290 protein-coding genes, 3 tRNA genes and 2 pseudogenes are annotated in these 329,261 nt (G+C 61.5%); 183 read left to right on the top strand and 112 right to left on the bottom strand.

Features of this window, described 5'->3' with window-relative positions; translation table 11 throughout:
• The first annotated feature begins 242 nt into the window (after window positions 1-242).
• Both ACIQTW_RS06650 and ACIQTW_RS06645 read left to right on the top strand, forming a co-directional pair.
• Window positions 243-497, top strand: coding sequence for a glutaredoxin family protein (locus ACIQTW_RS06650; RefSeq protein ID WP_017199157.1), 255 nt, complete (start codon window positions 243-245; stop codon window positions 495-497).
• Window positions 498-572: 75 nt separating this feature from the next.
• Complete coding sequence (locus ACIQTW_RS06645) at window positions 573-1,280, top strand: redox-sensing transcriptional repressor Rex (RefSeq protein WP_309074850.1); 708 nt, start codon at window positions 573-575, stop codon at window positions 1,278-1,280.
• 47 nt (window positions 1,281-1,327) lie between these two features.
• Here the strand turns inward: ACIQTW_RS06645 and ACIQTW_RS06640 are convergent, their stop codons facing one another.
• The 3 genes from ACIQTW_RS06640 to ACIQTW_RS06630 all read right to left on the bottom strand — a co-directional run bounded on the left by ACIQTW_RS06640 (window position 1,328) and on the right by ACIQTW_RS06630 (window position 3,822).
• Window positions 1,328-2,158, bottom strand: a complete 831-nt coding sequence (locus ACIQTW_RS06640) for a hypothetical protein (RefSeq protein WP_402935111.1) — start codon at window positions 2,156-2,158, stop codon at window positions 1,328-1,330.
• Window positions 2,159-2,420: 262 nt separating this feature from the next.
• The gene (locus tag ACIQTW_RS06635; RefSeq protein WP_402935108.1) at window positions 2,421-3,104 is read right to left on the bottom strand and encodes a hypothetical protein; all 684 of its coding nucleotides are present in this window, start codon (window positions 3,102-3,104) and stop codon (window positions 2,421-2,423) included.
• Between the two features lie 166 nt (window positions 3,105-3,270).
• Window positions 3,271-3,822 (bottom strand): YceI family protein, encoded by a 552-nt coding sequence (locus tag ACIQTW_RS06630; protein WP_026005548.1) that lies wholly within the window; start codon window positions 3,820-3,822, stop codon window positions 3,271-3,273.
• 207 nt (window positions 3,823-4,029) lie between these two features.
• Between ACIQTW_RS06630 and ACIQTW_RS06625 the strand changes: the two genes are divergently transcribed.
• From ACIQTW_RS06625 to ACIQTW_RS06580, 10 genes are all read left to right on the top strand, one after another.
• Complete coding sequence (locus ACIQTW_RS06625) at window positions 4,030-4,695, top strand: histidine phosphatase family protein (protein WP_402935106.1); 666 nt, start codon at window positions 4,030-4,032, stop codon at window positions 4,693-4,695.
• 4 nt (window positions 4,696-4,699) lie between these two features.
• Complete coding sequence (locus ACIQTW_RS06620) at window positions 4,700-5,305, top strand: TlpA family protein disulfide reductase (RefSeq protein ID WP_402935103.1); 606 nt, start codon at window positions 4,700-4,702, stop codon at window positions 5,303-5,305.
• Window positions 5,306-5,310: 5 nt separating this feature from the next.
• Complete coding sequence (locus tag ACIQTW_RS06615; protein WP_402935101.1) at window positions 5,311-6,066, top strand: cytochrome c biogenesis CcdA family protein; 756 nt, start codon at window positions 5,311-5,313, stop codon at window positions 6,064-6,066.
• Window positions 6,066-7,787 (top strand): cytochrome c biogenesis protein ResB, encoded by a 1,722-nt coding sequence (locus ACIQTW_RS06610; protein WP_402935099.1) that lies wholly within the window; start codon window positions 6,066-6,068, stop codon window positions 7,785-7,787. The genes ACIQTW_RS06615 and ACIQTW_RS06610 overlap by 1 nt, the downstream gene beginning before the upstream one ends.
• Window positions 7,787-8,854, top strand: a complete 1,068-nt coding sequence (gene ccsB, locus ACIQTW_RS06605; protein WP_402935096.1) for a c-type cytochrome biogenesis protein CcsB — start codon at window positions 7,787-7,789, stop codon at window positions 8,852-8,854. Before ACIQTW_RS06610 ends, ccsB begins: the two co-directional genes overlap by 1 nt.
• Window positions 8,855-9,064: 210 nt before the next feature.
• Entirely contained in the window at window positions 9,065-11,170 is a 2,106-nt protein-coding gene (locus ACIQTW_RS06600; RefSeq protein ID WP_402935093.1) for an Hsp70 family protein, read from the top strand.
• Window positions 11,171-11,173: 3 nt separating this feature from the next.
• Window positions 11,174-13,297, top strand: coding sequence for a LuxR C-terminal-related transcriptional regulator (locus ACIQTW_RS06595; protein WP_402935091.1), 2,124 nt, complete (start codon window positions 11,174-11,176; stop codon window positions 13,295-13,297).
• Window positions 13,298-13,472: 175 nt separating this feature from the next.
• Window positions 13,473-14,879 carry an IniB N-terminal domain-containing protein gene (locus ACIQTW_RS06590; RefSeq protein WP_402935088.1) on the top strand — a complete coding sequence of 469 codons (1,407 nt, stop codon included), beginning with the start codon at window positions 13,473-13,475 and terminating at the stop codon, window positions 14,877-14,879.
• A 144-nt stretch (window positions 14,880-15,023) separates the two neighbouring features.
• Complete coding sequence (locus tag ACIQTW_RS06585; RefSeq protein WP_402935085.1) at window positions 15,024-16,934, top strand: dynamin family protein; 1,911 nt, start codon at window positions 15,024-15,026, stop codon at window positions 16,932-16,934.
• Window positions 16,931-18,406 (top strand): dynamin family protein, encoded by a 1,476-nt coding sequence (locus ACIQTW_RS06580; protein ID WP_402935082.1) that lies wholly within the window; start codon window positions 16,931-16,933, stop codon window positions 18,404-18,406. The genes ACIQTW_RS06585 and ACIQTW_RS06580 overlap by 4 nt, the downstream gene beginning before the upstream one ends.
• Here the strand turns inward: ACIQTW_RS06580 and ACIQTW_RS06575 are convergent.
• Window positions 18,403-18,831 carry a hypothetical protein gene (locus ACIQTW_RS06575; protein ID WP_402935079.1) on the bottom strand — a complete coding sequence of 143 codons (429 nt, stop codon included), beginning with the start codon at window positions 18,829-18,831 and terminating at the stop codon, window positions 18,403-18,405. The genes ACIQTW_RS06580 and ACIQTW_RS06575 overlap by 4 nt on opposite strands.
• Window positions 18,832-19,011: 180 nt before the next feature.
• The gene (locus ACIQTW_RS06570; protein WP_402935077.1) at window positions 19,012-19,452 is read right to left on the bottom strand and encodes a PLD nuclease N-terminal domain-containing protein; all 441 of its coding nucleotides are present in this window, start codon (window positions 19,450-19,452) and stop codon (window positions 19,012-19,014) included.
• Between the two features lie 87 nt (window positions 19,453-19,539).
• Here ACIQTW_RS06570 and ACIQTW_RS06565 point away from each other — a divergent pair, with 87 nt between their 5' ends.
• Complete coding sequence (locus tag ACIQTW_RS06565) at window positions 19,540-19,851, top strand: DUF4229 domain-containing protein (RefSeq protein WP_402935074.1); 312 nt, start codon at window positions 19,540-19,542, stop codon at window positions 19,849-19,851.
• Between the two features lie 61 nt (window positions 19,852-19,912).
• Here the strand turns inward: ACIQTW_RS06565 and ACIQTW_RS06560 are convergent, their stop codons facing one another.
• The 5 genes from ACIQTW_RS06560 to ACIQTW_RS06540 all read right to left on the bottom strand — a co-directional run bounded on the left by ACIQTW_RS06560 (window position 19,913) and on the right by ACIQTW_RS06540 (window position 24,276).
• Window positions 19,913-20,794, bottom strand: a complete 882-nt coding sequence (locus ACIQTW_RS06560) for a 1,4-dihydroxy-2-naphthoate polyprenyltransferase (RefSeq protein WP_402935071.1) — start codon at window positions 20,792-20,794, stop codon at window positions 19,913-19,915.
• Window positions 20,795-20,854: 60 nt separating this feature from the next.
• Window positions 20,855-21,994: an AMP-binding protein gene (locus ACIQTW_RS06555; protein WP_402935068.1), complete on the bottom strand. Its 1,140-nt coding sequence runs from the start codon at window positions 21,992-21,994 to the stop codon at window positions 20,855-20,857.
• A 7-nt stretch (window positions 21,995-22,001) separates the two neighbouring features.
• Window positions 22,002-22,964 carry a 1,4-dihydroxy-2-naphthoyl-CoA synthase gene (locus ACIQTW_RS06550; protein ID WP_402935065.1) on the bottom strand — a complete coding sequence of 321 codons (963 nt, stop codon included), beginning with the start codon at window positions 22,962-22,964 and terminating at the stop codon, window positions 22,002-22,004.
• Window positions 22,965-22,985: 21 nt separating this feature from the next.
• Window positions 22,986-23,423, bottom strand: a complete 438-nt coding sequence (locus ACIQTW_RS06545; RefSeq protein WP_402935062.1) for a VOC family protein — start codon at window positions 23,421-23,423, stop codon at window positions 22,986-22,988.
• Window positions 23,424-23,547: 124 nt separating this feature from the next.
• Window positions 23,548-24,276 (bottom strand): lysostaphin resistance A-like protein, encoded by a 729-nt coding sequence (locus ACIQTW_RS06540; protein ID WP_402935059.1) that lies wholly within the window; start codon window positions 24,274-24,276, stop codon window positions 23,548-23,550.
• A 51-nt stretch (window positions 24,277-24,327) separates the two neighbouring features.
• Here ACIQTW_RS06540 and ACIQTW_RS06535 point away from each other — a divergent pair, with 51 nt between their 5' ends.
• From ACIQTW_RS06535 to ACIQTW_RS06525, 3 genes are read left to right on the top strand one after another with little or no spacing between them, the layout of a single operon-like run.
• A complete protein-coding gene (locus tag ACIQTW_RS06535; protein ID WP_402935056.1) occupies window positions 24,328-25,272 on the top strand; it encodes a metal ABC transporter substrate-binding protein in 945 nt (314 codons plus the stop codon).
• On the top strand, window positions 25,269-26,003 hold the full coding sequence (locus ACIQTW_RS06530; RefSeq protein WP_402935053.1) for a metal ABC transporter ATP-binding protein: 735 nt from the start codon (window positions 25,269-25,271) through the stop codon (window positions 26,001-26,003). Before ACIQTW_RS06535 ends, ACIQTW_RS06530 begins: the two co-directional genes overlap by 4 nt.
• 3 nt (window positions 26,004-26,006) lie before the next feature.
• A complete protein-coding gene (locus ACIQTW_RS06525; RefSeq protein ID WP_402935050.1) occupies window positions 26,007-26,870 on the top strand; it encodes a metal ABC transporter permease in 864 nt (287 codons plus the stop codon).
• Between the two features lie 6 nt (window positions 26,871-26,876).
• On the opposite strand, the gene ACIQTW_RS06520 is transcribed toward ACIQTW_RS06525, so the two are convergent.
• On the bottom strand, window positions 26,877-27,740 hold the full coding sequence (locus tag ACIQTW_RS06520; RefSeq protein WP_402935047.1) for a DUF4097 family beta strand repeat-containing protein: 864 nt from the start codon (window positions 27,738-27,740) through the stop codon (window positions 26,877-26,879).
• Window positions 27,740-28,252: a histidine kinase gene (locus tag ACIQTW_RS06515; RefSeq protein WP_402935044.1), complete on the bottom strand. Its 513-nt coding sequence runs from the start codon at window positions 28,250-28,252 to the stop codon at window positions 27,740-27,742. Before ACIQTW_RS06515 ends, ACIQTW_RS06520 begins: the two co-directional genes overlap by 1 nt.
• 202 nt (window positions 28,253-28,454) lie before the next feature.
• Here ACIQTW_RS06515 and ACIQTW_RS06510 point away from each other — a divergent pair, with 202 nt between their 5' ends.
• The 12 genes from ACIQTW_RS06510 to ACIQTW_RS06455 all read left to right on the top strand — a co-directional run bounded on the left by ACIQTW_RS06510 (window position 28,455) and on the right by ACIQTW_RS06455 (window position 41,487).
• Window positions 28,455-30,137 (top strand): ABC-F family ATP-binding cassette domain-containing protein, encoded by a 1,683-nt coding sequence (locus ACIQTW_RS06510; protein WP_402935041.1) that lies wholly within the window; start codon window positions 28,455-28,457, stop codon window positions 30,135-30,137.
• Between the two features lie 172 nt (window positions 30,138-30,309).
• Window positions 30,310-30,657: a molybdopterin oxidoreductase gene (locus tag ACIQTW_RS06505; protein ID WP_309076228.1), complete on the top strand. Its 348-nt coding sequence runs from the start codon at window positions 30,310-30,312 to the stop codon at window positions 30,655-30,657.
• Window positions 30,657-33,125: a nitrite reductase large subunit NirB gene (nirB, locus tag ACIQTW_RS06500; protein ID WP_402935037.1), complete on the top strand. Its 2,469-nt coding sequence runs from the start codon at window positions 30,657-30,659 to the stop codon at window positions 33,123-33,125. Before ACIQTW_RS06505 ends, nirB begins: the two co-directional genes overlap by 1 nt.
• Entirely contained in the window at window positions 33,122-33,463 is a 342-nt protein-coding gene (locus ACIQTW_RS06495) for a Rieske (2Fe-2S) protein (RefSeq protein WP_402935034.1), read from the top strand. The genes nirB and ACIQTW_RS06495 overlap by 4 nt, the downstream gene beginning before the upstream one ends.
• A gap of 215 nt (window positions 33,464-33,678) precedes the next feature.
• Window positions 33,679-35,142 (top strand): amino acid permease, encoded by a 1,464-nt coding sequence (locus tag ACIQTW_RS06490; RefSeq protein ID WP_402935031.1) that lies wholly within the window; start codon window positions 33,679-33,681, stop codon window positions 35,140-35,142.
• Between the two features lie 495 nt (window positions 35,143-35,637).
• Complete coding sequence (locus ACIQTW_RS06485; protein ID WP_402935028.1) at window positions 35,638-36,096, top strand: SRPBCC family protein; 459 nt, start codon at window positions 35,638-35,640, stop codon at window positions 36,094-36,096.
• Window positions 36,096-36,752, top strand: a complete 657-nt coding sequence (locus ACIQTW_RS06480; RefSeq protein ID WP_402935025.1) for a pentapeptide repeat-containing protein — start codon at window positions 36,096-36,098, stop codon at window positions 36,750-36,752. The genes ACIQTW_RS06485 and ACIQTW_RS06480 overlap by 1 nt, the downstream gene beginning before the upstream one ends.
• A gap of 141 nt (window positions 36,753-36,893) precedes the next feature.
• Window positions 36,894-38,120: a thiolase family protein gene (locus ACIQTW_RS06475; protein WP_402935022.1), complete on the top strand. Its 1,227-nt coding sequence runs from the start codon at window positions 36,894-36,896 to the stop codon at window positions 38,118-38,120.
• Window positions 38,120-38,938, top strand: a complete 819-nt coding sequence (locus ACIQTW_RS06470) for an enoyl-CoA hydratase/isomerase family protein (RefSeq protein ID WP_402935019.1) — start codon at window positions 38,120-38,122, stop codon at window positions 38,936-38,938. The genes ACIQTW_RS06475 and ACIQTW_RS06470 overlap by 1 nt, the downstream gene beginning before the upstream one ends.
• The gene (locus ACIQTW_RS06465; protein WP_402935016.1) at window positions 38,935-39,798 is read left to right on the top strand and encodes a 3-hydroxyacyl-CoA dehydrogenase family protein; all 864 of its coding nucleotides are present in this window, start codon (window positions 38,935-38,937) and stop codon (window positions 39,796-39,798) included. Before ACIQTW_RS06470 ends, ACIQTW_RS06465 begins: the two co-directional genes overlap by 4 nt.
• Before the next feature lie 28 nt (window positions 39,799-39,826).
• Window positions 39,827-40,423: a GNAT family N-acetyltransferase gene (locus ACIQTW_RS06460; protein WP_402935013.1), complete on the top strand. Its 597-nt coding sequence runs from the start codon at window positions 39,827-39,829 to the stop codon at window positions 40,421-40,423.
• A gap of 143 nt (window positions 40,424-40,566) precedes the next feature.
• Window positions 40,567-41,487 carry an SGNH/GDSL hydrolase family protein gene (locus ACIQTW_RS06455; protein ID WP_402935010.1) on the top strand — a complete coding sequence of 307 codons (921 nt, stop codon included), beginning with the start codon at window positions 40,567-40,569 and terminating at the stop codon, window positions 41,485-41,487.
• Window positions 41,488-41,576: 89 nt separating this feature from the next.
• On the opposite strand, the gene ACIQTW_RS06450 is transcribed toward ACIQTW_RS06455, so the two are convergent.
• The 6 genes from ACIQTW_RS06450 to ACIQTW_RS06425 form a co-directional block, all read right to left on the bottom strand.
• The gene (locus ACIQTW_RS06450; RefSeq protein ID WP_402935007.1) at window positions 41,577-42,710 is read right to left on the bottom strand and encodes a Gfo/Idh/MocA family protein; all 1,134 of its coding nucleotides are present in this window, start codon (window positions 42,708-42,710) and stop codon (window positions 41,577-41,579) included.
• The gene (locus ACIQTW_RS06445; protein ID WP_402935004.1) at window positions 42,707-43,480 is read right to left on the bottom strand and encodes a ThuA domain-containing protein; all 774 of its coding nucleotides are present in this window, start codon (window positions 43,478-43,480) and stop codon (window positions 42,707-42,709) included. The genes ACIQTW_RS06450 and ACIQTW_RS06445 overlap by 4 nt, the downstream gene beginning before the upstream one ends.
• A 32-nt stretch (window positions 43,481-43,512) precedes the next feature.
• Window positions 43,513-44,370: a carbohydrate ABC transporter permease gene (locus tag ACIQTW_RS06440; protein WP_402935002.1), complete on the bottom strand. Its 858-nt coding sequence runs from the start codon at window positions 44,368-44,370 to the stop codon at window positions 43,513-43,515.
• 7 nt (window positions 44,371-44,377) lie between these two features.
• On the bottom strand, window positions 44,378-45,367 hold the full coding sequence (locus ACIQTW_RS06435; protein ID WP_402935000.1) for a carbohydrate ABC transporter permease: 990 nt from the start codon (window positions 45,365-45,367) through the stop codon (window positions 44,378-44,380).
• Window positions 45,368-45,377: 10 nt separating this feature from the next.
• Complete coding sequence (locus tag ACIQTW_RS06430) at window positions 45,378-46,613, bottom strand: extracellular solute-binding protein (RefSeq protein ID WP_402934998.1); 1,236 nt, start codon at window positions 46,611-46,613, stop codon at window positions 45,378-45,380.
• 101 nt (window positions 46,614-46,714) lie between these two features.
• Entirely contained in the window at window positions 46,715-47,737 is a 1,023-nt protein-coding gene (locus tag ACIQTW_RS06425; protein WP_402934995.1) for a LacI family DNA-binding transcriptional regulator, read from the bottom strand.
• Between the two features lie 318 nt (window positions 47,738-48,055).
• Between ACIQTW_RS06425 and ACIQTW_RS06420 the strand changes: the two genes are divergently transcribed.
• Window positions 48,056-48,775 (top strand): tyrosine-protein phosphatase, encoded by a 720-nt coding sequence (locus ACIQTW_RS06420; protein WP_402934992.1) that lies wholly within the window; start codon window positions 48,056-48,058, stop codon window positions 48,773-48,775.
• 134 nt (window positions 48,776-48,909) lie between these two features.
• Window positions 48,910-51,009, top strand: coding sequence for a phenylacetic acid degradation bifunctional protein PaaZ (gene paaZ / locus ACIQTW_RS06415; RefSeq protein WP_402934989.1), 2,100 nt, complete (start codon window positions 48,910-48,912; stop codon window positions 51,007-51,009).
• 327 nt (window positions 51,010-51,336) lie between these two features.
• On the opposite strand, the gene ACIQTW_RS06410 is transcribed toward paaZ, so the two are convergent.
• From ACIQTW_RS06410 to ACIQTW_RS06400, 3 genes are read right to left on the bottom strand one after another with little or no spacing between them, the layout of a single operon-like run.
• Window positions 51,337-51,939: a TetR/AcrR family transcriptional regulator gene (locus tag ACIQTW_RS06410; RefSeq protein ID WP_014922600.1), complete on the bottom strand. Its 603-nt coding sequence runs from the start codon at window positions 51,937-51,939 to the stop codon at window positions 51,337-51,339.
• A 37-nt stretch (window positions 51,940-51,976) separates the two neighbouring features.
• Window positions 51,977-53,326 (bottom strand): phenylacetate--CoA ligase PaaK, encoded by a 1,350-nt coding sequence (gene paaK, locus ACIQTW_RS06405; protein ID WP_402934985.1) that lies wholly within the window; start codon window positions 53,324-53,326, stop codon window positions 51,977-51,979.
• Window positions 53,327-53,333: 7 nt separating this feature from the next.
• Window positions 53,334-53,810 (bottom strand): hotdog fold thioesterase, encoded by a 477-nt coding sequence (locus ACIQTW_RS06400; protein ID WP_402934982.1) that lies wholly within the window; start codon window positions 53,808-53,810, stop codon window positions 53,334-53,336.
• A gap of 108 nt (window positions 53,811-53,918) precedes the next feature.
• Between ACIQTW_RS06400 and ACIQTW_RS06395 the strand changes: the two genes are divergently transcribed.
• Window positions 53,919-54,497, top strand: coding sequence for a GNAT family N-acetyltransferase (locus tag ACIQTW_RS06395; RefSeq protein ID WP_402934979.1), 579 nt, complete (start codon window positions 53,919-53,921; stop codon window positions 54,495-54,497).
• Here the strand turns inward: ACIQTW_RS06395 and ACIQTW_RS06390 are convergent.
• On the bottom strand, window positions 54,490-56,043 hold the full coding sequence (locus tag ACIQTW_RS06390) for a putative bifunctional diguanylate cyclase/phosphodiesterase (protein WP_402934976.1): 1,554 nt from the start codon (window positions 56,041-56,043) through the stop codon (window positions 54,490-54,492). The two genes, ACIQTW_RS06395 and ACIQTW_RS06390, sit on opposite strands and share 8 nt — an antisense overlap.
• 2 nt (window positions 56,044-56,045) lie before the next feature.
• On the bottom strand, window positions 56,046-57,092 hold the full coding sequence (locus tag ACIQTW_RS06385) for a hypothetical protein (RefSeq protein WP_402934974.1): 1,047 nt from the start codon (window positions 57,090-57,092) through the stop codon (window positions 56,046-56,048).
• A 107-nt stretch (window positions 57,093-57,199) separates the two neighbouring features.
• Between ACIQTW_RS06385 and ACIQTW_RS06380 the strand changes: the two genes are divergently transcribed.
• Entirely contained in the window at window positions 57,200-57,370 is a 171-nt protein-coding gene (locus ACIQTW_RS06380) for a hypothetical protein (protein ID WP_017199100.1), read from the top strand.
• 190 nt (window positions 57,371-57,560) lie between these two features.
• On the opposite strand, the gene ACIQTW_RS06375 is transcribed toward ACIQTW_RS06380, so the two are convergent.
• A complete protein-coding gene (locus ACIQTW_RS06375) occupies window positions 57,561-59,204 on the bottom strand; it encodes an ATP-binding protein (RefSeq protein WP_402934971.1) in 1,644 nt (547 codons plus the stop codon).
• 220 nt (window positions 59,205-59,424) lie between these two features.
• Between ACIQTW_RS06375 and ACIQTW_RS06370 the strand changes: the two genes are divergently transcribed.
• Both ACIQTW_RS06370 and ACIQTW_RS06365 read left to right on the top strand, forming a co-directional pair.
• Window positions 59,425-59,808 (top strand): STAS/SEC14 domain-containing protein, encoded by a 384-nt coding sequence (locus ACIQTW_RS06370; protein WP_402934968.1) that lies wholly within the window; start codon window positions 59,425-59,427, stop codon window positions 59,806-59,808.
• Window positions 59,809-59,827: 19 nt separating this feature from the next.
• Window positions 59,828-60,637, top strand: coding sequence for a class I SAM-dependent methyltransferase (locus ACIQTW_RS06365; protein WP_402934966.1), 810 nt, complete (start codon window positions 59,828-59,830; stop codon window positions 60,635-60,637).
• Here the strand turns inward: ACIQTW_RS06365 and ACIQTW_RS06360 are convergent, their stop codons facing one another.
• Window positions 60,638-62,857 carry a S9 family peptidase gene (locus ACIQTW_RS06360; protein WP_402934963.1) on the bottom strand — a complete coding sequence of 740 codons (2,220 nt, stop codon included), beginning with the start codon at window positions 62,855-62,857 and terminating at the stop codon, window positions 60,638-60,640.
• A 268-nt stretch (window positions 62,858-63,125) separates the two neighbouring features.
• Between ACIQTW_RS06360 and ACIQTW_RS06355 the strand changes: the two genes are divergently transcribed.
• The 6 genes from ACIQTW_RS06355 to ACIQTW_RS06330 all read left to right on the top strand — a co-directional run bounded on the left by ACIQTW_RS06355 (window position 63,126) and on the right by ACIQTW_RS06330 (window position 71,724).
• Window positions 63,126-63,848: a glycosyltransferase gene (locus ACIQTW_RS06355; protein ID WP_402934961.1), complete on the top strand. Its 723-nt coding sequence runs from the start codon at window positions 63,126-63,128 to the stop codon at window positions 63,846-63,848.
• Complete coding sequence (locus ACIQTW_RS06350) at window positions 63,845-65,302, top strand: glycosyltransferase family 4 protein (RefSeq protein ID WP_402934959.1); 1,458 nt, start codon at window positions 63,845-63,847, stop codon at window positions 65,300-65,302. The genes ACIQTW_RS06355 and ACIQTW_RS06350 overlap by 4 nt, the downstream gene beginning before the upstream one ends.
• A 46-nt stretch (window positions 65,303-65,348) precedes the next feature.
• Entirely contained in the window at window positions 65,349-68,381 is a 3,033-nt protein-coding gene (locus ACIQTW_RS06345; protein WP_402934956.1) for an oligosaccharide flippase family protein, read from the top strand.
• A 2-nt stretch (window positions 68,382-68,383) separates the two neighbouring features.
• On the top strand, window positions 68,384-69,529 hold the full coding sequence (locus ACIQTW_RS06340; protein WP_402934953.1) for a glycosyltransferase family 4 protein: 1,146 nt from the start codon (window positions 68,384-68,386) through the stop codon (window positions 69,527-69,529).
• On the top strand, window positions 69,530-70,342 hold the full coding sequence (locus tag ACIQTW_RS06335; RefSeq protein ID WP_402934951.1) for a PIG-L deacetylase family protein: 813 nt from the start codon (window positions 69,530-69,532) through the stop codon (window positions 70,340-70,342).
• 113 nt (window positions 70,343-70,455) lie between these two features.
• Window positions 70,456-71,724, top strand: a complete 1,269-nt coding sequence (locus tag ACIQTW_RS06330) for a hypothetical protein (RefSeq protein WP_402934948.1) — start codon at window positions 70,456-70,458, stop codon at window positions 71,722-71,724.
• 132 nt (window positions 71,725-71,856) lie between these two features.
• Here ACIQTW_RS06330 and ACIQTW_RS06325 read toward each other — a convergent pair whose 3' ends face one another.
• The 3 genes from ACIQTW_RS06325 to ACIQTW_RS06315 form a co-directional block, all read right to left on the bottom strand.
• Entirely contained in the window at window positions 71,857-72,777 is a 921-nt protein-coding gene (locus tag ACIQTW_RS06325; RefSeq protein WP_402934945.1) for a diguanylate cyclase, read from the bottom strand.
• Window positions 72,774-76,142, bottom strand: a complete 3,369-nt coding sequence (locus ACIQTW_RS06320; protein ID WP_402934942.1) for a response regulator — start codon at window positions 76,140-76,142, stop codon at window positions 72,774-72,776. Before ACIQTW_RS06320 ends, ACIQTW_RS06325 begins: the two co-directional genes overlap by 4 nt.
• Before the next feature lie 231 nt (window positions 76,143-76,373).
• Window positions 76,374-78,041 (bottom strand): alkaline phosphatase D family protein, encoded by a 1,668-nt coding sequence (locus ACIQTW_RS06315; protein WP_402934939.1) that lies wholly within the window; start codon window positions 78,039-78,041, stop codon window positions 76,374-76,376.
• Between the two features lie 225 nt (window positions 78,042-78,266).
• Between ACIQTW_RS06315 and paaA the strand changes: the two genes are divergently transcribed.
• From paaA to ACIQTW_RS06285, 6 genes are read left to right on the top strand one after another with little or no spacing between them, the layout of a single operon-like run.
• A complete protein-coding gene (gene paaA / locus ACIQTW_RS06310; protein WP_024817856.1) occupies window positions 78,267-79,262 on the top strand; it encodes a 1,2-phenylacetyl-CoA epoxidase subunit PaaA in 996 nt (331 codons plus the stop codon).
• Entirely contained in the window at window positions 79,262-79,690 is a 429-nt protein-coding gene (gene paaB, locus ACIQTW_RS06305; protein ID WP_402934936.1) for a 1,2-phenylacetyl-CoA epoxidase subunit PaaB, read from the top strand. The genes paaA and paaB overlap by 1 nt, the downstream gene beginning before the upstream one ends.
• A complete protein-coding gene (paaC, locus tag ACIQTW_RS06300; RefSeq protein ID WP_402934933.1) occupies window positions 79,687-80,616 on the top strand; it encodes a 1,2-phenylacetyl-CoA epoxidase subunit PaaC in 930 nt (309 codons plus the stop codon). Before paaB ends, paaC begins: the two co-directional genes overlap by 4 nt.
• Before the next feature lie 5 nt (window positions 80,617-80,621).
• Complete coding sequence (gene paaD, locus ACIQTW_RS06295; RefSeq protein WP_402934931.1) at window positions 80,622-81,203, top strand: 1,2-phenylacetyl-CoA epoxidase subunit PaaD; 582 nt, start codon at window positions 80,622-80,624, stop codon at window positions 81,201-81,203.
• Window positions 81,204-81,211: 8 nt separating this feature from the next.
• Window positions 81,212-82,417, top strand: coding sequence for a 1,2-phenylacetyl-CoA epoxidase subunit PaaE (gene paaE, locus ACIQTW_RS06290; RefSeq protein WP_402934928.1), 1,206 nt, complete (start codon window positions 81,212-81,214; stop codon window positions 82,415-82,417).
• Between the two features lie 9 nt (window positions 82,418-82,426).
• On the top strand, window positions 82,427-83,206 hold the full coding sequence (locus tag ACIQTW_RS06285; RefSeq protein WP_402934926.1) for an enoyl-CoA hydratase/isomerase family protein: 780 nt from the start codon (window positions 82,427-82,429) through the stop codon (window positions 83,204-83,206).
• A 92-nt stretch (window positions 83,207-83,298) separates the two neighbouring features.
• On the opposite strand, the gene ACIQTW_RS06280 is transcribed toward ACIQTW_RS06285, so the two are convergent.
• From ACIQTW_RS06280 to ACIQTW_RS06250, 7 genes are all read right to left on the bottom strand, one after another.
• Window positions 83,299-84,870, bottom strand: a complete 1,572-nt coding sequence (locus tag ACIQTW_RS06280) for a hypothetical protein (RefSeq protein ID WP_402934923.1) — start codon at window positions 84,868-84,870, stop codon at window positions 83,299-83,301.
• A gap of 348 nt (window positions 84,871-85,218) precedes the next feature.
• Entirely contained in the window at window positions 85,219-87,573 is a 2,355-nt protein-coding gene (locus tag ACIQTW_RS06275) for a transketolase-like TK C-terminal-containing protein (protein ID WP_402934920.1), read from the bottom strand.
• 47 nt (window positions 87,574-87,620) lie between these two features.
• Entirely contained in the window at window positions 87,621-88,901 is a 1,281-nt protein-coding gene (locus tag ACIQTW_RS06270) for an amidohydrolase family protein (RefSeq protein ID WP_402934917.1), read from the bottom strand.
• Window position 88,902: 1 nt separating this feature from the next.
• Window positions 88,903-89,997, bottom strand: coding sequence for a threonine aldolase family protein (locus ACIQTW_RS06265; RefSeq protein ID WP_402934915.1), 1,095 nt, complete (start codon window positions 89,995-89,997; stop codon window positions 88,903-88,905).
• Window positions 89,994-91,097, bottom strand: coding sequence for an ABC transporter ATP-binding protein (locus ACIQTW_RS06260; RefSeq protein ID WP_402934912.1), 1,104 nt, complete (start codon window positions 91,095-91,097; stop codon window positions 89,994-89,996). Before ACIQTW_RS06260 ends, ACIQTW_RS06265 begins: the two co-directional genes overlap by 4 nt.
• Window positions 91,090-92,844 carry an ABC transporter permease gene (locus ACIQTW_RS06255; RefSeq protein WP_402934909.1) on the bottom strand — a complete coding sequence of 585 codons (1,755 nt, stop codon included), beginning with the start codon at window positions 92,842-92,844 and terminating at the stop codon, window positions 91,090-91,092. Before ACIQTW_RS06255 ends, ACIQTW_RS06260 begins: the two co-directional genes overlap by 8 nt.
• Window positions 92,841-93,947, bottom strand: a complete 1,107-nt coding sequence (locus ACIQTW_RS06250; protein WP_402934906.1) for an ABC transporter substrate-binding protein — start codon at window positions 93,945-93,947, stop codon at window positions 92,841-92,843. Before ACIQTW_RS06250 ends, ACIQTW_RS06255 begins: the two co-directional genes overlap by 4 nt.
• A gap of 376 nt (window positions 93,948-94,323) precedes the next feature.
• On the opposite strand from ACIQTW_RS06250, the gene ACIQTW_RS06245 reads away from it, so the two are divergent.
• The 19 genes from ACIQTW_RS06245 to ACIQTW_RS06155 all read left to right on the top strand — a co-directional run bounded on the left by ACIQTW_RS06245 (window position 94,324) and on the right by ACIQTW_RS06155 (window position 114,287).
• Complete coding sequence (locus ACIQTW_RS06245) at window positions 94,324-95,499, top strand: TetR/AcrR family transcriptional regulator (protein ID WP_402934904.1); 1,176 nt, start codon at window positions 94,324-94,326, stop codon at window positions 95,497-95,499.
• Between the two features lie 223 nt (window positions 95,500-95,722).
• Window positions 95,723-97,078, top strand: a complete 1,356-nt coding sequence (locus tag ACIQTW_RS06240) for an MFS transporter (RefSeq protein WP_402934901.1) — start codon at window positions 95,723-95,725, stop codon at window positions 97,076-97,078.
• 47 nt (window positions 97,079-97,125) lie between these two features.
• Window positions 97,126-97,980, top strand: coding sequence for a TauD/TfdA dioxygenase family protein (locus ACIQTW_RS06235; RefSeq protein ID WP_402934898.1), 855 nt, complete (start codon window positions 97,126-97,128; stop codon window positions 97,978-97,980).
• Window positions 97,981-98,112: 132 nt separating this feature from the next.
• Complete coding sequence (locus ACIQTW_RS06230) at window positions 98,113-99,000, top strand: FAD binding domain-containing protein (protein WP_402934895.1); 888 nt, start codon at window positions 98,113-98,115, stop codon at window positions 98,998-99,000.
• Between the two features lie 6 nt (window positions 99,001-99,006).
• A complete protein-coding gene (locus tag ACIQTW_RS06225) occupies window positions 99,007-99,540 on the top strand; it encodes a (2Fe-2S)-binding protein (protein WP_402934892.1) in 534 nt (177 codons plus the stop codon).
• Window positions 99,537-101,876 carry a xanthine dehydrogenase family protein molybdopterin-binding subunit gene (locus ACIQTW_RS06220; protein ID WP_402934889.1) on the top strand — a complete coding sequence of 780 codons (2,340 nt, stop codon included), beginning with the start codon at window positions 99,537-99,539 and terminating at the stop codon, window positions 101,874-101,876. Before ACIQTW_RS06225 ends, ACIQTW_RS06220 begins: the two co-directional genes overlap by 4 nt.
• Window positions 101,869-103,023: an XdhC family protein gene (locus ACIQTW_RS06215; protein ID WP_402934886.1), complete on the top strand. Its 1,155-nt coding sequence runs from the start codon at window positions 101,869-101,871 to the stop codon at window positions 103,021-103,023. The genes ACIQTW_RS06220 and ACIQTW_RS06215 overlap by 8 nt, the downstream gene beginning before the upstream one ends.
• Before the next feature lie 148 nt (window positions 103,024-103,171).
• On the top strand, window positions 103,172-104,659 hold the full coding sequence (locus tag ACIQTW_RS06210) for an aldehyde dehydrogenase (protein WP_402934883.1): 1,488 nt from the start codon (window positions 103,172-103,174) through the stop codon (window positions 104,657-104,659).
• Between the two features lie 41 nt (window positions 104,660-104,700).
• A complete protein-coding gene (locus ACIQTW_RS06205; RefSeq protein WP_402934880.1) occupies window positions 104,701-105,045 on the top strand; it encodes a RidA family protein in 345 nt (114 codons plus the stop codon).
• A gap of 6 nt (window positions 105,046-105,051) precedes the next feature.
• The gene (locus tag ACIQTW_RS06200) at window positions 105,052-106,053 is read left to right on the top strand and encodes a PDR/VanB family oxidoreductase (RefSeq protein ID WP_402934877.1); all 1,002 of its coding nucleotides are present in this window, start codon (window positions 105,052-105,054) and stop codon (window positions 106,051-106,053) included.
• 32 nt (window positions 106,054-106,085) lie between these two features.
• A complete protein-coding gene (locus tag ACIQTW_RS06195; protein ID WP_402934875.1) occupies window positions 106,086-107,078 on the top strand; it encodes a VOC family protein in 993 nt (330 codons plus the stop codon).
• Window positions 107,071-107,895 carry an alpha/beta fold hydrolase gene (locus ACIQTW_RS06190; protein ID WP_402934872.1) on the top strand — a complete coding sequence of 275 codons (825 nt, stop codon included), beginning with the start codon at window positions 107,071-107,073 and terminating at the stop codon, window positions 107,893-107,895. Before ACIQTW_RS06195 ends, ACIQTW_RS06190 begins: the two co-directional genes overlap by 8 nt.
• On the top strand, window positions 107,892-108,635 hold the full coding sequence (locus tag ACIQTW_RS06185) for a 3-oxoacyl-ACP reductase family protein (RefSeq protein ID WP_402934869.1): 744 nt from the start codon (window positions 107,892-107,894) through the stop codon (window positions 108,633-108,635). The genes ACIQTW_RS06190 and ACIQTW_RS06185 overlap by 4 nt, the downstream gene beginning before the upstream one ends.
• 97 nt (window positions 108,636-108,732) lie before the next feature.
• Window positions 108,733-109,521 carry an SDR family oxidoreductase gene (locus tag ACIQTW_RS06180; protein WP_402934866.1) on the top strand — a complete coding sequence of 263 codons (789 nt, stop codon included), beginning with the start codon at window positions 108,733-108,735 and terminating at the stop codon, window positions 109,519-109,521.
• Window positions 109,522-109,554: 33 nt separating this feature from the next.
• Window positions 109,555-111,225 (top strand): thiamine pyrophosphate-binding protein, encoded by a 1,671-nt coding sequence (locus tag ACIQTW_RS06175; protein ID WP_402934863.1) that lies wholly within the window; start codon window positions 109,555-109,557, stop codon window positions 111,223-111,225.
• Window positions 111,226-111,241: 16 nt separating this feature from the next.
• On the top strand, window positions 111,242-111,868 hold the full coding sequence (locus tag ACIQTW_RS06170; protein WP_402934860.1) for an alpha/beta fold hydrolase: 627 nt from the start codon (window positions 111,242-111,244) through the stop codon (window positions 111,866-111,868).
• On the top strand, window positions 111,861-112,079 hold the full coding sequence (locus ACIQTW_RS06165) for a recombinase-like helix-turn-helix domain-containing protein (protein ID WP_091470632.1): 219 nt from the start codon (window positions 111,861-111,863) through the stop codon (window positions 112,077-112,079). The genes ACIQTW_RS06170 and ACIQTW_RS06165 overlap by 8 nt, the downstream gene beginning before the upstream one ends.
• Before the next feature lie 3 nt (window positions 112,080-112,082).
• Window positions 112,083-113,177, top strand: coding sequence for a Rieske 2Fe-2S domain-containing protein (locus ACIQTW_RS06160; protein WP_402934856.1), 1,095 nt, complete (start codon window positions 112,083-112,085; stop codon window positions 113,175-113,177).
• 9 nt (window positions 113,178-113,186) lie between these two features.
• Complete coding sequence (locus tag ACIQTW_RS06155) at window positions 113,187-114,287, top strand: VanW family protein (RefSeq protein ID WP_402934853.1); 1,101 nt, start codon at window positions 113,187-113,189, stop codon at window positions 114,285-114,287.
• Window positions 114,288-114,399: 112 nt separating this feature from the next.
• Here the strand turns inward: ACIQTW_RS06155 and ACIQTW_RS06150 are convergent, their stop codons facing one another.
• Window positions 114,400-114,918, bottom strand: coding sequence for a cupin domain-containing protein (locus tag ACIQTW_RS06150; RefSeq protein ID WP_402934850.1), 519 nt, complete (start codon window positions 114,916-114,918; stop codon window positions 114,400-114,402).
• Window positions 114,919-115,117: 199 nt separating this feature from the next.
• Here ACIQTW_RS06150 and ACIQTW_RS06145 point away from each other — a divergent pair, with 199 nt between their 5' ends.
• Together ACIQTW_RS06145 and ACIQTW_RS06140 are read left to right on the top strand one after the other, a co-directional pair.
• Entirely contained in the window at window positions 115,118-115,675 is a 558-nt protein-coding gene (locus tag ACIQTW_RS06145; RefSeq protein WP_402934848.1) for a MarR family winged helix-turn-helix transcriptional regulator, read from the top strand.
• Between the two features lie 47 nt (window positions 115,676-115,722).
• On the top strand, window positions 115,723-116,520 hold the full coding sequence (locus ACIQTW_RS06140; RefSeq protein WP_402934845.1) for an aspartate dehydrogenase domain-containing protein: 798 nt from the start codon (window positions 115,723-115,725) through the stop codon (window positions 116,518-116,520).
• Here ACIQTW_RS06140 and ACIQTW_RS06135 read toward each other — a convergent pair.
• A complete protein-coding gene (locus ACIQTW_RS06135; RefSeq protein WP_402934842.1) occupies window positions 116,517-117,422 on the bottom strand; it encodes a glucose-6-phosphate dehydrogenase assembly protein OpcA in 906 nt (301 codons plus the stop codon). The two genes, ACIQTW_RS06140 and ACIQTW_RS06135, sit on opposite strands and share 4 nt — an antisense overlap.
• A complete protein-coding gene (gene zwf / locus ACIQTW_RS06130; RefSeq protein ID WP_402934839.1) occupies window positions 117,419-118,966 on the bottom strand; it encodes a glucose-6-phosphate dehydrogenase in 1,548 nt (515 codons plus the stop codon). The genes ACIQTW_RS06135 and zwf overlap by 4 nt, the downstream gene beginning before the upstream one ends.
• Window positions 118,967-119,321: 355 nt before the next feature.
• On the opposite strand from zwf, the gene ACIQTW_RS06125 reads away from it, so the two are divergent.
• Window positions 119,322-119,699: a hypothetical protein gene (locus tag ACIQTW_RS06125; protein ID WP_402934836.1), complete on the top strand. Its 378-nt coding sequence runs from the start codon at window positions 119,322-119,324 to the stop codon at window positions 119,697-119,699.
• Window positions 119,700-119,731: 32 nt separating this feature from the next.
• On the opposite strand, the gene ACIQTW_RS06120 is transcribed toward ACIQTW_RS06125, so the two are convergent.
• A complete protein-coding gene (locus tag ACIQTW_RS06120) occupies window positions 119,732-119,914 on the bottom strand; it encodes a hypothetical protein (RefSeq protein WP_402934833.1) in 183 nt (60 codons plus the stop codon).
• Window positions 119,915-120,101: 187 nt separating this feature from the next.
• Between ACIQTW_RS06120 and ACIQTW_RS06115 the strand changes: the two genes are divergently transcribed.
• The 3 genes from ACIQTW_RS06115 to ACIQTW_RS06105 all read left to right on the top strand — a co-directional run bounded on the left by ACIQTW_RS06115 (window position 120,102) and on the right by ACIQTW_RS06105 (window position 122,072).
• Window positions 120,102-120,833: a GAF and ANTAR domain-containing protein gene (locus ACIQTW_RS06115; RefSeq protein ID WP_402934831.1), complete on the top strand. Its 732-nt coding sequence runs from the start codon at window positions 120,102-120,104 to the stop codon at window positions 120,831-120,833.
• Window positions 120,820-121,152 (top strand): hypothetical protein, encoded by a 333-nt coding sequence (locus ACIQTW_RS06110; RefSeq protein WP_402934826.1) that lies wholly within the window; start codon window positions 120,820-120,822, stop codon window positions 121,150-121,152. Before ACIQTW_RS06115 ends, ACIQTW_RS06110 begins: the two co-directional genes overlap by 14 nt.
• A 71-nt stretch (window positions 121,153-121,223) precedes the next feature.
• The gene (locus tag ACIQTW_RS06105; RefSeq protein WP_402934823.1) at window positions 121,224-122,072 is read left to right on the top strand and encodes an alpha/beta hydrolase; all 849 of its coding nucleotides are present in this window, start codon (window positions 121,224-121,226) and stop codon (window positions 122,070-122,072) included.
• A gap of 80 nt (window positions 122,073-122,152) precedes the next feature.
• Here the strand turns inward: ACIQTW_RS06105 and ACIQTW_RS06100 are convergent, their stop codons facing one another.
• A complete protein-coding gene (locus ACIQTW_RS06100) occupies window positions 122,153-124,255 on the bottom strand; it encodes a carbohydrate binding domain-containing protein (RefSeq protein ID WP_402934820.1) in 2,103 nt (700 codons plus the stop codon).
• A 524-nt stretch (window positions 124,256-124,779) separates the two neighbouring features.
• On the opposite strand from ACIQTW_RS06100, the gene ACIQTW_RS06095 reads away from it, so the two are divergent.
• Window positions 124,780-126,015, top strand: coding sequence for an ROK family protein (locus ACIQTW_RS06095; RefSeq protein ID WP_402934817.1), 1,236 nt, complete (start codon window positions 124,780-124,782; stop codon window positions 126,013-126,015).
• Here ACIQTW_RS06095 and ACIQTW_RS06090 read toward each other — a convergent pair.
• Window positions 126,012-126,875 carry a carbohydrate kinase family protein gene (locus ACIQTW_RS06090; protein WP_402934814.1) on the bottom strand — a complete coding sequence of 288 codons (864 nt, stop codon included), beginning with the start codon at window positions 126,873-126,875 and terminating at the stop codon, window positions 126,012-126,014. The genes ACIQTW_RS06095 and ACIQTW_RS06090 overlap by 4 nt on opposite strands.
• A gap of 185 nt (window positions 126,876-127,060) precedes the next feature.
• Here ACIQTW_RS06090 and ACIQTW_RS06085 point away from each other — a divergent pair, with 185 nt between their 5' ends.
• From ACIQTW_RS06085 to ACIQTW_RS06065, 5 genes are all read left to right on the top strand, one after another.
• Window positions 127,061-128,404, top strand: coding sequence for a purine-cytosine permease family protein (locus tag ACIQTW_RS06085; protein WP_402934811.1), 1,344 nt, complete (start codon window positions 127,061-127,063; stop codon window positions 128,402-128,404).
• 5 nt (window positions 128,405-128,409) lie between these two features.
• A complete protein-coding gene (locus ACIQTW_RS06080) occupies window positions 128,410-129,957 on the top strand; it encodes a hydantoinase/oxoprolinase N-terminal domain-containing protein (RefSeq protein ID WP_402936251.1) in 1,548 nt (515 codons plus the stop codon).
• Between the two features lies 1 nt (window position 129,958).
• Window positions 129,959-131,101 carry a DUF917 domain-containing protein gene (locus tag ACIQTW_RS06075; RefSeq protein ID WP_402934808.1) on the top strand — a complete coding sequence of 381 codons (1,143 nt, stop codon included), beginning with the start codon at window positions 129,959-129,961 and terminating at the stop codon, window positions 131,099-131,101.
• Between the two features lie 133 nt (window positions 131,102-131,234).
• The gene (locus tag ACIQTW_RS06070) at window positions 131,235-132,758 is read left to right on the top strand and encodes a PucR family transcriptional regulator (protein ID WP_402936249.1); all 1,524 of its coding nucleotides are present in this window, start codon (window positions 131,235-131,237) and stop codon (window positions 132,756-132,758) included.
• Window positions 132,759-132,805: 47 nt separating this feature from the next.
• Entirely contained in the window at window positions 132,806-134,269 is a 1,464-nt protein-coding gene (locus ACIQTW_RS06065; protein WP_402934805.1) for a YdiU family protein, read from the top strand.
• 65 nt (window positions 134,270-134,334) lie between these two features.
• Here the strand turns inward: ACIQTW_RS06065 and ACIQTW_RS06060 are convergent, their stop codons facing one another.
• The 6 genes from ACIQTW_RS06060 to ACIQTW_RS06035 all read right to left on the bottom strand — a co-directional run bounded on the left by ACIQTW_RS06060 (window position 134,335) and on the right by ACIQTW_RS06035 (window position 138,213).
• A complete protein-coding gene (locus tag ACIQTW_RS06060; RefSeq protein WP_172325321.1) occupies window positions 134,335-134,514 on the bottom strand; it encodes a hypothetical protein in 180 nt (59 codons plus the stop codon).
• A gap of 154 nt (window positions 134,515-134,668) precedes the next feature.
• Window positions 134,669-135,085 (bottom strand): MarR family winged helix-turn-helix transcriptional regulator, encoded by a 417-nt coding sequence (locus tag ACIQTW_RS06055; RefSeq protein ID WP_402934801.1) that lies wholly within the window; start codon window positions 135,083-135,085, stop codon window positions 134,669-134,671.
• A gap of 151 nt (window positions 135,086-135,236) precedes the next feature.
• Entirely contained in the window at window positions 135,237-135,536 is a 300-nt protein-coding gene (locus tag ACIQTW_RS06050; RefSeq protein ID WP_402934798.1) for a DUF4193 domain-containing protein, read from the bottom strand.
• A gap of 144 nt (window positions 135,537-135,680) precedes the next feature.
• Window positions 135,681-136,193 carry a hypothetical protein gene (locus tag ACIQTW_RS06045; protein WP_402934795.1) on the bottom strand — a complete coding sequence of 171 codons (513 nt, stop codon included), beginning with the start codon at window positions 136,191-136,193 and terminating at the stop codon, window positions 135,681-135,683.
• A gap of 127 nt (window positions 136,194-136,320) precedes the next feature.
• Window positions 136,321-136,902: a DUF1349 domain-containing protein gene (locus ACIQTW_RS06040; RefSeq protein ID WP_402934792.1), complete on the bottom strand. Its 582-nt coding sequence runs from the start codon at window positions 136,900-136,902 to the stop codon at window positions 136,321-136,323.
• A gap of 810 nt (window positions 136,903-137,712) precedes the next feature.
• Window positions 137,713-138,213, bottom strand: a complete 501-nt coding sequence (locus tag ACIQTW_RS06035; RefSeq protein WP_402934789.1) for a hypothetical protein — start codon at window positions 138,211-138,213, stop codon at window positions 137,713-137,715.
• Between the two features lie 696 nt (window positions 138,214-138,909).
• On the opposite strand from ACIQTW_RS06035, the gene ACIQTW_RS06030 reads away from it, so the two are divergent.
• The 4 genes from ACIQTW_RS06030 (at window position 138,910) to ACIQTW_RS06015 (ending at window position 142,445) form a co-directional block, all read left to right on the top strand.
• Window positions 138,910-139,836 carry a hypothetical protein gene (locus ACIQTW_RS06030; protein ID WP_402934787.1) on the top strand — a complete coding sequence of 309 codons (927 nt, stop codon included), beginning with the start codon at window positions 138,910-138,912 and terminating at the stop codon, window positions 139,834-139,836.
• An 899-nt stretch (window positions 139,837-140,735) separates the two neighbouring features.
• On the top strand, window positions 140,736-141,161 hold the full coding sequence (locus ACIQTW_RS06025; RefSeq protein WP_402934785.1) for a hypothetical protein: 426 nt from the start codon (window positions 140,736-140,738) through the stop codon (window positions 141,159-141,161).
• Window positions 141,162-141,198: 37 nt separating this feature from the next.
• The gene (locus tag ACIQTW_RS06020; RefSeq protein WP_402934782.1) at window positions 141,199-142,023 is read left to right on the top strand and encodes a hypothetical protein; all 825 of its coding nucleotides are present in this window, start codon (window positions 141,199-141,201) and stop codon (window positions 142,021-142,023) included.
• Between the two features lie 62 nt (window positions 142,024-142,085).
• Window positions 142,086-142,445, top strand: a complete 360-nt coding sequence (locus tag ACIQTW_RS06015; RefSeq protein WP_402934779.1) for an iron chaperone — start codon at window positions 142,086-142,088, stop codon at window positions 142,443-142,445.
• Window positions 142,446-142,455: 10 nt separating this feature from the next.
• Here the strand turns inward: ACIQTW_RS06015 and ACIQTW_RS06010 are convergent, their stop codons facing one another.
• Complete coding sequence (locus ACIQTW_RS06010) at window positions 142,456-144,204, bottom strand: L-aspartate oxidase (RefSeq protein ID WP_402934776.1); 1,749 nt, start codon at window positions 144,202-144,204, stop codon at window positions 142,456-142,458.
• A gap of 71 nt (window positions 144,205-144,275) precedes the next feature.
• Between ACIQTW_RS06010 and ACIQTW_RS06005 the strand changes: the two genes are divergently transcribed.
• The 3 genes from ACIQTW_RS06005 (at window position 144,276) to ACIQTW_RS05995 (ending at window position 147,649) form a co-directional block, all read left to right on the top strand.
• A complete protein-coding gene (locus ACIQTW_RS06005; RefSeq protein WP_402934773.1) occupies window positions 144,276-145,217 on the top strand; it encodes a LysR family transcriptional regulator in 942 nt (313 codons plus the stop codon).
• A gap of 177 nt (window positions 145,218-145,394) precedes the next feature.
• Entirely contained in the window at window positions 145,395-146,012 is a 618-nt protein-coding gene (locus tag ACIQTW_RS06000) for a hypothetical protein (protein WP_402934771.1), read from the top strand.
• Window positions 146,013-146,062: 50 nt separating this feature from the next.
• Window positions 146,063-147,649: a molybdopterin-dependent oxidoreductase gene (locus ACIQTW_RS05995; RefSeq protein ID WP_402934768.1), complete on the top strand. Its 1,587-nt coding sequence runs from the start codon at window positions 146,063-146,065 to the stop codon at window positions 147,647-147,649.
• On the opposite strand, the gene ACIQTW_RS05990 is transcribed toward ACIQTW_RS05995, so the two are convergent.
• Window positions 147,636-148,382 (bottom strand): phosphatase PAP2 family protein, encoded by a 747-nt coding sequence (locus ACIQTW_RS05990; protein WP_402934765.1) that lies wholly within the window; start codon window positions 148,380-148,382, stop codon window positions 147,636-147,638. The two genes, ACIQTW_RS05995 and ACIQTW_RS05990, sit on opposite strands and share 14 nt — an antisense overlap.
• Before the next feature lie 307 nt (window positions 148,383-148,689).
• Between ACIQTW_RS05990 and ACIQTW_RS05985 the strand changes: the two genes are divergently transcribed.
• Window positions 148,690-149,370: a GAF and ANTAR domain-containing protein gene (locus tag ACIQTW_RS05985; RefSeq protein WP_402936247.1), complete on the top strand. Its 681-nt coding sequence runs from the start codon at window positions 148,690-148,692 to the stop codon at window positions 149,368-149,370.
• 54 nt (window positions 149,371-149,424) lie between these two features.
• A complete protein-coding gene (locus tag ACIQTW_RS05980) occupies window positions 149,425-150,321 on the top strand; it encodes an alpha/beta fold hydrolase (protein ID WP_402934762.1) in 897 nt (298 codons plus the stop codon).
• Window positions 150,322-150,368: 47 nt separating this feature from the next.
• Here the strand turns inward: ACIQTW_RS05980 and ACIQTW_RS05975 are convergent, their stop codons facing one another.
• Complete coding sequence (locus ACIQTW_RS05975) at window positions 150,369-151,142, bottom strand: cation transporter (protein ID WP_402934760.1); 774 nt, start codon at window positions 151,140-151,142, stop codon at window positions 150,369-150,371.
• The gene (locus tag ACIQTW_RS05970; RefSeq protein ID WP_402934758.1) at window positions 151,139-151,465 is read right to left on the bottom strand and encodes an ArsR/SmtB family transcription factor; all 327 of its coding nucleotides are present in this window, start codon (window positions 151,463-151,465) and stop codon (window positions 151,139-151,141) included. The genes ACIQTW_RS05975 and ACIQTW_RS05970 overlap by 4 nt, the downstream gene beginning before the upstream one ends.
• A 152-nt stretch (window positions 151,466-151,617) precedes the next feature.
• On the opposite strand from ACIQTW_RS05970, the gene ACIQTW_RS05965 reads away from it, so the two are divergent.
• Window positions 151,618-152,076, top strand: coding sequence for an SRPBCC domain-containing protein (locus tag ACIQTW_RS05965; RefSeq protein WP_402934755.1), 459 nt, complete (start codon window positions 151,618-151,620; stop codon window positions 152,074-152,076).
• A gap of 102 nt (window positions 152,077-152,178) precedes the next feature.
• On the top strand, window positions 152,179-153,051 hold the full coding sequence (locus tag ACIQTW_RS05960) for a hypothetical protein (RefSeq protein WP_402934752.1): 873 nt from the start codon (window positions 152,179-152,181) through the stop codon (window positions 153,049-153,051).
• 127 nt (window positions 153,052-153,178) lie between these two features.
• On the opposite strand, the gene ACIQTW_RS05955 is transcribed toward ACIQTW_RS05960, so the two are convergent.
• Window positions 153,179-153,460, bottom strand: coding sequence for a hypothetical protein (locus ACIQTW_RS05955; RefSeq protein ID WP_402936245.1), 282 nt, complete (start codon window positions 153,458-153,460; stop codon window positions 153,179-153,181).
• Between the two features lie 711 nt (window positions 153,461-154,171).
• On the opposite strand from ACIQTW_RS05955, the gene ACIQTW_RS05950 reads away from it, so the two are divergent.
• The 4 genes and pseudogenes from ACIQTW_RS05950 (at window position 154,172) to ACIQTW_RS05935 (ending at window position 156,306) form a co-directional block, all read left to right on the top strand.
• Window positions 154,172-154,450, top strand: a complete 279-nt coding sequence (locus ACIQTW_RS05950; protein ID WP_402934749.1) for a hypothetical protein — start codon at window positions 154,172-154,174, stop codon at window positions 154,448-154,450.
• A gap of 102 nt (window positions 154,451-154,552) precedes the next feature.
• Window positions 154,553-154,930, top strand: a complete 378-nt coding sequence (locus ACIQTW_RS05945) for an STAS/SEC14 domain-containing protein (RefSeq protein WP_402934747.1) — start codon at window positions 154,553-154,555, stop codon at window positions 154,928-154,930.
• Window positions 154,931-155,050: 120 nt separating this feature from the next.
• A pseudogene (locus tag ACIQTW_RS05940) lies at window positions 155,051-155,546 on the top strand (potassium transporter TrkG); the annotation flags it as partial.
• A 229-nt stretch (window positions 155,547-155,775) separates the two neighbouring features.
• Window positions 155,776-156,306 carry an ABC transporter substrate-binding protein gene (locus ACIQTW_RS05935; RefSeq protein ID WP_402934744.1) on the top strand — a complete coding sequence of 177 codons (531 nt, stop codon included), beginning with the start codon at window positions 155,776-155,778 and terminating at the stop codon, window positions 156,304-156,306.
• A gap of 28 nt (window positions 156,307-156,334) precedes the next feature.
• On the opposite strand, the gene ACIQTW_RS05930 is transcribed toward ACIQTW_RS05935, so the two are convergent.
• The gene (locus ACIQTW_RS05930) at window positions 156,335-156,514 is read right to left on the bottom strand and encodes a hypothetical protein (protein ID WP_402934741.1); all 180 of its coding nucleotides are present in this window, start codon (window positions 156,512-156,514) and stop codon (window positions 156,335-156,337) included.
• Between the two features lie 355 nt (window positions 156,515-156,869).
• On the opposite strand from ACIQTW_RS05930, the gene ACIQTW_RS05925 reads away from it, so the two are divergent.
• From ACIQTW_RS05925 to ACIQTW_RS05915, 3 genes are all read left to right on the top strand, one after another.
• Window positions 156,870-158,117 (top strand): FG-GAP repeat domain-containing protein, encoded by a 1,248-nt coding sequence (locus ACIQTW_RS05925; protein ID WP_402934739.1) that lies wholly within the window; start codon window positions 156,870-156,872, stop codon window positions 158,115-158,117.
• Window positions 158,118-158,297: 180 nt separating this feature from the next.
• Complete coding sequence (locus ACIQTW_RS05920) at window positions 158,298-159,209, top strand: alpha/beta fold hydrolase (RefSeq protein ID WP_402934736.1); 912 nt, start codon at window positions 158,298-158,300, stop codon at window positions 159,207-159,209.
• A 15-nt stretch (window positions 159,210-159,224) separates the two neighbouring features.
• Entirely contained in the window at window positions 159,225-160,031 is an 807-nt protein-coding gene (locus ACIQTW_RS05915; RefSeq protein WP_402934733.1) for an alpha/beta fold hydrolase, read from the top strand.
• Window position 160,032: 1 nt separating this feature from the next.
• Here the strand turns inward: ACIQTW_RS05915 and ACIQTW_RS05910 are convergent, their stop codons facing one another.
• The 3 genes from ACIQTW_RS05910 to ACIQTW_RS05900 form a co-directional block, all read right to left on the bottom strand.
• A complete protein-coding gene (locus ACIQTW_RS05910; protein ID WP_402934730.1) occupies window positions 160,033-161,910 on the bottom strand; it encodes an FG-GAP-like repeat-containing protein in 1,878 nt (625 codons plus the stop codon).
• Between the two features lie 151 nt (window positions 161,911-162,061).
• On the bottom strand, window positions 162,062-163,204 hold the full coding sequence (locus tag ACIQTW_RS05905) for an LCP family protein (RefSeq protein ID WP_402934727.1): 1,143 nt from the start codon (window positions 163,202-163,204) through the stop codon (window positions 162,062-162,064).
• 28 nt (window positions 163,205-163,232) lie between these two features.
• Window positions 163,233-164,894, bottom strand: coding sequence for a hypothetical protein (locus ACIQTW_RS05900; protein WP_402934724.1), 1,662 nt, complete (start codon window positions 164,892-164,894; stop codon window positions 163,233-163,235).
• 496 nt (window positions 164,895-165,390) lie between these two features.
• On the opposite strand from ACIQTW_RS05900, the gene ACIQTW_RS05895 reads away from it, so the two are divergent.
• From ACIQTW_RS05895 to ACIQTW_RS05845, 11 genes are all read left to right on the top strand, one after another.
• The gene (locus ACIQTW_RS05895; RefSeq protein WP_402934721.1) at window positions 165,391-165,909 is read left to right on the top strand and encodes a hypothetical protein; all 519 of its coding nucleotides are present in this window, start codon (window positions 165,391-165,393) and stop codon (window positions 165,907-165,909) included.
• A gap of 4 nt (window positions 165,910-165,913) precedes the next feature.
• Window positions 165,914-167,188: a glycosyltransferase family 4 protein gene (locus ACIQTW_RS05890; protein ID WP_402934718.1), complete on the top strand. Its 1,275-nt coding sequence runs from the start codon at window positions 165,914-165,916 to the stop codon at window positions 167,186-167,188.
• Window positions 167,189-167,319: 131 nt separating this feature from the next.
• Window positions 167,320-168,936, top strand: coding sequence for a glycosyltransferase family 4 protein (locus ACIQTW_RS05885; protein ID WP_402934715.1), 1,617 nt, complete (start codon window positions 167,320-167,322; stop codon window positions 168,934-168,936).
• Window positions 168,936-169,823, top strand: a complete 888-nt coding sequence (locus tag ACIQTW_RS05880) for an ABC transporter permease (RefSeq protein WP_402934712.1) — start codon at window positions 168,936-168,938, stop codon at window positions 169,821-169,823. Before ACIQTW_RS05885 ends, ACIQTW_RS05880 begins: the two co-directional genes overlap by 1 nt.
• On the top strand, window positions 169,810-170,700 hold the full coding sequence (locus ACIQTW_RS05875; protein WP_402934709.1) for an ABC transporter ATP-binding protein: 891 nt from the start codon (window positions 169,810-169,812) through the stop codon (window positions 170,698-170,700). Before ACIQTW_RS05880 ends, ACIQTW_RS05875 begins: the two co-directional genes overlap by 14 nt.
• Window positions 170,697-172,610 (top strand): glycosyltransferase, encoded by a 1,914-nt coding sequence (locus ACIQTW_RS05870; protein WP_402934706.1) that lies wholly within the window; start codon window positions 170,697-170,699, stop codon window positions 172,608-172,610. Before ACIQTW_RS05875 ends, ACIQTW_RS05870 begins: the two co-directional genes overlap by 4 nt.
• Window positions 172,611-172,637: 27 nt before the next feature.
• Window positions 172,638-173,891: a UDP-N-acetyl-D-mannosamine dehydrogenase gene (wecC, locus tag ACIQTW_RS05865; RefSeq protein WP_402934704.1), complete on the top strand. Its 1,254-nt coding sequence runs from the start codon at window positions 172,638-172,640 to the stop codon at window positions 173,889-173,891.
• The gene (locus tag ACIQTW_RS05860) at window positions 173,888-174,865 is read left to right on the top strand and encodes a hypothetical protein (RefSeq protein WP_402934701.1); all 978 of its coding nucleotides are present in this window, start codon (window positions 173,888-173,890) and stop codon (window positions 174,863-174,865) included. The genes wecC and ACIQTW_RS05860 overlap by 4 nt, the downstream gene beginning before the upstream one ends.
• Window positions 174,814-177,123, top strand: a complete 2,310-nt coding sequence (locus tag ACIQTW_RS05855) for a glycosyltransferase (RefSeq protein ID WP_402934698.1) — start codon at window positions 174,814-174,816, stop codon at window positions 177,121-177,123. The genes ACIQTW_RS05860 and ACIQTW_RS05855 overlap by 52 nt, the downstream gene beginning before the upstream one ends.
• 244 nt (window positions 177,124-177,367) lie before the next feature.
• Complete coding sequence (locus ACIQTW_RS05850) at window positions 177,368-178,105, top strand: hypothetical protein (protein ID WP_402934695.1); 738 nt, start codon at window positions 177,368-177,370, stop codon at window positions 178,103-178,105.
• A gap of 239 nt (window positions 178,106-178,344) precedes the next feature.
• Window positions 178,345-178,752 carry an acyltransferase gene (locus tag ACIQTW_RS05845; RefSeq protein ID WP_402936243.1) on the top strand — a complete coding sequence of 136 codons (408 nt, stop codon included), beginning with the start codon at window positions 178,345-178,347 and terminating at the stop codon, window positions 178,750-178,752.
• Here the strand turns inward: ACIQTW_RS05845 and ACIQTW_RS05840 are convergent.
• The 6 genes from ACIQTW_RS05840 to ACIQTW_RS05815 form a co-directional block, all read right to left on the bottom strand.
• The gene (locus ACIQTW_RS05840) at window positions 178,742-179,641 is read right to left on the bottom strand and encodes a hypothetical protein (protein WP_402934692.1); all 900 of its coding nucleotides are present in this window, start codon (window positions 179,639-179,641) and stop codon (window positions 178,742-178,744) included. The two genes, ACIQTW_RS05845 and ACIQTW_RS05840, sit on opposite strands and share 11 nt — an antisense overlap.
• Window positions 179,642-180,017: 376 nt before the next feature.
• The gene (gene wecB, locus ACIQTW_RS05835; RefSeq protein ID WP_402934689.1) at window positions 180,018-181,172 is read right to left on the bottom strand and encodes a non-hydrolyzing UDP-N-acetylglucosamine 2-epimerase; all 1,155 of its coding nucleotides are present in this window, start codon (window positions 181,170-181,172) and stop codon (window positions 180,018-180,020) included.
• Window positions 181,173-181,261: 89 nt separating this feature from the next.
• Window positions 181,262-181,588, bottom strand: a complete 327-nt coding sequence (locus tag ACIQTW_RS05830; RefSeq protein ID WP_402934686.1) for a hypothetical protein — start codon at window positions 181,586-181,588, stop codon at window positions 181,262-181,264.
• A 195-nt stretch (window positions 181,589-181,783) separates the two neighbouring features.
• Entirely contained in the window at window positions 181,784-183,358 is a 1,575-nt protein-coding gene (locus ACIQTW_RS05825; protein WP_402934683.1) for a hypothetical protein, read from the bottom strand.
• A gap of 280 nt (window positions 183,359-183,638) precedes the next feature.
• Complete coding sequence (locus ACIQTW_RS05820; protein ID WP_402934680.1) at window positions 183,639-184,211, bottom strand: YdcF family protein; 573 nt, start codon at window positions 184,209-184,211, stop codon at window positions 183,639-183,641.
• A 60-nt stretch (window positions 184,212-184,271) separates the two neighbouring features.
• The gene (locus ACIQTW_RS05815) at window positions 184,272-184,736 is read right to left on the bottom strand and encodes an Lrp/AsnC family transcriptional regulator (RefSeq protein WP_043806261.1); all 465 of its coding nucleotides are present in this window, start codon (window positions 184,734-184,736) and stop codon (window positions 184,272-184,274) included.
• Between the two features lie 171 nt (window positions 184,737-184,907).
• On the opposite strand from ACIQTW_RS05815, the gene pdhA reads away from it, so the two are divergent.
• From pdhA to ACIQTW_RS05800, 3 genes are read left to right on the top strand one after another with little or no spacing between them, the layout of a single operon-like run.
• A complete protein-coding gene (gene pdhA / locus ACIQTW_RS05810) occupies window positions 184,908-186,122 on the top strand; it encodes a pyruvate dehydrogenase (acetyl-transferring) E1 component subunit alpha (RefSeq protein ID WP_402934677.1) in 1,215 nt (404 codons plus the stop codon).
• Complete coding sequence (locus tag ACIQTW_RS05805; RefSeq protein ID WP_402934674.1) at window positions 186,119-187,219, top strand: alpha-ketoacid dehydrogenase subunit beta; 1,101 nt, start codon at window positions 186,119-186,121, stop codon at window positions 187,217-187,219. Before pdhA ends, ACIQTW_RS05805 begins: the two co-directional genes overlap by 4 nt.
• 2 nt (window positions 187,220-187,221) lie before the next feature.
• Window positions 187,222-188,736, top strand: a complete 1,515-nt coding sequence (locus ACIQTW_RS05800) for a dihydrolipoamide acetyltransferase family protein (protein ID WP_402934671.1) — start codon at window positions 187,222-187,224, stop codon at window positions 188,734-188,736.
• Window positions 188,737-189,321: 585 nt separating this feature from the next.
• Here the strand turns inward: ACIQTW_RS05800 and ACIQTW_RS05795 are convergent.
• Window positions 189,322-190,173, bottom strand: a complete 852-nt coding sequence (locus ACIQTW_RS05795) for a hypothetical protein (RefSeq protein WP_402934668.1) — start codon at window positions 190,171-190,173, stop codon at window positions 189,322-189,324.
• A 229-nt stretch (window positions 190,174-190,402) separates the two neighbouring features.
• Here ACIQTW_RS05795 and ACIQTW_RS05790 point away from each other — a divergent pair, with 229 nt between their 5' ends.
• The 3 genes from ACIQTW_RS05790 (at window position 190,403) to ACIQTW_RS05780 (ending at window position 195,001) form a co-directional block, all read left to right on the top strand.
• Complete coding sequence (locus ACIQTW_RS05790) at window positions 190,403-191,611, top strand: NosD domain-containing protein (RefSeq protein WP_402934665.1); 1,209 nt, start codon at window positions 190,403-190,405, stop codon at window positions 191,609-191,611.
• Window positions 191,612-191,826: 215 nt separating this feature from the next.
• Window positions 191,827-193,998, top strand: coding sequence for a S8 family serine peptidase (locus tag ACIQTW_RS05785; RefSeq protein WP_402934662.1), 2,172 nt, complete (start codon window positions 191,827-191,829; stop codon window positions 193,996-193,998).
• Window positions 193,999-194,128: 130 nt separating this feature from the next.
• A complete protein-coding gene (locus tag ACIQTW_RS05780; RefSeq protein ID WP_402934659.1) occupies window positions 194,129-195,001 on the top strand; it encodes an MBL fold metallo-hydrolase in 873 nt (290 codons plus the stop codon).
• Between the two features lie 118 nt (window positions 195,002-195,119).
• Here ACIQTW_RS05780 and ACIQTW_RS05775 read toward each other — a convergent pair whose 3' ends face one another.
• Complete coding sequence (locus ACIQTW_RS05775) at window positions 195,120-196,379, bottom strand: choice-of-anchor P family protein (protein ID WP_402934656.1); 1,260 nt, start codon at window positions 196,377-196,379, stop codon at window positions 195,120-195,122.
• A 391-nt stretch (window positions 196,380-196,770) separates the two neighbouring features.
• Here ACIQTW_RS05775 and ACIQTW_RS05770 point away from each other — a divergent pair, with 391 nt between their 5' ends.
• From ACIQTW_RS05770 to ACIQTW_RS05755, 4 genes are all read left to right on the top strand, one after another.
• On the top strand, window positions 196,771-197,865 hold the full coding sequence (locus tag ACIQTW_RS05770) for a hypothetical protein (protein WP_402934653.1): 1,095 nt from the start codon (window positions 196,771-196,773) through the stop codon (window positions 197,863-197,865).
• 98 nt (window positions 197,866-197,963) lie between these two features.
• Window positions 197,964-199,580 (top strand): beta strand repeat-containing protein, encoded by a 1,617-nt coding sequence (locus ACIQTW_RS05765; protein ID WP_402934650.1) that lies wholly within the window; start codon window positions 197,964-197,966, stop codon window positions 199,578-199,580.
• Between the two features lie 254 nt (window positions 199,581-199,834).
• Window positions 199,835-201,052 (top strand): MFS transporter, encoded by a 1,218-nt coding sequence (locus ACIQTW_RS05760; RefSeq protein ID WP_402934647.1) that lies wholly within the window; start codon window positions 199,835-199,837, stop codon window positions 201,050-201,052.
• Window positions 201,053-201,109: 57 nt separating this feature from the next.
• A complete protein-coding gene (locus ACIQTW_RS05755; protein WP_402934644.1) occupies window positions 201,110-202,033 on the top strand; it encodes a hypothetical protein in 924 nt (307 codons plus the stop codon).
• 4 nt (window positions 202,034-202,037) lie between these two features.
• On the opposite strand, the gene ACIQTW_RS05750 is transcribed toward ACIQTW_RS05755, so the two are convergent.
• On the bottom strand, window positions 202,038-203,390 hold the full coding sequence (locus tag ACIQTW_RS05750) for an acyltransferase (RefSeq protein WP_402934642.1): 1,353 nt from the start codon (window positions 203,388-203,390) through the stop codon (window positions 202,038-202,040).
• Between the two features lie 220 nt (window positions 203,391-203,610).
• Here ACIQTW_RS05750 and ACIQTW_RS05745 point away from each other — a divergent pair, with 220 nt between their 5' ends.
• A complete protein-coding gene (locus ACIQTW_RS05745) occupies window positions 203,611-203,886 on the top strand; it encodes a hypothetical protein (RefSeq protein ID WP_402934639.1) in 276 nt (91 codons plus the stop codon).
• A gap of 95 nt (window positions 203,887-203,981) precedes the next feature.
• Here the strand turns inward: ACIQTW_RS05745 and ACIQTW_RS05740 are convergent, their stop codons facing one another.
• On the bottom strand, window positions 203,982-204,893 hold the full coding sequence (locus ACIQTW_RS05740; RefSeq protein ID WP_402934636.1) for a phosphatase PAP2 family protein: 912 nt from the start codon (window positions 204,891-204,893) through the stop codon (window positions 203,982-203,984).
• 155 nt (window positions 204,894-205,048) lie between these two features.
• Here ACIQTW_RS05740 and ACIQTW_RS05735 point away from each other — a divergent pair, with 155 nt between their 5' ends.
• From ACIQTW_RS05735 to ACIQTW_RS05720, 4 genes are read left to right on the top strand one after another with little or no spacing between them, the layout of a single operon-like run.
• A complete protein-coding gene (locus ACIQTW_RS05735; RefSeq protein WP_402934633.1) occupies window positions 205,049-206,467 on the top strand; it encodes an ABC transporter substrate-binding protein in 1,419 nt (472 codons plus the stop codon).
• The gene (locus ACIQTW_RS05730) at window positions 206,464-207,429 is read left to right on the top strand and encodes a carbohydrate ABC transporter permease (RefSeq protein ID WP_402934630.1); all 966 of its coding nucleotides are present in this window, start codon (window positions 206,464-206,466) and stop codon (window positions 207,427-207,429) included. The genes ACIQTW_RS05735 and ACIQTW_RS05730 overlap by 4 nt, the downstream gene beginning before the upstream one ends.
• Window positions 207,430-207,437: 8 nt before the next feature.
• On the top strand, window positions 207,438-208,310 hold the full coding sequence (locus tag ACIQTW_RS05725; protein WP_402934628.1) for a carbohydrate ABC transporter permease: 873 nt from the start codon (window positions 207,438-207,440) through the stop codon (window positions 208,308-208,310).
• Window positions 208,311-208,330: 20 nt separating this feature from the next.
• A complete protein-coding gene (locus ACIQTW_RS05720) occupies window positions 208,331-209,761 on the top strand; it encodes a glycoside hydrolase family 32 protein (protein ID WP_402934625.1) in 1,431 nt (476 codons plus the stop codon).
• Between the two features lie 416 nt (window positions 209,762-210,177).
• Here the strand turns inward: ACIQTW_RS05720 and ACIQTW_RS05715 are convergent, their stop codons facing one another.
• The 4 genes and pseudogenes from ACIQTW_RS05715 to ACIQTW_RS05700 all read right to left on the bottom strand — a co-directional run bounded on the left by ACIQTW_RS05715 (window position 210,178) and on the right by ACIQTW_RS05700 (window position 212,531).
• Entirely contained in the window at window positions 210,178-211,245 is a 1,068-nt protein-coding gene (locus tag ACIQTW_RS05715; protein WP_402934622.1) for a LacI family DNA-binding transcriptional regulator, read from the bottom strand.
• Between the two features lie 60 nt (window positions 211,246-211,305).
• Window positions 211,306-211,770: a DUF2510 domain-containing protein gene (locus ACIQTW_RS05710; protein WP_402936241.1), complete on the bottom strand. Its 465-nt coding sequence runs from the start codon at window positions 211,768-211,770 to the stop codon at window positions 211,306-211,308.
• A 27-nt stretch (window positions 211,771-211,797) separates the two neighbouring features.
• Window positions 211,798-211,893, bottom strand: a pseudogene (locus ACIQTW_RS05705) (DUF2510 domain-containing protein); the annotation flags it as partial.
• Window positions 211,890-212,531: a DUF2510 domain-containing protein gene (locus ACIQTW_RS05700; RefSeq protein ID WP_402934619.1), complete on the bottom strand. Its 642-nt coding sequence runs from the start codon at window positions 212,529-212,531 to the stop codon at window positions 211,890-211,892. The pseudogene ACIQTW_RS05705 and the gene ACIQTW_RS05700, both read right to left, overlap by 4 nt.
• A gap of 103 nt (window positions 212,532-212,634) precedes the next feature.
• On the opposite strand from ACIQTW_RS05700, the gene ACIQTW_RS05695 reads away from it, so the two are divergent.
• The 4 genes from ACIQTW_RS05695 (at window position 212,635) to menD (ending at window position 218,347) form a co-directional block, all read left to right on the top strand.
• Entirely contained in the window at window positions 212,635-213,225 is a 591-nt protein-coding gene (locus ACIQTW_RS05695; RefSeq protein ID WP_402934616.1) for a hypothetical protein, read from the top strand.
• A gap of 77 nt (window positions 213,226-213,302) precedes the next feature.
• Window positions 213,303-214,319 (top strand): o-succinylbenzoate synthase, encoded by a 1,017-nt coding sequence (locus ACIQTW_RS05690; RefSeq protein WP_402934613.1) that lies wholly within the window; start codon window positions 213,303-213,305, stop codon window positions 214,317-214,319.
• 77 nt (window positions 214,320-214,396) lie between these two features.
• Window positions 214,397-216,484 (top strand): PhoX family protein, encoded by a 2,088-nt coding sequence (locus ACIQTW_RS05685; protein WP_402934610.1) that lies wholly within the window; start codon window positions 214,397-214,399, stop codon window positions 216,482-216,484.
• Window positions 216,485-216,637: 153 nt separating this feature from the next.
• The gene (gene menD, locus ACIQTW_RS05680) at window positions 216,638-218,347 is read left to right on the top strand and encodes a 2-succinyl-5-enolpyruvyl-6-hydroxy-3-cyclohexene-1-carboxylic-acid synthase (protein ID WP_402934607.1); all 1,710 of its coding nucleotides are present in this window, start codon (window positions 216,638-216,640) and stop codon (window positions 218,345-218,347) included.
• A gap of 189 nt (window positions 218,348-218,536) precedes the next feature.
• Here the strand turns inward: menD and ACIQTW_RS05675 are convergent, their stop codons facing one another.
• From ACIQTW_RS05675 to ACIQTW_RS05660, 4 genes are all read right to left on the bottom strand, one after another.
• A complete protein-coding gene (locus tag ACIQTW_RS05675; RefSeq protein ID WP_402934604.1) occupies window positions 218,537-219,331 on the bottom strand; it encodes an amino acid ABC transporter ATP-binding protein in 795 nt (264 codons plus the stop codon).
• A gap of 11 nt (window positions 219,332-219,342) precedes the next feature.
• Window positions 219,343-220,134: an amino acid ABC transporter permease gene (locus tag ACIQTW_RS05670; RefSeq protein WP_017197162.1), complete on the bottom strand. Its 792-nt coding sequence runs from the start codon at window positions 220,132-220,134 to the stop codon at window positions 219,343-219,345.
• Between the two features lie 100 nt (window positions 220,135-220,234).
• Window positions 220,235-221,032: an ABC transporter substrate-binding protein gene (locus tag ACIQTW_RS05665; protein ID WP_017197161.1), complete on the bottom strand. Its 798-nt coding sequence runs from the start codon at window positions 221,030-221,032 to the stop codon at window positions 220,235-220,237.
• Window positions 221,033-221,190: 158 nt separating this feature from the next.
• Window positions 221,191-222,546 (bottom strand): isochorismate synthase MenF, encoded by a 1,356-nt coding sequence (locus ACIQTW_RS05660; protein WP_402934599.1) that lies wholly within the window; start codon window positions 222,544-222,546, stop codon window positions 221,191-221,193.
• Between the two features lie 91 nt (window positions 222,547-222,637).
• On the opposite strand from ACIQTW_RS05660, the gene ACIQTW_RS05655 reads away from it, so the two are divergent.
• From ACIQTW_RS05655 to ACIQTW_RS05640, 4 genes are all read left to right on the top strand, one after another.
• Window positions 222,638-223,399, top strand: coding sequence for a demethylmenaquinone methyltransferase (locus tag ACIQTW_RS05655; RefSeq protein ID WP_402934596.1), 762 nt, complete (start codon window positions 222,638-222,640; stop codon window positions 223,397-223,399).
• A gap of 28 nt (window positions 223,400-223,427) precedes the next feature.
• Window positions 223,428-224,771, top strand: a complete 1,344-nt coding sequence (locus tag ACIQTW_RS05650; RefSeq protein ID WP_402934593.1) for a geranylgeranyl reductase family protein — start codon at window positions 223,428-223,430, stop codon at window positions 224,769-224,771.
• Between the two features lie 9 nt (window positions 224,772-224,780).
• Window positions 224,781-225,884, top strand: a complete 1,104-nt coding sequence (locus ACIQTW_RS05645) for a polyprenyl synthetase family protein (RefSeq protein WP_402934590.1) — start codon at window positions 224,781-224,783, stop codon at window positions 225,882-225,884.
• Between the two features lie 580 nt (window positions 225,885-226,464).
• Window positions 226,465-227,334, top strand: a complete 870-nt coding sequence (locus ACIQTW_RS05640; RefSeq protein ID WP_402934587.1) for a type IV toxin-antitoxin system AbiEi family antitoxin domain-containing protein — start codon at window positions 226,465-226,467, stop codon at window positions 227,332-227,334.
• A 182-nt stretch (window positions 227,335-227,516) separates the two neighbouring features.
• On the opposite strand, the gene ACIQTW_RS05635 is transcribed toward ACIQTW_RS05640, so the two are convergent.
• Window positions 227,517-227,942 (bottom strand): hypothetical protein, encoded by a 426-nt coding sequence (locus ACIQTW_RS05635; RefSeq protein WP_402934584.1) that lies wholly within the window; start codon window positions 227,940-227,942, stop codon window positions 227,517-227,519.
• Between the two features lie 13 nt (window positions 227,943-227,955).
• Window positions 227,956-228,627 carry a trimeric intracellular cation channel family protein gene (locus tag ACIQTW_RS05630; RefSeq protein ID WP_402934581.1) on the bottom strand — a complete coding sequence of 224 codons (672 nt, stop codon included), beginning with the start codon at window positions 228,625-228,627 and terminating at the stop codon, window positions 227,956-227,958.
• On the opposite strand from ACIQTW_RS05630, the gene ACIQTW_RS05625 reads away from it, so the two are divergent.
• From ACIQTW_RS05625 to ACIQTW_RS05585, 9 genes are all read left to right on the top strand, one after another.
• Window positions 228,628-229,395 carry a sirohydrochlorin chelatase gene (locus tag ACIQTW_RS05625; protein WP_402934578.1) on the top strand — a complete coding sequence of 256 codons (768 nt, stop codon included), beginning with the start codon at window positions 228,628-228,630 and terminating at the stop codon, window positions 229,393-229,395.
• A 153-nt stretch (window positions 229,396-229,548) separates the two neighbouring features.
• On the top strand, window positions 229,549-231,291 hold the full coding sequence (locus ACIQTW_RS05620; RefSeq protein WP_402934575.1) for a nitrite/sulfite reductase: 1,743 nt from the start codon (window positions 229,549-229,551) through the stop codon (window positions 231,289-231,291).
• Complete coding sequence (locus ACIQTW_RS05615; RefSeq protein WP_091469237.1) at window positions 231,288-232,040, top strand: phosphoadenylyl-sulfate reductase; 753 nt, start codon at window positions 231,288-231,290, stop codon at window positions 232,038-232,040. Before ACIQTW_RS05620 ends, ACIQTW_RS05615 begins: the two co-directional genes overlap by 4 nt.
• The gene (gene cysD, locus ACIQTW_RS05610; protein ID WP_402934572.1) at window positions 232,037-232,996 is read left to right on the top strand and encodes a sulfate adenylyltransferase subunit CysD; all 960 of its coding nucleotides are present in this window, start codon (window positions 232,037-232,039) and stop codon (window positions 232,994-232,996) included. Before ACIQTW_RS05615 ends, cysD begins: the two co-directional genes overlap by 4 nt.
• A complete protein-coding gene (locus tag ACIQTW_RS05605; protein WP_402934569.1) occupies window positions 232,997-234,400 on the top strand; it encodes a sulfate adenylyltransferase subunit 1 in 1,404 nt (467 codons plus the stop codon). It abuts the gene before it with no gap.
• 99 nt (window positions 234,401-234,499) lie between these two features.
• Window positions 234,500-235,453 carry a homocysteine S-methyltransferase gene (mmuM, locus tag ACIQTW_RS05600; RefSeq protein WP_402934566.1) on the top strand — a complete coding sequence of 318 codons (954 nt, stop codon included), beginning with the start codon at window positions 234,500-234,502 and terminating at the stop codon, window positions 235,451-235,453.
• A 154-nt stretch (window positions 235,454-235,607) separates the two neighbouring features.
• Window positions 235,608-236,753 (top strand): ABC transporter substrate-binding protein, encoded by a 1,146-nt coding sequence (locus tag ACIQTW_RS05595; RefSeq protein WP_402934563.1) that lies wholly within the window; start codon window positions 235,608-235,610, stop codon window positions 236,751-236,753.
• A 96-nt stretch (window positions 236,754-236,849) separates the two neighbouring features.
• Window positions 236,850-237,581, top strand: coding sequence for an ABC transporter ATP-binding protein (locus ACIQTW_RS05590; RefSeq protein ID WP_089595922.1), 732 nt, complete (start codon window positions 236,850-236,852; stop codon window positions 237,579-237,581).
• Window positions 237,571-238,515 carry an ABC transporter permease gene (locus ACIQTW_RS05585; protein ID WP_091469223.1) on the top strand — a complete coding sequence of 315 codons (945 nt, stop codon included), beginning with the start codon at window positions 237,571-237,573 and terminating at the stop codon, window positions 238,513-238,515. Before ACIQTW_RS05590 ends, ACIQTW_RS05585 begins: the two co-directional genes overlap by 11 nt.
• 167 nt (window positions 238,516-238,682) lie before the next feature.
• On the opposite strand, the gene ACIQTW_RS05580 is transcribed toward ACIQTW_RS05585, so the two are convergent.
• Window positions 238,683-239,303, bottom strand: coding sequence for a DUF305 domain-containing protein (locus tag ACIQTW_RS05580; RefSeq protein ID WP_402934559.1), 621 nt, complete (start codon window positions 239,301-239,303; stop codon window positions 238,683-238,685).
• A gap of 103 nt (window positions 239,304-239,406) precedes the next feature.
• Window positions 239,407-239,874 carry a hypothetical protein gene (locus ACIQTW_RS05575; protein ID WP_402934556.1) on the bottom strand — a complete coding sequence of 156 codons (468 nt, stop codon included), beginning with the start codon at window positions 239,872-239,874 and terminating at the stop codon, window positions 239,407-239,409.
• A gap of 131 nt (window positions 239,875-240,005) precedes the next feature.
• Here ACIQTW_RS05575 and ACIQTW_RS05570 point away from each other — a divergent pair, with 131 nt between their 5' ends.
• Both ACIQTW_RS05570 and ACIQTW_RS05565 read left to right on the top strand, forming a co-directional pair.
• Entirely contained in the window at window positions 240,006-240,563 is a 558-nt protein-coding gene (locus tag ACIQTW_RS05570; RefSeq protein WP_402934553.1) for a dihydrofolate reductase family protein, read from the top strand.
• 35 nt (window positions 240,564-240,598) lie between these two features.
• Window positions 240,599-241,636: an LLM class flavin-dependent oxidoreductase gene (locus ACIQTW_RS05565; protein ID WP_402934550.1), complete on the top strand. Its 1,038-nt coding sequence runs from the start codon at window positions 240,599-240,601 to the stop codon at window positions 241,634-241,636.
• On the opposite strand, the gene ACIQTW_RS05560 is transcribed toward ACIQTW_RS05565, so the two are convergent.
• Both ACIQTW_RS05560 and ACIQTW_RS05555 read right to left on the bottom strand, forming a co-directional pair.
• The gene (locus tag ACIQTW_RS05560) at window positions 241,633-244,359 is read right to left on the bottom strand and encodes an aminotransferase class I/II-fold pyridoxal phosphate-dependent enzyme (protein ID WP_402934548.1); all 2,727 of its coding nucleotides are present in this window, start codon (window positions 244,357-244,359) and stop codon (window positions 241,633-241,635) included. The genes ACIQTW_RS05565 and ACIQTW_RS05560 overlap by 4 nt on opposite strands.
• Before the next feature lie 28 nt (window positions 244,360-244,387).
• A complete protein-coding gene (locus tag ACIQTW_RS05555; RefSeq protein WP_402934545.1) occupies window positions 244,388-245,866 on the bottom strand; it encodes an amino acid permease in 1,479 nt (492 codons plus the stop codon).
• A gap of 342 nt (window positions 245,867-246,208) precedes the next feature.
• On the opposite strand from ACIQTW_RS05555, the gene ACIQTW_RS05550 reads away from it, so the two are divergent.
• The 6 genes from ACIQTW_RS05550 (at window position 246,209) to ACIQTW_RS05525 (ending at window position 253,936) form a co-directional block, all read left to right on the top strand.
• Window positions 246,209-247,855, top strand: a complete 1,647-nt coding sequence (locus ACIQTW_RS05550) for a PucR family transcriptional regulator (protein WP_402934542.1) — start codon at window positions 246,209-246,211, stop codon at window positions 247,853-247,855.
• Window positions 247,856-247,859: 4 nt separating this feature from the next.
• A complete protein-coding gene (locus tag ACIQTW_RS05545) occupies window positions 247,860-248,771 on the top strand; it encodes a glutaminase (RefSeq protein ID WP_402934540.1) in 912 nt (303 codons plus the stop codon).
• 15 nt (window positions 248,772-248,786) lie between these two features.
• Window positions 248,787-249,527 (top strand): DNA alkylation repair protein, encoded by a 741-nt coding sequence (locus tag ACIQTW_RS05540; protein WP_402934537.1) that lies wholly within the window; start codon window positions 248,787-248,789, stop codon window positions 249,525-249,527.
• 90 nt (window positions 249,528-249,617) lie between these two features.
• Complete coding sequence (gene cobA, locus ACIQTW_RS05535) at window positions 249,618-250,889, top strand: uroporphyrinogen-III C-methyltransferase (protein WP_402934532.1); 1,272 nt, start codon at window positions 249,618-249,620, stop codon at window positions 250,887-250,889.
• 101 nt (window positions 250,890-250,990) lie between these two features.
• Window positions 250,991-252,457, top strand: a complete 1,467-nt coding sequence (locus tag ACIQTW_RS05530; protein WP_402934529.1) for an FAD-dependent oxidoreductase — start codon at window positions 250,991-250,993, stop codon at window positions 252,455-252,457.
• 93 nt (window positions 252,458-252,550) lie between these two features.
• Entirely contained in the window at window positions 252,551-253,936 is a 1,386-nt protein-coding gene (locus ACIQTW_RS05525) for a rhodanese-like domain-containing protein (RefSeq protein WP_402934526.1), read from the top strand.
• A 76-nt stretch (window positions 253,937-254,012) separates the two neighbouring features.
• Here ACIQTW_RS05525 and ACIQTW_RS05520 read toward each other — a convergent pair whose 3' ends face one another.
• The 3 genes from ACIQTW_RS05520 to ACIQTW_RS05510 form a co-directional block, all read right to left on the bottom strand.
• Window positions 254,013-254,693 carry a FadR/GntR family transcriptional regulator gene (locus tag ACIQTW_RS05520; protein WP_402934523.1) on the bottom strand — a complete coding sequence of 227 codons (681 nt, stop codon included), beginning with the start codon at window positions 254,691-254,693 and terminating at the stop codon, window positions 254,013-254,015.
• A complete protein-coding gene (locus ACIQTW_RS05515) occupies window positions 254,690-255,976 on the bottom strand; it encodes an MFS transporter (protein WP_402934520.1) in 1,287 nt (428 codons plus the stop codon). Before ACIQTW_RS05515 ends, ACIQTW_RS05520 begins: the two co-directional genes overlap by 4 nt.
• A gap of 75 nt (window positions 255,977-256,051) precedes the next feature.
• Window positions 256,052-257,494 (bottom strand): PucR family transcriptional regulator, encoded by a 1,443-nt coding sequence (locus ACIQTW_RS05510; protein WP_026005258.1) that lies wholly within the window; start codon window positions 257,492-257,494, stop codon window positions 256,052-256,054.
• Window positions 257,495-257,638: 144 nt separating this feature from the next.
• On the opposite strand from ACIQTW_RS05510, the gene ACIQTW_RS05505 reads away from it, so the two are divergent.
• Window positions 257,639-259,069, top strand: coding sequence for a gamma-aminobutyraldehyde dehydrogenase (locus ACIQTW_RS05505; RefSeq protein WP_402934517.1), 1,431 nt, complete (start codon window positions 257,639-257,641; stop codon window positions 259,067-259,069).
• Between the two features lie 28 nt (window positions 259,070-259,097).
• Window positions 259,098-260,468, top strand: a complete 1,371-nt coding sequence (gene gabT, locus ACIQTW_RS05500; protein ID WP_402934514.1) for a 4-aminobutyrate--2-oxoglutarate transaminase — start codon at window positions 259,098-259,100, stop codon at window positions 260,466-260,468.
• 222 nt (window positions 260,469-260,690) lie between these two features.
• Here gabT and rarD read toward each other — a convergent pair whose 3' ends face one another.
• A complete protein-coding gene (gene rarD, locus ACIQTW_RS05495; protein ID WP_402934511.1) occupies window positions 260,691-261,776 on the bottom strand; it encodes an EamA family transporter RarD in 1,086 nt (361 codons plus the stop codon).
• Window positions 261,777-261,892: 116 nt separating this feature from the next.
• On the opposite strand from rarD, the gene ACIQTW_RS05490 reads away from it, so the two are divergent.
• The 6 genes from ACIQTW_RS05490 (at window position 261,893) to ACIQTW_RS05465 (ending at window position 269,573) form a co-directional block, all read left to right on the top strand.
• Complete coding sequence (locus tag ACIQTW_RS05490) at window positions 261,893-263,326, top strand: FAD-dependent oxidoreductase (RefSeq protein ID WP_402934508.1); 1,434 nt, start codon at window positions 261,893-261,895, stop codon at window positions 263,324-263,326.
• Between the two features lie 89 nt (window positions 263,327-263,415).
• Window positions 263,416-264,759, top strand: a complete 1,344-nt coding sequence (locus ACIQTW_RS05485) for a GAF domain-containing protein (RefSeq protein WP_402934505.1) — start codon at window positions 263,416-263,418, stop codon at window positions 264,757-264,759.
• A 96-nt stretch (window positions 264,760-264,855) separates the two neighbouring features.
• Complete coding sequence (locus ACIQTW_RS05480) at window positions 264,856-266,379, top strand: aldehyde dehydrogenase family protein (RefSeq protein WP_402934502.1); 1,524 nt, start codon at window positions 264,856-264,858, stop codon at window positions 266,377-266,379.
• Between the two features lie 34 nt (window positions 266,380-266,413).
• Window positions 266,414-267,436, top strand: coding sequence for an alcohol dehydrogenase AdhP (gene adhP / locus ACIQTW_RS05475; protein ID WP_402934500.1), 1,023 nt, complete (start codon window positions 266,414-266,416; stop codon window positions 267,434-267,436).
• Window positions 267,436-267,852 (top strand): DUF779 domain-containing protein, encoded by a 417-nt coding sequence (locus ACIQTW_RS05470; RefSeq protein ID WP_402934497.1) that lies wholly within the window; start codon window positions 267,436-267,438, stop codon window positions 267,850-267,852. Before adhP ends, ACIQTW_RS05470 begins: the two co-directional genes overlap by 1 nt.
• A gap of 167 nt (window positions 267,853-268,019) precedes the next feature.
• Window positions 268,020-269,573, top strand: a complete 1,554-nt coding sequence (locus ACIQTW_RS05465) for an APC family permease (protein ID WP_402934495.1) — start codon at window positions 268,020-268,022, stop codon at window positions 269,571-269,573.
• An 84-nt stretch (window positions 269,574-269,657) separates the two neighbouring features.
• On the opposite strand, the gene ACIQTW_RS05460 is transcribed toward ACIQTW_RS05465, so the two are convergent.
• The 4 genes from ACIQTW_RS05460 to ACIQTW_RS05445 form a co-directional block, all read right to left on the bottom strand.
• A complete protein-coding gene (locus ACIQTW_RS05460; RefSeq protein WP_402934492.1) occupies window positions 269,658-270,293 on the bottom strand; it encodes a DUF2461 domain-containing protein in 636 nt (211 codons plus the stop codon).
• A 132-nt stretch (window positions 270,294-270,425) separates the two neighbouring features.
• Window positions 270,426-271,907 (bottom strand): catalase, encoded by a 1,482-nt coding sequence (locus ACIQTW_RS05455; RefSeq protein WP_309074041.1) that lies wholly within the window; start codon window positions 271,905-271,907, stop codon window positions 270,426-270,428.
• A 14-nt stretch (window positions 271,908-271,921) separates the two neighbouring features.
• A complete protein-coding gene (locus ACIQTW_RS05450) occupies window positions 271,922-272,398 on the bottom strand; it encodes a Fur family transcriptional regulator (protein WP_017199873.1) in 477 nt (158 codons plus the stop codon).
• 30 nt (window positions 272,399-272,428) lie between these two features.
• Entirely contained in the window at window positions 272,429-273,223 is a 795-nt protein-coding gene (locus ACIQTW_RS05445) for a hypothetical protein (protein ID WP_402934488.1), read from the bottom strand.
• A gap of 92 nt (window positions 273,224-273,315) precedes the next feature.
• Between ACIQTW_RS05445 and ACIQTW_RS05440 the strand changes: the two genes are divergently transcribed.
• Together ACIQTW_RS05440 and htpX are read left to right on the top strand one after the other, a co-directional pair.
• A complete protein-coding gene (locus tag ACIQTW_RS05440) occupies window positions 273,316-274,587 on the top strand; it encodes an MFS transporter (RefSeq protein WP_402934485.1) in 1,272 nt (423 codons plus the stop codon).
• A gap of 135 nt (window positions 274,588-274,722) precedes the next feature.
• Window positions 274,723-275,592: a zinc metalloprotease HtpX gene (gene htpX, locus ACIQTW_RS05435; protein ID WP_402934483.1), complete on the top strand. Its 870-nt coding sequence runs from the start codon at window positions 274,723-274,725 to the stop codon at window positions 275,590-275,592.
• 78 nt (window positions 275,593-275,670) lie between these two features.
• Here the strand turns inward: htpX and ACIQTW_RS05430 are convergent, their stop codons facing one another.
• Complete coding sequence (locus ACIQTW_RS05430) at window positions 275,671-276,162, bottom strand: YajQ family cyclic di-GMP-binding protein (RefSeq protein WP_017200185.1); 492 nt, start codon at window positions 276,160-276,162, stop codon at window positions 275,671-275,673.
• Between the two features lie 182 nt (window positions 276,163-276,344).
• On the opposite strand from ACIQTW_RS05430, the gene ACIQTW_RS05425 reads away from it, so the two are divergent.
• Both ACIQTW_RS05425 and ACIQTW_RS05420 read left to right on the top strand, forming a co-directional pair.
• Window positions 276,345-276,611 (top strand): hypothetical protein, encoded by a 267-nt coding sequence (locus ACIQTW_RS05425; RefSeq protein ID WP_144648679.1) that lies wholly within the window; start codon window positions 276,345-276,347, stop codon window positions 276,609-276,611.
• Between the two features lie 128 nt (window positions 276,612-276,739).
• Window positions 276,740-276,821: transfer RNA gene (locus tag ACIQTW_RS05420), tRNA-Tyr, on the top strand.
• A 276-nt stretch (window positions 276,822-277,097) separates the two neighbouring features.
• Here the strand turns inward: ACIQTW_RS05420 and ACIQTW_RS05415 are convergent.
• From ACIQTW_RS05415 to ACIQTW_RS05405, 3 genes are all read right to left on the bottom strand, one after another.
• Complete coding sequence (locus ACIQTW_RS05415) at window positions 277,098-277,421, bottom strand: hypothetical protein (RefSeq protein WP_402934479.1); 324 nt, start codon at window positions 277,419-277,421, stop codon at window positions 277,098-277,100.
• 110 nt (window positions 277,422-277,531) lie between these two features.
• On the bottom strand, window positions 277,532-278,290 hold the full coding sequence (locus tag ACIQTW_RS05410; protein WP_402934476.1) for a potassium channel family protein: 759 nt from the start codon (window positions 278,288-278,290) through the stop codon (window positions 277,532-277,534).
• 37 nt (window positions 278,291-278,327) lie between these two features.
• Window positions 278,328-278,549 (bottom strand): hypothetical protein, encoded by a 222-nt coding sequence (locus tag ACIQTW_RS05405; RefSeq protein ID WP_309074045.1) that lies wholly within the window; start codon window positions 278,547-278,549, stop codon window positions 278,328-278,330.
• A gap of 176 nt (window positions 278,550-278,725) precedes the next feature.
• Here ACIQTW_RS05405 and ACIQTW_RS05400 point away from each other — a divergent pair, with 176 nt between their 5' ends.
• The gene (locus ACIQTW_RS05400) at window positions 278,726-279,271 is read left to right on the top strand and encodes an acyl-CoA thioesterase (protein ID WP_402934473.1); all 546 of its coding nucleotides are present in this window, start codon (window positions 278,726-278,728) and stop codon (window positions 279,269-279,271) included.
• Here ACIQTW_RS05400 and ACIQTW_RS05395 read toward each other — a convergent pair.
• Both ACIQTW_RS05395 and ACIQTW_RS05390 read right to left on the bottom strand, forming a co-directional pair.
• Window positions 279,268-280,068: an ABC transporter permease subunit gene (locus tag ACIQTW_RS05395; RefSeq protein WP_402934470.1), complete on the bottom strand. Its 801-nt coding sequence runs from the start codon at window positions 280,066-280,068 to the stop codon at window positions 279,268-279,270. The genes ACIQTW_RS05400 and ACIQTW_RS05395 overlap by 4 nt on opposite strands.
• Window positions 280,061-281,077 carry an ABC transporter ATP-binding protein gene (locus ACIQTW_RS05390; protein WP_402934468.1) on the bottom strand — a complete coding sequence of 339 codons (1,017 nt, stop codon included), beginning with the start codon at window positions 281,075-281,077 and terminating at the stop codon, window positions 280,061-280,063. The genes ACIQTW_RS05395 and ACIQTW_RS05390 overlap by 8 nt, the downstream gene beginning before the upstream one ends.
• Window positions 281,078-281,305: 228 nt before the next feature.
• Here ACIQTW_RS05390 and ACIQTW_RS05385 point away from each other — a divergent pair, with 228 nt between their 5' ends.
• Window positions 281,306-281,683, top strand: a complete 378-nt coding sequence (locus tag ACIQTW_RS05385) for a co-chaperone YbbN (RefSeq protein WP_091469153.1) — start codon at window positions 281,306-281,308, stop codon at window positions 281,681-281,683.
• 132 nt (window positions 281,684-281,815) lie between these two features.
• On the opposite strand, the gene ACIQTW_RS05380 is transcribed toward ACIQTW_RS05385, so the two are convergent.
• Window positions 281,816-282,094, bottom strand: coding sequence for a putative quinol monooxygenase (locus ACIQTW_RS05380; protein WP_024817673.1), 279 nt, complete (start codon window positions 282,092-282,094; stop codon window positions 281,816-281,818).
• A gap of 83 nt (window positions 282,095-282,177) precedes the next feature.
• Here ACIQTW_RS05380 and ACIQTW_RS05375 point away from each other — a divergent pair, with 83 nt between their 5' ends.
• On the top strand, window positions 282,178-283,854 hold the full coding sequence (locus tag ACIQTW_RS05375) for an AMP-binding protein (RefSeq protein ID WP_402934464.1): 1,677 nt from the start codon (window positions 282,178-282,180) through the stop codon (window positions 283,852-283,854).
• 14 nt (window positions 283,855-283,868) lie between these two features.
• On the opposite strand, the gene ACIQTW_RS05370 is transcribed toward ACIQTW_RS05375, so the two are convergent.
• From ACIQTW_RS05370 to ACIQTW_RS05360, 3 genes are all read right to left on the bottom strand, one after another.
• Window positions 283,869-284,681: an ABC transporter permease gene (locus ACIQTW_RS05370; RefSeq protein WP_402934461.1), complete on the bottom strand. Its 813-nt coding sequence runs from the start codon at window positions 284,679-284,681 to the stop codon at window positions 283,869-283,871.
• The gene (locus tag ACIQTW_RS05365) at window positions 284,681-285,649 is read right to left on the bottom strand and encodes an ATP-binding cassette domain-containing protein (protein ID WP_402934458.1); all 969 of its coding nucleotides are present in this window, start codon (window positions 285,647-285,649) and stop codon (window positions 284,681-284,683) included. The genes ACIQTW_RS05370 and ACIQTW_RS05365 overlap by 1 nt, the downstream gene beginning before the upstream one ends.
• Window positions 285,650-285,752: 103 nt before the next feature.
• Window positions 285,753-286,724, bottom strand: coding sequence for a DNA-3-methyladenine glycosylase family protein (locus tag ACIQTW_RS05360; RefSeq protein ID WP_402936239.1), 972 nt, complete (start codon window positions 286,722-286,724; stop codon window positions 285,753-285,755).
• Between the two features lie 144 nt (window positions 286,725-286,868).
• On the opposite strand from ACIQTW_RS05360, the gene ACIQTW_RS05355 reads away from it, so the two are divergent.
• The 3 genes from ACIQTW_RS05355 to ACIQTW_RS05345 are packed head-to-tail and all read left to right on the top strand — an operon-like array spanning window position 286,869 to window position 289,902.
• Window positions 286,869-287,261 carry a VOC family protein gene (locus tag ACIQTW_RS05355; RefSeq protein ID WP_402934455.1) on the top strand — a complete coding sequence of 131 codons (393 nt, stop codon included), beginning with the start codon at window positions 286,869-286,871 and terminating at the stop codon, window positions 287,259-287,261.
• Between the two features lie 49 nt (window positions 287,262-287,310).
• The gene (locus tag ACIQTW_RS05350) at window positions 287,311-288,696 is read left to right on the top strand and encodes a cystathionine beta-synthase (protein WP_402934452.1); all 1,386 of its coding nucleotides are present in this window, start codon (window positions 287,311-287,313) and stop codon (window positions 288,694-288,696) included.
• 42 nt (window positions 288,697-288,738) lie between these two features.
• The gene (locus ACIQTW_RS05345) at window positions 288,739-289,902 is read left to right on the top strand and encodes a cystathionine gamma-synthase (protein ID WP_402934449.1); all 1,164 of its coding nucleotides are present in this window, start codon (window positions 288,739-288,741) and stop codon (window positions 289,900-289,902) included.
• Between the two features lie 90 nt (window positions 289,903-289,992).
• Here ACIQTW_RS05345 and ACIQTW_RS05340 read toward each other — a convergent pair whose 3' ends face one another.
• Window positions 289,993-292,134 (bottom strand): phosphocholine-specific phospholipase C, encoded by a 2,142-nt coding sequence (locus ACIQTW_RS05340; protein ID WP_402934447.1) that lies wholly within the window; start codon window positions 292,132-292,134, stop codon window positions 289,993-289,995.
• Between the two features lie 165 nt (window positions 292,135-292,299).
• Here ACIQTW_RS05340 and ACIQTW_RS05335 point away from each other — a divergent pair, with 165 nt between their 5' ends.
• Window positions 292,300-292,821: a winged helix-turn-helix transcriptional regulator gene (locus ACIQTW_RS05335; RefSeq protein WP_402934444.1), complete on the top strand. Its 522-nt coding sequence runs from the start codon at window positions 292,300-292,302 to the stop codon at window positions 292,819-292,821.
• Window positions 292,818-294,260: an MFS transporter gene (locus ACIQTW_RS05330; protein WP_402934442.1), complete on the top strand. Its 1,443-nt coding sequence runs from the start codon at window positions 292,818-292,820 to the stop codon at window positions 294,258-294,260. Before ACIQTW_RS05335 ends, ACIQTW_RS05330 begins: the two co-directional genes overlap by 4 nt.
• 222 nt (window positions 294,261-294,482) lie before the next feature.
• Here ACIQTW_RS05330 and ACIQTW_RS05325 read toward each other — a convergent pair whose 3' ends face one another.
• From ACIQTW_RS05325 to ACIQTW_RS05310, 4 genes are read right to left on the bottom strand one after another with little or no spacing between them, the layout of a single operon-like run.
• The gene (locus tag ACIQTW_RS05325) at window positions 294,483-297,563 is read right to left on the bottom strand and encodes a glycoside hydrolase family 2 TIM barrel-domain containing protein (RefSeq protein WP_402934439.1); all 3,081 of its coding nucleotides are present in this window, start codon (window positions 297,561-297,563) and stop codon (window positions 294,483-294,485) included.
• The gene (locus ACIQTW_RS05320; protein WP_402934436.1) at window positions 297,563-298,483 is read right to left on the bottom strand and encodes a carbohydrate ABC transporter permease; all 921 of its coding nucleotides are present in this window, start codon (window positions 298,481-298,483) and stop codon (window positions 297,563-297,565) included. Before ACIQTW_RS05320 ends, ACIQTW_RS05325 begins: the two co-directional genes overlap by 1 nt.
• Window positions 298,480-299,451 (bottom strand): carbohydrate ABC transporter permease, encoded by a 972-nt coding sequence (locus tag ACIQTW_RS05315; RefSeq protein WP_402934434.1) that lies wholly within the window; start codon window positions 299,449-299,451, stop codon window positions 298,480-298,482. The genes ACIQTW_RS05320 and ACIQTW_RS05315 overlap by 4 nt, the downstream gene beginning before the upstream one ends.
• Window positions 299,448-300,782 (bottom strand): ABC transporter substrate-binding protein, encoded by a 1,335-nt coding sequence (locus tag ACIQTW_RS05310; RefSeq protein ID WP_402934431.1) that lies wholly within the window; start codon window positions 300,780-300,782, stop codon window positions 299,448-299,450. The genes ACIQTW_RS05315 and ACIQTW_RS05310 overlap by 4 nt, the downstream gene beginning before the upstream one ends.
• Before the next feature lie 149 nt (window positions 300,783-300,931).
• Here ACIQTW_RS05310 and ACIQTW_RS05305 point away from each other — a divergent pair, with 149 nt between their 5' ends.
• Complete coding sequence (locus tag ACIQTW_RS05305; protein WP_402934428.1) at window positions 300,932-301,552, top strand: TetR/AcrR family transcriptional regulator; 621 nt, start codon at window positions 300,932-300,934, stop codon at window positions 301,550-301,552.
• Between the two features lie 59 nt (window positions 301,553-301,611).
• Here the strand turns inward: ACIQTW_RS05305 and ACIQTW_RS05300 are convergent, their stop codons facing one another.
• From ACIQTW_RS05300 to ACIQTW_RS05285, 4 genes are read right to left on the bottom strand one after another with little or no spacing between them, the layout of a single operon-like run.
• A complete protein-coding gene (locus ACIQTW_RS05300; RefSeq protein ID WP_402934425.1) occupies window positions 301,612-302,787 on the bottom strand; it encodes an acyl-CoA dehydrogenase family protein in 1,176 nt (391 codons plus the stop codon).
• Window positions 302,788-302,829: 42 nt separating this feature from the next.
• The gene (locus ACIQTW_RS05295; protein ID WP_402934422.1) at window positions 302,830-304,356 is read right to left on the bottom strand and encodes an APC family permease; all 1,527 of its coding nucleotides are present in this window, start codon (window positions 304,354-304,356) and stop codon (window positions 302,830-302,832) included.
• Window positions 304,353-305,558, bottom strand: a complete 1,206-nt coding sequence (locus ACIQTW_RS05290; protein WP_017200211.1) for a glutathionylspermidine synthase family protein — start codon at window positions 305,556-305,558, stop codon at window positions 304,353-304,355. Before ACIQTW_RS05290 ends, ACIQTW_RS05295 begins: the two co-directional genes overlap by 4 nt.
• A 2-nt stretch (window positions 305,559-305,560) precedes the next feature.
• A complete protein-coding gene (locus ACIQTW_RS05285) occupies window positions 305,561-306,298 on the bottom strand; it encodes a Tat pathway signal protein (RefSeq protein WP_402934419.1) in 738 nt (245 codons plus the stop codon).
• A 152-nt stretch (window positions 306,299-306,450) separates the two neighbouring features.
• Here ACIQTW_RS05285 and ACIQTW_RS05280 point away from each other — a divergent pair, with 152 nt between their 5' ends.
• The 9 genes from ACIQTW_RS05280 to ACIQTW_RS05240 all read left to right on the top strand — a co-directional run bounded on the left by ACIQTW_RS05280 (window position 306,451) and on the right by ACIQTW_RS05240 (window position 315,484).
• Window positions 306,451-308,016: an ATP-binding protein gene (locus tag ACIQTW_RS05280; RefSeq protein ID WP_402934417.1), complete on the top strand. Its 1,566-nt coding sequence runs from the start codon at window positions 306,451-306,453 to the stop codon at window positions 308,014-308,016.
• Window positions 308,013-308,687: a response regulator gene (locus ACIQTW_RS05275; RefSeq protein ID WP_091469103.1), complete on the top strand. Its 675-nt coding sequence runs from the start codon at window positions 308,013-308,015 to the stop codon at window positions 308,685-308,687. Before ACIQTW_RS05280 ends, ACIQTW_RS05275 begins: the two co-directional genes overlap by 4 nt.
• Before the next feature lie 32 nt (window positions 308,688-308,719).
• Complete coding sequence (locus tag ACIQTW_RS05270) at window positions 308,720-309,376, top strand: MOSC domain-containing protein (RefSeq protein ID WP_402934413.1); 657 nt, start codon at window positions 308,720-308,722, stop codon at window positions 309,374-309,376.
• A gap of 395 nt (window positions 309,377-309,771) precedes the next feature.
• Window positions 309,772-311,937, top strand: coding sequence for a DEAD/DEAH box helicase (locus tag ACIQTW_RS05265; protein WP_402934410.1), 2,166 nt, complete (start codon window positions 309,772-309,774; stop codon window positions 311,935-311,937).
• A 214-nt stretch (window positions 311,938-312,151) separates the two neighbouring features.
• Window positions 312,152-312,691 (top strand): LysM peptidoglycan-binding domain-containing protein, encoded by a 540-nt coding sequence (locus ACIQTW_RS05260; protein ID WP_402934407.1) that lies wholly within the window; start codon window positions 312,152-312,154, stop codon window positions 312,689-312,691.
• A gap of 152 nt (window positions 312,692-312,843) precedes the next feature.
• Window positions 312,844-312,915 (top strand) — tRNA-Thr (locus ACIQTW_RS05255).
• A gap of 61 nt (window positions 312,916-312,976) precedes the next feature.
• Window positions 312,977-313,050: transfer RNA gene (locus tag ACIQTW_RS05250), tRNA-Met, on the top strand.
• 65 nt (window positions 313,051-313,115) lie between these two features.
• A complete protein-coding gene (locus ACIQTW_RS05245) occupies window positions 313,116-313,772 on the top strand; it encodes an NAD(P)-binding oxidoreductase (RefSeq protein ID WP_402934404.1) in 657 nt (218 codons plus the stop codon).
• Window positions 313,773-313,912: 140 nt separating this feature from the next.
• The gene (locus ACIQTW_RS05240; protein ID WP_402934401.1) at window positions 313,913-315,484 is read left to right on the top strand and encodes a Na+/H+ antiporter; all 1,572 of its coding nucleotides are present in this window, start codon (window positions 313,913-313,915) and stop codon (window positions 315,482-315,484) included.
• Window positions 315,485-315,526: 42 nt separating this feature from the next.
• On the opposite strand, the gene ACIQTW_RS05235 is transcribed toward ACIQTW_RS05240, so the two are convergent.
• Window positions 315,527-316,750 carry an ROK family protein gene (locus ACIQTW_RS05235; RefSeq protein WP_402934398.1) on the bottom strand — a complete coding sequence of 408 codons (1,224 nt, stop codon included), beginning with the start codon at window positions 316,748-316,750 and terminating at the stop codon, window positions 315,527-315,529.
• 239 nt (window positions 316,751-316,989) lie between these two features.
• Here ACIQTW_RS05235 and ACIQTW_RS05230 point away from each other — a divergent pair, with 239 nt between their 5' ends.
• From ACIQTW_RS05230 to ACIQTW_RS05210, 5 genes are all read left to right on the top strand, one after another.
• Window positions 316,990-318,279, top strand: a complete 1,290-nt coding sequence (locus tag ACIQTW_RS05230; protein WP_402934396.1) for an ABC transporter substrate-binding protein — start codon at window positions 316,990-316,992, stop codon at window positions 318,277-318,279.
• A 24-nt stretch (window positions 318,280-318,303) separates the two neighbouring features.
• Complete coding sequence (locus ACIQTW_RS05225) at window positions 318,304-319,233, top strand: carbohydrate ABC transporter permease (RefSeq protein ID WP_402934394.1); 930 nt, start codon at window positions 318,304-318,306, stop codon at window positions 319,231-319,233.
• Entirely contained in the window at window positions 319,233-320,093 is an 861-nt protein-coding gene (locus tag ACIQTW_RS05220) for a carbohydrate ABC transporter permease (protein ID WP_402934391.1), read from the top strand. The genes ACIQTW_RS05225 and ACIQTW_RS05220 overlap by 1 nt, the downstream gene beginning before the upstream one ends.
• A 76-nt stretch (window positions 320,094-320,169) precedes the next feature.
• Entirely contained in the window at window positions 320,170-321,924 is a 1,755-nt protein-coding gene (locus ACIQTW_RS05215; RefSeq protein ID WP_402934389.1) for a glycoside hydrolase family 13 protein, read from the top strand.
• Between the two features lie 23 nt (window positions 321,925-321,947).
• A complete protein-coding gene (locus ACIQTW_RS05210; RefSeq protein WP_402934386.1) occupies window positions 321,948-322,907 on the top strand; it encodes an aldo/keto reductase family oxidoreductase in 960 nt (319 codons plus the stop codon).
• A 96-nt stretch (window positions 322,908-323,003) separates the two neighbouring features.
• On the opposite strand, the gene ACIQTW_RS05205 is transcribed toward ACIQTW_RS05210, so the two are convergent.
• From ACIQTW_RS05205 to ACIQTW_RS05190, 4 genes are all read right to left on the bottom strand, one after another.
• Window positions 323,004-323,936 (bottom strand): TauD/TfdA dioxygenase family protein, encoded by a 933-nt coding sequence (locus tag ACIQTW_RS05205; protein ID WP_402934383.1) that lies wholly within the window; start codon window positions 323,934-323,936, stop codon window positions 323,004-323,006.
• 65 nt (window positions 323,937-324,001) lie between these two features.
• On the bottom strand, window positions 324,002-324,949 hold the full coding sequence (locus ACIQTW_RS05200) for an ABC transporter permease (protein WP_402934380.1): 948 nt from the start codon (window positions 324,947-324,949) through the stop codon (window positions 324,002-324,004).
• On the bottom strand, window positions 324,949-325,836 hold the full coding sequence (locus ACIQTW_RS05195) for an ABC transporter ATP-binding protein (RefSeq protein WP_402934377.1): 888 nt from the start codon (window positions 325,834-325,836) through the stop codon (window positions 324,949-324,951). The genes ACIQTW_RS05200 and ACIQTW_RS05195 overlap by 1 nt, the downstream gene beginning before the upstream one ends.
• A 2-nt stretch (window positions 325,837-325,838) precedes the next feature.
• Window positions 325,839-326,873: an ABC transporter substrate-binding protein gene (locus ACIQTW_RS05190; protein ID WP_402934374.1), complete on the bottom strand. Its 1,035-nt coding sequence runs from the start codon at window positions 326,871-326,873 to the stop codon at window positions 325,839-325,841.
• Between the two features lie 378 nt (window positions 326,874-327,251).
• On the opposite strand from ACIQTW_RS05190, the gene ACIQTW_RS05185 reads away from it, so the two are divergent.
• Both ACIQTW_RS05185 and ACIQTW_RS05180 read left to right on the top strand, forming a co-directional pair.
• Window positions 327,252-328,115, top strand: a complete 864-nt coding sequence (locus ACIQTW_RS05185) for an HpcH/HpaI aldolase/citrate lyase family protein (RefSeq protein WP_402934371.1) — start codon at window positions 327,252-327,254, stop codon at window positions 328,113-328,115.
• Between the two features lie 2 nt (window positions 328,116-328,117).
• Window positions 328,118-329,038: a DUF2797 domain-containing protein gene (locus tag ACIQTW_RS05180; RefSeq protein ID WP_402934368.1), complete on the top strand. Its 921-nt coding sequence runs from the start codon at window positions 328,118-328,120 to the stop codon at window positions 329,036-329,038.
• Window positions 329,039-329,261 lie beyond the last annotated feature (223 nt).

Raw genomic sequence — 329,261 nt, 5'->3', positions numbered from 1 at the left:
GGGGAAGGGTGTGGGATGTGAGTGAGGGTTGGTGGGAAGGGTGTGGGATGTGAGTGAGGGTTGGTGGGAAGGGTGTGGGATGTGAGTGAGGGTTGGTGGGAAGGGTGTGGGATGTGAGTGAGGGTTGGCGGGAAGGGTGTGGGATGTGAGTGAGGGTTGGTGGGAAGGGTGTGGGATGTGAGTGAGGGTTGGGGGGAAGGGCGTGGGATGTGAGCGAGCGTCGGGGCGGTTACCTTTGAGACATGGCTATTCCCGACGTCGTACTCCTTACCAAAGCTGACTGCCACCTCTGCACGGAGGCGCGTGCCGCCGTCGAGCGTGTGACGAAAAGCCTTGGCGTGCAGTGGACTGAGCAGAAGATCGACGGCGACCCCCAACTCCAGGAGCGCTTCGCAGAGGAAATTCCTGTGGTGCTGGTAGACGGCATCCAGCGGGATTTTTGGAAGATCGATGAGGAACGGCTCACCCGCACGCTGAAGAAAGTCCTGGAAGGCTGAGGTGGGGTTACCCGCAGGTAATGGCTTTTGTTGAGTCCCGCCGAGGGTCATAGAGTGGAACAACAAAGCGACGCAATGGAGAATACCGTGACTGCGCTGGAACCGTCCCCGGACGCAACTACCGGGGACAACGAACCTGCCACCAAGCAGATCCCGCCCGCGGCTGTGGCCCGGATGACTCTCTATTTGCGCGCGCTCAACTCTCTCTTGGCCGAAGGTGTGGAACGCGTTTCCTCGGAAGCCTTGGCGGAGGCATCGGGCGTCAGTTCATCCACGCTCCGCAAAGACCTCTCCTACGTCGGCTCTTACGGGACCCGGGGCGTCGGCTATGAAGTCCAGTACCTGAGTCGGCACATAGCCGCCGCACTCGGCCTGACCCACGACTGGAAGGTCGCGATTGTGGGTGCCGGTAACCTCGGCAAAGCCCTTGCACGGTATGGCGGCTTCGAGTCCCGGGGCTTCGACGTTGTGGCCATCTTTGACGCCGATCCCATGGTGATCGGCAACGAGGTGGGCTGGCTGCGGGTGAGTGATTCGGCCGAGCTGGAGCGCGTGCTGGAACGCACCCACACCAACATGGTGGTGCTGGCGTTGCCAGCGACCGTCGCCCAAGCTGTGTGTGATCGCGTCATTGCTGCCGGAATCCGGAGCATCCTGAGCTTCGCCCCGGTGCTCCTGCAGGTTCCCCCGCACGTCAATCTCCGCAAGGTGGATATGGCAACCGAACTCCAGATTTTGGCGTACCACGCACAACGGGCGCAGACACCGGGCCAGGCTGTTTAGCCTTTTCCGGGTCCGCGCCAGCGTTTAATACTTGGAAACGTGAGGGTTTAGCGACCGTAGGGGTTCTGGTACGGGTTTCCGAAAGGCTGGGCCTTGCGGAAGTACGGAGCCGACGCCGGCAGGTACAGCATAACGATCGCTGCGACGCCCAGCAGGATCACGATGAGCTGCATGATGCCGTAGGTTGCGCCGAACTGGAACAGGCCGGTGAGGCCCAGGACAGAGATGGCAGCGAACACGGTGCCCAGGATCCTGGCCCAGTTCTTGCCCTTCCGGACGGGGAAGGCAACCAGCGCGTAAAGACCCAATGAGAAGATGGCACCGACTATGGCGCCCACTGCAATAGCGCCCCGCATCCCCTCAATGGATTCCGCAGGGAACTCAGTGCCCTGCTGTGCGGCCTGCTCGTTCATCACGTTGATGAAGGCATCCGCTCCGGTGGTGGCCAGGAGCAGCGAGCTGATGGCAGACAGGATGCCTGCCGCAATGATCATCCAGAACGCGTAATTCACCATGGGAGGGATAGTGGTGGGGCCGGGCTGCTGGCTGGGCCAGTTGGTGTCCTGACCGTACTGCGGAGCTCCGGGAGCCTGACCATACGGGGAAGACTGCTGGCCGTACTGCGGTGCGGCGGGGGACTGCTGGCCGTACTGCGGCGCGGCCGGCTGACCATACGGGGAAGACTGCTGGCCGTACTGCGGTGCGGCGGGGGACTGCTGGCCGTACTGCGGTGCGGCGGGGGACTGCTGGCCGTACTGGGGTGCGGCCGGCTGACCGTACTGGGGTGCCGGAGGCTGCGGCGCGGAAGGCTGGGAGCCGTGCTGCTCGGGCTTGTTGTCATCGCCCGGATTTGAGGGCGGGTACGGAGGGTTGCTCATGGCATTCCTTTGCTTGTTCGACTGCTGGTGCGGCCGCCGGGATCAGCAAAATGACCCTGCCCCCAGCGTGGTTCTGGTACCACCGTACCTCCAGCGTCCGACACTGCAGATGTTCACACGCAGGTATTTCAAGCTCAGGGGAAAAATCATCATCCTGGCTTACGCCTTCATGATGAAGGCCGCGGGACCCTGGAGGATCTGACCGCGGCCTTCAGTCTCGATCTACCGCCGATGGCGCACGACGACGGCAGTTGAGTCAGTGCTAAGCGTGGCCCTTCACAGTCTTGAACCAGAGCTGCGCATTGGGCAGCCACATCAGTACAACGGCTACAGCGCTCACCAGGAAGCCGAACCAATTGCCGCCCAGTCCCATCCCGGAACCGCCACCACTTGCCGCTCCGAAGATGGCCAGTAGCAAGGAAACACCGGCAAGGATGGTCAAGGCGAGGCGTGCCCACTCTTTGCCTTCCTTCATCTTCATGGCCAGGATCACTTGCGCGGCGGCGACCGCCAAAGTGAGCAGGAGGAGGATCAGGGCGATGGCGGCGAATCCCGGAGCGAACGCGAAGGCAGCGATGACCGCAAAGAAAGCGATGAGGCCAAACAGCAGGCCCAGGAGTCCGGAGATCACCCAAATGAAGTAGGAGACTTTCAGCTCGGTCGGCAGGCCCTGGGTTTTGAACATTCCCGAGAAGCCGCCCTGAGGCATGACGTCGTTGAAACTGCGCGGTCCGTCAGTGGGCATCTCGAAGTGGAAACCGGACTGTCCGGGACCAGGCTGGCCTTGTCCGGGCTGTGGATACTGCCCCGGTTGCGACGGCGGCTGGTAACCCTGCGGGGGTTGATAGCCCTGAGGAGGCTGGTGACCCGCAGGAGGAACATTGCCGGGCTGCGGAGGCTGGGAGCCGGGCTGCTGTGGCTGTGGTGTTTCGTCTGGGGTACTCATGGCATCACTTTAGACCGCACGTTGAGGGATGCATAGGAAATTCGGAGCCAACCCGCAGCTAACTACAGGCTGTTTGCCGAACAATTGCGGGGTGACTTCCCTATACGCGAAACGGCGCCCCGTACAGCGTGAACTGTGCAGGGCGCCGTTTGATGTTACCTACGGGCTACGCGGCAGCCGGTGCGATGAAGGCGAGCTCGAGGTTGATGACTACCTTGTCGCTGACCAGGACGCCACCGGCTTCGAGGACGGCGTTCCAGGTGAGGCCGAAGTCCTTGCGGCTGATGGTGGTTTCGCCGGAAACGCCGGCACGGGTGTTGCCGAAGGGATCCACGGCAACACCGTTGAATTCTGTCTCGATGGAAACTTCCTTGGTCACGCCCTTGATTGTGAGATCGCCCACGAGGTCGAAGCTGTTGCCGTTGGCCTTGACGTGGCGGGACACGAAGGTGATTTCCGGGAACTTTTCCACATCGAAGAAGTCTTCGCCCTTGACGTGGCCGTCGCGGTTGACGTCTCCGGAGTCGAAGCTGGCGGTCTGGATGGTGGCGGTGACCTTGGAGTCGGTCAGCGTTTCGCCAACTTCCAAGGTGGCAGCAGCATCCTTGAACTGGCCGCGGACCTTGCTGATGCCTGCGTGGCGGACGGTGAAGCCGATCTCGCTGTGGGAAGCGTCGAGGGTCCAGGTGCCGGTGGTGACGGAAGCGGGAAGGGTCATCATGGTGTTGCTCCTATATCGAGTGGTAGGTACTGCTTGCTTGCTTGGTTGAGCTCATTGCTTGAAGCGTCAACCGAGCTTCGTACCCAGTATAAACATGCATATGCATCTTTTATTCCAACTCCACGGAACATTTCGGGAAAACTTTGAGTTCTACTAGCGGTAGAAGATTTCGGATCGCCCCGCTTCTTTGAGAAACTGGTAAACATGCCCCAAGCAACTGTCCATCTGCTTCGCCATGGCGAGGTCCACAATCCCGACGCCGTCCTCTATGGCCGGCTGCCGGAATTCCACCTCTCCGAACGTGGCCGGGAGATGGCCCGGATGCTGGCAGATCACTTCGCGGCCCGCGTCAACCAAGGTGCCAAGATCGTGCATCTGGTAGCCTCGCCGCTCACCCGCGCCCAGGAAACAGCTATGCCCACCGCCGAGGCGCTGAACCTGGAGATCACCACCGAGCCGCGCATCATCGAAGCAGAGAACCACTTCGAGGGACTCCACCCCACCAAGAGTGAGTTCTTGAAGCCCAAGCACTGGATCTACTACCGGAATCCGTTGCGGCCTTCATGGGGCGAGCCCTACAAGGAACAAGCAACCCGCGTCTTGGCCGCGGTCGAGGACGCGCGGGTGAAGGCAATCGAATTGGGCGGCGACGGCGCTGAAGCCATTTTGGTCAGCCACCAACTTCCCATTTGGTCCACCAGGTTGACTGCCGAGGGCCGCCGGCTGGCCCACGATCCGCGTAAGCGCGAGTGCACGCTGACGTCGCTGACGTCCCTGACATTCGATGACGACGGCAAGATCGTACGAGTTGAATACACCGAGCCCGCTGCCGTCCTGCTTCCCGGCGCGGCGAGCACCCCGGGAGCGTAGAAGCATGGACAACAATCTTTCGCGCCGCGGCGTGCTGACCGCCGGTGGTGTCCTCCTCGCAGGACTGACCATGGGCTTGTCCGCGTGTGCCCAGGAAGACTCCCTTGCCAAGCAAGCCAAGGCCGGCGACAACAAGAACTATGTGGCAGGCGATGGTTCGGTGACGGAGTTCGCCAAAGCGGACCGTGCCGCACCCATAGCGCTCAAAGGCACTCTCTTTAACGGGCAGACGGTGAAGCCGGAGGATCTCCTGGGCAAAGTCACCGTCCTGAACTTCTGGTTTGCCGCCTGCGCTCCATGCCGCATCGAAGCCCCACAGCTTGAAGCCCTGCACTTGGACTTCAAGGACCGGGGTGTCCAGTTCTTCGGCGTCAACCTGCGCGACGAACAAGCCACCGCCGAGGCCTTCGACAAGACCTTCAACATCACCTACCCGAGCTTTAATGACAAGGATGGTGCAGTGCTGCTGTCCGTGTCCGGCATTGTGCCTCCTGGCGCAGTTCCCACAACCCTGGTCCTGGACAAGGAGGGCAAGGTTGCCTCACGCGTCCTCGGCGAGATCGAGAAGAGCACCCTGAAAGCCCTCATCACCTCCGCAGTGGCCGAGTAGCACCCATGAACAGTCCTTTCGCCGAGACGATCCTCAACGGATCACTGTTGCTGGCTGTGCCAGTGGCGCTGCTGGCCGGGCTGGTCTCGTTCCTTTCACCATGCGTGCTGCCGCTGGTCCCCGGTTACCTTGGCTACGTCACGGGACTCACCGGCGTCGACCTCCAGAAGCAAAAGCGCGGCCGCATGCTGGCCGGTATCGGCCTGTTTGTGCTGGGCTTCTCGGTGATTTTCGTCCTCTTGGGCGGTGCCTTCGGGCAGTTGGGCACGTTGCTGACCGGCCCCCAAAACGCCTGGATCACGCAACTGTTGGGCATCTTGGTGATCATCATGGGCGTGGTGTTCATGGGTGGCTTCGGCTGGCTGCAGCGTGACGCGAAGATCCACGCAAAACCTCCGGCGGGCTTGTGGGGCGCGCCCCTGCTGGGACTCACGTTCGGGCTGGGCTGGGCGCCCTGCATTGGCCCGACGTACTCCGCGGTACAGTTGCTGAGCTTGTCCGGCGGTTCATCGGCGGCAAAGGGAGCCCTCCTGGCGTTTGTTTACAGCCTTGGCCTTGGCATTCCGTTTCTTCTGATTGCGCTGGCCGTCCGCCGGGGCATGGGAGTCATGTCCTTCTTCCGCAAGCATCGGCTGGCCATCCAGCGGATCGGCGGAGGCATCCTGATTTTGCTCGGCATCCTTATGGCCACCGGCGTGTGGGGAACCTGGGTGACCGAGTTGCAGTACTGGTTCCAAAACGACGTGAAGTTGCCAATCTGATGAGCGAGTCCGTGAAAGCCAAGAAGAAGTCACCCGCCGCTGAAAGCACCTCCGCAGAAGGCACAACAGGCGAAGGAAAACTACAGCAGGCCAAGTCCGAGGCAGCCCTGCCCGCGCTTGGTTTCAAGGGCATGCTCCGGTGGTCCTGGACCCAGCTGACCAGCATGCGCACGGCCCTGTTCCTGCTGCTCCTGCTTGCCGTTGGCGCCGTTCCGGGTTCCCTGTTCCCGCAGCGGCCCGCCAATCCTTCAGTGGTCACGCAGTACATCAAGGACAACCCTTCCTACGGTGAGCTTCTCGACGCCTTGCAGCTCTACGACGTCTACTCGTCGGCTTGGTTCTCGGCCATTTACATATTGCTGTTCATCTCCCTGATCGGCTGCGTCACTCCGCGCGCCATTGCCCACTACAAGGCCATGAAGTCGCAGCCGCCGCGCACCCCCAAGCGCCTTTCGCGCCTGCCGGAGTACGGCACTTTGGCCGTGCCTGCCGACGCCGGGATCCCGGCGTCGAAAGCCATCAACGACGCCGCCGGGCTGCTGAAGAAGCGCGGCTACCGCGTTGAGGTCAGGGATGCCGACGGCGCCCTGCCGTCGCTGGGTGCCGAGCGCGGCTTCCTGAAAGAAGTGGGCAACCTCGTGTTCCACACCTCCCTGATCGGGGTGCTTGTGTCCGTGGCCATTGGTGGCTTGTACGGGTACAGCGGCCAGCGGATCCTGGTGGAAGGCGATACCTTCGTTAACACTCTGGTGGGCTACGACCAATTCACGCCGGGCACCAACTTCCAGAGCAGCTCGCTCCAGCCTTACTCGATGCAACTGGATAAGTTCGAGGCCAGGTTCGACCGCGAATCGCCCGGCAAGGCCGGCCAGCCCATCGACTACACGGCCGAAGTGACCACCAAGGAAACTCCGGACGCACCCGGCAAGAAGGAAACCCTCAAGGTCAACGACCCCGTTTCCCTCGGGAATACCAGCCTCTACCTCACCGGAAACGGCTACGCGCCCATGGTGACGGTCCGGGACGGCGAAGGCAACGTTGCTTTCCAAGGTCCCGTGACTGCTAAGGTCCAGGGCGACAACTACTACTCCTCCGTGGTCATCAAAGTCCCGGACGCCAAGCCGGAACAGTTGGGCTTTGTTGGCTTCTTCCTGCCCACGGCGTTCGTCACCGAGGACGGAATTTCCTTCAGCGGCGCCTCGGAACTCATCAACCCGCAGCTGAGCCTGAACTCGTTCTACGGTGACCTCGGCCTGGACAAGGGTGTGCCCCAGAATGTGTTCGAGCTGGACGTCAAGGACCTCCAACAGCTCAACGGCCGCGATCTCCCCGCTGGCGGTATCACCCTGAGCCCCGGCGCTACAGTCAACCTGCCCGAAGGCAAGGGCAGCATCACGTTCGACGGCGTCAAGAAGTACATCGGGGTGGACATCCACCACAACCCCGGCCAGCTCTACGCTTTGATCTTCGGTTTCCTCGCAGTCGCCGGCCTGGTGATGTCGCTGTACATCAACCGCCGCCGCGTCTGGGTCCGCACCGGAACCCACGCGGACGGCCGCACCATGGTGGAGTACGGCCTGCTGGCACGCGGTGAAGACCACCGCTTGGCCGGCGAAGCCGCGGCCCTCCGCGAGATCTTTGTCCGGGAATGGAACGTCCCGGAGACGCCGGACACGGCTACAACAACTGCAGGATCCTCCTCAACCTCGAAGGACCAGTAATGCCCGTCATCAACGAAACCCTGGGCCAGTACAGCGAGCTGTTCATGCTGTTGGCCGCCGGCACGTACACCGTGGCGTTCATAGCCTTTGCCTGGGACTTGGCGAAGAGCAGCAAGATGCTCCGCGCCGTGGACCTGAAGGCCGCGGCCAGCACCGCCGGCGAGAAGGTCACGGTTTCTGCAGGCCGCGTTGCGGCAGGCTTGGGAGGTCCTGACGCCGGTGGGCCGGCAGGCCGCGCTGAGCGTCCGACGTCGGGCCTCACCGTTGAGGGCGGCACCGCCGCTGGCGACATGAAATACGCGGGCGAACGCCGCGCGCCCGCCCGCGTGGCCGTAGCGCTGACGGTGTTGGGCGTGCTCATCCATGGCGCCGGCGTGGTTACCCGTGCGTTTGGTGCAGGCCGGGTGCCGTGGGGAAACATGTACGAGTTCCTCACCACGGGTGCCTTTGTGGCCGTAGCTGTCTTCCTGGTGGTCCTCATCCGCAGGGATCTGCGCTTCCTGGGCACCTTTGTGATCGGGCTGGCCATCATCATGCTGGTGGCGGCTTCGGCTGCTTTCTGGACCCCCGTGGGGCACCTGGTTCCTGCGCTGCAGAGCTACTGGCTGATCATCCACGTTTCCATCGCAGTCCTGTCCTCGGCCTTGTTCACACTGACGTTCGCGATGTCTGTGCTGCAGCTACTGCAGTCGTACCGCCAGAAGAACCTTGCGGCGGGCCGCACGGATAACCTTGGCTTCATGCGCTTGGTTCCCAACGCGCTGAGCCTCGAGAATCTCTCCTACCGCATTAACGCCATCGCCTTCATCGGCTGGACGTTCACCCTCATGTTTGGTGCGATCTGGGCTGAAAAGGCCTGGGGCCGCTTCTGGGGCTGGGACCCCAAGGAAGTCTGGACCTTCGTGATCTGGGTGGTCTACGCGGGCTACCTGCACGCGCGGGCCACGCGTGGTTGGACCGGAACCCGTGCAGCGTGGTTGTCGATCGTTGGCTACGCCTGCGTCATCATCAACTTCACACTCGTGAATACCGTTTTCAACGGACTGCATTCCTACTCCGGGCTGTAAGCCGCGGCGCTACCGCCTTCCGCCGCCTGAGCAGGGGCTTTGTTCCTGTACGCGGAAGACGGTCTTGGAAAATGACAATTCGGTGTAGCAACCATGACAATTTGGTGTTGTAACTGAGCCTTTTGCCCGTCCGGGGCAGGTGCTAACTTGTTCAGAACCCGCTTGTGATGCAGCCCGCTAGCGACGCGCCGTGTTCTTTTCGAGGTAACCATGAGCTATGTTCTCGCCATTGACGTCGGGACCAGTTTCACCGCCGCAGCCCTTGTAAAGCCCAACCAAGGCCCAACTCCAGCAGCCGAGATCCTCCCCTTGGGACTGCATGGCAGCGCCGTGCCTTCGGTGTTGTTCTATGCAGACGACGGCCGGGTTTTGATAGGGGAAGCAGCCGAACGCCGCGGACTGGACGATCCCCAGCGCATGGTGAGGGAATTCAAACGCAGGATAGGTGACTCGGTTCCCCTCGCTGTCGGAGAGAGCTGGCGTTCCCCCGAGGACGTATATGCCGCCATGGCCCGGTGGGTGGTGGACAGGGCCCAAGAGCGCGAAGGCAGCTCGCCGTCGTCGATCATCATGACGCACCCTGCAGCATGGGGTCAGCACCGCATGTCGTTGGTGCTCGCGGCGCTCAATAAGGCTGGACTGGAGGACATCACCTTAATCAGCGAGCCGGTAGCGGCGGCCCTGCACTACGCCTCCCAAACCCGTGTGGAAGATGGCAGCATCATCGCGGTGTACGACCTCGGCGGCGGTACTTTCGACACCGCGGTGCTCCGCAAAGCCAGCGCCGGCAACTTTCAACTATTAGGCCGTCCTGATGGTATTGAGACCCTTGGCGGCGCCGATTTCGACGCCGCCGTCCTGCGTCACGTGATGGGTCACCTTGGCGAGGGCGCGGCTTTGGATACGACCTCTCCTGAGACTCTGGCGTCACTCTCACGGTTGAGGCGGGAATGCCGGGAAGCCAAGGAAGCACTTTCCCTGGACAGCGAAGCCAGCGTGGCGGTGTCCCTGCCCGGGACCCAGCTGTCCGTGCGGTTGGTCCGTTCCGAATTCGAGGCGATGATCGAGGCCCCTGTCAGGGACACGGTAGAAGCCCTTGAAAGAAGCCTGCGGAGCATCAACCTTGAAGCCCAGGACTTGAGTGCGGTGCTGCTCATCGGGGGATCGTCCCGGATTCCACTCGTGGCAGAGCTTATCTCCGTGGAACTGGACCGTCCGATCGCCGTGGACGCCGACCCCAAATCATCCATCTGCCTTGGCGCAGCTGTGGCTGGCCTGCGATCCAGTGGGGCACGTTCAGTGGATGCGGATGCAGCCGCCGTAGCCGCTTCAGCCGCGGCTGCCTTGTCCGTGGAATCAATTGCCGGGGAAAAAGGTGCCGACGCTTCGCTGGGGAGACCACACGCACCGGGTCGGCCTCCGGCGTTGAGCCACCACCAAGCGTTGTCGGTCAAACCTGGTCGCCATGCCCCGAGGCCTCGTGTCCGGATGGCGGCAGCAGCCGCCGCGGCCGCAACGGCGCTGACCATCGCAACCGCCACAGCGGCACAGAGCCCCGAAGGCACCGGACTGCTGGCCACCGTGTTTGGAAATCAGGCGGCCGATGTCATGCGCGACGGCGGTGCGCAGGCTTCCGGGGCCCAAGCTTCCGGGGCTGGCGGTGCTGCCGGTTCCACCCCCGTCATCGGGGGACCGGCGGCTGGACTCGAAGCGAGCGCCAAGGCCGGGGTCACGAGGGCTGGGTCCAACGGGCGGGCTCCGGCCCGGCAGAATACAACGAACCAGGGTGCAACTAACGCGGGTACAGGCAGCGCGGCCAATGGTTCGGGCAACACGGCAGGGACGGGTGCGGGGGGCACCTCCTCCGGTACAGCAGCGGGCGGGACGGGAGGTACCACCGCGCCTGCTGCCCCCGGAACGGGAACTTCCACTCCGGGTACTCAGGCTCCGCCTTCGGCTACTACGCCGCCGGCTACAGCTGATCCTGATCCCTCAGGGGGCGCCGCGAGCGGACCGACGCCTCCTCCGGCCACCACAACACCACCTCCGGTGACGACGGACCCGACAACTCCGCCGATTGGCGAACCAACAACTCCGCCCAGCACTCCTACGGATCCGGTGACTTCACCGCCGCCGCCACCGCCGCCGCCGGAACCGGAACCAACGGTGCCGCTGCCCGAGCCTACGGTTGTCCAAGACCCGACGGCATCCCCAGCACCTGTAGTGCCGCAGGAGACCACTCCGCCGGCCGTCCCTGACCCTTTACCAACGGAAACCAGTCCTACTCCGGATCCAGCGCTGCTCTCGGCGGTCTAACCCATGACGGGACATGACCATAAGCCCGGGCAATTTCGGCCCGGGGCAGACGCTCACCCCCTCAACCAAGCTACCGACGCCCAGGGCACAGATGACACCTTTGGAGCGGGTGACACCCTCGGCGCAGATACCGCCCTCAAGCTGACAGGCGGTACTGCCGCTGTCCGCGAGTTGCTTCTGGCCCTGTCCGTTGGATTCTCCCTCCCGTCGCCCCTTCCCGAGAGCCTGCGTGACCCTAACAGCCTGGGCCACCCTAACGGCTTGGACTCGATCATTGCCGCTGCCAAGGACTCGGGCTTGCTCTTGCCGGATGGGACTGTGGTGGGTACTGCACGGTATGCCCTGCTCAAGGGAACCCCTAAGGCCCGAATCCGCGCGCTGCAAAGGGAGTTGGTGGACAAGACTCTCCGGGAAGGCCTGGTGTTAGGGGAACTGGCCCGTGACCTTGCAAGGAACGGGTATCAGGACCCTCGTGTGGTGGCTGAGCTCGAACGATCCGCGGACGATGCCTTGGAAACTGACCCGGGATTGGCCGCCGAACTTTACGCCGAAGCCCTCTTGGCCGGGGGTGACGAGGTTGCCAAGGCCGCGAGACATGCGCAGGCTACAGCGGCCACCGGTGACCTGGACTCCGCGGGCAGGATGGTGGACCGGCTTCTGGCGGTGCCCGGCGCCCCTGATCTTCGTCTGGGAGTCGACGTGGCCGCGGCCGTCTGGGCGCAACGCGGAATGCTTGCCCGGAGCGCAGATACGTACAACTGGCTGGGGCCGGACAGGATCGATGGTTCGGCCCCGCTCGCTGCGGTGGCCATGATTGGTTCGGGTAACCCGGTGGACGCCGAGGAGCTTCTTGCAACTGCAGCTCCGAGCGGTTCGCCTACGCTCCTGGCTGTTGCGATGTCGCTGACTCAGCAGGGGCTCCGTGAAACCCTGGCGCCGGCACCGGAACTGGCTCTGCCCGAGCTCATCAGGGCCTCGGACATGATGAACGCGGCAGGCACTTCCATCCCCTTGCCGGAAACACCCGCTGCCCTGGCTGCCTTATGCGCCCTCCACGGCGGGGAACCAACGGTAGCGGACACCGTCCTCAGAGCAGCGTTGACTGCAGGTCAGGGCGGCGACGCAGCCCGTCCCCGGTTGTTCCTGTTGCGTGCGTGGTCCTCCATGCAGCAAGACAACGCCGACGACGCCCGTTTGGCCATCAATGAGGCCGTCAAAGCCAATCACTGGGCCTTGGCGCCGAGGGACGAGTTCTTGTTGGCGGCCTTGGAAGTAGGCCTGGCCCGGCGGGGCAGCGACGTTCATGAGCTCGTGCTGGCCTGGGACAGGGCCCGTGAAGCGATGATGCACGTTTCCGTGGACCTCTACAGCCTTCTGTCCTGGGGTGAGCTGATGATCGCCGCTGCACGGTTGAGGGAATCCAGGAGGGTTGCACATTACCTGGAGAGTGCTTGGGACTTGCTGGGGAGGCTGGGCAACCCGCCCTTGTGGTCGGTGCCTTTGCACTGGGCGGCGGTGCAGGCGGCCTTATTGAGCGAAGACCCAGCCGGGCTTGCACCGCATGCGGCAGCGCTTGTCCGTGCATCGGAGCGTAGCCATCTGGCTTCCGTGCTCGCGGCTGGCGGTAAGGCTTGGGTCTCCGTCCTGGCCGGCCGCTTTGAAGCGTCCGACGTCGAAACAGCGGCCCGCGGGTTGGCCGCCGTCGGCATGCCTTGGGAGGGCGCGCGCTTGGCGGGCCATGCCGCAGCGCACGCGGATGAGCGACGCGACATGGTGAAGCTGTTGGCATGCGCCAGGGACCTGCACCCCCAAGGTTCGGCCCCATCCGCCGGGGTTTCAGAACGGCAGGAGGATGCCCGCACTGCTGTTCCCGCTCAGCCCGTCATGGACAACGGGGGTGGTCCCGGTGCTCCTGACTCCTCCGGACTCAGCGCCAGGGAACGTGAAGTTGGCCGGCTCATCCTGGAAGGCAAGACCTACCGGGAAATCGGCGAAGCCATTTACATCTCACCCCGCACGGCGGAGCACCACGTGGCGCGCATGCGACGACGCCTGGGAGCCGAAAGCCGCTCGGAACTTCTGGTCCGCCTGCGGATGGCATTGGGGGAGGGGTACCCGCCTCCGTAAGCGGCAACCCCCTCCACCCCCTAACGGAATGCAGGGCAATCCCCTAGCGGTGAGGGAAGCAGTAGGGGGACCACCCCCGATGCCCGGTTACCAGCCCCGGCAATACGTTGAATGCAAGCCCGGCAAAGGCGCCGGGCGAATCATCATCCATCACAGAATTTGAGGGAGCACTCCAATGCCAACACTCGCACAACAGCTCGTGCAGTTCCTGATGAGCCTGTTCACCGATCCTGATGCCGCTGAAGAATTCGTACGGGATCCTGAAGCAGCGCTCGCCGCAGCAGGCCTGCGCGACGTCTCGTCGGCCGACGTCGACGCCGTCCGCCCGGTGGTCCTCGACTACGCACCCATTAATGCCCGTTCGTCGTTCGACCGTGAATACAACACCGGCGGCAACAACGCTTCCACTGGCGGGGGCGGCAGCTGGGGTGGACACGACAACGATGATCACGACGGAGGTCACGGTGGCGGCGGTGGCTGGGGTGGACACGACGATGATGATCACGACGGTGGTGGACATGGTGGCGGCGGTGGCTGGGGTGGACACGACAACGGTGATCACGACGGTGGTGGACACGGTGGCGGCGGTGGCTGGGGTGGACATGACGATGATGATCACGACGGTGGTGGACACGGTGGCGGCGGTGGCTGGGGTGGACACGACGACGATGATCACGACGGAGGTCACGGTGGTCACGGCGGTGGGGGCGGCGACTGGGACGACCATGCACATGCCGTCCAGCAGCTTGTCCACGTGGTGAACAACTACTCCTACACCACCACCATCGATGACCGCGACACGATCACCGACCAGTCGGTCAACCAGAACATCTGGGCCGACGGGGATGTCACGCAACTCTTCAACCAGGACTCTGTGGTTGCCTCGGGTGACGGCGCCATTGCTGCAGGTGACGATGTCAGCAACGCGGGCAACACGACCGCCACAACCACCACCACCAACACTGATGACCATTCCACGGATAACTCGGTCACTGTAGATGCCCGGGGCAATAACGACATCTCCATCGGCAACGACTACTCGGATAACTCCGTGACCAAGGACTCCTACAACACGGACGTCGACGTGGACATCGATGCGGAATTCAAGGACTCCTTTAACGACGACCACTCCCACGACACAACGAGCACCACCAACAACACCACCATCACCAACAACGATTCGTTCAACAAGGACTCGTACAACAACGAGACCGAGCTGGAAGTCGGCGACGTGGACGTGGAGTACACGAACATCGAGAACTCCACCATCATCAAGGACAACGAGGTGGAACTGGAGTACACCAACGATCACTCCACCAACGTGGAACTGGAAGATGTCCAGGTCAACTACGACTCCACTGTCATCCAGGACAACGAGCTGGAGATTGACAACTCCAAGGAAATCGAAGTGGAAGACGTGCAGGTCAACTACGATTCCACGGTTATCCAGGACAACGAGGTGGACGTCGAATACACCAACGTCCAGGACAACACCGTCATCGCCGACAACGAACTCGATGTCGAATACAACGACATTGACCATTCAACGGTCATTGCCAAGAACGACGTGGAAATCGACTAGCACCAGGAAATGCAAACCTCGTAACGATCGAAGACGCGACACCCCCAGCAGTGCCCGGCAGGCGCCACAACGTCTGCCGGGCACTTCATGGCCTCAAGGCCGAGGCAGTCAAGCAAAGGACAGATGGTGGCGGACACAGGACACATGACCGCGTTGGTTGAGCAGGGCATGGCGCTGGTGGGGGACCGGAACGACCTTCGGCGCCGACTGGAAAATACCCTCAACCGCTTGCGGGATCCCAGCGTTCGCGTGATGGTGGTGGGTGAGTTCAAACAGGGTAAGAGCCAGCTCATCAACGCTTTGGTTAACGCGCCTGTGTGCCCGGTTGATGACGACATTGCCACCTCCGTCCCAACGGTCGTCCGTCAGGGGGACCCGGCGTCGGCCGTTGTCCTTGTCCCCGGCGAGCATGGTACGGACCCGGAACGGGACGCAAGCGGGCCGGAAAGCGGACTGGAACGGCAACCGGTGCAGCTGGAGCACCTTGCGGAATACGTCTCCGAAAAGGGCAACCCGGGCAACTCGAAGAACATCGTGGCGGCCGAAGTTTCCCTGCCCCGGAAACTGCTGACCGGCGGACTGATGATTGTGGACACTCCGGGCGTTGGTGGCCTCGGCTCAACACACACCTTGACCACGTTGACTGCACTGCCTTCGGCGCACGCCATGGTGTTCGTCTCCGATGCTTCCCAGGAATTCACCGAGCCTGAGATGCGATTCCTGCGCCAAGCCATGCGCATCAGCCCAAACGTCCTGTGCGTGCTGTCCAAGACTGACCTGTATCCGAGTTGGCGCCGGATCGAGGAGTTGGACCGGAATCACCTTGACGACATCGGCCCTGATATTCCGTTGTTTCCAGTGTCGTCGGAGTTGCGACTCCATGCGGCGCGGCTGCAGGACCCTGAGCTGAACGCCGAATCAGGATTTCCGGCATTGATCGCCCACCTGCGGAACAACATTGTGGGCGGAGCGGCCCGGATTCAACGCAAATCCGTGAGCAATGACCTGTTGACCGTCAGCGAAAACCTCCGGCTTGCCCTGGAATCGGAGTTGGCAGCCTTGGAGAATCCCGCCGGAACTCCGCAGATGATCGCCGGCTTGAACGCGGCAAAGGAGGACGCCGATGCCCTCCGCAAACGCTCGGCCCGTTGGCAGATAACCCTCAACGATGGCATAGGTGACCTCATAGCCGATATGGAATATGACCTGAGGGACAGGCTGCGCAGGATCCAACGCGAGGCCGAAATTGCCATAGATCAAGGCGATCCGGGACCCGCTTGGGAGCAGTTCACGCAGTGGTTGGAGCAGAGCACGGCAGCAGCGGTATCGGATACCTTCGTGTGGACCAGCGAGCGTGCCCAATGGTTGGCAACGCAAGTGGCGGAGCACTTCTCAGAAGATGAGGTGGCCCTCCCCGCGTTGAAGGTGGCCGACACTGGCGGTGTACTGGACCCTGTAGCAGACATCCAGGACATGGAAGACGGCAAGCTTGGGCCGCTGCAGAAGGTGCTGATCGGGATGCGCGGGTCCTACGGGGGCGTGCTGATGTTTGGCCTGCTGACTGGCATCTTTGGGATGGCCCTTATCAACCCGCTGTCTGTAGGGGCCGGACTGATGCTGGGACGGAAAGCCTACCGGGAAGACAAAGAGGCCAGGCTCAAGCAACGGCAAGCAGAAGCCAAGATCCTGGTCAGGAAGCACGTGGACGATGTTGTGTTCCAAGTGGGAAAGCAGCTCAAGGACAGGCTGCGGTTGGTTCAGCGTGCCACACGGGACCACTTCACGGAGATCGCCGAAGAGCACCACCGGTCGCTGACGGAGTCCGTGGCGGCCGCGCAGAAAGCGGCAGCTACCTACGCCGTTGAGCGGGACACGAGAATCAAAGGCATACGGAATCAGCTCAAGGTAGTGGACGCCCTGGCCAAAGCTTCTCAGCAACTGCAGGAAGAACCGCCAGCGCCGCTGGCGGGCCCCACGCCCCAGGCCAAACCCGAAACCCATGCCACCCCCGAAGCGCGGCCCCAAACAGCGCCGTCCTCGGTGCCGGCAGGATGATCGAGCCGGGCATCGCCGGAGTCGCGGATCTGCTCCGGCAAGCACGGGAAGCCTTCCACGACGACGCAGCGGCGCTCGCAGTGGTGGAGGAGCTGGAAGACAGGCTGGAAGGTCCTCTGAGGATAGCCGTGGCGGGTATGGTCAAGGCCGGCAAGTCCACCCTCCTCAACGCGATCATCGGGGAAGAAATCGCGCCCACCGACGCCGGGGAATGCACCCGGATCGTCACGTGGTACCGCTATGGACACACGCCAAGGATCACGCTCCATCCGATCATCGGGGGGCCCTCAGCGCTCCCTGTCACCCGCGAAGACGGCCGGCTGGTCTTCAACATGGGGGATATCCGGGCCGAGGACGTGGAGCGGCTGGTGGTGGACTGGCCATCTGCCAGCCTCCGGGAGCTTACCCTGATTGATACCCCGGGCATCGCCTCCCTGTCCCAGGATGTGTCAGGCCGCTCCACGGAGTTCCTCCTCCCCGAAGATGCCCCCATGGCCGCCGATGCCGTCATCTATCTCATGCGGCATCTCCACGCCTCGGATGTCCGGTTCCTTGAATCCTTCAAGGACACGGCCGCGGGTCAATCCGGGACTGTCAACGCCTTGGCGGTCCTGTCCCGGGCTGACGAGATCGGCGCGGGAAGGATCGATTCCCTCATTTCCGCAGCAGTGATCGCTGACAGATATAGCCGGGACCAGAACCTCAGGCCCCTTGCCCTGGGTGTTGTCCCGGTTGCCGGCCTGCTGGCGCAAAGTTCGCGAACATTGCGCCAGGCCGATTTCGAGGCCATGAAACTGTTGGCGCAGATGGAGAGGAACCAGCGGGAAAGGCTGATGCTGTCGGCGGACCTTTTTGTCCGGTCCAGTGACCCCCAGGGTCTGGGCGCGGCAGCAAAAGCGTCCCTCGTTCAAAGGTTCGGCCTGTTCGGGATCCGTCTTGGTGTTGCCCTGATCCGGGGTGGTATCAGCAATCCGACGGAACTTGCCCATGAGCTGGCGCGCCGTAGCGGGCTTGGCCAGTTGCTGGACAACATCGCCTGTCTGTTCCAAACGAGAGCGGACGCACTCAAGGCGCGTGCCGCCGTCGTAGGTTTGGAAACGCTGCTGCGCAGTTCGCGCAGGGATGTCGCGCTGCTCCTGGAAGCCAACGTGGAAAAGCTTCGAACGGGCGCCCACGAGTTCCGGGAATTGAAACTCCTGGCAACGCTCCGGACCGAAGGCCTAAGCCTCACGCCGGGGCAATCGGCGGAGGCTGAGCGGCTGGTGGGTGGCCGTGGCAGCACGCCAGCGCTGAGGTTGGGTTTGGATGCGGAGGCAAACCCGGAGCAGATAAGTGTGGCAGCGCGAAACAGCTTGAGCCGTTGGCGGTTGCTCGCGGAGAACCCCCTCACGGAGCCGGCAGCATTGGACGCATGCCGCGTAGTCATTCGCAGTTGCGAGGGGATGTTGGCCGCTATGCCCGCCGTTCGCTAAGCAACTCGTTCGCTAAGCAACCAGGTGGTGGTGGAGGGGAGAAACAGGAGGATCAGGGCGGCTGCGGCCAGGATGAATTGGGCCGCCAACAGCACGATCGTCAGGACACCGTCCGTGCCGGGAGCCACCACGAAGTCGGCAGTAATGACTGTAACCACCGCATGGAGAAGGACCAACGGGGCCAGGGCCCAGCGAGCCCAGATGCGGCGTTTGAAGAGGACCGCCAACAGGACAGCTTCCATGGCTACTACCAGCGCGAGCATGGTGAGGCTTCCCAGGAACACGACGGCGGTGGCTCCCTCTACTGCGTCGGCGTCGCCGTCGGGGACCATGCCTGCGATAACGCCTTTCAGGCGTTCGAAGTGGGAGTCACGGCCGAGAAAGCCTGTTACCAAGACGGCGATTCCCGCCACGAAGCTGGCCACCCATAGAGTGCGGGACCAACGTGCAGGTCCTGGAGGACGAACAACCGCCGCTATGGGCGGCGGCGTGGACAGTGAAATACCTGGGCGTGGGGGCGGTGCGGAGGATGATGCGGGCCCACTGACTGATGGTGTGGAGGAAGGTGACTGCCGTGATCCATCAGCTTGCTGGGCCATGTTTGCCTACTTCAGCTCGTCCGTGTCATGGGGATCCGGCTCGCTGCGCTTGGCATCGCCGGGTTTGAAGCTGTTGTTTTTGGCGTCGCCGCTGCCGTCGTCTGGCTTGTTGCCCGTTTCGCTGTCCTTGGCGTCATGGTCTGCCTTGAGCTTTTTCAGGCGATCCTCTTCAGCCTGGTTACGCCGGCGGGTTTCCAGGTTTCGCAGGAATTCGGGGTCGTCGTCCGGGGCTGTGGGCTGTCGGCGTACGGGCTTGGCAGTGGGCTTGCCGTAGGGCCGGCCGAAAATGAACCAGAGTATTGCTCCCAGCAGCGGCAGGAGGATCATCACAATGATCCACGCGGGTTTGGAGATGCCGCGTGTTTGGTTGCCGTCCGTGCGGATAACATCCACCAGGGCATAGACGAAGATGACAAGAACGATAACGACGCCTACAACCCGGAGCATGCACCAAGTCTAGTCGCCTGAAGCCGATCACTGGACGCCCTGTTTCGGCTGTGATCAGAGTGCAACCATCCGGGCGGCTAAACTTGGATGGTGGCTTTCCTGAAGTATTCCCTCATCCGTCTGGCGCTGTTCGTGCCGTTGTTCGTGCTGTTCGCCTTTATGGGGGTGGGCTGGATCCTGGCTGTGGTCTTCGCCGGGCTGATTGCCTTCGCTATCAGCTACCTGTTCTTCCAGAAACAGCGCGACGCCGCCACGGCAGCCATGCGCGAGCGGTTCTCCGGGCGGGCCAAGCCCATCCGTACTGCCGGTGAGGTTGAAGACGCCGCCGTCGAGGACGGCTTGGTGGAGAAGAACCCGGACATCGCCGTGAACAACGACAAACGCCCGGGCACTGCCTAGAACTTTTGTATATAAGTAGCGCCCCTAAGAAAGCTTCTTAGGGGCGTTACTTGTACAAACATTAGAAGCCGCGGCTCAGGATCAGTCCCAGCGAGAACAAAAGGCTGTAGCCAAGGTTGATCATGCCTGTCTGCTTGAGAACCGGGATGAGGCTCTTGCGCTTCTTGCCGTTGACCATGAGCCAGGCCGGCATCAGGCAGGCCGGAATCAGCAGCAGCACGATCAGCATCCACGGCTTGGTGGGTGCCAGGACGATCACCAGCAGGATGGCCACAGCCAGCATCAGAACGTAGCTTTCGCGGGCATGCCGGTCACCGAGGCGGACTGCCAGGGTCCGCTTTCCAGCCGCCGCATCCGTGGGGATGTCCCGGACGTTGTTGGCCATCAGCAACGCGCAGGCGATGAGCCCGGTACCGATCGCACCGATCACCGCGGCGAGGCTGACCTGTCCGGCCTGTGTGTAGGTGGTTCCAAGGGTGGCCACAAGTCCGAAGAACACGAAAACAAAGACGTCGCCCAGGCCGAGGTAGCCGTAGGGGTTCTTGCCTCCGGTGTAGCCCCACGCGGCCAGGATGCAGCCGATACCCACCAGGATCAGCCACCACGCCTGGGTAATGATCACCAGGATGAGGCCGCAAATCATCGCCGCCCCGAACAGCGCAAAGGCAGCCCACTTCACCTGCTCCGGTTTTGCGGCGCCTGAACCGACCAAACGGAGCGGGCCCACACGGTCCTCATCCGTGCCGCGAATGCCATCGGAGTAGTCGTTGGCGTAGTTCACGCCAACTTGAAGCAGGAGAGCCACAAGTGCTGCCAGGATAGCGTTCGGCAGCCGGAAAGCGTGGAGCTCGTACGCCGCTGCCGAACCGATGAGGACCGGCGCGATGGCCGCGGGCAGTGTGCGGAGCCGGGCTCCTTGAATCCATTGTGCAGCTGTCGCCACGTGTAGTACCTCGTGTATTTCGCGGTTGATCTTAGTCAGGGGGCGGAGGGAAGAACTTGTCTATTGTCCCTGATGCAGCTCGGAAAGCCGTTCAATCATGGCCATGCGGTCCGGCTTTCCGTTGGGAAGCATCGGCAATTCCTTGTCAGCGAACACCGTTTTGGGTGCCAGGACTCCCAGAACTTCCTCCCGGCGGGCTGTGAAACCCTTTATGCCCGCGGGCGACGGGTCAGTCACGGCAACGTAAGCTGCCACAGCTTGGCCCCACTCCCGCGACGGGACACCGGTTACGAAAGCCGCGGTGACGTCGTCGAGCTCTTCCAACTTGCCTTGGATGTAAGCGGCGGAGGCTTTGACGCCTCCGGTGATGATCACGTCATCGGCGCGCCCCAGCACGGTGAGCTTGCCGTCGTCGGACAGTTCGCCCAGATCGCCGGTGATGTACCAGCGAACGCCGTCTTCTTCGAAGAATGCTGCCTTCGAGGCGCGGGCGGCGTCCAGGTAGCCCGCCGCCACGGTGTCGCCACCCAGCAGGATGCGGCCTTCCAGTTCGCCTTCACCGATGCGGACCTCGACGCCGTCCAATGGCTCGCCGTCGTAAACGCACCCACCGCACGTCTCGGCTGAGCCGTAGGTGGTCACCACGTTGAGCCCCTCCGCGAGGGCGGCGGCCAGGAGTTCAGCGGAAGCCGGAGCGCCACCCAGCAGGATCGCGTTGAAGCGGCGCAGCACGGCCCGGGTTTCCGGCGAGGGGGAGTCGAGGAGCCGTTGCAGTTGCGTGGGCACCAAGGAAGTGAAACGGATCTTGTCCGTCAGTTCCTCTGCGGCGGCCGTGAAGGCCTCGGGTGTGAAGCCATTCGACTGGTCCATGACCCAGGGGCGCGTGCCTGCGTAGAGCGAGCGGACCAGCACCTGTACCCCGGCCACATACTGCAGCGGAAGTGCCAGCAACCACTGTCCTTCGCCGCGCAGGGCCACAGCGGTGGAAACAGAGGATGCTGCGAGGGCGTCGATCGTCAGTACGGTTGCCTTGGGCGTGCCCGTGGAACCGGAGGTGCGGACCAGCACAGCTGCCTCTTCGACGCCGGTCTCCACCGGAACAACCTGCGGCTCGCCGTTTTCATCCATCACGATTTCGACAGCGGGTCCCTCGCCATGGAGGGCGGCCATCAGGGCTTTCAAAATAGGATCGATGTTCACGATGGTCCTAGAAGTAGTAGGGGAAGTTGGACCAATCGGGGTCGCGCTTTTGGAGGAACGCTTCTTTGCCCTCCACGGCTTCATCGGTCATGTATGCGAGACGGGTGGCTTCACCTGCGAAGACCTGCTGGCCGGCCAGGCCGTCGTCGGCCAGGTTGAAAGCGAACTTGAGCATGCGGATGGCCTGCGGTGACTGGCGGGCGATGTCCGCCGCGTACTCCAAGGCGACTTCCTCGAGGCGGGAGTGGTCAACGGCCTCGTTCACGGCGCCCATCCTGACCATGTCCTCCGCGGAATACTCGCGGGCCAGGAAGAAGATCTCCCGCGCGGCTTTCTGCCCGATCTGGCGGGCCAACAGCGCCGAGCCGTATCCGGCGTCGAAACTTCCTACGGTTGCGTCCGTCTGCTTGAACTTGCCGTGTTCGCGCGAGGCGATGGTGAGGTCGCTGACCACGTGCAGTGAGTGGCCCCCGCCGGCCGCCCAACCATTGACGACGGCGATGACCACCTTGGGCATGGTCCGCATGAGCCGCTGGACTTCCAGGATGTGGAGGCGCCCGGCGCGGGCGGGGTCGATAAATTCGGCGGAGTCACCTGCAGCGCCTTCTACTTGGTAGCGATAGCCGTCCCGGCCACGGATTCGCTGGTCGCCACCGGAGCAGAATGAGTGTCCGCCGTCCTTCTCCGAAGGTCCATTGCCTGTGAGCAGCACCGTGGCGACGTCGGGCGTCATGCGGGCGTGGTCCATTGCCCGGTAGAGCTCGTCCACGGTACCCGGGCGGAACGCGTTGCGGACCTCGGGCCGGTTGAAGGCAATCCGGACCGTGGGGAGGTCCTTGACTGTGCCGTCCGCTGAACGCTCAACCTGCCGGTGGTAGGTCATGTCCTTGAAGTCGTCGAAGCCGGAAACTGTGCGCCAGCGTGAGGGGTCAAAGACGTCGGAAACCTTGGCAGGGAGTTGGTTGTTCACAGTCCGAGTCTAGTAATGGCCTTAGCTGATGCAGAACTCGTTGCCCTCGGGGTCGGCCATGGTGTGCCATTCGTGGGGTCCCTGATTGGCGGTCCACAGGTGCTTGGCACCGCGCGCTTCAAGCTGTTTCCGCACGTCGTCCTTGTCCCGGCCGTCCAATCGGACGTCCCAGTGCACCCTGTTTTTGACGGACTTTTCGTTCGGATCTGTTTGGAACAGGATCCGCCGGCCGGTCTTGGGGTCCGTGTCCTCGGCGGGTACGATCGCGCAGCCCTCCGCCCACACCAGCTTGCCGTTGTGAGTGATGGTCTGGTCTTCGGTGGCGTAACCCTGTTCGATCATGGACCGGATGAACGCTTCGTCCTGCGGCTCGACGTTCCACTCGAGGGTCTCAGCCCACCAATCGGCGAGTTCGTGTGGCTTCTTGCAATCGACTACTACCTGGATGTTGAGTGTCATGCTTTTCAAGCTATTCCCGACGGCGGGCGGCTGGGTAGGGGGTTGCGGTCATCTTCCGTCCGGGTTCCCCAAGTAGGTCGCAGATCATGTCGTTTTCAGGGCTGAGAACGACCTCATCTGCGACCTAGTTGGGGAGGAGTTCGGGCGGCACCGCATAGATCAGGACCACGGCCATGAGGTTCTTGGCGGCATGGACAAAGTAGGAGAACATCAGGTTCTTGCCCGTCCAGACATAAACGGCCACCAGAACCACGGCCATCCCCAAGTACGGGGCCAGGGCAGGCAAAGCGAATCCTTCGCGGCCCACAACATGGATGCCCGAGAACACCACCACGGAGATCACGCAGCAAACCCAGATGTTCAGGTACTGCGACAACTTGCCGATCAGGAGGTGCCGGAACAGATATTCCTCCACGAACGGGCCCAGGATGACCAGCAAGGGCACCATCAGCCACGCTGGCACCTGTTGCAGCATGCCTTGAATGCCCAGTTGATTCTCGGAGCTTTGGGCTGTCCCGAACGCCGCTACCAGGATGGCGGTAAGAATCAGCATTACCACCAACGTCAGAGGGACCATGCCCACCGTGAACCACGGCCGGGTGCCCAGGATTCGAAGGTCTCGGCCCGCCACCCGCCAAGCGGATGCCACAGCGAATATTCCGACGGCGGCATAAAAGATCGCGTTGACGGCATAGGACGCTGTGGCCGGGTCAGCAAACAGCTCAAGCATCAGCCGATTGAGCGACTGCCCAGCCAGCAGGAAGTAGGCGGTAAGGCCCACATATGCTGCCACGGCAATGGCATCCAGGGCAGTGAATCTGTACAAAGGTGCCTTGGTGGAAAGAGTGCCCATGTGACCAGCCTAGCTTTGCTGCATGGCCCCTGCTTGGCTACACTTTTCGGTATGCCTAACTTTCCGTTTCGGCGCGCCAAAGATGTCCGCCGTTTCGCTGCTGTCCTGACCGCAATCGCCCTTGCCCTGGGAGTCTCCGCCTGCGGTGGGAACTCCGCTGCGGGAGACGATGACAAGCCCGTGGTCCTCACGACTTTCACGGTTTTGGCAGACATCGCCAAGAATGTTGCCGGAGACAAGCTACGCGTAGAGTCCATCACCAAAGCCGGGGCTGAAATCCATGGCTATGAGCCAACCCCGGGCGACATCCGTAAAGCCGCCCAAGCCGATCTCATCCTGGACAACGGACTTAATCTCGAGGCGTGGTTCGCCCAGTTCGTTGAAGACCTCGATGTGCCGCACGCGGTAGTGAGCGACGGGGTGGAGGTCATGCCCATCGCCGAGGATTCCTACCAGGGCAAGCCGAATCCCCACGCGTGGATGTCGCCCAAGAACGTCCAGATCTACGCCGACAACATGGCCAAGGCTTTCTCCAGGCTGGATCCTTCCCACGCTGGCGAGTTTGAAGCCAATGCAAAGGCTTACAACGCCCAGCTCCAGACTGTGCAGGACGAGATGGTGTCCAAGCTGGCCGTCCTGTCGGAGAAGCAGAGGGCGCTGGTAACCTGCGAAGGCGCTTTCTCCTATTTGGCTCGCGACGCCGGCCTCAAGGAGGTCTACATCTGGGCCGTGAATGCTGAGCAGCAGGCCACGCCGCAGCAGATTACGCGGGCCATCGAGTTCGTCAAGGACAATCAGGTTCCGGCGGTGTTCTGTGAATCCACAGTGTCAGACGCTCCGATGCAACAGGTAGTGGGTGCCACCGACGCCAAGTTCGGCGGCACGCTCTACGTCGATTCTCTTTCCGAAGCGGACGGACCCGTTCCCACTTACCTTGACCTCATGCGTCACGACGCCAAAGTCATCACCACCGCACTCACCGGAGGGACGCCATGAGCACTCCCGCGATCGCTGTTGAGAACGTCACCGTCCATTACGGCGAGGTTCTGGCCTTGGACTCTGCCTCCCTGAGCTTGGAACATTCGCGGATCTGCGGGCTGGTGGGTATGAACGGCTCCGGCAAGTCCACCCTGTTCAAGGTCATCATGGGCATGGTGAAGCCCGATTCCGGCAGAGTGCTCATCAACGGCGAACCACCGGTAAAGATGCGCAAGGACGCCGGCATCGGTTACGTCCCCCAAAGCGAAGACGTTGACTGGGCTTTCCCCCTTTCCGTCCGGGATGTGGTGATGATGGGCCGCTACGGGCATTTGGGATTCACGCGCCGGCCCCGCAAGGCGGACAGGGACGCCGTCGAGCATGCCTTGGAACGAGTAGAGCTGAGCGAGTACGCCGACCGGCAAATCGGGCAGTTGTCCGGTGGGCAAAAGAAGCGCGCATTCGTGGCCAGGGGTATCGCCCAAGGTGCCACGATGATGCTGCTGGACGAGCCGTTCGCGGGTGTGGACAAACGCTCAGAGGCCACCATCACCAGGCTCCTTCGCGAACTGGCCGACAACGGTGCCACCATCCTCATCTCCACCCACGACCTCCATGCCCTGCCCCAACTCTGCGATGAAGCAGTATTGCTGATGCGCAAGGTCCTCATGCATGGAAGCCCCGACACTGTGCTCCAACCGGAAAACCTGGCCATGGCTTTCGGCCTCGACGTCATGAACAGGGGCTAGGCCGTGGAATTCCTGCTGGAACCCCTCAGCTACGACTTCATGGTCCGTGCCCTGGCAACAACGGCCATCGCTGCCGTTGTCTGTGCTGTCCTGAGCTGCTGGCTGGTCCTCATCGGCTGGTCCCTCATGGGCGACGCTGTCTCGCATGCGGTGCTTCCCGGCGTCGTTCTCGCGTACATCGTTGGTGCGCCGTTCGCATTGGGCGCGTTGGTATTCGCGCTGATCGCGGTGACATTGATTGGGGTAGTTCGGAATACAAGCCGCGTCAAGGAAGACGCGGCGATCGGTATCGTGTTCACTTCGCTCTTTGCGCTGGGCTTGGTGCTGATCTCCGTGACCCCTAGCCAGACTGACCTCAACCACATCATCTTCGGAAACCTGCTGGGCGTCAGTGTCCCTGACCTTATCCAAGTAGTGGTCCTTGGCGTCGTGGCCTTTGCGATCCTGATCCTCAAGCGCCGCGACCTCACGCTCTATGCCTTCGACCCGACGCACGCCCACGCAATTGGCCTGTCGCCGCGCAGGCTCGGTGCCCTGCTCCTGGGGCTGCTGGCGCTGACATCGGTGGTGGCCCTGCAGACTGTGGGCGTGGTGCTGGTGGTGGCCATGCTGATCATTCCAGGCGCCACGGCGTACCTGCTGACCGACCGCTTTTCCCGGATGCTCGTCATTGCCCCAGTGATCTCCGTGGTGTGCTCCGTGGCTGGCATCTACCTCAGCTACTACCTGGATACGGCGTCGGGAGCCATGGTGGTCCTCACCCAGGGCGTGGTGTTCGGCGCCGTGTATCTTTTCAGTCCGCGGCAGGGGTTAATTGGTACGCGACTCGCCAAGGCCCGCCGGAAGCGGGCCGTCGCCACGGTGTAGCCACGGCTACCGGGCGCTGACTGGCGACCGGGTCACTGCGATGTCGCCATAAGCGTTGCGGGCGCGGATCTCCACCTTGTCCGCGGTGTCGCCCGGTCCGTTGGTGGCTTGAAGGGCATTACGCACGCGCCCGTACTTCGTGCTGAGATCCAGCCAGGCGGCCGTGCCTTCACGCACACCAACGGCCAGTGCGCCGGCAGCGGTCTGAACAGTAAGGCTACCGGCGGCCACTTCGCCCACCGTGATGTCACCGCTGGACGTTTTGACAGTAGTGGAAAGGCCGGCCCGCTCCAGCGAAATGTCGCCATTGGCTGCGCTGACGCTGAGTTCTCCGGAAGCATGTGCGATGTACGTGCTGCCGTTGCCGTTTTTTACGGTGGCAACTCCGTCGATATGCCGGATGCGGATTTTGCCTGAGCCGGTCTTTATCCGGGACCTGCCCGAGGCGTGCTCCACCGTGATGTCGCCCATGTCAGTGTGGGCTCGCAGTTGGCCACACTGGTCGATGTTGATGTGGCCTAGGTCGGTCCTTAGATCGGCAGCGCCGAATTCACCGTCACAGCGGATGTCTCCCATTGCGGACCTCAGCTCCAGGCTGCTGCCGATGGGAACCTCCACTGTGATCTCCACCGCGCCGCCGTCGCTGAACCAGCTGTGGCGGAATCCGGGGTGAAGCCTGACCTGCAAGCGGCCGTCCGAAAAGTCCACAGAGGTTTGCTCGGCCATCCTGACGTCCAGGCTGCGCTTTTCCTTGCGGGGCCGGACGTTGACCACGGTGTCTTTGCCGTCCCGCGCAACTGCCCGGATGTCGGCACGTACGGAAACGTCCACGACGACGGCGATCGGCTGCGGCGTCTGGAAGGTTGCCATTACCGTGCCCATCCTGTGAAGTTCTGCTCGCCGGGTTCGCCGCGCGTACCGCGTTTGCTTGAGGGGCGTCCGTTGATGGCATCGGCGACGGCCCGGACCAGCCAGGAATTCACGGACAGGCCGTCATGGCTTGCTGCTGCTTCGACCTGCTGCTTCAGCTGGTCCGGAAGGCGGAGCGTGGTCCGTGAAGTACTTGCGCCGTCGAAGTCTTCCGACGCTATGGTGCCCCGTATGGACTGTTCGATCATTGCTTCGAAGTCGCCGTCGCTGGGCGGGTTGCTGACCACGAACTCGGGGTCACGGCCCCGGAGCCTGACCTCCACGGAGCCGGGCGCCAACTCCAGGGTGATTTCATTGGCGGCGTCGGAAAGGGCCTCGAGGAGGACCATCCGTACGGTGGATTCCAGCGCCGCGGTTAGCCGCTCACTGAGGGCCCGTACTTCCGGGCCGCCAGCCTCGGCCACTATTTCCAGCTGGTGCTTGAGGGTGGCGGCGTACTGGTTTAGCTGCATGACACCATTTTGACACCATAGTGGTGTCATATCAATACTGTTGAATTTCTACTGGCGTCACTCATGGTGTCGTGGCTTGACGGGATGGCGTCCGCCGGGCAGTCTGGAGCGATGAAGTCTTGAGCGCAGCCCTTCTTGGAGGCTGCATCCCCAGTACCCACACGGCTTTCTGCCACCCACTGCGGACCTGCGAGGATTCCTCTTGACTGACCACCTTCACCTTTCCGGCGTTTCCCACGGCTACGGGGACCGCGAGCTTTTCCACGCCGTTGACCTTGCCATCCACCACGGCGAACACGTGGCAGTCGTCGGCGAAAACGGCGCTGGCAAATCCACCCTGCTCCGGCTTCTGGCCGGCGTTGAAACGCCCGACGACGGCACGGCAGGTTTATCCGGCAACCTCGGCTACCGCGTGGGATACCTCGCGCAAACGCATGGTTTCTCCGAGTCGCTGACCGTGGGAGATGCCATAGACACTTCCTTGGCTTCCCTACGTTCCTTGGAGGCTCGCATCCTGGAACTGGAATCCGGCCTTGCCGACGCTGATTCTGAAGAACTCGAGCTCTACGGAAGCCTGCAAACCGAATACCAACTCCGTGAGGGCTACGCCGCCGAGTCCCGGGTGGAAGCAGCGCTGGACAAGTTGGGGCTGGGAGGCTTGGACCGCCGTCGAACGCTTGGATCTTTGTCCGGAGGCGAGCAGGAGCGGGTAGCGCTCGCCTGCCTGCTGGCCGATCCAGCCGAAGCGTTGCTCCTGGATGAGCCCACCAACCATCTGGATGCGAGTGGTACTGCCTGGCTCGAGTCGCGGTTGGCTGCGCACCGCGGAACGGTGGTGGTGGTATCGCATGACCGTGTCCTGCTGAGGAAGGTCGCCACCACCATTATTGAGGTGGACGCTGACCGTCGGTCCGTGAACCGCTACGGGAATGGTTACGAAGGCTACCTCCGGGAGAAGGCCGCCGAACGCGCGCGGTGGATTCAGGAGTACGAGCAGTGGCTCGATGCCATGGCCGCTGAACGCCTTCAAGCCGAAACCGTTGCAGACGGTATGGGTTACGGGCGCAAACGCGACAACGACAAAATGGGTTTCGACTTCAAAGCGGGAACGTGGCAGCGGGCGGCGGCCAGCAAGGTCCGCAATGCCCAGGAGAGGCTCCGCAGGCTCGAGGACAATCCGGTGGACCGGCCGCCCGTGCCGCTGAAACTGGCAGCACCGCTGGGAGTTACAGCTTTGGCGGCGTCCGAAGCCGCGCTGGAAGCTCACGGCATCAGCGCACCCGGCCGGCTCCAGCCCACCCACCTCAGGGTGGAAGCCGGACAAAAAGTGCTCATCACCGGACCTAACGGTGCGGGCAAATCCACGCTGTTGTCGATCCTTGCCGGGACGCTGGAGCCAACCACCGGGTCCGTCACGGTGAACGGCAGCGTGGGTTACCTGCAGCAGGAACTGGAGGTGCCCTCCCGGCCGGGGCTGCGCATGCTTCCTGCGTTCGCCGCGGGGCTGGGCGGGAACATCGACGACCATGCTGAGGGCTTGCTGCGACTGGGGCTGTTCCGGCCGGCTGAGTTCCATGTCCCCGTCGGGAGTCTTTCAGCCGGGCAGCGGCGTAGGCTCGCCCTTGCCCGACTTCTTCTGGGCGGCTACGACACCATGATCGTGGACGAGCCCACCAACCACTTGGCGCCGGTGCTGGTGGAACAGTTGGAGGCAGCGCTCTCTTCATTCGAGGGGACCTTGGTGATCGTGAGCCACGACCGTGCCCTGGGGGAGTGGTTTGACCGCTGCGCACGCGCCGATGTCGCCGTCGAACACCGCCGCGGTCCGGTCGGTACGGGCGGACATTGGGTACGGTACGGGATGCAGGGCGGCGAATTGCTGTAGCACGGGCCGTTGCCCAGGCTGGTGCGGCGCCTAATAGCCGCTCTTGTAGAGCCGTCTGGTGAGGCGCCCGCAAAGCGATCGTTACTGCCTGTCGTGCAAGCCGAAACACGGCGGCGGGCGTCCCGTAACACGGGCGGAGCACCATGGAAGGAAGCCGGCGAAAGGAACTTCCGTGATCATCCAGAACCTCTTTCTCCAGGGCATCTACCCGTTCGAAGGCATCGGCATGGAAAAGCCAGTCCCGCTCCACAGCGAGCTGGCGCACTTTGTTCCGGATGGCGTCGTGAACCAGACTCTGTACTTCCGCGGCGGTAATTCCAGTCCTGAGCTCATCACCGTGGTCCTCATGCGCGACGGCGTCCCCATGCGTTACTTCCCCATCGGGGCCAAAAGCGACGTCCACATTCCGCTGCGGGTTGTTGAAGACACTGAAGGTGGATCGGTGATCGAGCTGTTTATCGTGGCACCTGCAGGCGTTAGGGGTTCGGTTGTGGTGGACCTCGGGATGGTGGAACACTGATGCGCCGGCGGCTGGTGGTTATCGGCAACGGCATGGCTGGCGCCCGGACGGTGGAGGAAATCCTGGCCAGAGGTGGCTCCGAGCTCTTCGACATCACCATGTTTGGCGACGAACCCTATGGGAACTACAACCGGATCATGCTTAGCCATGTCCTTTCCGGTGAGGAGAGCGATGCGGACATCTTCCTCAACGCTATTACGTGGTACCAGCAGAACAACATCACCCTCCATGCAGGTGTCCGGGTGGACCGCATCGACAAGTTCAGCAAGCACGTCTTTGCCGCGGACGGCCGCGTGGAGCCCTACGACGACCTGGTCATCGCGACCGGCAGCCGCTCGCACTTGCCGCCCATGGAGGGTGCCCATGCCCCCAGTGGCGCCGTCAGGCACGGCGTCTTCACGTTCAGGACCTTGGACGATACCCGGAAGATGATTCAGTTCGCCAACAACGAGCACCATAGCCGGGCAGTGGTGATCGGCGGCGGCTTGCTGGGGTTGGAAGCCGCCCACGGCTTGCAGGCCAACGGAATGGACGTTGCGGTGGTTCACTCCGGCGGGCATCTCATGAATGCGCAATTAGGGCCCGACGGCGGTGCAATACTGCGGCGGAGCGTCGAGGCGCTGGGCATCGAAGTGCATACCGGAAGCCGGACCACGGCGATCCTTGGTACGGAGCGAATCACCGGAGTGAGCCTCCGCGATCAACGCCAGCTCGACTGCGACATGGTGGTGGTTACAGCAGGCATCAGGCCAAACGTGGATGTCGCCGTCGTGAGTGGCCTGGCCGTGGAGCGAGGCATTGTGGTGGACGACCATCTGCGCGTCATGGATGAAGATGACATCTTCGCGGTAGGGGAGTGCGTTCAGCACCGCGGCGAGGTGTACGGACTGGTGGCGCCACTGTGGGAGCAGGCCGCCGTGCTGGCCGACCAAGTCACCGGGGTGGATCGTTCATCGGTGTATCTGGGCTCCCGTACCGCCACCAAACTGAAGGTGGCCGGCGTCGATGTTGCGTCCATGGGGCTTGCCGGGCCGGAGCGGGAGACGGATGAACACATCGTGTTCTCGGAACCCAGCCGGGGTGTGTTCAAGTCGATCGTCATCCGCGACAACAAAATGGTGGGCGCCACGCTGTTGGGGGATAACCGGAAGGTGGCCTACCTTACCCAGGCTTTTGATCAGGGCTTGCCCCTCCCGGAGGAGCGGCTATCGCTGATGTTCGATCTCGGCTCACCGGGTGAAGAGGAGAGCGTGGCCGAACTGTCTGACAACGCGCAGGTCTGCAACTGCAACGGGGTTTCCAAAGGGGCCCTTGTTGCCGCGGTGAAGGGTGGCTGCACCTCGGTAGCGGCGGCCATGGACGCCACACGGGCCGGAAAAGGCTGCGGCTCCTGCAAGGTCATGGTCAGGCAGGTGGTGGAATGGGCCGCGGGTGGGGCTGTGGAGGAAGATCCGGCAGCGAGCTTCTACGTACCAGGAATTCCGCTGGATAAGGCCGCTTTGATGGCTGAGATCCGGGCGCGGGGGCTGCGGTCCGTTTCCCAGGTGTTTGCGGAGCTCGCGCCGGGAGGGCTTGAGGACGCTAAATCGAAGATGGCCCTTGCGTCCCTCCTGAAAATGATGTTGGCGGATCAGTATGTTGACGAACGCGATGCCCGTTTCATCAACGACCGCGTGCACGCCAACATCCAGCGCGACGGCACGTTCTCGGTTGTCCCGCAGATGAAAGGCGGAGTGACGTCGGTCCAGCAGCTCCGGAGGATTGCCGACGTCGCGGAGAAACACAGAATTCCCATGATCAAGCTGACAGGCGGGCAAAGGATCGACCTGCTGGGGGTGCCCAAGGAGGACCTTCCCCAGGTCTGGGCTGATCTGGACATGCGGTCCGGATACGCCTACGGCAAGAGCTTTAGGACCGTCAAGACTTGTGTTGGCAAGGACTACTGCCGGTTTGGAACGGGTGACTCAACCGGCTTGGGTATTGGATTGGAGTCTCGTTTCCAGGGAATTGAGGCACCGGCCAAACTGAAACTCGCCGTCTCGGGCTGTCCGCGCAATTGTGCCGAGTCGCTGGTCAAGGATGTCGGCGTAGTGGCGGTGGAAGGTGGCAGGTGGGAGATCTATGTGGGTGGAGCGGCCGGTGCCCACATCCGCAAGGGAGATCTGTTGGTCACCGTGGATACACCCGAAGAGGTCACCCTCCTGGTGGGCCGGTTTATGCAGTACTACCGGGAGAACGCCAACTGGTTGGAACGAACCTACGCTTTTGTGCCACGCGTAGGCATTGAACACCTCCGGAGAGTCATTCTGGACGACTCAGAGGGTATCGCCAGCCGATTGGATGCAGCCATGCAAGCTTCGGTGGATGCCTATGCCGACCCTTGGAGCGAACGCGATGATCCACTCACTCCCGGGCAGTTCCGGACCTCCCTGCCGTTGACCGTGCTGCCGCAGGTGCCTGTCCGATGAGCACGCAGTCCGTGCCCGCCGTCGAATCGAACGTTCAGCGCGTCTTAGGACCAGTTGACCAAATTCCGTTCGGGGAGGGTCGGGCCTTCGGAGTGGACGGCGAGCAGGTGGCGGTGTTCAGGTTACGGGACGGATCGTTGCGGGCTGTCTCGGGTGTCTGCCCCCATAAAGGTGGCCCGATCGCCGACGGCACCATCGACCACAACGTGGTCATGTGTCCCCTCCACCAGCACGCCTTCGAGCTGGAAAGCGGATGTTCCACTACGGGCGCCAAGCCCTTGCGGTCTTACGAAGTCTTCGCAGATGAGGCCGGGAACATCGTCCTGAAGCGGGCCTGAGAGGCGCTTTTCCACAGGCCCTTGTTGCCTGCGTCACGGGCATTCCGGTTAATCCCGTAAGATAGACGGGTTGCGCGAAGCTTCGGCGTTCTGCGTTCTTTGTCACACTTCGGACCCTCTAACGGGGAAAAGCTCGAATTATGTGTGCCAAAGCCGCCCGTGTTCCGGCACTGGCGTAACACCTACAGCAACACCCCAACCCACAAGGAACAGCTGTGCCGCAAAGTACTCCCACAGATCTCCAGATTTCCGAGGCCTCATCCGCAGCCTCGGACTCCAACCTCAGCGCCGAGGGATATCAGAAGACCCTGAGCCGCCGCCACGTCACCATGATCGCCATGGGTGGCGCAATCGGCGTCGGCCTGTTCATGGGCGCCGGTGGCCGTCTGGCCTCCACCGGCCCGGCCCTCATCTTCTCCTACGCCATTGCCGGCGTCATCGCCTACCTGCTGATGCGCGCCCTCGGTGAACTCATCATGTACCGCCAGACCTCCGGCTCCTTCGTGAGCTACGCCGGCGAAATGTTCGGCAAGAAGGGCGCCTTCCTCTCCGGGTGGATGTACTTCATCAACTGGGCCATGACAGGCATCGCTGAGCTCATCGCGATCGGCCTGTACTTCCAGTTCTTCTTCCCCAACGTGCCCATTGAACTCTCCGCCATCGCTGCACTGGTGCTGCTGGTGGCCGTGAACCTGTTCAGCGTCAAGGCGTTCGGTGAGTTCGAATTCTGGGCTTCCTGCCTCAAGGTCGCGGCAATCGTGATCTTCCTGGCCGTTGGCACGTTCATGGTTGTCACCAATGCCAAGGTGGGCGAAGGCAACGCGTCCGTGGCAAACCTGTTCCACGAAGACGGCGGCATGTTCCCCAAGGGTGGCCTGGTGATGATCCTGGTCCTCAACGCCGTGATCTTCGCCTACAACGCCATTGAGCTTGTCGGTATCACTGCCGGCGAGATGGAAAACCCGGAGCGCGAAGTTCCCAAGGCGATCCGCGCCGTCGTGGTCCGTATTGTGGTCTTCTACGTCGGTTCGGTGACGCTCCTCGCGATGCTGCTGCCGTCTGACCAGTACGTGGCCGGCACCTCGCCGTTCGTTACCGTGTTCGGCCAGATGGGCCTTGGCTGGATGGGCGATGTCATGAACATGATCGTCATCACCGCCGCGCTGTCCTCCTGCAACTCGGGCCTGTACTCGATCGGCCGCATCTTCCGCACCATGGCCAACAACGGCCACGCCCCGCAGTGGCTCACCAAGATGTCCACACGCCACGTGCCGTACGCGGCCATCCTGGCCATCGGTGGCGTCTACCTCGTAGGCATCCTGCTCAACATCTGGCTGGGTGGCTCGCACGCATTCGACCTCGCGCTGAACACTGCGTCCATCGGCGTGATCTTCACTTGGGGGTCAATCTTCGCAAGCCAGATTGCCCTCCGGAAGAAGCGTGGCAACGTCTCCAGCCTGCCGATGCCCGGTTCGCCGTGGACCAGCTGGGTGGGTCTCATCGCCCTGCTGGCCATCACCGTGCTGATCGGCTTCGATTCCATAACCGACAAGGAAACCGGCGAGGTCTTCCTGCTTGGCCTGTGGACCCTCGCGACCATTCCGTTCTTCGCCCTGGTGCTGTGGCTCGGATGGCAGAAGGTCAAGAACAACGAACCCAAGAGCGAGCTGTTCAGCTAAGGCTTAGGTTTCAAACGCTTCAAACGCTTCAAACGCTTCAAAACGTCCGACGGCGCGTGCCTCCTTTGGGGGCACGCGCCGTTCGTTTTGTGGGCCCTCCCGTTGTGGGGCCTGGTTTGCTCTTTATGCGGGGGGTGAGTCGTGCAGAGTGGGCCTCGCAACGAGCACCCCGGTTGTGGGGCCTGGTTTGCTCTTTATGCGTGGGGTGGGTCGTGCAGAGTGGGCCTCGCAACGAGCACCCCGGTTGTGGGGCCTGGTTTGCTCTTTATGTGGGGGGTGAGTCGTGCAGAGTGGGCCTCGCAAGGAGGGCCCTTCCGTTGTGGGGCCTGGTTTGCTCTTTATGCGTGGGGTGGGTCGTGCAGAGCGGGCCTCGCAACGAGGGCCCTTCCGTTGTGGGGCCTGGTTTGCTCTTTATGCGGGGGTGAGTCGTGCAGAGTGGGCCTCGCAACGAGCACCCCGGTTGGGAGTGTCGGGGGTCGGGTCTAGGCTCGATGTATGGAACACACCACCACCCTGACGCAGCACGTCAACGCAAGCCCGGAGAAGGTTTGGGCCGTCATCTCGGACATTCCCGGCTCGGCCGGCACGCTCTCCGGCATCGACTCAATCCAGATGCTCAGCGACGGCCCATATGGTGAGGGCACCCGCTGGAAGGAAACCCGGACCATGATGGGCAAGCAGGAGACTGTTGAGATGTGGGTTTCCGAGACTGACCCTCCGCGCAGCACCACGGTCAAGGCGCTCCAAGGCGTCGCGGATTACACCACGCGTTTCACCTTGAATGAGCGCGACGGCGGTACAGATCTCACGCTGAACTTCGGCGCAGAGATGGTCAAGCCCTCGCTCATCAGCAAGGTTGGCATGGCCCTGTTCGGAAAGATCGGGATGAACATGACCCGCAAGGCCCTCAGCAAAGACTTGGCTGAGATCGCAGCCAAAGCGGAATCGCTCTGATGGCGGCAGCGAAGGTTGCAGCACCTAAGATTTCGCCTGTGCGGTTGGACGAATTGCGTGACGACGACGCCCCGGACTTCCAGCGTGGCGAACGGTACGACGGCGTCAGGCTCACCCGGGTTTCTGCCGACGGAGAGGAACTGAGCGGCGCGGATTTCATTGAATGTCAACTGAACGGGGTCTCCTTTAATGAAGCCCAGCTGCGGGGCGCAACGTTCCGCGAGTGCATCTTTTCCGAGCCCTACGCCCCGGTCTTCATGGCGGCCCGGACTTCCTGGCAGGACGTGGAGATCACCAATCCAAGGTGGGGGTCTGCCGAACTGTATGAGGGAAACTGGCGCTCCGTCCGAATTGACGGCGGCAAGCTGGACTACGTAAACCTGCGCGGTTCCAAGCTCATGGATATCCAGATCTCCGACTGCATCATCAATGAGCTCGACCTCGGGGGCTGCACGGGAACGCGGTTGGCACTGAAGAACTGCACTATCGGCACGCTGGATGTTACGGGCGCCAAGCTGAAGGATGTGGATCTGCGCACCTCGGAGTTCCGTGGAATCAATGGTTTGGCAGGGCTCGCAGGAGTGGTGATCGATGACTATCAGCTGAGCCTCATGGCGCCGCTACTGGCTGGCCATTTGGGGATCCGGGTGATCTGATCCGGGCTGGGGCCGGTCTCCGCTGGTCCGCAACTGAAGGCTCAGCTGTTGACCGGTCCGCTGGGCCGTGTAATCTTTATAGAACGAACGGTCGGTATATTATTCCGAGTCGGTCCCTTTCACTTCGCGAAGGATGTTCTCATGGTCGAGGCTTTTCTTGTTGGCGGCGCGCGTACGCCCGTAGGTCGCTACGGTGGGGCGCTGTCCTCCGTCCGCCCGGACGATCTCGCAGCATTGGTGGTGCGGGAAGCAGTGGCGCGTGCCGGCGTCGACCCTGACGCCATAGATGAGGTAATCCTCGGCAATGCCAACGGCGCCGGCGAGGAAAACCGGAACGTGGCCCGCATGGCCACCCTTCTGGCCGGTCTTCCCCTCCACATCCCCGGCATCACAGTGAACCGCCTGTGCGCCTCGGGCCTCAGCGCGATCATCATGGCCAGCCAGATGATCAAGTCCGGAGCCGCCGACATCGTGGTGGCTGGTGGGGTTGAGTCCATGAGCCGGGCACCATGGGTGCAGGAGAAGCCGACTGCGGCCTTCGCTAAGCCCGGCCAGATCTTCGATACGTCCATCGGCTGGCGCTTCGCCAACCCGCTCTTCACCAAGGGCGAGCTCTCCCGCGACGGCAAGATGACCTACTCCATGCCTGAAACAGCGGAGGAAGTGGGCCGCGTGGACAACATCTCCCGCGAGGATGCTGACGCCTTTGCTGTCCGCTCCCACGAGCTTGCGCTGGCCGCCATCGCCGGTGGCCGGTTCAAGGATGAGATTGTCCCCGTCACGGTTAAGACCCGAAAGTCGGAAACCGTGGTGGACACTGATGAAGGCCCCCGCGAAGGCACCACCATGGACGTTTTGGCCGGTTTGCGACCCGTCGTTCCTGGAGGTTCCGTGGTCACCGCCGGCAACTCATCAACGCTCAACGACGGCGCCTCAGCCATTATCGTCGCTTCGGAGGCCGCCATCAAGAAGTTTGGCCTGACGCCCCGCGCCCGTATCATCGACGGCGCATCAGCAGGATGCGAACCGGAAATCATGGGTATCGGCCCGGTCCCTGCCACCCAAAAGGTTCTGGCACGTTCCGGCCTCACCGTGGATCAGTTGGGCGCCGTGGAACTCAACGAAGCCTTCGCCACCCAATCGTTGGCAAGCATGCGGCGCCTCGGACTGAACCCGGACACAGTGAATAACGACGGCGGTGCCATCAGTTTGGGGCACCCGTTGGGTTCCAGCGGCTCGCGCATAGCTATTACGCTGTTGGGTCGCATGGAGCGCGAGCTCACTTCATCGCCCGGACCTAAGCTCGGATTGGCTACGATGTGCATCGGGGTCGGACAGGGCACCGCGATGCTGCTGGAAGGCGTGTAATGGGGCTGGATGCGAAAGACTTCACCACACTTCTCATCGAGGAACGCGATGACCGTCTCAGTGTTCTGCTGAACCGTCCAGAGGTCCGTAACGCGATCGACCAGACGATGGTGGACGAACTCCATCTTGTCTGCGCCGAACTCGAGCGGAATCCCAAGGTGCTGATTATTGCCGGGACCGAGGGAGTTTTTGCCTCCGGCGCTGACATTGGACAGCTGCGCGAACGCCGCCGGGACGACGCCCTGCAGGGAATCAACTCCACCATCTTTGTCCGCATCGCCAAATTGCCCATGCCCGTTATCGCGGCCTTGGACGGGTACTGCCTTGGCGGGGGAGCCGAGCTCGCGTACGCCGCCGACTTCCGCATTGGTACTCCGAGCGTCCGGATTGGCAACCCGGAGACCGGGCTGGGGATCCTGGCCGCAGCTGGAGCGAGCTGGCGGCTCAAGGAGTTGGTGGGGGAGCCGAAGGCCAAGGAGATCCTCTTGGCCGGTGCTGTGCTCCGCGCGGAAGAAGCCTTACGGATCAGCCTGATCACGGAGATCCACGAGGCTCCGGAACTCATGGATGCGGCCCACAAACTGGCCGACAGGATTGGACGCCAGGATCCCTTGGCCGTGCGCATCACCAAGTCAGTGTTCCACGCACCGGCTGAAGCCCACCCGCTGATCGACACGCTCGCCCAAGGGATTCTTTTCGAGTCCCAAGCAAAGTTTGATCGCATGCAGGCGTTCCTGGACAAGAAATCGGCTAAGGCTTCGCAGGACACAGCCGCCCCCGCCACTGACGCCTCGACGCAAGACAGGACCTGGAAATGACAGAAGTTCCCACCATCCCGCACGTCGTTGGAGTCCTCGGCGGTGGCCGCATGGGTGCTGGTATCGCACATGCGTTCCTTACTAAGGGTGCCACCGTGATCGTGGTGGAACGCGATCATGAGGCAGCGGCCGGAGCGCAGGGTCGCGTTGCTGATGCCGTAGCCAAGTCCGCCGCTCGCGGCACCTTGAGCGAAACCCCTGAAGAGGCAATGTCCCGCTTCAGCACCTCCACGGACTACGAATCCTTCATCCACTGCGGCCTTGTTGTGGAGGCCGTGCCTGAGGACTACGACCTGAAGGTCACAGCTCTGAAGGCTGTGGAGGACCACTTGTCCGCCGATGCTTACCTGGCGTCGAACACGTCCTCGCTCTCGGTCACGGGGCTCGCCAACGAACTTCGCCGTCCAGCCAACTTTGTTGGACTGCACTTCTTCAACCCTGTGCCCGCGTCAACCCTCATCGAGGTGGTGCTGGCCAAGGAAACGTCTCCCGGACTCGCTGTTGCCGCGAAAAGCTGGACTGAGGCACTTGGCAAGACCGCCGTCGTCGTCAATGACGCTCCTGGCTTTGCGTCCTCGAGGCTTGGCGTAGCCATTGCCCTTGAAGCGATGCGCATGGTGGAAGAAGGAGTGGCATCGGCGGAAGATATTGATGCTGCCATGGTTCTCGGCTACAAGCACCCCACAGGCCCGTTAAAGACCACCGACATTGTTGGCTTGGACGTCCGGTTGGGCATTGCAGAATACCTGCACTCCACGCTGGGCGACCGCTTCGCTCCTCCGCAGATCCTGCGCGATAAAGTGGCGCGTGGCGAGCTGGGACGTAAGACGGGAAAGGGCTTCTTCGACTGGAACGACTGAAGCCCCGGGCGCCGGTTAGGCTAACCGGGTGACTTCTATCCAACCCATCACCCTGACCGGAAAATTCGTGACGCTGGAACCATTGAGCCAGGAACACCATGACGGCCTGGTAGATGCAGCCCGCGACGGCGATCTCTGGAAGCTCTGGTACACCTCCGTCCCAACGCCTGAGGGCATGGCCGCTGAAGTTGATCGTCGCTTGGCCTTGCAGGCAAAAGGGTCCATGGTGCCTTTTGCCACGCGCTCAAATGCAACGGGCAAGCTGATCGGTATGACAACGTACATGAATATCGACGCCGCCACGCCACGCCTGGAGATCGGATCCACCTGGAACGCTGCGTCGGCGCACGGCACCGGGACCAACCCCGATTCGAAGCTGCTGCTCCTGCGGCATGCCTTCGAAACGCTGGGCTGCCCCGCCGTGGAGTTCCGGACACACTGGATGAACCAGCAGTCCCGTGAGGCCATTGCCCGGCTCGGCGCCAAGCAGGACGGCGTGCTGCGGAACCATTCGCGCAGCGCCGACGGAGCACTGCGCGACACCGTAGTGTTCTCCATCCTCGAGCACGAATGGCCCGCCGTGCGCAACGGCCTGGAGTTCCGGCTGGCGAAATACGGGGCCTAGCGCTGTCAAACTCTTCCCCGCGTGCGCATCTGGGCGTAATCTAGCCAACACATTGCCCCGGTACGCGGCCGAATGGTGGGGAGCCGCGGCGTCCTCTTTTGCGGAACGCCGGAGCCCCATCCAGCAGTAACTAGGGGAACATTATGGCAACTCATCAAGCACGACGTCGGAACTTGGCCCTTGCAGGCGGACTCGCTGCCCTGGCACTCACGTTAGGATTTACGGCCAGTCCCGCCACCGCAGCGCCGCCGCCACCGGTGACGTATGTGGCCCTCGGTGATTCGTATACAGCGGGTACCGGCGCGGGCGGGCTATATAGGGACTCGCTGTGTTGGCAAAGCCAGTCTGGATATGTGGACATCGTGGCGGCTTCCGGTCGCGTGGATTTGCTGACAAATCTCGCCTGCCACGGTGCTCTGCTGTCCTTTGACCCGCTGAATCCGAGCCCGTTTTATAACGGCGCACCAACAGTTGTTGAGCAGATTTTCGCTGGCCAGACTGCCCTCCAAAACGCCGAACTGGTGAGCATCACCGCCGGAGCCATTGATGCTGGAAGCCTGCTTGCATTGCAGGCTTGCGCTTCACCGGACACCACCACCTGTGCGGGCACTGTTGCTGGCATCCGAGCCAACCTCAGCTCCGTTACTACTGCACTTGCGGGTACGTACGGGCTCATCCGTGCGTCCGCTCCCAATGCGACGATTGCGGTTATGGGCTACCCGCGCCTCTTTGATCCGAGCCAAGGTGATCTCGTTATCCCTGGAGTAACTGTTGTCCCAGTCGCTAACCAAGTCCTGGCGAACACTGCCGTTGATGATTTGAACAGGGCCATCGCAGCGGCCGTGCAACTCAGCGGGAAAAACGTGGTCTTTGTCGACGTCACCAAGCGATTCCGCGGGCATGCGGTCAACTCCGCGGAACCTTGGATCGTGCTGATCCCGGCGCCCGTGCCCCCGTTCGATCGGCTTCCTGATGCCAACTTCCATCCGAACGTAGCCGGGCACCAGGCTTACGCGGCTGCCCTCATCTCGACAGTGAAACCCGCCCAGCTAGCCAAGAGGTAGCCCATTCGCCGGGGGGCGGGCTTTCGGGAGTAAGAGCCCGCGATAACCACGAAAGCCAACCCCTCGGCGGGCTCACAAAGACGTGCCCGTCACAACGCCACGCTTTCGCCGGCCAAAGCACTCCGCACTGAGGTCCAGGACTTCAGCACCTCCAGCACAGCAGGATCGCGTTCGGCGAGGATGGCTTGTTGGTACGAGTCCTCAAGCAGCGAGTCCACGGAAACGCGGGCGCCGGTGGAAGCGCTGAGGATCGCGGCCTCCACCATGGCCAGGCTCATGATGTTCCGGTGAACCCGTCCCATAGGTGTGCTTCCCGTGCGCACAGCGGCAACGAAGTCCCGCAAGGACCCGGCGATTTCCTGGCCAGGATCCTCGGCATCCGCTGCATCGCCGGAAACGGGAACGGAGGAGACCGGTTCATTGTCACCGTCCCACAGGACAGTGCCATGCTCCCCACTGATCCGCCACGACGCATTCCACGAGGTCTCCTGGCCAGGGCTGCACCAGCTGCCGGTGAAAACAAAGCGCTCGCCCCCGGTCATCTCGAAGATGGCCGTGGAACCTGCATCTCCGCGATACCAACTCCAGGAGGGGTTGTACTCCTCGCAGAATACGGACACGGGATCGGCGTCGAGCAGGAAACGGGCCATGTCGAACTGGTGGACGGCCATGTCCAGCAGGAGCGGATGATCCATGGCATCCCGAAAACCGCCGAAGTGCGGGGCCTTGAAGAACTCGGCAGAGACGATGCCAATGGAACCCAAGGATGAAGACAGGCGTTTGGCCGAAAACAGCTGCCGGTTGTATCGCCGGGACTGGCTGACCATGAACAGCTGACTGTGAAGCTCGGCCGCAGCCGCCAGGGAAAGCCCCTGGGCCACAGTCGAAGCCACTGGTTTCTCGCCGAGGACGGGCAATCCCGCGGCCAGGGCCTCAGTGGTTACCGGATGATGCGCGGCAGGGACGGTGACGTTGATGACTGCCTGGGCTCCGACGTCGGACGCCAACTGAGCGGTACCCGCACCAATGGGAAGGTCGGGGCGACCCAAGGACGCTGCCGCCTCAGAGGCAGCCGTAAGGTCAAGATCCACGATGCCCACCAGCTCAACCAACGGTGACGATTCCACTGTTCGAAGCCACGCGCGTCCCATCCCGCCTGCACCGACGACGACGACGCGGAGGGGAGTACCGTCGTCAGGAATGATAGCGAAGGGCGTGCTCACGCGTTGGCTCCCTGGTAGCTCTTGCCGTTGAAGAAGTCGTTGGTTTCATACCGGAGAAGCTCCGGTACGGCGCGTTCCGGGCGGTCGGTGACGGCCCATTCCACGGCGTTGGCGATCACGCGTCGGATGTCCTTGTGGTGATAGACGGGGTAATCCTGGTCGCCCGGGCTGAAGAAGAAGATTTTGCCGTGACCGCGCCGGAACGTGCAGCCTGAACGGAAGACTTCGCCGCCGCTGAACGAGCTGATGAACACCAGATCCTCGGGCGTGGGGATGTCGAAGAACTCGCCGTACATTTCCTGCTGCGGAATCTCGATGGGGTGCGGGATGCCCTTGGCGATGGGGTGGGTGGGATCCACGGTCCACACGAGTTCGCGGTCCTGCTCGGAGCGCCAACGCAGCGTGCACGATGTTCCCATGAGCTTGGTGAAGATCTTGGACCAGTGTCCGGAGTGCAGCACGATCAGGCCCATTCCGGCCAGGACGTGCCGGTGGACGCGTTCCACAATCTCGTCCTCAACATCTGCATGGGACATGTGCCCCCACCATGTAAGGACGTCGGTGTTGGCGAGGACTTCCTCGGTGAGTCCGTGCTCCGGTTCGTCCAGTGTTGCGGTGCGGACCTCGACGCCGGTACCCAGGTTCTCTTCGATGCCCGCCTTGACGGCGCCGTGCATACCGTCCGGGTAGAGACGGGCCACCAGTTCGTCGCGCTTCTCGTGGCGATTCTCGGACCATACGGTGACGCGGATGGGCTTACTCTCAGTCATTGTTTTCTCCTATTGAGGTTCGGGTACGCGGTCTACTTGACCGCACCGCCGGTGGTGCCGGCGGCGATGTATTTCTGGGCCGCGACCAGCAGGACGATGGCCGGGATGGAGGCGAGTACCGCCGTCGCCATGACTGAACTCCAGTCATTTACGTAGGCGCCGATGTACTGGAAGATGCCCAGGGTCACGGGCCGGACTGCTTCAGTGGTGGTCAGTGTCAGCGCGAAGAGGAAGTCGCTCCAGGCGAACAGGAACGTGAACAGCCCTGCGGTGATCAGCGAGTTACGGCTGAGTGGGAGCACAATCGACCAGAACGCCCGGAGGTGCCCGGCACCATCCACCCGCGCGGCCTCGATCACCGACGCCGGCATACCGTTCATGAAGGCCCGGATGATGAGGATCGCGAACGGGATGCCGTGGGCCGAATCAGCCAGGATCAGGCCCGGGATGGAGTTCAGTAGGCCGAGATCGTTGTACGCGGTGTACAGGGCGTTGGCCACCACGATCCCGGGAATCATCTGGCTGATGAGGATCGCGAACAGGACCACGCCGGCGCCGCGGACCTTGAAGTAGGCCAAGGCATAGGCGGCCGGGGCTGCAATGGCCAGGCTCAGCGCCACGCTACCCAGCGAAATGATGAGGCTGGTTCCCAGGTTCCCCGCTTGCTCGTTGATGGCTGTGGCGTAGCCGGTGAAGTCGGGCTTAATCGGGAACCACGAGGTTTCCAAGGTGGTGCCGTTGGGTTGCAGGGAGGCGTTGACCATCCAATAGACCGGGAACAGCATGATGGCCAGGAAGAAGATGGCCAGTGCCGTGTATCCCCAGTTCTTTCGTCCCGTTGGTTTTGGGAGGGGGCGCCGGAGTGTGGGGGCTTTCAGTACGGTTGTCATGCTGTCCTCACTCGTCCACTGCGCGTCGGCTGGCCCGCAAGTACAAGACTGCGAAGACCAGGGAGATGATCACCAGCACGTTGCCCAGGGCCGCACCTTCACCGAACTTGAATTCGTGGAAAGACAGGTTGTAGGACTGCGTCGCGATGGTTTGGGTGGAATTGGCGGGCCCGCCGTTGGTGAGGCCCAGGATGATGTCCAGCACCTTGAGCGTGTAAACGACGCCGAGCACCAGGACCACGCTCACCACCGGCCGCAGCATGGGCCAGGTGATGTGCCGGAACGCTTTCCAACCGGTGGCACCGTCCAGTGATCCGGCCTCGTAAAGTTCGTCCGGGATTTCCTGCAGGCCGCCGTAGAGAATGGTCAGGTTGAACGGGATGCCAATCCAAATGTTCACGCCCACCACGGCAATGAGGGCCAGCGACGTACTGGTGAGCCACGGAACGCCGGTATCGATGATGCCGAGGTCACCCAGGAAACGGTTCAGCGCGCCGCTGTCCTTATCCAGGATCCATCGCCACACGGCACTGGAGACGATCAAGGGAAGGAGCCAAGGGAGCAGGAGCAGGGACCGCAGTATTCCGTTGAGCGGGAACTTGCGCTGGAAGAAGATGGCCAGCGCCAGCCCGATCACGAACTGGCCGATAATGGAGCCGATGGTGAACAAAACGGTGTTCAGCAGTGAGGTTGAGAACAGCGACGACGACAATACAGTCACGTAGTTGGTGAACCCCACCCAAGGGGCTTCTCCTGTGAAGAACGTGGAGGTGGTGTACTCCTGGAAGCTCATGACCACGTTCTTGACTACCGGATACCCGAAGAACAACGTCATGTAGACCACAGCGGGGACCAGGAAGAGCCACTGGAAGATGCGCTCACGGCGCTGGCGGGATCTGCGCCGGGGTGCGGGCTTTTCGGTCCCTGAGCTGTGAGTTTTCACGGCCCTGCCGGCAGCCTGCCCCTCTGAATGAGGTAGATCAGTTGCTAATGACATGGCAGGCTGCCTACTGACCCTGTGCTTGCTTGAGGGCGTCTGCCGGTGAAGCGTTACCGGTCAGTGAAGTCTGGATTGCCGTGTAGATCTTGGTGGCTTGGGCCGGCCATTCCTCGCCGAGTTGGCCGGTGCGTGCACGGGCTGTCTTGATCAGCTCGGTGAACGTGGCGAGCTTGGGGTTGTCGCTGGCGAACTTGTCCGAGAGCGTGGTCTTGGAGGGAATGGTGTTGCGGGCGGTAGCCATGGCCAGTTGGTTCTCGTCGCTGTTCAAGCAGGCAACCATCTCTGCTGCCTTGGCTTGCCGGGCCTTGTTGCCGGTCTGCGGGACAGTCCATACCTCACCGCCGAGCGGAGCCACGGACGTCTGCCCGGCTTCACGCACAGGGATCTTCACTACGCCGTACTGCAGCGTCGGCTGCTTGTCCAAGGCCGGGATCTGCCACGGTCCGTTGACCATCATGGCTGCTTTGCCGGCCAGGAACTGGTCTTTGACATCGGCCTGGGTCCAGTTGAGGGCAGAGGAAGAAACTGAACCGCTCTTGACCAGGTCGGTCCACAGCTGCAGGGCCTGCTCGGTCTCCTTGGTGTCGATCTTCTTCTCATCGCCGCCGTTGGACCACATGACAGGAAGGAACTGCCACGTGCCCTCATAGGTGGGGTTGGCATTGAAGGCCAGTCCGTACTGGTCACCTGCCGTGAGTTTGGCGGAAGCATCCTTGAGTTCATCCCAGGTTGTGGGCGGGGTGACACCGGCCTTGGCCAGGATGTCCTTGTTGTAGAACAGGGCAATGGTGTTCACTGTTGGCGCCAGGCCATACACCTTGTCCTTGTACGTGCCCGCGCTCAGCACGCCTTCAGCAAAGTTCTCGGTGCTGACGTTGAAATCGGCAAGGGGTGCCAAAGCTCCCGTGGCAGCGATTTGCTGGAGATCCGGGTTGTCCAACATGAGGACGTCGGGGAGTGTCTTCGAGGAGGACTGCTGGAGAACCTTGGAAATAAGCGATTTTCCGGGAACAGTTTCCCGTTTGACGGTAACGCCCAGCTGCGTGCCGCACTTGGTCAGGGCATCGCCGATAAACGACTTGTCCGGCTCGTTGTTGTAGTAGTCCATCACGGAGAGTTCCGTGACCGCCTCGGAGGACGACGCGGCGGTGGAGGTGCCGCAGCCGGAGATGACCAGCGGTAAGCCGACCAGGGCCGCCACTGCCAGGGCGAGAGGACGGGATGTCCTTTGTGCTGACTTCATTGTCTGTTCCTTTTTCTGGGGATCGATTTATCGATGCGTATCGACGATGCGTATCGATGAGTTCGGAAAGGGATGTGGATCGGGTGGTTACGTAGAGGGATTCAGCTGCCGTGGGGTGGGCGGAGCGTGCTTGAACGGTGCGTAATGACCGTGGGTACCAGTTCCAGGGATTCGTGTGGTCCCTGGTTCTCGGATTCGAGGAGGTCGCAAATAATCTTCACCGCACGGCGGGAAACTTCTGCCGGACGGAGGTCAATGGTGGAAAGCGGAATGGGCTGAAGTTCGGCCAGCGTGGGAGAGGCGCTGCCAATGACGGAAACATCCACCCCCGGAGTCAGGCCGCGGCTGTTCAGTACACGACGGAGCACGTCTTGGACAGTCCCGTCCGGTGCAATGAAAGCTGGAACTCCTGTGGTTTCGGCCAGGGCCCTGTCAACTGAGGTGGTGATGACATCGCGGTCGGTGCCGCCCGGAAGGTGCAGTACGCGGACGCCGGCATCCTGGGCCGCCTTGTCGGTGCCGGACATGAAGCGCTCTACATAATTCACGTGACGCTCCACCACCTCCGGCTGCCAGCCAATCACCGAAATGACACTGTGCCCGGCGGCTGCCAGATCCTGAACACATTGTTCCCCGGCCATTTCAAAGTCTGCATCGATGCAGACCAAGCCGGAGGGGTCGTGTGGGATTCCTATCAACACCACGGGCACGTTGAGGCTGCGCACCACGGGGAGACGTTCGTCATCCCCTTCAACCTGCATGAGGATCAGGCCGTCGCAGATCTGCTGGCCCACCACGCGCCTCAGCCCCGGCGCGCCCTCGTCCTCTGTGACCAGGAGAATGTCGTGATCATAAAGTCTGGCGGTGTTGGCGATCACGGACACGAACTCCATGATCGAGGCCATGTGCAGTTCAGGTATGAAGGGGATCACCAGGCCGATGACCCGGGTCTTGCGGCTGGCAAGGGCCCTGGCCCCGGCATTGGGTTGGTAAGTCAATTGCTGAATAGCGTCTTCAACTTTTTTGCGGGTCTTCTCGGAGATCGGCCGCTTGCCACTCAACACGTAGGAGACTGTGCTTTGAGCTACTCCGGCGGCTTGGGCAACGTCCTTGCTGGTGGGCATGGCCTGACCTCCTTGTGCTCTCTGCTGAACAGTTCCTGTGGTTTGTCGATACGTATCGTCGATGCGCATCGAGAGAAAGTATGACATGGGTCACTCGGCCTCCGCAAGACCCTCTCTCACTTCCCGCGTGCTTCCGGCGGACCCTCTCTCGCTTCCCGCGTGCTTCTGGCAGACCCTCTCTCGCTTCCCGCGTGCTTCCGGCGGACCCTCTTTCACTTCCCGCGTGCTTCCGGCGGACCCTCTTTCACTTCCCGCGTGCTTCTGGCAGACCCTCTCTCACCTCCCGTTCCAAGGCACCAATGTGTTTAGCTGACTCCTATGGAAGGGACTTCAGCTCATCGGGGCGTCCACTGGGACGGCGCCGTCAACGCTTGGCGCATTGCCGGGGACGTGTACCGCATGGGTCGCCACGAATGGGTCACCGAATCCGGCTGGCAGCAGATGTACGACGACGGCGTCCGCACCGTGATAGATCTCCGCGCCTCGCGCGAGCGGCGGCTGCGTGACACCGACCCTCAGGTGCCGGATGAGGCGAAGGCGCGGATCGACGTCGTGCATTGCCCAACCGAAGATCCCGACCATAGCGATTTCGGCGAGCTTTTCGGCCCGTACCTCAAGGACCCCGCCCAGTACGGGGATTACCTCCACCTGTTCGGGGACAAGATCGCGGCCGTCTTCAAGGCCATTGCGGCGTCCCCGGGAAAAGTGGTGGTTCATTGTTCCGCAGGCAGGGACCGCAGCGGCGTGATCGCGGTGATGCTGCAGCGGTTGGCAGGTGCCGGCGATGAGGAGATCGTGCACGGGTACGAGCTTGCTGCGCGCGGGATTAATGAGCGGCACCGCACCCACGGGGCTCCGCACGCCCATGATCCATACCTATCCCAGGATGATCTCGAGGTGATGCGGACCAGTCGGAGGGAGGGTCTGCGGGCCTTCCTTGGGTCGCTGGACGTGGTGGGGTTTCTGACCGCTCACGGTGTCTCGGATCCGGAGTTTGCAGCGGTCCGGGTCAAACTTGGCGTGGTCCGCCAGGACTAAGGCCGAAAATTCCTGCTGTACTCCACGGGGCATTCATGTACCCTGTATATATTACCGAACGGCCGGTCAGTAATGTTGGCTCCAGTCAGCAGGGACCGTGCCGATTTTACGTGCCTTGGAAGGACCCGTCGACGATGACCACTACCGCAGTCGCCCCGGAAACCACAGCCGTTGCAACCGTCCCCAGCTACGTCCAGGATGCCTGGTGGACGCCGGCAGCGGACGCCAGGAAAGTCCCGGTTCGTGATGCCAGCACCGGAGAAGTCCTGGCCAACGTCAGCACCGACGGACTGGACCTTGCCGCCGTCGTGAATTATGGCCGCACCACCGGGCAAACGGAACTTGGGAAGCTGACGTTCCACCAGCGTGCGCTCAAGCTCAAAGAGCTGGCCATGTACCTCAACGGGCGCCGCGAAGAGCTCTACGAATCCTCTTCGCAGAGCGGTGCCACCAAGATCGACAACATGATCGACATCGATGGCGGCATCGGGGTGCTCTTCACGTTCGGTTCCAAGGGCCGCCGCGAGCTGCCTAACTCGCAGGTTGTGGTGGACGGGCCCATGGAGACTTTGTCCAAGGACGGATCGTTCGTCGCCGAGCACATCTACACCCGAATTCCCGGCGTCGCAGTGCAGATCAACGCGTTCAACTTCCCGGTCTGGGGCATGCTGGAAAAGTTCGCTCCTGCGTTCCTCGCGGGCGTCCCTACCATCGTGAAGCCGGCCACGCCCACGGGCTACGTTGCCGCCGCGGCGGTAAAGGCAATCGTCGAGTCGGGAATTCTCCCGGCAGGGTCACTTCAACTGATCTCCGGTTCTGCCCGGACCATCCTTGATGAGCTCGACTACCGCGACCTCGTTTCCTTCACCGGCTCGGCATCCACTGCCAACTCGCTCAAGGGCCACAAGAACGTGGTCCAGGGCGGCATCCGGTTCACCTCCGAGACCGACTCCCTCAACGCCGCCATCCTCGGGCCCGACGCCGTCCCCGGCACCCCGGAGTTCGACGCGTTCATCAAGGCCGTGGTCACTGAGATGACCGTCAAGGCCGGCCAAAAGTGCACCGCCATCCGCCGCGTTATCGTCCCGCAGGAGCTGACCTCCGACGTCGCTGCTGCTGTCGGCGCGCGAATCAATGAACGCGTCGTGGTTGGCGACCCTCGCGCCGACGGCGTCACCATGGGCGCCTTGGCATCGCTGGAGCAACTCGCCGACGTCCGTGCGGCAGTTCAGTCAATGCTCGACGCCGGCGGTGAGCTTGCGTACGGATCTCTCGATTCGCCGTCGGTCACCTCCGTTGGCGGCGGCGTGGGCGTAGTGGAAGACGGCGCCTTCATGTCGCCGGTCCTCCTAAGTTGGGCAGACGCTGAAGCCGAAGAAGTTCACTCGCTTGAAGCGTTCGGGCCGGTGTCGTCAGTGATCGGGTACTCGGATCTTGCCGACGCCATCCGCCTGGCAGCCCGCGGCTCCGGCTCCCTGGTGGCATCGGTCTGCACCAACGATCCATCTGTTGCGCAGGAGCTGGTGCTCGGCATCGCTGCCCACCACGGCCGCGTTCACATGCTCAACCGTGAAGATGCGCGCTCGTCCACGGGCCACGGTTCCCCGGTCCCGCACCTGGTTCACGGCGGTCCCGGCCGCGCTGGTGGCGGCGAGGAACTGGGCGGCATCCGCTCCGTCCTGCACCACATGCAGCGCACAGCCATTCAGGGTTCCCCCAACATGCTGACCGCCGTTACGGGCCTCTGGCACACGGGTGCCGACCAGAACTTCACTGTGGAAACCGAGGGGGAGCACCCCTTCCGGAAGCACCTCTCGACCCTCCGCATCGGCGACGCTGTTCGCTCGGACCTCCGCGAGGTCAAGCTTGAGGACATTACTGCCTTCGCGAACTCGACAGGCGACACATTCTACGCACACACAAACCAGGAAGCCGCCGAGGCCAACCCGTTCTTCCCCGGTATTGTGGCCCACGGTTACTTGCTTTTGAGCTGGGCTGCCGGGCTCTTTGTTGAGCCAGCTCCGGGTCCCGTGCTTGCCAACTATGGCTTGGAGAACCTGCGCTTCATCACCCCTGTTGCAGCCGGCGACTCCATCCGGGTCACGCTGACGGCCAAGAAGATCACCCCACGCGAGACAGACGAATACGGTGAGGTGGCCTGGGACGCCGTCCTGACCAATCAGAACGACGAAATCGTGGCCACCTACGACGTCCTCACCCTCGTGGAGAAATAGCCCTCTCTCACGTCCCGCGGGCTTGGGTGGGTCGCTCTCTCACGTCCCGCGGGTTTGAGGGGATCGCTCTCTCACGTCCGGCGGGCTTGAGCGGGTCGCTCTCTCACTTACGACGAAACGCCTTTCCACATTACGTGGGAAGGCGTTTCGCGTTCGGGGATGAAATAGTCGGCACTGCCCGACGGCGGTATCCGGCTCCTAACAGACGGGAAGCCTGTGAGATGTGAGAGACGGTCGGCCTCAAGCCAGAGTGGTGTGCGAGAGGGTCGGCGGGCCCACAGGATGTGAGAGACGATCGGCCCCAAGCCCGAGGGATGTGAGAGAGGGTTAGGCGGCCGTGTGGAGGCCGTCAAAGGCCATGGTGATGACGTCGTCGGCGAGCTTCTCCGGGGACAACGAGCCGCCGGGCTTGTACCACTCAACGATCGAGTTGATGGTGCCGAACAGGAGGCGTGTGACGGTGCGGGGATCGATGTCCTGGCGCAGCGAGCCGTCTTCCCGGGCAGCGGCAATGAGTTCGGCTACCTTGTGGTCGAAGGCGCGACGACGTTCCAGTGCGTCGCGTTCGATCTCCGTGTTGCCCCGCAAACGCAGCAGCAGAGTCACGAAGGGGAGCCGGTCCACCAGCACCGCAATGGTCTGCCGCAGCACGAATTCCAGCCGTGCATCTGCGGGACCGGACGTAGCGGACGGCTCCTCCAGGATGGCTTCCAGCCCACCCAAGGCGTGGTCCAAGGCGAGCTTCAGCAGATCGCCCTTGGAAGGCACGTGGTGGTAAATGGCTGACTTCGAGATCCCGAGGTTTTCGGCCAGAATGCCCATGGACGTTGCGTCGTACCCGTGGCGGTTGAAGACGTCGACGGCGATGCGGAGCACCGACTGCTGGTCATAACCGGGCCGTCCGCGCTTGGTGGTGGTCTCAGTAGGCATGCTGGCATTTTCTCACGATCTCGACGGGTGAACGCGCTCAGCCCTTGGGGCGCATGTCGTAAATCCGGCGGAGCTTTCCGTTGGACCGTTCAAGGGAGCCGGGCTCCACAACGTCAACCACACAAGATGACCCGACGTGAATCTTGATCTGTTCACGCAAGGTGTGTGCCGCCGTCGTACCAGCCTCGGACGGAACGTTCTCGCGGCGCTCGATCTTCACGGTCAGCGAATCCATGCGCTTGCCTTCGGGGCGGGTAATTTCGAGTTGGAAGTGCGGGCTGAGTTCGGGGATGCGCAGCGCGATTTCCTCGATCTGTGATGGGAACAGGTTCACTCCGCGCAGGATGATCATGTCGTCGCTGCGGCCGGTGATACGGCCCATGCGGCGGTGCGCGGGCCGTGCGGTGCCGGGCAATAGGCGGGTGAGGTCCTTGGTGCGGTATCGGATGATCGGCAACGCTTCCTTGGTGAGGGAAGTGAAGACGAGTTCGCCGGGTTCGCCGTCGGCCAGGACCGTCGAGTGGTCGAACGGATCGATGATCTCGGGGCGGAAGTGGTCCTCCCAGATGTGGCAGCCGTCTTGTGTTTCAACAGCTTCGCCGGCGACGCCCGGGCCCATGACTTCGGAGAGCCCGTAGATGTCCGAGGCCTTGATGTTCATGGTGGTTTCAAGCTCGTGGCGCATCTCTTCGGTCCACGGTTCGGCGCCCAGGACGGCGTACTTGAGTGAGGTGGATGTGGGGTCGATGCCTTGGTGTTGCATGGCGTCGGCGATGGTGAGCAGGTAGGTGGGTGTGGCCAGGATGGCATCCGGTTTGAAGTCCTGGATGAGCTGGATCTGGCGTTCGGTCTGCCCGCCGGAGATGGGGATGACCGTGCAGCCGAGCGCTTCAGCACCCGCGTGCGCGCCCAGGCCGCCGGTGAAGAGGCCGTAGCCGTAGGCATTGTGGACCTTCATTCCGGGCCGGACGCCGGAGGCGCGGAAGGAGCGTGCCACCAGGGTTGCCCAGTTGGCGAGGTCGTTCTTGGTGTAACCAACCACGGTGGGGCGGCCGGTGGTGCCGGAGCTCGCGTGAATTCGCGCCACCTGGTCCTGCGGGACGGCGAACATGCCAAAGGGGTATTCCAGGCGGAGGTCTTCCTTGGTGGTGTAGGGGAACTTGCCGAGATCGCTTAGCTCGCGAAGGTCCGTGGGGTGCACACCGGCTTCGTCGAACTTGCGCTTGTACAGCGGCACGCGATCGTAGGCGTACGCCACCGTGTGCTGGAGGCGGGACAGCTGCAATGCCTCGAGTTCGTCGCGGGAGATGGTTTCTTCACGGTCAAGCACGGGCGCGGTTTCCTTGGATGAGGAAGCTGCGGGTGCGGCCACGGTGTTCTGCGTCATGGGTTTCCTACTTCTTGGAGATGGTGCGGCTGCGGCCACGGAACTCAGCGATGAGCTCCCCGCTAGCGGGATCGGAAGCGGTGGGGTCGGATGCGTGTTCGTCCGGGGACGCCGCATAAATCTGAATGTCGTAAAGGCCGCTTCGGCCGGTGCTCGCGCGGCGGTTTGCGACGGCGGTGATCACCTGGCCTTGGAACGCCGGCTTGATGAAATTGATATCGACGCCGGACGCTACCGTGATGTGGGCGGCTTGCTTGGGCGTGGGGTTGGCCGGGTTGCAGGCCAGTGCGAAGGCGGTGTCCCCGAAGGCGAAGATCATTCCGCCATGTGCCATGCCGAACCCATTGAGCATTTCCTGGCGGAGATGCATGCGGATGGTGGCGTGGCCGTCGTCGAGCTTGAGGACCTCGATGCCCATCCATTCGGACGCGTAGTCGTTCGTCAGGATGTGGTGCTGTGCACCGGAGAGGGTTGTTTCAACCATGCGTCATTGCCTCCAGCTTTATTTACCGAATGTTCATTAGGTAATCCCAGATCGCGCCACGTGTCAAGACTGGACCATCATTCGCCCATACCTAGTAGCCTCGGAGTCATGCCCGAAATTGAGCTTCCCATCATCACCGATCGCCTCATCCTGCGGCGCTTCGAGGCTGAGGACCTTGAACGGTTCCACGGCTATCAGTCGCTTCCCGAAACCGCCCGTTACCTTTTGCGTAACGAACTGACCAAGACCAAGTCCATGGAGGTGCTCGGCAAATACGCGAACTTCGAGTTCAATCAGGAAGGCGACTGGGTTTGCCTGGCCATCGAGCGCAAGGATCACCCCGGCCTGATGGGCGAGGTAGTGCTGAAGTGGTTGGAGGGCACCGGGCAGGGTGAGTTGGGCTGGATACTGCATCCGGAGGCGCGTGGCCACGGCATTGCCACGGAAGCAGCGGAGGCCGTGATGAAGCTGGCATTCGAGAAACTGGCCTTCCATCGCATCGAAGCCAAGCTGGATGCACTCAACGCGGGTTCTGCTGGCATCTGTAAGCGCTTGGGCATGCGGCTTGAGGCCACCCTGGTGGACAACTGGCATTACAAGGGGCAGTGGGCCACCGAGAATATTTACGCGATTCTGGACTCGGAGTGGCGCACGCGGCACCATCCGTGGACCCGGAAAATCAGCTGACAGGCCACGTCTTGTGGTGCTTCAGCTGTTCAGTCAATTGCGCTTCAGGCAAAGGCCGGCTGAAGTAGTAGCCTTGGCCACTCGTGCACCCGATGCTCAGCAGGTACTCGGCCTGCTCGGCGGTTTCCACGCCTTCCCAAACAGCAGCCAGGCCGCAAGCACGGATGAGCTGGAGCACGGCCGCGAGAAGGGCGGGCTGCGACGGGTCGCTGCCCAGGGCGGATAGCAGCGTCCGGTCCACTTTGACGGTATCCACGGGCAGTTGGCGAAGGTAGCTGATGGAGGAGTAGCCCGTACCGAAATCGTCAATCTCCAATCCCACGCCCAGGCGGCGCAGGCTGTTGAGCGTGTAACGGTCCAGGTCGTTGCCTTGAATCACGGCGCTCTCGGTCAACTCCAGGACCAGCAGCGAAGGGTCCAGGTTGGCTGAAACCAGTGCCTCGCGAACGTCTTCAATGAATTCCAGACGCTGCAGGTCCGCGGCTGAAACGTTGATGCGCATGCTGAAGCTGTGGCCCGCCGTCAGGGGGTCGGTACGCCATTGCTTCAACTGCTCGACGGCGGTGCGGAGCACCCAGCCGCCCAGATCGGAGATCATCCCCGTTTCCTCGGCGATGGGAATGAACTCGTCCGGCATGATGATTCCACGGGTGGGGTGGTTCCAGCGGACCAGGGCTTCCACCCCTTCAATCTCGCGGGTATCCAGTCGGATGATGGGCTGGTAATAGAGCACCAGCTGAGAATCCGTGATCGCCTCTTTGAGCTCGCCTACCAGCTGGTTCCGCAATTGCCGTGCGAGCAGCATGTCGGGAGCAAACACCTTGAGCTTGCCGCGCCCGTCCGCCTTGGACTCGTACATGGCGATGTCCGCTTCCATCATTAGCTCTTCGGCCCGCTGGCCCGGATCGGCCATCCGGAGCCCCATGCTGACCCCGCAGCGGAGGTGTTGGCCCTCAATCTCCATCGCCCCCACCACGGCGGCGAGGATTCGGCCGCCGATGGCGCTGGCCTCTGCAGGGGTCACGTCCGGAAGCAAGACAGCGAACTCGTCGCCGCCCATGCGGGCAACCATGTCCTGTTCGCGGACCGCACCGCTGATACGATTCGCCACTGTTTCCAGGACTTTGTCACCGATGGTGTGGCCGAGGGAATCATTGATGGCTTTGAAGCCATCCATATCCAGCAGGAGGATCGCCGGCCGTTTGTTGCCTTGCACGCCGTTGGCTTGGGCCTGGCTCAGGGCGGTGGCGAAAGCGGACCGATTGTTCAGGCCCGTCAAGGGGTCGGTCATGGCCATGCGCTTCATCGCAAGGTGAGCTTCGTTGAGCTGTTGCGTTCGGGCTTGCACCCTCTGCTCCAGCTCTTCATAGACGATCTGCAGATCTTCGGCCAAGAGGTTGGTGCCCATGATCACTGCATCAATCTCGTCACGTGCCTCGGAAACCTGGATCCTGGTGTTCAGATCGCCGGCCGCCAACCTTACGATGCCTTCCAGGAGGAGCCCCAAACGGGGGTCATTCGCGGAGTACATTTCTGCGTCGGACATGCTCACTCCCCGTGCGGCCCGCCCCGGACGCTTTGCCGAAGATGCTCGCGAACCGCCGCGCTGCGCTCCGGCAAGGCCGCTTGCTCGAAGAGCTTTGCTGCTTCTTCGAAAGCTGCCAGGCCTTCTTCACGTCGCTCGGACGCCAGCAAGGTCCGCCCGAAAAGAAAATGAGCTTCGGCGGAGGTTTGGGTAGCAAGAATGGAGGAACGTGAGCAAAGGGGTTCAAGGATCGCCAAGGCTTCCTGCATATCGCCGGCGAGGTAATTCCAATGGGCGCGGACCAAGGACATTTCCAGATGGTCCCGCTCAGAACCGCCCACAATGTCGGTAGCGAGCTCAGCCCTTTCAATGCAGCGGAGGGTGGCGGCGTCAGCGAGTTTTGCCTGCAGCCGCATTTCCGCCGAGGCGCGGTTGAAGCGAGCCCACAAATCAACGTCCTTTGACGGTGAAAGCCTTTCGGCGGCCAGGTCGTGGTATCGGCCCCCATCTGTAACGCGGTCAGCCAGGAAAGCAACGTTTCCGATCACCCAGTAACCCTTGCCGGCGGTGTCCTCATCGATATCATCAGAAATCAAGGTCTCCAGAATAAGGCATTCCCGCCACGCATCATCCAGCAGTCGGCTCTCAGCCAAGGCAGCAATGAGGGCGCGCTGGGCAAGGACCTGAACGTAGAGGAGATCGGGATTCGTGGCGGCAAGCTTTGCGGCGTCGGCTGCCATGGTTGCAGCTTCGGCAAGCCTGCCGAGGCCTTGCAGCCCGATAGCCACCATTGTTCCGGCCTTGGCACCGAGCTCGGCCGAGGAAGCTGTAAGGCTGTGATCATTGAGGGAGGTCGCCAGGGCCAGGTATTCCTCGATGCTTCCTTGATCACGGAGGCACTCCGCCTGCAGGTAGCGCATGTTCCACCAGGCCAGTTCGTCGCCGGCATCCCGGGCGAGTTCCGCAGCCTCTGCAGCCATCTTGAAGGCCTCGTCAAAGTCCCGCGCCTTCCATTTGGCGCGTGCGTTGAGTCCGGCAACAAGGTGGGTGGCCAGGTGAGGACTTTGCATGTGCCCATTATCCATGTCATTACGTAAGAAAAGCTCGTATAGTTTGCCCCGTGACTTTATTCAAGTCACAGTCAATAAATTCGCATCAGTACGAAAGGGCATAGCGGATGAAAAAATTTGCGGCAACCCTGCTCATGGCGGCGGTTCTGGCAGTAACGGGATTCGCTGCTCCGGCTAATGCCGAGCCTACGCAGGACAGCACGGCAATCGGCTGGTGGCCGAACAGCACCACCACAGGTAAGACGAACACCACCAGCATCGGTTGGTGGCCGAACTAAACATTGGGGGAGCGCCTCTCAAGGCCTCATGAGCTAAATTGATGCCCCGGGCTGCTGCCCGGGGCATCAGTTTTGTTTCTTAGCATGTCGATCATTAGTGACCACTGATCACATCTTCCGGGCCTGGCAATGACACTGCTGTCACAGTCGCGGAGGGCGAAGCCAAAACCAGTCACTCGCAGGCGCCGGCCTATGGTCCTCCCACCGGCAACTCCACAGACACCGTGGTCCCTGTCCCCAAGATGGAGTCGAACACCATGCGGCCCATATGGCGGCTAATGATGTCGTTTGCGATCGCCAAGCCCAATCCGCTGCCCGGTACTGCCGCAGAGGTGGCATTCGATGCGCGATAGAAGCGAGTCAGGATGTGGGGGAGATCGTGTTCCGGGATGCCCAGGCCATTGTCTTCGACCTGCACAAGGGCTGCCCGTCCGCCATTTTCGGACGCTGCCATGGCGCTGGTGATGCCAACCCGGCCGCCCTCGGGAGTGAACTTGATGGCGTTAGCAACGATGTTGGTGAACACCTGCTCCAGCTTTGCTTCATCGGCAGTGACCTCAATGTCCTCGGTGGCCTCGGTGAAGGACACGGAAACATGGCGCGACTCTGCCAGGGGCCGAAGAGTTGCTACCACCACCTGCAGAAGCTTGTCGATATCAACCGGCTTGAGGTCCAGGTTGCTGCCGTCCTGCATGGAGACCGTGAGCATGTCCTCGATGAGCCTGCGCAGGCGGTCCGAGTTCCGGGCAATAACGTTCAGCATTTTCCTGATGCCCTCTGGAACCGGGCCGCCGGAGCCATCCTGGATCATATCCAGGTAGGCGGTGATGGAGGTGAGGGGTGTCCGTAGCTCATGGTTTACGGTGGCCAGGAAATCGGTCTTAGCCTTGTCCAGTTGCCTCAACTGGTGCAGGACGCGCTGCTGGGCGCTGATGAGGTGGCCTTGGATGAGTCCGTGGGCTACATTCCCGGCCACGTGCTGCATCAAGGCGATCTCGGCACGCGTCCAATCGTGCCGCTCCTGCACGGTGGACAGCAGGATGATGCCCATGGCGGAAGCGCCCTCGCCAACAGGAAGCAACACAGTGGATATGGGTTTGAGTTCGCCCGACCACGCCCGAAGTGCTGTGGCGATTTTCGAATCAGGGTCGTCCCGGTGGTCTGCTACCGCGAGGACGTCCGCCTCGGCCCACAGCCGGTTGGCCGTTTCGGTGATGATGTTTTCGCTATCGCCCAGCCTTGACGGCAGCAGGGGAAGTCCCGGGCGATTCCATTGCGCCCGGATGCTGGGCACCCGTTCATCGCGGAAAGTGGCGAACCAAACATGGTCCGCGCCCAAGGCCTCGCCAAAGCCCCGAACCACGTGCTCGGCGATCAGCTGAGGATCATTGGTTTGCCGGATTGCCGACGAGACGTTCCGGAGGCTTTCCCGGAGTGCTTCTATCTCGCCACGGGAGCGTGCACGCTCCTTTGCGCGACCGATCAGGGTTTCAACCCGGTGGACGAGTTCCCCGGGCCGCACCGGGTTGATGAGGTAGTCTGCGACGCGCCAGGACTCCACTTCCTCAAGGTTTACAGACTCCTGAGCATCAAGAAGCAGCAGTACGGGAACCCCCGGGTTGCCAAGTCCGTGGGCCAGGCGGTTCTCCGCCACCACAATTGAGGGGCGGTGCTGCTGGAGATGCAAGCCCATGGAGGCGGTGTCCGTGGCAGGGAAAACCTTGAAGCCCGCTCCATCAAGCACGGACGTGGTGGCCGCCAGACGGTCATGGTCTGAGTCCGCCACGACAGCCGAGCGGGAAGCATTCTGTTCACCGGCAACGGTCTCGCCCACTGAGCCCCTTCCGTTCCACCATCGGTCCACAATATTTCAGGATTTGGCAACACCCTATCAGCGGTATAGCGGCCAGTGGCCGCCCGACTGTAAACAGGCTTTTTGAGTCGTGGGACACATCTTTACTTTGACTCCCGGATTCGACAGCCTTGAGGGAGTGAGTGCGGGGGATCCATTCGGATTTTCTCCGCAGCTGTCTTGGAAAAGTGCGAGGAGAATTGTGGACCACCCAGCTACACCGCAAGACCACCAACAGGTGACATTCGAGCTGGAACTCGAAGAGCCTGGGATCCTGCGCCTGACGTGGCCGCGCGGAGCCCGGATCAAGGAACCGGATGCCCAAAGGGCCATGGATAGGGTCAACGAACTTTGCGGCTCGGACCGGCATCCAATGATTGTTGACATGGCAACAACGGACGACGTCACCAGGGGCGCCCGATCAGTGTTTGCCAAGCCTTGCCAGGCTTCCCGGATCGCACTTTGGGGTTCGTCCCCAGTAGACAGGGTCATCGCCAACTTCTTCCTCGGCATCATGAAGCCGCCGTGCCCCACCAAGTTCTTCACCTCCGAAACAGAAGCGTTGGAGTGGCTGGTGGAGGCATAGCGCCCCATATATTTGGAGGATGTTCTCCGCGCTCAGGAAATACCTGCTGATACCTCGCCTTATCAGGCTGTCCTCTGCAGCACCCAAGGACCCGCTCACGGCCTGGGACCAGTACTGGGGAAACGTTCGTTCAACCGGTGCCACGGGCGATGTCCTGTGGGATTCGGGAAGTACCCGTGAAATCAATGGCTATCTCCCCACGCTGAAGCAGTTGGACCCCACCCTCCCGATAGTTGACGTAGGGTGCGGCAACGGCAGCTTCACCCGGTTATTGGCGCAGCATTTCCCTCATGCGCTGGGGCTCGACTACTCCGCTAATGCTGTGGACCGTGCGCGCCAGGAGGCAGCAGGGATCACGACGGCGTCATTCGCCGTGTGCGACATGACGGCGCCTGACGCCGCTCATACCGTGGCGACGGCCCTTGAAGCTGCGGGTTGGGCCGGAGACGCGAACATCTTCATCCGAGGTGTCCTCCACGTACTCGACCGCAGCGGCCAGTCCGCTTTGGCCGCAAACCTGCTGCCCGTCGTCGGGAACCGTGGTGGCGTTTTCCTGGCCGAGACCAACTTCCCCGGCACGCCTGTGGACTATGTCAGCCACCTCGGGGCAACCCGAAACTCGATTCCTGCGCCTCTCGAGGGGGCAATCCGGGGACTTCCGATGCCCGGCCGCTTTGGTGCCGCGCAACGAGCCAAGGCCTTCCCGACGGCGGACTGGAACCTTATGGAAGAAGGCTCAGCGAGCATCGAGACGCGCCCACTGAGCAACCCGTCATCACCCGACCTCATCCCTGGCTACTACGCACTCCTCCGGGCACGCCGAGCGTAGCTACTTGAGGCCGGCGCCCGGAAGCAGTTCCGTCGCACCAAGGGAATCGGCTACGAAAGCGTAGTCCCAGGCTCGCTCGCGCCACTGCACATAGCGGCCCGATGCGCCGCCATGGCCGCCGTCCATTTCGATCTTCATGACGATCGGCTCGCTCCCCGTGGACACGGACCGCAGCGCCTGGACCCACTTGGCTGGCTCCACGTAAAGCACACGTGTGTCGTTGAACGAGGTCACGGCTGCGATCCTGGGGTAGGCCACGGCCCCCACATTCTCGTAAGGAGTGTACGACTTCATGTACGCGTAGGCTTCAGGGTCCGTGATGGGATTGCCCCATTCCTCCCATTCCAAGGCGGACAGCGGAAGTTCAGGATCCAGGATGGTGGTCAAGGCGTCCACGAAAGGCACCTGGGCCACTATGGCGGCGTACTTTTCCGGGGCCATGTTGGCGACCGCGCCCATGAGTAGACCGCCCGCGGATCCACCCATGGCAGCTATACGCGTGGGGTCGACCCAGCCGGACTCAGCCAGCCAGTCCGTAGCTGCAATGAAGTCCGTGAAGGTGTTCTTCTTGGTGAGTTTCTTGCCGTTTTCGTACCACTTGCGTCCCAGTTCACCGCCGCCCCGAATGTGCGCGATCACCATGACGATTCCGCGGTCCAGGAGGGATAAACGGGCTACGCCGAAGCCCGGATCCATGCTCATTTCGTAAGAGCCATAGCCGTAAACCAGCCCGGCGGCCGTGCCATCCGGCTGGACCGAGGCGTGACGCAGCACCGACAGCGGGATCTTTGTGCCGTCGTCGGCGGTGGCCCATTCACGGGTGGCGACGTATTCGGAAGCCGAGTAGCCGCCCAGAACCGGGCTTTCCTTGCGGAGCAGCAACTCGCCGCCGGGCTGTTCTGCGGTAGGCAGGACGAAGTCGTAGACGCGCGACGGCGTGAAGTAGGAGGTATAGCCCATGCGGATCACGGGCGCTTCGAAGTCGGACCCGGATACGCCTGCGGTGTAAAGCTCCTCATCAAAGGCAGGCTCCACGGGGGCCCCTTGAACAGCCGTGCCCAGGCCCGCCAGCGGGAGAACCTGCACGCGCTCGATGGTGTCCTTGCGGACGGACAACACCAGATGCGTCGAGGTCACGCCCGCGCCGTTGACGCGAACGTCGTCTGAATGCTCGACGACGGTCCGCCAATCCTGCTCGGCGAGCGGCTTGGTGAGTTCAGCCGGGTCCACCAGGCTAACCATGGAATTGATGGCGTCCTTGTTGTGGGTCAGGAGCAGGGTCTCCTTGCCGTCCAAGAGGAAGGGCTCAGCCTCGTAGAGGACATGGTGGTCGCGCGAGATGACGGTGCTGAGGCCGGCGTCATAGTCGTCGAAGCGGAGCAGCCGCGTTTCACTGAACTCGGAACAGCCGATACTGAGCACCAAGTGGCGACGGTCGGCGGAGAGGTCGAAGCCGAGCCACATGGCGACGTCGTCCTCCTGGTAGAGGACCTCATCCTCAGCCACAGGCGTGCCCAGGAGGTGCGCCTTTACTTGGTAGGGTCGCCACGAATCATCCACCACGGTATAGAAGAGACGGGTGCCGTCAGGGGAAAAAGCCACCCCGTAAAAGATGTCCTCTATGACGTCCGGGAGGAGCTCACCGGTCCGCAGATCCTTGATCCGCAAAGTGAAGCGTTCGTCACCGGAGTTGTCCACCGCGTAAGCGTAAAGGTGGCCGTCGATAGTCACGGCGGCACCGCCCACGCTGAAGAACGGTTGGCCCTCTGCTTCAACATTGCCGTCCAGGAGCACCTGCTCGCCGGGAAGCTCAACGCCCGCCTCAACCGACGGGGGAGTCCAGTCGGCCACAGGATCGCCGGTGTTCCGGGCCACGACGCGGCACTGGATGCTGTACTCCTTACCCTCCACAGAACGGCTGTAGTACCACCAGCCATCCTTGCGGCTGGGTACCGACAGATCCGTCTCCTGGGTGCGGCCCTTGATTTCCCGGAACATCGCTTCGCGGAGCGATTCCTGGTGCGCCGTCACTGCTTCCTGGTAGGCATTCTCTGCCTTGAGATGGTCAACAACCTCGGCGGACTCCTTGTCCCTGAGCCACTCGTAATTGTCCACAAAGACATCGCCATGGTGTTCGCGGCGGATGGGGACCTGCTTGGCGACAGGAGGCTGGAGTGTGGGTTCCTTGGCAGCGGCAGGCGCGGAAGACGTGTGGCTCATGTGGCCACTCTATAGACGGGCTCTGACACAGAACCAGCAATTTCGCTCAGAGCGCCCGGGGCCACCTTTGCAGTGAGAGTAATCCATGACATGGACCACAACGCCCGGATTCGCGTCATGACTTGCGTAGTAACCCCACTGCATATATTGCGAGCACGAATTTAGTCCCCGTTCCCGGATATTGGAGGTTCAGATGGTTCCGCTTCACGCGCACAGTGTCCATATCGGCAAGAGGGGTCGTCTACAAGCACGGCGACATCCAGACTCGTTGCGTCGTTCCCAGGTAGACCTCGAAGTCATCATTCCTGCGTACAACGAGGCAGGAAGAATCGCCAGCACACTGACGCAGACTGTCGACTTCCTGGCCGTTCAGCCGTGGTCTTCGCGGATTGTGGTGGTGGATAACGGCAGCGTGGATGAAACTGCTGCGATTGTCCGCCGGATCTCCCGGGATAAAGGCGATGCAGTGCCGATCTCAGTGCTGGGCTGTTCCCGTCGCGGAAAAGGGGCAGCCGTCCGCCGTGGCCTGCTCAGTGGGACGTCAAGGTACACGGGTTTCTTTGACGCCGACCTTGCCACGCCGCTGGCAACGCTTACGGAAGCCATGGAGCATCTCGCGAGTGGCGCTTCTGCGGTTATCGGCTCCCGTCACGCCCCAGGTTCCACGTTTGTTGTGCCCCAGCACATCGGGCGCCGAATGGGCGGCACGGCCTTCCGGGCGCTGACCAAATCGAAGGTCAAAGGCATTCAGGACACCCAATGCGGTTTCAAGTTTTTCGAACGGGATGCCCTCACCGCTGCCATGGTGCAGTGCCGCAGCATGGGTTTCGCCTTCGATGTGGAACTGCTTCTTCGGCTCCAGGACAACGACGCCAGCATTGTGGAACTCCCCGTGGCCTGGACTGATGGAGCCGAGTCCACGTTCCGCCCCTTCCAGGACGGAGTGGCCAGCTTTGCCTCAGTGATTCAACTTCAGAAAGCAACATCGTGACGGACGGCTCAACTGACATTAATTCCCCAACCAAACTCGCTGGGAAGCACGTACTGGTGCTCAACTGGCGCGACGTAAAGCACTCACAAGCTGGCGGCGCCGAGCAGTACATGCATGAGATCTCCCGCAGATGGGTGAGCAGCGGAGTTCGTGTCACGTGGTTTACCGGCCGCGACACCGGTCAGTCAGCCGAGGAGACCATTGACGGCATCCGCATACTGCGCGGTGGCGGAGCACTCTCCATCTATGGGCAGGCTGCGATGAGGCTCCTGCGCACCAACGGCCAGTTCGATGCCGTGGTGGATTGCCAAAACGGAATACCTTTCTTCTCTCCGCTGTTCCTGCGCGGGGACATCCCGATCGTCCAACTGGTCCACCACGTTCACCAAGAGCAGTTCCGCACCCGCTTCTCCCCGCCCATGGCCGCCGTAGGCCGCTTCCTCGAAAGCAGTGGCGCCAAGACGGTGTATGGGCAGCGCGCCATCGTAGCGGTATCGCCGTCAACGCGCATGGAATTGCGAAAGCTTGGATTCAGGGGCCCCATCCACGTGGTGCCGAACGGTACCATCGACATTCCGCAAACGGTCGCCGCGCGGGCCGCTGAGCCGACCATCGCCGTCGTGAGTCGTCTGGTGCCCCACAAGCGATTGGACCTGCTACTGGGCCAGTTCGCCGTGGCGGCGCGGAGACTTCCCAACCTGCGGATGGACATCGTCGGGGACGGTCCCGAACGGGGGCGGCTTCAGCAACTGGCCATGGACCTCGGCCTGGACCATGCCATCACTTTCCACGGATACCAGCCCAACGAGGTCCGTGACAACCTGTTGAGCCGTGCCTGGATGACTGCCGCCACGTCGGCATCAGAAGGCTGGGGTTGTTCAGTGATCGAAGCCGCAGCCTGGGGCGTGCCGTGCCTGGCGCTGCGGGTCCCGGGAATCCGGGATTCGGTAGTGGACGGCCGTACGGGATGGCTGGTGGACCATCCCACCGATTTCGGATCTGCCATGGTTGATGCGATCACTGAGTTGACCGAACCCGAGGCAGCCATCATCGTCTCCGGCGAGTGCCGCGAATGGGCCCGTTGCTTCACCTGGGACCGCAGCACCATGCTGCTCACGGGGGTGCTCCTCGGGGAAGGGAAGATGCGCCGTGACGGTGGAGATCCCCGGGCCTTCCACTCGGACCTGTCCACTTTGGTTCAGTTCGAAGTGCCTGCGCAGTTCGAACTTCCTTACGGCATTGATTTCATACCCGCCCTGAGGCCAACCGATGAGTATGCCCTGGCCGACGGTCACGTATCCATCATCATGAAAGGCCGGGACGAGTTCGAGGCTTTTGCCGCTATGAAGAAGGTCGGCGTGGCCACTGCGGAGATTCGATCGGCAGGCCGCAGCACCTTGCTTGCAGGACCGGGAAGTGTCTTCGCCCCGGCCGAAGCCAACGACGGCCAGTAACGGTAGCTGATCAGTGGATGTATCTGAACAGGCCATAACCACCGCAGTGAGCTTAAGGCCCCGGGCTGAAAGCAGGCAAAGGACGCCGGACCAAGACGTCAACATAGCTCAAAACAGTGGCTTCCTCGCAGTGTCCGCCGGACTGGTGGGCGTAGTGAGCTACGCGTGCACGCTGCTTATGGCCAACATGCTGGGGACAGCAGACTACACACAGTTCGCGGCCGCCGCGATGATCCTTGGCGTTGTGGGAATCGTGGCTAATGCGATGGTTCCGCTTCCACTTTCACACGTGGTTGCGGTCCATCCGGAAGGCTCCGAAGAGCGGCGGAACGGTGTTGCCTTCTCGGTCTTCGTCTCCTGCCTGGCGGGTATTGCCGCAGCCGCCATCACCGGCGGCGTGACTCTCGCGCTTGCCACCCCGGCCCTGGCAGCAGCGGTGGCTCTGGCAGCTTTCGTCATTTTCGTTGTGAATGCGCCCGCCGGGTGGCTTCAGGGCGAACTCCGCTTCACGTGGTACGCAGTGTCAACCATCGGCGAGGTTGTCTTGCGGTTGATCTTCAGCCTGCTGGTGATCGTGATGGCATGGGGTGCCGGGGGAGCCGTCCTCGGTTTTGTTGCTGGGTGTCTGGCGCCGCTGGTAGTGCCATGGTCGTTCTATCGGGATCTCCGCTGGCGTCCGCAGGTGTTGCTTGAAAAGTGGCGATGGGCCGAAACCAGCGATATCGCGTCGGTTCTGTGCGTCGTGTCCGTGCTGGTAGGGGTCGACGTCGTAGTGGTCGGCTTCCTGGACAATGGCTCGGCTGAGGCGGCAGGTTTCCAAGCTCTCGCCACCATTGCAAAGGGGCCCGTTTACGTAGCTGCGGGAACCGCGCTGGTGGCTTTTCCCTTGCTTCGAACCCCGGGAGTCAAGGTCAGCGAGGTGCTGGGCGCTTCCTTCGCCTCGTTCGGGCAGCTTGTGGTGGTGGCCTTCGCCATCATCGCCACGGCACCGCCCCTGATGTCCGGCGTCATTATTCCTCAGAAGTATCACGGCTCCCTTGGGCTCCTGCCATGGCTGGCGGCTTCCGGTCTCGGCTATGCCGTCTTGATGGTGCTCGCCACCATCCTCCTTGCCATGCGCGCCTACCGCCGCTGCCAAATCGGCCTCGCTTGTGCGTGTCTCCTGGTTATTGGCGGGCTGTGGATCGGTTGGCAACTGAACGCCGTCTCGGGAATGGCTGTGGGATCTGCCGTCGGTGCGGTCACCGCCGGCCTTATCCTGACATTATTGGCGCGTCCCGTGCTGGCGTCTGCCAACCCGGGAAAGGGGACGGGCAGGTTCGCTTTCCTGGCGGTCGCCTTAATCGTGGTCCTTGCCGTCGCCGCCCACCTGCAGCCCTTGCTCTGGTTGCTTCTCTCCGGCATCAGCGGTGTCACCGTTCTTGCCCACCAGCGCGGCATGCTGCCGCACAAGAACGACTTCAGAATCTCCCGACGTCGGCTGCTTGGCAGGCGCAGCAAAACTACCGGCCGCCGGTCCAAGCCCGGATCAGACGAAATCAGTCCGCTTCCGGCCTGGGTAATCCAGGCGCTTTCGAGCAACCTGACCGCATTCATCGCTGTGGTTGCTGCCGCGTTCGGAGTTCGTGCCCTCGGCCTCGAGCGCGGCTTCGAGGTGTGGGTGGACGAGATGCTCTATGTCCGGTTGGGTGAGTCCGTAGCCGCCGGCCAATTCCCGACTTTGCCTGATGGCCCGTTCTTCCTCCACCCACCCGGATATTTCCTACTGGAAGCCGGGGTCATCCACATTTTCGGAATTACCGGCGAGATCATCGAGGTGACCCTTCAACTGCGTTGGCTCAACGCCCTGATGGGTGCAGCGACAGTAGGGCTGGGCTTCCTGCTGGTACGCAAGCTGGCCACTCCGACCGCGGCGTGGCTCACGGCCGTGCTGCTGGCATTCGAACCCTTCATCCTGCGGAACAACAGCCATGCATTCCTTGAGACCTCGGCCATGGTGCCGGGGTTGGCCGGATTGTTGCTCCTGGTGTCAACCAAGGAGCCGAACAGCAAGTTGCATTCCTTTCTCAGGATTGCAACAGCAGGGCTCTTGCTGGGGTATTCCATTCTCTGCAAGGACTTTTTCTTTATCTGCACTGTGGCCCCGGTAGTTGCGGCCATGGTGTGGAAGAAGAAGTTCCCATGGCGGAAGGGGCTTGTGGTCATAGCCTTTGGCTTCGTGCCCTACGTGATCTACCTGACTGTGGTTGCTGCGCACGGTCACTTCCCCAGTTGGGTGTGGGCCAAGACCAATGGGCTGGTGCGCATGTCCGGCGTGGAGAAGAGCACCGGGTTCACAGCTGAGGGATCACCCAGCATTCTCTCCCGCCTCGTTGAACAGAGCGGGCACTTCGGTACGAGCTACATCTTGCTTGGGCTATGCCCTGTGGTGGGCTTGCTGTTGTGCTTCAGCTATCACGCGGGGCGGCGCCTGATTGGATTGGCCGGATTGGCCCTCGGAGCTGCTGGGGCGTATAGCGCTTTGTTTGGCACTTTCGAGGAACAGTACGGATACGGCGTCATGGTTGCCGGAGCTATTTGCTCGGTCCTGGTGGTGGTGGAAATCCGGGAGAGGTACCCAAAGACCCGTAAAACCCTGGCTGTCGTCAGCGTGTGCTACGTGGTGTTGACCGTGGTACTGGGTCTTCGGACAGCCCTAACTGTGGACAACGGCTTCGTCCGGGCAAATGACTGGGTACAGGCAAACCTTCCGGCCGACGCCAGGATCAGTGTTACCAACAGCACCGGGCATTTTGCATACATGCATGACCCTCGGTTTGGGATCTGGCCTTCGGCGCCCTTGATGAAGGAGAACGGAGTCAGCTACATCCTCACCCAGTCCAAGCCCACCAGCCAGGGCTACGGCTACGCCAACCCCACCATGCTGGCTTGGCTAAAGGACAACGCAACTCCCATGGTCACTACGCCTGGCCCCACCAACGGTGAAACCACTATCTGGTATGTGGATTCCGCTGCACTTGATGCGGCGGCCGCGGCCAGCGTAGGGGTGCCTTCCAAAGACTTCGGGACGGAAAGATAGAGATGAAAGTTTTGCATTTGGGCTTTGAAGATCCGCGCATGCCCGGGGCGGGCGGGGGATCTGTGAGGACCCACGAGATCAACCGCCGCCTAGCCACGAAAGGGTTCCACGTCACCGTGCTGACCACCCGCTATCCGGGCTGGCAGGAACGCGTCGAAGACGGTGTGCACTATGTGCCCATCGGCTTTGGAACGGGCGGTAACCGCTTGACCAGGCTGGTGGCCTATGTTGCGCGGTTGCCCTTTGAGGTACGGAAGCGCCGGTCAACCGCTGAAGTGGTGGTGGAGGATTTCTTCGCCCCGTTTTCCACCATGGCCGCACCGCTCTGGACGAAGCGCCCCACCATCGGAGTTGTGCAGTGGCTTCATGCCAGGGATAAGGCACGGCAGTACAAACTGCCATTGCATTGGATTGAGTGGCTGGGCGTGAAGAAGCACCGAAGACTAATCGCGGTTTCGCAGGGCATTGGCGACCGCTTGAAGGAGCTGAACCCGGACCTTCATGTGGAGGTGATCGGCAATGGCGTGGATCCCGCAGTCTGGAACAACGAACCCGGACTAGGGCAGGACGTCCTTTTCATCGGGCGCCTTGAGTACGGGCACAAGGGCTTGGACCTCCTCTTGGAAGCCTGGGCCCACGCCTGCGAGAGGGTTGAGGGCAACCTTCTGATAGCGGGCACAGGCCCGGACGAGGAGCGGTTGCGCACGGCCATCGGGGACGCCGGTCTTTCCGAGCGCGTGCAGATGCTCGGGTGGCTGTCCGGGGAAAGGAAGTTTCGGGCTCTCTCGGATGCCCGGTTGCTGGTAGTGCCCTCGCGGCACGAGACATTCGGGCTAGTAGCCATCGACGCACTGGCGGCAGGCACTCCGGTTATTGCCTTCGACATTCCTTGCCTGAAAGAGATCATTCCGACGGGAACGGGGTGGATCGTCGATGCCTTCGATGTCGAGGCCTTCGGAGACGAAATTGCCCTTCGCTACTCCCAGGCGGGGCTGGAGCAGGTGGCTGCGGAAGGACGGAGGTTCGCCGCCGGATACAACTGGGATGCGCTCGCCGATTTGCAGGCGGAGGCCTACCGCACTGCTCTCACCGAACTGAAGAACCCTCAAAACCGGTGGCCACAAGCCGCCGACTCTGAAAGGGCTTGAATGCCGCTCCAATCACGAGTCGAAATTTCCATGGCGGGCGACGCCCCCTGGCTGTTCCTGTCACCACATCTTGATGATGCAGTCTTGTCATGCGGCGCGCTTATTGAAGCCCAGGCCCGAGGGCGGCAGATCATCGTGGCCACTCTCTTCACTGAGTCCACACCGCCACCGCATACACGGGCAGCAGGCTCCTTCATGCGCCAATGCACCGTGCTCGATGCAGGGGAATTGTTCCGAGCCAGGCAGGCGGAGGACCGGGCCGTGCTGCAGGACATGGGAGTTCAATCGATCCATCTTGGTGAAGTGGACGCGCTGTTTCGACGCCGGCGCAAGCCGCCGATTCTGGGAAGCAGCGCATGGGAAAGGCTCCTCCCGGAGCTGACCCACCGATACCCCACCTACCGGTTCGACATCGCCTTGGGCAGGATCGCCAAGGGCGACCAACAACTCATCCGCCAACTTCGGGGAGACGTTGCCGGACTCATGGCACAAACCAAGGCCGAACTGCTGTTTTGCCCGGCAGGGGTGGGGAAGCACGTGGACCACCTCATTACCCGTGAGGTAGGGAAAGGACACCCGGAGAACGTGGTGATGTACTCAGACTTCCCCTACGACCTGACAGCCGGCCCGGATCAACCGCACATGTCCAAGATGGGGTTTGTGCCCTGGACGTGGGACACCGGACTCGACGTAAAACCGGGGCGCATCAGACAGTACGCCACACAGGCTGACGCACTGTTCCCCGACGGTGCAATTCCGTATAGAGCGGAGACCTACTTCGTGCCTGGTCCTATCAAGGACGCCATACGATGATTTCGCGGAGCTTATCCACAAGCCAGCGCGCGGGGTTTTCCTGGTATTTGTGTCTAAATGTAGACTCCAGCCAACGGCGCGGACGCAGCGTCTTGGCACTTTGGGGGATTGCAGTGGGAACTGTTTACGTTGATTCGGGACTGCGGGTACACGGCACTTGGACGCAACCACGACGGCGGTGGTCAGCTTTTGTGGTTGCTGCCGCAGCCGCGTCACTCGCACTGGCCGGGGTCCCTGCTGCTCCCGCTTCGGCGACGCCGACAACAACCGCCAGCCAGACACCGTCGGCATCGGTAACACCCACTGCCACCAGCGCGGTAGCAGTTTGCACGAAGAGCGGCGCGACGGGCAGTAATGCAACCACGGCCTACACTGTCACCACCACCGTCAACGACGCCGGGGACGACACCAGCGCCATTCAGAACCGCATCAACACGGCAGGGGCAGCCGGGGGCGGCGTGGTCAAACTCGTAGCCGGGACCTACATCATCAACGGCAAACTCCGGATGGCGAACAACGTCAAACTTCAGGGGGCCGGCCCGGGCACGATTCTCAAAGCGGGCCCCAACTTCCTGTCCACAACGGGACCGTCAGGTGGCTACCCAATCGTCACCACTAACAACGCGACGAACACCACGATCACGAACCTCACAGCGGACCATTCGGGTAACACCCTCCCAGCGAGCGTCAACTTGGGCGGGCGCCTGGACGAGTACGTCGTTGACATCCGGGGCGGCTCGAACAACCTCGTGGATGGGGTACACGTAAGGAACCCCTTCACCTACTCCATCGTCGCCGTTGCGACCACTAAGTTCTGCGTGAAGAACAGCACTACCATCGTCGCGACGAGCGGGAAATACGACCAACTCGACGGCATCCACGTCCTGGACTCATCTTTCGGGGATGTCATCAGTAACACCATCGACCAGCGCGTCGGAACCGACGGCGACGACGGCCTCGTAGCCCACACCATCAACGGAACCACTCACGACATCAACTACATCGGGAATAAAGTTCGAGGCGGACACCGGGGCAACAGCATGCAACTGGCTGTCGGTAACCATTCCATCTACAACCTGAAAATCGCCGATAACGAGTTCTATGGGGCTCCGTACGGTATCCGCACCGGCTACTACGACAACGGCACCGGGGCGGTCAACGGGGTGGCACTGACCGGTAACTACATCCACGACCTGAAAGCCGGTCACGCGTTCCCCGACGGCAGCTACGACGCCATCCACATCGGCGACTTCGGCGCCCAAGGGCCGATCACAAACGTGGTCGCCACCAACAATAGGGCGTGTGCAGCCGGGAACATTTACGTCGCACCCGGCACCGGCAACATCAGCCAGAACAACACCATACAGACAGGAACATGCTGACTATGGACCAGGACCACTCGCCTGAGTGATGAAGGCTGGGAATTCCTACCCGGCGAAGCCCCAGCCACGGCGGACGGAGCGACCTTGGAGGACTACAAAGAAGGCATCCGGCAGCTGAAGTCCGCGGCAAGGTCACTCTGAGCGGAGGGCGTCGGCCAGGGACACCCGGTTCCGGCCGGAGGCCTTAGCGGCGTAAAGGGCAAGGTCGGCTTCACGCAAAAGCTGCTCGGTTCCCGCACGGTGACCATTGGTGAAGGCCGAGATACCCGCGCTGATGGTCAAGACGCCGTCGGGATCGCCGGAGTGCTCGATTCGCAGGGACTGCACCGCCGACCGCACACGCTCCATGACCATTCGAGCGCCGGGAGCCTCCTGATCCCGCAGGACCAGCAGGAATTCCTCGCCGCCGAACCGGTAGACGGCGTCGGATTTTCGGACCTCGCCAGCCAGGGTCGAAGCGATGGCAACAAGTGCGGCGTCGCCAGCCTGATGGCCGTAGATGTCGTTGTAGCTCTTGAAGTTATCCACGTCCACCATGGCCAGGCAGTAGTTGTGCGCAGTCACGCCCCCACCATGCAGGGCACCAAGGTCTTCGGCCAGCTTCAGCCGGTTGTGGAGCTTTGTAAGGGGATCGGTGCGGGCCTGCTCTCTCAGCGCGGAACGATACCGGGCCAGGTCTGCATGCAAAGAAGTGATGCGCTGGGCAGCCAGGAGCCTGATGTGCAGGCTGAACGGATCCAGGGGCTTGGTGACATAGTCGTCAGCCCCGGCTTCCATCCCGGCCAGTACATCCTTCCGGGAACCGTGCGAGGTCACCAGGATCACGTAGGTATACCGGTCATCTTCGACCGCCCGGATGGCGCGGCAAAGATCCAGCCCGTTGAGGCCGGGCATCATCAGGTCGGTAACAACCGCTTCCGGGCTGTGCTCCTTATAGAGCTGCCACGCCGAGTCACCATCGACGGCCACGATGCACTCGTGGCCCGACTGCTCGACGGCGGCCTTGGTGATCATCCGGGAGATCTGGTCGTCGTCAGCGATGAGGATTTTCACAGTGCTCCCGGTGAGTGTGCTTCAGTAAGTGTGCGCTCGAGTGCCTCATCCACGCGGGCAAGTTCAGGGTGCAGTTGACCCAGCAGCAGAGCCCCGGAAGATCCCAATTCCGGTCCGGCAGCGCGTCCGAGCCGTTCCAGATCCTTACAAAGGCCGGCAGCACCCACCGCTCCAATATTGGCGGCCGCGCCCGCGAGTTTGTGCGCTGCCGCTGCCAAGTCCGCGGCTTGTCCCGTTTCCAGCGCAGCACGCAAGGTAACCAAGGCTCCTTGGGAATCCTGCCGAAAAGCCCTGACTGCTTCAGGCAACAGGCCCAAACCGTCGTCCGGTCCAAGTTCGCGCAGGATCTGCAGCCGCTCGAGATCAAGAACAACAGAATCCGACGCCGGTGCTTCCGCCTGCTGTTGCGCTACGTCCGCAACAGCTGTGGCACCCAACCCGCCATCCGCCGTCGACGTTTGCGGTACCCAGCGGGAGAGGACTTCAGCAAGTTTGGCCAGATCCACGGGCTTGCTGATGTAGTCGTCCATGCCAGCAGCGAAGCAGCGCTCGCGGTCCTCATCCAACGCGCCTGCCGTCATGGCGATGATGGGTATCCGGGCGGAGTGGCCGTTGCGGGCGCGGATGGCCCGGGTCGCATCGAAGCCGTCCATGACGGGCATGTGGCAGTCCATGAGCACTGCTGCGTACGTGCCGGTCAGTGCAGCAGCAACGGCTTGTTCGCCGTCGTCCACTATGTGTACCTCGTAGCCGAGGCGGTTCGCCATGCCACGTGCCACCAGCTGGTTGACTTCGTTGTCCTCGGCCACCAGCAATCTCCCGAGCAGCGGCGCAGGATCCGTCGCTTCAACTGGGTAGGCCAGTGGGGGCGGGGAAGGTATGCCAGCGGTCTTGGTGGCCAGCACACGTAAGAGACGGTTATACAGTTCGGAGCTGCGGACGGGTTTGGTGAGGTATTCGCGAATTCCGGCCGAGGTGAGGTCGCTCCTTTCCACCTGCATGGTGGAGGTGAGCAGGATGATCCCCGGTCCGCCGGAGCCGTTGCTCTCGTCCTTGATGTTGCGGGCAAGCTGGAGGCCGTCGATATCGGGCATGCACATGTCCACTACAGCAATGTCGTAAGGGTGGCTGGACAGGGCCGCGGACCGGTACTCGTCCAGTGCGGAGGCGGCGTCGGCAACCGAGAGGGGAAACATTCCCCAGCTGGCCAGTTGCGTTTCGAGCACCAGGCGGTTGGTTGCGTTGTCGTCCACCACCAATACCCGGCGTCCGGAGAGGCTGGCAGGCAAAGACTCCGTGTCCGAGGCTGCCGGACCGACGGGGAGATCAAGGTCAAACCAAAACCTGCTGCCGACTCCCACCTCGCTGTCCAGGCCGATCCTGCCACCCATGACTTCCGTGAGGCGCCGGGAGATGGCCAAGCCTAGTCCCGTCCCTCCGTAGCGACGTGTGGTGGAGGCGTCTGCCTGGGCGAACGATTCGAAGAGTCTCTGGTGATTTTCGGTGGTGATGCCAATACCGGTGTCCCTGACCTCGAAGCGCATCGAGGCCTTGGCGGCGTCCTGGTCAAGAACGGATACCTGGACTTCCACTTCACCGGAGGGAGTGAACTTGACCGCGTTGGAAGAGAGGTTCAGGAGGATTTGGCGTATGCGGCCGGCGTCGCCCATCAGGCGAGCCGGAACGTCCGGGTGGCAGTAGGAGATGAGCTCCAGGTTCTTCCCCTGCGCAGCTTCCACAACCAGTCCCGCTACTTCTTCCACCAGCGCCCGGGGGTCGAAGACGTTGATGTCCAGATCCACTTTCCCGGCTTCGAGTTTGGAGAAGTCGAGGATGTCGTTGATGAGGGTCAGCAGGACCTCGCCGGCGCCCTTCACTCCTTGGGCGTACTGCCTCTGGCCTTCGCTGAGGGGCGTGTCCATCATGAGTGAGGTCAGGCCGATCACCGCGTTGAGGGGAGTCCGGATTTCGTGGCTCATGGTGGCCAGGAACTCGGACTTTAGGCGGCTGGCCTCCAACGCTGCTTCGCGGGCAGCGAGGAGTTCCTTCTCGACGGCTTTGCGCTCGGTGATGTCCCGGGAGATGGTGGCGACGCCGCGAATGCTGGACTCACCCCGGACAGGAGAGAGTGTCACGGACACGGGAATGACTTCTCCGTCACCGCGTAGGCGCTGGCTTTCGTAGTTCTGCACGTCGCCGCTTTGGGCGGTAACTTCCAACGCCTGGCGTTCGCTGTCCATCAGGTCCCGTGGGACGAAGAAGTCGCCTTTGCGGCCAATGGCTTCCGACGCCGGGTAGCCGAAGATGCGTTCGGCACCCGGGTTCCAGCTCGTAATAACGCCATCCGGGGTTTCGCCGATGATGGCATCGCCGGAGGAGTTGACGATCGCCCCGAGTCCCTCAAGTTCGGCGGTTCGTTGGGCAACCTTTGACTCGAGTTCGCGGGTCAGTGTCACATTTTCGACGACGATCAACACCTGCCGCACGATCACGAAACCCAGGACAGCGAGGCCGGTGACCAGCAGGATAGGGTCGTTGATGTTGATGGTTTGGCTTCGGTTGAAGAACACGGCCATGAAGACCGGGACGTATGGCAAAAGTTCCAGGATGGCCGCGTAGCTGCGGCCGTCCTTCCGGGTGCTGCTTGTTTCCGGTGCCAGTGGACTCAGAGCAACCAACAGGAAGGCAACAACCCAGCCGATTGCCAGGGGAGATCCGGTGCTGCCGGTAACACCCTCGCTGGTGAGCTTGACGTACGTGAGATCGGTCAGCGCCAAAACCAGGAAGCCAAAGCCCAGGCACATCCATGGAAGTCTTCGGCCACGGGGAGCCCTCATGGTCAGGACGATCACCAGCGAGACCATCACCACGTCCACGAACGGGTAGGCCAAGGTGGTAAGAAAAGCCAGAGTGTCAGTATTGCCTGCTGCGATCAATGGTCCAAGAACCGTGCCCCAGGCGATGAAGAGCACGGCGCTTGCCACAGTCCCGACATCCAGGACCGCCCGCCACAGCGACGCCCGTGCCCCTTCGCCCTTGGGGAGCAGGACAAGCCCGACGGCGACAGGCAACGCATAGCCAACGAACCCGATATCCGAGGCCGAGGGAAAGGGGTAGGCGTGGTCCAGTGCTACTCCGTTGAACGTCCAGAATGCTTGGGCGCAGGACCATAGCGCCAGACCTGCGACGACGAACCAGCGTGCTGCCTTGTTGTCCCGGCTCCTCCGGGCAGCGAGGGTGTGGGTGGTCAGCGCGGTGAGCGCGGCGAGAAGGATCGCCAAGTCACCCGCGAGTTGCGCCGTCGTCGTTCCTGCGCCGCTTGCCAACCCGAAAGCCAGCAGCACCAAACAAACCGCAGCGGGCACCAGAAAGAGTGGCCAAACCTGTTGCAACGACGAGCGCACTGGAAGAACCCCGTGCTTCACTCCTGCCACTGAACCCCTGCCTTCGAACGTGGCCCCACCCAAAAGCGAACAACGCGTCTTGCCTGCGCTGAGGAGAGCATACGCCGAAAACCCCAACTAAGTAGCAGTTAATGCCGTTTTGAGCCCTCAAAACGGCATTAACTGCTACTTAGTTGGGTAGGCCTGCGTGGGTTAGGGCTGCGGGGTGAGGGCCTTCGAGTAGATCGTTGCTCCCAAAGCGTTGCGCAGGCTCACCGTGAACACACCGTCCGGAGCGAGGTCCACGTGCCCAAAGTACTGGTTCTCGCCGTCACGCGGTGACTCGCCCGGGAAGCGCCCGGCCTTGGCAAAAAGGACTTCGGGTCCGAAAGTCCTGTCCATCTCGCTCGGACCGAAGGAGCCGGCGTTGATGGGCCCGGCGACGAACTCCCAAAAGGGGTCGAAGTCAGTGAACGACGCCCGCTCGGGTGAGTAGTGGTGGGCGGCGCAATAGTGCACGTCAGCGGTCAGCCACACGGTGTTCTTGACGCCGTACTTCTTGAAGGCGCTGAGCACACCGGCAATTTCCAGCTCGCGTCCCAGAGGAGCACCCGGGTCACGGTTGGCCAGGCTTTCCTGGTTCACAGCGCCATCGGGCACGATGATGCCCAGGGGCAGGTCCGCGGCGATCACCTTCCATGTCGCTTTGGACTTGCGGACTTCCTTGATCAGCCAGTCCACCTGTTCCTGGCCCAGGATGTTGGTGGCGTAGGGTTCCTTGCCGTCGGTGTTGGGGGACTTGAAGGTCCTCATGTCCAGGCAGAAGATGTCCAGCTGCGGGCCGCGGGAGATTTTCCGGTAGATGCGTGCGGGCTGGTACTGGCCGGCGTCGTACGTTCCGGGGCGCCAGAGTGCGGCGGCGTCGGCGATCGGCATGTTCTCCTGCCACGCCTGCCGGCCACGTGCTGCCAGGACATTGACGTTCCGCTCGGTGTAGCGGGGGTCATCCAGGATTTCGCCGGGGTACCAGTTGTTGGTGGTTTCGTGGTCGTCCCACTGCGCGATCACCGGCACGTCGGCGAACATGGCCCGCATGTTGGCGTCCAGGGAGTTGTAGCGGTGGCGGCCCCGGTACTCTTTCAGGGTTTCGGCCACTTTGGTGACTTCCTCGGTGACGATGTTCCGCCACACCTGGCCGTCCTTCTCAGTCACGGTGGCGGCGATGGGGCCGTCGGCATAGATGGTGTCGCCCGAGTGGATGAAGAAATCGGGCTTCGTGGCGTGCATGGCTTTGTAGCCCCGCATGCCGCCGAGTTCCTCGTTGATGCCCCAGCCTTGGCCGGCGGTGTCACCGGTCCAGACGAAGGATTGCCCGTTCGACGACGAACTGCCGCCGCCGCGTGCGTCTTCAGTGCCGCCGTCGTGCTTTCCGTTAGCGGAACCCGGCGCCGTGCTGAAGGTGCCACGAACTGCTTCGCCGGGACCGTTCTCGTCCTCGAAGGTCAGTTCCAACGCGAAGCGTGTCCCTGCGGGAAGGCCCTTGGCATGGATTTTGGCGGTGAAGTCGCTGGCGTCCGTGGCCAAAGGTCCGCGGATGGTGCGGCTGAAACCGTAGCGTCCGCGAAGGATCTCACCTGCGCTGTCCACCGCCTGAAGCTGTGCCCTGAGTCGGCCGGGGCCGGAAGCGCGGGACCAGAGGACCGCTGAGTCCGTTGTCACGTCGCCGGTGGCAATCCCCGTGGGAAGTGTGAGCCGCTTGCGCACCAGTGGGATGGCGGAAGGGGTAGCGGACGCGGGTGCGGCGGCGCCGGTGGCAACGCCGGCGAGGGCGAGCGTGGCAAGGGAAGTCTTGACGAGTGAGCGGCGCGAGAGGTCAGTCATGGTTCCACAGTGCGTGGCCTGCGTGAACGGAGGGTGAGGGCGAGGTGAAACCCAGCTGTCCCGCATTGGTGGCTGTCGGGTAGTTCCTACTCGTGCGCCGCACATCGCCTTATTCCTCTCTTTCGCTCTGGGCAGGGAGCTGCCCCTACAAGACGCCAACGCTTGACTGAAATCACCCGCTCCGCATATTCTGAACGAACGGTCGGTAATTTATTAGGAGCAACCATGGCATCGCAGAATCTGCAGTCAGTGCCCGCTGAGCTGTCCCCGGAAGAGCAGGAGCGGGAGGCAGCCGGACAGGCGTATTTTGATCGCATCATTTCGGAGGACTCGCGCATCGAACCGCGCGACTGGATGCCGGCGGCTTACCGCAAGACTTTGCTGCGCCAGATCTCGCAGCACGCGCACTCGGAAATCATTGGCATGCAGCCGGAAGCAAACTGGATCACCAGGGCACCGAGCCTGAAGCGCAAGTCCATCCTCATGGCCAAGGTCCAGGACGAGGCGGGCCACGGCTTGTACCTTTACTCGGCCGCTGAGACCCTGGGCCAGTCCCGGGACCAGATGATGGAAGATCTGATTGCCGGCAAGGCCCGGTACTCGTCCATCTTCAATTACCCCACGATTTCCTGGGCTGACATGGGGGCCATCGGCTGGCTTGTTGATGGTGCCGCCATCTGCAACCAGGTTCCCCTGTGCCGTGCCTCGTACGGTCCTTACGGTCGCGCAATGGTGCGCATCTGCAAGGAAGAATCATTTCACCAGCGCCAGGGCTTCGAAATCCTGCTGGAGCTTTCCAACGGCACGCCTGCGCAGAAGCAGATGGCCCAGGACGCAGTGAACCGCTGGTACGCGCCGTCACTGATGATGTTCGGCCCGCCGGATGACGATTCACCCAACTCCAAGCAGTCCATGGCATGGAACATCAAGCGGTTCAGCAATGACGAGCTGCGTAGCCGGTTCGTCGGCATGATGGTGGAGCAGGTGCGGGTCCTCGGCCTGACCCTGCCCGACAAGGACATCCGTTTCAACGAAGAAACCAAGAAGTGGGAGCACGGACCCCTGGACTGGAACGAGTTCAAGGAAGTCCTGGCCGGCCGCGGTCCCTGCAACTCGCAGCGCGTCGAGCGCCGCCGTGAGGCACACGAAAACGGTGCCTGGGTTCGCGAAGCCGCAGTGGCTTACGCCCGCAAGCAAGCACAGAAAGAGAACGCAGCATAATGGCTCCTCACGGCAACCCGGAAGCACCGGCCAGCGCCGCCAGCGAAATCAACCGCGAGGCCCCCAAGGTTGCGGCAACAAACGCTGAAGGCACGACGACGGCACCCACCTCAGGCCCGGACGCCACCTCGCGTGGCGCGAAGGAAGAATCTCCTTGGTCCCTCTGGGAGGTCTTCGTCCGCTCGAGCCGCGGCCTGTCCCACGTCCATGCCGGTTCCCTGCACGCGCCGGATGCGGCCATGGCCCTCCGGAACGCCCGCGATCTGTACACGCGCCGCAACGAAGGCGTCTCCATCTGGGTTGTCCCGGCCGAGGCGATTTCCTCCAGCGATCCCGACTCCAAGGGTTCCTTCTTCGAGTCCCCGCAGGGCAAGGATTACCGCCACGCAACGTACTACACCAAGAGCGAAGGCGTGAAGCACCTGTGAGCACTCAAGAGACTGCTAAAGACACCGACTTCGCCATTGAAGGCCACGGCGACATCTCCGTTGGCGTCCACGGTGCCGGCGCATCCGGCGATGGCTCGGCCAGCGCCACCCGAATCACCCCGGGAAATGCGCTGCGTCCGGAGGACATCGCCCTCGAAATCCAGCGAGGGCAGGTCAAGCCCAGCGAGGATGTTGCAGAGTTTGCCCTGCGCATTGGCGACGATGGCCTGATCCTCGCCCAGCGTCTGGGCCACTGGATTTCCCGTGCTCCTGAGCTCGAGGAAGACATCGCCTTGGGCAACATCGCCTTGGACCAGTTGGGCCATGCGCGCTCCTTCTTGACCTACGCAGGGGCCGCTTGGGAGAAGTCCGAGGATGACCTCGCCTACTTCCGTCGCGAGCACGAGTTCCGTTCCGCCCACTTGTTTGAGCAGCCCAACGGCGACTTCGCGGTGACCATTGCCCGGCAGTTCATCGTGAGTTTTTACCAGTACGAGCTCTACACCAAGCTCATGGAGTCCACCGACGCCACCATCGCAGCCATCTCCGCGAAGGCAGTGAAGGAAGTCGATTACCACCGCGATCACAGCGTGCAGTGGGTGCTTCGCCTGGCCGGCGGCACGGATGAGTCCCGGGCACGCATCATCCAGGGCTTCAAGCTCGTGTGGCCGTATGTGGACGAACTCTTCGAAGACGACGAACTGACCACCCGCCTGGCCCAGGCTGGCGTCACTGTTCAGCCTTCAAGCCTGCGCGCAGAATTCGATCGCCTCACCGGAGAAATCATGGCCGAAGCGGAGCTGGAAATTCCCGGCGTCCCGCAGGCTCTGGGCGGCGGACGCGAAGGCAAGCACTCCGAATTCCTGGGCTACATCCTCGCTGAAATGCAGGTCCTGGCCCGCGAGCACCCCGGCGCGAGCTGGTGAGCAGCATGACGACTCTGTCGCGGACGCAGGAAAAGACCGCTGAGCAGCGGGCCTGGGAAATCGCGTCTACAGTGTGTGACCCGGAGATCCCGGTCCTCACCATCGAGGACCTGGGGATCCTCCGCGGCGTGCGGGTTGTCCCGGCGGCAGCCCCAGCAGCCGACTCGACCCAAGCAGCGGGGCAGCACGACGGCGGCGCCTCAAGTGCCGCCGTCGAGGTCACCATCACGCCTACCTACTCCGGCTGTCCGGCGATGGACGCCATCGGTGACGATCTGCGCAAGGCCTTTGAGAACGAGGGCTACGCCAGCGTGCACATCAACCTGGTGTTGTCTCCGGCGTGGACCACGGACTGGATGACCGAATCCGGCAAGGCCAAGCTGGAGGAATACGGGATCGCCCCGCCCACTGGCATGGCTGCCGCAGGTGGCCATTCCGGTCCCGTCCGCCTGAGCCTGGCCGTGAAATGCCCGCAGTGTTCGTCGTTGAACACCAAGGAACTCACCCGCTTTGGTTCCACATCCTGCAAGGCGTTGTTCGTCTGCCAGGACTGCAAGGAACCGTTCGACTACTTCAAAGTCCTCTAAGGAATTCCATGACAACCGAAACCCAGACGGCCAGCCGCCGTCGTGCGTCTTTCCACAACCTGACCGTCTCGGGGGTCCGGCGCCTGACGGACGATGCCATTGAGGTTACGTTCGGGGTTCCGGCCGAGTTGGCAGGGCAGTACGACTACCTGCCTGGCCAGTACGTGGCCCTGCGCACCACGCTTCCGGATGAGCAGGGCGAGCAGCACGAGGTCCGCCGCAGTTACTCGATTTGCGCAGAGCCGCGCAGCTTCGAGGACGGCAGCAGCGAGATCCGCGTGGCCATCAAAAAGGATCTTGGTGGCCTCTTCTCCACCTGGGCAAACGCCGAATTGAAGGCCGGAGACGTCCTGGATGTGATGAGCCCGCAGGGTGCGTTCATCTCGCGACACGGCAAGGACGGCGCGTCAGTCCAGCACAACGTCATGAACTCCATGAACCACCCGGAGGAGCTCGCGGGGGAGCCGGGTAACTTCGTGGCGATCGCTGCGGGTTCCGGCATCACACCGGTTATCGCGATTGCCCGCACGCTGCTGGCTGCGAATCCGGAGACCACCTTTGACCTCGTGTACGCCAACAAAGCTGCCATGGACGTCATGTTCCTTGAGGAGTTGGCGGACCTGAAGGACAAGTACCCGTCGCGCCTGGCGCTGCATCACGTGTTGTCCCGCGAGCAGCGGATCGCTCCGCTGATGACGGGCCGTATCGATTCGGAAAAGCTGCAGGCGCTGCTCAGCAGTGCCATCCGTGCCGAGGATGTGGACGAGTGGTTCTTGTGCGGGCCGTTCGAGCTGGTGCAGCTCTGCCGTGACACCCTTGCTGCCAGGGGCGTAGAGCCTGAGCATGTTCGCTTCGAGTTGTTCACCACAGGCCGTCCGGACCGTCCCGAGGGCAACGCCGGCCGACCCGTTGTGGAGGACGAGTCGCAGGACACGTACAAGATCACGTTTACGTTGGATGGTCTCACCGGCGACGTCGCCAGCCCCACCCACGCCCGCGAATCGATCCTCAACGCTGCCTTGCGTGTTCGCCCGGACGTTCCCTTCGCCTGCGCCGGTGGTGTCTGTGGCACCTGCCGTGCCAAGCTGATCACCGGTACGGTGACCATGGATGAGAACTACGCCCTTGAGCAGGACGAGCTGGACAAGGGCTACGTCCTCACCTGCCAGTCCCACCCCACCAGCGAAGAAGTTACCGTCGACTTCGACGTCTAAGGAGTCCCCATGATCGAGCTCTCCATTGCCAGCGGTATTGCCGAAATCGTCCTCAATTACCCGGACAAGCTGAACTCGCTCAACGAGGACGCGCTCGCCGAACTGGACAAAGCGTACGACGACGCTGCTGCCGCCGCCTCCCGCGGTGAGGTGCGGGCGCTGCTGCTTCGCGGAGAGGGACGCGCCTTCTGTGCCGGCCGTGACATCTCAGGAGTGACGCCGGAGACAGATGATGCCCAGGCGTACCTCGGCGGACTCGTTGAACCATTGCTGAAGAAGATGGCAGCGTTTCCGGCACCGACCTTTGCGGCAGCCCACGGGGCTTGCCTTGGGGTCGGGCTGGGGCTGCTGCTGGCCACGGACGTTGTGTACGTGGCGGACAACGCCAAGTTCGGCTCACCTTTCGCCAAGCTCGGTGCCACCTTGGATTCGGGCGGCCACTGGTACTTTACGGAGCGCCTGGGCATGCACCGCACGCTGGACCTGATCTACACTGCCGATCTCATTTCCGGTGCGGAAGCCGTGGAGCAGGGGATGTTCAGCCGGGCAATGCCGGCGGATTCCCTTTTGCCGGTGACCCGGGAGATCGTTGCCCGTGTGGCGACCGGGGCCACCGGCGCGTTTATTGCCTCCAAAGAACTGGTGGCCCACATCCGTGACCAGCGCTTGGGCTTGTGGGCATCCATGGCCGAGGAAAACACGGAGCAGGCACGGCTCTGCAAGACCGACGATTACGCCGAGGGTTTCCGTGCCTTCCAGGAGAAGCGGGCACCGGTCTTCAAGGGCTAGGTTCCTTGCGCGCAACGGGTCCCGCCCTTGTTCGCACCCCTCACCGTTGTACGGCGAGTAGGCCGGACAGAGGCAGGTTTCGTGAGGCTCGCTTAGACAGATTCCTTGAGGAGCTTGTAGCCGGCCACTTTCCCTTCCAAGGAGAGGACGGCCATGTCTTGGTCCGGAGTGCTCACGTCGGTGAGGGCACCATAGGTATATGCCGCGGACGGGGACCCGCTTTTGAGGCATGGAAATGCGACAAGTGAGCCGGTGCCGATGTCGCCGCCAGGTTGGTCTTTGAAGGGCCCGTTCGGTGGCAAGGTGTAGGTGGTTGCTTTCGTGCAAACAAAAGCATCGTCGAAGCTTGCCCCACTGGGTTTGCCGGTCCGGGCGTCCAACAGGGCCGACGAATAGTAGGTGCCGGCAATCACAAAGTCGCCGTGGCCCGCTGAAGGGATTAGGCCGGTGGTATCCCAACTGTGAACTTCCACCGGTTTGCTTTCCCAAGCGGCTTCGCCGGTGATGGGATCGTAGCCCACCACCTTCGAGTGTCCGCCCACGTATTTCCCTGCGGGAAATTCAACGGAGCCGTCTACATACTCGCACCGAACAGGAAAAGCGTCCCCGTCCTCCAGCTTGGAAGAAGCCGTGCCCACAGTCTTGGCGCATTCGAGCTGTGAACCATCAGCAGCCCAGAGAACCCGCCCGCTGGATGCCCGGAAGCCTACCGTTTTGGTGGTTTCCCGGAGGTCCAGTGAAAAGGTTTGTTCCGTAAATTCCTGGGGTGCGAAGTTTGTTGGGTTGATGCCAACGGAACCGATGTAGAGATCCAATTTTTCCGAGTGGATGAAGTGCCAGCCCATGTCTGTGGTGGCCCCCTTCCCGAAAATGCTCTCCGTCTCCACCTCCCACAGGACCTCGCCGTAAGAGACATGGGCCAGGGTTTCAACTCCACCCGCTTGCACCGAGTACAGTTCTTTCCCGACCGGCCGGAAGTCCCCCTTAAGCGGGTTCACTTCAGGTCCGGACAGATCATCGCCGGTTTCCAAGTCCACCCAATGTTCCACTGTCCCGGACATTTCGTCGAAGGCGATGAAGCACATGTCCTGCAACTCGTCGCAAGCAAAGGGACGTGTACTAACTAGTTCTGCCCGCCCGCGGTAGAGCTCATGCCCGGTGCGCAGGTCAAAGGCCACCGGGGCAGTCCACCACTCGTAGCCGCTGTTGTTGGGCGGAGGAGCCGTAGCCTGCAGGAAGATGGCGGCACTCTTTCCTGCAGCGGTCCTGGTGACAACAGGTTCAAGGGGAACAGAAGGCGCGTCGAGCCCGGGGTGAACCGGTTGTTTCCACAGTTCCTTGCCCGTGGCGACGGATAGCGCGTGGGCCTCCACACCACCGGCCGCACGGGCGTAAACCAAGGCAACGCCATCAGCCACCACAGGTTGGCCGATGGCATCGAGCGGTACTTCCCAGGCCGCCGTCGTGATTTCCGTGCTTCTCTCCACCGGAGAAGTGCTGGGAGGTGGAGTGGTTGCGGCGGGTACCCCCGGAAGGGGAATGATGGTGCACGCGGACAGCAGGATGGCAGCACCTACGGCCGCGGCGCCGAATCGAGCTGGCTTCAAGCGTTCAAAGAAACGTCCGGATCGGGACTGAATCATGGTTCCCCCAGGAACATCCATGGTTCAGCACCTGCAGGGCGTAGTTCCAAACCAGAAAAGGCCAACAAGACGTGGCTCAGATAGAGAATACAAGGCGCGCGGCTTAAACTTAGCTACACGTATGAAACGCGCTTAGCGGATCAGCGTGCTGAGAACGGAGAGTGCCATGCTCCAGATGATCATGTGCAAGCTAAACCTCCACCACCGTTGGCATGTGGAATCCGCGGAGGATGGTTCCGGCCGGTACAGGCGATGCACACGCTGCGGCAAATTCGACCGCGACTGGGACGGCAGCGGCTTTATGCACTGAAGTTCATCCGCCCCTGATCCCAAGGGGAAGCCTCAAGACAAGACCAGCATCACTTGCTGTCATCTAAGCAGGTCCAGGACAGCGCGGACCATGCTGTCGGTGTCCACCCCGTGGTAGCGATAGACGTCGTCGATACCACCCGCCTGGCCGAAGGTGTGGACGCCGAGGTTGCGGCTTTTGACTTGGTGCACGTTGGCGAGGAACGCAAGGGTGTGAGGGTGGCCGTCCAGCACGGTGACCATGGGGACGGCGCGTTCGGCTGGCAGGATTTGATCCAGGATCCAGGACGGTGCGTCCCGGTTCTGTCCGTTGCGGCCCTGCAGCGCTTCGTAGAGTAGGCCGGGACTCGTAACGCAGACGACGTCCACGGGAGTGCCTTGCGCGGCGAGGCGTTCGGAGGCCGCCAGCGCTTCGGGGACCAATGCGCCCATGGCGACGATCGTGGCGGTCGGTGTCGCGGCCGCGCGCAGCAGCATGTAGCCTCCAGCCACCACTTGGCGACGGCGACGCTCACGGGCGGCGGGATCCTTGGGGACCGCGGCCAGTTGTTGGTCGACGGGTTTTGTGGAGAGACGCAGGTAGGCGGATTTGCCGTCCGGTCGTCCGAGTTGGGACATGGAGGCGAGCAACGTCCACTCGACATCGATCGCGAAGGCCGGTTCGTAGCTGGTGCAGCCGGGCTGTTCGAGGCCGATGGAAGGTGTCTTGATGGACTGGTGGGCGCCGCCTTCGGGTGCCAGCGTCACGCCCGACGGCGTCCCTATCAGGATGGACTGCCCGCCGGCGTAAATGCCGTAGGACCATGGTTCCAAGGCTCGCTCAACGAACGGGTCGTAGAGCACGCCGATCGGAAACAACGGCTGACCCCAACGGCTCCAGGTTGCGCCAAGTTCGCCCAGAAGGCTGACAAGGTTAACTTCGGCTATGCCGAGTTCGATGTGCTGCCCGGTGGGCTTTTCACGCCAGTGCATCACCGTCTCGGTATCGTCGCTGAACCAGTTCCGGCGCTCTTCCACTGACCACACGCCCACCTTGTTCAGCCAGCCGGCGAGGTTGGTGCTGGAACTCACGTCCGGGCTAACGGTCACCAGTCGGCGCGCCACATCAGGCGCCGCACGGGTGACGTCCAGCAGGGTACGGCCCAGAGCCGCCTGCGTGGTTGCTGTGCCCGAGGGCGTCCTGCCGAAATCTGCCGGTACTGAGGGCGGATCGACCGATGTTTGCGCGGAACGTTGAAGGGTTTCGGCCGTTACTCCCACCAGTTGCCCTTCGGTGCTTGCGGGATCGAACCGCGTCCAAGGCGCGTCGGGGTTCTCGCCCATTCTGTGGGCGAGCTGGCGGTACTGATCGATAGTAAGCAGCGAGGAGTGGTTTTGCGGATGCCCTTCGGTGGGCAGCCCGTTGCCCTTGACCGTGTAGGCGATGATGACGGTGGGGCGGGTGTCATCGATCTGCGCGTAGGCCTCGCGCAACGCTGCGAGGTCGTGCCCGCCCAGGTTCCTGATGGCCCGGGTCAGGACCTGGTCCTCGACGCCGGCAATAAGTTCCGCGATGGCCGCACCCCCGGCGCCCTCACCCGGGAGCCTGCGGCGCAGCTCCTCGGCGGAGCAGCGCAGAAGCCGCTGGTATTCGGGATTGGACATCTCAACAATGCGTTTCCTGAGTGCTTCGCCTCCAGGCATGGCCATAAGACTCTCCAAAAGATGGCCGAAACGCACGGTAATGACCTGCCAACCAGCGGCCTCGAAGAGGCGCTCGATTTTGCCCGCGGCAATGTTTGGCACCACCCGGTCAAGGGACTGCCTGTTCAGGTCTACGATCCAGACGATCTCGCCAAGATCCGCAACGTTCGAGTCCAACACGGCTTCCCAGACGGCGCCCTCGTCCAATTCGGCGTCGCCGACGAGCGAGTACTGGCGCCCACGGTTCGGTGTGCCGCTCACAGTCTCGATGTAACGCCGCGAAATGGCACCCCAGATCGGCGCGGTGGCACCGATACCGACGGAGCCCGTGGAGTAGTCAACGGGATCCGGATCCTTGGCGCGGCTGGGATAGCTCTGCAGCCCGCCGAACTCACGCAGCGTTGTGAGGTACTTTTCATCCAAGCTGCCCAGCAGATAGTTGATGCTGTGGAGTACGGGTGAGGCATGAGGCTTCACCGAGACACGGTCCTCGGCGCGAAGCTGCCCGAACCACAGCGAGGTCATGATCGTGGCCATGGAGGCACTCGAGGCCTGGTGCCCGCCTACCTTGATGCCGGATGTGTTGGGGCGCACTCTGTTTGCATGGTGGATGATGGATGTCGCAAGCCACAGAACGCGGCGCTCGATCGCCGCAAGTGCTTCCAGCTGGGGGTTCTCGAGGGTTGAGGCGGTGTTCGCCGCCAGGTCATCGCTGACTGGGGTCACGTTCATTGGATGCCTTAAAGGGTGTGTTGGTGGTTAGGGGGAAACGCGAGTAGTTATTGGGCGATCAGTAGTCCGCGCTTGAGGACTCCAAGAGGTGTTGCGAGAGTGCTGACGTCCTGCATGGGGTCCGCCGCGGTGACGATGAGGTCGGCCCAAAGGCCGGGCCGAATGAGGCCCACCTGCGTCTCCATCCCGAGCATGTCGGCGGCTTCACACGTGGCAGACTTCAACGCCTGCTGTGCTGCCAGTCCGGCGTCGACATAGCGTTCCAGCTCGCGGACAAGGAGGTCGAAAGTGACGTGGGCAGGGCCTGCGTCCGTCCCTGCCACGATTGACACGCCGGAGTGGAGGAACTCGGTCACGTTGGTAAACCGCGATTCCAACCGGGCTACCACATTGCGGTCCTGGGGGTTGGATAGTACTGGGTGTCCCTCCCGCAATTGCCGGGAAACGATGTCCGCTGAAATGACGGTAGGGACAACGTGGATCCCGGCATCGGCGGCCCTGCGCAATAGCTCGCGATCCGGAGCGCACTGCTCGTCCGGCCCCAGCATCGAGGCGTGCTCCAACGAGTGCACGCGGGCCTCGATGCAGGCGGCCATTGAGGAACTGGCATGGGCATGGGCTGCAGTCCTCATGCCGTAGGAGGCGGCGATGACCACCGCCTCACGGAGCAGGATGGGATCGAATTCAAAGACGCTTGGACTGGTTCCGGGAGTAAATCCGCCGCCGCTGGCCATGAGCTTGATCCAGGTGGCACCGGCCGCGTGCTGTTCGGCGATGATCGCCTCGACGTCGTGACGTGTGCGTACCTCTCCGCCCATGTCGTGTCCATGCCCGCCTACCCGGCAGATCGGCGCACCGCAGTGAACCACGGTGGCGACATCGGACACCATGCCCAGGGCTGCCCTGATAGGAGCAAGCAGGTGCCTGGGTGTCCCGCAGTCCCGCACCGTGGTTATCCCGGCACGAAGCGCAATCCGCGCATTCGCAACAACCTGCGCAACGATCTCGTCATCGCTGCTGCGCTGATAGGTTCCCCTGGGGTCATCACCACCATCGAAGGCCAGGTGAACATGGGCATCCATCAGTCCGGGAGCCACGAACCTGCCCTTGAGGTCCAGGACGCTGCCCGTGCCCGGTTCACTGCCTGCAGGAACAATACGGGAGATCTGCCCTGCCTGTAGCCACACATCGCTCAGGGAACCGGAGGTGCCCGATTCGGGGTCAACAACACGTGCATTGAGCAGCACAGTGACGTCGTCGCCTGTCCGGGCTGCGCGGCTGACGCTGTACGGTACGGGACGGTCCGTCACATCAAAGGTGATGGTCATGTTAGTTGCTCCTTGTGCTTACGTGCATCGAGTAGGTTTCGTCCAGCAACTCCCTGAGCGCGTCAGCGGCGAGGCGTACGTCATCCGTGTCAACGTCCAGATGGGTGACGGCACGAATCGTGGATGGACCAAAAGCGCCCATCCGGATCCCGCTCGTCTGAAGCAGGCGATCTACCAGCACCGCAGCGGTAACGGGAAAGTCGACCAGGTCAAAGAGGACAATATTTGTCTGAACTGTTGACGGATCAATCGAAATATGGGGGTTGACAGCAAGAAGTTCAGCCAGCAGGCGGGCATTCCCGTGGTCATCTGCGAGCCTGTCCACGTTATTGCGGAGGGCAAACGTACCTGCTGCCGCCACAATGCCTGATTGGCGCATGGATCCACCCCACCGTTGCTTGAGCCGCCAGGCCTCACTGATGAAATCAGCGTCGCCGGCCAGCACTGCTCCTATGGGGGCGCCGAGTCCCTTGCTGAGGTCCTGCCAGACTGAGTCGAACGGGGCACAAAACTCCCGGGCGGGTACACCGGTGGCCACCACCGCATTGAGCAGGCGTGCGCCATCCATGTGGGTTTTTATTTTGTGAGCCCGTGCCACATTAGTCACGGACGTGATGCCCTCCAGCGACCAGCACGTGCCACCTCCAAGGTTGGATGGCTGCTCTATGGAGAGCACAGCGTTGCGGGCGAATGATCTGCCCTCAGGGCGCAGCGCCGCTTCAAGCTGGGCAACCGAAAACACGCCACGGTCAGCCTTGATCGGCCTGTACAGGGCACCGGCCAAGGCTGGAGCGCCGGTTTCCTCATGGCACATCGAATGCGCGGTCTCGTCAACAAGAATCGCGTCTCCAGGGCGGCAGTGCAGGGCATAGGCGATCTGATTGCACATCGTCCCTGATGGCAGGAAGACAGCCTCCTCCTTGCCCAGAAGCTCCCGCGTCAGGGCAACCAGTTCGTTGGTGGAGGGGTCTTCACCCTTCTGCTCGTCCCCGACTTCGGCGTTTGCCATGGCCTGGCGCATGGCCTTTGTTGGCCGGGTAATAGTGTCGCTGAACAGGTCGATCCTGATGGGGTAGCTTGATCCGACGGGAATCACTGTGCGGCCTTGGGCGCCGTAGCAGTGCGGGGCCGGAACAATTTGTACCCGTCCCGTGGAATACCCACGCGCACATGGGAGGAATCCGTCCGCTCCCGCGTTTCGACCACCAGGGCCTGTTCGCCGACGCCCACCCTGTACCGGAAATGATGGCCGTGATATGACCTATCAAGGACAGGACCATTGACAGTCATTTCGTAGCCGTCTGACGACGCATCGTCAGGCAACAACGCCAGCGCTTCCGGACGAACGGCAACCACGACGCCGTCGGAATCAATTGCGGATGGTACGTGGATCGCTTGGTCCAACCCATCGATCTTGATGGTCAGGATCCCCTTTGAGCGGCCAATCACTGTTCCCTCCAGCAGGTTGCTGGTGCCAACAAAATCAGCAACGAAGAGATCGGCGGGATCGTTGTAGATCTGCTCCGGAGTACCAATCTGGCGGACGGTTCCGGCAGACATGACCGCAATTTTGTCGCTCATTGCCAAGGCTTCGTCTTGATCGTGGGTCACAAATACCGTGGTGACGCCAATCTTGCGTTGCAACTGAAGCAACCAATCGCGGGTCCGTTCCCGCAGCTTGGCATCAAGATTGGAAAACGGCTCGTCCAGGAGCAGTAGGCGCGGAGGGAAGGCCAAGGCGCGCGCCAGCGCCACCCGTTGTTGCTGACCGCCGGAGAGCTGATGAGGATAGCGATCTGCCTGATCAGAGAGGTCAACCAGCTCGAGCACTTCATCGACGCGTTTGCGAAGTGCCTCGGCCTTGTAGCGTCGCAGCCGTAGCGGATAGCCCACATTGTCGCGGACTTTCATGTGCGGCCACACGGCATAGGACTGGAAAACCACGCCGCAGTCGCGGCGCTCCGGCGGCAGGAAGGCGGAAGAGTCGTGGTTGAACAAGGTCTGGTCGCCCACAACAATGCTGCCTCCGTCCGGCTTGAGCAGTCCTGCGATGGACCAGAGTGTTGTGGATTTGCCGCAGCCACTGGGCCCCAGCAACGTCAGGATCTGTCCGTCGGAGGCTGTCACTGACACGTTGTCCAAGACCGTCAGACGGCCAAATTTCTTGGTGAGATTGGTGATGACCAGATCAGACATTAGGGCGAACTCCAAACAGGATGCGTCCTGCGCCCAGGACAGCTGCGGTGATGACGAGTTGGATAACTCCGAGGGCGGCGACGGTGCCGCCGAGGCCATTTGCTGCGATTTGAAGCATTGCCAGTCCAAGAACCTGGGTTTCAGGGGTCACCAGGAAAACTGCGGCGTCGGCTTCATTGAGCATTGCTACAAACAGCAGGACGTATGAGATGCCCATGGCTGGCCTCAGCAGGCTGAGGATGATGGTGCGCATCGCTGTCCACCAGTCTGCCCCGGCCGAGCGCGCGGCGCGGTCCAGGTCCGCACCCAGCGCGGCAAGTGACGGATAGAACGCCGCGTAACCCATGGCGAGTGCACGGACCCCGAAAGCGATTCCCACCGCCCAAAGTGTGGCTCTGAAAGTTCCGGACTGGTCCAGGATTGCAAACGTCCAGAAGAAGGCCATACCGGTGATCAGGCCTGGGACTGCCCGGGGATAAAGCACGATGTGCTCCAAGGATCCCCGGAACCGGAAGCTGGAACGGTGGGCAACCAATGCGATGACGGCGATACAGGCTGTCGCGATGGCGGCGCCGACTGTGGCAATCAGCAAGCTGTTGCCAATAGCTCCGGTGTAGAGCGGATTGGTCAGAATCGCCGAGAAATGGTCAAGTGTCAGCAGGCTGAACGGGTTGATCGCCGGGGTCAGAACAGCGGTGACGGAGGCGAGAACCACCCCGCTGAGCGGCACCAGGGTTGCGCAACCAAGAAGAACTCCGACGCCGGCAGACAGCAACCAGCCAAAGGGGCCTAATCTGACGACGACTGCCGGCCTGGATGACTTGCCGCCGGTCGTGGTGAAGCGGGCAAGGTCGCCGGCCAGGCGGTTGCGCAGCAACAGCAGCAAAGTGACGGCGAGCAACAACATGACGGCACCTGCAGGCAGAACTCCTCCACCGCCGTCGGCGCTTCCTGTCCACTGCCGGTACAGGTAGGTGGACATCATGTCGATGTTCTTTGAAGTACCAAGGATGAGGGGAATGCCCAGTGTTTCCAGCGCCAAAGCGAAGACCAGCAGCCCGGAGTTGAGTAAGGCCGGGCGCAGCAACGGCAGAGTCACCGAAAGCAGTGCACGGAAGGGACCGGCGCCGGCGCAACGGGCGGCTTCCTCGAGTGTCGAATCGCCTGAGGACAGCGTCCCCCGGGCAAAGAGGTAGACCACGGGCGAGCCAAGGACCGTACCCATGACCACCATTCCTGCAACACTGTAGAGGTCAAAGGGGACTGTGAACGGTGTGTACTGTTCCAGTAAATGTGTGGCATATCCGTTCTTCGACCACATTGACTGCCACCCGACGATGAGCACTAGTCCAGGCAGGACCAAAGGCAGGACGATCAGGGCTGAGTAGAGCCTCCGCAGCGGGAGGTCGGTGCGGGCAACCAACAAGGCCACTGTGGTCCCAACCAGAACTGACCCGACGGTGGCGAAAACGGCGAACTGTAGGCTGTTGGCCACGGCTGACCACCAGAGAGGATCGGTCGCCAGTTTCCGGAAGTTGTCCAAGGTACCGCTGCCGCCGCCCTCATAGAGCGGCGTGGACCAGAGTGATGACCAGACGATCGGCACGATCGGACCGAGGATCAGCAGGACTGCGAGGATCCAGACACCGTAGTGGATGACTTTCTCCGGCAACCATGCTCGCTTGATGCTTCCAACACCCGACGGCGGTAGCGCCGCCTTGGGATCTGTAAGGGTGGAGCTGCTCATCGCCCGAATGCTTCCTTCCAGCGGTTCTTGAAGGCCGGTGCATCGTTCACCAGGGCCTCATCCCACCTGGCGATGTTGATGTTCTCCGCACCCAATTGCTCTGTTACCTTCGCGAGGTTCACCGGGCAGTCCACCCCCTCCAAGTACGGTGCGAACCCGCCGGCGCAACCGGCGGTTTGGCCGGCTTTGTCAATCAGGAAGTTGAGGAACACTTTGGCCGCATTGGGGGACTTACCCCCGGTTGTTGCTCCGGCACCGCGGGGCATGAAGGGTGTTCCGTCCTTGAAGAACTTGTAGTTCAGCACCTTCGCGGTAGCGCCGGTGAGGAGTGGCCGGGTAGCGCCGGACTGGAAGTAGGACATGGTGTACTCGCCCTGCAGGAGTTTGTTGTACATGGGCCCAGCACTGGCTTCCACCTTGGTGTTCTTTCCGAGCTGATCCAAGACGCTCCAGCCGGCCTCTCCCGCCTTGGCTATGTATGCGTGATTAACCGTGTAGCCAAACTCGGTAGTGCCGTCATAAGTGACGATCTTCCCTGCGAGTTTGGGGTCACTGGACATCCTGGCGAGGGCCTCCAGGGAATCGGGTTGTTCAGATTCGGGCAGGAGCGTGGTGTTGATCAGTGCCATGACCGGGTTCAGTTCCATTGCGAAGACGCCGGGGGCGAGTTTCGCGAAGTCGGGCAGTGGCGCGGCGGCAGGTGGTGTGAAGTCCTGTATGTCACCACGTTTGACCAGATCGAGGAAGTTCGCGCCTTGCAGGCTGACGATGACGTCCGCCGTCTTTCCGCCAGTGGCTTTCTCGTTGAGGTAGCGCTGGAAGCTTTCGGTGCCGCCAAGGCTGATGTAGCTGGTCTTGATATCGGGGTATTGGGTTTGGAAAGCAGCCAGTACCGGTTTCATGGTCGCCTCATTCGCCTCGCCGTAAACCAAAAGCGAGCCTTCCTTGCGGGCGGCATCCAGGATTGCCGGGTCCATTGCAGCTGCCGTCGGAATGTCCGTCTTGACGGCATAGGCATTGGGGGCGTCATTCCCGCTGCTGCAGCCAGTCAGGGCTGCGAAGCCGCAAAGTGCAGCAACAGCGACTATTGCACGTCGTTTCATGTGGGACTCCTTTGTCACGGCACTGAACTTTGGGTTGGGACGGTGCGTTGAGTTATCGCGTGGGATGGAAACTCGCGGAAGGGGCGCCGCAAGCGCCCTGAAAATCCTGTCCATCGGGGTGTCTCGTTCTTGCGTTGTTTCTCTGGGGTCTACGAGCCACCTTGGCGTCCCGTAAGTGAATCGGCATCGGCTGCGGGGGACTTCTGGCCGGTGCTTATGTTGCGGGGAACCTTCATGTGTCTGCCAGGGTGAGGCATCGCTGTCTCGCGTCAACTGGCTTATCCGTAAGTGAAGTTCAGTGATCCGCAGGTTGTTCTTAAACTTTGGCACGTAGCGGGCTATTGCGCAATAAGTGAATGCGACTAATCTTAAGAACATGAAAAAGTCCTCCACCGCCCCGGAGCGCGGCACTAGGCCGCGGAACCGGCGCGCGCTGATACTTGCTGCGGCAGGCGACCTCTTCGCGCAGAAGGGGTACCCCCAAGTCAGCATGACTGATGTGGCCAAGGCGATGGCAGTGCAGCCATCCGCCCTCTACCGGCATTTTCCAGGCAAGGGTGAGCTTCTTCGCGAGGCAGTGGTGGCCAGTCTCCAGCCCGTTTTGGATAGCATTACCCAGACGCCCGACGGCGACCTCGAACAGTTGGTCACGGCGCTGGGACGGGCCATTCTGGTGCACCGGGAAAATGGTGTCCTGTGGGAGCGTGAATCCCGGCATCTCCCGCCTGCCATCCGTTTCGATATCGCCAGCGGTATCAAGTTCGCCATCAGCGGCAAGCTGCAGTCCGGCAGCTCCGCCCTGCCCGCCGCCGAGGCGGACCTGCGCGCGTGGGCCATGTTTGCGGCGATGATCAGTGTTTCGCACGACCCAAATCGGCTCTCGCGTGCGGACGAAGAATCCCAGCTGACCACGCTCGCCCGCACACTACTGGTCATGCCAATGCCCCCGATTGAAGCAGCGACGAATCACCGTAGCGGGCCCATCGACTTGCCGCGCACCCGCCGTGAGGCATTGCTGGCAGCCTCAATCCGACAGTTCGCTGCGAACGGGTTTGACGCCGTCAGCCTTGACGACATCGGCGCCGAAGTTGGAGTGGCGGGTCCCAGCATTTACCGCCATTTCGACAGTAAGGCGGAAATGCTTGCCGCAGCACTGCATCGCGCCAAGGAAGTGCGGTGGATGGACATGTCGCGGGCTCTCACTGAAGCCGCTGATGCTGCAGAGGCGCTGGAGCGCATTCTTTCCTCATACATTGCGTTCTCACTGGGAAGCCCGGAATTCCTGCAATTGGCCGTGTCAGAACGTCCGCACCTTCCCGAACGGGAGTTGCGGAACTTGGTGGAGGCCCAAGGTGACTACATCACCGATGTCACCTCGCTCGTCCAGGACGTTTACCCCGGCGCCGATCAGGAAGTGGTCAGGATCCGGGTTAAGGCGGCGTTGCATGTGATCAGCAGCGTTGTTCGCACTCCGTTCCTTCGGGATATCAATGGCATCCAGGAAATTCTTGAACAGATTGCCAGAGGCCTCATAGCTCCCACCACCCAGTGAGGGTCAGCGCCTCCTCGAGTCCGCGGACTGTTTGAGTTTTCCGGCCACATTCCATGAGAAATGAGATCTTGCGCACAAAGCATCTCAGTCATAAGATAATGACTACTGAAGTAATCTGCATCACTTCAAAGCTCATTCTGAGACAGGTGCCTAAGGCAGCCCTGATCACCAGGGTCCACGCATAGCGGGGCCGACTGTTCGCAAAATTACCTGGAGGCACAATATGAGTGCAGTGGTCGCACAACCATCGGGCGCGAGTTCTCCGAGGAAGGTCGCCTTCGCGAGCCTCATCGGCACGACTATCGAGTGGTACGACTTCTTTATCTACAGCACCGCAGCGGTGCTCGTTTTTCACCAGCTCTTCTTCCCTGGCTTCGACCCGACAACCGGGACCTTGCTTGCGTTCTCCACTTTCGCGGCCGGTTTCGTCGCCCGTCCCATCGGGGCCATCGTCTTTGGGCACTTCGGTGACCGGGCAGGCCGGAAGCCTATGATGGTCCTCACCATCCTCATCATGGGCATCGCCACTGTAGCCATTGGTCTACTGCCCACCTACGACTCGATAGGCGTTTTCGCCCCGATTCTGCTGGTCATACTGCGGCTGACCCAAGGATTCGCACTCGGGGGAGAGTGGGGCGGTGCAGTGCTGATGGCTACCGAACATTCCCCCGAAGGGAAGCGAGGCTATTTCGGTAGCTGGCCGCAGGCAGGCGTTGCAGTCGGGCTGATCCTGGCCATGACCTTGTACATACCCCTTGAGTCGATGTCGGAGGATGCCTTCATGGCCTGGGGGTGGAGGGTCCCGTTCCTGCTCAGCGCGGTCCTGGTTATCACTGGCCTGGTTATTCGTGTGAAGGTCGCGGAAAGCCCCGAGTTCGATCGCGTCAAAGCTAACCACGGCGTGGTGCGTCTGCCTGTAGTCGAGGTGCTTCGGACACACCCCAAGCAAGTGTTCCTTGTAGCCGGCGCCAGCCTGGCGCCTGGGATCTTCTTCTACCTGATCACCGTGTACAACTTTGTTTACGCAGGGAAGTCCGGAGAGCTGGATTCGACGGCGATGTTGGTCCTGGTGATCGTCACGTCTGCGATTGGCTTTGTAGTTACCCCCATCGCCGGTGCGCTCTCAGACAAATTCGGCGGGCAGCGGGTGTACTTGTGGGGCCTTGCGCTCATCGTCATCGTTGCTTTCCCCCTGTACTTTGCCCTTGATGGGGGCACTTATGGCCTCATCGCCGTGTGCTACGTTGCGGCAACGGTGGCCGTCTATATCCCATGGGCACTGTCGCCGGCATACTTCTCCACCGCCTTTGACGCAAAGGTCCGCTATAGCGGGTTGTCCTTGGCTACTACTCTCGGCAATCTCTTCGGCAGCGCCATTGCACCCCTTATTGCCGGTGCCCTGTTTGCTGCGACAAATGCGTCTGTCTCAACTTCGCTCTACGTCTTCGTCGCCGGAACGGTGTCCATCACTTGCGCTGTTTTGCTCGGACGGGTGATCCGAAAGAAGGCATCGCGGGCTGGGAGACGCAGCGATGCGACCGGGGCTGATGAGGTCCCCGCATCCACGTATTCGGAGTGACACAAAGCATTCCGCTGTATCAAACGCCAAAAAAGGAAGGAACTACCATGAGCGGCAACGATCAACAGTTCAAAACATTCACGCTGGAACGAGCAACACCCACCATCGGGGCGTACATCCATGGACTGGATCTACGTGAAGAGATCACCCCGGAATGCCGGACGGAACTACGGGAAGCTTTCCTCGAGCACCAAGTGCTGTTTCTCCGCGATCAGCACATCACGCCGGATGATCAAATCGAATTCGCCAAGGTTTTCGGCGACCCCCAGGAAGTAAGTGCGTTCTTCCCCTCCCTCCCCGAATATCCGCACATCGAGGTGTTGGAATCGCGTGGCCGGGCCGCCGGAACAGACGTCTGGCATTCGGACTTGACCTGGCAAGCGACGCCGAATTCCGCTACTTGCCTTCACGCCCAGGAAATTCCACCCTGCGGCGGGGATACGCTCTGGGCGAGCATGACCGCCGCGTATGACGCGCTGCCGGAGAACGTGAAAAGCGTCATTGACGGTCTTGAGGGAGTGCACGACTGGGAAAAGGAACTCACCGGCGTTGTCCGCCAGGGTCCCGACGGCGAGGCGCGCTACGAGGATACCCGGCGAAAGTATCCACCCATGACGCACCCTGTTGTGCGTAAGCATCCGGAAACCGGCCGCAAGCTTGTCTACGTCAACGCGCTGTTCACCACCCGGCTTACGGGCATTTCAACCCAACTGGGGGACTCGCTGCGAAACATGCTCACCGACCTCGCCAGGACCCCGGAATACCAAGTTCGTTTCCGTTGGGAACCGAACTCCCTGGTGATCTGGGACAACCGATCAACCCAACACTATGCGGTGGGGGACTACCACCCGCACTACAGGCTGATGCACCGGGTCACCTTGAAGGGTGACCGCCCGGCGTAGTGCGCGCTGTAACCGTGCCGGGCGGCCTGTTGTTGGGTCGCCCGGCCGGTTGTTATGAAACTCAAGGTTTTGCCGGGCGAGGGTGCCGCGGCAGAAAGCCCCTACCGGGCGAAAGCGAAAGAAGGCTGACCAATGCGAGGCCAGAAATTAGGGGCGGGGCTGATAGCCCAGAGCCAGTCCGCCCTTCCACCCTTTATATTGCATCAGCCCACTTCGCTCGGAGCTGCTGTGGCTCTTGCCCGACAGTATCCAGAGGCTGTGATTGCGGCGGGTTGTTCGGACCTGGTGGCGCAATTCCGCGAGGGATTGGAGCCGGAGGTGCTGATTTCCGTGCAACGGATCAAGGAATTGAAGGCCATATCGAATAATGCCGGGGTTCTGCGGATTGGTTCCTTGGTGAGCCACGCTGAAGGCAGCAGAAGCCCGGAAATACTGTCCACCGTGCCTGCCCTGGCAGCAGCCTGGGGATCAATTGCCACAGTTCGAATCCGCTATCGCGGCACCCTCGGAGGCAATCTCCTTTCCCGTCGATATAGATACGAAATGCCTGTCATTCTGGCGGCGCTGGGTGGGCAGATGCAGTTTCAAGGCGGTGACGTTGAAGCCCTGCCCGTCTCTTCACTTTGGGACCGGGACTCACTCCGGGACCGGAACATTGGCAATACTGGCATTCTGACCGCCGTCGCCGTCGACACTGCGTCCCTGTTGTGGTTCGGCTACGAGCGGTCAATGCGCCCGGTGAGCACCGTGTCCGTCGCTGTACGAAAGGACCCGGTGGCCGGCCTCAACGTTTCTGCTGTCTGTGGCAGTGAATACCGGCAGCCTTTTGTCCTGTCGCACACTGCCGGGACAACTGACATCGCCGAGCTTGACCCGGTTTCCGTGGGCAGGGTTCTGGCGGCTCAGCTTCCGGACGAGGCGGGCGACTACGCGGGGTCCATCGACTACCGCCGACACTTGGTGGGCGTTCTCTGCCGCCGTCTTCTTGCCCAAGCAACCGGTAACCAAAGGAAAGGATAGCCTGCCATGAACCTTGAATCACCGGAATCAAGCGAGGAAGCATTCACCCACAAGGTTGAATTCGAGCTGAACGGAAGCCCGGAACGGCATTGTGTCCCTACGAGTACCACGGTCTTGGACCTGCTTCGCAACGGCTGCGGTAAACAGGGGATCCGTGCATCGTGTGAGCGCAGTGTCTGCGGCGCCTGCACAGTTTTAGTTGATGACCTTCCTGTAGCTGCGTGCTCCACGTTTGCCTTCGACGTTGACGGTACACGTGTTGAAACGGTTGAGGGCTTGGCAGCCCAGGACGGCACGTTGAGTGCCCAGCAGCAGGCATTCGGGGAATGTGGCGGCTTCCAATGCGGTTTCTGCACATCCGGCATGTTGATGTTGACCACGGCGTTGCTGCGGCAGAATCCGCAACCGGACCGGGACCAGATCCGGGAATGGATCAGTTCGAACACCTGCCGGTGTACGGGCTACGAGATGATTTTGGAATCCGTGGAGCGCGCCGCGGAACTGGCCGCGGCGAAGCAGCAGGATCAGGTTTCGGAATGACCGGCTCCGTGAATCCTTGCGCTCCGGACGATGCGCCGATCGTTGGACGCGACCGCCCGCGCTTGGACAGCACCGCCAAGGTCACCGGCCGTGCCGTCTACACAGTGGACATCGAGAAGCCCGGGATGCTTCACGCTAAGGTCTTGCGAAGCCCGCACGCGCACGCCCGCATTCTGAGGATCGATGCTTCGGCCGCCCGCTCCCTGCCAGGAGTCACTGCCGTGGTCACCCGCGAGGAAATCACGGGCCTGCGTTCCTACGGCACCTACGTCAAAGACCAGCCGATTGTGGCCACAGAGTCGGTCCGCTATGTTGGCGACGTCGTGGCTGCAGTAGCTGCCGTGGACGAACGTACAGCTTTTGCCGCACTGGATCTTATCCGTATCGAGTACCAGCAACTGCCGGCTGTCTTTGATGTAAGAGCAGCGATGGAGCCCTCCGCGCCCGCCATCTTTCCAGACCAGCCGTTCGCCGCCTATCCCGAGTACGGCGATGGAGCCTCGGGGGCGGCGCACACGGCCCACAACGTGAGCTACGAATTCCGCTACGAAACGGGAGAGGAAAGCGTCTGGGCGGATTGCGACTACATCTTCGAGGACACCTTTACCTTCTCCCGTATGAACCACATGCACTTGGAACCCTTTGCCACTGTTGCCGAGGCCACAGCGAACGAAATCGAAGTGTGGACCTCAACTCAAAGCCCTTTCCCAATGCGCAAGGAACTGGCGAGGGTTTTCGGGCTGCCTGAGAACGACATCCGGGTCAACGTCCCGCTTTTGGGCGGGGGCTTTGGCGCCAAGAACGGCCCAAAAACGGAGGCGGTCGCCATCCGGCTCTCACAGTTGTCGGGTGGGCGGCCGGTGCGTTATTGCATGAGCACAGAGGAAGTCTTCCTGACACTGAGCCAGCACGACGCCGTCCTCACGGTTAAATCCGGGCTCAAGGCAGACGGTGAGTTCATGGCGCGCCAGTCGCGGGTGCTGCTTAACGGTGGGGCTTACGCGGATGCCAGCCCGCTGGTGGCGGAGAAAGCGGGGTATCGGATGCCCGGCGCCTACCGCTGGAAACGAATAGATTCCGTCTGCCAAGCGGTGATCACCAACACTGTCCCCGCAGGTGCCTACCGTGGTTTCGGCGCAACGCAGGCCACCTGGGCCAGTGAGCGCCAGGTTGACCTGATCGCCGAGCGGCTGGGTTTAGATCCCCTTGAGCTTCGGCTAATGAACGCCAAGGATTTGGGGGAGGAGTTCGTTCCCGGAGAAACGCCCATAGATTCGGACCTTAAACATGGCCTGAACCTGGTGGCGGACGCCATCGGTTATCGCGATCGGCGGCGCTCAGGTAACCGTGGCATGGGGGTTGCCATCGGCCTCAAAGATGGTGGCGGCGTCAACAAGCCTGCCCAAGCTCGGGTCAAGGTGACCACCAACGGAGATGTGTTCCTGAATTGCGCGCTGGTGGAAATGGGCCAAGGCGGTCATTCGGCGTTGTGCCAGATCGTGGCGGAGACGCTTGGATGCGATCCGAAGCGGGTGAAGTATGCCGCTATTGATACCGACAACACCCCCTTCGATCAAGGCACCAACGCCTCTTCCGGCATCGCCGTCATGGGTCATGCCGTCCTGCAGGCTGCGGAGCGAGTGAAGTGTTCGGTGCTTGACACGGCGGCCGAACACCTGATGCTGGATCGCCAATCGATCCGTCTGGACAACTGGCACATCGTTGATGCTGAAGGCATCACCTATGAGCTCCCGCCGCTGATTCTGGACAGATTCGGCGGCACGGGATTCGAGTTCACAGCGGACGGTTACTACAAGGTCCGCAACTCCAGCAGCGCACCCCTGGAGGCACCCTGCATTTTTTGGGAGATTGGTTGGGCAGCTGCCGAAGTGGAGGTTGATCCGGAAACGGGCCGGGTGGAGCTATTGCAGCTGGTGGTTAGTGGCGACGCGGGCAAGGTGGTGAACAAGTTGGGTTGCCGCGGCCAGGACGAGGGCGCAGCGGTCTTCGGGTTGGCGCAGGCTCTCTTCGAGGAACTGCGGTACGAAGACGGTGAGCTGCTGAATGGCGAGGCGCTCCTCTACCGGGTGCCTTTGGCCGAGGACATTCCCCGACTTTTTTCCTCCATTACCCAGGAACAAGGCCATGGCGCGGGACCGTTTGGGACCAAGGGCATGGGCGAGGGTGGCATGCTTCCCATTGCTCCGGCTATTGCCCAAGCCATTGCTGACGCCACCGGGGCACAGCTCACATCGTTGCCCATGACGCCTGAACGCGTCTACAACGGCATCCGCGCCGCGCGGTTGCACCAAGGCGGGGCCGACGGAAATGCGTGAGGTGCTGGAGGCGCTGGAAAAATCGTTGCTGAACGATCAACATGTCGCCCTGGCCACGGTAGTGCGCACCGAGGGCTCCGCACCACGGGCAGTCGGGACATCCATGCTTGTCACCGACGACGGATCGCCGGTCGGTTCCGTTTCGGGTGGATGCATCGAGGCAAGCGTGATCGGAGCAGCAGCCGGGGTCCTCGCCAGCGGGGTGCCGGAGCTCCACCGATTTGGCATTTCAGACGATGACGGATTCGGCATCGGGTTGACGTGCGGCGGAACGGTCGAGATTTTCATCCAGAAGTACGCTCCGGCCTCCTGCCGGCATTTTGGGTCACTGAAAAGGGCTTTGGAAGAGAATCTGCCCTGCGCCATGGTCACCATTTTCGACGGCGTGCCTGACTTGGTGGGTCGATCCGAATTAGTGCTGCAGACTGCGGAAATCGAAGAGCTGTTTGAAGGTACAGCCCTTGCTCCCGATGCGGTCCGCGCCGCGGGGGTTGCAGTCCAGGAGGCAATAGCCTCCGGAAGTACGACGTCGGTCACTCTCCTGCCGGATACCAGAACCGAAAAGCCGCTGTCCTTACTGATCGACGTCTACCGTCCCGCCCGTAGGTTGATGATCTTCGGGGCCATCGACTTCTCCGCCTCCCTGGCCCAACTGGGGGCTTTCCTCGGCTTCCACGTCACTGTTTGCGATGCCCGTGCTGTCTTCGCGACGGCCGAGCGGATTCCCTCAGCCCATGAGATCGTGGTCGATCAACCGTCGCGCTACCTGCAGAAAGAAATCGCAATGGGAAGGCTCGCACCGGATGCAGCCATCTGTGTGTTGACCCATGATTCCAAATTCGATGTTCCGGTCCTTGATGTAGCACTGAGGCACGGTTTTGCGTACATCGGCGCGATGGGCTCACGCCGAACTGCCCGTGACCGCCGGGAGAGCCTGATTGGCTTGGGCCACACTGATCGGTCGGTGGCGACGCTCCGCTCGCCCATCGGCTTGGGCCTTTCCGCTTCAACTCCTGCTGAAACTGCGGTTTCCGTCATGGCGGAGATCATCGCTGCCAAAAACCAGAGCTCAGGCTTGCCCTTGGCGCATACCAGCGAGCCCATCCACAGAATTGCGCTGGAGCATGCAGCGTCAAAGCCAAATTAACTTTGGTACTAAATATCTTGACAGAAAGTATCTTACTACTGATATTCTTTTTGTATGACGTAGTTCACAGGTTGGTACACACCACCCTTGGGCGGCACGGCATGAATTGACGCTGCGGGAATGACACAGAGATGAACGGAAGCCGATGATGAGTACGGACAGCCTGGATACGCGGGATGAAATCTATGTGGGCGGCGTGTGGAGCCGAGGCAGCGGCGCACTGATCGAATCCGTCAATCCCGCCAACTCAGAGGTATTCGCCACCCTCCATGGAGCAACGACGGCGGATGTGGACGCCGCGGTAGCTGCTGGCCTGAAGGCCGTGGAAGAGACCGGATGGGCAAAGAAACTCCCTCACGAACGTGCCGCTGTCCTCCACCGCATCAGCTCAGCGATTGAGGCCAATGCTGACCGCATTGCCGAACTGCAGACGCTGGATACAGGTAAGACACTTGTGGAAACCAAGGCGCTCGCCATGAGCGCGGCAGCCACCTTCCGCTTCACTGCCTCCGCACTGGAAACCATGGAGGATGCACTGACGTCCCCCCGCGGGAACTACCTCAGCATGTCCACCTATGAGGCGATCGGCGTAGTAGGAGCCATTACGCCATGGAACTCGCCGATTGCCAGTGACGCACAGAAAGTTGCTCCGGCACTCGCGGCGGGAAACGCAGTCTTGGTGAAGCCACCCGTCTGGGCTCCCTGGGTTTCGCTCCTATTGGCACGGATTTGTGAGCAGGCGGGCCTTCCGGCAGGTCTGCTTTCGGTCCTTCCGGGCCCGGGCCGCATCATTGGCGATGCGATTGCCCGACACCCTGGCGTTGGCAAGATTTCCTTCACTGGTGGCACTTCCACGGGACGCCAACTGGGTCATATTGCCGCGGAGAAAATTATGCCGATTACCTTGGAACTGGGCGGGAAATCGCCCACCATTATTTTTGCTGATGCTGACCTGGACCAGGCTGTGGCTGGCGTGCTTTATGGCATCTTCTCTTCGAGCGGTCAGAGCTGCATTGCCGGCTCGCGTGTCTTCATTCAGCGTTCGGTCTACGACGCCGTCGTCGAAAGACTGGTAAAAGGTGCCGAAGCGCTGCGAATCGGACCGGGAACGGACGCAAGCACTCAAGTTGGGCCATTGGTTGCCCATGCCCACCGGGACGCCGTTGCCAGGATGGTTGAGGACGCGAAGCTGGCTGGTGCCCGGATCCTCTGCGGTGGCAACGTGCCCAAGGAGTCCAGGCTTCGGGCCGGTGCGTTTTACGAGCCCACCATCATTGCCGGTGTGAGCAACTCTGACGTCATTTGCCAGGAGGAAATCTTCGGGCCTGTGGCCGTGATCCTGCCGTTTGAGGATGAAGCCGATCTCATCCTTCAAGCCAACGACAGTGTCTTTGGTTTGGCCTGCGGAATCTGGACCGCCGACTACCGCCTGGCTTGGCGCACAGCGAGAGCCGTTTCGGCCGGCACCGTCTGGGTCAATACCTACAAGCAGTTCAGTATCTCCACCCCGTTCAGCGGGCTTAAGGAAAGCGGCCTGGGCACCGAAAAGGGCCGGGACGGCATTCGTTCCTACATGCACCAGAAGAGCATCTACATCGACCTCTCGGGTGCTTCCATCCCATGGGCCGGCAACTAGCTGGGCCGGCTACCACCATCCTGCGTTCGAAAGGTTCGTCAATGAATGCCCACCCCTACAGCCCCGCCTTTGTGGCCGGGGGATTCGGCTTTATCTCCGGCGCATTGTCGGTGGATGAAAGTGGTACGGCCGTACCCGGCCGCTCAGAAGCACTGGTTGCCGCAGCGGCGAGGCTTTCCGAACGACTGGAAACCGTCGGCATGTCCTTGGCTGACGTCATTAAGACCACCTATTTCGTCACGGATGTGACGCTGCGGAACGAAGCGAACAGTCACTACGAGCAGCTGTTCGAGGAGCCGCGTCCGGCACGTTCGTTTGTGGAGGTCGCTGCCCTGCCCTATGGCGCCACGGTGGAAATCGAAGCAATCGCGCACCGGAGGAAATGAGGACCAATGAGCGTGGAAATTCAGAACCGTGCGGCGGTGACCCTTGATGTCCCCGAACCGAAAATGCTGACGCTCAGGGTGTACCAGAAAACCTGGGAAGCCGACGGCGTCATCCGGATCATGTTTGTTGATCCTGCCGGGGCCGCGCTTCCGCAGTGGCGTCCTGGCGCCCACCTGAGCCTGCACCTGCCCAATGGGCTCACTCGCGAATACTCCTTGTGTTCGGATCCGGAAGACCCCACGAGCTGGACTGTGGCCGTGCTGCGAACGCCCGATTCCCGCGGTGGCAGCAAGCTGATCCATGATGAGCTCCCCGTGGGAACCCTCATTAAGGTTGAGGGTCCACGCAACAACTTCCAGCTTGATCATGCCGAGCGCTACGCATTGGTAGCTGGTGGTATTGGCATCACCCCGATCATTTCCATGGTGCGGCGGTTGGAATCAGTCGGAGCTGATTGGTCCCTTCTATATACGGGCCGGTCACGTTCAACAATGGCTTTCCTGCCGGAGGTTTCGGACCTGCCCCGGCATCGGATAACTATCCACGCTGTCGACGAAGCCGATGGCAAATTCGCGGATCTCTCAGAGGCAGTCGGCTCGCTCCCGCCTGAAGCATTGGTGTATGCCTGCGGGCCTGAATCTTTGATGCAAGCTGTAGCCGGCGCCATGGCAGACGAATCGCAATTGAGGATTGAGCGGTTCAAAGCACCGGACCTCGTGCCCGGAGCGGAACTCGATGAGACAAGTTTCGACGTCATCTGCCACAGCACTGGCCAGCGGATCGCCGTTGGGCCCGATGTTTCGATTCTGGAGGCCTTGAACGACGCCGGCGTCAACGTTCCCAGCTCATGCGCGGAAGGCATCTGCGGCACCTGTGAAACAGGAGTCATCGAGGGAGACGTTGAGCACCGTGATTTCCTGCTTTCCCCGGCCGAGCGGGCGGAGAACAAATCCATGTTTGTTTGCGTCTCGCGTTGCCGGTCCCGGGACCTGATTTTGGATCTCTAGTACGAAAATCACTCGACTGAAGGTTGATTCCCATGAACTATTTCTCAGCAGAGCCTGTCTGCAATCTGCGGTCCCTGCGTTCCGTGTCCCTGAAAGTGCCCGATACCCGGCCAGCCAGGGATTTCTACCATGAAGTCTGGGGCCTCTCCACCGTGGAGGAGGACACGGACAAGTTCTGGCTCCGCGGAACCGGTTCAGAGCACCACATCCTGAGGCTCGAAAGAGGCGAGCAGAATGCCTTGGGCGGGGTCTCTTTCGCACTGGCCACGCCTCAGGACGTTGACCGTGCAGCTACCAAGCTCACTGCCCTGGGGATTCCACTTTTCCGTGAACCCGGACCTCTGGATGATGCTGCCGGCGGCTATGGTCTCCAGTTGGTGGACCCCGAAGGCAGGCTGGTTGAACTTTCCGCCGACGTCCACGCGGTTGTCAGCCAGGAGCCCGCAGGCCGGCGGGCCCTTCCACGCAAGATCGCCCACGTGGTGCTCAATACCGTGGACATTGACCGCGCAACAGCCTTCTATACGCAGGTGCTCGGGATGCGGATTTCAGATTGGTCCGAGCACCAGATGGCCTTCCTGCGGTGCAACAGCGAGCACCATGCCATCGCGTTCAACCAAGCACCCTGGACTTCGGTCAATCACGTGGCCTACGAGATGCAGAGCATTGATCACTTCATGCGCGGGATCGGCAACCTGAAACGGCACAACATCGCGCCCCAGTGGGGGCCGGGCCGGCATGGCCCGGGTGACAACACGTTTTCGTATTTCACGGACCCCTCAGGCCTGGTTTGCGAATACACCTCCGAAGTAGCCCAAGTGGACGAGGACAGTTGGCTGTGCCGCACGTGGGAGCGGACGCCGGAACTGTCCGATCAGTGGGGAACGGCAGGTCCGCCCACCACCGCGGTGCGAAGCGCCATGGCTGGCATTCCGGATAGCGGGTACAGGTCGCTGGTGGTCCCTGGGCGTGAGGACTACTTCTCCGTACTGGAAGCTCCTGCGGCAGAAAAAGCCCATGCGTAGCACCTCGTTGCAGCCAGCCACCGAAACAGCGTTGACTGTTGCCGAACGCCGGAAAACTGTCCACGGGGTCTCCCTGGTTATTCGCGGCGAAGGAACCCCTGTCTTCCTCATGCACGGCATCGGCGGCGCCGCGTCTTCCTGTGGTGCCCTTGCTCAGTTGCTGAGCGCACACGGATACCAGACGTTTTGCTGGGATGCACCCGGTTACGGCGAATCATCAGCTCCACTGGATGGCTTGGATCATCCAGGTCTGGTGCTGGACATCCTGGCCACATTGGATGTTGGCCCAGCCCACCTGATCGGCACGTCATGGGGAGGAGTAATCGCCACCCGGATAGCCGCCCAAGCACCTGAGGCAGTGCGGTCCATTGTGTTGGCGGACAGCACCAGGGGTTCGGGAATTACCGCGACCGCCGCGCAACGCATGCTGGCGCGCGTTCCTGAACTGGCCGCCGTCGGCCCCGAAGTTCTTGCGGCCCGGCGAGCCGCAAGACTGGTATCCCCGTCCGCCCCCGCATGGGTTGCCGAAGCTGTACGGGCGGACATGGCCGCCGTCCGCCTATCCGGTTTTGCATCGGCCGCCACCATGATGGCGCAGTGCGACACCACGGATCTGCTGCCTCGGCTCCGGATCCCGGCGTTGGTCTTAGTGGGCCAGGACGATGTGATCACGGGCGTGGCGGAATCGAGGGTCCTTGCAGAGAACATTCCAGGTGCCACGCTGGGCATCATTCCCGGTGCAGGGCACGCCGCAGTGCAGGAAAAGCCGATGGAGATGTCCGCTGCCATCCTCGCTTTCTGGGAGGACCTTCGGTGACGCGTCTCGTAGTAGTTACTGGATCCGGGCGGGGACTCGGCTTCGACATCGCCCAGCGATTGGCAGGCAGCGGAGACCGGGTAGTCATAGCCGAGAAGAACACAGACCTCGCCGAGCAAGCTGCCGCAACACTCCGTGGACAGGGCTTCGACGCGACAGCGGTCATTACGGACATTGCTGACAAAGCCTCGGTGGCAGACCTGGCCGCTGTAGTCCAGCGCCTGGGCGGCGCCGATGCGCTGGTCAACAATGCGGCACTTGCCGACGGCGTAGGTGGTGACACTTTTTGGGAACTGGACGAGGACTTCTTCCAGCGGGTGATGACTGTCAATGCCTACGGGACCTGGCTGGTCAGCAAACACCTTTACCCCCAGCTTGCACAAAGCCAGACAGGGTCCATCGTCAACATCGCCTCAGACGCAGCGCTGTACGGCTCTCCCCGCCTGGTCCACTATGTCGGATCGAAAGGGGCAGTCCTGGCGATGACCCGGACAATGGCCCGCGACGCGGGACCAGCCGGTGTCCGCGTCAACGCAGTTGCTCCAGGCCTGACGCGGGTGGAAGCCACCGAGTCAGTGCCGGCCTCCCGCTACCGCCTCTATGAAGAGAACCGCGTGCTGCCAAGGGACCAACAACCCAAGGACGTTTCAGGTGCCGTCCAGTTCCTGCTATCCGATGCTGCAGGCTTCATCACCGGCCAGACCATCGTGGTGGATGGCGGCTTCGTCATGAGCCATTGAAGCCACTGAAGGCACTGGCCACCGAAGTCGCAAGCCACTGAATCGCTGAGCCGAACCGCCCAGCAGCGAAGAAAAACACTAACAAGGAGTCCCACACATGGACCTGCAACTAAAGGACCGCACGGTGGTTGTCACCGGGGCGAGCTCCGGCGTCGGCCTTGCCACTGCACGCTATTTGCTGAGCGAAGGCGCAAAGGTCGCTGCCTGTGCCCGCGACGCCGTCCGCTTGGGCGCAGCATTCGACGAGTTTTCCTGGGCGGACAAGGACTCGATTTACCTTGCTTCGTGCGACGTCACGGACCAAGATGCCACCAACAGCTTTATCGCGGGCACCCTAGATCGGTTTGGCGCCGTTGATGGCCTGGTCTGCAACGCCGGCCGTTCCTTGATGGCCACACTCCAGGACACCACGGACCAGCAGCTGCGTGATGAATTCAGCCTGAAGATCTTCGGCGTTTTGAACATGGTCCGTTCCGCCAGATCTGCCCTGAATGCATCACCACACGGCTCGGTGGTCAACGTCAATGCGATCCTCTCACGGCAGCCGGAGTTGCGCCTGGCTGCCACCTCAGCTGCCCGCGCCGCACTGCTGAACCTCACTCATTCCCTTTCCGAAGATCTGGCAACAGAGGGAACACGGGTGAATTCGGTCCTCCTTGGCCTGGTGGACACCGGTCAGTGGCGGCGGCGCTTCGAGGAAGCCGGCTCCGAGCTCGACTACGAGGCTTGGAGTGCCGAAATCGCTGCCAACCGCGGCATCAAGCTGGGCCGTTTCGGCACTGCCGAGGAGGTGGCCTTCCATATTGTTTCGCTGCTCTCGCCCCTCAGCGGCTACACCACAGGAGCAACCATCGACGTCGGCGGTGGCGTTGGGCGCTATGTCTAGCCAGCGGAACTTCATCACGAAAGAGGTCCAGATATGTCAGTGACACAAGCAGCAACGGTCCCGAGGGGGCCAACAGGCGGTGACGTCCTGGTCCGTGTAATGCGCAGGCACGGCATCGATACGGCCTTCGGCGTGATCAGCATTCACAATCTTCCCCTCGTCGAGGCGGTGGACAGGGAGCTGAACTTTGTGGCGGTCCGCCACGAGGCCGCTGCAGTCAACGCGGCTGACGCGTATGCCCGGGCCTCCGGCAAAATCGGAATTGCCCTGACCAGCACCGGTACAGGAGCCGGCAACGCCGCCGGTTCAATGGTGGAGGCGCTCACCGCTGGAAGCCGTGTGCTGCACATTACCGGCCAGATCGACAGCGAGTTCATGGGCAGCAACCGTGGAGTGATCCATGAGGTCCCACGCCAGTTGCAGATGCTTCACGCGGTCTCCGGCTATGCCCGCACCATCTTCAACGGCAAGGACGCGGAAGCTGACTTGGAGGAGGCAATCGCACACCTGCTCTCCTCACCTCACACACCGGCCAGCATCGAATGGCCCACAGATTTGCAGTACCTGGCCCATCCGGATGATCAGCGCCCCATCGACGCGCAGGTGAAGCCCTTACCGGATTTCGACGCCGATGCGGTCGCCGAGGCGGTCCGGCTCCTGGCAGGTGCCAAGCGCCCGCTCATCTGGGCCGGCGGAGGAGCGGCAGGCGCGGACAAGGAACTTGCGGCTCTGCTGCACTTTCTGGGCGCCGGACTCCTGACCAGCAACTCGGGACGGGGCGTGGTTCCAGAGGATGACCATCTTGTCATCGGGAACTTTGCTACCACTCCCGCAGCCGTCCGGCTGATCGAACAGTCTGATGTGTTGTTGAGTGTTGGCACGCATTTCCGTTCCAACGAGACGCAGCATTATTCGCTCAAACTGCCGGCCACTCACATTCAGCTGGATCTGAATCCTGAAGCCGTGGGCAGGGTGTATCCGGCCGCCGTGGGTCTGGTGGGCGACTCCCGGGCAATTCTGGAGGCGATCGTTAGCCAGTTGGGTAGCCATTCTGTGGATCCAGCGTTGGCGCAGCACGTGCAGGATGTACGCCTCGAGGTACGGGCAACATTGACCGAGTACATCGGTGGTTATGCCGAAATTTGCCACAGCCTCAGGGACCGCCTTGATCGGGAATCCGTTGTAGCACGTGATGTGACCATCCCCTCCAGCCAGTGGGGTAACCGCCTGCTGGAGATGTACTCCCGCGAAACAAACATCTTTCCGTTGGGAGGCGGCATCGGCCAGGGTTTGGCCATGGGCATTGGGGCGGCTTGTGCCCGTCCGGACGTTCCCACGGTAGTGATTGCCGGCGACGGTGGCCTGGCCGTTCATCTTGGTGAACTCGCCTCCCTCGCCGGATCAGCGGTCTGGTGCGTGGTGCTCGTGTTCAATGACGGCGGCTACGGGGTTCTGCGCAACATGCAGAAGGCCAACGGCTTCGCGGAGGCAGGAGTCAACCTGCACACGCCGGACTTTGCCTTGCTGGCTGAGTCGCTGAATCTGCCGTTCTGGCGGGTGCGCGGCCCCGGCACCTTTGACGGGGCCTTGGTGGAAGCGCTCGCGGTTCGGGGTCCGGCGGTGATCGAGATCGACGTCACCGCTTTGGATCCTGTACCGGGTGCGTTTGTTCCGCCGGTGCATATTCCAACCCCACAGCAGTAGAGGAGCAGGAGAGCACATGAATTCAAGTACGGAAGTAGATCCGCGCCTTGGCCATGAGCCAGGCGCGGTGGTGCCACAGCACGACGTCGTGTGCTTGCACGGCGGCGAGGGAGCAGCCGAATGGTTCGCCCAACAGCTTGACGCGTTGGGGGCCCGTGCCTGGGAACCCCGACTCGGTGTTGACGGCGACGTCACCGGTCCGCCCGGCCAAATGGACGCGTGGGTTGAAGCAGCCTCGTCGGCCCTCTCCGAGTCCACCACCGGTCCAGCGCACATTCTTGCCAGCGGAACAGCCGCGTACGGGGCCATCATGCTCGCTGCACGGCATCCGGAACAGATTAAGAGTGTCATCCTGGGCGACCCAGTGGTGGACACATCGGTGGAGGGATTCGTCGCCACGCTCCGGCGGGTGCGGGCGCCGTCGTTGGTCATTGCCGCCGCCCCGGACATGGACAACGATATCTCCATACCGCAAAGCATCGCCGGGGGAATCAGGAACGGAGTCTTTGTCATCATCGACAACACCGCCGTTCCAGCGCACCAGAGCCGATCCCACTCATTCAACGAGTGGAGCAGGTCATTCATGAACATCGCTGAAGGTCTGCACACCGTCACCGAAACACAGGAGGAACACAGTGCCTGAGCAGTATCTTGACGCCAACCAGTCCCGGGTGGGTCCTGCCAATCCTTATGAGCTGAAGCTCGCCGGAGCCTTGTCCGAGATTTTCGCCAGTGGTAGCCACGAGCTGCCGGCCATCATCTCGGGGTTGAACAATCTGGGCCTGAACGCCCCGGACGGTGAACCGTGGGATGAAACCCGATTCCGTTCCGAAATGCGACGACTGGGAGAGTAGGACATGACAACTGCAACTGTAAGCGCTGCCACCGGAGCCAGGGCCGGCAGGGCCAAGACCAAAACTGTCGTCGGCACCCGGCGTCAACTCGATGCCGCAGAACTGGCAGCCACGGGACTGAGGGACCGCTGGTATCCCATCTACCCGTCACGATTCGTGGGTCCCGGCGACATGGTTAAAGTCCGGCGCCTGGGCGTCGATTGGCTGCTGTTCCGCGATGCCAGGGGCCAAATTCGAATGTTGGAGGATCGCTGTCCCCACCGCAGCGCCCCTTTGTCTGTGGGCCAACATCTGGGGGACCGGGTGGCATGCAAGTACCACGGCGTTCAGGTGGACGGCCTCGGCACCGTCGTTTCGGTTCCGGGCATGCCGGGTTGCGCGCTCGAGGGTAAGACAGTCACAGCTTCGCTTGCTGTGGAGGAAGGCGCTGACATGATCTTTGCCTTCATGCCATTGACCGAGGACTCCGAGGTAACTCCGTTCAAGCTGCCCGATCGCCTGGATAACCCTGAGGTTTCATGGTTCTCCAACTACGCTGAATGGAATAGTCCGTGGCGTTTCTACATGGACAACGTCCTGGACCCGATGCACGGTGCGTTCCTCCACCGTGACTCGCATTCCATGTTTGGCGGTGACACCAGTGCCCGTTTCCGCATCCGCGAGACCGATCGTGGATTCTTCTTCGAGAAAACGGACCAGCGCGGGAAGAACTTCGACTGGGTGGAGTACTGCCGTGAAGCCATGGACTACGTGGACCTGGAGATCCCGTATGCCGATTCGGCAGGTCCCGGGGGTTCGTTCGGCATCGTAGGAATGTCCACTCCCATCGATGCCCATACATCCGCCGTTTTCCACTGGCGTACCCGGACCGTTTCAGACTGGGAACGGGACGTTTGGCGATTCATGTACAAGACAACCCTTGAAGAAAAGCACTGGGTGGTCTTGGAACAGGACCGGGAATTATTGGAGGCGCTGGCTGCAGATGCGGATAAGGATGAGCACTTGTATCAGCACGATCTTGGCGTAGCCAGGATCCGTCGGGTCCACGATGCCGATGCCCAGAAACAGGCCGCGATTCTCTCAGAGGGACTCGCCTAGCCCTTCTCCATGCTGGTGTTTCCACTGGCCAATGGGGTGGATACGGAAAGGAGCCTGCAGCCCGTAACTCTTCGAGCTGCAGGTTCTTTCTTCACTGGACTGGGCAGCAACTGCGTCTGCCAGGCGCAACAACGTCGACTCTCGTTTTCCGCCTTTCATCCAGCGTCTGGAATGATTGGAGTGATGCCGGCATTCCGGTTGGGCGGCCCCCGCAAGGGGCTTTTTTATTGGGGAACGATGGCACGAAAACTGTTCTGTGAGCTCTCGCCACTGACGTACCGACTTGCTGTTCAACGAATGATTCTGACGAGGAAGTTGCAGGACTTATTTTCTCCTGTGACGTTCGCAAAGCGTCGGGCAGGCGAACATCTGCCGGCGGTGGTCTATCGTCACAACTCCCTGATCCGCCGCAAGCTTGGGAACGTGGACTTGCATCTGCAAGAGAACAAAGCGGTCAGTCTGGGAATCGCAGCTCCGCTGGTGGACTCTGTGGTTATTCGTCCGGGCGAGACTTTTTCATTTTGGAAGCTTGTGGGAAGTTGCACCGAAGCGAAGGGTTACCGCGAGGGCTTGGTTATCAACCATGGCCGGGCCGATTCAGGCATCGGCGGTGGGCTGTGTCAGTTCACAAACCTTCTGCATTGGATGGTTTTGCATAGCGAGCTCACAGTGGTCGAGCATCACCACCATGGAGATTTGGATCTATTTCCGGACTTCAACCGTCAAATCCCGTTCGGCTCGGGCACCTCAATCATCTACAACTACTTGGACTATAGGGTTCGCAACGACACAGACCAGTCCTTTCAGTTCCTGGTCAGTACCAATGATGAATACCTGTGTGGTGAACTTCGGGCTGAGCGTGTTCCGGACGTCAAGTTCCACATCCGCGAAGAGGATGCCTACTTCCACGAATCCAGGGGAGAGGTCTACCGCCATAACAGGGTGGTGAGGCTAACCAGGGACAAGCGCACAGGCTTGGTGACCTCCAAGGAACAGATCATCGAAAACAATGCCCTGGTCGTCTATGACCGTGCGCTGGTTACTGCCCCGATCCTGGCAAGTCCTCCATCGGTGACGGAGGATGCCGCGGCAGCTCCGGTCCCTGCGTAGACAGGCAGTCAAGCTCCAAAACTGTACGGAATGCCGTTGCGCACCCAAACCATTCAGCAAAAACAAAACCCGGGTACCGGCCACATCGGCCGGTACCCGGGTTCTCGAAGATCTAGCGGGTCACGCCGTACATCTCCGAGGTGGGCGGATAGAACGGGATCTCCGGCTTCATGGCACCGATGATCACGCAGATAATTGCGTCAACATCGCTGACCGTGCGCAAACTCCGGGGAACCCCGGCCGGGACGCGGATCAGATCGCGGTAGCCCAGCACGCGGCTTGCTTTCTTGTTGCCGTCTTCCACGTCGTGCACGCTGAACTCCACCTCTCCTTCGAGGACAAAGAACACCTCTTCGACGTCCGGGTGCGTGTGTTCAGGACCTACGCATCCGGCGGGCAACACCATGTTGGAAAAGGTGAAGTGCTCCGCCTGGAGGATGTTGTTGTCGTCCGAGTGGTCTCCGGTAGCTCCGGAACCGATGTAGCGGACTTGTCCCCGCCGGAATTTTTCACCCATCTTCGTCTGGAATTTCAGGGTATTGAAGTCAACAACCCGGCTCTCACGGGAGGCGATGGCCGAATCAATCAGTTCCTCAAGTTCCGGTAACTTGCTTTCGATAACGTCGCTCATGATGGACCTCTCTCGGATTGGTTATTTGCTTGAGTTCGCAAAAGCCGAGATGGTTCCAATCTCTCTCGACTCTAACTATCTCAAGACTAAGATATAGTAGGACGCGCTGCAAGACCCCGGTGGGAAGTGCTCAGAATTGCTGCCTTCGTTGGGAAGCTCAGTGTTAAGATGCTTAGACCAAATGAAGGAGAGAGTGCGCATGACCACCGAATCGCGGAACACAGACACGGACGCCGTGGACGCCATTATTGAGGACTGGCACCGCGAACGTCCGGACCTTGATCCCAGGACCATCGGCGTCTTTGGCCGCTTGCAGAGCCTGGTGGCACGGCAGCGAGCTGTGCAGGATGTGAACTACGAGGAGTACGGGCTCACGTTGGCATCCTTTGATGTTTTGGCGAACTTGCGTCGATCCGGCCCTCCGCACCGGAAGACCGCTGGTGAACTGGCCAGTTCTTCCATGCTGACTACGGGCGGCATCACCTTCCGACTGGACCGTATGGAGGAACAAAACCTCATTGAGCGGGTTCGGTCGAAGGAGGATCGTCGGGTGGTCTACGCCCAGATGACGGACCATGGCAAGGAGCTCATTGACGAGGTCATTTCAAAGCATCTGGAAACGCAGCGCAATATGCTCGCCGGCCTGACCTCCAAGGAGATCGAGCAACTGGCGCTGCTACTGAAGAAAACTGAAGCCTCCATCGTGGCCTACGACCCGAAGGCTTCCTCCGCGGACGAACTTACGCTCAACGTCTAGATCACGGCGCTGGTTTCGTCCATCCACTCCATCAAGCAAGGAATCGAATGAAGCCAGGAGCCCGCAGGATCGGAGTCATCGGACATGGAGCCATTGGGGCTCGTGTTGCTGCTGACATTGCCGCTGGAAAGGTCAAGGGGGCCACCCTTGAAGGAATCATCTGCCGCAGCGCCCTAGACAACGCGCCGGCACCGCAGCTTGAGATGGAACAAGCGCTGGAGCGCTGTGACCTCCTGGTTGAATGTGCTGGGCAGGAGGTCTTGGTTGAACATGGTGAGGCTGTGCTTTCTGCTGGCGTAGACCTGCTAGCGACATCACTTGGGGCGCTTGCAGACCCACAGCTCTCAGGGCGATTGTCAGCCGCGGGTCCTGGCAGGCTTTTCCTGACCCCGGGCTCCATCGGTGGCCTGGACCTGTTGGCTTCGGGCGCCCGCGCAACGGGTTATGACGCCGTAAGGATAACCACAACCAAGCTGCCGGGTTCCCTGATTCAGCCGTGGATGGACGACGTTGAGGCTGATCGCATTCGGAATACGGCCGGCCCCATCGAGATCTTCTCCGGGTCCGCCGCCCGAGCCACGCAATTGTTCCCCAAGTCGCTCAACGTGGCAGCCGCCGTCGCCCTGGCGGTAGACGACTGGGACGCTGTGGCTGTGTCTGTAAGAGCTGACCCGGCGGCCGAGCTTACGACGCACTTGATCGAGGCTTCCGGAAACAGCGGGAATTACCGCTTTGAAATCTGCAATAAAGTATCGCCACAAAACCCGCGCACCAGCGGTGTTGTGCCGTTCGCTGTGCTCCGGTCCTTGGAACTGATCATCGGCGCACGCGGCGGGATGATCTAAACACGACCCACGCCGATCACTTCTCCGAAGACTTCGTCGGGGTCGAGCCGTCGGAGTTCTTCTGCGAGGCAGTCTTTGAGGCTTCTGCGGGGGAGTGTGATGCGCTGCGTGGGCTGTCCCGGCTGGGTCAGAATCACCCCTGAGTGACCCGGCCGGGACAGCTGGACATCTCCGTCATCGTGGCGGAGCCTGATTCTCCGGATGCCCATCCCCGGCTCTCCTTCCACAATGGTGGTAGGAGCGTTCAGGGACTTCTTGAGCCACGCTGCCAAGAGGTGGGTGCTGCCTGAATCGGAGGCGCCTTGAACCTCGACGGCGGTCACGGACTGGACGTCGATGTGGTCGAAGACGGCGGCGAGTTGCATGCGCCAGTTGGTCAGGCGGGTCCAGGCGAGGTCGGTGTCGCCGGCTTTGTAGGTGGCGCGGATGTTCTCCAGGGCCAGGCGGGGGTCCGGTTCGTTGGCTGAGTCGGTGATGCGGCGGTGCGCGATCCGGCCGATGGAGGTCTCGCACGCGCTTTCCGGGGCGCCGTGCGGCCACCAGGCCACGATCGGTGCGTCCGGGAGCAGCAGGGCAGCGACGAGGGATTCGCTTTCGTGGGCCATGTGCCCGTGCCCGCGCAGGACGATGACTTCCGAGGCGCCGGCGTCGCCGCCGACACGGATTTGCGCGTCGAGCCGGTCGGGGCCTTCCGCGCCGGCGTCGGCCAGGACGATGATCCGGCAGGGGTGTTCCCGGCTGGCTTCGTTGGCGGCCTCGATGGCGTCTTCTTCCTGCCCGGACTTCGTCACCACCACCAACGTCAGCACCCGACCCAACGCGATCACGCCGCCTTGTTCGCGCAGCGACATGATCTTCTTGGAGATCTTGGAGGTGGTGGTATCGGGAAGATCTACGATCATGGCCTTCTCCAGGTTCGTCCGTCACGGGCCAGCAGGGCATCGGCCGAGGCCGGCCCCCAACTGCCCGGTGCGTAGGGTTGGGGTTGTTCGTCCAGACCGGCCCAGTATTCCTCGAACGGGTCAAGGATCTTCCAGGACAGTTCCACTTCCTGGTGCCGCGGGAACAAAGGGGGCTCGCCCAGGAGCACGTCCAGGATCAGCCGCTCATACGCTTCGGGACTGGACTCGGTAAAGGAGTGCCCGTAGCCGAAGTCCATGGTCACATCACGGACTTCCATCTGCGTGCCCGGGACCTTGGAGCCGAAGCGGATCGTGGCGCCTTCATCGGGCTGGACCCGGATCACCACCGCGTTCTGACCAAAGTCATCATCGTTGTGGTCACGGAACAGCAGGTTGGGTGCGCGTTTGAAGACCACGGCGATCTCCGTCACGCGCCGGCCGAGGCGCTTCCCGGCCCGCAGGTAGAACGGCACACCATTCCAGCGGCGGGTATTGATATCCACCCGGATCGCAGCATACGTTTCGGTCTTCGAATCAGCCGGGATGCCGTCCTCGTCCAAATACCCCAGGACTTCCTCCCCGCCCTGCCACCCACCGGTGAACTGACCCCGCGCCGAATGGGTCGACAGGTCCTCGGGCAGTTTGGCCGCGGCGAGGACCTTTTCCTTCTCCGCCCGCAAATCATCGGCATTAAAGGAGATGGGCTCTTCCATGGCTGTCAAAGCGAGCAACTGCAGCAGGTGGTTCTGGATCACATCCCGGGCCGCGCCCACACCGTCGTAATAGCCTGCACGCCCACCGGTGCCGATGTCCTCGGCCATGGTGATCTGGACATGATCCACATAATTGGCGTTCCAGAGCGGCTCGAACAACTGGTTCGCGAAACGCAACGCCAGGATGTTCTGCACCGTCTCCTTCCCCAAATAATGGTCAATCCGGAACACCGCATCAGCCGGGAACACCGACTCGACAATGTCGTTCAACTGCCGCGCCGACTCCAAGTCATGACCGAACGGCTTCTCGATCACCACACGACGCCACTGACCCGGCCGCGCCTGCGCCAGACCATGCTTGGACAACTGCCGGCAGACCTGCTCAAACGCCTTGGGCGGGATCGACAAATAGAACCCATGATTACCCCGGGTACCCCGGGTCTCATCCAACTCATCAAGCACATCACCCAAACGCTCGAAAGCGTCGTCGTCGTCGAACTCACCCCGAACAAAACGGATCCCCGAAGCGAGCTGTTCCCACACCGCTTCATCGAACTTCGTCCGCGCATGGGCCTTGACGTTCTCCTTGACCTCAGCCGCGAAATCCGCGTTGTCCCACTCACGCCGGCCAAAACCCACCAACGCGAAACTCGGCGGCAACAACCCCCGATTAGCCAAGTCATAAACCGCGGGCATCAGCTTCTTACGGGCAAGATCACCAGTGACTCCGAAGAACACCAACGACGACGGACCGGCAATACGATTCAGGCGCCGATCCCGCGGATCCCGCAAAGGATTCCGCCGGTCTGATCCAAGCTCAAGAGGGGGCATTCATCCAGCATGCCCCCTTCAAAGGACCGCTGGAACGCTATCAATGGATGGTAAACACTGCCCGTTTGTGTAGTGGTGCGCTTGACGCGGCGAAAAGGTTGCGCGCAATCAGCCCAACCTGTGGGTGCGTCCGTCAGACTGATGATCGGCACATGGATGTGGCACCTGCCGCAGCCGCAGTACGGGGGCCCATCCACCGCTTCTACCTGGGCTACACCACTATTGGAAACCCCAGCCGGATGAACGGGGTGGGGCTTCTTTGTGGATGAGTCGTTTGAGGTCGACGATCTCATTTCACCGTTGCTACAGACGGAAACGGTTGAAGACGGAAACGCCGAGTGGCACAGTGAGCGGCATGACCCGAATCCTGATGATAGGTATCCGCGCCAACGCCCTCGACTACAGCAAGCTGCCTCCCGGTCTCGATGAACCCACCATGACCGAGCGGATCGAGGCTGGCTTCGGAGCGACCATCGCCGCGGGTTTTGATGCTGTGTCCTGCTTGATTGGAACCTCACCGGACGAGGCCGAAGCGGAGATCCGGGAAGCTTTTGACCGTGACGCTTTCGGGCTGGTGATGGTCGGCGGTGGCATCAGGATGGTCCCGGATTACACGGAACTCTTCGAACGGGTGATTAACACCTGTAGCGCAGAGTCGCCCGGCATCCAGTTCTGCTTTAACACCTCGCCGGAAACCACCTTGGATGCCCTAAGGCGCCACGTCCAGCCCTAAGTCGCCGTGGTGTGATTTGTAGCGTGTGCGCGCTATATACGCGGCAGTGTGGAGTAGGGGCGACTCGGAAGGTTGCCAGCAACCCATGGTCGGACGGACGGTTCCAAGGGAATCTCACCGCGGCCATCACGGATCACCAGGACCACTGCGCCTATCGCAGCTGCCAGGGAAATCAAGCCCATCACGACCAGGGCAACAACCAAAGCCAAGGACATCGCCATACCCTCTGACGTCAATTTTAGTGCTGTTCTTTCGTGAGGGCACAGCCATTTTCCGCTTATGGGCGCGCGTCCGTTGACGAAGCGAATCCTGCTATGCCTATTCTGAGAATGAACCAGGTCCAGCAAGCGGCCTGAAGTTATCGGCGGGATCCATATCCCGCGGAAGGCCGTTGTTTTCATCATGTCCCAGCAACTTCCCCTCGATGAACTCACTCTTACTCTGGCCCGGATCAAGGGCTTACTCCTGACAGAGGAAAAGGTAGACCGGGCAGTCCAGCTTCTTGCGGAAGGGATCCGGGATGCCTTTCCAGGCAGCGCCGGAGCCGGAGTCTCCCTCATTGATGAGCAGGGCAACCGAACCAGTGCGGGGGCAACGGATCCCCTGGTTATCCAGGGTGACCAGTCGCAGTACCGGCTAGGGGAGGGCCCGTGCCTGACCGCGTGGGCAACCGAGCGCACCGTCATCGTCCGCAACGCCCAAACTGATGATCGTTGGCCGCTGTGGACCGAGTCCGCGCGGGAACTCCAGATTGCCTCAGTCATCAGCGTCCCCTTGATACGCGGAACCAAATGTCTTGGAGCCATGAAGCTCTACGCGGGCGCCCCTGACGCCTACGACCAGACGACGGCGCGTCCTTTGGAGAAGCTTGCGGCCTCTGCCGCCATCCTCTTGGACAACATTCAGAGCTCTGAGACACCGAAGCGCTTCAGTGAAGGTCTGGTCGAGGCTTTGACCAGCCGGGACGCCATCAGCCGTGCGCAGGGTTACCTCATGGGCCAACAGGGAATGACCGAGGAGGATGCGGTCCGGGAACTGCTGAATATGTCCCAAGCGTCCAAGCAGTCCCTGGCCTCCGTCAGCGCCGAGATCCTCAGCGGCGGGAGGAAGGGGGAATCTTATGGCGGAACCTGAGCGGAAACGTTGCGAGGGATTACCTCTTCAAGAACAACTCCAGCTCAAGGGTCTACGCAAAGCCCTGGCGAGCGCCGGTATTCCCGAGGAGGATCTGTGGTTGCGCTACTTTTCCATTGGCGGGATGGTTGGCGAATATGAGGTGGATGCCTACCTTCAGTCACTCCACTCCCTGCCTGCACTGCAGAGGGATCTGCTGGCGCACGCGGCAAATGAACTTATCGATGAACTACCTGCCCCACCCCGCGCACCGTACAACGAACAAGTGCCTCTGAGCGGGCCAGTGCAACCGCGCGAAGGGCGGCAACAGGGGCTGTAGAGATGCGCCTGAACGTAAGCGCCCGTAAGTGAGTGCGGCCCCTCAGCGCGGTTGACGCTAGGGTCGAGTCCATGGCGGTTTCCTTTAGCGATGTCAATGAACCAACGATTCGCCATGCTATGGCTGGGCACCATCCAGTCCCGATGCGCTGGTACCACCCGGCAGCCGCTTGTTCGGAGACAACAGAAGTTCCGACGTTAGTCTGGGCGCATGGCGGCGGCTTCTTTTCCGGTGGTCTTGATCAGCCTGAAGCAAACGACGTGGCCTGGGCGCTTGCTCAACGAGGTCTGCCGGTGGTCACGGTTGATTATCGCCTTGCTCCGGTTCCTGGACTCTCGTGGATCCGCAGAGGAGACGTGCGGCCCCGGGGACGGTTTCCACTCCCGGTGGAAGACCTGCTGACAGCTTTTCAGAGTGTCAGCAGCCAGTCTGCAGGAGGGGTAATTCTCGGTGGTGCAAGCGCCGGGGCGTGCCTTGCGGCCGCAGCAGCACTCCAAGCGCTCGACACGGGCTCACCGCCTAAGGGTGTAATCCTTGCCTACGGCTTTTTTCACTCCTCGCACATTGCGTCCCTCGAGATCCGGCGACGGGTTCGCGATCACCGCCGGCTGACGCACTCCCGATTGGTCCTGAACGCTGTGAACCGCAACTACGTTGGCTCACGAGCCGCGCTGAATGACCCCTATGCGTTCCCGGGAGGCCACGAACTGGACGGCTTCCCTCCGACGCTGATGATCAATGCAGATCGCGACGTAATGCGTACATCGGGTGACCGATTCGCTGCCGAACTACTAGGCGCGGGAGTCGACGTCGAGCAGCACACCATACAAGAAACCCGACACGCCTTCCTGAACCGACCACGCTTGGACTCCTTCACCCCAGCCATTGACCTTATGGCCAAGTGGTCTCTGACTGGTTAGCGGAGGCGACGCCGGAACCCGGCGCCGCCTCCTTCCCGGCTCACGGGATAGGAAGGCCCCATCCCGTGAGGTCTAGTACGTCAAGCGCAAGGGTTTCCTTGGCTGACGATTCCGTCTTTCACTTGCTGGTAACCGGGACCAGCGGTGTAGTTGTTTGTTCCGTTGTTGTCCCATGTTCCGGCCGCATTATTGAAGGCTGCGGTGATGCCGGAAGCTCCGTTGAGGGGGATGGAGGTAGTTACCCAACCAGGGCATGAGGCGGCCATGGCCACGCCCGGGGCAGCGGTCCATGCACCGGCGCCCACACGATAGTGGGCGTTATAGCCGGACCAATTCTTGTTGGTTGAGTAGAACAGCACTGTGGTGTCTGTTGGCCCATTGGTAGATGCACTGCTGCAAGGATCGGCATGACTAACCACATTGCCGTTCACCGTCGCGATCCCACCGTCCAAGGCGTAGTTGCTGGTGTTGTTGTTGTCCCATACGCCGCTTCCATTGTTGAACGCAGCCGTTGCACCGGCTGAGCCGGCGGGGATGGTGTACGAGACCCACCCAGGGCAGGCGGCGGTCATGGTGACGCCGGGTGCAGTTGTCCAGGCGCCGGTGCCCACGCGGTAATGCATTTTGTAGTAGTTCCAGCCCTTGGTAGTGGAGTAGTACACCTTGAGGTTGGTTGCTCCCGGCTCTGTTTGCCCGCCTGCTTTTGCGTTGATGTGCAAAGCGAGGGCTGCGTTTTGGCCGACGGTGGCCTGGAAAGTCCCGGATGCGTCCACGGTTACCGCGTCACCTGCCGAGCAGCCTGTAGCTGTTGGCAGTCCCAGAATCACGTTGCAGTAGCGGCCAGCGGGAAGGGAGCTCTGGAAAGTCCTGGTGATGGCATTGCCGCGGTTGATGGCCACATAGCTTTTGTCACCACGACCAAAAGCGATGGCATTAGAGCCGTTGTCCCACTTATTGACGATCGGCGCACCATGGCTTGTATTGCGGAAGCCCACCATGTTTTCGATGTTGGTTTGCGCATGCTTGCAGGTCCAGCCATTCTGGCCGCACACGGGATCCATGACTTCTCCGTTCGAGGCAACCGCCGGTCCTGTCTCATTGTTCGAGAAGGAATAACCCGAATGGATCGAGGGGGATCCGTAGTTCCACGCCATGGTGAAGATCTGGGCAAGATCGTAGTTTGCCCCGTCCTTGTAGGTGAGTGTCTCACCATTGCGCTCAGTGTCATGGTTGTCGACGAAGACTGCGGCGTTCTGTTGAGGAAGGAATCCTGCCCAGCTGGAGCCGATGCCATTACCCGTGATCAGCCAGTTGATATTCCCGCCGTTGAAGGCCTCTTTGAGTTTGCGGGCGAAGGCAAACTCGTGGATATCACCGTTGCTGGTGTATTCCTCCGGCTGGATCGGTTCGTTGGCTCGGATAACTTCCTGAACCACGTAGAGCCTTGCGCGGTCGTTGACCTTGGCAAGAATTCCTTGCATGTCGCTGGCCGCAATATGCTTGACTGCGTCAATCCGGAACCCGTCAACTCCCAGGCTCACAAGGTCATTGAGGTATCCGGCAATTCGTCCCTGAACGTAAGGGGAGGACGTGTTGAGGTCCGAGAGGTTGACCAAATTGCACTCCTGAACTTCCCAGCGGTTCTGGTAGTTCGCGATGTCCCTGCGGCACGAGTGAAAGTCCTGCCCTTGGTAGTTTCCTGGGTAGTCATAGTGCTGGAATATGGTTCCTGCCCAACCTGTTCCGCCCGCGCTCTTCCCGGACATGTGGTTGATCACGGCATCCGCAATCACTTTCACACCCGCGGTGTGGCAGGTGTCCACCATCTGCTTGAACTCGGCCCGCGTGCCGAGCCGTGACTCAACCTTGTAGCTGACGGGCTGGTAGTGGGTCCACCATTCCGGTCCTTGTACGTGTTCTTGCGGGGGAGATGTCTGCACGTATCCGTATCCGGCCGGGCCCAGGTTCTCCTTACATTCGCGGGCGATTGCGTTCCATGTCCAGGAGAACATCACCGCAGTTGCGTCTTTGGGCCCGGGAGCTGCGGCGAGGGCCGGTGGAGCAGAAGCTGTGGAGGAAAAGAGGGTGCCGAAGAAGGCCATGAGAACCAACGTGGCCAATAACTGAAAGCGTTTCCCATTGCTGGAAAAGCGGACTGTGACGTCCTCGTCGTGTGCTGGCATAGAGGTGAGTCTCCTCAATGAGAGGCCGCAACAGGCCGGGAGTCCTGGCAGCGGCTGACGCCGCCCGTGCGGAACGGGCGGCCGCGTCACGATGACGGCTACCCATCAAGGTAGGCGGAGTTCGACGGATAAACAAGCGAAATTCAGTAAAAACTGGAAGCGCTTACAGATTGGAGAAAGCACGCCTTTGGCACGAAAAAGCTCGCCCGCGGAAGGACTGGGTTTTGGCAGGACAAAGCGTAGAAGGACGAGGATGAGGGGCCTGGCTAGAGCTGTACTGTCGGCTCTGATGATGATGAGGGGGCTGCGGAAGGTGCGGGAGGCGTCGGATGGTCGACGACGGGCTGGTACCGGCGGGCGGCAGGCTCCCATAGGGCGTTCCAGCGGTCCACGGTTGATTCGCTTGCGGCAGGGGTTCCTGAATGGTCCGGGGCTGCATTCATTGTGTCTCCGAAGTTAATTTGGACTCAAAATTTAGTGCCTGAAGTATTATGTGACCTGAGCTACAGAGAGGTCAAGACCCAATGAGCGTCCCTTCCTCCTCGCCCACGCCGCAGATGCTTAGGCGGGCAAGCCTCAGATCGGTCCTGGACTTCATGAGGGCCTCCACCATCGTCACGATCTCGGACGTCATGGAGGGCACCGGGCTCGCCCGGGCTACTGCGATATCTGTTTGTGAAGAGATTATGGACCGGGGTTGGATCACGGAGCTTGAAAACCAGCGCGAGTTTGGTGAGTACCTCAAAGGGCGGCCGGCCCGACGATTCGTTCTGAACCAGGAAGCGGGATACGTCGTTGGCCTGGATGTGGGTGTCTCCAAGGTGACGGCCGTCGTGTCCAACCTTCGTGGTGAAATCGTGGGCAGGGTGAGCCAGCAGTTCCGTGGAGTTCAGATCACGGCCGACGACAGCATTCCGGGCTCTGATATCAGTCCCCGCGAGCGTGTATCGGCCATTGACAGTACGGCGTGTGAAGCCCTTCGCAAGGCCGGCGTCACCCCCGATGCGGTTCTCGCAGTCAGTGCCGGAATCGCGGCACCGGTGGGCCGTAACGGCGATGTGTTGGTGACTCAACCCTTCTGGGATCTTCTGGACGTTGGCTTGAAATCGGCACTGAAGGAGCTTCACGGGTGGACGGTGTTGCTCGCCAATGACGGAAACCTGGCGGCCCTTGGCGAGCGTTGGCGCGGTTCAGCAGTGGGGGTGGACGACGTCGTGGTTATCCTCGCCAGTGAGCGCTTTGGTTCCGGAGTGATCGACGACGGCCGGCTTCTGCATGGTTGTGGTGGAGGCGCCGGCGAGCTGGCATTCCTCAAACAAGTTGAGGGTGTGGGGGATACTTTTGGGATTGCCTTGATGGCACGCACTTGGGCTGCGGAGGCCCTCGCGGGAAGTGATGACACGCTGCTCCGCGAATATCCTGCTGAAGCAATTGAAGCTGAACACGTCTTCGCTGCCGCTCGCCAAGGTGACGCTGTGGCACGGCGGATTCTGGATCGGCTTGCCGATCGTATGGCACGGGTCATCGGGGCCGTCGCTACCATCCACAACCCGGAGCTTGTGGTGATAGGTGGTGCAGTTGCCAAGTCTGCAGGCGCACTGCTGGACCCAATTGCTGAGCAACTGCCCCAATTCACCGCTACACCTCCGCGGCTGGCTGTTTCACCCCTGGGTGATGCGGTGGTGACCATGGGTGCAGTTAGAAGCGCGCTGGACTTCGTCGAGAAGGAAACCCTGGACATCGAGCTACACCACAGTTAGGTCAGCAGCTCCGAAAGTTTCGGGTGCAGATGCTCACTTTCAACCGCGGTGCGGGCCTGTGCCGCGGCTGCCGCCAGGGCATCGTCAATAGTGGCACCGCGGAGTGTCGCGGCGAGGAAACCGGTCATGAAGGCATCACCGGCACCATTGGTATCAACAACATCGGCGGGAAGAGCGCTGACCTCGTGGCGTGCCCCGGAAGCCTCCAGTGCAATTGCACCCTCTGCTCCGCGGGTGCAAACGGCCAAGCGGGGGCCGCGCTCCAGGCTTGAGCGCATAAGGTCCCACGGGTCTTCTGCACTGTCGTCACTCATGAACACCGTTGTGGCAGCGCGAAGGAACGGTTCATGGAACTCTGACGATCCGTCGTAGTCGTGAAGGTCCGCCCAAATGGGCGTCTCCTGAGCGTCCAAGCGCTGCAACAGGAGCGCACCAAGTTCGCTGAGGTCAACGACGGCGACGTCGGCGCCAGCCACCGCCTCAGCCGCGATGCTGAGTTCGTGCTCGGTGGGCGTGGACGGAACCGCAAGGTACAGCGACACCCGCTTCCCGTCGTCGGACATCAAATTGACGTGGCGTTCGGTCTGCTCGGACGCCAAGGGCTCGACGTCGACCCCGGCTGCCGTGAGGGCGCTGCGGATCCGCTGGCCCTCGGCATCAGTTCCAAGAGGCGAACACAACCGCACATTAGTACCCAACCCGGCCAGATGCAGGGCCTTGCCAGCGGAGGTCCCTCCGATGGTGTGCCACGAGCGGCGGGCAAACTGCATGTGGGGGACAGGTTCCGGAAGGTGGTCGAGAAGGATGAGCTGATTCCACGATGCGGGGCCGCAGACAGCTACAGAGGGAGGAGCAGACATGGCCATATCCAATCACTCATTTGGCGCACTGGTACAGAGCCGCCGTAGCAATGGCCGTCTGCGAAAGCCCCAAAGAGGGCTGTGCAACATGCATGATCCAGAGCCTCCAAGGCTGCACATTGTCCAATGACCCTCGAGTGCTCCACGGATACTGTGAAGTGAATCACTCGAAAGGAATGCATGTCATGTCCACCTCCGACACAGGGCACGATGACTACTCCATCACCAGGGTCCCCGCAACGAAGCGGAAGCACTGGTTCGGCATCGCGGTCCAACGCTTTGGTCAGACTTCTGACCTGAGCCAGTTTCTTCTTGGGGCAACTTTTGGCTTCGGAATGACCTTCTGGGACGCCTTCTGGGCCTTCACAGTTGGCGCTCTGATTGTGGAAGCACTCATGATTTTCGTCGGCATCGCCGGCATGCGCCAAGGCCTCACAACTTCCATGCTTGCCCGCTGGACCGGCTTCGGCCGCGGCGGCGCGTCAGTTCTTGGTTTGGCAATCTGCATCAGCCTCATCGGCTGGTTCGGTATCCAATCCGCCATCTCCGGCGCTGGCTTGAACCAAATTGTCCCTGAAGTTCCCGCATGGGCCTGGTCGCTGGGCTTTGGCCTGGTGGTCACGCTGATCGTCGTCCGGGGCTTCGAATCAATGCAGTGGTTGGCCAACATCACCGTACCTTTGTTTATGATCCTGATCGGCTGGGCGGCGTGGGCAGAACTGAACAACCATTCCATCAGCCAGCTCATCAACGATGCCCCTCCGGGCCCGCCCCTGGATTTCGTCACCGCTACCACCATCGTTGCCGGAAGCGCAGTACTTGGGGCAGTCATTACACCCGACATGACCCGCTACAACCGGACAGCTGGCGACGTAGTCAAGCAGACCGTCGTCGGCACGACGCTCGGCAATTACACCATCGGCATGATCGGAGTCCTGCTGGCCCACGCCGTGAAGACGGCGGATGTCACGCAGATCATCTTCTCCTCGGTGGGCTGGGTGGGCATCCTGATCATCGTGCTTGGCACGTCCAAGATCAACGACTGGAACCTCTACAGTGCCGGGCTCGGTGTCGTGTCGTTCTTCAACAGCGCCATGAACAAACGCTTGAACCGGGGACACGTCACCCTGCTGCTGGGTGTGGTGGGAAGCGTCCTGGCGGCAATCGGCATCCTGGACAAGTTCATAGACATCCTCATGGTGCTGGGCGTCGTCTTTCCACCGGTCGCCGGGATCATCATGGCGGAGTACTTCGTCGTCAAGAAATGGCGGCCCCTCCTGGAAGCAAACCGAGACGCAGGACTTCCGCCAGCCAAATCGCCCAACTGGATCCCTGCCACTTTCGTCATCTGGACGGTCTCGGCGGCTCTGGGCTACTTCGTCACCTTCGGGCTCCCGGCCCTGAACTCCCTGGCCGCAGCGTTCGTCCTTTACATCATCGCCGGGAAACTGAACCTCCTACGGTCCTACGGCGACGCCCAACCAACCAATGAATCCACTACGAAGGAAGAATCGGTAACTGCACCATGAGTAGCCTGAGAATCGGCATTGACGTCGGCGGCACCAATACGGACGCCGTGCTGCTGGACGGCGGGCAGGTGCTCGCCACCACCAAAGTACCCACCACCAAAGATGTCACCAGCGGCATCACACAGGTGCTCACTGCACTCAAGGAACTGAACGGTTTCAGCCCGGCCCACATCCGTGGTGTGATGATCGGAACCACGCATTTCATCAACGCGCTCATTGAGGCCCGGGACCTTAGCCCAACCGCTGCAATCCGTCTGGGTCTGCCCGCCACCGCTTCGCTGCCGCCGTTCACGGATTGGCCCGAAACCCTCACCAAAGCCGTCAAGGGCCGGGCCTACATGGCGCACGGCGGTCACGAGTTCGACGGCCGCGCCATCAGCCCCTTCGACCCCGACGAAATTAGGCGGCACGCTGCGGACATGGCGACACACGGCATCCGTTCCGTGGCGGTTTCCAGCGTCTTCTCACCGGTCAACGACGAATTCGAGCAGCGCACCCTGGCCATCCTCCGCGAAGAACTTGGCCCGGAATTCCCGGTCTCCCTCTCGCACGAAATCGGCAGGGTAGGGCTCCTGGAGCGCGAGAACGCGACCGTCGTCAACGCCTCCCTCGCCGAGATGGCAAACAGGATTGTTGATGGCCTCGCCAAAGCCGTCCTGGAGCAGGGCATCACGGCACCGCTGTACGTCAGCCAGAATGACGGCACACTCATGGACATCGAATACACGCGCCGCTACCCGGTGGCCACGTTCGCCTCAGGGCCCACCAACTCAATGCGCGGAGCGGCGGCACTCTCCGGCTTCACCGATTGCCTGATCGTGGACATCGGTGGCACCACTACCGACGTCGGCGTTTTGGTGAACGGTTTCCCCCGCGAATCAAGCACCCATGTCCGGCTTGCGGGTCTGCGCACCAACTTCCGGATGCCGGACGTCCTTTCCGCAGGCCTCGGCGGCGGGTCCCGAGTGCGGATCGATCGGGAAACCGTGGGACCTGATTCGGTGGGGTACCGTCTCACCGAGGAGTCGCTCGTCTTTGGCGGGTCTGTCCTGACGGCAACGGACATCGCCGTCAGGAGCGGAAGGGCCGACGTCGGTGACGCGTCTTTGGTGAGCCACATCAGCGACGCCGTGGTCCGGTCAGCCCTGGCACAGATCGACAGAACCATCGCTGACATTGCGGACCGGATCCGGACCTCGTCCGCACCCTTGCCAGTTGTGGCCGTCGGCGGTGGATCCATCTTGTTGGCAGACAGACTGGAAGGCCTTGGAACAATCCATCGACCCGCCAACTTCGATGTGGCCAACGCCTATGGTGCCGCTATCGCGCAGATCAGCGGCGAGGTGGACCGTGTGTCCTCCATCGCCGACGGAGACCAAAAGCGGGCTATGGAAGCGGCACGGCAGGAAGCCGTGGACCGGGCTGTTGCCGCAGGAGCCAACCCGGACACAGTGACGATTGTTGAGCAGGAAGCCATTCCCATCCCCTACCTGCCCGGGAACGCCATGCGGGTTCGGGTCAAGGCCGCCGGCAACCTCACGTTAGGAAAGTGAAATGACTCTGGAAGTGACACACCGCCGCAAGCTGAAGAGGATCACGGTAGAGGATATTGACTCGCTAGCTCGCGGGGCGGCCATCCTGGGAACCGGGGGAGGTGGCGATCCTTACATCGGCGCCCTTCTGGCAAAGCAAGCCATCGAAGAGTTCGGTCCTGTGGAACTGGTGTCCCTCGAGGACTTGGCCGATGACGCCTTCATTGTTCCCGTGGCGGCGATCGGTGCCCCAACGGTTGCCGTTGAGAAGCTCGACACCGTGGAGAACCTCTACCTGACTATTCAGAAGCTCGCCGCATCCTTGAACCGGACCGCCACCCACACGGCATGTCTGGAGATCGGCGGATCGAACTCGATGCTGCCAATCGTTGCGGCGGCACAGCTGGGGATTCCTTTGATCGACGGCGATCTGATCGGCCGGGCATTCCCGGAAATACAAATGGGAATGGCACCCCTGTACGGAATTCACGCCACTCCCATGGCCCTTGCCGATGAGAAGGGAAACACGCTTGTCATCGAGGCCGTTGACTCTTTTTGGGCGGAGCGCTTTGCCCGGCAGGCTTCCATCGAAATGGGGTGCAACGCCTTCAACAGCACGTACGCAATGACCGGTGTCCAGGCCCGTGAGAGTTTCGTGGACGGATCAATGTCATTCGCCATCACCATTGGCGATGCCGTTGCAAACGCGCAACACAACAACCTCAACCCCTGTGATGTGTTGGCGGAAACGCTCAATGGTCGCATTGTTCATCTGGGAAAGGTGGCCGACTTGCAGCGCCAAACCACCGGGGGCTTCGCCAAAGGCCAAGCCATGATCGAAGGCATGGGTCCCGATGCCGGCTCCGTTCTTTCGCTCCACTTCCAAAACGAGCATCTGCTCGCCACTAAAGACGGCACGGTGGTCACTACGACGCCGGACCTCATCATTGTGGTGGACGCCGAATCCGCAGAACCGGTCACCACCGAGAACCTGCGCTATGGGCAACGGGTCTGCATCCTGACCGCGCCCAGTGATCCCCGCTGGCACACCACAGAGGGACTCCACCTGGCCGGGCCTGAGTACTTTGGCTACGGCGTCCCTTCGCACAGATGGGACGGGACACCGGAAGAGCGCACGGAGTCAATCGAGCGCTACCGGGCCTGACCGCCGTCGGACACCAGCCCTGCCGCCGCGCCTCCGACCAAAAGTTGGTGGCGCGGCGGTGGCATCATGGGAGGTAACCATCGAGGAGAACGGGAGCGGCAGAATGATTCCCCCGATCCCGCTTTGGTCTGTGATGAATCATCTCCCTGCGGGCGTGATGGAGAGCGTCGGGGAGCCGGGAGATAAAACAGTTTCGTCGCTGGTTGCCCTCACCGGTTCCCTCGCCGACGTCAACCGGCAGGTCCGCGAACGTCGCAACCTCGACGGCGATCCGCTGGGTCTGAAGGGCAGCATTTTGCTGCCTCTGGAACCACTGCCGTCCGGCGTGTCCTGGGACGTTGAAGCGCTGTTGGCACTTGCGGCCGCGGCCGGCGTCGTAGCCCTTGCGGTAAAAATGCCAGCCGACGACGGCGCGTTGCCGCCTAATGTGAAAAGGCTCGCCGAGCGTTTGGGCATGGTGGTGATGACAGTCCGCAACACCTGGCAATTCGGCATGGCGGCTCAGGAGCTGCTCTCAGGGGCTGCCCACCTTCAAGGCATGTTGATTTCACGTGTGGCATCCGAATGCCGAACACCCTACGGCTCGCTCAGTCATCTGCTGCAGCGGATTGGGGTGGCGATCGGACATGAGGTGACGCTGGTGGATCCTTCGGGAAAACTGATTTCCGCTGACTCCCTGGGCCGCGAGATCGATCCGGAGACGACAGGTTCACCGGCTGCGTCGGCGGAAATCCTGACGCCGGTCCACAGGGAGCAAGAGAACAGTCCGCGGCTCAGGGTGGTTACCGGCCCCTCGTTGGATCAAGAGTGGTCCGCCATTCGCGCAGCCTTGGAAGTAGCGGCGATCGCGGTTTCGGAGCTGCTCTCCCGGCAACGGCTGGAGAGGGAACGCGATGCGCGACACCGCATCGCTTTGCTGGGTCAGCTGATCGACGATGTTGGCGACGTTACCCCGTCCTTCCGGGCGAGAGCACTCGAATTGGGCTGGACTTTGGACGGCTATCACATCGCCTTCCGCGTGATCACGCGCGAGTCCGTGGATCTTGTGGCACGAAAGCAAGACCTGGACCGTGTGTTGATGCGTGAAAAGATCCAGGCTACAACCGTTGAGCAGTCTGACGGTTGGTCCGGATGGATCAGCTTCCCGTCCAAGCCGGGGCCGGCGGACGTCAGCCGTGTCAGCAGTGCGCTGCGCCGTGCGCAGCGGGATCTCGCGGCTAGCATTGCAACCCAGTTCGGAGTGGGGCGCCTACAAGCGCAGCCTGAAGGGATCGTGAGTTCGCTCGAGGAAGCAAACGATGCCGCACGGATCGCTGGCGCCAGGGAAAACTCGGGATACTTTGTTCACGTGGACAGGCTGGATATGGCCCAGCTACTGCTGATCTGGACCCGCACGGATACGTTCAGGCCTGCTGCACGCGAGCTCCTTGCTCCGCTGCTCAAGTCCGGCCCGGAACTCTTGAAGACTCTCACCACCTTCTTGGACTGCGAATCCTCATTGACGGAAACAGCAGCCATCCTCAACGTTCACCGCAACACAGTCAGCGACCGCATCAGGCGAATCCAGTCGCTCATTGCCATTAACCTGGAGGACCCCGAAGCGCGGCTTGCACTTCAGTTGGCTTGCCGGAGTGTGCTGACGGATATGCCGGAGTAAGGCCGCCCCTCTTTTCGCGTCGGGAACAGCATCTATATCCTTAAGTGATGAGTGACGTAGCGCGTTCCACCATCGCCTTCGAAGGGCGCTTCGCCCGGGAGCTCCCGGAGCTGGCTATCGCCTGGCGTGCGGAGGAGGCTCCTGATCCGCAGCTTTTGGTGCTCAACCAGCCACTCGCCGTCGAGCTTGGTTTTGATCCCGACTTTCTCCGGAGCGCGGAGGGCGTACGGCTGTTGATCGGCAATGCCATGCCGGAAGAAGCCACTCCGGTGGCTCAGGGCTACGCCGGTCACCAGTTCGGCTGGTACTCGCCGCGTTTGGGGGATGGACGGGCCCTCTTGCTGGGCGAGATTGCCGGTGCTGACGGGAAGCTTCGCGACATCCACCTCAAGGGTTCGGGACGCACGCCCTTTGCCAGGAATGGTGATGGTCAGGCGGCGATTGGTCCCATGATGCGCGAGTACATCGTGAGCGAGTCGATGCATGCCCTGAACATTCCCACCACCCGGTCCCTCGCGGTTGTGGCCACAGGGCGTCAGGTTCAGCGGGAGAGTCTGCTGCCGGGGGCCGTTCTTACCCGTGTGGCCAGCAGTCACCTACGGGTGGGTAGTTTTCAGTACGCCAGAGCCTCCGACGACATGGATCTGCTGCGCCGGCTTGCTGATCATGCGATCGAACGGCACCACCCGTCGGCGGGCGATGAAGCAAACCGCTACCTGGCACTCCTCAAGCGCGTCATTTCAGTACAGGCGAAACTTGTGGCGCAGTGGATGCTGGTCGGATTCGTGCATGGTGTCATGAACACGGACAACATGACGGTGTCCGGGGAAACAATCGACTACGGGCCGTGCGCCTTCATGGAGGGTTTCGATCCCGGCGCGGTGTACAGCTCGATTGATGAGATGGGACGCTACGCCTACCGCAGCCAGCCGGTGGTGGCGGAGTGGAACCTTGCACGTTTCGCCGAATCGATTGCGGCCCTGATCCACGAGGATGAGGAGCAGGCGGTGCACCTTGCTGTTGAGGCGCTCAATGGATTCCGCAAGGAGTACAGCGCCACGTGGTTTAGCGGTATGAAGGCCAAGCTTGGGATGCCTGAGGAGATTGACGACGACGTGGCCTCACCTTTGGTGGATGACCTCCTTCAGCTGGTCCAGGAGACTCGCGCGGACTACACGTTGTTTTTCCGTAGCCTCGGAAAGGCAGCCCGCGGGGAGCCCGAGCCCGCGCGCCGACAGATCCTGGACCTGGCCGCCTTCGATGCATGGTTGGAACGCTGGCGGGCGCTCAGCCCGGACGCCGAAGCCATGGACAGGATCAACCCGATTTACATTCCGCGGAACCACTTGGTGGAAGAAGCTCTCGCTGCCGCAACTGAGGGAGACACAGGCCCCACAAAGCGGTTGCTTGCGGCCGTGTGCGACCCGTTCAGGGAACGCCCGGGCTTGGAAACGTACGCCGAGCCTGCCCCGGAAAGCTTCGGCTCCTACCGGACGTTCTGCGGAACCTAGGGAGGAAAGCAAAGGGCAAGCGAGCCGAACGGCGTCGCTTGCCCTTAACTTGTTGTTCTCGTGGCCTAGCTCCAGACGGCCCGAACCACCATGTCTGCACCTGCAGCCAGATGATTGCCTGTGTGGCCTGCATCCAGAACGCACACGTCCTCGGATTCAGGTGCGCCTGTGGATACGAGGCACTCTGCTGCCCTGAAACTCAGAAGGTCTACGGGGAGGCTGTCGCCTATTTGAAGTTCACTCATGATGCCCTTTTTGCTCGTCCGGGCGTCACTCTACGTGTCTATAGCCCGGTGTTGTCGTTGGAGCGATTTTCTCCTTGGGACGCCGGACTTCATCAGCGGATAACTCCATACTGCTAGATAGACGAGCTTTCGTCTACGCGGGATTACCTAACACTTAGTTGAAGTTTGCATGGCGGACGATTGCGAGGAGCTCCTCGCGGAGGTCCTCGGAGTCCAAGTTGATGGCTGCGAGCACATTGTTCTCTTGGCGGTGGGACTGCTCCAGCAACGTCAAGCCCAGGTCGGTAATCGATATCAGCTGGCTGCGTCGGTCAAATCTGTTGGGTTCACGACGGATGAATCCCCGCGATTCAAGCCTGGTAAGCAGCGGGCCCATGGTTTGGGCTTGCACCCGGACGCTTTTTGCCAGGTCTGCTGGCGTGATAGGCCCTGCCGAGGCAACGGCGTCAAGGGTAAGTACCGCAGGATAGGTCAGACCCAGCGGGCGTAGTTTGTCGTTCCATGCAAGCTCCACGAGCCGCGCTGCCGTGGACAGCAGCCGGCTGGTTGGCCATAGTTCCATATCAGGCATTCAGGCACCCCCACGCTTTCCAAATTAGTCAGCTTACTTACTAGGCTACATGAGGCCTGCAGCGTTCAAAGCTGACTGCCGGTAAGAGACCCGGCTCACGATAGGGGCACGACGGCGGAACACGCCTTAGGGGGCAAAGGTTCCGCTCTACCTATCCTTCACATTCGGTGCAGTACTTCTGCCCGTTGGCCTCCCGCGCGAGTTGGCTACGGTGGTGGACCAGGAAGCAGGACATGCACGTGAACTCGTCGTTCTGGATAGGGACGATCTCAACCTGGAGTTCTTCGCTGGAAAGGTCAGCGCCCGGAAGTTCGAAGGCGTCGGCCAGCTCGCCTTCGTCCAAGTCGATCGTGTCCGTGCGTGCAGCACCCTTAGCCGGTGCCAGCTCGGCCAGAGGCAAAGCCTGTTCCTCTTCGGGCAGGGCCCGCGGTGCGTCGTAATCGGTGGCCATAGTGGTGAACCCCCTCGTAAAAGTGCCTGTTTGGTTCTGTGCGCACTTTGTAACTCCGGAGGTTTGTGCTGTATTCCCACTCAGTGGAAGGGGCTGCGAAAACGACGGTGGACACCAGCCAAGCTGGTGTCCACCGCTCCCTGTTCAGGAAAGGTCGAACGCCGAACGTCCTGCGCCTCGCTCCGCGCCGTGCACCTGCAGGGCGTGGCGCATGGCTTGGCGGTTGTCTTCTGCGAGTTCAGGTTGCTCGGCGACTCGGTAGAGGTCCGCTGCCCACTGAAATTCATCGGCAGCGGCACGGAAACGGGCTTCGTCGAAAAGCCTCCTGCCGATGTGGTAACGAACGTAGGCTTCCTCTTCCGGCGACCGGACTGTCCGGAGCGCTTTTTCGTGGAGCACGGCGGCCTCGTGCCAGCGGTACTGACGCTGATTAATCTGGGCGAGAATCAGTAACAGCTCCCGGCGGTCAGGTGTATGGGGAAGTAGCTTGAACCCTTGGTCCAGGGCTTCAGTGTCCCGGCCAAGTAGTGCAAGGTACCTAATGCGTTCCACAGGAGGACACTCGCCTGCTAACGCAGCTTCCAGGGCTTGGCGGTCGATCACCACGTCACGAAACGTGGCAGGATCAGTACGCCAAAGACTTGCAGTATCTTCCACCGTGATGTGCCCCCCATAGGCTTGTTACGGAGCCAACTGAGTCGCAGCACTGTCAATGCCAGGCTGCCGGAACCTCCATGATCTCATGAACGGTTGGGCCCGCAAGTTCGCCTCAGCATCGTTGGCATCAGTGGAGTTGGCTGTCCGGAGGAGTAGCCCGCCAGGAGTGAAAAGGGACAGTCAGCCCTGCGCGTGTTGGTGCGCAGGTGAACGGTCCGGCAAGCGCGACCAGGTCAGGCGCCAACGGCACAACACGTACCAATTGGAGGTCGTTGCTGCCCGAACCAGCCCGGATGGTGAGGGCGTCGCCCGAGCGGCTGACCCGAATGCGGACCTGCCCTCCGTTCCATTCCGGCACCGGCGCCAACGACCAGTCCGAGAAGCGGTCCGTCACCACCGCGCCCACTTGAGCGGCGCCGTCGGCGTATTCCACGCCGGCCTTGATCCAATGCTCGGCGCTGATGCGCACGAAGATGCCCGCTTGGTCGAACTGTTGGGAGAACGCGGCGGTGAATTCGACCTCCATGGCACTGTCCTGCGGAAAGGGCGCGAGCAGCGCGTGCTCGGTGTCGTGGATGAATCCGTAGGACGTGACGCGCCAGGCGTCGCTGCTTTCGGCTGCAGTCACCAGAAGGTCACCTGCCTGCTCGACGACGGCGATCGGCTGGTTGGTCCACTCGCCGCGGCTCCACGGGATGTCGGTTGGCATAGGGCTCCTCGATGTTAGTGAAGGGGTAGTTTTCCGCGGATTCTTACGTCCGATAGCTCGTCCGCCCAAATGCATGAGCGAAAACCATTCACCCCAAGAGGCCGATGATCGTTACCAGTTGCGACCAGTCATCAGCCCACGCTCGGGGCTTGGCTACCCAGAAGCACAACGGCCTCGGCTGGGACCAACATAGCTGACTCAGTCGGCTGGGGACCATTGTCGGCGGGGCGTGGTCAGGCCTTTGAGTCGATGGCCCATACATCCCCTGTGTTCAGACCTCACGGAATAAGGACTTCAGCGTAGGGCCGGGCTGGACGGTTTTGTAGAGCCTATGAGAGTCAGCGTCTCGCCGATTCGGCGAGCTTAGGATGTGGAGGAACCGTGGAGCCCGAGGCGGCATGTCTCAGAAAGACTAGACGATGAAAAAGTCCCTGTTTGTATCCCTGTTTGTAGCTGCAATTATCTTTGTTGCTGTTCCCGTGACTTGGATAGCGTTCTTGGCTCTTGGTATGGGAAGTCCGAGCCCTGTGGTGTTGGCGGTAATCGCCCTTATTGGAGTCGGGGGAGGCGCTCTTATGGGCGCTCGGATCTGGGAGGATCGGCGGGTATTGCGACAACGTGCGGCCCAAGAAATCCAAGAGAGGGACTAGGAAGGCACTAACGAGTCGCGGGTGATCCTTCGGTCCAGTGGGCGCTCACGGCCGAGGAGAGCCCCCCGTAATCCCTTGGCTCGAAAAGAAAGCCTTCAGTAGTGCCCGGTGAAGGATCTCTAACCGGACATCTGGAATGCCTTACGGGTCCACATGACCGTCACCTTTTGGCCTGCCATGGGGGCGGTTCTTCACGTGCGAAGAGTGCGTCACGGTCCTTCCCGCGCCCTGGGGTGAATGCCAGCTCTACGGCAGTGAACGAAATGTCGAATTCTCCATGTGGCCAAGTGATGACACTGTGAACGAAGGAGCCGTCTTGGAGCGCCAGTTCGTCTCGGAGCATTTCGAAGGCAATGCCGGCCTGGCCGAAGCCCGGTTCGAGAACGTTCAGCGTGGCACCTTGGTAGCGGGCGTGAAGCCATTCATAGCCCACCTGCAGATCACCAATCAGTGCCCGCAGTTCAACCAAGTCCGGTTCAACCTGACGCAGCGAGTCGATGATGCCATCGTGCACGTTAACATCGATTAGGCGCTCAGCGCCAGAGTGAAGCAACGGCCGGACCCACTGGCGGGATTCCCACCACTGCCTCCCCCTCTCATCATTGTCTTCTTCTGAGAGGTCTCCTGTGAACGTCTCCCGGGTTAACCATCGCATCGGCATTCCACAAGCCTATTGCCCCTACTGCCGTCCGCCACGTGGGTAGGAGCGCAAGCAAACCGATCTGGGCCCCTGGCGGGATTGCGCTCGTTTCAGGCTCTCCTATTGGCTGATCGGTCATCGGACGTGAGGCGTCCGTTCTTGGATCCCCTATCGGGCGCAAATCGCAGTGCAGACGACCTCTGGCATTCAGTGCGATCAGCTTCTGAAAATGACATTTCCGCAGCAGTCCCCCTCACGAGGCCATCCCCGAATGTAGTCCCAAGAGTCCTCCAACAACGCCCTGTGGCGAGGGCAACTTTCAGGACGGTTCACACACGGATTTTTGGTAAGGCAGCGCTTGGGTATCACCGACTAAACCGTGAATGGTCCGGGTTGACAGGACAGTCCGATGGCTTCCTGTGTAGGGTACGCCTTGTCTGAAACCAGACATTTACATAGGGGGAATAATTGAAACGAACTCCAAGGGTAAGACGGTCGCTGGTCGCCGGAGCAGTTGCGCTCGGGTTGTGTTTAGCACAGCCGGCCGGAGCCAACGCTTCTACTCCTTCATTGGATGACGCCCACAAAATCCTTGCGCAAACGTCTACTAGCATCCAAGTGAGCTCGAAATTAGTAGACCCAACAGGGGAAAACGTACTGGAGTCGAAGGCGCTTCAGTCTACGGGTCCAGAAGGGTTGACCCACTCTCCGAGCCGCGTGGAACTCTCAACGACGGGCCAAACCGAACTGCTGGTTTCATCAGGGAATGAGCAGAAGCGGCCAGACCGAAAGATCACTGCTTCATTTGCCCATGGAAAACCAACGATCTCCAGGGAAACGGCCGTGTATCAGACGAATGAGAAAGACAAGAAACTATACGTTCGTTCGACTCCAAGTGGTGCCGACGTTTTCGTTGCTTTGGGAAGTACCAAAGCTGACCGGACCGTCTCATTCGAATACGACCTTCCACCAGGAACAACAGTGGCGGACGGGCTTCCAGGTTTCAAGAACTTCTACACAGCCCAAGGAGATTACTTAGGATCTATAAAGCAGGGATCCGCCAATGACTCTGCCGGGAACGAATTTCCTACAACTTTGGAGATCAAGGGCGGCAAGGTGGCCCAAAAGGTGACCCCAACTGACGCAACTATATATCCACTAGTGATGGCGGCACCCTCGTGGGTGTATAACTTCGAGTTCCCGCTAGGCACGGGCAGTACTGTTGCACCGTTTAACCTGCTGCGGACGTGTTTCAACTGCTACTTCCCGATCAATGGCGCAACCAAGACGTACCCCTACGTTGGTCAAGTACTGAACCTGAAAATCCTCATCGCCGGTGGCATAGCGGTACCCGCTCCCGTCAAGATCGGCTTCTCAGGAAGCACTTACTTCCAGTTCACCGCCCTTGCAGGTCACTTCGACGGAGAAGGATCTATCATCAACTTTGGTTCAATACCTACCCCAGGCAATGGCAGGGCGTTGAATGTTAACGCAGCCATCGTCATAGACCGAGGGGCCCTCAACGCAGGAAACCAGCTGGCCGCTCATGGACAGTGGTCCACGTTCGCCAGCAACATGTGTCTCGGCCTCTGGAAGCAGAGTGCAGCATCCTGTAACTGGCCAGCACTTTACCCGCCTGTCTAATTAGTACGGTGGCTGGGAAAGCTCCTGTTGGGACTTCCCGGCCACCGTTTTCGTTGGGTGCCAAACCAACCCTGCCACTACCGCAGCCACACCAGCGGCGAGCAGATGCGTCGACCATTGCCACGTTGACATCGAGATAGAACTCAAGGCAACCAAAAGCATCAAAGTGGCAGCGCCGGCGACGCATGCGGCCAACATTCTCTCCCAACGATCCCGGATCCTCGCCAAGCGAGCCACGCAAAAGGTAACAACAGCGATGAGGTATCCAGCCACGGCCCCAACCACCGCCCCACCAAGGCCACCAAGAACAGCCAGGCCTAAGCTTCCGGAATCACTAAAAACAAGAACCACGACCGCGTAGAGACACCCGAATGCGGATCCGAAGAGCAATCCCCGTGTGGCTGATTTGTTCAACGCGAACCCCATAACTTGGTAAGACGACAATGCAATCATTTAATGCTCCACGTCTTACACGCACACAACCTGTCAAGAGCAAAGGTCACCAGTGACAGATCGGTACGGCTGACGCCGCAAGTGCCAGTCTATGATCTTGGTAGCGATATGCCCGGCATATTCGCCTTCTAGTATGGCGATATCGCTGCACCACGGCAGCGTTGGTCGTGCTTGCAATAATTCTCGTCTGCAACGTGGCAGGTGTACCGCAGTCTTGGTTTACGACATCTCTGATGGTGGTCGCAATCGGTACAACACTGCTTCCGGTAATCGTTCTCGTCTGTAGGCTGGAAAGGCGGGAGAGAGCTGAACGCCAGGCTGGTTGCTCAGCCTGCGCCGGCGCCCCGCAGCTAGGCAGGCGTCCGGTGAGGGATCAGCGGATTCCAGGGGTCATTGCAACAGGACCCCGTCTAATCCTGGCACCAGCCCTCCGTAGGAAGAGCACCGTGGAACCTCACAACCCGTACTCCCCGAATTATTTCCCGAGTCACCCCGGACAGGTCCAACCTCCGCCGTTGCCCGCGTGGGCCAGGACATTTCGGACGATCCTGCTGATCCTGGCAGGTCTTCTGGTGCTCCTGCTGCTGCTTCTTGTCGGCGCAGGTACAACCGGATCGGCCGATATGTACAGCGAAGACGGGCTGGGCGTTTTACAGGCCACCATTTGGCTGGGTTTGGGGACAGTCTTGCTGACGATCCCGTACGTGACTGCCAGCATCATTTACGCTGCTCTATGGGCCGGCACGCTGCGGGGTAGGGGATACCGTCGGTACCCGGGGACCACCTGGATCCTGATTGTCGGCCCAATTGTTGCTGCGTTACCTGTGTTGGCCCTGATCGGCGTGATCACGGCCAACTCCAGTACGTTATGAACCTCTGACCAGCAGACCGTAAAAGAAAGAACGGACCATGATTTCCGACCGCCATCGGCGCAATGATGCCGTATACGCAGAGCACAAGGCTGCAGTGGCCGCAGGGGAAAAGCGCATACTCCGCAACACCAGTACAGGCGAACTGCACAGCTACCCGGCAGACGAAATTGGTTTTACGCCGGGAAGTGGGCAGGCTCAGGTCAGCACATGGTGGGGGATGGGGATCCTCGCGGTCGTTGCCGCGGTACTCACGGTCTTTTCGGTGGTGCTGTTGCTGGCTCCGCTGGGACAGGGGCAAAGTCCTATGTGGGGCGCGCTGTTTCTAACCGCCGGGGGCGGTGCCTTCACCTTCTACGCAGTCACGCTGTCCCGCCAGGAATACCGGGCGATGCAGCTCCGTAAGTTGCGGGGTTCACCGAAACCAAACTCGACGGGCAGGGCAGACTACTGGGAGCCAGCTCAGCAGCCGCCTAAGCCGCCAACTGTTGCCAAGAGCAATGTGAAATCACCGGACTACTACCTCTACGACATTAACAACCGACCCTCTAACGGAGCACTTCGCTTTCGGGCTGGCCTAAAAGTCGTCATCCTGGGCGCACTTGGCTATGTGATTCCGCTATTTAGCCTGCGCTGGCTTGGCCTTCGGCAATGGGCCTTGGTCTTCATTCCACTGCTATGCGCGGCGGCGTTGGTTTGGTGGTTCCTGCGATTCATGAGGCGGCGGGGTGTGCAGACCAAAGCCAAGTACCGGGCTCATGGCGGCAACCCTGCCGGCACCAGCGACCTCCTGTTTGGCCAAGTGACATACAAGATCACGCCGGATGGCCGTTGGAAGTGGCCAACGCCAAGCTCGGGGGACTAGCGTTGGAGGGCCCCGGAAAGTACTTGTAATACGATCGCCTTGCGGCGAACAGGGGAGTCCACATGGCAGCGGAATCGATTAGCGAGTACATAGAACAGTACGACGGCGATGTGCGGCATCGGCTGCTGGCGGTGTACCAACTGATCCGGTCAGCCGTGCCCGAGGAAGCTGAAGAGTCCATTAGTTGGCGCATGCCCACCTTTAAACTCGGTACCGAGCCGTTGTTCTTCTTCACCGCAACAAAGCAGCACATCGGGTTCTATCCGACTCCGGACGCAATCGCGCATTTCTCGGCGCAGCTGAGCGAATACGGAACCACCGATCACCTTGTCCAGCTGCGCCACAACGCCCCGCTGCCCACCGAGCTCATACGCGAGATCATTGCGTGGCGGCTGCAGCAGCTCCCTTCAGACACGGCCTAAGCCGCGTTATCTACTCCACGAGCTTTCCGGCGACCGAGTCCTCGGCGTGTGCCTCGGCCAGGGCTCGGAAGGACTCTGGAGCCGGGGCCAACGTTTCGAAGCTGACACCTTGACCTGGTGACCAGACAAAGTTTCCCTGCAGTGCCGGATCCAACGTTGGGAAGTCTGCACGGTTGTGTGCTCCGCGTGTTTCGCGGCGTTCAAGTGCACACTCCAGCGTGGCTCGTGCGGCGAGGAGGGAACCCAGAAGGTCGTAGGCGTGGGCCAGGTCGTCGAACCCGGCAATGTCCGGGTGCGCTGTAACAAAACGGGCTCGTCCCTCCAGATCATCCAGCTTCCCCAGCCCCGTCTTCAGACCCTGCTCGGTGCGCACCACGCCGGCGTGCTCAGTCATCAGATTCCGCAATTCACGCTGCAGCCGACGCGCCGACTCGGTACCCTTCCCGTTCAGCAGGCCCGTCATTTCGTTGCGGGCAAGACCGACTGCTGCAGGATCCCGATGCACATCGGTGAGCGAATGTACGTAGTCGGCTACGTGCTCGCCGGTAATACGCCCGTAGACGAGCAGTTCAATCAGGGAGTTGCCTCCGAGGCGATTGGCTCCGTGCAACCCAGAGGATGCCTCACCGATGGCATACAGTCCGTCCACTCCCGTTCCGTGGTCCTCCGGTGCAACCCAGACTCCGCCCATCGAGTAGTGAGCGGTAGGTGCGATCTCCATCTTGGTAGTGGTGATGTCCAGCATCTGAAGGTCAATCAGGGTGCGATAGACCCTGGGCAGCTTTTCCATGATGGTCTCTCGAGGCAGGTGCGAGACGTCCAGGTAGACCCCGCCCTTCGCAGTCCCACGGCCCTCGGCGACCTCCGTGAATCCGGCCAGAGCCACGCGGTCCCGTGTGGAGAGCTCCATCCGCTCGGGGTCGTAACGTTCCATGAACCGCTCACCAAGTGCGTTGGTGAGGATCCCGCCTTCTCCGCGTGCCGCTTCGGAGACCAATGTTCCTGCTGCATCGTCCGGCTCAAGCAGGCCTGATGGGTGGAATTGGACCAGTTCGGCGTCGCGGATCCGGGCACCGGCCAGGGCCGCCAGCCGGAAGGAATCGCCGGTGTTCTCATCGCGTCGTGAGGAGGTGTGACGCCAGATGCGTGTGTGGCCGCCTGCGGCGAGGATGACTGCATCGGCGTGGATCTGTACGGGGGTGCCATCCACCACGTCGAAACCATAGGCCCCGAAAATCGTGCCATCGGACACAAGTAGCCGGGTGATATAGACGGTGTCGATGATGGGTACGTTCAACTCTGCGGCCCGGCGCATGAGCGTCCGCTGGATCTCCAGCCCGGTGTAGTCCCCGGCATAGGCGGTGCGGCGATATTTGTGAGCGCCGAAGAAGCGCTGGGAGATGCGCCCGTCTTCCTCGCGTGCAAACGGCATTCCCCACTGCTCAAGGTCCTCGATGCCGCGGGCGGCGTTCCGAGCCACGGTTTCCACAATGGTCGGGTCGGCCAGGAAGTACGACTCACGCAAGGTGTCGGCGGCATGCTGTTCCCAGCTGTCTTCCGGGTCCATGGTGCCCAAGGCAGCGTTGATGCCGCCGGCGGCCAGACTTGTGTGCGCATCATTCTTTCGGCGCTTACCCACGGCCAGCACCTGGACTCCCCGCTGGGCGAGTTCAATCGAGGCGCGCAACCCGGCGCCGCCGGTGCCGATGACCAGCACCGAAGTGGACAAGAGACGTTCTGGAGCTGAAGAGAAGTTCATATCCACAACGGTAGGAGGCATCGTGCAATGTCTCCAATGAATTATTTGCCTCAGGCTGATGCGTTTATGCTATGGACATGAAGCTGGAACAGTTGCGCTCGTTTGAGATGGTGGCACGAGTAGGTCATTTCACACGCGCTGCCGAGGAGCTGTATCTCGCGCAGCCGTCGTTGAGCCGGCAGATCGCAGCACTTGAAGCACATCTGGGAACCGAGCTCTTTCACCGTCGACCTTCAGGGGTGACGCTGACAAGCGCCGGAGAGCTACTCCTGCCCATTGCCCGGCGCATGCTCGGCGATGCGCAGGCTGCCCAGGACCAGATCCAGGAACTCGCAGGATTGCGCCGGGGGCGCGTTCGCCTCGGTGCCCCTCCCACGTTGTGCGTCTCGCTGGTGGCCGATGTGCTGGCCGCTTTCCGTACCGCCTATCCCGGCGTGGAGTTGCACATCACTGAGGGCGGTTCGCGTTTCCTGGTGGAGGCCCTCAACGAAAGCACACTGGATCTGGCCTTGGTGGTCACGCGCGGAACCGACCCCTCCGCGCCAGGCACGGAATTGATCCCGCTGCTATCCGAGGAGCTGGTGGTCATATCCGCTGCGAAATCAGGGTCACCGAATGAATTCACGCTCGAGGAACTTTCGCACGTGCCGCAGGTGGCGTTCAACCGAAGTTATGAGCTGCGGGTTGCGACAGATGCTGCGTTCTCTGCAGCCGGCCTCGAACCCGTGATCGCCGTCGAGGGTGGGGAGATGGACGCCGTGCTTCGCTTCGTGGAACGCGGGCTGGGTGTAGCTGTGGTGCCGGCGATGGTGGTCATTGACCGGCCGGCGCTGCAGAGCGCACGTCTAGTCCGCCCCTCCCTGACGCGAACCGTCAACCTGGCGCGCCGCAACGACGTCGGACCTTCAGCGGCCGCCGCCGCTATGCAGCAGTTCATCTTCGACACCGTGGACCGGCTCGCGGCACCCGGCACCGAGCTGGCGCGCCTGGTGACGGCCGCGCCACGTAATTGACCGACAGGCCTAAACAGCTTCCAAACGTCGACGACGGCGGCCGGCCAGCTTTAGCGCTCGCGTTCTCCCAGGCGGAACGAAGCTAGACTGTGCGGATCAGGACGGATTGGGGGATCCCGTGCGAGCTGTTGTCGCCGTTCCGCTGGCCGGTCGCAGCCAGCGAACTGAGGACACGGCATGAACTTCTTCGAGGACTTCCCTAAGCCTGAACACACAGAACAGGTCAAGAACGTGAAGTTCGTTCCGCCTCCATGGGTCGGCCCGCCGCAGGACGAGCTCCCCACCGTGATGCACATCGGGCAGTTTCTTCACCGCAGTCCCAACCTGGTTTTAGTGGTCAAGAGCGCCGAGGTTTACACCACGGGCTGTTCTTTTGACCTTGCCTGGATCATTCGTCGAGGTGACGAGAGCAACGAGGAATGGACCATGCTCCATGCATCGGTTTTCCAGCACGGTCCCGGGATGGGACCCACCAGCGAGGACCGGCAGCTGCTGTTAGGTGTCCAGCTCCCAGACGGCGGCAGTGCGAGGACGGGCATCTTTGCCCCGGGTAGTTTCTTGAATCTCAGCGATCAACCCGAATCGCCAACTCTGACGTTCCGCGGGGGCGGTGGCAGCGGCAACCACGATGAGGTATCAGCATCAGGAAACCTCTGGCTGTGGCCGCTGCCCGTTGATGGCGACATCCGGCTGCTGGCGCAGTGGAAAGGGCTCGGCATCGAGGAGTGCTCCATCGTGATCGATGGGAGCCAGTTATCGGCTGCCGCGGCCAGCGTGCAAGGCCTCTGGTCGTAGCATTCCTCTGAATCACCAATCCCTGCTGCCCGTCGCTCCGAACCATTTACATGACAAACCTCGGAACCCGGGCTAAAGGCCCCACCATGATGGCCGCGCTGGCAGGCGTGGTGTCGGCCGCCGTCGTTCTCGCCGTTGCAGAGCTGATCGGAGCATTTTTCACCGCCAGGGCAACCCCGGTCTTCGCGCTGGGGTCCACGTTCATCGACTTCACGCCATCGTGGATGAAGGACTTTGCGATCGCCACGTTTGGTACCAACGACAAGGCTGCGCTGTTCGTAGGCATGGGCTTGACCATCGCACTGCTCGCTTGCGTATTGGGCGTAGTGGCTTACCGGAAGTGGGCTTTGGGTGTCCTGGGCGTGCTGTTCATGGGCGTAGTGATTGTGACCAGCGTTCTGACGCGCGCCGGGGTAGGACCCGCCGACGCCATCCCTTCCGTGGTGGGAACAATCGCCGGCCTCGTCGTCCTGCGCCGCCTCATGGTGCCGTTGTGGGGACTGAAGGCTTGGCCGGAAGCTCCCGCTGACATAGCGGCCGACGTCGAAGATCAGGTTGGTGGCATCGGCACCAGCCGCCGTCGCTTCTTTGCTGCTGCCGGGATTACTGCAGTGGCCGCTGGAATCGCGGCGACCGGTGGGCGCTTGCTGGGTGCCGCGCGCAACAATATAGCCCAGGCCCGCGCTGCCCTTCGTCTTCCCGCGCCGGCTAAGGCTGCGGCCGCGGTTCCGGCGGGCGTCCAGTCCCCGGTTCCGGGAGTTACGTCTTGGCTGACACCGAACAAAGACTTCTACCGCATTGATACGGCCCTGAGCGTTCCGGAAATCAACATCGAGGACTGGGAACTGCGGGTGCACGGAATGGTTGAGCAGGAGGTCACCCTTACCTTCCAGGACCTGCTCGACGCCGAGCTTATCGAATCGCACGTCACCCTCACCTGCGTATCGAACCCGGTGAGCGGAAAGTTGGTGGGAAACGCCAAATGGCTGGGCCTCCCCATCCGCGATGTCCTGGCCCGGGCCAAACCCAAAGAGGGCGCGGACATGGTGCTCTCGAGGTCGATTGACGGCTTCAGCGCCTCCACTCCGCTGGAGGTCCTGCAGGACGACCGCGATGCCATGCTGGCCATTGGCATGAACGATGAGCCGCTTCCTGTGGAGCACGGATACCCCGTGCGGATGGTGGTCCCGGGGCTGTACGGCTTCGTCTCCGCCACCAAGTGGGTGGTGGACTTGGAGGTCACCCGTTTCGCGGACAGTAAGGCTTACTGGACCGAGCGCGGCTGGTCAGAGCGTGGCCCCATCAAGACCATGGCACGCGTGGACGTACCCGCTTCGTTCGCGAAAATGCCGGCAGGGAAGGTCGCCGTGGGCGGCACCGCATGGGCGCAGACGCGGGGAATCACCAAGGTGGAAGTCCAGATTGACGACGGCGACTGGGTGGAAGCAACGCTCTCGGACGAAGCCTCCACCATTACCTGGCGCCAGTGGTCCTACGAATGGGACGCCACGCCCGGCATCCACTACGTCAAAGCCCGAGCCACGGACGGCACCGGTGAAACCCAGACGGACAAGCGCGCCGATCCGGTGCCGGACGGGGCCTCGGGCTGGCCGTCGGTGATGGTCACTGTGGAGTAACTGTTTGTTCGCCAGGGATACGGACGGTTCGCCAAGTGTCCACTGCAATGACTGCACTGAGCACGATAAGTGACAGCGACACCGATGCCACTGCATCACTGGCCCAGTGATAGCCCAGATAGAGCCGGCTGACAGCTGCCAGAAAAACGCCGATGATAGCGACGGCAAAACTGAGGATGGTGGCCTTGGGGTTCCGGTGCCGTGAGAAGACCAGGAAGGTAGTGACCAGCAGGAAGTCAGAGGCTCCGAGGACATGCCCCGAGGGAAACGAGTGTGTGTGGTCCACGCCGAACAACATGAGGTCAACAGGTGGCCGCTGTCGTCCCACGGACCTGCCCACGAGCTGGGCCAGCCCCACGCCCGTCAGCATCGCGGCGGCAAGGAGCGTAGGACGCCAGGCGTGCTTAGCAAGGACGCCCCACGTCACGGTGACGACGAGGACGATGAGGGGCAGCGCTACTGGACCGAAGATGACGGCGAGAATGATCATCAACACGGTCAGCGTTTCCGTACGAATACTCAAGAGCCACTCTCGTGCCATGCCGTCGGCGCTGGCCAGGCCGTCGTTGTTCAGGACACTAATGAGAGCTGCAAGGAACATCGCCGAGCCTGTGATGGCCAAGAGTGCTGCAACCCGGTAGAGGGCTCTTCTCGCATGGGGCTCAACGTAGCGCTCTTCCACGACAAATTTCTCGTGAAAGACACCCCACCAACCCTTTTGTTTGCTAGCCATGGCTCAGTTTCAGGGCGGCAAGGTTGCCACGTCAACGGCGAGCTTTCGACTGTTATCCGTGAGTGCGCAAATGGGCCTCTCCCGTGGGGGCCGCCGCCTCTATGGAAAACCATGTTTCTTTGCTAGATTGCTGCCGAACGTTTACTGCATGCCGAATACCCCGAGTGCGCGGGGACTGACCTGTTGGCCGTGATGGTGATGGTGAGGTGTGGAGTTGGAGAATACGACTGCCGCTTGGTCCGCGGACTTTGAGCAGCTCAGTGATCTGATTGTTGAGACAGAGGACATCAAAGCTTTTCTTGATGGGATGGCTTGTCTCGCAGCCACGGTAGTCTCCCGTTCGGCCGGTACGCGTGTTGAATGCGCGGTGACCCTGGGCCGGCACAAGCGGCCCGGGACAATCGGCGGCAGCACGGACAGAGCCATGGTGTTGGAGCGCATCGAGCAAACGCTGGGGGAGGGGCCCTGCATTGATGCGCTGGTCAACGGCCGTCCGGCCCTCCTCGACGATGCCCTCTCATCTCCCCAGTGGCATGATTACTGCGGCGCGCTGAGTGCGGCCTGCATGCGTAGCACCTTGGGGGTGCCCATGGTGCTGGAGGAGGACGGCGTGGCCGTGCTGGCTTTCTTTTCCCCTGCCCGACGCAGCTTCACCCGGGATATAGTCGCCGAGGCACTGACCTTTTCCGAGCTGGCGAGCAAAGCACTGCGGGTGGCGCTCCGGATAACGAGTCTGAATGAGCTCGCCGAACATCTTGATGCTGCCCTCAAAAGCCGATCCGTCATTGACACCGCCTGTGGCGTAATCATTTCTCAGAACGGATGCACGCAAGATGAGGCCTTCGCCATTTTGCGCAAAGCATCAAGTGACAGAAACCAGAAATTGCATGACTTGGCAGCCGCTTTGGTTGACGGCATAGGCCATCAACACACAATTCCCGCCGGAGGCGGGGCTTCTCGTCCAAAGCGTCCAGCGACCAGGACATGAGGTTCGAGGGTGCCGCGGTTCTGGGGGCTATGAATGGTTCACTGAACTATGACCATGGGCGAACTGCGCACCGCGATGACCGACGACCTCGAGATTGCATACTACGACAACGGCCCGGCGGACGGACCAGTCGCGGTACTCCTCCACGGCTTCCCCTATGACGTGCTCAGTTTCGAGGCAGTTGTCCCCTCGTTGGCAGAGCGCGGGATCCGCTCCATAACTCCATACCTACGCGGCTACGGTCCCACCCGGTTCCGTAAGGCCACGACGCTTCGCTCAGGCCAACAAGCGGCTGTCGGACAAGATTTGCTCGACCTCATTGATGCCCTCGAACTGCAGCGACCAGTGGTCGCCGGGTATGACTGGGGCGGCCGGGCGGCTTGTATTGCTGCAGCCGTGCGTCCCCAGGGCATAGCCGGCCTCGTGACTGTCGGGGGCTACGCAATCCAGGACATCGCCGCATCGGTCGAGCCGGCGGCCCCTTTAGACGAGTATCGGGACTGGTACCAGTGGTACTTCAACACCGGTCGCGGACGCGCCGGGCTTGAGGCAAACCGCGACGAATTGTGCCGGCTGCTCTGGCAGTTGTGGTCACCGGAATGGGCCGAAGCCGGCGATGCATTCACCTCCAGCAGTCCCAGCTTGCACAACCCCGACTTCGTTGATGTCGCCGTGCATTCCTATCGCCATCGCCATCGCGCGGCGGTTGGTGACGATCGTTTTAGCGAGCTCGAAGCATTTCTCGCGAAGACGCCGCCCATCCCGGTACCAACCATTTCGCTCGACGCTCTGGCCGACGGGTTCGGGCCAGATGACTCTGAGCAGGATCGGCAGCACTTCGCCGGTCCCTTCGAAATCCGCAGGCTACCGGGAATAGGCCACAACGTCCCTCAAGAGGCGCCGCGGGCGTTCGCCAACGCCGTCGCCGACCTTCTGGCCGCGCGTCCTTGAGCGAACAGGAAACGCGTACGACGGCGTTGCTGCCGCCAACGAACTGACTACACGCACCCGCCGTCAGGCTTCCTTCCAAGAACTGCAGTGGAGGCCTCCGGCCGACATCCCGCGCAGCAGGCTTCTGCAGGTGTCGCGTTTGTATCCTTAGTGGTCACAGTGACCACGATGGTTGATGACGACGAGGGCGTCTTGATGGGTGCGCAGCAAGTGTCACCGCGCCAAGCGTTGATACCCTCCCGGACTGCGATGCCTGCGATGACCAGTGCCGCCCCGGCGTCGGCCCACCACCAGCCCAGTGTGCTGTTCAGAACCAAGCCAATCAGCAGAACGGCCGAGAGATAAGTGCAGAGTAGGGTCTGTTTGGAATCGGCGACGGCGGTCTTGGAGCCGAGCTCGCGTCCCGCACGACGCTGAGCCCATGACAGGACAGGCATGATCGCCAGACTCAGGGCAGCAATGACGATGCCGGGGGTGGAGTGCTGAGCTTCCCCTGCTCCTGTGAGCGCGCGGACGGCGTCGAATGTCACGAACGCGGCGAGGGCGAAGAAGGAAAACGCGATGATCCGCAGAGTCAGTTGCTCGCGCCGTTCCGGATCTTTAGCCGCGAACTGCCAGGAAAGTGCCAACGCGGAAGTGACTTCGATGATCGAGTCCAGTCCAAAGCCAATGAGCGCCGACGAGTCAGCGATGCCGCCCGCCCACAATGCGACGACAGCCTCGATGACGTTGTAGCTGATGGTCGCGACGGCGAACAGACGGATGTGGCGCATAAGAATCAGCCGACGCTCCGGGGCTATAAGCGTAAGTGTTGTGCTCATGTCAGGCATGTCCCGTCAGGTGCACAGCAAGCCGGGTCGACGGCGAGCACCACGCCCACCAGGTCCTTGATCGCGTGACCCAGCCGTGCATCGGCAAGCTCATAGCGCGTCCGTCGGCCATCTGGAACAGCAACTACCAAGCCACATCCACGCAAACAGGTGAGGTGGTTGGACATGCTTTGCCTGGACACTCCCATAGTGTCCGCCAGGTCGGACGGATACGACGGCGACTCCGCCAGGGCCAAGAGAACCTGTGCGCGGGTGGGATCTGAAATCGCGTAACCGAAGCGGGCTAGCACGGGTGCATGCGTTAATGCTTCCATGACTTGGATAGTACATTCAGCGCTGGATTCATCCAAGTCTGTACTCAGAGGGACGCTCTGGGGAAAGCTGACCTTCAAGTCGTGGTTTCATTTCGGGGGCGCCGGTAGCATCAGCACCATCACTGCATTTCCGCGTAGAGGAGCAATAAGCCATGCCTGAATCATCTGACGGAACTGCCACCACAACCAGTAAGACGTTCAGCCGGGAAACGCGGATCGCCACCACCATCGACGCGCCGCCGTCCGCTATCTGGCGTCTCCTGACCAACGCCAAGGACTACCCGGCCTGGAATTCCACCATCGTGTCAGTGGACGGCGAAATCGCCCCGGGATCGAAAATAAAGCTGGTCTCCAAACTTGATCCGAGCCGTACTTTCACGCTCAAAGTCAAAGAGTTCCAAGCACCTACCAAGCTCGCTTGGGGTGACGCTCTTGGGACCCGCGTTTACAACATCACGGAGACCAATGATGGGCGGTCCCGGTTTGAGATGGCCGAGAAGATTGGCGGTCCTGTCTTTCCGCTCTTTGCATCTAAGATCCCTTCCTTCGAGGCCAGCTTCACCCAGTTCGCGGCAGACCTGAAGGCGGCGGCAGAAAAGGCCGGAGAATAACGACGGCGGTACTCACAAAATCCCTCCGCGAGTAGTTCCGCCCGGGCGATGATCCGTTTACGCTGATAGTTACTAAGTACCCTTCCTATTTAGGAGGTTCTGATGCGAAAAGCTTCAGCGTTTGGAGTGTTGGCGGTCGGGGCGTTGGCCTTAGCCGGGTGCACAGGCGGCGGTGGTGGCGCAGCAAGCCCTTCGGGCACCGGGTCGGCGTCGGAGTCGGTCCAAGCCAAGGTCTTTAGCGAGGACGAGTTACGGGACCTCATCTCCGGAATGAAAGACGGTGACGGTAACGAACTCAAGCTCTACTCGAAGGATCAGGTAGACCAAGGGAGCAACATCGCCAACCTGCTCTTGAGTACCGCCACAGTCGATCCTGGAGACTGCAAGGGAATCGCGACGGCGGGGCTGATGGACACGGTTGAAAACGGAGACATTGCCGTCGCGCTGTCTGAGGGCGAGCAGCCCAGGTCCCTGTCTGCACAGTCCGGCAGCGAGGGGCCGGACGCCGATAAAGTTCTCCAGGACATCAGTGCAAAGATGGACGGCTGCGAGAAGTTCACGGTGAAAACCCTTGCCGGTACGTACGACGTCACCAGCGAGAAAATTCAGGCTGATACGAAAGCCAAGGAAACGTTCGGAACTATCAGCACGCGTTCGGGTGAAAACCAGCAGAAGCTGATGCAAGTGTCCGCTGCTGAGGGCAGGTTGCTGATTGTGGCTACCAAGAGCGGGGCAACGCTGGGTGATCCTGACCAGAAGGAGCTTGAGGATTTGATCAACCAGGTCCTCGAGAAAGCCGAAGGCGGCAGCGGAACCAGCAGCGCGATGCCAAGCAGCTCTTCGAGCAGCCCGTCCACTCCGGCTCCTTCGTCGCCATCGGAATCGCCATCCTCGTCGTCACCTGAGGCGACGCCGACAACGACTGCAACAGAGGATAGCGATACTTCCTCGGCTTCGTCGAGCCCGTCCCCTTAGGTTAGATGAGGTCCTTGAAGATGTCCGTCCGGTTCCTATTTGGCCTTGATTGAAGAGCGAGTAGTCTCCCTGAACGCCAATGTTGGAGTAGCGGAAGAGGTCGCCGTTGTGGGTATAGGCAATGAGCTCATTTCTGGAAGTGCTGTATGACCTGACGTAAGGGCCGGCGCTGCTGATCTCGGTCATTTCGTCCCAGCCGTGGCCTACCCTCAACGGCGAGTTCCAGCCGCCATGTCCGTTGGGTGGGGTACAGGTAGAGGAAGCCGCTGCGGTCACGGGCGAATATGTCCGCTGTCCCATCACCGGTGGAATCTCCGGCTGCAATGATCTTGTCGAAGATTTGCCACCCGGAGCCTACTCGTGACGGCGCAAGCCATCCTCCGGAGCCGTTGCCGGGGTAGAGATGCAGGTTGCCGGATCGGTCACGGGCGAGGACGTCGTTTGAACCGTCATCGTTAAAATCGCCAGGCCCGACGATCGAATCGAAAATGTTCCACCCCGTTCTGTCTACCCTGGGTTCATCCCAGGAGCTGGGGAACTGGAGGAGTTCCGTGCCGGGCCCTCAGTAGATCCATTCCGGTTCGTATGTCCGGGGGTTCGGACCCCACGTAAGGCAGCCCCGCTATGGGCGGCACAAACCCGGATGCCTGAGGCGTGGCCTCGTTGCCTTCCTGAGCCATGGCCGGCGCCAACCCAACCGCCGTTGATCCCACCAATACCGGCAAGAATTGCCGGGTTCACTGCAAACGCACGAAAAGTGCGCGTAATCCCCCAACCCGGATATTCACCAATTTGAGCAGAGCCTAACACCGGTCATAACCGAGTCGGACGTTCAACGGGCAGGTGGCTCAGTAGCGAAGGGTGCGGGAGAGTACTCGGGCAGGTAGTGGGTTCGTGTGGATGGACGAAAAATGAGTACCTATCACTCGTGTGCTGATCAACTTGCGGGTCTTTACTTAGTTCAGCGGATCCAACAAACGGCCAGTGTTCCCCCCATTGGCCGGGGCTGCCCTCGGTCCGCGGCATGGGCCGGACGGCGGGTGCCCAAAATTGTCGTCCGGCCCTTCGCCAAGGCTTCCCGGGAGCAATACCGGGGCGGTGCAGGATGGAAGGTCCGGTCGTGGCACGCTTACGCATCACGGTTACACATGTAATTGAGATGGAAGAGGAAGTTTTACAGGAAGCGGTGCTGGAGCTCCCGAGCGTTATGGCTGGCATCCGGCTGGATGGAGAAGTGTCCGTAGCCCTTGCATCGATGCCTGAATATGCCGGTCAAGCCTTGGGCGTGGAGATGCATAACCAGATGCTCATGCTGCTTCGGAACCGACAATTTGTTGTGCCGGGAGGCATGCCGGAGATCAAGGTGGAACAGGTGTGCGAGCTGGATGGTGCGGCCTAACATGCATCTTGACGGTGGTGGCGGCTAAGACCTCTCTTAGAGGTGGTCGCTGAGAACTTCTGCAGCTAGTCTTGGCCCCATACGATGCTGGGGGAGCGTGGGATGAAGCCAATCACTGTTGACGGCGGCAAGGGCACGGTAGAGCTCGATGCTGAGGGAGTTTTCCGACTCGTCTGGAATCCCGGGACTGTTTTAGTGGCCGATGATGTACGCGCTGCGATGACGATGATCAACGAAGTTGCCGACGGTGCCGAGTATCCGATGTTGATCGATATCACGAACACCCGGACGGTGACTCGTCAGGCTAAATCCGTGTTCAGCACCAAGTGCGCTGCTTCGCGAATTGCCCTGGTTGGCTCAAATCCGGTCAATCGTGTCATTGCCAATTTCGCCATGGCACGGCGGACTCTTCCGTGTCCAACCCAATTTTTCGCCTCGCATGACGAGGCAATGGCGTGGCTTCTCGGCGACCCGAGATGATCCGCCCTTCACCCTAATACGGGTTGGTATCGGCTTGAAGGACTAGTGCGGCGCCGAAAAGTCGGGGTGTAACGACGGCGGTGCTCCCGCCACTATCGGCCTCGGGAGCCCCCGCGTTAAGGATTCGTCAAGAAATCGCCATTTGAGTGGAATCGTGCAGAGAACCTTGGGCCGCTGGGGTTCGGGGGAAGATATTGGGCTCGTTGGCGGGCGGCGTATTTCCGCGAACGGCAGGTTTCAACAGCATCGATTACGGGGTGGCCACCCCGGAAACGTTGATGATCACAAATGTGCTGATGTTCATCGGCGGGGGAAGCGCAGGAACGGCTGGCGGCATCAAGATCACAACGTTCCTAGTTCTGGGATTCGCGATGTGGAACGAAGTTCGTGGCCGCGAGCAAGTCACAATTGCCCACCGTTCCATCAGTTCCTCCACTCAACGCCAAGCTCTCACCGTTGCCTTGAAGCACGTACAACTTGCCCCCGCTGCCGAGTGGGTACTCATGGCAGTGATGTTTGCCGCCGACTTGGAACGGTCACGGTTGCTTCAGCCATCGCCCTAGCCTCCCGGCCAAGGCTGTTCATGCTGCCCGAAGAAAGGCCCATTGGTGGATAGCACCCCCACACAAATCCCCAGCAAAGCTTGACTACTAAGGGTACTTAGCAATATGTTGGAAGGGTGTTAGTGGCGTGAATCACACGCCAACCACGCCCGAGGTTCCTTCCGGAATCCGGGTCTTCCTGCAAATCAACAAGTTCCGCCGGCTATCCAAGGGGCTTCGTTGGGGGTGGACGACCGGGGGTTCAAGCACCACATCTTGTGGTGTTGAAAGGAACGAAGAGAGATGCGAACACGCTTAGTAGCACCCTTAACAGCAGTGGCACTTTCCGGAGCAATGCTTTTCGGAGCCACAGGCCCCGCTTCCGCTGCACCACCGCCCGCGGCCAGCGCCGTTCAGCTGGCCAATGTCACGGCCGTCATCAATGAAACCATTCCCGGAGTAGGCACCTTCGTTGGTTCCTTCACGCCTACGCAGTTTGGCACCGACAACGGAGCGTTGACCGTGACCGGCTTGCTGACGGGTACCTTCACCAGCGTCACAGGGGTGGTAACTCAAATCAGCCAGACGGTGACCACAACGGTCACCGGCGCTGCGACCCAAGCGGCCTGCCAGATCCTTAGCCTCGACCTTGGGCCACTGGATCTGGACGTTTTGGGCCTCGTAGTTGAACTAAACCAGGTGCAGTTGGACATCACGGCAGTTCCGGGTGCAGGTAACCTCTTGGGCAACCTGCTCTGTGCAGTAGCCGGCCTTTTGGATGGCAATGGCCTGACTGGTCTCGCCAACCTTCTGAACCGTCTGCTCGGCCTGTAACACGACCCAAACCGAACAACACCGCAATTCAGGGGCGCCCCCATGGGGGCGCCTCGCTTTTGACCCGGTCCTTCTCCTGTGCGGAGTCATAGGCTTCCAGGTCACCACGGTGTTCTGCCCGGTGCAGCATAGTAAGCATCGTCACGATGACTCCTACCCACACCACGGCCGCCGCCAGGACAAAGCCCATCAGAACCAGAGCCTGCATGAGCGAAGTCTATCTATCCCTGCGTCGACAGAGTGTTCCGACATTCAGCCCGCGAAAAATCAAAGAAAAGAGCCCCTCGCAGCAAGTAGAGGGCTCTCGGATACGGCTGAAAGACGAGTACCGACTACTCGTGCTCAGGCAGCATCAAAGGGTCTTTACTGAACACAGCGGCTCAGGAACGACCATCAATAAACCCCCAATATTTGGTGGTTGCACGAACCGCGGGCCGGGGCCGGACAAGGTACCCAAATACAGTTGTCCGGCCCCTCGCCCTAACAAGCCCCCGCCGTCGGGCATTGGTCTTGCCGGGGTGTTAGGCTCAGCTCAAATTGGGGTATCTGGGCTGGGGGAAATCATGGGAACTTTTCGTGTGTTTGCGCTGAAATCAGCGGCTCTTGTCGCATTGGTGGTGGGCTCCACAGTGGCTGGCATGGCCCCGGCTACGGCTGAAGAGGGCGGCGAATCAATAGCATCTACAAGTGAGTTTGTGCCGTTGATGCATGGAATGCCAGACGTGGGATCAGAGCTGACAATAGGCAGATTCTTCACGCGTTCCTGCCCCGTGACGGATGAGGCCCCGCATGGGTTCACCATGGAGTGGCTCAGCAACGGAGTGCCCTTGCCTGCCGAGCGACAAGGCGAATTCCTGAAACTCATCCCGGGGGATCGCGGTAACCGCATCTCCTTCACTGCACAATCCTCTTGCAGGGAAGGAACGGTCTATCGCAGCGCCGAAACATCGCCTATCGCCGCGTCCAACCGAGCCATGGGCTGGACAGGCCGTGGAAACCTTGAGCTCTTAGGCCGCACGGACGACGGTGACCTTGTTCTGTACCCCCGGACGTATGAGTCCACTTGGAGGTTCTGGGATATGTCCTTCGAGGGCCGCTATTACAGCAGCTCCTGGGATGAACCGAGGGTGATCGGAACAGGATGGGACATCTTCGATGTTGTGTTCTCCACGGGGGACTTCGACGGTGACGGGTTCAACGACGCTATCGGCCGTGACCGCTATGGAAATCTGCACCTGTACCCCGGCGACGGAGACGGCGGTTGGCTGGCGCCCTCGCAAGTCGGCTCAGGCTGGAACATGTTCGATTCCATTGTGGGTCCCGGGGACTTCAACGGGGACGGGAACAACGACGTCCTCGCCCGTGACCGCAATGGAAACCTGCACCTGTACCCCGGCGACGGCGACGGCGGCTGGCTGGAACCCTCGCAGGTAGGCGCAGGATGGCAGATCTTCAACAAAATCATCGCTCCCGGGGACACCAACGGCGACGGAGCAGTTGATATTTTCGCTCGAGACCGCAGCGGCGTCCTTCACCAGTACCCAGCAGACGGGCAGGGCGACTGGAACTACCCTGCCGTGGTGGGCGCTGGATGGGGTTCCATGACCGAGATCAGCGGCGCCGGCGTGTGGGGCAGGGACTATGTCACCTACAATGCAGCCAATCCCGGGCGTGGAGCTAGAAATGACGTCATCGCAATAGATCAAGAAGGCGACCTACGGCTGTACAGCGGCGCCTACCCTTACGACACCGGCCTCTACGAACATGGGGAAATCGGCAACGGCTGGGACATTTTTAAGGACCTGATCTGATTCCCGGAAGTTACATCGTGAGGACGATCTCTGCGCACCCCAAAACTACTTAGAAAGTAGTACTCAAGTAAACACCTGGGGGTGACGCGCAAGGCGCCCTGACAGACGAGGCTGGATACCAGGGTGCACGGTGTGCCCTGGGAGAGGCACGTTTTGAAGAGGTCTGTGAGGAAGTTGCTTGTGGGGGTCACCGCGGTTGGTGCCGTCCTGGCGGTCGGCTTGGCGACCACCACCGTGGTGAACGTGGTGGCGAGCGAGGGGGAGAGCCACCGGCTCGAGTCTTACGGGCAGAAAGTGTCGGTGGACGATGGCGAGATGAACGTTCTGGTCACAGGTGGCGGGCAGGAGAACGTGGTGCTCTTGCCGGGATTCGGAACGTCGTCGCCCGTCCTGGACTTCGGGCCGCTGGTTAAGAACCTTGCTGCGGACCATCGGGTGATTGTGGTGGAGCCCTTCGGGTACGGCCTGAGCGATGGCACGGACAAGGAGCGGACCACAGAGAACATCGTCCAAGAGGTTCATGGCGCACTCGAGGCGCTGGACGTTGACCGCTACACCCTGATGGGTCACTCCATCGCCGGCCTCTACGGCATCGAATATGCCACCCGGTACCCGGAGGAGGTGACGGCGTTCGTCGGCATCGACACGAGCGTCCCCGGACAGCCGGGCATGGACACGCAGTTCCCCATCGGTCTGATGTCCACTGCGAAGAACCTTGGGCTGCTCCGGATAATGAACGCTGCCTCCGCCGCCAGCGACCTCGCAGACTACACCGACCATGCCCGTGAGCAGATGCAGATGCTCACCAACAAGAACTCCCTCTCACCCACCTACCTCAACGAGATGGGCCACATCAAGACCAACTTCGAGCGTGCGCTAGGCACGGGCTTTCCCAAGGACCTGCCGCTGCTGCTTTTCGTTGTCGCGGAAAACAAGAACACCCCGGAGTGGCTCGAGTTGCACCACCGCCAGGCCGCGAGCGTCACGAACGGCACTGTTGTACCCCTCCCCGGCGAGCACTACCTCCATCACACGCACGCGGGGGAGATCGCGGATTGGTTCAGGGAGTGGGAGACCGCAGCTGGTACCTGAGCGTACGCTTGCCCCATGGAGTCCGAGGTCAGGAAACTTACCTTGCGCACGGGGATCAGCGTGCCCTGTTATGTGCAAGGTCACCTTCCTGCAGGGGACGACGACGGCGGCGCGCCGCTGCTTCTGCTGCACGCCTGGAGTGAATCTTGGGGGAGTTTCGGACGGCTGATTGCCTCTCTTCCCAATGTCCCTATCGTGGCTCCGGATCTTCGCGGCCACGGCGGCGCCGATAAACCCAGCGGCGGGTACACGCTGCCTGAGGTAGCGGAGGATGTTGTGGCAGTGCTTGAGGCTCTAGGCATAGCATGCACTCACGTGCTGGGTTCCTCCAGCGGGGGATACGTGGCTCAGCAACTTGCAGTCATGCGTCCGGATCTGCTGGCTTCGCTGGTCCTGGTGGGATCTCCACTGAGCCTCCATACGCGACCGCCGTTTGCGGACGAGGTGGATGCATTGACCGATCCAATCTCAGAAGAATGGGTTCGGGATTCTTTATCCTGGTACCGCTTGCTTCACACGGTGCCGGCAGCCTACATCGAGGACCGGGTACGGGACGGCCTGGCCATGCCTGCGGTCATCTGGAAAGAATCCCTGCGAGGCTATTACCAAGCCGTCCCGCCGACAAACGCGGGGGACATTTCCGCCCCCACCCTCATCCTCTGGGGAGCCCATGATCATCTAGTGCCGCGGCACCATCAGGAAACCCTCGCCAGCCGTATCCCCGGCGCACGCGTGATGGTCTACGAAGAGACGGGGCACCTGGTGCTGTGGGAGTGCCCGGAATGGGTGGCGGGGGACGTGGTGGCCTTTCTCAAACGCTGAGTCAGAGAATGGCCGTCATTACGTTCCAGCCTGAGCCAACCTTGGTTGCCGACGGCCATGCCGTCCCGCCGTTGCCCGAGTACATCCACAGTTCGCCGGCAGCGTTCCGTGCCAGGATGTCTGCTCTACCGTCACCATTGAAATCACCTGGTCCAACCAGCGAGTTCATGACGTTCCAACCCTGCCCAATAATCTGTTTAGAGAGCCAGCTGCCACTGCCGTTGGGTGGGTACAGCCACAGGGTGCCGGCGCCGTCTCGGGCCACGATGTCGGTTAGGCCGTCACCGTTAAAGTCGCTTACACCTGAGATCTCGGACATACCGGTCCAGCCGGAACCGGCCCACATGCGGGACAACCAGCCGCCCTTGCCGTCACCGCGATATACCCACAGCGCGCCGTCGCGGGCGCGAGCCACGACGTCCGCGAATCCCTCGCCATGGAAGTCAATTGCTTCGATGGCGCTCATGCCTTCCCACCCGCTACCGACCTGCACACGAGAAAGCCAGCCGCCGGAACCATTACCGGGGTAAAGCCACAACAGGCCGGCCCCATCACGAGCCAGGACGTCGGCGTTTCCGTCTCCGTTAAAGTCACCGGGAGCCACCAGAGCGTTCATGACGTTCCAACCTGATCCCACCTGCATTCGCGGCAGCCAGCCACCGGAGCCGTTGCCCGGATAGAGCCAAAGCACGCCAGTGTTGTCCCGTGCAAGAACGTCGGCCTTGCGGTCCCCATTAAAATCGTTCTTGAGGGGCTGATCCGCATTCCCATCAACGACACCCACCGAGTCGCTCTCGGCGTTGACGACGTAAACCTTGTTGGTGGATGGGTTTACGACTGCAGCGTTTGGTTCCTGACCGGTATAAACCGCAGTACTGGTGTTGTTTCTGCCATCAATGATTGTGGTTCCGCGCCCGGTCATCGTCGCGTAGATCTTATTGTTGGACGGGTTGACCACGATGTTCCGAACGCGGCTAGCCGTGACGATGCGGTCGGTCTCTGTCATGGTGGCACCGTCGACAACCTTGATGGATCCGTCCATGTTCCACGTACCAGAGTCAATGTAAATCTTGTCCGTGGCAGGGTTCACGGCCAAAGTTCCCAAGGGGCCTTCGGATGCCATGGAACCCGTGATGGTGTTGTTGGCGCCGTTGATGACCTTGACGCTGGACCCGTATTTTGGAGTTGTCGTGACATAGATCTTGTTTTTTAAGGGGTTGATCGAGATAGCGCCGATTCCATCAACACCCACGGACACCGTAGACGTAATCTTGCCGCTGCCGTCGATGACTTTCACGGTTCCGCCTGAAAGGGCGTAGACCTTGTTTGTAACTGTATTGATGGCTATGTCGACAGCGCCGGCGGAGTTCGGAACAGGGGTGGCCACGTTTGTCGCACCATCAATAATTTTGAGGCCAGATGCGGTGCTGACGTAGATCCTGTTGGTTTTCTCGTTCACTGCGATGACGCCTGCTGCGGAACCAACCGGGATGGATTTGGCTGCGAGCGTCACTCCGTCGATCACCGTGACCGAGCTTGATTCGCCGATGTAAATCTTGTTGGTCGCTGAGTTCACGGCTATATCCGCAGGATAATCCGCCGGCTGGTAAACCGTTTGTGTGCCGCTTGCGCCAATGCTGGAAATGCCCTCCCACGTGGCCACATACGCTGTGTCGGTTGCTGTGTTTACGGCGATCGCCGTGGGCCGGTCACCAACCGGGAGGACGTCACTTACCGCGTCGGCAGAAGCGGAAACTGCAAATGTTGTCACCGACAGTGCAAAGGCCAAGGCAACGGAAACGGTCCCCAGCGCTGCCCGGCGCCGTCGGCTATTCAACACCGTCCCAAACGCGCGCGAACCACCCAAATAAGTACTCATGGAATCCCCCAAAGTCGTGACGCGGAAGTGCGTCTTCAGGGCATTCTATATGGTTACGACTTGTAGAAAGCCACGGTGCGAAGGCAAAGGGAAGCCCCTGTACCCGGCCGGGTACAGGGGCAAAACTGCTCCGATCATTTCACCGCGGTTGCTAGTTGCCCTTTTCAAGCGCGTGCGACGTGACGTAAGTGCCGAGCTGGTCCTTCGAGAGTGCTGCTGAAATTTCGGAAATTGCTGTGGTGTCCGGCACAACGATTGATTGGCCATCGGATGAACTACCGGTCCCTAGCGTAGGCAAGGTAAACATGACGGTGTCATTTGCTCGGAGATCCTTCATCCCCAAAGCCAAACTTCCGATGGCGGCAGCGTCGAAACTCTTGTCAACGCTGATAAATGGCGACACCGCACTGACCATACTGTTCACAGTCACAGGATTGGTCAGGGTTTCCCGGGCGATCGTTTTGCTGATGACAGCCTTCATATAGGCCTGCTGGTTCCGGACGCGCTGGTAGTCGCCGTCGCTGAAGGACATACGCTCGCGGACGAACGCCAAGGCCTCATCACCGTTCAGTGTCTGCTTGCCGGCTTCGTAATAGTGGCCCTTCATGGGCCCCTTTGCGGGTGCAAATGGAATCTTTACGTCCACTTCCACACCGCCCAAGGCATCGGTGAGGCCCTTGAAGCCTTCGAAGTCGACCATAGCGACGTGATCAATACGTTGCTGGAACAGGGACTCCACAGTTTGGACCATCAAGGGCACACCACCAAGGGCCAGCGCGGAGTTGATCTTCGACTCACCCTTACCAGGAATTTCTACCCAGAGATCACGCATGAGCGATACGGCGTAGACGTTCTTGCGGTCTGCCGGAATATGAACGAGCATCAGCGTGTCAGCTCGCTGGTCCGTTGAAGCCTGGGTATCGACGTCAAGTTCGGCAGATCCACGTGTGTCGCTGCCCATCACGAGGATGTTCATCGGGGCAGTGCCGTTTACTGGCTCGGTCTTCTGCGGTCGCGTTGACTCTTCCGGGAATGCCGTTTCGATCTTGGTAGTGCCCGAATTGAAGGTTTGCGCCAGATTGAAGATGTAGGCACCTCCGATAAGGCCGGCAACGAGTACTGCCGCTGCGAAGCCGAGGAGCACGTTCCGAGCGGTTTTCTTACCGCTTTTCTGACGTCTGGGACGTGACTCTGCAGAGGGAGTTTCGGTATCTGTCGGGAGCGTCATGAGTTCCTTGGTGTTGGCGTCAGCAGTGATGATTCTATCAAGGCGGGAAAGTGTAGGCCGCTGCATGCGGCCGAAGCGTTGTCCTGCGGGATGGCTAAGGGAGTTGGGAAAGAAATTCCGTTGACTCACTGCCCCATTCATTCGTAACTGCTAAGGAATAGCTTTGCGCCGTGGCCAGGGTAGAGGCACCGAGGTCGACGGAGACCATTTCCAATTTCGGGTTAATGCCCTTCTTTGCCCCGTATGCTGCGTCGAAGCGGTTGGCTTTGGCTGATTTCTCGAGCGGCTTTCCATCCGATCTGGTCCACTTGATGCTGGCACTGCTTCCCTTCAAATTGAAGCCCACAATGTCGACTCGACCAGTTTTGGGATTGAAAGTACTGTCCGTCACGATGGGGGTCGCGACCCCGGACTCGATCTGGTCTTTGAGAGGAGTACCGGTTCCTCTACATGTAAAGTACGAGTCCCACATGAAGGAGATGATCTTCTGGGCGGAGGCGACCTGCTGCAATTGGCGGTCAAGTCGCGCTTTGGAGGTCTGCCCACGGCGGCTATCCAAGCAGGAATTGTCCTTCGCCGCGGGTGCCATACCTTCCACGTTGGCCCAGAGGACGGCGCCGGTTCCTGAAATGCCATCAGCTGCTGCGGTGAAGTAGTCCTTGTTCGGAGCGAGGTACTTACTGCCCCACGCTCCTTCCCCAACGATGGTCGCCGCAAAAGCGTCTACAGCTGAGCTGGCCTCGTTGTGGCCGAAGGCGCCGCCCTTTCCCGTGCCCATGCCATCCTGAATGGCGATGTTTAGCTGGAGACCACTGGAAGTTTGGGCGATCTTCCGAATTCCGTTACGTGCTTTTTCCGGGCTGATTCCTGAGCCCACACGAGAGTCGATGTATGGGCTGACAATTGCCTGACGTGTCGGCAGGATGCGATGGATAGCTTGGTTCTGGGAGCGATAGAGACTCAGGACCGAGTCGAAGGCTGCGCTGTCCGTCAATGGCATCTCAGTATGGTGATAGAAGCCAGCTAGTCCTGGAAAATCATTGGTGGCGGCATGGTACGCAAGGAACCGCTCGGTGAAAGCAGCCAGCGTTTCTTGATACGAGCCATCTGGGAGGTATGTGAGTTCGAGACCCCTTATCGGGGTGGGCAAACCGGCGTAAAACTTCATATCCAGCTTCGTGGCAGCAATTGCCAAAGAAGTCGACGGGTCTGTCGCGGTTGAACTGCTTCCTCCGACCACCACTACGTCATAGTGTCCATCCGAAGACGTGCAGCCTTGGCCCCCTTTAGGCAGTACTAACACCGAATATGATTGGCCATTGTTTGTAACCTTGCGGTCATTAGGGCACTTCAAAGCGGAGGTACCCCAGTTGCTTCCGTCCAAGAAGGTAAAGTAGCGATCCACGCTCAGGGAGTTAGCAGCGACCCGGGCGCAGTTCTTCCCGTCCACTTGGCAGTTTTCGGGGATTGACTCCAGCGTCACTGGTTGGAGTGGTGTTCCGAAGGTGACTACGGTGTCGCCACCCAAGGCCCTAATGTCTTCCAGCTTCTTTTTATTTGTGGCGTCGCGGGAGCTGGCGGTAATGAAGTAGCCGCCGATCGGGTAGCTCGGCAAGGCAGGCGACAAGGTCGGACTGCTGTCGGCAGCTTTCGTGCCGTCGGCTTCTTGGAGCTGATCCTCCGTAATCGTGTCTAAGCTCACGCCTGCACAGGCTGCTCCGAAGACGAGGGCCGCAAGGGCCAACAGTGCTGACATGGCCACTAAGAAACCGCGTGAGTGCCAACGGGTTGACGCTAAATTGTGGGGAGTTTCGCGCAAAATAAACTTCCGGAATGACATGGAATCCTTGGTCTTGGCATTGGCAGATTTGACTCTAACAAGATGTCTTGGATGCCCCGCACGCAGACGTCGCGGCCCTCAGCACGCGAGTGCTTGCATGTGGGTGCCAAGAATGGAAGCTAATCCATACGATAAACTAATCCGGGTCGCCCCAAACGGTGGACGCCCGACTGCCGTCATGTCTCAGACGGCGAGCATGGTTTCGGACGCGCAAGTGTCCTGGCGAACACTCTACGGGGGGAAGATGGGAAAGGTAATCAGACGCGTCCAGGCCGCAAGTACCATTCTGGTGCTGGCCATTCTTGGTTTTTTCGGTGCCCAACCTGCTCTTGCCACGGAAACGGAGCCGGGCCCTTCTACAGAACAACCGGGGGAGCCTAGTCCGGGAACCGATCCAAAAGATCCCCTGCCGGTGGATCCTATCCCCGGTACCCCTGTCACTCCCGTGGACCCGCCTCTTGTTCCCGTCGACCCGGTCCCCTCTCCTGATCCCGCCCCAGTACCGGCTCCAGACCCGGTTCAACCTCCTGTCGAGCCGGTTGTTACGCCCGTGCTGCCTCCTGCGGTAGCCCCGGCCGTCCCAGTGATTCCTCCGGCAGTCCCGACAACGCCGCTTGAACAGGTCCCCACATACCCTGACGCGGATCCCAACCTGCTTTTGGAGCCAGCTGTTCCTGCGGAACCTGAGCCGTCCCCTACGGCAGAGCCCACGCCTTCGCCCACTCCTACTCCGGTAGCCACAAAGACTGCAGCTCCGCCCGTTGTAAGTGCAGATATCGCGGGTCCCCTGAAGGTGGCACTAGCCCCGGTTGCGGAGAGCAACCCCATCGTTCAAGGCCTCACGGTATTGGTGTTGATTCTGCTGGGTGCTGCTTACTTCCGGGCTTTGCGATTCAAGGGAGTCTCCGGACCCCGCGCTAACGGCAAGTAGGCCAATGATTAATTCCCTCCCAGGGGATATGGCTGCAGAAAATCCTGCATCACCAATGCGCCTCATGCTTTTGACTCACTCTTACTGGCCGGAACACAGCCCTCCTCAGCGCAGGTGGATGTCCCTTACCCGTGAGTTTCGCCGGGCTGGGTGGGAAGTCGACGTTGTTGCTCCGGTAGCTCACTATCCGAATGGTCGACGGAACCTACCGAGACGTGAAGCAGGAATCGCTTTCTCCCGCCAGAGCGGCCCTCACGGCGAAATTATCCACCGTGTCCCCTACCTTCGACACCTGGGCACATCATCTTTGGCGCGCTTTGTCGATCAGACTTTCTCGGCCGCAATGTCCATTCCGCTGGGTCTCGGAGGAAAAAGGCCAGACGCAATTCTCGCTACTGCCCCAAGCCTTCCGACACTTGCTACGGGATTCGTCCTTTCTCGCCTTAGAAGAGTGCCTTTTATTGTAGAGATGCGTGATGCCTGGCCAGACCTCGCTCGGGACGCCCGGATAGTCCAGGGAAGCGTCAAAAGTTTGGTTGAACGCATCGTGGAGTTCGTGCAAAAACGTGCCGACCTTGTTGTGACGGTCACAGAAGGCTTTGCCGACACCTTGCGGGAGCGCGGCCTGCACAACGTGGCAACCGTCAGTAACGGTTTGGATCTCAAATCGGTACCCTTCCTGGAACCTCCGGCGAAAGAAAGAGCCGTTTTTCAGGCCTTGTATCTGGGAAACCACGGGAGAAGCCAACGCCTCGATATTTTGATCAGAGCCAGTGCGCTCTTGGGCGATGCCTTTCAGCTGACGCTCGTTGGACATGGCACCACCCGGCCCCAGCTAGTGAAGTTGGCTCGGGAATTGAATGCTCCGGTGACTTTCTATCCCTCGCTTCAGGGGCCGGCGGTGGTTGAAAAGTACCGGGAAGCAGACACCTGCATTGTCTCCCTTCGCGACGACTGGAAGTCGTTCGACACTACGGTGCCATCCAAGACCTACGAGGTTCTGGCAATCGGCAGGCACGTCACGGCAATCGTGAGAGGCGAAGCGGAACGCATCATTCTTGAAGCCGGAGGGGGAGACGTGGTTGCTGCTACCCCTGAAGCTGTAGCCCAGCTATGGCGGGAACTGGCGGCCGATCGCGGCCGGTTGGCCGCTGGCGCCAGCGGACGCGAGTGGGTGCGTGACAACGCTGATTACGCGCACTTGGCCGTGAAGTATATGGACACAATTTCCACGCTGGTCGGTCAGGATCATGCCAAACGCCAGGAGCGGGAAAGATGATCCAGCTATTGCTCAATCTACGGCTTACTACCCAAACGGTGCTGGAGCATCTCACCGAGTCGCCATTTGTCCTATTGATGCAAATTTCGAGGAAGTTGCCGCCCGGACTCGTCCGGCCGTTGGCTCGTTTTGTGGCATCGATAGCACCTTCATCGGGACACCCTCTTTTCCTCTTGGCCAGCCACGCTGCGGGTCAGGATCGTGAACTAGCCCGACGTTTTGAACGCTTGCTTAGGTCCGGCGGTAAGGCCGAGTCGGCCAGGAAAGCTGCCGAGGTGGCCATTGCCGCCGGACAACCTCGATGGGCTGATGAGCTGCTCTTGCTTGCTGGCGACTCGGCGCGTGTTTCGGCGACGATGGCCAGACGGAAATGGTACGACGGCGATATGACCGGCGCTGTAGATCTTCTACAAGGAAGGGTCGGACAGCCAGCGAAACAGCGGCTGCGCCTCGAATCGGAGCTCCGCGTGTTCTCGGGGTGGAAGCCCACTCTGCAGTTCGCGCCGTCGACGTCAGTAGACCGTCGAGTGCTCCACCTTTTGACCAACTCTGTGCCCCACACTGGAAGCGGGTACGCGCGTCGATCCCACTCCATTCTGAACGCACAGCAAGACGCAGGCTGGGACACATTGGCCGTGACCCGTTGGGGATACCCCGTGCAGATCGGTGCCTTGACGGCCAAGAAGCGCGACATCGTTGAAGGCGTTCGGTACGAGCGGATCTTGCCGGATCGCATGGAGTCGACCATGGACGGACGTCTTCAGCAGCAGGCCTTCCAGCTTTTGACGCTAGCGAAGGACTTCAGGCCGTCAGTCCTTCATACCACCACCCATTTCGTCAACGGATTGGTCGCGCGAGAAGTAGCCAATGCACTGGACAAACCGTGGGTCTATGAAGTCCGTGGGCAGCTGGCCGATACCTGGGCTTCCAGCAGGGATCAGGCGGCGCGAAGCAGCGAGCGATACAGGCTCTTCACTGCGCGGGAGGCTGAAGTGATGCTTGCAGCCGACCTGGTTGTGACTCTCGGGGAGACCATGAAACGTAACATCGTGGCCATGGGGGTGCCTGATTGCAAAATCCTCATAAGCCCCAATGCAGTGGGGGACGCTTATCTGGAAGCTCCACTCACCCACCAAGAGGCTCGTTGTGCTCTGCGTCTTGACCCGGACGACCTTTACATCGGCACGGTCAGCAGCCTAGTTGGCTATGAAGGCCTAGACGACCTCGTCACATCATTTGCGCTGCTTGCGCCAAGGCTGCCAAAGTTGAAGCTGATCCTGGTAGGTGACGGCGCAGCCGCGCCCGCACTGCGTGATCAGGTCCAACGCTTAGGGCTTGCGGGCAGGACCATTTTCACGGGGCGGGTGTCACCGCAGCAGGCCAGACTTTATCATTTGGCGCTGGACGTTTTCGTAGTGCCCCGTAAGGATTCAGCAGTGACTCAGGCAGTTACCCCGTTGAAACCAGTGGAGGCGCTGGCTTCAGCACGCCCAGTAGTGGCCAGCGACCTTGATGCCCTGCGTGAAATAGTTCGCGATGGGGTCAACGGCCGACTGACCAAGGCTGAGGAACCTGCACTATTAGCTGAGGTTTTGCATGAATTGCTGGAAGACAAAGGGTTGCGGGAACGCCTGGGTTCCGAAGGCAGGGAGTTTGTTTTAGCCACGAGGACGTGGAAGGCCAACGCAGCCGCGTACGGTCGAGCCTACGAATCTTTGGTTTCCAGTTATAGAAGGAGGGTCAGCTGATGTCGGCCAAGAAGCAACTAATGCCAGAGCCAGCAGTGGTGCAGCCACTGGCTGTAGATATGCGGCGCCTGACGCGTGTCGGGGCCCGCCCGGGTTTCCTGGATTATCTGGTTCAACTGTGGGACTTCAGGGAGTTCATTTTCTATGATGCCCACGCCAGGGTTCAGAGCGGGACGCGCCGTGACCGTTTGGGCAGTGCATGGTTGTTGCTCAACCCCATCTTCAACGGGCTGACATACTTTGTGATCTTTGGGCTGCTGCTCCAAACCGGCCATGGCATCGAAAATTACGTTGGTTACTTGGTCATCGGCATCTTCATCTTCCAAGGTACGTCTGGAGCCATTACAAGCGGCGCGAGGTCGATTCATAGCAACAAAGCAGTAGTCCAAGCGTTCAACTTCCCGCGGGCAACTCTTCCCATCGGGGTCAACATCCGGGAGATGATGTCCAACGTCCCGTTGATTCTCGCCATGCTCTTGATCATCACTCTGATTCCACCAGTCGAGAAGATCACCTGGCTGTGGTTCATGATTATCCCAGCCGTAATACTGCAGGCCATCTTCAACTTAGGTGTAGGGCTGATCTTGGCGCGTGTCATCTCTAGAGTGCATGATGCGACGCATTTGCTGCCATTCTTCATGCGGGCTTGGATGTATGGCTCCGCTATCTTCTACTCCTACGAGAAATTTGTCACTCACCCAGACATATTGGCGATCATGAAGCTAAATCCGCTCTTCAACGTGATTGACATCATTCGCAACTGTGTTCTCTACGCTCAACCTCCGACGTGGCAGTCTTGGGCGACTCTCAGTATTTGGGCTCTCGGCGCGCTTCTCGTTGGCATGGTGTTCTTCTGGCAGGGGGAGGAATCCTATGGTCGTGGCTGAACAGGTTTTGGATGTTGAGGGCCACCCCTGCGTAGTGGTGGATCGTGCCGCCATGGAGTATCGCGTGGTTACGACGGATGCTGACGCGGTGGCGAAGGAACGCCGGGAAACGAGCTTTTTGGGTCGCCTGGTACGGCGACCCAACACGGTAACCGTGCGGGCCCTGCACGAACTGTCCCTCGTGGTGGAGCGCGGTGAGTCGGTGGGCATTATCGGCCGAAACGGATCCGGAAAGAGCACCCTGATGAAGCTCATTTGCGGACAGGTTAGGCCCACCTCAGGTGCTGTCTTCGCTTCTAGCACCCCCATAATGTTGGGAGTCAACGCAGCGCTAGTCGGCGATCTTTCGGGTCATCAGAATGTAGTTCTTGGGTGTCTCGCCATGGGTATGAGCCGCCGGGAAGTAGCCGCTAAATTTACGAGCATCGTAGAGCTTTCCGGGCTAAGGGAGTCCATCTACCTGCCTATGAAGTCATACTCCTCAGGCATGGCATCGAGGCTCCGATTCGCGATTGCTGCAAGTATTGATCCGGAGATTCTTCTTGTAGACGAAGCCTTGAACACAGGTGATGCCCAATTCGGTGAGAGAAGTAAGCGCCGCATGGATCAGCTGCGTGAACAGGCGGGTTGTGTTTTCATCGTAAGCCACTCATTGGACACCATCACCAGCATGTGCAGCCGCGTTGTGTGGCTGGATATGGGCCACATGATTATGGACGGAGACCCGGCTGAAACCGTCAAGGCCTACCAGGATTTCACTGGAAACCTTGCGAAAGGAAACGGTATATCTGCGGCCAGGATCCGTGATGAAGCACGGGCCAATCTCCAAATGACAGAAGTATTGGCCAGAAGTAAGATGCGTAGGAGCCGGGCATGATTTATACCGTAGAAAACTTCCGGAAGGCCGCTTGGCACTTTCGAGCTGGAGGAGTCCGGCAACTCCAGACGTTCCATAAGCGCCAACGGGCACTGGCGGTAAATAAGACATCCAACAAGAACGTACAAGCGCGCCCAGCAGGGTCTAAGACCAGTGGGGAGAAACGGCAGCTCACCTTCCCGGCCTTCGACTACCCGCAAGTGCCGTCCCGCCGGGACGATCTAACCGTGGCTGTAATCCTGGATGATTTCTCGGCCAAGGCCTTTGCCTTCGAATGGAATCTTGTCTTTCTGACGAAGGATCGCTGGATGCAGCAGCTCCAGGAGCAGCACATCGACTTCTTGTTTGTCGAGTCCGCGTGGGAAGGCAATGGTGGTTCCTGGAGATACCAGCTGACTGGGACCAGCGGCCCTAAGCAGGATTTCCTGAACCTGATGGGATGGTGCCGAGAAAACGGCGTTCCGACGGTCTTTTGGAACAAAGAAGACCCTCCCCACTTCCACGACTTCTTGCCGGCTGCCCGCGAGTTTGACGTTGTCTTCACTTCCGACGAAAACAAGCTCCCGGAATACAGGCAGGCGCTGGGACACAACCGCGTCGATGTACTGCCTTTCGCAGCCCAACCGGCCATCCACAATCCTGTCCGACCAAGAGAAGGTCGCCACTCGCGTGACGTGGCATTCGCAGGTATGTACTTCGCTCACAAATATCCTGAGCGCCGTGAACAAATGCGTCTTTTGCTCGATGGCGCCATTGCCGGATCCGATAGGGTCAAACACGGCTTGGAGATTTTTTCGCGTCAGCTCGGCGGGAATCCGGACTACCAGTTCCCGGAACCGTACGCCTCCCACGTTGTTGGGTCGCTGACATACGATCAAATGCTAACGGCCTACAAGGCCTACAAGGTCTTTTTGAACGTCAACTCCGTAGTTGATTCTCCAAGCATGTGTGCTCGCCGAATCTTCGAAATCACTGCTTCCGGAACACCCGTGGTTACCACGCCCAGCCCTGCATTGCCTAGGTTCTTCCCCAACGGTGAGATTCACAGTGTGGAAAACAAAGAAGATGCAGCGTTCATCATGAGGGCGTTGATGAGGAGCCCCGAACTCAACGATCGTTCTGTTCATCTCGCCCAACGTCGAATTTGGGCAGAGCACACTTACGCGCACAGAGCCGAAACAGTCGTAGGGCTGGCGCTTCCTCACAGGGTTCGCCCAGTGGAGCCCGAATCCGTGAGCGCTTTGGTATCGACTATTCGCCCCCATCAACTCGAACATGTTTTCAGGACCGTTGGTTCCCAACAGGGGGTCGATGTCGAGTTGGTTCTGCTGACCCATGGCTTCAAGCCCAGCTGGTGGAAAATTTGGCGTTTGCGAAGGAAATATGGCGTACGTAAAGTGACGCTTCTTCACGAGCCCAGGACCGTCAGTCTTGGTACTTGCCTGAATCTGTGTGTTGCAGCAGCGAGTGGTGCCATTCTTACGAAGATGGACGACGACGACTACTACGGTCCGAACTACCTTCGAGATCAGGTCAACGCCTTGATGTTCTCCGGGGCTGACGTCGTTGGCAAGCTAGCGCATTTCATGTATATCGAGAGCCGTAATGCCACACTGCTGAGGTTCAATCATATGGAACATCGCTTCAGCCATATGGTTATTGGTGCGACGATCATGGCCAAGAAGTCAATCTTCGAACGCTATCCATTTGAGGAGCTTGGACGAGGAGAAGACACCGCGTTCATGCGCGCGGTCAGCGATGCCGGCGGCAAGATCTATGCCTCTGACCGATACAACTACTACGTTCAACGGTCGGCTTCCGGGCATACGTGGACCGCTACCGACGACCAATTACTCGCGTCCGGGGTCATTCAGTTCTGGGGCAATCCTGCCGAACACATCACTGTCTAGATAAACCAAACAAAAACGGGGAATACTTTGAATACTATTAATCGCGTAGCTGTAATCGGTCTTGGTTACATTGGCCTTCCAACTGCTGCCATTCTGGCGACAAACGGCATAGAGGTCATTGGTGTGGACGTCAGCCAACGTACTGTGGATGCGGTGAACGCAGGGCAGGTGCCTTTCGTGGAGCCGGACCTCGGCGTTCACGTGTCAGGAGCGGTCAGCCAAGGACACCTTAAGGCAACGACTTCCACCCCTCAGGCTGAGGCGTATATCGTCGCTGTTCCCACACCGTTCCAAGAAGACCGCTCTGCTGACCTTAGTTACATAGAGGCAGCCGCCCGGGGTATCGCCCCGCAGCTGCAGGGTGGCGAACTGCTGATTCTCGAATCGACTTCTCCTCCAGGGGCCACTGAACACATGGCCAACTACATTCTCAACCTGCGCCCGGACCTGAGCCTTGATGGATCAGATTCACGCCCTGCGATTCTGGTTGCTCACTGCCCGGAACGGGTTCTTCCTGGCCGCGTCATGATTGAGCTAGTCACCAACGATAGAATCGTTGGCGGCATGACCCCCGAAGCCGCGGAATCGGCGAAGAACCTTTACTCGGTGTTCTGCCAGGGTGAGATTCTCACAACGGATGCTGTAACAGCCGAGATGGCTAAGCTCGTGGAAAACTCTTATCGGGACGTCAACATCGCTTTTGCCAATGAACTGTCGGTGATTAGTGAGAAGCTTGGCATAGATGTGTGGGAGCTCATTCGTCTGGCAAACCACCACCCGCGAGTCAACATCCTGCAGCCCGGTCCCGGCGTGGGTGGGCACTGCATCGCAGTCGACCCGTGGTTCATTGTTGCCGCCGCACCCGATGAAGCGCGACTGATTCGGACTGCCCGTGAGGTCAACGATGCGAAGCCGGAATGGGTCTTCCAGCAAGTTGTATCGTCCCTCCAGGACCTTCCCGCTACAGCCGAGATTTCTGTCTTGGGTCTGGCCTTCAAAGCGAATATCGATGATCTCCGTGAATCGCCGGCTATTGAGATTGCTGCACACTTGGCAGACGCATTGGGTGATCGACGCATTAACATTGCTGAGCCTCACGTTGAGGAACTGCCGAAGCAGCTCAGCGGCCACAGCAACGTTGAACTTATGAGTGTGGCGGAGTCCATCGAACGTTCGGGTGTTGTTGTCGTGCTTGTGGACCATGATGCTGTCAAGGAAGTAGCCCCGGAGCTTCTGGTTGGCAAGACAGTGATTGATACTCGAGGAGCGCTGCTGGTATGACGACGGCTGTCGGGAACCCAGAAGTAGGCGCAGACACCTTGATTGGTTTCAGCGCGGGGGTGGATCTTACGGGTGAGAGTGTGCCCGCCGGCCGTGTCACCGTTATTACTGGCGGGGTAACAACGGAATCCGAATACTCTCTGATTCCGTTGGATGCGGTCCTAGTCCGCAGCCTTGATGACTTTCGATCAGTCGGGTCCTTTGACGCTCAGTCCTTTCTGGTCACAAAATCCGGACTCTCTTTGGCAGCCGAGCTCCTCGGGCTTGGCCTGCTGAGCCCGGATTCACCTATCACTTGGAGCTTGCAAGCTCCTTTGAATGAGACCCTTGAGCAACTTGGCTTGCTGGGGCTTCCAGAGCGGATAGCCGTCCACAGCGTTCAAGGAACTACCGATAGGGTAGTTGTCGGCACGGCTAAGGACGGCGCAGGCCGGCTGGATCTCGAGAGCTTTCGGGCGGGCTTAGCCGTCAATGCCAGTCTCTCGGGCCAGAGCTACGTGAATCCAGCAGCAGAACCGGACGAAATTCTTCAGGAACTGAATGTGCTGCGCGGCAAGCACCTGAGCCTCCTGGAGGTACTAATACCGGCGGTTGATCATGCTCCAGTCGAAGTTGAGACACCCGTGGTGGACCAAACCGAGGATGTGCGCAAGCTCGAGAACGACCTGATTCTGCTGGAGCGTCGCTATGACGCTCTGGACAGCAAGTACCAAGCCTTGGACACAGAGCACCAGGCCTTGGACACCCAGTACCAAGCCTTGGACACAGAGCACCAGGCCTTGGACAGCAAATATCATGCCTTGGACTCCGAGTACCAGGCGTTGGATAGCAAATATCATGCCCTGGACACCAAGTACCACACCTTGGACAGCAGATACCACGCGCTGGCCAACTCCCGTCTCGGCAAGTTAACGCTGCGTTTGTGGGGGCGAAAGACATCAGGGGCGAACAAGCAATCGAAAGAGGAGACCTAAAGGTGGCAGAGCAAAGAGAGGGTCATGTTGACGTCGACTATGGCTCCAGGATGGTGGTCGATGAGACTGCACGTGATGCAGAGATCTTGGCTCTTCGCCGCTTGCTCGGCGAGGCTGAAGTGCCTCAGGCCCCTTCTAGAACTGAAGAATTCACTCCCGGCGTCAGTGTAATTATTCCGAGCTACTTGGGCAGCGACAGAATCGCGGTTTGCCTGCAGTCTTTGGTAGATCAAACACTTGACCCTTCATCCTTCGAAATCATCTTGGTCATCAATGGAGCAGATGACGGCACATACGACATAGCCAATACGTTCCGTGGGAACAATCCAGAGCATCAAATGCGCATCCTGTACCAGGCTCGTCCCAGTGCAGGCTCAGCCCGCAATGTGGGCATCGAAGCAGCCCGGTTTGAGTACCTGACATTTGTTGACGATGACGACTATGTTGGCCCCAAGTTTCTTGAGAGACTACTGGCAGCGGCTTCACCTAATTGTGTGTCGATTTCACCAATAGTCAACGTTGATGTTCATGGCAACCAAAATGCTTCAAACTCCGTGAATGTACAGATCTCTGCACGTGGTACTAAGAAGTTTAAATTCAAGTCGGTTAGTACCTTTCTAGGGCTCAATGCTTGTAAGTTAATCCCTACGAAAGCAGTCAAGAAGCTTAAGTATTCAGAGAGCCTCAGGAGTGGTGAGGACGTCTGTTTCATGGCACGCTTGGCTGTGGAGAACAACTTTGACGCCCTAGTAGCGACAACTGAAGCCTCGGGTTCATATTTTCGAATCCTTCGGGATGAGTCAATTTCTCGTCAACCCCTGAACTTCGACTTCGCGGTAACTCAGCGTCTTGAGGTTATTCAGCAACTCGAATCCCAGCGAAGCTGGGACTCGTCAACGAACGACGTGTTGCTGACAGGTCTGATAAAGTCACAAGCTAATTTTGTGAAACGTTACCTTGCTGAAAACCCCTCGGAAAGGCAACTTATTTCAGAGGCTGTAGATGCCTTGAGAATCAAGGACTTTCCTTGGTCGCTCATCAATGCGGGAAATGCTCGCGGCTTGGTCATAAGCTATTGTTTCGCCCCATACTCAGACACTAGCGCTGTGGTCGCATCCAAAGCCATTGTTGAACGCGGTAGCATAGTTGACGTCATATATAACAACATGGGGTCTGTCCGCAGAAAAGATAGCAACCTTGAGACGATTGCAGGTCGATTTATAGACACTGCTACAGAAATCAACACCCCACCATCTTTCGCTGGCTGGAAGCAGATTTCTGAGTTTGTGCACAAAGGCTTAGGCATAGCTGATAGTCGGAATGCGTTAATTGGTGGATACGAAACTCTCTACAGTCGTGTACTTTGGCCCGGGTCACATTTCCTGGCCGCAAAGTTCAAGATGAGCCATCCAGAAGTCGAATGGACGGCCGAGTTTTCGGACCCAATGAGTACTGATGCCCAAGGTAAGAACAGGCCTGGTGAGCTAATCCGTGACGACTTATTCCAAGAGTTTGAGCGTGCAGTGGTCTCAAAGGGCTTTGACACTTTGGCAACCGATAGTCTATTCACTTGGTGCGAGTATCTGACGTATATCCTCGCAGACGAGTTGATTTTTACCAATGAAAACCAACTTGAATACATGTTGAGCTACGTCTCTGATACTCGTCTGAGGGAAGAGATCCAGGCGAAATCGGTCGTGAGGGTGCATCCAACGCCGCCAAGCAGAAGCTATGAGATGCTTCCCGCTAAGTATGAGTTGTCCGACTCCGTGGTGAACGTTGGTTACTTCGGTGCTTTCTATGAAAACCGCGGTCTGGTTGAGGTTCTCACTGCCCTGTCGAATTCGTCAGCGTCAGTCCGTAAGAAGCTTCGGTTGCACGTCTTTACCAACAAGCCCGATGAAGTTGTTCATCAGGTACAGCAGTTTGGTCTGATGGGAATCGTCAAGGCGCAGGGATATCGTCCCTATCTTGAGTTTCTAAACTTGACGACTAAGTTTGATGTGCTGCTGGTTAATGATGTTGAGCGCACGGGAGAAATGATGATCAATCCCTTCCTGCCTTCTAAGTATTCCGACTATATGGGTAGTGGCCAGCCAGTTTGGGGTCTGGTGGATGAGGGGAGCCCCTTGAGTGCGAAACCGTTGGCCTACAAGTCGGCCGTAGGCAATGCAGTCCAAGCGGTGCGTGTCTTGGAAGAAATTCTGCATAATTGGCAAGAAGGCAAGGCAGTAGACCAGAGGCAACAGGTTCGTTAATAGGATTCGTCGACTTGCTTCGGTGTCATTTGCTGTGACACCGAAGCAAGTCGACTGAAATCCCGCTGCCCTAAATACATCGTCGATCTCGTTAGCCCGTTCAGCTGCGCTAGTCCATCCATACGAGTTGCGGCGAAGAGAAAGTGAAGTGGTAATGGATAACTGGGACGCCCGGCACAAGGCGCCAATTGTCAATTGGTCCACCCTGGAGCATCTTCGTGTCGAGGGTCGACAGAGGCACATCGTGGAACCTTCAGGCCCCGAGGAGAGCTATCCGCTGGATTGCTTGGTGGAGCCTCGCGACTCGGACGTGCTCATTGTCGCCCTGCATGGTGCTCTAAACAGAGAGGTCTACACGCTCCCGCGGTTTGAATGGATGGCCACGCTTCAAGAGCGTCCAGAAAGCCTTCTCTTTCTTTCCGACACCCCCCTTGAGTCTCACGATGATCTAAAACTAGCGTGGTACACAGGCGATTCCGACGATAACCTCACAGAACGATATGGCGCCCTTGTTCGAAGCGTTGCCGTGCAATGCGGTGCCTCACGTATAGTACTTCTTGGTTTTTCCGGCGGAGGATTCGCTGCCTTGGCAATGGCACCATTAATCGCGGGATCGGTAGCTCTTGCTTTCTCACCGCAGGTATCCATCGGAAGATACTATGGAGTATTTGCTGAGGCGTACTCAACTGCGCTCTATCCGGAGTATCGATCGTTTGAAGGCGTAGAAGCAGCGTATCCACGCCGGGTAAGTTTGACGACGTTGTACTCAGACCCACAGGTTTCGGCTAACTTTGTTTATGTGCAGAATAGTGGCGATACTCATCATATGCAGCATCATTTCTCACCGTTTCGTGAAGTCACTGCTGATCGCCCTGGAGCTCACTTCATCCTTGACCACGAATCAGATTCGCATTCCGCTCCTTCGAAGGAACGTGTGAATCAGATGCTGGATGAATGTCTTACACTTCGGATCCCCCGTTAGCCCACTTGGACTATCCCTGAAGGGCAGTTTCAAGAACGCCGGACGCAGAAACTTCTATTGACGCACCTTACGAACGGAATGCTACTTTGCAGAAACTAGAACTCGAGATATCTCGCCTCAAGAGGCAGCTCGCTGAGCTCGATAAACAGATTAGGGCCATATCTCCGAGAAAAGATGCCTGGTTGCCTCCGGACACTTCCGTGGGAGATAACTGTACGATTGCCCCGACGGTACAGTTTATGTCTGCCGAGGATCGACCGATTCGCGTAGGCGCTCGGACAAATATTTATCGTGGAACCGAAATAACTGGGCCAGTTACCATCGGTAATGGATGTCTGGTTAACCGCGACGGCTACCTCAGGAGCAACACAACATTGGGAGACAATGTCATGGTAGGACCGTTTACTCGGTTTGTTACTGACTCCCATGAAATAGGCCCATCAACGAAACGTGGAGGGGCAAATAAATGGCCGCCCATCATAGTTGGAGATGGAACATGGATTGGTGCCAGTGTTACCGTCCTGGGCGGCGTCACTATTGGCCGGGGTTGTATCATTGCTGCCGGCGCAGTAGTTACGTCTGATATTCCCGATAATTGTCTAGCAGGCGGAGTGCCAGCAAAAGTCATCAAGAAGCTCAGTGACTAGCTTCTGTAGATGATTTAGACGTCTTTAGGCTGGTATTTAAAAGGATGTCGGAAAGGAAGCCTGCGAAAGTGGCTGCTTTGCGGTACAGAGACGTTACAGGCGTCCGTCCATTGTTCTGCAACGGCTTTGGTCGCAGCGACTCCACGCCGGCTAGTTCAACGCCACGTTCAACCGCGAGCAGGCGATTGCGGACGTAGTCCTGCGCATAGGGTGAATAGGGAAATTGTGCGAATGCTAGCGGGATTTCCCAAACGTTTGCCCAGTCGCGTGACCATGAAGGTGCTTCGGACTCATCAGAGGGACCCTGCGGCAGTATTCGTGCCACTGTTTTGAGAGCTGTCGACAGGGTTGCCGACCATTCTGACCGGTCGCCAGGTTCGAGCGTGCGACCAATGGGCATCCCGAACGCAATGATAGTCGCTTGGTAGGCAAGGCTCGCCCCCACGGCCACCTTGCCGTCCCAAGTCTCGGCGTAGGGCCACCAACCTTCACTCCAGGCGCCAAATCTCGATTGGACGTGGTTGACCACAAGTCTCGTCTGGCGGAGAAATCGCTCGTCACCGGTTAGCTCGAATGCTCGGGACAAGGTCAGCGCAGCGTAGACATCGCCGTTTAGAATGTCGACATGTTTTGCCATTGAGCTTTTATAGATTGCCCCGGGATTCTCCGTGGCGACCTGCGTGAGTACGTATTCAGCGGCCGCTAGGAGAGTATCTCTAGCGGCTTCACTGTTGGTTATCTGGTAGAGATAGAAGAGCGCGTTGGCTGACGCTCCAATTTCGGCTATGTCCTGAAGATCCGGTGATTCAACCGGCTGGTTATAGCTGCTGGAGAAGGACCCGTTTGGGTTCTGTCGTTGACGAACATTATCTGTGAGAAGCTCGGCCACGCGGTTACTCTGGTTGTCATTCAGGAGGTGATCGAGAGCGAATAATATGGCGACCTGAATTTGTGTGCAGCAGGTTGCGGGCAGCCCAGTATCAGGGTCAATGATCATATAAGAGTTTGACTCATCTATGGGAGCTCGAAGCGAATCGAAGTAGGTCACCAGAGGCCCGACGATAGCTCTAAGGCTTTCAGGCCCAATCAGTGTGCTTCGAAAGTCGATCAAGTTATACACGCCCCTTGCAAATGCTCCGCCATCAGACTTAGCTCATGCTAGCAGCCGGAGCGACTAGCAGCGCTGCCAGTCGCTCCGAGGTGGCGCTGCTGTAATTTCAGGGCTTGTGATCTGCGCCCAAGCCACGAGCTGCGGCCGCGTGAGCTTAGCCTAGGCCAGAAACATCGAACTCGTCAGCGCGGGTACCTATTCCGAGGAGCTGTGCTACCGCCGCGACGGTTCGTTCAGCGGCCTTGCCATCGCCATAAGGATTGACGGCGTTTGCCATGGCATCGAAGGCGTCCTGTTGGTTCAGAAGACGGTCTACTTCCTTGACGATCGTTTCTTCGTCAGTTCCGATGAGGGAGACTGTGCCAGCGTCAACAGCCTCGGGACGTTCAGTGTTGTCACGCATCACCAACACAGGCTTCCCTAGGCTGGGAGCTTCTTCCTGAACTCCTCCGGAGTCGGTGAGGACGATATGTGCGAGTGACAGCATGCGGGTGAACTCGCCGTACGCCAAGGGCTCCGTGACTACTACGTTCTCTTTGCCTTCGAGCGCAGGGAGTACGGCTTCGCGCACCACCGGGTTCTTGTGGGCCGGCAATACGATAACAAGGTCCGGTTCCGCTTCGGCAATGCGGGCAAGCGCCCTGCCCACACCGCGCATGGCGTCGCCTTGGTTCTCACGCCGGTGCGTAGTGACCAAAAGGATGCGACGGCCGCTGGCTGCGAGTTCCTCGAGCTGGGGATCTGAGAAGGGAATGTCCTTGTTGACGGTTGTAAGAAGTGCATCGATCACAGAGTTACCTGTGACTACGATGTCGTCTTCCGAAATTCCTTCGGCCAGGAGGTTTGCACGGCTGACGCTCGTTGGCGCCAAGTGGAGACTTGCGATTTGGCTAGTGATCTTGCGGTTAGCTTCTTCCGGGAACGGCGAAAACAGGTCACCGCTTCGCAAGCCAGCCTCAACGTGTACCACTGGAATGCCGTGGTAGAAGGCTGCGATTGCACCAGCAGTAGACGTGGTGGTGTCACCTTGCACGATCACGGCGTCTGGCTTGCTTTCGGTGAACAGCCTATCCAGACCATCGATGGTCCTGGTCATAATTGCTGACAGGGATTGGCGCTGCTGAAGGATGTTGAGATCGTGATCCGGCCTGATGCCGAAGAGCTCGTTGACCTGGTCCAGCATCTCGCGGTGCTGACCGGTGACGGTCACGATGCAGTCGAAGTCCGGGGACTCTTTGAAAGCACTGACAATCGGAGCCATCTTGATGGCTTCCGGACGGGTGCCGAAGATTGGCATGACGCTGGGCATGGATTTCCCCCGGGAGTGGCGTTGAGTGACCTCCCGATGCTACCGCACCTCATCTCAAGGCCTTCAATTGTGTAGGGGTGGTGGTCTGGCTATTGACCGAACATCAAGGCCAGGACCAGCACAGGAATCGTCACGGAGACGAGGATCACAATCAGGAGCGCGATGCGACGCTTGCGTAGTAGCGCAGTGTCGCGAGGCTCCTGAGGATCCTCAAGCGATGTTTTGTCTCGCGTGGAGGACTCGAACTCCCCGCTGCTGTTGGCGGATCGCGGTGCAGGTGGGCCTGAGCGTTTTCCCGGTGCCGGCGTTTGATACCCGCCCATGAGGCTCGTTGAAATCTCGGACCTGAAACGCCGTCTGCGTAGGTGCCGAGGCGCAGGCATAAGAACCGCCTGCCGGCGGACTGGGTCCGTCACTTTCACTCCTCAGCTGCGTCCAGAGAAACCATGGGCACAACCAATTGTTGCATTGGAACTCTTCTCCGCAATATTTTGCGCCCGGAGATGCACAGACTCGGCAGTCCGGAAGTACCCGTTCACCCCCCCGGAAGCTGGGCGCTGATACGCGGAAGAGCGGCCCCAGCCCCGGGGCCGCCTTCCCGCATGCATGGACTAGCCTCGGTCGGAGTACAAGGCGTCGTTCTTGAGTCCGGACCCGTTCACAACATTGATGAAGTAGTCCTTGCCGGAGCGGAGTGAAGTATTGCCGAGATTTGCCGTGACAGACTCCATTCGGGGGTTGATCTCCTGCTCCTGGCCGTAGCTAGGGTTGTAGTTCGTGGCGGTTACGGTTTTGTCATAAACCCGTCCGTTTCCGTCCGTCCACTTAACTTGGACACTGCCCCCGCTGAGATTGAATCCCGTGACCAGGACGGTACCGTTGTTGAAGATTGAATCGGTAATGATGGGCGTCATGCTAGCTGCCTTCATGCGATCCAACATTGGGGCGAAAGTCCCGGCGCAGGTGTAGTACGGGTCCCACATGAACGAGATGACCTTCACGGGTGTGTTGCCGAATTGCTGTAGCTGCTTATTTATTCTGGTTTTTGTCGTTTGACCGCGAAGGCTGTTGTCGCAGGGGTTCTGGCTCGTCGAGGGCGCCATTCCTTCCAGGTTGGCCCACAACTCCGCGTCGGTTCCTTCGACGCCGTCCGCGAGAGCCCAGAAGTAGTCGCGGGTGGGGGCCAGGTACTTACTGCCCCATGATCCGCTGCCCACTATCGACGCAGCATACTGGTCCACATTATTGCCGCTTTCGCTGGCGAAGAACGAGCCTCCCTTGCCCGTTCCCATCCCGTCTTGGACTGCTATCGCCAGATTCACTCCGTTGGCGGTGTCGGCTATGTTCCGGGCAGCTTCCCGTGCTTGGTCTACTGTGATCTTCCCTCCGAATGCGCTACGAGAGTCAATGTACGGGCTGACCACGGCTGAGCGAGTTGGCTGGTACTGGGCGATTCTCGCGTTTTGACTTCGGTATAAAGCGAGGACAGAATCCCATACTGCTCCGTCGCTGAGCGGCATCTCAGTGTGGTGGTAGAAGCCCGCCAAACCTGAAACGTTGTTCACTTTCCCTTGATAAATCAGGAAGCGGGCGGTGAAGAGTGACAGCGTTGCCTGATATGAGACGTCGGGAAGATAAGTCACATCGGTGCGCATAATTGGGGCTGGAAGGCCAGCGTAGTACTTCATTCCAAGACTCGTGGCCGCTTTGCCCAGTGACACTGATAGGGACGAGGTTCCTCCATTAATCACTACAACGTCGTACGTCCCGCTCGGGGAGTTACAACCGCTACCCTCGGCAGGCAAAACCATGATGGTGTACACCGTTGTTCCGCTGGTGACAGTTCTGTCCCTGGCGCAAAGAAAGGCCGGTGTTCCCCATGAATTGTTGTCAGAGTAGGTGAAGTATCGCTTTACTTTGACTCCAGCAGCGGCGGCCGTTGCGCAGTTCACGCCCGAAATGACGCAACCCGCGGGAATGGTAGAAAGAGTGGCGGGTTTTAGCCGGGAACCGAACGTGATGACAGTGTCGCCACCAACGGACTTTATGTCAGTTAGCTTGTTTGTGTTGACCGCATCGCTGGTGCTTCCATAAATGAAGTAGCCGCTGATGGGATACACAGGAGAAGGCACAGCTTGGGCTGGTGACCCGTGAAGTATCCCGAGCACCAGAACTAAAGCTGCCATGAGGCCAGCTACAAGGTGGCGGGACCTGCGGGGAGGAAAAGGTGTTGGCTCTGCTCTGAAAGTGGCCACGAAGGATCCTTGGGCTCGTAGGGTGAGACCTTGGACCTATGGAAAAAGGATGGCGCGCAGCATCCCGAAAACTCAATACCTTGACGGGGATCTTCAAGCGCTTAAATGGAGTGGTAAATCCGTGCAGATTCCTTGACACTTGTGCTGGCGGCAACGTCACAGCTTTACTCCAGTTGTCATAGAGCGCGGCATAGGCGCCCTTAGCTCTCAATTACGAGGAAGAGCACTCCGGCTGTACCCACGTGTCGAGCAGACCGCCGGTTTCGATCACGAACCTGTCCAGCCATGCTTCCCTCGATAGGTCCGGCTGAGAGCCCACCATTTGCACGTCAGCAGAAGTGCACTGCGCAATTAAAGTGCCTGCCCGCATCACGTGGTAATCGGACGTCACAACGGTCACCGACTTCCACCCATGCTCGGCAATCAGGGCCCGGATTGCTTCCGCCTCACCGCGGGTGTTGAGGGGTGAGGGACGGAAACACACCAAGTCCGGATCGTTCGTGTCCTCATCACAAAGACTGTCGCTTTCCACGTTGCCGGCTAGTCCAGTCGTGGAGACCACAAGTGCGGGGATGTCCAAGTCATGCTGGAGCTTCTGGGCCACCGGCAGGCGTTCCTTGCTCATGCCACCCAGGACGATGACCGCATCAGTTCGGTGAGGTGTGGTTTGCGGAGGATCGTAGAAGAACTGAAACGCCACCACGAGCCAGAGCAAGGCCACTATAAAGATGCCCAAAAGGAGTTCGCCAAGCACGCGGGCGGCGGAGGCGGTTTTGAGGGGCACGGGGACAGTCTAAGGTCAGCAAATGTACGCTTCTCCCAGCTTGAGGTGGCCCCGAACGACCTACCTCGTATCAACATCCTCAAACACAAGGAATGTCTGGGTATCCAGTATCCCGTCCATGGACTGCAATTGGTCAAAGATCACACGGCGGAGGTGAATATTGTCGGTCGCGCGGACCAGGAGGATGACGTCAAAGTCGCCGCCCACCAAAGCGATGTGGTGGATCTCCGGGATAGCCCGCAGCTGTTCCTTCAGTTCGCGCCACGAATGCTGCTGAACTTTCAACGTCACGTAAGCGGAAGACCGAAGGCCCGCTTTGATGGGATCCACCAATGCCGTGAACTTGGTCAGCACGCCCTCGCCTGTGAGCCGGGCAATCCGCGAGTACGCGTGGGCGCGGCTGATGTGGACGTTCTCAGCCACCTGCGTGATGGACATGCGCCCGTCGGTGGTCAGCTCGCGGATGATGTCCCGGTCCACGCTGTCCAGCGGTACGGCTGTCTGCTCCGCCTCGGCCTCACTCACTGGCTCTCCAATTCGTCTACAGCACGGGCACGTTACCCAGCTCACAATTGCAATTCGTCTTTCAGAATACCCAGTTTAGGCAAGGGCTTCCATGATTCGGCGGAAAGCTGGATACGAAACAGAGCCGGGGAACATACTGGAAGCACATAGTGGCTAGAGAAGGACGGACCAATGACGATCCATGCAGACCACTCTGCGCCTGAAACGGCTGTAGAGGACCAAGCTGCTGACGTTCGGACAAAATTCGGCATCAGCGTTGAGGACTACATGCTCCCCGCCCGGCACCAGATCCAAATGGTGAACCCGGACGGCACCCTCCGATCCCATGACGAGCAAGGCACCGAACCCGGCCACGAGTACCCCACGCCCAGCGACCCTGAACTGATGGCCGCTTACGAGCAGCTCGTCGTCGGACGTCGCGTCAACGACCAGAACTCTGCGCTCGTCCGGCAGGGCCGCATGGCCGTCTACCCCTCAAGCCACGGCCAGGAAGCCTGCCAGGTCGCAGCTGCCATGTGCCTTAGCGAAGGTGACTGGCTGTTCCCCACCTACCGTGACGCCGTCGCCGTCATGACCCGTGGGGTGGACCCCGTTGAGGTGATGACCATCTTCCGCGGCGACTGGCACGGCGGGTACGACCCCAAAGAGCACAACGTAGGCATCCAGTGCACCCCGCTGACCACCCAGCTGCTGCACGCGGTGGGCGTCGCCCATGCGGCCAAGCTGCGCGGTGAAAACACAGTAGTGATGGCAATGTGCGGCGACGGTGCCACAAGCGAAGGCGACTTCCACGAGGCGCTGAACTTCGCCGCCGTCTTCCACCTGCCCGTCATCTTCTTCGTGCAGAACAACAAGTACGCCATCTCCGTACCGCTCAGCCACCAGTCAGTGGCGCCGTCGCTGGCCCACAAGGCTGTCGGCTACGGCATGGCCGGTGAACGTGTTGACGGCAACGACCTCGTCGCGCTGCTCGCCGTGATGGACCGAGCCGTGAAGCTGGCCCGTGAAGGCTCCGGCCCGTTGCTCATCGAAGCTCATACCTACCGCATGCAGGCCCACACCAACGCCGACGACGCCACCCGCTATCGTCCGGACAGTGAAGTTGCCGAATGGCAGGCCAAGGATCCACTGGCACGCATGAAGTCGTACCTCACGGACAAGGGTTTGCTGGACGATTCCGCCAATGAGCGGATCGCCTCGCATGCCGAAGCCGTGGCCACTCAGCTCCGCGAAGGCCTGGGGGAGGACGTTCCGGTGCAGCCGTTGGACCTCTTCAAGTACGTCTTCGCAAAGCAAACGCCGCAGCTGAAAGAGCAGTCTGAACTGCTCGCCAGCGAACTCGCCCGCGCCGAAAGCGCCAACACCGGAACGGAGAGCGCAAAATGACCGTCACCACTACTGTCAACGGCACCACCACAGCCAACGTCAGCGCAGCCACCGCCAGCGCCGCCGCTTCAGCCGCGGCCACTGCCGAAGCCACCGGTCCGCAGAGCCTCACCATGGCCAAGGCACTCAACACCGCCATGGCCGACGCAATGCGCGCCGACTCCTCCGTCCTGGTATTCGGCGAGGACGTGGGCATGCTGGGCGGCGTCTTCCGCATCACCGATGGCCTCATGGCCGAATTTGGTGAACAACGCTGCTTCGACACCCCGCTTGCTGAATCCGGCATCGTGGGCATGGCCGTGGGTATGGCCATCAACGGCATGCGCCCCGTCATCGAGATGCAGTTCGACGCCTTCGCCTACCCGGCCTTCGAACAGATCGTCAGCCACGTAGCCAAAATGCACAACCGCACCAAGGGCAAACTCAAAATGCCCATGGTCATCCGTGTTCCCTACGCAGGCGGCATCGGGGGAGTGGAGCACCACTGCGACTCCTCCGAGTCCTACTACGCCCACACCGCTGGCCTGAAGGTCTACACCCCTGCCACCGTGGCCGACGGTTACCGCATGCTCCGCGAAGCCATCGACTCCGATGACCCCGTCATGTTCATGGAACCCAAGAAGCTCTATTGGTCCAAGGACCAGGTGGACCTGGGTGCCCTTCGAGCAGAGCACGACGCCGGCACCTCCACCGAGGGCCGCGCAGCAGTTGCCCGTCCCGGCACGGATGCGACGCTGATCGCCTATGGTCCGTCCGTCCCCACCGCGCTCGCCGCCGCCGCTGCCGCCGCCGAAGAGGGCCGCTCCCTGGAAGTCATCGACGTCCGCACCCTCGTCCCCTTCGACGACGAAACGGTCTGCGCGTCCGTACGCAAGACCGGACGCGCCGTCGTGATCGCCGAAGCCCACGGATTCGCGTCCGTGTCCTCCGAGATCGTGGCCCGCGTCCAAGAGCGCGCGTTCCACTACCTCGCCGCACCAATCCTCCGTGTGACCGGCTTCGACGTCCCATTCCCGTCTCCCAAGCTGGAGCACTACTACCTGCCAAGCGTCGACCGAATCCTCGACGCCGTCGACGACCTTCAATGGGAGGACTGACCATGAGCTCAGATATGCAGGTATTCAAACTGCCCGACCTGGGGGAGGGCCTCACTGAGGCCGAACTCGTCAACTGGCTCGTTGCCGTGGGTGACGAGATTGTGGTCGACCAACCCATCGCCGAGGTTGAGACCGCCAAGTCCATGGTTGAGGTGCCGTCGCCTTACGCCGGCACCGTTGCCCAGCTGCACGGTGAGGCCGGTCAAACGCTCGACGTCGGTAAGCCGCTGATCTCGATCGCTCGTTCAGGTTCTTCTACGGGTTCGCCCGCTGCCGCTCCGGCTCCCGCTGCGGTTCCGGCTGGTTCCGTGGATCCTTCCCCGGTGTCCTCGGGTCTTGAAGCTTCGCCGGCTGTTGAAGCTGCCGCCGAGACGTACCGGACTGAGGAAAAGGCTGGCTCGGGCAATGTGCTGATTGGTTACGGTACGCCTGGGGGAGCCACCGGCGGCCGGACTCGCCCACGGAAGGCGAGTGTCGGCGGCGTCGATTCTCCTGTTTTTGCTTCTGCTCCTGTTGCTGAGCCGGTGATGGAACCGGCCGTTGCGGGGACGCGTATTCCCGGCAAGCTCAGTGCTGTCATCTCGCCGTTGGTCCGCAAAATGGCACGGGACCACGGTGTTTCGCTCGACGCGATTGAGGGCTCAGGTGCCAGCGGGCTGATCATGCGTAGGGATGTGGAGGCGGCAATTTCTGCACCGGAGGCTCCTGCTGCGCCTTCTGTTCCTGCTGCTGCTCCTTCGGCTCCTGCAGCTGCCGTCTCGGGGTTTGCTGCGTCTGCTGATTCAGGTGCCGTTGACAGTCGGACTGGTCTGGCCGTCTCCGCGCGGACACCTGTCCGTGGAGTGCGCAAGGCTGTGGCCGCGAACATGACCCGCAGCCGCACGGAGATTCCGGAAGCTACTGTTTGGGTAGACGTCGATGCAACGGCGCTGCTGGAAATGCGGGCCGAGCTCAAGAAGCGCGTACCGCACGAAACCCCCGGACTGCTGGCCTTCATCGCTCGTTTTGTCACGGCTGGGTTAAAAAAGTACCCAGCACTTAACACACGGTTTGAAACTGCTTCGGACGGCACGCAGGAGATCGTCGGCTTTGACGGCATCAACCTCGGCTTCGCTGCCCAAACCGACCGCGGACTCGTAGTCCCGTCCGTTCGGAACGCTCACCGTCTGAGTGCCCGTGAACTGGACGCAGAGATCCGCCGTCTCACCGCCGTCGCCCGTGATGGAAAGGCGACCCCCACCGAACTTGGCTCTGGCACCTTCACGCTGAACAACTACGGTGTGTTCGGCGTGGACGGCTCGGCCGCGATCATCAACTACCCAGAGGTTGCGATGCTCGGCGTGGGCCGCATCATCGACAAGCCCTGGGTGGTCAACGGCGAACTAGCCGTCCGCAAGATCACCGAGCTGACCCTCGCCTTCGACCACCGAGTGTGCGACGGCGAAACGGCTGCCGGTTTCCTCCGATATGTGGCTGATGCAATTGAGAACCCTGGCGGAGCCCTCGCGGATATGTAGTTGTGCTATGAGAAAGACCCCGGTCGTCAGGACCGGGGTCTTCTTTGTTTAAGCCTGATCAATCTGCGGCCGTTTTCGCGTCATGAAAGTGCCCTGGCCGACACTTCTCAATCATGGCGATGTATTCAATTGAAGCGTCGCTCCATAATTGCCCAAGTGGTAGGGAGCCGAAGATGGATAGTCAGTTGATGGACACAGTGCCAGGCGAAGGTTCGCGGTTCGAATGAGCGGCGGGAAAAGCTCAGAGCGCTCCAGTCATAGCATAGGGCTGGCCGCGCTTGCAGCAGTTGCCGTCGCCTTGGGTCTCTCTGCTGACGAGGCATGGTCTGTCGCATTGAGGGCCGCTAACGAGGTTTCTGAGGAAGCCGCATTCAGGGAGGCGTTCCGGCTTGCGGGAGATATCGCCTACAGCGGAGTACACCAATGAAGCCATTCCTCCCTGGAGCCCTCGGACCAACCCACCGTCTTGCGAAAGAAGCCGAGGGATAAAGAGAGGTCACACAGTAGAAGATGGAGCTCGCCTATCCCAGAGCGCATCGGGCGGGTGGAATGGTGTCGACAGGAGTTACAGACGCCGCGGCAGCGCTAGTTCCCGGAAAAGTACCGGTCCCAGTCGGTATCTGGATTTGACATCGATCCGATGATTTCGCGGAGGCGCTCTGATGAGGGTGCAACGTGGCCGACGCCCCAATCGTCCATGATAGTCCTGACCCTTTCCAAGGAATTGAGCGAGTCGAGGAAGGGATTCATATGCAGCTCAACATGCGGGTCAGTAATGTTCTGGACGTAAAGAATGTAGTTGGGGGTCTCGCCGTCGTAGTGGTCACGAAGATCTGAGCAGAGCTGTGTTGCAAACACCTCCTCATGTTGCTCTACGGTTTCAGCTCCGAACGCTGCTTCCGTGTAGTTTCTCTGATGGGCGATGTTGAAGTTCGACAGAATGGTCTGCGGATTTACGGGGATGGCCAAGGAGCCCGGAAAGAATCGCGAGTAAAGGAGAGCCGCAAATCCTCCAGCCGAGGGCCCCCAGAACAAGGTTCGAGAACCGCCCGCGGCGTCTATCAATTTGCTGAGTACTTTTGGAAGAACGTCTTGGAGGGGAAGGTCTTTAGTGCCAGAGAACCAGCCGATGGTCAGATCGTCGCTTGCCAGCAGCCCTGGATCGGAGATAAAGATCTGATTAGGCATCCAGTCCTGAGTCACTTTGAATCCCGAGAACATTGGGAGATTCGCGCCTTGACCAGCTATGGCGGCATGAAACGAGACGATGGTAGTGGTGCTTCCAGTCGGGAGGTAAAAGATATCGAGGGGCTGTGCCCCGTCAATGGACAGGATTTCCGAAGGTACGTGCTCGACACTGAGGAACTCATTCAGGCTTGAGAAAACTGTGTGGTTTCGCGAATAGCGTGACACATCGCGGCGGCTCGAGTTAGTCATGATTCGGACTCTAGTGGAAACGGCCGGCAACTGCCTGTCTATGAATGCTGCATCCGGTGGTCGGTAGTTGAGTGTGGTGGCCTCTATACAGTTAGCATGAGGGCAAGAATCAAGCTGGATCGCTGGACCGCATCGAGGCTTATACTGATGCTTCTCCGCGTCCGGCCGGCGGCGCGTTCGGTCGCGAGACCGGCCCGGGGGATACATTCTGTTGGGGGATTGGAGTTGCATGACCACTATTTGGTCAGATCGAACCCGGGAATGGATGATCGGGCCGTTGGCTGTTTCCTGTTGCATACTTCTGGCAGCGTGCCAAACGAACGCCAGAGCCGTCCCCGCCACGACATCGTCCGCGACGTCACAAGCCGTGCCTTACAGCATCGACAACGAGTCAATGCAGGTTCCGAATGCCGCCAAAGGCGACGGCATCACGGACGACACGGCAGCCCTGCAGGCATGGCTTGACGCTGGCGGTGTTCGACTCGCTGACGGCACCTACCGCATCACCAAGGGCTTGATTCTGACTGGTAACAACAGGAGTCTCCAAAGTCTAAATGCCACTATCATGGCGGATGGCATCGATATTACGGCGCTAACTATCACGGGAGACGACGCCAAAATAAGCCTCCATATCGATGGCCTCAACCGCGCAGCATATGGATTGAAAATCACTGGCTCTGGGGCGCTGATTGAGAACGGCCGTTATGAGAACTTTCGTTCGGAGACTCAATCGGCGCGTGGGATCGATGCTTCGACCAGTGGCGGCATCGTTGTCCGAAACAACTGGGTGCGCAATGTTGTCAGTGTGGGCGACAACATCGGAGGAAACGGGTCTGGGGCCGCGCGCGGGATCGGGCTCAACTCTAAAGAGGCGGCTCGGACGACTTCATTCATCGTGGGAAACCGAGTCGAGAATGTTACGGGCGAGGAAGGAGACGCAATCCACATACTGTTCTTCGACGGCGCGTCACGGCCGTTCGCAGGAGGACAGGTCACGATCAGCGACAACGACGTTAGGAATGTCTCCCGGCGCTTCATCAAAGTGCAGGCATCATATGTGGACGTGCAGCGAAACAAACTTCACGCCGACTTGGGTCGGGACCCCACCAACCCCAGTGCCGCCATAGATGTAATTCAATCTGAGCATGTAAAAGTCTTGGACAACTCCATCAATCCACGCGTGATCGGGAATGGCATAGCGGTAAATGGATCCGCGATGGCTCCGCTGCGCGGAATTGAGGTGCGCGGCAACGTGCTACAAGAATCCGTGACTTTGGCGGGAGTCGGCATTTACTTGAAGTGGACGGTCGCTCCAGTCGTCCGCGACAACACCGTGACAGGGGCCAGCGCAGCTGTGCAGCTGAGATCATCTCCGAATGCCGACGTGGAGGGTAACGAGCACAAGCAAAACACTGAGTCAGCACCTGAATCGAAGTGAGCCTTTTCGGCTCTAGAGCTGCCGCGGTTGAAGATGTCATAAAACGCGTCTTGTCACCGCTGGAGACGAGAGTCGGCTTACAATTTCCTGGGGGTCAGCTGGTGGTCTCCAGTTGCCCGCGATCGGCCGCACGGAGGCCGCCCGCGCTTTCCCTAGGATGCCCGCACATGGTGAATAAGTCCCGACTGCGCCCAATGAGGTTTATCGGCCTAGCAGTGGCCACACTTTTAGTCAGCGGGGGATTGGCTGTACAGCCAGCGGCCGCTGCCGATCTCAAGGACATTGTCCCGAGCACGCCACAGGTGCTTCAGCCGACACCCGAAACCGCTACTGACCAATTCATAGTTGGAATACGGGATAACGCTGCCCAAGCGGCTGCAGTGAAGGCCAAGGACGCGGCGGGCCAGGCAGCCACAAAACTCGGTGTCTTGGCCGAAAGTTCGCACCAGAACGCTACGGGTGGGCATGTCATCAAGCTCAATGAGGCGCTCACGCCGACGGAAGCCGAGCTCTTCGTGGAGACTCTCCGCGCTGATCCTGCTGTCGCGTACGCTGAGCCCGATGCCATTATGCATCCCACAGCCCATTCAAAAGATTATGGCTATGTGGAGCAGTGGAACCTGTGGGACAACTTTTCCGGTGCCCGCACCCCCGGCGCCTGGAACTATAACAAGGGTGCTGGGGTGGTGGTTGCCGTGGTGGACACGGGCATCACCAGCCACCCGGAGCTCAACGGAAACGTGCTGCCTGGCTACGACATGATCTCCAGTGCAGCTGACGCACGGGATGGAAACGGCCGCGATCCGGATCCCACCGACCAGGGGGACTGGGTTCCGGCAGAAGAGTGTGAAGCCGGCAGCCCCGCGGAGAGTTCGTCGTGGCATGGAACCCATGTTGCGGGAATTGTGGCCGCAATCGGTAACAACAGCATTGGGATCAGTGGCGTAGCGCCACAGGCGAAAATTCTTCCGGTGCGTGCAATGAGCGTCTGCGGAGGATACAGCTCTGATATTGCGGATTCGATCGTTTGGGCCGCGGGCGGCGTGGTCAGTGGGACTCCCGTTAACCCCAACCCGGCCAAGGTGATTAACCTCAGCCTCGGCGGCGTCAAAGCGTGTTCAGCTACATACCAAAATGCCATCAACTTCGCGCACAACGCCGGGGCGGCAGTGGTAGTTTCTGCAGGCAACTCCAATCGTCCTGCAGCTGACATTAGCCCTGGTAACTGCCAGAACGTCATCAACGTAGCGGCTAGTGACAAGGCCGGCGCGCGGGCACAGTATTCCAACTATGGAAGCGCCATTGACGTGACTGCTCCCGGTGGCGACATGAGCTCAGATGTCACCCGTGGCATCCTGTCCACGTTGAATTACGGAACCACAACACCCGGTGAGCCGGCCTTTGCGTGGATGCAGGGAACCTCCATGGCTTCTCCTCATGTGGCAGGTATTGCGGCTCTCCTCTTCTCCGCTGAAGGAAACGCCCTCACTCCCCAATTGTTGGAACAGCAACTCAAAGAATCAGCGCGGCCGCTTCCGGCAGGTTGCCCCGCAGGCTGTGGCGCAGGTTTGGTAGATGCCAGCATGGCGCTGAAAAAGTTTGGCGGTACCGCTCCTCTTCCGGCGCCTCACCAAAAGATCACCGACTTCAACGGAGACGGCACCAGCGATGTGATTGCCCGTGATGCCAACGGTGCGTTGTGGCTCTACAAGGGCAACGGCTATGGCAACTGGAGGGGCCGCACTCAGATCGGCATCGGCTGGAACGTCATGACCTCGGTTGAAGCGTCCGGGGACTTCAACGGAGATAGCCATGCCGACGTTATTGCCCGGGATGGCAACGGCGTGCTGTGGCTGTACCCAGGCAACGGTTGGGGAGGCTTGTTGGGTGCACGGCAGATCGGTGCCGGCTGGAACATCATGACATCCATCAAGGCTCCGGGTGACTTCAACGGAGATGCTACGGCTGACGTAATTGCCCGCGACGGGAACGGTGTTTTGTGGTTGTACCCGGGCAATGGCTCCGGTGGGTGGCTCCAGCCCCGGCAGATCGGTGCAGGTTGGAACGTCATGACAGCCATAGATGGTGTGGGCGACTTCAATAGCGATGGCAAAGCTGACGTTATTGCCCGCAACGGGTCTGGCGCCCTGTTGTTGTACCCGGGCAACGGTGCAGGTGGATGGCTGGCAACGACCCAGATCGGCGCTGGTTGGAACATCTTCAACGCCATAGAAGCTCCAGGCGACTTCGACGGAGATGGGAAAGTCGACGTTCTTGGGCGCACCAGTACAGGAGAGTTGGTCCTGTACGCCGGCAACGGCTACAGCTGGTGGTTGTATTCGGCCCAGGTAGGCACCGGGTGGAACGCGATGAACGCCCTCCTTTAGGATCGGACAAGTCGGCCCGGAAGCATCATTTGCTTCCGGGCCGCTCCGTTTCCTTCCAGCATCCACACGGGTTCCGTGGGTAGAGTAGAGGCCTGAACATCGCCGGATTGCAGTGGATACGGAGCACGAATTGTCAGCTTGGCTAGAACTCGGACCGGACAACTACGTCTTGAAAACCGAGGGATCTTTACTCAACACCGGGCTTGTGGTGGGCTCTGAGCTCGCCATGGTTATCGACACCGGTTGTGGCCCGCGCCAAGGCCGGGAGATCCTCGCTGCAGTCCGCGAAAAGACGCAGCTCCCGTTGGTCGTGGTGAATACCCACGCGCACTATGACCACTTCTTCGGCAACGCAGTCTTCGCCGACGACGGCGTCACGGAGTTTTGGGCGCACGCCAACTGTGCGGCGACCATAGAACGCGACGCCGACAACCAGCGACGCTTCGTGGCCACCAACGAGCCTGAGATGGCAGCGGGGGAGGGCGACGCCGTCGACATCGTTGTCCCCAACGCCCTGGTCCACGATCAGCCGGTCCTCGTCGACCTTGGCGGCATCACCGCCACCCTCTTTTACCTTGGCCGCGCTCACACCGACGGCGACCTCCTTGTCGGCACCAGCTCCACGCTTTATGTGGGGGATTTGGTTGAACAAGGGGCGCATCCGTCGTTCGAGGACTCCTATCCGGAAGAGTGGGCGGACGCGCTGCGGCATATCTCGGCACTGCGCCACCGCTACGAGTTCCTGGTTCCAGGTCACGGCGAGCCCGTCAGCGATCAGTTCGTAAAAACGATGGCCGACACCATGAGCACCGCGGTCCGACAGGCAACGCAGTCCATTCGCGACATGCCTTCCGACGCCACCAAGGCCATTCCTGTGCTGCCTTACGGTCCGGAACAATCCCGTTGGTTTATCAAGCGGCTTCAGGAAACAAATGCCCAAGGAAGGGCCTCGCTGGGAACACCAGACGTTGGGCCAGGAAAAACAGGGTCATACCCTTCCTGAAATTGAGCTGCTGAATCCAGTCAACGAGCAAACGAATGGTCCGTCACCAATTAATTGGTGACGGACCATTCGAGTGCTGTTATGCAGTGGTGAGCACCCCGTGGTCAGAAACTGGCACCTATAGGGTTATTCCTGTGCTGGAGTAGCCAACCTGGATACGCGATCCTGTGGGCAGCGCGCCGATGGGCTGGCTTATCACTACGTCAATCATCGTAACGATGATTGCAGTAGATGATTTGCTGACCTTGTGCAGGGTCACCTGGCCAAGACCGGGCACCTGCACCACGGTGTTCGGGGCTACGGAGGCATTGATAGCCGGAAGCCCTGCGATTTTCAGGTTGGTGAAGGTTGAGGTATCGGTCAGGGTCACGGTTGAAGTGGTCGCCTGTGTAGCGCTTGTCTCTGCTTTGATCGCGTCAGCCGTTATTGCACCGTTGAGCAGGTTCAGACCTGCCAGGGTGTCAGTCACTGTGACCTTTGGCTGAGGTGTGAGCACGCCCGTGGTCGCCGTTGAGGACGCCCCCGCGGTCAAGATACCCGGGATCGTGACGCCAGCGGCGTTTGCATTGTTCGTGCCACCACCACATTTAGCGTAGGCAAGCGCCGTCGGGCCGGTGTTCACGAGACCCGATGCCAGAAGGGCCCTAGTGCTGAACCCGGTACCGGACAGGAAGCCTGACTGGGCGGGGGTTAGCTGCGCGGTACTGACTCCAAGGCGGATGTCCGTTCCAATCTTGAGCCCAGGCAGGCCTGCCTTGAGGACTTCGACTCGAAGTGCCGTGGTCGATACCTGGTACACCCCGTTGAGCAGACGCTTCTCCTGCCCGTTAAGGGTGATCTTGCCAACCGAACCCACCAGCGGCACATTGAGATCGAGCACCGTGTTTGCTCCGGGGTTGGAGCCCACAGCGACACCTAATACCTTCAAATTTTCAATGGTCGTCTTATTCGCCCCAGCAAATGCCCCGGCGGTGTTCTTGTCCGCAGAGCTTTCGGACGTAATGGTCCCGGCAGTAATCAGCCCGCCCAAGAGGTTGGTTCCATTGATCGTGGATTTGCTTTCAATCCGCTTGCCCGTGGTGGTCAGTAGCGTTTTGACACTGGTTGTTGCCGCGCCAACGTTGCCGACGGCAGGTACAGTCAGGGCCGCAGCGGTGTTCGTGGACGTCTTTCCGGTGGCACCTGTGCAACTAATGCCTGAACTTGCTGTGGGACCAGAAGTCAGTGTCTTATCGGTATTGAAAATATAGGAACCATACGCGGAACCAGAGAACCCGGTGGTCACCTGCGCTGGCGTGGTGGCAGCAAAGGCCGGCATAGCCGACCCCGTAAGCGCAAGGGTTAGTGCCCCCACTAACGCAACATGCGAACGTTTCATGTATTTCTCCCCATAATTTGATGCGAGCCCGTAAGAATGCTTACGACGGTGCTAACGGTACAGTCCGGAAAGAAGCCGAACAATAGACCCGCCGATCTCGACAGAGAGTTCGTTTTAGTTTCGCGGGCCTTAGCCCTAAGAGAGGGATTCAGAGAATTAGCGTGCCGAGAAGAGGTGCAGGGATTGATGATGGTATTGAGAGTGCTCCCGCGTCGCCGTCCCTATGCGCATGATTTCCTCGATCCATGGGATGGCGTAATAACGGGAATGCTTTCAGCAGGGCGAAAGTCATCATTTTGTCATCTTGTTTACTCCCAGCCATGGACTAACTGCGTAGTCCCGTCCTAGGATGAAGGCGACCGTTGGTTCGCGACTACCTGGGGGTGTCGAGATGAAGGGTTCACGCGTATTCCCGCGTGCTACCAGCATTCTCCGCTCTGTCATGGTCGCGGGCGCCGGTACCGCAATATGGATGGCACTATCCGCTTCAGCCGCAAGTGCAGACACGGGAACTTCCGACAAATCCCTTTTGGGCAATGTCGCGTCCTCCAGTTCCGTCAACGTTGCAGTGCCGGACGTGCCCCTGCCCGCCGTCGCCCAAGGACTAGTACCGGCGGAAAACATCAAAGTTCACGTGCCGGCCGTGACACCCCTCGTGGAGAATGTCAGTGGCACTGTGGATCACGTGGTTTCAGCCGTGCCGGTGGGCAACCAACTGGTTCCTCCGAACACCGCCGGAACTGTGGTGAACACCGTGGTGGTTCCGGCCACGGACATCGTGGACCACACAGTCGATTTCGTTGTTCCGCCCGTAAATCAGGTGCTGGAACCCGCTCGTTTGGAACCCGTTACAGACGCGGTAAACCCGGTTTTGGAACCGGTCGTCGGCGTCGTGGACACAGTTCTGGCACCGGTCGAAGCAGTCGTTCCGCCGGTTACGGTCCCGCCCGTTACCGTACCTCCCGTGGTCGTGCCGCCTGTTACGACGCCACCGGTTGGTGATCCTGGGACGTCGCCTGTGAGTGAGATCCCGAGTGCGCCAGGCACTGACATTTCAGAGGTCCCCGCTACGGCGGACGCTGGCGCCTTGGCGAATACCGACGTCGTAAATTCGGGCGCAACGCTTCCTGAGCCCAGCAATCTGGACGACCACGCGAACCTTCCAGGGGTGGCCATTGACGTCTCAGCATCGTTGACGTCCAACCGCAATTTTGGTCCTACAGGGATCACCGCGGTGCTCGGCGGCACCTCCTCGGCCGCCGATCCCGCGTCGCCGTCAAGGTTGCCCACTGACCCTGCAATTGCACCCGCGGGCCTCACGGGAGCCGGTTCCGGCAACTCCCAAAACGGTCCGCCCAGCCCGGCGGCCGCCTTCCTACACGACGCCCTGATCATTCCCGTAGGCTCTCTTCCCGGCCTGGAATCGGCCGATGCTGCACAACATCCAAAGCCGGTGTGCTTCGACCCCGGCTCCTCTCCTGACTAGTTCCCCAGCCGGCCGCGCAGCTCTTCGCGGCAGACGGTCATTTGGGCGATCCGTCTCTCGGACGTCCTTGGGAACAACGTTTTCAGGAGAGAATCACAATGAACACGACCATACGCAAGTGCCTCATCGGCACATGCTTTGCTGGGGGCATGATTGTCCTCAGCGCGACTGCGGCAAACGCCGCGGATACCACTAGCGGCAAAGACGGACTCGCTTCCGGCACCCAGGTGGTAGCGCCAGTAAATGCGCCGATCAGCGCCGGTGGCACATCACTTGGACTATTGGGGGATTCAGCAGCTACGACGTCCGCGCCGGGAACTGCTGCAGGTTCAGGGTCCGGTGCAACGCCGGCTGCCAGCACCAACGGCTCCAACAGCATCGGATCCGGAACGCAAGTAGTTGCTCCGGTAACGGTGCCCATAAACCTGGGCTCGTCGTCAGTGGGTCTGCTGGGGGGCTCCACTGCGACGAGCTCAGCTAAACCAGCCGCTCCCGCAGCGGCAACGAGTTCGACGCCGGCGGCCAGCACCAGCGGCTCCGACAGTATCGCTTCGGGAACTCAGGTTGTCGCACCCGTGACGATTCCCGTCGCTGTGGGGTCGACGTCGGCCGGTGTACTTGGCGACTCAGCTGCTACATCTGCAGCAACAGCTCCTGCGCCGGCCCAAACGCCGTCACAGGCAACGACGTCGGGGGGAGAGAGTATCGCGTCCGGCGCTCAGGTGGTGGCTCCGATTTCGGTCCCTGTTAACATCGGAGCCACTGCTGTGGGTGTTGGCGGGGACTCGCTCGCAACGTCCGCTACCTCAGGTTCTTCCGGAACCTCGGCTCCGGCTACGTCAGGTGTTTCCACCTCCGGTTCGGATGGCATTGGTTCGGGGACGCAGGTGGTTGCTCCGATTACTGCTCCGGTGAACCTTGGTTCGACGTCGGCTGGTCTGCTGGGTGACTCTTCGGCCGCGAACGCTGGTACGGGTTCTTCCGGAACTTCGGCTCCGGCTACGTCGGGTGCGTCGACTTCCGGTTCGAATGGGATTGGTTCGGGGACGCAGGTGGTTGCTCCGATTACTGCTCCGGTGAACCTTGGTTCGACCTCGGCTGGCCTGCTGGGTGACTCCTCCTCAACCAACACCGGCACGACCGGCGGAACTGCACCGTCGGGTACCACCTCTGGTAGCTCCACTTCCGGCGATGGAGGACTTCTCTCCGGCACTCAGTTGATCACCCCGATCACGGCTCCTGTCACTATTGGTTCCACCTCGGTGGGAATCGGCGGGGGTTCGACCGGTACCGTGAACCCTCCGGTTGTGAGCCCGCCGGTCGTCACTCCTCCGGTTGTGAACCCTCCGGTTGTGAACCCGCCCGTTGTGAACCCTCCGGTTGTGAACCCTCCGGTCGTCACCCCTCCGGTTGTGAACCCGCCTGCTGGTGGTGGCCTTAGCGCCGGTGGCGAAACCGGCATCAACACTCCGGTGGCGAGCTCAACCAGCACGACCGTCGGCGTGGAAGCCAGCTCAGCTGTCGGCACCGTAACAACCGCTGGTAACACCCAGGGTGCATTGACCGCGGCAGCCTCCACCACTGTCGGAAGTGCCAACACCTTGGCCCAGACGGGACTCAACGGTAACTGGGTTCTCTGGGCAGGCGCCATGCTCCTGATGGGGTTGGTGCTCGCAGCAGGAGGCCGTCGAAAGGCAGTAGCTAACCGCCGCTAGGCAAGGCAAGTAGCCACTTCGCACTTAGTTGTTGCGGCTCCGGTCTCCCGGAGCCGCAACAACTGCGACCAAGTAGCGGACTAGTACGCACCCGTACCCGCCCATCGCACCTCCTACCTCTGGTGCGTTTGGCGCGAAGTGGTGCGGGCCTGACCACGAAGGGGAGCGACGGGCGACAAGGGGTGCGCAGCGCGAAAACGCTGCGAGCCAGCCCCCTCCACCCGCCCGCCGACGACGGTCATAGGATGAAAGGGATGACCACCACCCAAGCAGATAAAAACTTCAGCCTTCGCAGCGTCGCACTGCCGGCTTTCGGGCCCGCTGTGCTTTTCTGTCTCGGCGAGGGGGCTGTCCTCCCGGTCATCGCACTCTCAGCCCGCGACCTCGGCGCATCGGTGGCGGTGTCGGCGTTGATTGTGACGCTGATCGGTCTGGGCTCCTGGTTCTTCAATATTCCGGCGTCGATCATCACCGAGAAGTTCGGCGAACGGTGGTCAATCGTAGGAGCCGGCGCGGTGGGCGCAATTGCCCTCGGCACGGCAGCGTTCGCCCCACAAATGGAACATGGACTGTGGTTGCTGGCCGCTTCCATGACCCTGGTAGGCATGTCGGCCAGTGTCTTCAACCTCGCGAGGCAAAAGTTCCTCACCGAGGCAGTCCCCGTCATGTTCCGGGCGCGGGCACTTTCAACCTTGGGCGGGGTTACCAGGATCGGCCTTTTCATCGGGCCATTCGTAGGCGCTGGCGTGATGCAGTTCGCCGGGATCAGCGGCGCGTACTGGGTGGGCTTCGGTGGCATGATGGCTGCTGCTGCCTTGTCCCTCACCATCCCTGATCTGGTCGCCCCGAAAGCGTCCGACGGCGGTCCGCGCCCTCCGGCGTCGACCTTGCGGAGCGTCGCGGTTTCCCATGCCGGAGTGTTCCTGACGGTCGGCTTCGGCATCCTCCTGCTGAGCGCTTTGCGTGCATCTCGGCAGGTGGTGATCCCGTTGTGGGCGGACCATCTGGGACTCGATGCCACTCATGCTTCGTTGATCTTCGGCTTGTCCGGGGCAATCGACATGCTGGTGTTCTACCCTGCCGGGAAGCTGATGGATAAGAAGGGGCGGCAATGGGTGGCCATCCCCTCCACTGTGATCATGGGAGCGGCGTTAATCCTGGTTCCGTTCACCGTCGGATTCGTCCCCCTGCTTCTGGTCGCCCTGCTGATCGGTTTCGGCAATGGGATCAGCTCAGGGCTCATCATGACGCTCGGGGCTGATTTTTCACCGGACAACGGGCGGAGTCACTTCTTGGGGATATGGCGATTCATGGCCGACTCCGGTGCCACGGGTGGACCTGTGCTGTTGTCCGCGCTGACAGCTGCAATTTCATTGTCGGCGGGTATCTGGGCCACAGGCGTACTGGGGTTCGCAGCGGCAGTGGTGTTCGCCGTCGCCATTGCACGCCTGAAGCACCGGCGTAACTATTAGCTGTCTGCGCGTTGGCAAGGATTCGGGCCAACTTTCAGCCCGGGCTAGACTACCGTGGTGCCTGAAAAACAAGACGCTGCTACCTCGACGCCATCCACCTACACGGATTTGGGAGCGTTCCTAGCTGCTGATGAGGTACCGGCAGGATTGCTGGAAATCCACCACCAAGGTTTGCCTATCGAGGTTCTAAACGTTCCTGCTGACTCTGACACCACCTTGGTGTGTTTTCATGGAGCCGCGGAGAAAGACGTCCGTCTTCCATGGTTCCTCGGTCAAGGCGTGACCGCGGGCCTGCCAGTAAACCGGATCTTCATCTCTGATCCAAGCCTCCGGAAATCGCCTGAGTTCACTATTGGCTGGTACGCAGGGTCGAAAGAACAGCCTGATCTGCAGGAGACGTTGGCCGATGTGATTCGTCGGATTGTCAGGCAGACCGGTGGCTACAACGTGGTGTTCTTCGGAAGCTCAGCCGGGGGATACGCAAGCCTGGCCGTGTCGAGGTTTTTCCCTACATCTTTGGCAGTCGCCGTGAATCCACAGACCTCGATATCGAGGTTCTACCCGGGGGCGGTGGAACGCTACATGACTTACGGCTGGGAGATGGAAGGAAAGGCAATGACGGAGCTGCCGGCGACGGTGGCTCATGACCTGATTCCTGCCTACTCAGCTGGTTTTGGTCATACCGTCGCACTGATTCAGAATGCGAAGGACTGGTTCCACATTCAGAAGCACCAGCTGCCCTTTGTGGACGCCGTGGGAGACTCCGAGAATCTTTACATGCTGATGGATCGTTGGGGGCCCGATACGGGCGACGGGCACACCCCGCCTCCGAAGGAACTGATCCGTGCGTGTTTTGAACAGCTTGCGACGTGTAAGGGTAACTGGGCTGCAGGGCTAGCCGCATCCGGGTTCCAAGCTGAAACCACAAGCAGGGATGTTAAGCGCCGAGTGGTAGATACAGCCCCGGCCCCTGCCAACTAAGTGGTCAGGAAGCGGACCCCGATGAAACAGTCCGCGGAGTCTTCCACGCCCGGTTAGGAACCTTGCCGGACACCAAAGCCACGGCAATCACCAGCAGCACGAGCCCCCACGTCGCATTCGCAACGTCAAGCGCCGACCTCATCACAACGAACGGCGGGACGATGGCCAGGACAGTTCCGGCCACGATGCGCCACATGGCAGGCCTGACTGCACCGGGGGCCAGCGCGGTGCTGGCGAGTTCCAGCCGGACCAGCGGGGTGGAAACCAGCAGCACCAGTGCCCACGCGGCTACATAAAACAAGGGCCGACTGAGCCACCACTCGGTCCCGGCGGGCACGGGGAACGGCAGGCGAAGGACCAGCGCCATCCCAAACATGGCGATGATCAGCGGCAAGTGCCACAGGTAAATGGTCATTGCCCGGCTACCCACCACAAACATCACCTTCTGTACCGAGCCGATCTGGACGCATCGCTGGAGCACCGGATAGACGGCTTTCACCAAGAGAATGTGGGCCAGCCCCACCAGGATCAGCGGGAACATGGGCGGGTTCTGGCTTGTCAGCATGTCCACCGGATAGGGGCCGGCGTACGTCAGCGGAACCATCGCGGCATAGCAACCGATAGCGGCAAGAACGAGTTTCCACTTGGCGAATCGGTCGAAGAAGCCGTCGGCATAGAAGAACCCCAGCTGCTGCAGAAGTCCCCACACGAACACCATGTTCAGCAGACCGATCGGGTTCGAATCGAAGCCCCACGGATTGCGCTCCAAACCCAATCGAAGAACATCGACGACGACGGCGCCCGCAGCCAGCGCTGCGATGGTCCGGTAGGGTGCGGCCTCGTGAAACTTGGCCATCGTAGGAACAATGGCCTGGCAGATCAGGTACGCGGCCAGGAACCACAGCTGCACTCCGGCGCCCGCAGCGATAACGGCGAGCAGATCAGCGGGGACGCCGGCCGCCGTCGCGCTCCACAGCGCAATGGCGAGGAAGATGTACAACGCGACCGTGGGCCGTACTAGCCGCAGCACCCGGTTCCTGAGGTAGTGTCCGGCGTCGCCGCCCTTACGTTTCAGACTGCGCCAAGACGTGAGTGACGCGAAGCCTCCCACTATGAAGAAGAGCGGCATGACTTGGCCGAACCAGGTCCCTTGGGCAAACCAGCTGAGGGATGTGAGGGGATTGCCCACGCCGATGCCGGACTCGTCCACACTGATCCCCATCATGAGCAAATGAACGGCAACAACGGCAAACATGCAGGCGACGCGGATGAAGTCGACCACCAAATCACGGGAAGCCGGGACGGAGGGACTTTGGGCACTACGTCGGCGCGAGGCAGATCTGAGAGTAGATGACATGGGGAGCTCCTGGGATTAGCCGCTATTTGTCCATCGATTGGAGTAACTGTAACCCATGAAGAGCGGCCAGTCGACGTAATCCTCAGAAACCTTGAGGCATCCGGGTCAGGATCGGCATGGCGGGCGTAGCCTTGAAGAGGACCCACGCCCCCGATCACCCGAGTGTTTCACCGGCGCATATGGCGCATTCCATGAATCCACCCCCCACCAATGAAGGGCAGTGCTGATTGTTGTGCACATCAAAGAATTTTGGGACCAGCTCTCACCGGACACGCAGCAATGGCTCATCGAAAATCCAGGAACCATGATTGTTCCCCGGACGGTCACCGCGATCATCAATGGCGAGACAGGGGAGAGCGATGCCGTCGACGGGCATGGTGGTACCCACCTCACGGACGAGGATCGGCACTTCATCCATGAGCAGGCGCGGGCGCGTGCTGGATCTGCTCCTGCCAAAGAGCCCAAGTTCTTCGACTCGGTAGGGCCGGCGGACTAAGCCCTTGGGACTGCGCGCGTCCTTAGCGACAATTGCACCCGTAACCACTGGTGCGCCGGGAGCGAAGGGGTGCGCCGCCGTCGTAAAGAAACGCGCTAGCCCTTACGTGCCGCCAGGCCGAACAGCCACGTGCCGCCGAGCGCGGACAGGTAACCGGCGATCGCAATGAAGGCGGTGCCGGCCCAGAAGTAGTCGATGGTGCTGTCCGTGCTGAGGCCCGGCATGACTTGCAGTAGTGAGTACGCCGCCACGAAGCCGGCGATCACGAGGGCCGCCATGGTGAGCCAGACCCACAGGCGCGACGCTGCCCAGTGCTCGCCGTAACCTTTCCATGCATTCCAGCTGTTGCCGGTGCGGAGGATGAGCCAACCTGCCGGGAGCATCACGGCGCCCACCACCAGGAAGGCGGCAACGACGTCCGCGGGACGGTGCCACTGGTTGATGAGAGTGGAAACTCCCGTGGCCACGGCGAACGTGCTGCCAAGGAATCCTGCCAGCGGACGCCATCGGGGCGAAACCATGAGGAACACCGCAGCTGCAGCGGAAGCCGCCAACGTGGTGTGCCCGGAGGGGAGTGAGTTCAGTTCAAGGGTCTGTACGCCGCGGTCGGGCCTGTCCGGGATGAGGAGCTTGAGGATCTGCGTGGCCGCGTTGGCAGCGATGCATGCTGCGACTGCTATTCCGGCGGCAGTCCAGCGTCGGCGGGCGACAGTCACGAAGAGGACCATGATCGCAGCGATGGCCAGCGAGAGCATGGGAAGCATGTCCAGGAATTCGGTGGAGGCCCTGCCGGCTGTTCCGCCCAGCACGGTGGCTTCAACCAATGCGGACTCATCGATGAACTGGCCTGCAGTGGTCCGCACAAAGAAGTAGTACGTCGCAGCCAGTCCTACGGCGCTGGCGATTGTTGCGAGGCAGAAGAGGAATCCTGTGCCGGCGCCTGCCGGGCGTCCTTGAAGCGGCCGTTTGCTCGACCTCCCGCTGATGCGGAATTGCTGGGAACTCATTCTGACTAGACTGCCACAGTTCTCTGGATGGCTCGTGTGAGTCTCTGTTGAGCGTGGCGGGTCCTAGTGAGGCTTAGGCAACATTCCCGTGACGCTTGACACGTGTTAGATGGCAGGTTTACGCTTCCTAACACGTGTTAGGGAAGGAAAACTACATGTCGGGAACCAACGGGGCTTTGCGCGAATTCACACGTAGAAGTGCCCTCACAGCCCTCGGCGTCGGAATTGTTGGAGTCACCGCGGCGTCGTGGCCGCGCCTGACAGGGTCCGACATTCCAGGCCGGGGAGACAACAGTCTCAGCATCGCCATCATGGGCACAGCCGCAGACGCCGCAGCGCGCCAGAAGGTCATCGACGCTTTCGCCAAGGTCCACCCCGAAATCAAGGTTAAGGTCCAGGCGATCCAGGCTGTGGACTGGAAGGACTTCTTCACCAAGATCCTCACCATGGTTGCAGCAGGGACCCCGCCGGACGTGGTGTACGTGGCAACGGAAGGCGCCCAGCTCTTCGCCGAGAAGCTGGCCCACCCGCTGGATGAGTACCTGCGCCGTGACGCCGACCATATGAAGGAATACTTCGAGGACGTCCACCCCAGCCTGGTGGAAGCGTTCATGTACAAAGGCAGCCTGTTCCAGCTCCCCATCGACTGGAACGCGGCCAACATGTACTACAACACCGCATCACTCCGCTCGGCAGGCCTGGAACGGCCCTCCGATAACTGGACTCACACGGACTTCCGCAGCACACTCGCTGCGATGAAGAAGGCCAAACCAGCCGACTTCACCCCTTACTACTGGACCAACCGTCTCTTCGGTGGTGTGGTGCCGTGGCTGTACGCGAACGACACCAGCTTCCTCAAGGAAACCAAGTCCCCGGGCGGCGACTGGCTGTGGGACGGCTTCTATGCCAACGACCCCACACGTAACCTCCGCTCCGGCGGCTATCAGTGGCTCGAACCCAACGCCGATGATCCCCGCGTCTTCGAATCCTTCGACTACCTCCGCGGACTCGTCAAGGACGGATTGGGTGTCCGGCCGGAGGAAGGCGGCGGCAGCGCCCTGATCGGCCTCTTCGCGTCCAACAGAATAGGTACGACGCCGGCAGGCGGCTATTGGGTGCAAGGCCTCCACGAGGCGGGCATGACAGAGAACGACTTCGACGTCCAGTTCTTCCCGAAGTGGCGGACCCAGCGCCACCAGTTCGGCACGGCAGGCTACGCGATCATGAAGACCGCCAAGGACAAGGACGCCGCTTGGGAGTGGGTGAAGTTCAGCTCCAGCCGCGAAGCCATGCAGATCGTTTTCCCCACTCCGAACACCACCCCCGCCCGGCGCTCCATGGTCAACGAGCAGCTCTACGCAGGAACCGGTCCGCGAAACTGGAAGGTCTTCTACGACACCCTGGACAAGTTCCCCACCACAGGTCCCATTCCGGCTCCACCCCAGCAGGCCGCCGTCGAAACCGCCCTGATGAAAAACGTAAGCCTGGCTGTCAGTGGAGACGAGCGTCAACTCAAGGACGCCCTCAGTTCCATGCAGCGCGACCTTGAACTGGCCCTGAGGAGGCAGCCATGAGCACCGCAACCAGTACACCTACGGGGACGGGCAGCGAGCCGGGCCGCCGGCAGGCCGCCCATAAGAACGGAGACGGCTCCAAGCGCGGACGCATGCAGCAACGCTGGCTGCCGTGGGCCTTCCTTGCACCCACCATCGTGGGCATGGGCATCTTCACCCTGCTGCCGATCGTTGCCTCGATCGCGCTCGCATTCTTCCGTTGGGACATCATCTCGGCGCCGACGTTCGTGGGCTTCGACAACTTCGCCGAGGTAGTCCAGGACCCTACAGTTCGGGTTTCGTTCCTCAACACCATCGTGTTCGTGGTGGTGGCTGTGGCCCTCCAGCTCGGACTGGCGCTTGGCCTGGCCATTATGGTCCAGGAGAAACTCCCGGCCTGGCTCAGGGTGTTCTTCCGCTCGGCATTCTTCTTCCCGTTGATCCTGTCTGCGGCATCGGTATCAATCTTCATGCGGTACCTCTTCAACGAGCAATTCGGCGTCGTGAACTGGTTGCTGTCCATTGTTGGCATCCCAGCGGTTCCGTGGCTGACGACGCCAACCGGGTCTGCCGCCGTCGTGATTCTTGTGTACGTGTGGCAGAACTTCGGATTCTCGTTCCTGCTGTTCATTGGTGGGCTTGCCTCAATTCCGGTGGAAACGTATGAGGCCGCGTCTATCGACGGCGCGACAGGCTGGCGAAAGCACTGGTTCGTCACCCTGCCGCTGCTGAGCCCCACAACCCTGGTGGCCTCGGTCATGGCCATCATCAACGCGCTGCAAGTGTTCGACCAGCCCTACGTACTCACCCGCGGTGGACCGGGCGACTCGACACGCACGGCCGTGATGGTGATCTTCGAGTCCGCGTTCCAGCGCCTCGAGTTCGGCCAGGCCTCGGCGATCGGTGTGATCCTGACGCTCATCATCATGGCCATCACAGCCGCGCAGTTCCGGCTCAGCAAACGATTCGTCTTCTACCAGTAAGGCCCGCCATGACTACCATCCAAGAACGTGTCACCACCACGACGCCTGTAGTAAAGCGGAAGAAGCGCGACTGGTCAGTGGCCGTCCGCGTCATCGTCTTGCTGATCGCGTCCGTCTTCGTCCTGGGGCCCGTGCTGTGGACGCTGTCCACCTCGCTGCGTCCGCCGTCGGAATCCTTCCAGCTGCCGCCCGCCTTCCTGCCGCTGAACCCGGATCTGACCTCCTACGAGCAAGTGTTCAAGCAGCTCAACATCGTGGCACTGGTGGTGAACAGCGCGCTCGTTACGGGCCTCATTGCTGTAGGGCAGATGATCACCGCAGCGCTGGCCGGTTACGCGTTCGCGCACCTTCGCTTTCGCGGGCGCGGTGCGCTGTTCTCGATCGTGCTGGCCACCATGATGGTGCCCGCGCAGGTCACGATCGTTCCCGTGTTCATGCTGATCCGCGGTGTCGGGCTTTCGGACACGCTGCTCGCGCTGATCATTCCGGCCATCCCGACGGCGTTCGGCACCTTCCTGATGCGCCAATACTTCATGGGGTTGCCGGGTGAGCTCGCTGAAGCGGCCGCGATCGACGGCGCCTCGCCGTGGCGGACGTTCCGTTCCGTGTACGCGCCGCTTGCCATGCCGGGCCTGGCGATCGTGGGAATCCTGGCGTTCAACTTCCACTGGAACGAGTTCTTCCGGCCACTCATCATGACCATCTCCGAGCAGAACTTCACCCTGCCGCTGGGGCTGGTCTCCCTCCAAGGCAACCTCGGCACGGGCAGCATCTCCGTGGTCCTGGCCGGCGTTGTCCTCTCCATGATTCCCGCGCTGGTGGTGTTTATGTTCGGCCAGCGTGCGCTGCAGGACGGGCTCACCGCAGGCACCGGCAAGTAACTTTTTTGAAAGGGGTTCCGTTGACGGACCTTGCACTCTCTTCCTCCCTGGCCATGGCAGCGACGCATCCGGACCCGGCGTTCCCGCGCTTTCACCCGCGTCCGGCACAGGGCTGGATCAACGATCCCAATGGCATTAGCTACATCAACGGCCGGTACCACGTGTTTTTTCAGTACAACCCTTTGTCCGCGCGACATTCGCAAATCCAGTGGGGGCATGTGAGCTCTGGTGATTTAGTGCACTGGGAAGAACACCCAGTGGCCCTTTCGCCGCAGCCGGGCGGGCCCGATTCCGCCGGGTGCTGGACCGGCGTGGTGACGTTGGACGGTTTAGTTCCGACCGCTTGTTATTCGGGTGTGCAGGACCACGGCGGCCATTCGCAAGTGGTGATTGCCCGTGGTTCGGCCGATTTGGTCACGTGGAAGCAGGACGGGCACGTATCTGTGTCCATGCCTGCTGATCCGCTGGTAACCGCTGTGCGCGATCCCTTCATCTTCCACTTCAACGGCGCCCGCTACGCCATGCAAGGTGCGGGTCTGGCCGATGGGCGCGCGGCTTTGCTGTTATACACGGTGGACTCCCTTGACGACTGGAAGTACCAGGGGATTTGGCTGACCACCGCCGATCCCGTTGCTGCTGCCCATACGCCGGCCGAGATCTGGGAATGCCCGCAGCTGGTTCAGGTACCGGTCTCTTCGGGTGGCTCGGCCTGGGTCATGATGTTCTCCCTCTGGCTTGCAGGCGACGACCACGAGCACGCCAACGGGGTGGGGCACCTGATCGGGACCCTTACCGCGGACCCTTTGTCCGGGCTGCCCGTGTTCACTCCGTCCTCCGGTGGGAAGGCCGATCTCGGCCGCGACTTCTACGCCCCGCAGATCGTGCAGCTCTCTTATGGCTCGGCTGATTCTTCTCCTGCGGCGCTGCTGTGGGGGTGGGCCAATGAAGGTCCGGGGCGCGATGGTCGCCGTGGCCGCACCCAGGAAGAAATCGACGACGCCGGGTGGTCGGGTGTGTTGACGCATCCTCGCGTTTTGTCGGTGGTTGACGGGGCGCTGGTGGTATCTCCTGCGCCTGAGGTTCTCGCGTATCGGGGTGCTTCTGTGGTTGCGGGCGCTGTAGGTTCCGTTGTGGTTCCGGGGTTCGCAGAGGTGTTGGTTCGGGGTGCTGCTGGTGCTTCTGATGCTGGCGCGGGCGCTGGTTCCGGTTCCGTGTCCGGGTCCGTGGAGCTGGTGCTTGGTTCGGGAGTCGATGCCCAGGTGGTCTACTCCGGTTCCCTGGCAGCGGGCGAAGAGTTGCGAATCTTCATCGATGCATCCCTTGTTGAGGTGTACCGCTCGGGTTCCGTCGCCACCACCCTTCGGGCCTACCCGGCTCCGGGTGAGGAATGGCAGCTCACCTTGCCCGCCGGCGCGACTGCCGACGTGTGGGAGTTGGCGCTGCCGGCGTAGGCGGCAGGCCGGCGTCGTCCCTGCGTTGTGGGGCCTGTTGTGCAGGGTTGGGGTGTGTTTTGGGGTGCAGAGTGGGCCTCGCAACGATGGGCGGGTTCGTTGTGGGGCCTGTTGTGCAGGGTTGGGGTGTGTTTTGGGGTGCAGAGTGGGCCTCGCAACGAGGGGTGCGTGTGTTGTGGGGCCCGTTGTGCAGGCTTGGGGGTGTTTTGGGGTGCAGAGTGGGCCTCGCAACGTGGGGTGGGTTCGTTGTGGGGCCCGTTGTGCAGGCTTGGGGGGTGTTTTAGGGCGCAGAGTGGGCCTCGCAACGTGTGGTGCTGATTGTTGTGAGGCCTGTTCTGCGTCCTAATGGCCTTAGACGTTCTGAACCCGCTATTCCTTCGCTGGGCAGCAACGGAATAGCGGGTACACGACGTGTGTCAGCGGGTGGGTGCGGGGCCGGTCGACTCGCGCACCACAAGGCGGCAGGGGACCATCGTTTCGACGGTGGTTCCCTTTCCTGCGTCCGCACCTTCGATTTCGTCCGAACCCTCGATCGTGTCCAACAACTTGGTCATGGCGGCCCGGCCAATTTCGCGCAGGGGCAGAGCCATGGTGGTGAGGGAAGGAACCATGGTGTCGGCGATCCGGGTTTCGTCGTCGTAGCCCATGATGGACACGTCCTCGGGAACGCTGAGTCCCAGGCGCGCCGCGGCAAGGGCCACGCCGACTGCGAGGCGGTCGTTCGCGCACATGATGGCCGTGGGCCGATCAGCCGGGGACACGCCGTCGAGCAGTTTCATGGTGCCCCGATATCCGGCGTCGATATCCCAACCGGCCATGAAGATCCGGTCTTCACGGACGGGGACGTCGGCCGCGGCGTGTGCGTCCCGGTAACCCTGAACGCGCAGGGGAGCTGCCGGCGAATCCTCCGACCCGGCCAGCAGTGCGATGTCCCGGTGGCCAAGCTCCAAAAGGTGCTCTGCGGCCTCCCTGCCACCAGTGGTTTCATCCGGAATGACGTGATGCAACTGAGGCTGGGCGTGGTTGTCATAGCAGTTGGCAAGGATCGACGGGACGCGAAGCATCCCGTGTGGGACCTCGATGGGTTTCAGACCAACGGTCACGTACATGAGTCCATCAACCTGCCGGTCCAGGAGGGTTTCGATGGCGCTCGCGTCCCTTGCGGCATCGAGCTCTGTGTCCATAACAACGGTGACGAATCCGCGGCTCCGGGCCACGTCGTCTGCGCCGCCGATGATGTTGCCATCGAAGGGGCTGACCACCACTTCATCCGACACAATGCCGATCACGCGCGACCGCTGGTTCCGCAGGCTCAGGGCAATTGCGTTGGGGGAGTAGTTGAGCTCCTCGGCCGCCTGGCGGATCCGGTCCTGGCTCTCCTTGGCCACGTTCCCATCGCCGCGCCCGTTAAGAACCAGCGAGACCGCGCTCCTGGAGACGCCCGCCCTTTTGGCGACGTCCAGTGCGGTGGCCTTGCGGTTCATGGGAAAGTCCTTCCGTCCTTTATTGTCAGCAGTCTACCTAACGCGTGTGAGGTTTGAGGGTCAGGCCGGGTAACCCAATTGATCAAACGCAGCCCTCATGAAGGCCAGGCTTTTGATGGTCCCAGCCACGTAGTAGAGTCCCCACGCTGAGAAGATGACTACCAGTGGCCAAAGGCCTCGCCGTGGGGCCACCTTGTGGGTCACCACTATCCGCCCAATGACGTAGGGAATGCCTCCCAGGAAGGACCAAGCCCAATGGAACGGCCGGACGACGCCCGATTGCACCAACCGTCGGGTATCAAACCGCGCCAGCACCACAGTGGAGCAGTAGGTGAAGACCAACCCGCCCCAGATCAAGAAGTAGCCAGTGCTGAAAATCGTCGCGGGGTCCAGAGTGAGGATGCCGTTCCTGGTGTAGGTGCGAACCTCCAGATGCCACGTGAGCATCAGTACCCCCGGCAGGAACGGCAGGCAGGCAATAATCCAGATGTACGGATTCACCACGCTCGCGTCTTTGGGAAGCATGGGACGCCGGTTGGCTGGACCCGTGGCCACTGGCGGCCCGACATGGTCTACCCACTCGGTACCATTCCACCATCGGAGGCTGCGTGGGTCCCGAGCATCCGGATACCACCCGGGCGCGGTCATGTCGAGACCGAGTAGCCAAACTGGGAGTACATCGACTGCATGAAGTTGGACATCCAGATGCCGGTGACCACCATGCTGATAACAAATACGGCGATGGTGGCCCACACCGGCCACAGTCCCCGCTTGGGCGCCACTTTGTTGACGATCACAGAGCGGCCGATCACGTAGACAAGCGCGCTAAGGAAAGCCCAAGCCCAGTGGAAAGGACGCACGACGCCGGACTTGAGAAGGCGTTGACGGTCCAGGAAAGCGAAGAACACCGACAGCCCGTAGAACAGGAAGCTTGAACCCATCAGCAGGAAATAGGCGGGGGTGTACATGGAGAAGGGGTCCATGGTGGTAACCCCCTGCCGGGTGGTGATCATCTTGAACTCCGGCTGCCAGGTCAAAAGGAGCAGGATGGAGACCAGCGGCATCAAGGTAATTGTCCAGATGAACGGGTTGTACGCCGGCGTCTCCGGGCGGAGCTCAGGACGTGGCACCGGGACCGGTGCTCGGAATTGAGCGGGTGCCTGGAATTGAGCGGGCGCTTGGTGCGCTGTCCAGGCGCGTCCGTCCCACCACCGGACGAAACGCGGGTCCGAAGGATCCGGGTACCAGCCGGAAGGCGTAGTCGAACCGGGCACTGGTTGAGTCATTATTCCCCCACTTTAAGTCGTGGTTCTGAGAATATCGCGATTGGTGCCTCTCGCTTACCAGGAGCTTCTCCCCAGTCACCATGTGGCGGTGTAAGGATGGAGCATGAGCTTCTTCGACGACCTCCCCGAGCAGCCCGCGCGGCCCCGCCAACCGCAGCCTGTCCAGCCCGGATGGTACGGCCCGCCGTCGGACGAGCTGCCTGGCGTAGCGCGCGTTGGTGGGTTTTTTCACAAGAGCCAGCGGATGGTGGTCGCGCTGAAACTGGTGGAGGTGTACTCCACTGGCTGCCTGTTGGAACTGGTGTGGTCCGTGCGGCGGGGCAACGAATCGGACCAGGAATGGCGGGAGATCGTGGAGGAGAGCTACAACCACCCGCGATCCAGCCTGGACACCAGGACGGGGCTCGAATTAGGTGTCGCTTTTGCGGATGGACGCAAGGCTGTCGCAGCCATCCACGGACCGTTGTCCTTCCAAGAGGCTGAAGACGTCGCTGGCCCTGTGCTCACAACCTTGGGCGGCGGTGGGGGAGCAACAACGACGAGTATGTCCAGTTCACCGGTCGTTATTGGTTGTGGCCGTTGCCGGTGGAGGAGGACACGACGCTGGTGGTGCGGTGGCAAGCATTGGGGATACCTGAGAGCTCGCTTGGCCTGCCGGGGGAGCAGTTGGCTGAAGCGTGGGGACGCCTGGTGAACTACTGGAACGGGTAGCTTTCCACATAGCCGAATTGGCCTGCTGAGGGGCCGGGAGGCCGCCGGTACAGTGGCAATATGCCTGCACTTCCCTCCCTCGAAGAACTCCTCGATTCCGCCCACGTAGTCTCGCTGCCCATGCGCGTGAAGTTCCGCGGCATCATGGAGCGGGAGACACTCCTCTTGCGAGGACCGCTCGGCTGGGGCGAGTTCTGTCCTTTTCCCGAATACGACGACGACGAATCCTCCCGCTGGCTGGCCGCAGCCTTGGAAGCTGGCTGGCTAGGTTTCCCCCCGCCCCTCAGGGACAGGATCCCGGTCAATGCGACGGTTCCAGCCGTTCCGGCAGAGCGAGTCCCGGAGGTGCTGGCACGCTTTGGGAGAGTGGATGCGGTGAAGATCAAAGTTGCCGAGCGCGGGCAGACGTTGGGGGAAGACGTTGCCCGAGTGCACGCGGTACGCGAGGCCCTCCCCGACGCCGCCATCCGCGTGGACGCCAACGGGGGATGGGACATCGACCAGGCCGTGGAAGCCCTGGGCAGGCTGTCCGCCGTCGAACTCGAATATGCCGAACAACCTGTTCCCACCGTTGAGGGCCTGGCCGAGGTCCGTCGTCGGCTCGCTGCCGCCGGAACACCAGTCCTTATCGCTGCGGACGAGAGCGTTCGCAAAGAGGACGATCCCCTGCGTGTGGCCCGGGCCGGCGCAGCTGACCTCATCGTGGTCAAGGTCGCGCCACTTGGGGGAGTTCGGCGGGCACTGGACATCGTGCAGCAGGCCGGGCTGCCCGCCGTCGTAAGTTCCGCCTTGGACACCTCGGTGGGAATCCGTGCCGGACTGGCGCTCGCAGCAGCATTTCCATCGCTTCCTTATGCCTGCGGCCTTGGCACCGTTTCGCTGTTCGCTTCGGACATCACGTTGGACCCTTTGGTGGCCGACGACGGCGCCATTCAGTTACGCGAAGCGGTGGCCGATCCAGGGCTGCTTCAGCAGTACGCGGCTCCGGGGGAGCGCCAGGACTGGTGGCGGGACCGACTCCGACGGGTCCACTCGGTACTGGCGCGAAACCAGCACGGTTTGTTCACCGGGTCTTAACCAGAGCGACCTCTCAATTTCGGATTCCGCTGAAAGGCTCAGCGGGAACCTCGTACATCTCTGGAAGGTCTTCCCCCATGTCTGAAACCACCGGACGCACGTTTCCGCTGCTCCCCATGCTCGGTCACACCAAAGGCAAGCGCAGTGCTGTCACGTGTGCTTTGAAGTGCGACAACGCCTGCTCGGGCGATGTCTGCAACACCAGCGCCAACGGATACTTCCGGGACATCGCCTCAACCGCTATGTCCCGCCGCGCAGCCCTGGGGCTTGGCGCCGCAGGAGCGCTCGCCATCGTCCTTGGTGGTGCCGTGACCGGTGGTGACACTGCCGTGGCCGACTCGGGCAACGGACTGTCTGATGCTGCCAAGAAGGGCTTCGACAAGTCCAAGCTCAAGTTCACCGCCATCAAGCCGGTAGACGCGGCAGTAGACGCCTTCACAGTGCCCGAGGGCTTCGACTGGAAGCCGATCATCCGCTGGGGCGACCCCCTCTTCGCCGACTCGCCGGCTTTTGACCTCAACGCACAGACTGCGGCAGCCCAGGCACGCCAGTTCGGTTACAACAACGACTACACGGATATCCTGCCGATCCCCGGATCCAAGGATCGCCGTGCCGTGCTCTTCAGCAACCACGAATACACCAACGAGAACATCATGCTCCCGGAAGGCTTCGACCCCACCGAGGCACGGGCAATCGGGCGCGCCGGGCATGGGCTGGCCGTGGTGGAACTCGAGCGGAAGAACAAGAACAAGCCGTGGAGCTACGTCCAGGGCGCGCCCCTGAACCGACGCTTCCTCACCGACACTGTCTACGAGCTGACCGGACCTGCTGCCGGCACCAACCTGGTCAAGACCATTGACGATCCCGCTGGCCGCTGGATCAAGGGAACGCTGGGTAACTGCGCCGGCGGAACAACACCCTGGGGAACCATCCTCTCCGGTGAAGAGAACTTCAACGGCTACTTCGCTGCCCCTGGCACCAGCGACGGTGACAAGCGCTACGGAATTTCCTCGAAGGCAACCACTCGTCAGTGGGAACTTGATGAGCCGCGCTTCGACACCCGCAACCCGGGCTACGCCAACGAAACCAACCGCTTCGGCTGGATCGTGGAAGTGGACCCCTTCGACCCCACCTCCACTCCCAAGAAGCACTCCGCCATGGGCCGCTTCAAGCACGAGGGCGCCAACGTCATCGTCGCGCCTTCAGGTCACGTTGTTGCTTACATGGGCGACGACGAGCGTTTTGACTACCTCTACAAGTTCGTTTCCAAGGGCAAGTACCAGGCCGGTGACTCCAAGGAAGCACGCAAGAACAACATGGGCCTGCTTTCCGAGGGCGACCTTTACGTGGCCCGCTTCACGGGTGACTCGCCTGCGGACATTGACGGTACTGGCAAGCTTCCCGCAGACGGTGCTTTCGACGGCACAGGCGAATGGCTGCCGTTGGTGGTAAACGGCACCTCGGCCGTGCCGGGCATGACTGTACCGGAGGTCCTTGTCTACACCCGCATCGCCGCTGACAAGGTGGGGCCCACCAAGATGGACCGTTGCGAAGATGTTGAGCCCAACCCGCGCACGGGCAAGGTCTACGTCGCCTGCACGAACAACAGTGATCGCGGCAAGGCAGGCAAGGAAGGCGCCACCGAGGTCAACCCGCGGAACCTGAACCGTGACGGCCACGTCGTGGAAATTACAGAAGGGCCCGAGCAGACGGGCACCAAGTTCAACTGGAACCTCCTGTTGGTGGCCGGTGATCCCGCCAAGAACTCCTCTACGTACTTCTCCGGGTTCCCGGTCGACAAGGTTTCGCCCATCTCCTGCCCTGACAACGTGGCCTTCGACTCCGTTGGCAACCTCTGGATCTCCACCGACGGCGCCCCCGGCACCATCGGCTACGCGGACGGCCTGTTCAAGGTCACTCTCGAAGGTCCGGAGCGCGGCAAGGTGGAGCAGTTCCTCGCCGTTCCCCGCGACGCCGAAACATGTGGTCCGATCATCCACGACGAAGAGCGCACCGTGTTCGTCGCCGTGCAGCACCCCGGTGAGGACGGCTCGTTCGCAGCACAGAACTCCTTCTTCCCGGACTACGTGCCTGCCGGAGCTACACCCGCAGCGGGCGCGGCAAGGGCTCCGCGTCCCTCCGTGGTGCAGGTCTTCCGCAAGTAACGCCTGTCTTTACCGAATCTGACGAATGCTCTCCCTTCCGGGCTCTCCGGGAGGGGGAGCATTTCGTCTCCCCGAACCTTCTCTCACTTCCCGCCTGTTTGGGCCGGGATGTGAGCGAGCGTTTGGGGCCGGGAGCGCCAATAGACTGGAACGGTGACTTCCCAGGACTCTCTGACATCCATCGGCGCCGCCCGGATCGCCGTTACAGCGCTGCTCGACGGCGGTGTACGGCACGTGGTGGTGGCGCCGGGTTCGCGGTCAGCGCCCATGGCATACGCCCTTGCGGAAGCGGAGGCTGCAGGCCGCGTGCGGCTCCACGTGCGCATCGACGAACGAGACGCCGGGTTCACGGCCCTGGGCTTGGCGCTTTCCACCGAGGCACCCGTGGCCGTGGTCACCACCTCCGGTACAGCGGTGGGCAATCTCCTGCCCGCTGTCATGGAAGCCAACCATTCAGCTGTCCCCGTGGTCGTCATCTCGGCAGACCGGCCTGAAGAGCTTCACGGAACCGGGGCGAACCAGACCACCATCCAACTGGACCTCTTCGGCGAACACGTGCGTTTCGCCGTCGACGTCCGTGCCGGTGACCACCCACAGAAGGCTGTTGCCACGGCACTATACGCAGCCACCGGTGCCCTCGCAGACACCCCTCCGGGCCCTGTCCAAGTGAACCTTGCCTTCCGCGACCCCCTGGTGCCGGCGGACGGCGACGCCCTTCCGGCCACCGCGGGACACGGCGTCTTCCATTACGACGCCGGTCCTCAGGCGCTGGACCTTCCGGCAGCATCCGACCAGCTCGCCGAGCGACGCACCGTGGTCCTCGCGGGCCACGACGCCGGCCCTGTTGCCGAGGCTTTTGCCCGCGCCCATGGCCTGCCGCTACTGGCGGAACCGTCGTCGAACGCACGTTTCGGGCCGAACGCGGTGGGGCCGTACCGGGTACTTCTCGCGCACTTCGGACCTGATTCGCCGACGCCGATCGAACGCGTGGTCCTGTTTGGCAGGGCCACTCTTTCCCGTCCGGTGGCGGCCCTGCTGGCACGTGAGTCCGTTGAATCCGCCATTTACCAGCCCGTCCCCGTGGCCTGGTACGAGGCTGGCCGGCGGCGCGAAACCCCCATTGAAACCCTGCCCGAGCTTGCCGAATTTGCCGGGCGTGGCTCCGCTGAGTGGCTCGATTCCTGGCTTCTCGCGGGCGCTGCCGCCCAGCACGGACTCGATGGTGTGCTGTCAGGGGAGAGCCTGGCAAACGGACCATCAGTCGGGGCCGCCGTTTGGGAGCGTTCCCGTGGACAATTGGTGCTCGGTTCATCCAACGGCATCCGCGACGTGGACCTCGCCGGGCATCCTCACAGCGAACCCATTGCCACGGTTTACGCGAACCGCGGCCTCGCCGGCATCGACGGCACCATCGCCACGGCCACAGGAATCGCCCTGGGCAGCGGACGCGAAACCACAGTCCTCTTGGGCGACGTCACCTTCCTCCATGACGCCGGCGGACTGCTCCTCGGCAACGGCGAACCCGTGCCGGACCTCCGCATCGTGGTGCTCAACGACTCCGGCGGCGCCATCTTCAGCCTCCTTGAGCACGGGGCCGTCGAGGACTCAGGCGCCTACGGCACCGCCGTCGAGCGCCTCTTTGGCACCCCTCACTCAGTGGACATCGCGGCGCTCGCGGCGGCGTACGGCGTCGGACACCAAGCCGTGACCACGACGGCGGAACTCGCCGCGGTCCTCAAGTCGCCGCTGAAGGGTCGCAGCATTGTGGAGGTGCGCGTGGACCGGGCGGGCCTCCGGAAGCTCCATGCGCGGATTAAGGACGCCATCTCCGCCGCAGTGGGCCAAGTCCTGGCGGCGGGCTAGTCCTCGCACCTGTTGCCGCCGATCGCTCCCGTAACCGCTGGTGCGAATGGCGCGAAAGGGTGCGGGCCTGGCGAACGTGTGGTGCGCGGGGCGGAAAAGGGTGCGCCCGTCGGAAAAGCAGTGAGACGGAAACGGGAGGGTGACGCCCAAATATGGGTGTCACCCTCCCGTTTCAGCGGCGCAAACGAACTAGGCTTCCTCGACACCAATGTGCGTGGGGTCGAGGACGCGGCGCAGGAATTCCTTGGTGCGGGGCTGGGTGGGGGCGCTGATGACGTGCTCCGCAGGCCCTTCTTCCACCACAACGCCGGCGTCCATGAAGACTACGCGGTCCGCAACTTCGCGGGCGAAGCCCATCTCGTGCGTGACCACCAACATGGTCATGCCTTCCTGGGCCAGCTTGCGCATGACGGCCAGGACGTCGCCCACGGTCTCGGGGTCGAGAGCAGAGGTGGGCTCATCGAAGAGCATGAGCTGCGGGTCCATGGACAATGCACGAGCAATGGCGACGCGCTGCTGCTGGCCACCGGAGAGCTGGTCCGGGAAACGATCTGCGAGGTGGCCCAGGCCAACACGTTCCAGGTTGTGGCGCGCCACCTCCGAAGCCTCGGACTTGGACCGCTTGAGGACCTTGGTCTGGGAGATGGTGCAGTTTTCCAGGACGCTGAGGTGGGGGAAGAGGTTGAAGTGCTGGAACACCATTCCCACACTCTGGCGCATTTTGTTGAGGTCGACGTCGGGGTCGGTGGCTTCAAATGAGCCAACGTTGATGGTGCCCGCATTCGGTTGCTCAAGCAGGTTGACGCAGCGAAGGAGAGTGGACTTGCCGGAGCCGGAAGGTCCGATCAGGCAAACTACCTGGCCCGGCTCAACCGTCAGCGAGATGCCTTTGAGGACCTCGTTGCTCCCGTAGGACTTGCGCAGATCCTTGATATTTACGCCAGCGGCACGAACGGTGGCCGTGCTCCCGGTGGAGTTATTCATGACTGTCCTGCCTATCGCTTGGTCCGCGCGGAGCGGCTTTCGAACTTCCGTGCCAGGAGGCTCAAGGGGATGGTGATGACCAGGTAGAAGGCACCTGCCACGAGTAGCGGCGTCAGGCCGGCGCCGAGGCTGGAGATGCCGTCGCGGCCAAACTTGGTGAGCTCGTACTGGGAGGCGGTGAGGCCCAGGACGTAGATCAGGGAGGAGTCCTTGGTGAGCAGGATGATCTCGTTGGTCAGCGGCGGGAGGACGATCTTGAACGCCTGGGGAATCACGATTGAAACCATCGCCCGCCAGTGCGGCATACCCAGCGAACGGGCGGCCTCCATCTGGCCCTTGGGCACAGCCTGAAGGCCGGCGCGGAGGGTTTCAGCGATGTACGCGGCAGCGACCATACCCAGCGACACCATCACGATGATGTTGACGTCCCACTGGATTCCGAAGGCCAAGGGAACGCCGTAGCCGAACGCGATGAAGACCAGCAGGGCCGGAACGCCGCGGAAGAACTCGATGTAACCTGTGGCGAGCCAGCGGTACAGCGGGAAGGAAGAGAGCTTCATCAGGGCGAGCAGCAGGCCGCCGGACAAGCCCACAATGAAACCGAGGGCCGTGTAGATGAGGGTGTTCTTGAGGCCCACCAGGAAGATATCCGGGAACATCGGGCCGATCTTGGCGAAGTTGAAGACGCTGGTGCCTACCGTCTTCCAGTCCACGGCAATAATTACGGCGGCAACAGCCACAACAAAGATTCCGGCCTGGACGTACAAACTGACTTTGGCTCGTTGACGTGCAGTCATTGCCATGGGGTTCTCACATTCATGTTGCGCAGGTGGGGCCCCGAAAGGACCTGAACAGATCGTTTCGGGGCCCGCCTGCGTGGATCTCGGGGAGCCGGGGCTCGGACTACTTGGTGGCTTCGCCGAACCAGGTGGTCTCGAACTTCTTCAGGGTGCCGTCGTCGGTGATGCGCTTCAGCGTGGCGTTCACGGCATCCGTCATGGCGGTGTTGCCCTTCTTGATGGAGATGCCCAGCTTCTCGCCCGTTGCGTAGTCTTCAACGCGCTTGAGGTTGGAATCGTCCTTGATGGCGTAGCCGAGGACTGACTGGTTGCCGACGGCGGCATCGATGGTGCCGGCCTTGAGGGCCTGGACCAGGAGGCCGGAGTCTTCGAACTGCTGGGCGTCGATCCCCTTGTCCTTGGCGTACTGGGCTCCGGTGGTGGCCTGCTGGACGCCCACCTTCTTGCCCTTTGCGCCATCGAGGTTCTCGATGCCGGAAGCGGACGTGGCTACGAGAGTCAGGTCGTCGTCCAGGTAGGGAGTGGAGAAGTCCATGACGTTCTTGCGGACGTCGGTGATGGAGATCGAGGAGATGGAGACGTCGCAACCGGTCAGTGCGGTGCCGGTCTCGATTGCTTCGAAGGAGCTGTCCACCACGTTGAGCTCGGCCTTGACGTCCTTGGCGAGTTCCGCGGCGATGTCCATGTCGAAGCCGACGATCTTGCCGTCCTTCTGGAATTCAAAGGGCTCGTAAGGAACGTCCGAGCAGACCGTGAGCTTGCCGGCGTTGATGAGCTTGAGGCCCGACTCTGAGGAGGCGGCGGGGGTGGAGGAACCACCACAGGCGGTCAGGGCCAGGGCGCCGGCTGCCAGGACGGCGGCAATCTTGGTGCCGGACAGAACCGAACGGGAGATCTGCATGTTGTTTACCTTTTGTTGCGGTGGATGCTGAACTGAGTCGGTTTTAGTGTAGCGCCGAACGTGAGATGTGCATCACAGGAAACGAAGTTTCACTATTGGATAACAAGTTTACTCACTTATCAACCACCCCGGCGTTAGCCGTGTCTGGAATCCCAGATTCAGCGCTTGATACCCAGCGCTTCAAGCATTGGCCGGAACTTGGCCCACGTTTCGGCCAGTTCTGCCTCCGGCTGGGAGCCTTCAACGATTCCGCAACCCGCGTACAGCCGCACCGTGTTGGCGTCCTCGATGACCGCGCCCCGGAGCGCGATACCCCATTCGCCATTCCCTGCAGCATCGAGCCAACCCACCGGTCCGGCATACGGGCCGCGGTCCAGATGTTCCAGTTTGCGGATCAGCGCACCAGCTACAAGCGTGGGTGTCCCGCAGACGGCCGCCGTGGGATGCAGAGCGTTGATCAGGGCCAGGCAGGTGGGGACGTGCCCCTCGATATCCGCCAGCTCAGCCTTCACGTCCGAGGCCAAATGCCACACATTGGGCAGTTCCAGGATGAACGGTTCGCTGTGGGAATTCATCGCCTCCGAGAAAGGAGCCAGCTGACGTGTCAGCGAATCGATGGCGATCTCGTGTTCGTGCCGCTGCTTTTCCGAACCGGCCAAAACCCGTTCCGCGTATTCCATGGGGGAGCCGTCCATGCCGTCGGCATCCCGGCGATCCAGGGTCCCCGCCAGCACGCGGGCCTGTGCAGTGCGGCCTTCCACCTGAATCAGCATCTCCGGCGTAGCACCCACAAGTCCGTCCACGCCGTACGTCCAACATTCGCGATACCTTGCCGCAAGCTGACGAAGCACCTCCGCAGCGTTCACGCCATCGGGGAGGTTGGCCACGACGTCGCGCGCCAGTACAAGCTTCTCGAGCTTCCCGGCGCGAATCTCCTCCACGCCGTTGGAAACGGCCTGCATCCAAGCGGCCTCACTCAGGGACCCGCGGCCGAGGTGACCGGCGGAACCGTCCGCAGCAACAGCCTCCGGTGAGAGTCCGACGTCGGATCCTCCGGCCGCTGAACTGTCGCCGTTTGGCTCCGGCTCAGTGAGCCAGCGCTCCACGGAAGCGAGGACACCCGCCTCGGTGAGGGGGCCGTCGTCGAAAGTTAACTGGGTGGCCCAGGCGCGGCCGTCGCGGATGCCAACCACCAGTTCGGGGAGGATCAGGCGGGATACGTGCGGAGAGGTTTTGGAGAAGGCGAATGAGCCGAAAGCCACAGGACCAGTACCCGGTACCTCTACGTGGTCAGTGATTTCCGCCTCAAGAATGAGGTGCCGCCACCAGATATCGGCCTCGAGGAATCTCTCGGGGCCAGTGGCATTAAAGCGCGTCAGCTCGCCATAGCCCACCAGTCCGGCCTCGCGGCGCGACCAGCAAAGTACGTCGTCCCGCACCAGAAACGACGGCAGCCCCCCGGAGGATGTTTCAACATCGAGGGGGACTGTCAAGGTACGGAGCGTGCTCGTCATGATGGAACAACAGTACTCCCGCGCGCAGCCAGAATCTGAGCCGACTTCTACAGCGCAGCAAAGTCGGTTGAATGTCTGAGACAATTACAGGGTGAACCGAGCATCCTTGGAAAAGCGTCCGGACGAAGTTGCGACGATGTTTGATGATGTCGCCCCAAAATACGACGTCGTCAATGATGTCCTGTCCATGGGACAGACGCGGCGTTGGCGGCGGATCGTGGTTGACGCAATGGATGTGAAGGTAGGCCAGAAGGTCCTTGACCTCGCTGCCGGCACTGGAACTTCCAGCGAACCCTACGCTGATGCAGGCGTGGATGTAGTGGCCTGCGACTTCTCCCTGGGCATGCTCAAAGTGGGCAAGCGCCGCCGCCCGGACATCGACTTCATCGCCGGTGACGCCACCAACCTGCCGTTCGCTGACAACAGCTTCGACGCTTCCACCATTTCCTTCGGCCTCCGCAACGTGGTGGAACCCCGCAAGGCCCTCGAGGAAATGCTGCGTGTCACCAAGCCCGGCGGCCGCCTGGTCATCGCCGAGTTCTCCCACCCTGTGGTTCCGCTGTGGCGCAACCTCTACACCGAGTACCTGATGCGCGCCCTTCCGGCGATCGCCACCAAGGTCTCCTCCAATCCGGACGCCTACGTGTACCTCGCCGAGTCCATTCGTGCCTGGCCGGACCAGGACCACTTGGCCCAGTGGCTCAGCGATGCCGGCTGGACGGACATCACGTACCGCAACCTCAGCGGCGGTATCGTTGCTGTCCACCGTGCACAGAAGCCAGGCGAGCACCGTGAAAGTGTTCCCGTGGCAAAGCTCCGCCGCCAGATCAAGCCGCGCCACCAAGTCGGCTAACCAGCACTGCCTGTTGAATTAGGACGTCGTGAAAGTACTGATTGTTGGCGCGGGCCCGGCAGGGTCCACCGCCGCGTATTACCTCGCCCAGTCGGGCATCGATGTCACGGTGCTGGAAAAGACTTCCTTTCCCCGTGAAAAGGTGTGCGGCGACGGCCTTACTCCGCGCGCCGTCCGCGAGATTCAGAAGCTCGGACTTCCCCATGCGGTCTCCGAAGGGTGGAGGCGCAACAAGGGCCTCCGTCTTATTGCCGGTGGTCGCACGATTGAACTTCCTTGGCCCGAGGTAGCTGACTTTCCCACGTACGGCCTGATCCGCACCAGGCTCGGTTTCGACGAGGACCTGGCCCGTCACGCTCAGTCCGCGGGCGCCGTCGTGCTGGAACGCCACAGCGTCACCTCCGCCCTGACTGAGGAGGACGGTCGTGTGATAGGTGCCCGGGCTTCCATCCTGGACGAGTCCGGGCGCAAGACGGGCGAAACGCGCGACTTCCACGCCGACGTCGTCCTCGCCGCTGACGGAAACTCGACGCGAACCGCGGTGTCGCTGGGTATGCACAAGCGTGACGACCGTCCGCTGGGCGTCGCGGTGCGCACCTACTTCACCTCGCCCAGGCACGACGACGACTGGATGGAAGGCTGGCTGGAACTTCCCGGCAAGTCCGGTAAGCCGCTGCCCGGCTACGGCTGGGTGTTTGGTGTTGGCGACGGCACATCCAACGTGGGCCTCGGCATCCTGAACTCGTCCAAGGAATTCGGCAAGCTCGACTACAAGCAGGTTCTCCGCGAATGGACCGCCGCTATGCCCTCCGAGTGGGGCTTTACGCCGGAAAACCAAGTGGGGGAGATCCGCGGGGCAGCGCTGCCCATGGGCTTCAACCGCACGCCGCACTACTCACCCGGGCTGCTCCTGCTGGGCGACGCCGGCGGCATGGTGTCCCCGTTCAACGGCGAAGGCATTTCCTACGCGATGGAATCAGCCCGGTTTGCGGCCGAGTTCTTGATTGACGCTTATTCGCGGTCGTCTTCCGCCGGTTGGTCCACGCACGACGCCGATGCCCACCTTTCGCGGTACGCGGACTATGTGCGGGACCAGTGGGGATCGCACTTCACGCTGGGCCGGATGTTTGCGTCCTTGATTGGAAAGCCTGCCGTGATGAAGCTTGCACTGCGCACGGGAATGCCAATTCCCGTGCTCATGCGATTCGTGGTTCGAATGCTTGCGAACCTCACGGATCCGTCCGCGAAGGGCTTCGAAGACCGCGTGATCCGGGTCCTCGAGATGCTGGTTCCGGCTACGTCCAACACTTCCTCTGCCAGCGCCCTTACGCCGGCAGGCACCGACTCCGCGGTTTCCGCAACAACTAGTTAGGGTTAACCCGTGACGAACTCTGCCGAACACAGCTGGACGCATGCCGGGCACGGCTTGCCGCAGACTGTTGAGCCTGCACCCAACACCACCGCGATCGCAACGGGGCTCCAGCTGCCCGCCGGATTTGCCGCCATTGCGGGCGATGCCGAGCTCGGACCTGCCATCACCACCAACCTCGCCCGGGTGGAGAAGAAGCTCCGCGAAGCTATTTCCAACTCGGACCCTCTGGCTGACGCGACGTCGCGCCACCTGGTGGAAGCCGGCGGAAAGCGTATCCGTCCGCTGCTCACTCTGCTGTGTGCCCACCTCGGCGATGCTTCACGTCCCGAGGTTGTCCAGGCCGCTGTTGTGGTGGAACTGACGCACCTTGCCACGCTGTACCACGACGATGTGATGGACTCAGCTCCCTTCCGCCGCGGTGCTCCCACTGCCCACGAAGTATGGGGCAACTCGGTGGCCATCCTTACCGGGGACCTCATCTTCGCCCGCGCTTCCATCCTGGTGTCCGAGCTCGGTTCGCGTGCACTGGGCATCCAAGCGCGCACGTTTGAGCGCTTGTGCCTCGGCCAGCTCCACGAAACGGTGGGACCGCGTGAAGACGAAGACCCCGTAGAGCACTACCTGTCCGTCATTGCTGACAAGACCGGCTCACTGGTTGCAGCGTCCGGCCAGCTCGGTGCGATCTTCGCCGGTGCCGACGAGTCCTTCGAGGACCTCTTGGTGGAGTACGGCGAGAAGGTTGGTGTCGCCTTCCAGCTCGCCGACGACGTCATCGATGTCACCGGGGTGAAGGTCAAGTCCGGAAAGTCCCCGGGCACCGACCTCCGCGAAGGTGTTCCCACCTTGCCTGTCCTGCTGCTTCGCCGTGATGCTGCTGCCGGCGATGCCTCGGCCAGTGCCTTGTTGGAACTTGTGGATGGCGACTTGTCCTCCGACTCGGCTTTGGCTGAGGTGGTTGCCGGTCTGCGCGAGCACCCGGTCACCGAGGAGTCCTGGAAGATTGCCCGCCAGTGGTCCACCGAGGCAGTTGCTGCCCTGGCCCCGCTGCCCGAGGGCGTTGTGAAGGCCTCCCTGACCAACTTTGCCCACGCCGTGGTGGACCGCAGCAGTTAGGCTTCTTTTGGGTTGGCGGGCGTCCGGACTTTCATAGGCCGGGCGCCTGCTTTTTGTTTCCCCACATTTTTGGGCCCGTAGCCTTGTGGACCCCGTACCGTCACCACCCACTTTGAGCCTGCGAGGGTGGTGACACGCCGGCGGTTGCGGTGTGTTCTGTCCTTGGTGGAACCAAAGTGGGTGGTGGCCGTACGCGCCCAAACTTTTAGTCCCCCGGAAAAACGGAATGGCCCCGGCTCGCTGCAACGTTACGAGTCATACGCTGCACCGAACCGGGACCACAATCTCCGTTCGCATCAGACCCACCGGAGGCATTTAGTGGATCCGTGAAAAGCTTATGACAATCCTGTCACATATGCAACTTCCTGGGTCAATGGTTTTCCCGTTCCCGCAGCGCGATTTACAGCTAAGCGCCGATCCTCCACCACCAACTTTGAATTTTGAAAGTGAGGGACTCGCCGGAGTTAGGGTGTGTCAAAACCTCAGGGCCGCCAAACCAAGTGGTGGAGATACACAGCAGTTATCCACATAGGGGACTTTGCGGCCATATCAGGGTCCCTGCCGAACTCAGCATTGCTACATGGACATCGTCAATTTCCTCCGGAGCCGGCGGGGAGCAGCAACTACGTCCACCCTGATGACCGCGGGCTTCACTCGCCGCATGCTCACAAAAGCGGTGAGGGACGGAGTAGTCAATCGCCTTCATCGCGGCGTCTACACGTCCCGGGCATCAGACCCCGACGTCATTGCCGCCTTTCGAGCCGACGGCTTACTTACCTGCGTCTCGGCAGCGCGCTTCTATGGTCTCTGGACCCTGGGAGGCGTAGACGCTCTCCATCTCAGCTGCAGCACGGGACAAGCGAGACGGGGTGTAGTCCACCACGGAGCCTGCCTGCATCCAGTCCACTCGTATCTACCCATAGCGGGGGTGGCCGATGTCCTGATCCACGCCCTCCGATGTTTGCCTGAGCTGGAAGCACTCGTCATGGTGCAGAGTGCGGTCAGCTTGGCGCTCCTTTCCAAGGATTTCCTGAAATCAAAGCTTCCGGGCAACAGGAATGGCAAGGTTCGGGAAATCCTGGACTTGGTTTTGCCTCGGGCCGACTCGCTCCTGGAAGTGCTCGCGCACACCCACTTCACCAGGGCAGGTCTTAAAGTCCAGATGCACGTGGACGTCCCGGGCGTAGGGGAGGTGGACTGCTTGGTTAACGAATGCCTGATCGTTGAACTCGACGGCGGCACGCACCTTGAGGGAAAACAGGTCAAGAAGGATCAGTATAGGAGCAACGCAGCCATGCGCAGAGGCCTATTGACCCTCCATTACTACTACGTCGATGTCGTTCATCACCCAGAGAGGATGGTCGCCGAAGTCCTGGCAGTTCTGCGCAACAGGGAAGTTGGCCGCTACGCGCCGGCGAGGTACGCGCCTGGGTGGGTGCCGCCGTCGTGAGTTCCCTCGGGGCGTGTACCGCCATCACCAACTTTGACCCCAACATTCTGGCAACACACCCCCGAAGCGGCGTGTCAGGGCAGTTCCAAAATCAAAGTAGGTGGTGGCCGCACGGGGTCCCAATAAAACAGCCCCTTCACAACCCGGAATGGGTGGGAAGGGGCTGCTCGGGACCGAGGAAGTTAGTCTTCGTCGTCGTTGAATGCCCACTCGAACATGTCGAACACGAACTCCGAGAACGTGCCCTCTTCGCTCTTCCACTGGCCGCGGGCGTTGTTGCGGCGCCAGACGATGGGGTCGGGGATGCTGAGGTCGGCTGTGCGGAAGCCCCAGGTGAACTGCTCTTCCTCGTCCTCAAGGAACATGAGGAAACCTTCGTCATCGACTTCGAGTTCCTCGGGGTCCCAGAAGTAGTGGTAGGCCTCCATGAGGTCCTCGCAGCCGCCGATTGCGAGGTAGAACTCGCGCAGCACCAGCGGGATGGTGAAGGAGTGATCGGCGAGGGCGTCATCCAGCTCGGCTGGCGTGAGGCCGTCTTCTTCCTGCCATTCATCCTCGAGATACTTTGGGACCAGCGCGCGGAACTTCTCGAGGAACATGTCAGTCATGCTCTTATCCTAGCTAATCCCGGGCACCTGAAATTGCGCCCCCACCGGTGCCTGCGCGATGCCAACCACGCACAGCCAAGGGCACATACCAGCCGCGGCGCCAGGCGGTTACCCGGAAAGTGAAAACGACACCGGCAATGACACAGGCGGTAAGCCCGCTGAACAGGCCAAGGTGCCACAGCAACGTGGTCAAACCGGCGCCCACGAAGGCAGGCAGTGCGTAGATATCGCGGTTGTTGAACAGGGTAGGGACTTCGTTGGCGGTGATATCACGGAGCAGGCCGCCGCCCACTCCCGTGGTGACTCCCAGGAGGATCGCAGCCACCGGGTTCATGCCGGCACTGATGGCCTTCAGGGTGCCGGTAATGCAAAACAATGCCAACCCGCCGGCGTCGAACAGCGTCAAAAGGGACGTGAAACGCTGCACTGACGAGAAAAGGTAGTAGACCAGCAGGGCAGCCAGCGCGGGCGGGGCCAGGTAGGCAGGATTCGTGAAGGCGATCGGGGGCCCTGCGTTGATCACGATGTCGCGGATCACGCCACCGCCCAGCGCCGCAATGGAAGCGAGCAGCACCGAACCAACAAAGTCGAACTGCTTCCGGGCGGCCAACAACGAGCCCGACACAGCAAAAAAGAACACGCCGATGAGGTCAAGCCAAAGAAGAACAATGTCAAAGGAAATCAAGTGGACTGGTTCTTTCTTAACGTGCTTCACAACAGGTGCGGGCTCAACGTTACGCTAGCTCCCATGAACAGCCCCGTTTTGATCGCTTGCGCCCACGGAACCCGCAACGCCGAAGGCCAGGCTGCCATCCGACGCGTTATGGCAGAAATTGAAACCCTCCGCCCCGGTTTGCGTGTAGTCGAGGCGTACGTTGACGTGCAGGAACCCGAGTTGGGTGGAGTGGTGGAGGGACTGCCCGAGGGGACTGCCGCCGTCGTCGTACCGCTTTTGCTTTCCACGGGCTTCCACATCAAGGTGGACGTGCCCAAGGCGATCAAGAGCCGGCCCGAGGTGGTGGCCGCCAGGCCGTTGGGCCCGGATCCGCGTTTGGCCGAGCTGTTGGCCGCCCACCTCCGTGCGGCTGGCCTGACAGAGAACGACGGCGTGCTGCTGGCTGCCGCGGGATCATCCCTTCCGGACGGCTCGGTTGACTCGGAAGAGCAGGCGCGACTCCTCGGCGAGTTGCTGCCCAACAAGGTGCGCGTCGCCTATGGCGCCAGTGCCCAGCCAACAGTGCCCGACGGCGTTGCCTCCTTGCGTGCGGAACTCGCCGCCGACGGTGGGACCGGCAGGGTGTTCATTGCCTCATACCTGCTGGCAACCGGCTATTTCCACGACCAGCTGGCGAAGGCCGGCGCGGACATTGTTGCGGCTCCGTTGCTGCCGTCGAAGGTGCTCGCCGAGATCGCGCTGGAAAGATACGACGCAGTATTGGAAAGGCTCTCCTAACCTTTATTTACGCGGAAAAGGGACGAAATGGACCTGCACAAAACAGGTCCTCCGAACAAGGCCGCTGGCGTGTTCGTGACGAAATGTTTCCCTAGGTGACTTCGCGTTTCCGGACCTTTGCTGGCGAAAACTTGCCAGACCTACAGTCGATGTATGACAGATACAGCTGTAGCCGGTGCGTCCTCGGACACCGCAGTCCCCTCGCGTCCGGCACGCACCCGCCCTGCCGCCAAGCCCCACGGCCAGTGGAAGGTTGACGGCACCGCTCCACTCAACGCCAACGAAACCTGGAAGCAGGAAGATAACGGGCTGAACGTCCGTGAGCGGATTGAGTCTGTCTACTCCAAAGAGGGCTTCGATTCGATTGACGGAACGGACCTTCACGGTCGCTTCCGCTGGTGGGGCCTCTACACCCAGCGCAAGCCCGGGATCGACGGCGGCAAGACCGCAACGCTGGAACCGCACGAGCTCGAAGACAAGTACTTCATGCTGCGCGTGCGCATCGACGGCGGTGCGCTGACCACCGAGCAGCTTCGCGTGATCGGCCAGATTTCCGTGGACTTCGCCCGCGGCTCGGCCGACCTCACGGACCGCCAGAACATCCAGCTGCACTGGATCCGCGTTGAGGATGTGCCGGAGATCTGGCGCCGCCTTGAAGGCATTGGCCTGTCCACCACAGAGGCCTGCGGCGACGTTCCCCGCGTCATTCTCGGCTCCCCGGTTGCGGGTATCGCCAAGGACGAGATCATCGATCCCACCCCGCTGATCCACGAGCTCGCCGAACGTTTCATCGGCGATCCCGAACTGGCGAACTTGCCGCGCAAATACAAGACGGCCATCACGGGCCACCCGTCCCAGGACGTGGTGCACGAAATCAATGACTTCGCCCTGGTGGGCGTAGTCCACCCTGAGCTCGGCGCCGGCTACGATCTCTGGGTTGGCGGCGGCTTGTCCACCAACCCGCGGCTCGCCGAACGCCTTGGCGTGTTCGTGTCGGCTGACGTTGCCGCTGAGGTATGGCTCGGCGTCACCAGCATCTTCCGTGACTACGGCTACCGCCGCATGCGCACCAAGGCCCGCCTGAAGTTCCTCATGAACGACTGGGGTCCCGCAAAGTTCCGCCAGATCCTGGAGGACGAGTACCTCGGTTTCAAGCTTCCCGACGGCCCGGCCGCTCCCAAGCCCACGGCCCCGGGAGATCACATTGGTGTCCACGAGCAGAAGGACGGCAAGTTCTTCATCGGCGTGACTCCCACCGTTGGCCGTACGTCCGGCGAGGCACTTGTCACCTTGGCGGACACCCTGGAGAAGCACGGCAGCTACCGTCTGCGCACTACTCCCCACCAGAAGCTGGTCATCCTGGACGTGGCCAAGGAGCAGGTCGAGCCGCTCATTGCCGAACTGAACACCTTGGGCCTCTCGGCTCGTCCCTCCGTGTTCCGCCGCGGCACCATCGCTTGCACGGGCATCGAGTTCTGCAAGCTGGCCATCGTCGAAACCAAGGTCACCGCAGCTACGGCCATCGCTGAGCTGGAGCGCCGCTTGGCCGACCTCGTGGAATCAAAGCAGCTGCCCTCCGCACTCTCCCTCCACATCAACGGCTGCCCGAACTCCTGCGCACGTATCCAGACGGCCGATATCGGCCTGAAGGGCATGATGCTGCCAACGCCCGACGGCGACCCCACCCCGGGTTTCCAGGTCCACCTCGGTGGCGGGCTGGCTAACAACGAGCGCGAGGAAGCCGGTTTGGGACGTACCGTCCGCGGCCTCAAGGTCACTGTGGAAGACCTGCCCGATTACGTGGAGCGTGTGGTCCGTAAATTCGTCGCCGTGGGCGCCGAGGGCCAGACCTTCGCGGAGTGGGCACACTCGGCAGATGAAGGAGATCTCCAATGACAGATCCCGTCACCATAACCAACCTCGCCAGCGCAGCAGCCCGGCCGGCACTGCGCTCCCATGAAGAGCTCAAGGCCCTGGCTGAACAAGGCGCTGCTGAGCTCGGCTGGAACGCCCCCGCCCGCGATGTCATCGCTTGGGTAGCCCGGAACTTCGAGCTGCCCACGGTGACGGTGGCCTGCTCTATGGCCGACGCCGTCCTGCCGGCTTTGGTCGCGGACCAGCTTCCCGGCGTCGACGTTTTGTTCCTGGAGACCGGCTACCACTTCAAGGAAACGTACGAGACCCGCGACGAAGTTGCAGCGAACCTGCGCGTCAACGTAGTGGACGTTCTTCCGGAGAACACCGTGGAACAGCAGGACCGCCTCCTGGGCAAGGACCTGTTCGCCCGCGACCCTGCCCAGTGCTGCGCGCTGCGCAAAGTCCAGCCGCTACGCCGTTCGCTGGCCGGCTACGAGGTGTGGTTCACCGGTGTCCGACGTGACGAGGGACCCACCCGCACCAACACCCCGGTGATCACCTGGGATGAGGGTTTCGGCCTGGTCAAGGTGAACCCGATGGTCGATTGGACCTTCGATCAGCTGATCGAGTACTCCGAGGACAACATCCTTCCCGTCAACCCCCTCCTGAGCCAGGGCTACCCGTCCATCGGCTGCCAGCCCTGCACCCGCAAGGTGGCCCCGGGCGAAGACCCCCGCGCCGGCCGCTGGGCAGGATCCGACAAGACAGAATGCGGACTACACACATGAGCACTTACACAACAGAGGAGTCCACGGTGGAAGTTGCAGCGGCAGTCGACGCCCCTTCAGTCGAGCGTCTCTCCAGCCTGGACACCCTCGAGTCCGAAGCGATTCATATCATCCGTGAGGTTGTTGCCGAGTTCGAGAAGCCTGCGCTGCTGTTCTCCGGCGGCAAGGATTCCGTGGTCATGCTGCACCTGGCCACCAAGGCGTTCTGGCCGGGCAAGGTTCCCTTTCCCGTCCTGCACGTGGACACAGGCCACAACTTCCCCGAGGTCATCGACTTCCGCGACCGCACGGTTGAACGTCTCGGCCTGAAGCTCGTTGTCGGTTCCGTACAGGAGTTCATCGACCGCGGCGAACTGGCCGAGCGTGCCGATGGCACCCGCAACCCGCTGCAGACTGTTCCGCTCCTGGACGCTATCCAGCGCAACAAGTTCGACGCCGTATTCGGCGGCGGCCGTCGTGACGAGGACAAGGCCCGGGCCAAGGAGCGCATCCTGAGCCTCCGTGACGAGTTCGGCCAGTGGGATCCGCGCAACCAGCGCCCCGAGTTGTGGAACCTGTACAACGGCCGCCACACCGTGGGCCAGCACGTCCGCGCGTTCCCCATCAGCAACTGGACTGAGCTGGACATCTGGCGCTACATCGAGCGCGAGAACATCGAGCTCCCCGGCCTGTACTACGCCCACGAGCGTGAGGTTTTCGCCCGCGACGGAATGTGGCGCGCGGTAGGCGAGGTTTCCGAACCGTTGCCGCACGAGGAAGTCATCACCAAGCTCGTGCGCTACCGCACCGTGGGCGACATGTCCTGCACCGGTGCCGTCGAGTCCGATGCCCGCACCGTGGCCGACGTCGTAGTTGAAGTCGCTGCCTCCACCCTGACCGAACGTGGCGCCACCCGAGCAGATGACCGCATCTCCGAGGCAGCCATGGAAGACCGCAAGAAGGACGGCTACTTCTAAATGAGCACCGAAACACTGGCTGCCGGGCTGGAAACAGCTCTGCCCACAACCCTGTTCCGCTTCGCTACCGCCGGGTCGGTGGACGACGGTAAATCCACTTTGGTGGGCCGCCTCCTTCACGATTCCAAGGCGATTCTTGCTGACACGCTCGACGCCGTTGCCCGCACCTCCGCGGACCGCGGCTTTGGCGGAGAAAAGGGCGGGATTGACCTCGCCCTCCTTACGGACGGACTGCGCGCCGAGCGCGAGCAGGGCATCACCATCGATGTCGCTTACCGCTACTTCGCCACGGACCGCCGCAGCTTCATCCTGGCGGACTGCCCCGGCCACGTTCAGTACACCAAGAACACGGTGACCGGTGCGTCCACTGCGGATGCCGTCGTCGTACTTATCGACGCCCGTAAGGGTGTGCTGGAGCAGACCCGCCGTCACCTGTCCGTGTTGCAGCTGCTGCGCGTTGCCCACGTGATTGTTGCCGTGAACAAGATCGACCTTGTTGATTTCAGCGAGCAGGTGTTCCGCGACATCGAAGCGGACGTGCAGAAGGTTGCGCGTGAGCTTGGTCTGGGTTCCGATGGCGTTGCTGATCTTCTGGTGGTTCCCGTTTCGGCCCTTGACGGCGACAACGTGGTGGACCGCTCGGAGCGCACCCCTTGGTACACCGGTCCTGCGTTGCTTGAGGTTCTCGAAACCCTCCCGGCTGCTGACGAGCTCGAGGCCGAACTGGAGAGCTTCCGCTTCCCGGTCCAGCTGGTGATCCGTCCGCAGGGTGCCCTGGCTCCGGACGCTGTTACCGCCGGGCTCGATGTGGAGGCGTACCGCGATTACCGCGCCTACGCCGGCCAGATCACTGAGGGCTCCGTCAAGGTTGGCGACGAAGTATCCGTCATCAGCCCGGGCCACGAGCCGCGCACCACCACGGTGATCGGCATCGACTTTGCCGGTCAGTCGCTCGAGGAGGCCGCGGCGCCGCAGTCGGTGGCTGTCCGCCTGGCTGACGAGATCGACATCGCCCGCGGTGACACCATCGCTGCTGCCGGGACTGTCCGTGAGAGCACAGCTGACCTGTACGCGTCGTTGGCATGGCTCTCACCCAAACCGCTCCGCGAAGGCCAGAAGGTCCTGGTGAAGCACGGTACGCGCACGGTCCAAGCCCTGGTCCGCAACGTCACCGGAAAGTTGGACCTGGCTACGTTTAACGTTGAGCCGGCCTCGAACCTTGAGCTCAACGACATCGGGCACGCACAGCTCCGCTTGTCCGCTCCGTTGCCGCTGGAAAACTATCTGCACCACCGCCGCACCGGCGCGTTCCTGGTGATCGACCCCATCGATGGCAACACCCTTGCCGCCGGTTTGGTCAAGGACCACCCGGGCGACCACGAAGACGAACGTTACGTCATCTAGGGTCATACGTAGTCACAAAAACCGCAGCTTGTTCGCGACTCCTCACGTTGTACGGCGGGAATTTCGAACAGGCTGCGGTTTTCTTTTTGGGAAGGACCCATGCCACAGAACACCACACTCAGCACGCTCCTCAACGCCGGCAAGGACCTGGTCCTGGACGGCGCCTTGGCCACGGAACTGGAGGCACACGGCTGCGACTTGGAGGACGCGTTGTGGTCTGCCAAGGTCCTGCTGGAGCAGCCGCACCTGATAAAGCAGGTGCACCGCGACTACTTCGACGCCGGCGCCTCCGTAGCCATTACGGCCAGCTACCAAGCGACGCCACAAGGTTTCGCACGGCGTGGGTTGTCGGTTGATGAGTCCTTGGAGTTGGTGGCCTTGAGTGTCCGGTTGGCCGACGAAGCCCGCCAGGAAGCCTTGGCGGAGGACTCTGCGCGTGGGCCGCTTTTGGTGGCCGGATCCGTGGGTCCTTATGGCGCCTACCTCGCTGATGGCTCTGAGTATCGGGGCGATTACACGCTTTCCGCCGAGGAATTCCGGAACTTCCATCGGCCCCGGATTGCCGCCCTCGTGAAAGCCGGCGCGGATTTCCTTGCGTGCGAGACGCTGCCGTCGTACGCCGAAGCGGAGGCGCTCGTGGCGCTCGTGGCGGAGTTCGACGTCGAATCCTGGTTCACGTTCACGCTGCGGGACAGCGACCACATCAGCGACGGAACATCGATTGAGGACGTGGCTGCCCTGCTCAGCGCGGAACCGCGGGTGGCAGCCGTCGGCGTTAATTGTGTGCCGCTGGAGCTGGTGACGGATGCGCTCGGCACCTTGCAGGAGTCCTCCAGCAAGCCGCTGGTCGCCTACCCGAATTCGGGGGAGAGCTACGATGCCGTAACCAAAACGTGGGGTCCGTCGGAGGGCGTTCAGGGCAACGGAACCTTGGCCGGCAACGCTGCTGGATGGCAGGACCGGGGTGCCCGTGTCATAGGTGGCTGCTGCCGCACAACTCCGCGCGACATTGAAGGACTGGCAGCGAATATGACGCCACGTGAACCTGCGTGAACCTTGATTTCTACGGGATTGAAGCCGAAATATGACAGTCCCTACTGTGAAGGCATGACCTCTCCGGAATGGTCCTTGCTTGCCCTCGACGGGCGATGTCACGGGGCCTGATCTTCGCCCCGCTCGCATCCACATCTCCTAAGGACCCAACCCCATGGCTAACACCCCCGAGTCACCCAACACCGGCACCACCCGCATCGTCGCCGGTGAGACGGCCTCCAAGCCCAAGCGCCGCCGTACCGTAGAGATCGCCCTGGCCGTCGGCCTGGTGCTCCTCATCGGCGCAGGCGCCGCAGTCGCTTCCGCTGTCTCGCAGAACAACCAGGCCGCCCCGGCCCCGACTACCTCGCCGGCTGCCGAGCTGAAGCTCGGGTACTTCAGTAACGTGACCCACGGCCCGGCGCTGGTAGGCACTAGCAAGGGCCTGATCGCCAAGGAACTCGGCGATACCAAGCTCAGCACACAGGTCTTCAACGCCGGCCCCGCCGCGATCGAAGCCCTGAACGCCGGCGCCATCGATGCCACGTACATCGGTCCGAACCCTGCCATCAACTCCTACGTCAAGAGCAACGGCGAGTCCATCAGCATCATCGCCGGTGCCGCTGCCGGCGGTGCGCAGCTGGTGGTCAAGCCGGAGATCAACTCCGCTGCCGACCTCAAAGGCAAGATCCTCAGCTCCCCGCAGCTCGGCGGAACCCAGGACGTGGCCCTCCGCGCCTGGCTCGGTGACCAGGGCTTCAAGACCAACACTGATGGCAGCGGCGACGTGAACATCAACCCCACCGAAAACGCCCAGTCGCTGAAGCTCTTCACCGACGGAAAGCTCGACGGCGCGTGGTTGCCTGAGCCGTGGGCTTCCCGCCTGGTGCTCGAAGCCGGAGCGAAGGTCCTGGTGGATGAGAAGGACCTGTGGGAGAACGGTGATTTCACCACCACCATCCTGATCGTGAACAAGAAGTTCGCCGCAGAACACCCCGAAACGGTGAAGGCACTCCTGAAGGGCCACGTGGAATCCGTGAACTGGCTCAACTCCGCTTCCGCTTCGGAGAAGGCCACCACGATCAACGCGGTCCTGAAGGACACGGCGGGTAAGCCGCTTCCGGCGGATGTTATTGAACGGGCGTTGCAGAACATCAAGTTCACCACCGACCCGCTCGCTGGAACGTACAACAAGCTCCTCGACGACGGCGTCAAGGCAGGCACCACCAAGCAGGCCGACATCAACGGCATCTTCGACCTCCGCACCCTGAACGAGGTCGAAGGCAAGAAAACCTCAGCCGCAGGACTCGGCCAGGACTAAGCAGTAACAGGCTGGTCCGCTTCCCTCCCATCTACCGGGGAAGCGGGCCGGCCTTTGGCCACATCAGCTCTACCAATCAACATGAAGGACGGGACCATGCCAGTCGTACTCGAGAACCTGGGCAAGCGCTTCGGCGACGGCGCCCCGGTGCTGGACGACGTCAACGCCACCATCGCTCAAGGCGAGTTCGTCGCCCTCCTCGGTGCGTCCGGCTGCGGAAAGTCCACCCTCCTGAACATCATGGCGGGACTGGAACCGCCGACGTCGGGCGCTCTTGAAGTCCCCAGCGACGGCGCTGCCTTCATGTTCCAGGACGCAGCCCTGTTCCCGTGGCTGACGGCGAGGGGCAACATCGAGTTGGCTTTGCAGTTGGCAGACAAGTCCAGCACGAAGGCGAGCCGGCGTGCCCGTGCCACTGAACTGTTGGAACTGGTGCACTTGGGCGGCGCGGGGGATAAGCGTCCCCACGAGCTGTCCGGTGGCATGAGGCAGCGCGTTGCGTTGGCCCGTTCCTTGGCTCAAGACCGGCAGTTGCTGCTGATGGATGAGCCGTTTGCTGCCCTCGATGCGATCACCCGCGACCTTCTGCACGACGAACTCGAGCGGATCTGGAAGGAAACGGGCCGGACCATCGTGTTCGTCACCCACAACGTGCGCGAGGCCGTCCGTCTGGGTCAGCGCGTACTGCTCTTGTCCTCGCGTCCCGGCCGTGTGGTGGCTGAATGGGATGTCACCGAGGAGCACCGTACCGATGCCGGCCGCGCTGGGGAGCTGACCGGAGTTATTACCCGCCGTCTTCGCGAGGAGATCCGCCGCCATGCCAAGTAACCCCATTACCACCGAAGAGCGGACCCTTCCCGTGACTGAATCCAAAGAGCACATCACTTCGCCGTCGCTGAAGGGCAACGCCTCCGAGCTCCGGGACCTTGAAGCGGGGCTGGACAACCTCCAGTCGGACAGCCGACGCAAGACCGGTATCGACTGGAAGCGGGTGCTGCTGCCGGTTGCCGCGCTGGTGGTCCTGATCCTCGCGTGGCAGTTCTACGTTTCGCTTGAGTTCAAGCGGCGCGACCTCGTTCCCGGGCCGCTTGATGTCCTCACCCAGTTCGTGACGATGTGGGGTGAAGGCAAAGTCCAGGAAGCAGTGTGGACATCTCTGCAGCGTGGTGTGATCGGCTTCCTGATTTCAGTGGTCATCGCTACTCCCGTGGGTTTGATCCTGGCTCAGGTAGCTCCCTTGCGGCGTGCGTTCGGGCCGCTGATTTCCGGGTTGCAGGTGCTCCCTTCCGTGGCCTGGGTTCCCGCAGCGATCATCTGGTTCGGCCTGACCGACGCCACCGTGTACTTTGTGGTGTTCATGGGCGCCATCCCGTCCATCATTAACGGGCTCATTTCCGGTGTGGACCAGATCCCGCCGCAGTACCGCAGTGTGGGCACAGTCCTTGGCGCGAACCGGCTCCAGATGGCTCTGCAAATTGTCCTGCCTGCAGCGCTTCCCGGCTACATCGGTGGGCTGAAACAGGGCTGGGCCTTCTCCTGGCGCTCACTCATGGCCGCGGAAATCATCGCGGTGGGTGGCACGATCGGGTTCGGACTTGGCTCCTTGCTGGACCAAGGCCGACTCCTTTCCGACATGACGATCGTGATGTCCGCGATCCTGCTGATCCTGTTCGTGGGCATTCTGATCGAGATCCTGGTGTTCGGGCCCATCGAGAAGCGTCTGCTGCAACGCCGGGGTTTGCTGGCGGGCAGCAGCCGCTAAGTCCTGGCGGGCCGCGCGCACCACTTTGCGCCTCGCGCACCCTTTCGCGCCGTTTGCACTAGGGGTTACGGGGGCGATTGGCGGTAAGTGGTGCGGCAACACACGTAGTGCTGGCGGCCCGACGGCGACCTTCCGCCGTCGGGCCTCTGCATCACCACACCTTGGGGCTAGAGTCCGGCCAGGAGGTCCTGCATTTCCCGAATCTCAGCTTCCTGGGCAGCGATGATGTCCTTGCCAAGCTGAACGGCCTCGGGATTCTTGCCTTGGCTGGTCTCGGTTTTGGCCATGCTGACGGCGCCTTCATGATGCGCGATCATCTGGGTCAGGAAGAGTTTGGCCGCTTCCATGCCTTGGGAATCCTTGAGTGTCTGGAGGTCGGCGTCGCTCAGCATGCCGTCCATGCCGTGACCGCCATGGCCGTCCGCAGGCATGGTGGCATTCTCGTTCCAGCTCTTGAGCCAAGCCGTCATCTTGTCGATCTCGGGTGCCTGGGCTTCTTTGATCTTGACGGCCAAGGTGGTTACTGCGGGCGGGATGTCAGTCTTCGCGAGCATAGCGTCGGACATTTCCACCGCTTGGGCGTGATGCGGAATCATCATCCGGGCAAACATCGTGTCAGCTGCGTTGTGCCCGGCGTTGCTGCTGTTCGCTGAAGGGCTGGCGGAAGTGCCCGAACTTTCGTGGTCCATGCCCGGCATGGAATCGGATCCGGAGTTGCTGGCACAACCGGCCAGAGCGATCAGGCTTGCGACAGCGGCTCCGGTAAAAGTGAAGTGTGTCCTGTTCATCAGAAAGTGTCCTTTGCCAATTAAGGCGGCCGTCTGTCAGCCGCCAGGGGTAAGCAGATGGTGAAGGGTTAACCGGCCCACCAGTCGCGGGCCGCGCCAGTGCTTACGTACGGCTGATGCAGAGCTGCAAGGGTGTAGGACCGAGGGGTTGGTAGGACCAGGAGCGGGGGAGAACGTGAAGTTCCTGTGAGGCAGGGATTACCCCGACGGCAGCGGTTGGAGGCGGAGCGGCCAAGGAACCTGTTTGTAGTGCGGGGATGCAGTTGGTGGCGGCCGCCTCGGTGCAGGAGCAGCTTCCAGACGTGCACTTGTCCGCATCAGCAGGCGAACTGCCGTGGAGCCGCGAACTGCCGTAGAACTGCACGGTGTCGTGAACGTGGAGCGCAGATTCGGCAGCTACGACAGGTGACTCAGAGTTCGCAGGGTGGGTGCCATGAGATCCAGTGACCACGTGCATTCCGAAAATGCCCGCTATGACTGCTGCTACCAGAACTAGGAGGGAAGCCCGCTCGAGGAAGGTAGGAGGCCCGAGGCCGGTGGCAGGGGATTGTGGGAACCGCGGTCCTTTCATGTTGCTCCACTACCTCCTTCGCGGTCCTGCTTCCACCATTATCCAGCCAGCACAGGCATACCCCCCATGGGTATGTATCTCGACAGTTTTCTACTCTATGCTCATTTGCCGTCGAAGCCTAGAATCGTCGAATGGGCCTTCTAACGTTCAGCATCAACGTCACACTAGATGGTTGCGTCGACCATCGGGAGGGCATCGCCGACGACGAGACACACGCCCACTTCACCCAGCTCCTGGACCAGAGCGGCGCCATGCTCTGGGGTCGTACTACCTACGAAATGATGGAGGTCTACTGGCCGTTGGTTGCCCGCGGTGAGGTGGACGCACCACCAGCCCTACGCGAGTGGGCGCTTAGTCTGGAGAACAAGCCCAAGTACGTCGTATCGGCAACGCGGAGCGACTTCCCATGGACCAACAGCCATCATCTGGTCGGTGAGTTGCGAACGGCGGTGCAGGAACTCAAGGACAAGACTCCAGACGGGGTGCTCGTGGGCAGCGGCAAACTGGCCACGGAACTGGACAGAATGAGTCTGATCGACGAGTACAAATTCCTCGTCCATCCCATGATCGCCGGTCACGGCCCCACCCTGTATCAAGGGGGACTGCCCGGCACCCGACACCTCGAGCTGATTTCGACGGAGCCGCTGAGCAACGGCGCGGTGGCCATGCACTATCGACGGGCGGATTGAGGAATTCCCGCACCCCGCGAAGTGTTGTCCCGGACATGCACAACAAACGGATCGGCTTCCTTTCCTTCGGACATTGGGCACGTGTCCCGGGTTCTCTCGTACCAACGGCTGGCGAAGCCCTGAAACAGGCAATCGAACTGGCGGTGGCTGCCGAAGAGCTGGGTATAGACGGCGCGTTCTTCCGTGTCCACCACTTCGCCCGACAGCAGGCATCACCCTTCCCGTTGCTTGCAGCCATCGCTGCCCGAACCATGCGCATTGAAATGGGCACCGGCGTGATCGACATGCGCTACGAGAACCCGCTGTACATGGCCGAGGAAGCCGCGGCCACGGACCTCATCAGTGACGGCCGTCTGCAACTCGGGGTGAGCCGTGGTTCACCCGAACCAGCAGGGAACGGGGCCGCGAACTTCGGGTACGTCCCTGAAGACGGCGAAGACGGCGGCGACATGGCCCGGCGCCACACAGCATTGTTCCGCAAAGCGATCGCCGGGCACGGCGTTGCCGAAGCGGATCCCCATTACGCCGGCGGAGCCACAGGTCTGCTGCCCATACAGCCCCAGTCGCCCGGCCTCCCGCAAAGAATCTGGTGGGGTGCCGGAACACGGAAGACAGCCGTCTGGGCAGCCGAGCAAGGCATGAACCTCATGAGCTCCACTCTCCTCACCGAGGACACGGGGGTGCCCTTCGACGAACTGCAGGCAGAGCAGATCCAGATGTTCCGCGAGGCGTGGGCCGCAGCCGGACACGACTTTGAACCAAGGATTTCCGTGAGCCGCAGCGTGATACCGATTGTGGACGACGTCGACAACCACTACTTCGGCCTCCGCGCCCAAGCGGACAGCCAGGACCAGGTAGGAATTCTCGACGGCGCGTTGTCCCGTTTTGGGAAGAGCTACATCGGCGAGCCGGACGCCTTGGCTGAAGAGCTGGCCAGGGACGCCGCAGTCCAAGCGGCAGACACTGTCCTGCTCACGGTACCCAACCAGTTGGGCGTGGATTACAACGCCAAGCTTTTGGGCAACGTCGCGAAGCACATCGCTCCGACGATCGGGTGGAACGCGAATGCCTAGGAAGCCACCGCTGCCACCGCCGCCACCCCTGCAGCCGAAAACGATACCGGCTCAACGAAGACCCGATACCCGCGGTCGTGATCGAATCCGTGAATTTCGCGGGTGTCCAGGGCATCCATGAATTCGAGGGTCTGCCGTGTGATCACTTGGCCGGGGACAAGGATGGGAAAGCCCGGGGGATAGGGCGTGACGAAACCTGCCGAGACCACTTCCTGTCCCGTGGAAACCGCCGCAGCTACCTCAGCCGCGGAAAGGTACACGGTGGAATCGGGCTTGTAGCTCTCAAAGTAAGCTGCCCGGATGTCCCCGTCCTCGCAGGAATCGTCAACGCGGAAGCGCGCGGCGAACGTGCTGAAGTCGGGGAGCGGGGGAGTCGGGCGGGGCGCATCGGATGACGCGGGAAGAGTCCGCTGCCGCGCCGCAGGATGCGGATTCTCAAAACTTTCGGCAAGCTTCACCAGGACCTCGATCAGGTAGGCCACGGAGCTGCGGGAGGTGCCGATGTTGGTCATGAACAGCACAGTGTTCCGGGACGTTTTGTTCACTTGGATACCGTGATCATCCATGAGGTAGCTGTGGCGGAAAGTATCGCCGTCGATCCCTGTCTTGCTGATGTCCAGGGTTAGACGGCTGGGGTCGATGACGAACTCGTCCCGCTGCCAGGCATCTTCCAACTCAGCCAGCCCATCCCGCAGCGGCATGCTGGAGCTGGTTTCGCGATACATCGAGCCGATCAGGTCCCGCGAGGTCAGCACACGGAAGTACTTCTTCAGCAGCGGATGCCTGGCAACGGCTTGGGCCACGGATACCGCAAGGTCGGATTGCCGTTGAACCAGTCCGAATCCTTCCAATTCGACCTGTCGCCTTCCAATGTCCAAGGACGCCAGAATCTGGTAGTTGGGTGAGGTGGACGTGTGCGTCATGTAAGCCTCGCGGAACGACTCCTGGTTGGAGCCGGCAAAGTCCTGATCGAACACGTGGATCATGGAACCCTGCCGCAAGGACGTCAGGGTCTTGTGAGTGGACTGCGTGGCGTAGACCCGGATCCGTGCCGTTGCCGGATTCGGAATAAGCCGGGTGCTGAGCCAGGCGTCGTCATCCACGGGTTCACCGGTGACCGGGTGGTGCAAGGCAGCAGCCTGTTCGGCATACCGGGCAGCGTAGGCAGGGCTGCTGAAGGAGGCTTCCAAAGCGGCAGCAGCTGCCATGCCAGTCCGACGGCGGTACACCGGATGGGAGCGCGCGAAGGCAAACCATGCCTCGTCCCAGAGGAAGACCAAGTCCGGTTTGATGGCCAGGCATTCCTCCATGACCCTTTCGACGTCGTAGACAACGCCGTCGAAAGTGCAGTTGGTGAGGGTCACCATCTTCACTTCATGGAGCCTGCCTGCCCGTCGGTACTCCAGGAGCCTGCGTTTCAGGCTCGCCAGTGGCACAGCACCGTAGAAGGCGTACTTGTCCAAGGGGTAGGCGTCCAGGTATGAAACGCGGGCACCGGCGAGTACGAAGGCATAGTGGTGCGACTTGTGGCAGTTGCGGTCCACCAGGACAACGTCGCCGGGAGCAAGCAGCGATTGATGCACGATCTTGTTGGCTGTGGACGTGCCGTTGGTGACGAAGTAGGTTCGCTGCGCCCCGAACGCGCGGGCAGCCAGCTCCTGGGCCCTTTTGATGGATCCGTGAGGATCGAGTAGTGAGTCCAGCCCGCCGGAGGTGGCGGAGGTTTCGGCCAACAAAAGGTTCGTCCCATAAAAATCGGCCATGTCCCGGATCCATGGCGAACTCCCAACGGAAGCCCCCCTGGAAATCGGCAGGGCGTGGAAAACGCTGGCCGGGCGGCGGCTGTAGTCCTGCAGAGCGGTAAAGAACGGTGTCTCGTAGCGTTCCGCCACCCCGGACAGAAGAGATAGATGCAGGTCCAAATGATCCTGCCTTCGGAAGATCCTCCTAAACTTCCGGGTGAGCGATCCCGCCAGTGACTCGATGGAGACCCCAGCCACCAGATAGACGTCCAGCTCGGGCCGAAGCGCCGAGATAGCGTCGGCCAAGCCAAGGATCCGCCTGATGGGCCGCGAGTCCTGCAGGTCCGCTGAGGTATGCCTGGCCAGGAAGCGCCGGAGGTCGTTGCCTAGCAGATGTGAACTGCGGAGTGCGAAGCCCGGGCGAAGGACAACAGCTTGGATAGCAGGGTTCAGCATGACGGCAACCAAGGCATCTTCGTAGCTGGGAACCACGTTGACGGTGTAGGTGAAAGCGTCGGAGAGACGCCGCTGCGCAGCCATGGTGTTCTTCAGTGCTTCGGCTTCGTCGGGGTCAACGGTGTCAACCACCAGGACCTCAAAGCGTGGCCGCTCAGCCGGCTCTGGCTGGTCAACAACTTCCTCGTCCACGGTCTCCCCACGCGGCGCCGCAGCCGTTTCCCCCAAGGAGGCGAGGGGAAGGTGCGACAAACCGCCCAGAAGCTGGAGCGCGGCCTGGGGTTCGCCGTCGTCGATCAACTGGCGTAACTGGACCACGGAGCCGACTCCCGGTTCAGCCCAATACGGTTCCACGGACATCAGGAGGGCGAAAGTCCTGTCTATCTGGGACAGCAGACCTGACTCCTGGTGCCGGGCGGAGGCGAGCTGCCTGAGGGCGTATCCCAGGAACTCCCACGCATCGGCACGGGACCGCCAGGCCCGGCTGGGCGTGCCGATTTTGAGGGACGGGGAAGGGTTGCTCATGTGTTTCACTTTCAAACTCAAAATTTGTCTAGGACGTCTGGGCAGCGCTTATGCGGCCGCGATATGCGTACCAACCTGCGATCAGCAGTGGTGCCAGGACCAGCAATGAAGCAAGCACCCAGCGGCCGGTCTCCGAGAACCCCATGGTGACCAACACGAAGGCAAGGAATCCGAGCGTGAGGTAAGAGGTGAACGGCGCACCGAACAGCCGGAACGCCGGCCGGACAACTTTGCCGCTGCGTACCCAGGATTGGAGCTTGATGTGGCAGAGCATGATGGTGGCCCAACCACCGATGATGCCCACCGCCGAGATTTCCAGCACGATCTCAAAGACTTGCGACGGGACGACGGCGTTCAATCCAACGCCCACCAAGGTGATGACGGCCGTGAGCAGGATGCCGCCGTAGGGTACGCCGGAAGCGCTGATCCGTCCCGTGAACTGCGGAGCCGAGCCGTTCACCGCCATGGAGCGAAGGATGCGACCGGTGGAGTAGAGGCCGGCGTTGAGGCTGGAGAGCGCCGCGGTGAGGACCACGAAGTTCATTACGGATGCGGAGATAGCTCCGGCCTGCGGATCCCCGAGGTGCGAGAAGAACGTGACAAACGGTGATTCGCCGGCTTTGTAGGACGTGAAGGGAAGCAGGAGCGAAAGCAACAGGACCGAGCCCACGTAGAAGATTCCAATACGGATCACCACGGTGTTTACGGCTTTGGGCATCACCTTGTGCGGGTTGGCCGTTTCTCCGGCCGCAGTTCCCACGAGTTCCACGGCAGCGTAGGCAAACACCACGCCGCTGATGGCCAGCAGCGGTGCCACGGCACCCATGGGGAACATGCCGCCGTTCTCTGCAATGACGTTGAAGCCAGGGACGCCAACATCGGTCCGGCCGCCAAAGACGATGAAGCAGATGCCAACCACAAGGAATGCCACCAGCGCGCCAACCTTGATCAAGGCGAACCAGAACTCCATCTCGCCAAAGATCTTCACGGACACCAGGTTCAAGGAGAGCACCACCACCAAAGCGATGAGGGCGATCAGCCACTGCGGGATGTCATTGATGGGTGCCCAGTATTGGCCCCAGAACTTCACATAAAGGGCAACGGCGGTGACGTCCACTATGGAGGTCATGGCCCAGTTCAGGAAGTAAAGCCAACCGGCGGTGTATGCCATTTTCTCGCCGTAGAACTCCCGGGCGTAGGAAACAAACGAGCCCGACGTAGGGCGGTACAGCACCAACTCGCCCAGTGCCCGGAGGATCAGGAAGGCAAAGAATCCGCAGACGGCATACACCAGTACGAGGGCAGGCCCGGAACCGTTAAGGCGGCCGCCGGCGCCCATGAAGAGCCCGGTACCGATCGCACCGCCGATGGCGATCATCTGGATCTGACGGGGCTTAAGGGTCTTCCGGTACCCGGCTTCCTCTTGGGCGAAAGCGTTCGACGTCGTTTCGGCGGCTAGGTCTGTTGGGGACGGAAGGGTTTTTGTAGACGCAGGGGTGGGTATCACTTCTGGGGTCTCCTTTGACTCCGGTGCCACCTCGGGTGGCTTAATACTCCAAAACGTGGGGCAGGACTGCCGGCCGGTACTCCTGAAATTGGACGCGCTGCAGGCAGTTCTTTGTGGTGTTTGGGACAGTCACCAACTCTAGGTGGACACCGTCGCCAACAAATTGGCTGGCGAACCAAATTCAGGGCCCGGCTCTTGTGCCGGGGGGACAACACTGGTGTTCTGAAGGGCCGGTAATGTTTCTCGCTGTGCGTGCCTGCGTACATGTACCGGCGGAGCCACTCAATGGCGAGGGAGCGTCCTGCTTAAGTGAACTGATGAGGAGAGGAAGCGATAGCTTCGTTGAAAGCCCTGGAAATTGACGACGACGGCGTCGTCACCTTATTGAGCGATGTCCTTGAAGACCTGGGCGTCCACAACGCACGGTTGCTGCTGGCTCCGGCAGAGGACAACAGAAACGTTCGCGAAACAGTCATTGTTGACGCTGAAGACGACGATGCGATCCGCCCGGGGGCATTGGTCATGCTCATTGGCGCCCGGGGACGCGCGGCGCTCCCGGCCCTTCGCAGAATTGTTGCCGACCGTCCCACGGCAGTCGCGGTGAAGGGCAACGAACGCGAATTGGAAGCCGCAGCTGAGTTACTGCGACCCACGGGCATCGGACTGGTAGCGGTTGCCCCGGGCTTGCGATGGGACAAATTCGAAAGCGTCGCGCTGGACAGGGTCCGCGAGAACGATGTCCTCGAAAACGACGGCCGCTTCAGCGATGTGCCCGGTGAAAGCGCCACGTCAGTGCATCGGGACCTGTTCGCGATCGCCCAAACAACCGCCACGCTGACCAACGGCCATGTGGTCATCGAAGATCCAGGCAATAAGGTGCTTGCCTACTCGCCGGCGTCCAATGATGTTGATGAGCTGCGCAGGCTGTCCATCCTGGCACGGCGGGGACCCGAGAAGTACCAAAAACTGCTCAAGGAATCAGGGGTCTACAAGCACCTGCAGGCTACTGAAGCGCCTGTTCATGTGGAAGCCAACCTGGATGCGGGTCTTCGGGAACGCGTAGCGATCGGTATTCATGCCGGCAGCCGTGTGATGGGGTACATCTGGTTGCAGGAGGGTGCTGAACCTTTGGCGGCCAACACGGACCGCATCATGGTGGGAGCAGCCCGCCACGCAGCGATCGAACTGGTCCGGCACCGTAACGAACAGTCCCAATCCATGCGCGAGGACCGGGTCTCGAGCCTCCTGAGCGGTACGGCGCAGGTGCATTCGCAGGCCCAGTCCGCAGGGATTGATCCGTCAAAACCAGCTGCCCTGGTCCTGATCTCCGCCGGCGGGTTGAGCCAGAGCGCCGCCGGCCTTCAGCTCCGCAGGGGAGAACTCTCCAAGGTGGCATCAATTCACGCTGCAGCGTATAGGCCGGGTGCAGTGGTGGGGGCCCTCGGGATGGAAACTGCCATCATCCTGCCCGACCTCGACCCGCTGAAATCCCTTCCTGCCATCAACAGGCTGGTCAACACAATCGTTCGTGACGCCACCACCCACCTTCACTTTCAAGTGCAGGCAGCTGTGGGGCCCATCGTTCCGCGTCTGGACGCCTTGCACGCCACCCTTGATCACGTGCGCAGCGTCCTCAAGGTCATGGAAGCAACGCCGACAGTACGTGTGGCCTCGTACAGCGACGTAGAGACGACGGTCCTCACCAGGGAGCTGCTGGAGCTGCTGGAATCACGCACCACCTTGCGTCATGCAGGAGTCACCCGGCTGTGCAGCCGCTATCCCGAATTCGCGTTGACACTCCTGACCTACCTGGAGTTCTTTGGCGACGTGAACCGGTGCGCCGAGGAACTGGCCGTCCACCGCAACACGGTCCACTACAGGCTCCGCCGCGCCTGTGAAGTGGCGGGACTGGACCTGCAATCCGCCGATCAACGCCTGCTGGCACACCTTCAGATCAGGCTATGGACCTACGCAGGGACCAAGGGCTAGAAGCGTGGACATCCAGAATCTCCTCGACGACATCGTCGGGGCCGTGCAGCCGCATGTCGGCCAGGGCAACGTAGCTGACTACATCCCGCAGCTCGGAGCCGTGGATCCCCAACAATTCGGGATTTCCGTGGCAACCCGGGACGGCGAGGTCTATTCAGCCGGCGACGCCCACGTGGATTTTTCCATCCAAAGCATCTCCAAGGTTTTTGCGCTCGCCTTGGTGTTGGCGTTCGACGGCGACGGGATCTGGAAGCGCGTCTTCCGGGAGCCCTCGGGCAACCCGTTCAACTCGCTGATCCAGCTGGAAAGCGAGGAAGGGATTCCCAGGAACCCCTTCATCAACGCCGGCGCGATTGTGGTGACGGACAGGCTCCTCAGCATCACAGGTAATGCAGCGCACGCCGTGAGGGACTTGATGCGGCAAGAGACCACCAAGGAAAGCATCGATACCGATCAGCATGTTGCCGGTTCTGAACTGGCCAACAGTCACCGCAATGCCTCGTTGGCCCATTTCCTGGCGAGCTGCGGCAACCTGGAGAACCCGGTGGACGAAGTTCTGGACTCCTACGCAAAGCAGTGCGCCCTCGCCATGACGTGTGAAGACCTGGCGCTCGCAACCCGCTTCCTGGCGGCCAACGGCCTGGGGACCGACGGGAGCCTTCTGCTGTCGCCGGCACAGACCAAGAGGATCAACGCGGTCATGCTTACCTGCGGAACATACGATGCCGCGGGCGAGTTCGCGTATCGCGTGGGCCTTCCTGGCAAGAGTGGCGTGGGCGGAGGAATCGTGGCCGTGGTTCCGAACAAGTGCTCCATCAGTGTGTGGAGCCCTGGCCTTGGACGGTCCGGAAATTCCGTGGCTGGCGTGGCCGCGCTGGATGAATTCACCACTCGTACTGGCTGGTCGGTCTTTTAGGCGCATCATTGAGGGATGACAGGTACCCAGCCCACCGCCGTCGAGTTCCTGGCACGGCTCCAAGCCAGGCAATCCGACGTGGAGCAGGTCAAGTACCAGCGGTACTTCAAGACCGGCAAGGGTGACTATGCCGAGGGTGATTTCTTCATGGGCGTCCGCATGGGGGAGGTTTTCACGCTTGGCAAGGAATTCGCCGCCATGCCTCCGATTGAGATCGAGAAGCTCCTGGAAGAGGACATCCACGAGGCCCGCGCCGGAGCTGTAAAGATCATGGCCCTGCAAACGCAGAAAAAGAAGACCACGGAAGAGCGGCGCAAGGAACTGTACGAGCTGTATCTGCGCAGGCACGACCGCATCAACAACTGGGACCTGGTGGATCTGGGTGCCGGGCGGGTGGTAGGTGGTTGGCTCATGGATAAGCCGCGGGATCCGCTGTATGAACTGGCCCGTTCGGAGAACATGTGGGAGCGCCGGACGGCCATCGTCGCCACCTCGGCGTTCATCCGTGAAGGCCAGTTGGATGACACTTTCGCCATCGCCGAAATCCTCCTTCACGACAAGGAAGACCTCATCCACAAAGCGGTGGGCGGTTGGGTCCGCGATGCCGGCCGCAGTAGCCGGGAGCGCCTGTTGGCATTCCTGGATGAACACGCAGCCACCATGCCGCGGACGGCGCTTCGTTACGCGATTGAGCACCTGGGCAAGGAACAGCGCGCCTATTACCTGACGCTGAAAGACCGTGTTTCCCCGAATTAAGCAGGGAATTATGTGACGTTGGATTACCCAGCGTTACCGGGTGTTTCCGAGCCTTTGAAGCATGTTACGGCGCCGCCCTACAGTTTTTTCATGGCAATACAGGACATTTACCCCACCGCGCTGCGGCTGCTCGGCCGCCCGGTGCTGGTGGTTGGCGGCGGCCCCGTTGCGGAGCGCCGCGCCAAGGGACTGCTCGACGCCGGTGCGAAAGTCACCGTGGTCGCTCCCGTTGCCACCGACACACTTCGCGGTCTCGCCACTTCCGGTCTCCTCACCTGGGAGCAGCGCGAGTACCGTACGTCCGACCTCGACGGCGTCTGGTTCGCTCAGACCGCCACTGGCACAGCAGCTGTGGACACCCAGGTAGCCGCCGACGCCGAGGCGCAGCGCATCTGGTGCGTTAATGCCTCGGACCATGAAGCATCAGCCGCGTGGACACCCGCCGTTGCCGTGGTGGACGACGTCAAGATTGCCATCAACGCCGGGGGAGACCCGCGCCGTGCCATGGCCCTTCGCAACGCTGTAGCCACTGCCCTCGAAACGGGGGACCTGCCGCTCCGCCGTCATCGCAAGACGGGAACCGACGGCTCCGTTGGCTCTGTCGCTTTGGTCGGCGGTGGTCCCGGCGACTCGGGACTCATCACAGTCCGTGGTCGTCGCCTGCTGGGACAGGCCGACGTCGTAGTTGCTGACCGTCTTGGCCCGCGCGAGCTGCTCAAGGAGCTTGCCCCGGATGTCCGGGTGATCGAGGTAGGCAAGACGCCCGGCCACCATCCCGTGCCGCAGCTCCAGATCAACAGGATCCTTGTGGAGGAAGCCCTCAAGGGCAACCGGGTGGTCCGCCTCAAAGGCGGCGATCCCTACGTCCTTGGCCGCGGCGGCGAAGAAGCAGAGTTCTGCCGCCAGAACGGCGTCGAGGTCGAAGTAGTGTCCGGCGTGACGTCGGCAATTTCGGTTCCGGCCGCCGCGGGTATCCCCGTGACCCACCGCGGCCTGGCCAAGGGCTTCAGCGTAGTTACCGGCCACGAAGAGCTCTCCGAAGTCCCGGCACGCCCCGATCACACTGTGGTGTTGCTCATGGGAGTGGCGCAACTGCGCGATTCCGCGGCCGAGCTGGCGGGCTCGGGTCTGCCTTTGGACACACCAGTAGGTATCGTAGAGAACGGGTATTTGCCGGACCAGCGCGTCACCATCGGCACTCTGGGAACCATCGCGGACCAGGCGGAAGCCGTCGGCGTGGCCAACCCGGCGGTCATTGTGATCGGCGATGTGGTCCGTGTCAGCCCCTTTGCACCGCAGCATTTCAAGACCGCTGACTACAGCACTATTACCCCAAATCGTCCCCGCGTCCGCAGTAACTAGCCCCCGGCCCAACCAGGTAGCAGATAAGGTCGTTTTGAGCCCTCAAAACGACGCGAACTGCGACCTGGTTGGGATGACTGAAGAGAAGAAGGAACACAGCCGTGTCAATTAGCACCCCCGTAGGTTCTGCGGACCGTCCGCTTCGCGTCGCCGTCATCGGCTCAGGCCCGGCCGGCGTTTACGCAGCAGACATCCTGACCAAGAGCGAGGCCGTCAAGAGCGGCGAACTCAACGTCAGCATCGACCTCTTCGACCGCTACCCGGCACCGTACGGCCTGATCCGCTACGGCGTCGCGCCGGACCACCCCCGCATCAAGGGCATTGTCAACGCCCTGCACAAGGTCCTGGACCGCGGCGACATCCGCTTCTTCGGCAACGTGGATTACGGAACGGACATCTCCATCGAGGACCTCCGGAAGCACTACGACGCCGTCATCTTCGCTACCGGCGCCATCAAGGACGCGGACCTGAACATCCCGGGCATCGAGCTCGAAGGTTCCTTCGGCGGCGCCGACTTCGTGTCCTGGTACGACGGACACCCGGACGTTCCCCGCGAATGGCCGCTTGAGGCCAAGGAAATCGCCGTCCTCGGCAACGGCAACGTGGCCCTTGACGTGGCCCGTGTTCTCTCCAAGCACGCCGATGACCTTCTGGTCACCGAAATCCCGGACAACGTTTACGCCGGCCTGAAGAACTCCCCGGTCACCGACGTTCACGTCTTCGGCCGTCGTGGCCCGGCACAGGTGAAGTTCACCCCGCTGGAACTCCGCGAACTCTCGCACTCCAAGGACGTAGACATCATCCTCTACGCCGAGGACTTCGAGTTCGACGAAGAGTCCGATCGCCAGGTCCAGACGAACAACCAGACCAAGACCATGGTGGGCACGCTCACCAACTGGATCGCCGAGCAGCCCGAGGATCTTTCCGAGCTCACGGCTTCCCGCCGCCTGCACCTGCACTTCCTGCACAGCCCGGTGGAAATCGTCGACTCCCCGGAAACTCCGGGCAAGGTTGCCGGCATCAGGTTCGAGCGCACCGAGCTTGACGGTACGGGCAACGCCCGCGGCACCGGCGAATTCATCGACTACCCGGTCCAGGCTGTGTACCGCTCCATCGGCTACTTCGGTTCGGCCCTGCCGGACGTCGAGTTCGATCACAAGAAGGGCGTCGTCACCAACGACGGCGGCCGTGTCCTGGACGCCGACGGCCAGCACGTACCCGGCCTCTACGCAACGGGCTGGATCAAGCGCGGTCCGGTTGGGCTCATCGGCCACACCAAGGGCGATGCCCTCGAAACTGTCACCTACCTGTTGGAGGACCGCGAAAACCTGCCGGTCGCCGAAGTTCCCGCGGCAGACGCCGTGGTGGATCTGCTCGATGCCCGCGGCGTGAAGTTCACCAGCTGGGAAGGCTGGCTGGCCCTTGACGCACACGAGCTCGCCCTCGGCGCAGCAGCTACCGAGGTCGGGACCTCCCACGGTGTTGAGGTCAAGCGTGAGCGCATCAAGGTTGTGCCGCGCGAGGACATGGTCAACATCTCCCGTGATGGCGTAGCCGCACAGGTCTAGTACTTCCGGTTCTTCGCGGGCGGGGTCACTCAATTCGAGTGGCCCCGCCCTGCTTTTAAGTTCGCTCTGTGGCGCCCGGCGGTACCCTGAGTCATGGACGTCGTCGTCATTGAAACACCGCAGCTGGGCGACCGCAGCTATTTGGTGCATGACGGTTCAGTTGCGTTGGTCATCGACCCCCAACGGGACATCGACCGGGTGGAAGCTGCGGCTCGTGATGCCGGCGTCCGGATCACCCATGTAGCCGAAACGCACCTGCACAACGACTACGTCACGGGCGGGCTCGTCCTGGCGGAGAAGCATGGCGCTGAATACTTGGTGAACGCCGCTGACGAGGTTTCTTTCACGCGTGTCCCTGTCACGGACGGCCAGGTTCTTCTTGTTGGCCGGCTTTCCGTTTCGGTAGTTGCGACGCCTGGCCACACGCACACGCACCTTTCCTATGTGGTGCAGGATGACACGCACGACGGCGGCACGGAGGCCGTGTTTTCCGGCGGCAGCTTGCTCTACGGCTCAGTGGGGCGGACGGACCTGGTCTCGCCACATGACACCGCGAAGCTGGCACATGACCAGTACTCCTCGGTCCGGCGTCTGGTGGATTCTGCCACGCCCGAAGCGGCGCTCTACCCAACGCACGGATTCGGCTCATTCTGTTCCATCGGCCCGGCGAGCCATCAAGAGACCTCGACGATCAGTGAGCAAACCGAGTCAAACCACGCCCTGACAGATCCTGACGAGGACCACTTTGTCTCGCAGTTGCTGGAGAACATTACGGCCTACCCCGCCTATTACGCCCACATGAGTCCGCTGAATGCTGCCGGTCCGGGTGTAGTGGACCTCCACGTGCCTGATTCCGTGGACGCCGAAGAACTGAGCCGGCGCTTGAGGGCAGGGGAGTGGGTGGTGGACCTCAGGCATCGCGTGGCCTTCGCGGATAGCCACCTCCAGGGCAGCGTGAGTTTTGAGTACGGCCACGGCGACAATTTCACCAGCTACCTTGGGTGGGTGATCCCTTGGGATCAGCCGCTGACGCTAGTGGGCCCGCTCAGCGAGGTTGAAAAGGCGATCCGTGACCTGGCGAGGATCGGAATCGACAGCCCGGATGCCGCCGTCGGGCCTGAAGCTGCGGTTCTGAACGTCGCCGCGTTGGCCCCCGACCATCCGCAAGCGAGTTACGAGCACGGGGACTGGGCTGTCCTGCTCAGAGGCCGGGAGCCGGAGGACGTGATCCTGGATGTCCGCCGCCCGGAGGAATACAAGGCCTCCCACGTGAAGGGAGCGCTCAACATTCCGGTTTACGAGCTGCTCGGCAGGATCACTGAGCTGCCGGAGGCCAGGATCTGGGTGCACTGCGCCACGGGGTATCGGGCAAGTGTGGCAGCGAGTCTCCTGAACCGGGCAGGGCGCGAGGTGGTGCTGATCAATGCGAGGTTTAGGGATGCAGCGGGAGCTGGAGTGCCCTTACGGGACCGTGCCTAAGCCGTTGCAGCCCCGCTAAGTCGTGGTTGGGCAGCAACGGATAAGCGGGTTGGCGACGGTGGAGCGTGAGGCAGAGCTAACGCGGGGCCTGGTCTGCGCAGAAATCCAGGTTCCGGTACACGCTCTGGACGGCGGCATCGGGGTCATGTGCTTCCAGCGCGTCCACCAGTTCGTCATGGCCTTCGCGGGGGATGCCGTTGAAGCCTTCCTTGCGTTGCTGCCGGAGGAGGTCGTTGTGGAACACTCCGCCGAACGAAACGTACAGCTGATGGAGCAAGGGATTCCCTGAAGCCAAGGCAACGCGTTCGTGGAATTCCCAGTCGGCACTGGCCCACGTGGGGTAGTCCTCGGCCTGCCAGGCATCCTGGCGGAGCGCGAGGAGGCGGCGCATCTCGGCCAAGTCCTCAGCGCTGGCGTGCTTGGTGGCCAATCGGGCAGCCTGTGTGTCCAGGCCGAGCCGGACCTCCACGATGTGTTCCTGAGTGTGCTCCAGGTACATGCGCTGCGCCGCGCCGGACATCTCACTGTTGGCCCGCACATAGGTGCCATCCCCTCGCCGGACTTCCAGCATGCCGGAGTGGGCCAGCGCCTTGATGGCCTCCCGGAGCGTTCCCCGCGAAACACCAAGGGTGGACATGAGCTCAGGTTCAGCGGGGATTCGCTCCTGCAGAGGCCATTCACCGGACTTGATCATGTCCCGCAGCTTGGCGGTGATCTCCTCGGCAAGGGCCGGGCGATGCGAAGGGGTCAGGGTCATGCTGTCCTCGGTCCGGTCTTGGTAGCAGTGCGCTTGCTCGTCAGCAGGTGGCAGGTAACCATGAGCGCCACGGCCACGATGGACAGCAGGCTCAGCGGCAGCACCCAGCCGCCGGTGGCGCTGTGGAGCAGGCCCATGCCAAACGGGCCGATTGCCGCAATCAAGTATCCCAGCGACTGGGCGATGGTGGAGAGCGCAGTGGTCTCCGCCGTCGAACGTCCGCTTCGGCTGATGATCACCAGGACCAGCGGGAAGATGCCCAAGCCGAAGCCGAACAGCACGGCCGGCACGACTGCCAACGACGTCGGCAACCAGACCATCGCGGCGATGGCCAGCAAGGTGGAGCTGCTGGCGAGATACAGTGCGGGGCGGAGCATGCGGGGGCGGGAGCCGAACGCGAGCAGGATCATGCCGGCAGCGACGGAGACCAACTGCATCACGCCGAACTGCAGGCCGCTTTCGGAGGCGCTGAGGCCTTGTGAGGTCAGGATATAGGCGAACCAGCTCATCACGGCGTAGGCCAGGAAGGCTTGGAAGGTGAAGATCGCGGTGATCAGGATGCCGAGGCGGGTACGCAGCAACGGCCACATGGACACCCGCGGCCGGTCGGTCTTGGTGGAGTTCCGGTGGGTGTGGAGGACAACCGGCAGGAAGCCCAGCAGGGCCGCGACCCCAAGGATTCCCCAAGCGGCCAGTCCCATGGACGGCGAGCCGAGTTCCTGAGCCAAAGGCACGCTTACAGCTGCAGCGAAGGTAGCGCCGCCGGACATGGTGAAGGTGTAGAGACCCGTCATCATGGAGGTGCGCTCTGAGTAGTGCTCACGGATGAACGACGGCATGGCCACGTTGCATACGGCCAGGCCGGACATCGCCAGGACGGTGCCGCCAAGGAGCGCGCCCGTCACCGGAACGCCACGGACCAGCAAACCGCCGGCCAACAGGGCCAGGGCGATGGCGATGGCCTTCTCAACACCCACACGCCGGGTCAGCCACGACGTTCCCATGCCCGCAACCGCAAAGCACAGCAGCGGGATGGAAGGCAGAATGGACGCCACCAGGGGGCCGTAACCCAGCACCTGCTGCAGGTCGTGGAAAAGGGCGGCGGCGCTTGTGATGCCCGCGCGCAGGTTCAGGCCGATGAGCACCACGGCAATAATGCCGACGACGGCGACGACGCGCGTCTTGGGGACTGCAGAGTTCGCCGAAAGCGCAGAGGCAGCCTGGGCAGGGCTCACAGTAGGGATGTTTCCGGTGCTGGGGGTAAGAGGAGTCGTCGCGGCCATATCTAAAGGTTAGACGTTTGACGTCTAATGTCTAGGGTTTTGTGGCGAAGCTCTCCGTGCGGGCTTTCAGGAGGCCTAGCGAGGGTTGCGCGACCCCAAGCGCTGGACCGCCAAGGCCAACCACAACTGCACGCGGTCCTGCGTTTGCGAGGGGTCGTAGCCCGTCAGCTCTGTGATCTGAGCCAGGCGGTAACGCACCGTATTGCGATGCAGGGTAAGGGCTTCGGCCACGGCCGCCACTGACCCGTTGTGATTCAGGTAGCTCTCCAGGGTGGCCACCAGTTCGGCCCCGTGGGCGGCGTCGAACTTCCGCAGCGGCGTGAGGGACTCGCTGGCCATATCCGCCAACGGAACATCCTCGCTGGCAAGCAGCAGGGAAGTCAGGCTCAGGCGCTCGGGCTCATTGACCGGCAAGCCGTGTGCCACGGCGTCGCGCGCTTCGAAGTAGCTCCAACGCAAGCCGTTCGGCTTCGTGTAGGCGCCGCCGATACCAATGACGGCGTGGATTCCTGCTTCCTGCAGGTGATCACTGAGGCTCTTGGCCAAAGCGGTGGCCGAGCTGCCGTCGTCGCTGATGACGGTGACCAGGTCCTTCCCGACGACGGCGCTCACGCCGGCTTCCAGCGCTTGGGGCAGCGAAATGCTGATCAGTTGTTTGTGGTGTGCCGTGGACTCTGCCACGAGCACAACGTTCTTTCGGGTGCTGTTGATGCCCACGCCCGCCAGGCGCCGTGCGGCCTCGATGCTCTCAAGGGTGCCGTGGATGACGTCGTCCAGCACCTGGCCCGCCATGGCGCGCTGGGCCTGGCGCTGCTTGACCATGTTGTTGAGCTCCACGCTGATGAGGTTCTGCGCGTAACTGACGATTCCGGAGTCGACGAACGGTTGCCGCAGCCAGAGCGTGCAGGCGTCCCTACGGCCGGTGGGAATCGGATACGAAGCCCAGCCATCCGCCGTCGGGGCCGGTTTCCCCGCCACACTGTTGTAGAGCTGCGCGCTGAACTGGGTGAGCACCACATCGGTGCGGAGCATGCTGCCCAATTGCTTGAGAAGTTCGTTCAGGCCGCCACCGGTGAGGAGTGAGCGAGCAAGGATCTGGTGTCCGGCGAGGAGCCGTTCCAGGTTGGAGTAATGGTCGGCAGAGTGTGATTCCGCCACGAGCTTGCCGATAGCGATGAAGGGGATCTCGTAGGGGACTTCCACCAGGGGCAAACCCCACCGGTTGGCTTCCGCGATGAGTGCTTCCGGAACGGACTCGTGGGTGAGGCCGATGCCAAAACCGATCCCCACGGCGCCGGCGCGTTGAGCCTGGCGGACGAAGCGCCGCTGGTCAGCGGCGCTCTTGAGGCGCAAGCCGGTGGTGAGGACCAATTCGCCGCCGCTAAGGAAGCGCTGGGGATCTTCCAGTTCCGTCACGGCAACCCAGCTGATGTCCTGGTTCCACGTGGTTTCGGCGAGGCCGGCTTGGCGGAGTTTCAGGGAGGGGACAGCGACGAGCGAAGCGAGGGACATTGCCATGCTTTAAAGCGTAACCCGGCACTGGTCAAGCGCACTAAGTGGGGGGTTGTTATGTGTGCAGCTGGCTATTCCTTGGGCACCCTCCCTGGCATAGGCTCTGATCAGCTAAACCCATGCCCAGACTCCGAAAGAGGGTTGCACACCGTGGTTCAAACCTTGCAGAACTTCATCAACGGCGAATTCGTTACGCCGGCAGGTACGGGTCTCCTGGACATCGTGAACCCCGCCACCGGGGAAATCGTTGCCAAGTCGCCCATTTCGGTCCAGGCCGATGTGGATGCCGCCATGACCGCGGCCAACCAGGCCTTCAAGTCGTGGAAGAAGGCCACCCCCGGCCAGCGCCAGTTGATGCTCCTCAAGCTCGCCGACGCCATCGAGGCCAACAGCGATGAGCTTGTGGAAGCCCAGCACCGCAACACCGGACAGGTCCGTTCCCTGATCGCCTCCGAGGAAGTTGCTGCAGGTGCCGACCAGCTCCGCTTCTTCGCCGGTGCAGCGCGCATCATGGAAGGCAAGTCCGCGGGCGAATACTTCGAGGGCCACACCTCCTACGTGCGCCGCGAACCGATCGGCGTCGTAGCCCAGGTTGCTCCGTGGAACTACCCGTTCCTCATGGCCATCTGGAAGATCGGCCCCGCCCTGGCCGCAGGCAACACAATTGTCCTGAAGCCTTCCGACACCACTCCTGAGTCAACCTTGGTGCTGGCACGCCTGGCCGGCGAGATCTTCCCGGCCGGTGTCCTCAACGTTGTCCTGGGCACCGGCGAAACCGGCGCCATGATGGTTGACCACAAGGTCCCCGGCCTGGTGTCCATCACGGGCTCCGTCCGTGCCGGCATTGCTGTGGCAAGCGGCGCAGCCAAGGGCCTCAAGCGGGCCCACCTGGAACTTGGCGGCAAGGCTCCGGCCATCGTCTTCAAGGATGCCGACATCAAGAAGAGCGCCGCGGCCATCGCCGAGTTCGCGTTCTTCAACGCAGGCCAGGACTGCACGGCCATCACCCGCGTGTTGGTGGAGGACTCAGTCCACGACGACGTCGTGGCAGCAATGGTGGAGCACACCAAGACCCTGCACACGGGTTCGCAGAACGACGAAGACAACTACTTCGGCCCGCTCAACAACGTGAACCACTTTAACGCCGTGACCTCCGTGGTGGAGAACCTCCCGGCCAACTGCAAGATCGAAACCGGTGGCCACCGCGCAGGCGAGAAGGGCTTCTTCTTCGAGCCCACCATCATCTCCGGCGCCAAGCAGACTGACGACATCGTGCAGAAGGAAACCTTCGGCCCGGTCATCACCGTCCAGAAGTTCAGCACCGAAGAAGAAGCGCTCGAACTGGCCAACGACGTCGAATACGCCCTGGCTTCCAGCGTCTGGACTACCGACCACGGCACGGCCATGCGCATGAGCCGCGACCTGGACTTCGGCGCGGTTTGGATCAACACCCACATCCTCCTGACGGCTGAAATGCCGCACGGCGGCTTCAAGCAGTCCGGCTACGGCAAGGACCTCTCCATGTACGGCGTTGAGGACTACACGCGCATCAAGCACGTGATGTCTGCACTCGACGCGTAACCCAGCTTCCCAGAAAGGCAACCACCTCATGACCACCACCGCGAACGAACTCTCGTACCGCATCGAGCAGAAGCGCAACATCAACGGCGCCTTCCCCGGCCCCAAGTCGCAGGCACTGGCTGAGCGCCGCTCCGCCGTCGTTGCTGCCGGCGTAGCCTCCGGCGTGCCCGTTTACGTTGAAGACGCCGACGGCGGCATCATCCGCGACGTGGACGGCAACTCCTTCATCGACCTCGGCTCCGGCATCGCCGTGACCAGCGTCGGCGCGTCCGATCCCGCCGTCGTCGCCGCTGTCCAGGAAGCTGCTGCTCACTTCACGCACACCTGCTTCATGGTGACCCCGTACGAGGGCTATGTTGCAGTTGCCGAGCAGCTCAACCGCCTCACCCCGGGCGACCACGCCAAGCGCACGGTCCTGTTCAACTCCGGCGCTGAAGCCGTGGAAAACGCCGTCAAGGTTGCACGCCTGGCTACCGGCCGCGATGCCGTAGTAGCTTTCGACCACGCCTACCACGGCCGCACCAACCTGACCATGGCACTGACTGCCAAGGCCATGCCGTACAAGACCAACTTCGGCCCGTTCGCGCCCGAGGTCTACCGCATGCCCATGAGCTACCCGTTCCGTGAAGAGAACCCGGAGATCACCGGTGCCGAGGCCGCCAAGCGCGCCATCACCATGATCGAGAAGCAGATCGGCGGCGACCAGGTTGCCGCGATCATCATCGAGCCCATCCAGGGCGAGGGCGGCTTCATCGTTCCCGCCGAAGGTTTCCTGCCGGCGCTGTCCGCCTGGGCCAAGGAAAAGGGCATCGTCTTCATCGCTGACGAGGTCCAGTCCGGTTTCTGCCGCACGGGCGAATGGTTCGCCGTTGACCACGAAGGTGTTGTCCCGGACATCATCACCATGGCCAAGGGCATCGCCGGCGGCCTCCCGCTGTCCGCCATCACCGGGCGCGCAGACCTGCTCGACGCCGTCCACCCGGGCGGCCTCGGTGGCACCTACGGTGGCAACCCGGTTGCTTGCGCAGCAGCACTCGCAGCCATCGACACCATGGAACAGCACGACCTCAACGGCCGAGCACGCCACATCGAAGAGCTCGCCCTGGGCAAGCTCCGCGAACTGGCATCTGAGCTTTCCGCAGGCGGGGGTTCCGTGGTTGGCGACATCCGCGGCCGCGGCGCCATGCTGGCTATCGAGCTCGTCCAGCCCGGTTCCAAGGAGCCGAACGCTGAGCTCACCAAGGCTGTTGCTGCCGCTTGCCTCAAGGAAGGCGTCATCATCCTGACCTGTGGCACCTACGGCAATGTGATCCGTCTGCTCCCGCCGCTGGTCATCAGCGACGAACTGCTCATCGACGGCCTCGAGGTCCTCGCAGCAGCCATCAAGGCTCACGCGTAAGACTTTCTCGCTTGTTCTGGGGGAGGGCCGGTTTGTACCCGGCCCTCCTCCTGCGTTTAAGCGGTGCGCCGCCGAGCTCGAGTTCGCGGGAAAGCGCCGGGTTCGCTGGAGCTAACCGGCGTTGCAACGCACGGCTGCTCGAGCTACGCGCCGAGGCTCGCTGTTGTTCGGCAGCCCCGGCTTACAACGCGGGGAGTACCGGACAGGGCAGGAATGAGGGGCCTACGAGCCAGCAGCTGCCAGCCGAGCCTGCTTTTTCAGCACCGAATTCTTCCGGGCGGTCCGAAGCATGTCGATTGTCAGCAACACCAGCGCCAACCACACCACGCAGAAACCGATCCAGCGGGCAGTGGTCATGGTCTCGTTGAACACGGTCAGGGCCACGATGAACTGAAGGACCGGCGCGAAGTACTGCAGTAGGCCGATGGTGGTCATGGGAAGTCGGCGAGCTGAGGCGCCGAAGAACAGCAAAGGAACCGCAGTGATAACGCCGGAAGCCACCAGCAGCCAGAAGTGGCCCGCCCCCAGCGTAGTGAGAGTTTCAACGCCGGTTACCGCGAGGACAACCATGGTGATGGCTGCAAAGGGAGCCAGCACCACCGTTTCCACGCTGAGGCTCGTGAGGGCGTCAACCTTGGGGCCGACGCGCTTCTTCACGAAGCCGTAAAGCCCGAAGCTGAAGGCCAGGATCAGGGCAATCCACGGGAGCTGTCCGTAGGAGAATGTCAGGACGCCCACAGCCACGAAGCCGATGCCCACAGCTGCCCACTGCAGGGGACGCAGCTTTTCTTTGAGGACGAAAACGCCGAGCAAAACCGAGACCAGCGGGTTGATGAAGTAGCCCAAAGATGTCTCAACGGCATGGCCCGTGGTGACGCCGAATGTGTAGGTGAGCCAGTTGATGGCAATCAGAACTGCCGCCAGGGCCAAAGGACCGAAAACGCTGCTGTCCTTCACCGCCGCCCAGAATGTCTTCCAGGCCCGCGTGATGGTGATGAGCAGTGCACAGAAGAGCAAGGACCAAACAATCCGGTTGGCCACGATCTCGATTGCACTGGCCGGCATGAGGACGAAGAAGTACAGCGGAAGCAGGCCCCACAGTCCGTAAGCGCCGATACCGAACAGGATTCCCGCCGTCGACTCGCTCCGCACAGGCTTGCTGCCAGATTTAGCGGAACCGCCGGTACCTCTGCCGCCGCTCCCGACGGTCGTCGTCGTTGGCTGGTTTGAGGAGGGGGAGCTGGCAGCTATCTGTTCCGGAGTCGACACATTGTCGGCAACACCACCGGCATGCGCAATATTCCGCAATCTTTAGTAAATTCTGTGACTCCTGCCATATAAGCGGTTCGGCGTAGGGTCGACATCTAGAATTGGAATCTGCGCGCCCCAACAACGGCGTGGCTCACTGCTTCGGAAGGGTAACGGTGTCCAACTCAGCCGCAACAACCCCCAATCGTCCGCTTCGCGTTGCGATCGTTGGTGCAGGACCCGCAGGCGTGTACGCCGCGGACATCCTGACGAAATCGAACGAGGTCAAAGACGGGCATGTGGAGGTCAGTATCGATCTCTTCGAGGCATATCCGGCACCGTACGGCCTTATCCGCTACGGCGTGGCGCCTGATCACCCGCGAATCAAGGGCATCGTGAACGCGCTGCACAAGGTATTGGACCGCGGCGATATCCGCTTCCTCGGCAACGTGACCTACGGCAAGGACCTCACTCTCCACGATTTCCGAGCGTTCTACGACGCCGTGATCTTCTCCACGGGTGCCATTAAAGACGCCGACTTGAGGATCCCCGGCGTCGAGCTGGAGGGCTCCTTCGGTGGGGCAGACTTCGTTTCCTGGTATGACGGACACCCCGACGTCCCCCGGGACTGGCCCTTGGATGCCAAGGAAATCGCCGTGATCGGCAACGGCAACGTGGCACTGGATGTGGCCCGCATGCTGGTCAAGCATCCCGAGGAACTCCTGGTCACGGAGATCCCGGACAACGTCTACGCGGGGCTCAAGAAGTCGCCGGTCACCGACGTTCACGTCTTCGGCCGCCGTGGCCCCGCCCAGGTGAAGTTCACGCCGTTGGAGTTGCGGGAGTTGTCCCACTGCAAGGACGTGGACATCGTCCTGTACCCGGAGGACTTCGAGTTCGACGAGGCTTCGGATGAAGCCATCAGGACGAACAACCAGATCAAGACCATGGTGAACACCATGACTAACTGGCTGGTGGAGGAGCACGCAGAATCGGAGCAGCCGTCGTCGCGGCGCCTGCACCTGCACTTCCTGCACAGCCCGGTGGAAATTCTGGATTCGCCCGAAACGCCCGGAAAAGTCTCCGCCATCAAGTTTGAGCGCATGCAGTTGGACGGAACCGGCAACGTCAAGGGCACCGGCGAGTTCATCGAATACCCCGTTCAGTCCGTCTACCGCGCCATCGGTTACCACGGTTCCCCCTTGGAGGAACTTGAGTACGATGCCCGCCGCGGCGTCATACCGAACGACGGCGGTCGCGTCCTGGATGCCGACGGCAAGCCCGTGCCGGGAATCTACGCCACGGGCTGGATCAAGCGCGGACCGGTGGGGTTGATCGGGCATACCAAGGGTGATGCCCTGGAGACCATCGGCTTCCTCCTCGAAGACAGGCTCAACCTGCCCCCGGCGGAGAACCCGGATCCCCAAGCCATCATCGACCTCCTTGAGGAGCGCGGCGTCGAATACACCACGTGGGAGGGCTGGAACAGGCTTGATGCCCACGAAGCCGCGTTGGGTGCTGAGTGGACTGCCGGTGAAGGTAACGGTGTGGTCCGCGAGCGCATCAAGGTTGTTCCGCGCGAGGAAATGATCCGGATCTCCCGCGGCTGACATTCGTCTCCACCCGAACTAGACTTCACGGTACTGTCCCGCCCACCACATGTGCAGCGCACTGTCATTGCGGACTACCAGGGAGTTCGATGAGGAATCCAGTTCATCCGCCGGTTCCAGGCAGCGATGCCGCGGAGCTGTTGCAGAAGCGTGCCCTGACGGGCCACGAGCGTCTGGACTCTTTGCGTCTCGGGATGCCTGAGGACATCGTGGGATTGCGCCGTCTGGTGCGTGAATCCTGGCAACGTTCGGCAACACTGCAGGCCAACCCGGACGTCGCGGAGGCTCCCCTCGCAATGGACCGCGATGAGCTTGAGGAGTATCGCAGGCAGCACCCCTTGGCGACGATCATGCCGGTGATCAAGAAGCTCCTGGTTCAGCCTAGTCATGACAGCGGCCTGTTGGTGGCAGTGGGTGACGACGTCGGGCGGCTCCTGTGGGTGGATGGCGATCCCGTGATGCAGCGCCGCGCCGAGGGCATGATGTTCGTGGCCGGTGCGGACTGGTCCGAGGCCTCTGTTGGCACCAGCGCACCCGGGACTGCGCTGGCCTTGGACCGCAGCATCCAAATTTCCGGGGCGGAACACTTTAAGCGATCGGTCCATCCATGGAGCTGTACGGCGGTTCCCTTCCACGACCCCGATTCCGGCGCAGTACTGGGCGTTGTGGATATCACTGGCACTGAAACCGCTGTCGCCGCGCATACCCTTTCGTTGGTGGAGGCTACCGTTGCCGCCGCTCAGGCTCAGCTCCGCATTGAACGACTGACGCTCGCCGCCGCAGTCAAGGACAAACCTCGACGCCGAAGCGCGTCTGCTGCGTCCGGCCACGCGCTCTACCGGAACAGCCTCCAACTGTTGGGGCGTGACCAAGCCTTGCTCAGCATTAACGGGCGGACGGTTTCCTTGTCTGCCAGGCACAGCGAGATCCTGGCCATCCTGAGCAACCACCCCGCAGGGCTCAGTGCCGAAGACCTGTGCACCCAGCTGTATCCCGGGGATGGTTCTGCCGTGACACTTCGCGCGGAAATGGTGCGGCTCCGCAAAGTCATGCAGGAACTCAGCCCGGAGGCGGTCCCCGAATCCCGTCCTTACCGCCTGCCGGTTGAGCTGTTGCCCGACTCTGGCCAGGTCCTCAGTTGCCTCCAGCGCGGCGCCCACCGCATCGCCCTGGAAATCTACAAAGGTGGGCTCTTGCCACGCTCGGAGGCGCCCGGCGTCGTGCAGTTGCGCGAACGGGTCTCGCACCTGCTGCGCGAGGCGCTGCTGAGCGACGGCAGCGTCGATTCGCTCCTCAAGTACGCTGAACTGCCCGAGGCGAAGTACGACGTCGACCTCCGCCTTGCCGTCCTGAAGCTGCTGCCGCCGCGCTCACCCAAGCGGGCCGCCGTCGTCGCTGACCTTGAGCGGATCGAAACGGAACTCAAAGCGTGAGCTGACTCACACGGTTGCAACGTAGCTGCAACCTCCCCGCTCCTAAGCTCGGATCAATGGCGACAGCCACCGTGATTCGCAGCAAAGGAGCTAGCAATGACCGTTTATGCACAGCCAGGTGCCGAGGGTTCCAAGGTCACCTTCAAGGACCGCTACGAGAATTGGATCGGCGGCGAATGGGTTGCCCCGGTCAAGGGCGCCTACTTCGAGAACATTACCCCCGTCACGGGCAAGGCCTTCTGCGAAGTTGCCCGCGGCACTTCCGAGGACATCGAGCTGGCGCTGGACGCCGCCCACAAGGTTGCACCCTCCTGGGGCAAGACGTCCGCCACGGAACGCGCAGCCATCCTGAACAAGATTGCCGACCGCATCGACGAGAACGTGGAGCTCCTCGCGGTCGCGGAAACCTGGGACAACGGCAAGCCTGTCCGCGAAACCCTCAATGCCGACATCCCGTTGGCAGCCGACCACTTCCGCTACTTCGCCTCCGCTGTCCGGGCCCAGGAAGGCCACCTCTCCCAGCTGGATGAGGACACCACCGCCTACCACTTCAAAGAGCCACTGGGCGTTGTCGGTCAAATCATCCCCTGGAACTTCCCCATCCTCATGGCCGTGTGGAAGCTGGCACCGGCACTCGCAGCGGGCAATGCCGTGGTGCTCAAGCCCGCCGAGCAGACGCCCACGTCCATCCTGGTCCTCATGGAACTCATTGGAGACCTCCTGCCGGCAGGTGTGGTGAACGTCGTCAACGGTTTCGGTGTTGAGGCCGGAAAGCCCCTCGCTTCAAGCTCCCGGATCCGCAAGATCGCCTTCACGGGTGAAACCACCACCGGCCGCCTCATCAGCCAGTACGCATCCAACAACCTCATTCCGGTCACCCTCGAACTGGGTGGCAAGAGCCCGAACATCTTCTTCGACGACGTCGCCGCGCAGAACGATGCTTTCTACGACAAGGCCCAGGAAGGCTTCACGCTCTTTGCCTTCAACCAAGGCGAGGTGTGCACCTGCCCGTCCCGCGCCCTGGTCCAGGAAGGTATCTACGACTCCTTCATGACGGACGTCGTTGCCCGGACCAACAAGATTATTCAGGGAAACCCGCTGGATACCGACACCCAGGTTGGCGCCCAGGCCTCGAACGATCAGCTGGAGAAGATCCTGTCCTACCTCGACATCGGAAAGCAGGAAGGCGCCAAGGTCCTCACGGGCGGCGCCAGGGCTGAGCTTTCCGGTGACCTCGCGGGCGGCTACTACGTCCAGCCCACCATTTTCGAAGGCCACAACCGGATGCGGATCTTCCAGGAAGAGATCTTCGGCCCTGTCGTGTCCGTGACCAAGTTCAGCGACTACAACGACGCCATCGGCATCGCCAACGACACCCTTTACGGTTTGGGTGCCGGAGTATGGTCGCGCAACGGAAACGTTGCCTACCGCGCAGGCCGGGAAATCCAGGCCGGCCGCGTGTGGGTCAACAACTACCACGCCTACCCGGCAGGTGCCGCCTTCGGTGGCTACAAGTCCTCAGGTATTGGCCGTGAGAACCACGCCATGATGCTGGACCACTACCAGCAGACCAAGAACCTCCTGGTCAGCTACAACGAGAACAAGCTCGGCTTCTTCTAAACCCGTCCTGTTCATCGATCAAAGGAGATCGTCAATGTCCACAACCATGCAAGCTGCAGTAGTTACCGAATTCGGAACCGACCTTACGGTCAAGGAAGTGGAAAGGCCGACGCCGGGTCCCGGCCAGGCGCTGGTCCGCCTCATCACGTCGGGGGTATGTCATACCGACCTCCACGCCGCCGAAGGCGACTGGCCGGTCAAGCCGACACCACCGTTCATTCCAGGGCATGAAGGCGTGGGTGAAGTCGTGGCTCTGGGCGAGGGTGTCACGGACGTTGCCGTGGGCGACCTCGTAGGAAACGCGTGGCTGTGGTCCGCCTGCGGAGACTGCCAGTACTGCCGCACCGGCTGGGAAACCCTGTGCGAGTCCCAGCAGAACGGTGGTTACAGCGTGGACGGCTCGTTCGGCGAGTACATGCTGGTGGACACGCGCTTTGCTGCCCGCATCCCGGAAGGCTCGGACCCGGTGGAAGTGGCTCCGGTTCTGTGTGCCGGGGTCACCGTCTACAAGGGACTGAAGATGACCGAGGCCAAGCCCGGTCAGTGGGTCACCATCTCCGGCATCGGGGGACTGGGGCACATCGCGGTCCAGTACGCGGTGGCCATGGGGCTTCGCGTCGCGGCAGTGGATATTGCCGATGACAAGTTGGCGTTGGCCCGGGAGCACGGCGCCGAGCTAACGGTCAACGCAATGCATGAAGATCCGGCGGAGGTTATACAGCGTGAAACAGGGGGTTGCCATGGTGTCCTGGTGACCGCGGTCCATCCCTCGGCTTTCGGGCAAGCCATCGGAATGGCACGTCGCGGCGGAACCATCGTGTTCAATGGTTTGCCGCCGGGAGACTTCCCGGCGCCGATCTTCGAGATCGTCCTCAAGGGCCTCACGGTCCGCGGCTCGATTGTGGGAACGCGGCAGGACCTCGAGGAAGCTCTGGACTTCTACGCCCAAGGGAAGATCAAGCCAACGGTCTCCACCCGGGAACTCTCCGAGGTCAACGCGGTCTTTGACGAGATGAAGCACGCCAAGATCGATGGCCGAGTGGTCCTGAAGTTCTGATGAACGACGCCAGCGTGGAAGCTGCGGTGACGCTGCCCGGGGAGGATTTCTCCCGGGTGGCGCTCACCGCGGTGTCCGTGGAACTCCTTCGCAAACTCTGGGACCAGCACGGGCCACTCATGTTCCACCAATCCGGTGGTTGCTGCGACGGCTCTGCACCCATGTGCTATCCCGCGGGGGAGTTCCTGACCGGCGACTCCGATGTCCTACTGGGCCGCTTCGATATCGGAAGCGGAGGAGAACCGCAGCCCTTGGAGTTTTGGATGTCCAAGGAGCAGTTCAACTACTGGTCCCACACGCACCTCACAGTCGATGTGGTCCCGGGTCGCGGTAGTGGATTCTCAGTGGAATCACCTGAGGGCAAACGATTCCTGATCCGTTCCACCCTCATGGACTGGGATGTTCCAAGCGTTTAGGGGCCCATGGCTGGTGTGACGGGGGCTACGCGCCCTCGTCACACCAGCCACAGCCGTCACGGCGTTTCGTGGTTCGTCTCACTATCTGGGATAAATATGGTCGTCCAAGGGCCGGACACTATTCTTGATGAGTCCTATACCACTCCCATCCAGAATGTGGCATTTTCATGAACATTTTCAGGACCAAGTCGATCGAGCAGTCGATCGCCGATGCCGACGAGCCCGGGCGGAAGCTGAAGCGCAGCCTCAGCACCTGGGACTTGATGATCATGGGCGTCGCCGTTGCTGTCGGCGCCGGGATCTTCTCCGTTGGAGCCAAGGCTGCCGCAAACTTTGCCGGCCCTGCCGTCACAATTTCCTTCGCCATCGCCGCTGTCACGTGTGCCTTGGCCATCATGTGCTACGCGGAATTCGCTACAGCAATCCCCGTGGCAGGCTCCGCCTACGTCTTCACGTACGCCACTATGGGCGAAGTCCTCGCGTGGATCATTGGCTGGAACCTCATCCTTGAACTCTTCACCGCCGCAGCCGTGATCGCAAAGTACTGGGGCATTTACCTCAGCACGGTCTTCGGCCTGATGGGCGTGGAAATGCCCCCGTCAATCCAGGTGGCTGGTGTTGATCTTTACTGGGGCGCCTTCCTCATTGTCGCGATCTTCACCGTCTTGCTGGTGCTGGGGACAAAGCTGTCCGCCCGCGTTGGCAACGTCTTCACGCTGATCAAGATCGCCGTGGTGCTGTTCGTGATCGTTGTTGGCTTCAGCTACGTGAAGTTCTCCAACTACACCCCCTTCATTCCTGCCTCTGAGCCCACCGATTCCGGTGTTGCCGACGTCATGAAGCAGTCCTTCTTCGGATTCCTCACTGGCGCTGCTCCGGCCCAGTACGGAACACTCGGCGTCTTCGCCGGCGCAGCCCTGGTGTTCTTCGCCTTCATCGGCTTTGACGTGGTGGCAACCTCCGCCGAAGAGGTCAAGAACCCGCAGAAGACCCTTCCCCGCGGTATCTTCGGCGGCCTTGCAGTGGTGACGCTGCTCTACATCCTGGTCTCCCTCGCACTGACCGGCATGGTGTCCTACACGCAGTTGGCCGAGGTAAAGAACCCCACGCTCACCACAGCTTTCGAGGCGGTGGGCAACACTGACGCCGCCAAGATCATCGCGTTCGGTTCCCTGGTTGGCCTGACCACCGTGATTATGGTGCTGCTCATGGGCCTGTCCCGCGTGGTCCTGGCCATGAGTCGCGACGGCCTCCTGCCCCGCTCGCTGTCCAAGACGAGCGAAAAGCGCTCGACGCCGGCCCGGTTGCAGATCATCTGTGGTGCGGCCGTAGCCCTGGTTGCAGGCGTAACCAAGGTGGACCTGCTCGAGGAAATGATCAACATCGGAACGCTGTCCGCGTTCGTGATGGTGAGCCTTGGCATCCTGGTATTGCGCAAGAAGCGGCCTGACCTCAAGCCAGCCTTCCGGGTCCCGTTCGGGAAGGTTCTGCCGTGGGTCTCCGCAGTCCTCTGCTTCTACCTCATGACCAACCTGGCCGTGGAAACCTGGATCTTCTTCGCGATCTGGCTGGTCATCGGCATGGCCATCTACTTCGCCTACGGCCAACGCCACTCGCGGCTGAATGAGAAATTCGCCGCAGCCAAGGCCTCCGTCAATGGTGCCGCCGAAAGCCGCCAGACCAAGGGCGACGAGGACGAGGACAGCTACACCAAGGTTTAGACCAATGTGAGCAGCTTGTCGGACAGCTGAGCGATATTGAAGTACGGGACGCCCGGAGACCATCGGTTTCCGGGCGTTCCCGCGTTACGGCGCCGCATGCTCACCGACCCACTCCACCAGCGGCCTCAGCACTTCCCAACGGTCGGCGATCTCGTCCCGGGCTGTGGGAGTGGACAACCACTCCGGCTGACCCACCTCAACGCTGGCGGACAAGGACTTGTGCTTGAGCAATTCGGCACGTGGATGGTCTTTGTCGAAACCCCGTGGAACGGTCTTGAGTTTTTCGCCCTCAATCGCGAAGCCTGCCGCTGCCACCGCATCGACGATTTCCGCTAGCGCCAATCCACTGTCGGGAGCATCCACTGCTGCCCGGAAACGTGCCAGTTGGGCAGGCGTGTGGGAGTGGTAGCCGCCGCCGATCAGCAGACCATCGGCACTGATCTGGAGATAGTAGCCGACGCCTTCCTGGCTGGCAGCGAAGGCGCCTTGGGCTGTCTTGTACGGTGACTTGTCCTGGGAGAACCTGATGTCCCGGTTGGGCCGGAAGATCTTTGCCGGCCCGAACTTCGGCTCCAGCTCCGAAAGGAGGGCTGTCAGCGGTTCCTTCACCTCGGCGTCGTACGTTGTTTTATGCTCCAGCCACCACTCGCGGTTGTTGTTCTCTTCAAGCTCGGCGTAGAAACGGAATGCGGCAGTAGGGATGCCTTCGAATGTGCTCATAGAAGGATCCTAGGGACGGCATTACCCGCCCAGCCATAGCCAACGCGAGCTATGTGGAAAACAAAAGGAACACCCCGCCGCGGAGAAGATCCGCAACGGGGTGTTCCTGGAAATGCAGTAGAGCAGAGACGCTTAGAGCTTGTTGGCTGCTTCGGCGTCGGACTCGGTCTGGCCTGCACCGAGGTTGGCGCGGAGCTTGGCGCCGAGCTCGGAGTCAACGTTGGTCCAGTACTGGATGGCGCGTTCCTTGATGTCGGCGTGCTTCACGCCGCCGACGGCACCGGTGATGGTGTCCAGGAGGCGGGCCTTTGCGGCGTCATCGTAGACCTCGCGGTACAAGGTACCGGCCTGGCCGAAGTCGTCGTCCTCAGCGTGCAGGGTGTGGGCGGAGAGGGTGAGCTCGCCGTCGTTCTCCCAGCCACCGGCAGGTGAAGTCGGCTCAACAGCAGCCGGGCCACCCACCGAGTTCGGTGCGTATACCGGGGTGGAGGGGGAGTTGAACAGGAAACGACCCTGTCCGTCCTGGCTGTAGTTGTTGACCTGGTTCTTGGGCTGGTTCACCGGGATCTGTGCGTGGTTGGTGCCCACGCGGTAGCGGTGTGCGTCTGCGTAGGAGAAGATGCGGGCCTGCAGCATCTTGTCCGGGGAAGCGGCAATGCCCGGTACGAAGTTCGACGGCGCGAAGGTGGCCTGCTCGATCTGCGCGAAGTAGTTCTCCGGGTTCTTGTTCAGCTCCATGGTGCCCACGTGGATCAGCGGGTAGTCAGAGTGCGGCCAAACCTTGGTGAGGTCGAACGGGTTGAAACGGTAGGTCTTGGCGTCCTCGTAAGGCATGACCTGGACGTGCAGTTCCCAGGAGGGGAAGTTGCCGTCGGCAATGTTCTCCTGGAGGTCGCGAATGTAGAAGTCCGCGTCCGAGCCGGCAAGCTGTTCAGCCTGGTCGCCGGTGATGGTCTTGACGCCCTGGTTGGACTTGAAGTGGTACTTGACCCAGAAACGCTCGCCGGCGGCGTTGATCCACTGGTAGGTGTGCGAGCCGTAGCCCTGCATTTCACGCCAGGAAGCCGGGAGGCCGCGGTCGCCCATGAGCCAGGTGACCTGGTGTGCGGACTCGGGGGAGAGGGTCCAGAAGTCCCACTGCATGTCAGCGTCACGCAGGTGGCTGCCCGGGAGGCGCTTCTGGGAGTGGATGAAGTCCGGGAACTTGATGCCGTCGCGGATGAAGAAGACGGGGGTGTTGTTGCCAACGAGGTCGTAGTTGCCCTCGGAGGTGTAGAACTTCACGGCGAAACCGCGGGGGTCGCGCCAGGTGTCGGGAGAACCGTTCTCGCCTGCAACGGAGGAGAAGCGGATCAGCATGTCCGTCTCAACGCCCGGCTGCAGGAATGCTGCCTTGGTGTAAGCCGAAACGTCCGAGGTGGTCTTGAACGTACCGAATGCGCCGCCACCCTTGGCGTGCACTACACGCTCCGGGACCCGCTCGCGGTTGAACTGAGCGAGCTTTTCCACCAGGTAGTGGTCGGTGAGGATGATGGCACCGTCAGCGCCGACGGACTTCGAGTGCGCGTCGGAGGTAACGGGGGCACCTGACTGGGTTGTTGAAATGGCAGTCATTGTTCTCCTTTTTCTTATTTCTGAGTTACGGAAGTTACGGGAAGCTGTTGTTTGGACTGGCAGTCCTGGCAAATGCCCTGGTAAAGGACGTCTGCGATCTGGATGGTCATGGGCTTGGAATTCTCATCCCAGTGCGGGGTGAGGCACGGTGCGTGTCCCACAGCGCAATCCACGTCCTCCACCTTGCCGCAGCTGATACAGACGGCGTGGTGGTGGTTGTCGCCCACCCGGGTTTCGTAAAGCGCCGGGGAGTGCGGGGGTTCAAAGCGGCGCAGCATCTGCAGGTCCGTGAGGTCGCTGAGCACTACGTAAACGGACTGCGCCGTCAGTTCAGGAAGCTCTTTGCGGGCAGCGGCAAGAATGCCTTCTGCCGGAGAATGCGGATGGTGCTGGACTGCGGCAAGCACGGCCAGTCGCTGTTTGGTCACACGCCGGCCATGGGCATGCAGGGCGGCGGCCCATTCTGCCTGCTCGGCTGTGTGATCTGTCATGCATTCATTGAAACACTTATTTTGAGCAGTTCACAATAAGGCAAGGCTAACTTCTGGTAAACGGAACAGATCCTCCATGGGATTCACGTCTTCAGCGGCGGATCGACCCAGCGCATGGACCCGCAGAGGTGTGTCTCCTGTCTCGGATTCCAATGCCAGGCAACTGAAACCACTGAGACCTCCGCTCAAGGGAAGTGAGGCCAGAGCCGCAGCCATCGCCAGCAGTTCCGCGGGCTGGATGTCGCGAACGTTCGGCACAGTCCTGACAGGTTCGATCAACGTATGGACGGGTCCCGTTTTCACGGTCCGCACCAGCGGACCAGTGTCAGAAAAGGGCTCGACTTCAAAAGAGCGCTCGACGGCGGCGCCCGCCCAGGGTTCGGAACTCACGGAGGCCTCAGGTCGGCTCAGCCGCAGCGCCTCACGGACTGCCGCGTCGGTAGTTGCCAGGTTGTGCTCAGGCTCCCCGACCCGATGGTGGGCGGGCAACGAAAGCTGAGCACCCGGCGTCGTGGTTTCTCCGTCCCAACGCCCGAAGAGGTGGAAGGAGGGGGTTGAGGACTCGGCCACGGGCTCGCCTATGGCGGAGCCGAGCGGGTGCCAGCGGTGGGCGAACATCACCGCGAAGCGGGTTGCCCCCAGTACGTCATGGAGTGCGGCGCGTACCAGGTTGTGGCAGAAGAGCCAGTCGGACGCTGAAGCCTGCGCGAATTCGGTGGACGGATCGGAAAGCCTGATCAAGATGTGGCCGGCCGTGAAGGGATGGCGAGGCCGGGCGATTTCCCAAAACCCCGAACGGTACAGCAAACGTCGCTCCAAGCCCATGTCAACTCCTTCCCCCGGGTGAGCCTACCAAGCAGTTCCCGCAGCCAGGGAGGGTTGCCAGAGGTTGCTGCAATGCTCGTTAAGGTAGGACGGTGGCGAAACTACTGGCAGACATCACTCCCCTGAAGGAGAGTCCCGCTTTTCGGCGGCTCTGGCTGGGGGCCTCAGTAGCTGCCATCGGCACGCAGTTGACCTTGGTGGCTGTCAGCCTGGAGGTCTATCGGCTCACGCAGGAGAGCTTCTATGTGGGCCTCCTGGGAATCTTTGCGCTGGTTCCGTTGGTGATCGCCGGGCTCTACGGGGGTTCCGTTTCGGACGCCTACGATCGCCGCAAAGTTGCCCTCATTGCCTCACTTGTCCTCTGGATAACCACGGCCGGATTGGCCTTGCAGGCGTGGCTGGAGATCGGTAACATCTGGCTCCTTTATGCACTGGTGGCCATCCAAAGCGGCGCCCAAGGCATCAATGGCCCCGCCCGCAGCGCGATCATCCCGCTCCTGGTCCGCAAGGATCTGCTTCCGGCTGCCAACGCCCTGAGCATGCTGACGTTCGGCCTGTCCATGACCGCCGGGCCACTCCTGGCAGGCGTGCTCGTGGCAACCATCGGCTTCGGTTGGACTTACACCATCGATGTCATCAGCTTCACTTTCGCACTGTGGGGGCTCTTTAAACTGCCGCCCCTCCCGCCGTCCAAGGATGCCGTACGGCCCGGGCTGCGCTCCGTCGTGGAGGGCTTCCGGTTCCTCGGGACGCGGCCCAACGTCCGCATGACCTTCATCATCGACCTCATTGCCATGATCTGCGCCCAGCCCCGCGCACTGATGCCGGCCATTGGTGCGGTGATGATCGGCGGAGGCGAAACCACGGTTGGCGTGCTGCTTGCCTCGACGGCCGTGGGCGCTTTCCTGGCCGGGTTGTTCTCCGGGCCCTTGGGGCGGGTGCGCAAGCAGGGCAGCGCCGTGGTGTGGTCGGTGATTGGTTGGGGTGCGTCCATTGCCGGCTTCGGTCTGGTGGTGCTGCTGGCCGGGGATGCCGGCCGCGACGGTGTCACGCTCTGGCTGATCCCGGCAGCCTTCTGTTGCGCCCTTGCCGGAATCTCGGACTCGATCAGCGCCGTTTTCCGCACTACCATCCTGCAATCAGCCACCCCGGACCATATGCGGGGGCGACTCCAGGGTGTGTTCATCGTGGTGGTGGCCGGAGGTCCCCGGGTAGGGGACATGCTTGCCGGCGGTGTCACCCAGTTCCTGAGCGAAGGCGGAGTGCTTCTCCTGGGCGGGCTCCTCTGCATCCTTGTTGCCTGGTTCGCTTCGCGCATGCAGCCGGGATTCGTCGCGTACGACGCCAAGCATCCGGTCCCCTGACGCTGCCGGCCCCGCATTGCCAGCGGACGCTGCCGGCCCGGCGCCCACGTAGGCTGACAACGGAACACGACGAGCGGCGTCGGCGTTAATCCGTACAGAACCCGTGCAAAGCCGAGGAAAGCGACAAGAACAACCGTGCATAAACACAACAATGGACTCAAGACCGCAGCGCTCTTCGGTGTGCTGTGGGCGGTGTTGTTGGGTTTGGGCGCCATCATCGCGGCCGGTACGCGCAGCACCACGCCCATCTGGATCATGGCAGTGATTGGTGTGGCCACCACGGCCTACGGGTATTGGAACAGCGACAAGATCGCCATCCGTTCCATGGCCGCCTACCCCGTCACCGAGGCTCAAGCGCCGCAGCTCTACCAGATTGTTCGAGAGCTGTCCGCTCGTGCCAACAAGCCCATGCCGCGGATCTACCTCTCGCCCACCATGACGCCCAATGCCTTCGCCACCGGACGCAATCCCAAGAACGCTGCCGTGTGCTGCACCGAAGGGATCCTCCACCTGCTCGACGCCCGCGAACTCAGGGGAGTACTGGGGCATGAGCTGATGCACGTGTACAACCGCGACATCCTCACCTCGTCGGTAGCTGCTGCGGTGGCCGGCGTCATCACCTCCGTGGGCCAAATGTTGCTGATCTTTGGCAGCGGGGACCGACGCAACGCCAACCCGCTGGCTACCATCGCGATGGCACTGCTCGCGCCTTTCGCGGCGTCACTGATTCAGATGGCTATCTCCCGTACCCGTGAGTTCGACGCCGATGAGGACGGTGCGGAACTGACCGGCGATCCCTTGGCGCTTGCCTCAGCCCTGCGAAAGATCGAGTCCGGCGTCAGCCAACTGCCGCTCCCGCAGGATCAGAGGTTGGTCAATGCCTCACACCTGATGATCGCCAACCCGTTCCGTGGCGGCAGCATGCGGCGCATGTTCTCCACGCACCCACCCATGAAGGAACGGATCACCCGACTGGAGCGGATGGCCGGGCGCCCGCTGCTGTAATCGCCTTAAACGTCGCTGGTCCGCTGTTCCGTGGTTGCTCAACAACGGAACAGCGGGCCAGCGACGTGTCAGCGGATGCTAGCTGCGGAAGTTCACGAACTGCAGGTCAGCCTCTTCGAACTTCTTGAGGATGTTCATGGTCTCCTGCAGGTCATCACGGGACTTGGAGGTGACGCGGAGTTCGTCGCCCTGGATCTGGGACTTCACCGACTTCGGGGCTTCGTCGCGGATGATCTTATTGATCTTCTTGGCGATGTCCTGGGCAATGCCTTCCTTGATGGTGCACTCCAGGCGGAATTCCTTGCCGGAGGGGAAAGGCTCACCCTGATCCAGGGACTTCAGTGAGATACCGCGCTTGATGAGCTTGGACTGGAAGACGTCCAGGACAGCCAGGACGCGGTCCTCGGAGTTGGCCTTCATGAGGATCTTTTCGCCGCTGAAATCAATCTCAGCGCCGACGCCCTTGAAGTCGTATCGCTGCGCGATTTCCTTCTGGGACTGGTTGAGCGCGTTGGCGACCTCTTGCTTGTCTACCTTGCTTACGACGTCGAATGTGGATTCGCCTGCCATGACTCTCCTTAGGTTGGGGGCCCTGTGAGGGCGGGTTGGTCTGGCATCCAGCCTAGTACGGAAGGCGTGGGTTGGGGCCGTGGACTTCTTTCACAGTTCGCTCACAGCACATGCAGGGCTGGAACAGAGGCTGCTGGTCGAGAGTTGTACCAGTTGGAAGAACGCATCCACGGAGGATCAGCATGAGCAGCAAGGCCGTCCAGTCCATCAGCAAATCCGCGTCTGCAGCAGCAGGCTCTATTGGCACGGCTGCAGTTGCCGCAGCGAGTGCCGTGGCTGCCGCGGCCGTGGCAGCGTCGATCGTCCTGAGCCCCGTTCCCGACGCTACGTCCCGGATGGACGGAGTCCATGCTGATTTGCTGCGTGCCGTGCAGCTCAACCAGATCACCGCCGAGCAAGCCGAAAAGTTCGAAGCGAAACTGGCCGGCCGGATCCTCGGGGAAGCCTGAAATACCGCGAAATCCCGGGTGTCTGCGCCCGATTAGATTCTTCGCAGAAAGTTCTGTAAGGTTGTCTCTGCCTTCGGTTACCGGATCTAAAAGAAACGGTCTCCGGAAGTGATCTTCTTTTGAAGTTCGGCAGATTACCCGAGCGGCCAAAGGGGGCTGACTGTAAATCAGCTGGCAACGCCTACGGGGGTTCGAATCCCTCATCTGCCACCCAAGGAAAATCCCCGGAACCAAGGTTCCGGGGATTTTTTCGTGTGCCCGCCGGCGTGTCGCGGCGACACCCGGTACCGGGCGTAGCCAATGGGGGGAGGAAGACGGCAAACGGTGCGGCTGCCACCCCTTTTGAATCAGAAAGCCGGGTGACACGCTGCAACCACGGCGTGTCACATGACCGGAGCGTTCAAAGCTGGTGGTAGCGGTACGGCCCGCCCAACTCTGGGGGCTTCAGCGGGCAGCCCGTCATGCCAAGGGTGTAGTCCGATGCATCTACTTTTGTCGCGAGAGGTTCTTGGCTTCGCGGCTCAGGTTGTCAAAGTTCTTCCATGTAGCTGGCACGCCCAAACTGGTCCGGTGGGCAAGTTTGTCGTGGATTGCAAGGTACGTGTCCTGCTTGGCCTTCAACCAATTGAAGGTCAGTGCAGCCAAGGAAACGATGAGAGCCAAGCCGGCCAAGATTACTGTGAGCCAATCCTTGAGGCCAACACCTGGATCCGGCCTAGCGGCTGACCCGAGGACAGCCTGGCTGAGATAACACACGACGACGCCCAATAGGACACCAGTTCCGAGCACGACAGCCCACAATTTTCCCATGAGGAGAGTCTGTGGTCAGCCGGTCAGCCGGCTAATCAGAAGTCGTTCGTCGCGCTTGTTCGCCCGGCAGTCCGTAGTGCGGCGGGGTATCCGAACAACCCCGGGAAATGTCAGCGGCGCTCACTCGCTTGCCGGAGCTCCGCGATCTCCATCCGCAGGGCCGCGATCTCCGTCACCAGATCGGCCATCTCGGCGCGGACGGGTTCCTCGGCCGCGGTGGCCTTGGCTTCCGCTGCCGCTGCTACACCCTCGGCGTTCTCCTCGATTCGTTGCAGGAGCCAGGAAGCGATGGAAGCTGTCACGATACCCAGAACGGCGATTCCGCTCATCATGAGGGCTGCAGCGACGATCCTGCCGATGGGGGTTACCGGGTAAAGGTCGCCGTAGCCCACGGTGGTGATGGTGGTGATGGCCCACCACGCGGCATCCCCGAAGGTGACGATCTTGGCGTCGGGTGCATTCTGTTCGACATCCAGCACGGCCAGTGCTCCGATGAGGATAAGCATCGCGGCTGCTCCTGCTACGTACGTGGCGACGCGTCCGCGCAAGGTTTCACCGACGGTGCGCTGCAGGACGGAGAGCAACGTGACCAGCCGCAGCAACCGGAGTGGCCGGAAGAAGGGGAGTACAACGATGAGGAGTTCGTGCAGGTTCCACAGGAACCAGCGCATCCGGTCTTCGGCAAGCCAAAGATTGACGAAGTAGTCCAAAGCGAAAATTCCCCACGTGATCCATAGGACAACCTCGAAAGGGATTGCCTCGGGGCCACTCACGCGACCGATGACTTGCCACGCGTAAGCCGTGAGGAAAATCAGTGCCGTGGCCATGAGGGGCCATTCAACGAGGTCCCTGTATCGCGCTTGAGTCATACGGGAATACTAGCCACAGCGGAAGTACACAACAGCTTCAGGCGGCCGGTGTCTCCAGCCAGTAGCCGTCCAAGTGGTGAATCAGTTGACGGCCCAGGCCGCCCTTGAGCTGGATCCACAGCGTGCTGCGGTCATTGGTCATGCCATCGATGGTTCCCTCGATGCGGTTGCCGCGGGCATCCTGGAGGACTACATCCTGATGGCGGGAGAGTTCCGGCCAAACGTCGCCTTGCGGCTTGGCGGTCTGCAGCGTGCTCAAAAGGTCCCCCTTAGGTGTTCGGTCAATATGAGTTTCAGATATTGTGCACGTCTTTCATGAACCGGCGGTAAACGTTAGTGCAATCGTTGTACATAAACGGTCTTTGGGGCTATGAGCCGGGTCCGCGATGTGGTCTGCATATTCCCCCTGAAGTTACTGGCGGGTAACCTTGAGCCATGCATCTGCTTCTTCGTACCCTCATGCTGCTCTTCACGTCATCCAAGCGCTCGCCCCTCGGTGTCTGGGAAGAATCAACGCTGCCTTTGCGGGTTCTGCCTACTGACATCGACATCGCGATGCACGTCAATAACGGCATGTATTTCTCGCTGATGGACCTCGGCCGTTTCGACCTCATGGTCCGCAGCGGCATCTGGGCAAGAATGCGCAAGCAGGGTTGGAGTCCGGTGGCAGCCGGCGAGACCATCGCTTTCCGCAAGTCCCTGCAACTCTGGCAGCAATACACCATCGAGACCCGCATCATCGGGCTGGACACCAAAGCGATCTACTTCGAACAACGCATGGTGGTGGACGGTGAAATCTATGCGCGGGCACACATCGCCACCCGCCTGGTCCACAAGGGTAAGCCTGTCACGCAGGAAGAAATCATTGCCGAGTTCGGGGCACCGCCGGCTGACCTGGAACTGCCTGAGTGGATCCACGAGTGGCGCGAAAACAATGCGCTTCCCGGAGCGCGTCGTCCCGCCCCACACGTCTGGAACTAAACCCCCACGTCGCGTTGCTGCAGTGCCACCGCTCCGAGCACGATCAGGGCTGCGGAGATGCCATACAGTCCCGCGGCAGCTCCCCAATCGGCCCCGTTTGCCACAGGGGAGTTGCCGTAAGCCCAGTGATAGGGCGAAAGGTTAAGCAGCCACTCGACGTCGGGACTTTGCCGCCCCACTGCGTTGAACACATACCCCAGGACGGCTACGGCGGCGCCCGCCGCGATCCCATACACTTTCCGGCCGCTCAGCGCTCCGGCGCAGAGCGCAGCTGTTCCGCTGAGAAGGGCCAGGGCGGCGAACAGCAGCACCGCTCCGGCGAGATGTCCGACGTCGATGTTCAGTTGCGAGGGTCCGTTCAGCCCCAGCACCAGCAGGAAAACCAGCGCTGAGAGAAGCGCGATACGAACCACGATGGCCAGTGCACGCTCGAGGACCACCTGCACGCGGGTGACGCTGTGAGCGAGTGTCAGTTCCAGCAACCCGGATTCTTCGTCGCCACCCACGGCCGCGGCGCCCCAGCCGATGGAGGCCATGGACATCAGCAGGAACCCGATCAGCCCGAACATTGTGGCCTGGGCGTAGCCGGGGCCCGAAGCGATTTGATCGTAGTTCAGGGCTTTGGTCATTTCAGGGGGAAGCGCGTTGATCAGGTCCTGCATCTGCGCACTACCTCCGATCGAGGGATACAGCGGCAGGTAGAGCATGCACGCTGCCGACAAGCCCAGAGCCCATGCCAACGTTGAACGCCACGAGTCAGTCAGGGCCTTGGTAAACAACGGGAGGACCCTAGGCACGGTGTGCTCCTTCCGCGCGGCGGCCGGGTCTGTGACCATTCGCTGGAGATTGTGCGCGCCCGGAAGCCTCGCCATGCCCCACAGACTGTCCCGTGTAGAGCGTCAATACGGCTTCCTCCAGATCGGGCTCCTCGAGGACCAGATCCGTCAGGTTCAGCTTGGCCAACTCCTGGACCAAGGGCTGGACCTCGCCGGAGAGAGTTGCCGTAGCCTCAACTGTTCCGGCGGCGTGACCGTCGGACTTAAGCTCCCGTACCGCCACGCTGGCGATGCCGGGCACCCTGGCCAGCAGCGCGCCGACGTCGTGCGGTTCCGTTCCGGTGCTACTGAACCGAAGCTGCCTGACAGCTGCCGTCCTGAGCGCCTCCACGGTGGAAACGGTGACGATTTCCCCGTCACGGAGGATAGCGACGGCGTCGGCGGCCTGCTGTACTTCGCTGAGGACATGCGAGCTAAGGAAGACCGTGGCGCCGTCATCCACGGCTTCACGAACCATCGAATGGAACACCTGTTGGATCAAGGGATCCAGGCCGCTGGTGGGTTCGTCGAGCACCAGGAGTTCCGGCTTGTGCATGAAGGCCTGCAGCAGTCCGAGCTTCTGTTTGTTGCCTTTGGAGAGCTTCCGGGTTTGGCGATCGAGGTCAAGGTTCAGCCGCTCAGCGAGTTCGTTGACGTGCCGTTGCTCTACGGGTCCGCTGATGGCTGCAAAGTGCTCCAGCACGCGACGGCCCGTAGTCCTGTTTTCCAGGTGTAGCTCGCCGGGAAGGTAACCGATCCTGCGGCGGAGCGCCGTACCGGCTGAGCGTGGGTCCTGTCCCAGCACCGAGATGGACCCCGCGCTGGGCCTGATGATGTCCAGAAGGCAGCGCATGGTGGTGGTCTTGCCCGCTCCGTTCGGCCCGATGACGCCGAACACTGTCCCGGGTTCCACCGCGAAGTCGAGCCCATGGAGGACTTCCCGGGCTCCGAATTTCTTGCGCAAACCCTCGACGACGATTGCCTGGGTCACAGTGCATGCTCCCTTCCGGCGCTGGTGTTGCCTTGCTGCAAGGCGTCGCGGGCCTCGAACTCATCAAATCCTCTGCGTTGAACCCATGTTGCACACACTAAGTAGCTGTTCAACCGGGATCAAGGGGTGGCCGAAAAGGCGTGGTCAGCGTTTATTCCCAGTGACGCGGGAAGCGAACAGTGCCCGCCTCCACGGGACTTCGCGGGCAGGGTCGCGTACCGTGGAAGCATGGCTACAGTTGACATCACTGGAGAACAGTTCGCATCGACCATCGAGGACAATGACATTGTCCTGGTGGATTTCTGGGCGGCTTGGTGCGCCCCGTGCCGTCAGTTCGCCCCCACGTACGGGGCAGCTTCCGAGAAGCACACTGACGTCGTGTTCGCGAAGGTAGACACTGAGGCTGAGCAGCAGCTCGCCGCCGAAGCCGGGATCACATCCATTCCGACGCTCATGGCATTTCGCGAAAAGGTCCTTGTCTTCTCGCAGCCGGGAGCCCTCAACGGTCCGCAGTTGGAGCAGGTCATCGAGGCCGTAAAGGGCCTGGACATGGAAGAGGTCCACGCCCACGTTGCCAAGGCGCGTGCCGAGGCTCAGGAAAACTAAGACTCTGCGGCGGCTCGAATCATCGAGCTCGCCGGAACGCATCGAGGTCGCCGGAAAATTCCGGCGACCTCGATGCGTTTACGGCGTTCTTCCAGTCTTGTAGCGATTTCGCCGGACTGAATCAGGGAGAGCCTAGAGCCGTTCCAGCTTGACCGGCTCGGCGAGCAGTGCGCTGAGGGACTCGTTCAGGTCCTGGACGGCGATGCCCTTGGAGTGCTTCTCCAGAAGTTCCTCGGATTCCCAGCGCTCAGTCAGGACAAGCTTCTCTTCGGTGGCCTCGGTCAGTTCATAGCGGATGCAGCCGGGCTCGTTGACGACCTCGTCGATCGCGATTTCCAAAGCGAGCTTCACGCGGAAGAATTCGCCTTCGTTGGGGATGAACGTGGCCTGCAGGTCAATGGGTTCACTCATGGCTCCAACCCTACCGGCAGGACACGGCGCTGCTGGAGGCGGTTACGGTTCTGTTGCGCGCCGTCCCTTGGTAGCGTTCCGTCATGTTGTCCTACACTGCCGGAGACACTGACGTCCCGCTGCTCGAAGAGACCATTGGCGCCAATTTTGAGCGCATCGCGGCCCGGTTTCCCCTGCGGGATGCGCTTATCGAAGCGGCTGTGGTGCCGGGCGGTGACGCCCGCCGCTGGAGCTACCAAAAGCTTAACGACGACGTCGATCGCCTCGCCCGCGCCATGCTCGCCATGGGCGTGGCCAAGGGCGAGCGGATCGGCATTTGGAGTCCCAACTGCGCCGAGTGGACCATTCTTCAGTACGCCACAGCCAAGATCGGTGCGGTGCTGGTCAACGTGAACCCTGCCTACCGGAGCCATGAGCTGGAGTTCGTGGTGAAGCAGAATGGCATGCGAATGCTGGTGGCAGCGCCATCGGATAAGCACAGTGACTACGTGGGCATGGCCAGGGATGCGGCCCGTAACTGTCCCGACCTCCGGGAGATCGTCTTCCTCCCGGGAGAGCCGGAATTGGGACTCACTGCGGGCGTCCCGGAAGCCAACCACGAACTCACCTATGGTGAACTCCTGACCCGGGCAGACGGCGTCGGGCTTTCAGCGCTTCGGGATCGTATGGACGACCTTGGCCCGCACGATCCCATCAACCTGCAATACACCTCCGGCACCACGGGATTCCCCAAAGGTGCCACCTTGACGCACCACAACATCCTTAACAACGGGCACTCGATCGGCCGGCTCCTGAACTACACCGAGCACGATCGCGTGGTGATCCCCGTGCCGTTCTACCACTGCTTCGGCATGGTGATCGGGAACTTGAATGCGCTGAGCTTTGGGGCTGCCACCATCATTCCGGGCCGCGGTTTCAACCCATCGGCGGCGTTGGAAGCAGTTCAAGACTTCGGCGGGACGTCCCTCTACGGTGTGCCCACCATGTTTATTGCCGAGCTCGCACTGGAGGATTTCAACTCCTATGATCTCTCCACGCTGCGTACCGGAGTCATGGCCGGCTCCTTATGTCCCATGGAGGTGATGCGCCGGGTCATCGATGAGATGCACATGGTTGACGTCGCCATTTGCTACGGCATGACCGAGACCTCGCCCGTGTCCACTATGACCAGGGCGGGGGACACCTTGGAGCAGCGGACCAGCACAGTGGGCCGGACCATGCCGCACCTTGAGAGCCGCATTGTCGATCCGGGATCGGGTGAAGTGGTGGAGTGCGGCGTCATCGGCGAGCTCTGCACGCGTGGTTACTCGGTGATGCAGGGCTACTGGGGCCAACCGGACAAAACGATGGAGGCAATCGACGCTGAGGGTTGGATGCACACCGGCGACCTCGCCCGCATGGATGAGGACGGCTACTTGGTAATCGAGGGCCGGATCAAGGACATGGTGATCCGCGGTGGAGAGAACATCTACCCGCGCGAGATCGAGGAATTCCTCTACCTCCACCCGTCCATCCAGGACGTGCAGGTGATTGGTGTTCCCGACGAGAAGTATGGAGAGGAGCTGATGGCGTGCATCATCCTCAAACCCGGTACTGAGACGCTGACTGCCGAGGATCTGGCCGAGTACTGTCGCGGGAAACTGGCCCACTACAAAATCCCGCGTTACATCGACGTCCGTGAATCCTTCCCCATGACGGTGTCCGGCAAGGTACGGAAGGTGGACATGCGCCAGGAAGCGGTGTCACGGCTGCACCTGTAGCTGAATGCAGTCCGTCAGTTGGTATTCCGGCTGATCGTCCGGATTCCCACTACAAGTCCGACGGCGGCGGTCACCACAGCGGCCACGAGGCCCCACATCGTGTCCATGCCGATACGCCCGGCAAACAACTCCCGTTCGGCATTGACCAGATAGGTCAGGGGATTGAACAGGCTGGCCACCTTCATCCAGCCGGGTCCGGCCTCGATGGGCAACATGATGCCGGAGAGGATCATCAGCGGGAACAGCAGGGTTTGCTGCACGCCCCAGAAGATCCATTCTTTGTTCTGTGACACCAGGGCAAGTGCATAGGACAACGCGCCGAGCCCGATCCCGAAGATGCCTAGGATGACCAGTCCCAACAGCACGTGCAATGGATAAAAAATGAAGCCAAACGGGATGCAGACCACGGATATCAGCAAACCCTGCAACACCAAGGGAGCCCACTCCTTCAATGCCCGGCCAATCATGAGCGAAGACCGGGAGAGCGGCGTGGCCAAAATCCGCTCATAGGAACCGGTCATGAGTTCGTACTGCAGGTTGGAGCCGGTCATGGAGGTGCCGAATAACGCGATCATCACCACCACTCCGGGAAGGAACCACTGCAGCGTGGATTGGCCTCCGAAGGCCGGAGCTCCCACTGCCGAGCCCAGCAGTGGCCCGAATAACCCCAGGAAAACCAGCGGTTGGATGAGGGAAAAAATCAGTGAGAACGGATCCCGCAGAGGCAGCAGCATCTCCCGCCAGAACACAAACCACGTGTCAGTGACTACGCTGCGGGGACCACGCTTTTGAAGAGCCACACCCGGGGCAACGGCATGTTCAATCATCAGACTTCAGCTCCTTCCCGCAGGCTGCGGCCGGTCAGTTCAAGGAAAACGTCGTCCAGTGTTGGCGGTTTCAGTTCGAGCGACTGGGCCGGAGCGCCGGCGTCGTGCATCTCCTTCAGCAACCCCGGCGCCAGTTGGGCACCTTGGGCCAAGCGAAGGCGGAAACGGACCACGCCGTCGTAGGCGTTTTCCTCCATGTCGCCTTCCGCGGCCGCGCGGCCCAGCAGCCCCCGCACCTCGGACGCGGAACCGGCAGCAACCTCCACGGCCAGGAGGTCCCCGGCGAGGTTGGCTTTGAGCCGTGACGCGGTGTCGTCCGCGATGATGGTCCCGTGGTCGATCACGATGACGCGCTCGGACATGGAATCGGCCTCATCCATGTAATGGGTGGTCAACACGATGGTGGTCCCGTGCTCCTCGCGCATCCGCATGATGTGCTCCCAGAGGTTGGCGCGGTTCTGGGGGTCCATCCCGGTGGACGGCTCATCGAGGAACAGCAAGCCAGGGGAGTGCATCAACCCGAGAGCTACGTCCATGCGGCGTCGTTGCCCACCGGAGAGTTTGATTACGGTGCGCTTTGCGAGGTCGCTGAGGTCCAGGGATGCCATGAGGGTTTCGGCACGGGCTTTCGCGTCTGTGGTGTTCATTCCGTAAAAGCGGCCTTGCATGATCAGTTCGTCGATCACGCGGTAGCTGTGCCCGCCGCCATTGCCTTGGCCGATGTAGCCGATCCGGGACCGCACTCCCGCCGGGTCCTTGGCCACATCCACGCCCGCCACCGTTGCCGACCCTGACGTGGGTTTCAACAATGTGGTGAGCATCCGCAGGGTTGTGGACTTGCCGGCGCCGTTCGGTCCAAGGAAAGCGACAAGTTCGCCAGGGGCGACGTCGATGTCCACGCCCTTCACGGCCTCGACGGTTTCCTTCTTCACGGTGAAGGTCTTGGTGAGCTTGGTGGTGTGGATCACGGTCACTCCAGGGATGGCAGGTGATGGCTCCTAGGCGCCACGCTATACCCGTGAATGAAGGCCGTCCATGCTCCTGCGGACAGCTCCCGTCCGCAATCAAAACTCAGTGGCCGCGGTGATCCTGGACCGTCATCCTTGGCCCGAAAGTGGGTTTGCGGAAGCCGCTCAAATACAGCATCCGCACCAGCCGCTGCCTTTGTCCGCGCCATGGTTCCAGCAGTTCGATCATCCCGGCGTCGTCGGTCTTTTGACCCGTCAGGGCGTATCCCACGTAGGCGGCCAGATGGTAGTCGCCCACGGAAATCGAGTCCGGGCAGCCGTGGGTGCGTTGGACCACTTCGGCGGCCGTCCAGATGCCGATGCCCGGAATGGTCTGCAGCTTGGCGCCGGCCTGCGTTGAGCCTAGGTTTGCCAGGCGTTCAAGCGCGACGGCGGACTGCAGCGCCCGCATCACGGTGGCCGAGCGCTGTGGTCCAACGCCGGCCTTGTGCCACTCCCACGATGGGACGGCCAGCCACTGCTTGGCAGTAGGCGGGACCAGAAGCCCAGCAGGGGCCTTGCCAGGCGCGGGTGTTCCGTAGCGATACATCAGGTACCGATAGCCGCGCCTTGCCTCCAAAGTGGTGACCTTTTGCTCCAGGATGGTGGGCACCAGGGAGTCAACCATCCGCCCGGTGGAGGGCAGCCGCAGAGCCAGGTTCCGGCGTCGTGATTCTGTGACCAACCGCGGAAGAGTGGCATGGAAGGCGGGTTCGTCGAATGCCGACCAATCGTCGTTGGCGCCCAGCAGACGCGGTACTCCCGCGATGGCGTCGTCCGCACCGGGCCCCCAGGCTTGGGCATCAACGAAGGAGTCAACCCCCAAGCCGCCTCCCGAAAGCCTCAACGTGACCGGCCCCGAGGCAGTGGTGAAGGCCATCCAAAAACCGCTGGCGTGCGCTGCGAAAGACGGATCCGCGTTGCCCCGCATGAGCGGAAACATGGTCTGGTCCAGGCGGAAGGAACCGCCCGGATGCCACCGGACGGCCGCATCTGCCGCGGCCGAAACAACGGGCGGGGCTTCTGCGATGGTCATGTTTTCATGGTCCCACGCCAGGCTGACAATCTGCATCCGGGGACCCCTTACGGGGGCAACCGCCCGCCGCTAGACTCCCTGATGTGGCGTGGGTGGGCCGCGCCATATCCGAGGAACAAATCCCAGGAACAAGGAGCACGAACCATGGGTGGAGTGGTGCATTTTGAGATCCCCGCGGACAACAATGAGCGGGCCAACAGTTTTTACCAGAGTGCCTTCGGCTGGAACCTGAGCCCTATGGAGGGGATGGACTACACCATCGCCATCACAGCGCCTTCCGACGAGCAGACCGGCACGCCAACAGAGCCGGGAGCCATCAACGGAGCCCTGTTCCCGCGCACGGACAATCTGAAGACCCCCATCCTCACCATCGATGTGGATGATATTGATGCCGCATTGGGTCAGATCGAGTCGGCAGGTGGCAGCGTGGTCCAGGCCAAGGACGCCGTACCCACCATGGGCTGGTACGCCTACTTTAAGGACACGGAGGGCAACGTTCTGGGCGTCTGGCAGAACGACACCTCTGCCGGCACCTAGCGAAGAGGCCGGTCAAGTCCAATAGCGACCACGCGGTAACTTTGTACCTATGAAGTACGCCCAGTCCGTGTTGGACCTCATCGGCAATACACCCCTCATCAAGCTCAATCACGTCACGGAGGGCATCAAAGCCACCGTCCTGGTGAAGCTCGAATACATCAATCCCGGCGGCTCCATCAAGGACCGGATCGCCGTGAAGATGATCGAAGAGGCGGAAAAGGACGGCCGACTCAAGCCGGGCGGAACCATCGTAGAGCCGACGTCGGGCAACACCGGAGTGGGGCTGGCGCTCGTAGCCCAGCAAAAGGGCTACAAGTGCGTTTTCGTGGTGCCGGACAAAGTGGGCGAGGACAAGCGCGCCGTGCTTCAGGCGTACGGCGCCGAGGTTGTGGTGACGCCTACCGCCGTCGCACCCGACAGCCCGCAGAGCTACTACGGCGTCTCGGACCGCCTGGTCAAGGAGATCCCGGGCGCCTTCAAGCCGGACCAGTTCTCCAATCCCGCGGCCCCCGGCAGTCACTTCGAGTCCACGGGGCCCGAAATCTGGCAGGACACGGACGGCCAGGTCACCCACGTGGTCATCGGCGCCGGAACCGGTGGCACCATCACCGGCACAGGTCGCTACCTTAAGCAGGTCTCTGCGGACCGTGCGGAGTCCGACGGCGGCCCGGTCAAGGTCATCGGCGCGGATCCGGAAGGTTCGGTCTACTCAGGCGGAACCGGCCGGCCCTACTTCGTGGAAGGGGTGGGCGAGGACATGTGGCCCGGCAACTATGATCCTGCCGTTCCGGACCACGTCATCGCTGTATCCGACGCCGACTCCTTCTCCATGACCCGCCGCCTTGCCCGGGAAGAGGGACTCTTGGTGGGCGGTTCCTCCGGCATGGCCGTGGTCGCGGCGCTCCAGGCTGCCAAGGACCTGGACGAGTCCGCCGTTGTAGTGGTGATCCTCCCTGATTCCGGCCGTGGCTATCTTGCCAAGATCTTCAACGACAAATGGATGCGTTCCTATGGCTTCCTTTCCGGAGGCGAAGAAGCTTCCGTGGGCGAGGTGCTCAAATCGAAGACGGGCGAGATGCCGGACCTGGTCCATATCCACCCGAATGAAACCGTCCGCGATGTCATCAACATCATGAACGAGTTCGGCGTCTCCCACATCCCGGTGCTCTCGCAGGAGCCGCCCGTCGTGATGGGCGAGGTCATGGGTGCCGTGGACGAGCGCAGCCTCACCAGCAAGCTGTTCCGTGGAGAAGCGAAGCTGTCCGACAAGATCTCCGAACACATGGGGGACCGGCTTCCCGTGATCGGCTCGCTGGAAACCATTTCCGCCGCGCGCGAGTTGCTGTCCGACGTCGATACCGTCATGGTGACTTTCGTTGGCGCCCCGGTGGGCATCCTGACGCGGCACGACCTTTTGGCGTACCTGAGCAATTGAGCGCCACCCCCGATCCAACCCTTCAAACCCAGAGGAGCTTCCATGTCTGCCAGCAACAACGCCGGGTTCAACACGCGCGCCGTCCACGCCGGACAGGCCTTCGAACCGGTGACCGGTGCTGTGGTGCCCCCGCTCCACTTCAGCTCCACGTACGCCCAAGACGGCATCGGTAACCTGCGCTCAGGCTATGAATACGGGCGCGGCGGCAACCCGACCCGCGACGCCCTCCAGGAGCAGCTTGCTGCGCTTGAAGGCGGAACCGCTGCGTTTTCCTTCGGCTCCGGCCTTGCAGCCGAGGACTCCCTGATCCGGGCGCTCGCCCGGCCAGGGGATCACATTGTCCTGGGCAACGACGCCTACGGTGGAACCTACCGCTTGATCAACCGTGTGCTGGGTGATTGGGGCATCGGCAACACGCCTGTGGACATGTCCGACCTCGACGCAGTAGCCGCTGCGGTTGCGGCCAACAAGACGCGAATGGTGTGGGTGGAGACGCCGTCCAACCCGATGATGAAGATCACGGACATCGAGGCCCTCGCCGCCGTAGCGCACGACGCCGGGGCCCTCCTGGTGGTGGACAACACCTTCGCGTCTCCCTACTTGCAGACCCCGCTGGCGTTGGGAGCCGATGTCGTGGTCCACTCCACCACCAAGTACATCGGCGGCCACTCCGACGTAGTGGGCGGTGCCATTGTGGTCAAGGACGCTGAGCTTGCCGGGAAGATCGGGTTCATCCAGTTCGCCGTCGGCGCGGTGTCCGGCCCGATGGATGCCTTCCTGACCACCCGTGGCTTGAAGACCCTTGGCGTTCGCATGGACCGCCACAGCGAGAACGGCCAGGCCGTGGCTGAATGGCTGCTGCAGCGTCCCGAGGTGGAGGCCGTGCTCTACCCGGGCCTCCCGGACCACCCCGGACACGAGCTCGCTGCCAAGCAGATGAAGAAGTTCGGCGGAATGGTCTCCGTACAGTTCAAGGGTGGCGAGGCGGCTGCACGCACGGTAGCCGAATCCACTTCGGTGTTCACGCTCGCGGAATCGTTGGGCGGCATTGAGTCCCTCATGAACTACCCGTCGGAGATGACGCATGCCTCCGTGAAGGGCACGGAGCTGGCTGTCCCGGTGAACCTCCTCCGCCTTTCCTGCGGCATCGAAGAAGCCGAGGACCTGATTGCAGACCTTGAGCAGGCCTTCGCCAAAATCAGCTAGCCCACGAATCCGGCTCTTGTTCGCACTCCTCACCGTTCAACGGCGGGGGTGACGAACAAGAGCCGGCTTCTTGTTGCTGGTGCTCTTCGGTTAGCCGGAGATTCCCTCCCGGCCGTCTTCTTCACGGCCCGTGAGGCGGCGGCGGAACGTGGTGTCTTCGGCAGATGTGACTTCCAGGTCGTACCAGCCGTTCAGGGTCTCCCAACCGATCTTCTTAGTGTGTCCCGGCTTGAGCTTCAAGGTTTCGACGCCGTCCGCATACTGCAGCGACTTCAGCCCCAGGCTCACAGTTGAGGTGCCGTTGTTGCGCAGCTCCAATTCAACGTCCTTCCTGCCGCGGCGGCCGTTGACGGTGACGTCGACGCCGGACGCCGCGCCCGCCGTCGTGCCCTTCAGTTCGTACTGGTACCGGTTGGGCCCGGTGACGACGACGTCGACGGTACCGGAAGCGACAGGGAGGTCCACGATCTGCTGGCCGAGGACGTCCACATGCCGCGGTTCGGTGACTTCGCCTGCGTAGCCGTAGACCGTGAAGTGGGTGGAACTGGTGCCGCTGTTCGCTAGTGTCAGGGTGAGTTTTCCGGGCTGCACTGCTGCCGAAACCCGCGGCCTGTAGGGGAGCGGGCGGGCCGGGCGGCCTCCAGATTCCTGGATGGGGGCCACCTGGACAGCCGGGGGATTCGGGCGCCAGCGGCTGATTTTGGCGGGGACAGCCTCGGGGTGCTCAAGAGTTGGAGGCGTGCCGGGGGATGCGAAGTTGAAGACACCCGTCAGGTCGCCGCAGACTTCACGGCGCCATGGGGAGATGTTCGGTTCCTCTACTCCGGTCCAGCGCTCCAGGAAACGGAGCACGGAGGTGTGGTCGAAGACTTCCGAGCTGACGTAGCCGCCCACGGTCCACGGTGAAACAACGGTCATGGGAACCCGAGGGCCAAGACCGATAGGCCGTGCCGTGGTCCAGTCAGTGGACTCGCCTGCAGCTGGTCGCGGTTGGACGGGAGGCGGGACATGGTCAAAGTACCCATCGTTCTCGTCAAAGTTCAGGAAAATGGCGGTGCTGTCCCAGGTGTCAGGGTCGCTGGCCACGGTGTCCAGGAGGCGGTAGACGAAGTTGGCACTTCCCACCGGTGTCGAAGCGCCAGGGTGCTCGGAGTCGGCTGCGGACGGTACCAACCAGCTGACCTTCGGCAGCGTGCCGTCGGTGATGTCTGCGCCGAGGCGGTCCAAGAGAGTGTTGGGACGTCCGCGCCACATGGCTTTGTCGAACAGGGACCGCTCGGCGTCGGTAAGGGCAGCGCGGCCCTGCTCAAGTTGGGCGAGGAGGCGGTCCTGCTCGGCTGCGGGCTTTCCTGCGAGGTGGTCGTAGAACTCTTCAGTGGTCCTGAGGTTTCCCTCCACGGATGCCAGCATTTTGCGGCCGATCGCCTTGAACGTTTGGAAGTACTCCACAGCGTTGTCCGTGAAGTTATCCCAGTCCTGGTAGATCTGCCACGACACACCGGAGTTCTCCAGGCGCTCGGGGTAGGAGGTCCAGTCATAGCCGCCGTGATCGTAGCCGTAGGCCGCATTGGTTACGGCACGCTTGGTGCTGCCGGGCTCATTGCCTGTGGTGCCGCTCCAGAGGTAGTTGCGGTTGGGATTGGTGGAACCGTTGACGGAGCAGTGGTAGGCATCGCAGATGGTGAAAGTGTCCGCAAGTTCGTATTGCAGCGGGATGTCCTGGCGCTCATAGAAGGTCATGGTGGAGGCGCTCTTGGCGGGAATCCACTTGTCACACCAGCCGTTGTTCCACGCCGTCGTGGTCCCGTTGAACGAGTGGTCCAGATCGCCCAGGTACTGGATGTCGGAACCCGGCCTGCCAGCTAATTCAGCGGCCTTGCGTAGGGAGAACGGCATGACAGTTTCGCCGGTGGCACGGGGCTGCTCGAACATGGACTTGCCATTGTGCAAGCGGGTTACGGACTTGTCGCCGTATCCCCGGACGCCCCGCAGCGAGCCGAAGTAGTGGTCGAAAGATCGGTTCTCCTGCATCAGGACGATCACGTGCTTGATGGACTGCAAGTTTCCGGGCGGGACCGGTCTGGCCATGGCAGCCTGCACTGAAGGAGGCAGCAGGGAGCCCGCAGCAGCAAGCGCCGTCGCTGCAGCTGCCGTGCCGAGGAAGCCGCGACGGGAGAGACTGCCGGTTCCTTGGGTTGAACGATTCACCTTATCAGGGGTTTTCGAGGACATTCAGGGGTGCCTTTCGTGGTCGGAGTCGACTGGGCCAGCGTAGGCATGGAGGGTGAACCGCTGATGAAACTGCGGCAAACCGGCGGGGTGTGTCTTCCCTCGGCGGTTCGCATCCGCCTTAGCAGCACCTAGCTTTCTTTAGGGAAGTCAGCTAGTTTTGGGCGCATGCCTCTTCGTTCCGACTGGTCCGCCCGCACGTGCAGCCTTGCCCGTGGCCTGGATGTCCTCGGCGATCCCTGGGGGAGCCTGGTCCTCCGCGAAATCTTCTTCGGCAACGGACGCTTCGACGCCATCAAGCAACGCCTCGAGGTAGCAGACAATGTCCTCAGCAAACGCCTGGGATGGCTCCTCGACGCAGGGCTACTCGCGCAGCGCCCATACCAGGACGGCGCGCGCACACGGCAGGAATACGTCCTCACCCCCAAGGGCGAGGACGCGCTTCCAGTGCTCAACGCCATCATCATCTGGGCCGAGAAGCACCTGGACGCTCCCAACGAGGTGTCCCATATGAAGGTCATCCACACAGACTGCGGACAAGCCACGTTGTCAGCGGACACGTGCACCAACTGCGGGGCCCGGCTGACCGCAGGCAACACCAGCTGGCACAGCCTCAAACGCAGCGACCACCCATTACCACTCGCCATTGCACCCACCACAGCTTCCCCTGAAACGGAGATTCCCGCATGACCGCTCCCGACGTCACTGGGGCCCCGCCCGAAAACCCCGGGACGCGTGCCCGCAAAACAAGCAACGGCAAAACTCCTGCCGGCAAGAACCGCCGCCTCCACCCCGCGTGGATCGTGGCCGCCGTTGCCTTCCTGGCGCTGGTTGGAGCTGCAGGCTTCCGTGCGGCGCCCGGGGTGCTCATGGTCCCGTTGCAGGACGAGTTCGGCTGGTCCACCACGGTCCTCTCGTTGGCCGTCAGCATCAACCTGGTCCTGTTCGGCTTGACGGCCCCGTTCGCTGCGGCCCTCATGGAACGCTTCGGCATCCGGAAGGTCACCTCGCTGGCGCTGTGCCTCATCGGGCTCGGCTCAGCATTGACCGTCTTCGTGAACCAGTCCTGGCAGATCCTGCTCACCTGGGGACTGCTCATTGGCCTGGGCACCGGTTCCATGGCCTTGGTTTTCGCTGCGACCATCGCCAACACCTGGTTCGCCAAGAGCCGTGGCCTGGTCATTGGCATCCTGACCGCAGGAAGTGCCGCCGGACAGTTGGTGTTCCTGCCCTTCATCGCCGCGCTTGCCCAGAACCCGGGCTGGCGTGGCGCTTCCTTGCTCATCGCCGCCGGTGCGCTCGCAGTCGTCCCGCTGGTCCTGCGCTGGTTGCGGAACTCGCCCGCCGACGTCGGGGTCTTACCGTACGGTGCGGAGAAGCCTGACGGCGGGAAGTCGGGTGCCGAAGAACCTGACGCTAAAGAGGCCGACGCCGGGACAAACGCGACGACGCAAAGCCGGCCCGCCGCTGTGGTTGCATCGCCCGGATCAGGGGATTCCCCCAACGCCGCGATCCGTGCCCTTCAAGTCCTCAAACGGGCAGCTAAAGTCCGTACGTTCTGGGCCCTGGCTGCGGGTTTTGCGATTTGTGGCGCCACCACCAACGGTCTTATCGGCACACACTTCATTCCGTCGGCCCACGATCACGGCATGCCCGAAACCACGGCGGCAGGTTTGTTGGCCGTCGTCGGAATCTTCGACATCGTTGGGACCATCGCGTCCGGTTGGCTGACCGACCGCTTCAACCCCAAGATCCTGCTTGCCGTGTACTACCAGTTCAGGGGGATCGGCCTGCTGGTGCTGCCGCTGCTGCTGGGCTCATCCGTGGAGCCGAGCATGATCATCTTCGTTGTGGTCTACGGGCTCGACTGGGTTGCCACTGTGCCTCCCACCGCAGCTATCTGCCGCTCGGTGTTCGGTGCCGACGGTTCTGTGGTCTTCGGTTGGGTCTTCGCGGCCCACCAGCTCGGCGCTGCAGTGGCTGCACTCCTGGCCGGCTTCATCCGCGATGCTACCGGGCACTACAACTACGCCTGGCTCGGCGCAGCTGCCATGTGCACGGTGGCCGCGGTCATCAGTGCCACCATCCGCAAGGACGCAGTGAAGAAGGAGCCCGTGGCGGTCGCCTGAGGCTGGTTGCGAGGCCCGCTCTGCGCGTTTAGTGTGCCCGGAAGCGTGTAGAGCAGGCCTTGCAACGGTGGTCCGAAATGTTGTGAGGCCCGCTTTGCGCGTTTTGTGTGCCCGGAAGCGTGTAGAGCAGGCCTCGCAACGGGGGGCCAGTCGGGTTGTGAGGCCTGCTTTGCGCGCTATTCGTCCCCGGAAGCGTGTAGAGCAGGCCTCGCAACGGGTGTACTAGCCCGCTTCGGTGATCCGGAACGTCAGCGTCCGCGCTTCCGGGCGCAACGCGTAGTCCGGCCAGACGTCGGGTCCGCAAGCCCTGGATCCGAGCCCGTGCTGGGCGGCGTCAAGGTACAAGAAGCTGCCCTTGCTTGCGGGCAACTCGTGCGGATGCGCTGCCGCCGAGATCTCTTGGGCTGTGTGCCCTGAAAGCGTGAAACCGGGGAGGCGCCCGCGGGAGTCTTGGATGGCGTTGAGCTGCAGCCAGGAAGCGCCATTGTTCGTCAGATCCAGTGTGCGGACAGCACTGCGGTGTCCCGTTTCCTGCGGCTTGGCGTAGTTCACCGAAAGTTCGTCGATGCCCGCCGAGTAGCGGCCCACAAGGGTCGCGTGCATGCTGTCCGGGTATGACTCGCGTGGGCCGGCGCCGAACCACGATGCACCGTCCACCGACCCGGGCAGATCAAAGCGCACCCCCACCCGCGGCCAGATAATGTCCCATCCTGCGCTCGGAACGATGTCCACGCGGAGCCACAGTTCGCCGTCGGATAGCTGCCAGTTCTCCTCCACAGACACCCAAAGCGCGGCGTCGGCAGCAGCGTAACGGGTGCGGGTCAGCACGCTACTTTCGTTGGCTGAGACCTTCTCCACCCGGGCCGTGAGCCTGTCCAAACCAGCATCGCGCCACACCTTTTCCATCGACGGTGCAGCAACTCCGTCACCGTTGTTGAGCCAAGGATCGGCGAGGTCGTAGCTGCCACGGCCGGCTCCGGCGTCGTTATCTGTGGGAGCACGCCACAGCTCCAGCCGAGGCCCGGACACCGGCAATCCCGCGAGCGAGACCAACTGACCATCCTCAAAGACGCCGGGTCCCAGCGAAAGGGTCCCGGAAGCCGGTGAACCTGCCCGGCCAGTCGATGCCAAGGGGCGGGGAGTCGTTAGGCGCGGACGTGGAGTGGCGAGTTCCAGCTGCGCGGCAGAGATGACATGCCCTGCTTCGGCCCAAGCCGTGTCCTTGCGAAGCGCCACCTCCACGGTCAGCCACTGCTCGCCGACTTCCACAACATCAAAATCAGGTAACCCGATAAGCGCCGAATCCCCAGCGGCGAGTGGCGCACCCGATGCAGTGACGACGTCGAGCTCGCCGGAACTGGTCACCACGCCGTCCACCTCTGTACGCCAGCGCAGCACGACGTCGGACGCGTCCGCCGTGTGCCTCAGGTTGGCGACCGAAACGAAGCGGCGTGTGCCGCCGTCGTGGGTTTCCGTGCTGAAGCCCAGGCGCAGGGGAGCAACAATCTGCTTGTACTCGAAAAGGCCCGGGCTGGGCGTGGAGTCGGAGAGGACCATCCCGTCCATGACGAAATTGCCGTCGTGGACAATTTCACCGAAGTCGCCGCCATAGGCGAAGAACTCGGTGCCGTCGGCCGTGGTGGTGCGGATGCCGTGGTCCCGCCACTCCCAGACGAATCCGCCATGGAGCCGCGGGTATCGGTCCACCAGGTTTTCGTACTGGTCGATCGCGCCGGGCCCGTTGCCCATGGCGTGGACGTACTCGCACAGGATGAACGGTTTGGTGCGCTGACGGGCCGATTCAGCCGCGGAGCAGCCCAGCAGCAGCGAGCCGGAATCGTCGCGGCCAATCGCCTCAGTTTCAGGAACCGAGGAGTACATCCGTGAGTAGACATCCGTGTACGCACCGCTGTAGTCGCCCTCGTAGTGGACGGGCCGCCCGGTATCCCGGGCGTGCGTCCACGCGGACATCGCAGCGAGGTTGGCGCCCGTTCCGGACTCGTTACCCAGGGACCACATGACGATTGAAGGGTGGTTCTTGTCCCGCTCCACCGTGCGCTCCATGCGGTCCACGTATGCCTCCCGCCAGGCGGGATCGTCACTGGGGTTGCCTACCCAGCCGTGCCGTTCAAATCCGTGCGTTTCCAGGTCACACTCCAGGATCACCCAGAAGCCCATCTCGTCAGCGATGTCCAGCAAACGTGGATGCGGAGGGTAATGGCTGGTTCGGATCGCGTTGACGTTGAACTGCTTCATCAGGGCGAGGTCGGCGCGGGCAAAGTCTTCGTCGAACACGCGGCCGCGGTCAGGATGTGTCTCGTGGCGGTTCACGCCGTGAAACACCACGCGGCGGCCGTTCACCAGGAACTGATCGCCCTTGATCTCCACGGTCCGGAAACCCAGGCGCAGCGAAATGGTCTCGCCTGCGCTTGCCACCGTTGCGTTGTAGAGGCGCGGAACCTCTGCGGACCAAGGTTCGACGCCGGTGATCGCCACCGGGGCGACGTCGGCAGGGGAGTTCCAGACGACGTCGACGTCCAGTTCCGGAACTGACAGCCGAACCGGGTAAGCGGCCTGGTCCGCGGTGATCTCAGGATCAATGGTGCCTGAACCGGCGGTGTAGGACGTACGCAGCCAGACGTCGTCGATGCCCTTCTTGGGGCGGGCTTGGAGAGTGACGTCGCGGAAGATGCCCGGCATCCACCACTGATCCTGGTCCTCCACGTAGCTCGAAGCTGACCATTGATGGACCCGGACAGCGAGTACGTTGTGTCCCGGGCGGGCGGCATGAGTGACATCGAATTCCTGGGCCAGCCGACTGCCTGTTCCAACGCCGATCTCGCTGCCGTTGAGCCATACCTTGTAACGGGATTCGACGCCGTCGAACCTCAGTACGATGCGCTCGGCTTCGCTCCAGTCCGTGGGTAAATCGAAGGTTCGGCGGTAGTCGCCCGTCGGGTTCTCGTCAGGGACGTGGGGTGCATCGGTGGGGAAGGGGAACTGGACATTGGTGTAAATGGGGCGACCGTAGCGGCCGTCACCCTCCAAAACCCAGTGCGCAGGGACCGGGATCTGGTCCCAGGCGGAGTCGTCCAAGCCTTCCTCGGCGAAGCCATCGATTGCTTCGCCGGCGGGAAGGACACTCCGTCCGCCCGGGGTTCCGGGCGCGCCGGGGAGAAGCCGGAAGCGCCACTGGCCGTTCAGGGAAAGTGTTGGCGCGTCAGTGTGCAGCCAAGAGCGGGCCGGGAGTCTCTTGCCGCTGCCGGGACCGGTATCAGTGATGTAGCTGGAGGTGTTGGTCATTACTTAACGGCTCCTTCTGTCAGCCCGCCGCGCCAGAAGCGCTGCAGGACAACCATGGCGATGCTGAGCGGAATGATGGAAAGCAGCACCCCGCCCGTGGTCAGTTCATAGAATTCGGGCAAACGGTCAACCTGGCTGAGCCAGTTATTCAGGCCGAGCGTGATGGGGTACAGCTCGGAGTCGGACAGCATGACCAGCGGCAGGAAATAGTTGTTCCAGATGCCAACCAGCTGGAACAGGAATACGGTGACCAGGGCCGGCGTCAGGACCTTGAGCCCAATTGTGTGGAAGATGCGGAGTTCGCCGGCGCCGTCTATCCTGGCGGCCTCGATCAGCGAGGTATCAACAGTGGCCTGGGCGTAGATGCGGCAGAGGAACAGCCCGAACGGGGAGACCAGCGATGGCAGCAGCACACTCCAGTAGGTGTTCGCCAGGCCCATCTGGCTAAACAGCAGGAACAGCGGCAGGGCAGTGGCGGTGCCGGGAACAAGCACGCCGCCCAGGATGGTGCCGAACACCAGGTTTCGTCCGCGGAATTCGTACTTTGCCAGGGCGTAGCCTCCGGCTGCAGCGAAGTAAGTGGCCAGGAGTGCGCCGACACCGGCATAGATCGCCGAATTCAGGAACCAGCGGCCAAAAATGCCGTTGTCGTAGCTGACTACACGTCCGATGTTTTCCCACAGGGAGAACGTGGGGGCGAACCAGAAACCGTTGGTGGAGAAGAGATCGGCCGTGGACTTCGTGGAGGCGACGAACACCCAGTACACGGGAATCAGGAAGTACAAGGCGACCACCACCAAAAGTGCGGTGACGATGATGGTGGATGACCGTCGTCGTCCGGCTGAACGGTCCGGGCCTGCCGAAGCCTTGCTGCGGACGGCGGTAGCGGCGGTGGTGGGCTTGGTGGCGGTGGCGGTCATGAAGACTTCCTGTTCGTCAGTGCGAGGAAGGCGAAGGAAAGGGCAAACGCGGCCACGGCGATGATGACCGACTGTGCTGCTGCGACGTTGTAGTCGTTGTAGGCAAAGGCAGTTGTGTAGGCGCTGAGGTTGGGCGTGTATTGGCTGTCGATTGCCGGAGCCACGGTCTTGAGGACTTGCGCCTCAGCGAAGAGCTGCAGGGTACCGATGATGGAGAACACCGTGGTGAGCATGAGGGCCGGACGAATCAGTGGGAGCTGGATGCTCCGGGCGACCCGCCATGTGGAGGCGCCATCCACTTTGGCGGCTTCGTAGAGTTCCACCGGGATGGCTTTCAGCTGCGCCACGATGATCAGCATGTTGTAGCCCGTGTAGCTCCACGTGACGATGTTCGCGATGGACCACAGCACGCTGTTCGCTCCCAGGAAATCCGGGGTCAGGCCCACAACCTTGGCGACGTCAAACAACGGGCTGAGCCCCGGCACGTACAGGAAGGACCACAGGATGGTGGCGATCACGCCCGGCACGCCGTAAGGGAGGAAGTAGGCGGCGCGGAAGAAACCCGGCCATTTTGCCGAGGCCGATTCGAGCATGAGGGCCAACGCTGTGCAGAGAACGATCATGACGGGCACCTGCACTACGCCGAACAGCAGCATTCGGCCGATGGACGCGACGAAGCTGCCGTCGGCAAGGGCCTGAGCGTAGTTGCTGAAACCGGCGAATTCGCTGGTGACGCCTGCCTCTCCAAAGAGTCCGCTGCGGGTCACTTTGGTGAAGCTGGACATGATGGCCACAACAATGGGCAGCAGGAAGGTGAGGACGAAGAGTCCCAGGAACGGGGCGAGCAGGAACCAGGGCGCGCGTGCGGCAGCGCCGGCACGCCTTCCAGCCCCATTGCCCGCCCGTCTAACGGAGCGTCTTGGTGCAGCGGAGCGCTGGGTGGTGGGTGCGGAGCTGGTGGTGGTCATGCCGTTTCCTTTCGGATGCTGAGGCCCTTGTTCTTGAAAACGGTCATGATCTGCTGCTCCGAAGCGGCAACGGAGTCCACCAACGAGGTCCCGAAAGCTTTCTTGCGGAAGCCATCGCTGAGGATGTTGAAGGACTGCTGGGTTACCGGCCACCAGGACCAGTCAGGGTTCTGCTGTTGGGTAGCGGGGACGAAAACTTCCTCGTTGTACCGTTGTCCACCGAAGAATGCCGACGGTTGTTGCCGCTCCGTGCCGATGAACCCGGGGTTGGGTGACCAGCCGATGCCGCTGTTCTTGATCTGGGCGTCGATTCCCTCTGTGGACGTGGTCAGCCACACTGCAAACTCGACTGCTTCCTTGGGGTGTTTACTGTTGGCCAGGACTGCTGCCGTGGATCCGCCGAGGTAGCTTGAGCCGAAACCTGTATCGCCCCAGGTGGGCATAGGAGCTGCCCGCCACTTTCCTTCGGAACCGCTGACACCCTGAACCAAGGCATCACCCCAGCTTCCGGTGATGGTCGAGGCAATCCCGCCCTTGGCGGCTGCCGCAAACCAGCCCGGGGAGAAGGCGCCATACGCGGTGGTGACGAGGTCGTCGTCGATCGCTTTGTCGAAGAAACGCGCGGTGTTGAGCGTGGCGTCGTCGGTCATGTTGATGACCCAGCCATCCTCCTCCGGGCGCAGCCACTGCGCGCCGGCCTGCCCCGCGAAAGAGGCAAACGGAGAGGCATCGCTGATGGGGAAACAGTCCAGGTAGCTGTCCACGGAGCGAAGTTCGGCGGCCAAAGCAGCCCATTCGTCCCAGGTTTTTGGAGCGGCTCCGCCCACCTTATCCAGGACGGCTGGTTGGTAGAACATGCCCATGGGGCCGGCGTCCTGGGGGATGCCGTAGACGCCTCCGGTGTAACTGACCTGCTTCCACAAGGTGGGGTCGTACAAGTGGGCATGGTCATTGGCGCCGTAGCGGGATACATCCACCAGGCCGTTTACCAGCATGAACTCCGGGATGGAACGGAACTCCACCTGGGCCAGGTCCGGTCCGCCGCCTGCTGCCAAGGCCGAGTAGAGCTTCTGATATCCGCCGTTGTTGCCGCCCGGGATCCATACCACGTCCACTTGGATGTTCGGATTGGCTGCATTCCAGACGTCGGCGACGTTCTGGAAATCCTTGAGCCAAGCCCAGTAGGTCAGTCGCACGGGCTCGTCTGCGGCGGGGATGGTTGGTGCAGCATTAACGGACTGTGTTCCTGGAGTAGCGCACCCGGTCAGCAGGCCCATGGCTGCTGTCCCCAGGCCTGCGCCCAGGAGTTGTCTTCGCGTGAATCGGGTCATGAGCCTTCACCTCTTCGTGTCAGGTTGACGATGACGCGGGCTTGGATTCGTGGGTCCCGCCGCGGCAAGTGTGACCACGGTAACAGAAAATTCGAGTACCTACTCGAATTTCATATTGAACCCGTAACACGCATGTACACTGGCTAGCCATGACCACAAAGGACGTGGGTCGCGCAGCGCGGCGGGGCCCCTATGCGAAATCCGAAGAACGGCGGCGGACCATCCTGGACGCTGCCCATGAGGTGTTTGCTGCCCACGGCTATCGGGGTGGATCCCTCCAGGACGTTGCCGACAAGGTGGGGCTGAGCCAAACCAGCCTGCTGCACTATTTCCCGTCCAAGCGCGATCTCCTGATGGCAGTCCTGGAGCGGCGCGATGAAATCACCGGAGATGCCTTCCCGGACGACATGGAAGGAGGCTTGGTTGATTCGGTGATCCGGACGGCGCTCTTCAATGAGAACATTCCCGGCGTGGTTGAGTTGTACACCGTTCTGTGCGCGGAGTCAGTCACCGATTCGCATCCCGGGCGGGTCTACTTCACTGAACGATTCGAACGTCTTCGCAAGAGCTATGCTCGGCGGTTTGCCGAGCTGGCCGCAGAGGGCCGGCTTCGCCCCGGCGTCGATCCTGATGAAGCTGCCGTGTCCCTTGTTGCGCTATGGGACGGGCTTCAAACGCAATGGCTGCTGGCCCCCGACGAGGTGGACGTGGTCAAGGGACTGCGTGGCTACTTCAAGCTGGTGGTCCTCCCCGAACCCTCACCCAACTGAGTCGCAGTTCAGGTCGTTCCCAGACCTGAAAACGACCTGATCTGCGACCTACTTGGGGGCTAGCCGCGGAAGGCCCCAAGGCCTGTAATGTGCTGCCCCAGAATCAGGGTATGAACCTCATCCGTGCCCTCGTAAGTCCGCACGGATTCCAGATTGTTGGCGTGACGCAGCGGTGAGTAGTCCAGTGTGACGCCGTTACCGCCCAGGATGGTGCGGGCCTCGCGGGCGATTTTGATGGCTTCGCGGACGTTGTTCAGTTTGCCCATGGAAATCTGTTGGGGCTGAAGGTGGCCGGCGTCCTTCAAACGGCCCAAGTGAAGGGCAAGCATGGTGCCCTTCTGGATCTCCACCAGCATGTTCACCAGTTTCTCCTGCGTGAGTTGGTAGCCAGCAAGCGGGCGACCGAATTGGAGTCGGTTTCCGGCATACTCCAGTGCGGCTTCGTACGAGTCGCGGGCAGCGCCCATGGCACCCCACGCGATACCGTAGCGCGCCTCATTCAAGCAGGAGAACGGTCCTCGAAGTCCCAGTGCACCCGGGAGGATGGCCTTAGGACCCAGCCTCACGCCGTCGAACTTTACATCGCACTGAACCGAAGCGCGCATGGAGAGCTTCGGCTCGATGGGGGTCGCGGTCACGCCGGGCGTTCCGGCGGGAACAAGGAACCCGCGGATTCCGTCCCCGGTGATTGCCCACACCACCATGACGTCTGCAATCGACGCGAGGCCGATCCAGCGCTTGGCCCCGTCGAGGACCCAGCCATCGGCGGTTTCACGGGCAAGGGTCGTCATGGAGGAGGGGTCCGACCCCGCCGCCGGCTCCGTCAGGGCGAAGCAACCGATCAGCTCGCCGGCAGCCATCCGTGGCAGCCACTGCTCTTTCTGTGCCTCCGAACCCCACTTGTGGATCGCCGTCATGGCCAGGGAGCCCTGCACCGAGACGAAGGTGCGGATCCCCGAATCCCCGGCCTCCAGTTCCATTGCCGCAAGGCCATATTCGACGGCGGTCCGCCCGGGACAGCCGTAACCCTCCAAGTGCATGCCCAGGACACCGAGCTCGCCCAACTCCGGGGCGAGCTCGCGTGGAAAATGAGCGTCCTCGTACCAGCGTGCGATGTTTGGACGGATCCGTTGCGCGGTGTAGTCGCGAACCCGGTCGCGGAGGGCCAGCTCGTCGGCAGCCAGCAGGGAATCGAGGGCAAGGACGTCGGAGGTGTTCGTCGTTGAATCGCTCATTCCAGCATCCTAGGTGGCTAACCCGCCGGCCGGCAGCACAGCCTACTCGCCCCGGACCGCCCCAGCCTCTGCGCGTTCACCCGTGAAGTAGCCACGGGTGGAGGGTGCGAAGCGGCACACCACGGCCAAAACCACGCCCAGAGCCAGCAGCAGCACGCCACTGACGAACGCCCCGCCAATGCCGAAGATCTGCGTGTCGCCATACGCCGGATCCCACATCTGGACTGCGGAGATGAAGAACGCCACGGTGAGGGACAGTGCGCCGAGGAACGGCAGGATGCCGCGGAACCACAGGTTCCGCGCCGAGTCCCGGAGCGTAGAGCGGAAGAACCACACGCAGGAGAAGCCGGTTAGCGCGTAGTAGAACGCGATGAACAGGCTGATGGCGCTGATGGAGTCCGAGAGCAGGTTTTCGCTCAGGAAGCTCATGGCCACGTAGTACACCACGGCCACCGCACCCATCACCTGGGTGGAGAAGCCGGGAGTCATGAAGCGCTCGTGGACCTTACCGAATCGGGGCGGCAGCGCACCGTGGACGCCCATGGACAGGGTTCCGCGGGCGGTCGGGAGGATGGTTGTCTGTGTGGAGGACAGGACGGATGCGAGCACGGCCACGATGATCAGCCAGCCCCAAGGGCCCAACACGACGTCCTTCATGGCCAGGAAGACGTCGTCCTGGTTGGCTTCGTTGCCCAGCCCGATGCCGTCGGTACCGATCGTGGCGTACATCATCACCAGGAGGGCTACGGAAACGTAGATCGCCACCAGGACAGAGGCCGAAATCACGGCGCCACGACCGGGGGTCTTGGCCGGGTTTTCCGTCTCCTCGTTCAGCGCCAGGCACGTGTCCCAGCCCCAATAAATGAACAAGGCAAGCAGGACACCGTGGACCACGGCACCGGGATCGGCAAAGGCGCCGGCCGGGTTGAACCACTCGAAATCGAAGGCCTGCCCTTCAGGCGCTCCACCAGCGATCCGGAAGACGATGGCCACAGCGAAGATGCCCAACGAGATGTACTGGATATAGGTCAGGGTGCGCTGGACGTGCTCGCCCAGCCGGATGCCGCGATGGTTCACATACGTCATGAACACGATGAACAACACGCCCGTAGCCGTCACCAGCCACGTATTGTCGGCCAAGGAACCGTCCCCGATCAGCAACCACAGATACTTGCCCGCGATTTGAGCCAGGTTGGCCAGCACCACCACGCCCGCGAGCGCCACGCCCCAGCCGCCCAGCCAACCGGCCCACGGCCCGAAGGCTTTCCGGGCCCAGAAGAACGTAGTACCGCAATCGGGCATGGCGCTGTTGAGCTCACGGAAGGCGTAGGCAATGAACAACACCGGGATGAAGCCGAGGATCAGAATCAGGGGAGTGTAGTTGCCGTTGACCGCGACAATGAGGCCCAGCGTGGCGGCCAGCGAGTAGACGGGGGCGGTGGACGCAAGGCCCAGCATGACGGAGTCGCCCAGGTCAAGGATCCCGGCGTGGAGGCCTTTGGAAGGTACGACGGCGGTACGGTCGCCGCCCGCTGAGCCGCCACCCGGCGTCGAAATTTCAGTGCTCATAGTGCAGCTCCGTAGGAAGTAGCAGGGGGCGCGACAGGCGCCGGGGCGTCGATGGTGTTGGGGACAAAGCGGCAGAAGTAGTCCGTGATGGGTCCGTCGGATTCGCGGATGCCACAACCCACGGATTCGCCATCCACTACCCAGAGACCCAGTACTGGGTGGTTCCCGTCAAAGTCGGGGAGGGAGTGGTACTGCTGGAAGCACCAGCCTTCGCGTCCGTATCCACCCGGCTGCTGGATTTCGATGCCTGGGGCATGGATGCGGATGTTGTCGCCCTCACGTCCGTGCAGCGGCTTGGCCACCCATTCCTTGAGGGGACCTGGATCGCCGAGGTAGGCGGGAAGCAGGTTTTCGTGGTTGGGGTAGAGATGCCATAGCGCCGCCAGCAAGGCCTTATTGGACAGCAGCATCTTCCATGCCGGCTCAACCCAGCGCGGGTTGTGGGCGCGCTGGAGGAGGCGGTGTCCGAAAGGCTCCTTCATCATCAGTTCCCACGGGTACAGCTTGAACATGGTGCTGATCATGAAGTTGTCCAGGTCCACGAACCGGTTCAGGTTGGGGTCCCAGCCAATATCGGACATGTTGATGCCAATGGTGGTCCACCCGCCCTGGCTTGCGACATCCCGCATGTAGGCCGCTGTCATCCAGTCCTCGCCGGATTCCTCCGCCTCCGAGTGGGCAACGTGCAGGGTGCTCATGCCGGTACGGAACTGCAGCTTCTTCCACTGCCGGATCAGGGCCTCATGGATGCCGTTCCACTGGTCCTTCTCCGGGAAAACGTCCTGCAGCCAGAACCATTGGGCAACGGAGGCTTCGATCAGTCCGGTGGGGGTATCGGCGTTGTACTCCAGCATCTTGGCCGGACCGCCCTTGCCGTCATAGATGAAGTCGAACCGACCGTAGATGTCCATGTCGGCGGCCAGCAGTGATTCGCCGGCGAGTTCCAACGCCTGCTGCCCAATGCCGATATCGCCCATGGCCCCGGTGGCCAGGTACTTCGCGGCCTCCAAGCACATGATGTGCATGTCCTCGGCCGTCTTCTCGAGGGTTTCCACCTCGTCCATGGTGAATTCGTAGTACGCCGATTCGTTCCAGTATTCGATTTTCCGGCCATCGGGCATGGTGGTAGTGGAAAATACCAGGCCCTGTTCTTCGATCTTTTGCTTCCAGTCCGGCCTGGGCTCGGAGGGCAGTCGACGCACGCCTAGCCTCCCGAGCTTCCGCCGCTTTTGGAGCTGCTGCCGAAGCCGCCGCGGCTTACTGTGCCGCCCTTGGTGCTGTAACCCTTGGAAGTCTTGGCGTCCGTAGGCACGTTCTTGGTATAGCTCGGGTAGGAGCTGCGGTTCTGGCCCACGGCAGGCACGCTGGCTCCGCGTGAGTAGAAGTACCAGGCGTAGACACCTGAGCTTCGGCCCGCCGAGCTGCTGTTGTCGCACTGGTTGTCGTCAACGCGCTCGCCGGTTTCCTCATTGAAACAGACCTGCGCGTAATCAGCTTCCTTCTCGTTGCTGGCCACGATCGCGGTGATGGTTCCGGCCAGGAGGGCAGTGACACCGAGACCCACCACCACGGTGCGGCGCTGCGAGCGCTTTTTCTTCTTTGCTGCCTCGGCCTCACCGCGTTCGCGTTCTTTGGCGAAGGGATCGATCACGGGGAGGGGTTGGCCGGGCTGGGGTGCCCCGGTTGGGAATGCCCCGGGCTGCGGTGCCCCAGCAGGAGCTTTCTTCCTCTTCCCTGTGCTCCCGTTGCCGGGGCCGCTTTGCGCGGGGCCGCCTTGCGCCGGGTCGCTTTCCACAGGTGTGAACAGCTCAGGATGGAGTTCAGGTTTGGGTACCTGCCATGGAGGAGGCTTGGGCTGGTTGTTGCCCGCTCCGAAGTCGCCGTTGTTATCCCTGCCGCGGCCGTTGTTGCCGGCCGCGTCAGGGCTGTCTTTCGGGTCCATGTGTATCCCCCTGGATAGACCGTTGAAGTGTCCGGCGCCACGCCGGACCAGAATGCTCAGAGCAAGCCTAGTCCCTGTGCGCGGTGCAGGCACGGGTGACAGCCGTAAATGGGAAGAAGTCCCCATCTGCGGAACCGTGTAAGGATGTAGCCATGCCGGGACCAGAAGCACAAAGCAACGTCGACGACGGCGTGCTGCTGCGGCTTCCGCCGGTCCGCGGCATTGGCTCCGCCCGCGTCATCACTGGCCTGGTGTTGGCTGTCCTGCTGCCGCCCGGCATTGAACTCATGGTCACTGTCTTCGGATTCCGCAACTTCGCCATGATCATGCTGTTGCAACTGGCAGTAGCTGTTGCGGTGGCGGCCATCGGTGGTTTGTGGCCGGCAGTGGTGGCCGCGGTCCTGGGCAGCTTCCTCCTTAACTACTTCTCCGCCGACCCCGTTGGGTCCCTATCCATCGCTGATCCCACCACGTTGTTCACGTTGGTGGTTTTCCTTGCCGTGGCCTGTGGAGTGGCGCTCGCCGTGGGCCTGGCAAGCCGCCGCGCTCAGGAAGCGGCTCGCTCCGGGGCCGAGGCCACGGCCCTCAGTGGGCTCGCCCTGCAAATCCTTAGCTCGGATGGGAGCTTGGAATCGTTTCTTGAAAAAGTGCGGAGCAACCTGGGCATGGAGGCAGTAACGCTCCTGGGTTCGTGGGGCCAAGGTTCATCAGGTCAGACGCCCGGAGCCTCGGGTACGGCGTCAGCCGGTACCCAACCCGAGTTGCGTGTCCTGGCGAGTGCCGGCCCGAATCCGCCGTTGACCCATGCCGCCGCCGACCACACCGCCGTCGTCGATCCCCATTACACCCTGCTGTTGCGCGGCGGACCGTTATCAGCGCAACGCCAACGGATGTTGGCTGCGTTCGGGGCTTTCGTGGTGGCTGTCCGGGAGAGGCAGCAGCTGGTGAAGAGCCGGCGGGATAACGTGCGGTTGGCCGAGGGCAACAAGATGCGGACGTCCATCCTGCGCGCTGTGTCGCATGACCTTCGGACTCCCTTGGCCGGAATCAAGCTCGCTGTCAGCAGCTTGCGCCAGGAGGATGTGCATTTTCCGCCGGATGTTGAGCGCGAGTTGCTGGAGACCATCGAGGATTATGCGGACCGACTGGACCATTTGGTGGACAACCTCCTGGACATGTCCCGTATCACGGCGGACGCGGTCAACCCGCTGTTGACCGGAATTGTGTGGGCTGAGGTGCTGCCGCAGGCGCTAAGGGGAATTCCCCAAGAGCGTTTGCGCAATGAACTTGCGCCCAACCTTCCCCCGGTCCAGGCCGACGCCGGAATGCTCGAGCGGGTGGTGGCCAACATCGTGGAGAACGCCGTGAAGTACGCGCCTGACTCGGATGTGGTCCTCACTGCCCGTGCCGGCGCCGGCATTACCTTGGGGGACCGGCCCGCCAGCGAACTGAGGATCATCGATCACGGCAGCGGAGTCGGGCAGAAGGAAGTGGTGGATATTTTCCAACCGTTCCAGCGCTTTGGTGATTCACCGTCGCCATCGCTGTCGCCTGCGGTGGAAGGCAGGGCCAGTGCTGGTGGCGGGATTGGTTTGGGACTGGCTGTCGCGAAGGGTTTCAGCGAGGCCATGGGCGGCAGGCTCGCAGCGGAGCCGACGCCGGGTGGCGGGCTGACCATGGTGGTCACGTTGCCGCTGTGGACCGGGGGCCCGCAATGACGTTGGTGCTGATCGTCGAGGACGAAGCCCGTATCGCCAGGGCCATGCAGATCACCCTTCAGGCACATGGCTACCAAGCACTGACGGTGGGCAATGGCGCCGACGCCCTGCAAGCCGCTGCCAAGCAACCGGTGGAGATCGTGGTGCTGGACCTTGGCCTGCCGGACATGGACGGGGTGGAGATCATCAGACGCATCCGCGGCTGGAGCAGTATGCCCATCATTGTGCTGTCCGCCCGGCACGCCTCGGAGGACAAGGTTGAAGCGCTCGACGCCGGTGCGGACGACTACGTGACCAAGCCTTTCGGTTTGGATGAGCTGCTGGCGCGGTTGAGGGTCGCTTCGCGCCGGGTGGTGACCGAACATGAGGAACCAACGCTGGCCACCACGGACTTCATGGTTGACCTGGCGGGCAAGAAGATTCTCAAGGATGGCTCGGAAGTGCGCCTGACGCCCACCGAATGGAACATCCTGGAGTTGCTGGTCCGTAATAAGGGGAAGCTCGTGAGCCAGCAGCAGATCCTCACTCAGGTCTGGGGGCAGGCATACGCGAAGGAAACGCAGTACCTGCGCGTCTACATAGCCCAGCTGCGGCGAAAGCTGGAGCGGGATCCTGCCGAGCCCCGGCACCTGCACACGGAAGCCGGTATGGGCTACCGATTCGATCCTTAATCTTGGAGCTGCCCGTCCGTACACTGGTGACCATGAACACCGCATCCCTCCTCGCCGTCTGCCGTGTCCACCAGTTGCTGCCCGACCCCGATGGGAGTGTGGGAGTCACCGGCATGGACAAGCGTCCGGTGGAGGGGCCAGTCAAGGTTCACAAACTTGGGCTCCACGGGGATGTGCAGGCAAACAGGGTGGACCACGGTGGCGAAGACCAAGCCTTGTACGCATATTCGCAGGCGGATGCGGACTACTGGTCAGGTGAGTTGCAGCGGGAGTTGCCGGCTGGTGTCTTCGGGGAGAACCTTCGTGTGGCCGGAATCGAAACCACGGGCGCGGTCATCGGGGAACGCTGGAAGATCGGCCTGGATGTGGAGCTGGAAGTCACGTCCCCGCGCGTACCGTGCGCTACGTTCCAACGGGTGATCGGCGAATCTCAATGGGTGAAGCGTTTCACGCAGGCTGGCCGGGTTGGAACCTACCTCCGGGTGATCAAGACAGGCACCATTTCCGCCGGCGACCACATCCACCGCACCTTCGTCCCCAAACACGGCATTACTGTGGGGCAGTGGTTCAGCGAGCCCAGCCCTGAACTGGTGCAGATCCTGTTGGATGCGGACGCCGATGGGGAAATCCGTTTGCAGGAGGACTACCACCCGGTCTTCGAAAAGGTACTGCGGAGAAACGGGCTCTAGAAGCCCCGGTGGGGGAGCCTTGCGACCCGGTGTGAACAAGCTCACCCGGACTTCCCGGACTCTCAACTCGCGGTGATGGGCCTCCGTGCCCTACACTTGAAATATCCCCCACTCCGGAAATCCCTTTATCCTGCCCAATTCTTGAGGCAGGACTGGTAAGTGTTGGGGCCCGCAAATGTGTGCGGGCATTTTCATAGGGAGAGCCGGCTAAAGAAAACGCTGTACAGACTGCTGGGATAGCAGCCAAGAGATGCAGCGGGAAGTCCTGCCATGGGATTGCGATAGCGCCGGACTTCTTGCGAAAGCAGGGCACCTTTTCCTGTTTCTCGCGACGAGTAATGCGGCCAGCCCAACCGGGTCGCGCCGACTGCCCTATGGATGAGGAATTTCCCCCTATGACCGAAAATCTCAACGAAAACTTCGACGCCAACACTGCTGAGTCCGCTGATGTAGCAGAGACCTCCGCACCCGCCGAAGCTGAAGCACCGGCTGCTGCCGCTGCCCCCGTCGAGACCGCTGCAGCCGAGACTGCAGCACCCACCTTCACTGAAGCTCCTGCCCCCAAGGCAGAAGAAGAGGAAGAAGAAGGCGTCCGCTTCGTCGATCTTGGCATCGACGGACGCGTTCTGGCCGCCCTGCAGGACGTCGGCTACGAGAAGCCGTCCCCCATCCAGGCAGCCACCATCCCGCTGCTCCTCGAAGGCCGCGACGTAGTTGGCCTCGCCCAGACCGGTACCGGCAAGACCGCAGCTTTCGCTGTTCCCGCCCTGTCCCGCCTGGCCGAACTTCATGACCTTAACGGCCCGTCCCGCAAGACCCAGGCCCTGGTCCTGGCTCCGACGCGTGAACTGGCTCTCCAGGTTGCGGAGGCTTTCACCTCCTACGCCAAGCACATTGATGATTTCACCGTGCTCCCGGTTTACGGTGGCTCGGCTTACGGTCCCCAGCTCGCGGGCTTGCGCCGTGGCGCACAGGTTGTTGTCGGTACCCCCGGCCGCGTAATCGACCACATCGCCAAGGGTTCCCTGGACCTGTCCGAACTCCAGTACCTGGTGCTGGACGAAGCTGACGAGATGCTGCGCATGGGCTTTGCCGATGACGTAGAGCAGATCTTCCAGCAGACCCCGGAAACCCGCCAGGTTGCGCTGTTCTCTGCCACCATGCCGGGCCAGATCCGCCGCATGTCCAAGCAGTACCTGAACAACCCGGCCGAGATCTCGGTGAAGTCCAAGACCACCACCGGCGCCAACACCAAGCAGCGCTACCTTCAGGTCATGGGCCCGCACAAGCTGGACGCCCTGACCCGCATCCTCGAGGTTGAAGAATTCGACGGCGTTATCGCCTTCGTGCGCACCAAGATGGCTACCGAGGACCTGGCCGACAAGCTCAAGGCCCGCGGTTTCCAGGCTGCCGCCATCAACGGCGACATCCCGCAGCAGCAGCGCGAACGCACTGTGGACGCGCTGAAGGAAGGCCGCATCGACATCCTGGTTGCTACCGACGTCGCGGCCCGTGGCCTTGACGTTGAGCGCATCAGCCACGTGATCAACTACGACATCCCTCACGACACTGAGTCCTACGTGCACCGCATTGGCCGTACGGGCCGTGCAGGCCGTTCCGGCGATGCCATCCTGTTCATGACGCCGCGTGAAAAGTACTTGCTGCGCTCCATCGAAAAGGCCACGCGTCAGCCGGTGGAGCAGATGCACCTGCCTACCGCCGAGACCGTCAACACTCTTCGCCTGGGCAAGTTCGCCGAGCGCATCACCGAGACCCTCGAGTCCGAGGATGTTGCAGCGTTCCGCGACCTCATCTCCTCCTACGAAGAAGAGCACAACGTTCCGGCGTCGGAAATCGCTGCAGCCCTGGCCGTCATGGCCCAGGGTGGACAGCCGCTGCTGGTCAAGGAACTGCCTGCCGCTCCTGAGTACCAGAAGCGCGAGCGCTCCAAGGACGGCTTCGGTTCCCGTGGCCCGACCCGTGCACTGACCGAGGGCAACGCCACCTACCGGATCTCCGTGGGACGCCGCCAGCGCGTCATGCCGGGCTCCATCGTTGGTGCAATTGCCAACGAAGGCGGTATCTCGTCCGCACAGATCGGCGGCATCGACATCCGCTCGGACCACTCCCTGGTGGAGCTCCCGGCAGACCTGAGCCCCGAGCAGCTGCGCGCACTGTCCCGCACCCGCATCGGTGGCGAACTGATCAACCTCGAGCTGGATAACGGCCGCAGGCCCAGCGGCGACCGTGGCAGCTACCAGGGTGGCGGCGCTGGTGGACGTGGTGGCTACGGCGACCGCGAAAACCGTGGCGGCGGAAACTTCAAGGGTGCCGGTGGCTTCAAGAAGGACTTCCGCAAGTCCGACGGCGAGCGTACCTCCGCTGACCGCGGCGGCCGCTCCTACAGCGACCGCTCTGAGCGCACCGCAGGCAGCTTCGGCGACCGCGATCGCGGACAGGCCAGCGGTTCACGCTTCGGCGGTCACGGTGACGGCGCACGCAAGCCCCGCAGCGGCGGCGAAGGCGGACACCGCGATTTCAACCGCAAGGGCAAGTGGTAAACACTGCCTTGGTGATCATCACTAAGTAGTTCCCGTCAGGGGGTCGGCTTTCGAGCCGGCCCCCTGACGCGTTTAACGCTTCACGCCTGGCCTTGTTCGCTTTTCCGGCCCTTCTGCGGCGGGAGTCCCGAACGACACCGGGTTCCATGGGGACGGGCTCGGCCGTACGATCGAGGCACGGCTGAACGCAAGCAGAAAATCGGGAGGGTGCTCCATGGGATTGCTGGATAACGTGAAGAAGAACCTGGGCTTCGGTGGCAAGGGCGCTGGTGAAAGGGGCGGGGCAGCTCCTGTAGACCATGCCGAAGCGAACCAGGCTGAAGTGAACCAGGCTGAAGTGAAGCATGGTGCGGTAGACCGGAGTGCGGCGAGCCAGGCAGCGGAGGATGCTGCCGCTGTCGAGGTTTCCGCTGCGGATACGGCCGCTGCGGAGGCTGCTGCCGCACAGGCAGCCCAGCAGCAGGCAGCTGCGGACGCCGCAGCAGCTCAGGAGGCCGAGCAAGAGGGCTTGGAACCTGAGGCCCCGGAGGTTCAGCCGCAGGCGCAGGAGGCCGCCTCAGAGGCCGCTGCAGGGACCGGCCAGCCGGGGCCGGTGGCACCGCGGGTCACAGAGGTGGTGGTGGAGCAGGGAGACACCATGAGTGGAATCGCTGCGCAGTACGGCGTGGACCTCGGAGCGTTCATCGCCACCAACGCAGATACGGTACCCAATCCGGACCGGATCTACCCTGGGCAGGTGCTCCGGCTGCCCTGATTCGATCCGCCAAAAGCGCTGACGGCGGTTGCCGGCGGTGCGAAATATAGATCAGGAAGTTCGCGTCTTCGCAAATTGTGTCGGCGCTGTTTTTCCGCGTTTTTTCACCGATTTGTAGCTTCCGAAAACGTCCGGTAGAGTATTTACTCGTTGCCCCCCTAGCTCAGTGGTAGAGCGCGTTCTTGGTAAGAACGAGGTCACCGGATCGATTCCGGTGGGGGGCTCTGGATGAGGGCCTGTGTCAAGGCGGTTTTGACCGGCTTGACACAGGTTTTTCTCATTCGTGGCGGTGTAGCTCAGTTGGTTAGAGCGCACGACTCATAATCGTGAGGTCGGGAGATCGAGCCTCCCCACCGCTACAGAGCAAGACCCCGCAGCATTCGCCTGCGGGGTCTTTTTTCGTTCAGTGGGACAGAATGGGTCCATGAGCCGAATCGCAATCATAGGCGGCCACGGGAAAGTGGCCCTGCATCTGTCCCGCATTCTTAGTGGCGAAGGTCACGACGTCACATCCTTCATCCGAAATCCCGATCATGTGGCAGATGTCACGGAGACCGGCGCAAATGCTGAGGTGCTGGACGTGGAAAATTCGACGACGGCGGAACTCGCCCAGGCGTTCAAGGGCCACGACGCCGTGGTCTGGTCGGCCGGCGCCGGCGGAGGCAATCCTGCCAGGACCTACGCCGTGGATCGTGACGCAGCCATCCGCTCGATGGATGCGGCGGCCGAGGCCGGCGTCAAGCGATACGTGATGGTGTCCTACATCGGAGCCGCCAAAGATCACGGCGTCCCGGAAGACCACCCGTTCTTCGCTTATGCCGAGGCCAAAGCGGCGGCCGACGAATACCTGCGGGGCACTGACCTGGACTGGACCGTCCTGGGCCCGGGAACTTTGACGAACGAGCCTGCGACCGGGCTGATCGAAACGGATCCAGCCAACCCCGGCAATGGCACGGAGACCTCTAGGGCCAACGTTGCCTTGGTGACAGCGGCCGTCTTGGAACTGCCGGGGACCATTCACCGGACCATCACGTTCAAGGATGGTACCGACGATGTTGTGGACGCCCTGACGGAGGACTGATACAGCGCTGTTGATTCAATCGCTGCTAATACAAGCGTTGCCTGTTCGCCGGGATAGGCCTGTGCACCGGGATATGTTGGTAGGGAACTTTTTCGGCTTCGCCTGGGGAAGTGCCGTGCAACTTCAGGGGAAGCAGGAAAATGGATCAGTTGGCGCTCATTGTCGGGTTGCTGCTTGCAACGGTTGTGGCAGTGGGCTTGGGGGACAGGCTTCGGCTTCCCTACCCGGTCCTGATGCTGCTCCTGGCTGTTGCGCTCACTTTCATTCCCGGCTTCCCCGAGTTTGAGATCTCGCCTGAACTGATCCTCCCCATCTTCCTTCCGCCCCTGCTTTTCGCAACGGCGCAGAAGAGTTCCTGGGCGGTTTTCCGTGTGCGTTGGCGGACACTGCTGCTGATGGCCGTAGCCCTGGTGGTGGTGTCCACGGCAGTGGTGGCTGGCGCTGCGTGGCTCATGATTCCGGGCATCGGTATCCCGGCTGCCATTGCCTTGGGTGCCATGGTGGCCCCGCCGGACCCCGTTGCCGTGGAGTCCGTGGCGGGCCGCGTGCACATGCCGCGCCGGCTCATCACGGTCCTCCAGAGCGAGGGCCTCTTCAACGACGCCGCGGCAATTGTGATCTTCCAGGCAGCAGTGGCAGCAACAATGTCCGGCAAGGAGGTGGGGCCGGAAGTTATTCCGCAGTTCGTCATTGGCGCTGCGCTGGCTGTTCTGATTGGCATCGCGATGGGCTGGTTGACCAAGTTCATCACCAAGCTGGTTACCTCCATGGTTGCCCGTAGCGCAGTGACCTTGGTGGTTCCTTTTGCCGCCTATATTCTCGCGGAAGAGCTGCACGCCTCAGGTGTGGTGGCCGTCGTCGTCACCGCCCTGGAACTGCAGCGTCATACGCGGCCGCAGGACGCTGCAGAGCGGATTACGCGCACCGCCTTCTGGGACGTGGTGGAGCTGCTGGCCACCGGGCTGGCCTTTGGGCTGGTGGGGCTGGAGATCCGTCACGTCATCCGCGATGAAGGTACTGCCATTTTCGGGATGATCGGCATGGCCGTAGTGATCTGCGTCCTGGTATTCGTGGTGCGCTTCCTCTGGCTGGGCCTCCTCGCCCTCACTGCGCGTAGGCGCAGAAACCTGTTGCAACCGACGTCGCCCAAGGAAGTGCTGATCCTGACATGGTGCGGCATGCGCGGCCTGGCCACCCTGGCCCTTGCTTTGGCCCTCCCCATGACCTTGCCGGATGGCAGCGACTTCCCGGCCCGTCACGAGATCCTGGTGATTGCCTGCGCGGTGCTCCTGGCCACCTTGGTCCTCCCCGGGCTCACGCTGCCGTGGCTCATGCGCGTCCTGGATGCGACGGAGGACGGATCACATGAGCAGGACGCGGCCAAGGTCCTTGCCAAGCGGGCCCAGTCGGCTGCCGTGGCTGCTTTGAAAGACCATGACCTCATGAAGGAGCTCCCTGCCGAGAAGGTGGCCTTGGTCAAGGAAAAGATGCGCCGCCTCCATGCCGAGCTATTGGATGGCACGCTGCAGAACGAATCCGTTGCTGAGAAGCGCAAGCGTGGTCGGGAACTGTCCATCGCAGTGCAGACCATCGCCCTCGATGCCGCCCGCCAGGAAGTGGTGGCAGCCCGCAACGAGCCAGGGACCGATCCGGAAGTGGCTGACAGGGTCCTGCGGCAACTGGACCTGCGGACAATGTCCATGCCGGAATAGGGCCGGCGCCGGGATCAGCCCCGGAAGAGGTGCAACCCCTGATCAGCCGGCGGCAACTTGCTTTGACAGTGAGGCCGGATAGAGATCCAGTGCATTCTCTTCCACGTAGTCCAACGCGTGGCGGATCGCGCCGAGGGACACAATGCCATCTCCCAGGGCTGATGTTGCCAGGCGTGGGGGAGTGAAGGTGAAGTCGGGCACCTGCTTTTCCATGGCCGGGATCAGGGTCTGTGCAGAATCCGCGACGGCTCCGGCAATAACCACCAGCTCGGGATTGACCAACGTACTGATGGAGCCGACCACTCGGGCCATGCGGTGCGCCATACGGTCCATGATCTTGTGGGCTGCGCGGTCGCCTTCTTTTGCCGCCCTGAAAACCATCTCTGCCGTCAGGGCTTCGGGATCACCACCGCACAGTTCCCGCAGTTTAGTTTCCGCGCCGGAATCGAGGGCTTCCCGGCCCCATAAGGTTGCGTAGTGGGCAATGCCGTATGTGTCGCCCACACCGTCCACGTTGTCCAGGTATCCCAGTTCCCCGAAACCACCAACCTGCCCGTGGAGCAAACGGCCGGATTCGAGGATGCCGGACCCCAAACGGTCGCCGGCGAGCATGACTACCAGATTGTCGACTCCCTGTGCGCTGCCCTGCCAGCGTTCTGCGAGGGCTGCGAGGTTGGCGTCGTTTTCCAAGAGTACGTGCCAACCGTGGCGCTCGGACACGATCTTGCGGACATCGAACGATTTCCAGAATTCCTGTGCCCTGAGGACCTCGCCTGCGCGGCTGACCGGGGCAGCGACGCCAACAGACACGGCTAGGACTGAGTCGGCATATACGCCCGCCTTTTCCAAGGCCTCTGCCGCGATGCTGTCCAGCACGTCTACGCGTTCCTTGGCCGGGACGTTGTAGGCGCGGAAAGGCATCGTGACCTGGGACAAGGGCGTACCGGCCATGTCGGCCACAATCGCTGTGATCTTGTTGGCACCTATGTCAATGCCGATCACGCTGGCCGCGCTGTCGTCAAAAGCGAAGCGCCGCGCAGGCCTGCCCTTGACGTAATCACCGGCTCCTCGCTGGTTCTCCAATTCCTGAAGCCAGCCGAGCCGGACCAGTTCGTCGCAGATCGAAATGACGGTGGCTCGTGAGAGCCCGGTGGCGGCCATCAGCTCGGTGCCGGTGACGATGCCGGCGCCGCGCATGGCTTTGAGCATGGCGCTGGCGTTGACCCTGCGAACCAGTTGCGTTGACGGTGCGGTCCCGGTCTGCATTCGGAGCTCCCACTTTTCAGCCGCCCTATCGGAGTGATAGAGCGGTCTCTCTAAATTTAGTACATAAATTTAGATGACGACGCATTTCGCGAAACTCTTGACCCTGTGGCGGGCATCACTCAACATGGTTAGCGATAGGACATAAATTTAGCTCCTATCTAAACTTCGGGTGGCGATGCGCATGGTGCGCCGCACGATGGGAATGCGGCCACTGAGGTCCGCAAGACGAAAGGGCTACGGTGTCTGTGAAATCGACACGCAGGAAACGCTTTGCAGCAATAGGGCTGGGCATGGCACTGCTCGCAGGCCTGCTCTCCGGCTGCACCGGGGACTCGGGTAGTAGCGGGGATTCGGACAAAGAGACGATCCGCTTCACGTTCAGCAAACGGGAAGCCATCGGGTTCATGACCAAACTTGTTGCCGACTACAACGCGTCCCAGGACGAAACCGAGGTGGTACTCGACACTTCCGGCGTCGACGTCGTGTCCGCAAGTTTCGTTCGCGGCAATCCGCCGGACATCGCCCTTGCTAACTACAACATGGAAACGTCCCGGTTCGTCCAGCGAGGAGCGTTGAGCGACTTGTCAGGGACGGAGGCAGCATCCCGCATTCGCGAGGACCTCCGTCCGCTCATGGAACAGTACGGTTCGTATCCCGGCCGGACCAGTGCGCTGCCGTATTCGGTCATGGCGTCCTCCGTGATCTACAACAAGGAAATCTTCGCTGCCAACAACATCGCCGTGCCTACCACCTGGAGCGAATTGATCGCAGCGTGTGAAGCCCTCAAGGCCGCTGGAGTAACACCGTTTTACGCCACTTGGAAGGATGACTGGACCATCGCCCAAGGGTGGTTTGACTACTCGGTAGGCGGCCAAGTGGACACCCTTGACTTCTTCAAGAAGCTCGAAGCTGAAGGTGTGGATGTTGGGCCGGAGTCTTCAGTTTCATTCCAGAAGGATTTTGAACAGCCCGTCCAGAAGATGTTGACGCTGGCAAAGAGCTACGTTAACAAGGACGCTGCGAGCCGGGCGTACGGCGACGGCAACCTGGCGTTCTCACAGGGCAAAGCTGCGATGTATCTGCAAGGTCCGTGGGCCTTCAGCGAAATCGCCAAGACAGCCCCCGACCTGAAGCTCGGAACCTTTCCGCTGCCGATGACAGAGGACCCCAAGGACTTGCGCGTTCGCGTCAACGTGGACCTCGCGGCCTGGATCCCGGAGGCCTCCAAGCATAAGGACGCTGCGCGTGGCTTCCTCGAGTATTTGTATCGGCCCGAGGTGATTGATGCCTACAACAAATCGCAACTGGGTTTCACGCCCACCAAGGAAACCGAAAACGTCCCGGACCCCCGGATTGAGGGAATGGTGGAGTACTACGACGACGGCAAGGTTTATCAGGGTCCCTCGGTGCTCGTTCCCCGCACCATCCCCATCATGAACTACACGCAGGCAATCGTGTTCGGCGCGCCCCCTGCATCCACCCTCCGCACCCTCGACGCAGATTGGGCGCGCCTGGCGTTCCGCCAGTAGTGCAGACCATAGGGAGTCAGCTACATGTCCACCATCACCACCCCCACAACATCCAAGCAGGGCCTTCAAAAGCAGGATCGCCAAGCCCCGCGCAGCAGGCGGCGCGTTGAACCGATCTTCTACCTTTTCCTGGTGCCCAGCCTCATTCTGTTTACGCTGGCCATCACGATTCCGGGCATCATGGGCATCTTCTTCAGTTTCACGAACTCCATTGGAATCGGTGACTGGGAGTTCATCGGCCTAACCAACTACATTGCGATCTTCAGTGATCCGGCGATCCTGCAGAGTTACCTCTTCACTTTCGGATTCTCCATCGTCACAGTGATCGCGGTGAACGTGATCGCCTTCCTTCTAGCTGTCGGGCTCACCGCGCGAATCCGGATGAAGTCGGCACTCCGGACCATTTTTGTCATCCCCATGGTGGTTTCCGGCATCATCATCGCCTACGTCTTCAACTTCCTGTTTTCGAACTCGCTGCCGTCCCTCGGCGCTGCGGCAGGAATTCCATGGCTGGAAAGCAGCCTGCTGGCCAATCCCGACCTCGCATGGATCGCGATCGTACTGGTCACAGCGTGGCAGGCAGTCCCCGGGGCTCTGCTCATTTACATTGCGGGCCTGGTTGCGGTGCCCGGGGATGTGTACGAGGCCGCGGAAATCGACGGGGCGAGCAAATCCCAGCAGCTTCTGAAGATCACGCTTCCGCTGGTGGCCGGTTACGTGGTCATCAATATCATTCTCGGGTTCAAGGGCTTCCTCAATGCTTACGACATCATCGTCGGGCTAACGAACGGAGGCCCGGGGACATCTACCCGGAGCATCGCGATGACTGTCATATCCGGTTTCAACGGCGGCGACTACGCCTATCAGATGGCCAACGCGACGATCTTCTTCGTGGTCGCCATCCTCATCTCTCTCGTACAGCTCTCGCTGACTCGCGGACGGAATGCACTGTAATGACCAACCAACTGATGACCAAAAAATCCAGCTCCAAAGTTGAACGCGTCAACTGGCCGGCAACCACAGTCCTCGTTCTTTGTGCAGTGACTGTGCTTCTTCCCCTGTACGTCACCGTCTCCATGGCTTTCAAGACCCAGGGGCAGGCGGTGGATGGCAATGCATTCTCCTTCCCTGCACCCTTTAGCCTCGAGGGTTTCGTCCAGGCCTGGACCCTCACCAACTTCCCGGTGGGGGCCGCGATGTCGTTGTTGGTGACGGCGGGGACCGTCCTTGCCACGATCATCCTGGCCGCCTTCGCCTCCTACGCGATCGTGCGGAATTGGGAACGGAGGCTGTTCAGGTACTCGTTCTTCTACCTTCTGGGGGCCATGTTCATCCCCTTCCCTGTGGTTGCGCTGCCCCAGATCCAGCTCACCGGCCGCCTTGGCCTGGAAAACCCGTTCGGCGTGATCCTTCTGGCCACCATGTTCCAGCTAAGTTTCAGCGTCCTGCTCTTCACCGCATTCCTCCGTTCGATCCCGATGGAACTGGAAGAGAGCGCCAGGATAGACGGCGCAACAACCTGGCAGACCTTCTGGAAACTGATTTTTCCGCTGCTGGCACCGATGAGCGCAACCGTGGGGATCTTCGCGTTCCTCTACGCATGGAATGACTTCATGATGCCGTCGCTGATTATTTCCGATCCGGCAATGCAGACGCTTCCTGTGCGGCAGAACCTTTTCCAAACGCAGTTCAGCAACAACTACCACGTGTCCTTCGCCTCTTACCTGATGGCGATGGCGCCGGCGATCGTTGCTTACCTGTTTACGCAGCGCTGGGTCATGGCCGGCGTGACACAAGGTGCCGTTAAGGGCTAGCCGTTGTTGACCTTCCCGGACCGGCGTTTCATACTGGTCCGGAAGATAAATTTAGATTCTAAATCAAAGGAGTTTCGTGAGCACTTCCGCCACTCAGGCACACCGCACCGACGCCCACCGCATGTCCGATCCGAATTGGTGGCGCCAAGCGGCCGTCTACCAGATCTACCCGCGCAGCTTCCACGACGCGAACGGTGACGGGCTCGGAGACATCAAGGGCATCACTGCCAAAGTCCCGTACCTGAAGGAGCTGGGGATCGACGCCGTCTGGCTGAGCCCCTTCTACCCGTCGGCGCTCGCGGACGGCGGCTACGACGTGGACGACTACCGCAATGTGGACCCTAAACTGGGGACCCTTGAGGACTTCGACGAGATGGCCGCCGCCCTGCATGCTGCGGGCATCAAGATCGTGGTGGACATCGTTCCCAACCACTCCTCCGACCGCCACGAGTGGTTCAAGGAAGCGCTGGCCTCACCCAAGGGCTCCGCGGCACGCGAGCGCTACATCTTCCGCGACGGCCGGGGCGAAAACGGCGAGCTGCCGCCGTCGGACTGGGACTCTGTCTTCGGCGGACCCATCTGGGAGCGGATCACCGAACCTGACGGCACGCCCGGACAGTGGTACCTGCACATCTTCGCCAAGGAGCAGCCGGACTTCAACTGGGAGAACCCGGAGGTCCGCGAAGACTTCCTGAAGACCCTGCGCTTCTGGTCGGATCGCGGCGTGGACGGTTTCCGCATTGACGTTGCCCACGGCATGGCCAAGGATCTTTCCGAACCGCTGCCCATGAAGGCTGACCTGGAAGCCAAGGCCCACGGTACGGACGGCTTCACCGACGGTTCGCACCCCTTCTGGGACCGCGACGAAGTCCACGAGGTCTACGCCGAGTGGCGCAAACTCTTCAACGAGTACAACCCTCCGCGCACTGCCGTCGCCGAGGCCTGGGTCCACGAGTCCCGCCGCTCGCGCTACGCCAGCCCTGAAGGACTGGGCCAGGCCTTCAACTTCGACCTCCTGCAATCCGACTACGACGCTGCCTCTTTCCGGAAGATCATCACGGACAACCTTGTAGCGGCCAAGGAATCGGGAGCATCCTCCACGTGGGTCTTCTCCAACCACGACGTCGTCCGCCACGCCACCCGTTACGGCCTGCCCAAGGGCGGTTCCGTAGCGCAGGGAACCAATGCGGCGCAGGACATCACCGGCGGCAAGCCCAAGGGCCAGGACGGCAAGGGGTGGCTGCTGGCCGGCGCGCCGGCGGAAGAGCTCGACGTCGAACTTGGCTTGCGTCGTGCACGCGCCGCGACGCTCTTGCTGCTTGCGCTCCCTGGTTCTGCCTACCTCTACCAGGGTGAAGAGCTTGGGCTGCGTGAAGTCTCGGAAATTCCTGATTCTGAACGCCAGGACCCGTCCTTCTTCCGGAACCCCGGCGTCGAGATTGGCCGTGACGGTTGCCGTGTGCCGCTGCCGTGGACCGCAGAAGGTGCTTCCTTCGGATTCGGCGCGGGCAAAGCACACCTCCCGCAGCCGGAGTGGTTCAAGGACTACGCAGTCTCCAGGCAGGAGGGCGTGGAAGGTTCCACCCTTGAGCTCTACCGCAAGGCTCTGGGCTTGCGCAGCGAACTCCAAACCGACGAGGAACTTGAGTGGGTGGAAACCGGCAACCAGGATGTGCTGCACTTCAGCCGTCCTGATGGCTGGCACACGGTGACCAACTTCGGCAGCGAGCCTGTGGAGCTTCCGGAAGGAACCGTTGTGGTTACCAGCGCACCGCTGGAGGATGGCATGCTGCCTTCCGACACCACCGCCTGGATTGTCACCAACGCGTAAGCGCTGGGGACAATACTGAAGTTATGACGAATGTGAACGGGCGGGGACGCCTCATTTACGGCTGCATGGGACTCGGCGGCCCTTGGGACGGCACGTCCTACGGGCCTTCGGAGATCGATCAGGCAGCCGCGGTGATTGAAGCTGCGCAGGGGATTGGCATTGAGCTTTTCGACCATGCGGATATCTATCGCAGCGGAAAGTCCGAGGCCGTCTTTGGGGAAGTCCTCGCCCGTTCGCAGGGTCTGCGAGACAAGATCCAGCTTCAGACCAAATGCGGGATCAGGCTGGGGGAGCGCGGACTGGAGACGCACTACGACCTAAGCCGTGTCGCCATCCTTGAACGGGTCAATGAAAGCCTGAAGCGGCTCCAAACGGACTACGTGGACGTGCTGCTCCTGCACCGGCCCGATCCGTTAATGGACCCGCGGGAGGTGGCGGACGCCGTCGGACAGCTCATGGCGGAAGGCAAGGTGCGGCAGTTGGGTGTGTCCAACATGTCCGGCGCCCAGATCGCGTTCCTGCAGGACGAGTTGGAGGCGCCCATCGTGGCGAACCAGCTGGAAATGAGCCTGCTTCGCCGGGGCTGGCTGGAGAGTACCGTGCTGGTCAACCATGCGGAGAATCTGGAATACAGCTTTCCGCACGGGACTCTTGAGCACTGCATGGCCAAGGGAATCGAACTGCAGGCATACGGGTCGTTGGCCCAAGGGCGCTATACAGGTGCGCCGTCCGCGGAGCATTCGCCGGCTGAGTCGGCCACCGCGGACATGCTTGAAAACTTGGCGGGGGAGAAGAACACCACGCCGGAGTCGGTACTGCTGGGCTGGCTCATGAAGCACCCGGCCAGGATCTCGCCGGTAGTGGGAACCACCAATCCTGCCCGAATTGCTGCCTGCGCCGATGCCGCCTCCGTGGCTGCCGACATGACGCGTGCCGAGTGGTATGGCCTGTGGGTGGCAGCGCGGGGAAACAACATCCCCTAACACCGGTTTTAACCCATCTGAGTCGCAGTTGAGGCCGTTTCCAACGCTCAGAACGGCCTCAACTGCGACTCAGTTGGGTGCGAACAGCAACACATACTACGAGGCGCTGCTGATCGGAGCCACCACGGAGTAGGTGCTTGAGTCACCCTGCAAGGCCTGGCTCGGCTTGCCATCGATGCTCACCGGAATGTCGCCCGCGATGGTCACGCGGTTGAGCTTGCGGGGCTGGCCGTCGTAGTTGTCCGGTGCGTAGTGCTGCGTGATGCGGTTATCGAAAAGGACCACCTGGTTGGGCTCCCAATTCACCCTGACCACGTTCTCCGGCCGCGTCACGTAAGCCTGCAGCAGGCGGATGATGTCCTTGGATTCCGTGTTGGACAAGCCCACGATCCTGAGCCGCTGCGCGAAGCCCCCAATAAACAATCCGCGCTCGCCGGTCAAAGGGTGGACCCGCACCACGGGGTGGGCGGTTTCGAACTTCAGCCGGGTGAATTCCTTGCGTCGTTCTTCCGCGTTGGAGTGCTCAAGGTTCTTGGGCACCGAGTAGTCGTAGTCGTTGGTGTGGATGGCCCACAGGGTGTCCGCGAAGTTCCGCAACTCCTCCGGGAGGTCCTGGTACGCCCCGGCCGAGGACGCGATCAGGGTCTCGCCGCCGTAGGCGGGAAGATCGATGCTGCGCAGCGTGGACGCCTGCGGCGGGTTGACCACGAAGGTGACGTCCGTGTGCCAGTTGTTGGCCGAGCCATTCTCACTGTCCACGGGCAGGACATTCTCTTCGCCGTCAACCGAAGCGACCGTCGGGTGCGCTTTGGTGAGCGGGCCGAAGTGGTTGGCGAACTTCACCTGGGCTTCATCCGTGAGGATGTTGGCCTCGCGGAAAACAAGTGCCTTGTGCTCGTTCAGCGCAGCCCGGATCTGCGCAACAGTTTCCTGACTCAGGTCGCCGCTGATATCCAGGCCCCGGATCTCGGCGCCGATGCGTGAGCCGAGTTTGGCGAACTCGAGTTTGGTTTCGGTAATGACGGTCATGACGTTTTCCTTACTTGTTGTGATGGATCTTGTTGTGATGGTTGCGGCAGGTGCCGCGGGGTGGGTCAGGAAGCGGCAGCGCCAACAGCGGTCCGCCAGCGGGAGAAGTGCTTTTCAAGGGCAACCAAAAGGAAGTTCACGCCGAGCCCCAGCAAGGACACCGTGAGAATGCCTGCGTACATGTCCGGGATGAGAAAACTGCTCTGCGCATTCACGATCAGGTAACCCAGTCCAGCCTTGGCTCCCACCATTTCAGCGGCGATCAGTACCAGGATGGAGGCGGTGCCAGCCATACGGATGCCCGTGAAGATCGTGGGCACGGCAGACGGGAGAATGACCTTCTGGAAGAGCCTGAAGCTGTTAAGACCTAAGGACCGAGCGGCCCTGATCAGCAGGGGGTCCACCGTCTTCACGCCGGCAATGGTGTTGAGGAGCACCGGGAAGAACGCCGCGTACGCCACGATGCTGATCTTGGATTCCTCACCAATGCCCAGCAGCAGCGTAAACACGGGCAGCAAGGCAAGAGCGGCAGTGTTCCGGAACAATTCCAGCAACGGGTTCAGGACTGAGTTCAGGCGTCCGTACCAGGCAATGAGCAGGCCCAGCGACACACCCGCCACCAATGCCGCGCCGAAGCCAGTCACGGACCGGGTGAGGCTGGCCGCGATGTGGCCCTGGATGGTCCCTGCTTCGAAGAGCTTGCCCCAGGCCAACAGCACTTCATGCAGCGGCGGAAGGAACACCCTGGTGGACGGGCTTGCCAAATACGTGGGTCCAAGCTCCCACAGCGTCAGGAAAGCCAGGACCGCTGCGGACTTCCACAGACCCGACCCCAAGGCGCCGGCGACGCGTCGCGCCAGGCCAGGTGCCGGCGTCGAACGCTCTTCAGTTGCCGCCTGAGCATCGAAAGCCGCCTGAGTATCTGAAGGCTCGACGGCGGCGCCTGGGTCAGACACCGTACCCGCCTTGGACGCTGCGGCGGCAGTTTCGGCTTGAGTGAGTGTGGTGGTCATCAGGCGGCGCTCCTTTCGGTAATGGTTGCCGGTTCGTCCGGTGCGCTGCCGTCAGGCAGGATCTTGCGGTGCCCGGCGTCCTGCGCCCGGCGGACTTCATCGTGCAGGAGCGTCCACACCTGGTGGCGGTGCTCCACAAAGGCGTGGTTGGAACGGATGTCTTCGTCGCCGTCGCGGTCCGGGATATCAATTTCCACGATTTCCTTGAGCCGGCCGGGGCGGGCGCTCAGCACAGCAACGCGCTCGCCGAGGTACACAGCTTCGTCGATGCCGTGCGTGATGAAGACGATGGTCTTGCCGGTGGCCTTCCAGATCCTGAGGAGCTCATCCTGAAGCTGCTCGCGGGTCTGGGCGTCCAAGGCTGCGAACGGCTCATCCATCAGCAGCACATCCGGCTCGTAGGCGAGGCTTCGGGCGATGGCGACGCGCTGCTTCATGCCGCCCGAGAGTTCGTGAGGGTAGCGATCCTCGAAGCCGGCAAGCCCCACCAGGGCCAGGTATTCGCTGGCTTTAGCGGCGCGTTCGCGGCGGTTCAGCTTCTTGCCGTCGGGGCCCGCACCTTCGAGCCCGATGGAGACGTTGGCCGACGCCGTCCGCCACGGGAACAACGCATACTGCTGGAACACCACGGCGCGGTCCTTGCCCGGCCCTGTGACGGCTTTGCCATCCACCAGGACTTCACCGGAAGTCGGGGTGGAGAGCCCGGCCAGGAGGTCCAGGAGTGTGGTCTTGCCTGAGCCGCTTGGCCCAACCAGGGTAAGGAATTCGCCGTCGTGAACGTCCAGGCTCAAAGAATCTATGGCGGTGAGACGGGTGGCACTTGTGGTTTTAGTGGCCCGGACCGTGAATTCCTTGGTGACGTTCCGGAGGCTGATTTTGGCGGTCATGGCTATCCCTTCGCTGCAGCGAGCTCGTTGAACTCGTTCGTGTAGTACTTGGAAGGCGTGAGTTTGTCCTTGACGATTCCCGACGAGTTCAGCCAGGCCTCCCAGCGGGTGAAGTCCTCATCCTTGATCACGCCGTTGTCCGGAACGCCGGGGCTTTTCCAGAACTTCAGGTTGGCTGTGCTCTCATTGCGACCACGGTTCTCGATGATTTTGGTGTAGCGCGCAATGACCTCATCGCGGGGCGTTTCAGTGGCCCACTTGAGTGCTTTTGCAATGGCCGTGGTGAAGGTCCGGGTGGTGGTGGGGTTCTTCTCGATGAAGTCGTTGCGGAGAACAATCTGGCCGCCGGCGAACGTGCCAAACAGCTCGTAGTCGTTGAACAGCGACCTCAACCCGCCGGCCTCGATGGCCCTGTCCTGCAGGACGCCCCCCAATGTTCCGACGTCCACTTGTCCGCGACGAATGGCTTCTTCTGTGTCATTCGGCGCGAGTGGCACCAATTGGACTTGCTTGATCTCGTCCTGGCTGAGCCCGTTCTTTGTCAGGTAGGTGTTGATCACGGCTTCATGGTGGGCGCCGAGGGTGTTGACGGCGATCTTCTTGCCGATCAGGTCCCGCGGTTCCTTGATGGCGCTGTCCGCCTTCACGTAGTAGCCGCTGAAGTTCTTCTCATCGGCACCGTAGTAGTTGATGACGCCCTTTACGGGCGCTCCGGCTTCGATGAGCTTGGTGACGGCGCCGGTGAAGGCGCCACCAAAATCGGTCTGGTTTGTGGCCGCAGACTGGATGTCCTGGGGGCCGCTGGTGGTGTTTCCCACCCACTTCAGCTTGACGTCGCCCAGGTATCCAAGGTCTTCTGCAAGTTCCGGGAAGGTGACCTGGTTGGCCCAGCCTTGGTACCGGAGTTCCGTAATTTCGTTGCCGGACTTGCTGGATTCGTTCGATTGCCCGGCTTCGGCTGCACCGCCGCAGCCGGACACCGTCAGCGCTAGTACGACGGCGGCCGCGACGCTCAGCAGGGGCAGGTGCAGTTTCATGGGAGCTACTTTCGATGGGTTGTGATGTTGTTGGGTGGCCGGCTTGCGCAAGGGCTTGGGGGCCTTGCAGCGGCTTGGGATCGATGTAAGCCCATTCCGACGCCGGCTGGGAAGTGCAGCGGTAACCCTCGGAAACGCTGCGAAACAGCCCGAAACGGAACGAAATCCGGGGCCATTCCCAGCAACCCTGGGACACAAAGACGCAGTGTTTAGCCCTGTGAACAACAGCGACAGGTGGGCCGGATATGACTGGCGCGTACCGCCGTCGGGCGTTCATACTGCGGGACCCCACAGTCATATGGGGTTTAGTTCGTATTGATCCTCACAACCGGGCGGAAATCTTCGCTGTGCGGGGTGCCGGACGGATACGGTAGATACATGACGTCTAGCATCGCCGCCGAATCAGTTCGGCCTACCCGCAATATTCCCGCCGACATCGCCCGTTCCTGGCTCCTTGTGAATGCCATGAAGACGGAGCTTTTTGACGAATCCGCGGGTTCACGGGCAGACGCCATCATCCTTGACATCGAAGACGCCGTTGACCCTTCCCAGAAGGACATCGCCCGCGAGAATGTCATCAACTGGTTGACCGCCGGCGGCAAGGCATGGGTCCGCATCAATGACGCCACCAGCCCGTTCTGGGCCGATGACCTCGCAGGATTGCGCGGCACCCCGGGCTTGCTCGGCGTCATGCTCGCCAAGACCGAGTCCGCTGACCAGGTCACCGAGTCCTACCACCGCATGGACGGCAAGACTCCCGTGGTCGCACTGGTTGAGTCCGCCCTCGGCATTGAGGAAGCCAACCACATTGCCCGTGCACAGGGTGCTTTCCGTCTTGCTTTCGGCTCCGGCGACTTCCGCCGCGATACCGGCATGGCGGCTACGCCGGAGGCCATGGCCTACCCACGCGCAAAGCTCGTCGTCGCCAGCCGCGTTGGTAACCTGCCGGGCCCCATCGACGGCCCCACCGTGGGCACCAACCACCCCATCCTGCGCGAGCAGACGGGCATCACCGTGACCATGGGCATGACCGGCAAGCTCTGCCTGGCCATCGACCAGACCACCGTGATCAACGAAGTCATCAGCCCCACGCCTTCGGACGTCGCCTGGGCCACGGACTTCATGAATGACTTCGAGGCCAACGGCCGTGTCATCCGCGATGGTTCCGACCTCCCGCGCCTGGGCCGTGCTGAGAAGATCATGAAGCTGGCAGTGGCCTTCGGAGTCCAGCCTTCCCTGTAAGCATGCTTGTTCACGGGGTCGCTTGGGACACTTCGTTCCCTTCGCTGCGAATGTTCACGCCGGACGCGGAATTCAGTGACGTTGCGTTGGCCCGGGGTTCAACCCTGGGCCTGCGCGTTATCCCCGGCTTATGGTGCCTTGGACATACCAAAGTCCACGGCCCCGGGGATCGGACACATGTCCCGTGCCGCAGCGGTTCTCCAGCCGAGCGTGGGAAGCAATGCGGGGCCTGCTTTGCGCGGGATGACTCCAGGCTGATGCACGACTTCCACCGCGGCACCTCCGTTCCCACCGGTCTGCGCGCCTACTTGATGCAACCCCACTGGCTCTACGTGGCCACGTTCGGGAACGGCGCCACCAAAGTCGGGACGGCCTCTGCTCCGCGCAAGTGGAATCGGCTCGCCGAACAGGGTGCTGTGCACGCCTCCTATGTGGCGCACGCCGAGGACGGCCGCGTCGTTCGTGTTCTCGAGGACCTGGTGACCCGCGAGCTCGGTCTCGTCCAACAAGTCCGTTCGGCAGCCAAGGCCGCAGGACTCGTGGAGCCGCGTGCCGGCGTCGAGCTTTTGGCGCTGAACCGCCAGCACGCGGGCCGGGTGCGCGAGCTGCTGGGTGGCTTGGCGATGGCCGGTTACGCGGTTGTGGAGGAAGAGTGGGAACGGCCACCGTTGGCGGAGCAGCTCTGTGTTGCCGGCGCCGAAGGAGCGCGTCGCCATCCGTACCCGGCAACGTTCGACGGCGGCGGGCACGGTTTGCGGATCCACTCCCTCTCCGGGGCGATCGCCTTGGCGGGCCTCCCGGACGCTGCCGGTAACGAGGTAGAGGGCAGCTTCGTGGCAGACCTGGGTGCTTTGAAGGGCCGCAAGATCGAGTTCGGCCCGCACACCACGGAAATCCCGGCGTTACAGGACTCCTTGTTCTAATTGGTTGTGAGGCCCGCTTTGCGGGGTATTTCGGGGTTTTAGGGTGCAGAGCAGGCCTCGCATCGCCCCCCTTTTTCGTTGTGAGGCCCGCTTTGCGGGGTATTTCGGGGTTTTGGGGTGCAGAGTAGGCCTCGCATCGCCCCCCTTTTTCGTTGTGAGGCCCGCTTTGCGGGGTATTTCGGGGTTTTGGGGTGCAGAGTAGGCCTCGCATCGCCCCCCTTCT

Source organism: Paenarthrobacter sp. NPDC090517, from assembly GCF_044769165.1.
GTDB lineage: Bacteria > Actinomycetota > Actinomycetes > Actinomycetales > Micrococcaceae > Arthrobacter.
Note: the sequence above shows the minus strand (reverse complement) of the source record. Positions and strands in the feature narration are given on the sequence as shown.

Excerpts from the sequence above, each read along its gene's own strand:
- ACIQTW_RS05980 (WP_402934762.1), top strand. The coding sequence starts at position 149,425 with ATGGGCGAACTGCGCACCGCGATGACCGACGACCTCGAGATTGCATAC.
- ACIQTW_RS06515 (WP_402935044.1), bottom strand. The coding sequence starts at position 28,252 with ATGCAGCTAAACCAGTACGCCGCCACCCTCAAGCACCAGCTGGAAATA.
- ACIQTW_RS05690 (WP_402934613.1), top strand. The coding sequence starts at position 213,303 with ATGCCTGCACTTCCCTCCCTCGAAGAACTCCTCGATTCCGCCCACGTA.
- ACIQTW_RS06150 (WP_402934850.1), bottom strand. The coding sequence starts at position 114,918 with ATGAGCGACGTTATCGAAAGCAAGTTACCGGAACTTGAGGAACTGATT.
- ACIQTW_RS05750 (WP_402934642.1), bottom strand. The coding sequence starts at position 203,390 with ATGTCATCTACTCTCAGATCTGCCTCGCGCCGACGTAGTGCCCAAAGT.
- ACIQTW_RS06100 (WP_402934820.1), bottom strand. The coding sequence starts at position 124,255 with ATGCCAGCACACGACGAGGACGTCACAGTCCGCTTTTCCAGCAATGGG.
- ACIQTW_RS05570 (WP_402934553.1), top strand. The coding sequence starts at position 240,006 with ATGGGCCTTCTAACGTTCAGCATCAACGTCACACTAGATGGTTGCGTC.
- ACIQTW_RS06600 (WP_402935093.1), top strand. The coding sequence starts at position 9,065 with ATGAGCTATGTTCTCGCCATTGACGTCGGGACCAGTTTCACCGCCGCA.
- ACIQTW_RS06195 (WP_402934875.1), top strand. The coding sequence starts at position 106,086 with ATGAACTATTTCTCAGCAGAGCCTGTCTGCAATCTGCGGTCCCTGCGT.
- ACIQTW_RS06360 (WP_402934963.1), bottom strand. The coding sequence starts at position 62,857 with ATGAGCCACACGTCTTCCGCGCCTGCCGCTGCCAAGGAACCCACACTC.
- ACIQTW_RS06625 (WP_402935106.1), top strand. The coding sequence starts at position 4,030 with ATGCCCCAAGCAACTGTCCATCTGCTTCGCCATGGCGAGGTCCACAAT.
- ACIQTW_RS05190 (WP_402934374.1), bottom strand. The coding sequence starts at position 326,873 with ATGAAACTGCACCTGCCCCTGCTGAGCGTCGCGGCCGCCGTCGTACTA.
- ACIQTW_RS06255 (WP_402934909.1), bottom strand. The coding sequence starts at position 92,844 with ATGAGCAGCTCCACCCTTACAGATCCCAAGGCGGCGCTACCGCCGTCG.
- ACIQTW_RS05590 (WP_089595922.1), top strand. The coding sequence starts at position 236,850 with ATGCCAGTCGTACTCGAGAACCTGGGCAAGCGCTTCGGCGACGGCGCC.
- ACIQTW_RS06335 (WP_402934951.1), top strand. The coding sequence starts at position 69,530 with ATGCCGCTCCAATCACGAGTCGAAATTTCCATGGCGGGCGACGCCCCC.
- ACIQTW_RS05200 (WP_402934380.1), bottom strand. The coding sequence starts at position 324,949 with ATGACCACCACACTCACTCAAGCCGAAACTGCCGCCGCAGCGTCCAAG.
- ACIQTW_RS06390 (WP_402934976.1), bottom strand. The coding sequence starts at position 56,043 with ATGTCCGACGCAGAAATGTACTCCGCGAATGACCCCCGTTTGGGGCTC.
- ACIQTW_RS06055 (WP_402934801.1), bottom strand. The coding sequence starts at position 135,085 with ATGCCTGATATGGAACTATGGCCAACCAGCCGGCTGCTGTCCACGGCA.
- ACIQTW_RS06620 (WP_402935103.1), top strand. The coding sequence starts at position 4,700 with ATGGACAACAATCTTTCGCGCCGCGGCGTGCTGACCGCCGGTGGTGTC.
- ACIQTW_RS05985 (WP_402936247.1), top strand. The coding sequence starts at position 148,690 with ATGGCTTGTCTCGCAGCCACGGTAGTCTCCCGTTCGGCCGGTACGCGT.
- ACIQTW_RS05765 (WP_402934650.1), top strand. The coding sequence starts at position 197,964 with ATGAACACGACCATACGCAAGTGCCTCATCGGCACATGCTTTGCTGGG.
- ACIQTW_RS06060 (WP_172325321.1), bottom strand. The coding sequence starts at position 134,514 with ATGAGTGAACTTCAAATAGGCGACAGCCTCCCCGTAGACCTTCTGAGT.
- ACIQTW_RS06075 (WP_402934808.1), top strand. The coding sequence starts at position 129,959 with ATGACTCTGGAAGTGACACACCGCCGCAAGCTGAAGAGGATCACGGTA.
- ACIQTW_RS05410 (WP_402934476.1), bottom strand. The coding sequence starts at position 278,290 with ATGACTCAAGCGCGATACAGGGACCTCGTTGAATGGCCCCTCATGGCC.
- ACIQTW_RS05305 (WP_402934428.1), top strand. The coding sequence starts at position 300,932 with ATGACCACAAAGGACGTGGGTCGCGCAGCGCGGCGGGGCCCCTATGCG.
- ACIQTW_RS06110 (WP_402934826.1), top strand. The coding sequence starts at position 120,820 with ATGGCGGAACCTGAGCGGAAACGTTGCGAGGGATTACCTCTTCAAGAA.
- mmuM (WP_402934566.1), top strand. The coding sequence starts at position 234,500 with ATGCCACAGAACACCACACTCAGCACGCTCCTCAACGCCGGCAAGGAC.
- paaZ (WP_402934989.1), top strand. The coding sequence starts at position 48,910 with ATGACCACTACCGCAGTCGCCCCGGAAACCACAGCCGTTGCAACCGTC.
- nirB (WP_402935037.1), top strand. The coding sequence starts at position 30,657 with ATGCGCCGGCGGCTGGTGGTTATCGGCAACGGCATGGCTGGCGCCCGG.
- ACIQTW_RS06435 (WP_402935000.1), bottom strand. The coding sequence starts at position 45,367 with ATGTCATTAGCAACTGATCTACCTCATTCAGAGGGGCAGGCTGCCGGC.
- ACIQTW_RS05715 (WP_402934622.1), bottom strand. The coding sequence starts at position 211,245 with ATGAACCGCAAGGCCACCGCACTGGACGTCGCCAAAAGGGCGGGCGTC.
- ACIQTW_RS05355 (WP_402934455.1), top strand. The coding sequence starts at position 286,869 with ATGGGTGGAGTGGTGCATTTTGAGATCCCCGCGGACAACAATGAGCGG.
- ACIQTW_RS05665 (WP_017197161.1), bottom strand. The coding sequence starts at position 221,032 with ATGCAGATCTCCCGTTCGGTTCTGTCCGGCACCAAGATTGCCGCCGTC.
- ACIQTW_RS05470 (WP_402934497.1), top strand. The coding sequence starts at position 267,436 with ATGAACGACGCCAGCGTGGAAGCTGCGGTGACGCTGCCCGGGGAGGAT.
- paaK (WP_402934985.1), bottom strand. The coding sequence starts at position 53,326 with ATGACGCAGAACACCGTGGCCGCACCCGCAGCTTCCTCATCCAAGGAA.
- ACIQTW_RS06005 (WP_402934773.1), top strand. The coding sequence starts at position 144,276 with ATGGACATGAAGCTGGAACAGTTGCGCTCGTTTGAGATGGTGGCACGA.
- ACIQTW_RS06570 (WP_402935077.1), bottom strand. The coding sequence starts at position 19,452 with ATGCTCCGGGTTGTAGGCGTCGTTATCGTTCTTGTCATCTTCGTCTAT.
- ACIQTW_RS05615 (WP_091469237.1), top strand. The coding sequence starts at position 231,288 with ATGACAGATCCCGTCACCATAACCAACCTCGCCAGCGCAGCAGCCCGG.
- ACIQTW_RS05740 (WP_402934636.1), bottom strand. The coding sequence starts at position 204,893 with ATGAGTTCCCAGCAATTCCGCATCAGCGGGAGGTCGAGCAAACGGCCG.
- paaA (WP_024817856.1), top strand. The coding sequence starts at position 78,267 with ATGGCATCGCAGAATCTGCAGTCAGTGCCCGCTGAGCTGTCCCCGGAA.
- ACIQTW_RS06050 (WP_402934798.1), bottom strand. The coding sequence starts at position 135,536 with ATGGCCACCGATTACGACGCACCGCGGGCCCTGCCCGAAGAGGAACAG.
- ACIQTW_RS05685 (WP_402934610.1), top strand. The coding sequence starts at position 214,397 with ATGTCTGAAACCACCGGACGCACGTTTCCGCTGCTCCCCATGCTCGGT.
- ACIQTW_RS05580 (WP_402934559.1), bottom strand. The coding sequence starts at position 239,303 with ATGAACAGGACACACTTCACTTTTACCGGAGCCGCTGTCGCAAGCCTG.
- ACIQTW_RS05480 (WP_402934502.1), top strand. The coding sequence starts at position 264,856 with ATGACCGTTTATGCACAGCCAGGTGCCGAGGGTTCCAAGGTCACCTTC.
- paaB (WP_402934936.1), top strand. The coding sequence starts at position 79,262 with ATGGCTCCTCACGGCAACCCGGAAGCACCGGCCAGCGCCGCCAGCGAA.
- ACIQTW_RS06420 (WP_402934992.1), top strand. The coding sequence starts at position 48,056 with ATGGAAGGGACTTCAGCTCATCGGGGCGTCCACTGGGACGGCGCCGTC.
- ACIQTW_RS05565 (WP_402934550.1), top strand. The coding sequence starts at position 240,599 with ATGCACAACAAACGGATCGGCTTCCTTTCCTTCGGACATTGGGCACGT.
- ACIQTW_RS05520 (WP_402934523.1), bottom strand. The coding sequence starts at position 254,693 with ATGACCCTGACCCCTTCGCATCGCCCGGCCCTTGCCGAGGAGATCACC.
- ACIQTW_RS05790 (WP_402934665.1), top strand. The coding sequence starts at position 190,403 with ATGACCACTATTTGGTCAGATCGAACCCGGGAATGGATGATCGGGCCG.
- ACIQTW_RS05795 (WP_402934668.1), bottom strand. The coding sequence starts at position 190,173 with ATGACTAACTCGAGCCGCCGCGATGTGTCACGCTATTCGCGAAACCAC.
- ACIQTW_RS06225 (WP_402934892.1), top strand. The coding sequence starts at position 99,007 with ATGAACCTTGAATCACCGGAATCAAGCGAGGAAGCATTCACCCACAAG.
- ACIQTW_RS05340 (WP_402934447.1), bottom strand. The coding sequence starts at position 292,134 with ATGTCCTCGAAAACCCCTGATAAGGTGAATCGTTCAACCCAAGGAACC.
- ACIQTW_RS06160 (WP_402934856.1), top strand. The coding sequence starts at position 112,083 with ATGACAACTGCAACTGTAAGCGCTGCCACCGGAGCCAGGGCCGGCAGG.
- cysD (WP_402934572.1), top strand. The coding sequence starts at position 232,037 with ATGAGCACTTACACAACAGAGGAGTCCACGGTGGAAGTTGCAGCGGCA.
- ACIQTW_RS05510 (WP_026005258.1), bottom strand. The coding sequence starts at position 257,494 with ATGGCAATGTCCCTCGCTTCGCTCGTCGCTGTCCCCTCCCTGAAACTC.
- ACIQTW_RS05430 (WP_017200185.1), bottom strand. The coding sequence starts at position 276,162 with ATGGCAGGCGAATCCACATTCGACGTCGTAAGCAAGGTAGACAAGCAA.
- ACIQTW_RS06615 (WP_402935101.1), top strand. The coding sequence starts at position 5,311 with ATGAACAGTCCTTTCGCCGAGACGATCCTCAACGGATCACTGTTGCTG.
- ACIQTW_RS06580 (WP_402935082.1), top strand. The coding sequence starts at position 16,931 with ATGATCGAGCCGGGCATCGCCGGAGTCGCGGATCTGCTCCGGCAAGCA.
- ACIQTW_RS06210 (WP_402934883.1), top strand. The coding sequence starts at position 103,172 with ATGAGTACGGACAGCCTGGATACGCGGGATGAAATCTATGTGGGCGGC.
- ACIQTW_RS05640 (WP_402934587.1), top strand. The coding sequence starts at position 226,465 with ATGGACATCGTCAATTTCCTCCGGAGCCGGCGGGGAGCAGCAACTACG.
- ccsB (WP_402935096.1), top strand. The coding sequence starts at position 7,787 with ATGCCCGTCATCAACGAAACCCTGGGCCAGTACAGCGAGCTGTTCATG.
- ACIQTW_RS06270 (WP_402934917.1), bottom strand. The coding sequence starts at position 88,901 with ATGACCATCACCTTTGATGTGACGGACCGTCCCGTACCGTACAGCGTC.
- ACIQTW_RS05860 (WP_402934701.1), top strand. The coding sequence starts at position 173,888 with ATGACGACGGCTGTCGGGAACCCAGAAGTAGGCGCAGACACCTTGATT.
- paaD (WP_402934931.1), top strand. The coding sequence starts at position 80,622 with ATGACGACTCTGTCGCGGACGCAGGAAAAGACCGCTGAGCAGCGGGCC.
- ACIQTW_RS05620 (WP_402934575.1), top strand. The coding sequence starts at position 229,549 with ATGACAGATACAGCTGTAGCCGGTGCGTCCTCGGACACCGCAGTCCCC.
- ACIQTW_RS05990 (WP_402934765.1), bottom strand. The coding sequence starts at position 148,382 with ATGGCTAGCAAACAAAAGGGTTGGTGGGGTGTCTTTCACGAGAAATTT.
- ACIQTW_RS05935 (WP_402934744.1), top strand. The coding sequence starts at position 155,776 with ATGCGAACACGCTTAGTAGCACCCTTAACAGCAGTGGCACTTTCCGGA.
- ACIQTW_RS05270 (WP_402934413.1), top strand. The coding sequence starts at position 308,720 with ATGAACACCGCATCCCTCCTCGCCGTCTGCCGTGTCCACCAGTTGCTG.
- ACIQTW_RS05360 (WP_402936239.1), bottom strand. The coding sequence starts at position 286,724 with ATGACCATCGCAGAAGCCCCGCCCGTTGTTTCGGCCGCGGCAGATGCG.
- ACIQTW_RS06530 (WP_402935053.1), top strand. The coding sequence starts at position 25,269 with ATGAGCACTCCCGCGATCGCTGTTGAGAACGTCACCGTCCATTACGGC.
- ACIQTW_RS05875 (WP_402934709.1), top strand. The coding sequence starts at position 169,810 with ATGGTCGTGGCTGAACAGGTTTTGGATGTTGAGGGCCACCCCTGCGTA.
- ACIQTW_RS05675 (WP_402934604.1), bottom strand. The coding sequence starts at position 219,331 with ATGAATAACTCCACCGGGAGCACGGCCACCGTTCGTGCCGCTGGCGTA.
- ACIQTW_RS05845 (WP_402936243.1), top strand. The coding sequence starts at position 178,345 with ATGTCTGCCGAGGATCGACCGATTCGCGTAGGCGCTCGGACAAATATT.
- ACIQTW_RS06645 (WP_309074850.1), top strand. The coding sequence starts at position 573 with ATGGAGAATACCGTGACTGCGCTGGAACCGTCCCCGGACGCAACTACC.
- ACIQTW_RS05330 (WP_402934442.1), top strand. The coding sequence starts at position 292,818 with ATGACCGCTCCCGACGTCACTGGGGCCCCGCCCGAAAACCCCGGGACG.
- ACIQTW_RS06245 (WP_402934904.1), top strand. The coding sequence starts at position 94,324 with ATGAAAAAGTCCTCCACCGCCCCGGAGCGCGGCACTAGGCCGCGGAAC.
- ACIQTW_RS05800 (WP_402934671.1), top strand. The coding sequence starts at position 187,222 with ATGAGCTCAGATATGCAGGTATTCAAACTGCCCGACCTGGGGGAGGGC.
- ACIQTW_RS05725 (WP_402934628.1), top strand. The coding sequence starts at position 207,438 with ATGACTACCATCCAAGAACGTGTCACCACCACGACGCCTGTAGTAAAG.
- ACIQTW_RS05400 (WP_402934473.1), top strand. The coding sequence starts at position 278,726 with ATGCATCTGCTTCTTCGTACCCTCATGCTGCTCTTCACGTCATCCAAG.
- ACIQTW_RS06240 (WP_402934901.1), top strand. The coding sequence starts at position 95,723 with ATGAGTGCAGTGGTCGCACAACCATCGGGCGCGAGTTCTCCGAGGAAG.
- ACIQTW_RS05465 (WP_402934495.1), top strand. The coding sequence starts at position 268,020 with ATGAACATTTTCAGGACCAAGTCGATCGAGCAGTCGATCGCCGATGCC.
- ACIQTW_RS06040 (WP_402934792.1), bottom strand. The coding sequence starts at position 136,902 with ATGCCAACCGACATCCCGTGGAGCCGCGGCGAGTGGACCAACCAGCCG.
- ACIQTW_RS06145 (WP_402934848.1), top strand. The coding sequence starts at position 115,118 with ATGACCACCGAATCGCGGAACACAGACACGGACGCCGTGGACGCCATT.
- ACIQTW_RS05460 (WP_402934492.1), bottom strand. The coding sequence starts at position 270,293 with ATGAGCACATTCGAAGGCATCCCTACTGCCGCATTCCGTTTCTACGCC.
- ACIQTW_RS06190 (WP_402934872.1), top strand. The coding sequence starts at position 107,071 with ATGCGTAGCACCTCGTTGCAGCCAGCCACCGAAACAGCGTTGACTGTT.
- ACIQTW_RS06540 (WP_402935059.1), bottom strand. The coding sequence starts at position 24,276 with ATGGGCACTCTTTCCACCAAGGCACCTTTGTACAGATTCACTGCCCTG.
- ACIQTW_RS05415 (WP_402934479.1), bottom strand. The coding sequence starts at position 277,421 with ATGGGAAAATTGTGGGCTGTCGTGCTCGGAACTGGTGTCCTATTGGGC.
- wecB (WP_402934689.1), bottom strand. The coding sequence starts at position 181,172 with ATGCCCAGCGTCATGCCAATCTTCGGCACCCGTCCGGAAGCCATCAAG.
- ACIQTW_RS05775 (WP_402934656.1), bottom strand. The coding sequence starts at position 196,379 with ATGAAACGTTCGCATGTTGCGTTAGTGGGGGCACTAACCCTTGCGCTT.
- ACIQTW_RS05585 (WP_091469223.1), top strand. The coding sequence starts at position 237,571 with ATGCCAAGTAACCCCATTACCACCGAAGAGCGGACCCTTCCCGTGACT.
- ACIQTW_RS06455 (WP_402935010.1), top strand. The coding sequence starts at position 40,567 with ATGGCAACTCATCAAGCACGACGTCGGAACTTGGCCCTTGCAGGCGGA.
- ACIQTW_RS06115 (WP_402934831.1), top strand. The coding sequence starts at position 120,102 with ATGTCCCAGCAACTTCCCCTCGATGAACTCACTCTTACTCTGGCCCGG.
- ACIQTW_RS06400 (WP_402934982.1), bottom strand. The coding sequence starts at position 53,810 with ATGGTTGAAACAACCCTCTCCGGTGCACAGCACCACATCCTGACGAAC.
- ACIQTW_RS05965 (WP_402934755.1), top strand. The coding sequence starts at position 151,618 with ATGCCTGAATCATCTGACGGAACTGCCACCACAACCAGTAAGACGTTC.
- ACIQTW_RS05185 (WP_402934371.1), top strand. The coding sequence starts at position 327,252 with ATGACGTCTAGCATCGCCGCCGAATCAGTTCGGCCTACCCGCAATATT.
- ACIQTW_RS06470 (WP_402935019.1), top strand. The coding sequence starts at position 38,120 with ATGGGGCTGGATGCGAAAGACTTCACCACACTTCTCATCGAGGAACGC.
- ACIQTW_RS05425 (WP_144648679.1), top strand. The coding sequence starts at position 276,345 with ATGAGCAGCAAGGCCGTCCAGTCCATCAGCAAATCCGCGTCTGCAGCA.
- ACIQTW_RS06220 (WP_402934889.1), top strand. The coding sequence starts at position 99,537 with ATGACCGGCTCCGTGAATCCTTGCGCTCCGGACGATGCGCCGATCGTT.
- ACIQTW_RS06465 (WP_402935016.1), top strand. The coding sequence starts at position 38,935 with ATGACAGAAGTTCCCACCATCCCGCACGTCGTTGGAGTCCTCGGCGGT.
- ACIQTW_RS06440 (WP_402935002.1), bottom strand. The coding sequence starts at position 44,370 with ATGACAACCGTACTGAAAGCCCCCACACTCCGGCGCCCCCTCCCAAAA.
- ACIQTW_RS06125 (WP_402934836.1), top strand. The coding sequence starts at position 119,322 with ATGACCCGAATCCTGATGATAGGTATCCGCGCCAACGCCCTCGACTAC.
- ACIQTW_RS06395 (WP_402934979.1), top strand. The coding sequence starts at position 53,919 with ATGCCCGAAATTGAGCTTCCCATCATCACCGATCGCCTCATCCTGCGG.
- ACIQTW_RS06365 (WP_402934966.1), top strand. The coding sequence starts at position 59,828 with ATGTTCTCCGCGCTCAGGAAATACCTGCTGATACCTCGCCTTATCAGG.
- ACIQTW_RS06380 (WP_017199100.1), top strand. The coding sequence starts at position 57,200 with ATGAAAAAATTTGCGGCAACCCTGCTCATGGCGGCGGTTCTGGCAGTA.
- ACIQTW_RS05245 (WP_402934404.1), top strand. The coding sequence starts at position 313,116 with ATGAGCCGAATCGCAATCATAGGCGGCCACGGGAAAGTGGCCCTGCAT.
- ACIQTW_RS06155 (WP_402934853.1), top strand. The coding sequence starts at position 113,187 with ATGCTGGTGTTTCCACTGGCCAATGGGGTGGATACGGAAAGGAGCCTG.
- ACIQTW_RS05345 (WP_402934449.1), top strand. The coding sequence starts at position 288,739 with ATGTCTGCCAGCAACAACGCCGGGTTCAACACGCGCGCCGTCCACGCC.
- ACIQTW_RS05695 (WP_402934616.1), top strand. The coding sequence starts at position 212,635 with ATGAGCTTCTTCGACGACCTCCCCGAGCAGCCCGCGCGGCCCCGCCAA.
- ACIQTW_RS05700 (WP_402934619.1), bottom strand. The coding sequence starts at position 212,531 with ATGACTCAACCAGTGCCCGGTTCGACTACGCCTTCCGGCTGGTACCCG.
- ACIQTW_RS05515 (WP_402934520.1), bottom strand. The coding sequence starts at position 255,976 with ATGGCCGCGACGACTCCTCTTACCCCCAGCACCGGAAACATCCCTACT.
- ACIQTW_RS05670 (WP_017197162.1), bottom strand. The coding sequence starts at position 220,134 with ATGGCAATGACTGCACGTCAACGAGCCAAAGTCAGTTTGTACGTCCAG.
- ACIQTW_RS06035 (WP_402934789.1), bottom strand. The coding sequence starts at position 138,213 with ATGCCGATGCGATGGTTAACCCGGGAGACGTTCACAGGAGACCTCTCA.
- gabT (WP_402934514.1), top strand. The coding sequence starts at position 259,098 with ATGACCACCACCGCGAACGAACTCTCGTACCGCATCGAGCAGAAGCGC.
- ACIQTW_RS06610 (WP_402935099.1), top strand. The coding sequence starts at position 6,066 with ATGAGCGAGTCCGTGAAAGCCAAGAAGAAGTCACCCGCCGCTGAAAGC.
- ACIQTW_RS06180 (WP_402934866.1), top strand. The coding sequence starts at position 108,733 with ATGGACCTGCAACTAAAGGACCGCACGGTGGTTGTCACCGGGGCGAGC.
- ACIQTW_RS06535 (WP_402935056.1), top strand. The coding sequence starts at position 24,328 with ATGCCTAACTTTCCGTTTCGGCGCGCCAAAGATGTCCGCCGTTTCGCT.
- ACIQTW_RS05925 (WP_402934739.1), top strand. The coding sequence starts at position 156,870 with ATGGGAACTTTTCGTGTGTTTGCGCTGAAATCAGCGGCTCTTGTCGCA.
- ACIQTW_RS06480 (WP_402935025.1), top strand. The coding sequence starts at position 36,096 with ATGGCGGCAGCGAAGGTTGCAGCACCTAAGATTTCGCCTGTGCGGTTG.
- ACIQTW_RS05540 (WP_402934537.1), top strand. The coding sequence starts at position 248,787 with ATGACAGGTACCCAGCCCACCGCCGTCGAGTTCCTGGCACGGCTCCAA.
- ACIQTW_RS05910 (WP_402934730.1), bottom strand. The coding sequence starts at position 161,910 with ATGAGTACTTATTTGGGTGGTTCGCGCGCGTTTGGGACGGTGTTGAAT.
- ACIQTW_RS05485 (WP_402934505.1), top strand. The coding sequence starts at position 263,416 with ATGAGGAATCCAGTTCATCCGCCGGTTCCAGGCAGCGATGCCGCGGAG.
- ACIQTW_RS05710 (WP_402936241.1), bottom strand. The coding sequence starts at position 211,770 with ATGCTTCCCAAAGACGCGAGCGTGGTGAATCCGTACATCTGGATTATT.
- ACIQTW_RS06000 (WP_402934771.1), top strand. The coding sequence starts at position 145,395 with ATGAACTTCTTCGAGGACTTCCCTAAGCCTGAACACACAGAACAGGTC.
- ACIQTW_RS06650 (WP_017199157.1), top strand. The coding sequence starts at position 243 with ATGGCTATTCCCGACGTCGTACTCCTTACCAAAGCTGACTGCCACCTC.
- ACIQTW_RS06410 (WP_014922600.1), bottom strand. The coding sequence starts at position 51,939 with ATGCCTACTGAGACCACCACCAAGCGCGGACGGCCCGGTTATGACCAG.
- ACIQTW_RS06020 (WP_402934782.1), top strand. The coding sequence starts at position 141,199 with ATGATTTCCGACCGCCATCGGCGCAATGATGCCGTATACGCAGAGCAC.
- ACIQTW_RS06140 (WP_402934845.1), top strand. The coding sequence starts at position 115,723 with ATGAAGCCAGGAGCCCGCAGGATCGGAGTCATCGGACATGGAGCCATT.
- ACIQTW_RS06070 (WP_402936249.1), top strand. The coding sequence starts at position 131,235 with ATGAATCATCTCCCTGCGGGCGTGATGGAGAGCGTCGGGGAGCCGGGA.
- ACIQTW_RS06585 (WP_402935085.1), top strand. The coding sequence starts at position 15,024 with ATGACCGCGTTGGTTGAGCAGGGCATGGCGCTGGTGGGGGACCGGAAC.
- ACIQTW_RS06090 (WP_402934814.1), bottom strand. The coding sequence starts at position 126,875 with ATGTCTGCTCCTCCCTCTGTAGCTGTCTGCGGCCCCGCATCGTGGAAT.
- ACIQTW_RS05970 (WP_402934758.1), bottom strand. The coding sequence starts at position 151,465 with ATGGAAGCATTAACGCATGCACCCGTGCTAGCCCGCTTCGGTTACGCG.
- ACIQTW_RS06545 (WP_402935062.1), bottom strand. The coding sequence starts at position 23,423 with ATGACACTCAACATCCAGGTAGTAGTCGATTGCAAGAAGCCACACGAA.
- ACIQTW_RS05730 (WP_402934630.1), top strand. The coding sequence starts at position 206,464 with ATGAGCACCGCAACCAGTACACCTACGGGGACGGGCAGCGAGCCGGGC.
- ACIQTW_RS05575 (WP_402934556.1), bottom strand. The coding sequence starts at position 239,874 with ATGAAAGGACCGCGGTTCCCACAATCCCCTGCCACCGGCCTCGGGCCT.
- ACIQTW_RS05300 (WP_402934425.1), bottom strand. The coding sequence starts at position 302,787 with ATGAGCGATTCAACGACGAACACCTCCGACGTCCTTGCCCTCGATTCC.
- ACIQTW_RS05880 (WP_402934712.1), top strand. The coding sequence starts at position 168,936 with ATGTCGGCCAAGAAGCAACTAATGCCAGAGCCAGCAGTGGTGCAGCCA.
- ACIQTW_RS05210 (WP_402934386.1), top strand. The coding sequence starts at position 321,948 with ATGACGAATGTGAACGGGCGGGGACGCCTCATTTACGGCTGCATGGGA.
- ACIQTW_RS06095 (WP_402934817.1), top strand. The coding sequence starts at position 124,780 with ATGAGCGTCCCTTCCTCCTCGCCCACGCCGCAGATGCTTAGGCGGGCA.
- ACIQTW_RS05770 (WP_402934653.1), top strand. The coding sequence starts at position 196,771 with ATGAAGGGTTCACGCGTATTCCCGCGTGCTACCAGCATTCTCCGCTCT.
- ACIQTW_RS05275 (WP_091469103.1), top strand. The coding sequence starts at position 308,013 with ATGACGTTGGTGCTGATCGTCGAGGACGAAGCCCGTATCGCCAGGGCC.
- ACIQTW_RS06430 (WP_402934998.1), bottom strand. The coding sequence starts at position 46,613 with ATGAAGTCAGCACAAAGGACATCCCGTCCTCTCGCCCTGGCAGTGGCG.
- ACIQTW_RS06065 (WP_402934805.1), top strand. The coding sequence starts at position 132,806 with ATGAGTGACGTAGCGCGTTCCACCATCGCCTTCGAAGGGCGCTTCGCC.
- ACIQTW_RS05220 (WP_402934391.1), top strand. The coding sequence starts at position 319,233 with ATGACCAACCAACTGATGACCAAAAAATCCAGCTCCAAAGTTGAACGC.
- ACIQTW_RS05455 (WP_309074041.1), bottom strand. The coding sequence starts at position 271,907 with ATGACTGCCATTTCAACAACCCAGTCAGGTGCCCCCGTTACCTCCGAC.
- cobA (WP_402934532.1), top strand. The coding sequence starts at position 249,618 with ATGGCAATACAGGACATTTACCCCACCGCGCTGCGGCTGCTCGGCCGC.
- ACIQTW_RS06630 (WP_026005548.1), bottom strand. The coding sequence starts at position 3,822 with ATGACCCTTCCCGCTTCCGTCACCACCGGCACCTGGACCCTCGACGCT.
- ACIQTW_RS05445 (WP_402934488.1), bottom strand. The coding sequence starts at position 273,223 with ATGGGCTTGGAGCGACGTTTGCTGTACCGTTCGGGGTTTTGGGAAATC.
- ACIQTW_RS05635 (WP_402934584.1), bottom strand. The coding sequence starts at position 227,942 with ATGACTGACATGTTCCTCGAGAAGTTCCGCGCGCTGGTCCCAAAGTAT.
- ACIQTW_RS06085 (WP_402934811.1), top strand. The coding sequence starts at position 127,061 with ATGTCCACCTCCGACACAGGGCACGATGACTACTCCATCACCAGGGTC.
- ACIQTW_RS05320 (WP_402934436.1), bottom strand. The coding sequence starts at position 298,483 with ATGACCGCCACCGCCACCAAGCCCACCACCGCCGCTACCGCCGTCCGC.
- ACIQTW_RS06590 (WP_402935088.1), top strand. The coding sequence starts at position 13,473 with ATGCCAACACTCGCACAACAGCTCGTGCAGTTCCTGATGAGCCTGTTC.
- ACIQTW_RS06105 (WP_402934823.1), top strand. The coding sequence starts at position 121,224 with ATGGCGGTTTCCTTTAGCGATGTCAATGAACCAACGATTCGCCATGCT.
- ACIQTW_RS06250 (WP_402934906.1), bottom strand. The coding sequence starts at position 93,947 with ATGAAACGACGTGCAATAGTCGCTGTTGCTGCACTTTGCGGCTTCGCA.
- ACIQTW_RS05380 (WP_024817673.1), bottom strand. The coding sequence starts at position 282,094 with ATGAGTGAACCCATTGACCTGCAGGCCACGTTCATCCCCAACGAAGGC.
- ACIQTW_RS05605 (WP_402934569.1), top strand. The coding sequence starts at position 232,997 with ATGAGCACCGAAACACTGGCTGCCGGGCTGGAAACAGCTCTGCCCACA.
- ACIQTW_RS06215 (WP_402934886.1), top strand. The coding sequence starts at position 101,869 with ATGCGTGAGGTGCTGGAGGCGCTGGAAAAATCGTTGCTGAACGATCAA.
- ACIQTW_RS06175 (WP_402934863.1), top strand. The coding sequence starts at position 109,555 with ATGTCAGTGACACAAGCAGCAACGGTCCCGAGGGGGCCAACAGGCGGT.
- ACIQTW_RS05260 (WP_402934407.1), top strand. The coding sequence starts at position 312,152 with ATGGGATTGCTGGATAACGTGAAGAAGAACCTGGGCTTCGGTGGCAAG.
- ACIQTW_RS05525 (WP_402934526.1), top strand. The coding sequence starts at position 252,551 with ATGGACGTCGTCGTCATTGAAACACCGCAGCTGGGCGACCGCAGCTAT.
- ACIQTW_RS06520 (WP_402935047.1), bottom strand. The coding sequence starts at position 27,740 with ATGGCAACCTTCCAGACGCCGCAGCCGATCGCCGTCGTCGTGGACGTT.
- ACIQTW_RS05945 (WP_402934747.1), top strand. The coding sequence starts at position 154,553 with ATGAAGCCAATCACTGTTGACGGCGGCAAGGGCACGGTAGAGCTCGAT.
- ACIQTW_RS06230 (WP_402934895.1), top strand. The coding sequence starts at position 98,113 with ATGCGAGGCCAGAAATTAGGGGCGGGGCTGATAGCCCAGAGCCAGTCC.
- ACIQTW_RS05660 (WP_402934599.1), bottom strand. The coding sequence starts at position 222,546 with ATGACGAGCACGCTCCGTACCTTGACAGTCCCCCTCGATGTTGAAACA.
- ACIQTW_RS05310 (WP_402934431.1), bottom strand. The coding sequence starts at position 300,782 with ATGACCCGATTCACGCGAAGACAACTCCTGGGCGCAGGCCTGGGGACA.
- ACIQTW_RS05890 (WP_402934718.1), top strand. The coding sequence starts at position 165,914 with ATGATTAATTCCCTCCCAGGGGATATGGCTGCAGAAAATCCTGCATCA.
- pdhA (WP_402934677.1), top strand. The coding sequence starts at position 184,908 with ATGACGATCCATGCAGACCACTCTGCGCCTGAAACGGCTGTAGAGGAC.
- ACIQTW_RS06285 (WP_402934926.1), top strand. The coding sequence starts at position 82,427 with ATGATCGAGCTCTCCATTGCCAGCGGTATTGCCGAAATCGTCCTCAAT.
- ACIQTW_RS06475 (WP_402935022.1), top strand. The coding sequence starts at position 36,894 with ATGGTCGAGGCTTTTCTTGTTGGCGGCGCGCGTACGCCCGTAGGTCGC.
- ACIQTW_RS06495 (WP_402935034.1), top strand. The coding sequence starts at position 33,122 with ATGAGCACGCAGTCCGTGCCCGCCGTCGAATCGAACGTTCAGCGCGTC.
- ACIQTW_RS05285 (WP_402934419.1), bottom strand. The coding sequence starts at position 306,298 with ATGGACCCGAAAGACAGCCCTGACGCGGCCGGCAACAACGGCCGCGGC.
- ACIQTW_RS05325 (WP_402934439.1), bottom strand. The coding sequence starts at position 297,563 with ATGACCAACACCTCCAGCTACATCACTGATACCGGTCCCGGCAGCGGC.
- ACIQTW_RS06280 (WP_402934923.1), bottom strand. The coding sequence starts at position 84,870 with ATGGATGTTCCTGGGGGAACCATGATTCAGTCCCGATCCGGACGTTTC.
- ACIQTW_RS06015 (WP_402934779.1), top strand. The coding sequence starts at position 142,086 with ATGGCAGCGGAATCGATTAGCGAGTACATAGAACAGTACGACGGCGAT.
- ACIQTW_RS06445 (WP_402935004.1), bottom strand. The coding sequence starts at position 43,480 with ATGACTGAGAGTAAGCCCATCCGCGTCACCGTATGGTCCGAGAATCGC.
- ACIQTW_RS06340 (WP_402934953.1), top strand. The coding sequence starts at position 68,384 with ATGAAAGTTTTGCATTTGGGCTTTGAAGATCCGCGCATGCCCGGGGCG.
- ACIQTW_RS06010 (WP_402934776.1), bottom strand. The coding sequence starts at position 144,204 with ATGAACTTCTCTTCAGCTCCAGAACGTCTCTTGTCCACTTCGGTGCTG.
- ACIQTW_RS05805 (WP_402934674.1), top strand. The coding sequence starts at position 186,119 with ATGACCGTCACCACTACTGTCAACGGCACCACCACAGCCAACGTCAGC.
- ACIQTW_RS05240 (WP_402934401.1), top strand. The coding sequence starts at position 313,913 with ATGGATCAGTTGGCGCTCATTGTCGGGTTGCTGCTTGCAACGGTTGTG.
- zwf (WP_402934839.1), bottom strand. The coding sequence starts at position 118,966 with ATGCCCCCTCTTGAGCTTGGATCAGACCGGCGGAATCCTTTGCGGGAT.
- ACIQTW_RS06315 (WP_402934939.1), bottom strand. The coding sequence starts at position 78,041 with ATGACTGACCTCTCGCGCCGCTCACTCGTCAAGACTTCCCTTGCCACG.
- ACIQTW_RS05930 (WP_402934741.1), bottom strand. The coding sequence starts at position 156,514 with ATGCAGGCTCTGGTTCTGATGGGCTTTGTCCTGGCGGCGGCCGTGGTG.
- ACIQTW_RS05195 (WP_402934377.1), bottom strand. The coding sequence starts at position 325,836 with ATGACCGCCAAAATCAGCCTCCGGAACGTCACCAAGGAATTCACGGTC.
- ACIQTW_RS05315 (WP_402934434.1), bottom strand. The coding sequence starts at position 299,451 with ATGACCACCACCAGCTCCGCACCCACCACCCAGCGCTCCGCTGCACCA.
- ACIQTW_RS06205 (WP_402934880.1), top strand. The coding sequence starts at position 104,701 with ATGAATGCCCACCCCTACAGCCCCGCCTTTGTGGCCGGGGGATTCGGC.
- ACIQTW_RS05280 (WP_402934417.1), top strand. The coding sequence starts at position 306,451 with ATGCCGGGACCAGAAGCACAAAGCAACGTCGACGACGGCGTGCTGCTG.
- ACIQTW_RS06635 (WP_402935108.1), bottom strand. The coding sequence starts at position 3,104 with ATGAGTACCCCAGACGAAACACCACAGCCACAGCAGCCCGGCTCCCAG.
- ACIQTW_RS05450 (WP_017199873.1), bottom strand. The coding sequence starts at position 272,398 with ATGACAGATCACACAGCCGAGCAGGCAGAATGGGCCGCCGCCCTGCAT.
- ACIQTW_RS06135 (WP_402934842.1), bottom strand. The coding sequence starts at position 117,422 with ATGATCGTAGATCTTCCCGATACCACCACCTCCAAGATCTCCAAGAAG.
- paaE (WP_402934928.1), top strand. The coding sequence starts at position 81,212 with ATGACAACCGAAACCCAGACGGCCAGCCGCCGTCGTGCGTCTTTCCAC.
- ACIQTW_RS05975 (WP_402934760.1), bottom strand. The coding sequence starts at position 151,142 with ATGAGCACAACACTTACGCTTATAGCCCCGGAGCGTCGGCTGATTCTT.
- ACIQTW_RS06120 (WP_402934833.1), bottom strand. The coding sequence starts at position 119,914 with ATGTCCTTGGCTTTGGTTGTTGCCCTGGTCGTGATGGGCTTGATTTCC.
- ACIQTW_RS06595 (WP_402935091.1), top strand. The coding sequence starts at position 11,174 with ATGACGGGACATGACCATAAGCCCGGGCAATTTCGGCCCGGGGCAGAC.
- ACIQTW_RS05825 (WP_402934683.1), bottom strand. The coding sequence starts at position 183,358 with ATGGCAGCTTTAGTTCTGGTGCTCGGGATACTTCACGGGTCACCAGCC.
- ACIQTW_RS06385 (WP_402934974.1), bottom strand. The coding sequence starts at position 57,092 with ATGCAAAGTCCTCACCTGGCCACCCACCTTGTTGCCGGACTCAACGCA.
- ACIQTW_RS05560 (WP_402934548.1), bottom strand. The coding sequence starts at position 244,359 with ATGAGCAACCCTTCCCCGTCCCTCAAAATCGGCACGCCCAGCCGGGCC.
- ACIQTW_RS06235 (WP_402934898.1), top strand. The coding sequence starts at position 97,126 with ATGAGCGGCAACGATCAACAGTTCAAAACATTCACGCTGGAACGAGCA.
- ACIQTW_RS06485 (WP_402935028.1), top strand. The coding sequence starts at position 35,638 with ATGGAACACACCACCACCCTGACGCAGCACGTCAACGCAAGCCCGGAG.
- ACIQTW_RS05995 (WP_402934768.1), top strand. The coding sequence starts at position 146,063 with ATGACAAACCTCGGAACCCGGGCTAAAGGCCCCACCATGATGGCCGCG.
- ACIQTW_RS06565 (WP_402935074.1), top strand. The coding sequence starts at position 19,540 with ATGGTGGCTTTCCTGAAGTATTCCCTCATCCGTCTGGCGCTGTTCGTG.
- ACIQTW_RS05735 (WP_402934633.1), top strand. The coding sequence starts at position 205,049 with ATGTCGGGAACCAACGGGGCTTTGCGCGAATTCACACGTAGAAGTGCC.
- ACIQTW_RS05335 (WP_402934444.1), top strand. The coding sequence starts at position 292,300 with ATGCCTCTTCGTTCCGACTGGTCCGCCCGCACGTGCAGCCTTGCCCGT.
- ACIQTW_RS05225 (WP_402934394.1), top strand. The coding sequence starts at position 318,304 with ATGTCCACCATCACCACCCCCACAACATCCAAGCAGGGCCTTCAAAAG.
- ACIQTW_RS05205 (WP_402934383.1), bottom strand. The coding sequence starts at position 323,936 with ATGACCGTCATTACCGAAACCAAACTCGAGTTCGCCAAACTCGGCTCA.
- ACIQTW_RS06170 (WP_402934860.1), top strand. The coding sequence starts at position 111,242 with ATGAATTCAAGTACGGAAGTAGATCCGCGCCTTGGCCATGAGCCAGGC.
- adhP (WP_402934500.1), top strand. The coding sequence starts at position 266,414 with ATGTCCACAACCATGCAAGCTGCAGTAGTTACCGAATTCGGAACCGAC.
- ACIQTW_RS06260 (WP_402934912.1), bottom strand. The coding sequence starts at position 91,097 with ATGTCTGATCTGGTCATCACCAATCTCACCAAGAAATTTGGCCGTCTG.
- ACIQTW_RS06640 (WP_402935111.1), bottom strand. The coding sequence starts at position 2,158 with ATGAGCAACCCTCCGTACCCGCCCTCAAATCCGGGCGATGACAACAAG.
- ACIQTW_RS05905 (WP_402934727.1), bottom strand. The coding sequence starts at position 163,204 with ATGCAGCGGCCTACACTTTCCCGCCTTGATAGAATCATCACTGCTGAC.
- ACIQTW_RS05760 (WP_402934647.1), top strand. The coding sequence starts at position 199,835 with ATGACCACCACCCAAGCAGATAAAAACTTCAGCCTTCGCAGCGTCGCA.
- ACIQTW_RS06275 (WP_402934920.1), bottom strand. The coding sequence starts at position 87,573 with ATGAACGTGACCCCAGTCAGCGATGACCTGGCGGCGAACACCGCCTCA.
- ACIQTW_RS05235 (WP_402934398.1), bottom strand. The coding sequence starts at position 316,750 with ATGCAGACCGGGACCGCACCGTCAACGCAACTGGTTCGCAGGGTCAAC.
- ACIQTW_RS05370 (WP_402934461.1), bottom strand. The coding sequence starts at position 284,681 with ATGATTGAACATGCCGTTGCCCCGGGTGTGGCTCTTCAAAAGCGTGGT.
- ACIQTW_RS05295 (WP_402934422.1), bottom strand. The coding sequence starts at position 304,356 with ATGAGCACTGAAATTTCGACGCCGGGTGGCGGCTCAGCGGGCGGCGAC.
- ACIQTW_RS05385 (WP_091469153.1), top strand. The coding sequence starts at position 281,306 with ATGGCTACAGTTGACATCACTGGAGAACAGTTCGCATCGACCATCGAG.
- ACIQTW_RS05595 (WP_402934563.1), top strand. The coding sequence starts at position 235,608 with ATGGCTAACACCCCCGAGTCACCCAACACCGGCACCACCCGCATCGTC.
- ACIQTW_RS05900 (WP_402934724.1), bottom strand. The coding sequence starts at position 164,894 with ATGTCAGCACTGTTGGCCCTTGCGGCCCTCGTCTTCGGAGCAGCCTGT.
- ACIQTW_RS05915 (WP_402934733.1), top strand. The coding sequence starts at position 159,225 with ATGGAGTCCGAGGTCAGGAAACTTACCTTGCGCACGGGGATCAGCGTG.
- ACIQTW_RS05870 (WP_402934706.1), top strand. The coding sequence starts at position 170,697 with ATGATTTATACCGTAGAAAACTTCCGGAAGGCCGCTTGGCACTTTCGA.
- ACIQTW_RS05265 (WP_402934410.1), top strand. The coding sequence starts at position 309,772 with ATGACCGAAAATCTCAACGAAAACTTCGACGCCAACACTGCTGAGTCC.
- ACIQTW_RS06200 (WP_402934877.1), top strand. The coding sequence starts at position 105,052 with ATGAGCGTGGAAATTCAGAACCGTGCGGCGGTGACCCTTGATGTCCCC.
- ACIQTW_RS05350 (WP_402934452.1), top strand. The coding sequence starts at position 287,311 with ATGAAGTACGCCCAGTCCGTGTTGGACCTCATCGGCAATACACCCCTC.
- ACIQTW_RS05960 (WP_402934752.1), top strand. The coding sequence starts at position 152,179 with ATGCGAAAAGCTTCAGCGTTTGGAGTGTTGGCGGTCGGGGCGTTGGCC.
- ACIQTW_RS05180 (WP_402934368.1), top strand. The coding sequence starts at position 328,118 with ATGCTTGTTCACGGGGTCGCTTGGGACACTTCGTTCCCTTCGCTGCGA.
- ACIQTW_RS06425 (WP_402934995.1), bottom strand. The coding sequence starts at position 47,737 with ATGCCCACCAGCAAGGACGTTGCCCAAGCCGCCGGAGTAGCTCAAAGC.
- ACIQTW_RS05375 (WP_402934464.1), top strand. The coding sequence starts at position 282,178 with ATGTTGTCCTACACTGCCGGAGACACTGACGTCCCGCTGCTCGAAGAG.